Origin of the sequence: Marinicauda sp. Alg238-R41 (genome assembly GCF_947331485.1) — a bacterium.
GTDB classification, from domain to species: domain Bacteria; phylum Pseudomonadota; class Alphaproteobacteria; order Caulobacterales; family Maricaulaceae; genus Marinicauda; species Marinicauda pacifica.
This window is the reverse complement of the sequence record NZ_CAMZOJ010000001.1, coordinates 1017671-1469923: the sequence shown is the minus strand read 5'-3', so window position 1 is coordinate 1469923 and position 452253 is coordinate 1017671. Positions and strand designations below refer to the sequence as shown.

Genomic DNA, 452253 nt, shown 5'->3' with positions numbered 1-452253 from the left:
AAGTTTCGATTGACCTACTTGTTCGGCTGCGGCGTCACACGCAGATACGGCTTCACCGTCTTGTAGCCTTTCGGGAAGAGCTTCGTCGCGTCCTCATCGCTGAGCGAGGGAACCACGATAACGTCTTCGCCTTCCTGCCAGTTGACCGGCGTTGCGACCTTGTAGCCGGAGGTCAATTGCAGCGAATCGATCAGACGCAGGATTTCGTTAAAGTTGCGACCGGCACTCGGCGGATAGGTGAACGTTGCGCGAATCTTCTTGTCGGAGTCGATAATGTAGACTGCGCGCACGGTGACCTTCGGATCGGCCTTCGGGTGGATCATCGAGTAGAGCTCGGAGACCTTCCGGTCGGTATCGGCGATGATCGGGAAATTGACCTTGCAGCCCTGGGTTTCCTCAATGTCCTTGATCCAGCCGTGATGGTCTTCCACTGGATCGACAGACAGGGCGATCGCCTTCGTCCCGCGCTTGGCAAACTCATCCTTCAGCTTGGCGGTGTAGCCGAGCTCGGTCGTGCAAACCGGCGTGTAGTCGGCCGGGTGAGAAAAGAACACGACCCAGTCGTCACCGATCCAGTCGTGGAAATCGATTTTGCCTTCGGTAGTTTCGGCTTGAAAGTTCGGGGCGGTATCGCCGAGCAAGAGGGACATTTCATTTCTCCTTCGCAAAGGGTTGCGGCCAGCACTCAGATAGCGTCTTACTTGGCATCACTCCTCAGGCGGCGCAACCCCTCCAGCGAGGGATGCCGATCGATTTCAGTTACCTGCACGAGCCTCCCAGCCAATGGCCCACATCATTATCGCGCGCCACGCCAAGACCATCGACCGCAGCGAGGCGGACGAGGACTTCGACCGTTATCTGACAGAGCGCGGCCACGCCGATGCCGAACGGCTGGCTGAAGCGCTGGCCCAGACTGGGCTGAAGGCCGATCTCGCGCTCGTATCTCCGGCTCGGCGCACACAGGAAACCTGGGCTCATCTCGCGTCCACGCTGGGAGACCCGCGCGTTGAAAGCCCGATGGCGCTCTACCACGCGTCGACCTCCATGCTGATCAGGGCCTCGCTCGAGGCTTTCGAAGCCGGTGCGCAAACGCTGGCGGTTATCGGGCACAACCCGGGCGTCGGCGGCTTTGCCCATGAACTGGCCGCCAGGGCCGGAACGCTCAGCCGATGGCCGCACGGATTCGCGACGAGCTCGGCCGCCGTGTTCGACCTTTTGGATGATGTCAATTCAATGAATACCGTACATCAAGTTCTCAATTACAACCCAAAAGCCTGATACATCTACTCAAACTGACTTTGCCCCCTTCCATTTCCGGCCTCTAGCGAGAATGATCCGCGCCCTGAAACGCGGAACGTTCCGCATATGAAAGAGCCTTTGGGAGAGAAATATTGAGCGCACGGTCCGCGACCCCTATCGATCTGGAAATCGGTGCCAAGCTTCGCCTTTTCCGCTGTGCCAGGAATATTTCCCAGGTTCAGCTCGCCAAACAGCTGGGCGTGACCTTCCAGCAAGTCCAGAAGTATGAGCGCGGCGCCAACCGCATCGGTTCGGGGCGCCTGTACGAAGCCGCCCAGGTTCTGCAGGTGCCGGTCAGCGCGTTTTTCGATGATCTTCCCGAGACCGCGGACGCCGGCGATTCGGACATCCCCACGCTTCCGGTCGAGGTGACCCGGCTCGCTCTGCGTCTGGCCTCGGTGGAAAGCGAAGAGACCCGGCGCGCGGCTATCGAACGGTGTGACAAGATCCTCAACGATCTCCACGCCTGACGGCCTCTTCGCGGAACACTTGCCCCCGCCTTCGTGCCTCTTCCCCAAGACCAACGTCCGCACTGATTCGCGTTTTAAGAGAAACTCTGCTAGGCCGCTGCTATCACGAATTGGCGGCGAGGGTCGGGAGTGGACGAGGCTGGACAGCCGGGAACGGCATCCGCGCTGACTGGAATGGGCAAGGCGCCGCCGGCATTTCTGGTTGATCCGGCCGGTGCCGCCAAACTCGGCTATCGCCCCCCTCCACTCGATCCGCTTGATCTGGCCGACTCTGCCGCCCACGCCTTGTTCCAAACTCGCCCGCAACACAGCGCCCGGTCCGCGCTGAAGCCCTCCCCCGCCCTCGTCGCAGGACCAGGCCTGTTTTGCCTCGGTGTCGGCCTCGCCGCGCCCACCCTGTTCCAGAGCCTGATCCTCGCCCTGCTGCTTGCGGGCGTGACGGCCGCCCTGGTATGGCGGATCGTTGCCGCGCTGTGGGATGTACGCCCGGCACCGGCCCCTCCCCTGGCTGACGCTCGCCTTCCCCCAATCAGCGTGCTGGTTGCGTTGCATGACGAGGCGAGAGTCATTCCCGACCTGGTCACCTGTCTCGAGGCGCTCGATTATCCTGCCGAACAGCTTCAGATCCTGTTCGCAATCGAGGCGGACGATCACTCCACGTTGGTCGCGGCGCGCGCGGCGGTCCACCCAGACCGCATTGACATCCTCGCAATTCCCCCCATCGGGCCGCGAACCAAGCCGAAGGCCCTGAACTACGCGCTCAAATTCGCCACCGGGTCCCTGATCGCCGTCTACGACGCTGAAGACGCGCCCCATCCCTCGCAGCTCAAAGCGGCAGCCGCACATCTGGCGGCAGACGGCCGGCTGGGCTGCGTACAAGCGCCGCTGAGCTGGTATAATGGTCCCGACAACTGGCTGACCCGGCAGTTCCAGCTGGAGTATGCGGTCCAGTTTGCCGCCGTACTGCCTCTCCTCGCACGCTTCAACATGCCTCTGCCGCTGGGCGGTACAAGCAATGTCTTCCGGCGCGATGCCCTGGTCGCATGCGGGGCATGGGACCCGTTCAACGTGACCGAGGATGCCGATCTTGGCTTCAGAATGGCCCGCTATGGCTGGCGTGCCGGAATGATCGGCCCCGGGACACAGGAAGAAGCCCCGATCACGCTTACCGCGTGGCAGGCCCAGCGCAGCCGGTGGCTCAAGGGCCATCTGGTCAGCTGGCTCGTTCAGATGCGAGATCCTGCGGGGCTGGCGCGCACAGCCGGCCCCGGCGCGCTTGCCAGCTTGCAGCTCACACTGGGGTGGAATGTGATCAGCGCCCTGTTGCACGGGCCAAGCCTGGTATGGGCACTGGCAACGACGCTAGTGGGGCTCGCCGGTGCGCCGGGAGGTCCGGGACTGGGCCTGGCTGTGCTTCCCGCCGGCTATCTGACTGGGATGCTCAGCGCGGCCCTTGCGGCGCGCCGGACGGGAACCCAATTGCGCTGGCTGGATATTCTGACCATGCCCGCATACTGGGCCATGCAGACAGTCGCAATCGCGCGTGCCTTGCGGGAACTGGGCGCACGGCGCTATTGGTGGTCGAAGACCTCACATGGCGTCAGCGCGACGCGCCGGGAAGCGCCTGAATGGACCTCACCACCACCCTGATCATCCTCGGCGTCTGCGCTGCGGGGTTTGCATTCTCGGCTTGGCGGACAAGCCGACCGTCTGATCCGATCAAGGGGCCGCGCCTCATACCGTGGACCAGCCTGGCGATTCTCTTCGGCATGGGCGCATTGCTGATGCTGGTTCACGTTGCCAATATTGCCGGCATCGAAACGGGCCAGGGCCGCTTCTAGCCCGGCTTGCCAGGCGGGCCGCCCGGTATCGACAGCCTAAAGCCAAAGCGAAGCTGCAAGAGCGACCAGAAAGAGCGCGACAAAGAACCCGGTTGCCAGGTGCCGCCAGGGCGTCGGTCGGGCCCGCCACCATTCCATGAGCCGTTCGCCATAGAAAAACACCAGAACCGCCATCGCCGCGAAGCGCAGGCAGCGTCCACACAGAACCGCCAAGGCGAACACGGGTGCTGAAAGCCCTGCAAAACCGGCCGCCAGGCTGGTCAGCTGCACCGGCACCGGTGTCAGCATCGCCACAAAAACGGCCAAACCGCCGCGCAACTCCAGCCGGGCGCGGACCTCGTCAAGATCGGAGGCGAACTCGGGCCGGGCTGTCACCCAGGCCTCGACCAATCCAGCCGCAATACCAGCGATCGCGAACACCGCCATCGCCCCGGCCGCCGACCCGAGGGCGGTGGCCAGCGCCGCAGGAAACACATGTTTGCGGCCACGCAGCATCTCGGCCAGTAGCGGAAACTCGATCGGCCAGGGGAAAATTGCCGATTCCAGAAAAGAGCCGAAAAACAGGGCCGGAAGGGCCCAGCCCCGGCGCGCAGCACGCCCCATTCGCCAGCGCCACACGCGCAAGCGCCGACGAAAGCAGCTTCTGCGCGCCACCTCCTTGCGCAATCCAGCCGATGAAGGGGCTTTCTCAGTCATCGGCCCAACATGGACCCGGGCGGCCTTGCGAGCCAGCCGCGCGCCCGCTCTCGCACAGGTCGGCAATCTGGCCATCGCCATTGCAAGCGCACACCTGCGCCAAAAGTCCAGAACTGGCTCCTGTCCGCTTGCCGGGCGGGAGCTCTTTTTTTGCCGCGTCGGAAGCTTGGCACCTGCCAAGAGTATCGAGCCGGGTGCCTCTGCCGGGCGCGCGTCTGCGCGCAGTCGCGAGGACCGTCTGGAGCGGGTGAAGGGAATCGAACCCTCGTCGTAAGCTTGGGAAGCTTCTGCTCTACCATTGAGCTACACCCGCGAGGTGACAGAGATTTACCACAAAACCACACAGCGGCAACATGCAGGCGCGGCGTCCGAGGCTGTGCTCCGCAGGCATCTTGGAGGAACCGGGCCGGGGTCGTGCGCGCTTTGTCAACACGATCAGCAGCCGCCCCGGGAGCCTCCATGCGCCTCCTTTGCGTCTCCGGCCTCGCTCTGGCCGGCCTGTGTGCGCCCGCCCATGCCCAACTCGTGGAAATCGGCCCGCTCGACGTGGGGGGCGCGATCCGTGTCAACGTGCTCGACAAGAGCTGGGAGACGCGGTCCAACCGCTTCCCGCGCGCCGATGCAGAGTTCGACACGGCTCGGCTCGATCTCGGGCTGGACACCGGGACGGGACTGATCGGCTCGGCGCAGTGGCGGGTGTATTATTACGACGAAACCGAACGCTTCACCTCGTTTCCCCACCACGCCTGGCTCGGCTTTGAGAACGAGCGCCTCGGTACGGTGAAGGCAGGAATCCAGCAAGTCCCCTTCGGTCTCACCCCATACGCAGCCAACAGCTATTTCTTCTCCATCGCTTACTATGTGGGCCTCGAGGATGACTACGACCTCGGACTCAGCTGGTCGCAGAGGCAGGGCGACTGGACCCTCGATCTTGCATATTTCCTCGCCGATGAGGGCGACTGGGCCGGAGAAAGCCAGGACAGCGCACGCTACTCATACGACCTCGTAGACGAACTGGGCCGAACCGACAGCGAGACCGGCCAGCTCAACCTGCGCACCACCTGGTCCTCGATCGGGGAGGACTCCAACGGGCTCGAGCTCGGCGCCTCGCTGCAGGCCGGGCTCATCGCAAACGAGGTCACGGACGATGACGGGCACCACCTGGCCGGCGCGGTCCATGCCCGCTGGCGCCACGACCGGTTCGAGGCGAAGCTGCAGGCGACCGCTTACGACTATGCGCTCGAAAGCCCGCCGGGCGCGCGCGACGATGTCGTCGTGATGGGCGCCTACGACTTTCCCTACGAGGTCGCAGCAGACGGGCGCATCTGGTCGGCCGCCCTGTCCTACGACGTCCCGCTGACCAGGAACTGGATGACCCGCTGGCTCGACAGCCTCACCGTCTACGAAGATTTCAGTGTGCTGACGAAATCGAGCGGCGACTTCGACGCCTCCTACCATAACGTCCTCGGCGCTGCGTTCGACGTCAAAGGCCCGTTCTTCATCTATGCCGACTTCGCGGCGGGCAAGAACAATGCCTGGATCGGCCCGAATTTTTCCGACGCGCTTGCCGGTGGCGGCGCGGGCGAGTGGGAGCGCCGGCTCAACATCAATATCGGAGCGTATTTCTGAACCTCGATCACCTCTGCGTCAGATGCGTTGAGACGGGCCCGCCAGCGAACTAGGTTCAATGGCTCGCGACACGAAGGCCCTTTGCCGTCCATGAATCATCCTCTCCCGATTGCCCCTTTTTCCGATCCCGATGTCACGGCCAGGGGCGAAGCGCGCGCAAGCGTCGCCTTCGACACCCTTCAGACGCTCTGGTTCAACACCGGCACGCTGTGCAATATCGAGTGCGCGCACTGCTATATCGAGAGCTCACCGACGAATGACCGGCTGAGCTATCTGAGCGCGCGCGAGGTCGCCGCCTATCTGGACGAGATCGACGTCATGGGCCTCGGCCCGGTCGAGATCGGATTTACCGGCGGCGAGCCCTTCATGAATCCCGACATGGCCGCCATGGCCGAGGATGCGCTTGAGCGCGGGCACGAGGTGCTGATCCTCACCAACGCCATGAAGCCCATGATGCGGCCCAGGGTTCAGGATGCGCTGCTTCGCCTGAACGAACGCTTCGGTTCGCGCCTCACCCTGCGCATCAGCCTGGATCATTTCGAGCCGGCCAACCATGACGCGGAGCGTGGAGCCGGCACGTTCGAGGTGACGCTTGAAGGAATGATCTGGCTTGCCCGCAACGGCTTCACGCTCAGCGCCGCAGGCCGCCGCCTGTTCGATGAGGACGAGGCCGTGACGCGGGCCGGCTTCAAGCTGCTGTTTGCCGAGCACGCCATCGCCATCGATGCTCACGATCGCGCGGCGCTGGTGATCTTCCCCGAGATGGACCCGAGCGGTCACCCGCCGGAGATCACCACCGCATGCTGGGACATTCTGGGCAAGTCGCCGCGCGAGGTGATGTGCGCCAGCAGCCGCATGGTCGTCAAACGCAAGGGCGATAACGCGCCGATGGTGCTGGCCTGTACCCTCATCCCGTATGACGAAGCGTTCGAAACCGGGCGCTCGCTGGCCGCATCGCTCAAACCGGTCAAGTTGAACCACCGCTTCTGCGCGCAATTCTGCGTGCTGGGCGGAGCAAGCTGTTCGGCCTGAAGCCGGAAGGTTCTAAGCGCCCCAGCCGCTGAAATGCTTGGAGAGCTTCAGGCCCTGCGCCTGATAGTTCGAGCCGGATCGGCCATAAGGCGTGTTTACGCTGTCGGCCATCGGCTCGTAGACGAGCTTGGCCACCGGCTGGCCGTGCTCGAGAATGAACGGCACGTCCCGGCCCCGCACTTCCAGCACGGCCCGGGAGCCCTTGCCGCCGGCACGTTCCACGCCGAAACCGGGGTCGAAGAAACCGGCATAATGGGCCCGGAACTCGCCGATCTCCGGCGCGATGGGCGCCATTTCGGCGGCCTCGTGCAGCGGTATCTCCACCGCCTCGCGGCTTGCCAGGATGTAAAACTCACCCGGATCAAGGACGATATATCCGTCTGCGGCATAGATCGGCTCCCAGAAGGCGGCCGGCGCATGTCCGCCGACCTTCTTCAGGTCGACCAGCGGGCTGTGGCGCTTGGCGCGGTAGCCGATCGGCCCGCCATTATGGGGCTTGAGATCCACCGATAGCGTCACCGAACGCGTGCCCGCATGTGCCCCGCGGCGCAGACGCGCCTGCACGAGCCGGTCGCCGGGCCGGGCCAGCACCGAAAACGTGCGCGGACAGATTTCCACGTAGAGCGGCCCCTGATACCCGGTCGGCAATTGATCGAACGCTTCCGCGCCGTCTCCGATGACGCGCGTGAATACGTCGAGCCGGCCCGTTGAACTCTTCGGGTTCATCGCCGCTGCGATGTCGGCCGGCAACGACAGCGATTCCTGCAATTCAGCCAGGTAGACACAGCCGGTTTCCAGCACAGACCCTTCGCCCAGCATGATCTGGTGCATGGTAAAGGCGCCATCCAGGCGTTCGGCCACGCTGCGTCCGCTGCCGGGCAGGAAGGACGCGCGCAGGCGCCAGGCCCGCTCGCCGAGGCGCAGGTCCAGGCTCGCAGGCTGGATCTGATCGCTATCGAGTGCCGAGTGCGCGCGGATCGCCCCGTCCTGGTGGAAGCGGGCCAGCGCGGCGTCGGGCAGGATGCCGGTCGTGTCGGTCATGGCGGTGCGGGATCCGTGGTTGAGAACCGAAGAATGGAATCGGCTGGACGCCGGGACCGGACAGCTTTCCGGCCCGGCCGCCCCCTGTCTACCCGCAATGTCCACCCGTTCGGCGCGTGCATGATGGGGGCGTGTGAGGCGCAGCCCTTGAGTATAAGCACGTCTGGGTGTCTGATCGCGCCTCACACTGCCCGGCGGAGCGCCCACCCATGTACAAGACCGAGACCCGCGGCGTCGTCATCAAGGTCGAGCCCGACTTTCTGGAAGACGAGTCCGAGCCCGCCGAAGCCCGGTTCATCTGGGCTTACACGATCGAGATCGAAAACACCGGCGATGACACCGTTCAGCTGCTGAGCCGGGAGTGGGAAATCACCGATGCCCGCGGCCGCACCGAGATCGTGCGCGGCGAAGGCGTGGTCGGCGAGCAACCCGTGCTCAAACCCGGCGAGCGGTTCCGCTACACATCAGGCGCGCCATTGACGACCGCTTCGGGTTTCATGCGCGGCTGCTATACGATGGAGTCCAGCGCCGGAGACCGGTTCAGTGCGGCGATTCCCGCCTTCGCGCTCGACACGCCGTACTCGGCCCTGACCGTACACTGACCCTGAAAGCAGAGCTGTGAACGATTCGACCCGCACCGTTCTGTTGGTTCTCGGGGTGCTGCTGGCAGCGCTGTCGGTGGCCAAGCTCGTTCCCGCCATCGTCGATCTCAACTCCGATGCGCAATCGGCCCACGCCTTTCTCGGATCGGCTGCGGTGACGGGCTTCGTCGGCGTGACGCTGATCTTGATGATGCGGGGCGGCGGTCGGAACCTGACGGCGCGCGGCGCGATTCTGGTGACCGGCGGTTCGTGGGCCGTCCTGTCGGTGGCGGCCGCCGTGCCGCTGAAGCTTGCGGTCGGCGACATGAGCTGGACCGACGCCCTGTTCGAGGCGACTTCGGGCATGACCACCACCGGCGCGACGGTCATGACCAATCTTCAGGACCAGCCCGCCGGCGTGCTGATCTGGCGTTCCATCCTGCAATGGATTGGCGGCATCGGGATCATCGTGACCGCGATGGCCATCTGGCCGATGCTCGGCATTGGCGGCATGCAGCTCTTCCGGCTGGAAAACTCCGACAAGTCCGACAAGGCCCTGCCGCGCGCCGGCCAGATCGCGGCAGCCGTCGGCATCATCTATCTGGTCCTCACCTTCATCTGCTTCCTGGCCTATATCGCGACCGACATGACTCCGTTCGATGCCGCGGCCCACGCGATGACCACCGTGGCTACGGGCGGGTTCTCAACCCATGACGGATCGATCGGCGCTTTTACCGATGGCGGTTCGGACATCGTCGCCCTTGTCTTCATGATCCTGTCCGCCCTGCCCTTCGTGCTCTACCTGCGCGCGGCCCAGGGCCGGCCGGACCGCCTCTGGGTCGATCCCCAGGTGCGCGGCTTCCTGGCCGTCGCCGGAGCCGCCATCACCGTGTTGACGGTCTGGATTCTGGTTCACGAGCCCCCGGCCAGCGGACAACTTCCCGCGTGGCGCCTCGCCTCGGTCAACGCCATCTCCATCATGACCGGCACAGGCTACGCCACGGCCGATTTCAGTCTGTGGGGTGGCGGAGCGGTCGGGATTTTCTTCTGTCTGATGTTCATCGGCGGCTGCGCCGGATCGACCACCTGCTCGGTGAAGATCTTCCGTTACCAGATCGCGGCGGGCGCAATCGGCCGCCACATCGAACGTCAGGCGCGGCCGCACGTGGTCAGGCCGGTGCGCTATGGCGGCAAGGCGCTCGACCCCGACGCGGTGCGCTCGGTGATGAGCTTCTTCTTCATCTTCTTCGCCACCTGGGTGGTTGCCGCCGCCCTGCTCTCCTTGATCGGCCTGGACCCGGTGACGGCCATCTCGGGCGCGGCCACCAGCATCGCCAATGTGGGACCGGGCCTCGGACCGATCATCGGCCCGGCCGGCACGTTCAAGCCCCTGCCCGACGCGGCCAAATGGGTGATGATCGTGACGATGCTGATCGGCCGGCTCGAGGTCTTCACCATGCTGGTGCTCCTCACCCCGGGCTTCTGGCGGCGGTAGGGCGTGTACGCGGCTCGTAACGCAACGCTTTCCGGGGGGCAGGCACCTGGATACTCTGGAACGCCGCCATCATTCGGTGGCGCCCTGTCCTCTCTGGGTTCCAGGTCTTATTACATTCGCCGGGGAGCAAGAATCCTTGGAGCGACGCGCCCGCCTGCAAGAGCGTCCAAGGCTCCTAACGCCCCGCGGCTTCCACCTCGTCAGGCGCGAACTTCCACGCCTTGTTGCAGTATTCGCAGGTCATCACGATCTTGCCGTCCTCGGCCATGTAGTCGCGGTCTTCGGGCGGGAAGCTGGCGAGGATGCGCTTCAGGCGTTCGGCCTCGCAGGTGCAGCGCTTTGTGACCTCGCGTTCGGATTGCACGCGCACCCCGTCCTCGTGGAAGAGGCGGTAGAGCAGGCGCCCGGTCGTCACCTCCGGGTCGAGCAGCTCGGCGTCCTCGGTCGTGTCGAAGAGCGCGCGCACATGATCAAAATCGGCGTCCTCGCTGGCGCGTGTCTCATCGCCGGCCAGGCGCTGGATCATGGCCCCGCCTGCGCGCCAGGCGCGCGTATCGCCGGAATAGTGCTCGCCGACGGCCAGCTTGATCCGGGTGTGAAGCTGTTCGGACTGGTAGAAATAATGCTCAGCGCAGGCCGCAAGCGAGGGACCGTCCAGCGAGACAACACCCTGATAGGGCGCCATGTCGGTGCCCTGGTCGATCGTCATGGCAAAATGGCCTTCGCCCAGCAGTTTCTGGGCACCGGGGCGCGGACCGTGTTCGGCCTCGACCGCCTTGACGCGCTCGGCGTTGAACTTGGCAAAGCCGCGTACGCCCTCGCCGGCCGTATAGTCGGCCACCACGAAGCTCACCGCGCCCTTGCCTTCGATGCCGCCGGGATTGGCGTTCGTGCCGGAGGCCTGGATGATCAGCCGGCCTTCGAACTTCATCGAGTCCCCGATCAACAGGGCCAGCAGCACCGCCTCGCCCGTCAGGGCCGCGACCGACGCGGGATAGTCATGGGCTGACAGGATTTCGTCGATGACCGGGCCCAGGCGGGCGACCCGCCCGCGCACGGGCAGATCGTCCAGCTGGAAACCGCAGACGCTATCGTCCTTACCGCCCAGGTCGTCGGGACCGGGCGCCGTGGTGTCGAGAGCCATACAAACTCCGTTTAACCGGGCTTCAGCTCGCTCAAGGCGGCGTCGAGCGCCTCGACGGCCTGGCGGGCATGCGCCTCTTCAATGATGAGCGGGGGAGCCATGCGCAGGACATTGTCCCCCGCCGCGCCCATCAGCAGATGGTGATCGCGCGCGTGCTTTGCCAGCGTCTTGTTCACATAGCCCTCACGCAGCTTCAGTCCGAGCAGGAGGCCGCGCCCGCGCACCTCTTCCACTTTGTCTGAATGGCTGTCCTTTAGCCCTTGCAGCTGCTGGCCGAGGAAGTTGGCAACCTCGTTCACATGGTCGAGGAAACCCGGCTTGGTCAGCTCGTCATAGACGACATTGCCGACCGCCATGGCGAGCGGGTTGCCGCCGAAGGTCGAACCGTGCGTGCCGACGACCATGTGCTCGCCGCAGGCATCGGTGGCGAGGCAGGCGCCCATCGGGAAACCGCCGCCGACACCCTTGGCCACGGCCATGATGTCCGGCTGCGCGCTACCCGCCCACTGGTGCGCCCACAGCTTGCCGGTGCGCCCGGCGCCCGACTGGACCTCATCGTAGATCAGAAGCAGTTCGCGCTCGTCACACAGCTCGCGCAAGCCGCGCAGGCACACATCGGGAATGGCACGCACGCCGCCTTCGCCCTGCACCGGCTCGACACAGATCGCCGCGGTCTCCTCGGTGATGGCCGCTTTCAGCGCATCGTGATCGCCGAACTCGACCTGGTCGAAGCCCTCCATGCGCGGACCGAAGCCTTCGAGGTATTTCGGATTGCCGCCCGCATTGATCGCACCATAGCTGCGGCCGTGGAAGGCGCCGGTGAAGGTGACGATGCGGTACTTGTCCGGCCGGCCCCTGGAATACCAGTAGTGGCGCGCGGCCTTCAGCGCGCATTCCATCGCCTCGGTGCCCGAATTGGTGAAGAAGACGCGGTCGGCGAAGCTGTCGCGGCAATACTTCTCCGCCAGCTCGATCTGGCCGGGCACGCGGAACATGTTGGAGGTGTGCCACAGCTTGTCGGCCTGGTCCTTGAGCGCCTGGACGGCCTTGGGATGGCGGTGGCCCAGCGCGTTGACCGCAATGCCGGCGATGAAGTCGAGATACTTGTCCCCGTTCTGGTCGAACAGGTAGACGCCCTCGCCGGACACAAAGGTCTCTTTGGGCGGCGAATAGGTCTCCATCAGCGGCTTGGGCATGAACGGCTCCGTGGTCTCTAAAGAATGGGGATCAGAACAGGCTGCAAGGTGTAGGCCTGCCCGCCTAGCTCTTCAAGCGCCACCCGGTCCGCAGCACCAGATAACTCGCCGCGCCCAGCACGACATTCAGCGCCAGCAGGATCGCCACGCCGATCGCCAGATTGCCGTCGTGATAGCCGGTAAAGCCGTAGCGGAAGCCGTCGATCATGTAGAAGACCGGATTGAAATGGCTGATCGTCTGGAACGGCTCGGGCAGGATGGTGATCGAGTAGAACGTGCCCGACAGGAAGGCGAGCGGCATGATGATGAAGTTGGTGATCACCGCCAGATGGTCGAACTTCTCCGCCCACACGCCGGCAATCATTCCGACCATGCCCAGCACGCTCGCGGTCCCCAGCCCGTAGAAGGCAACCGCCAGGGGATGGGCGATGCCCACCCGCACGAAAGGCTCGATCACCAGGGCCGTGGCAGCAGCCACCAGCACGCCGCGCGTCATCGCGCCGGTGATGAAGGCGACGGCGAGCTCGGCCGGCGAGATCGGCGGCATCAGGAAGTCGACTGAATTGCCCTGGACCTTCGCCACGATGATGGAGGAGGACGAATTGGCGAACGCGTTGTTGATCAGCGCCATCATGACGAGGCCGGGCGCCAGGAAGGCGGTGAACGGCACCCCGCCCACATCTCCGCGCCGCGCCCCGAGTGCGAGCGCAAATACCGTCATGAAGAGCAGCGTGGTCGCGACCGGGGCCAGGATCGTCTGGAAGCTGACCTTCAGAAACCGGTGCACTTCCTTCTTGTAGAGCGTCCATAGTCCCAGCCAGTTGACGGCGCCGATCTTGCGCGGCTCGGGCGCGCCGCGGATCTCGAGCGTATCGGACATCTGTGCGGAGTCTGTCGAACCGGCTTGCTCAGTCATGGGCGACTCCCTTTAGACGCTGGCCTCATGCGCGTGTGCCCTTCGTCTAGCATGGGTCCGCAAACCTTGGCGACATGCACCGCAGCCGAGTTATCCACGGCCGAATCATTGCGGCATCTTGTGCCCGAACCATTCCCGGATACTGTATCTGGTGTCAGCCCCAAGATGTTGGGGCCCGGGACGTTCTACTTACCATAACTTGTGGATAAGTCGAACTTCCGGCTGGAAGAATAGCGTAACAGGCGAGGAGCGCACCGCCATGGCTTGGACCGACGAACGTGTTGAAACTCTAAAGAAACTTTGGGGCGATGGCCTGAGCGCAAGCCAGATCGCCAAGCAGCTGGGCGGCGTTACCCGCAACGCCGTTATCGGCAAGGTGCACCGGCTGGGCCTGTCCGGCCGCGCGGCACCCTCGCGTCCGGCCCGGCACCCGGAAGCCAAACCGGCTCCGCGTCCGCGCGCACAGCCGGCCGCCCCGGCCAAGGCCCAGCAGGCCAAACCCGCGACACCCGCACAGTCGGTCGTGCGCGCGGAGGCCGCTGCCCCGGTTGAGGCCGAGCGCCTTGCCAGCGGCGAGTACGCGACCGTGCTCACCTTGAAGGACTCCATGTGTAAATGGCCGATCGGCGACCCGGCCGACAACACCTTCCGCTTCTGCGGACGCAAATCGACCCCGGGTCAGGCCTATTGCGACGCGCACGCCCAGATGGCTTACCAGCCGCAGGCCAAGCGCAAGCGCAAGCCGGCCGACGACGCGCGCGCAGTGCTCGACAATCTTCAGGGCGCCCGCAAGGTGAACTTCTAGACCTTGGAACCTAAGGTTCAGCCCCGAACCGAAAAGCCCGGAACCTCGAGTGGTTCCGGGCTTTCTTTTTGTCCGCTCAAACTGGCGCGCTAGCTGCGCCAACGCAGCGTCGTTTCCTCTTTCAGCGGGTGATCGAAACGCTGCGGGTCGCCCTCCGCCTCCGCCCAGGCCTTCTTGGACCGGAAATACCAGCGCGCCTGGGTGTCCGCGTCCGGGATCAGCATCAGCCTTGGGTCGAACTTCAGCCCCTCATTCTGCTTGCGGATGATCCGCTTGTCCTGATCCAGGAAGGCGCGGCTGAAGAAGGATAGCGCCGGCTTGAGCACGCTCAGCACCGGATGGTCCCAGAACAGCATCTGGATGACCTGGGTGCGCGACTCTTCGATCGGCGTCACCATCGTCAGCGAGGTGACGAAGCGTTTGCCGACCTGGATATGTTCGGTGCGGATGCCGGGCAGCAGGAATTTGATCTCGGTCACCGGCTGGCCACCCAGTATCTTGTAGGCCGCCGAGTTGCTCGACGGCGCATGGCTCAGCATGACCCAGCCCAGATCGGTCGGGGCGAAACGCTTGCTCTTGTCATAGGTCGACTTCGACGTGCGCCAGTACCAGGACTGGTGCACATACGGCCCGTGCGCCGGGTCCATGAGGCCCAGGATCGCATTGTCGATATTGCAGTCGAAGGTCACCACGTAGGTGAAATTCGGCCCCCGTCCGCCTGCGCCTGGAATATCGGGCGCCTCGAAAGCGGGCTCGGGCGTGGTATCGGCCAGTTGGGGGCCTTCCACCGGGCCGGACGCCATGAACACCCAGATCAGGCCGTTCTTTTCCTGGACGGGGTATTTGCGCACCCGGATCCTGGCAATGTCCATCTCCTGGCCTTCGACCAGGGAGGGGATGGCGGTACAGCGCCCGTGCGCGCCGAAGCGCCAGCCATGGTAGGCGCATTCCACCTCGCGGGCGCCGTTGACCATGCGTCCGGCGGTCAGCGGGATACCCCGGTGGGGACAGATGTCGCGAAGGGCGAAGGGCGTACCGTCCCCCTCGCGCCCGAACAGAATGGGCTGACCCATGATGATGCGGCGCACGAGCTTTCCCGTCTTCAGCTCCGCCGCAGGCAGAGCGCCGTACCAGAGGTCTTTCAGGAAGGTGTCGGTTTCGGTCATGCAGGCTCATCCGCGTGTTCGGGGCAAGCCTGACTAGCGCGTCCCATCCATCCCCGCCAGTGCCCGGCGCTCAATCGACCTAGACTGCGTTCAGCGCATAGCCGGCCGAACGGACCGTGCGGATCGGGTCGGGACCGTCCATCTTGCCGAGCGCCTTGCGAAGCCGGCCGATATGCACGTCCACCGTTCGCGCCTCGACATAGACATCCGCGCCCCAGACCGCATCGAGAAGCTGCTCGCGCGAGAACACGCGCCCCGGGTGCTGCATCAGATAGTCCAGCAGGCGGAACTCGGTCGGACCCAAATGGACTTCCTGGCCCTGGCGCAGCACGCGGTGGGACACACGGTCGATCGTGATGTCGCCGTGGCTGACCTTGTCCTCGGCCAGACCCGGCCGGATGCGGCGCAGAACGGCGCGAACACGCGCGAACAATTCCTGCATCAGGAAGGGCTTGGTCACATAGTCGTCGGCCCCGGTGTCCAGCCCCCGGATCCGGTCGGCCTCCTCGCCGCGGGCCGTCAGCATGATGATGGGCAGGTTGCGCGTCTCCTGGCGCGACCGCAGGCGGCGGCAGACCTCGATGCCGGAAATCTTCGGCAACATCCAGTCCAGCAGGACCACGTCCGGCTGGCGTTCGTCGACCAGCATCATCGCCTCTTCGCCATCGGCGGCCAGCGATACCCGGAAGCCTTCCTTTTTCAGATTATACTGAAGCAGTTCGGCGAGTGCATCTTCGTCTTCAACAACCAGTACGTGCGGCGTCATGGCCCCGTCCCCTACTCTGGCAGTTCAGGGCGCGGGCCTCTGGGGCGTTCGCCCTTCAGCTCGTTGCCCGTCACGACATAATGAATCACCTCGGCGATGTTCGTGGCGTGATCGCCGATACGTTCGAGATTCTTCGCCACGAAAAGGAGGTGTGCCCCCGGTCCGACGACGCTGGGGTCCTCCATCATCTGCGCGATCACATCGCGAAACAGCGCGTTGTAATGCTCGTCCACATCCTCATCGCGCTCCCAGACACCCACGGCGCTCGCCGTCTCTCCGGTGGCGTAGGCGTCGAGGACCTGATGCAAATGGCCCTGCACCAGAAGGCCCATGCGTTCGACGGCCGGGGTGAGCGGCAATGGATCGGACTTGATCAGCACGCGGGTCCGGCGCGCGATGGACTTGGCCAGATCGCCGGTCCGCTCCAGGTCCGCGACGATTTTCAGCGCCGCGATCACAGAGCGCAGATCGCTCGCCATCGGCTGGCGCAGGGCCAGCAGGCGGATGATCTGCTTCTCGATCTCACGCTGCATCTTGTCGATCTCGGCATCGGCCTCGATCACCTGTTCGGCCAGCTCCGCGTCGCGGTTGATGACCGCCTGCATCGCACTTGCGACGGCGTTCTCGGCCAGGCCGCCCATGACCGACACGTCCGCGGAGAGCTTTTCCAGCTCGTCGGAGAAGGCCTTCACGGTGTGTTTCATCAAATCGTTCATGACGAACGCCTTTTTTGCTGACGCGGGAGAAGGCTCGGGGGCCGTTATCCGAACCGTCCGGTGATGTAGTCCTGGGTCCGCGCATCGTGCGGGTTGGTAAACATGTCCTCGGTCGGGCCGTACTCGACCAGATGGCCGAGGTGGAAGAAGGCCGTCATCTGCGAAACGCGCGCGGCCTGGGCCATCGAGTGGGTGACGATGATCAGGCAATAATTCTCGCGCAGCTCGTCGATCAGTTCTTCGATGCGCGCGGTGGCGATCGGATCCAGGGCCGAGCACGGCTCGTCCATCAGGATCACTTCGGGATTGACTGCGATGGCGCGCGCAATCACCAGCCGCTGCTGCTGACCGCCCGACAACGCGGTTCCGGGCATGCCGAGCCGGCCCTCGACTTCCGCCCAGAGGCCAGCCTTGCGAAGGCTGGCTTCCACGATCGCGTCCAGGTCTTCGCGTTTGGTCGCGAGCCCGTGAATGCGCGGTCCATAGGCCACATTATCATAGATGCTCTTGGGAAACGGGTTCGGCTTCTGGAAGACCATGCCGACCCGGGCACGCAGCACGACCGGATCGACCGCGCGCGAATTGACTTCCTCACCGTCGATGAGCACCGAACCGGACACGCGCGCACTGTCGATCGTGTCGTTCATTCGGTTGATGCAGCGCAGGAAAGTCGACTTGCCACAACCTGACGGACCGATGAAGGCGGTTACACCCCGGTCGGGAATCCGGATCGAAACGTCGTGCAGCGCCTGCGTATCGCCATAGCGCACGCTCACGCTGCGGGTTTCCACCTTGATCGGATTTGCGGACGGCTGGTCGTGGTAGACCGTTGCAGCCGGCGCTGCGGTGTTCTGGGGATCGGTCACGCTTACCATCTCCGTTCGAACCGGCTGCGCAGGTAGATCGCAGCCGCATTAAAGAGGACCATCAGGGCCAGCAGGATCAGGATCGCGGCGGCCGTCTTGGCCTCGAAGGCGCGCTCGGCTCCGCTGGACCAGAGGAAAATCTGCACCGGCATGACGGTGGCCGGCTCAGTGAATCCGGCGACACCCATCGTCGGCGGGTCGGCGATGAAGGCGACCATGCCGATCATCAGAAGCGGTGCGGTCTCCCCCAGGGCCTGGGCCAGACCGATGATCGACCCCGTCAGGATGCCTGGCATCGCCATCGGCAGCACATGGCCGAACACCGCCTGCATGCGCGAAGCCCCAACCCCTAGAGCGGCTTCGCGGATGGACGGCGGAACGGCTTTGAGCGCGGCGCGCGAAGAGATGATGACCGTGGGCAAGGTCATCAGCGCCAGCACGAAACCGCCGACCAGAGGCGCCGAGCGCGGCATGCCGAACGTATTGATGAACACGGCGAGACCGAGCAGGCCGAACACAATGGAGGGCACGGCCGCCAGATTGTTGATGTTGACCTCGATGATTTCGCTGAGCCGGTTTCTCGGCGCGAATTCCTCCAGGTAGATCGCTGTCCCCACTCCGATCGGCACGGCCATCAGCATGGTGATGATCATGGTCAGCACCGACCCGATCAGCGCGCCGCGCACGCCGGCCAGCTCCGGCTCGCGGCTGTCGGCGTTCGTAAACAGGATCAGATTGAGTCCGTTTTCGACCAGTCCGCGATCGTCCAGCGCACGCGCAAAGACGATCTGCGCATCGCCGATGCGCCGGCCCGCCGCCGGGGTCTCGATACGCCACTCGGTCCAGTCCTGATAGACCCCGTCGCGCTCGGGCGCGATGACAACCTCGCCCCGGGCGACACGTCCGCCCGGCTCGAGCTGGGTAATCTGCACCACCCCGCCCCCCAGCCGGACCAGAAGGCTGGCCATCTCCGGGCTCAGGCTCAGCGCCTCGCGAGCTTGCAGACGCTCTTCCAGCTGGGCCGCCTCGCGCCGCGCACGTTCTGCACCTGCCGCAGCCGCCTGGCGTGCATCTTCGGTCTCGGCCCGGTCCGCACGCGCCTGTGCCGTAGCCGCGCGGTCGCTCACTGTCTGGATACGCGCGCGCAGCGTGTCGTTCACCTCTTCGATGAAAGCGCTGAAAACCGGGTCGCTGGCGGTCAACGTCACCTCACCTTCAGCGCCGCTGAGCGTCAGGGGCTCGTTGCGATCGACGAAGCGCTCGTCTGTCGTCAACCCTTTGAGATACAGATCGGCATCATCAGAGATCGGCATCGAGAACTCGATGGTCTCACCGATGATGTCCGGGTTCTCGACCACCTGGTTGAGTAGCTTGGCCGAGTTGACAGAAGAGTAGAGCCCGAACAGGGCGCGCAGCTCGCTGCGCCCGGTCACGCTGGGAAACTGGTCCTGCAGCGCGACCTGAAGCATCCGGCTATAGCTGCCAGCGCGAAGCGACTCCTCGCTGCGATCGTCTTGCGGATCGGCAAGCTCGGCTTCGACCCGCACCGGAAGCGTCAGCGTGTGTTGGGTGAAGGCCGGCAGGGCCTGCACGATGATTGAAGACAGCAACACCACCAGGAACAATACGGCCAGCGCGATCGCCGCCATTCCATAGAACTGGAATCGCCGCTCGGCCCGGTGCCGGCGCGCCAGGCGTGTCTCGATCGCCTTGCGGATATCGGATGAGGGGGCGCGATCAGTCATATTTTTCCCGGTAGCGCTGCACGACACGAAGCGCGATCACGTTCAGGATCAGGGTCAGGACGAAGAGGACCAGGCCGAGGGCGAAGGCCGAGAGCGTTTTGGGGCTGTCGAACTCCTGGTCGCCCGTCAGCAGCATCACGATCTGAACCGTGATGGTCGTCACGCTTTCAAGCGGGTTGGCCGTCAGGTTCGCGCCCTGCCCGGCGGCCATCACCACGATCATGGTTTCTCCCACGGCACGCGAGACCGCGAGGAGGACCGCGCCGACAATCCCCGGGAGTGCGGCGGGGAAAATGACCTGACGCACCGTCTCCGACTTCGTCGCGCCCATCGCGTAGGCGCCATCGCGCAGCGATTGAGGCACGGCATTTATAACATCATCGGCCAAGGAGGAGACGAATGGTATAATCATGACGCCCATCACGAGACCCGCGGCAAGAGCGCTTTGCGTGACAGCGTTTTCATATCCGAGTAGCAGCAGAGCGTCGCGTAATAACGGACCGACTGTGAGCAGGGCGAAGAAGCCGTAGACCACGGTCGGGATGCCCGCCAGGATCTCCAGAACCGGCTTGGCCCAGCCGCGTACGCCTGTGCTGGCATACTCGGACAGGTAGATCGCCGCAAACAAACCAACCGGGACCGCAACCAGCATCGCGATCACGGTGATAAGTGCGGTCCCGGCAAACAGGGGAACCGCCCCGAACGCCCCGGTCTGACCGACCTGGCCCTCGCGAATGGCGATTTGCGGGCTCCATTGCGTGCCGAAGAGAAACTCGTCTATGCGCCAGTTGATCGCCGAGAAAAAGCGAACGCTTTCAAACAGAAGCGACAAGACGATGCCGATCGTGGTCGCGATTGCGATGACGGATGCGAGCAGGAGAAGCACCGATATTGCGCCCTCGACCCGGTTGCGGGCGCGAAAGCTCGATGAGATTCGCGACCGGGCATAAGCCAGCCCGCCAATCGCCAGAGCCAGCGCCGCCAGCGCCATGCTGGACCGCAACACCTCATGGAATGGCCGCATCGCCGATGCCAAAGCATTGATTTCAGGGGTATCCCGGCTTGCCACGCCTTCGCCGAAGGCGATCGCACGAGCATCGTTGATCATCAACTCGCGCCGCTCGTCGCTCAGGCGGGAATAGACAAAGCCCGCACGCGCCAGCGCGTCGTCAGTCTGCGCCTCCACCTGTCCGGCCAGAACCTCCGCTCGCGCTTCGTGTTCGGCTGCCAACCGGTTGATTTCGCTTGAAAGCGCCTGTTGACGTTCTGCAGGCGACTGAGCCGGATACTCGCCGGCAGCCGGCACCAGCTCGCTGTCGCGCTCGATCGCCTCACGGGCATAGATTCGCCGGTTCTCCAGCGTGGCGAGCTCGGCTTCAAGCCGGGCAATGTCCTCGTCGTCAGACAGTGCTTGCTCGAACTGGGCATGAACAGGCTCGCCGGCCCGGTGCATTTGCGCGCCAGCCAGCGCGTTGACGGCGTCATTGCCGAACATCCCGTAGATCGCCAGCAGGATGAACGCCGGAACGCCTGTCCACAAAGCAATATAGTAGCCATAGTAGCTCGGCAGCGAGTGCAGCCGCGACGCGTGGCCGGAGCTGACCGCATAGGCCCGCCGGCGTCCGACCAGAAAGCCGACCGCGGTCAGAACCATCAATATCAGCACTGTGAACAGCGAGATTTGCATGCCGATTTTCGAACCCGGAGGCGGAAATACGAGAAAGACGCGGTATCATCCCTGACACCAGCGCCAAAGCGGGCCGGACCATGGCCCCTATCGGCCTAGGAAATATGACACTCATACAACGGTTTTGTGACAACGCCCGGCGCAGGTCCGGCGCGCCATCAGAGGCCAGCCTTCGATCTGGGGCTCAAGAGACCGTCGCGCCGCGCTGCACCGGTTCGTTCCCGTCCGTAGCCGACTTTCTCACGGCCGGGAAAAATATCGAAAACACGGAGCCCTCGCCGGGCGCACTTTCTACAGTGAAGCCGCCCCGGTGGCGGGCAACGATGTGCTTGACAATGGCGAGCCCCAAGCCTGTTCCCGATGTGGGACTGCTTTTCTGCCCGCCGACCCGGAAGAAGCGCTCCGACAAGCGCGGCAGGTATCGCCGGTCGATTCCCTGGCCGCAATCGCGAACCCGCAGAACCCCGTAGCGCGCTTCAGAGCTCAGCGGCGGCGCCGACAGCGTCAACCGGCCAGACCCTTCCGCGATGCGTTCGTCGCTGTGCTCAGCGGCATCGCGCGTGAGGTCGGCTCGCACGCTGATCGCAACAGATCCGCCGTCGTCCGAGTATTTGAGAGCGTTCTCGACGAGATTCTCGACGACCTCATAAAGCTGATCGCGATCCCCGTGAACAATGGCCTCGCCTTCGCACGCGTCGAGGGACAGACCGATGCTTCGGTTGGCGGCGACGGGCCCCAGCGCACCAGCCACGTCCCGCGCCAGCTCGCACAGGTCGACAGCGCCGGATGGGGGCAGGTGCTCGTTCATCTCAACGCGGCTCAGCGAAAGCAGGTCGTCGATCAGGCGACGCATCCGCTCGGTCTGCACCTGCATGATCGACAGGAATCGTTCCCTCGCCTCCTCGTCATCGCGCGCCGGTCCGCGCAGCGTTTCTATGAAGCCCGACAGGGAGGCGAGAGGGGTCCGCAGCTCATGACTGGCATTGGCCAGAAAATCGGCTCGCATGCGCTCAGCGCGTTTGGACGAGGTGTCGTCAGCCAGAACCAGCATGGCGCGCCAAGGCATCGGCCCCGGTAATTCAAGCCGGATCGGCTCGACGAACGCGCGGACATGACTCTCGATCGGCGCCAGGGTCGAATACTCGACCGCCCGCCCCTTCTCGCCGCGAAGGGCCGCGCTGACAGCTTCGAGAACGCGAGGCTGGCGCAAGGTTGCCGACAACAGCCCGCCCTCGCCGCCGAGGCCAAGGAAGGCCCGCGCTGCCGGGTTGGCGCGCTCGATCCGTCCGCCCGGTCCGATCAGCAAGATGGGAACCGTAATGCGTTCCAGCATCAACTCTGCGACCGCCGTATCGGCAGGTTGGATGGTCACACGCTCCACCGGTCGCGCTTCCGGTTCAATCGTCGTCAACGCCGTGAGATAATAGACGAGCGAGAGCGAGGCGAGCGCCAGCGAGGTGCCGACGAACACGGCGAGATCGATCGTGCCGGCAGCCAGCAAGACAGCAAGGACCAGTACGCCAAGACCCGAGCTTATGGCGATATCGCGGCGGCGCGGCCGGTCGGCAGGCGTTTTGGACCAATTGTCGGACGGGTCTCGGCGAGCTCTCATATCGCTTTGATAACATGGGTTTGTGACATGTCGCTAACTTGCTGGCAGGAAACTCAACCTCAACATGAATTTTCTGTAATTCGAGAAATCCTTAGCGTTTTTCGATAAAAGTTTGTTGACATTCAGGATGTGATCGATAGTTTCGATCGCGGTCGATTAGGAAAAACAAGAAAAAAGGAGGGGGCCTTTGCTACGGCGAAGTCTACTCATCTCAGCCTCCCTGGTCGTTGCGGCATGCGCCGGGACGCCCAACCTTGCTATCGCTCCTGGAATTGAGGCGCCCGCCGACTTCCAGGCCGAACCGCAGGTTGAGCTTCCCGCTGCCGGCGACTGGGTTGCATCGTTTGAAGACGCCACGCTCAGCGCGCTGGTGGCTCAAGCCCTTTCAGCAAACCCGACAATTGAAGCTGCGTCAGCCAGTCTGGACGCTGCCCGCGCTTCGGCGCGCGCAGCCGGTTCGAACCGTCTGCTCTCTATTGACGCATCCGCGTCAGCCAGCAGCAGCGACACGAGCTCCCGGCCCAGCGAGCAATACTCGTTCGGACTGGATGTCGCCTGGCAGGTCGATGTGTGGGGCCGGCTGAGCGATCAGGCGCGAGCGGGCTACCTCACTGCGGAGGCCGCTCGGGCCGACCTTTATGGAGCCCGACTGTCGATCGCCGGAGCCACGGCCAAGGCCTGGTTCAGCCTCATCGAGGCCAAGGAGCAAGCCGAGCTGGCCCGGCGCGATGTCGACACCCGGTCGCGTCAGCTTGAGATCGTCGAACGCCGGTTCGCACGCGGGGTAGCTCGCTCCTCCGATGTCCGGACTGCCCGCTCGGCCCTCGCCAGCTCACAAGCTTCCCTTGCCGCGCAGATTCGCATTGAGGCCGCTTCGGGCCGAGCTCTCGAGGTGCTGCTCGGGCGCTACCCGGGCAACCAGATCGTTCCGGACAGCACGCTACCCATCCTGCCCGTGTTGCCTCAGCCCGGCTCTCCCCAACAGCTGCTTGAACGCCGCCCCGATGTGATCGCGGCGGAAACCAGGCTGGCTTCGGCCGGTTATTCGGCGAGCGCGGCGCGCAAGGCGCTCTATCCCGGCCTGTCCCTGGGCGCGGGCATTTCCAGTCAAAGCAGCGACGCCAGCGATCTGTTCGATCCCGATTTCCTCGTGGAGACGATTTCGGCCTCCCTGCTGGCTCCCATCTTCCAGGGCGGTGCTCTGCGTGCAGAGCGGACCAGAACAGAAGCGGTCGCGCGCCAGTTGTCTGCCCGGTATGTCGAAACAGCCCTCACAGCGCTTCGCGAAGCAGAGAATGCGATCTATGCCGACCGAACGCTTGAAGAACGGGTAGAGGCGCTCATCGTCGCTCAACGCGAAGCAGCGGCGGCCCTCGATCTGGTCGAGCGCCAGTATGCCAGCGGCGTCGCAACAATTTTCGAACTGATCGACGCTCAATCGCGCCTGATCACAGCCGAATCCCAACTGATAAGAGCGCGGCTCGAACGCGCCACGAACCGCGTGGATCTCCATCTGGCTGTCGCCGGCGACTTCGCTGCGGGTGGCGGTTATGCGGACACAAGCAACTAAAACACAGAACAAACAAAGAAGAATAATACGAGGTTGGTCATGAGCAAGTTTAGCGGTCGATTAGTCCTTTTCGGGGGTCCTGTTCTCATTCTCGGGGCCTTCATCCTCCTTTTCGCGGTGCTGTTCAGCACCGCGCCGGAACCAGAGCGCGGCGAAGTCGAAGCGCGTCCGGTGGCGGTGTTCGTCACCGAGGCCGAAGCGCGCCCGGTCCAGCTGACCGTGAACACGCAAGGCGAAGTGCGTCCGCTTACCGAGATATCTCTCACAGCCCAGGTCTCGGGACGGATCGACTATGTGGATCCCAATTTCGTGCAGGGCGGCTTTTTCGAAGCCGGTCAGACGCTGGTCCGTGTCGAGGACGATGATTATCGGCTCGCAGTGACGCGCGCCGAAGCGCTCGTTTCACAACGCCGCCAGCAATTGTTGCTGGAAGAAGCCGAAGGCGACCTGGCGCGAGAAGAGTGGGAGAGTCTCGGCGAAGGCGAGGCCTCCGCGCTTACCTTGCGCCAGCCCCAGATGGAGGATGCACGCGCCCAACTCGCCGCCGCTGAGGCGAGTCTCGCCGAGGCGAGGTTGAACCTGCGCCGGACACGCATTTCCGCGCCATTCGACGGCCGGGTCCGCAGCAAGAATGCGGATCTGGGCCAGTTCGTCGGCGCGGGTAGCGAGCTCGGTGAGGTCTTCTCCACCGATGAGGTCCAGATTCGTCTGCCGCTGACGGATGCCCAGCTGGGCAAGCTGGGCATTCCGCTTGCCTTCCAGGCCGGCGATAGCGAAGGCCCGACAGTCCTTCTGCGCGCCATGCTGGCCGGCGAGCCCCGCGAATGGACGGGCCATGTGGTGCGTACCGATAGCGCCATCAATCCGCAGACTCGCACCTTGTATGCCATCGTGTCCGTTGAAGACCCGTATGGTTCCGGCGCCGAGGAAGCGGGCGCACCGCTCGCCATCGGTCTGTTCGTGGACGCGTTCATTGAGGGCCGGGAAATCAGCCAAGCCTACATCCTGCCGCGTAGCGCATTGCGTGGGAACGACACCGTCTACGTCGCCGAGGAGGACGGAACGCTTTCCGTTCGCACGGTGTCGGTGATCGATTCCAACGCCGAGGAAGTCGTGGTCGCCAACGGTGTAGAAGAAGGAGAGCGTGTCATCACCTCGCCGGTGCGTGCGGCCGCCGACGGGATGCCCGTTACTCCGCTTGGGCCGGATGGCGAGCCACTCGATGGCTTGGCCGACTCGGACGCTTCGTCCGCCGACCAGCCCGAAGGTGAAGATTCCGCCAGTGTCGCGAGCGCGGGCTGATGCCCGCTTTGCCCCGGCACCCGGCGAAGGAGTAGAAAAATGGTTGAACATTCCCAAGATCCGAGCACCCAAAAGGGGTTGCTCGCCTGGTGGGCCCGGAATTCGGTGGCCGCCAATCTGTTGATGGTGATTGCTCTTGTGGGCGGCATCATCGGCTTCTTTTCGATGCAACGCGAAAATAATCCCGGCGCCGAGTTCCCGGGCGCGACTATTTCGATGTCCTGGCCTGGCGCTTCGCCCCAAGACGTCGAGGAACAGATCATTGTGCGGATCGAGGAGGCCCTGGCCGACCTCGAAGGGATCGAGGAGCTTACCGCAACCGCCAGTGAGGGATCGGCGCGCATCTGGGTAGAGGGCGAGTCGAGCATTGACGACGCGTGGTTCGTTGACGAGATCGAGCGCCGCGTAAACACCGTCAACAACCTGCCGCGCGATGCCTACCGACCGATCGTCCAGCAATGGCGCAATCAGGACCAGATCGCCGGCTTTGCCGTCCACGGCGATATTGATCGCCGCGAATTGCAGCGCATCGCGCGCGAAATCCGGGACGAGGTCTCGATTCAGGTGCCCGATGCTTCCCTGGTCGATATCATGGGCACCTTGCCCGAAGAGGTCGCGATCGAGGTCTCCGAAGAGAACTTGCGCCGGTACGGCCTGACCTTTTCCGACGTGGCGCAGGCCATTTCCAACTCGTCTATGAACGTCTCGGCTGGATCGGTGCGCACCGATCTGGGTGACGTCCGCATCACAGCCCGCCAGCTCGCGGACACAGCTGAAGAGTTCGAAGACATCGTTGTGCGCCAGACCGCCGATGGCAGCATCATCCGCGTCGGTGACGTGGCTCAGGTCTCCGACGGGCTCGCGGATGCCAACCTGAATGCAACATTCAACGGTCAGCAAATGGTGATTATCGCCGTTCGTTCGACCGGCAACGCTGATGTCATCACCGTCTCCGAGGGCCTTGAAGCCTATATGGAACGCAAGAACCAGGAGCTGCCGGACACCGTGCAGCTCTCTGAATGGTGGGACGGCGCAGACCAGTTCAACTCCCAGCTCCTGGTAATCGGCAACTCCGCCCTGCTGGGCCTTGGGCTGGTGCTGGTTATTCTGATCCTATTCCTGCGGCCGATTGTGGCCTTCTGGGTGACGGTGGGCATCGCAGTTGCCTTTGCCGGCGCACTCATGGTGCTGCCGATGCTCGGCATCACCCTGAACTTCCTCTCGCTCTTTGCCTTCCTGATCGTGATCGGCGTGGTCGTAGATGACGCGATCATCGTGGGCGAGAATATTCACAACCGAGTCGAACGCGGTGAGAGCGGCCTGACGGCCGCGATCCTTGGCGTGCAGATGGTTGCAAAGCCGGTCGTATTTGCTGTGATCACGACGATGATGGCATTCGCGCCCTGGATGCTGCTGTCCGGGCCCGAAGTCCAGTTCACCCGCCAGATCTCGCTGGTGATCATCGCTGCACTGGCCTTCTCTTTGATCGAGTCTCTTCTGATCCTGCCGGCCCACCTGGCTCATATCGGTCCGCAGAAGCAGACCGGCGCCTTGGCCCCGCTCTTGAAGGTTCAGGCCGCGATTGCCGACAGCCTGACCTGGTTTGCGCGCAACATTTATGCTCGCGTACTGACCCTGGCAATCCGCCAGCGCTATGCCACCATTACGGTCTTCGTGGGCGTATTCGCACTGTCCATCGTGTTGATGGCGACAGGGCGGGTTCCGGCGCGTTTCATGCCCGAGATCGAAAGTGATCTCATCCGTGTGAACATCACGCTGTCCGAGGGCACTCCCTGGTCGCGAACCGACGACATCCGGGCTCGCCTGGACGAGGCGGAAGAAGAAGTCCAAGCCTATTATCGCCAACAGTTTCCAGACGAGCGCGACATGATCATGAGCCGCTCCACGCTGGCCACCGATGGTGAAGTGCGTGCCTGGATCAATATCGCACCGCCGGAGGACCGGCCGGGCAACCTGCCCACCACCGAGGTGGCTCAACGCCTGCGCGAGGCGCTCGGCCCTGTTCCCGACGCGGAAGAAATCCGCTTCGAGGCCACGCTGAACGAGCAGGGGCCGGCGATCGAACTGGCGATCAACCATCCAGATCTGGATGTCCTGCGCACGGCTGCAGCAGATCTGAAAGCCCATCTTCGCACCTACGATACGGCCTATGACATCGTAGACAATCTGCAGACCTCGGCCGACGAACTGCGTCTGTCATTGAAGCCGGACGCGCAAACCCTGGGCCTGACCCTCGCCGACGTGACAAGCCAGGTCCGCCAGGCCTTCTACGGTCAGGAAGCTCAACGTCTCCCGCGCGAAGGTGAAGATGTTCGGGTCATGGTCCGCTATCCGCGCGAGCTGCGTCACAGCCTGGATGCGATCAACAACCTGCGGATACGCACCGCCGACGGGCGCGAAGTGCCACTCATGGCGGTCGCCGAAGCCGAGTTCGCTCCCGGCATCAGCCGGATTCGTCGCCGCGACCGTCAGCGGACGGTAACGGTTAGCGCAGAGCTGACCGATCCCGATGCCGCGCGCGACATTCGCGAGGACCTGAACGAGAACTTCTTCCCCGAGTGGCGCGAGCGCCATCCAGGGGTGTCGGTCGGGGCCATCGGCGACGCCCAGGGCGAGCAGGAATTCCTGCAACAGATAATGACCCTGCAATTCATCATGATCGCGCTGATGTACGTTCTGTTGGCGGTCGCTTTCGGCTCCTACTGGCAGCCTCTCCTGATCATGACCGCCATTCCGTTCGCCTTCGCCGGTGCCGTGTTCGGCCACCTGATCCTCGGCGTCCCGTTCGCGCTATTCTCCAGCTTCGGCATCGGCGCCGCAGCGGGGATCGTGATCAACGACAACCTGGTTCTCGTGGACTTCGTGAACCGGCTACGCGATCGCGGAGTGGGCGCGTTCCAGGCTCTGGTGGACGGCGCGGTTCAGCGTTTTCGTCCCATCCTCCTGACCACGGTCACTACGTTCATCGGCATCCTGCCCATGATCGCAGAACGGTCGACCGCCGCCCAGTTCCTCAAACCGATGGTCATTGCGCTTGGATTTGCGGTGATCTTCGCACTTTTCTTGACGCTACTGTTGGTACCCGCTCTCTATGCCGTCGGCGTAGACATCCGGCGGGCCCTGGTCGGATTGTGGACAGGTCACAAGCAGCCCGGCATCGGGTCGAGCTATAGCGGCCATGTCTCCACGCACGAGGAGGAAGTCGACGTCGGCCACGCCGCGGGCCAGCCAGCAGAATAAGACGCAAAGGGCGGGTGCGCGGGGTGATCCTCTTCGCACCCGCCCTTCTCTATCGACCTGTGCACAGACACGTCGCCTTGCGCATGCCAAATGATGCACGCGCAGTGCTCTGGGCTAGAATATCGGTTACCACGTCCGGATTATCGGGAAAGCCCTTACGGCACACCAAATTTGGACACGTCTGCGACTTCGTACAGACGAAGCGCTTAACCTGGGGAGAAGACCCGCAATGAGAACCCTGCTTCTTTCAACGACGATGCTTACGCTCGCCACCGGCGCCGCGCTGGCCCAAGAGGGTGAGCCGCGCTATGGCACGTTCGGTTTCGATGTCGAAGGCATGAATACCGAAATCGATCCCGGAGACGACTTTTACGAGTACGCCAACGGCACCTGGTTAGACGCCACGGAGATCCCCTCCGACCGGTCGAACTACGGCATGTTCACAGTGCTCTCGATTGAAGCCGATGAAGATGTCCAGGTGATCGTGCGGGAAGCGGCTGCCGAAGACGCGGAAGACGGTACGAATTCCCAGATGGTCGGCGACCTGTTCGAGAGCTGGATGGACGCCGATGCCATCAATGCGCGCGGACTGGAGCCGGCGCGCCCGTATCTGGACCGCATCGCGCAAATCGAGACCCACGAAGACGCGGCCGCAATGTTCGCGACCGTGCACTATGCGGCCCCGTGGGCTGCTGGCGTGCTGCCCGATCCCGCCGACACCAGCCGTTACACGGTTGCGATGTCTCAAGCCGGTCTCGGCATGCCGGACCGCGACTACTATTTAAACGAAGAGGAACGCTTCGCCGAATTCCGTCAGGCGTATGTCGACTATATCGCGCGAATCTTCGAACTCGCCGGCATTGAAGGCGGTGACGAAAAGGCCGCCGCCATCCTGGAATTCGAGACCGCTCTCGCCGAAGTCCACTGGAGCCAGGAACGCCAACGCGACATTCAGGCCATCTACAATGTGATGACGCCGGACGAGGTCGCGGCCCTGGCGCCTAACCTGGATCTGGTTGACGGCCTCGACCAGCTCGGCCTGGGCGGTGTGGACAGCTATATGGTCACGACGCCATCCGCTATCAGCGAGTCGGCTGAGATCGTCGCGAACACCGACATCGCGCTGATCAAGGACTGGATGACTTTCCACTTCATCTCTGACCGGGCCGCATGGCTGGGCGAGGATTTCGATGCCGCGAACTTCGCGTTCTTTTCCACCACGCTGAACGGTATCGAAGAGCCCCGCCCCCGGGACGAACGCGGCGTGGAGCTGATCGGCAACCAGCTCGGCCATGCGATCGGTCAAATTTATGTCGACCGGCACTTCCCGCCGAGTTCAAAAGAACAGATGGAAGGCCTCGTCGGCAATCTCACTAGCGCTTTCCGGGTCCGGCTGGAAGACCTCGCCTGGATGGACGAGGAAACTCGCGAGCAAGCTCTGCTCAAGCTGTCGACCTTTGAGCCGCGTATTGGCTATCCTGAAATCTGGGATGACTTCTCCGGCCTTGAAGTCGATGCGAGCGACTATTTCGGCAATCGGATGCGCTTGGCCGAGTTCCAGTGGCAGGATCAGGTCGAGGACCTCGCGGGACCGGTGGACCGTCGTGAGTGGGGCTGGCCGCCGCAGATCGTGAACGCCAGCTACAATCCGCTGCTGAACCAGATCACCTTCCCGGCCGGAATCCTGCAGCCACCCTTCTTCGATCCCGCTGCCGACCCAGCGATCAACTATGGCGGTATCGGCGCCGTCATCGGTCACGAGATCGGTCACGGCTTTGACGACCAGGGCCGCCGCTTCGATCACCAGGGGCGCATCCGCGACTGGTGGACCGAGGAAACCAACGCCCGGTTCGAGGAACGTGCCGATGCTTTCGGTGCGCAATACGCCCAGTATTGCCCGATCGAGGACCAATGCGTGAACCCGAACCTCACGATGGGTGAGAATATCGGCGATCTCGGCGGGATGGAGATGGCCTACTCGGCATGGCGCGACTTTGCCGAAGCCAACTACGAAAATGGTGAGGCGCCTGTCATCAACGGCTTTACCGGCGACCAGCGCTTCTTCCTCGCCTGGGCCCAGGTGTGGCGCCGTCTCTACCGCGCCGACAATCTGCGTCAGCGTCTGGTGACCGACCCCCACTCGCCCTCGGAATACCGGACCAACGGCATCGTGCGGAATATCGATGCCTGGTACGCGGCGTTCGATGTGGAAGAAGGCGACGAGCTCTACCTCCCGCCTGAAGAGCGTGTCTCGATCTGGTAGTTTCCAGCTCGAGCTGATCACAGCGAAAAGCCCGCCGCGACTGCGCGGCGGGCTTTTTCTTTGTGGCGGTCTCTCCGCGCCGACCTTAAAGTCCGGAAGCGCTTATTCGTTAGAGGGAAACAAGATCATGAAAGCCTGGGCCACAATCGCGTCCATCTTTCTTATTGCGGTGACGCTAACCGCCTGCCAGACCATCCAGGGCGCAGGGCGGGACATCCAGAACGCCGGCGAGGCGCTCGAAAGCGCGGTCGACTAGATCCCCGGCTTTCCAGGGTGCTCCGGGAATATCTCGGACTCCTTGCGGTTGAGATGCCGCGTCTCGGAGTGCATGAAATCGCCCTCGGTGGTGGCGACGTAGACATCCATCACGAAGTGATCGTCCTCAACCGTCAGCAGATTGAACCCGGCGGGTTCGTCGCGTGTGCGTATCGAGAACGCGGTCGACGCGCTGACAAACCAGCACACATGATCCTCATGGCTCTCGGCCAGCGCGAACACCTGGTGCATGTGACCGGTCAGAACCAGGTGGGCGCCTCCGCGAATGAAGACGTCAGCCGCCGCGCCCCCGAACTTTGTCTTGGCCCGCCCGGTCATGCCCTCCGGTGCGACCAAGGGGTGGTGACACGTTACGACCCTCAACTGGCCATTCGGGGCATTGTGCTGCAGCCTGCCGGCGATTTCACGGGCCTGGTCGGGCCTTGCCCGACCCAATGACCAGTCCAGCCGCCACTGCGCACCCCGGCTCGTCTCGAAACTCTCGATGGCCACTTTATCGTCGGCAAAGCGCGGCTCGATCGTGTCGCCCATCCGGCGGCGAAAACGGCGCCAGGGCGAGAGCAGCCGCGAGAAGATGTTGGCATAAGGCACATCATGATTGCCCGGCGAAGCCACGACCGGGGCCGTGAACCGTTCGAATAACTTGCGTGCGGCCGCGAATTCGCTGCGTTTCCCGAACGTAGTCAGGTCACCGGACGCCACCACGACATCCGGTGCCAGCGTCTTTTCCATTTCCGCGAGCGCCTCCACGAGGCGTTCGTCCTCGCGGCCGAAATGCAGGTCGGCGATATGCAGGATTTTAGTCATCATCCGTTCGCGGCCAGGAACCGCACAGCTTCTGATTTGATCTTGAACTCGATCGGCGCTTTCAAATGCATCGGCTCACCGTCGAGCATAACGTCCAACGTGTCACGTCCGTCGACTTTCAGGCTTTCCACCCACCCTGACCGGATTCGAGGATGGTCACGCCATTGTTGCATGAGTGTGCTCATCCCGAGGCTGGCGACCTCGCTCATATGCCGGGGATCGGCGGTGACGATTTCCAGCTTGGGACGCCCCGCTTCCGCCGCGCCAGTCTCCAGCACGACATCAATCCCGCCCGGGGCCAGCATCACCGCCCGCACCTTCGCAAACCGGCGTTCGGCGCCGTCGGCGTAGAGGCTCAGCCGAGTGGAAAGCATGGCCTCGACCCCTTCGCTTGCATGGCGCCAGATGCCGCCAAGCCCCCCGAAGAGTCCGTCGTCGCGCACCGCCTCACGGGCTTCGGCAAAGCGGGTGAGAAAGCCGACCGAGGCAGCGACGAAGAAGAGCTTACCGTCGAGCCCGCCGGCATGCAGCTTCACCTCATGATAGCTTGGCGCTTCTTCCAGCACCGTCCTCCAGTCCCGATCGCCGTACAGGCGCTTTGGTAGAATGTTCGCAGTGCCCAGAGGTAAGGGCATGATCTGACAATCGATTTCGCGTTCTGCCACGATTTCGCAAACGGAGCGCGCGGTCCCGTCCCCGCCAGCGACCGCGATAATGTCGCGCTTCTGCTCGCATACGTCGCGGATGGTTTGCTCAAAATCGGTGTCGAGAAGCTGGATTTCGACGTCGGCCCAGCTCGCCGCCTGCGTAAGTGAATCGATAAAGGAATCCTCGATCCGGGCCGGAACGGACCCGGCTCCCGGATTAATCAGCAACGCCAATGATTTTTTCATGTTCGCCTAACGATCTCTACTCGGCAAATGATCCGCGCGGCGTGAGCAAAGATGTACGGAGCGCAGGAGCGACATTGTGCAAATGTCATATTTTTGGCTTATGGCCGGTACTCGTGCAATGACCAGAACCGGGGGCCTATCATGACGATCCGTTCTCTCCTACTCGCCGCAAGCGTTTTCAGTCTTGGCGCCTGCGCAAGCAATACGGCGCAAACCCCGCCAGCGGCATACGGACCGGCCGGACCCGATGCGGTGGCTGCCTACGAGGCCGTCACGTATTCAGGGACAGGGGCACAATGGCGCAATCTTGGCCAGCAAGAGCTGGCTGAGCGGATCAATCAGCCGCTCGCGAACGGCCGGGCGCGCAACGTCATTGTGTTCATCGCCGATGGTATGAGCCTCGGCACAGTGACCGCGGCACGGATCTATGACGGACAGTCGCGCGGCATGAGCGGTGAGGAAAACTATCTTCCGTTCGAGCGCTGGGGCCACACGGCGACGATCAAGACCTATTCGGAAAACGGGCAGGTTCCCGACAGCGCGGCCACTGCGTCCGCAATCCATACCGGCGTGAAAACTCATAACGGCGCTATTTCTGTCTACGCCCGTCAAACGCTGGAGAGCTGCCGAAGCGATGCGGACCTTCCCGCCACGCTTCTCGAACTCGCAGAAGCGCGCGGCCTCTCTACCGGTATCGTGTCGAGCGCCCGCCTCACCCACGCCACGCCAGCGACGGCCTTTGCCCACGTGCCCAGTCGCAACTGGGAAGTCGATGCGGTTCTCCCCGCCGAGGCAGTCGAGGCGGGATGCCGCGACATCGCCCGTCAGCTTGTCGAGTTTGACCATGGGAACGGACTTGAACTCGCCATCGGCGGGGGGCGTGCGGCCTTTCTGCCTTCCAGCGCAGGAGGCCAGCGCGCCGACGGTAGAGACCTGACTGCCGAATGGGTCGAACGCGGCGGCGCCTATGCCGACAACCGGGCCGACCTCTTGGCCAGCCCGGCGGATCGTCCGCTTTTGGGTCTACTGGCGAGTTCCCACCTCCCCTACGAGCTCGATCGCGGCGAGGACGAAGCCTCGCTCGCCGAATTGACAGAACTGGCCGTAAACCGGCTGCAGGGCGACGAAGACGGCTTCTATCTTCTGGTGGAGGCTGGCCGCGTTGATCACGCTCACCACGGCAGCAATGCCGCGCGCGCACTTGCTGACGCTCAGGAATTCGCTCAGGCGATCGAACGCGCCAGCGAACTGGTCGACCTGTCCGAAACGCTGATCATTGTTACGGCCGATCACGGACACGTCTTCTCGATCGCAGGCTATCCGCGCCGCGGCAATCCGATCCTCGGCCTGGTGCACCCTGACGCGCCAGATCTCAGCGATGACCCTACGCCGCCTGCAACCGCTCAGGATGGCCGACCCTACACCACGCTGGGCTACTATACCGGCCCACACCAGCGCCCGGCTGAGGGCAGTCTGACCGACGCGGAAGTGATGGACCCTGACTACCGTCAGGAGAGCGCCGTGCCGATGGGGTCAGAAACTCATTCTGGTGAAGACGTGATTGCCTACGCGACCGGTCCCCAGGCGCACCTTGTGCGCGGTGTGATGGAACAGAACACGCTCTTCCACATCATCACCTACGCCTATGGCTGGGATCAGGCTGACGAAGACTAGAAAGCGCCGACTAGCGGTTCCAACAAGAAACCCCGGGACGGTTGACCGTCCCGGGGTTTGTTTTGTCGGGTCGACGGCTGAAGCCTAGTAGACTTCGAACAGACCGGCCGCGCCCATGCCGCCGCCCACGCACATCGTGCTGACGACATATTTGGCACCGCGGCGTTTGCCTTCAATGAGGGCGTGGCCAACCATGCGCGCACCCGACATGCCGTACGGGTGGCCGATGGAGATCGCGCCGCCATTCACGTTCAGAAGCTCGTTCGGGATACCCAGCTTGTCGCGGCAGTACAGGACCTGCACAGCGAAAGCTTCATTCAGTTCCCACAGCCCGATATCGTCCATCTTCAGACCATTGGCCTTAAGCAGCTTGGGAATGGCGTAGACCGGGCCGATGCCCATCTCGTCGGGATCGAGGCCGGCCACCGCCATACCGCGATACGCACCCAGCGGCTCCAGCCCGCGCTTTTCCGCTTCCTTGGCCTCCATAAGGACCGCAGCCGAGGCCCCATCGGAGAGCTGGGAGGCGTTGCCGGCGGTGATAAACTGGCCTTCGGACACCTTCTGACCGTTCGCATGAACCGGGTTCAAGCTCTGAAGCCCCTCGAGCGTGGTTTCCGGCCGGTTGCCCTCGTCTTTTTCAAGGACCACATCGACGATCTCGGTCTCGCCGGTTTCCTTGTTTTTCTTCACCTGCTTGGAGGGAAGCGGGACGATCTCGTCGTCGAACTTGCCCGCTTTCTGCGCCGCGGCAGTCCGCTGCTGGGACTGTAGCGAATACTCGTCCTGGGCTTCGCGAGAGATCTTGTAGCGGTCGGCAACAATCTCGGCAGTTTCCAGCATCGACATATACAGGGCCGGCACGTGCTCGTTGATCCAGGGATCGAAGGCGCGATGCAGGTTCATGTGTTCGTTCTGTACAAGGGAGATGGATTCCAGTCCGCCACCGACCGTGACCTGCATGCCATCGGAGATGATCTGCTTGGCCGCTGTGGCGATTGCCATCATACCAGAGGCGCATTGCCGGTCCATGCTCATGCCGGCAACGCTGGTTGGCAAACCGGCACGGATGAGACACTGACGGGCCGGATTCTGGAAGGTGGAGCCCTGCTGCATTGCAGCGCCCATCACGACATCGTCGATGTCCTTGCCATCCAGCTTGGCGCGCTCGACAGCGTGCTTGATGACGTGGCCGCCCAGTTCCTGGGCCTGGGTGTTATTGAAAGCGCCGCGATAGGCCTTGCCGATCGGCGTGCGTGCAGTGGAAACGATAACAGCTTCGCGCATGGGGAATTTTCCTTGAAGCGTTTGAGTGAGAGGGAGTCTAGCCGAGCTTCACGCCAAAATGCCGCGCGGCGTACTCAACGAATTTGAAAGTCTGCTGGCCGCCCTGTTCGAACTCCTGCTGACCATCCGGGTCGACAATCTTGTTGAAATTCTCGGCAACCTTTTCCGGCGTCTGGTCCTCAGGGGCAAGATAAACACCTGGAGTTTCATAGATTTTCGTCGCGGCATAACCGCCGGCACCCGCGCACAGTATCGTGCGCGCCGGTCCATCCTCGCTAACGAGATAGACCAGCCCGGCCGTAACGGACTCGACCGTCATCAGCTTGGCCGCCTCTTCGGGGATCAGACCTTCGGTCATGCGCGTCAATGCGGTGGGCGAGAGCGTGTTGACCTTGATGCCGTATTTCTGGCCCTCCAGATGGAGGACGTTCATGAAACCGACGACACCCATTTTCGCCGCGCCGTAATTGGACTGACCGAAATTCCCATAGATGCCGGATGACGAACTGGTCATGGCAATGCGGCCGTAACCGGCCTCGCGCATTGGCTCCCACACCGCCTTGGTCGCGTTGACCGAACCAATCAGATGCACGTCGACTACCGCCTGGAAATCTTCCAGCGGCATCTTGGAAAAGCTCTTGTCTCTGAGAATGCCGGCATTGTTGACGAGAATGTCGACCTTGCCCCAGGTTTTCAGGGTCTGATCGACCATGTCCTGGACTTCAGCCATCCTGGTGACGTTCGCGCCGTGGGCAATGGCCTCTCCGCCTGCGTCTGTGATTTCCCTGACGACGCTCTCCGCCGCCGAGAGCGACCCGCCCTCACCGGACACCGAACCGCCCAGATCGTTGACGACGACCTTCGCGCCGCGCCGCGCCAATTCCAGCGCGTGGGACTTTCCAAGCCCCGTTCCCGCACCGGTAACAATGGCGACTCGCCCGTCGAACCGGATATCACTCATGCCTCACCTCGTGTCATGATCAAAAGCCTGCCTTCCAAGATGAAAGGCGTTTTGTTCATGCGAGCGCGTTTTCACGCGTATTGCAAGGCAGCAATTTTCCGTGAGGTGGAGATTAAAGCAGGAAGGCCGGCATCTGAACGGCGTCGAACCCGTTTCGGGCGACGAACTCTCGGACACTCTTCTTCACCAGTGAGAGCAGGCGTTCGCGATCGTTTATGAGGGCCGGGTCGAAGCGCGCGGGCCGCTTGCTGGCCACGCTTGGGGTCTCGCCGATATGACACGTCCAGCCCGCGATCACCGCCGTGATGTCGTCTTGCGCTGCACCATCGAAAATATCGACGCAGGCGCTCAGCTTGAGACCGGTGGCCTCGCGAAGGTCGAGCGCGATCTGGAGCTTGAGCACTTCTTCCATGCGCCACAACCTCATGCGCCCACCCTGGCGGCGAACGCCGTGGACAGCCTTGATGCAATTGACCCGCTGCATGTGGCGCAGGATGGAGGACGAGCCGTCCGCCCCGAGGACGGCGCCAGCCCGGCCGCTGGTCCCGACCACTTCCTGGTCGGTCAGAACCTTGCGCACGCGCCAGTCATACTGCAGGAGCGCATCGAGTGCGTCAGGATCCTTGAAGATGAACTCGGACCGGGTATCGATAAACATGCGCAAGCCCCCTCGCGTTTGATTGACTGCGTTTAGTGAACGCAATGCGCTTTTGGGGCCGAACCCGTTAACAAATATTTACCGGGCTTTAAGAAAGCGATTCGAATCAGGACGCGACGATTCGCCGATCAGATCTTGTTTCTTCAATATGTTAACGTAGGAATCGTCACCTCAACCGACGCCTGAACGCCCCTTAACCCCTGAGAATTTTTTTATGCAGTCGTCTGATATTTCAAACTCCGATATCCGGGATGCGTCCGGTCCGGGCATCGACGAGGCCATGATCCGTACACTGGTCAATGCGTTCTACGACCGGGTGAAGCAGGATGCCCTCATCGGGCCGGTGTTTGCCGAGCGGATCAGCGACTGGGAGCCCCACCTGCAACGCATGTACGCTTTCTGGTCGTCTGTGATGCTGGGAACCCGGCGATATTCCGGCCGGCCGGTGCCGCTTCATGCCGCATTGGACATAGAGGGGCGCCATTTCGACCGCTGGCTTACCCTGTTTGTTCATACCGCCCGTGAAGTATGCCCCCCGCAGGCCGCTGCGGCATTTGTTTTCCGGGCCCGCAAGATTGCCGAGGGCATGCAGCGGGCCATCGATTTCGGACGGACCTAGCCCGCTTTCGCCTTCTGCAAGCGTCCTGATTTCACGCTTCCGACAGGACTGAACGCTGAGAACAAGGCGTTCTGGTGCCTAAAATTGCGCTTTCGTCACTTTCGTTAGCAAACCAACTATGTCATATTCCTGTCCATGAGAGGGCCGGTAGAGCCCCCAGCCATTTCGGCAGAACACACGATCCGGGGAGGACAGCATGAAAAACCATCGTTGGATGAAGGGCGTAGCACTTGGCGCACTAGGTGCGGTCATCGGCGCATCAACATCGTACGCACAGCAGCTCGATGTTATTACTGTGACAGCACAGAAGCGCGAGCAGGCCATTACCGACGTGCCAATTGCGCTTACCGTCGTGGAAGGCCAGACCCTCGACGATTTCGAGATCAACACGCTCGACGATCTTCAGCTGAGCATCCCGAACTTCCAGGTCACCCAGACCGGCATCGGGACGCAAATGTACATCCGCGGCATCGGCACCGGCAACGATCCGGCATTCGAGCAATCGGTCGCCCAGTTCATCGACGGGGTCAGCTATGGCCGCGCCCGGCTGATCCGCGCGCCCTTCTTCGATCTCGAACGCGTGGAGGTCCTGCGCGGCCCGCAATCGGTGCTGTTCGGCAAGAACACGACCGGTGGCGCGCTCAGCCTGGTCACCGCCGGGCCGACCGACGAGTTCGAGGCGGGGGTCTCCTCCACCTATCTGTTCGACTATGAGGAGCTGACGGCGGACGCCTATGTCTCCGGGCCGATCACGGAGACCCTGGGCGGACGCGTGGCGATCCGTTACGCCGATAGCGGCGGCTTCGTCACCAATTCCAATCTGGGCCGCGACGAACCCCAGCGCGAGCAGTTCGCCATTCGCGGCGTCCTGGCCTTCGAGCCGACGGCCAATTTCGACGCCACGCTGAAAGTCGAGCACAACACGTTCGACAATACCGGACGCGAGATCGAGGTCGTGCGCGACGAGGCCACGGTCGGCCCGACCTACGCCCAGGCCCTCAACGCGGTCGGCCTGACCGGCGGCATGACGAACACGCAGTTCGATTTCGTACGCGACGGCAACTCGCTGGAGTATTCGGACAACACCGTCTTCAACACGACGCTGACGACGAATACCGATTTCGACCTTGGCACGCTGACGACGGTGACCGGCTTCGTCACCTATGACCGCAGCGAGTTCGCCGATCTCGACTTTACCAACTACTACATCCTGACCGGCCTGGTGTCCGAGGAGTACGAGCAATTCTCCCAGGAAGTGCGCTTTGCCTCGCGCGAAGACCAGCGCCTCTCCTGGATCGTGGGCGGCTACTTCCAGGACAATACGCTGACCACTGGTGACGTCACCGGCTTCGGGCCGGGCATTGCCAATCTCGGCTTTGCTCCCATCGCCAATGTCGGCCTGGAGCGGGCCTATGAGCAGGAAGCCACGGCCTACGCCGTGTTCGGCGAATTCAACCTGGACATCACCGAGCGTCTGCGCGTGATCGCCGGTCTGCGCTGGACCTATGAAGAGAAGGACGCGAGCCGCCAGATCACGGCCACCACCGCGCCGGATGCCTTCGGCGCGCCGCTCACCACCAACCCGGTCGCGATTGCGATCGTGCAGGGCGGGCTCGGTGTTGCGCTCAACAATCCGGGCGCGGCCGGTCACGACCTCAACCAGAGCCGGGAAGAAGACCGCTTCACCCCCGCCATCACGCTGGAGTTCGATGCGAGCGACAATGTGATGCTGTTCGCCTCCTACAAGGAAGGCTTCAAGGGCGGCGGCTTCGATGTTCGCGGCAACTCGACGGCCTTCTTCGAATTCGACGACGAGACCGTCACCTCCTACGAGGCCGGCCTTCGTGCCGACCTGCTGGATGGACGCGCGCAGTTCAACGCCACGGCTTACCTCGCCAAGTACGAAAACCTGCAGATCAGCCAGTTTGACGGCACGATCGGCTTCAATGTCGGCAATGCGGGTGAAACCGAAGTCAGCGGGATCGACATGGACGGGCGGATTGCTCTGACCGACAGCTTGTCGCTGGCCGCCGGCCTCTCCTATCTCGACTTTGAATACACCGACTTCCGCCGCGGCAACTGCGCCTTCGGTCAGACGCCGGATGGCGATGTCGTGAACGGGGTCCAGCTGTGCGACTACACCGGACGCCGGGGCCGCTTCACGCCGGAATGGACCGGCTTTGCGCGTCTCGACTACATGCGCCCGGTCAGCGACCGGATCGACTTCGTGGGCACGCTCAATGCCGGCTATACCGGCGAGCACAACATCCACGACAATCTGGACGAAGCCGCGATCCAGGATTCCTACACGCTGGTCGATCTGCGGGTCGGCTTCGAGTCCGATCGCTGGGACGTCGCCCTGATCGGCCGCAACCTGCTGGACGAGGAAATCCTGACCTTCGCGGCCAACGTGCCGTTCGCCAGCAGCGTCGGCGCCAACACCTGGTATGCGGTGCCGCTGCGCCCGCAAACCTTCGGCATCCAGGGCTCAGTCCGCTTCTAGACACCAACCAAGACCCGAGACTGAAAAACCCCCGGCCAATCGGCCGGGGGTTATTTTTTGGCGATTATGTAGTTTGCAAACCACGACTCGCTCCCCATTTCCGGTTGCACTAGGATCGCACTAACGCGACGGGAGAATCGGAAATGGCGTACAATTTATTCATCGCTTACGACCTGCTGTCGCCGGGCCAAAGTTATGATGCCGTGCGGGATGCCATTCGCTCACTAGGCACATGGCATCAGTTTCAGTTCTCATTGTTCTATGTGAATACCGAGTATAGCGCCGCCCAGGCGTTCCAGATTGTTAGCGCCATCATGGACGGAAACGACCGGCTTGCGGTTATCGACGCCGCTAGTGGCATTGTCACAGACTGGGATCACCCGCCCATCGACGCAATAAACGCCATTTGGGCATCGCCGCAACGCAAACTGCGCTGAGTTTCCATCCCCTGCGACTGGAGAGCCGATGTCAGAAGATCGCATCAACATCACCTTTGAGTGCAAAGACTGCGGCGGAACCGTGCTCACTACGCCCGACGATGAAATCACCGCCGATAGCGTCATGTCCTGCAAGAAGTGCGGTCAACGGTTCGGAGCCTACGGAGAGATTGAAGCGCAGGCCCGCAATGCCGCTCTCGATCAAGCCAAAGGAGCGCTTCGAGACGCCTTCAAAGGCTCCAAGGGTTGGAAGCTGAAATGAGATCGCCTCAATTTCCATAGCCCCCTCCACGAAAAAGCCCGGCACACTGGCCGGGCTTTTCCTCCTTCAACTCTGCGGTCCTCTCAGGCGACGGGTCGTGCTTCGTCGCGCGTCTAACACACCCGTCAAAGTGATCTTTGGACTCGCCGCATCCAGCTCGCGGGAGAGGTTTCGGAACTTGTCGGCTTAACTGTGCCCCGCTCACTCATTGGATTGTCGCCCACTCATTGAATCGGACCGGAGCGTCCTTGTAGCGAACAAAGTTGCCGACCTCTTGCATCAGGAGTGCATCGCCCTGCGCCATGGCTTGCTCATCGTCGTAAACAGCAACACGCTGAACAGACAGATACTGCTCTGTTCGGGCCAAGTCATAGAACTGCTTAAACCGACGAGGGATCGCGTCCCGATCAGCGACGGGCTCCACGAACGCTAATGGCCTTGCCTGTCTGGCGTCCAGCACAGTGATCGACACCCGATATCGGCTGCCAAGGTGGCCGTTTACCTCTTCATTTGTCCTGATCCGCTCAGTGCCCACTGTTTCAGTGACACGACTGATCACAGAGGACTTAAAGTCGCGGACCGGCGCTTGATCGACCTTCAACAATTGGTCTGCGACGAGCCGCGATGCACAGCCGACCGTAGACATGGCAAAGCCTAGCTGGCTAGGAGAACTACATGCCCGCCTTACTCGGAACTCATCCATTTCGCAGCCATACGCTGCGATTTGCGGCGCAAGCGCCTCTGCGAGCTTTTTGCCGATTTTCAACCCGTGCGACGAAAGCAGCATAGCTGCGTAGCTGTTGTCGTGGACCAAAAAGCCGTCGCCGTGGGTGGCAACAACAACCTCTACTGCCTGGCCGGTATGGTAAACTTGGGGCAACGAGACCTCAAAACCTTGCTGGGTCTTCTTAGCGCGCGTCAGCGCGCAGATGGCTTCGCGAAGCGCGGTCTCGCTTAGTGGATCACTCATCGCCGAATAGTCCCGCCTGCTCTGGCAAATATGGGGGCCTCACATACTTACCTTGAAAGATGATGTTAGCACGGCCAAGAAACTCTCCGAACCATTGGACGTGGATCTTATCGCCGTTGTCCGCCTCGGCGATATCACAGGGCCACGTTGTCCAATGGCTCGTTTCAATCGACTCGCCGGTGCGGTTGTTGTGTATCCGGCTCGGATTTACATCCAACGAAAAAATCCGCTGCCCGTAGATCAAGGTGAATCCGCACTTGCGTGGCAACATTCGCACGTGAGCGGTCATGGACAGTCTTAGGCCCCATATTGGGTTACTCGGCGCAATCACTCGCAGATCACATATGCTGTAGTCACCGTGTCCTTTGTCCCGCCAGATCATCGAATCCTGAATAATCTTGGGTGCATCCAAGATTTCCTGAACGGTCCGATGGAACCCAGTGCCAAGCAGAGAGTCAGCCCTTCCTACGTTGCGTGAGGCCCTCAGTAGGTGAGCCGCTTCCCAGTAATACCGGGCAGTGCAAAATCTGTGCGCACGCGATCATCAGCGCCGCTAGCCTCTCCCTCGTTGTAGCCGAAGTCAAACTCCGCCAAATAACGGTTCAAGTGTTGCGCTCCAGCTGTTCAGAGCTGAAGCCCTTCATGGTGTCGCGATACGCGTCCGCTCACACCGACGGGCGTTTGACCAGGTCTTCGCAGAAGTCCGGCAGGGTGCGTTCTCCGGCCACCTGGTCGTCGATCAGGGCGCGGTCGAAATAGTCGCGCCAGCCGGTGATGAGACCGTCCGCATCGAAATCGACAATGCCCGCATAGGGCACCAGGACGTGGCGTCCTGCCGGGGTGTCGAAGTCCTCGGTCGCCTCGTAGAAGAGCTGGCTCTCGTTCTCCGCATGGCTGAACAGGCGCAGGCGGCTGGTGACGCAGACCTCGCCATAGGCCTTGAGAAAGGCGATCGCGCCATCCCGGCCATGGGCGGGCGGCTTGGTGGTGGCGGAAAAATGCCAGACCACATCGGGGTGAAGCCGGGCCGAGACGCTGTCGAGATCGCCCCGCTTCCAGTCATCGATGAGGCCGAGAAAGCTGTCGAGTTTGCTCATGAAGTCGGGTCCTTCTATTTCGAGGGGGCGACGCGGGCCGCGTCTTCGCGCAGCTTGGAGACGATCTCCTCCGCGCTCGCCAGAGGCTGGCGCGTACTGTCGTAGACATGGGCCGGACGCGGCCGGTGATCGAACCAGAGGCGGCCTTCCTGGGGCTCGGGCCGTTGCGCGGAGAGCCAGAGGGCGGTGTCCCCGCCCTGCTCGGGCGAGCGCAGGAACGCGCCGAGAATCTTGTGAAAGCGCGGCAGGCTGCGCTCGACGCCTTCGGTATCGGCCCAGCCGGGATGCATGGTGTAGGCGCGCGCATCGTCGGCGCGCGCCGTCCACAGGTCGGACAGGACGAGCTGGGCGCGCTTGTGCGTCGCGTAGGCGGCAAAGCCGTTAAAGCCCTCCTCGCCCTGCTCCATGTAGGCCAGGTTCTGGGGCGCGTTGTACATGCCGCCCGACGCCATGTTCACGATGGTTGCCTCGGGCGCGAACAGGCCGCGATCGAACAGGCCCTCGGTCAGGATGTAGGCGCAGAGAACGTTGACGGCATACATCTGCTCGAAGCCTTCTTCGGTCTTGCGCCAGGAATGACTGAGAATGCCGACATTGTTGACCAGCGTATCGATGCGGTCGCCGCGCTGCTCGAGCGTATCCAGCAAGGCGTGCGTTTCGCTGGCGAGGCTGAGATCGGCCTTCAGCGGCACCAGGCTGCCCGGACCGGCAGAGGTTTCGGATTCCAGCCGGGCCAGCTTCTCGTCCGACCGGCCGACCGCCAGGACCCGGGCGCCCTGGGCGACGGCGGTGCGCACGATCGCCGCCCCGATCCCGCCCGTGGCACCGGTGACCAGCAGGGTCTGCCCGGCCAGCGTGTCGTAATTGCCCGGCTTTCCAAGGCCGTGCAGCTTGTAGCCCATGACCGAAAACGGGATAAGAAAGCGACCATAGAAGTTTACGGCTTTCACCAATGGGGACACGCGGGGCTCCTTTTCTGGTTACATTGCAGATCGCATCGACGCACCCTTGCATCGACGACCCGGTAACGGCTAACTTACTTTCACAATAATACTAACTCGACGCATTACGAAACCCAGTGCAAGGATCGACATCATGTCAGCCGAACGTCCCGCCGCCCTGTACGAGCGCAACAAGGCCCATCTCGACGCCGCGCTGAAGGCTTGCGAGACGCGCAGCTACTGGAGCCCCTTCACCGAGTCTCCGAGTACCAGCCTGCACGGGCCGGAGCGGCCCGCCGAGGGCAAGGCACGCTTCGAGGCCATGCTAGGCCAGCGTTTCGACCTGGACCAGCCCGGCACGATCGGCGAGGTCGGCTACGAGATTTCGCCCTATACCGGCAAGACGCTGGATGTGCGCTACCCCAAGCCGGACCCGCAGGCGCTGTTCGATGCGGCCAAGACCGCGATGAAGCCCTGGCAGCGCCTGACTGCGGAGGAGCGCGCGGGCGTCTGTCTGGAGATGGCGTTCGCGCTGGAAGAGCAGGCCTTCGCCAACGCTCACGCGACGATGCACACTGCCGGCCAGGCCTATCTGATGGCGTTCTCGGGCAGCGGGGCGAACGCGCTCGACCGCGGCGTGGAAGCGCTGGCCTATGCCTACAAGGCGCTCAAGGATGTGCCACGAACAGCCGACTGGGAGAAATCCTTCGGCCGGACCGGCGTGGTCCAGCTGAAGAAGCAATACCGGATCCGCGCGCGCGGGGTGGCAGTCGTGGTCTGCTGCGCCACCTTCCCGCTCTGGAATGCCTACCCGGCCGTGTTTGCCAATCTGATGACCGGCAATCCGGTGATCCTGAAACCCCATCCCAACGGCATCCTGCCCGTGGCGATGGCCGTCAAGCGCATGCGCGAAACCCTGACCGCGTGCGGGCTCGACCCCAACATGGTCCTGATGGCCGCCGACGAGCGCGAGACCCCGATCACGATCGAGCTGCTGCAGCACCCCGACTGCGCGATCATCGACTATACCGGCAGCCAGCGCTTCGGCCTCTGGATCGAAGAGCACTGTGCCGACAAGCTGGTCTATACCGAGACCGCGGGCTGCAACGGCGTCGTGATGGACTCCCTGTCCGACCCGGACGGGCTGATCGGGGGACTGGCCAACGGGCTGTGCGGCTTCTCCGCCCAGATGTGTACCAGCCCGCAGAACATCCATATTCCGGCCGACGGGGTGAAGATCGCCGGCGGCGAGACGCTGTCCTTCGAAGAGGTCGGCCAGCGCCTGGCCGACACGATCGCCAAGCGGACCGAGGACCCCAAGCGCGCCGCGGCCCTGTGCGGCGCCGTGCAGGCGCGCCAATCTATCGATCTGATCGAGCAGGTGCGCGAGCGCGTAAAGGCCGCTGGCGGGCGGGTCGTGCTGGACAGCCGCCCCTATGAGCATCCCGACTTCCCGGGCGCGCAGACGGCAACCCCGCTGGTGGTCGAGGTCGAGGCCGATGCGGTCGACCTCTACGGCGAAGAGGTGTTCGCGCCGGTCTGCTTCCTGATCCGCGAACCGAGCCGGGAGGCGGCGTTGCAGAATGCCGCGACGCTCGCCGCCGAGCGCGGAGCGATCTCCTCCTACCTCTATTCCTCCGACCGGGACTTCATCGAAGCGGCACAGGACGCCTTCACCGATGCGGGCGCCTCGCTATGGATCAACATGGACCAGCGCATGCCGATCAACTTTGCCGCCGCCTACAGCGATTATCACGTCACCGGGCTGAACCCTGCGGGCAATGCGTGCCTGGCCGATCTTGCCTTCGTGGCCGACCGCTTCCGCATCGTGCAGTTCCGCGAGCCCGTGCCGGCCGAGGCGGCTCAATGAGCGCGCCGGGCGAGGGCCAGACCGGGCTGGAAATCCTCACCGAGTGGAAGGCGTCCGGCAAGGCGCCGGGCTTTGCCGGCCTGCTGGGCTTCAGCGTCGCCGATTTCGGGCCGGGTTATGCCCATCTCGACTGCCCGATCCGGCCCGAGCACGCCAATCTGATGAAGGGCGTGCATGGCGGGGTGATGGCCGGGCTGATGGATGCAGTGACCGGGTGCGCGCTGCTGACCCTGCTGGGGCCGAACGAGCGTTTCGCCACCACCGACCTGCAGGTGCGCTATCTGAAAGGCGCGCCGTCCGACAGCGTGCGCCTGCGCGCCGAAGCCGACATCGTTCACCGCGGACGCACGCTGTGCGTGGCCGAAACGCGCGTCTGCTCGCCGGATGGCACGGTGCACGCACGCGGCTCGGCCAGCATGATGATCCGGCCGGTCAAGAGAGCTTCGGAAGACGGGTAGGAGAACCCGTCAGGAGAGCGCCGCCGCGACCTCGCGGCGCACCACCTTGCCGACCGCATTGCGCGGCAGAGCCTCCAGGACGTGATAGGTCTTGGGCGCGGCGACTGCGCCGATGGCGTCGCGCACCGCCTGGCCGAGGTCGTCCTCGCTCACCGCACCGGAATGCACGATGGCCGCCTCGATGCGCTCGCCCCAATAGTCGTCGGCGACGCCGAAAACACACGCTTCCTCCACCCCCTCGACGCTCAAGAGCGCGCGCTCGACCTCACCGGGATAGACGTTGAAGCCGCCGGTGATGATCATTTCGCGCGCGCGGCCCCGGATGTAGAGGAAGCCGGCCGGGTCGATACGGCCAAGGTCGCCGGTGTGCAGCCAGCCCTGCGTCGCCGGAAACTCCTCTCCCGTCAGATAGCTCTGCGCGACGAGCGGGCCGCGCACGAGGATCTCCCCGTCCTCGCCGGGTCCGGCGTCGATACGCACCTCGCTTGACGGACAGGGCTGGCCGACGCTTTCCAGTTTGCCGGAAGACGAGAGCGTGTCCGCATTCATGGCGCTGACCGCGACCGGCGCCTCCACCTGGCCGTACATCACTGCGATGCGGGGGCCGAAGGCGGCCTGCGCCTTTTCGATCTGGGCCGGAGCCATGGGCGCGGCGCTGTAGATGAGTTCACGCAGGGCCGGGAAGCGGTCCGGCGTGGCCTTTCCGGTCGAGACCAGCTTGGTGATGAGCGTGGGCGGCATGAAGGTGTGGGTGACGGCGCGCGCCTCCATGGTGTCCAGTACCGTGTCCGGATCGGCGCTGGCCAGCACTTCGTGCCGCCCGCCCTGGGCCAGCACCGGAAACAGTAGATGGAACGCGCCGTGGGAGAGCGGTGCGACGGCGAGATTGACCGAATCCGGGCCGATGGCGAAGACCTGCGTCAGGTCGTCGATCACCGTGGCGATCATCGACTGGGTCTGAGCGACGGCCTTGGGCGTGCCGGTCGTGCCGCCGGTCAGCTTGATGCTCATCACATGGTCCGGCGCCAGGGACGGACGCCGCCAGCCGTCCGCATCGATCGCGAGCGCATCGAGGCATCCGGACGCCGAGGCGGAGAAGGCGACGCTGCCGCGAGTCTCGCTGACACAGTCGGCACAGGCCGTATCGCGCAGCACCAGGCCGGGCTTGAGCGTCGCGACCACGGTGTCATTGAGCGCGCGTGCGCTGCGCGGGTTGAGCGGCAGCCAGCTATGGCCCGACAGGAAGATGCCCAACATGGCGACCAGGTGCTCGCCATGATTTTTGGCCGCCAGTGCGACGATCCGGGTTTCGCTGGTGCCGAGCCTGGCCTGCAGACCTGCCGCAAGCCGCGTCGCCCGGCGCGCCAGCGCCCCATAGGTCAGCGCCGCGCCGCTCTCGTCGCGCACGGCCAGCGCGTCCGGCATGCGCTGCGCCTGGGCCAGGAATCGGTCGATAGCGGCGATCATGACGCGGGGGCCTCCAGCACGCTGACCACGGTCGCGCCCTCCTCCACGTCCAGGAAGCCGCCGCCATTTTCCGCCACGGCGATCCGCGCGCCGTCCACCTGGCGCCGGCCCGCCTCGCCGCGCAGCTGGGTCACCAGTTCGAAGAGCTGGGCAATGCCGGTCGCGCCGACGGGGTGTCCCTTGGACACCAGCCCGCCGGACGGATTGACCGGTGTGCGTCCACCCAGACGGGTATGGCCGGCTTCCGCATACACACCGCCCTCACCTGGCAGGCAAAGTCCGAGATTTTCGGTCTGCTGAAGCTCGGCATAGGCGGTGGCGTCGTGGACCTCGGCGACATCGATGTCTTCAGGCGAAATGCCGGCGAGCTCGTAGGCGGCGCGGGCGGTGCGCGCGCCGACATGCTGGTCGAACGCTTCTGGCGCGCGGCTTGTCGCGCTGAGCAGCGAGATCCCGCGCAGGCTCACTGCGCGGGCTCTGGCCGCCTGCGGTACCGCGCTATCCGCCATCAGGACCAGCGCCGCGGCGCCGTCGCTGATCGGTGCGCACATGGAGCGGGTAAACGGCCAGACAATGAGCTTGTCGGCCAGCACCTCCTCGATGCTCATCGGCTTCTGGTACTGGGCCAGCGGGTTGAGCGCGGAGTGATCGTGATTCTTCGCCGCGATGGCAGCCAGCTGGCGCTGGGTCGAGCCGAACGTCTTCATGTGCAGCCGCGCGAACGCCGCATAGCTGTCCATGAAGAAGCTGCGGGTCGCAGCGCCGCTACGCTGGTCTTCCGGGATCAGCTCGGCGGCAAGCCGGTCGACCGCCGCGTGGACCTCGTCAATGCGGGCAATGTCGGTCCCGCCGCGAAAGGCGGCGGCGACCGCGTCGGCCCGGTCGGGGAAGAACATCTTCTCCGCCCCGACCACAAGCGCGGTTTCGCACAGGCCGGCCCTGATATGGGCCGCCGCCTGCCACAGCGCGGTCGATCCGCTGGCGCAGGCATTCTCCACATTGACGATGGGAATGCCTTCGATGCCCGCCTCGCGCAGGGCGATCTGGCCACGGATCGTGTTCTGGCCCTCCAGCATGGGCTGGCGGGTATTGGCGAACCAGGCGGCCTCGATCCGGTCCGAACCGATCCCGGCATCGGCCAAAGCGGCCGATACGGCCTGCGCCGTCAGCTGCTTCACGCTCGCCCCGGGCTGCTTGCCCATGGGCGTCATGGCGATTCCGGCGATTCGCGGCGCGGTCATGCCGGTTTCAGGCGGGCGGCGAGCTCGGCGCGAACCACCTTGTTGAGCGGGTTGCGCGGCAGCGCGTCGACAATCTCCAGACGCTCGGGCCATTTGAACTTGGCCACGCCCTGCTCGGTCAGGAAGGCGCGCACATCGTCCAGCGTCAGGCTCTCGCCCGGTTTGAGGACGGCGAACAGCGCGACCTTCTCGCCCATCATCGGGTCGGGATAGCCGCACACGGCCGCCTCCGCGATGGCCGGGTGAGCGCTGATAATGCCGTCCAGCTCCTCGGGCGAGATATTCATCCCGCCGCGGATGATGAGCTCCTTGCGCCGTCCCTTGAAGCGGTAGAAGCGCGCCAGATCGCCCTCGCCGGCAATCTCGAACAGATCGCCGGTACGGAAATAGCCGTCCGCATCGAAGACGCCCTCGCCTGCATCGTTGAGATAGCCGTCAAACACGTTGGGGCCCCGGATGAGAATCTCTCCGGGCACGCCGGGCTCGGTGATCTCCCTGTCGTCGTTCTCCCACTCGACCAGCTTGGTCTCGAAGCGCTGGCCGAACCGGTTCTGCCATTCGATCTCGGGCCGGCCGAAGCGGGGAAAGAGCGTGGCGCGCTGTTCGGTGTCGGGCACTTCGTTCGGGCCGCCGCACAGGCCGATGCCTTCGTTGGAGCCGAAGAAGTTGATGATCTCGATCCCGAACTTCTCCTTGAAGCCGCTGACCATCCACGGGTCGAGCGGCGCGCTGCCCGAGGCGATGTACTTCACGCCGGAGATATCGACCTTGGAGTGAAGCTCCTCGTTCTGGAGAAACATGTTCAATACCGCGGGAGGTGCGATCGTGTAGGCCACATCTTCCTGCACGAGCTGCTGCAGGAAGACCGGCAGATCGAACGGGTGATGCAGGGCCAGCGTCGCGCGCACTTGCGGCCAGTAGAAGAAGAATCCTGACAATGCGGCCATGTTGGTCATCGGGAACGGGTTGAGCATCGTCTCCCCGTCCTCGAGCGGCACGGTATCCTCGATCGCGACGACCTGGGCGAACCAGTGCTGGTGGGTACGCGGAACGCCCTTGGGCGTGCCGGTCGTGCCCGACGTCCAGCACACGGTGAAGATCTTGTCGGCCGTCGCCGCGCTTTCCTCGATACGCTCGGAAGGCTTGGCCAGGTAGAGGGCGAGCGACCGCGCCTTGTCGTCCGGCGAGCCGAAGGAGAAACGCGTCACGCTCTTGTCCAGCGCACTGGCGACGCCCGACGCCGCAGGCACACCCTTGAAGTGGGACTGTCCGATAAAACAGACCGCATCGAGTTCGCGAGCCATGTGGCCGATCTCGTGACGGCCATACTGCATCGGAACCGGGCTGATGATCGCCCCCAGGCGCGACAGCGCCAGGTAAAGCACGCTCAGCTCGGCCGTATTGGGCAGCTGGACCAGCACGGCGCGCCCGGGCTTCACCCCGGCTTCGCGCAGCGTGTAGGCCAGGTTGTGAGACGCGTTCTGAACCTGATTATAGGTCAGGCGCCTGGGCGGACGCCCGATCAGTGTTTCGCAGTCTGGCGGATCGACGACCGCGACCCGGTCGGGGACCGCGTCGGCGGCGGCATCGAACACGGAGTGAAGCGTGCGGTCGTCCCACCAGCCCTGATCGCGGTAATACTGATGCCTGGTCTCGCGGTCGCTCATGGACATCGTGCTTTCTCCCCGTATTCTTTCATTGGCCCTGTGGCTTTCGTAATCAAACCAACTTAGCGGCTCCATGCCAAGCTCAATTGCAGAGCTTTCGACAGATTGGGGCGCAGAAACTGTGACAATGCAAGCCAGTTCGGATATAGTTCGCGTATGACGAGGCCTATGATTCAACCGCCAACCGATGTGAAGCTGATCCGGTGTTGCTCCATCTGGCGGGCGCTGGAGGATGTCGGCGACGTGCCGACCATGCTCATCCTTGAGGCTTTCTGGCTCGGGGAGCGCCGATTCGACGGCTTTCAGAAGCGTACCGGCCTGTTGAAGGCCCTGCTCAGCCAGCGGTTGAAGCAGATGGTCGCCTCCGGACTTTTCGAAAAGCGCAAATATTCCGATCGTCCGCCGCGCTACGAATACGTGATGACGGAAAAAGGCCGCGATTTGTACTGGGTCGCACTGGCCATGCTGCGCTGGGAACAGCGCTGGGGCTCGGCCAGCGCCAAATTCCGGGTTCGCCTGACCCACACTGCGTGCGGCACGAAAGATATCGAACCCACGCCCTACAGCCTGTCGAGCGACATGGCGTTCACGGCCCGCGATGTCGCCTGGCAGCACGGGCCGGGGATGGGCTGGGTGACGCCGCGCCACAGCCGACGGCGCAAGCAGCGCGGCGAGACCGCGCCGGGCTCGGACAACAACCTGCTGGATGTCATCCTGCAAGTGCTCGGCGATCGCTGGGCGTCGCTGATCCTGCGCTCCATCTTCACCGGTTTCCGGCGCTACGACGAGATTCAGAAAGACGCGGCGATCGCGACGAATATCCTGGCCGACCGTCTGCAATGGCTCATCGACATGGGGCTGATCCACAAGCGGCTCTATTCGCAGAATCCGCCTCGATACGAGTACCGGCTGACGGAGCTGGGCATCGACTATTACCCAGTCCTGGTCATGCTGATGGCCTGGGGCGATCGCTGGTATCTGACACCGGAGGGGCCGCCCCTGCTGCTGTTGAACCGGCATACCGGCAAGCCGCTGGAGCCGGCGATGGTCTGTTCAGCGTGTGAGAAACCGCTGATGCCCACAGATGTACAATACTCCATCGTGCCGGCCCGGAAGATGGCAGCGGACGCCGCTTCCGCATAGACTTTCATAAACAAACTTACTAGCGTTCTTCCGAGTCAATTCGGGAGGGACGTGATGTCTGATGCATCGAAGGACCGTGTGGTCCTGGTAACCGGAGCCGGAAAAGGGCTGGGCCGAGCGTTCGCGCTGGCCGCCGCTGCGTCCGGTGCACGGGTCGTGGTCAATAACCGCCAGCGCGAGGGCGCGGCTGACAGTGCCGGCGCGGTGGCCGAAGAGATCAAGGCGGCCGGGGGCGAAGCGATTGCCGAGCGAAGCGACATCGCTGCGCCGGGTGCCGCCGAGGCCATGGTGGCGGCGGCGAAATCCGCGTTCGGCCGCCTTGACGCCCTCATCCTCAATGCCGGTATCCGCGGAGATGCGCTGCGCTTCGAGAAGACACCGCGTGACGCCTTCGACGAGATCATGACGGTGAACTTCACCGCGCAGGTCGACCTGGTACGCGCGGCCCTGCCCGAGCTGAACGCAGGCGGCGCAGGACGCCTGGTCTTCGTGTCATCCTCGGCCGGGATGTACGGGATTGGCGGCTTCAGCCCTTACAGCGCCTCCAAGGGCGCCGTTCGAGCCTTCGCCGGAGCGCTCGCCCACGAACACCGCCGCGGTCCGCTGCGCGTGAACGTGCTGGCGCCTTACGCGACGACCCGCATGACCGAACATGCCTTGACCGGCGAGCTGGGCGATACCTTCCGTCCTGAGGGCTGCGCGCCGCTGGCGGCGTGGCTGGCCGATGCGCGCTGCAAGCGTCATGGCGAACTATGGGTGGCGGGCGGCGGCTATATCCGACGCGCCTCGATGATGGAGGGCACGGGCGGGCTGATCCCCGATCCGATAACCGGCGATGCGGACCTGGACGCCGCAGCGTCGCTGGATGGAGCGCAGGATTTCGGCGACGGAGAAGCCTCCTTCCGCGACCTGGCCGAACGCCTGATGCGGGCGGGGGGGACACGATGACCCTTCTCGTCAACCTGATCAGCGCCTACGCGCTGGTCATGGCATGCGTTATCGCGCTGTGGTTCCTCAGCATGCGAATCCGCAATGTCAGCATCATCGACATGTTCTGGGGCGCCGGATTCGGGCTGATCTCGATCCTGTTGCTGCTCATCAACCGGCCAGGGACACTCTATCCCCTGCTGATCGCGGCCATGCCGCTGATCTGGTCGCTGCGCTACACCGCCTTCATCTTCCAGCGTAACTGGGGCAAGGGCGAGGATGCGCGCTACACCAAGCTGAGAAGCTGGGCGGAGACCGATGCGGCCTTCAACAAGCTGGCGCTGAAAAAAGTCTTCCTGCTGCAAGGCCATATCATGGTGGTCGTGGCCCTGCCCGTGATCGTGGCGCTCTCGCTGAGCGGTCCGCCAGCCCTGCCGGTCCTGATGTGGATCGGAGCCGCGATCTGGCTCACCGGCGTGCTCGTCGAGGCGATTGCGGACCGGCAGCTGAAAGCCTTCCGCGCCGACCCTGAAAAGCGCGGCCAGATTCTCGATACCGGGCTGTGGCGCTACAGCCGGCATCCCAATTACTTCGGCGACGCCGTGATGTGGTGGGGCGTCTTCATCGCCGCCAGCGCCAATCCGCTCGCGCTGCCGACTGTGGTAGGGCCGATCCTGATGACACACTTCCTCATCAACGTGACGGGCGTGGCCACGCTGGACAAGAAGATGGCGCGCGAAAAGCCGGGCTATGCCGATTACATGGCGCGCACCAGCGGCTTCGTGCCGTGGCCGCCCAAAGCAAAAGCGGCGCCCCGGTAATACCGGAGCGCCGCCTCGCGCATCCCCCCAGCCTGGAGGAATTTGCGGGTATCAGGCCGCGATATCGTCGCCGGGAGCCCAGGTGCCGTGGAAGCCGGCCGGCACACGCTGGGGCAGCTTGACCCGGGCCAGAGGAGCGGCATCGAAATCCTTGGCATCCAGGATCAGCGCTTCGGACTTCCCGGTCGCACTGTCGGTCACGAAGGTGATGACATAGCCATCGTCCTCGTCCTTGGCCCCAACGCGCGGCGCGAAGGCCGGCTCCGAGCCGTAAACGCCCTCGGCAAAGCGATGGTCGGTGCCCTGCCCGCTTTCCAGGTCGTATTTCACGAGCCCGTCGAAGACCTGGGTGTGCGTATTGGGAATGGTGACGTTGTAGGAATAGCGGCTCTTGCGGCCCATATGATCCAGGCTGACGACCGGGAATTCGGTGCGCCGATCATCGAGCTGTTCGACCTTCACCTCGCCGGTCTTCATGTTGAACGACCAGCGGTGCAGCACCGCCTGCAGGGCCAGCACCGCGGCCATCGGCGCGTAGGGGCCGAACTCGGCGTTCGGGGCCAGGCCGTTGGGCACCATCTTGCAGGCATAGAAGACGATCTCGTCACCCTCCTCCCACGCGTTGATCCCGTGATAGATGTAGCAGGGCTCGGTCTCGAACCATTTCACATCGCCCGTGCCGTCGCGGCGCACGACGCCGAAACGGGCGGGCAGATTCTTCGGCTGGTGAATCTGCCACATCTTGTTGCGCAGACCGGCCTCGGTGAAGACGACCGGCAGATCCATCAGGATCATGTAATTCTCGGTGATCGCCATGTCGTGCGGCAGGCGCGGACCGGGCAGCTCGATCTCCTTGAACCAAGATAGCTCGTTATCCTTCGAGACCACGCCAGCCGACATGACCGGGTTATACAGATCGTAGTCGAAGAACAGGAATTCGCCCGTAACCGGGTCGACCTTGGAGTGGGCCGAGACATTCTTGGGCAGCGCTCCGGAGAAGGTTTCGGTCCCGATGGTTTCCAGCGTGCGCGGATCGAGGCGCACCGGCTGGCCGCTGATATACCAGAGCGCCATCAGCGACCCGTTGTGGAGAACCACGTCGGTGTTCGCGGTATCCTTGTAGACGGTCGGCGCGCCTTCGGGGCGGCGGGCCGGTTCCAGGATGCCGCCGGCAGTCAGCGTGCCGGCGCGGTCGGCCTCGTGGTCCTGGCTGTGAATATAGCGGTTGCGGTACTCCGCCTTGCCGTTCTCGAAGAAGATGGCATGCAGCATGCCATCGCCATCAAACCAGTGGTGCATGCCTTCCGGGCCATGCATCGGATTGGGCCCGTTGCGCACATAGGCGCCATACAGGTCGGTCGGGATTTCCCCTTCCACCTCGAGCTCCAGCGCCGTCACCTCGTTGCGCACGGGGGCGTAAATCCCCTTCAGATAGGGGTTGAAGCGGTTGAGCGAGGTCAGCTCGTCGCGTTCGAATTCGGTTTCGATCATGGTCATGGGGGTTACTCCTCCGGTGACGGGATGCAGGGCTTACCCTGCGAGAGCGCGCGCGGCGCTTTGGGTCGGGTGAGCCGGCACGGCGCACGCCTGCTCGTACTGGGCCGCCAGCTCGTCGACGATCGCGGCGACGGAACGCGCCTCCTTGACCGATCCGACGCCATGGCCGGCCGACCAGACATCGCGCCAGGCCTTCACCTGGTTCTCGCTGTCGGCAAAGTCGGGGCCGCCATTGCGTGCAGCGGCATCCAGCAGGCCCATCTTTTCAAGGCTGGCCTTGAGATAGTGAGCGGGTGCGCCGGTCAGCTTGTCGGACAGGATCAGATCCTCGAACTCGGCCGCGGCCAGCATCTCGCGGTATTCCTCGTCGGCCAGGCTTTCGCGGGCCGCAATGAAATGGGTGCCCATATAGGCAAAGTCGGCGCCCAGAACCTCGGCGGCGCGAATGGCGCGCCCGTTGCCGATCGAGCCGCCCAGCATGACCGGGCCGTCGAAGAATTCACGAACGGCGCTGACGAACGCGAACCCGGCCATCGAGCCGGTATGACCGCCTGCGCCGGACGCGACGAGCACCAGCCCGTCCGCGCCCTGCTCGATGGCTTTCCTTGCGAAACCGACCGAGTTGACGTCGGCAAACACCAGCCCGCCATAGGCATGCACGGTGTCGACCACGCGGCGCGGACCGCCCAGCGCGGTGATGACCACGTCCGGCTTGTAGCGCGCAACCAGAGCCAGCTCTTCGTCGAAGCGGCCATAGGTGGAATGGGTCAGCATGTTCGCGGCAAAGGGCGCTCGCGGTCCGTCCCCGGCGCAGGTCTCGCGCAACCAGCCCTCCAGCACGTCGATCGTGCGTGCATTGGGGAAGGGAAAGGACGCCATCAGGCCGGCTTCGCGCGCGGCCTGAACCAGCGCAGGCCCCGAAACCAGGAACATCGGGGCGACAACAGCCGGAAGACGCATGCGCGATTTCAGCTCGGATACAGTAACTCGATTGGCCAAAAGCACACCCTTCTCTCAATCACTTTCATAACCATACTGGCTATGAGGCAATCATGCAAGACGGGGGTGGCGGCGGCTGCCGCGAGGGGTAGCTTCCCACAGTCTTCGCGCGGAGCAGGTTTGAGCGACGTGTGCGATGGGGACAGATCGCCCGCCGGCCATCCGCCTGGCTGGACTTGCGAACATGCGCGTTTAAAATCAACGCGATTATGCCAGGACACGACGATGAACATTGATTACTGGAAATGGATCGGCGGCAGTTGCCTTTATGCCCGCATTCCCGCGGAGCCCGAGATCAAGGACCAGCTTGAGCCGGTTATCGAACTTCTGGAACTGGCCAAATCGCAAGAGCTGGATGGACTGGCGTTCGATTTCGACCACGCCGGAACACCCATGAAGCGCGGCGAAGATCTCTGGCAGATCGACCAGATCATGGCACATGCCATGAATTCCAGCCTCAAGGTCTTCGCGATCATCGACCGGTCGCAGCGCAATGCCTGGTGGCTCGACCTGGTCTCGGAACTCGAGAAGTCCGGACTTGAAGCGCGCCTCTTCTACGATCCGGAACTCGCCCGCGAGTGGGTCGAAACCCGGTTCAACAGCTAGCGGCGGCGCGCATCACTCGGCAGGCACGGACGAGCGCAAAGACACCAGACGCCTGACCGGCCGGATCGACAGGGCGAGCACGAGGGCTGCGGCCACAAGCGCGATGGTGACGCCCCACGCGCTGGCAGGCAGGACAGGATGCACCGCCAGCTTCGCACCGGCAGCAGCGACCAGGATCGCAGCGGTCAGCCCTCGCAACACCCGGGACAAGGCGAACGCGTCAAAGGCAATCGCCAGCACGAAGGCGCCTGCCAGCGCCGCCGCGAAGACAAGAGCCGGTGCAACCTCCAGCATCACCGATCCAAGTGCGGCGGCGGCAAAGCCCAGCCCTGTCCCCCAGACGGTCGCCGTCCAGACGCGGGCCCAGCGCGGCGCCGGCCGGCCCTTGTCGGCACGCCGGGCGAGCCAGATCGTCACCCCGCCGACCGCGACCACCGTGGAGGCGAGGCCGAGGAAACCGTAGAGGATCTTGACCGGCATTCCGCCGAACACGCCGAAATGGAGCGGACCCATGGCCGACAGCGTCTGCTGGCCGGCAGGACCTTTTGCATTGCCCAGAGTGCGAAGGAAGGTGCCGCTCCCGTCGTAGAAATACTCCTCGGCGGCAACCAGGTCGTCGGGTGTCTCGATCTGCACGCCGACCAGCTGGCCCTCTTCGCCCGGATGCTCGAGCGAGACAAACCGGACCTTCTGGCCGTCGCCGCGCGCTCGCGCATCGGCGATGATGGTGTCCATATCCGGCAGGTCGGCGGCGGGTGTCCCCTCGCCGGCTTGCGGACCGAGGACCGCTTCGATGGCCGCGGCCTGGTCGCCGTCATAGGCGGCAAAGGCCAGGATCGCGACGATCAGGAAAGACAGGCCGAGAAAGGCACCGGTAAAGGAGATGACGAGGTGGAAGGGCAGCGCCCAGACGCTGAGCCGGTTGTGCAGATCGGCTTCCTGAAGCCGCTTCGACCCGCCCCAGCGCAGCGAGAACGCATCGCGGAAGATACGCGGGTGGGACAGGAGTCCGGAGATGACGAGCGAGAGCATGGCCACCCCCATCAGACCGACTAGCCAGCGCCCCCAGGGGCCGGGCAGGTGCAGATCGTCGTGAAGATGAACCAGGAATCCGGCCAGCGGCGCATGTTCGCGCAATACGAGCTCACCGGTGGCCGGGTCGGCGAACCATTGCTCATACCCTCCGTCATCGGCGTAGAAACGGGCGCGCAGCCAGGGCCCGCCCAGCTCCGGCGCCCAGACCGAGAGCGAATGGATCGGGCCATGGGCCTTCGAGTAGACGTCAATCTCGCGCATGGCATTGGCCAGCGCCGCATCGGAGACCTCGCCTTCCACGCGGGGCGCGCCGGGCTGTTCCCATTGCCGGATCTCCGACTTGAACACGACGATCGTGCCGGAAATGCAGACCAGGTAGAGCAGCGCCGCGAAGGCCAGCCCCAGCGCCGAATGGCCGGCGAGCATCGCCTTGACGAAACCGGATGAAATCCTGGGCCAGCGCGACATGACGTCTCCTCAGACAGCAGAAAAGGCGAAACCGGCGGCGCCCACAGCGATCAGGATCAGGCCGGGGCGCACGATACGGTCATCGGCGAGCGTCCAGGCCATCCCGGCCGCCCAGCCCAGCGGAACCAGCGAACCGCCCAGCACCAGCCTGTCCGCTTCGCCAAGCGGAGCGTGCACGGCGACCGCGAGGCCCACGCCGATCGCCGCACCGCCCGAAAGCGGACCGGCCAGCAGCACCCGGACCACGCCGCGCCACCAGCGCGAGGCGCGCTCGGAGGGTTCAGCCGCGGAGACTTCACGCTCGCGCACCCGCTCCGGCCGGCGCTGAAAGCCGAGCAGCACCGCTGCGATGGCCGCCAGGGAGATGGCGACGCCAGCCAGCGCGAGGCCGCGTTCTGCGCCACTCAGGACGGCGGCAAGACCGATGCCGGCAAGAATCGCTGCCCAGCCGAGTACGGTCCAGTGACGCCCCGCCTCCCTGCGCTGAAGCAGAGCCCGGCGCAGGGCCATGGTGCCCAGAGCCATCAGGGCCACACAGGCCAGAAAGGCGATGGCGTCAGTAGTCGACATCGAGCCGGATTCCGAAAACGCGCGGCGCGCCGGGGCGGGCAAAACCGCTCGTTGTGTTGCGGTCGTAAGTGTATTCCTCGTCCAGCGCGTTGCGGACATAGCCGATCAGCGCGACCTGGTCCCAGCGCCAGCCGGCCTGGAGATCGACCAGCAGGCGGGCGTCATTCTCCCCGGCCGGGTCGTTCTCCACATCGCGGTAGCTCGACCCTGTATAATTGGCGGACACAGAGCCGTAGGCGCCCGTCATCGCGCCATACTCCAGCGCGAGCGAACCGGTCCATTCCGGTGCGTAGATGAACCGGTTGCCTGCGACGTCGACGAAGTCACCTACCGTGCTGTCGAAGACCTGGTAGTCGACAAACTCGGTATGGGCGTAACCCAGCGCGGAGCGAATGCGCCAGAGATCGTTGAAGGCATAGTCGCCCTGCAACTCAACGCCCCAGATTTCGGACTCGCCGGCATTGTCGGTGATGAAGATGTCGGTGACGTTGGGCGCCGCGGGCTGGCTGATCTGCTGATCGGTCCAGTCGGCGTAGTAGACGCTTGCCGCCCATTGCAGCGCGCCCCCGGCCCCCAGCCCCTTCAGGCCGGCTTCGTAATTGGTCATGAATTCCGGGTCGAACACGTTTGTCTCGCCGGTCACGGCGTTCAGCTCGCCGCCGCCAGCACGATAGGCGCGGCTGACCACGAAGGAGGCGTTGAGATCCGGAGTCAGGGCATACTGCACGCCGGCCTTGGGCAGCCAGGCATCGTAGCTGGCCTCCACCCTGCTGGAGACCTCTCCCTCGAACTGACGCAGGAATTCCAGACCCGGCGGAAGCTCGGAGATGAGCCGTGTCACGGCATCCGCCGCAAAGCTGGATTCCTCCTCGTCATAGCGCAGCCCCGCCAGCAGCGTGAGCCGGTCGGTGATGGCGTACTCGGCATCGACGAAGAGCGCGCGGTTTTCCAGATCGAGCGCGGTGTCGCTGACCCGCTCGGCAAAAATATTGTTGGGCAGGCGCGGATCGAGAATGCTGACCGGCGTTATGAAGGCATCCACATAGGTTTCGCGGCCGTCATAGTAATAGCCCCCGGCCGACATGTTCAGGGCGCCGCGTGAGACGTTGAACCGGACCTCCTGGCTCATGGAATCGTCTTCGCCCGAGCGGTCGAGTTCGGCGATCGGCTGGATGGTGACGTCGAAATCCTCGGTGCGCACATAGTCCGACTGGTTGGCGGTGGTTATCGAGACCAGCTCGAGCCCGTCGGCGATATCGATCGTCACGCGTCCGGAATGGATGAACCCTTCCGAGCCTTCGCGCCGGGGCGTGTTGTAGGCGACCTCGCGTTCGAACACCTCGTCGTCCGTGAAGCCGATCACGCCATCGTCGCCCCGATAGCCCTCGAAATAATTGCTGGTCAGCAGCACTTGCGCGCGAGGGCCGGGCTGGAAGAGGAGCTTGCCGCGAACCGTGGTGAGCTCACGCGCGTCTGCGGGCTCGTCCAGGAAGGTGTTGGTGATGAAGCCGTCGCTTTCCTGGTGCGATGCGGACAGGCGGAAGGCCAGCACGTCGTCCACCAGACCGCCACCGCCGGCCAAGGCCAGTTGCGAGGCGCCAAATTCGGCGATGGAGGCGCGAGCGCGGGCGCTGTATTCGAACTCGGGATCGCGGGTTCTGGCGTAGATCGCGCCGGCCAGCGTATTGCGTCCGAAATTGGTCGATTGCGGGCCGCGATAAACCTCGATCTGCTCCAGGTCCCAGACGTCCAGCGGACCGGCGAAGGTCTGCCGGTTCGTCAGGGCCGCATCATCGACGTAGACCGTCAGGGCGAGATTGGACGTGCCGGACGCGGCCGCGCCGCGCTGGTCGATGCCGCGGATCACGAAGCCGCGTTGGCCCACCGAAGACGCGACGTTGGGGAGCCGCTCGATCACGTCATAAACGTCGATCACCGGCTGACGCTCGAGCACTTCGGGACCGACCACCGAGACGCTTTCATCCACCTCGATAAATCGGTTCTCGATCTTCTGGCCGAGCACGACGATGCTGTCCACCGAGGCGCCGCGCTCCGGGGCCGCATCCGGTGCAGCCTCCTGCGCCTGAGCGGCGCCGGCCAACACTGCCGCGCTCGCGCATCCCGCCAACAACCCTGCCCGCATCGTCATATCCGCCCCCTCGGCTCAAGCAAATGAGAATAAGTCGCACTCCTATATTGCGAGGCATTCTCATTTGCAAGGGCCGGAATCCGACGCGCCTCATCGGTCGCGGGAGCGAGATATTCGAGGCAGAGACGGACCGACCTGTCGACATCAGCGGTCGGTGGTGGTGGGCGGCACTGGGATGTAAGGGAGGATCGTTCGGTATTTCAATCCCCCGTCGCGAAGCTTTGCGGGCAGACGAGGCAGGCCGGGCGTGCCTGTTGACCTGCTCAGCCCTGGTTCTCGGCGCCGGTCAGCAAGCGCTGGTAGCTGTCCACGAGGGCGAGATAGGGCGGCACGTGCGTATTCTGCAGACCGGCAGGCGTATTGACCGCCATCTTGACCTCGAAGTGCAAGTGGATCGTGGTGGCGTTGCCGCCAAACTCGTTCGACACCAGACCGAGGCGGTCGCCGCGATTGACCACGTCACCGGGTTCGACCACCAGGCTGTCGCTGTCCAGGTGGAGATAGGTGAAGCGAAGCCCGTCATCGCTCATCAGACGAACCGAATACGTGCCGACCGAGGTGATGGTGCCATCCGCGGCGGCCACAGCCCAATGCGAGGCGTCCGCGCAGCTCGCCGGCCGAATGTCCTGGCCCTGATGGCCGGTCCCCGCCGGGCAGAGCGGAGTCGAATGCCCGCGCGTTTCACAGAAATTATCCCGCCAGGCATAGGCATAATTCTCGCCGTCGCATTGCCCGCCCCCCGGTCCGTGAAAGCCGCCGTGGCCGTAGACCTGCGAGTTGGCATAAGCTTGGCCAAGCTCCATCGGAAACCGCATGGAAGGTGCATAATTGATCTGCTGGGTGAGCCCTGTGCCGCTGTCCGGGAGCAGCTCACCCGGCGGCATGAAGGCAAAGGCGTCACCGCTCTCGTCGACGACTTCCGGCTCCGGTCCGGGTTCCGCCTCGTCGTCCGCCTGGGGCGGGGCGTCGTCCGCGCCGTCAGGTTGCGGTTCGCCGTCGGCCGGCAGTTCGGGTCCGGACGCCTCGTCCGGTATGTCGACGGGGTCCGAGGCATCGAACCCCTCCCCGGCCGGCCACCAGATCATGGCTGCAATGCCGGCAGCGGCGACGACGACAGCGAGACCCAATTCAGCAGGACGCGACATCATTGAGCTCCCTGTGTGCCGCGCGAACCCGGCAGGACCTGGAGCGACTGCATCAGCTGGTCGCCGTAACCGGGCGCCGTACAGCGCGGGTCACGCATAGGATCGGCACACTCCACCGTGATCGAATACGCAACGCCATAGCGGTTGAACGAGACCTCCCGCCCGTACTCGGTGCGTTCGGAACGGTAGCCTTCGGCCCCGCTGCCGACGAGGCGCCGGGCGGCCTGCGGATTGAAGGGTTCGCTGTGAGCCAGCCGGGTGCAGAAGACCTCGATCGTGACACCCTCGCCCATGGCGACCAGGGTGTAGAAATCACCCCGTGGAAAGATCAGCACGTCCGGCTCGCTGGAAAAGCCCAGTCCGCGATAGGTCGGCACCAGGATCGGTACTTCCATGCCGTCCAGATCACCGGGTCGCAGATTGCGCGGCCGGGGGAAGGCCTGGGTCTGCTGCGCCACGGCGACGGTCCGTACAGGCTGACGCCGGGCCGCCTCTTCACGGGCATCCGCGCGAACTTCATCCCAGACCACAACCGACTGGATCGGCTGGTCCGGTGTCGGCGCGCGATCAGGTTGCCGGACGATTGCGGCCTGTTGCGTCGGCTGAACGGACTGAGACTGCGCGCCCGCAGATGCGGCGACCGCCAGGCTCAGCGTCATCGCTGCAGCCAAAGTCCTAAAGCAGAAGCGCCGGGCCATCATTTTTCTCCCCAGTAGAGATTATAAGATATGCATTCTACCTGCAAATGATGTTGTTATGACTGCGCCAACACATTGGAACGACATGGCAAAGCATGGGTGACCGCCAGCGATGACCGAGCAGCTCGAGCACCAGGCTGGAGCAGGAACAGCCGCGCAGACGCAATTCGCACGCCTCATGCTTGCCGTTTCGGGGAGACCGGGAAGGGGAATTGAGCGCGCGTAGAACTGCGCAGAACCGGGGCCGGAAAGCGGTTCAGAATGCCACCCGGAAATCGGTGCTAAGTGTATGGCGCGCCGGGGAGGAGTCGAACCCCCGACCCCCAGATTCGTAGTCTGGTGCTCTATCCAGCTGAGCTACCGGCGCCTGTCCGCCCAGGCCCGCTTGGGTCCTGAACAGGGCGCGGAACCTACACAGCACTTCTTGATGTGGCAAGCGGGCTATATGCGGTTTGTGCAGGTCATTGCGCAGCGTGGATTCAGCAGGCTGGCGGGAAGTATTTTCCGGGCCTGTGGAACGCTTCACCCGGCCGTACGTTCGTACTGCGTTCGAGGTTTATATCAGGAGGATAACCATGCCCCGTATCGCAGCCCTGCTTGCCAGTCTCTTCATGCTCGCCGGTATCACCGCCTGCAACACCGTTGAAGGTGCCGGCGAAGACGTCCAGGAAGCCGGTGAAGCCATCGAAGACGCCGGCAACTAGGCCCGGGCGTCTCTTCCACGAAAAAGCCCCGCCGGTATCCGGCGGGGCTTTTTTTATAGTTACCGGAGGCCGGGCCTAGTTCGGCTCGCTCGGCGAATCCGGGTCGTCTTCGCCCTGAAGCTCGTCGCCGGCGTCTTCAAGCGCCTGCTCGGCATTGTCGACCATTTCGTCGACTTCCTCGCCGGCGCGTTCGAAGGTGCCGTCTTCCTCGGTGGCTTCCTCAATCGACTCGCCGATTTCCTCGGCAGCATCACGCAGGTCTTCACCCGCCTGCTCAAGTTCTTCCTCGGCTGCGGTTTCGTCCTCACCGCAGGCCGCCAGCGCAAGCGACCCGGTCAGTGCCGCGAGAATTGCAAAGCGTGAAATCATGTGTCCCTAACTCCTGTCCAAACTGCTCCGACTCCCCCCGCCCCAAGCGGGAGTCTTGCGTGCAGTGTCATAATTCATATCACAGCCGCCCGGTGAGACCAGTACGAACCTTGCCGTTCTGTAAGGTTCGCCGCTACCGGCCCGCCGACGCGAACACAGCGCGCGCGACCGCCCGGGTCAGTGTGTCGGCGCACAGCGCGCCCAACCGGGCAAGCGTGACCATTTCGGGATCGGCCAGCACCTTGGCCCCGGTCGAGACGGCAAAAACCACATCGCCGTCAAATGGCGTGTGAACCGGGCGGATGGCGCGCGCCAGCCCGTCCTGGGCCATCACGGCGAGGCGGCGCGCCTGATCGCGCGTCAGCGCCGCGTCGGTCGCCACGATCGCAATGGTGGTGTTCTCGCGCGCACCGGGATTGATCTTGGCGCGTCCCCAGCCCTCGGCATCGAACCGGTGGCCGGGCGGCGGACGAACCCCGCCAAACTCGTCCCCGATCTCGAAATGATGAGCCCAGAAGGCGTCGCTGCCAGGAATGCGAACCGAGCCGAAACTGTTCACGCAGACGAGCGCGCCGACCGTGTAGCCGTCAGACGTCATGGCGCTCGCCGATCCAGTGCCGCCCGGATCGGTGCCGGCCATGGCCCCGAAGCCGGCTCCGGCCCGGCCAAGCTCTACCGGCCGGTCCGACGCGGCCTTCAGCGCCTGAAGGCCGAGCGCGCGATAAGGCGGGGTTTCTCCCCAGGCCTTGTCGCCACCATTGGCCAGATCATAGAGAATGGCGGCCGGCACGATCGGCGAGCGCGGAACCCCAGGCGTCTCCATCAGCGCAAAACCGCGCCCGGCCGCGCCGAGCCCGGCGCAGACGCCATCCGCGGCCGCCAAGCCATAGACCGACCCGCCCGCCAGCACGATGGCATCGACCTGGCCCACCAGCCCGCCGGGCGCGAGCGCATCGGTTTCACGCGTTCCCGGCCCGCCTCCGCGCACGTCGACCGCTGCGGTCATGGCGCGTTCGGCCACCATCACCGTGACCCCGGAACGCGCGGTTTCATCGACAGACTGGCCGACGGTCACACCCGCAATATCGGTGAGATCGTTATGCGTGCCGGTTTTGATCATCTCCGGGCCTTTCTCATGGTTCCGAGCACGCTATGGTGCGGCTTCATACGTGAACCGCAAGGGCGAACCCGATGTCGAGACTGTCTGTATTCCTGAGCCTGCCCGCCCTTGCGCTGGCCAGCGCCTGCAACTTCGCCGGCGAGGACGCTGTCTCCCCGCCCGAGAACGCCCGTACCGGCAACCAGGCCCAGCGCGAGGCGATGGTAGCCGCTGCCCATCCGCTGGCGGTGGAAGCCGGACTGGAAGCCTTGCGCGATGGCGGTCATGCGGTGGACGCCGCGATTGCCGTGCAGAGTGTCCTGGGCCTGGTCGAGCCGCAAAGCTCCGGCATCGGCGGGGGTGCCTTCATGGTCTATTACGACGCGAGCGACCGCGCCCTGACTGTCTATGACGGGCGCGAGACCGCGCCGGCCCAGATCGACGAGACGCTGTTTCTGGACGATGAGGGCGATCCGCTCTCTTTCATGGAAGCCTGGCAGTCGGGCCGGTCCACCGGCGTTCCGGGCGTGATCGCCATGCTGGCCATGGCGCACGACGACCACGGAACACGCGCCTGGGCTGACGGCTTCACCTATGCGGCCCATCTGGCGGAAGAAGGATTCGCCGTTGCGCCGCGCCTCCACCAGATCGCCTCGCGCGTGGCCGAAGTGACCCAGATCGACGAGCGCCAGCCCAGCGCGCGCTATCTCTTCGACGAGAATGGCGACGCGCTTGCCGTCAGCCAGGTGGTGACCAATCCGGCCTATGCGGCCACGCTGCGCGCCATCGGCGAGGACTGGCGCAATTTCTACACTGGCGAGATCGCCCAGGGCATTGTGGACGCTGCCTCCGAACGCCCCCTCCCCGGCTATCTGACGATGGAGGACCTGGCCGGCTACGAGCCGCTGCGCCGCGAGGCATTGTGCACGCCCTACCGCGAGCTGCAGATCTGTGGCGCGCCGCCGCCTGCGTCCGGCGGGGTCGCCGTCGGCGCGATCATGGGGATGCTGGAAAACTTCGAGATGAGTGCTTTCGGGCCGGAAAGCGCCACGGGCTGGCACCTCTTCATCGAGGCCAGCCGCATGGCCTATGCGGATCGCGACCGGTATGTCGGCGATCCTGCCTATGCCGACGTCCCGGTCGAGGGCCTGCTGGACGAGGCCTACCTCAACGCGCGCGCCGACGCGATCGCGCTGAACCAGGCAATAGCGAGCGCCGAGGCCGGCACGCCGCCCGGCGCTCCGCAAGCGGCAGTGGACGGTTCCGACGATGCGCCCGGGACCAGCCATTTCGTGATCGTGGATGCGCAGGGCAATGCGATCTCGATGACGACCACGGTGGAAAGTCCTTTCGGCAATAATCGCATGACCCAGGGCGGGTTCTTCCTGAACAACCAGCTGACCGACTTCGCGTTCGAGCCGCGCGACGAGGACGGACGGCTGCGGGCCAACGCCGCCGCGCCGGGAAAGCGCCCACGCTCGTCCATGTCGCCGACCATCGTGCTGACGCCGGATAACGAGTTTGTCCTGGCCACCGGATCGCCGGGCGGCAACTCCATCATCGCTTACACGGCCAAGTCGCTGGTGGGCATGCTGGACTGGGATCTTTCCGCCGATGCCGCGGCTGCGCTTTCCAATGTCGTTGCGCGCGGCGATGTGGTGAGCATCGAGGCCGGGTTCGACGAGTCGAAGATCGAGACGCTGCGCGAGTTCGGACATGAGGTCCGCGGCGGTCAGGGTGAAACCTCCGGTATCCACATCGTACGCCAGACCGAAGACGGGCTGGTGGGCGGCGCCGACCCGCGACGGGACGGCACGGTCCGGGGGCTGGGCGAGGACTAGACCCTAGCCGCTTGCGCCCCGCCGGAGCGCCACTTCAAATACGCTGCCGCTGTCATTCGAGCGCGCGAGTGAGACGTCGCCGCCCAAGGCCCGCGCGAGTTCGCGGGCAATCGACAGGCCGAGACCGGTCCCGCCCGACGAACCGGTGACGGAGAAAGGCTGGAACAGGGTCTCGCGCACCCGGGCGGGGATGCCCGGGCCGGTGTCGTGGATTTCGGTGACAACCCGGCCATCTTCTTCGCGCGCGCTGACACAGAGACAGGCGTCGGGTCGCGCATCCATCGCCTGGAGGCCGTTTCTGAACAGGTTCAGAAAGATGCGGTGAAGGTGATCGGGATCGGCGCTGACCCGGATGTCGGCGGCGATCGTGTTGCGCCAATCGACCGGGCCGAGCGCGGCAAACGCATCTCCGGCCGCATCGTCGGCGGCATCGCGCAGGCTGACTTCGACCGGCTCGACCTCGCGTTCTCTCGAACGGCCGTATTCCAGCGTTTCGGTACACAGGCGCACGCCGCGATCGATGGCGCGCACCAGGCGCGCGCCCATCGCCGCGACACGCGCATCGCTGTTAGCGGCGAGCCGGTCCGAAATCAGCTGGGCCGAGGACAGCACATTGCGCAAATCGTGATTGATCTTGGCCACCGCCCCGCCCAGCGCCGCCAGGTGCTCGCGCTGCCGGAAGGCCATCTGCACATCGGCCTGCATGGCCGCCAGCGCCCGTTCAGAGTCTCCGATCTCGTCGCTTCGCGCCGACGCGACATAGTTGCGCGCCGGATCGGCCGGGTCCTCCTGAAAGGCGGTCATGGCCCTTGCGAGGCGGCGCATGGGCCGCACCAGCAGGTAGAGAAGCGAGACATAGATCAGGCTGCCCGTGACCAGCGAGATGAAGATGGAGAGACCCGCGATGCGCAGGGAGAACGCGATGAGCGCCTCGCGCAGGGGTTCTTCGCGCACGATAACGGAGATGCGTTCGTCAGGCCGGGTTTCAGGCATAGCCCAGATATTGATGAAACGCCCCCTGGGGGCGAGCAGCGTGGCGCAGGCGGCGCGGATGCTTTCAAACAAGGAGGTGTCGGTCAGGTCGGCGCGCACCAGCTCGCCTTGCACGTCGCCGCCCAGGACCAGTTCGTTGACGCCGCCATAGACCCGCCCCACGGCGACAACGTCCGCGCCGTCGAGCAATTCCATGACCATGTCCTCACTCGGCATGGCCCCGGCGGCATTTTCTGCGGCAATGGCTGCCAGGTGGGCAGACTGGGCCCGGTCCTGAAGCCATTCGGTACGGAATGCGGCGGCGCTGGGCAGGAAGATGAGAATTTCGGCCAGCAGAACGAAGCCGACCGTCAGGCCCAGCAACTTGCCCGGCAGCGACGTCGCCGCACGGCGCACGGCCGACAGCGCAGCGCGCGAACGCTGCACGGTGCCGACCCTGACTGGTGGAGGCCGCGAATCCATCATTGCCCCTAATGTAGGAGGCGCTAGTGGAAGCGCGAGAGGAGCCCAGCCCACATTTTTGCCCAGCGACCGAAAACGACCGGCTGGAAGTGCGCGTTGGCGGCGCGTTTCCAGATCTCGCCGCGGGTCGGATAGGGGGCGATTGCCTCGGTCAGATCGCGAACCTTGCCGCCCTTGTGCACCGTGAGAGACACGATCTGCAGCAGATCGTCCGCGCGCTCGCCAACGATGGACGCCCCCAGCACCTTGCCGCCCTTGCCCAGGATCAGCTTGACGCCGCCGGTCTCCAGTCCCTCGGCGACGGCCCGGTCATTGTCGTCGAAGGCAGCACTGGCCACCGAGATGTCATCACCGTGACGCTCCCGGGCATCCGCTTCGGTCAGGCCGATCTGAGCCAGGGGTGGATCGGTATAGACTGCCGCCGGGATCGCGGCCGAGGATTGCTTGGTGGGCAGGCCGAAATACAGATTGCGAACGATCACCGAGCCATGCCAGCCGGCGAGATGGGTCAACGCGCCCTTGCCCGCTATGTCGCCGGCAGCAAAGACCCGCGGATTGCCTGTCTTGAGCTTGTCGTCGCAGACGAGCCCGGCTTCGTCGGTCTCGATCCCCGCCGCCTCCAGGCCCAGACTGTCAAAAACGGGCTCCCGCCCGATCGCCACGAGAAGATGACTGCCGGTCACGCTGCGCCCGTCGTGCAACGTCACGGAAACATCCGTGGCGGTGCCGTCGACGCGCGCCGCCTTTGAGCCCTCGGTCAGGTCGACGCCATCGTTGATCAGCGCCTCTCGCACTCGTCCGGCATGATCTGCATCCATACGGCCCAGAAGGCGGTCGGCCTCGATGATGGTGACCTCGGCCCCCAGCCGGCGAAACGCCTGGCCGAGCTCGCATCCGATCGGCCCGCCGCCCAGAATGACAAGACGATCGGGGCGCGTCTCAAGGTCCCAGATATTGGCGTTGGTCAGGTAGTCGACCCGATCCAGCCCGTCGATCGGGGGGATGCGGGCGCGGGTGCCGGTTGCAAGGACGAAGCGCTTGGCGACGACCTCGTGGGTCTCGGAGCGCACCGTGCGCTCATCCACGAAGCTGGCATGTTCGCGAATGACGGTGACCCCCAGAGCCTCGAACCGCTCCTGGGAGTCGTTGGGGTGAATGGCATCGATGGCACGCTGGATGTGGGCACGGACCTTCGCAAAATCGATTTCCGGCTCGCTGGCACAGACACCCATGCGCGCGCCCGTGCGCACCGCGTGCGCGTGATGGGCTGCCGTCAGGAGCGCTTTAGAGGGCACGCAGCCATAATTCAGGCAATCGCCGCCCATCTCCCCCTTTTCGAACAACACCACCTTTCGGCCCAGCTGGGCGGCACCGCTCGCCACGGTGAGGCCGGCCGAACCGGCACCGATCACACACAGATCGGCCTTGATGCGGGTTACGGTCATTTATTCGCTTTCCTTGGCAGTGTCCTCGCCTGGAACGCCGCCGCGCACGCGCTTGAGGACGATCGGGATGATCGACAGGACGATCAGGCCGCCTATCGCGAGGAGAATGGGCAATGTGATCAGGTCGGAGAGGCCCGGCGTTTCTTCCGCGGCGAGCTGCTCGAGCGCACGCGCGCCGCCCGCGCCGAAACTGGCATAGACGAAGGCGGCCGGGATCATGCCGATGAGGCTGCCCAGAACATAGGCGCGCAGCGGGATGGAAATGAGCGCCAGCGCCACGTTCAGAACGAAGAAGGGCATGATGGGAATCAGGCGCAGGACGATCACGTAACTCAGCGCATCTTCCTGCATTCCGGCGCGCAGCTTTTCGATCCGGCCCTTGAACTTGTCGCGCGCCCAGTCTGCCAACGCGTAGCGCGTTATCAGGAAGATCAGGGTCGCGCCGGTGGCAGCACCCAGTATCGCCACCCCGGTGCCGAACCACGGCCCGAACAGGAATCCCGCGCCGATCGTGAACCAGAGCGCGCCCGGCACCGAGACCGACACGGCCAGGGCGTAGAAGACGAGATAGGCCAGCATCATCAGCCAGAAATGGTCATCGACCGTCTGATCGAGGCCGGAGATGAAAGCCGCGATCTGCTGGCGTCCCTCCGCGCTCCAGATGCCGGACAGGTAGGCCACGCCAAAACCGACTGCGATGAGAATAAAGGGCAGAAGACGGCGCAGGAGCGAGGTCTTCTTCGGCGAGGTCTCGCCCGCTTCGGTCATGAAATTTCCTTCGGATTGCCGCTTGGGACGATGTATACGCGATCAGAGCAGGTTTTGGATGTGACGCTTCCTCGCCACGCCGTCACGAGTGTGTGATCGCACGCTGCGCCGGACGCCAGCAAAACCTGCGGTCCGCCTTGACATCGTTCAGGCTGGCCCGTATCACCCGCGCCTCGCTTTTGCATGCGCCCGGTCCTGTGGCCCGGCGCACTCCTTGAAGGAGAGACTTCCGTGAAACGCACGTTTCAACCGTCCAATCTCGTCCGCAAGCGCCGCCACGGCTTCCGTTCGCGCATGGCGACCAAGGCGGGCCGTCAGGTCATCGCGCGTCGCCGTTCGAAGGGCCGCAAGCGTCTGAGCGCCTAACGGCGTTCCGGGACAGATTGCTACATTACCCAGATCGCGCCGCCCGTCTGAAGACGCGGCGCGATTTTTTACGTTTGCGCCACGGCGACAAGGCCGCGCGCCGGGGTGTCGTGGTCCAGGCCATGATGCGTAGCGGCGATGACGACGGCCCGCCGCGCGCCGGATTCACCGCGACGAAGAAGATCGGCAACGCGGTCGTGCGCAACCGTGCCAAACGCCGCCTGCGCGAGGCCGCCCGGCTGTTACTGCCCGAATACGGCCAGCCTGGAAGCGACTATGTCTTCATTGCGCGGGCCGCGACACCGGAGCGCGCGTGGCAGCACTTGCTTGACGATACGAGAAGCGCGCTGATAACCCTCGCGCCACCCCGTGACGCGGGCGCAGACGAGACGCCTGGCAATCGGGCCATCCAGTCTTAGTAAAAAGAGGAACGGGCCGCCCATGGGCGATAATCGCAACATGATCCTCGCCGTGGTGATCGCGATCGCCATCATCTTCGGCTACCAGTTCCTCATCCTGCAGCCGATCCAGGAACGCCGGGAGGCGCAAGAGGCCGCCCAGGTCGAACGCGAGACCGGCGCCGATGCCGGGAGCCCGAGCGGAGAGGCGCCCTCTGCCACATCCGCCTCCGGCGCACCCAGCGTGAACTCGATCGCGCCCGGCCCGACCGGTGTGATGGTGCCGCGCGACGAGGCCTTGAGCCGGACGCAGCGCATCGAAATCCGCACGCCGGCCCTGCACGGATCGATCAACCTGGCCGGCGCCCGGCTGGATGACCTGGAATTGCTGCGCTACGACGCGACCGTGGACAGCCCCGAGCCTGTCACCCTGTTCAGCCCGGAGGGCGCGGAAGGCGCCTATTACGCGATCAGTGGCTGGTCGGGCGCCGGCGGCGCGCCGGAGAACCTGCCCGGCCCGAATACGGTCTGGACCCAGACCGGCGGCGACATCCTGACGCCGGACAGCCCGGTCACACTGGAATACCGGACCGGCGGGCTCGTCTTCGAACGCACGATCTCAGTCGATGGCGACTACATGTTCACGCTCGAAGACAGCGTCACGAACGAAGGCGGCGACGCGGTCGGCCTGGCCCGCTACGGCCTTGTCCGGCGTCATGGCCTGCCGGGCGATCTGCAAAATTTCTTCATCCTGCACGAGGGCCCGGTCGGCGTGGTCGACGCGCGCTTCTTCGACCGCAAATACGGCAAGATGGAAGACGAACGCCTGCTCCAGCGTTCGGGCACTGGCGGCTGGATGGGCATCGCGGACAAATACTGGCTGGCGGCGGTCGCGCCCGAAGGCGACCCGCAGGTCAATGCCGAGTTCCGCGTGCGCGGCGAAGACAACAATCTGCGATTTGAATCCAACTATATCCGGTCCGCAGAGACGATCGCGCCGGGCCAGACCCTGTCCAGCACCGCCTTTGTCTATGGCGGCTCGAAGGATTCCGGGATCCTCACGCGCTATCAGGACGAATACTCCATCGAACGCTTCGACATGGCGATCGACTGGGGGATGTTCTGGTTCATGACCCGCCCCTTCTTCTTCATCCTCGACCAGCTGACCGATATCCTCGGCAATTTCGGGCTCGCCATCATGGCCCTGGTCGTTGGCCTGAAGATTCTGCTCTTCCCGCTGAACAACAAGGCGTTCGCCTCGATGGCGAAGATGCGGGCCGTGACGCCGAAAATGCAGGAAATCCGCGAGCGCTTCGCATCCGACAAACAGCGCCAGCAGCAGGAAATGATGGAGCTGTACAAGCGCGAGAAGATCAATCCGGTCGCAGGCTGCATTCCGATCCTGCCACAGATTCCGATCTTCTTCGCGCTCTACAAGACCGTCTTCATCTCGCTCGACGCGCGGCACGCCAACTTCCTCTATATCCGCGACATGTCGGCCCCGGATCCGACGACGATCTGGAATCTGTTCGGCCTATTGCCCTACGACCCGTCCGGCCTGCCCGTCATAGGCTCGACCCTGGCCATCGGCATCCTGCCCATCGCGATGGGCCTGACGATGTGGGCGCAGCAGGCGATGAACCCGCCCCCGCCCGATCCGATGCAGCGCAAGATTTTCGCCTTCCTGCCGATCGTCTTCACGATCATCATGGCGCCCTTCGCTGCAGCGCTGATCATCTACTGGACCTGGAACAACTTCCTGACGATCCTCCAGCAATACGTCATCATGCGCCGGCACGGCACCGAGCCCGAGCTTGAGAAGCAGGCCAAGCGCGCGGTTGCGCGGTTGCGCGGCAAATCGGTGTCTCCAGAGCTGAAGTCGCACGATACGGTCGGCTCGACGCCGGAAGAGAAAGCGGCCGTGGTGACCGACCAGGTCCTGGAGTCCGGCCCGGAAAACGCCGGCGGCGCGGGTAGCGAGACCAAGGACTTGAACAACCCGCTGGAAAGCGCACCGGAGTCCCCGCTGGTCGGCACCGACGAGCAGGAGAGCTCAGACCAGTCGGAAGAGTCACCCGCCACGCCCGCGGCAACCGGCGGCAACCGCACGCGCTCCAACCCGGCCGCGAAGAAGAAACGCAGCCCGGCGCGCAAGAAGCCGGGAGGCCGACGCTGACCGGATCCGACGCCGAGCACGACGAACACGAAGCGGCACGCCTTGAAGCCGGGCGCATGCTGTTCGCGCGCGAGTGCAACTTCATGCTCGGCGCGGTATCCATGGATACCCTGCCAGAGGCGGGAATGCCCGAGATCGCATTTGCCGGGCGCTCGAATGTCGGCAAGTCCTCGCTCGTCAACGCGTTGACGGGGCGCAAGACGCTGGCGCGCACGTCCGGCGACCCTGGCCGTACGCGGGAGCTGAACTTCTTCGACCTGGGCGGCCAGATCCGCCTGGTCGACCTGCCCGGCTACGGGTTTGCCAAGGCGCCCAAAGACGTCTCGGCCCGTTGGACGCGCCTCACCCGGGATTATCTGCGGGGCCGGGTCAATCTGAAGCGCATCTTCCTCCTGATCGATGCCCGGCACGGACTGAAACCCAGCGACGAGTCGGTGATGAGCGATCTGGATAACGCGGCAGTCGTGTATCAGATTACGCTGACCAAGCTGGACAAGCTGAAGCCAGCCGAACAAAAAACGATTGTCGAGCAGACGATGGCCCGCATTGCGCGTCGGCCCGCCGCCTTCCCCAAGGTCGCGGCCACATCATCTGCCAAGAAGATCGGGCTGGACGATCTGCGTGCCGACATCGCGGATCTGGCAGCCTCCTGATTGCAGGAGAGAGGGTCATGCCGCGTTGCAGCCTGCTAGCCGTGATACTCGCCTTGCTGTTGCCCTTCAGCGCTCGCGCGGGTGATGTCTGCAACGAGACGAGTTTCACGCTCGACATCGCGACGGCCTGGCGCACGGAAGCCGGCCTCGCCGCGCAAGGCTGGACACGTGTGCGACCCGGCGCCTGCGAGACCACCCCGGCGAGCCCCGCAGTCTCCGAACAATATCTCTATGCCCGGTCCACGCCAGCCTATCCCGGCGGGGTGCGTGAATGGCGCGGCGGTCAGGAAATCTGCATCGAGCCCGGCGATTTCAGCTTTGAGGGCCTGGCCGAATGCACCGCGCTGGGACTGGACTCGCGGCGCTTTCGGCGCCTGTCCAATGATGAGCGCGTGCGCGCGGTGCTGGTCGAACCGGCTGATTATGGCGACCGCGCCGAGGAGGCCGGGCTGCAACGTCTGCTTCAGGCGACCGGTTACGATATCCGCACGATCGACGGGTATGCCGGGCGCCGGACGCGGCGCGAGATCGACGCCTTCGAGGCCGATATCGGGCGCGGTTTCGGCAATGACCGGGTCGCGTTGCTCCAGGCCCTGCACGCGCGGGCGCTGGAGCTGAATGCCGATGCCGGCCTGCTGATCTGCAACGAGTCAGGCTCGGACATGGCCGCCGCGCTGGCGCGATTGCGCGGGGATGTCTGGGAAAGCCGGGGCTGGTGGCAGATTGCGCCCGGCGCCTGCGCCCGGCCGCTGTCGGGCAACTATATTGCCAACCAGGTCTATTTCTATGCCGAGCGGCTGAATGACGAGCCGGACGGGCCGCTCGCCGACCCGCTGGCCGGCGGCACCGAGGGCTTCTGCATCGCACCCTCGCGCTTCCTGGCCGAGGGGCGCGACGACTGCGAGGCGCGCAGCTACGCCTCGGTCGAGTTCCGTCAGGCCCCCGAGCCCGAAGACGGCACCGGGCGCGTGACGCTCGGCGATCTGGACTTTGAGGAGACGCGTGAGTGAACCGCCTGGACGCGATACATACCTGGGTCTTCGACCTGGACAATACGCTCTACCCGTCCCAGGCCGCAGTCATGAGCCAGGTGGAAGGGCGCATGACCGAGTATGTGATGAAGAGTCACGCGCTCGAGCGGGAGGACGCGCGCAAGCTGCAGCAGCGCTACTATGCCGACTACGGCACGACGCTGAACGGGCTGATGTCGAACCGGTCGGATGTCGACATCGCTCATTTCCTCGACTTCGTGCACGATATCGATCATTCGGTGATCGATCCCGACCCCGATCTTGCCGCCCATATCGGCAAGATCGACGGGCGCCGGCTTGTCTACACCAACGGCTCGCGCCTTCACGCCGAGCGCGTGATCGACCAGCTCGGCCTGAACGGGCTGTTTGAAGACCTGTTCGACATCGAGGCGTCGCGCTATGTGCCCAAGCCAAACCGGGAAGGCTTTGATGCCTTCACCGGGCGCTACGGAATCGAGCCTGCGACCGCGGTGATGTTCGAGGACTCCCTGCGCAATCTTGAGACCGCGGCCGAGCTCGGCTTTACCACCGTGTTCGTTCGCCCCCATCACCATGAAGGCGAACCAGGCGAGGCTCGCGCGCATGTGCACTTTGAAACCGACAGCCTGAATGCCTTCCTCAAGGACGTTCACGCCCATCGCGAAAAACCCAAGGACCCATCCCATGACTGACCAAAGCCTGATCGACACGATTAATGCCGGTTGGGAGGCTCGCGGCGAGCTGGGTGTCGAGACGCGAGGCGAAATTCGCGACGCGGTCGAGAGTGCGCTTGCCGCTCTCGATGCCGGGACGGCCCGGATTGCCTCGCGCGCGGACAATGGCGACTGGCAGGTCCATGAATGGCTGAAGAAAGCAGTGCTGCTGTCCTTCCGCCTGAATCCCAACACGGTGATGGGCGCGGCAGACGCCCCGGGACCCTGGTTCGACAAGGTCGAGACCAAGTTTTCGGGCTGGAGGGAGGCCGACTTCAAGAAAGCCGGCTTCCGCGCCGTTCCGCCGGCAACCGTGCGCCGCGGCGCCTTCATCGGCCGCAATGCGGTGCTGATGCCGTCCTACGTCAATATCGGGGCCTATGTCGACGAAGGCACGATGGTGGATACGTGGGCCACGGTCGGCTCCTGCGCGCAGATCGGCAAGAACGTGCACATTTCCGGCGGGGTCGGCATTGGCGGCGTGCTTGAACCTTTGCAGGCCAACCCGGTGATCATCGAAGACGGTGTCTTCATCGGGGCGCGCTCCGAAGTGGCGGAGGGCGTGATCGTGCGCGAAGGCGCCGTCCTGTCGATGGGGGTTTATCTGGGCGCCTCGACCAAAATCGTCGATCGCGAGACCGGTGCCATCGTGAGGGGTGAAGTGCCCTCCTACTCCGTGGTCGTCCCCGGTAGCCTGCCCGGCAAGGATGGCGGACCGAACCTGTATTGCGCCGTCATCGTCAAGCGGGTCGATGCCCAGACGCGTTCGAAAACAAGCGTCAATGCGCTGCTGCGAGACTGAACGTCAGAGCACGTAGAAGATCGCGCTCGCCCAGGCATGGACCGCGAGCGGCAGAACAAGCGAGCCCGATGCGTTACGCAGCCAGGCCAGGATCAGGCCCGCGGGGAAGAGATAGGCGCCTTGGCCAACATCCATCGAGACGATCAAGCCCGGCGTTACGATGAAGCTCTGCGAGGCGGCAAACAGGATGGCGCTTGCCACCGCTCCCCAGCCCATGGGGGCGCCCAGTACGCTGAGCGGCCGGCCGAAGGCCCGGTCCAGCGCGCTCAGTAACAGGCCACGGTAGAACAACTCGTCCACGAGCGGTGAAAGTCCGGCCTGGAAGGCGATTTCCTCGAGCGGAGCGTGCGGCACCCCCGGCGCCATCCAGTTGGCCGAGGCACCCGCCGTGATGCAAAGAGCAATTGCGACCAGCGCCGCCCTTGCCGGTGCGGGTCCTGACTGGCTGAGTTTGAGGCCGCTGACTTCGCCTCGATCCCGCAACACGAAGGCGCCAACCAGAACGAGGATCAGGAGGGCAAGCAACTCGCCCTCCCAGTTAAATCCTCTTTCGAACGGCCCGGTAAAAACCGAGCCCCAAGCCGAGGAAAGCGCGAAATCTTCCAGGATGAAAAGGCCGAACGCGATGGCAAGCCATGCCCAGGCCACGCGGCCGCGGGCCAGCACGATACCGATGGCGGCCAGCAGGAGAAAGAGGCTGCTATCGGCGAGCAGTTGTGAAATCGGCCCGCTCATTTGTTGTCTTTCGCATGGCTGTCAGACGCGAACTGTCCTATTTCGGAAGTATGCTGACACAAACCGCCTCCCTGATCGATCCACTTGAGCTTGCTCGCGCGCTGATTCAGGCGCCGTCGGTCACGCCGGCCGATGCTGGTGCGCTCGATACGCTTGAAAGCGCGCTGTCCTCTCTAGGTTCTCGCTGTGAGCGGCATCGCTTCGAGGACGTGGACAACCTTTACGCGCGCCTCGGGACCGAAGCGCCTGTCTTCTGCTTTGCTGGGCACACCGACGTGGTCCCGGCCGGCGATGACGCCGCCTGGCAGAAGCCGCCCTTCTCCGGCGAGGTCGAGGACGGGGTGCTGTGGGGACGCGGCGCCGCCGACATGAAGGGGGCAATTGCCGCCTTCGTGGCGGCCGTGGCGCGGTATCGCGAGGCACACGGCGAGCCGGCCGGCTCGATCGCCTTTCTGATAACAGGCGATGAAGAAGGCCCGGCCATCAACGGGACAAAGCGGCTTCTCGAAGCGGTGCACGAGGCGGGAGAGCGCTTCGACCATTGCCTGGTCGGCGAGCCGACCAACCCGGAGCGGATGGGCGAGACGATCAAGGTCGGCCGGCGCGGCTCGCTAAACGGCGTGGTCACCGTGACCGGCCGGCAGGGCCATGTCGCCTATCCCGACAAGGCGGACAATCCGATCCCGCCGCTGCTCGATCTGCTCGGCCGGCTTCTGGCGCGCAAACTCGATGACGGTGCGCCGCACTTCCAACCCTCCAATCTGGAGGTCACCAGCCTGGATGTGGGCAATCATGCCCACAACGTGATCCCGGCAAAAGCCAGTGCGAAATTCAACATCCGCTTTAATATCGCCCACAAGGGCGAGGACCTGAAACGCTGGATCGAACGTGAGGCCAAGGCCGCGGCGCTCGGGTTTGAAGGCCGGATCGATCTCGACCTGAAAGTGACGGGAGACGCCTTCCTCACCCGCACCAGCGCGTTTACCGATCTCCTGAAGGAAGCCGTGACCGCGGAAACCGGCGAGGAGCCGGCGATGACCACCGGGGGCGGCACCTCGGATGCGCGCTTCATCAAGGATTACGCCCCTGTTGCAGAGTTCGGCCTGGTCGGGGCGACGATGCACCAGGTCGACGAACGCGTCCCCGCCGGCGATGTGGAGACGCTCACGCGCATCTATACGCGCATCCTCACCCGCTATTTTGAGGTGTTCGCCGCATGATCGCCGCCCTGCTTGCCGATGCGCGCAATGCGATGATTGGCCTTGCGAGGCTGGTCAGCTTCCACGAGGGCTGGCGGCCCTGCTTCGACACCAGCACGAACGGGCTAATCCGCTCCTTCGGGGCGATGATCCTGGCGGCGCCTGCCTTCGTCATGTTCGTTCTGGCCGCCAATTACATCGTTTCGTCGGCAGGCGCGGTATCGGCCGAGGCCCGGTACACCCCGCTCGAAGCCATCGGGTCGTATGCGCGCATCTGGCTGCTCTTCCCGGTGGTCGCCATCGGCGTGGTTTCAGTGCTGGGGCTGAAACATCGCTATGTGAGCTGGGTGGTCGTCCATAACTGGGCCGTGTTCGCCCTGCTGCACCTGGCCGCCCTGCTCTACCTGCTTTACCCGGCAGGCCTGGCCGACACGACGGCGCTTGCCATGCTGCTGCAGCTTTATCTGTTTGCGCGGCTTTTCCTGCACTGGCGCGTAGCGGTGTCCGCGCTGGAGACGGGGATGGCCACAGGCGCGGCGGCTGCGGGCATCCCCATCATACTCGACCTGCTGGCGATCTACCTGGTGTCGCGATAGGTCGGGCGCCGGCGACCGCGTGGTTTCGCGGGCGCCTGTTGCCTAGTCCTTCTTGCGCTTGACCCGCTTGAGCGTCTTGCCGCCCTCGGGTGGCCAGGACCTAGCCGGTTTGCGCGGGCCATCGCCGGCGGGCTTCGCCGATCTTGCGGGAGCCTTGCCTGACGGCTTGCCGCCTGGCTTACCTGACGGCTTACCCGGGCCTGGCTTCCTTGCCCGGGGCGGACCGTCCTCGTGGCGCGAGGCGGTGCGCTCGGGCTTGTTCTGCCGCTCCAGCTTGCCGGGGCGGGGTTCACGCGCCGGCTTGCTGCGCGGTGGAGGCGCATCGCGATCCGCCGGGGTCAGCGGCGCGGCGCCGGCGCGCGTCACGCGCACCTTCTCGTCGCGCTCGCGCGGCTTGGTCATGGCCGCTTCGAAACCGGGCACGGCCGGGCCGGTGATCTCGAACCGGGTGGCGGTTTCGCCAATATCGATCTGACCGATCTCGGCGCCCGTCACGTCTCCGACACGGCAGATCAGGGGCAGAATCCAGCGCGGCTCGGCGCGGTGCTTGCGTCCCACATTGATCTCGAACCAGGTGCCCGGCTCGAAATCGGCCCGCGAGGGCTTCGGGCCGCGCTCGGGCCGGTCGCCACGCTCCGGGCGATCGCCGCGTTCTGGACGATCACGCATGACCGGAGCCGCGCCCAGCTCTTCGGGCGCCGGAAGGCGGGCTTCCAGCTCGGTCAGGAAGGCGGCGGCGATCGTCTCCGCACTGAAGCGCTCGAGCAAGGCACGTGCCTCCTCCAGCCGGCTTTCCTCGATCTCGCCGGACAGGGCAGGATGCTCGGCCAGGCGCTCTGAGTCCTTGGCGCGCACCGCGTCCGCGTCGGGCGCGTCGACCCATTCGGCCTCGACCCGGGCGTCCTTGAGAAGCCGCACGACCTTGCCGCGCCGGTTACTCGGCACGATCAGGGCGCTGACGCCCTTGGCCCCGGCCCGGCCCGTGCGTCCCGACCGGTGCAGCAAGGCTTCGCCATTGGTCGGCGGTTCCGCATGGATCACCAGATCGAGACCGGGCAGATCGATGCCGCGCGCCGCGACGTCGGTGGCCACACAGACTTTCGCGCGTCCGTCGCGCAGGGCCTGGAGCGCCTTGGTGCGCTCGGCCTGGGACAACTCGCCCGACAGGGCCACGGAGGAAAACCCGCGATTGCCCAGCCGCGCGGCCAGACGGTTGACCGCCTCGCGCGTGGCACAGAAGACCAGCGCCCGCGGCGCGCCATGGTAGCGCAGCACGTTGATGACGGCGTTCTCCCGGTCATGGGGCGCGACCAGGTGAGCCAGATAGGCGATGTCGGCGTGCTGACTGCCGCCGCTCACCGTCGAGATGCGCAGCGCATCCTTCTGGTAGGTCTCTGCGATGCGCGCGATGGCTTTCGAGACCGTCGCCGAGAAGAGCAAGGTGCGCCGCGACGCAGGCGCGGAGTCCAGAATGAATTCGAGATCGTCCTTGAAGCCGAAATCGAGCATCTCGTCGGCCTCGTCCAGCACCGCGGCGCGGGCCGCGGACAGATCCAGCGCGCCGCGCTCGATATGGTCACGCAAACGGCCAGGCGTGCCCACGACGATATGGGCGCCGCGTTCCAGCGTGCGCCGTTCTGCGCGCGCATCCATGCCGCCAACGCAGGAGGCCAGACGGGCACCCGCCTCGGAATAGAGCCAGGCCAGTTCGCGCTGAACCTGCAAGGCGAGTTCGCGCGTTGGCGCAATCACCAAGGCGAGCGGTGCGCCGGCGGGCGGCAGCCGGTCTTCGCCAGCCAGAAGCTCGGGCGCCATGGCCAGGCCAAAGGCCACCGTCTTGCCGGACCCGGTCTGGGCGCTGACCAGCAGGTCGCGGCCGGCGGCGTCGGGCGCCAGAACGGCAGCCTGGACTTCGGTGAGGGTCGAATAGCCTTTGGACTCCAGCGCAGCTTTGAGCGCGGAGGGAAAATTCTCGGGAAGGGTCATGAAAATCCGTGTCAGCCCGGGCGGCGTTCGGCCCGGCGCAAAAGGTCTCGCAGCGGGAACGCCCGCATGTCAGTTGCGCCCTATACCAGAGGCCGGGGTATTTGGAAAACGGCGATGTCGGGGCAGACCGCCCGTGTCAGTACCGCACGAAGGACAGGTAGAGCCCGTCCGGCGGCGCTACGGGGCCGCAACGTGTGCGGTCGGCTGCCTCCAGGGCCGCCTTGAAATCGTCCGGCGTCCACTTGCCGGTCCCGACCTCGACAAGCGATCCGGCGATCGAGCGGATCTGGCGATGGAGGAAGCTGATCGCCTCCACCTCGATATGAATTTCTCCGAGCGTCTCCCCTGCTCCGCCCGGCTGCCGCGAGACAGAAATCGTGTCCAGCGACTTCACAGGCGAGTCCGCCTGGCACTGACTGTCGCGAAACGTGGTAAAATCGTGCGTGCCGATCAGGGCCTGCGCCGCCTCGTGCATGGCCGCGGCATCCAGTGCGCGCGGCACGCGCCAGACCCGGCCGCGATCCAGCGCCAGCTTCGCGCGCCGGTCGATCACGCGGTAGACATAGCCGCGCCGCACCGCCGAAAATCGCGCGTGGAAGGCGTCGCCGACCCGTTCGGCCTGGAGCACCGCGATCGTGTGGTCGCCCAGATGATGGTTGAGCGCATCGCGCACGCGGTCGGCGCGCAGGTCTTTTTCCAGATCGACATGGGCAACCATGGCCAGCGCATGGACGCCGCTGTCGGTGCGCCCCGCGCCATAGACTTCGCGCGGCCCGCCATCGAGCTTCTGCGCGGCCGCTTCCAGGGCCGCCTGAACGGACGGCCCGTTCTCCTGACGTTGCCAGCCCACATAGGGGCCGCCGTCATACTCGATGGTCAGCTTGTAGCGCGGCATGACGCCGGATTTAGCCGGGACAGGACCGGTAAGAAACCGGTTTTTCTGTCTGGCTCAGAAGCAGGAGCAGACGGCCGCCGGGAAAAGCCGCCGTGAGAGTCGAGACCCCAGGCGACGCGACTCCTACTACTATCACGACTCTCATTCTGCCGGAGGATGCGCGGGAGACCTATACGAATTGAGAAAGAGCCGGCGCGCAGTGTGAGGGCGCGCGGAGATGGCGGGGATTAAGCTTGGGAGACAGGGCGCGCTCCTCCTCGCTGAGTTCGTTAGGTCTGCGCTTCGCTAGGCCCGGGATTTTAGCGTGGATGATTGGCTGAAACCCCGGGCGCCGCAGGCGAGTCGGGACCTCAGGCAGACAGGATGGCCTGTCTCTCTTTCCTGACGAAAGTCAGGACCCAGGAGAAGGCAGGGCGGCGTAATCAGAATGACAGCGCTCCACGATCTCTAGGTCCCAGCTTTCGCTGGGAAAGAGAGATTCTGATCGGTTTTGAAATAACCCCAAACCTTCGTCATTCCGGGCGAGCGAAGCGAAGACCTTAGACCCCAGAGAGGACAGGGTGCCGTCATCCGATGCTTCGAGGCTCGCTAAGCTCGCACCTCAGAGTGAGGGGGATGGGTGACATCGAAGACGATGGCCAGGGTTTTGCGGCTCTGAGTTACAGCCGTGTGCCCGGGGCGATGGCGGTGCCGCGGGCGAAGTCTTCGGCGTCCATGACGCCCTTGCCCTCGCGCTGCAGGCGTTTCAGGCGGACCGCGCCGCGCCCGCAGGCGACGCGCAGCGTGTCGTCGAGCACTTCGCCGGGCTCGCCCTCGCCGCTGACAGGTTCGGCCAGATGGACTTTCACGCGCACTTCGCCTTTTGCGGTCTCCAGCGCGAACCAGCCACCGGGAAAGGGGGAAAGGCCGCGAATCTGGTCGGCAACCTGATCGGCAGTCCGGGTCCAGTCGATGCGCGCTTCGGCGCTCGTGATCTTCTTCGCGTAGGTCACGCCCTCTTCGGCCTGGGGCTGGGCGGTCAGCGAGTCGCGTTCCAGCGCGGCGAGCGTGCGTGGCCAGAGCAGCGCGCCGGTCGTCATCAGTCGGTCGTGCAGCGTGCCGGCCGTGTCGTCGGGGCGGATGGGGACGATCTCGCTCATCAGGACAGGCCCGGTATCGAGCCCGGCCTCCATCTGCATGATCTGGACACCGGTCATCTCGTCGCCGGCCATGAGGGCGCGCTGGATCGGCGCGGCACCGCGCCAGCGCGGCAGGAGGGAGGCGTGCAGATTCAGGCAGCCCAGGCGCGGCGCATCAAGCGCCTCCTGCGGCAGGATCTGGCCATAGGCGACGACACAGGCGGCATCGAGGTCGAGGGCGGCGAAGCCGGCGAGGACTTCGGGGTCGCGGAAACTTTCCGGCGTCTCGACCGGCAGACCGAATTGTTCGGCGAGCTGGTGGACCGGGGTCGTGCGGGCTGCCTGCCCACGCCCGCGCTTGCGTTCCGGCTGGGTGTAGACGCGCACCACCTCGTGGCCCGCTCCGACGATCTCGGCCAGGGAGGCGGCGGCAAACTCGGGAGTCCCCATGAAGGCAAGGCGCAAACTCATTTGGACACTATCGCTCTTTAAGGCTCGGCGCTGACGCAGCATTTCTGATACAGTCCGGCACGCCCCGTTTCCACCGGAGACCTGCAATGCGATTGATGTATCTGATAGCCGCCCTTGTTCTGGCTGCCTGCCAGGCACCTGCCCCGATGCCGGGCGAACCGGATACCCCAACACAAAACCCCGATCGCGCCAGCGCGATCGGCGAGGCCTGCGGAGGCATGATGGGGCTGTATTGCGCCGATGAGGCCGCCTATTGCGCCTACGAGCCCGACGCGATGTGCGGGGCGGCCGACCAGACTGGTACGTGCGCTATTCCGCCCGAGGTCTGCACGCGCGAATATGCTCCCGTCTGCGGGTGCGACGGAGAGACCTATTCCAATGCGTGCGTCGCCGCCTCGGCAGGGACCAGCGTGGCCTATGAAGGCGAGTGCCGGAAACCGGACTGATCCGGCTCCCGGCTTCGCGCTCTAGCGCTCGCGCGTGCGCTTCTGGGATTCCGCGATGCGGGTCACCGGGGTCGAGGCCGGGGGTGCGGCGGCGTTCGTCTTCGGTTTTTCTTTTTTCGGTTTCTTGGCTTCGCGATTTCCGCGTTGCTGGCCTTTGGCCATGAGGTTATCTCCACGGGCGGGAACCGTCAGGGTCAACGCGCCATGACGGCGGAGGGCGTGCCGTATCGCTGCGGCCTTGCGGGCCGGAGCGCGCGCATCTCACCGGTTGAGGGTGCGCCCGAATGAACCGTCTGTCGACCGAATTTACCGCAGGCTCCCGGGCCGCGCCGTTGACGTGAAAGCGGGGCCGGCCCAGGATAAGAGTCTGGCGTTCGACGCCTGTGCACCGCCCCGTGAGGCGAGGACCCTGACGATGATTTACTCGATCTGATTGTTCTGCCGGCCGGCCGCAAGGCCCTGAGCCGTTCCCGCGCACCACCTGCGCGCAGCATCAGATTTACGAGTGATCCCTCATGCCCCGACTATCCAACCAGATCGCGCTCGTCACGGGCGCGGCGAACGGCATCGGCTACGCCATTGCCGCCGCCTTCCTGCGCGAAGGCGCGACCGTCATTCTCACCGATATCGATGAGGAAGCCCTGACCCAGTCCGTTGCCGGGCTGGGAGGGGCCGCCCATTCCCGACAGCTCGACGTGCGCAGCGAAAGCGACTGGGCCGCGTGCGCCGACTGGGTCCGGGAGCGCTTTGGCGGTCTGGACTGCCTGGTCAATAATGCCGGCATCACCGGCTTCATCGAGACGCCCGGCCCGCACGATCCCGAACACCTCGACATGGAGAGCTGGCGCGCGGTGCACGAAACCAACACGCATGGAACGGCGCTGGGCTGCAAATACGCAATTCGCCTGATGAAGCATCGCGAGGCGGGCTCCATCATCAACATCGCCTCGCGCTCGGGCGTCGTCGGCATCCCCCGCGCGGCCGCCTACGCCGCCAGCAAGGCCGCCGTGCGCAACCATACCAAATCGGCGGCGCTGTACTGTGCGGAGAAAGGCTACCCGATCCGGTGCAATGCGCTGCTGCCGGCGGCAATCTATACCGGAATGTGGGAAGCCATGTTGCCGCCCCCCGGAGAGGCGCGCGAAGCCATGACAAGCGCCCTCATTGCAGACGTGCCGCTGTGCCGCTGGGGTCAGCCGGGAGACGTTGCCGAGGCTGCCGTCTATCTGGCCAGCCCAGGGTCTGCCTACGTCACCGGAACCGAGCTGCATATCGATGGCGGTCTGCTGGCCGGCAGCGCCGCCCCGCCTCGCCCTGCTAGCGAGACTTGATGGCCGAGGAGAAGGAGGAACCGATGATCGCGATGATAAGGCGCGCCAGAACCGTGAAGAACAACAAGAGGATGGCGCCCTCTTCCACGAAGAGATCGAGCCACACATTGTAGCGCGCGGGCAGGCCCGTGCCGGTGATCCAGGTCTCCACGGTCTTGGCCCACTGGACCAGCGCATTGAGCACGTCGGGCGCGAAGAGGCCGAGCGAGATCAGCATCGCGTAGGACAGGATGAAGGCGAGAAAGATCGTGAATGTCGCATTGGTGACGCGACCGAAAACAAGGCCCATGGCTGGCTCCCCTCTGCACATTGCGGACGGCGCGGGACCCACAACTCGGAGCGCCCGCACGGCCCCCTCTATCGTCAGTCTAGCACGCAGACCGGTCTCCGTCGCGGGCCGACTGGCCGCCGGAATCTCGCCGCCCGTGACGCGCTGTCCTTGCCCCCTGCGGGACCACGGGACATGGCCGGACACCGGCGGGAGATCCGGATCGTCTAGGACGTCCGCGTGATGGTCAGCTCTGTGCCGTCGCTCGACCAGTCGGACGTGGTCATGCTTTCGCCGACCTCCATGGACTCCCAGGCATTGCAGATTTCCTGCGTGCCTTCTTCGGCCTCGATCTGCATGCACAGCGTGCCGTCCTCGAACGTCCAGGTGCCTTCGGCGCCGAGCGAGCTGGCATAGCCCCCGTCCTCGGCGAAGGTACTGGTCCAGCTCGCGTCACCATTGGTGATTTCATAGACGTGCCCGGACGGCCCGTTCGCAAAGGCGAGCCCGGCCAGACCCAGCGCCGCAGCCGCGGCGGTCAGTAGCGTTTTCATGTATGCGTCCTCCCAAACCTTGTTGCCCGGCTAATTGCCGGGTCCGGGTATGGTTAACGCCGCTCTAACAAAGTCAATCGGGCACGTCGTGAAATTTTTATGGAGTGCGGGGCCATGCAAAAACGCTCCGGACGCAGAGTCCGGAGCGTTGGCGATGTGTGCCTGCAAAGTCTGTCACGTGCGGGCTCAGCCGTCGGCGGCGACGGCGCGCAACATCCAAGCATTCTGCTCGTGCACCTGCATGCGCTCGATCAGCATGTCCTCGCTGACCTTGTCGCCAAGGTCCTCGGCGATGTCGGAGGCCTGCTTCAGGCGCCGCGCGATCTTCTCGTTATCGTGCGCCAGCGTCTCGACCATCGTCCTGGCGGACTTCACCTTGCCGTCATCGTCCTCGATGGCGGTGATTTCGGCAAACTCGCGATAGCTGCCCGGCGAGCGCTCGCCCAGAGCGCGGATGCGCTCGGCCAAGTCGTCGGCAGCATCGAACATGTCCTCGTACTGGCTTTCGGTCAGCTCGTGGATCGACACGAAAAGCGGACCAGCCACATTCCAGTGATAGCCCTGCGTCTTGACCATCAGCATGTAGGTGTCGGCCACGGCCATGGCGAGCTGCTGGGACAGGCGCTGGCGCGAGACATCGTCGGCGACCGAGATATGCGGTTTTTCTTCAAGCTCGGCATCGGTTTTGAGGGCATCAGTCATGGGGGAGATCCTCTGCGTGTCAGGCGTCGGTGTCAGGTATCAGTCATCAGCCGTCGATCTGGCCGGGCGAAGCGTCGACGGCTCAGTTGAGAAAGAAGAACACGAAAAGCGCGCCGAACAGCAGCACGGCGGCGGCAGTTGTCGAGATGTACAGAATCCGTTTCTGGAACTGGCGGTTCTCACTCTGACGGACGTCTTCTTTTTCTTTCTTGACTGTCATGGTCCAAATCCTCTCCGGCTGCGCCTTGCGATCGAGACCTATGTCTCGCCGCGCAGGTTTCAACCTTCCCATTGTTTTCTGATAACGCCTTGAGAGGGCCGAAAAGTTCCACCCTGCGCTACCAGTCGCGAGCCGGTTTGCCGGCGCTTCGGTATTCGTCGATACGCCGGCGGGTCGCCGGGCTGGTGTCCTGCGGAAGCCGGTCGGGCTCTGCCCAGATCCGATCGGTGATCTCGCCGTCTTCCTTCGCCGCACACGCCACCCAGCGATGAAGATGGAACAGGACGATATGGTCGCCGCGAAATGTCGGATTGCGATAGACACCCGCCAGGATCAGTGCGCCAGGTTCCGGCGATAGCCCGGCCTCCTCGCCGACCTCGCGCTCGGCAGACAGAGACACATCCTCGTCTCGCTCCACCCCGCCCCCGGGCAGATGCCAGCCATCGATATAGGAGTGGCGCACCAGGCATATCCGGCCTTCGCTATCGGTCGCCAGCACACGTACGCCCAGCGTCATGGCGCGCGTCCGGCGCCAGTAGAAGCGGAAGGCCGGTGTCAGCCAGCCGCCGATCCGGCGCCGCCAGACATAGCGGGTGTCGCTCATCGGAAAACTCTCCTGCCTCGCGGTGGCCTGTGCTCTGGTCTCGTGTCACGGCACAGGGTATAGACGGGCGCGAGTTGAACAACGCTGCACCCGGCGCCGGGTGCACAAGACAGAGGGAGAGCATCATGTGGGCTCTGATCGCGATCGGCATGTGCGTCGGACTGTTTGCCCTGTTTAACCTGATCGAGTTCAAGCGGCTCGACTAGACGGGTCGTGCGCCGCACACCGCGGCCGCACATCAGGCCCCTCTCCCGTTAACGCAGCCAGTCAAGGGCCAGCCATGACGCTTGCCGTCGACATCATTCTTGTCATCTCCGGGATCGCCGTTCTGCTTCTGGGCGGCGATTTTCTTGTGCGCGGCGCTGTGGCGTTGGCCAACCGGGCCGGGATCTCGCCGCTTATCGTCGGCCTGACCGTCGTGGCCTTCGGGACGAGCGCGCCGGAAATGGTGGTGAGTGCGGCTGCGGCGATCTCGAACGCGCCGGGCCTGGCCGTCGGCAATATCGTCGGCTCCAATATCGCCAATATCTTTCTGGTGCTCGGCCTGCCGGCAATCTTGATGCCAATGGCGACGCGCGCGCCCGGCGTCGGCCGCAATGCGCTGATTGCGCTGGCCGCCTCTGTATTGTTCATTGCGTTGTCCTGGGACCGGATGCTGGACCTGACCGACGGTCTGATCCTTGGCGCCCTCATCATCGTGTACGTGATCTACCTGGCCATAGGCGCAGCGCGCGCCAAAGACGATCCGGTCATCGCCGAGCTGACCGAAGCGGCGACGGTTGGCGACGTCCCGGTCTCGACGGGGCGCATGCTGTTCTTCCTTCTGGTCGGTATCGTGGCCCTGCCGATCGGTGCAAACCTGATCGTGGAAGGCGCGAGCGACATCGCCGCGCTGCTGGGCGTGTCCGACGCGATCATCGGCCTCACCATCATCGCCTTCGGCACATCGCTGCCCGAGCTGGCGACCGCCGCGGTCGCCGCGATGAAGCGCCATAGCGAAGTTGCCATCGGCAATGTGATCGGCTCGAACATCTTCAACATCTTTGCGGTGGGCGGCATTACCGGCATCTCGGCCGGCCTGATCCGCGGCGGCGCGCCGATCGCACAGGAATTCTTCGTGCTCGATTTCTGGGTCATGCTGGCCGCGGCGGTGATCGCTGCGGTCCTGGTCCTGACCCGCCGGCCCATCGCTCGTGTGACAGGCGCGGTTCTCTTTCTGGGCTATTGCGGCTATATCGCCGCGCTTGCATATACAAGCCTCAGCTAGCCCCGATCTGTCATGTCCAACCTGCGCCTGGAAATTTCGAAGGACTTCGCCTTCGACGCCGCTCACTATTTCGAGCACAAGGAGAAGGATCATCCCTTCTCGCGTCTGCACGGCCATTCCTTCCAGGGTACTGTGACGCTGTCCGGCTCGCCGGCCGAAGATAGCGGCATGGTCAAGGACTTCTGGGAAATCGACTCGGAAATCAAGGCACTGCGCGACCAGCTCGACCATCGCCTCCTCAACGAGGTCGAGGGTCTTGAGCATCCCTCGCTGGAAGCTGTCGCGCTCTGGGTATTCGAACGCCTTGATGCCGTCCTGCCCGGCCTCGTCAGCGTCGAGATCCGCCGCCCGAGCTGCGGTGAGAAGGCTGTGATCCGGCGCGGGTAGCGTGCTCAGGTCGGGTTGCGCATCGGCGAAAGTCTGCCACCCGGCCCGCTACAACGCCCCGAACACGTCCCGGGTGAGGCGGGGGTCGAAATGCTGGCCGCCGTCGACAGCAAGGATCTGGCCGGAAACGCTGGGGGTCGCGAGGAAGTAGCGCAGCGTGCGCACCATGTCCTCGAGACGCGGCCCGCACCGCAGCGGGTTGTCGTCGTGCAAACGGTCGAATTCGTCTTCATCGTGATAGGGGCTGGGTAGTGTCAGGCCCGGCGCGACGGCGTTGACGCGCACAGCCGGGGCAAACTCGCGTGCCAGCATCTCGGTCATCGTCTTCAGCGCGGCTTTCGACAGCGTGTAGCTGAAATAGTCGGCATTGATGTTGAACAGCTTGTAGTCGAGCACGTTCAGGATCATCGCACTCCCGCCAGTGTCTGCGGCCTGCGCGGCGAAATCGCGCGACAGGAGCGCAGGGGCGAGCGTGTTCACCTCCATGTGACGGCGAAAACTCTCCGGGGTCAGGTTTGACGGGCTGTCATCCTCGAAGATGGAGGCGGAGTTGACGAGCACTTCGAGCGGCCCGATCTCCTGGCGTGCGCGCTCCACCAGCGCGCCTGCGGCAGCCGGGTCGGACAGGTCCGCGCCCAGCGCGATGGCCCGGCCTCCGCGGGACTCGGCCTCGCGAGCGGCGGCTTCGGCCTCCTCACCCGAGGTATTGAAATGGATGACAACCGGATACCCGTCTTCAACCAGAGCATCGACGAAGGCCCGGCCCATCCGCCTGGCCCCGCCGGTGACCAGCGCGGCGCCTTTGGCTGGCATCGTGTTTGTCATTGTGACATGTCCTTTCATCGCAGCTCGGCCATACCCGGACGGGTCTATCGCGCTTATACCTCTCAAAGCGCCGTCATCCAGAGGACATGGCATGAAAGTCGACGCCTTGCATTCCATCCCGGCCGAGGCCACCGAGACGGCAGCCGGACAACGGCTGAGCGTGCGCGTGGAAGGCCTGCGTCTCGATGCGCAGGTGGGCGTGTATGCGAGCGAACACGGTCGGACCCAGCCCCTGGAGATCAGCCTGCAGGCCGAGGTCGAAGAAGCGTCGGCCGCACCCGGGTCCGACCTGACCCAGGCGGTCAACTACGCCGCGATGGCCGAGACCGTGCGCCAGGTTGTGGCCGCGCGCCATCACGAGCTGCTCGAAGACCTCGCCCAGACCCTCACCGACACGCTGTTCCAGGATGTTCGCGTCAAGCGCCTGCGCCTGACCATCGACAAGCCGGACGCACTCGACGACGCACGCAGCGTCGGCGTCACCTACGAGCGCTGGCGCTAGAAGACACTCTCATCCTGGCGCCAACCGCCCGAGCATAGGCCGCCGGTTTCAGCTTGCTGCATCCCTCAAGCTGACGTCTGGCGCGCGAGCCCCTATCTTCTGCGTCATGGCCAAAGCCGACCGCCCCGATTCCGCTCCGACCGACATGAATGACGCCCCGGACCCGTCCGGCGCCGTGCGTGACGATGCCCGCTCCGGGCCGGAGGTCATTGCCGACTACGTCAAGCGCCTGCCCGCCAAGCCGGGCGTCTATCGCATGTATGACGAGGCCGGCGAGGTGCTCTATGTCGGCAAGGCGCGCAAGCTGAAGAACCGGGTGTCGAACTACGCCAAGTCCGGCGGGCACACCAATCGCATCGCGCTGATGATCTCGCTGACGCGCTCCATGGAGTTCGTGGTCACGGCCACGGAAACCGAGGCGCTTCTGCTCGAAGCCAATCTCATCAAGCGATTGAAGCCGCGCTTCAATATCATCCTGCGCGACGACAAATCCTTCCCATACATCCTGATCCGGACCGATCACGAGGCGCCGCAGCTGCTCAAGCATCGCGGATCGCGCAAGGCCAAGGGCCAGTATTTCGGTCCGTTTGCAAGCGCAGGTGCGGTCAACGACACGCTCAACACGCTGCAGAAAGCCTTCCTCCTGCGCACCTGTACCGACAGCGTGTATGAAGGACGTACCCGGCCCTGCATGCTCTATCAGATCAAGCGCTGCGCGGGGCCGTGCGTGGATCTGGTCGAGCCGCACCGTTACGCGGAACTGGTGGACGAGGCGACGCAATTCCTTCGCGGCAAGTCGAACCTGCTCCGGGAACACCTGCAGGCCGAGATGGAGGACGCGTCACAAGAGCTCGACTTCGAGCGCGCTGCACGCCTGCGTGACCGCATTCGCGCCATTTCGGCGGTGACGACCCAGCAGGGCATCAACCCTGAAGGGCTCGAGGAAGCCGATGTCATCGCCCTGCACCAGGAGGGGGGACGCACCTGTGTGCAGGTCTTTTTCTTCCGCGCCGGTCAGAATTGGGGCAACCGCGCCTTCTATCCCAGGCACGAATCCGAAAGCGGGCCAGAGGACGTGCTGGCCGCCTTTATCGCCCAGTTCTATGACGACAAACCCGCCCCCCGCCTCCTGCTGACCTCGCACGTGCCGGACCAGGGCGAACTCCTGGCCGAGGCCTTGACCTTGCGGGCCGAACACGCCGTCGAAATCCGGAGCCCGCAGCGCGGCAGCAAGAAGGCGCTGGTCGAGCAGGCTGTTTCCAACGCTCGCGAGGCGCTGGGCCGCAAGCTCGCAGAGACAAGGTCCCAGGCCCAGCTTCTGGACGGGGTGCAGAAGGTCTTCGGCCTGCCGCGCCGGCCCGAGCGTATCGAGGTCTACGACAACTCCCACATTCAGGGGAGCAACGCGCTGGGCGCCATGATCGTCGCCGGACCGGAGGGGTTTGAAAAGACGAGCTATCGCCGCTTCAACATGAAAGGCGATGATGCAGCGACGAACGACGATTTCGCGATGATGAAAGCGATGCTGCGCCGGCGGCTCGGCCGCCTGGCCCGCGAACGCAGCGAAGGCGCACCGGTGCCCGACCTGATGCTGATCGACGGGGGCAAGGGTCAGCTATCGGCGGTGCTGGAGGTGATGGAAGAGACCGGGACGAACGATATTGCCGTGGCCGGGGTCGCGAAAGGTCCCGACCGGCATGCGGGCCGCGAAGACTTCTACCTGCCCGGCAAAGCGCCCTTTCGCCTGCCCGCCAATGATCCGGTGCTCTACTACCTGCAGCGCCTGCGCGACGAGGCGCACCGCTTTGCCATCACCGGCCACCGCGCGAAACGCACCAAGCAGATCCGGGAGAACCCGCTGGACGATATCGCCGGTGTGGGAGCGAGCCGCAAGAGCGCGCTACTCAAGCATTTCGGGTCGGCCAAGGCCATCTCGCGCGCCAATCTGGCCGACCTGGAAGGCGTCGACGGTGTCTCCAAGGCGCTCGCGCGAAAAATCTACGATCATTTCCACGAGTGAGCCTCTGACATACAATTTATGTCTATTTTTCAGTAATTTAATGCAATCCTAGAAACATCATGATTATGGGTTGTTTAAGCTTTTCCCGTCACCTCTCGACCGGAGTTTTCCCCATTAAAAAGGATGGCCGTCATGGGCGATCTCGCGCTTGCGCAACGTTTTGACTTCCTCGACTTCGATGACGACGCTCGCGCCATTCTGCGCACCATCAAGCCGATCGTGGAGCGTGCACTCCCGGCCGTTCTTGACGAGTTCTATGAGCATATTGCCAGATATCCTGAAGTCGATGCGCTGTTCGCCACTCCCGAGATCCGCGCTCACGCCAAGTCCGCGCAGTTTCGCCACTGGCTGATGATCTGCGATGCGCAGTACGGCGACGACTACATGAAATCGGTTCAGCGCATCGGCGAAACCCATGCGCGGCTCGGCCTGGCCCCGGCCTGGTATTTCGGTGGCTATTCCAAGATCACCTGCGGCATATTCCGCGCACTCGTGCGTCATGCAAAGTCGGGCCAGGGTGGTCTCCTGCGCCGGGGCAACGGGTTCGACCTCGAGTTCGCCCTGCAAAGCATCAACCGTGCGGCTTTGCTCGACATGGACCTGTGCATGTCGACCATTGATGCGGCGGCCGTTCGCAAGAAGCAGGCGGAGCGGGACGCGCTTGCCGAGCGGTTCGAGCAATCCGTGTCTGAAGTCGTCGCGTCGGTCGCGGCTGCATCGGAAGAACTCGCGCAGACCGCCCGGGCCATGAACCAGACGGCAGGACGTACGACCGAGCACAGCACCTCCGTGGCCGCAGCCGCAGAGGAAGCCACGGTCACGGCGCGCAGCGTGGCTGAAGCCACCAGCGAGCTGACCAAGGCCATCGCCGAGATCAGCCAGAATTCGAGCAAGGCGGCCGAGACCTCCGGCCTGGCCACCAGCGAGGCCAGACGAACCGGCGAAACCATGGCCGAGCTCTCCGGCGCGGCCGAGAAGATCGGCGAGATCGTGAGCCTGATCGAGCAGGTCGCCGAACAGACGAACCTGCTGGCGCTGAACGCGACGATCGAAGCGGCCCGGGCCGGTGACGCAGGCAAGGGCTTTGCCGTCGTCGCCAGCGAGGTCAAATCGCTCGCGTCTCAGACCGCACGCGCCACCGAGGACATCTCCGCTCAGATCGCAAACGTCCAGAACGTCGTGGCCAGCGCTGTCAAAGCCATCTCGTCGGTGACCGATGCCATCGAAAACGTGACCTCGATCTCGACCTCGATCTCCGCCGCCGTCGAACAGCAGAGCGCGGCGACCGCGGAAATCAGCCGGAACACCGATCAGACCGCGAGCAGCACGGAGTCGGTTTCCGCCACGATCCAGGAAGTCCGCATTGGCGCAGAAGAGACCCGCCGGTCCTCCGATTCAGTGGTTTCTGCCGCTGAAGAGGTCGGACGTCAGGCAGAATCCCTGCGCGGCGACGTGGGTCATTTCCTTCAGCACATCCGTGCGTCTTGAGCGCGAACAACGCTTTATCGTGACCCGGTCCTAAGGTAGCACTGACCGCGCCGGCAACCGGCCGGCGCGGATCAGCGGTTCGTCATGACCCCCTCGTCTACATCTGGCTGGCTGAAGGCCCTGCCCAACCTCATCACGGTCTCGCGCTGCATCATCGGAGTGCTTGGGGCCTGGCTGCTGGTCAAAGCGTCACAGTCGACCATGGAATCGCAGGCAGTTGTGCTCGCGGTATCGTCCGGCGCGCTATTCGTGATTTCAGCGCTTTCCGATTTCATCGATGGATGGCTGGCCCGGGCGATCGGCGCCGTCAGCGCGCTCGGCGCCCTGCTTGACCCTATCGCAGACAAGGTCCTGGTCGGCAGCTATCTGATCGCCTTCGTGCTGATCAGCCGGTTTGATCCGTTTCTGACGCCAGCCGTCGTCATCATTGTGGGCCGGGACGTGCTGGTCACGGCCCTGCGGCTTTCCCGCCTGAACAGCCGTGAAGTACCGCTGCCGGTCACCGACGAGGCCAAGTTCAAGACGGGCCTGCACATGGTGCTGATCGCGCTGCCCTTTCTGCTCGTCCTGACGGGACTGCGCGATGTCGAAGGCTGGTTCTACTACTGGGTCGGCGGCGTATGGCTGGCAGCCTTGCTGAGCGCATGGACAGCCATGCCCTATCTGCGCAAGGCCTTCAGCGGGCACCGCTAGTCGACGGCAGATCAGTCGGCCAGCTCGGTCGGATCGAGTTCCAGGGTCAGTGCCGGGTCGATGTAGCGATTGTGCCATTTGATCCGCCAGTCCAGATGCGCGCCGGTGGAGCGGCCACCGGATCCGACCGCGCCGATCACGTCTCCGGCCTCGACCATATCGCCCGCCTCCACCGAGACTTCGGAGAGATGCAGGAAGCCGGAGGTGAAGCCCTGACCGTGATCGATGAAAATCAGCCCGCCTTCATAATACATGTCGCCATCGGCAAGGGTGACCAGGCCGGGGGCCGGCGCGTGGACGTCTGTCCCTTCGCCCGCGGCAACATCGAGGCCGTAATGCGGACGCCGGGGCTCGCCGTTGAAGATGCGCTGTGAGCCGTACACGCCCGTGATCGGGCCGTCGGCCGGCATCACGAAACCGTCGAGAAAACCGCTGCCCTGCCAGCGCGACGTATAGGCCTGCGCCTTGCGGGCGCCTTCACTGCGGATGCGCGCGAGGGTCTCTTCAGGCGGCGTCACATATTCCTGCGGTACGCCATCGATGCGCTGGATCTCGTATTCGCGCTGGGTCACGTCCACGCTCTGGCTGTAGTCCAGCCCGGCTGCCGAGACGCGAAGCTCGGTCTGCTCCGGTGCATCGCGGTCATGCCCCAGAATGACGTAGCCGGCCTCGTCTGCGGTTACGGTGATGTCGCCGAGCGACACCCCGGCGCCGGGAAGCGTGCGGCAGATCAGCGTTGCGCCCTGGATGTGCTCGCCGACACAGTCGATGGGCGATTGCGACGCCGCCGGTTGAACGAGAAGCGCGAGGCCGAGTGCGAGCATCACTGGGACTCTCCCTCCTTCACGCCGGGTCCGGTGTGGATTTCCATCCAGCGCTGCGTCGCGGTCGGCCCGTCCTGATAGGCTTCCTGAAGCTCGGCGCTCCAGTAGCGCAGATCGTTGAGCGGTATTTTCGAGCCCGTTACCGCGCAGACCACATACGCGCCGGGCGACAGGATGAGATAATCGGCATCCCCGTATTCCAGCTTGGCCTCACCGGTAAATTCACGGTCGAAATGGTTCATCGCTTCATCTCGCTATTCAGTGTCCACACAGAAAACTAGCACAGGCGGGACGAGGGTTGCAGTCCGTTTGCAGGCTGGCTTCGCGCGTCTGTCACCCGAGATCTTATCCCCGCCATGGTAACCCGGCTTGATGCTTTCAGTCCTGTTCAACCAGCCAGGACGCTGCTGTCTCATGGCCTATCTCGACTCCCCCTTGAGCCAGGTTCGTGCCATCGCCTCGGCGCGCTCACAGCTGAGAGTGCGCACCCGGCCTGCGCTCGACGCTCCGATTGTGGGCAGGCTGGCTCCCGGGCAGATGGTGGAGATACTCGGCGCGGTCGAAGGCGAGAGCGTGCAAGACCAGAAGGGCTGGTCCGTGCTGCAAGCGGACGCCGTGTGCTGGTCGGGCGGACTGAGGCAAGCCCAGCCGCTGCAGGACGGCCATTTCGCGCTGGCTCCGGTCCGCGTGCGGCGCCGGCCCGATGGTACGATCAGGCCGATGAGCCCGCGCGAATGCGAGACGCTCTTCGGCCGGATCGAATACCGGTCGCAGCCGGATGGCAGCGTGACGATCCTGAACGGGTTCGAGAGCCGGCTGGACGTGCTGCGTCCGCCCCTTCTGCCTCGCCCGCCTTACGGCGCGACCGCCATCAGCGTTCATCCTCTCGCCCGGCCGGCCTTCGAACGGGTTTTCTATCGCCTGCACAAGTCGGGGCTCGATGCCGGGATCCTGACATTCGACGGCGCGTATATGGCGCGCCACAAAGGTTGGGACACGCGCCGGGCGCTCAGCACCCATGCCTATGGCATCGCGATCGATCTGAATGCCGCCTTCAACCGATATGGCCAGCCTCCGGCGCTCGCCGGGGAGACGGGAAGCCTGGAGCGCATTCTGCCGGTCTTCGCCGACGAAGGCTTTGCGTGGGGCGGACATTTTTCCGCACCCTGGCAGGACGGAATGCATTTCGAGCTCGCCTGCCACCCAAGAGAACCGTTCTAGAACAAGTTGCCCTGTTCGGGGGGCGGCTTCTTTGCCGTCTTCTTTCGCGCCGGCTTTGCCGCTGGTGCAGCAAAGGGCCGGGCCGGGTCGTCCGAGATCACGGCGCGCCGCGTTGCGTCATCGGCAAATGTCAGCATCAGCGCTTGGCCTTCGCCAAGGCTGGACCCCGCCCGGACCACGCCGCCCGCTTCATCGCGCACCAGCGCAAAACCGCGCGCCAGCACGTTCTTGTAGGAAAGCGAATCCAGGCGAGCGCCCAGGCTGGCGACTTCGCGCGTGTGCTGGCGCAGCTGGCGCCCATAGGCCGGTTGCAGGCGGCTCGACACCTCGGTCATCCGGCGCCGGGCCTGGTTGATATCGCGCTGCAGCGCGGCGGGGCGCAAGCCGGCCGCGAGTGTCTCGAGCCTGCCGCGTTTGCGTTCCACCCCTGTTTTCAATGCGGTATCAAAACGCTGGCTGACGAAGTCGTGGCGCTGGCGCTTGTCGAAGAGCAGGTTCTCGGCCCGCGGCATGGCGCGCACAAGGGCGCCGAGGTCCGAGCGTTTGCGGTCGACCGAGCGCCGCAACGCGCCGGAGAGACGACTGCCTGCAAGATCAACACGTTCGATGAGTTCGCGCCGTACCGGGACTGCGATTTCGGCTGCCCCGGTTGGCGTCGGCGCGCGCCGGTCGGAGGCAAAATCGATGAGCGTGGTATCGGTTTCGTGGCCCACGGCGGAGATGAGGGGGATGTCAGATCCCGCCGCCGCACGCACCACGCTCTCCTCATTAAAGCACCATAAATCCTCTATCGAGCCACCACCACGTGCGACGATCAGGACATCAGGCCTGTGCACGGGGCCGTTATCCGGCAGCGAATTGAAGCCCTGGATCGCTTCGACGATCTGGGCGGCCGCCCGGTCGCCCTGGACCAGGACCGGCCAGAGGAGGACGTGGACCGGGAAGCGGTCCTCGAGCCGGTGGAGGATGTCGCGGATCACCGCACCGGTCGGCGAGGTGATCACCCCGATCGTGCGCGGAAGGAAAGGCAGAGCGCGTTTGCGCTCCGGGTCGAAGAGGCCCTCGGCGGCGAGCTTCTTCTTGCGCTCTTCCAGCAGCGCCATGAGCGCGCCGGCGCCGGCCGGTTCCATCCGGTCGATGATGATCTGGTATTTCGAGCGGCCGGGAAAGGTGGACAGCCGGCCCTCGGCGATGACCTCCAGCCCTTCTTCCGGGCGGAAGGCGAGCTGGGCGGCCATGCCCTTCCAGACCACGCCGTCGATGACGGCCTGCTCGTCCTTCAGGTCGAGATAGACATGGCCGGACTTGGCGACGGTGACGCGGCCGAGCTCGCCGCGCACGCGCACGTGACCGTAGGAGTCTTCCACCGTTTTCTTGAGCGCGCGCGCCAGCTCGCTGACGGTGAATTCTGGTGCGTTGGTAGCGGTGGCCATCTAAAAAGCGGACTCATCTCGTTTCTGCTTTGCCATGGGTAACCCAAGCCGCCTGTGCGGCGCCAGAGGCGGGCCTGCGCATTTGAGGGCTGGATTGAACCGCCGGATTTGGGCTAGGCCACCTCCCGACACTTGCGAGCGGCGCGAAGACTGGCGGCGCAGGACCGGAACGAGGCATTTGGCCCATGAATATTCTCATCATCGGATCGGGCGGGCGCGAGCATGCCCTGGCCTGGAAGATCGCGCAGAGCCCGCTGGTCGACACCGTCTGGTCTGCGCCGGGCAGCGTGGCGATGGATCAGATCGGGCCCTGCTTCGATGTCGCTGCCGACGACATTGACGGTCTTCAGGCGCTGGCCCTGCAGCTGGAACCCGACCTGATCGTGATCGGCCCCGAAGCCCCGCTGGCGCTGGGTCTGGCCGACCTGCTGCGCGCTCGCGGCTTCGATGTGTTCGGTCCGTCCAAGGACGCGGCGCAACTGGAAGCCTCCAAGGGCTTTGCCAAGGACATGATGGCGCGCTTCGGCGTGCCGACCGCCGCCTACGGGGCCTTCACCGACCTGGCCAAGGCACGCGCCTTCCTGGACACGATGAACGCGCCCTACGTGCTGAAAGCCGACGGCCTGGCCGCGGGCAAGGGCGTGGTCATCGCCCAGACGCGCGAAGAGGCCGAATCCGAGCTGTCGGAAATGTTGTCGGGCAAGTTCGGGGACGCCTCGGCTTCGGTCGTCATCGAGGAGTTCATGGAGGGCGAGGAGGCCAGCGTCTTTGTGCTGACCGACGGGACCAATGCGCTGACCCTGCCGGCCGTGCAGGATCACAAGCGGGTCGGCGAAGGCGATACCGGGCCGAATACCGGCGGCATGGGGGCCTACGCCCCGGCCCCGCTGATGACCCCTGAATTGATGGCAACCGTCGATGAGCAGATCACCCGCCCGATGCTGGACGGGATGCGCGACGCGGACATGGCCTATTCCGGTGTGCTCTATATCGGCATCATGGTCACCGCGCAGGGGCCGAAAGTCGTCGAGTTCAATTGCCGCTTCGGCGACCCGGAATGCCAGGCCCTGATGGTGCAGACCGAAGCGGACATCGTGCCGGCCCTGCTGTCCTGCGCCACTGGCGGCATGCCGGCCCGGGACTTTGCCCGGCTCCTGCCCCAGGATGACCGCCCTGCCCCCACCGTGACGGTGGTGATGGCGAGCGAGGGCTATCCCGGCAGCTATGAGAAGCACACCGTGATCAAGGGTCTCAAGGAGGCCGGCGAGGTCGACGGCGTGACCATCTTCCACGCCGGGACCGGCGTGAACGATGCCGGCGACGTGGTCGCGACGGGCGGACGGGTGCTGAACGTCACCGCCACCGGGGCAACACTGCAAGAGGCCGTGGACCGGGCGTATGCCGCGGTGGACCGTATCGACTGGCCGCAAGGCTTCTGCCGCCGCGATATCGCCTGGCGCGCCCTCTAACGCTGTCGTGCGCTACTCGGCCGCGCTTGCTCCATCGGATGCGGCGCGCGGTTCGGCGGCGGCAATCGCTTCCAGCTCGGTATCGATCTTTTCTGCCAACAGGATCGCGGTCTCGACCGCGTTCACGAAGAAGTCGCGGGTCAGGTTTTCGAACGTGTCGGTCGGCTGGTGATAATGGGGGTGGTCTTCCACGCTGAGCAGCAGGAAGGGGATTCCCGCTTCGAAGAAGGGACCGGAATCGGTGCGCAGCGTCCAGTCGTCGCCGCCGGTATCCTCCGGCGTGTCGTAACCGCGTGACAGGGTGACCGGGGCGGAGGCGCCAATGTCTTCGATCATCGGCACGAGCACCGGGAAGTGATAGCTGCCGACCGCGTAGAGCTCGTTCTGTTCGTTATACCCGATCATGTCGAGGTTGAGGTTGAAGGCGATTTCGCCGAGCGCTTCGGGCGGGTTGGCCACGAAATGCTCCGCGCCCTTCAGCCCGACCTCCTCGGCATCGAACGCCACGAAGACGACATCGTGCTCGGGCGGGTTCTCGACGAAGTGCTCGGCGATCGCGAGCATGCCGGCTACGCCGGAGGCGTTATCGTCCGCGCCGTTATAGATCTCGTCGCGGCGCACCCCGACGTGATCGTAATGGGCGGTGACAACGATGGCCTGGTCCGATCCGCTCTCGCACAGGCAGGCAATGATGTTGGTGCCGGTCCGCGGCTCGTTGCTGCGCGACATGTAGCCGAAGGGATATTCGAAGCTCGCGCCGACGGGCGTGAGGCCGATCTCCTCGAACCGGGACATGATGTAGGCGCGTGCGCGTTCGCTGCCTGGCGTGCCGGCGGCGCGCCCTGCCATGTCGTCACCGGCGAGAACGCGAACATCCTCCAGCGGCTCGGTGTTGACGGCAACCAGAAGGGCGAGCACAGGCAGGGTGGCAAGCAGCGGCATGAGACGATCTCCGACAGAGTTCAGCAACGATGAAGGCTGCGGGTTTCCACTGCCTGCCGGTCTCTTATATTCAGGTTAGCGAGAAATGGGAGTATGCGCACATGCCGATGGCCGCGGACGATATCGCAAAGTTGATCCGGGACGGCATCCCCGATGCCGAGGTCGAGATTGTCGACCTTGCTGGAGACGGCGACCACTACAAGGCGATCATTACGGCGGAGAGCTTTCGCGGCATGCCCCGCGTGAAACAACACCAGGCCGTGTACGCGGCCCTGGGCGGGCGAATGGGCGGAGAGTTGCACGCGCTCGCCCTGGAAACCCGCACTCCTGCAGGCTGATCGCTTGACCGCCTGCCCCGCTCTTCCTAGCTAGAAGACTTGATATTCTTCCGGAGGCTTCTGCCATGACCGACCAGGCCGTACTCGACGAAATCAAGGATGCCGTCACCAAGAATGACGTGGTCCTGTTCATGAAGGGCACGCCGACCTTTCCCCAGTGCGGGTTTTCCTCGGTCACCAGCCGGGTGCTCGACCATCTCGGCGTGAACTACGTGGCGGTCAATGTGCTGGAAGACCAGGCGGTGCGTGAAGGCATCAAGGTCTTTTCCGACTGGCCGACCATCCCGCAGCTCTACGTGAAGGGCGAATTCGTCGGCGGCTGCGACATCATCAAGGAGATGTTCGAGACCGGCGAGCTGCGCACCTACATGGCGGACAAGGGCGTGCTGGAAACCGGCAGCGCGGCGTAGACACGCCCCGCCATTTTCTGCTTTTCAAGAAAAGCCCCGGTCGATTGGCCGGGGCTTTTGTCTATCGTCCGATCGGGTTGGCCAGCCGGATGTCCGCGCTCTGCGGCACGCCCAGCTCGGCGCGGGTCCACTCAAGCGTGACCCCTTGGGAGAGAATCGCCTCGCAGCGGTCCGGCTCGCGGCGGACCAGCTCGACCTCGGCGGTCCAGCTTTGCGGCGCCATGAAGATGTCGATATCGAAGCTGTCCTTGGTCGTGCAGCCATTCGAGTGGGCCTGAACGATCAGCGTGTCCTGCTCCACCCGCCAGCCCAGAACCGAGTCCAGGCGCCGTTGAGGCTCCGCGATACGCGACGGCTCGAGCTCAGGGCCCGGCTGGCATCCGGCGGCGAGGAGTGCGAGCACGAGTGCATGCCCTCCGGTGGCCAAAGCAATAGCGTTCATCTGAACCTCGCGACCCGCGAATGGGTGTCTGCACTCTAGCCGCAAACCTGCAACGCGGTCAGCCCGAAACGCAAACGCCCGCCCCGGAATATCCGGAGCGGGCGCCTGGTCGTCTCGAACGGGTCGTGAAATCTACGAGGAGTAGAATTCGACCACGAGGTTGGGTTCCATCTGCACCGGATACGGCACATCGGAGAATTCGGGGATGCGGGTGAAGGTGGCCGTCATCGCCTTCACGTCGACTTCGACATAGTCGGGGAAGTCGCGTTCGCCGCTCTGCAGCGCTTCGAGGACGAGGGCCATGTTGCGCGACTTTTCGCGCACTTCCACGACATCGCCCGGCTTCACGCGGTAGGACGGGATGTTCACGCGCTGGCCGTTCACCTTCACGTGCCCGTGGTTCACGAACTGACGTGCGGCGAAGACGGTCGGGACGAATTTCGCGCGGTAGACCACGGCGTCCAGACGGCTTTCCAGAAGACCGATGAGGTTCTCGGCCGTGTTGCCCTTGCGGCGATCGGCCTCGTCATAGATCGAGTGGAACTGCTTCTCGGTGATCGAGCCGTAATAGCCTTTCAGCTTCTGCTTGGCGCGCAGCTGAAGGCCGAAATCGGAGATCTTCGCCTTGCGGCGCTGACCGTGCTGGCCCGGACCGTAGGGACGCGAGTTGATCGGGGATTTGGCGCGGCCCCAGATATTCTCGCCCATACGGCGATCGATTTTGTGTTTCTGCGAATGACGCTTCGACATGTTTTTCCTGTTTCGACGCGGCCCGGCAGAGCGCCCTCTTCGCTCCGCAATAAAAACGGCGGTTCACGCGTCGCCCGTGAGTGTTGGACGAATTGGCAGCTTCATGCTGGCCGAGGGAAGCGCGGGTTATGTTAGATGGCCGGGGCTAAGTCAACTGGCCGCAGCGGTTCGCGGGCCGACGGGCGCCCAACTTGCCCGCTTACAATTATTTGACCTGTGTACCGGCGCGGACTTCCATACGGTCCTAGCCTTTGCAAGAGGAAACCGGCCATGCGTCGTCTTCGTCCACTCGTCCTGTTTGCTGCCCTTGTGCTGGCACCCGGCATGGTGTCTGCCCAGTCCGAACCCGACCCTCGTGCTCTGCAGCCCGCGATCGATCAGCTGTACGCCGAGCAGACTGCCCCCGGCGTCTCTGCGGCGGTGATCGGCCCGCATGACGATGACGCGGTGAGAGCCTGGGCCGGAAAGATGGCCCGAGATGCGGGCCCGGTCGGGCCGCAAACGCGCTATCTGGCAGGCAGTCTGGGCAAGACCGTCACCGGTTTGATCGCCGCCCAGCTCGTTCACGAAGGCCGGCTCGACCTCGATGCGCCGATCACGGCCTGGCTTGCCGACCGGCCCTGGATCGAGGCGCTCGAGCATGGCGACGCGATCACCATGCGCCATCTGCTGACGCACACTGCCGGCGTGCCGGACTATCTGGAGGATTGGCGCTTCCATCTGGCCCTCCGCCTGCGGCGTGAGCACAGCTTCACGCCGGACGAGTTGATCGGCTTCGTGGCATCGCACACCCCGGCCGGCGAACCCGGGGCAGCGTTTTCCTATTCCGACACCCATTTCATCATCGCCGGCCTGGTCCTGGAGGCTGTGACGGGATCAGCCTATGGCGAACTGGTCCGCGACCGGGTCATCGTCCCGCTGGGCCTGTCCGAAACCGAGGTTCTGGCCGGGCGGCACTACGAGAATCTGGCGACCGGATATGACCGGGCGCTGTTCGGCGGAAAGACCGCAACCCTGCGCGGCGACGCCCTCATCCGCGATTTTTCCTATGAGGGCGCGGCCGGCGGGCTGGTGACCAGCCCGGCCGATCTGGCGCGCCTTTTCCTCGCTCTGGGTTCTGAGACATTCGCCCCCTATCGTGCCATCATGATCGACGAGGCCTGGACGCTGGATGCCGAGCGCGGCACCGGCTACGGGCTTGGCGTCTATGTGACCCGAAACGAGGACGGTACGTACCGGCTGTTCCACGGCGGCGATTTTGCCGGCTACCGCTCGGCGGCGCTGTATGACAGCCGCAGCGCGCTGGCCTTGGCCGTTCAGGCCAATGCCAAATCGTTCGAAGCTCCGGACGCGGTGTTTACCCTGATGGATACGTTGACCGGCAATCCCGGCCCCTAATCCTCCCGCACGACGCGGTGCTTGCCGCGTCCGAGTGTCAGGGCCTTGATCGCGCCGCGGAAGGTGCGCACTTCCTGGATTGTCAGCCCGCCGCGCGCGAAGATGTTGCGCAGGTTCTGGATCATCAGCGGCGTTTTCTCCGGCGGGAAGAAGAAGCCGGCCCGCTCCAGCTCCTCCTCGAAATGGCGGTACATGCGGTCAAGCTCGTCCTGACTGGCCGGGTCCTCCAGCGGGCGGAACTCGGCCGGCGGCGGATCGGCGGCGCGCCATTCGTGCGCGACGATGCCGACCGCCATGGCGAGATTCAGGCTGGCAAATCCCGGCTCCACCGGCAGGGTGAGGATGGCGTTCGAGCGCGTGACCGCCTCGTTGGGCAGGCCCGCGCGCTCGCCGCCGAAGAGCACGCCCACGCGCGTGCCCGCCTGGACATGACCGCGCGTCTCGGCCATCGCCTCGCGCCCGGTCAGCACCGGCTTGAGCATATCGCGCGGGCGCGCCGTCGTGGCATAGAGTACGGAGAGGTCGGCCACCGCCTCGTCGAGCGAGTCGAACACCTGCGCGGCGTCCATCACCGGAGAGCCGACGGCCATCGTGATCGCCGTCTCGTTCGGCCAGCCGTCGCGAGGCGCCACGATGCGCAGTTCGGGCAGCGCGAAATTGCCCATCACCCGGGCAGCCGCGCCGATATTCTCACCCATTTGCGGGCGGTGAAGGATGAAGACGGGGTGTTTGGAACCCTCTTTCATAGCTGCTCTTTCACTTCCAAGGATCGGGTGCTAGATCACGCCCCAACACGACTCCCCCCTTTAGCGCGCGTTTGGGTGCGCGCCTCAAGACGGAAAGCGCATAAACATGGCCAAGATCAAAGTCGACAATCCGGTGGTCGAGCTCGACGGCGACGAGATGACCCGCATCATCTGGGATCTGATCAAAGAAAAGCTGATCCTGCCGTATCTCGACATCGACCTGAAATACTACGACCTCTCGATCCAGAAGCGCGACGAGACCGACGACCAGATCACCGTCGAGGCCGCCGAGGCCATCAAGCATTACGGCGTCGGCGTGAAATGCGCCACGATCACGCCGGACGAGCAGCGCGTCGAAGAGTTCGGCCTGAAGAAGATGTGGCGCTCGCCCAACGGCACGATCCGCAACATTCTCGGCGGCGTCGTCTTCCGCGAGCCGATCGTGATCCAGAACATTCCGCGCCTGGTTCCCGGCTGGACCAAGCCGATCGTCATCGGCCGCCACGCCTTCGGCGACCAGTACCGCGCGACCGACATGAAGATCCCCGGCCCCGGCAAGCTGACGATGACCTACACGCCGAGCGATGGCGGCGAGCCGGTGACCCGCGAGGTCTATGACTTCCCGTCCGCCGGCGTTGCCATGGGCATGTATAATCTCGACGACTCCATCCGCGACTTCGCGCGCGCGTCGCTGCGCTATGGCCTCGATCGCGGCTGGCCCGTCTACCTGTCGACCAAGAACACGATCATGAAGGCCTATGACGGCCGCTTCAAAGACATCTTCCAGGAAGTCTACGAGGACGAGTTCAAGGCCGACTTCGAGAAGAAGAAGATCACCTACGAGCACCGCCTGATCGACGACATGGTCGCGGCGGCGATGAAATGGTCCGGCGGCTTTGTCTGGGCCTGCAAGAACTATGACGGCGACGTGCAGTCCGACACCGTGGCCCAGGGCTTCGGCTCGCTCGGGCTGATGACCTCGGTGCTGATGACGCCGGACGGCAAGACGGTCGAAGCCGAGGCGGCGCACGGCACCGTGACGCGCCACTACCGCCAGCACCAGAAAGGCGAGAAGACGTCGACCAACTCCATCGCGTCGATCTTCGCCTGGACGCGCGGCCTGAAATATCGCGGCACGATGGACGGCAACGAGAAGGTCGTGGCCTTCGCCGAAAAGCTGGAAAAATCGGTCGTGCGCACCGTGGAAAACGGCTTCATGACGAAGGACCTGGCCCTGCTGGTCGGCGATCAGCAAGGCTGGCTGACCACCGAGGGCTTCCTCGACAAGGTGGGCGAGCGCTTCGCCGACGAGATGAAAGACGTCGTCTAGGCCTTAGCGCCTGACGGGACGAGGTCAAAGGCCGGGCAGCCATGCCCGGCCTTTTTCTTTGACGCCCCGGCGAACAGGGGCGTGCCGAGATACCTCGGCGACGCGGGCTAGCGAGGACTAGTCCTGCTGCTTCCTGGCGCGCGCATACTCGGCGTCGCGCGCGGCGGCGATGCGGTCACGGACCGTTTCCGGGGCGAGGCCGTATTCTTCCAGGGCCCGCCCGGCAAGCTGCAACCCGGCCTCGATGGCGTCGGGAATGATGAAGTCGGCGCCCGCCTCGCTGAGCCGATGAGCGTGGTGGGCATCCTGGGCCCGCGCCAGGACCAGCGCGTCGCGCCGGACCTCGCGCACGGCGCGCACCATCGCTTCGGCGCTCAGCGCATCGTCGACGGTGACCACGAAGAGCGACGCCCCCTGGGCGCCGGCGCGCATGAGGATTTCCGGGCGTGACGCGTCGCCGAGATAGACCTGCCAGCCGGCCTTGCGGGCGCGCGACACCACGCCCGGACGCCGGTCGAGCGCCACGATCTCGGCCTCCTCGGTCTTGAGAACGCGCGCAATCGCTTCGCCCACCCGCCCGAACCCGGCAATCACCACGTGATCTTCAGGCGCGGTCAACCCGGCAACGCCCGGCACGCCGGGGTCGGGCTGGCCCATGCGCTCGGCAAGCATGCGCCCGAGGCGTCCCGAGATCGGTGTGAACAGCATGGAGAGCGCGGCCATCGCCGTGAGAATGGTCGTCATCTCCGGATCGAAGAGCGCGCCGCCGCCGGCCGCCGCGACGATCACGAAGGCGAACTCGCCCGCCGGGGCAAGCAGAAAGGCCGCCTCGATCGCCACGGGGCGCGAACCGGAAATCAGGCGCACGGCAAAGAAGGCGATGACGCCCTTGAGCAGAAGCAGCCCGAGAAGCCCGCCGGCAATGACCCACAGATCGCGCAGCACGCCCTGCAGGTCGAGGCCCATGCCGACAGTCATGAAGAACAGGCCGAGCAGCAGCCCCTTGAAGGGTTCAAGGTCGACCTCGGCCTGGTGCTTGAACTCGGTTTCGCCAAGCAGGAGACCGGCCAGGAAGGCGCCCAGCGCCAGGGAAAGTCCTGCGCCGGCCGTGAGCACCGCCGCGCCGACAACGACCAGCAGCAGGAGCGCCATCAGGAAGTCGCGCCCGCCCTGGGCCGCGTAGCGGAAGACGCGGTTCAGGCCGAAGCGGCCGATCAGCACGATGATCGCGATCGCGATCGTGCCCTGGACCAGCGCTTCGAGCATTGCCGTCAGCAGACCGGTCTCGCTGTCCCGGCTCAAAAACCCGACCAGGATGAGGATCGGCGCGACCAGAATATCCTGAAACAGGAGGACGGCGAGCGAGGTCCGGCCGACCGGCTGAAGGGTGCGCCGCTCCTCGGCCAGCACCTGCATGACGATCGCGGTCGAAGAGAGCGCGAGCGCGAACCCGACTGTAAGCGCGGCAGGAGGCGGCAGGCCGGCGACCCATGCTGCGCCCGCAATCAGTCCGGCGCTGATGAAAGCCTGTAGGCCGCCGATCCCGAACACCGCGCGGCGCAGCTGCCAGAGCTTCTGAAACGACAGCTCAAGACCGAGCAGGAAGAGCAGGAAGAGCACGCCCAGTTCGGCGAAGGGCGCTGCGGTCTCCGGCTCTGAAATCGTGATGTATTCCAGAACCGGCAGACGCGGCACGAACTGACCCAGCCCGAACGGCCCGAGCGCGATGCCGGCGAGAAGAAAGCCGAGCACCGCCGACATCTTCCACCGGCGCAGCAGCGGTACGATCAGGCCGGCCGCGACCAGAAAGACGATCACGTCCTTCAGCCAGACTTCCTGCCCTGCCCCGTGTTCCATAGCGCCCCGCGCATGCTTGATCTGTCCTGATCAGATCAGCTTACACACGCGCGAGGGCTTGCGTCAGGGCAAATCCCTTTTTGCCATGAGGTGTTTGCAGCGGTTTTGGGGCTGTTTGTCGTGTTTGTGGAGCCGGCCGCCCTGCATGCGCAGACCGTCTCGCTGGCGCTCGATTTCTTCGGCCGGCATTTGGGCGCTGGTGAGTGACTCGCCTCAGTCCGCGCCGCCCGCGCGCTTCAGCGTCACGAAGGTCTCCGCCTCGATGACCCAGCCGAGCGCGTCCCGGCGCCACTTGGCGAAATAGCGGCCGGAATAGCGGACGCTCATGCCCTCGGCGGACCAGGCGCCGCGCCAGCGGCCGGTTTCGGCGGCCAGCTGGCCATCCTCGCCGACCTCGATGCGCGAGGGGCTGCGCACATAGGTCACATCCGGCATGGCAGTGAAGATCGACTGCCAGGCCTCCAGCTGGGCGGCGCGGCCGACCATGCACTCCGCCTCGTCGCCGGGCACCAGCAGCACGTTATCGGCCAGCACAGCTGCGATGGCCTTCAGATTGCGCATGTCCAGCGCGGCGTTGAAGTCACCCCTGGCCGCGGCGACAGCCCGAGCAGCCGGCTTGTCGCCAACCAGCTGGATACCCGTCTTCGGCGTCCGCGCTATCAACCGGCCAGTGCCTCGCGGATCGCCGTCAGCCCGGCTTCGGCCTGAGTGCCATCGGGTCCGCCGGCCTGAGCGAAATCGGGACGCCCGCCGCCGCCCTTGCCGCCAACCGCCGCAGCACCTTCGCGCACCAGGTCCACGGCGTTGTACCGGTCCTTGAGATCGTCGGTGACGCCGACGGCCAGCGCCGCCTTGCCTTCATTGATGCCGATGAAGACCGCGACGCCTGAGCCCATCTGAGACCGGGCTTCGTCCACCAGACCGCGCAGATCCTTGCCGCCGACGCCCTCGACCACGCGGCCGATGAATTTCACGTCACCGATCGTCTCCGGGCCCGCCGGCGCACCGGCCGCACCACCACCCATGGCGAGCTGTTTCTTGGCCTCTGCCAGCTGGCGCTCCAGTCTTTTGCGCTCGTCAATGAGGGCATCGAGGCGCGCTTCTAGCTCGCTGGCGGGGATTTTCAGGCGGTCCGCTGCGGAGCGGGCGATACCGGCCTGGGTTTCGAGATACTGGCGCGCGGCTTCACCGGTCAGGGCCTCGATGCGGCGTACGCCAGCGCTGACCGCGCTGTCGCCGACGATCTTGAACAGCGCGATATCGCCAGTGCGCGCGACGTGGATCCCGCCGCACAGCTCGATCGAGTACGGCTTCTGCCCGTCGTCGAACGCGTGACCCATTTCCAGCACACGCACGCTGTCGCCGTATTTTTCGCCGAACAGGGCGAGTGCCCCGCGCTCGATCGCCGCCTCGGGCGCCATCTCGGCGATCTGGGCGGGCGCATTCTGACGGATGACCGCGTTGACCTGGGCTTCGATCTCACGCGTCTGTTCCTCGCTGAGCGCCTGGCCGTGCGAGAAATCGAACCTCAGCCGGTCCGGACCGACATAGGAGCCTTTCTGGCTGACATGCGGACCCAGCACATCGCGCAGTGCCGCGTGAACCAGGTGGGTGGCCGAATGGTTGGCGCGGATCTTGTCCCGGCGTTCGCCATCGACCGCCTGACGGCCGGTATCGCCAACGCCGATTGCTCCGCCGCTCACCTGGCCGATATGGGCATAGACGTCACCGGCCCGCTTCTTCACGTCCTCGACCTTGAAGACCGCGCCATTGGCAAAGCTGATGGTGCCGGTGTCGCCGATCTGCCCACCGCCTTCGGCATAGAAAGGCGTGCTGGAAAACACGAGCTCGCCGCTCTGGCCGTCCTCCAGCGCGTCCACCGACGTCTTGCCGGCGACGATCGCGCGGATCGTGTCTTCACCGCCGAGCGCCGTGTAGCCGGTAAATCCGGTCGCCCCGGCCGCATCGCGAACCGAATACCAGACCGTGTCGGGGGCGGCCTCGCCCGAGCCCGACCAGCTGGCGCGCGCTTCGGTCTTCTGGCGGTCCATGGCCGCGTCGAAGCCGGCCACATCCACGCTCATACCCTTGGCGCGCAACGCATCCTGGGTCAGATCGAGCGGAAAGCCGAACGTGTCATAGAGCTTGAACGCGGTTTCACCGGGCAGCGAGTCGCCCTGTGCCAGACCGGATGACGCCTCTTCGAGCAGGCTGAGCCCGCGCCCGAGCGTGCGCTGGAAGCGCTCTTCCTCGGCGCGCAGCGTTTCCTCGATCACCGGGCGCGCCCGGTTCAGCTCGGGGAAGGCATCGCCCATCTCCGCCACGAGAGCAGGCACGAGCTGGTGCATCACGGGCTCCTGCGCGCCCAGCAGGTGGGCATGGCGCATGGCGCGGCGCATGATCCGGCGCAGCACATAGCCCCGGCCTTCATTGGACGGACCGACGCCGTCTGCGATGAGGAAGCTGGTGGCGCGCAAATGGTCGGCGATGACGCGATGGCTGGCGAGCTGGTCGCCGGCAGCTTTCGCCTTGAGTACCTCTTCGGACTGCGCAATGAGTCTCTGGAACAGGTCCACCTCGTAATTATTGTGTACGCCCTGAAGGACGGCGGCGATGCGCTCGAGCCCCATGCCGGTATCGATCGAGGGTTTGGGCAGAGGCTTGCGCTCGCCGCCTTCGACCTGCTCGTACTGCATGAAAACGAGATTCCAGATCTCGATGAAGCGGTCGCCGTCTTCATCCGGCGATCCCGGCGGTCCGCCCGCGATCTCCGGTCCATGGTCGTAGAAAATTTCAGAGCACGGGCCGCACGGACCGGTGTCGCCCATCATCCAGAAATTGTCGGACGTGGAGATGGGAATGATCCTGTCGTCCGGCAGGCCGGCAATCTTCTTCCAGAGCGCGGCCGCTTCCTCGTCCTCGCTGAAGACGGTGACCAGGAGCTTGTCCTTCGGCAGCGCAAATTCCTTGGTGACCATCGTCCAGGCGTGGTGGATCGCCTCTTCCTTGAAGTAGTCGCCGAAGGAAAAATTGCCCAGCATCTCGAAGAAGGTGTGGTGGCGGGCGGTATAGCCGACATTGTCGAGATCGTTGTGCTTGCCCCCGGCCCGCACGCATTTCTGCGAGGAGGTCGCGCGCGGCTGGGAGCGCTTCTCGACACCGGTAAACGCGTTCTTGAACGGCACCATCCCGGCATTGACGAATAGCAGCGTGGGATCGTCCTTCGGGACGAGCGGGGCCGACTGGACGATTTCGTGTCCGTGGGACGCGAAATAGTCGAGAAACTTGGCGCGGATATCGCGCAATGGTGTCATGACGGGCTCCGAGGCCGGTGTGAATTCGTGCCGGCGGCAAGACGCAGCCGGGCGAGCATCCCCCATATACGAACGGGCGCCCGGCAAAGCCAAGCGCCCGTTGCAATCATTTCAGGCTCACACCCCGGACCGGGGCAAACTCCATCTAGCCGGCAGCGGCCTCGTCGCCGTCATCGGCCTCGTCCATATCGGGCCGGCCGAGCATTTCCTCAGCCAGAAGGCCGGCATTCTTGCGGACTTCGTTTTCGATCTTGTTGGCGATGTCGGGGTTGTCGAGCAGGAATTTGCGCGAGTTCTCGCGGCCCTGGCCGATCCGTTCGGAGCTGTAGGAATACCAGGAGCCCGACTTCTCCACGATGCCGCCCTTGACGCCCAGATCCAGCAATTCGCCGGTCTTGGAGATGCCTTCACCGTACAGGATGTCGAATTCCACTTCCCGGAAGGGCGGAGCGACCTTGTTCTTGACCACCTTGACGCGGGTCTGGTTGCCGATGACCTCGTCGCGGTCCTTGAGCGCGCCGATACGGCGGATGTCCAGACGCACCGAGGAATAGAATTTCAGCGCGTTGCCGCCCGTCGTCGTTTCCGGGCTGCCGAACATCACGCCGATCTTCATCCGGATCTGGTTGATGAAGATGACCAGCGTGTTCGACTTGGAAATGGAGGCGGTGAGCTTGCGCAGCGCCTGGCTCATCAGGCGCGCCTGCAGACCAGGCAGGCTGTCGCCCATCTCGCCTTCGAGTTCGGCGCGCGGTGTAAGGGCCGCCACGGAGTCCACGATGAGAATGTCGATCGCGCCGGAACGCACGAGCGTATCGGTGATTTCCAGGGCCTGCTCACCGGTGTCCGGCTGGGAGACGAGAAGTTCGTTCACGTCGACACCGAGCTTGCGCGCATAGACCGGATCGAGCGCGTGCTCCGCATCCACGAAGGCCGCAGTGCCGCCCGCCTTCTGAGCTTCGGCGACGCAATGCAGGGCCAGCGTCGTCTTGCCCGAGCTTTCCGGCCCGTAAATCTCCACGACCCGTCCCTTGGGCAGGCCGCCGACACCCAGCGCGATGTCCAGACCCAGAGAACCGCTAGAAATCGCTTCGATATTCTGGTTCGGGCGCGAGCCCAACTTCATGACCGACCCCTTGCCGAAAGCGCGGTCGATCTGGGTGAGCGCGGCGTCGAGGGCTTTGGTCTTGTCCATATTGTCGTCTTTCACGAGCTGCATCTTCGCCTGAGCCATGGCGTACACTCCCTTTTCTCACGCCGCCCTGAGTCGGGCAACCAAGGGATATGTACGCGTTTCGTTCTACGAACGCAACAAGAACATTAAACCGGCGCGGCGGCAGGCCTGACCGAGGTCAGGGCTCAGCCGCCGATAAGCTCCTTAACCCGTTCGGCCAGCTGCGGCAGCGTGAAGGGCTTGGGCAGGAAGGACACGTCGAGTTCCTTCGACAGGGTGTGGGAGAACTCTTCTTCCGCGTAGCCGGAAATGAACACGATGCGGGCATTGCCAAGATAGGGCCGACCCTTTTCCAGCAATCCAGGGCCGTCGAGCCCCGGCATCACCACGTCGGAGATGATGAGATCGAAGCTGCCCGGAGACTCTTCCAGGATTTCCAGTGCTTCCTCGCCATCCTCGGCCTCGACCACTTCATAGCCGCGCTTGACCAGCGTCTTGGCCGCGATGGTGCGCACCGGCGCTTCGTCCTCGACAAAGAGGATGCGCCCGCGGCCGGCAAGATCGGCGGGCTTGCGCTCGACCGTCCTGGCTTCCTTCTCGGCCGCGATTTCTTCGGTCTCGGTGGCGCTGGGCTGGTGCTCGGGCATGTAGATCGTGAACGTGGTCCCCTCGCCGACGCGCGACTTGGCAAAGAGGAAGCCGCCCGACTGCTTCACGATGCCGTAGACGGTCGCCAGCCCCAGACCGGTGCCCTGCCCGGCCGGCTTGGTGGTGAAGAAGGGCTCGAAAATCTTGGTCAGCGTCTCCTCGTCCATGCCGGTTCCGCTGTCGGCCACACGGATGGCGGCCCAGCGCCCGTCCTTGGGGTTGGGCGCACCGGCCCGGCGCACATCGTCCGCGTCGACCGTCTGGGTCGAAATGGTCAGCGTGCCCCCGCCCTTCGACTTCATCGCGTCGCGCGCATTCGTGGCGAGATTCATGATGGCGTTTTCAAGCTGGGTCTTGTCCGCGCGGATGAGGGGCAGGTCGCGGCCATGCTTGAATTCGAGCCGCACCGATTCCTCGAGAATCTGGCGCAGGAGTACCGAAACGTCCGACAGCGTGTCGGTGACGTCCAGCGTGGTCACACGGAAGGTCTGCTTGCGCGAGAAGGCGAGAAGCTTCTTCACGAGGCCGGCCGCGCGCGCCACGGTGGAATTGATCTGTTGAAGCTCGGGATAGGAGGGATCGCCGACCGGGTGGCGGCCCAGCAGCTCGTCGGTATTCAGGCGGATGGCGGTCAGCATGTTGTTGAAGTCGTGCGCCACGCCGCCAGCCAGCTGGCCGACTGCCTGCATCTTGGCCGCCTGGGCGAACTGGCGCTCGAGATCCTTGAGCACCGTGATATCGACCAGATAACCCACCCGCTTGCCGGCACGCGAGGGCGCGAAGAAGAGATGGATCTCGCGTGAGCCCTCCCCGGTTATCAGACGCGCCTCGGCCGGTTCGCCGCGCCCGGCCAGGGCGGTCGCGAAGACACTCTCCGCCGACATGTCCTCGGTCCAGTCGAACAGCTCGGCAAAGCGCGTGCCCGGCGTCGCACGCCCGGCGGAGAGCTGGACCATGGCCGGATTGGCGTCCTCGATGAGGCCGGTTTCCGGATCCGCCTGGTCCAGACGCACAACGCCGAAGGGGGCGCTGGCAAACATGTCGTCAAACGTGCGCCCGGCCGTGTCGCCGTGGGCGGCCATCGCCTGGGCCACGCCCGGCGGTGCGCCGGTGATCGACAACCCGTAGACCACAGCACGCGCACGCGGCGGACGCGCATCGTCCCAATCCAGGGCCAGCACGGCGGGCGCCTCGACGCCCTCGCGGGCGTTCAGACGCACATCGATGCGCACCGGCGTGTCGCTGCCGCGCGACCTGGCGAAGCTCTTCGCGGTATCGCCGAGGAACATGTCCTTGATCTTCAGCGCCTGGTCGGCATCCACACCGAGCCAGTCGCGCAGCGTTGCGTTGGCGGCCAGAACCCGGCCCTCGCCGTCGGCCAGGAACAGACCGACCGGCGCGTGCTCGGCCCAGCCGGGAACCTCCTCGCCGGCGGGACCTGCTTCGGCATGCTCTTCGGCAAACCGCCAGACCGCACCACCGCTCTTCAAAGGGCTGACCTCGGCGCGATAGACGGCTGCGCGCACGCCAGAGCGCAGAGGCGGCAGAGTCTCGCGCGCCTGTGTGCGGGCCTGTGCGGCGCGGGTGAGCCGGTAGATCGCCGCGCCCGCAGCCCCCGCCCACACCCGGTCGGGAGAGGCCGGGCCGAGTGTCGCGCCCAGCCCGGCCGCATCCTTTGCAAGCTGGCGGTATGCGGTGTTGGCCCAGACCGGGCGCCCCTTCACATCGCTGATGAGAACCGGGTCGCTCATCGCTTCGAAGGCCTGGGAGGCGAGCCCGTCGGATGCAGCCTGCGGTGCCTTTTCCGACAAGACGCGCGCGGCGCTCTCGCCGGCGACCAGCGCATAAAGAAAGAGGAAGGCGACAAAGGCGACGCCGGAGAGAAGGAGAAAGCCCTGCCAGCCTGCGGCGGACGCGGAAAAGGCACCAAACGACGCTGCACCAAGCGCGGCCAGGCCGGCCACCCAGAAGACAATTCGCGTAGCCGGCGCCAGCCAGCGGCGCGCAGGCGCGTCGGCGGACGGGCTCTGCAAGGGCTGCTCGCCGGGGCTCCCGGCCTCACGGCTGGATTGGCTGCGGTCGGTGGAGGGGGCGTCAGTCATGGTTAACTCGCATCCTGAAACTGTGCGCCCGGCCTAGACAGCAACCGCACGCCGATTCGTCTGGAAGTCTGACCGGTTAAGGTTAACGCTCCTTTCGCTTGCGGCCGCCTCCTTTCGCAATCGACATGACGTAACCGATCACCTTGGCGACCGCCGTATAATGATCGACCGGGATCACCCCATCCAGCTCCGCCGTAGCATGCAGGGCACGCGCGAGCGGAGGATCCTCGACGATCGGGATGCCGTGCGCCTCGGCGATTTCACGAATCCTGAAGGCCACATCATCCACGCCCTTGGCGATGCAGATGGGCGCAGGCGTGCGACCCTGCTCATATTCCAGCGCCACGGCATAGTGGGTCGGGTTGGTGATCACGACGGCCGCGTTGGGCACATTGGCCATCATACGCCGCTGGGCGCGTTCGTGGCGAATCTGGCGCAGCTTTGCACGCACCATCGGATCGCCCTCGGTATCCTTCATCTCGTCGCGGATTTCCTTCCGGCTCATCTTGTTGCGTTCCATGAATTCATGGCGCTGGAAGAAAAAATCGCCGGCCGCAATGAGGCTGTAGACGGCAAGAGCGGCGAGCATCAGAAGGATGGCGTCGGTCCGAAGAAGGCTGAGCACGCCGACCAGTTCCATACCGGGCAGGGCCGCGAGTTCTCCGCGCCGGGGCCAAAGCACGACCGCGATCGCGACGGAGACCAGCCCCATCTTCCCGATACCCTTGAAGAAATTGACCCAGCCTTGCGGGCCGAACATGCGCTTGACGCCCTCGACCGGATTCAGCTTGGACAGCTTGGGTTCCAGCTTGGAGGGGGTGAACATCAGCCCCTGCTGCACCGTATTGCCCAGCACAGCGGCGACAATCAGCGCCATGAAGGCAAAGCCGACGACCGCACCGATGCGCAGCGCCGTGGCTGTCGCCAGATCAATCGCTTCGACCGGCGCAAGGCTGAGCTCGTGCGCGTTGGCCAGAAACAGGCTGAGAGAGTTTGCCATGCCCCGCGAGAGGCCGGGGCTCAGAACCGCGATAATCCCCAGCCCGGCCGCCAGAATGAACCAGCCGGGAATCTCCTGCGATTTGGGAACGTCGCCCTTCTCGCGTGCCTGGCGGAGTTTTCGCTCTGTTGGCTGCTCTGTCTTTTCTGATTTGTCTTCCTCGGACATGCCCGCCTCACATGAAGGTCACGGCAAAGCGCTCGAAGCGCTCCAGCCAGACAATTGCGATCGCACCGAGCGAAATCGCCAGGATGGCAAAGCCGATCAGGATGTTGAGCGGCATCGCGATGAAGAAAATCTGGGCCTGGGGCATCAATCGGGACAGCACGCCCAGCCCCAGATAGAAAATCAGACCGAAAACGATCAGCGGCGCGGAAATCTGAATGCCGATGGTGAACGCGTCGATGAACAGCGTCAGCGCCCACTCCGCCGCGTCTTCAAACATCGGCACCTGTCCGGCCGGCATGACCTGGTAGGAGGATGCGGCCGCCTGCAGCAGGAGGTGATGCAGGTTCGTGGCGAAGATCAGAACCAGGAAGGTCAGGTTCAGGAAAATGCCGGGAAGCGCCCCGCTCTGCCCGGCCGCCGGGTCGAAAGCCTGAGCCATGGCCAGACCGGTCTGATAGCCGATCACCTGACCGGCCACCGCCGCCGAGGCCAGGAAGAACCGCGCCGCCGCGCCGATCATGAGGCCGATCAATGCTTCGACCGCGACCATCGCGGCGGCTGTCGCCTGGTCTGCTGGCATCTCCGGCAAGCTGGGCGCGATGGACGGCCCGATCGCGAAGGCGAAGGCGAGCGCGAAGGCCAGACGGATGCGCGGGGGGATGCCCGGCTCGCCAAAACCGGGAAGTAGCATCAAGACAGCGCCCAGCCGCGCGAAGATCAGCGCGGCGGCGAAGAGTGTCGTCTGAAGATCGATGGCGGCGAGCATGACCCGCCTAGCCTGTGATGATTCTGTCGGCGACCGTTGTCATGAATGTCGACATCACCGCGCCCATGAGCGGCAGGAAGATCAGCAGCGCGATGAAGATGGCGATAATCTTCGGCACGAAGACGAGCGTCATCTCCTGGACCTGAGTCAGCGCCTGCAGCAAGGCGATCATGACGCCGACCACCAGGCCGACAATCATGACCGGAGCGGCCATGGCCAGCATGGTCCAGATCGCGTCGCGAGCGATGTCGATGACTTCCGCACCATTCATAGCGGTCCAGCCTTCTTTCCACGTGAGCCAACCCGGCAATTTTTGCCGCCCCCAACGTTAACGATCCCGGTTAACGAAGCTTGAAGGAAGATGAAAGCGCGCCCCGCGATCGGGATTTAACCTCGTGACCTGTCCATGATTTAATTCGTGCGTTGCGCCAGAGGCTTCTAAGATCACGCGCGACTCTGGGCCGGACAAACCGGGCCGATCACAATCGGGGAAAGAATATGCTGAAATATCTTATGGGTGGCGTGGCTTCCGTCGCGCTTCTGGCTGCCGCGCCGCATGCGGCGATGGCGCTGACGACGACCGCGCTGCAGGCGACTGAGGCCGAGACGCCCGCCGCTGGCGAGCAGACCGAAACCGAGCGCCTGTATGCCTGGATGGACGAGGTCTTCCAGACCGAGCTGCAATATTCGCCGGAAAGCAAGACCCAGCTGGGCATCATTGACGAAGATTATGACGACTGGGGTCCGCGCGGCGACGAGGCGGCCGCAGCTGAACATGCGCGCAGGCAGGAATACCGGGCGGAGCTGATTGAGAACTTCGACCGCGACCTGCTCGATGAGGCGGGCAAGCTGTCCTACGACTTCCTGATCTATCAGGGGACCATGTCTGACCGCCTCTACCAGGTGCGCGAGAGCGGGTACGTGTTCTCGCCGATGGGTGATGCGGTGTCAGGCCTGACCACCTTCATGATCAATGCCCATCAGGTGCGTAACGAGGAACACGCCGAAGCCTATCTCAGCCGCCTCGCCGGCCTCGGCGAGATCGTGGACGACCTGGTCGAAGAAGCAGAAGAGCGTGCCGAAAACGGCGTGCGCCTGCCGCTCTTCGCCTATCCGCGCCTGACCGCCTCGGCCGAACGTCAGATGTCGGGCGCTCCGTTCGACGATACCGATACCGACAGCGCGATCCTGGCCGATTTCCGCGGCAAGGTCGAAGCGCTGGACCTGAGCGATGAAGACAGCGCGGCGATGATCGCGCGCGCCGAGGAGATCCTGCTGGACAGCTATCAGCCGGCCCTCCAGCGCTACGTCGCGTCCCTGGAAGAGATGGAGACACACGCCGACGAACGCGCGGGCATCTGGAAGAACCCCAACGGCGCGGAGTATTACGAAGCCCAGGTCGCCTTCTTCACCACGCGCGACGACCTGACGGCCCAGGACGTTCACGAAATCGGCCTGTCCGAAGTCGAACGCATCCAGAACGAGATGCGCGGCATCATGGAGCAGGTCGGGTTCGAAGGCGATCTTCAGGAGTTCTTCGAATTTTTGCGCACGGACGAGCAGTTCTACTATCCCGATACGGACGAAGGTCAGCAGGCCTATCTGGAACGCTCCACCGAGATCATCGACCAGGTCATGGAAGTGGCGCCGGAGTATTTCGACACGCTGCCGGAAGCCGACCTGGAAGTGCGTGCGGTGGAGGAGTGGCGCGAAGCCACGGCCACGGGCGCCTTCTACAACCAGCCAGCCCTGGATGGCTCGCGTCCGGGCTATTACTACGTCAACCTCTCCAACATGGCCGATAATCCGAACTACCTGATGGAGAGCCTCGCCTATCACGAGGGCGCACCGGGTCACCACTTCCAGATCGCGCTGGCGATGGAACTGGAAGACGTTCCGATGCTGCAGAAGCTCGCCTGGTATTCGGCCTATGGCGAGGGCTGGGCGCTCTATGCCGAGCATCTCGGCAAGGATATGGGCTTCTTCGAAGATCCGTACATGGACTTCGGCCGCCTCTCCTACGAGCTGTTCCGGGCGGTGCGCCTGGTGGTCGATACCGGGCTTCACGACCAGCGATGGACGCGTGAGGAAGCCATCGCCTACATGATGGAAAACACGCCCATGACCGAAGGCGACATCACGCCGGAAGTCGAACGCTACATCGTGTGGCCGGGTCAGGCGCTGTCCTACAAGATCGGCATGATGACCATCCTGGACCTGCGCGAGCAGGCCATGGAGCGTCTCGGCGACGATTTCGATTATGGCGGCTTCCACGATGCGGTGCTGACGGCGGGCACGATTCCGCTGCCGCTCCTGCGCACCCGCGTGGAAAGCTGGATCGCCAGCGTCGAAGCGGGCGAATAGGCCGACCGACCACTCTTCTGACTAGCGAAAGGGCGCTCCATCCGGGGCGCCCTTTTTGCTGACTCGATGATGCAGCCTACTCGATGATGTGGTCGTCCAGATCCTCGTCGTCAACTTCGTCCTCGCCGACCAGCGTGCCATGCACGCCCGCACCTGCCTTGCGGGTGGAGTCCGGATCGCCCGTCTTCAGCGGATGCCAGTCATAGAGAGGGCGGCCTTCGTGAATGAGCCGGTACGCACAGGTCTGCGGCATCCAGGAAAGCGTGCCCACATTCTCCGGCGTCAGCTTCACACAGCCGGGAACCCGCGTGTGGCGATTGGCGTAGTCGCTGCATCGCACGGCTTTGAGATCCAGCAGCCGGCAACCTACATCGGTGCGCCAGATGCGTCCGCCGTCTTCGGGCGGATCCTGAAGCAGGACAATGCAGCACTTGCCGCACCCGTCGCAGAGCGATTCCCATTCCGCCTTCGTCATTTGCGAAAGCGTCTTGGTTTCGTAAAAGGGCGCGGTATCGGTCATGGCCTGAATTTAGCCGTGTTCGCTTGTTCTTTCAGAAGGTCCTGCAGGTCCTTCACAGATAGAGACGGGGACGATCATTAGCGATCATCAAGACAGGCGTGAACCCGCAAGGGGCATCTCGCGGAGCGTACTCCTGCGCGCCGGCCTCGGCACGGCACTGGGTGTGCTTGTGGTCGCGCTAATAAGCTTCGCCGTGTTCTGGCACTGGGCCTTCCATGACCTGCCCGACCTGCCGGAAGCCAACTCCGCCTTGTGGGATGTGCGCCGCGAACCGGCAGTCACAATTCTCGACCGCCAGGGCCGCGTGCTGACGGTGCGCGGACCGCGCTACGGCCAGGCGGTGACGCTGGACGAGCTGCCCGACCATGTGCCCCAGGCCTTTATCGCCATCGAGGACCAGCGCTTCTACGAGCATGACGGCGTGGACCAGCAGGGCACCCTGCGCGCGCTGGCCGTCAATCTGCGCGCCGGAGAGATCGAACAGGGCGGCTCGACCCTGACAATGCAGCTGATCAAGAACCTGATCCTGAGCCCGGACCGGACCGTGCGGCGCAAAGTGCAGGAGATGCGCCTTGCGCTGGCGCTCGAACGCCGACTGAGCAAGCAGGAGATCCTCGAGCTCTACCTAAACCGGGTCTATCTGGGCGAGCAGGCCTACGGAATCGAAGCAGCCAGCCAGCGCTATTTCGACAAACCGGCAAGCGAGCTTACGCTGCAGCAGGCTGCGCTTCTGGCCGCGCTGCCCAAGGCGCCGAGCCGGCTGGCACCGACGGCCAATCTGGATGCATCCCAGGCCCGGGCTCAGGACGTGCTTCAGGCGATGCTGGAACAGGGCTTCATCGACGAGATGACCTATCTGACGGCCGTATCGACCCCGGCCGTGCCCATCGCGGGCTCCGAGCTGGTCGCCGATCCGGCCATTTTCGGACATGCCTACGATGCCGCGGTCGCAGAGGTGACCGCCCTGCTCGGCGAGGAAGAGCTCGCGCCCGACCTGATCGTGCGCACGACCATCGACGCCGACCTGCAGCGCGCCGCTCACGCAGCCATCATGGAAACGATCAACGGCGCCGGCGCCGACCGCACCGCATCGCAAGCCGCGCTCGTCTCGATGACACCGGAAGGCGCGATCCGCGCGCTGGTCGGCGGGACCGATTACACCGAGAGCCAGTTCAACCGCGCGGTTCAGGCCGAGCGCCAACCGGGATCAGCCTTCAAACCCATCGTCTTCGCGGCCGCTCTTGAGGCCGGCTACGAGCCCTCCTCCGCATTCGAGGACGCGCCGGTCGATATCGACGGCTGGACACCGGAGAATTTCGGCGGCGGGTATCGCGGGCGCGTCACCATCGCAGACGCGCTGAAGCGCTCGATCAACACCGTGGCCGTGCAGGTGGGCGCCGCGATCGGCACCGGCCCCATCGTGGACATGGCCGAACGGCTGGGCATCGATACACCGCTCGCGGGCCATCCCTCCATCACGCTCGGCGCCGAGGAGGTCACACTGAAGGAGCTGACCGGCGCGTTTCTCGTCTTCGCCAACGATGGCGTGCGCCGCGAGCCCTACCTGGTCGAGGACGTGCGGACCTCGCGCGGGAGCGTGCTTTACCAGCACGACCTGACCGAACGATCCACGGCCCTGTCGCAAGACACGGCGCGGGCGATGTCGACAATGCTGCAGGCCGTGGTTCGCGACGGCACGGGTACACGCGCCCAGCTGGGCGCCCGTCCGGTGGCTGGCAAGACCGGCACGAGCCAGAACAGCCGCGACGCCTGGTTCGTCGGCTACACCGCCGACTTCGCCACAGGCGTCTGGGTCGGTAATGACGACGATACTGCCATGGCCAACGTCACCGGCGGCTCCCTGCCGGCAACGATCTGGCGCGACTTCATGGCCGAGGCGGAGGACGGGCTGCCGGTGACCGCGCTGAATGCACCCCCGCCGCGCCGCCGCAGCGAAAGCGAAGAACGCCTCGCCGCCTTCTACTCCGAGCTGTCGTCACGCTTCGATGCCCTGATCGAAGACCCCTCAGGCAATTGAAGCGCGGCGAGCATGGCCTTGAGATCGGACATCTCCCGGCGCAGCGCGCTGACTTCGTCGATCAGTTGTTCGCGCTCGCCGTGGGCCGCCGCCTCGCGCTCGGTCTCGGCGTCGAAGTGCTTTGACTGGAGAGAATCCACGATCACCGCGATGAACATGTTGAGCACCGCGAAGCTGGTGATCACGATGAAGGCGACGAAGAATATCCAGGCATAGGGATGCTCGGCGATGACCGGGCGCGCCACCCCCATGGACCAGCTCTCCAGCGTCATGATCTGGAAGAGGGTGAAGGCGCTGGCGCCCAGATCCGCGAAGAATTCCGGGTGCGTGCCGGAGAACAGCTTCGCCCCCATGACCGACGCGACGTAGAAGACGAGCGCCAGCACCATCATGATCGCGCCCATGCCCGGAATGGCGCGTGCGAGGGCCTCCACCACGCCGCGCATCTCCGGCATGACCGAGAAGAGGCGGAACAGGCGCAGTACGCGCAGCGCCCGAAGGACACTGAGCGCGCCGGCGGCGGGGACAAGGGAGATCGCGACAACGACGAGATCGAACCAGTTCCAGCCCGAGCGGAAGAAGGCGCCGCGCAGAGCCACCATCTTCACGGCAAGCTCGGCCACGAAAATCCAGATGATGATCTTGTCGATCAGGACAAGGCCCTGCGAGACCGCGGCCGGTAACGAGTAGGTCGTCGCGCCCAGGATGATGGCGTTCACGATGATCAACGTGATGATGGTGTTGCGAAAGCCCGCGCTTTCGACGAGCGCTTTGAGGCGCGAGCGAGGCTGAGCAGGCGCGGGCGTGTGGTTCGGCTTGGACGTCATGACGGGCTCGGCTCTTTGAGGAATTCGACGCGTTGGTTAGCGGGCGCGGCCGTCTCGATCAATCGCAATACGCCGCCATACCGGCGTATACCGACGGGAAACCTGTCCGCGCGCATTATGCTCTGATGGTCATCATCGCCGTTCTCTCTGCACTCGCCTTCGTCCAGTTGCCGCCCGATGGGGCGGTCAACGAAGGCCATGAGCGCCGCGGCGGTGTCATCGCGCGTCTCGACGGCCTCCCCGCGGAGAGCTGGCAGGCCTGCGCGAGCGCGTGCAGCCTCAATCACGCGTGCGCCGCGTGGACCTGGCGCGTCGGTCATACGCAGCATCCTGCGCGCTGTGAGCATCACGCCAGCGCCCTCACCCCCCGCCGCCATCCCGGCGCCATCACCGGACTCTCCTCAAGGCTCGCAACGCAAATTGAAGCCGCCAGCGACCGGCTGCCAGATGCGCGCGAGCGTGAAGCGCTCAGGGCGCTTGGGCCGGCCGAGCCGGCTCGATCGACGCTTCCGTCGGAATTTGGCGAAATCGACCCGAATTAACCTTGCTCGCGCACCCTTTCTTTACCGGAAAGTCGCATCCTGAAGGCGTTCTGGCCGGGTCGGTGATTCATGACGATCGAAACGAGACTCGATAAGCTCAATGCCTTGGCACGCGAGCGATCATCGCAACGCCGCCGCGATCTGCTGCGCGAGGTGACCGATCTCTTCTTCGACGAACCCCCGTTGAGCGACACCCCCCTTCAGCGCCAGTTCGACGAGATACTGAGCGCCATAGCCACACAGACAGAGCTGGATGCCCGCGCCGAAATCGCCAACAAGTTTGCCGATTTCGACGGGGCGCCGCGGGGCCTCATTCTTCAGCTGGCTCGCGATGCGATTTCGGTGGCCGCGCCGATCCTGCAGCGGTCATCGGTTCTCAGTGAGGACGACCTGGTCAGCATCGTTCATGAGACAGGCCAGGATCACATGCGCGCCATCTCGGTTCGCGACACAGTGCCTGAGCCGGTGTCCAACGCCATTGTCGAACGCGGCGACGATACCACGGTGGCCAGTCTGGTCTCGAACGAGGGGGCGAAACTGTCCCGCTCGACCTTCGAGACCGTGGCCCAGCGCGCCGAGGCAAATCCTGAACTGCAAGCCCCCCTGGCCAAGCGCGAAGACACGCCGATCGACCTGCTCAACGATCTGATGAGCGTCGTCGAAACCAATCTGCGCGAAACGATCACCCGCCGGTTCGAAGGCCTCGACCCCGAAGTGGTCGAGGCTGCCCTTGCGGCATCCAAGAAGCGTCTGCAAGCGCGCCTGGAAGAAGACCAGGACATCGTCAAGGCGCGCAACATGATCATCCGCAAGAAGATGCGCGGCCAGCTCAACGGATCGTTCCTGGCAAGCCTGTTGCGCGACAAGCAGAGGACGGCGTTCTGCGTCGGCTTTGCCGAACTGTCCGGCGTCGACTATTTCGCCGCCAGACGCGCGCTCGAGCACCCCAGCGTCGACGGGCTGGCGCTGATCTGCAAAGCGGCCCGGATCGAAAAGCCGCTCTTCGTGACGCTCGCCGTGTTGCGCGAGGACACGAAAGCAGACCCCTTCACCGGCTCGCGCAAGCTGGGAGAGCTCTACGACGCGCTGACGGAAGAAGCGGCCGGGCGCGCCCTTCGCTTCATGCGGATGCGCCGCGACGCAGCCGCCTAGTCGTCAAACCGCGCCGGTTCGACGATCGCGCGTCCGATCGTATTGGTATCGGCCCCGAACCAGATCACTCCGTCCGGCGCATAATACTCCATATGGCGCACCGTGCCGCCGCCCGACGGGACTTCGGTGTTGGACACGAAGGCTTCAGTCTCGGGATCAAAGCCGACGAAGGCGTTGGGCTGAACACCCGTCTCCACCAGCCAGAGGCGGCCCTCGCCGTCGCGCGCCATGCCATAGGGGCGCGAGCCTTCTCCAGACGGGGTCAGCCAGTCGTCGACCTCTTGCGTGGCCGGATCGAATACGCCAAGGCGCGATCCTGCGTAGTCGGTGTACCAGATACGCCCGTCATCGGTGATGGCCAGACGGCGGGGCCGGCTCTCCTCGCGCGGCAGCTCATGTTCGGTCAGAGCCATCGTTCCGGGATCGATGCTGGCCAGCTTGTTCGTACCGAGAAGCACGACCCAGACCGTGCCGTCCTCTGCGATCTTGATTCCATAGGGGCGCGCATCCGGCGTCGGGACTTCGAGGGTCTCCACCGTGCGCTCGGATACGTCGAGCTTGCTGACCGTGTTCGCGCCCTGGCCGGTGAACCAGATATCGCCCTGCGCGTCGAAGATCATCGTGTGGGGATCTTCCGGATGGCCTTCGGGCATCATCACCCGTTCGAACTCGCCCGTCTCGACATCGTAACGTCCGACATGAGCGGCGCGATTGGCCGCGTACCAGACTGCCTGGCCGTCCGGTTCGACGATCAGGTTATGCGGGCCGTCGCCGTCCTGCAGGTCGACCTTGGAGAATTCGGCCTCACTCACATCGAACGAGGCGATATAGTCGGTAACCTGGCCGACGAACCAGATTGTGTCTCCGTCCACGGTGTAAGGATCGCGCGGACGCGACGTCTCGTAGGGTACCGTCCATTCTTCGATGACGATCGTGCCGTCACCGGCTTCGGTGGCAAAGTCCTGCGCGACAGCGGGCGCGGCCAGGACGGGCAAGGCGGCAAGGGCGGTGAGACGCATGGCGATCTCCTGTCAGCTCGTGAATGGCGCAGAGTGTGCCACGAAAGACCGTTCTGCGTCACCTCGATCCAGGATTGAGCCCGGCCTAGTCGGAGTCGTTGTCCGGCTCGTCCCCGGCCTCGCTGGGGGTTTCGCGTCCGCGCATGTCGGGCAGCGCACTGTCCCGGCCGACATGCTTGCGCACGCTCGGCGGAACGAAAACCTCCGTGCCTTCATCCATGTAGATAGTGGTCGACGGGAAGGCGAACGCAGTCCCGGCCTCTTCCTCGACAATACGCTTGACCGCAAAGGCCAGCTCCTCCTTGACCCGCAGCCACTCGCCCCAGCTCGTGGTGTGGGTGAAGCAATAGAGCAGGAAATCGATGGAGGACGCGCCGAAGCTGTCCACGTGCATGAAGGTCGACACTTCCGGCGGGTCGGCAAAATCGTCGTTGGTCAGGATATAATCGAGCACGTGATCGCGGATGTATTTCAGCTGCTCGGTCGTCGTCTTGTACTCAACGCCGATGGACCATTTGATCCGGCGATGGGTCATGCGTGTGAAGTTCGTGACGGCATTGTCGGCCAGGAAGGAGTTCGGCACGTAAACCGGGCTCTTGTCGAACCGGCGTACCAGGGTCGAGCGGAAATTGATCTTCTCCACATGGCCTTCGACGATGCCGTCGACGAGGATCCACTCGCCGGGGAGAAAGCGCTTCTCGGTGAGAACCAGAAGGCCCGCGATGAGATTGCGGAACAGATCCTGCGCACCCAGGCCCACGGCGACGCCCAGCAGGCCGAGGCCCGCGACGATCGGCGCCACCGGGATGCCCCAGATCTCCAGCACCGCGCCAATACCCACGACCACGAACAGGATACGCAGTGCCTTGGCGAGCCAGTCGACCAGAACCGGCGTCAGCAGATTGCGAAGTCCGGTCAGCAGATAGCTGACGGGCAGGACCGCATTGTGCAGCGCCCAGAATATGGCCACGGCGATCAGGGACTGGACCAGACGCGTCCCGGGCCCGGCCCCATCGGGCCCTTGCAGCCCGACAATCTGCACGGCGATATAGACCCCGACGATGATCGGGATCAGGCGCAGCGGGTTCGAGATCGCGGCCAGGACCTTGTCGTCCAGCAGGGTCTGGGTCTGCTCGACCCGGTTCTTCAAGATCACATTGAGCACGCGGGTGAACAGACCCCGCACCGCAAATGCGATCATGATGACGAGAAGCGCGACCAGCGCGTCGCCGACATTCAGCCCGAGAAAGCTCGTATCCCAGACGAAGGCGACCTCGCCCCACAGATTGCGGGCCGTTTCGGTAACCTGGCGGAAAACGCCGGACTGCGCACTCATCCGCGCCGCTCCTTGGCTTTCAGAAACTCGATATCAGGGTATTTTTCCTGGCTGTAGGAGATCTCCCAGGCCGACTTGGCCATGAAGACCAGCGCCCCGTCGATGTCTTCGGCTATCGCCGACTTGTGACGATCGATAAAGGCTTCAAGCTTGTCGTCCGGCCCGGTGATCCAGCGCGCCGTATCGTACGGGGCAGGCTCGAAGATGACGTCGATGCCGTACTCGGCGGCGACGCGTTCGGCCATCACGTCGATCTGCAGCGCGCCGACCGCACCCACGATGAAATCCCCGCCGACCTGCAGGCGGAAGAGCTGGGTCACGCCCTCCTCGGCCAGGCTTTCCAGCGCCTTCTTCAGGTGCTTGGCCTTGAGCGGATCCTTCAACCTCGCCCGGCGCAGCATCTCCGGTGCGAAATTCGGTATTCCGGCGACCTGCCACTTGCCGCTTTCCGAGAGCGTGTCGCCGACGCGCAGAACCCCATGGTTCGGGATGCCGATCACGTCGCCGGCATAGGCATTGTCGGCGATCTCGCGGTCCTGGGCGAAGAACAGGATCGGGTTGGACACCGTCATCGTCTTGCCCGCGTCGGTCTTCAGCTTCATGCCGCGCTTGAACGTGCCCGAGCACAGCCGCATGAACGCCACGCGGTCGCGGTGATTGGGATCCATGTTCGCCTGGATCTTGAACACGAAGCCGGCCACTTCCTTGTCACCGGGCTCCAGCTCCGGCTTGGACCCGCCGACCGCGGGCTGGGCCTCGGGTCCAGGTGCCACCTGGACCAGCGCGTCGAGCAGCTCGCGCACGCCGAACTGGCGCAGCGCCGAACCGAAATAGACCGGGGTGAGATGGCCCTCGCGATAGCTTTGCGCATTGAAATCGACACAGACCTCGCGCGCCAGTTCCACGCCTTCGGTGATTTCCTCGGTCTCGGCCGGCGACATGATCTCGTTCAGCGCGTCCGGTGTCAGCGCGAGACGATCTGACGCCTTTTCCGGGTCGGCGTCATCGCCGGGGCGCTCATACCGGATGAATTGCCCGGTCTGCAGGTCGGCGACCCCTTTAAAGCGCTGGCCCGAGCCGGAGGGCCACTGCATCGGCGCGGCATCGAGCGCCAGCTTGTCCTGGATGTCGTCGAGCAATTCGGACGGGTCGAGCGCCTCGCGGTCCATCTTGTTGATGAAGGTCAGGATAGGAATGTCGCGCAGGCGGCAGACCTCGACCAGTTTCAGCGTGCGCGGTTCCACGCCTTTGGCCGCATCCAGAACCATGATGGCGCTGTCGGCGGCGGTGAGCGTGCGGTAGGTGTCCTCGGAGAAGTCCTCGTGGCCCGGCGTATCGAGCAGGTTGAACAACAGACCCTTGTATTCGTAGGTCATGACCGAGGCGCTGACCGAAATGCCCCGCTCGCGCTCGATCTTCATCCAGTCCGATTGCGTGCGCCGGTTCTGGCCGCGCGCCTTGACCTGACCGGCGAGCCGGATCGCGCCGGCGGCGAGCAGGATGTTTTCCGTCAGCGTGGTCTTGCCCGCGTCCGGGTGGGAGATGATGGCGAATGTCCGCCGGCGCGCCCATTCCGCGCCGTTAGCCGCATCGGTCATGAAGGGTCCTGGAAGGTTTTCGGGTCTGACCGTGCGGACTAGCCGAGCAAGCCTGAAAGGGCAAGCCGGACGGGGAGTGAGAGTCCGCGCTCCAAGGCCGGCCAGGCGACTCCTACTCCTATCACGACGATCACAGACCCTCGCCACCGCTTCGGGGCCGGACGAGCGCGTGGACAGTGAGAAAGAGCGCGGATCGGGAGAGTATATGCGCACCTGGCAAGGGCAGGGATAAGCGTGAAGTCCCGGGGCTTCCGCCCGCCTACGCCTGCATTCTTTGAGGTGCGTGATCCCAGACGGCGCTGTTGGTGGCGCGCGGCGTCAGCTTGCCGCCCTGCTGCAGCTCGCGCAGCTGGACAAGCGTGACCAGGGAGACGGCGGCCAGACGCACCTGAACGTCCTGCGGACCACGGGCGGCGGTCGGCCGCACAGCGAGAACCGCGTTCGCCTCACCCGTCTTCCAGGCCAGCATCGCGGCCAGGAAATGGGCCTTGTCCGGCCGGTTCTGCGCCAGGTCCGGATCGTCGAAAATGGTCTCGCGCAACAGCTTGATGGTCTTGGCGACGCCCAGATTGAACAGCTGGGCCTCACTGAGCGGGCTCCGTGCGGCCAGGGCTGTCGCCCGGGGCTCTGCGACGTCGAAAACCACTTCGTTAAACAGGAAGAGCATGAATGTGCCGTCCGTGCCGATCGTTCGAATTCGTTTCAGGTCGGCCCAGTATTGCCGGATGCGCGTTAAGACTTCTCAAGCGGCTCGGTAAGGAAATGTCGACCATAACGGTCCTCGACCTCGACGACCCACAGGTCGGGGTCGTCCTCCAGCCGGCGCCGGGCGTAGTCGTCCGCGCGAACCTCGGCCAGAGGCCCCTCGCCCAACGGCTGGCTCCACACACGCTGACCTGAAAAATCTGTAACCGGCACAAACAGATGCGCCGTGCGGTCGGGCATGGACACCTTGACCAGAACTGCGCCGGCATCCGGATCGCCGCGCTGGGCGACATAGACCGACGCGCCCGCCCCCTCGGCACGCCAGCGCAGGGCGTCGACCCAGAATTGCGTCTTCAGTTCATTCATTCGGCTTGATGGCAAAGCAATTGCTTAATAAAGTCCTAACCAGAGGGGAATGTTTCATGTCGATACGCTTTGTTCTGACGTGCGTCGTGGCGTTGGCTTGCGCCTGTCTGTCGCTGTCCGCAATTGCTCACGCGGAGGACTTGCGTGCCGCCCGCTCGGAGGAACACGCCCTCAGCTCCCTGGCCGCACAAAGCAGCGTGACGCTGAACGAGACGTCCGGCCTTGCCCGTATAAGCTTCGACATCGCGCCTGGCGCCCGGGCCGAGGCGGTCGAACTCGTCCTCGTCGCGCGCCCGGTCAGCCCTCAGTCCGGCGGGCGCCTGCAGGTCTCGGTCAATCGCGGCCGCAGCGTCACCCTCGCTCCGCAGCCGGAAAATTTCGAGGCCCGCTTTGCGCTTTACGCTGACTCGCTGCGCGAGGGAAGAAATACGTTGAACCTGAACTTCGACGCGGCTGGCGAGGACGGCTGGGTCATCGATGCCGAAGCGAGCCGGCTGCGCGTTTCCGTCGCCCCGGCAGCGGGTTATTCCAGCCTTTCCGATGTCGAGGCCGCCCTGGGCGCCGACTTTGCCGCGCCGCGCCGCATCTTCATCGATGCCGGTCAGGCCGGGACGCAGGCTGTCCCCGTTTCGGCCCTTACGGCCCAGGGGCTCGCGCTGCGTATGGGTGAGGCCCCGATTCTGGTCAGCGAACGCAGTGTCGCGGAACTGACCGTTCGCGCGGTCGCCGACCCGGCCGCCGCGACGCCGGCCGTAACCCTGACCGGCGAAGACGAAATCCAGCTCAGCGCCACCGATTCCGCTGCCCTGATCGCCGCCGCGCGCCTGTTCGCCGCGCGCTCCATGGATGGCCAGGATCGCCGCTTCGGCGCCGCGCAGGCCCTCTCCGCCGCGCGCCTGGTCCGTGACACCGGCTTTGAAACAACGGGCGCCAATGCGGATCTGGAGACCCTGGCGGGATTCGGCGCTCCTTTCGGCGCGGAGCAGGGCATCGCCACCGCCGTCGTCTTCACCGATACCGATCCGCAGGCGCGACTGGCAGCCCTGGCCGTCGTGGGCCGTGCGGCCATCGCCTCGGGCTCGGCCTGGATTTATGGCTGGTTCGGCGAGGACATCGACGCCGCGCCGGCGAGCCATCACCGGATGGTGCTTGGCCCGCTGTCCACCATGGACAGCCGCCTGCTCGCCGCGGCTCCTGCAGAAATGCGCGCGGCCACGGATGCGGCACGCGCACGCCTGCCGCGCCAGCGCCGCCATTTCGGTTCGACCGCCTACGCCGACGACACGGTCGGCCCGCTGGCCGAGATCGCCGGGATCGCCGCTATCTATGAAGACACGTCCGGACAGACCGTGGCCATCATCACCTCGCCGGACGGGGCCGACTTTGCCCGCGCGGCCCGGCGCCTGGCCCGGTCCTCGCTGTGGAACGGCATGGAAGGCCAGGCGGTCCTGTGGGACGCCTCGGCCGTAACGGCCTTCGGTCCCACCACCGGCCCCGCCTTTTCGCGTGAAGCCTTCGTCGTCTTCCTGCGCGACAATGATCGTTATGTGGCGCTGGGCGCGTTTTCGCTGGCGATGTTGCTGCTGCTGAGCGGCAGCGCTGTAAACCGGTCAGCAAGCCGACGTGTGTAAGACTGACGGACATGTGGATGTCCGTCAGCTCTCTCGCCCTTGTTCTCGGCACCAGCGATCCCTCCGGGGGCGCCGCGCTTGAGGCGACCTTTATCGGTCGCGCGCGCGCCATTGCCGCCGATGAAGCCTGCGACCTGTTCGATGAGAACCAGCGTACCGCGCTGCAATCGGGCCTGAGCCAGGCACGGCGGGATCTGCGCCGGGCCGGCTATGATGGCGGTGACATCGACGCGGCCCTCGCCCGCGTGCGCACCGACCGGCAGCTGGCAGACTGTTCCAGCGAGGGCGTCACCGCGCTCGCCGAGGATTATCGCAGCGCCTATGCCGGCTATGCGCGCCAGCCCTCCCTGAGTTTCGAAGGCCCCCGCCATCGCTGGACCGCCGACCGGACCGAATACGAGTTCGTGCACTGGCCGCTGGTACAAAAGATCGACGGCGGACATTTCGGACGGGCGGTTCTTTCCGGTCCGCGCGACGAGACGCGCCAGGTCGAGCCGGCGGTCGTGCTGGAAGGCCAATCGGACGCGGTCAGCGCAATGCTGGTCCTGCGCGATACGGCCAAGCGCGCCGAGCCCTATGACCGCACGCTGGGCGGGCTGTATGCCCTGCCTGACGGTGAGGAGCTGGCCCGCTACAGCGCGCCGTCCCATGCCGAGCGGAGAATCTTCGCGTCCGGGCGCATCGATCCGGCGCAGGCGCGGGTGCTGAATGCGGGCGAGCGCGGCAACGATTTGCCCGAGGCCTACGGCTTCCGATTCCCCGAAAGCGCGCTGACCGCACTGGCCGGACTGGAGCCAGAGGAAGCGGCGGCCATCGAGCTTGTCGACAATCGCGGCCGCGTCATCGACCGTGTCTGGGTGGAGGCAGGCCAGCTTCAGGCCGCGCTGGATTTTGCCAGCGTGCCCTACGAATCCATCACCGCATCGCGCTAGGGATCAGGCGGCGCCGCTGTTTGCAGCCTGCGAGATGACGTCGCCCGCGCTCTGCGCACGGCGGATCTGTTCATGCACGGCGAGCGGCTCGAACGTTTCGACATCGCCGCGCGCATCGACGAGCACCGGCAGGCGGATCGTGACGGTTGTCCCCTCGCCCTTGACGCTCTGGACGGTCATGCGACCGCCATGCATCTCGGCCAGCGACCGTACCAGCGACAGGCCGAGGCCCGAACCGCGCTCATCGCTGGTCAGCGAGGAGTGGGTCTGGGTGTACTGGCCGCCAAGAGCGCGCAGTTCGTCTGCGCCCATGCCGACACCGCTATCGCCGACAGCAAGGACAAGCTCGTCGCCTTGTGCGCGTGCCATTACAGCGACCGCGCCACCCTCGGGCGTGAACTTCACGGCGTTGGAAATCAGGTTGAGGAGGATCTGGCGCACCGCCTTGCGGTCGGCATCAACCTCCAGCGCATCGCTGCCGGCGTCTGTCGAGAGGGTCAGGCCCTGATCTTCGGCGCGCAGGCGCAGCATCTTCGCACAGGTCTCCACGACGTCGCGCGCGTCGAAGCGGTCGGTGACCAGCTCATAGCGGTCGGCCTCGATCTTGGACATGTCCAGCACATCGCCGATCAGGTCGAGCAGATGAATGCCACTTTCGTGGATCAGATCGCCATATTCGGCGTAGCGGGCTGGCAGCGGGCCGAACAGGCGCTGCTTCATGACATCGGAGAAGCCGATGATGGCGTTGAGAGGCGTGCGCAGCTCATGACTGACCGCTGCCAGAAATTCCGATTTCGCGCGGCTGGCCGCAATCGCCTCGTCGCGCTCGGCGCGGATACGTTCGATCTCGGCGTGATCGGCCGCGTGACTCTCCGGCGCAGCCTGCGCCTGACCGGTCACCGCCTCACCGTCAACCAGGCTGAGAACCAGGCCGTCTGCACTGCGCGCCTGAACGGCATGCACGGTCCGGGCACGGCCCTGGTTTCCGCGAACGGCAAAGTCGAAACCTTGCACGCTGGCATTTGCGTCCACGCTCTGCAGGCCATCGCGGATGGCCAGACGATCGCCGTCGTCGAAAGCCAGACCTTCAAGCGGCAAGCCGGTCAGATCGCGCGGCACGCCGGGGATGAGACGGTGCACCGCGCGCGAGGCGGCCGTCATCACGCCATCGCGGTCGACCGCCAGCAGCGGGCCGGGCGCATCCAGAAAGGCGCTGGCCGCCGGACGCAGGCGCGAGACCTCGGTGCGCGCGGCGTTCAGACGCCCTGCGTACCGGGCGCTGGCGACAAGTCCGCACATCGCCAGGAAGCCGGCGAGGGCCAGAATGACGGAGCCCGACGCCAGGATTGTAGCGTCCGGGGCCGGGCCGAGGAGCTGGAGCATGGCCAATCCGGAAAATGCAATGGCGTTCAGCGTCCAGGACAGTGCAGCATCGCCCTGACGCCCGCTGGCCGCCATGGCCGCGGGACCGGCGAGAAAGACCAGAGCAGCGAAAGTCAGGGGACCGCCCAGCGCCGCCGTCGCGGCCAGCGCCGGCAGCACCCAGGCCAGTGCCATGATAAACCGGCTTGCCCGGCGCGAGAGGGCGCGTGCGGATGCCAGCTGCAACCCGGCCAGTCCTGGCAGGGCGGCGAGCGCGAAAAGCGCCAGCGCAGCCGGGCTGACGCCCCGGTCGGCCAGGACCTGAAAACCCGCCGCGAGCACAGCACCCAGCCACAGGGCGTGCACGGCGCGTCCGGCTATCCGGTCCAGGTATCGGGCTAGGCGAAGGGTTTGACCCATCAAGGAGATTCCGACTCACTTTTGATTCACCACTCCAAACTCTGCTTCGCGCATTAACAATTATTGAATCTCAGCCTGACAGCTTTGTCATACTTGGAAGTTCGCCCGATTACGGGCAGTATCTTTCCTGCTTCCCAGCATCAAAAAGGAGCGGCTCGAATGATCGGGGCGTTTGTATTCGCGGCGACGTTGTCACTGACCCAGCAGACCCAGGAGACGCCTGAGCCGGCGCAGATGCCTGAAGGCCCGGTGCTGAGCGCACCAGATCAGACTGCACCGGACGAGAGCGGCGAACTCCGGGACACCGCCTCCACCTATGCGGCCTACCACTCCCAGGTGAATGCGGCCGGGCAGCGCGAGCTGCTGTCGGGCGAGGATCTGGACACCACGATGGATACGCTGGCGGCCTATTATAGCGGCGACCGGCTCGTGGATGCGCAGATCGCCTACACCGCGCTCGTCGCCGCCCAGAACCCGCAATTCATCGACGAGGTCCGGGCTGTCGCCGACTATTACGGTACGGACGTGGCCGCCCGCGCGCTCATGGAAGACCCGCTCTATGTAACCGGTTTCATGGGCGCAGACCTGGCCGCGGACTCGGTCAACACGACGGTGGGCGAGGACGTGGCCCGCATCAACGATGTCGGCATGCGCTACCGCCAGGCCGCCTACAATCTTCAGACCGAAGCCTGGGCACAACGCCGCGCGCGCGACCGGCAGGACCGCCTGGCCGCAATCGAGAGTGCGTCCAGCCGCCTGGCCACCGATTTCAGCCTGTCCGGAGCCGGCCCGGGCCCGGCGACCCTGCCGGACACGCAGGCACCCACCGCACGGCGCATGGGCTCCGCTTCATCCTTGTTCGGCGATGATGTCGCCACCGATACCACGGGCCCGATCACGCTGTCGGCGCTTGAGGTGACGGTCGGCGAACGCCAGCTCGAGCCGGACGAGCGCCGCGTGGGCCAGATTCTGGTGGTGGCCGCGCTTCAGGCGATCGAGGGAGGCGATCTCACTTATATGGACCAGCTTCTCTCCAATCCGGCCGTGGAGCGCTGCATCCAGTGGGCGAAGCTGAACCTTCAGCAGTGCGTTGCCGCCGGCCATTTCAAATATGAAGACGCCTTCTGCATCGCCGAGCACGCGCTCGACGAGGTCGCGGACTGTCTGACAACGGCCAGAATCGTGCCGAATTGAAACAGAAGTTTGAAGTCTAGCTTAACGCCGTATCAATATTAGCCGTCTGTTTACCAGTGCGCCTGGAATCAATGGAAAAATCCGGGAACCAAGCTAGCCTCGATATTGCTTCTAGAACCGAAGCGAATAGATCGAGGCACCCCAATGCTTTTCTGTCTTCGAGCGGCATTCTGGATTTTGGTCGTGGCGGCGTTCACGCCCCCGAGCTTTCACATGGCTGAAAACAGCCCAATGAAGGGTCTGATCCTGTCGGCCGTGGAAGCGCCCGGCCACCAGACCATCGAGGGCGTCATCGCGGCGTCCGAAGATACCAGCTCGCGTGTGTGCGGCGAGTATGGGGAGGTCTGCACGGTCACGGCGCAGCTCGGCAGCTTTGCCGGCCTGGTCGGCGACATCGCGGTGAATCGCGTCGAAAGCTGGGCTGCCAGCCAGCGTGCGTCCAACGACTAGGCGCGCGCCGCAAGGGGGCCCTTGCCCGCCACCCCCGCGATCGCTAACTGACGGGTATGACACAGCTTGAATCCGACATTGACGCCCTGGTCGACGAGTTCGACCTGATGGACGACTGGGAACAGCGCTACCGCTATCTGATCGAGATGGGTCAGGCTCTCGCACCGCTTGGCGAGACCGAGTATTGCGATGCCAACAAGGTCAAGGGCTGCGTGAGTCAGGTCTGGCTGGTGCTGGACGATCAGGATGGCCGGCTCATCGTGCGCGGCGACAGCGACGCGCATATCGTCAAGGGCCTGGTCGCGCTGATGGAGCGGCTCTATTCCGGCCGCAGCCCGCAGGACGCACTTTCCATCGATCCCAAAGCCGTGCTGGGCCGTATCGGCCTGGCCGAGCACCTGTCGCCCCAACGCTCCAACGGTCTGGCGTCCATGGTCCAGCGCATCCGCGCCGAGGCGCAGGCGGCGGCCTGACCTACTCGAACGGATTGGCGGCCGCGGCCGGGGCCAATATGCCGTAGTGGACCGCCAGCCGGTCGAGCGCGAGTTTCAGCGCCGGCGCGCCGCTGCGGTCCGGCCAGTCGAGCGTGCGTTCTGCGGCCTGCATACCGGTCTCGCGCAGGAGCACGCTGACCAGCAAGCGGTCAAACCCCGGTCCCACCGCCGCCAGTGCGTCCATGACGCGCCGGCGCGCATCGATACGCGAGACCGGGGCGTCGGCCGGGTCGCACCGGAACCCGCGAGTCCCGCCGCCCGGAAGCCGGGTCCAGTCACTGCCTGCGGGAGATCCCATGGCCGAGCGGTGATAGTCGGCACGCAGCCGTTCGCCGGCCATGACCTGCCCGGCCGACAGGAGCGGCGCGCTGCCCGGTGTGGTAGCGCGGGCATAGCGCGCAAGCGGAGACTCGCTGAGATTGACCGTGACCTCCTCAATGCGTCCGTGCGCGTCGATCACCGATCGGGTGGAGAGATGACGGTGCTGCTGCGCGAAAGCGTCCGCTGCGGGACAAGGCGCCTCGAAACGTCTCAACGCGGAGTGACCGGCCGCGCTCAGCCGGTAGACCTCCTCCCCGGCCTCCTCAATCTGACCCCCGCTCAGAGCCTGCGCCATTTCGCGCACGGTGGCGATTGCCGACGGACGCCGCCTGCGGTCCGCTGCAGCATAGACCCCGTAGCCCGTCCGCCCGCCGGCCAGTGGAGCGAGGACCCGTCCGGGCCTGGCAAGGCGCACCATCCAGGCCGGAGCGCTCATGCCGCCTCGCCCGCCTGGTCCTCCCAGACCGGTGTCGGCGCAGCACGCAGGCACGCTTCCAGCGCATCCAGCCGGTTATCGAAGCCGATATCGTCGCGCCGGTCCTCGATCCGGTGACAGGCATAGGCTGCCGTCGTGCGGTCGCGGCCAAAGGCCAGCCCCACGCGCGCGAGCGACAACTCGAATGCGACATGAGCCAGATACATCGCGACTTGCCGGGCGAGCGCCACATCGGCCGACCGCCGCGTAGGCGCGGCAATCTCCTCGACGGGCACATCGAACGCATAGGCGACCGCCTGCTGGGCAAGCCGGGCGCGGGCCCGATCAAGCCGCAAGCGCTGAAATCTGTTCTCCACCATCCTCGTTTCTCCTCCATCCCCAGGGAATGGACCGATGTTAGGAACATCGAATGGAGGAGAGGATAACTTTCCTATTATTCTCCCATAAAGCGTTTTCCGCAGAATAAAGTTGCGAAATCGCCCGAGGGTTCAGGCCGGGGAGAAGTAGGCCACGATCAGGATCAGGGCGAGGATCACCGTGGTCCAGATCGCCATGAGGCCGGACGGAACCGTCCGCGCGAGAGCTCCGCCGGGGCTGAACAGATGGAAGAGACGCCGGCCGAAGCGGGAGAACGCGCCCCCCAGGCCGCGCTGGATATGCTCGATCAGCTTGATCGTCATCACGGTACCCCAGCGCACAGCGCCATCGCCAAATCCGCGATAGAGCCAGTCGACGTCACGCACGCTGATCGGCTGACCCGCAGGATAGAGTTTCAGCGCGAGCGCCAGGGCAAATGCGAAGGCCACCATGAACAGGAGCTGCGCCTGGCCCAGAATGTGGCCGAGCGTGTAGGGCGCATAGGCGACATCGCCCGGCAGGAGCGAATAAAGCAGCTCGTAGTCCAGGCCCAGATAGAGGCAGAGCGCGCTGGCCATCGCCATGGCGATCAGCATCCCCGGAGGCGCCTCGCGTACCGTGCTCGCGTGATCCGGCCCGCGATCGGGTCCGAAGAAGACCAGGTAGGGGATTTTCAATGCGGCATGGGCGAGGACGCCGGCAGACCCGAAGACGAGCGCAAGCCAGATGTCGCCGCGATGCTCGCCAAGCACCGCAGACAGGGTCAACGCTTTAGCCACGAACCCGGAGAAGGCCGGGGCGGCCGCCAGAGCCAGCGCGGAGATCACGCCGAACAACGCGGTCAGCGGCATCCGGCGGTAGAGTCCACCAAGCTGACTGGCGCGTGCCGTCCCGGTCTGCGCCATTACGGCGCCCAGAACCATGAACATCAAGGCGATGTAGATCACGCCCACAAAGGCATTGGCCGCAACAGCCGCGATCGCTTTCTCGGTGCCGATACCGACCCCGACGACCATGAAGCCGAGCGTAGAATTGAGCGCGTAGGCGGCGCAGCGGCGCATATCGTCTTCAAACAGGATGAAGATGGCCGGAAACACCGCCATCACCGCGCCGATCACGATCAGGATGTCTTCCCCGGCATAGGCCCGGGCCAGCACATAGATGGCGAGCTTCGTGGTGAAGGCCGACAGCACGACGGCGCCCGTGGCGCTCGCCTTGGGATAGGCGTCATTGATCCACATGTGGACGAGCGGGAAACCGGCCTTGATACCGAAGCCGATCAGGATGATGCGGCCGGCCACGCTGTCGAGGCCGATCTCGTTGAAGGCCCACCCCTGGGTCTGCGCCCACACGGCGGCGCCGCCCAGCAGCAGAACGCCCGACAGGACCTGAATGGCCAGGTAACGCAGGCCGGCCCGGTAGGCGACGCTGCCCCCCGCGGCAAAGATCAGGAAGACCGACGCCAGGGCGGTCAGCTCCCAGAAGAAGAACAGGGTGAGCAGGTCGCCGGCGAAGACCGCGCCGATCGCCGCGCCGGAATAGAGCAACGCTGCGGCATCGCTCATCTGCGAGCGCTCGTGCACCGAATAGATCGCGTTGAGGAAGGCGATCAGGACGAAGATCAGACCCCAGACACGCGACAACTCGTCATAGCGGTAGGTTTCCAGCGTGAAGCCGGCCACCTCGAATGCTCCGAAGCTGCCGATGCTGGGCGTCGTCAGCATGATGGCGCCGGCGATCAGCGGTGCCGCAATCATCAGCACCTTGCGCACGACAACGCTGGGGATGAGCATGGCGAGAATGCCCGCGGCGAGGACGACGAAGGCCGGCGACATGGTGCTGAGGGAGGCGACGAACTCACTCATCCTCGCCCTCCACACGATAGGCATCGGCCGGCATCACCAGCAGCGGGTGCAGGATATATCCGAGGGCCAGGAGCAGGGCGATCGCTCCGAACCCCATGAGCGCCCAGATGCCCGGCAGCGTCTCTGGCCAGTAGCTGGCATGGCGAAGGCCCAGGAAGTCGAGCGCGAGCAGGAGCACCGCGACGATACCGAGCCCGACCAGCGTCACACGCGGCGCGGCCGGCGCCTGCAGGACGGCAAAGGGTTTTGCCAGCCGGTGCCACTCGGGCGCCCTGTCCTGGCGAGAGGTGCGGCTCATGGCAACATCTCCGTGGTGAAGACAGGTTCGAGATAGTCCACGAGCGGACCGATCGCGAAAAAGAGCACGATGACGCCGCACGCCGTGATAACCGGGGCGGCGACAGCCAGCGCCGGGGGCAGACCCGGCTTCATCGGACTGGTTTCAGGAGCCGGCTTGAAGAAGGCGCGGAACGCCACGGGCAGGAGATAACCGATATTGAGCAGGGTCGATGCGATCAGCAGCGCGATCAGCCAGGGCTGGCCGGCCTCGGCCGCGCCGTCCATCAAGAAGAGCTTGACCCACACACCGCCGAAGGGCGGCACGCCGACGATGGACAATGCGCCGATCGTGAAGGCGATGAAGGTCAGCGGCATGAAGCGGGCCAGCCCGTCCAGGCTGGAAATCTCGCTCTTCTTCGTGCCCGTGTAGATCGCCCCCGCAGTCATGAAGAGCGTGATCTTGCCGAAGGCGTGCATGACGATCTGGATGGCCGCCCCCATCAGCGCGATGGGCGTGGCGAGCATCGCGCCAAGCGTGATGTAGGAGAGCTGGGACACTGTGGAGTAGGCCAGGCGGGCTTTGAGATTATCCTTCGTCATCGCAATGATGGACGCGACCACAATGGAGATTCCGGCGATCCAGGCCAGCACGTCCGCGGCTGGCAGTACACGCATGAATTCGGGTCCGAACGTGTATACAGACACTTTCAGCATGGTGAAGACGCCGGCCTTGACCACCGCCACCGCGTGCAGCAGGGCGGACACCGGCGTGGGCGCTACCATCGCATTGGGAAGCCAGGGGTGGACCGGCATCAGCGCCGCCTTGCCGATCCCGAACGCGAACAGGAAGAGCAGAACACCCGCCGTGGTCACGCTGACGGCATCGGCCAGGATCCCGCCGGCGGTGAAGTCGGTCGTCCCGGTCAGATACCAGACCGCGAAAATGGCCGGCAGGAGCAGGCCGATCGAGGTCGACAGAAGGATGCCGAGATAGATCGTCGCGCCTTTGCGCGCCTTGGCGTCACCCTTGTGCGCCACGAGCGGATAGGTGGAGAGCGTCAGCGCTTCGTAGAAGAAGAACAGCGTCAGCAGATTGCCGGCCAGCGCGATGCCCATGGCCGAGGCAATGGCGATCGTGAAGCAGAAGTAGAAGCGGGTCTGATTGCTTTCCTTGTTGCCGCGCATGTAGCCGATCGAGAAGAGCGAGTTCACGATCCACAGACCGCTGGCCACCATGGCAAACACGGCGCCGAGCGGCTCCAGCTTGAAGGAGAGCGACAGGCCGGGCGCGAACTCGATCAGATCGATGGAGGGCTGGTCGTGCGCGATCTCGACCAGGTACGCCACGACAATGGCCAGCACGACCGCCGAGACAAGCGTTGCGGCCTCACGCAAATTGGGAAAACGGCCCAGCACCAGGACCCCGGCCCCGCCGATCAGCGGGATAATCAGGGCAAGCGCGAGTGCGAGTTCAGGCGTCCAGCTCACGATCCTGCCTCCGCATTAATGGCAGCCTGCGCTGCGGCGTTGGCCAGATCGACCATGAAGTCTGCGTGAACCCCGAAATAGATGTTCGCCGCGACCAGGATCCACAGCGGGATGAGGATCATCAGCGGAACCGGGCGAATTCGTTCGCGCCCCTCCGGCGCCGGGTGAACCCACATCACCACAAGGATGCGGTAGACGTAGAACACGGCCAGTACCGAGGAGAATACGATCGCGGCGACAGCCCACCACCAGCCATTGGCGAGCGCGGCCTGGACCAGGTAGAATTTGGAGACGAAGCCAACCGTGAACGGCACACCGATCAGCGAGAGCGCACCGATGGTGAAAGCCGCCGCCACGCCCGGCAGGGCCTGGCCGAGCCCGCGGAAATCGCTGATCCGGCGGACGCCGTAGGAATAGGCGAACGCGCCCAGCGCCATGAACAGGGCGCCCTTCATCAGCGCGTGATTAAGCAGGTGTAGAACGCCGGCGCTGACGCCGATGGCGGTTCCCATCCCAAGCCCGAGCATCATGTAGCCGACCTGGGCGACAGAAGAATAGGCCAGCAGACGGCGCGCGTCGGTCTGGAAGATGGCCTGCGCGGAAGCCAGGATCATGCCGGCAATGGCCAGCGGCGTCACAACCCAGGTCAGGCTCATCATCACGAAGGCCGACTGGGGATCGAACACGTCGAACATGAACCGGATGATGACGTAGAACGCGACCTTGGTGGCCGTCGTCGCCAGGAAGACCGTGACGAAGTTCGGCGCGAAGGAATAGGCACTCGGCAGCCAGAGATGGAGCGGGAAGAGCGCGGCCTTCAGGCCGACGCCGACGAGGATGAAGGCAAAGGCGATCTCGACCACCCGGTTGCCGGGCATATCCACCACGATGCGCGCGATGTCGGCCATGTTCAGCGTGCCGGTGGCCATGTAGAGGAAGCCGACGCCGATCACGAAGAAGGTCGCGCCAATCGTGCCCATCACGAGATAGTTGAAACTTGCCGTCAGTGCCTGGCGGTCATTCTGGTGCCCCATCGCCACAAGCGCATAAGTCCCGAGCGAGGAAATCTCCAGGAAGACGAAGAGGTTGAAGGCGTCCCCGGTCAGCGCGACGCCGTTCAGACCGGAGAAGCAGACCAGGAAGGCAGCATAGAACAGGCCGCGCTTGCCTGGAGAAATCTCGTCGGCAACGCTTGGCAGGGCGAAGATGGCTGAGAGCACACCCATCGCACCGATCAGGAGCACGATGACGGAGTTCAGCTCGTCGATCCGGAACTCGATCCCGTGCGGCGGCGCCCATCCGCCCAGCTGGTAGCTGACCACACCGCTCAGGCGGGTCTGGGCCACCAGCTCGAACGCGATGAAGAGCGCGAAAACGGTCGACGCGAGCACAACGCCCCAGGCGAAACGGCCATTGGGCACGGCCACCAGAACGGCGGCCATGAAGAGCGGAACGACGACGCCCAGAACGGGGGCATGGGCCGCAAGCGCGGCAGGAAGAAACGAAGCATCCATCAGGCTCTACGCGCCTCTCTCGACTTCGCTGGAGTAATCGGCATCGGAGATTTCGACATCCTCGATCGTTCCGTAGGCCTCGCGTATGCGCACTACGAGCGCCAGCCCCATCGCCAGAGTTGCCACGCCGACCACGATGGCGGTCAGGATCAGCACGTGCGGCAGCGGGTTGGAATAGACGGCGTGCGAGAAATGGTCCTCGGCATGATACCCGTGAGCCACGTCGCCCGGCAGGATGGGCGGCTCGCCGCCGAAAACCTTGCCGATGGTGATGTAGAGCAGGAAGACCGAAGTCTGGAAGATCGTCAGCCCGACCAGGCGCTTGACCAGGTTGGCCGAGGCAATCACGGCATACAGGCCGACCATCATCAGGACGATGATGACCGCGTAGTTGAAGCGATCGGCGAGAATTTCGACCATCTACCAGTCCTCCTCGGAGATTTCCGGGGTCCGGCCGGCGAAAGCGTAGAAAATTGCGATCATCACGCAGGTGACCGTGACCAGCACGCCGATCTCGATCAGGATGATACCCATTTGCTGGCCCGTGTGGTGAGACAGATCCGGGTGCAGGACATCATAGTCCAGGAAGTCGCCGCCAAGCAGCAAGGTGGCAAAGCCCACCCCGGCATAGAGCATCGCCCCGAGCGCGAACCCGACCCGGACCACGGCCGGCGGGACGGCGCGGCGTGCCGCATCGACACCGAAGATGAGCGCGTAAAGGATGACGGCACTGGCCAGGATCACCCCGGCCTGGAACCCGCCGCCCGGCGAATACTCGCCGTGGAAATGCACGTAGAACCCGAAGACCACGATGAACGGGATCAGGACCTTGGAGACAACGCGCAGGATGACGTGGGGAGACATGGTCATCGCCTAATCCTCCCGCTTGCCGGCAGCGCCGCCCAGGCCAAGCAGCAGCGCCACGCCGAGCCCGGCAGCAAAGACCACGAAAACCTCGCCCATCGTATCGAAACCGCGATAGCTGGAGAGCACGGCGGTGACGACGTTGGGAATGGCAATATCGTCTACCGTCATCGTCATGTATTCCATGCCGACATAGGCGTTCGCCGGAGAATTCGGGTCGCCATAAACCGGCATGTCACCGAGCGCGTAGAAGAGCAGCGCGCCGGCCACGACGACGACGGCAAGCGCCGCCGAGTGGCGCGAGGCCGGCACCGGATTGCATTCACGTGAGGTCAGCAGCATCGCGCCCAGCAGAAGCACGGTAGAAATCCCTGCGCCGACCGCAGCCTCGGTGAACGCCACATCGACCGCATCGAGTGATACGAACCAGACCGCGGAGAGCAGCGAATACACGCCGGTCAGCATCACCGCCGCGAAGAGCGAGCGCAGGCGCACCACGGCGATGCCCACAGAGAGGAGCATCGCCATGAAGACGTAGTCAAAATACTGGGTCAGATCGACGGTCTGGATCACGGCCGGGTCTCCGTGGGCTCTGCCTCATCCTCACGCCCGGGCGCGAAGCGTTTCAGGTGCGGTTTCAGGCCGGCGCGGTAGGCCGCGTTTGCCACCGCATGACTTGCGGTCGGGCTGGTCAGGAAGATGAACACCCCGATCAGCGCCAGCTTCAGCGAAAGCGCGCTCCAGCCGGCCTGCAATATCAGCCCGATCATGATGAGTTCCGCGCCCAGCGTGTCGGTCACGCCCGCAGCATGCATGCGGGTGTAGAAATCGGGCAGGCGCAGAACGCCGATCGAGCCGGCAAGGACGAAGACCATGCCCGAGACCAGCGCGGCGATGGATACGATATCGAGCGCAAGGTCGATAAACTGCATCAGGTCCATCATGCCCCTCCCGTCGGCTCGGAGCGATCCGACTGGGCGTCGTCTCCGGTGTCGCGGCGGCGGATCGCAATCTCGCTCAGAGCCACTTCCAGTGAGCGGTAACGGAAGAACTTCAGAATCGCGATCGTCGCGATGAAGTTCAAAAGCGCGTACAGGAGGGCGATGTCGATCGCGTCCCCGCGATTGACCATGACGGCGAAAACCACAAGGAACAGCACGGTCTTTGTGCCGAAGCTGTTCACCGCCAGAACCCGGTCATACAGCGTCGGTCCGAGAAACAGGCGCGCCAGCATGATGGCCATGGCGACCGCCAGACCCAGCGCCACGGCGAAATCGAGAAGTGGAATGGAGGTCACGATGAACGCCCCTCCGCCGCATCGACCGAGCGTGCTTCCATTTCACGAAAGCCCTCCATATCGGAAAACTCCCGGGTCAGCGCATGGACCAGAAAGCCGCGCTCCTCGACCTCGACCGTCACCGTGCCGGGCGTCAGCGTGATCGAGTTGGCAAACGTAGTCCTGGCCAGGTCGCTCTTGGCAGTGACAGGCACGCGGGTCAGAACGGGCTGGATGTCGAGATCGGGCTTCATCGTCGCTTTGACCACGGCGATGTTGGCCTTGACGATCTCTCCGCCGAGCCAGCCCCAGTAGCGTACGAAGGGGATGATACGGGTAAAGGGCACGCCCTCCCCGTCGACCAGTCCCATTCTCAGCGACATGCCCAGGGCGAAGAGGATGCCGAAAATGCCGAAGCCCAGGATGAGCGTGTTGGACAGCTTGTCCGACAGGACCGCCCACATGGCCGCCAAGGCCACGGTGAGCACCGCCAGATAGATGACACGACCCGCCACGTTGTCTCCTCCCCGAGCACCCGCGTTTATCAAAGGGTTTGGAGGGGTTCTAGGAAACTAGTCTGGCCATTTCCAGCAGAATCGGCTGCGCGAAACCGACTTTCCTCAGAAGCGCTCGGGACGCAGCACCTCGACATCCTGCCCGTAAATGATGCCGGGATAGCGATCGAAGAAAGGCTCGGCGGCTTCGAACACACGCTCGGCGGTCGCCTCGTTCGTGATGGCGTGCACGAGTTTCTTCTGCGTCGCATCGTTGAAATCGGCCCGGTCCCACTCGCCTTCCAGACCGCGTCCGGCACGGGCATCCACCACGGTAAACCCGGTCACGCCGGCCTGGGTCAGCAGTTCAAGCAGCCGGTTGAGATGCGCGACCTCGACGATCGCAATAAGCTTTTTTCGAACGGCACGGGCCATCGCCTAACCTCCAAGCACGGCGCGTGCGAGCGCGGTGTAAAGCGGAATACCAAGCGTCAGGTTGAACGGAAAGGTAATGGCGAGCGACAAGGTCAGATAGACCGCCGGGTCGGCCTTTGGCAGAGCGATGCGCATGGCCGCGGGCACCGCGATATAGCTCGCCGAGCCGCTCAGGATCATGAGTGCGGCCGCATCGCCGACACTCAGCCTGAGCAGCACCGCGACGCCCAGCGCCACACCGGCCCCGATCAATGGCATGACGAGGCCGAAAACCACCCCGCCCAGCCCCAGACGCCGCGCACCCGACAGGCGCCGCGCCGCGACGAGACCCATGTCCAGCAGGAACAGCGCCAGCACGCCCTGGAACAGGTCGACGACAAAGGGTTCCAGCTTGGTCATGCCGGCCGGGCCGGAGATCATGCCGATGGCAAAGCTGCCGAGCAGCAGCACGACCGAACCGTTCAGCATGACTTCGCGCACAAGCTCGCCGCGCGTGCGTCTGTCGCCCCCGGCCGCACCGCTTCCAGCCAGCAGCAAGCCGGTCAGGATGGCCGGTGTCTCCATGAGAGCGAGCACCGCCACCATGTGGCCGGAGGATGCGATCCCGGAGAGCCGGAGAAACTCGGCGCCGGCCACGAAAGTCACCACGGAAATCGAACCGTAATGGGCGGCCGAGGCGGCCGCGGTCGCCCGGTCGAGGGACGTCATGATGCGCAACAGGGCGAAGGCAATCAGCGGCATGGAAAAGCTGAGCACGACCCCGGCCAATGCGGCCAGCATCAAGGTTGTCGTGAGGCCCTGCTCGGCCACTGCGACGCCGCCCTTGAAGCCGATGGCGAGCATCAGATAGAGCGCAAGCCCCTTGGCCACGGCTTCAGGAACGGCCAGGTCGGATCGCGCAACACCGGCGAACACGCCCAACGCGAAGAACAGGACGGCTGGGGAAGTCAGGTTGGCGAGCGCAAGCGCGAACATCTCAGCCATCGGCTCGGGTTCTCCTGGCACGAATCTCAATCCGGCCGTGCACTTACAATCAGTTTTGTAGGTGAACAAGCAAAACCGGCGCGCTAGTCCGCGTTGGCGCCCTCGCGGCCGCGGAAGCTCCAGTCCCAATAGCGCAGGACTGTCTGTGCCTTGTCGACCGACAGAGTATCAAAGACATACTCGCTGCGTTCGGCGGCAACCGACCCGGCGGCAAACCCCGCCGCCAGGGACAGATAGCCGAGATGCCGGCGGGAGAGCCCTGTGGCCTTGGCCAGCACGCCCAGCGGTTCACCGCCGAGATCGCCAAGGATGCGCTCAAACAGCGAGAGCTGGATATTGGCCAGACGCGCGCCTTCCATGCGCAACGCCTCGTCATGGCCGTTCACAGCACGCTCCGCGACGCCTTCGAGACCGCCATAGCTCGAGCTGTCATTGGCTTCGCGGTTGCGTTGGCGCCGGTCGATGTAGAACAGGGTGCGCTGAACCAGTGCATCCTGGTCCTCCGGGTTCGCGACAAGCGGAAACACGTCCTGGGCCGCATCCTGGAGAATGGTGCGACCGACCGCAAAGCGGCTCAATATCATCTTGCGCTGATCGTGGCCCACGTCCCAGAAAAGCGCAAAGGCCTGGGCGGGACGCAGCTCCGCCCTGCGGATCAGCAGAAGGGCGAGGTTGTAGTCCTCGCTGGCCAGATTGATCAGCCGATCCATAGTCTGCGGCGCAATACGGGCCCCGGAATTTCGCAACAGGATGGTGAGGACGTGCGGATCGGCCGCTGCGACCAGGGCCGCGGTGACGGTCTCGCTGACCTGTTCACGACGCGCGAGGGCGGTGCGGTGACTGACATCGCCAGCCCTGGCGATCTCCATCATGTCGAAATCGGTCAGCGCCTGCGATCGCTCGAGGATCGGCTTGGCAATCTCGAAATTGTCCAGCGCCAGGCGGCGAAGCAGGCCGGCTGGCGCCTCGGCCTGTTCGGCCAGGCGGGCGGCCACGCGGCCCCGCAGCTCGGGATTGGCCGTGCGAAGCATCTCTTCGAGAACATCGGCCACCATCCAGCGCTCCTGAGGGGTCACTGTGCTGGACGGGAGGCAGACAATATCGGCCAGGCGCCGGGTCAGGACCGAGCGCGCATTGCGCTTGGCCGGTTGCGGTGCCGGAGCAGTCGGCGATGCGGTAAAATGGTCGGCCATCGGTGCGGAGCCGTTCTTGTCGAAGCGTTCACAAAGACTCCAGAAAGGGTCACACGCAGGCGTTAATTAAGCGTGGCTGGGCACGTCCGTTCACGACCCGCCCGTCCCGTCCGTCGGGGTTTTCCGGGGCACATGCAATCTGTCCCGTGTCCGCGTCGAGGGAGAGCCTATATAGACATATCACCCTTATCTTCAGATGGAGGCATCACGCCGCCCATGCCCAAGCTCGACAAGACTGAGATTGCGACGTTGCGTTCGGCGCTGACACCGGAGCAGGACAAGGTTGCATTCAAGGAAGGGACGGAACGGCCCGGCTCCAGCGGACTGAACGAAGAAAAGCGCAACGGCACCTACCAGTGTGCCGTATGCGGAAATCCGCTTTTCGGGTCACGCCACAAGTACGAATCGGGAAGTGGCTGGCCAAGCTTTTTCGATACGTGCGGCGAAGGCTCGCTCGAGACGAAACGCGATTTCAAGCTAATCATCCCGCGCACCGAGATGCATTGCGCCAATTGCGGCGCCCATGTCGGCCACGTTTTCAACGATGGTCCGCAGCCCACCGGACAACGTTGGTGCGCCAACGGTATCGTGCTGGACTTCGTACCGGAGGATGGTGAAGACTAGCCCGGTCTTGTCCTGAGCGGGCGCGGAGGTCGCGCTGATGGACGTCATCGGAGCGCCTTGTCATGCCCTTTCCCTCCTTCTACGTGTTGCGCCGAACCGGCGCCGCGGTCGTCGCGATCCTTGCGATCGGCCTTGCAGTGCGCGTCCACGCCTCTGCCCAGGAGATGTCATCCGACATGCACCAAGCCACCCATAACGCGCTGATCGACCGCGCCCTCGAGATCGACGCTCCGACAACGGAGCAGCGCCCGCTCGAAACCGAACAGCTCGGCCGCACGCGCGTCGATCCCTATGCCTGGTTGCGCGACGATAACTGGCAGGAGGTCATGCGCGATCCGAGCGTTCTGCGCGACGATATCCGCACGCACCTCGAGGCGGAGAACGCCTATTACAACGAGGTGATGGCCCCCACGACCGAGTTGCAGCAACGGCTGTACGAGGAGATGCGCGGCCGCATCAAGGAAGACGACAGCTCGGTGCCCGATCGCGATGGCGAGTGGTTCTACTACACACGCTTCCGCGAGGGGGGCCAGTACCCGGTCTTCGCGCGCCGGCCCGCAGACGGGAGCGGCGAAATTTCGGGTGAAGAGCAGATCATCTTCGATGGAGATGCCGAGGCGGAAGGCATCGAGTATTTCGATATCGGATCGGCCGAGCATTCACCCAATCACCGATACCTGGCTTATGCGATCGATACCGCGGGGTCGGAATTCTACACGATCAAGGTCCGCGATCTCGAAACCGGCGAGAATGTCGCCACGCTCACCGAGGAAGGGTATGGCTCGCTGGTCTGGGCGAACGACTCCCAGACGCTCTACTGGGTCTGGCGAGACAGCAATAACCGGCCGAAGCGGGTTTACCGTCAGGCGTTCGACGCCGCCGAGCCCGAGCTGATCTACGAAGAGGCAGACGACGGCTATTTCCTCGGCGTCTCGAAAACAGATGGCGATCGCTGGATCGTGGTCTCCGCCAACGATCACACGACGAGCGAAATGCGTGTGCTCGACGCCGGCGATGCCGACGCGCAAGCCATGCTTGTCGCTGCACGCGAACCGGGCGTGGAATACGACCTGACAGAAGCAGGCGGCGAGATCTTTGTCCGGACCAACCTGGACGACTCCGTCGATTTCAAGATCATGCGCGCGCCCCTGGACGATCCACGTCGGGAAAACTGGCAGGACCTGATCGCCCACCGGCCCGGGACTCTGGTTCTGGGCATGGACGGCTATCAGGACTGGCTGGTGCGTATGGAGCGCGCTAACGCCCTGCCCCGCATCGTCGTGCGCAATCTGGAGAGCGGTGAAGAACACGAGATCGCATTCGAGGAAGAAGCGTATTCGCTCGGCCTGGATGGCGGCTACGAGTACGCGACCGATACGATGCGCTTTTCCTATGAAAGCCCGTCCACGCCGGAAGAAACCTTCGAATACGACCTTGCCGCCCGCGAGCGGACCCTGTTGAAGGTTCAGGAAGTGCCCTCCGGACACGATGCCGACGATTACGTCGTGCGCCGCATTCAGGCGACCGCCCGCGATGGCGAGCAAATTCCGGTGACGGTCCTGTACCGCGAAGGAACCCCGCTGGACGGAAGCGCACCGCTATTGCTCTACGGCTATGGATCGTACGGGATCACGATACCGGCGAGCTTTTCCACATCGCGCCTGTCCCTGGTCGATCGCGGAATGATCTACGCGATCGCCCATATCCGCGGGTCTATGGCAAAGGGATACGGATGGTATCTCGACGGCAAGCTCGACAACAAGCAGAACACCTTCAACGACTATGTCGACGCCGGACGCGCGCTGGTCGAGCAAGGCTATACCAGTGAGGGCCGGGTCGTAGCCTATGGCGGTTCGGCAGGCGGGTTGCTCGTCGGCGTCGCCATCAATCAGGATCCGAGCCTGTTCGCCGGCGCGGTAGGCGCGGTCCCATTCGTAGACGTGCTGAACACCATGAGCGATGCAGAGCTTCCGCTCACGCCGCCGGAGTGGCCCGAATGGGGCAATCCGCTGACCGACGAGGCTGCCTACGAGTATATCGTGTCCTACTCGCCTTACGATCAGGTCAGTGCGCAAGACTATCCTCACGTGCTCGCCACGGCCGGCCTGACCGATCCGCGGGTGACCTATTGGGAGCCGGCCAAATGGATTGCAAAGCTGCGTGAATTGCGCACGGACGAAGGCCTGACCCTGCTGCGTACCAATATGGGGGCCGGTCATGGCGGGGCATCGGGCCGCTTCGACTCGCTGCGCGAGCGCGCCGAAGAATATGCGTTCGCCCTGATGGTCACCGGACTTGCCGATCAGGAGGCGAGCACGACGACCGAATAGGCTCGCCACATTTCGCCTGCCAGACGCCCCGGCCCGCAAGGACCGGGGCGTTTTTCGTCTAGTCGTTCAGCGTGAAATCCAGCCGTGTCGTCAAACCGGAGTGGACAATGTGGCCTGCCCCGTCGGCCATGGTCGCATTGTAGCGCCAGTGCTCGACCGCAGCATGGGTCGCCGCGGCGAAGGCAGGCTCGCAGCCGCTGATCTGGATATTGGTCGTGCGACCATTGCCGAGCACATCATAGCGAACCAGGCAGCTGGCTTCCTGACCACGCCGGGCCTGGGAGGGTGGATAGACAGGAGCCGCACGTGTGAGGGGAGTGCTGCCCGGATCAAGGGCGATATCGCCGGGGTCGACCGGGCCCGAAGCCGGGCTCGAAACGGGATACTGGCCGGAGACACCCGGGTTGCCCCTTGCGGCCGGTACATCGCGGCTCAGGGATGGGATGTCCGGCATTGCGAGCGTTTCCGGCGCGTCGGGCAGAGGCTCGCGCACCGCTACATCGGCCACGATTTCGCCGATCGAAACCTGCACCGGGTCGATCTGCCGAACCGGTGGCGGTGACGGAGCGTCGATCAGCCGGGACATCAAGAAGAAGAGCAGAAGCGTTATGGCTCCGGCGACGGGCAGGAGCAGGCTAGTTCTCGCACTGAAGGCTGTGACTGCAGTCATGACAATCCTCCCTGGCCCCTCTCACGAGAGAGGCTCAGCCCGCCCAGCCACATGAACACTCTGTAATGAATGGGGCAGGAATGTGCCGAATTCACGCTTGGCGCGATCTTCCTGCGGATCCGGCAAGAAAAAACCCCGGTGGAGAACCACCGGGGTTTATTTTCAGTCTTGTCGGCGCGTCTCTAGCCGCGGGCTTGAGCCGCCTCGGCTTGCTGACGGGCCGCCTCGATCTGGCCTTCGGCGAACGCCGCGGCCTCTTCGTCAGTCTGGTTCGGCTGACGGATCTGGACCGCATTCTCGTTGAACCAACGCTCACACCGCTCCGGCACGTCAACGATGGGCTGACCGTATTCGTTGAAGTCTTCAGGCGAACCGACGAGCGTGATGATGTCGGCTTCCTGATCGAGCGTCAGGCGGCATTCGTCGATCCGGACCTGCTGAAGACGGGTCACACGGGCCTCTTCAGCACGAATCTGGCCTTGCACGAAGCGGATCCAGTCACTGGCCGCACGGCGGGAGTCCCCATACTGAGTACCGTTTTCGAACGCCTGCAGGGCGCCCTGACGGTTGCCAAGCTCGAAACGAACGGTACCAAGAAGAACCCAGGCATCGCCGGCTTCGTCAAGACCGCCACGGTTCAGCGCGGTTTCAAACCAGCGAGCGGCCTCTTCGAAACGGTTCTCCTGATAGAAGGCCTCGGCCAGCTTCAGGGCGTTCTCACCGTCGCCGGTAATTTCCGCGATCCGGGCCAGGACCGGGATGGCGTTGCCGAACTCGGAGGCCTGGCGCCACATATTCGCCAGCGTTTCAAGGTTGCGGACATTCTCCTCAATGCATCCGGCGTTGATATTGCGCTCCAGGATGGTCGCCCCGCGATAGGGGTTCTCATAGAAGCTGTAATACTGGGCCAGGTTGAGCAGACGGCTGCTGTCTTCACAGCGCAGCAGACCGTTGAGATACATCAGCTTGTTGGCTTCGAACGCATCTTCCTCACGGCCCGTCCGCGCAAAGAGCGCAATCAGGTTCTGCCAGGCGGTACGGTTGCCCGGGAAATAGTCGAGGCTGGCGCGCACGACCCGCAGCTCGTCGTCGCTACGCTCGAGTTGCTGGTAATACGCCTGCATCAGCGAGAAATCGGCGTACGTCTTATCGCTGTTCGGCACGTTCTGGTAGTAATGCTCCGCGTAGCGAAGCCCCTCCTGCCAGCGCTCTTCCTGCGCGTGCGCCTGAGCCAGAAGCTTGGCCAGCGATGCAGTCAGGGTCGCCCCGTTATTCAGAGCGATCTCCATCTGCCGGATACCCTCGGCCGTGTTGTCAAGGACCATGTAGAGCTGGCCGATATTGACCCTGAGCGAGTTGGATTCGTCAGGCACGAGCGCACCGGTGTTGATCGCGCCGAGGAAGTCATCGATGGCTCCGCGATAGTTTTCCTGCTGGAAGTACACGCCGCCGCGCATACGCAGGATCACCGACCGCTCGTACGCCGTTACGTCGCGCTGGACGAGGCCATTGAGGATCTGAAGGATCTGCTGGGTCGGCATAGGCTCCTGATCCATCAGCTCCTGTACTTCCAGGATTGGCTCACCGATCGCCGCAGACAACGTGCGGTCGACGTTGTCTTCTTCTTCCTGGTTACCTCGATTGCGCTGCGCGTCGGCATTGGCGACGACGGAACACGCAATGGCGCCGGCAAGAAACAGCGCGCCGGCTGCTTTGATCCAAAGAGACGGATCGATTGTTCTGGAGCGGATCATTCCGGGTCTCCCAATCGGAAGTCGGGCGGGGCGAACCGGGTCGTCACCGGTCCGCCCGCTCGACTAGCCTTCGAGCTGATAATCGATGCGAGTCTGGACACCGCGGCGCCAAACCGCATTGCCTCCCTCGATCTTCGGTTCGTAACGCCAGCGCTCGATCGCGCGGGCCGAGGTCCGTTCGAACATGGAGCTGGAGCAGTTCACCGCCTGGATATTCGTCGGCGTCCCGTCCGGCGTCACGTCAAACGTCATGTCGCAAAACCCTTCCGTTCCGCGTTCAGCGGCCCGGGGCGGGTATTGCGGCGGAATACGGACCAGCGGCTGAGCATCACGGTCGGAGACGTCGAAGCTCACCTGGTCACCGCCAAGATCGGGCGCCTCGAAGTCCGGTAGGGCCCCAACGGCGGTTTCCATGCCTTCGGTCGGCTGATCGGCGCGCTCACGCTCGATCTGCGGCGGCGGCGGCGGCGGAACCACGTCTTCCACCTGGTCGAGCTGCGCTTCACGGCGCTGCGCCTCGATTTCTTCGACTTCGTCGGAGATCGAGATCCGCACGTCCTCACCCGCTTCTTCCGGCGTGAAGTCACCCCCGGAAATGAGGATGTTCATGAGCACGAACAGGAAGAAAGTGACGATTGCGGCAATCGGGATCCCGATCAGGATTCGGATAAGTGTAGCCATTGTTCGCTCCTTAGCCTTCCTGCGTCGAGATCATGACGTCGACACCCAGGTCACCGAACAGCTCCTGGACATCGAGCACGAGCCCGATCGGAGCATCCTGATCACCCTGAATCATCGCCTCGGCACGCGGGTTTTCCTCAAGCAGCTGCTCGAGAACGTTCCGCATCTGGTTCATCTCGTAAACCTGACGATTGACCCAGATTTCGCCCTGGCTGGTCACAGCGACAAGAATGGTCGGCTTCTCGGATTCCAGCAGTTCCGTTTCGGGACGGACAACTTCCACGCCCGGCTCCTTCACGAAGACCGAAGTCACGATGAAGAAGATGAGCAGGATGAAGACCACATCCAGCATCGGAGTGAGATCGAGTTCTGCATCGGTCTCCTCCGTCATTACGCGGCTTTGTCGGCGCGCCATAGCAGTCCTCCCTAAGCCTCGTCTTCACGCTGGATGGAAACCGGAACGCCATTGACCTTCATCTGATCCCAGATGTTCACGGTGATACCGTGGAAGGACTCGTCGTCCGGGCGGATCAGTACAGCCGATCCCGGGCTTTCCGCGCGGATGCGCGAGACAGCAGCAAACACACGGTCGGCCGAGGTCCGGTCCTGGTTGACGAAGACATTATTGTCGCCGTCGATCTGGACCAGGATAACCGGATTGTCTTCACTTTCCGGCGGATTCTCGTTCGGCGGCGGCGGCTGCATGTCGATCCCTTCCTCCTGGAGGAAGGTCGCAGTCACGATAAAGAAGATGAGCAGGATGAAGACGATATCCAGCATCGGCGTCATATTGACGTCGGCCTTGTCGGCTGCATTCCCGCGGTTTCGCCTGCGCATGAGTTACTCCACTTCGAGTTCGTCGGCGAGCTCGTGAACTCGCTGGCTCGCCATACGCTCGATCTGGTTCGAGAACAGGAGCCCGGACAGAGCGGAAACCATACCGGCCATCGTCGGAATTGTGGCCCGGGCGACGCCCGAGGACATGGCGCGAGCATCCGACGAGCCAGAAATGGCCATCACGTCGAACACTGCAATCATGCCGGTCACAGTACCGAGCAGACCGAACAGAGGAGCGACCGCAACCAGGGTCTTGATCAGCTCCACGTTCTGTTCCGCTTTCAGCTTCACCTCGGAAACCAGCTGGTCCCGAATGGCCAGGGCGTGCCAGGAGTGGTGATCGCTACGCGCGGCCCACTCCTGTTTAGCCTTCTTGGCCACCACGTTATGGGCGAAGCCGAAATAGGCCAGGCGCTCCAGGATAAAGGCCCACATCACGAAAGTGAGGCCCATAATCAGCAGGAGCACCGGCCCCCCGCGCTCGAGGAACTCCTGCAGGCCGAGAAAAATGCCTTGGAGGTTCATCGATAGGGTTCCTTACGCTTGGCCGCGCTCTTCAGAGTGGCGGGCAACAATACCGGCCGCTTGCTCTTCCAGCGTCTGCTGGGCACCGCGCGCGAAGCTGGCCGCGAACGAGTGGATGAAGAGAAGCGGAATGGCGGCGACAAGACCGGACACCGTGGTCACAAGGGCCTCGGAGATACCACCGGCCATGATGCGCGGGTCGCCGGTACCAAAGAGGGTGATCTGGGTGAAGGTCCGGATCATACCGGTCACGGTACCCAGCAGGCCGAGCAGCGGAGCGATGCCGGCGGCCAGCTTCAGGAAGTTCAGACCGAACTCCAGTTTCGGGGTCTCGCGCAAGATCGCCTCGTCAAGCTTCAGTTCGATCGTTTCGATCGGACGGTCCTTGACTTCTTCATAGGCGAGCATGATGCGGCCGAGCGGGTTGCCTTTGGACGCGGTCGACTTGCGCTTCTGGGCGTTGATCGCGGAGCCGGTCATGACCAGCGCAACCAGGCGCCACAGACCGAACAGAGCCGAGAAGATGAACAGGCCGGCGATGATTTTCGCGACAATGCCACCTTGCTCGAAGCGCTCGGAGAGCGACGGGATGTCCTTGAAGATCTCGAGCAGCTGACCGCGCGACGGATCCACCGGACCTTCGACGATCTCGCCCGGATCCGCATTGGCCAGGTTGGAGGCCGCGGAGAGCAGACGGCCCGGAGGCTGCGTCGGCAGGACCGAGAGCGTGTAACCGCTGGTGCGATCGTTTTCGTTGGTGCTCCAGCGCAGATACTTTGCACCGCCGTCCATGGCGAAGATCACGAACGTACCCACACGGGTCGTCGGGACCGGCTCGCCGCCGTTGAGGCCGACAACCGCGCGGTTGAAGGTCGCCACGTCGGACTGCGAGTCCATCTCGTCGATCATGACTTCATAGATGTTACGCAGATCGTCCGCATCCGGAAGCGTGCGGCTTTCCGCCAGCTGCTCTAGCGGACGGTGACGGTTGGGGTACTGAGCCGAGATGATCGAGGCTTCGATCAGCGAGGCGAATTCGCCAGCCGTCTGGCGTGCCACACCGAAGAGCTCGCCGAAGGCGCCCTGTTCTTCGGTGAGCTGGGTCGCCAGCTGATCGATCCGCTGCTGATTGGCTTCGAACTGAGTGCGGTTTTCTTCCGCCTCGGCCTGAAGCGCATTCAGACGCGAACGAGCCTGGCTGACCAGCGATTGCTGGCGGCCCTGCTCGGCGCGGAATTCCTGAAGACGCTCCTGGTTCTGAGCCTGAGCATCACGCGCATCTTCACGCACGCGCTGCAGCAGCTGGGAAATTGAGGAAACCGGCTCGCGATCGACTTGCGCCGATACCGCTCCGGTGATGAGGGTCGCGCCGAGAGAGACGGCGGCGGCCAGTTTGATGATCGATTTCATCTTGAGTGTACTCCGTCTCTACCGGTTACTGAGCCGACTGCGGGCCAGGCAGCGGGGCGATGAACACTTCCGGCGTGGTCACTTCCTCGCCGATGCGGACCGCACGCTGGACGTTGCCGGCGAATCCGCCCGGCAGGTCACGCCATTCCTGGTTGTCTTTGGTCATCATCTGCATGTCGCCCTGACGAGCACCGCTCTGGAAAACGCGGATGAGCGCGACGCGGCCGATCTGCAGGAACTTCACCTGCGCGGGCTCGCCTTCGACATCAACGGTGTCTTCGTAGACGCGCAGCGAGCGCCCGTAAGACGCCTCGATCTCGTACGCGTTCAGGATGACGCGGTAGGTTTCGGCCGGTGACACGGTCGCGTCACCAAGCAGGGTCTGGATGTTATCGAGCCGCGACTGGCGCAGATCCGTCTGGAACGGAAGGTCGCTGGCGATGAAATCTTCCAGCGCGACCGCCATCTCCAGAAGCATCGGGGTCAGCGTCGCTTCCAGGGTATCGACCCGCTCGAGCTGACGTTGCAGCTCCGAGATTTCGACATCCTGCGACTGCAGGAAGACTTCCTGCTGCTGCACGAAAACTTCCTGGTCCTGGATCTGCGACTGCAGAGCCAGATACTGGCGCTCGAGATCGTCAGCCGACGCTGAGACGTCGTTGATCTGCTCTTGCGCCTGGGCGCCCTGTTGCGTCGATTGCCGCGCAACCTGCAGCGCTTGGTCGAGCGGGCTCTGAGCGTACGCCGCCCCGGCCGTGGCCGCGGCCCCGGCCAGCAGCGTCGTGCGGATCCACTTCATGGTGTTGGACATGCCTTGCCTCACAGTAGCTGACGCGGAAGGTTCCCGCGCGCCTTGGATTACCCTCAATTTGACGTCAGCCGGCGTCCCGCGCCGGCCTCGGCCCCCTACAATGCTTCGGGACGCCGATAGCGGCGCCCCGGTGATCCCCTTAGGAACCACCTGAAAGAATCGACGGGAATCGTCGGAACAGACCTAGAAATCCCCATCTCGCGCGGTGTTTTTCACCGTCTTTAGTTTTCTAGAACGCTTTTGCGGCGCCTGGCGATGAACGCTAGCACCGGCGCGCCAGCGCAATCAACCTCGCGATGGCGGTTAACGCGTCCCAAAGCGCATGCTGACGTTGAACAAAGCGGGGTGGACGGAACAATGCATTGTGAGCGCGCCGGCCATGAACGCGTGATCAAAAAAAGCGGCAAAGGGTCGCAAGCGCCTTAATCTACTGGAAATTCGCCCCATGGCGGCAGATCGGGCGAATGCCGCACTGCAACGACGCAGATGCAAGGGAAACGCGAACTGCAACACATCAGCACAAATCTGCTGATTGGCGGTCCACCCCGGATATTCATTAAGGAAAATGGCTGGGGCGCCAGGATTCGAACCTGGGAATGGCGGTACCAAAAACCGCTGCCTTACCACTTGGCGACGCCCCAACACGGGCCTGCTGATCGCAGGGAGGCGCGCTAGATAGCCTGAGCTTTGCGCATATGCAACGCCCCTACTTCAGCAGTTTCACATCGCGTGCATTCGCCAGTCTGTATCGGGTGTGCGCACGGTGACTTGAGCGTATTGCATGGCGGGAGCGAGTTGGATATAAGCCGCGCTCCGGTTCGGAGTATAGCTCAGCCTGGTAGAGCACCGTCTTCGGGAGGCGGGGGTCGCAAGTTCGAATCTTGCTACTCCGACCACCTATCTTTTCAGCGCGCTCCCGACGCGCTGACGCAATCCAGCACCACACGAGTGAAAAAGCCCTTCCACAGGAAGCGCGCTCGCATGCGCGGGGTCGATTCGTCTGCCGGGACTCCCTAGATTGCGCTGGAAAGGCGCGCTGCCACGCAGCGGTGCCATATGCGAGGGGTATTCATGAAACAGTTCTGGGTTACGTTTTTCGGGTCGATTGTCGGCGTTGTCGTCGGATCGGTCCTGACCGTGGTGCTCGCCATATTTCTGATCGCGGGGATGGTTGGTTCAGCTGTCCAGAACGCGCAGGGCCAGCGAGCTTCCATGCCTGGCGGCGACATAATTCTCGAAGTCGACCTGCGCGAAACCCGGCTGGACCAGCCGACGCGTTCGCCCTTTGCCTTCACCAACCCGCTTTCAACCACAGAAATCGTGCAGACCCTGCAGCGTGCGGAAACTGATTCAAGCGTCCGCGGCGTAATCGTGCGGGCCAGCGAGTTCGGCATGGCGCCGGCCCAGGCCGAGGAGTTGCACCGCGCCTTCGCATCCTTCCTGGATTCCGGCAAGCCGGTTATCGCTCACGCCCAAGGCTTCGAGGGCACGAGCGTGACAGGCTATTTCGCAGTGTCCGGCGCCTCGCAAATCTGGCTACAGGACACGGCCAGCTTTTCCGCAACCGGCCTGTCGACAGAAACGCCCTTCCTGGGCGGCACGTTCGAGCAGTTCGGCATCCAGCCCGAATTCGTCCAGTTCTATGAGTACAAGAACGCGGCGAACACGTACACGCAGACCGATTACACCGACGCCCACCGCGAGGCGACGCTATCATTCCTGGGCTCCATCTATGATACGGCGATAGCCACCGCAGCTGCCGATCGGGGCGTGGAAACGTCGCGCATGAACACTCTGATCGTCTCCGGCCCCTACTCTGCCGAACAGGCCCAGCAAGCCGGATTGGTCGATTCGCTCGGGCATGTTGCCGGTGCGCGCCAGGCTGCGCTCGACGCAGCCGGCGTCGAGACGATTCTGACCATAGAAGACTACGTGCGCCGCAGTCCGCCAGCAGCCCCGGCACGCAATCGTCCGGTCATCGCCCTGATCTCGGGCCAGGGCGCTATCGTGACGGGCCAGGGCGATCCCGGCTTCGGGGGCAGCGACCTGATCGGAGGCGATCAGATGAGCGCCGCCATTCAGGCGGCGGCCGACGACACGTCGGTCCGGGCCATTGTTCTGCGCGTCGATACGGGCGGCGGCTCGGCCATCGCGTCTGACCAGATCTGGGATGCGGTTGTACGCGCGCGCGAAGCTGGCAAGCCGGTGGTGGTGTCGATGGGCACGGCGGCCGCTTCGGGTGGCTATTACATCTCCGCGCCGGCCAATCTCATCTATGCGAACGCCACGACTCTGACCGGGTCCATCGGCATGCTTTCCGGGAAGCTCGTAATTGACGAAGCGCTGGGCCGTGTCGGGCTGAATATCGAACCCCTCTACGTTGGAGGGGATTACACGCTTGCCTATTCGTCCCAGACCGAGTGGACCGAGGAGCAACGCGCGACCTTCTACGAGATGGCCGAGGACGTGTACGAGGACTTCACCGAGCGCGTCGCCGAGGGTCGCGGCCTGCCGCTCTCGCGTGTGCAGGAGATCGCGCGCGGGCGGGTCTGGACCGGGGCGCAGGCTCAGGAGCTGGGCCTCGTCGACCGTATCGGCGGACTGCGGGACGCGATCGACGGTGCGCGCGAGCTGGCCGGCATATCGGCCGACGAGCGCGTGTCGATCCGGTCCTTCCCGGCCCAGCCGACACCCCTGGAAGCTTTCCAGGAGCTGTTCGGGATCTCGGCCCAGAGCGCTCAGGCAGCAGCGCGATTCAACGCACTGATGGAGCTGCCCGAGGTGCGCGCAGCACTGGCCGCGCGCGAACAGAGCCAGACCCAAGGCATGCGACTAGTCATGCCCGATGAGGCGCCTCGCTAAGCGCTCGGTCACGGCAGAAAAAATCAAGGGCTCGCCGCTGGCGGGCCCTTTTTTTTCTAGGCCGAGAGAATTCCCAGGAGCACGACCGCCATGATCGCGATGAGCATCACGAAGAAGTAGACGACGTCCAGCGTCAGAGTTCGCAGGATAGAGGTGAACCGCGAGCGCTCATAGACCACCCGGTGTACCTTGTAGAGATAGACGTTGGAGTAGATCAGCAATCCAAGCGTCGCCCATCCCGCCCCGATCAGATGGCCGATCAGTATCGCGAACGTCAGCGCCAGAAATAGCGCGGAGTGGAAATGGACCGACACGATCAGGTGATCGTAGTAGAAGAAGCCGCGCCGCCAGATGTAGGTCAGGCCCAGGAGGCCGGCGTAGACAGGTACCAGCACGAAAAGGATGCGCGGAATCCAGGAGAGGCTGGCTTCCCAGAGGCGCGCAGGATCCTCGTTGATGCGGAGCACCCGATCGGCGAGATAGCGGCGAACACGATAGGGAAGTACGCTATCCGGTGCTGGCTTCCCGTAATCTTCGGGCACGAGCAAACGGGCCATGCCGTCATCACCCCCCCAGTATTCAGCTCCGTAGCGGCGAGCAGTTGCGGCGTCAGATCCTCCGCCCCCCGGAGCAGGCTCGACGGCGGCGCCCTGTTCCATGGCCGGGTCATCGGCTGTTCCAGCCTCCGTTCCCTCCTGCCCGCTAACCTCGTCCTGCGGGTCCGGGCCCGATTCTGACACGTCCCGGCCCGCTTCCACCCCCGGTGGAATGGAAAGTCCCAGAGACTGCATTGCCTGGCGGTACTCGGTTTCTTCCAGCTCACCGCTTTCAAAGGCGTCCGTGAGGTGCTCGCCCACAGCAGCCGGCCCCCCGACCCGGAGCTCCCCGAGGTCCAGGTCGCCAGTTGTCAGTCCCGCAACAAGGAACATCAAAAGCGAAGCGACGATATAGAGTCTGAAAGGGGGAATGAACCGGGCACGCTTGCCAGAAAGATAGTCCCGCGAAACCCGTCCCGGTCGCACCATCAACCGGGGCAAGGTGCGTGCGACGCGCCCGTCCAGATTGATAAAGCCGTCAATGATCTGGCGAACCAGCGCCCCGGCAGAACGATGGTAAGTGTCGTCGACCTGGCCGCAGTTGTGACAAACCGGACCCTCAAGCTCGGTCTCGCAATTCTGGCACACACCCTCGGGCAGGTCGGGGTCAAGGCGCGCGCGCTTTCCCGGACGCGCCGTCACACCAAGGCCGGCAGCGGCCACGTGCTCGGTGACCGTATCTGCCGTCTGATCGAAATCATCCCCGCCCATGCTCTGCCCCCCGGCCGCCGTGCTTCAGAGGCTACTCTCCGGCGGCGTCTGCCTGTTCGACATCGGAGAAGCAGAGGTAACGCGTCCGGTGGATGTGAACGACATTATCTTCCCATCCCGTCACTCTCGGGTTTACGAGTGCCTTGTTGACGTAAAACGTGACGGGAGCGTAGGGCGCCTCCTCTAGAAGGATCGATTCCGCTTCGCTTAGAAGCTCTGCGCGCTCGGAACTGTCGAGTTCCCGGTTAGCCTGTCGGATCAGAGCGTCATATTCGTCATTCGACCATCGCGAGTAATTCATCGGCACCGAGGTCGATTCCCCCAGGAACAGGAAATTGTAGGCGTCGTTGTAATCGCCGATCCAGGCCCCGTCCCCGATCTCGTAGTCGCCGGCGCGCAGGTTGGAATAGTGAATCTGGGTCTCGATCTGAGCGATCGAAATATCGACCCAGTCGGCAATCTCAGCCCAGTCGCGCTGGAGAACCGGTGCGATCCGCGGATTGTCGCCCGTTGCCCTGAATGTGTATTCCAATTCTAGCGGATTTTGCGGGCCGAAACCGGCTTCCTCCAACAGGCGCCGCGCTTCATCCCGGCGGGCCTCGATGGGCACGTCGCACCAAGGCACGCTGGCACCGCCAGGATAGTCAGCGACGCCCGGCGGCACGAAGGAACAGGCCGGCATGGAACCGTCACGCAGGATTTCCTCGGCGATGAAATGGGTGTCGATCGCCATGCTCAGGGCCTGTCGCACCCGCTCATCGTCAAGCGGCGCAATCTGCGTATTGTATGCCAGATAGCGCGTACCGAGATAGGCATGAACCCGCACATACTCGGGCACCTGCTCGCGCAGGAATTCGAGATTCTGTCCGGCGACATCGGTAATCACGTCAAGCTCGCCATTGCGCACGCGGCGCTCGGCTGCCTGAACGTCAACGGTGGGATAGAAGAAGACGTCGTCTATGCAGACATCCTCATTGGCGTAAAAGCTCTCGTTGCGGGTCAGGTGGACATAGTCGTTCGCCCGCCAACGCACGAGCTTGTAAGCACCGTTGGTCTCGATATACGCAGGCTGCACCCAGGCATCGCCATACTGCTCCACCACGTGCATCGGCACGGGGAAGGTCGTGTAATGGGCAAGCAGGCCGGGCAGATAGGGAGCGGGAAATTCCAGCTCAATCTCCAGGGTAAGATCATCGACCGCGCGGACACCAAGTTCTTCCGGCGTAAGGTCGCCCTTGTTGACAGCCTCGGCATTCTTGATCGGATAGAGGAGAGAGGCGTAATTGGCCAAGGTAGCCGGATCGAGGATCCGGCGAAGCGCATACTCGAAATCGTGAGCCGTCACAGGTTCGCCGTCCGACCAGGAGGCCTCGCGCAGCCTGAAGGTCCAGGTCAGGCCGTCATCGGAGACTTCCCAGCTCTCGGCCATACCGGGGACGGGTTCGCCTTCGGCGTCCTCGGTGAACAAGCCGATGAACATGTCACCGATAATGTCATTCTCCCATGTCCCGCTCGCCTTGTGGGGGTCGAGCGAGAAAGGCTCGGCCATGTTTCCGCGATGCAGAACAACCGAATCAGATTCGCTTGAGTCTCCGCCGCCGCATGCACCCAGCACAAGCACGCTGGCACTGCACGCGAGCCACTCCATAAGACGTCGATTCACGGCAACTCTCCCCTGGGCATTTACATAAATGCAAGGCGCGCGGCATCGTCTCGACGCGCGCGCCCGGCTTTCGGTCATCTGCGGACAGAACAATATTGGCAGAAAAACCTGACGCAAGAGTGAAGACGCGGGCGCATCGACACGACTCGACGCTTCAAGGATAGTAGCGCGAATTTTCACACGCGGTATCAGAATACGGGAACACACAATGACACGCCTGACCCAAATCCTCAGCCTGGCTCTTGGCTCAGCGCTCCTGACCGGAACTGCAGCCGCTCAGGACGCCCAGTCGGCCGACCTGGACGCCTTGCTTGCATGCCGGACGATCGAACAGGACAGCGCCCGTCTTGCCTGTATGGACGCCCGTCTCGAAGAACTCGCCGGCGCCATCGAGAGCCGTTCCATTGCAGTCGTCGACCGCGAGCGCGTCCGAGCCGTCGAACGTGACGGCTTCGGTCTGTCCATGCCGGGCCTTGGCGGATTGACTGAAGTGTTCCGTGGAGGAAGCGAGCCAGAGGAAGCGGAGACGCTCGAGGACGGTACGGAGATCGTCTACGATGACTCCGGTGCGATCGACGAAATGCGCAACGTGCCTGTCGAGGTCTACGAGACCACTCGCACCGGGGATCTTCGAATCACGCTTGCGAACGGGCAGGTCTGGCAGCAGATCGACACGACACGGGTTCGGGTGCCGCGCTCTCAACGCAGTGATCTGCGCGCCGATATTCGCGGCGGTGCGCTGGGCTCCCATTTCATGACCCTGTCCTACGGTGGACGGGCTTTCCGTGCGCGCCGGATTCAGTAGACCGCGAGTCTTCGTCTGACCTGCGCGGCTCTTACCGGTCGCGCGGGTCGATGGCGTCACGCAACCCATCGCCCAGGAAGTTGAAGCAGAAAAGAGTCAGCATCATAGTCGCGGCCGGCGCAATCAGCGTCCATGGCGCGATTTCCATATCCCGGGCGCCATTGGAGATGAGATTGCCGAGCGATGTCAGCGGCTCCTGAACCCCGAGACCGAGAAACGAAAGAAAACTCTCCGCCAGGATGACCACCGGGATGGTCAGCGTCACGTATACGATAACCGGGCCGAGCACGTTCGGTACGATATGGCGACGAATGATGGCCGCGCGCGAGACGCCGGCCGCGTGGGCGGCTTCGACAAATTCCATGCCCTTGAGGGCGATGGTCTGACCGCGCACGATTCGGGCCATGGTCAGCCATTCCACCGCGCCGATGGCCACGAAGATCAGGATGATGTTGCGACCGAACACAACCATCAGGATGATCACGAAAAAGATGAAGGGGATCGAATACAGGACATCGACCAGACGCATCATCACCTGGTCAACACGCCCGCCGATGAAACCGGCCACGGCTCCCCAGACGACCCCGATGGCGAGGGACACCATTGTGGCAACGACCCCGACCATCAGCGACATGCGCAGACCCACGAGCGTGCGCGCGAAGAGGTCGCGCCCCTGAGCATCGGTCCCGAATACATGCCCGTGCTCGAACGTTGGCGCGAGTTGGACCCGGTCCCGATAGATCACGTCTGCCTCGTGAATCCAGAGCAGCGGCCCGAGAAAGGCCAGAAGGACCAATGCGCCCAGGATGAACAGGCCGATGACAGCCGCCTTGTTGCGCAGCAAGCGTGTTCGGGCGTCGTCCCAGAGCGAACGGCCCTGGATGCTGGCCTGCTCAATGAAGACCGCCTTCTCCCGCGGTGTGGAGGTGGACACCATCAGTCGTATTTCACCTTCGGGTTCAAGGACGCATAGAGAAGATCGGCCACGAGGTTCAGGATCACGATCAGCGAAGCGTACAGGATGACCACTCCCATCACGACCGTGTAATCACGCTGAAGCGCGGCCTGAACGAATTGGCGTCCGATGCCAGGTAGCTGAAAGACCTGCTCGATTACGATCGAGCCGGTCAAAAGTGCCGCGGCAGCCGGCCCGAGATAGCTCACGATCGGCAGAATCGCGCTCTTGAACGCGTGCCGTGACAGAACTGCTCTCGCCGAAAGGCCTTTTGCGCGAGCGGTCCGGATATAGTTGGACCGGATAACCTCGATCATCGAGGCGCGCATGAGCCGCGTTATAATCGCGATCTGGGGGAGCGCCAGTGTCACGACGGGCAAGACAAGCCGGTCGGGTGTCATTCCACGAAGCGGATCAAGCCCCCCGCTGGGCAGTAGCCCGAAATACAAACCGAAGACGAGCGCCAGGATCGGGCCCATCACGAAGGGCGGGATGACGATGCCTACCGTCGCGATCCCCATGACCGCGTAATCGGTGGCGCCGTTCTGACGCAAGGCGGCAGCCGATCCGAGTATCGTGCCGACCACCAGGGCCAGCGAGATGGCCAGCAGGCCTACCGTTGCGGATATCGGAAAGCCCTCGGCGATCAGACTGGCCACGCTCTTGTCGCGAAACTTCAACGACGGGCCCAGGTCGAACCGGGCCAGGCCACCGAGATAGTCGAGGTACTGCTTCCAGACAGGCTGATCCATGCCGTACGCCGCCAGGAGATTCTGACGGATCTCTTCAGACATGGGACGCTCAAGGTCGAACGGGCCGCCCGGTGCGACTCGCATCATGAAGAATGCAAGCGTGATAATGACCAGAATGGTGGGCACCGAAATCAGGATGCGTCGAAGGGTAAAACCAAGCATGGGAGTCCGGTTATTCTGGAGAGGCCACGTTGTCGGCGGTGAGCCTCTCTGGATCAAGTCGGGCGCGCAGTAGACCGTTCAAGGACGGTTTCAAGGCATGTGCGAGATCATTTTTATTGGCTCTCTGCGGGAATAGCCGATCGCGCGCTGGCGGGCGCATTACGATCAGGCACATCTAGGGCCGCGGCACCGACCTTAACCGCACAAACCGTCAACGCCGTCAGCAGAACAAGGCGCAGGCGCCGACTGACAAAGACCAGGAAGGATGAGCGCGAAATCATGGAAAGAACCTTGCGTGCCGTGTCGGGTCATCGAGGCAGAGACACGCAAGGTCCGGGCCGGTCCGGTCGGCCGCGAATTGTCACGGCTGCCCCGACCGGTAGAGTCCACCCGTGAAGGGAAATCCGATTCGATGACGAGCGCGGCCTGGTGGCGAGATTTCGAATATGCGAACGGTGTCCTTCACGTTCGAAAGACCGGTGTCGACGTCCCCGTGGGCGCCGGTGTCGCAATGGAGGCGGCGAGCTGGCTCGCTTTCCACGCATGCGTGGAGGCCACGCGCCTTGCGGTCAGGGCTGACGGACCCAAACTCTGGTTTGCGCCCGACCGGCCCCGGCCCTGGTACCTCCTCTGGCCAGTCATGCAGCTGGCCGGAATCCGGATCGTCGCCCGCCGCGAAGATGCCGAGTGCATTTTCATTTTCGACGACCGCACACACACGCATATCGACGGGAGCTTGCAGGCAGGCTCCGCTCTCAATGGCGGATGCTTGAACGTCTCGAAATCGAAGGTGGTCGCAGTGTTCGAGGCGGTCTTCGATCGTCCGCTCAGCGTCGATCCTCAGACATGGGACGGCGCCATGGTCGCCAAGTCCGAACTCAATGGCGTACATGACGGCCGTGTGCTGACCGGGCCGCGGGCCGCGGAAGCCGGCCAAGTCTACCAGCGCCTGATCGAGACGGCTGGTGCGGATGGCTGTGTGGAGGATTTGCGATGCCCGACGGTGGGCGGGCGCATACCGCTGGTCTTCATCAAGAGGCGTCCAGTCGAACGGCGATTTGAAAATACCAATAGTTCCGTCACACTGGCCGCTCCCAGCGCTGTGTTTACGCAGACGGAACTCGACCAGCTCTCCGCGTTCTGCCGGGAGATGAAACTGGACTGGGGCGGGCTGGACGTATTGCGTGATCGCAAGAGCGGCGCGCTCTATGTGGTCGATGTGAACAAGACCGACATGGGACCGCCCATTGCCCTGCCCATGAAAGACAAGATGCGGGCAGTGCGTACGCTCGCAGCCGCGCTGCGGGCATTCCTGGAAGAGCGACGCGAAGCGAGTTTGCCGGAATGACCACCATACCCTTCAAGCGTGAGTTCGATTTCGAATACGGACGTTGCGACACGCTTTCGCCACTGATCCGGCGCGTAGTCGCGTCGAATCCCGGCCCGTTCACCTTTACCGGCACCGGCGTTTACATCGTCGGGCATGGCACCGTGGCGATGATCGATCCCGGTCCGCTCGACGCCGCGCATGAAGCCGCCCTCGATCAGGCGTTGGAAGGTGAGCGCGTCAGTCATGTTCTGGTGACACATCACCATCTCGATCACTCGCCCCTTGCGGCACGCATGGCGTCTCGGCACGGGTGCAAGACCTATGGCCGGCGCCCTCGCCCCACGCCGCCCGCCGGCAGTGAAACCCGCATGGAGGCCGGCGACGACGACAGCTTCGCACCGGACGTGGAGCTGAAGGACGGCGATGTGCTGACCGGGCCCGGCTGGACGCTGGAAGCGCTGCATACCCCCGGGCATACCTCCAACCATCTCTGCTTTGCGCTGAAGGAAGAAAATACCCTGTTTTCCGGAGACCACGTGATGGCCTGGTCGACCTCTGTGGTCAGCCCGCCCGACGGCCATATGGGCGACTATATAAGCCAACTCGAACGGATACGCGCTCGCGGCTTTGGCCGGATCTGGCCGACCCACGGCCCGGCGATCGACGAGCCGGAAGCCTTTCTGGACGCCTATATCGAGCACCGGCGCGCCCGCGAACGTCAGATTCTGAGCCAGATCGAGGCCGGACGCACGACGATCCGCGAGATGGTGTCATCCATGTACGCCGATGTGGACAAGCGCCTGCATCCAGCCGCCGCCCATTCCGTACTGGCCCATATCATCCACCTCTTCGAACAGGGCCGGATCGAGGTCGCAGACGGAGGCACGCCGGACCTGGGCAGCACGTACACATTGACCGGCTGACCCGATCAGCCGTCCCGAGCACTCCCGGTGGCATCGCGTACAGCGTCGATAAATGCGCGCACCCGCTCGGCATTGGCGCCAAGGTCTGAAAGACCGACCCGACTGACCGAGCGTACATCGATCGCACTGCTGCCGTTTTCAGCCTCGGTGATCCGGACAACGAAATCGTCCTTGAAGCTGAACCAGAAGCTCTCGACCGTGCCTTCGAACATGAGCGAATCCCGCGACGCAGTCGTGATGCGCCACCCCAGATCGCGTGCCGCCGCCAACGAGGCCTCGTAAGCCTGAGCGGGACCTGCCGTCAGGTAGAGCGTTTCGATATCTGGATAAGCCTCCGCCTGGACATCGGTCACGGCCCGGCCGCCCCATTGACCCGTCCAGTCCGAATCGGGGACCTGCTTGTCGAGCAGATCGACCGAATTCACGCCTTCGATCTGCTCACGCCGCTCGATCATGGCCCGGGAGAATTGCGGCGGATCGGTCAGGTCCGTGCTGATGTCGTGGATCGGCGGAACGCTTGCCGCGGCGTCCTGCGCAGACTTCGCGGCCATCAGGCCGCCGCCGCCAATGACAACTGCCAGAATGGCACCCAGAAAAGCGCCTGCGCCGCCAACCCCGGCCGCGAAGCGCGACACGATCAGAACGACTAGGCTCACCGCTCCAACGCCGAGCGCACCGAAGATAGCATATTGTGCGTAGGTGCGAACGTGACGGAAAGCGTCAAGGGAAGCCCATAAATCTACCTTTGCGCCCATGGTCGTGATCAGGAACCACACAGGGATTGCAATCACGACGGCCCACGCCAGGGCCGCAACGAGTCCGCAAAGGACCGAAAAGAGTTTTGTCATGCCGTCTGTTTCCCCAACCGCAAAATTCCGGCCCGGACAGGCCGACTTCGGTCCCACCCTAGACCATTATGGATATAGGCGCATGACAGACCAGGGCGAAGTCGCCGCTTCTCGCGAGAATACCATACGGTCATGAAGCCTGAAGCGCCTGTCCCGCCAGAACTCGATGCGCTCGGGGATCAGACGGAAGCCGCTCCAGAAATCCGGGCGCGGCACCGAACCGATGTGAAACTTCGCAGCGTATTTCGCGACTTCCTTCTCCAACGCGAACCGGCTTTCCAACGGGCGTGACTGCTTGCTCGCCCAGGCCCCGATGCGACTGTCGCGCGCCCGGCTCTGGAAATAGGCGTCGGCCTCGGCTTCGCTTACCGGCGTGATCGCGCCGCGAAGACGCACCTGCCGGCGCAAGGATTTCCAATGAAAGCACATCGCCGCCTTGGGATTGTCCTGCAGCTGACGGCCCTTCGCGCTTTCCAGGTTTGTGTAGAAAACGAACCCGTCCCGATCGAACCCCTTGAGCAAGACCATGCGAACGTCGGGAAGTCCGTCCGGATCCGCCGTGGCCAATGCGACAGCGTTCGGGTCGTTCGGTTCACTTCCGCGAGCGGCCTGGAGCCAGTCTTCAAAGAGCGAGAACGGGTCCTCGCGTGCGAAGATATCCTCAACCGTGCCGTCTTGAGAGGTCGCATATTCACTCTCACTCGGTGACGGCGGTATCACGTCATTGGCGGACATTTATTCGACTTTCCCGGATAAAAAATATCGATCGAGACATATGCCCTGGCCTGAGCGCGTCAACCTTTCGAAAAGACTGAGTGTGCGATCCTGATCGTCATGAACCAGAAGCAGGACCCCATTATTGCCGCGTATCGCGTCTTCGGGCTCGAAGGCGATGAAGATTTTGAAACCGTGCGGAAGACGTTCCGCTCGGTAATCAAGACCGTTCATCCCGACACAAGCGGCGACCAGAGCGCGAAAGCGGTTGGCAAGCTTCAGCGAATGCTGAAAGCCTATGAGGTTCTGCGCGTCTATGCACCACGCTATCACGAGCTGACGATCACGCCGGAGGAAGCGCGCAAGGGCGGTCTGCGCACCGTGTTCGTGGGCGAACGCAATGTGATGGTGCGCATCCTCCCTTATTCGAAGACTGGTGCGGTGGTCGTGCCGGTCGGCGATTCCAAGTGGCGCGTGAAGATATTGGTGCGGGACGTCATCGTCGATGGCGGCCAGGAAATGGGCAAGAGCGAGAAGAAAGCACGCGAGCGCAAAGCGCAGGAATTGCGCGACATGGAACGCAGTGAGCAGGAAAGCGAGGATAGCGCAGGCCTGCTTCGTGCATTCTGCGACATGTTCGTGAAGTCACCGCCGGCTGCCCGGCTGGCCAACTGGGTGCGCAGCACGGGCAAGAACGACAAGGCGGCATAATAGGTCTCGGAGTGGTGCTGACCCGGCGGCGGTGGCCGCTAGCCTTCGCCCGGCCTCTGCCCTTGGCCGTGAAACCCTGGTGCCGAGTTCAAGCCGTGACGCCCGCCCCGACGCTCTCTAAGCTTGGCGCAGTTGGAAAACCAGGGCGGCGCACTTCATGTCTCACAACACCTTCGGTCACCTTTTTCGTTTGACGACGTGGGGTGAAAGCCACGGTCCCGCGCTGGGCGCCGTTATCGATGGCTGTCCGCCCGGACTGGCCTTGAGCGAGGCGGACATCCAGCCCTACCTGGACAAACGCCGGCCGGGAACCTCCCGGCACGTCACGCAGCGGCGCGAGGCAGACGAGGTCCGGATTCTGTCAGGTACGTTCGAGGACGAACGCACGCCAGGACCGGTCACAACGGGCAGCCCGATCAGCCTGATGATCGAGAACACAGATCAGCGTTCCAAGGATTATTCGGACATTCGCGACCGCTGGCGGCCCGGTCATGCGGACTTCACCTACGACATGAAATATGGCGTCCGTGACTATAGGGGCGGCGGAAGGTCCAGTGCGCGCGAGACCGCTGCCCGGGTGGCAGCCGGTGCCATCGCCCGCAAGGTGCTGGGCGATGGCATTTCGATCCGCGCGGTGCTGGTGCAGATCGGTCCGCGGGCCATCGACCGTACGGCATGGGACTGGGCGGCCGTGGAGCAGAACGATTTCTTCTGTCCCGACCCCGGCACCGCGGCCCGGTGGGCTGAAGATCTCGATGAGATCCGCAAGGCGGGCTCGTCGGTCGGAGCAATGGTCGAATGTCATGTCAGCGGCGTGCCCGCCGGTTGGGGGGCGCCGGTTTATGGCAAGCTGGATGCCGACCTGGCCAGCGCCATGATGAGCATCAACGCGGCAAAGGGCGTCGAGATCGGTGCCGGAATGGAGGCAGCGGCGATGCGCGGCGAGGACGCGGCCGACGAGATGCGGCTGGACGCGGACGGCAAGCCGGCCTTTTCCTCCAACCACAATGGAGGCGTGCTGGGCGGTATATCGACGGGCCAGGATCTCGTTGTCCGCCTTGCCATCAAGCCGACCAGCTCCATCCGGATCGAGAAGCAGACGCTCACGCGCTCGCTCGAGGAGGTTACCGTCTCCACCAAAGGGCGCCATGACCCCTGCGTGGGCATCCGAGCCGTTCCTGTCGCCGAGGCGATGGCAGCCCTTGTGCTGGCCGACCACAAGCTGCGTGCCCTGGCACAGAACGCTACCCCCTAGGCGAGGGGGAGGCTGGACGTCGCGTCCAGTCGACAAGCGCCGCCAGTCCGGTCAGCAGCACGAAGACCAGCGCGCTCGAAAGGCCGATAGAGACCACGTCCTCGGCCGCAGGCGCGGTGACATGGATGATCTGAAGACCGGCGAGAACGAGTAGAAGGACAAGCGGAGCGACCCGGCCGACCAGACCGCGCGGCGAGGTCGCGCCAAGATAGAGCACGAATCCGAGAAGGAGGAGCGCACCCTCCAGCATCATCGCCGGCCAGAAATGCTGCCACAGACCGAAGCCCACGCGGGGGCCGCCGGGCCAGAGAGCGAGGTCCGGCACATGGACAAGCAGGTCTGTGAACCAGTGAGACGCGATGGCCAGCCCGACCACTACCCCGCCCAGGACCTGCTCCTTGCGAGCGAGCAACGCGTAGATGGCGCCGCCCGCGATCGAGAACGCGAGCGTGGCGGGTAGAGAATGTGTGTACGGCATGAAATAGAGATCGAACGCGTTCACCTCGGTGAAGCCCGGAACGATGCGGAGCTTTTCAATCTCTAGAGCAACAAGAATGCCCCAGGCGATGTCAACGGCCTGGACCGAGAGGAACAGCACCCAGAGCGGCACGCTGCGGGCCGCGCGAACGCCCGCGAAAGCTGGACCGTAATGACCGATGAACATCGCTGCCTCTCCGCCGCTTCCCAAGCGAAGCAGGCTAGAGGCAGATCGTTGCTGCGCCTACGAAAGTTTGTGGTGCGTGCGGGTAAAGACCGCGATGCTCTCCACGTGTCCGGTCCAGGCGAACTGATCGACCGGAGTCACCTCACCCATCCGGTAACCGCCCTCAATGAGGATGGCCGCGTCCCGCGCGAAGGTCGCCGGGTTGCAGGAGATCGAGACGACCACGGGCACGAGGCTGTCGGCCAGGCGTTCGGCCTGAGTTCGCGCCCCATTGCGAGGCGGATCGAGAATGACCGCATCGATCTGCTCCAGCTCCTTCACGCTCATCGGTTCCAGAGCCAGATCGCGATGCAGGGTCTGAACCGGTTTCAGGCCCTGGGTGTGGTCGGCGCCCTGGCGCAGGGCCCGGAGGGGCCGATCATCGCCTTCCACCGCCAGAACCTGTGCAGTCTCGGCCGCGCGCAGGGCGAAGGAACCGCAGCCGGCATAAAGATCGGCCACCGACCGGGCGCCCTTGATCGCGGCCATGGCTCGCTCGGCCAGGCCGGCTTCGCCGGCGGCGGTGGCCTGAAGGAATCCGCCCGGCGGAGGCGCGACTTTTGCTTTGCCGAAGCGGACATAGGGGGTGGACCGCTCGGCCGCCGGCTCTCCCTTCAGCGAGATTCTCGCCCAGCCTTCCTTGGCCGCCAGCTCGGCCGCGGTCAGCCGGTGATCGAGGACGATATCACCTGGCCAGTCACACGAGACATCCAGCCCGCCATCGGTGGCCGTCACCGAGATGTCGACCTGGCCCTTTTGCGGGACCAGCGCGTCGGCCAGCCTGCGCAGGGCGGGAAAGCTGCGTCGAATCAACGGGTGCGCGACGGGACAGTCCTTTGTGTCGACAATCGCGTGACCGGCCCGCTCGCTGTAGCCGAAGGTCAGCGTGCGTCCGGCCCTGCGGGCGTGCAGGGTCGCGCGGCGGCGCCCTTCCCCGTGCGCGTGAAGCAGTGGAGCGACCTCTCCGGCCACCCCTTCTCTTGCCAACGCATCGACGACGAGCGAGCGTTTCCAGGTCCGGTAGGCATCGGCCGACCAGTGCTGCAGGGAGCAGCCGCCGCAGCGTTCCGCTATGGGACAGAAGGGTTTGACCCGGTCTTCAGAGTCGCTGAGCCGCTCCTTGACCCGGCCGCGGTCGCCGCGCACCTCGACGAGGGCGCGCTCGCCCGGAAGCAGGCCAGGTACATAGACCGGGCCTTCGGCAACGGCGTCTCCGCGCGCTCCGATGCGTCCGGCCTCGAGCTCGACCACGCGCGCTGGCGGGAGGGATTTCTTGTTTCTGCGCTTCATGATGGGTCACAAACGCCAAGCAACGGTTGAGGTCAACGGTTAACATGACCAGCGCGTTCATCTGGCTGACAGGAAGGGTTTGTTAACATTTATTCATCGTCGGAATAATCCGGCTCGGACCAGGAGGAAGGCGCATGAAGCCGCAATCGCTGGGTCTGGCCGCCGTCATCTCGGCTGCCGCCTTGAGTCTGTCCCTGATCGCAGGACCCGCCGCCCCTGCGTTCGCGAGCGCGTATGCCGTGGACGCCCAGCAAGAGCGGGGACATCCCGGCCGCGCCGGGCATAATTCGCGCGGAGATCTCGATCGAAACCGGCGGGGACAAGTCCATCGCGAAGCCCGCCAGAACGCGCGCCAGGACCATCGCCGCGAAGCGCGCCAGGAGCGCCGCCGGGAGGTGCGTCAGGAGGTCCGCCAGGAGCACCGCCGCGAGGCACGCCAGGAAGTCCGCCAGGAGCGCCGCCGGGACGCCCGCCAGGAGGCGCGAAGGGATCATCGCCGCGACGCCCGCCAGGAGGCGCGCCGGGACCACCGCCAGGAAGCGAGGCGTGAATACCGCCAGGAATCGCGGCACGATTTCCGGGGAGACCGCCGCCGCGACGCCTGGGCAGATCACCGCCGCGATGCGCGCCGCGATTACCGCCACGATGCGCGCCGGGACTTCCGTCACGATACCCGCCGCGACGTCCGGCGCGACCGTTACGACCGCAACCGGCACTACAATCAGACCCGTTATAATAACCAGTATCGCCGTCATCAAAGGTACACTGGCCGACGCCATCACAATCGCAATTGGCGCTATCATCGTGCCTATAGCCGCTACTCCAGTGTCGGATTCAGCTATTATGACGGTATCTGCCGTTCCAGCGGGGACGAGTTCGTGGCCGGCGCCCTGATCGGGGCCCTCCTCGGCGGCGCCGTCTCGGACGGCGATGGCGGGGCGGTCCTGGCCGGCGGTCTGATCGGCGGCGGGATCGGTGCTTCGCTCAACAGTTGCGACCGCGGTCAGTACTACTATGCCGCGAACCAGGCCTTTGGCGGGAGCGGGCCGGGCTACTGGCACAATCCGTATTCGGGGGTCTATGGCGTCGTTCATCCGCGCGCCTATCACAATTATGGTGGCCGGCGCTGCCGCTGGGGCGATGCGGAGATCTTCCTGCCCAACGGCCAGATCGTGCGCGACCAGGTGCGCATGTGCCAGAACCGCTACGGCTACTGGGAAGTCGCGAGCCGCCAGTGACCTGCGGAGGGGGATAAGGGGGCGCCTTCAAGTCTCTTGAAGGCCGCAAGAGCCCGGGCGCCGCGCGCCCGGGCTTTTTCGTGACCCGAACCGTTCATCGCGCACTCATCGGCGCTTTGTTAGGGTTGGCTTAAAGATTGAAGGGAGGCGTGTGTCACGCGTCCCGATGCGAGACTGGAGACACAGCGATGAAAACCTTGACCCTCGCGGCAACAGCCCTTCTCGGCGCCAGCGCCCTCGCGCCGGCGATGACGCCCAGCGCCGAGGCCCAGAGCTATCGCGCGGCCCCCGCCACCACCTACGAGCAATGCGTCCAGCAACAGCGCCAGCGCCAGGTCGCCGGCGCCGTCATCGGCGGCATTCTCGGCGCGGTCGTCGGCGCGGAACTCCATGACGAGTCTCAGGACCGCGACCGGGACCGCTATCGCGGCCACCGCGGGTATGACGACCGCTATGGTTACAGCTCGCGCGGCTATCGCCACTCCGGCTACCGTCATGACCGGCGTTCACGCCACGACCGCTACGGCCGTCGCAACGAGGCCGGCAATGACGGCGCGGTGGTCGCCGGGGGCGCGGTCGGCGCGCTGGCCGGCGCGGCCATCGCCAGCGGCAATTGCGACCAGCTGCGCTATGGCCAGAGCGGTTACGGCCAGTCCGCCCCGTACCGCCAGACCGGCCAGGTGTACGATCAGGGATACGGCCAGGGATACGGCCAGACCTACGATCAGGGCTATGGCGACGACTATGGCTATGACGATCCCTATTACGGGTCCGACCCGGTCTATGACGACCGCTACGACAATAGCCGTCGCTATTCGACCAATGAGGAATTGCTGGGCGGTTCTCAGTATGACTATTCCGACCAGCAACCGGTCCAGGACTCGCGCCGCTACAGCGCGGGCAGCCAGACCATCAGCACCAGCGGCTACCAGACTGCGAGCTGCCGCTATATGAGCTCGGCCGGGCGCGAGGTCTATATGTGCCAGGGCAGCGACGGCATGTGGCGCCCGGCGCAGTAGTCAGCCGGCCTCCACCCCTCGAGACAGGCGCGGCCCGCACCCAAGGTGCGGGCCGTTTCATTTGGCGCACGGGCAGGCTCGGCCGCCGCCGCGCGCCAGATGAACCAAACCAGATTGAAACAAACCTCAGCGCGATTGGCGGGCCAGCAGGACGTATTCCCGGTTTCCGTCCCCGCCGAGTATCGGGCTTTCGATCTCGTCCTCGACCGGCCAGCCTGCGGCGTCCAGGAAGGAGGTGACACGCTCCCTCGCCTCCTCGACCGCGGCCGGATCCTTGACGATCCCGCCCTTGCCGACATTCTCGCGCCCGACCTCGAATTGCGGCTTGAACAGGGTGACGAGGGCCGCGTCAGGCGCCGCCAGCGACAGGGGCACGTCGAGCACCTTGGCCAGTCCGATGAAGCTGGCGTCGCAGACAATCAGCTCGGGCGCGGTCTCGATCACCTCTTCGCACAGGGCGCGCGCATCGGTGGCTTCCAGATTGATCACGCGCGGGTCCGCCCGCAGCGAGGGGTGAAGCTGGCCGCGCCCGACATCGACCGCATAGACCTTGGCCGCTCCGCGCTTCAGCAGGATTTCGGTAAACCCGCCGGTCGAGGCGCCGACATCCAGACAGACCTGTCCGGACGGGTCGAGACCGGAGCGGTCCAGGGCCGCCTCCAGCTTCAGCGCCGCCCGGCTGACATAGGGATGGGCCGGTTCGGCCTCGATCGCCGCGCCCGGCGCGATCTTCTGCGCGGGCTTGGTGACGGGCTCGCCATCCGCCCGCACCCGGCCCGCCTCGATAGCCGCGCGGGCTCTGGCGCGGGTTTCGAAATAGCCTTCATCCACAAGATATGTATCGGCTCTTTTCTTCATGGGCGGCCTTATCCCCTGCCCGTTCCGGGGAGGCAATGGAGACTGGCCGCAACAGGCAGATGACCGCAGTCATTTTCTGCGCGATACAGGGTTCATGACCGGACGGCGCGAACACAAGAAGCAGCTGGTGCGCCAGCGCCTTTTCGACACGGCCATCGCGCTGTTCGAGGCGGAGGGTTATGACGCGGTCAGCGTCGACCGGATCGTGGCCGAGGCCGGGGTCGCCAAGGGGACGTTCTTCAATCATTTCCCGTCCAAGGCCGATGTGCTCGCCGCCTGGTATGAGCGCCTGGTGAGCGAGGCGCTGTCCGGCCTGCCCGGCGCGGAGGCCGCCCTGTTCGACCGTGTGTTCGCGCCCGGGATCGCACTGGTCGACCTGACCCGGATGTACCCGGAGATGTTCGCCTCGAAGACTCGCGAGGCGGCGCGCACACCGGCGCTCCAGCGTGTGGAGCGCGACGGCGATCTGCGCATGCGCGACTATCTACGCGGCGTGTTCGAGCAGGCCCGCGAGGCGGGCGAGATTTCTGCCGCGCACGATCCGGGCGCGCTGGCCGCGCTGGGCCTGACCCTGACCACCGGCGCGGTGCGCGAATGGATGATCCATGAAGCGCCCGCCCCCGACATGGGCACGCATCTGAGCGAGCGCATCGCCCAGTTCGTGCAGGCGATCGAAGTGGGCCGATAGCCGGTTTGCCAATTTGTCACTTGATCGCGGGCGCGTGTGCAGCCAAAAGGTGACCGCAGTCACTTTTGGAGAAACCGAGACATGCCGCTATCCCGTCTTGCCCCCGTTGCCCGTCTTGCCCGTGCCGTCCCTGTTGCCTCGATGGCCTGCCTTGGCGTCGCGCTGAATGCCTGCGCCGATACGAGAACGGCCACCGCGGACGACCCGAGCCAAACCGCCCTGCAACCGGCCCGGCCGATCCATGCAGACGGCGCGCTGGCGCCGGAGGCGCGCGGCGTGTGGCATGCCGAGGCCCAGGGCTGGTTCCTGCAGATCGAGGAGGACGGGATCACGCGCTGGCAGGATACGCCGGCTGGCTGCTACACCGCGCTGCCTGCGGGCCCGGACACCCCGCTGATGGGCCAGGTCGAATACACGTTGATCCTGCCCTCGGCGGAGGGGGATGTGGCCGGTTTCCAGTATCTGCCCGGCGATCAGTCGACCCGGTTCGAGCGCGTGGCGCGCCTGCCCGAACGCTGCGGGGCGCAGGATCTGAATACCGAAACCGGCGTGTTCGCCGTCTTTGCCGGCGCGATGGCGCGCCATTACGCCTTCTTTGACGAACGCGGGATCGACTGGGAGGCGCGCGTGGATGCGGCGCGCGGCCAGGTGCGCGACGGCATGGGCGAGGCCGCGCTGCGCGATGTCCTCGCGTCTATGATGGCCGGGCTGTCCGATTCCCATACCAAGCTGATCGGCACGGCGGACGGCGAGCCCTTCCGCATCCAGGACGGCCAGGGCGAGACCCTGCCCTTCGTGCGCGAAAGCCTGGGCGAGATGGCCTGGCTGGTCGGCCTGATCGACCAGCTCCAGACCGAGGTGCTGGACGAAGGATCGGTGTTCACAGCCAACGATCGCATCCTGTGGGGCAGCCTGGACGGGCGCACCGGCTATATCCTGGTCTTCACCATGGGCGGATTTACCGAAAGCGATGTGCAACCGGGCTCGGCCGAATGGGGCGCGGCAGAGCTGGCCGAATTCGACCTTGTCTTCGACGAGGCGCTGAGCGCGTTTCAGGACGTGGACCGGGTCATTCTCGACCTGTCCAACAATCGCGGCGGATACGACAAGGTCGCGCGCGCCATCGCGTCGCGCTTTGCCGCCCGGCCCTTCACCGCCTACACCATGGATACCGACGCGGACGGGACGCCCGAGCATGTCTACCAGATCGAACCGGCCGGCGGCGTGCGCTATACTGGCCCGGTAACCGTGCTGACCAGCGACGTCACGGTGTCCGGCGGCGAGATCGCCACGCTGGCGCTGCGCCAGCTGCCCAATGTCACCCATGCCGGCACGACGACGCGGGGCAGCTTCTCCACCCCGCTGGCCAAGCCGCTGCCCAATGGCTGGTATCTGGAATTGTCGAGCGAGGTCTTCGCGGCGCCGGACGGGAGCGTGTTTGAAGAATCCGGACTCCCGCCGCAGCTTGAGGTCGAGGTCTATCCCCAGGACGCGCCGGTGGAGGGCCATGCCCGGGCGCTGCGCACATTGGCATCGCGCGCGCCCACGCAATAACCATTGCATCCGCGCCGAAATCGTGTATGGTGCCAATATCAATTCTGGCTGGACTAACGGCTCCGCGCGTCACGCGCCAATCCCTTACCCCTCCTTTATTTGATACCACCCAAGCCCTTTCGAGGGTTCGTTTACTCCTGTCTACAAGGACTATCTCCCATATGGCTACGGGAACTGTTAAGTGGTTCAACACCACCAAAGGTTATGGCTTCATCCAACCGGATGACAGCTCCAAGGACGTCTTCGTGCATGCGACTGCGGTCGAGCGCGCGGGCATGAGCTCGCTCACGGAAGGTCAGCGCGTTTCCTTCGAGGAAACCCGCGACGCCAAGAGCGGCAAATATTCCGCGACGGACCTGCAGCCGGCTTAGGCCAGCACCAGATCCAGTCACGCGGGTTAAACCGCGCGGCATAGAAAAACCCCGGACCGAAAGGTCCGGGGTTTTTTGCGTCCGGGATAGAGGCTTGAGTGGGACTTGCGGCCCGGACGGCGCCCAGACCGGAGCCGGCCCTAAGCGAGTGCGGCCGCCGCGTCGTCGGCGCGGCCCAGCGTTTCGAGGACGCGGGCGACGATATGTTTCGCCGTCAGGCCCGCCGCGTCATACATCTTGTCCGGCGTGTCGTGATCCTGGAAGACGTCCGGCAGGGTGAGCGTGCGGATTTTCAGGCCGGCATCAAGCGCGCCCTTCTCCGCCAGCATGTGCAGGACGAAGGCGCCGAAGCCGCCGCGTGCGCCCTCCTCGATCGTGATGAGCACTTCGTGCTCGCGCGCCAGGCGCAGGATCAGATCCTCGTCCAGCGGCTTGGCAAAGCGCGCATCGGCCACGGTCGCCGACAGGCCGAAGGCGGACAGGGAGTCGGCCGCGGCCAGGCTTTCCTGCAGCCGCCCGCCGAGCGAGAGAATGGCCACCGAGCTGCCCTCGCGCACGATCCGGCCCTTGCCGATTTCCAGCGGCTCGGGATTGGAGGGAATGTCGATGCCGATGCCCTCCCCGCGCGGATAGCGGAAAGCGCTCGGCCCGTCATCGATCAGGGTCGAGGTCTTGACCATGCGCACCAGCTCCGCCTCGTCGCTGGCCGCCATCACCACCATGCCCGGCAGGGCGCCGAGATAGCCGATATCGAAGCTGCCGGCATGGGTCTGGCCGTCCGCGCCGACGAGCCCGGCCCGGTCGATCGCGAAACGGACCGGGAGCGACTGGATGGCGACATCGTGGACCACCTGGTCGTAGCCGCGCTGCAGAAAGGTGGAATAGAGCGCCGCATAGGGCTTCATCCCGGCGGCAGCGAGACCTGCAGCGAACGTCACCGCGTGCTGTTCGGCAATGCCGACATCGAAGGCGCGGCCCGGGAAACGCTCGGAAAACTTGTCGACGCCCGTGCCGCCCGGCATGGCCGCCGTGATCGCCACGATGGACGGGTCGGCCTCGGCCTCGGCGATCAGCGCGTCGGCGAAGACAGAAGTGTAGCTGGGCGCATTGGGTTTTTTCTTGGCCTGCTCGCCGGTGACGACGTTGAACTTGGAGACGCCGTGATACTTGTCGGCGGCCGCCTCGGCCGGGGCGTAGCCCTTGCCCTTCTGCGTGACGCAATGGATGAGGATCGGGCCTTCGGCGTCGCGCACATTGTTCAGCACGGCGACCAGCGCATCCATGTCATGGCCGTTGATCGGGCCGATATAGCGAAAGCCCATCTCCTCGAAGAGCGTGCCGCCCATCGCCATGCCGCGCAGGTATTCTTCGGCCTTGCGTGCCGCGCCCTCGACGCCGAGCGCCTTGGCGACGCCCTTGCCCAGCTTGCGCACGTCGCGATAGCTCTTGGAGCTGACCTGGCGGGCGAAGTAATGGCTCATCGCGCCGACCGGCGGGGCGATGGACATGTCGTTATCGTTCAGGATGACGACGAGATTCTTCTTCAGATCGCCGGCATTGTTCATGGCCTCGTAGGCCATGCCCGCACTCATCGAGCCATCGCCGATCACGGCGACCACCTTGTGGTTCTTGTCCTGGAGATCGCGCGCGACGGCGAAACCGAGCGCGGCCGAGATCGAGGTCGCGGCATGGGCCGCGCCGAACGGGTCGTATTCGCTTTCCGAGCGCTTGGTGAAGCCCGACAGGCCGCCGCCCTGGCGCAGGGTGCGGATGCGGTCGCGCCGCCCGGTCAGGATCTTGTGGGGATAGCATTGATGGCCGACATCCCAGACCAGGATGTCCTCCGGCGTCTCGAACACATGGTGCAGCGCCACGGTCAGCTCGACCACGCCGAGCCCGGCTCCGAGATGGCCGCCGGTCACGGACACCGCGTCGATCATCTCGTCGCGCACTTCGCCGGCCAGCGCCTTGAGCGCCTCGACGTCGAGATGCTTGAGATCGGCCGGCGCATTCACACGATCGAGAAGGGGAGTGTCGGGCATATCGTCTCCTGGCGGACGGCGGGTAGAGGGTCAGGCGCGCCGATCAAGTACGTAATCGACCGCACTGCTTAGCATATGGGCATCGTCACCGAACATGGCGAGATGCTCCTTGGCCTGCCGGGCCAGACGGGTGGCGCGATCACGTGCGCCCTCGATCCCGAGGATGGACACGAATGTGGCCTTTCCCTGACGCGCATCCTTGCCCGCGGTCTTTCCAAGCTCGTCGGTCGAGCCTTCCGCGTCGAGAATGTCGTCCACGATCTGGTAGATCAACCCGAGGTCGTGCGCAAAGCCGTCCAGCGCCACGCGCGCCTCCTTGCCCGCATCGGTCATGATGGCCGGGGCGGTGACCGAGTAGGCGATCAGCGCGCCGGTTTTCAGACGCTGGGTCCGGGTGATGAGGCCGATATCCTCGGTCCGCTCCTCGCTCAGTGCCATGTCCAGCGCCTGGCCGCCGACCATGCCGCGCGCCCCGGCGGCACGGGCCAGCTCGCTGACCAGAAGGGCGCGGACCTGGCCGTTCACATGGGTGTCCGGCTCGGCGAGGATCTCGAACGCGACGGCCTGAAGCGCGTCGCCGGCGAGAACCGCAATGGCTTCGTCATAGGCGATATGGACCGTGGGACGCCCACGGCGCAGATCGTCGTCGTCCATGCACGGCAGGTCGTCATGGATGAGCGAATAGGAGTGGATGCACTCGATCGCGCAGGATACGCGCAGGAGGCCGCGCTCGTCGGCGCCGATCAGACGGCCGGCCTGCAGCGCGAGGAAGGGACGCACGCGCTTGCCCGGACCGAGCGCGGCATAGCGCATGGCCGAGGCCAGACGCGCCTCCGGCCCGTCCGCGCGCGGCAACAGCGCATCCAGCGCCACCGTGACGCGGTCTGCAGCTTCTTCCAGCTCTTTGACGAAGGCAGTCATCGGCCCCGGTCTACTCCTGCGGCAGCTAGCTAACTCACGCGCGCGCCGTCGGGCGCATCTCCGTCCGCACCGAGCAGACGTATCGCGCCTTGCCGGTCGTGAACACCAAGAACCAACACCTGCGATTGCAGCGGGCCAATCTGGCGCGGCGGAAAATTGACCACGGCCAGCACGCGCTTGCCGGCCAGATCCTCGAGGGCGTAGGCGTCGGTGATCTGGGCCGAACTCTTCTTCTCGCCGATGGCCGGACCGAAATCGATGAACAGCTTGTAGGCCGGCTTGCGCGCTTCAGGGAAGGGTTCGGCGCGCCGAATGGTTCCCAAACGGATATCGGCCTGGAAGAAGACCTCCGGAGAAATCTCCGGCAGGGGTGGCTCGTCCGCGCTCATCCCGGCGTGTCGAGATCGGCCGGCTCGGCCTGCGGACGTCCGTCCGGGCCGAAGACGATCTTCTCCACCTTCAGTTCCGCATCCTTCAGACGGGTCTCGCAATGCTTGCGAAGCGCCGCGCCGCGTTCGTAGATGGCGATGGATTGTTCAAGCTCGACTTCGCCGCTTTCCAGGCGCTGGACGATCTGTTCCAGCTCCTCCAGCGCGCGCTCGAAGCTCATCGCCTTGATGTCGTCAGGCCGGGTATCGCTCATCGTGCCCATTTCCTTCGCCGTATCCGATGCCGCCAGACAAGCCGCGATCGCCTGTTCGATCAAGCGCCGCGCTCGGTTGCCGGAGTGTGTTTCAACTCGTACCGGCGCCAGGACCAGTAGTGATCGCCGCCGTCACGCACACATTGCCAGCCGCGCCGGCGCAGGGCCGGACGCAGCATCCGGTTGAACCAGCCATGCGCGAACAGCACAACCGGTCCGCGCTGCGCGGCCTCGATGAGGATGTCGGCAGCCTGCTCGGCCCGGCGTTCGGCCTGGACCCGGCTTTCACGTCCGCGCGACAGTCCCAGCCACCAGCTGCAGCGCGCGAACACGCCCCAGGTCCGCGCCGGAAAACTCCCCGGCATGCGTGGCGGGGGCAAAGGCGCCTCGACGAAGATGGAGTTGATGTCGAATTCGCGCCCGCCGCTCGCCGCCTCGGCAGTCTCGATCGCCCGGCGCAGCGTGGAGGCGAACAGAAGACGCGCCCCCTCGACCTCTTGCACGAGCGATTCCGGGGGCGTCTGGCCGCCCTTAAGCCCGGCGAGGTCATAGTTGGCCCACCAGTTCTCGTACGCCTGCCATCCCAACCGCTCGCGCCGGTTGGCATCAGGCTCTCCATGACGGGCAATCGTAATATAGCCCGGCGCAGTCTGAGGGTCTGTGTCTGACATATCCAAACAGCGGGCTACCGCTTCAATATCGAAGTGTGGAGAGACAGCGCCGGCCTCTTTGTCCCCTAGGCCGCCGCGACTGCGCGAAGGAACCGTTCCAGAGACGATTCCAGTGCCTTGATGTCGTATCCGCCCTCGAGCGTACATACAAGCCGCGGGTGCGCGCTTTCCCGGGTCAGTTCGGCCAGCCGCGTGCCGATCCATTCAAAATCATCCTCGTCCAGCTCCAGCCCGGCCAGCGGGTCGTCGCGATGACCGTCGAAACCGGCAGAAACAAAAAGGATATCGGGCGGCGCTTCGGCGAGCCTGGGGAAGATGTGCTCTTCCAGTGCCTCGCGCCAGGTCGACGAGCCGGCGCCGCGTTCCACGGTCAGATTGAGGATACGATCGGAGCTGTCATCGGCCGACCCGGTGCCCGGATAGAGCCAGTCCTGGTGAATCGAGGCGAAGAAGACCCGCCCCTCCGATTCGGCATAGGCCTGCGTGCCGTTGCCGTGATGGACGTCGAAATCGACGATGGCCACCGAGGTGCAGTCATGGGCCTGGATCGCATGGGCGGCGGCCACGGCAATCTGGTTGAACAGGCAGAAGCCCATCGACCTGTCCGGCTCGGCATGATGGCCGGGCGGCCGGGCCGCCACAAAGCCGGCCTCGATTTCGCCCGCCATGACATCGTCGACCGCCTGGATCGCCCCGCCGCACGCCTGCAAGGCGGCCTCCAGAGAGCCCGGGCTCATCCAGGTGTCCGCGTCGAGCGAGGCCAGGTCGGTGAACGGGCTTTTGGAATAGACGAAGTCGACATGACGGGATGAATGAACGCGCCCGACCTCGTCGCGCGTGGCGGCACGCGCATTGACCCTGTCGAGAGTCTCGAAACGCGACAGCGCGCGCTCGATCGCCTTCAGGCGCTCGGGCGATTCCGGATGCTCGGCCGGCGGCACATGATCCTTGCCGGCCTCGGTGGTGTAGACGCGAAGCTTCATGCCTCAACTCATCGGGTTGGTGCAGATATGACGGGCGGCGACGGCGTTCAGCCGGCCAGTGAAATGTCCATGATCTTCACCCCGTCCGGCGCAACCGCATCGTCGGGCACGAAGAAATCGGGCAGAAGCTCATGACCCGGCTCGACCGCATACTGGTCGAAATCGGTCACGCCTTCGCTGGCCAGGAAGGTGTCGTCGATCAGGAAATTCCCGCTGAACTGCGCGGCCGGCTTGGTCAGCACGCGGTAGGCGGTCTCGGCCAGGATCTCCGGCTTGCGGCAATTCTTGAAGGCTTCCTCACCGGCCAGCACGTTGGAGACCGCCGCCGTGGCGATCGCGGTGCGCGGCCAGATGGCGTTGGCGGCAATCTTTCCCGCGAACTCGCCGGACCAGCCGAGAATGCACAGGCTCATCCCGAATTTCGCGCTCGTATAGGCCACGTGCGGGGCGAACCATTTCTGTTTCATGTCGAGCGGCGGAGACAGGGCGAGAATGTGGGGATTTTCCGATTTTTCCAGCCAGGGCAAGCACTTCTGGGTCACCAGAAAGGTCCCGCGCGCATTGACCTGATGCATCAGATCCCAGCGCTTGATGGGCGTTTCGGCGGTGGAGCGCGGAAAGATGGCCGAGGCGTTGTTGATGACCGCATCGATCCCGCCGAAATGCTCGGCTGCGGTCTTGACCGCGTGCTCGACATTCTCTTCGTCGCGGATGTCGCAGACGATGGGAAGCGCGCGTCCGCCGGCCTTCTCCACCGCCTCGGCAGCGGTATGGATCGTGCCGGGCAGCCTGGGGTGAGGCTCCTCGGTCTTGGCGGCGATGACGATGTTGGCGCCATCGCGTGCGCAACGAAGTGCAATCGCCTCGCCAATCCCGCGGCTCGCGCCGGTGATGAAGATCGTCTTGCCTTTAAGCGACATGCCTGCCTTCTCCCTTTATCTGTCGGGAGGCAAGGTAGATCGCAATCAGAGCCCGCGCCAGACCCGCCAGGGCGGACAGATCAGCCCTTCTTCGCGCCGGCAGCTGGCAAAGGTGAAGAGCACGGTCTCTGCCCGGCCGACCAGCTGGTCGGTATGCACATAGCCGATGCCGTAGCGCGCACGGCTGTCCTGGGACCGGTCGCGATTATCGCCCATCAGGAAGAGGTGCTCGGCAGGCACCCGGAACGGACCGGCATTGTCCAGTCCGTAATCGTCGCCGCGTTCGTAGATGACGTGCACGGGACCGCCCGGCAGCGTCTCGTCATACTGGGCGACCTGGACAACCTCCCCGCCATGGTCGCGGTAGCGCACCACGTCGAGCGGATCGCGCGGTACGGCGTCGCCGTTCAGGTAGAGTTGACCGGCGCGCACTTCCACGGTGTCGCCCGGCAGGCCGACCACGCGCTTGATGAGATTGATGCCCTGCTCGGGATCGCGGATGACGACCACGTCTCCGCGCTCGGGAAGCCGGCCGAGAATTCGCCCGCTCCAGCTTTCAGGCAGCAAATACCCCATGCCCAGCGGAAGCGAGTGGCGCGAATAGCCATAGGCCCATTTGGAAACCAGGACCCGGTCGCCGACCTGGAGCGAGGGCTGCATGCTTTCAGAGGGAATGTGGAAGGCGGCAAAGGCGAAGGTCACCAGCACGAACCAGACGGCGGCGACCCCGGCCAGGAAGCGGACGGTCTCGCCCAGCTCGGCCACGGCACGCCGGCCAAGTCCGGTCATCTTGCTGACCGCGGAATTGTTATCGTCGCTCATTTCAGTTTCACCGCCGTGCCATATGCCAGAATTTCCGCCGAGCCTTCCATGACGGTCGAGGTGGAGAAGCGGAAGGTCACGACCGCGTCCGCCCCGAGCTGCTCGGCATGGGAGACCAGCCGGCCCAGCGCCTGTTCGCGCGCCTCGGCCAGCAGCTTCGTGTACTCGTTAACTTCACCGCCGACCAGATTCCTGAGCCCGGCCATGAAGTCGCGCCCGAAGAAGCGCGCCCGCACCACACTGCCGCGCGCAATGCCGAGCACCTCGACGATTTCGCCGTTCGGGACGGTATCCGCCATGGTGACAAGCAGGTCCGAACGTGTCGCGGGATGTTGAGGCATTTGGGTCATGTTTCGGTTCCCGTGTGTTCCGCCGCACTCTGTGTCGCCTGGACGAACAGGTCGGCTACCCCCCAGGCCGGAAGTGCGGCCAGAACCGCAGACAGAAGACTATAGGGGAAGTGCATACGCCACTCACCCAGCGTCAGTCCCGCGAAAAGAAGCGCGATGCCGGTCAGACCGACCCCGATCAGAGCATAAGCCCGCAATGTGTTGCCATGACGCATCGTTCTAACCCGTGGCCCGTCGTGCAGGCGCCCGCCCTGACTGTATCCGGTGTTCGATACCATGAGGTCCGTCGCATTCCGGAGCGGTCTTGCCATCGTTAAGTGTATGCTATGCTATAGAGGTTCAATGCATCACGCGAGCATGCAAGCTCACATCAGGAGTGATTTGGGACATGAGTGATACCGAGCCGAAGCCGATCACACCGCCGACCGATGGCGACCGGGTCCTGGCCATCGTCAACTACCTCCTGATCCTGATCGGCATCCCGACCAGCGGCGTCCTGATGATCGTGGCGCTGATCTTCGCCTATGTGCGCCTGGACCAGTCCAAGGGCTGGATCCGCAGCCATTTCATCTACCAGATCCGCACGATCTGGGGCGGGCTGGCCTTCTTCATCGTGGGCTGGCTCACGATCTGGCTCCTGATCGGCGTGGTGATCCTGGCCATCGGAGCGGTCTGGGTGCTCGTGCGCGGCGCGATCGGGCTGATTCGCCTGGTCGACGGACGCGGCCATCCCGACCCGCGCGCCCTGCTGTTCTAGCACCCCGATCAAAGCGGCTCCGCCGCGAGTCAAAACGGCCCCGCAGAAGCGGGGCCGTTTTCATGTCCGGGAGAGTCTGGGACAGTCTGGGCGCCTACGCGCTCTCGAGCATCGCCTCGCCCGGATCGAACAGGGCGCCCGCGCCAAGACGGATTTGCGGCACCAGTCCGGGTGCCGCGCTGAGCACCGTTTCGGCATAGACGCGCGTCAGCGAGATGCGGCTGCGCGCATAGGCCTCATCGCCCTCACCATGCTTGAGAATGCGCTGCGCGGACAGGGCCCCAAGGCAGAGCAGCCAGCCCCCGACCACGTCTCCGGCGAGTTTCAGATAGGCCGTCGCCCCGGACAGCTTGTCCTCTCCGGCTGCCTTCGACATCCAGTCGGACGCCGCCTCCAGCGCTTCGCAGGCCGGGCCGAGATCTTCGGCCAGCGTGTTGAGATCGGCGTTTGAAGAGGTGGCCAGATCCTCGATCGTCTGGCGGATGTCCTCGATCAGCTCGCGGATGCCCGTCCCGCCGGCCATGGCCAGCTTGCGGCCGACCAGATCCATCGCCTGGATGCCGTTCGTGCCTTCATAGATCGGGGCGATCCGGGCATCGCGATAATGCTGGGCCGCGCCGGTTTCCTCGATGAAGCCCATGCCGCCATGGACCTGAATTCCGAGCGAGGTGACCTCCACGCCCACATCGGTCGCCCAGGCCTTGGCGATGGGGATGAGCAGGTCTTCGCGCCGCTTCGACCAGGCGCGCTCCTCCTCGTCGTCGTGGTGCTCGGCATAGTCGGCCTCGACCGCGGTGTGGAAGCAGATGGCACGGGCCGCCTCGATCTTCGCCTTCATGACCGCGAGGGTGCGGCGCACATCGGGATGATCGATGATGGCGTGGGGCGCTTCACCCTGAGTCATCGGAGCGCGGCCCTGACGGCGGTCCTTCGCGAAGGCCAGCGCCTGCTGGTAGGCGCGTTCGGCAATGCCCACGCCCTGCACACCGACATTCAGGCGAGCCGAGTTCATCATCGTGAACATGCAGGCCATGCCCTTGTTTTCCTCGCCGACGAGCCAGCCGGTGGCGTTGTCGTATTCCATCGTGCAGGTCGGCGAGCCGTGAATGCCCATCTTGTGTTCGAGGCCGATCGCCGTCACCGCGTTGCGCTCGCCGGGATTGCCGCTGTCATCGGGCAGGAATTTCGGCACGAGGAAGAGGGAGATGCCTTTCGTTCCCGCCGGGCTGTCGGGCGTGCGCGCGAGGACCAGGTGGACGATGTTCTCCGCGCAGTCATGCTCGCCCCAGGTGATGTAGATCTTCTGGCCCGAAATGGCCCAGGAGCCATCCGAATTGGGCTGGGCCTTGGTGCGCAATGCGCCGACATCGCTGCCCGCCTGCGGCTCGGTCAAATTCATCGTCGCAGACCATTCCCCGGTCATGATCCGGGGCAGGTAGAGCTCCTGCTGCTCGGTCGTGCCGTGCGCGATGAGCGCCTCGATGGCGCCAAAGGAGAGCATCGGGCCGAGACCGAAGGCCATGTTGGAGGCTTGCAGCATCTCCATCAGCGCGCAGCCCATCGCAACCGGCAGCCCCATGCCGCCATGGTCGGTGGAGAATTGAAGACCCTGCCAGCCGCCCTCGACGAATTTCTGGTAGGCCTGCGGGAAGCCGTCGGGCGTCGTGACCTTGCCGTCCTTCAGCGTGCAGCCCTGACGGTCGCCCGGCCAGTTGAGCGGCGCGAGCACGTCATTGGCCAGCTTGGCCGCCTCGCCCAGGACCTGAGCGGTCAGATCCCCGGACAGGTCGGGAAAGGCGCCGGTGGCTTTCAGCCCATCCATCGCGGCAATTTCTTCCAGGGCGAAACGGATGTCCTGTACGGGTGCGCGATAGCTCATGACGCGGGTCTCCTCCTGTGTGTTGCGCCGCAAGATAGCGCGTCAGCTCAACTTCGCGAGTCCCCAAACCCGCCCGGCCGCATATTGCCGGCCGCGCGGCTTCGGTTTCGCGGCAATCCGGCATAGGGTCCAGAACAGGTTACGCTGCGATCGGCCCCGGGAAAGGCAAGCATGGCCCATCTCGCTCAAATCACGGTGCCGGGCTGTGTGCCGGGCTGTCTCGCCCTGGCCCTCACGGCGTGCGTGTCGCCGCCCACGGCCGATCCGGCCGCGCTGGGTGCCGGCAACTGGACCCTCGACCCGGCCCATGCCCGGGTCAGCTGGCAGGTGCGCCATCTCGGCCTGTCCTGGTACACGGCCCGTTTCGACACGGCCGACGCCTCGCTGGAGCTGGACCCCGAGCACCCTGAGAACGCGAAACTGACCGCCATCGTGCAGTCCGCCTCGGTGTCGACCGGGGATGCGGCGTTCGACGAGACGCTACGGTCGAGCGCCTGGCTCGATGCGGAGCGTCACCCGCAGATCGTCTTCCGCGCCACATCGGTCGAGCCGGGCTCAGCGACGACAGCGCGCGTACACGGCGAGCTCACCCTGAAGGGGGTGACGCGCGATGCGGTGATGGAAACGGAGTTTTACGGCAGCACGCACAATCCGCTGGAAGGCCGGCAGGTCATCGGGTTTTCTGGTGAAATCCGCGCCGAGTTCGAAGATTTCGGGGTCGGCGCGTTTCCAGCGACCAATTTCATCGGCCAGACCGTTATAGTAGAGATCGAAGCAGAATTCCTCGAAGCTCAGGAGTGAGTCACATGCCTGCACCGACCGAGCCGACCGCCTCAGGACATTCTCGTTATGGCGTTGTGTCCATTGCATTTCACTGGACGATCGCTGCCCTTATCATCGGGATCATCTTCTACGGGTGGTGGATGGAAGGCGTGCGCGACGCGGCCTTTGCCGGAGAGGCCGAATTCTCCACCGTGTCCAGCGTCTATAACTGGCACAAGACGATCGGGCTGACGATCCTGGTGCTTTCACTGGGGCGTCTGGCCTGGCGCCTGAAGCATCCCGTGCCGCCGCTGCCCGCCCACATGAGCACGCTGGAACGCGGACTGGCGCGATTCACCCACATCGCCTTCTACGTGATCATGATCGGGGTGCCGCTGGCCGGCTATGTCACCGCATCGGCGTTCGGCGACGCGTTCCCGATCAAGCTGTTCGATGCGCTCACCCTGCCCAAGCTGCCCGTGCCGCAAACGGAGGGCTTCCAGGAGACCGCCGGCAGTCTGCACGGCGCCTCGGCCTGGGTGATCTTCGGTGTGCTCGCCCTGCATGTTGCCGGCGCGCTCAAGCACCATATCCTGGATCGCGACGGCGTTCTGACCCGCATGATCCCGGGTCTCAACGTGCCCAAGCAAGACGGTCCGCGATAAGGCGCGGGTGTCCGTCTCCTCCCCTGCTCCTGCCCTTTAAAAGAGGTCTTGAAATGAAATACGTGCTGCTGACCGCACTCGCCGGCGGACTGATCGCCGCGCCTGCGCTCGCCCAGGACTGGGTGCTGGACCGCGAGGCGAGCTCGGTCGAATTCGAGGCGCGCAATTCAGGCGCCGCGCTGACCGGACAGTTCGAGGACTTCGAAGCGGACATCACGCTCGATCCTGAAGACCTCCCGGGTGCCCGCATCGACGCGCGCGTCAGCACGCCCTCGCTCGACGGGATCAGCGACAGCTCGATCCGCAGCGCGCTGCGAGGCGGCGGCGGGCTGGGCGTGGAGGCGCACCCCGATGCGCGCTTCGTCTCGGACGAGATCGTGGCGACCGAAACCGGGTACGAGGCCCGCGGCACGCTGACCCTCAAAGGTCAGTCCCACGATGCCAGCCTGCCCTTCACGCTGGACATAGCCGATGGCCGGGCCGTCGCGCAGGGCGAGCTGGAAATCGACCGCACCCGTTACGATGTCGGATCGAGCTGGGACACCGTGGCCGACTCCGTCATCGTACGGCTGCACATCGAGGCGGATGCGGCTGACTAGGCCCGCTTGCCGGGCAAGGTCGCGGCTCCTAGGACATTGGCCATGAGCTCCGCCCCGATCCTGCCCGCCGGCGATGCCGCCAGCCTCGACCGGGCCGCCGAACGCCTGCGCGCGGGCGGTCTCGTCGCCGTGCCGACCGAAACCGTTTACGGGCTGGCTGCAGACGCGACCGACAGCCGGGCCGTGGCGCGCATCTACGAGGCCAAGGGCCGGCCGCGCTTCAATCCTCTCATCGCCCATGTCGACAGCCTGGAGCGGGCGGAAAGCCTGGTCCACCTGAGCGCCAGCGCGCGCGCGCTGGCCGCGGCGTTCTGGCCCGGACCGCTGACGCTGGTCGCGCCGCTGCGCGAAGGGGCAGAGATCAGCGACCTGGTCACGGCGGGCCTGACGACGCTGGCGGTGCGCTGGCCCGCCTCGCCGGCCATGACCGGGCTGATCGCGCGAACCGGCCGGCCGCTGGCCGCGCCGAGCGCCAACCCCTCCGGCAGCGTCAGTCCGACCACGGCCGAGCATGTCGCCGAGGGTCTGGGAGACCGCATCGACCTGATTCTGGATGGCGGCCCCTGCCGTGTGGGAGTGGAAAGCACGATCCTGGCGGTGGACGAGACCGGGGCGCGCCTGTTGCGGCCCGGCGGTCTGGCCCGGAGCGAGATCGAGGCGGTCCTGGGCCAAGCTCTGGACGACGGTGATGTGGATACCGATGCGCCCACAGCGCCGGGTCAATTGTCCAGCCATTACGCGCCGCAGGCCTCGATCCGGCTGGAGGCCGCCGCGCCCGATCCCGGCGAGGCCTATCTCGCCTTCGGCCCGACAGGCACGGGCTGGAGCGGACCGGTCTTCAATCTTTCCCCGGCCGGTGACCTCGTCGAGGCGGCGGCCAATCTGTTTTCGGGATTGAGACTACTCGACCGGAAGGCGGATCGCATCGCGGTCGCGCCCATCCCCCGCGAAGGACTTGGCGAGGCGATCAATGACCGGCTGAAGCGCGCGTCGGCCCCGCGGTAATAGTAATATTACAATTTCATCCTATCTTTGTATTTCCGGTCAGGTCATTTGAGAGATGAAATATGAAAAACGGCCTTTATATTGCGCGCTTTAGTACGCCGATGGACGATGGCGCAGGCGTCATCGTCATCCATGACGGCGAAGTCCGCGGCGGTGATAGCGGAATGTATTACTTCGGCACCGTGACGCATACGGACGACAAGCTTCAGGTCAAAATGCGGGTGCGCCGCCATTATGAGGCCGCCATTTCGGTCGTGGGCGATTTCGAGCAATTCGAACTGACTCTGACCGGCAAGCCGAAGGGCGAGACCTTCGTGTTCGAGGGCCGCGCCGATCGTGTTCCCTCCATGCGCTTCACCGCAACGCTCGTCCCCGCTGCCATCTAGGCACAGACGCGCGCAATACCCCCTGCAAACCGATCCACTTCGGGTTAGAACGAGCGTCATGACCCAGATGCTCGATACGCTTCAACCGCTGTGCAGCCGGCTCGATCCGAAATCGGTGTCTTTCGATGCCGACGAGATCGCCCCTCACATCCAGGACTGGCGCGCGCAGTATCGCGGCAGCACTCCGGTCCTGTTCAAGCCGTCCACGCTGGACGAAGTGCGCGAGATCGTCCGCTTCTGCAATACGCACGCGATCGCCATCCTGCCCCAGAGCGGCAATACCGGACTGGTCGGCGGATCGACGCCGCAGGGCGAAGTCCTGCTTTCGCTCAAGCGCATGAACCAGGTCCGCGATGTCGACCCGGACAACGATTCGCTGACGGTCGAGGCTGGCTGCATCCTCGAAAGCGTCCAGGAGAGGGCGCGCGAGGCCGGACGGCTCTTCCCGCTGAGCCTGGGCGCGCAGGGCTCGGCCATGATTGGCGGCCTGATCTCCACCAATGCCGGCGGCGTCCATGTCCTGCGTTACGGCATGATGCGCGATCTCGTCCTGGGTCTGGAAGCGGTGCTGCCCGACGGACGCGTCATCAGCGATCTTTCCGGCCTGCGCAAGAACAATACCGGCTACGACCTGAAACAGCTTTTCATCGGCGCGGAAGGCACGCTGGGTGTCATCACCGCCGCGACCCTGAAGCTCTTCCCCCGCCCGGTCTCCACCGCCGTGGCCATCGCCGCAGTGAACAGCCCGCGCGATGCGGTCAGCTTGCTGTCGCTGATGAAGTCGGCCACCGGAGGCAGCGTGGCCGCCTTCGAGCTGATGTCGGAGCGCGCCCTGAGCTTCGCGATCGAGCACGTGCCCGGGCTGCGCCAGCCGGTCGAGACGCCCTCCCCGTGGTATGTGCTGATCGAGATCACCTCCGGAGAGGCAGAGCGCGCACCGGTCCTGATGGAATCCGCGCTGGAAACCGCCTTCGAGCGGGAGCTGGTTCAGGATGCCGCAATCTCCCAGTCGCAAGCGCAGGCGGAGAGCTTCTGGCTGCTGCGCGAATCCATCCCCGAGGGCGAGAAGGCTCACGGCAAGGCGGCCAAGCACGATGTCTCGGTGCCGGTCAGCCGCATGCCGGATTTCATGGAGGAGGCGACACAGAAGGCCGAAGCCCTGATCGACGGCGCGATGATCGTGGCGTTCGGCCATGTCGGAGACGGCAATGTCCACTTCAACCTGGCCCGCAAGGAGGCGGGGGCGGAGGCTGATTTCCTCACCGCCGCGAAGCCGGCCTCTGCCCTGATCTACGACCTGGTCGACAAGTATGGCGGCTCGATCTCGGCCGAGCACGGTATCGGCGTTCTGAAACAGGAGGAGCTGGCGGCCCGAAAACCGGTGCAGGTTTCGGTCATGCGCCAGATCAAGGCGGCCCTGGATCCGCACTCCATCATGAACCCGCGCATCCTCCTCGGCCCGGAGCGTGGCAGCTAAAGCTGCGCCAAGCCTTGGAAGCGGGCGCGAGCGAACGTATCTGAAGGCGAAACCCGTTCCCGTGTAAGTGACGCCTGGAGTCCGCCCTCATGCTCATCCTTCTTTCGCCGGCCAAGCAGCTGAACTTCGAAGAGCGCGGGCATGCCCCGACGGCGACCCGGCCCGCACTGATGGATCGCACGCGCGAACTGGCCAAGGTGACGGCCAGGCTGTCGGCCAGCGATCTCAAATCTCTGATGGGGTTGTCCGACGATCTTGCAGAGCTGAACCGCGAGCGCTTCAAGGCCTTCGACCCGGATAATGAGGACGGGCGGCCGGCCGCCATGGCGTTCAACGGCGACGTCTATCGCGGCCTTGAAGCCGCCAGCCTCTCAGCGGAAGACCTGCAATGGGCCCAGCAGCATCTTCGCATCCTGTCCGGCCTGTATGGCGCGTTGCGCCCGCTCGACACGATGCAGCCCTACCGCCTGGAGATGGGCACACGGCTGAAAACGAAAAAGGGCGCCAATCTCTACGATTTCTGGGGTGACGACATTCGCGACGCGCTTCAGTCGCAGCTCGACGAGCAGGACGACAAGCTGGTCGTGAACCTCGCGTCAAACGAATATGCCAAGGCGGCGCGCCTCGACACGCTGGATGCGCGTGTCATCAATGTCGACTTCAAGGAAGAGAAAGACGGCCAGCTGCGCATGCTGATGGTCTACGCCAAGAAGGCCCGGGGCATGATGGCGCGCTGGATCATCGAGAACCGGATCACCAGCGCCGACGCACTCAGCGCCTTCGACAGCGAAGGCTATCGCTTCGATGCAGAGGGCTCGACGCCGGATACCTTGCTGTTCACCCGGCCCCAGCCCGAAAAGAAGCGCTAGGCCCGAGCCGCGCCTGAGCCTTCCGGTGCCTGGCCCGCACGCGCGGGCTTGACGCACGCGCACTTCCAGCCTCTTTTGCGGCGCAATAGGAAATTCAACGCTTGTGGAGTTCTTGCCGATGAGCGCGCTGAAGCTCGATCTGTCCGGCCAGGTGGCCGTCGTGACCGGCTCGACCTCCGGCATCGGCCAGGCCCTGGCCGAGGGCCTGGCCGGATGCGGCGCGCACATCGTGCTGAACGGGCTGGGCGACCGGGACGAGATCGAGGCCTTGCGCGCCGGTATCGAACGCGATCATGGCGTCACCGCGCTGTACCACGATGCCGACATGCTGGTACCCGACGAAATCGAGGATCTGATCGCCTCCACGGTCAAGCGCTTCGGCCGGCTGGACATCCTCATCAACAATGCCGGAGTGCAGCACGTCGCCCGGGTCGAGGAGATGCCGGTCGGCAAGTGGGATCAGATCATCGCGATCAACCTCACTTCGGCCTTTCACACCATCCGTCATGCCGTGCCGGTCATGAGGGAGGCCGGGCGCGGGCGGATCGTGAATATCGCGTCTGCACACGGCCATGCGGCGTCGCCGTTCAAGTCGGCCTATGTCGCCGCCAAGCACGGGCTGATCGGACTGACCAAGACGGTCGCGCTGGAAGTCGCCGAAGCGAACATCACCGTGAACGCGATCTCGCCTGGCTATGTGAAGACCCGGCTGGTCGAGAACCAGATCGAGGATACCGCCAAGGCGCGTGGCATAAGCCGCGAAGAGGTGGTGCGCGACGTGATGCTGCACGCCCAGCCGACGAAGAAATTCGTGACCGAGGACGAATTGCTCGGCGCGCTGCTCTACCTGGTGTCCGATCAGGGTGCCTCGACCCATGGGTCCGCCATCCTGGTCGAAGGCGGCTGGATGGCGCAGTAGAGTGCCCGCGGATAGGATCGGCGCCTGTCCCTCGCACCTCTCCCTCACACGGAGCCACTGCCCATGCTGGAAAAACGCTCCGTCACGCTGTCCGGTCACGCGACATCGCTTGCGCTAGAGCCGGAATTCTGGGCTGTGCTGGACAAGGCCGCCGAGGCGGACCGGCGCTCGCTGGCCAGCCTGATCCGGCGTATCGACGAACAGCGCGCCCGGCTCGATCCGGCCCCGCCTTTGTCCAGCGCCTGCCGGGTGTGGGCACTCAGACGCGTGAGCGATGAGGCAAAAACCCGGTAAAGCCTTGACCCCTCTTGGCCTCTGTCGTTCATGAGAGCCATGAGCGACGCAAACGAAACACCGCCCAAGGAAGTCAGCGGCGAAATCGCGATGACGCCCCTGCGGCGTGTGCGGCGCTTCGTGGTCAACAGCTTTACCGACGGCCGAACGCCCGCGCTCTGGCTTCTGGGCGTGCTGGTGGGCATCGTGGCGGGATATGGCGCAATCGCGTTGCGCCTCGCCATTGACGGGATCCGCTGGCTTTCCCTGCGCGAGGCCGGGGCTCAGGCGGCCATCGCGGCCGATTCGCTCTCTCCGTTGCAATTCATCATGGTGCCGCTGGCCGGGGGCTGCATCGTGGGATTGCTGCTCTATGCCGGCGAGCGGCTGAAATGGCTGACCGAAACGCGCGCGCTGGGCATTGCCGACGTCATCGAGGCGCGCGCCGTGCGCAACGGGCGGGTCGAGGCTGCGCCCGGCCTGCTGAGCTCGCTCATCGCGGTAACCTCGCTCGGCACCGGTGTGTCGGCAGGGCGAGAGGGTCCGGCCGTCCATCTCGGCGCAACGCTGGCCGCGCTGATCGCCCGGCCGCTCGGTCTTCCGGCGCGCGCGGCGCGCATCATGCTGGGTTGCGGCGCAGCGGCAGCCGTGGCGGCGAGCTTCAACGCGCCGGTTGCCGGAGCGCTGTTCGCCTTCGAGGTTATCCTGGGCCATTACGCGCTGCGCTCCATCGCCCCGATCGCGGCGGCGAGCGTGACCGGCGCGGTGGTGGCGCGGATTCATTTCGGCGCGACCCCGGCCTTTGCCATTCCGCCCATCGAACCGGCCTCCATCGCCGACATGGCCGCGATCGTGCCGCTCGGCTTTCTCGCGGCGGGCGTCGCCATTCCCTTTGTCATTGGCACGATCCGCGGCACACGCCTGGTCACCGAACAGGCCCGGAAGCTGCACTGGCCGCTCTGGGCCCTGCCCCCGCTCGGCGGATTGATGGTCGGCGTCATCGGGGCGTTCGCGCCCGAAGTGCTCGGGGTCGGCTATGAAGCCACGGCGGTTGCGCTGGCGGGAGGATACGGGATCGGCCTGCTGGCCGGGCTGATCTGCCTGAAGATCGTCGCGACGATCATCACCCTGTCCTTCCGCTTCGGCGGCGGGGTGTTCTCGCCATCACTCTATCTGGGCGCCATGCTGGGAGCGGGATACGGGGCGCTGGTGGTCAACGTGCTGGGCGAGGAAGGTGCGGGCATCGCCTTCTTCGCGGTGGTCGGCATGGGCGCGGTCTCCGGCGCGGTGCTCGGTGCGCCGCTGTCCACCACGCTGATCGTGTTCGAACTGACCGCCAGCTACGAAGCCTCCATCGCCCTGCTGGTCGCGGTGTCGCTGGCCACCGTCCTGACCACGACGGCGACCAAGGGCAGCATCTTTCACAAGCAGGTCGAGCGGCACGGCTACGACCTGACCAAGGGCAATGCGCGTGTCATCCTGCAGACCATACGGGCGCGCGACATCATGACCCCGGTCGATAATTCCGAGGTCACGGGCGAGCTGGAAGAGCCCCATGTCTATGAGGACGACTATCTCGGCCGCGTCATGGGTTTCTTCTCCGCCGAGAAGCTGGACGGCGCGCCGGTCCGCCTGCGCTCGGGCGATCAGCCCATCGTGGGCTATATCGCCAAGGCCGATGCGCATGCCGCCTATGCCAGGGCGCTGCAGACCGCGCACGAGGAAGAGCATCGTTGACGCGTTGCGCAACACGCAATAAATTAGTCCCATGATCCAGAGCTGGGCGTGCAAGGCGACGAAACTCTTTTTCGAAACCGGGCGCGTTCCAAAGGGCGCCGGCTGGTCGGATGTGGCGCCAGTGGCCGCACGCAAGCTGCTTGCGCTGTACGCGGCGAGGTCTCTCGGGGATTTGCGCTCCCCGCCCGGCAACAGGCTGGAAGCGCTTAAGGGCGATCGCGCCGGTCAGCATTCTGTCCGCATCAACAATCAATGGCGCGTTTGCTTTGTATGGACTGACCAAGGTGCCCACGGCGTCGAGATCACCGATTATCACTAAGCGCGACAGGAGACGGCTTTGACCCATATTCCCGCGACCGACGGCATGATCGGCCTGCTCGTTCATCCCGGTGAATATCTGAAGGAAGAATATCTGCGACCGCTCGGCCTTAAAAACCGCCACGTGGCGGATGCGCTCAAGATCAGCGCATCCAACCTCTCACGCTTCCTGGCAGGCAAGCAGGCCGTGTCCATCGAGCTGGCCGTGCGGCTGGGCAAGGCGTTCGGAACGAGCGCCCAATTCTGGCTGAACCTGCAGCAAGCCTACGATATCGCGAGCCTGCGCCAGAGCCGCTGGGCGGAGATCGAGGCGGAGGTCGACAGCGTGACGAGCTAGCAGAGCCGGCTTGCTCAATCACACTCCCGCCCCTGCCCAAGCCGGGACGATGTGCTAGTTTCGTTCCCTGTCCGAATCGAGCAAGCGAGGCGCGTTCCCGCCCATGTCCCTGTCCATTTCAGAACAGGCCCGGCCGACGCCGCCGGGCGGACGCCCGCGCTATCTGGAGGGGCTGAACCCCGAACAGCGTGAAGCGGTCGAGGCCGTGGACGGCCCTGTGCTGGTGCTGGCCGGCGCGGGCACGGGCAAGACGCGGGTGCTGACCACACGCCTGGCCCATATCCTGGCAACAGGACGGGCCCGCCCGTTCGAGTTGCTGGCGGTGACCTTCACCAACAAGGCGGCGCGCGAGATGAAGAGCCGCGTCGGCCAGCTGATCGGCGAGGCGGTCGAGGGCGTGCCCTGGCTGGGCACCTTCCACTCGGTCGCCGCCCAGATCCTGCGCCGCCATGCCGAGCTGGTCGATCTCAAATCGAGCTTCACAATCCTGGACACCGACGACCAGCTGCGTCTCATCAAGCAGATCCTGGCCGCGGAAGGCATTGACGAGAAACGCTGGACGCCGCGCCATTTCGGCTCGCTTCTCGATGGCTGGAAGAATAAGGGCCTCACCCCGGCGCGCATTCCCGAAGAGGATCGCTGGGCGTTTGCCGACGGCAAGGCGCGCGATCTCTATGAGCTCTACCAGGAGCGGCTGCGCGTCCTGAATGCGTGCGATTTCGGGGATTTGCTGCTGCACAACCTGACGATCTTCCAGAACAACCGCGACGTGCTGGCCGACTATCACCGCCGCTTCAAATACCTTCTGGTGGACGAGTACCAGGACACCAACGTCGCCCAGTATCTCTGGCTGCGCCTTCTCGCCCAGGGGTCGAAAAATATCTGCTGCGTCGGCGATGACGACCAGTCCATCTATGGCTGGCGCGGCGCGGAGGTCGACAACATCCTGCGCTTCGAGAACGATTTTCCCGGCGCCAAGGTCGTGCGCCTGGAGCGCAATTACCGCTCGACAGAACATATCCTGGGCGCGGCCTCGGGGCTGATCACCGCCAACAAGTCTCGCCTCGGCAAGACGCTGTGGACCGAAGATACCGGCGGCGAGAAGGTCCAGGTGCGCGGCCTGTGGGACGGGGAGGCCGAAGCGCGCTTCGTCGCCGACGAGATCGAATCCCATGTGCGCGGCGGCGGCTCCTATGCCGACATCGCGATCCTGGTTCGGGCCGCCTGGCAGATGCGCGCGTTCGAAGACCGCTTCATCATGCTGGGCCTGCCCTACAAGGTGATTGGCGGGCCGCGCTTCTTCGAGCGTGCCGAGGTGCGCGACGCCCATGCCTATCTGCGCCTGATCCGCAGCCCGGAGGACGATCTGGCGTTCGAGCGAATCGTGAACACGCCCAAGCGTGGTATTGGCGATACCAGCGTGCAGAAGCTGGCTCAGGCGGCGCGTTCGGCGCGCGTGTCGATGAGCGAGGCGGCACGCCTCATGGTCCAGACCGACGAGATTCGCGGCAAGGCGCGCACCGGGCTGCAGCATTTCCTGCGCGACCTGGATCGCTGGCGCGAGCGCGCCGAGGATATGCGCCATGACGAGCTGGCCGAGATCGTGCTCGACGAGAGCGGCTATACGGCGATGTGGCGCGAGGACAAGAGCCCGCAGGCGGCGGGGCGCCTAGACAACCTGAAAGAACTCGTTCGTGCCATGGGCGAGTACGACACGCTGGAAGCCTATCTCGAACACGTTGCCCTGGTGTCCGATCTCGACCGGGCCGAGGATGGCGAGGAAGCCAGCCTGATGACGCTGCATGCGGCCAAGGGCCTTGAATTTCCTTTGGTTTTCCTGCCCGGTTGGGAGGAGACGGTGTTTCCTTCTCAACGCTCGCTGGACGAAGGCGGGACGGCGAGCCTCGAGGAGGAACGCCGGCTGGCCTATGTCGGTATCACCCGAGCCCGCGAGCGCGCGATCATCAGCTTCACCGCGAACCGGATGATCTTCGGGCGCTGGCAGTCGGTGATCCCGTCGCGCTTCATCGACGAGATGCCGGCCGATCATGTCGAGGCCAAGAGCGAGACCGGCTATTACGATGCGGGGCCGGGCTTCGAGGGTGTCTCCGAACCGGCCGATGCCTTCCGCTCCACCTATGAGAGCCCGGGCTGGAAGCGTTACCAGGCGGCGCAAGCGGCTGGAAAGAGACGCGATCCCGGCGTCATCGAAGGCCAGGCCCAGCTGATCGAGAGCGGCGGTATGAACGGTCCCGGCGGCAAGTACCGCCCCGGCGACCGGGTCTTTCACCAGAAATTCGGCTACGGCACCGTCAAGCAATGCGACGGCGCAAAGCTGACTGTCGCCTTCGACAAGGCCGGCACCAAGAAGGTCGTTGAAAGCTTCGTCGGCGACGCGCCCTAGCCGGTATGAGGGCCATCAGGGCGAGCGAGGCAGACACGCATACGAAAAAGCCCCGGCTCGGTTCGAGCCGGGGCTTTTTGCCTAGAACCTTGAAACAAGGCTATCTCTTGATCTCGTCAATGCCGGTGACGACCTTGTCGCACAGGCCGTAATCGATCGCTTCCTTGGCCGAGAGCCAGAAGTCGCGATCGGTGTCCTTGGCGATGCGTTCGAGCGGCTGACCGGTCGCGTCGGCGAAGATCTGGTTCAGACGCTGGCGCATGTGCTGCATCTCGCGAACCTGAATCTCGATGTCGCTGGCCATGCCGCCGGCCCCGCCGGAGGGTTGGTGCAGCAGGAAACGCGTATTGGGCAGGGCGTACCGGTCGCCCTTGTCGGCGCCGACATAGATGAGCGCGCCCGCGCTCGCGACCCAGCCCGAACCGAGCACGATCACGCGCGGTTTGATGAATTTCATCATGTCGTGAATCATGTCGCCGGACTCAACGTGGCCGCCCGGGCTGGAGATGACGAGCAGGATGGGCTCGTCGCCCTTGCCGGCCATGGCCAGAAGCTGGGCGGACACCGAGCGGGCCGTCTTGTCGTCGATCGAACCGGTGATGAGGATGGTGCGGCTCTCGAACAAGGCCTTGCCGATGAAATCGGGCGCCGTCTTCGCGGCGTCGGCGTTTTCCTGGTCCTCATCGTCGTCATTGCGGATCATGCGGGGATCGTAAGCGTACGCCATCGGGACGAAATCCTGTGATCGTGAAACGGGCGACCGGCCCGGCGCAGGACGCACCGGGCCGCCCGCCGCTGGGAAAGCTTGGCTAAAGGGTAGGATGGCCCGCCCGCATGAACAAGCGGTGAGCGGGCCCGAACTGCATCGCCGCCTGACCTGGGCCGCGCCGGCCCGCCCTCGACGATCGCCGGCTAGCCCTTTGGGCGGGGCTGCGGGACCGGGCGCGGCGCGGGTTCACCACGGCCGGGGGAGTCCAGCGGACGCTGGGCCATAGCGGTCGCGGCCATGCGCGCGAGCTGCACGAACTCCCCGCGCAGGCCGAACGGATCGGGACCGCGTGCGGCATTGGCCATGTCGGCCACGGCGTCGAAGGTGAAATCGCCCATGTAGGGATCGCCGCGCAGGAGCTGGGCGTAGGCGGCGGCGGCCACGCCGAAGCGCACTTCCGGGTCGGCCCCGGCCAGGGACGCGGCGACCGCGTCCGGACCCACGGGCTGCTCGATCAGGCGGCTTTCATCCTCGCCGGGCTGCTTGTAGCGAATGCGCACGAAGGCGTATTCCCCGCTTGCCGCCGCGTAATCGGCAGCCGGCGAATAACGCAGCGGATCGACCTGGAGTGCGGGACTATCCGGGGGAGTAATTTCGTAAATTGCGGTGACAGAGTGGCCCGAGCCGATTTCGCCCGCATCGACGGCGTCATTGTTGAAATCTGCCTGCTGTAGCAGGCGAGTCTCGTATCCGATGAGGCGATATTCGGCGATCCGGGCCGGGTTGAACTCGACCTGTATCTTCACATCATTGCCAATCGGAAAAAGGTTACCTGACAGGTCATCCACCATTAAACGCCTGACCTCGGCCGCGCTATCGACATAGCCTGCGATTCCGTTGCCCGCCTGGGCGATGGCCTGCATCATCTGATCGTTGTAATTGCCCTGACCGAAACCCATCACCGAGAGGTAGATCCCGCTGTCGCGCTTGCGGGCGACGAAATCTTCCAGACGCTCGTCGCTGGTGACGCCGACATTGAAGTCGCCATCGGTCAGCAGCATGACCCGGTTGACCGCCTCGGCGTCGAAATTGCGTTCGGCGAGCGCGTAGGCCTGACGCAGCCCCTCCCCGCCCGCGGTCGACCCGCCTGCCGAGAGCCGGGCCAGCGCAGCCTCGATGCGTTCGCGGTCCGAGACCGGGGTGGGTTCGAGCACGGTTCCCGCCGCGCCGGCATAGACGACGATGCCGATCGTGTCGTCGGGATCGAGTTGGCCGAGCAGGGTGCGCAGCCCCTGAATGGCGAGCGGAAGCTTGTCGGGCGCATTCATCGAGCCGGAGACGTCGATCAGGAAGACCAGGTTGGCGCGCGGGCGCTCCGCCTCGATCACGTCATAGCCCTGGATCGCGATGTGGAGCAGCTGCGTGTCCTCATTCCACGGGGTGGGGAGGACGCTGGTGTGAACTGCGAAGGGTGCGGAGGCGTCTTCGGGCAGCGCGTAGGCATAGTCGAAATAATTGATGATCTCTTCCGGGCGGACGGCGTCGCGCGGCGGCAGGACGCCGCCATCGAGATAGCGCCGGACGACCGCGTAGGAGGCCGTGTCCACGTCGATAGAGAAGGTGGAAACCGGCGTGTCGGCAGTCACCACGACCGGATTGGGGTCGACGTCCTCAAAACGGTCGCGCTCCTCAGGAGCGGGCTGTATCCAGGCCTCCCCGGCCTGGGTGCCGGACAAGCGCACCTGCGCCATCATGTCGGCGCGCATCACCGGCGGCGGCGGAGCGGAAGGCGGGGGTGGCGGTGGAGGCGGCGGGGTGAGGCTGGATGTTCGCGTTTCCTGGGCGCCGTCGCAGGCGGCCAGAAGCCAGAGCGCGCCCAGCGAGGCGGCGCCCATAAGGGCAAGTTTCAATGTCTGTGAAGCCATGGCGTGTCCCCTCCAAAAAGACCGTGCCGATCGTCCCGCGCAGGACCGATCGTCAGGAGGGGGTGAGGCCATAGCAAGCCTGAATTGTGGCTATCAGGAGGTTTCGAAGGCCTGGAATTGCGATTTCAGCGTGTCCAGAACGTCCTTGTCGGTCGAGCGCGCGATCAGGACGATGCCGCGCCGCAGCCCCTTCTCCCCCTCGTCCTCGAACCAGGGATAGGAGCCGATGGAGACGTCTTCATAGCGCTCCTGCAACTCGCCGAGCTCGGCGGCGATATCGCCCTCGCGCACATTTTCCAGCCGCACCGAAACCGAATGGGTCACCGCGCCGCCCTCGATACGCGGCGCGACGTCTTCCAGCATGCCGCGCACGATCTTGGGCACGCCGGCCATGACGAAGACATTGGCGATCTGAAAGCCGGGCGCGCCGGTCACGGGGTTTTCGATCAGGCTGGCCCCGTCCGGGATGCGGGCCATGCGCAGGCGCGCCTCGGTGATCTCGGTCCCCGTCTTTTCATACCAGCGCTCCAGGATGGCCCTGGCGTCGTCGCGCACGCCGATCTCGCAGCCGAACGCCTCGGCAATCGCATCCGCGGTGATGTCGTCATGGGTCGGGCCGATGCCGCCGGTCGTGAAGACATAGTCGCAACGTTCGCGCAGCGTGTTGACCGCCTCCACGATCGCCGCCGTCACGTCGGCCACGATGCGCACCTCGCGGACCGACACGCCCAGCGGGGTCAGAAACTGCGCGATCTGCTGGACGTTGATGTCCTGCGTCCGCCCGGACAGGATTTCATCGCCGATCACGACAATGCCTGCGCTGACCCGTCTTTGTCCCATCGACCGCTCCTGCTATGGCTGGGGCCAGATATGCACTGCTCCCCTCTCAAAGGCAAAGCGGCCTGGAGATGTCCCGATGACAATTGCCCCCGATGACGCAGGCTGGGACCTGCCCTCTCCCTTCGTGCACACGCTGACCGTCCAGGAGAGCGATATCGACGATTTCGGCCATGCCAATAATGCCGCCTATCTGCGCTGGGCCGACGAGACGGCGTGGGCGCACTGGGAGGCGGACGGATACACCCGCGCCGACTGCCACGAGGCCGACCGGGGCATGGCGATCTTGCGCACCGAGGCCGACTATCTCGGCCATGGCCGGGCGGGCGAAGAGATTGCCTGCGCGGTCTGGATCGTGCGCTCGGACGGGCGATTGCGGGCCGAACGCTGGTATCAGTTCCGCCGGGTCAGCACTGGCGAGACGATGTTTCGCGCGCGAACCAAGCTGGTCTGCTTCCAGCTGTCGACCGGAAAGCCGGCCCGCATGGACGCCGCCTTCGCCGATCATTACGCGCGTCCGGCCCCGGAGCTCGTCGCCGCAGCCGAGGCATTCGCGGCGGGGTAACACCGGCCCGTCCCTGCCCGCTCTGCCGTGACTGGACGCCAGCGTTGTCGCGGCACGGCCCCTGCCTATACTCGCGCGCGATTTTGGAAAAACGGGGCGGGGAGGCCCTGACATCGATGCGACCCATGCTGACCGCAGCCGCCATGATGGCGGCCCTGACTGCCCTGACCGCCTGCCAGACCCAGAGCGCCGCACCCGACAGCGCGAGCGCGCAGCCGGCCGGCCCGGACATCTCGGCCAATGCCATCGAGGCCCATATCCGGTTTCTGGCCAGCGACCTTCTGGAAGGGCGCGAGGCGGGCACGCGCGGCTATGACATTGCGGCAGCCTATATCGTGAGCGAGTACCGGCGCCTGGGCCTCGAGCCCGGCGGAAGCGACGGCTATTACGATCCGGTGCCGCTGCAGACCATGACCGTGGTCGCCGATGCGGCCCGGATGCGGATCGGCGACGAGGCGCTCGACTATGGCCAGACTTTTCTGGTCGGCCCCCACGCCGAACATGACACCAGCGAGATCGAGGCCGAGGCCGTGTTCGTGGGCTATGGCCTGGACATGCCCGAGCTGGGCCTTGCCGACTATGAGGGCCTGGATGTCGAGGGCAAGATCGTGGTGACGCTCGCCGGTGCGCCGGACAATGTGCCGAGCGACGTGGCCGCCCACTTGAACTCCACCATCACGCGCACCTCCACCGCCGCCGCCCATGGCGCAGCCGGCCTGATTTATATCGCGCCCGAAGGCCTGACCCGGTGGGATTTCGACCGGCTGATCCCGCGCGCGAGCCGGCCGAGCACCAGCACGGCGGCGGCGACCGCCACCGATCTGGACGTGACCGCGACCATCGGCGATGCCGGGGCACAGATCCTGTTCGACGGAACCGACCACAATTTCGAGGCGCTGAAAGAAGCCGCCCTGGCCGGTGAGGACCTGCCGCGTTTCGCGCTGGGCAAGCGCGTTCACCTGGCCCAGGCGACGCAGCGCGAGATCATCGAGAGCGACAATGTGATCGGCATCCTGCCGGGCTCGGACCCCGAGCTGGCCGGCGAGGTGGTGGTGGTCACCGCGCACCTCGATCATATCGGCATCTGCCAGCCGCTTTCGGACGAGGACCGCATCTGCAATGGCGCGCTGGACAATGCGTCGGGCACCTCGATCATGCTGGAGACTGCGCGCGCCATGAGCGAGGCCGGAGCCCCGCGGCGCACGGTCGCCTTCGTCGCGCTGACAGCCGAGGAAAAGGGCCTTCTGGGCGCCGCCCATCTGGCGGCCAACCCGACGCCGGCCCTTGAGGAGATGGTCGCCAACGTCAATCTGGACATGCCGGTGATCCGCTATGTGTTCGACGATCTCATCGCGTTCGGGGCCGAGCATTCGAGCCTTGGCCCCATCGCCGAAGCCGCCGCGCTGCGCGCCGATGCCTATCTGACGCCGGACCCGATGCCGGAGCAGGCGCTGTTCACGCGCTCCGACCATTATCATTTCGTGCGCCACGGCGTGCCGTCGCTCTTCCTGATGACCGGCTTCTCCTCCCCGGACGAGGCCGACGACGAGGGCCAGGGCTTTTTACAGTTCCTCGGCGGCGACTATCACGGTCCCGGCGACGAGGCCGATGCCGGCGTGCTCTTCGACCAGGGCGCGAAATTTGCCCGCATCAATTACGAGATCATCAGCTCGATCGCCAATGCGGACGCACGCCCGGCCTGGAATGCGGACAGCCCGTTCAATCCCGAATAAAGGGCAGATCCTGCGAACCCAATTACGGCCCGGGCGTTTCATTGACGCCCGGGCCGGTTTATATGAAGGCCAAGGCCGATGGAGAATGAGAGTTGAGCGACGCAGATCTCGAACTTGAGGGTGCCACCCGAGACGGGCGGATCAAGCGCCACGGGCCGGAAGGCTTCGAGGGAATGCGCAAGGCCGGTCATGTGGCGGCCAGCGCGCTCGACGAGCTGGTCGGCTTCGTCCAGCCGGGCATCACGACCCAGCAGATCGACGACAAGGTCCGCAATTTCTTCCTCGCCCACGACGCGGTGCCCGCGACGCTGTTCTATCGCGGCTATACCAAGTCGTCCTGCACTTCGATCAATCACGTGGTCTGCCACGGCATTCCCAACGACAAGCCGCTGCGCGACGGCGATATCGTCAATATCGACGTGACCTGCATCGTGGACGGGTGGCACGGCGATACCAGCCGGATGTTCACCGTCGGCGAGGTGCGCCGCAAGGCCGAGCGCCTGGTCGAGGTGACGTATGAAGCGATGATGCGCGGCATCGCCGAGGTCAAGCCGGGCAATACGTTCGGCGATATCGGCGCGGCCATCCAGGACTATGCCGAGGCGCAGCGCACCTCGGTGGTGCGCGATTTCTGCGGCCACGGCATCGGACGCCTGTTCCACGACGCGCCCAACGTGCTCCATTTCGGCGAGCGCGGAACGGCCGAAGTGCTGGAGCCGGGCATGTTCTTTACGATCGAACCCATGCTCAATGACGGCAAGCCGACGGTGAAGGTCCTGTCAGACGGCTGGACGGCGGTGACGCGCGACAAGTCGCTGTCGGCCCAGTTCGAGCACTCAGTCGGCGTAACCGAGGACGGGGTGGAAATCTTCACCAAATCGCCCAAAGGCTATGACTGCCCGCCCTGGTAGGGGGCGTTCTTCGATCTCGCCCCCTCCGTCGCCTTCGGCGACACCTCCCCCGCAGGCGGGGGAGGACATCGCGGAGGGCAGTGAATAATCGCCAAGACGCAGACGCTGGTGTGCTCCCCTGCTTGCGGGGGAGGACATCGGTGAGCCGCGAAACCGCCCGCGAGATTTCCACTGACAAACGAATTGTTCGCGCCCTAGACTGCGCGCATGAGCGCTGAGACGAAACCCCATTTCCACGGGCACCGGGACCGGTTGCGCGCGCGCTTTGCCGAGGCCGGCGGGGCCGCGCTGGCCGATTACGAGCTGCTGGAGCTTTTCCTGTTCCGCTCCATCCCGCGCCGGGACGTCAAGCCGGTGGCCAAGGCGCTGATCGCGCGGTTCGGCGATCTGGGGCGGGTCTGCGCGGCAGACATGGCGCAGCTGGAAGCCATCGAGGGCATATCGAAGAAGATCGCGCTCGATCTCAAACTGCTGCATGCGGCCGCGGTGCGCATCTCACGCGAGCAGGTCACCGGGCGCCCGGTCATCTCCTCCTGGTCGGCGCTGGTCGACTATTGCCGCACGGCCCTCCAGCACGCGACGACCGAGGAATTCCGGGTGCTGTTCCTGGACAAGAAGAACCGCCTGATCGCCGACGAGTTTCAGGCGCACGGCACGGTCGATCATGCCCCGGTCTATCCGCGCGAAGTGGTCAAGCAGGCGCTGGCGCTGGACTGCTCGGCGCTGATCCTGGTGCACAACCATCCCAGTGGCGATCCGACGCCCTCCAGCGCCGATATCGAGATGACCAAGCGGCTGAAAGAGGCCGCGCGGCCGTTCGACATCGTCATTCACGACCATCTGGTGATCGGGCGGGACCGGACGGCGAGCTTCAAGGCGATGGGCCTGCTCTAGGCCGCCTGCTCTAGGACGCCGGCTCGATGGGCTCCCACAACTCGACCTTGATGCCGTTGGGATCCATGACCCAGGCGAAGCGGCCGTAATCATAGTCCTGCCGCTCGCCCTCCAGAGGCACGCCGGCCGCCTGGACAAGTTCAAGCACGCCGTCGAGATCGTCGACCATGAGGTTAATCATGAAAGCGGCGCCGGAGGGCTGGAAATAGTCGGTTTCCGTCTTGAAGGGCGCAAATATGGTGCGCGCCGACTGAGTTCGGCCCTGCGCGCTATTCGCATGGAGAAAATCGGCTCCGCCATACTCATTCACGCTCACGCCGAGCACGTTGCGGTACCAGTCCATGGTGGCCTCCGGATCGTCCACCTTGAAAAAAACTCCGCCCAGCCCGATGACTTGTGCCATGTGCATCCCCTGCCCGGTCCAACCGGGCAAGACTAGACTGTCGACCGATCAATTACACGGAGATTTCGTCCATGCCCTCGCCCGCTCATTTCTTCACCCATCTCGAATGCGCGATGACGGGAGAGCGTGTGGAGACGGACCGGGCGCACAATCTGTCGCCCGCAGGCTGGCCCCTGCTGGCGCGCTACGACCTGGACGCGATGAAAACCGGTGTCGACCGCGATGAGATCGCGGCGCGCAAGCGCGCGGGCGAGCCCGGCTTCTGGCGCTGGCGCGAGCTGCTGCCGGTCGCGCGCGACGAGGATGTGGTCAGCCTGGGCGAAGTGGACACGCCGCTGGTGGACTGTGCGCAGAGCGCGGCGGCGATCGGCCTGTCCGGCCCGCTTCTGGTCAAGGATGAGGGCCGGCTTCCCACGGGCAGTTTCAAGGCGCGCGGGCTGGCGCTGGCCGTTGCGATGGCGAAAAGCTTCGGCCTGACCCGGCTGGCCATGCCGACCAACGGCAATGCCGGCGCGGCCCTGTCGGCCTATGGCGCGCGGGCGGGGATGGAGACCTATTCCTTCTGCCCCTCCGACACGCCGGAGGTGAATGTGCGCGAGATCGCGGCGCAGGGCGGCCGGGTCTTCCGCGTCAACGGGCTGATCCACGAATGCGGGGCGCTGGTCGCCCAGCTCGACAAGCAAGCGGGCTGGTTCAATGTCTCGACCCTGAAGGAGCCCTACCGGATCGAGGGCAAGAAGACGATGGGGATCGAGCTGGCTTTCCAGATGGGCTGGACGCTGCCCGATGCCATCTTCTACCCCACCGGAGGCGGCACCGGTCTGATCGGCATGTGGAAGGCGTTCGACGAGATGGAAAAGCTCGGCTGGATCGGCAGCGAGCGGCCGAAAATGTTCGCCGTGCAGGCCGAAGGCTGCGCGCCCATCGTGAGGGCCTACGAGGCGGGAGAGCGTCATGCGCCGGCCTGGGAGAATGCCACAACGGTCGCGGCCGGCATCCGCGTACCCAAGGCGATCGGCGATTTTCTCATTCTCGATGCCGTGCGCGACTCCGGCGGGGCGGCGATCGCGGTCAGCGACGCCGAGATCGAAACGGCACGCACGCTGTGCGGGGAGAAGGACGGCCTGCTCCTGTGCCCGGAAGGCGCAGCCACGCTTGCTGCAGCGCAGCAGGCGCGGGCGGACGGGCGGCTCGAACGCGATGCGCGCGTGGTGCTTTTCAACTGCGGCACGGGGCTGAAATATCCCCTCCCTGACCGGTCGCAATCTGTCGATCGACACCAAAAAATCGATATATTTTCAATTCTTACGCGTTAACTTCTCATCCCTACGACGCTGGAATCCAGAGACGAATGCGCCCAGCCTGACACGGCTGGGAACACGAATCGGTCCGGGAGTGCGGTGAATGGCGGAGACGACGGACGCGAGCCCATCCCCCGTGCGTGCCGGCACGTCCTGGTATGTCCTGACGGTTTTGATGCTGGTCTATGCGGTCAATTTCATGGACCGCCAGCTCTTTGCCGTGCTGCAGGAGCGAATTCGCGACGATATCGGCTTGCAGGACTGGCAGCTCGGCCTGCTGGGCGGGACCATGTTCGCGCTGTTCTACGCCATTCTGGGCGTGCCCATCGCCTGGTTCGCCGACCGGACGCACCGCATCAGGCTGATCGCGATGGCCGCGACCTTGTGGAGCGGCTTTACCGCGCTGACGGGGATGGCGCAGGGCTTCGTGCACCTCGCCGCCGCGAGGATCGGGGTGGCGGTGGGCGAGGCCGGCGGCGTGGCGCCCTCCTATTCGGTCTTGTCGGACTTCTTTGCCGAACACCGGCGCGGCTTTGCCATCGGCGTGTTCAGCGTCGGCGCGCCGCTGGGGTTGACCGCAGGCACATTGCTCGGCGCCATGCTGGCCGATGCGCTCTCCTGGCGGGCGGCATTCTACATTCTGGCCCTGCCCGGCATCGTGCTGGCGGTCCTGATGGTGCTGACCATCCGCGAACCGGCACGCGGGCAGATGGATCGCGCAGCGCCGGCGCAACAAAAGGTGACGCCGGACGCGCCCCTCGCCTCGCGTTCGGGCACGCTGGCCGCCTTTGCCCACATGGTGCAGACCCCGGCCCTGTTCATGTTCGCCGCAGCTGCCGCCTCGACCTCGTTTGCCGGCTACGCGCTCTATCAGTGGGTGCCAAGCTTCCTGCAGCGTTCGCAAGGCATGTCGCTGGATGCGGTCGGGATGTATCTCTCCCCGGTCTTCCTGTTCGGCATGGCGGGGGCGGTCGCGGGCGGATGGCTGGCCGACCGGTTCGCACCGAAGGTGCGCGGCGCCTACGGGCTGGTGCCCGGGATCGCACAGCTCATCGCAACGCCGCTCTTCATTATCGCGCTTCTGGCCGGCAGCGGCATGGCGACGATCCTGCTCCTGATCGTGCCCACCTTGCTCAGCTATGTCTGGCTCGGCCCGACGTTGGCCGCGGCACAGAATCTGTCCCACCCCGGCATCCGCGCCTCGGTCGCGGCGATTATTGCGCTGATCAACAATCTGCTCGGCTTCGGGCTTGGCCCGCTCGCGATCGGCAGCCTGTCGAGCACACTGACTCCGATGCTGGGCGCGGGCGAGGCGCTGCGCGTGTCGCTGCTGGCCGGGATCAGCCTCTACCTGGTCGGGGCGCTCTGCTTCCTGGCCGCGGCGCATCTGGAGCGGCGGCGCACGGCTTGACGCGACCGGGACAATCGGGCGTTCTCGCTGCGACACGGCCCTTTCCAGCTTGAAGGCTCAACAGATGCGCGCTGCGCGATTTTCCGTTTCCTCCCTGGCGCTTTGCGGCGCGATGATGCTCGGCGCCTGCGGGCAGGAGCGTGAGCCTGAAGCCAGCGAACCTGCGTCCGCCAGCCTGAGCGAGGTGCGGTCCGGAACGCTGGGTGCCTACCGGACGCTCGCTGAGGCGGGCGATCTGGTCTTTGTTTCGGCAGTCACCGCCCCGGCCGACGAGACCGGACGCATTCCCGGCGACGTGGAAAGCCAGACCGGGGCTGCGCTGACCGTGCTGGACGAGGTGTTGCGCGACCGGGGTCTGAGCTATGAGACCCTCGTTTTCACCCGTGTGATGATCGTGGCCGAGACCGGCGAGATCGACAGCGCGGGCTTTACCAGGGCCTGGCAGCGCGCTTTCGGCACGCGCCTTCGCCCCCATGCCCCGGCGCGCAGCGTCGTGGGAATTGCCGCCCTGCCCCAGCCGGGCGCGCGTGTCGCCATCGAGGCGGTCGCGCACGTCCCCGGCCAGCCCCGTGAAGAGACCGAGTAAGACATGATCCCCCGCTATACCCGCCCGGAAATGGAAGCGATCTGGAGCCCGGAAAACAAATACCGGATCTGGTTCCTGATCGAAGCGCACGCGACCGACAAGCTGGCCGAGCTGGGCGTCGTGCCGCAATCGGCAGCCGAGGCGGTGTGGACGGCCAAGGATGTCGAATTCGACATTGCGCGCATCGACGAGATCGAGCGCGAGGTCAAACACGACGTCATCGCCTTCCTGACCCATCTGGGCGAGCATGTGGGCGAGCAGGCCCGCTTCGTGCACCAGGGCCTGACCAGTTCGGACGTGCTGGACACGTGCCTGGCGGTGCAGATGCGCGATGCCGCCGACCTGCTGCTGGCCGGCCTCGACCGGCTGCTGGCCGCGCTGGCGACACGGGCGAAGGAGCACAAGAACACGGTCTGCATCGGGCGCAGCCACGGCATCCATGCGGAGCCGACCACGTTCGGCATCAAGCTGGCGCGCTTCTATGCCGAATTCGACCGGGCCCGCACCCGCCTCGTCGCCGCGCGCGAGGAAATCGCGACCTGCGCCATCTCCGGCGCGGTCGGGACGTTCGCCAATATCGATCCGCGCGTGGAAGAGCATGTCGCCGAGCAGCTCGGCCTGACGCCCGAGCCGGTCTCCAGCCAGGTCATCCCGCGCGACCGGCACGCGAATTATTTCGCCGTGCTCGGCCTTGTGGCGAGCTCGATCGAGAATCTGGCGGTGGAAATCCGTCACCTGCAGCGCAGCGAAGTGCGCGAGGCCGAAGAATTCTTCTCCAAGGGGCAGAAAGGCTCCTCGGCCATGCCGCACAAGCGCAACCCGATCCTGACCGAGAACCTGACCGGCCTGGCGCGCCTCGTGCGCTCGGCGGTGATGCCTGCCATGGAGAATGTCGCGCTGTGGCACGAGCGCGATATTTCCCACTCTTCGGTCGAGCGCGGGATCGGGCCGGACGCCACCGTCCATCTCGATTTCGCCCTGCATCGCGCGGCGGGCGTGATCGAGAAGCTGGTCGTGCGCGAGGAGGCCATGAAGGCCAATCTGGATGCGCAGGGCGGGCTTCACAATTCGCAGCGCGTGCTGCTGGCGCTGACCCAGAAGGGCGTGAGTCGGGAAGACTCCTACCGCCTGGTCCAGCGCAATGCGCTGGCAACCTGGGACGAGGGCGGGCATCTGCGCGACCGGCTCAAGGCCGATCAAGAGGTGACGGACCGGCTTTCGGACAGCGAGATCGACGCGCTGTTCGACGAGAGCTTCCACGCCAAGCATGTCGACACCATCTTCGAGCGGGTGTTCGGGGCGAGCTAAGCCTCGCCTTGCATCGCGATGATGGCCGCGCTCTAATTCGCAACGAGACCGTGCGAAGGGAGACAGCGTGGCCGTTCTGTCGATGATTGCAGCAGGGATTGCGGGGGGGATTGCAGCGGGAGCGACGATGAGCGCGGCCGGCCCCACGCCTGGGGTGGCCTCGCAGGATCGAAGCTATGATCTGCACCAGGCCGTTGCCGGTCATTACTCGATCACGGTCGACTTAGGCGAACCGGTCCGGTTTCGCGGCTATCTCGAACCGGTCGACCGCGTCCCGTTCATTTTCGATACCGCAACCACGCACACCGCCGTCGCCGAACCGGTGGCCGCCCAGCTCGGCTATCAGCGCGACGCATCGCGCTATCGGCGTGCCGATTCGATGACCGGCGCGTTCGACACCGAATACTTCACGCTGTCCGGGTTCGATTTCGGCGCCGGATCCCGCGCCGTCAACGCGATCGTCCTGTTCGACGATCAGACGCGTGCCTTCCATGCCGCCGGCCTGATGGGGGCGGACGCGATTGGCGCGGGCGGCTACAGCCTCGACCTTCCAGCCGCACAGCTTCGCCTGACCGAGGGGGGTCCGCTTCGCGGCGACCTGCGCCTCTCCCCCGAACGGCTGATGCTGGGCGAAGCGCGTGTGGGCGGGGTGTCCACCCCGATCAAGATCATGATCGATACCGGCGCGACGGCGTCGCTGGGCAACATGGCGCTCGCCCGCGCAGCACGCGGCGGCCGCTCGGCACAAACGACACAGGTGGAAGGGGTCAGTTCCAGCGAAACCGTGGTGAGCTATGAGCGCAAGCTTGTGGCCGGGCTTGAGGTGGGCGATTTGTGCATGGGCTGGTTCTATGTCTCGGTCGCCGACGTTCACGCCTTCGACGTGCGTGGCTGGGCGGACGAACCGGCCCTCATCATCGGGCTGGATGTGCTGCGCCATGCGCGCATCGATGTGGATCGCGAAACCGGCCTGGTCGATATCTCAGGGCTCACCGATCATGAGTGCGAGAGGTAGGCGGGGAGCGCTTTCCAGGTCCCGGGTCTGCGCTGCGCTTCGCCCGGGATTTCAGCGTGTGATACGGTGGGCCTTCGTCCCTTAGCGGCCTTCACACAGGAGACGCAGATGCAGCTTTCTCTTCGGCGTGCGTTCGCGGTGATGGCGCTGTGGCTGTGCGCGTCCGCGGCAAGCCTGGCCCAGAGCCCGCAGGACCCGCGGCTGGTGGCCGCGACCTTCCGGTCGGACTGGTGCGGGCCCTGCCGGGTTCTCGAACCGCGCCTGGACCGGATCAGCGCGGACTACCGGGACGCGCCCATCGAGTTCGTCACCTTCGATTTCACGCTGGGCCGGCGGTTGGGCGTCGAGGATCTCGCCCGGCAAGAAGGACTGACGCGTCTTCTCGATGAAGAATACGGCGCCACGGGCTTCCTGCTGCTGATCGACCGCGAGACCGGCGACAGGCTGGCGCGCATCACCATGCATTACAGCGATGCGGACATACGCGGCGCGTTCGAGCATGCGCTGGCGGTGGTCGAACGCCGGGAGTCCTTCGGGCTCTGACCGGGGAACCTTCGCGCCACCCCTCCGTTCAAAGAGCAGAGGAGGCGACATGTTCGAGGCCATCTTCCAGACCGGGCCAGCGGAGTCCTACCCCGTCGCGGCGTTTCGCCTGTTTCTGGCGGCGATTGCCGGCGCGTTTATCGGGCTGGAGCGCGAAGACCCCGAACGCAATGCCGGGCTGCGCACCAACATGCTGGTCAGCCTGGCCGCCTGCCTGTTCACCCTGACTGCGCTCGGCATGACTGTCATGATTACCGGCGAGCAGGACGGATCACGCCCCGATCCCATCCGCGTGATCGAGGCTGTCACCTCCGGCGTCGCCTTCATCGCGGCCGGGTCCATCATCCGCTCCGGCGCCGATGTGCGGGGGGTGACGACCGCCGCCGCGCTCTGGCTCGCCGGCGCCATCGGTGTGTCGATCGGCGTCGGGCATATTCTGCTGCCAGGGACTGCCATCGTCATCGCGCTGCTTGTCCTCGTCGGTCTGCGCAGGCTGGAACACTCCGTCTTCGAAACAAAAGAGGATAAAGGCCCCAAGTCGCTTGACGATAAAGAGGACGAGGACGCGCACTAGGACCGCGTCTGCAGACAAGTCGGAACGCGACTCCTCCAAAGGCTCTTGATTCAGCAAAGCTGACGCAAGGACGCCTCAAACGTCATGACTTACCAAAGCACTGCGCGCGCCTTTCTTCTTTCGAGCGCTGCCATTCTAGCCATCTCAACCCCCTCGCTCGCCCAGACGCCGATGAGCCGGGTCGATCCCGAGGTGCAGGGCGAGACCACCGGGCCGGATGGCGCCATCGCGCAATCGAGCGTGGCCGGAGCCATTCAGGAAGCGATGGTGGACGATACGCTGCGGGCCATGATCGGTCCGGACGCCGAAGGCCTGATGACCGCGGCGGAAAAAGCCTATGCGATCCGGGTCTTCGACTCGATCTGGGACAGAGAGGGTGTGCGCGATCTTGTGCGTGCGCTGGAAGAGGCGCCGCAGTCGGGAGTCTATATCGCTCCCGGCCTGCTGGAGCGTGTGCGCGATATCGGCGCCCTCGACAGGCTGAGCGACACCGAACGCGCCCGGGCAGACCTGACACTGACAGCCGCGTTCCTTCTTTACGCCGACGCGCGGGTCAACGGCGTCACCGACCCCGGCGACATCGCCGATGCGCCCGTCATCGAGGATACCGCGTCGGAGAACCTCTCGCTCTGGCTGGCCGAGGCGGGCGAAGGCCTGTTCGATTATAGCGAGCTCGACCCCGACCATGACGAATTCTCCAGTCTGCGCGAGCTGCGCGGACATTATCGCGCGCGTGCCGAGACCGACAGCTGGGAGGCTATCGACGCCCCCGGCGAGCTGATCGAGGTCGGCGATGAGGATGCGATCGTGGAGGACTTGCGAACGCGTCTGGCCGCCGAGGATTACGACGTGCCAGACGCGCCGGTACGCGAGGTCGAGACACAATCCGGGGCCACACGGGAGGAAGCGCATACCGCGCTGTTCACCGAAGAGCTGTCCGAGGTTCTCAAAGCCTTCCAGCGCGACCGGGGCCTCAAGGTTGACGGGATTGTCGGGCCGAGCACGCTGGCCGAACTCAACGCGACACCCGGCGATCTCGTCGATCGCATCGACGCCAATCTGGAACGATGGCGCTGGGCGCCCGAACGCTTCGCGCCGACGCATGTGCGCGTGAACATCCCCGCCTACAAGGCGCGCGCCTATGAGAATGGGGAGGTGGCCGTCGAGATGAAGGCAATCGTGGGCCGCAGCAGCCGGCAGACGCCGATGCTGACCGATTCGCTCGAATACCTGGTGGCCAACCCGCGCTGGTACGTGCCGGAGAGCATTCTGGAACGCGACAAGCTGGACGACATCCGCGGGAGCGGAGACTACATCGAGAGCCACGATTATTTCGTGCTCGACCGCGATACCGGCGAGCGCGCCGACCCGGACACGGTCTCGTGGGATACGCAGGACGTCGCAGAGGAATACCGGCTGGTCCAGGAACCTGGCGAAGAGAACGCGCTGGGCGAGCTGAAATTCATGTTCCCCAACAACCAGGCCATCTATCTGCACGGGACCCCGGCCCAGCACCTGTTCGACGATGCGCACCGCAGCTTCAGCTCCGGGTGTATCCGCCTGGCCGAGCCGCTGCGCATGAGTGACTGGCTGGCCAGTCAGGACGAGCGGCTGGACGCACAAAACGTCCGCGACGTCGTGGCCGGACAGGAGCTGGAGCGGCTCGAGCTTGAGAACCCGGTTCCGATCCACACCGTGTATTTCACCGCGACCGTCGACGAGACTGGCGATGCCCGCTTCCATCCCGACGTCTATGGCTGGGATGCGGCGACGCTGCAGGCCATGCAGGACAATCCGGTCTCCTTTGCCGACCAGAGCAGCGAGAGCCCGATCACCGATTCCACCCAGGAAGCCCGCATCGACGGGCGCAATGACGAGGTGCCCACCGATGCGTAAGCGTCTTTGCCTCAGCACGGCAGCGTTCGCGCTGTTCGCCTCGACGGCCTGCGCCGACGAGGTCAACTCGCAAAGCGATCCGCAAACGCAGTTGCCCCAGACCGAAGCCCCATCTGGCGTGCAGGAGAGCCCGGCGTCCTCGCCCGGCCAGTCAGAAGAAAGCGCGCCGGCCGGCGGTGAAAGGCTGGACGAGGTTCTGACCGAGCTTGCCAACCGGCCCGACCGGACGCCGCCCAAGGACACTTGGCTGAACGTCGCGGTGAACGGCGACGAGGCGCCCTACCCGCTCTGGCATGAAACCCTCATGCCCGGCGAGACTCTAAGCCTGGAGGCAGAAGGCGAGTTTGCCATCGGCGTCGACAGCGAACGAGCCACGGGCCTGGCCAGCAGCCATAGCTGGACCGCGCCGGACGAGCCGGGCATTCACCGGCTGGTGGCCTTCAACCCGGATGGAGAGTTACAGCGCCTGACCGTCTTCGTCCTGAGCGAGATGGACGATCGGGGCTCCAATACCGTGATGGAAGGCTACCGGATCGGCGAGTATCCCGAAGATACGCCCGAGGGCCTGATCCGCCTGACGCAGGGCGACATGGATGTCCCGGTCTCGCCCAACTTCACCATCGGCCAGTTCATCTGCAAGCAGCAACCGGCCCACTGGCCGAAATTCCTGATGGTGACCGAGCCGATGCTGACACGGGTCGAAGCCCTCATCCGGGAACTGAACGCGGCAGACCGCACCGATGCCGAGAGCTTCTTCGTGATGAGCGGGTACCGCACGCCCTTCTACAACACGGCGATCGGCTCCGCGTCGCGGTCGCGTCACATGTATGGGGATGCGGCCGATGTCTTCGTCGATACCGATCCGCAGAATAATGTGATGGACGATATCGACGGCGATAACCGGGTCACCCGGGCGGACGCGGAATTCCTGTACGATTTCGCCAGCGAGCTGTTCACCAAGAGCGACGAGCTGCCCGCAGGCGGGATCGGGGCCTATGGCGCCAATGCCGCACACGGCCCGTTCGTGCATGTCGATGGCCGGGGCAGCGTAGCCCGCTGGGGCCGCCGCGGCAGCTAGGCGCCCCCCTTTTGCGAAGGCTTCGCTGACAGCGCGTCAGCTGTCGATCAGGCGGGCGCGCAGCCTTGGGTCGGGTATGGCGCACAGATCGTTGCGCCCGAACCAGGCGTAGCGATTGCGCGCGACCACGCGATAGGCCCATTCGCGCGGGCCCCGCGGCAGCCACGACCCGACATGGGCCAGCGCCCGCCAGGGAAGGGACAGGCGCTTTCCGACCGCGATGATTGCGTCGCTGGAGGTCAACGCCTCGCCCTCGACCAGCGCGAGCCACGACCAGGGGTCTTCCGGGTCGAGCCGGAAATGTTTCAGCAAGGCCCGGCCTGTGGGCGACTGGACGGTGGCGATCCGGCACACATCGTCGCTGTCGCTACGCGCAATGGTCCGCGCGCCCAGCGAGCACAACGCGCAATTTCCGTCCATCACGAGCACGATCTTGCCGTCCGGCAAGGCGGGAAGGGCAGACATGTCCGCCCCGGCCTCTTCGATGCGGCCGAGCCGGGCCATCAGCCCTCGCTGCGGACCTGTTCGCGCGCCTCGGCCATCAACTCGTCCATCGTGCGGCGCAGCTGGTGGTCGGACTGGTCCACATTCTTCGCGTCGAAATCGGCGCGCACCTTGCGGAACACGTCCTCGTCGCCGGGCTCCTCGAAGTCGACCTTGACCAATTCCTTCTTGTAGGCGTCGATCTCGTCGGCGGAGAGGCCCATCAGCTCGCCGGCCCACGCCGCGAGCAGGCGGTTGCGGCGCACCTGTGCCTTGAATTCGAGGTCCTGGTCGTGAACGTACTTGTTTTCGAATGCCTTCTCGCGGTCGTTGAAGTTCGGCATGTCAATTCCTCTCATCAAAGGCGGGCTTTCCTTGTTGGAAGTATCGTGCGGCGGCGCGATAATCAATCTGTCACGGTAGGCTGGACGGCATGGACGCTCTGTTGCAGCAGGCCGGCTTTGCCATTATGGTCACGCCCGAATTGGCGGCCCGTTTTCGCGGGCCGCCTCTTCTCATTTTTGAAAGAGCGCAAGGCCCGCCCTCGACCAAGTCATTCGCAGCGGACGGGCCCGGCGCCATGTACCGGAGTGCGAACGCCTCATGTCCCGCGGCAAGAAACTCTACGAAGGCAAAGCGAAGATTCTCTATGAAGGGCCCGAACCGGGCACGCTGGTCGCCCATTTCAAGGATGACGCGACCGCCTTCAACAACAAGAAGCGCGCAACGCTGGAGGGCAAGGGCGTCCTGAACAACCGGATCTCCGAGTTCATCATGACGCAGCTGAACAGCATCGGGGTGCCGACTCACTTCATCCGCCGCCTGAACATGCGCGAACAGCTGGTACGCGAAGTCGAGATCGTGCCGCTCGAAGTCGTCGTGCGCAATGTCGCGGCCGGTTCGATCGCCAAGCGCCTCGGGCTGGAAGAAGGCGAGGCACTGCCGCGCTCCATCGTCGAATTCTATTACAAGAACGATGCGCTCGAAGATCCGATGGTCAGCGAGGAACACATCACCGCGTTCAACTGGGCCACGACCCAGGACATTGACGACATGCTTGCCATGTCGCTGCGCGTGAATGATTTCATGTCCGGCCTGTTTGCCGGTGCCGGCATCCGTCTGGTCGACTTCAAGCTGGAGTACGGCCGGGTCTACGACCAGAACGACATGCCCCGCCTCATCCTGGCGGACGAGATCAGCCCCGATTCCTGCCGGCTGTGGGACATCGAGACCAATGAGAAGATGGACAAGGACCGCTTCCGCCGCGATCTGGGCAATGTCACCGAGGCCTATGCCGAAGTGGCGCGCCGGCTCGGCATCATGAAGGAAAACGGCCCGTCCGAAGCCAACGAGGCGAAGTGATGAAAGCGCGCATCCACATCTATCTCAAACCTGGCGTCCTGGACCCGCAGGGCTCGGCCGTGGCCCACTCGCTCAACCATCTCGGGTTCGAGGAAGTCAGCGCCGCCCGCCAGGGCAAGCTGATCGAGCTCGACCTTGAAACCGCCGACGCCGAAGAAGCCGAAGCGCGCGTCAAGGAGATGTGCGACAAGCTGCTCGCCAACCCGGTGATCGAAAATTACGACATCGAATTGAGCGCCTGAGCCGGACGACCGCCAGCGGCAATTGTATCGGGACGGTATCCATGGCAATAATTGCCACTCTTTGATCAAGGAGTGGCTGTCATGCCGACCATGAATGTCTCCCTTCCCGAAGGGCTGAAAGCCGTCGTCGACGAGGCGGTCGGCTCGGGCCGCTATGCCAGCGCCAGCGATTACGTGCGCGATCTCATCCGCAAGGACGAGGAAATCAAGCAGAAGCGCGCGGAATTCATTCGCCTGATACGCGAAGGCGAAGAGAGTGGTATAAGCGAGCAATCGGTCGAGGAGATCTTCGCCGAGGCGCGCGCGGAGGCCATTGAACGTGGTTATAAAGATTGAGGTTAGCCAAAGAGGCCAACACGACCTTCGCCAAATCTATTTCCAGGGCGCCGAAGACCACGGGATCGACCAGGCCGACCGCTACCGCGATCAAATGCTGGAGATTTTCCGCCTCATAGCCGAGTTTCCCTTCGCGGGTGTCCCGGTCGATGACATGTCCGGTGAAACGCGAAGCTACCTCTTTAAATCGCATCGGATCGTGTACCGAATTCGACCGGGGAAGCTTCCTCTGATACTCCGCGTCCTGCACGCTCGCCAGCTGCCGCCGGACGCCCTGTAATTCTCCGCGATCTCTCCCGCCACACGCTCTCGCCAAGCGGTGCGAGCCCTGCTAAACGCTGCCCCCATGAAAACAGCCGTCATCGTCTTTCCTGGATCCAACTGCGACCGCGACGCCGCGGACGCGCTGGAACGCGTCACCGGTACACCGGCCGAAATGGTCTGGCATGAAGACACGACCCTGCCAGACGGGCTCGACCTCGTCATGGTGCCGGGCGGATTTTCCTACGGTGACTATCTGCGCTCCGGCGCGATCGCTGCGCGCTCGCCCATCATGCGCGACGTAGTCAAGAAGGCGAGCGACGGCACGCCGGTCCTGGGCGTCTGCAACGGCTTCCAGATCCTGATCGAGACCGGGCTGCTGCCCGGTGCGCTGATGCGCAATGCCGGGCTTCGCTTCGTATGCGAAAGAACGCCGCTTTCCGTGGAGACGACGAACTCCATGTTCACGCGCGCCTACACCGACCAGCATGAAGTGCTGTTCCCGATCGCGCACCATGACGGCAATTATTTCGCGGACGAAGAAACGCTTGCGCGCCTTGAGGGCGACGGCCGCGTGGCCTTCCGCTACCTGGCCAATCCGAACGGCTCCATCCACGATATTGCCGGCATCACCAACGAGGCCGGCAATGTGCTGGGCATGATGCCCCACCCCGAACGCGCCGTGGACGAGACCCATGGGGGCACGCACGGGCGCGGCGTCTTCGAAAGCCTGCTGGGAGGCCAGAAATGACCGAGACCCGTTACGCCCCAGGCATTGATGAGGATGTCGCCCTCGACCACGTCACGGCCGAGGAGTACGACATCATCCTGTCCGAGCTGGGCCGGGCGCCGAACCTGGTCGAGCTGGGTATTTTCTCGGTGATGTGGTCGGAGCACTGCTCCTACAAGTCCTCGCGCCTGCACCTGGCCAAGTTTCCGACCTCGGGCGAGCGCGTGGTCTACGGCCCCGGCGAGAATGCCGGCGTGGTCGATATCGGCGACAACCAGGTGGCCGTCTTCAAGATGGAGAGCCACAACCACCCCAGCTTCATCGAACCCTATCAGGGATCGGCGACCGGCGTGGGGGGCATCCTGCGCGACGTATTCACGATGGGCGCCCGCCCGGTGGCGCTGATGAACGCGCTGCGCTTCGGCGATCCTTCGCATCCGAAGACTCGCCAGCTCGTGTCCGGCGTGGCCGCCGGCATTGGCGGCTACGGCAACTGCGTCGGGGTGCCGACGGTGGGCGGCGAGACCAATTTCGACAAGGGCTATAACGGCAACATCCTGGTCAACGCGATGGCGGTCGGCCTGGCCGACCGGGACAAGATCTTTACCGCTGCCGCACGCGAAGTCGGCTATCCGGTGCTCTATGTCGGAGCCAAGACAGGCCGTGACGGCATTCACGGCGCGACCATGGCGTCCGCCGAGTTCGGCGAGGGCTCGGAAGAAAAGCGCCCGACCGTGCAGGTCGGCGACCCCTTCACCGAGAAGAAGCTGATCGAAGCCTGCCTGGAGCTGATGAGCGAAGATGCGATCAGCTCGATCCAGGATATGGGCGCGGCCGGCCTGACCTCCTCCTCGGTGGAGATGGCAAGCTCGGGCGGCGTGGGCATCGAGCTCGACCTCGATCACGTGCCCCAGCGCGAAACCGCGATGACGGCTTACGAGATGATGCTGTCGGAATCCCAGGAACGCATGCTGATGATCATCAAGCCCGGCCGCGAACACGTGGCCGAGCGGGTCTTCAAGAAGTGGGATCTCGATGTCGCGACCATCGGCAAAACCACCGATACCGGGCGCCTAGTGCTCAGGCACAAGGGCGAGACGGTTTGCGACCTGCCCCTCGATCCGATCGGGGAAAAGGCACCCAAATACGATCGGCCCCACTTCCCGGCCGAAGCGCGCGCCAGCATCGATACGGCCCGCCTGAAAGCTCCGGCTGATCTCGGGCAGACGCTGAAATCGCTGATCGGCTCGCCCGACATGGCGTCCAAGAAATGGATCTGGAGCCAGTACGACCGGCACGTCATGGCCGATACGGTCACCAGTTCCGAAGACCCGGCCGACGCGGCCATCGTGCGCGTGCACGGCTCGAACAAGGCGCTGGCCATCACCACCGACTGCACGCCGCGTTATTGCGCGGCCGACCCGTTCGAGGGCGGCAAGCAGGCCGTAGCCGAAGCCTGGCGCAATCTGACGGCGGTCGGCGCAGACCCGATCGCGATCACCGATTGCCTGAATTTCGGCAATCCCGAACGCCCTGAAATCATGGGTCAGTTCGTGGGCTGCGTGGAAGGCATGGCGGCGGCGTGCGGCGCCCTCTCCTTCCCGGTCGTGTCCGGCAATGTGTCGCTCTACAACGAGACCGACGGCAAGGCCATTCCGCCGACCCCGGCGGTCGGCGCGGTCGGGCTCATTCCCGATGTGAGCGTACGTGCCGGATTTGGCGGCATGAAAGAGGGCCAGGTCCTGCTCTGCGTCGGCGAGACGCAGGGCCAGCTCGGGGCCTCGCTCTACCTGCGCCACATCGAGGGCGACGATGACGGCGCACCGCCGGGCGTCGATCTCGAGGTGGAGAAGCGCAATGGCGATTTCGTACGCGGCCAGATCCGGTCGGGCCGCGCGCGCATTGTCCACGACATCTCCGATGGCGGACTGGCCTGTGCCGCCGCCGAAATGGCGATCGCGTCTGGCGTTGGCGTGAAGCTGGCCCATGAAGGCCAGGTGGAGCTGTTCGCCTGGGCATTCGGTGAAGACCAGGCGCGCTATCTGATTGCCGCTGACGGCGCAGACGCCGAGGCGATCCTCAAAGCGGCCAAGAGTGCGGACATTCCCGCGATGGCGGTCGGCCTGGTCGGCGGCGACCAGCTGACGCTGAACGCTCAGCACGCAGTGTCACTGTCCGAGCTGAAGCGGGCGCATGAAGACTGGATGCCGGCTCTGATGGCCAATGCCCAGGACGAGCGCGCGGCCTAAGCCGCGCGAGCCAGGCTAGAACAGGGCGAGCGTTCCGCCGCCGCCGCCACCGGCATTCATGCGCTCGAGCCCGGCGGAGTAGTTGGCGATCTGGGCCTGGAGATAGGCCGGCACCGTACCGCCGCGATTGCCCGCCTTGGGACCGGCCATCAGGTCTTTCAGCGCCGGATCCATCGTCAGCTCGCGATAGGCGCGCTGAACCTTGGCCAGCGCCGCCGTCAGGGCGTCGTTGGCGACGGTGGCGGCATCCTTGTTGTCGATGCTCAACGCATTGGGCAGTTCCAGCGCGAAGACCTTGGGCGCGTCCGAGGTGGTATCCTCATCCTTGTCCAGAGCGCTTTTCTTGCCCTCCACGACGCCGAGGGGCAGGCCCAGCCCGCTGAGTGCATCGGCGCCCTTTTCCCCGGCGAAGAACTCCACCGCAACGCCCACATTGGGCTGCACGCGCAGGATGTCGCCGGCACTCGAGCGGCGCACGTCGGCTCGCCCGTCCAGAAGCATCACCGAATTCAGCTTGAAGGTCAGCGAACGCATCGTCTCGTTCGCCTCGATGGTGATCTTCTTCTTCCGGCCGCCATCGACCGAAACGAAAAAGCTGTCGCCGGCACGCACGGCGGACCGGTCGGTCACCAGCCGGCTGTCGGAGTATTTAAGCTCCCCGGACGGCAGGCCCATGCGTGACAAGGCGTTGTCGCCTTGGGGATCGACGACGATGCCGGCGCCTTCGCTCAACCCGCCGCGGCCGGAGACCTGATGGACCCAGTCGAGCGCGCCGGTGGCGGCATCCAGCCCGGCGGCAAACGTGTTGCGATCGCCGCTCTGGGTGGCGCCGGGAAGGGCGTCGGATGTCTTGCCGGTCAGGTATATCTTGCCATTTGCAGCTGCGACGCCGGAGGCCGAGTTATCGCCGGCCGCACCGAGGAAGGTGGTGTAGTCCACGCTGGCTGCCGGGCCGTCACTGATCCTGACGAGAACCGCGTCTCGCCCGCCCTGATTGGCCGAGACGACATTGCCGGGATTGAAGCCGGAACCCGCAGCGCCGGACAGGTAGATCGCGCCGTCCGCGTCGACGGCCAGACCGCCGATCCGGCCGCTGTCCATGTCGCCCAGGTCGAGTGTCCAGACAGGCGCGCCGGTACCGTCGTCGCCGGCGGCATATTTGGTCAGGACAGCGCGGCCCTCTTCCTGCGTGGCGACGATCAGGCCGCCATCGGAGGCCATGGCCGTAGCGCGCACTTCCTGGGTCCCCGCGCCGCCGCCAACGCCGCGCGTGTAAAGCGTATTACCGTTCTCATCGAGGGCGCGAAGATAGCCGTCCGTCCCGCCCGTGCTCGCGACACCGCCAAAGGCAGCATCGGTGCGCCCGCCGACATAGACCGTCCCGTCCGCCCCGAGCGTGACGCTGCGCGCCTCGTCGTCCTCGCGTCCGCCGAAGCGGCGCGCCCATTGCTCGACGCCTTCGGCCGAATACTTGACGACCAGGGAGTCCTTGCCGCCCACCCGATTGGTGCCGCTGAGCTCCCCGCTCACCGAGCCGGCCACGATGACATTACCCGAGGAATCCACCGCAACGGCCGAACCGCCGGCGCTGTCGGCAGCGCCCAGAACGCGCGACCAGAGCTTCTTCCCAGTGGAATCATAGCGCATCAGGACCAGATCCTGCTCGCCCTTCAGCGCCTGGCCGTCCACGGCATGACTTGTATGCCCCACAACATAGATGCCGCCATCCTCGCTCCGCGCCGTTGCGGAGACGACCAGCGGGTTGGATGTGGTACTGGTGGTGGTTTCCCCGTCATCGTCGGTCGTTTCGGTCACGGTCGCATCGGATTCGATGCGCCGGATGAAGGCCTGGTCGCCGCCGCCGGCCAGATTGACCAGCTTGGTCAGCTGGCCGCCCGCAGTCTCGCCGGTGCCCGACAGGCCCGCAACGTAGACGGCCGGAGTGCCGGTAGAGGGCGTGAAACTTACCTTCTCGGTGAGGATACCCTTGATCGTGAAGCCGAAATTATTGCCCTCGATCACGCCGATATCGTTCTTCTCGCCGATCTTGGTCCGCTCAAAGCGCGTCAGCACCCCTTCGGCTTCGAGCTTGGTATTGATGTGCGCGGCGACGTTGTCGAGACTGCGCGCCGTGCCGCCCATGTCGGCAAGATCAATGTTGATGACGGTGTCGACGCCGTTCTTGCGCACGGTGATGTCGAAGGCCATCGCGCCGGTGAAGGCGTCGACTTCGGCGTCGAACGCGCCCGAATGCAGGATGCCGGTCTTGTAGCTGGATTCCCCGCGCGAAATCGCGAGCGTGCTTTCGGCCTTGGACAATTGCTCGCCCTTGACCACCGAAACGCCGGTCAGGTCAGTGTCCTCGAAGAAGCCGGACAGCTGTTCCATGCCCTCCTGGAAGCGCCGGTTCCAGAAGCTGCGCTCCGCGTCTGTCGTAGTCTTGTCGAGCGCGGCCGAGGACAGGGACTGAAGGCGGCGCAGACCCTGATGCATGGCGAACAGCGTCTTCTCGTCCTCACCCGTTTCCATATCGGCGAACTCGCCGAATTTGGGATCGAAGAAATTACCATCGGCCAGAACCGAGCGGCGCAGCGATTCCAGCGCCGTGACACCACCGGTAGGGTCCCAGGGAGGGATGATTTCGTTGGAGCGGGCATTTGCCCCTTGCGGCGTGCCGGTGCTGGCGCCGGACGGCTGCGGATTCGAGCCGGCGAGGCGCATGGAGGCCTGCGCGCTGTAGTAGGATGTCAGCAGTCCGACCGACAGAACCATGGTCTGCCTTACGCTCCTGTGATGACGCACACACTGCGCCACCCGCCAGTCTCCACCGGCGAAGCTAAGAAATCGTTAGGAAATGGGACTAGCGCCCGGCCTCACGCGGCCAGGGCGAGCGAGACCGGATCGGTCACGATATCGGCGCGGTCGCCAGCGCCCAGGCGCATCTCGTCGACGCAGGCTGAACTGATCGCCACCAGGTCGGGCCGGCGCAGGCAGAGCGCGGCGATCTCGGCCGCGCTGGCGCGCGCCGCCTCGGCACCCAGCGCAGCAAAGACTGCGCGCAGGAAGGCCAGATCCTCTTCGCGCTCGAGCACCCAGCGCAAGCGTTCCAGCCCGCCGCCGGGACCGGTGAGTGAGGCGCGCACAAGGCGGGAATCAGCGCGCAGGGCCTGACTGACCGACTGGCGCGCCTCCACGGTCGCGCTGGCCGCTTCGACTTCGAACAGGCATCTGGAGGAAAACACCTCGCACTCCAGCCCGTGGGGGAAGCGCGGCGGCATGGCATTGGTTGCGTAATCGGCGCGGCTGTCGCGATGGAGAGCGAGTGTTTGCGCGATCAGGCCGGGATCGGCGAAGGCCGCGCTGGCAGGAACATGAACCAGGGTGGTGGCGCCAGCCATCTCGGCGGCCTCGGCATAAAGACCGAGCGGGTCCGTGCCCGGTCCGCGCACAACCATGTAGCCGTGGTCGCCGGCCTCTTCCTCGACCGGATCGTGCGCGCTGTCGCCGGGGATGGCGCATACCACCAGGTCGACGCCCGGCGTTGCGCGGCACCGGTCAAGGCACCGGATCAGGGCGGTCTGCTGTCCAAGGGTCTGGAGAATCGCGCCGGGAAGGCGCGTGGCATCGAGCCGGGCCTGAACAATCACGGCGGTGGTAGTCATCGCGGGCAATCTCCCGTGCCGGCAATCCTGGCGTGATCCTGCGCCGTGACGCCTAACGTCACGTTAACCGGCGCGCGCAAAGGGTTAACGCGAGGTCCGGTCAGACAAGGAAAATGACCATGAGCCAGAACGCCGCCAAATCTTCGCCGCTGAAGGGCGAAGCCGAACTGCCGCATTTCGTCACGCGCAACTTTCGAACCCCGCGCTTCGATCTGAACGGAAAGACCATCCTGATCACCGGGGGGACGGGCAGCTTTGGCCGGCGCTTCGTGGAAACCGTGATCAAGGAGTTCAAGCCGAAGAAGCTCATCATCTTCTCGCGCGACGAGCTCAAGCAGTACGAGATGGCGCAGACCTACTCTCCGCAGGAACACGCTTTCCTGCGCTACTTCATCGGCGATGTGCGCGACGAGGCGCGCCTGGAAATGGCCATGCGCAATGTCGACGTCGTGATCCATGCCGCCGCGCTCAAGCACGTGCCGATCGCCGAATACAATCCGTTCGAATGCATCAAGACGAATGTGATGGGCGCCCAGAATGTGGTTTCCGCCGCGATCAAGCGCGGGGTCAAGCATGTCTGCGCCCTGTCCACCGACAAGGCCGCCAGCCCCATCAACCTGTACGGCGCGTCGAAACTGGCGTCCGACAAGATCTTCACCGCCGCGCAGGCCATGGGCGGCGGGGACGGTCCGACCTTCTCGGTCGTGCGCTATGGCAATGTGGTGGGATCGCGCGGATCGGTGGTCCCGTTCTTCCAGCAGCTCGTCAAGAACGGCACCGACCATCTGCCGATCACCGACGAGCGCATGACGCGCTTCTGGATCACGCTGAACCAGGGCGTGAATTTCGTCATGTCCTCCCTCGCCATGGCCAAGGGCGGGGAGATTTTCGTGCCGAAAATCCCGTCCATGCGCACAACCGACCTGGCGCATACGATCGCGCCGGACCTGCCCCACAGGTTGGTCGGCATCCGGCCGGGCGAAAAACTTCACGAAGTCATGATCGGCTCCGACGATGCGCGCACCTCGGTCGAGCTCGACGACCGCTACGTGATACTTCCCTCGTACGATCAAAAGGTTATCGGCCTCTGGCATGCCGATGGCGGCAAGCCTTTGCCCGACGGGTTCGCCTACAGCTCGGACAGCAATCCCGAGCGGCTCGACGCGCGCGCGCTACAAGGGCTTCTCCAGGAAACCGTCTCGGGCTAAACGTCCCTTTATGGGACAGGCAAGACTGCTCTTTTGCAGCCCGAGACGGGCGAAGACGACATTGGATTCCGGATTTGCACAGATTGCCGAAGGCCTGTGCAATGACGGTCGCAGAGATCACCTGCCCGGTTCGCTCGAGCTGCTGATCGACCACGGCGACACCGCGCGCGACGAGGCTGCGTGCGACGCGTTGCGCCGGCACGCCACCCGGGTACGCCGGGCGGCAGGCGAGCGCGCGCGCCAGCGCGGAAGAATCCAGATCGCCGTCACACCGGCCATTGCCGGAACGCCGGAAATCTACGAGTCCGTTCAGCAAGCGGCCCGGTCGCTCGATGATCAGCTCGATCTGCACACTTATTTCGACTGTACCGGCCTTTTTGAAACCGTCGCTGGAAACGACCTGTTGATCACGACCGGCGGTCTGAGCTGCCTGACGGCGGCTGCCGCCGGCCTGGCCCAGATCATCATCCCGCGCAACGCCCGGGAAGACCGCCTGGCCAGCGAACTCGACCGGGCCGGCGCCGCTATGAAGCTGCATTCCGGCGACGAGATCGCGATCGCACTGGAGCGCGCGCTGAGCGATCTCGTCGCTGTGCCGGCCATGCTGCGCCTCATGCACGAGACGGCGCTGGACCTGTGCGAGGTGGTCGACTGCGAGACCATCGTGGCCGCGACCCTGGCCTTTTATGCAGGCTCGGAGCAGGCGGCCGAGCCGGCGCCCCACAAACGCATCGGCTAGGGTCAAGTAACTGACAAAGCACCGGGTTTAGCTCGGCCCCGTCCCGCGACCAACCCTCCGGTTGTGTTTTCGTCGCGCGGCGGGCCGAATCGCGTCAACCTTCATTAACGGCGCATTAGCGCAAATCAGGTCCCACTGGTCTCCACGCAGGAGGTGGCCAATGACCGAGACCCGAATTCGACTGCTCGACACGACCCTGTCCGGCGCCAGCGCCGCAATCGGGTATGGGTTCAACGCCAATTATACCTACGCCATGACCCAGGCGATGGAAGACGCAGGCGTGGACGCTATCGAGGTCGGTCATGGCCTGGGGCTCGGCGCCGAACGTCAGGGACGCGCCCCGGCCTGCGAGAGCGATTACCGTCATATGCAGGCGGCCCGGATGGCCGCGCGCAAGGCCCGGATCGGGGTCAGCGCCCGGACCGGAACCGCGCTGGAGGCCGACATCGAAACGGCTCAGCGCGCCGGAATGGACTTCGTGCGGGTCGGGGTGGACGCCGCCCTTGTCGACTCCGCCCGCGGCCTGGTCGACCACGCCGTCGCGACCGGGCTGGAAACCCAGCTCATCCTCTTCAATGTCTACTCGCTGCCTGTGGCCGAGCTGCGCAACTTTGCCGGCACACTGGGCGCGTGGGGCCTGTCGACGGTGGTCATCAGCGATTGCGCGGGCGGAATGGTCCCGGCCCAGGTGCGCAATTATGTGCGCGCCCTGACCGACAAGACCGATCTGAGCGTCGGCTTTGCCGGACGCGACAACATGCAGCTCGCCGCCGGCAATGCGTTTGCGGCGATCGAGGCGGGCGCGCGCCAGGTGGAAGGCGCCCTCAAAGGCATGGGCACCGGCGCCGGCACCATCCAGCTTGAGTCCTTCGCCGGCGCGTTGCGCAAGGCCGGTCTGTCTGTTCAGGCCGACCCGCTTGAGCTCGACGGCGTCGCCAACAAATTCATCACCAAGGCCGAGTTCGCCCGGGGCCGCGGTCACGACGAACTGATCCAGGCCCTGTCGCTCCTGCCGGAGTCCAGTGCGATCGAGGTCGAGGGCGTGGCCGGCGAATACGGGCTGGAGCCCGCCGCGCTCGCGATCCAGGCGGGACGCATCGGGGGTGGCCTGCCGATGGACCGCAATGCCCTGCGCGCCGTGGCCCAGATCGCCATCTGGGCCCGCGAGGACGGGGTGAGCGAACGCGATGACAGCGCGGTGATCTAGACGGTCTGTGCTCCGGACCGCCGCACGCGTCTAACCCGCCATTAACCGTCCCGGCTGAAGGCTGGCGCACGCTTTGACAAGGACGAACCCCCATGCACGATCCCGTCGACACCTGGGCTGGCGATTTCGGCGACGCCTATACCGAACGCTGCAGCGCGGAAGAGAGTCGTATCCGCAAGCGGACCCGGATGTGGGCGAGATGGCTGGACAGCTTCGGTTCTCGCGAGCCGCGCTCCATCCTGGAAGTGGGCTGCAATCTCGGCCTCAACCAGCGCGCGTTGCAGCAGCTGACCGATGCCGAACTCTTCGCCGTCGAGCCCAATGACAGCGCACGCCAGACCGTGCTGTCCGACGGAGTCATGGACGAAGCCCATATCCGCGCCGGACGCGGCGAAGACCTGCCCTTCGACACCGCCTCGATGGAGCTGGTCTTCACCAACGGCGTGCTGATCCACGTTCACCCCGACAATCTGGGCCAGGTGGCCGACGAGATGTACCGCGTCTCCTCGCGCTACATCCTGGTCTCTGAATATTTCAACGCGGAGCCGGTGGAGCTGGAGTATCGCGGCCTGAGCGGACATTTGTGGAAGCGCGACTTCGCCGGATTCTTCCTGGATCGCTTCTCCGATCTCGAAGTGGTCGCAGACGGCTTCCTGTGGAAGCGCACGATCGGGATCGACAATGCCACCTGGGCCTTGATGGAAAAGCGCGCCTAGAGCACCAGTCCTAGAGGCCCAGCACCGCCTTCAAGGCGGTCACGACCCGCTCCGGGTCTCCATCATCCATCGCCGGGTAGAGCGGCAGCGACAGGGTGCGCGCATAGTAGCGATCAGCGCCTTCGAAGCGTTGCTCGCCATAGAGCGCCTTGTAATAGGGCTGGTCAGAGACCGGGATATAGTGGACCTGCGTGCCCACGCCCTGTTGCGACAGGGCCCGCATCAATTCGGTGCGTGTCACGTCCAGCGCCTCGAAATCGATCCGCACATTGTAGAGATGCCGGCAGGCGTCGATGCCGGGGCGCCCGGCAGGCGGCTGGACATGGGGCGAAAGCGGGGCGAGCAGCGCGTCATACCGGGACGACAGATCCCGGCGGCGCTGCGCGAAGCGGGAAAGTTTCGTCAGCTGCGAACGGCCGAGCGCAGCGTTGATATCGGGCATGCGGTAATTCCAGCCGAGCGCGTGCATCTCATACCACCAAGGCTCCTGCGCGCCCGTCGCGCGCTCGAGCCGCGCTCCATCGCGCACCATTCCGTGGGAACGCGTCAGCCTCATGCGCTCAGCCAGCGCGGCGTCCCTCGTCGTCACCATCCCGCCTTCCCCGCACGCCAGCGTCTTGACCGGATGGAAGGAAAACGTAGCCGCATCGCTGTTCGGGCAGGCGCCGGCGGGCTGGCCGGCTTCATCGAGACTGGCCAGCGCGTGACAGCTGTCTTCCACGATGGCCAGACCGAGCGGACGCGCGAGGGCGGCAATGTCCTCCATAGCGCACATCACGCCGCCCAGATGCACCGGAGCGACCAGTCGCGCACGGTCTTGCGCGCGCGCCAGCGCCTCGCGCAGCGTGTCCGGCGTCATCAGCCCGGTCTCGGGATCGACATCGCAGAAGACGACATCCGCGCCGCAGAAACGGGCCGCGTTCGCGGTCGCCAGGAAGGTCACTGCCGGCACGATGACCGCGTCGCCCGGTCTCAGGCCAAGCCCGTCATAGGCCATGTGAAGCGCAGCCGTGGCGCTGTTGCAGGCGACGCCATTGGGGGAGGCGACCGCTTGGGCGAACTCGGCTTCGAACGCGCTTATTTCCGGCCCCGTCGTCAGATAGTCAGACTGCAGCGCGCGCGTGACGGCGTCGATATCGTCCTGGTCGATCGATTGGCGCCCATAAGGCAAATACCTGTCGCTCATTCAATGCGCTCCTGCGCCACGAGGTCCAGACAGCAAACCGCCCGGCACATGATGATGCACCGGGCGGCCGGATGTCACGGTAAAGAGGTCGCGACCGCCTATCGTCCGAAGAGCGAGAGGATGATCTGCGGCTCGGAGTTCGCGATCGAGAGGGCCTGTACGCCCAGCTGCTGCTGGACCTGGAGCGCCTGCAGCCTGGCGCTTTCCCGGGCAAGGTCCGCATCGACCAGGTTGCCCACCCCCTCGTTCAGGCTGTCGACCAGCTTGCCCACGAAGGTGCGGTGAGACTCGATCTTCTTCATGTCCGAGCCAAGATTGGCGAGCGCCTGGTTGACGTTGTCCAGACTGGCCTGGATCCCGGAAACGACGTTGGACGCCATCGTCACCGTGCCAAGGCTGGAGTTGCTCGTCAGCGTGATGACTGCGCCGGAGATGGACATGTCCTGCGTGCCCAGCGTAACCGTCCGTGTGGCATCGGCATCGGCGAGGAAGGCGATCCCGCCCGTGACCGAACCGTCCAGAATGTTGGCGCCATCGAACTCGGCGTTTGCCAGAACCGACTGGATCTGTTCGAGCAAGGCCTTGTAATCGCTATCATAAGCCTGACGCGAGAAGGTGTCGATGGACGGGTCCATGGCCGCTGTGGCTTTCTCGCGCATCTGGATCAGCAGATCGGAGATCGCCTCGCCGGCCGCCAGAGCGACATCGCCGATCGAGACCGCGCGGTCGAGCGAGGTCTGGACCGAGCCGAGGGCCCCGACGTCCGACCGCATGCCCTGGGCGACCGCGTACACGGCCGAGTTGTCCTTCGCACCCGACACTTTCAGGCCGGTGTTAATCCGCTGCTGAACATCCTGCATGTTCGTGTTGGTCTTGTTCAGATTCTGCAGGGCGATCATCGCGGATGTGTTGGTGTGGACGCTCAGCGCCATTGGACTTCTCCCGTTTCACCGTCATGCCGCTTCTGGCGGCTGTCTTACGGTTAACAGCAATGACCGGGCCAGTTTTTGGCCAGATCTGTTTTGAGAGAAGATTCAAAGAGGTAGGCTGAAACGCATATGTCCGGCCCCGCCTCTGGCGCAGCCGGTATGGTAAGATTTTCCACCTGACCGGTCAGATCTTGCCGGGCTGTCAGGCCTGTTCGTCGATCAGTCCGGCCTGGCCGTCGCGCAGGAAGGCGACAAGATCGAGATAGCTGTCAGGCGGCCATTTGCGGATGGTTTCGCCCGTCTGCTCGTTGATGATGCGGTAGATGAAGTGGCCGGATTCCTCGTGCCGGTCGATGCTGAGCCGATTGCTCTCCAGCGCCGAGACCGAGGCACGAAGCTTTTCGATCGCTGCGACCTGATCGTGCAGGTCCTCGCCGGTGAACGGGCCGGTATCCGCATCTGCGGACGGCTCGACCTTCGATTGCCCTTGTGGATTCTGGCGTGCCGGTTGTTGCGGTCCCGGTTCCTGAACGCCGAGCTCCAACCGGGACGACGCGAAGGCGCGTCCTGTCGTGAGCGGTTCCATGGGTCTGTTCCAATCCTTTACTCAATGCGCTCGCGCGCGATTCATCTCCGATGGCTGCTGGCTGGATCTGGTGAAGAAAGAGAGGGGGCGGCGGCGGAACCCCACGTTACACCGCCGCCCGCTCAGCTTCGATTACCGGAAGTAACCGAGGATCGTGCTCGGCGCGGAGTTCGCGATCGACAGCGCCTGGACACCCAGCTGCTGTTTCACCTGCAGCGACTGCAGACGTGCGGACTCTTTGGCCAGATCCGCGTCAACCAGGTTGCCGATGCCCTGCTCCAGGGTATCAGACAGCTTGCTGACGAAGGTCTTGTGGATCTCGAGAGACTTCGACCCGGTACCCAGGCGCGCCAGCGACGCGTTCAGGGAATCCAGCGAGGTCGCGATCGTGGAAGCAGCGGTGGATGCTTCGGCGGCAGTGCCGAACGAAGCGGTCGCGGCCAGGGTCACGATCGACCCGCCGAGGCTGAAGTTTTCGTCGTCGACATCGACCGTATTGCTGCCGTCTGCATTGGCGAGCGCGCTGATGCCGGCGGTCTTCGAGCCGTCAATCAGGTTGGCGCCATTGAATTCGGCGTTCGAGACGATCGTACCGATCTGGTCGCGCAGGGCCTTGAAGTCTTCGTTCAGGGCCGAACGTGCCGCCGTGTCGAGCGACGTGTCAGCCGCCGCGAGGGCTTTCTGCTTCATGTCGACCAGAATGTCGGAGATGGCTTCGCCACCGGCCAGGGCCACGTCGACGGTGGAGACCGCCAGATCGATGGACTGGGTCACGGCCTTGTAGCCGCCGACGTCTGCACGCATCGACTGGGCGATGGCGTAGATGCCGCCATTGTCCTTGGCCGACGAAATCGCCAGGCCGGTGTTGATGCGCTGCTGAACCTGCTGAAGATCGGAGTTGGTCTTGTTCAGGTTCTGGAGGGCGATCATCGCCCCCGGGTTCGTATTGATAGTCGCCATTTCTTGGCTCCTGTTCGTTTTCTACGTTGAAGACGCGCGTTTTGCGCGCTGTTATCCGGCGGCCCGGACGCTTCCTGCGCCGGAACCGCCGAAGTCAGGATCGATTACCGGAAGTAACCGAGGATCGTGCTCGGCGCGGAGTTCGCGATCGACAGCGCCTGGACACCCAGCTGCTGTTTCACCTGCAGCGACTGCAGACGTGCGGACTCTTTGGCCAGATCCGCGTCGACCAGGTTGCCGATACCCTGTTCCAGGGTGTCAGACAGCTTGCCGACGAAGGTCTTGTGGATCTCGAGGGATTTCGAGCCGGTGCCCAGACGCGCCAGAGACGCATTCAGGTTGTCCAGCGAGGTACCGATCGCCGTGGCCGCAGCCGAAGCGTTGGTCACGGTATTGATCTGCGTGGCGCCCGAAATGGTCAGCGTGGTCCCGGTCAGGCTGAGGTCTTCGGCACCGATGGTGATGGTGTTCGAACCGTCGGCATTGGCCAGAGCGCTGATATCGGTAGCGCCGTTGGAGATCAGGTTCTTGCCGTTGAACTCGGCGTTTTCAACAATCGTGCCGATCTGATCGCGCAGAGCCTTGAAGTCCTCGTTCAGGGCCGAACGCGCAGCCGTGTCGAGCGACGTGTCAGAGGCTGCGAGGGCCTTCTGCTTCATCTCGACCATGATGTCGGAGATCGCTTCACCCGCCGCGAGCGCGACATCGACCGTGGACGTGGCCAGATCGAGGGATTGGCTGACGGCCTTGTAGCCGCCGACGTCTGCACGCATCGACTGGGCGATGGCGTAGATGCCGCCATTGTCCTTGGCCGAGCTGATCGCCAGGCCGGTGTTGATGCGCTGCTGAACCTGCTCAAGATCGGAGTTGGTCTTGTTGAGGTTCTGGAGGGCGATCATCGCCCCCGCATTCGTATTGATAGTCGCCATTTCTTGGCTCCTGTTCGCTTTCTACGCTGTAGCGCACATTTTGCGCGCTGGGTCTTCTGACCTGGAGTCCAAGCAGCAAGTGCGGGGCCAGTTTTCACCGATCGCGTACAAAAGCCGGTATTTGCGTGGCCATGTTGGGGAGTCGGACGCTGAGGCGGGCGCTAACGAAGCGCCCCAGTCGGCAAAAATTGCCCGGTTTCAGCGTCAGAAGTCGGCAGTTTTTGCCGGAGTGACATTTTTTGCCTAGCGGGAAGTCTTCCCCGTGGGCTCGGAAATTGATTTGGTAAACAAGACATTAACCGCAAGCGAGTCAAAAAAATGCCGGGACCGCGTGGTGGCAACGGTCCCGGCCTTGTTGTCGTCCTACTGGAAGAAGGACAGCACCGATTGCGGTGCGGAATTCGCAATTCCCAGCGCCTGGATGCCCAGCTGTTGCTTCACCTGAAGCGACTGCAGGCGGGCGCTTTCCTTCGCGAGATCCGCATCCACGAGGTTACCGATCCCTGTTTCCAGAGCGTCAGACAGTTTCGTGACAAACGAGTCGTGGATCTCGAGCGCTTTGGACTTCGTGCCCAGACGCGCGAGCGCGTTGTTCACATTGTCCAGGCTCGTCCCGATCGCGCTGGCCGCCGCCGCAGCGGTGGTCGCGGTCGAGAAAGACGAGGTCGAAGTGATCGTCACGATCGTACCGGACAGGGACAGGTTTTCCGTCCCGACCGTGATCGAGTTCGATCCGTCGGCATTGGCCAGCGCGATAAACCCATCGGTTTGCGAGCCGTCAATGAGATTGACGCCATTGAACTCCGCGTTCGACACGATCGTACCGATCTGGTCGCGCAGCGCCTTGTAGTCTTCGTTCAGCGCCGAGCGGCTGGCAGTATCGAGCGATGCGTCTCCCGCGGCCAAGGCCTTCTCCTTCATCTCGATCAGAAGATCGGAAATGGCCTCACCGGCTGCCAGGGCAACATCGGTGGTGGCCATGCCACGATCCAGTGACTGCTGAACAGCCGAATACCCCGACACTTCCGAGCGCATGCGTTGGGCAATGGCAAAGATGCCGCCATTATCCTTGGCGCCGGCCACTTTCATGCCGGTGTTGATACGGGTCTGCACTTCCTGCAGCTCCGAATTCGTCTTGTTCAGGTTCTGCAGGGCAACCATGGCGCCTGCGTTCGTGTTCACGGAATTTGAGATGCTCATTGTGGGGTTCCTCCGTTCTGGAAGCTTGAACGGCCGTTTTAGCCGGCGGACATTTTGTCCTGCCCCTGCTGCGCAAACGCCGTGCCGTTTGCGGCACCCCCGAGCGTACGATTCACTATTTTGTTTCAATGGATTGGCAAAGGCGCCGCGGCGGCGTTAACCAGAGCGGCGATTATGGCCGGGCGATTTCTGCCGATCGGCAAATAGGAAACGGCCACCGGAGCTCTCCGGTGGCCGTCTGGCAGTTTCGTTCGGATCGACGCGTTTCAGACCGCTTCGGCGTTCGCCACGGCCGGTGCCAGGCCCTGCATGATCATGCGGTTGATCTCGATCAGAGTGTCGAAATTGCTGTCGCCGCGCATGACAGCACTGGTCTCTTTCGAGACGAAAATACCCAGAGAAATGATGGCGGCGCGCAGGCTCTCGGGCAGTTTGTTGCCCTCGCTGCCACAGTCGGCAGCCAGGCCTGACCACATGCGACGGTTCCAGTCGAGCGCATCGGCGCGCTGCTTGAATTCCAGAGGCCCGGCTTCGCTGGCCGCAATGAGCGCCCGCGTCACCTGGCCGAAGAGCCGGTACTCGGTTTCACGCGGGTTTTCGGCCCGCGCAGAGGCGGTCTGGTAAGCGCGATAGGACATGTCGGGCTAGCCCTTGCTGCTCGATGAGGCGAGCCCCATGCGCTCGGCCTCGTAGGCAATCAGTTTGCGACAGCGCAGAAGCGCCTTGTAGTATTCGGCACTCATCACATCCCGGCTGATGGAGACGCATTCCGACAGGATATCCGGGTTGGAGATCGCCCCCATGAACTCGGTCATGCGGCGCACGAATTCGTCGTAAACGTCGTTTTCTGCCCTGGAGGACAGATACATCATCATGACCGGGAAATAGATGCGCTTGGCGGGGCTATCGACCTCATGCTCCTGCATGATGTCCTTCTCGCGAAGGACCGAGGCCTTGTTCTGAAGCACCAGGGTCGCGCGCCTGTCACCGTTCTCCACGACCGCACCATTAAGCACGAACCGTTCTCCAGGCTTGAGCGAAAGCTTGAGCGGCATGGATACGAAACTCCAGTCACGATCATCAGAGCCGAATAGCTCTTTGGTTTGAAGCTACGGTGAAAGAACACCGTGAATAAAGCGTTTCTGCGCTGCGCCGGGACACAGAAATCCCGCGCCGCGAGTGATTAGCGAAACCTTAATCGAACCAGCGCTTCCTTGCACGCTCATCCGAATACTGGAGTGGGTAGATGAGCCAGCTTCTCGATCTTGATGCCGAACTGGCCGCCGGCACCGAACACGCCAAACGCGAAATCCGTCCGCGCCGGGACAAGCCGGCCGCGGCCGAGCTGCAACGCACTCTGAACGATGCCAGGCGGCAAGCCTCCGCGCCGCCGCCCAAGGCGGTGGCCATGCTGCGCCGCGCCTTGAAGATCGTCGAAGACAACCCGGTTTCCGCCGCCAAGGCCGCCCGGCTTTGCCTCGACGCGGTGGAGATGGCGCCGGACAGCGCGATGGCCAACCATGCGCTGGCGCTGTGCCTGGAACGCCTGGGGCGCCTGTCCAAGGCGCTGCAATTCTACGAACGCGCCTGGAAGCTCGATCCGACAGATCCCGAGATCTACATGAACCTCTCCACCCTGGCGTGGCAGATGGACATGCTGGACGCGGCCGAGAAATTCCTGCGTATCTACCTGCAAATGGTGCCCAACCATACCGGCGCCACGATCAACCTGGCCGGGGTACTGCGCGACAAGGGCGGGTTCGAGGCCTCGATCGAGCTGCTGCGCGCGGCCATCTACGCCTCGCCGGAAAACTACGAGCTGTGGAACTCGCTGGGCACGACGTTGCTGGAATCGGGCAAGCCGGACGAGGCGCTGACCTTCTATGACGAGTCCCGGCGCCTGAAGCCGGACTATGCGCGCGCGCATCACAACACCGCTTTCGCCTACGAATTGCTGGGACGGCCGGACAAGGCGACCCATCACTTCCGCGAAGCGCTCAAGACGGCCTCCAACCACAAAGACATCATCACGATGACGCACGGCCTGTCGCAATCGCTACTGGCCATGGGTGAACTTGAAGAAGGCTGGGACCTCTACGATTCGCGCCTCGACCCGACCCACAAGAATATGTGCCATGTCCTGGTCGATGCTCCGATGTGGGATGGACGAGACCTGGAGGCCATTCGCGGCAAGCGGCTGCTCTGGGTCGGCGAGCAGGGCCTGGGCGACGAGATCCTTTTCCTGCAGCTGGCCAAAGACTTGTTGGAGGCGATCGGACCGGAGGGTGAGCTTCGCATCGTGGTCGAGCGCCGCCTGGTGGACATGATCCAGAAGACCCTGCCTGAAGCCAAGGTTGGCTCACACCGCACGATGGAGCGCGAGGGCAAGCTGTTTCGTGCCGTCGTCGGGTTCGAGGACGCGGCGCCCGCCGATTTCTGGACGCCCTTCATTCAGCCCGCGCGCGCCTTCCGGCACGCGATCGAGGACTTTCCCGAGGAGCCGATCCTCAAACCCGAGGCGAGCGATCTCGCCCACTGGCGCGGCGAACTGGCCAAGACCGGTCCCGGCCTGAAGGTCGGGATTCTGTGGAAGTCATTGAAAATGGACGCCAAGCGGTCGAAGCACTTTTCTGCTTTCGACCAGTGGAAGCCGGTGCTGAAGACTCCGGGCGCGGACTTCATCAATCTTCAATACGGCGAAACCGCCACCGACATCGCCTATGCGAAGGAAAGATTCGGCGTCGACATTCATACGCTGGACGGGATCGACCTGAAGAACGACCTCGAACAGGTCACCGCGCTGGCGGCATCCTGCGATCTGGTCATCGGGCCGACGAATGCCACCACCAGCCTGGCCGGCGCGGCCGGCGCCCGGGTCTGGTTCGTCCACCCGCACGCCAATGTGTGGACCCATATGGGCTTCGGGCGCTCGCCCTGGTTCGCGAGCTCGCGCTCCTTCTTCGGCAAGGACTACGCGGACTGGGCGGGCATCATGAACACGGTCGCCGAGGCGCTGGACGAGCTGGCCAGAAAAGAGAAAGCCGCCTGAAGGCCTCGGGCCGGCAGCTAGCGCCGGGTCAGGTAAATCTGGAAGCACGCCTCGTTATAGACCGGCGCGGACCCCGCCGGATCCGGCGCCCGGACCAGCGTGCGGCGCCGTTCGAAGACCTGGTCGATATCGAAGGCGGCGAACAGGGTCTCGATTTCGCCCAACGAATAGAAAACGCGATACCCAAAGACCGGGTCCTGGCCGCCATCGCCCAGCGCGGCATGACCATGATCGGTATTGGCAATCTCGAAGAATGCGCCCGCGCCCGGCTTCATGGCCTCTGCGATTTCATCCACATAGGCCTGACCCAGCGGCTTGGGGACGTGCTGGAGGGCGGCACGCTCGATGACCACGTCGAGGCTGGCCGGCGCCAGCGCCAACGTCTCGCCATTGGCAAACAACTCCAGGCCTTCATAGCGGCGCCGGGCCGCGGCAAGGCCGGCTTCGGACACGTCGCTGCCGATCAGGCGCGCATCAGGAAACAGGCTGCGCAGGAAGCCGAGATTCTGCGCGTTGCCACAACCGAACTCGTAGACCATCCCGGCCCGGTTTCGCGACAGGGCCTTGATGGCGAACACGACCGCATCGGTATAGGGTGCATGCGTGAACGAGCCGGCATAGTAGCCGTCCCACGTCCTGGCTGCCGCTTCGGTCTCGCTCATGCCTGTCCTCGGCCTCCCGGTCAGTTCACCCAAACTTGAGGGTTGAATCGATAACATACGCCATGCCCCGCCTCACGCCACAGGACATACCGGCAATGACCCAGACCTCTGACATGTTTGACCAGATCCAGGATGTCACCCGTCCGCCGCTGATCATCGCAGAGCTGTCGGCCAATCATTCGGGCGATCTGGGCCGGGCGCTCGAGATCATCGCCGCGTGCGGCGAGGCCGGCGCTGACGCGCTGAAGCTGCAGACCTACACGGCCGACACGATCACGCTGAACCATGACGGGCCGGGCTTTGTGCTGGACGGCGGGCTGTGGCACGGGCGCAAGCTGCACGACCTGTACGAGGAGGCGCACACGCCCTGGGACTGGCACGAAGCGCTGTTCGAAGCCGGGCGCAAGGCGGGCATGGCGGTGTTCTCGTCGCCCTTTGATTTCAGCGCCATCGACTTTCTCGAACAGTTCGATCCGCCGGCCTACAAGATCGCCTCCTTCGAGCTGATCGACCTGCCGCTGATCGCCCATGCAGCAAGGACCGGACGCCCGCTCGTCATGTCGACCGGCATGGCCAGCTGGGACGAGGTAATGGAAGCGGTGCTGACCGCGCGCCAGGCCGGGTGCGACCGGCTGTGCGTCCTGCACTGCACGTCCGGCTACCCGACGCCGATCGAGGAGGCCGATTTGCGCACCCTGCCCGACCTTGCCATGCGGCTGGGACTTCCTGTGGGGCTTAGCGATCACACGCCGGGCATTGCCGCGCCGGTGGCCGCCACGGCGCTGGGCGCGCGGGCGATCGAGAAGCACGTCACGATGCGCCGGTCCGATGGCGGGCCGGATGCGGCCTTCTCGCTGGAACCCGATGAGCTGGCGGCGCTGGTACGCGAAACCCGTAACGCCCACGCGGCTTTAGGTCAGGTACGTACGGGGACGGCCAAGTCGGAAGAAGGCTCCAAGACGGTGCGCCGCTCGCTCTATGTCGCCGCGCCGGTGAAGGCCGGTGAGACGCTGACGCCGGACAATGTGCGCTCGGTGCGTCCAGGCGGCGGGCTGCATCCGCGCGAATACACACGGGTTCTCGGCCGGCCGGCCGCGCGCGACCTGGCGTTCGGAGAGCCGCTGGACTGGTCGATGGTCGAGGGCGGCCATGACACCTAGCGCGCAAGCCGCGGTCGCCGAGGCGTTCGGGGGCAGTCATGGCGTGCTGTTCGGGCGCGCGCGCTCGGCCCTGCTGGCCGTGTTCGAGGCGCTGGGCCTGCACGGTCGGTCGATCCTGCTGATCCCGTCCAATGCCTGTCCGAGCCTTCTGGCATGCGCCTGGGCGAGCGGAGCGCAGGTCCGGCTGGCGCCCGTGAACGCACGCACCGGGGTCAATGACGATGCCGCGCTGGCCGCCCAGATCGAGGCGCTCGCCGCCGAGGGCAAGACCGGCGCGGTCCTGTTCACCCACCTTTACGGCTTCCGGCTGACCTTCGATGCGGCACGCAAGGCGGCCAGGCAAGCGGGCTGGCAAACCATTGAAAACGATGCCAATTCGTCCAGCTTCGCGCCGGGCGGAGCGGCCCCTCTTGGAGACGTGGCGCGCATTGTTAGCTTCGGACCGGGCAAGGTTCTGGACGCCGGTGCGGGCGGCGCGGTGATCACCGACGATCCGGCGCTGGCAGAGGCGCTGAGCGCGCGGGCGGCGCTCTACCCGGCGCTGGACGAGCAGGCGGACCGGGTCGAAACCGCGCTGACGCTGGAGCGCCGGCGGCTGCGCAATGCCGGACAGGCGAGCGCCGGAGAGGCCTTGCTTCTTAATGAAATCAGTGAGTTGCGATATACGTTTCCGGCCAGCTCCGAGCCCGATCTGCTGGCAGCCCTCGCCCGGCTGCCGGTCCGGATCGCACGGCGCAAGGCGCGGGCGGCGCTGTGGCAGGAACGCCTCGCGCCCTTCGCGCCGCAGCTCGCCTGCGTGGACCTGCCCCAGCCCGGACCCTGGCGCCTGATCGCGCGGACCGAGCCTGAAGTGCGCGACGATGTGGTGGCGCGCCTGCGCGAGGCGGGCATCGATGCCGGGACGAATTATCCCGCATTGAGCGACGCTTTCCCGCACCTGACCGGAGACCAGGCGCATCCCGACAGCGAGGCCTGGGCCAGGACGGCTCTCAATCTGTGGCTGGACGCGGATTACCCGGCCGAGCGGATCGGCCAGGCGGTCTCGATCATCGCATCCACGCTGGAGGCAAGCTCATGACGCGCCTTCTGGTGCGCGTGGATGCCACGCACGAAAAAGGCCTCGCCCATGCCGCCCGGACGAGCCGCCTGATCGCCAGCCTGCCCGGCAGTCTGGAGGTCGAACTGGTCGGAACAGGCGAAAGCCTCTCCCGGTTTTTCCCCGGGGTCACGATTACCCCCACCGGCCCGGATGCCGGGGCCACCGTGCTGGCCCGAGCGGAGGCCTTCGAGCCGGCGGCGATTCTGATCGACGAACCGGACATGGACCCCGGACTCTGGGCCGCGCTGGAAAAAGTGCCGCACATCAAGCGGATCGCGATCGACGATTTTGGCGGGCCGATGCCTGCAGACCTTGCCGTCAACGGCACAGTAATCCCGAGATACCACACCTATACCGGACTACGATCCGGCGGTAAGTCCATGTGCGGCGGCCATTACGCGCTGCTATCTCGCCACTTTGCCGGCGCGCGTCACGATGCGCCGCGAACCGGACCGATCGTCGCGGTGTGCGGCGGCGGCGACCGGGCGGCGCGCTGGGCGATGACGCTCGCCGAGATCGGCCCCGGGCTCGCCATCGGCTATGGTTTTACCCTCATTGTCGGCGCGGCTTATCCCCGGTTCGACGCGCTGTCGGAGATCGCCCGCGCGCACGGCACGACGCTGGAACGCGGCCTGCCGCCCGAGACCCTCGCGCGCCGTCTCGCCGAGGCGCCGGCCGCGGTGCTGACCGGGGGCATGATCGCCTACGAGGCGCTGGCCGCCGGCGTGCCGGCGCTTGTCTTTCCGCAGCTTGAAAACCTGGTCGAGGAAATCGACTGGTTCGCCCAGCGCGGCGGGCTGATCGACCTCGGGTTCGAGACCGGGGACAAGCCTGAGCATATCGCGGCCGAACTGACCGGCCTGCTGAACAACCCGGCCCGGGCGCGCGCCCTGTCGCAGACCGGACCGCAGCTTGTGGACGGGCTCGGCATGGAGCGCGCGGCAGCGGCGGTGGCCGAGCTGCTGAAGCTCGGCCAAGGCGGCAAGGAGTAAGCGATGACGATCGCCATTCTCGATTACGGCATGGGCAATCTGACCTCGGTGAAGAATGCGCTCGCCCATGTGGGCGCGCAGGTCGCGATCACCGCCGACCCGGCCCTCGTGCGCGCGGCAAGCGGCGTGGTGCTGCCGGGCGTCGGTGCATTCGGCGAGGGCATGGCCCATCTGAAATCGCTCGGGCTCGATACGCTCTTGCGCGACGAGATCGCGCCGTCCGGCCGCCCCCTGCTGGGGATCTGCCTCGGGATGCAGCTCTTGCTCGACGAGAGCGAGGAGCATGGACGCCATGACGGGCTCGGCATCATTCCCGGCCGCGTGCGCCGCCTCGCCCCGCCGGCCCAGACCCCGCCGCTTCGCGTGCCGCACATGGGCTGGAACCATGTCGAGGCCACCGGGGCCGACACGCTGTTCAAGGGGCTCAACCAGAACGAGGCCTTCTACTTCGTTCACAGCTATGTCGCCGTGCCGGACGATCCCGCCGCCGTGGCCGGATGGACCGAACATGGCGAGCGCTTCGCCTCCGCCCTGTGCTCTCAGACCGGACCGGCAAGGGTCTGGGCCACGCAGTTTCATCCTGAGAAAAGCCACCGGGCCGGGCTCGCCCTGCTCGAAAACTGGCTCGAAGAGGTTCGCTCATGCTGATGCCGCGCCTGATCCCGGTGCTGCTGCTCCTGAACGGGCGCCTGGTGCGCAGCGAGCGCTTCGACACCCACCAGATCATCGGCGATCCGCTGCACGAGGTCGCGCGCTTCAACGACTGGACGGTGGACGAGCTGATCTATCTCGACATCACCCGAGAGGGCGGGCTGGAGCGCGGACGCACGGACTCCGGCAATCGCGCCTACGGGACATCCATGGACGTGCTCGAAGCGGTCGCCTCGCACTGCTTCATGCCGCTGACCTGGGGCGGGCGCGTCAGCTCGGTCGATCATGTGCGCGAAATCTTCGCGCGCGGGGCGGACAAGGTCGCCATCAACACCGCCGCGATCGAGACGCCGGCCCTGATGAGCGAGATCGCCAACCGGTTCGGCGTGCAGGCCCTGGTGGTCAGCATCGACGCGAAGGCGAAAGATGACGGCTGGGAGGTGATGACGCGCGGCGGCCGCACCGCCACCGGGCGCGATCCGGTTGCCTGGGCCAAAGAGGCCGAGGATCGCGGCGCGGGCGAAATCCTGTTGCAGAGTCTCGACCGCGACGGGCGCGGCACCGGCTACGACCTCGCCCTGATCGAGGCGGTGTCGAGCGCGGTGACCATCCCGGTCATCGCCTGCTCCGGCGTCGGCATGTACGAGCATTACGCCAAGGGCCTGAAAGCGGGGGCGGACGCGGTCGCCGCCGCCAATATCTGGCATTTCAAGGAACTCGCCGACCGCGGCGGCAAACGCGCCCTGCAACGCGCGGGGTTCGATGTCAGGATGCCGTGAGGCACCCTGTCCTCTCTGGGTTCCGGGTCTCGCTTTGCTCGCCCGGAATGACGAAGGTTGGGATGGCGCCCGCCTTCCGATGCTTCGAGGCTCGCTTTGCTCGCACCTCAGCATGAGGGAGGCGGGCTGGAGGTTTGTGATAATTATATCTTTAAAAACAAAAGTTTGATGTCGCCCATCCCCCTCACCCTGAGGTGCCCGGCAAAGCCGGGCCTCGAAGGGTCGGATGCCGGACACCTCTACCTCATTCCCCCTCTTTCCTGACGAAAGTCAGGATCCAGAGAGGACGGGACGCCCTGTCCTCTCCTGGGTCCCAGCGTCCGCTGGGAAAGAGGCGTTGTGTTGGACCGGCAGAGAAAAAATCGAAGCGTGTCACCCCGGTCGAAGGGAGCGCCGGGGCCTCGTGCGAGAGGTAGGCGCCCGCCTTCCGATGCTTCGAGGCTCGCTTTGCTCGCACCTCAGCATGAGGGTGTGGGTGGGGTGAGGTTTATCATTAGATACAATCAGTTGATGTCGCCCCCGCCCTCACCCTGAGGTGCCCGGCAAAGCCGGGCCTCGAAGGGTCGGATGCCGGACACCTCTACCTCACTCCCATCCCTCTTTCCTGACGAAAGTCAGGACCCAGAGAGGACGGGACGCCCTACGCTCTCCTGGGTCCCAGCATCCGCTGGGAACGAGGCGTGGTGTTGGACCGGCAGAGAAAAAATCGAAGCGTGTCACCCCGGTCGAAGGGAGCGCCGGGGCCTCGTGCGAGAGGTAGGCGCCCGCCTTCCGATGCTTCGAGGCTCGCTTTGCTCGCACCTCAGCATGAGGGTGTGGGTGGGGTGAGGTTTATCATTAGATACAATCAGTTGATGTCGCCCCCGCCCTCACCCTGAGGTGCCCGGCAAAGCCGGGCCTCGAAGGGTCGGATGCCGGACACCTCTACCTCACTCCCATCCCTCTTTCCTGACGAAAGTCAGGACCCAGAGAGGACGGGACGCCCTACGCTCTCCTGGGTCCCAGCATCCGCTGGGAACGAGGCGTGGTGTTGGACCGGCAGAGAAAAAATCGAAGCGTGTCACCCCGGTCGAAGGGAGCGCCGGGGCCTCGTGCGAGAGGTAGGCGCTCGCCCTCCGATGCTTCGAGGCTCGCTTTGCTCGCACCTCAGCATGAGGGTGTGGGCGGGGCGAGGTTTATCATTAAATATAATGAGTTGATGTCGCCTATCCCCCTCACCCTGAGGTGCCCGGCAAAGCCGGGCCTCGAAGGGTCGGATGACGGACACCTCTGTCTCACTCCCACCCCCTCTTTCCTGACGAAAGTCAGGACCCAGAGAGGACGGGACGCCCTACGCTCTCCTGGGTCCCAGCGTCCGCTGGGAAAGAGGCGTGAGGTCGGAGCGCCTACCCCTCCAGCGCGCGCTGCGCCTCGTCCAGATCGCTCGTGACGTGGCCGCTGGCGCGGACGAGGTCGGCGGTGGCGGGGCCGAGATTGAACAGGGCGTCGAGGACGGAGAGGTTGGAGAGGAAGGGTTTGCCCTGGTCGTAGACCGGCGGGGTGAAGGCCTGCCAGAGATGGGTCAGGCCGGCGGCGGCAAAGCCGGCCTCGTCGACATAGGCGGCGGCGCCCACATTGGAAATGTAGCCGTCGGCATTGGCAGCGTGGCACAGCGAGACGAGCCGGTCCTGGGCCTCGCCTTCATGGGGCAGGCTGGCGCTGTCGAGGATCGCGGTGTCCAGCTGCAGCACTTCGCAGAGATGGCGGATCAGGGCGGTGTCGAGATCGGCGAGACTGGCGTACTCGGCTTCGATCAGGGCTTCGACCTGCGGGAAGTACGCCTCGAAGAAGGGCCGCTTGCCATAGACCTGTTTCAGCGTGGTGAGATGTTTCTTGCGCCAGGGCTCTTGTGCGATTTCGGTCTGGCGGATGGTGCGGGCGAGATCTCCGCTCTTGCGCACCGGCACGGAGAGGAAGATCGCCTCCTTGCCGTTGCGCACGCGGTTGCGCTGTTGCCAGCTATGACGCTGGAACTGGACGTCGGGCAGCAGGACGAAGACGTCGCTGAGCGCGATTTTGCTGAACAGGATGAGGCCAGGCAGATAGACCGGCTGGTGGGCGCTGAGCAGACGCATGCGAGTTGGCCCTTCCTGACGCGGCAGCATGGTTAATCCTTAACGTTTCCACGCTTTCCTAAGGCTTAACCGGCCGGCCGGGGCCGCGCTTGATCGCTGCGGACAAGCGCGAGACCCTGTAGGCGGCCGATTCGGATATTCGCCTTGAAGCCCCGCGCAAAGGAAGGCCCATGAGCGTCCAGTTCTGCAAGACGTGCTTCTATCCCAGCAGCTCGGCTGCGCCCCTCACCTTCGACGACCAGGGCCGGTGCTCGGGCTGCCGCGTGGCGGGCCAGACGGTCGATATCGACTGGGACGAGCGCTGGACCATGCTGGAAGAGATGGTCGACGCGTATCGCAACCCGTCCGGCTATGACTGCGTCATCCCGGTCGGCGGCGGCAAGGACAGCTATTACCAGACCCATCTGGCGGTGAAGAAGCTGGGCCTGCGCCCGCTTCTGGTCACCTATCACGGCAACAACTTCCTGCCCGAGGGCGAGTATAACCTGCAGCTGATGCGCGAGGCGTTCGACACCGAGCACATCATCATGCGCCCCGGCCTTGAGACCCTCATCAAGATGAATCTGCTGGGCTTCAAGCTGCACGGCGACATGAACTGGCACAACCATGCCGGCATCAAGACCTATCCGATCCAGATGGCGGTGCGCCACGAAATCCCGCTCATGCTGTGGGGCGACCATGGCTGGGTCGATCTGGGGGGCATGTTCTCCTACTCCGACTTTCCCGAGTTCACCGCCAAGACGCGCAAGGAGCACGACCTGCACGGGCTGGACTGGGACGACTTCACCGACGAGGGGCTGGAGCGCCACGGGCGGCCCGATCTGAAAATGGGCCTGACGAAGAAGGAGTTGAGCTGGGCTGTCTATCCCAGCGACGAGGAGATCGACCGCGTCGGGGTGCGCGGCGTGTATCTCGGCTTCTACGAGAAGTGGAACGGCAACAAGTGCGCAGCCGTCGCCGAAGAGGAATATGGCTGGAAGAAAGCCGAATATCCGTTCGAGCGCACCTACCGCAAAATCTCCAATCTCGACGACATGCACGAGAACGGGGTTCACGATTATCTCAAATTCATCAAGTTCGGATACGGTCGCGCGACCGATCATGCCAGCCAGGACGTGCGCCTGGGCGTGATGGACTACAAGACCGGCCTGGAAATGGTGAGAAAGCACGATCACGTCAAACCGCGCCGGGATCTGGAGCGGTGGCTGGGCTATGTCGATATGAGCGAGGCCGAGTTCGACTGCATCTGCGACACCTTCCGCGATCCGCGCGTGTGGCGCATCGAGAACGACCAATGGGTCAAGGACGATGTCTGGGGCGGAGCGTCGAGCTATGGCCCGGTCTATCTGGACAAGGACGATCCGCGCCGCGAGCTCTACATCTTGAAGGGCGCGCAGGTATGAGCGCGACCACCACGGCCGAGTTTACCACCTTCGCCGATGTGAACGGGCGCGGCCGGGGCCGGCCCATCGTGCTGGCCGGGGCGGGCAATATCGCGACCAAGACGCTGCGCCGGGTCAAGGGCGTGACGGGGATCGTGGACAATAACCCCAATCTGCAGGGCCAGAGCCAGGCCGGGCTGGAAATCGCCAAGCCCGACACGCTGCGCACCCTGGACCCGCGCCCTTTCGTGGTGATCTGCACCACCTCCTTTGTTGAAGTGGGCGAGCAGCTGGCCGGGTATGGCTTCACGCCGGGCACCGATTTCGTGGTCAGCCCGGTGCTGAACGATCTGCGCATCATCGCCGAGATGGAAGCGCTGGAAGAAACCGTGCTGTTCACCTGCGGCCTGCCGCCGAGCGAAGACCCCGAAGCGGGCGGTGGCCTCTATGAGCTGAGCATCAAGGGCGCGCGCCACAGCTTCAGAAAGGTGATGGCGGGCAATTTTCACGGGCTGAAACCGCATGGCGAGCATTTCATCGCCATCGACGACGAGCGCGGCCTCATCACGTTCGACCGCGAGTACACCATCCTCTCCACCTTCGCCCTGCCGCAGGGCGCGCGCTGTCACGGCGTGTGCTGGAGCGAGGAGCACCGCAAGTATTTCATCGCCTGCTCCTATCTCGATGCCATCCTGGTCTATGACGAGGACGGGCAGGAGGAGGAGCGCATCGCGATCTCGCGCAAGCAGGCGCGCACGAGCGAGGCGCAGCACCATTGCAACGACATCCTGGTGCTGGGCGACAGCGTCTACCTGTCCATGTTCTCTGCCACCGGCAACTGGAAGCGCGACGTGTTCGACGGGGTGGTCCTGGAGTACGACTTCGCCGAGAAGCGCTGGGCCGGCCCGGTCATCTCCGACCTGTGGATGCCGCACTCGATCGACTTCGTGGACGGGTCGCTGGTCGTGCTGGATTCGCTGCGCGGGCGATTGCTGAAGAATAATGCGCAGACGATCGGCCAGTTTCCCGGCTTTGCGCGCGGGCTCGCCCATGACGGGTCGCGCTTCTTCATCGGGCAGAGCCGCAACCGCAATTATTCGGCGGCGATGGGGGTGTCGAACAACATCGCCATCGATACCGCGATCACGGTGTTCGACGAGCACACCAAGGTGTCCAAGAGCTTCCACCTGCCCTCCACCGTGTCGGAAATTCACGCCATCGCGCTCAATACGCGCCGATGAAGATCGCCGTCATCCCGGCCCGCGGCGGCTCCAAACGCATTCCGCGCAAGAATGTGCGCGCCTTCCACGGACGGCCGATGCTGGAATGGCCGGTGCGCGCGGCGCTTCAGACCGGGCTGTTCGACGCGGTTCTGGTTTCCACCGACGATGAGGAGATCGCAGAGGTGGCCCGCGCGGCCGGGGCGCAAGTGCCCTTCCTGCGGCCCAAGGCGCTGGCAGACGATTTTACCGGCGTGGTTCCGGTGATCGCCCACGCCGTGACGGCCTTCGAGGACGCGAGCGGGCAGGCGGTCGAGCTGACCTGCGCGATCTATGCGACCGCGCCCTTCGTGCAGGCGGACGATATTCGCGCCGGCCATGACGCGCTGGTGGCGGCGCCGGGCCAGGACTACGCGATTTCGGTGACGCCCTTCGCGTTTCCGGTCCAGCGCGCGCTCAAACGCGTGGAGACCGGCTCCGGGCCGGGCCTCGCGCCGATGCAGCCGGAATTCATTGCCTCGCGCTCGCAGGATCTCGAACCGGCGTTCCACGACGCGGCGCATTTCTTCTGGGCGCGGCGCGCGGCGCTGGCCGGACAGGCGCCGGTCTTCTCGCCGAAATCGATTCCCATCGAGATCGCGCCGAAATACGTGCAGGACATCGATACGCCGGAGGACTGGGCGCGCGCCGAGCTGATGTTTGCTGCACTGCACCCCCATGACGGCGGGCCGGCGTCCAGCTAGGTTGTGTTCAGGAGCGCGCCATCGCAAGCTTTGGCGGCGCACCACGTCAGACCAGGCATTACAGAGGGACGAAACCGCCCATGCGTTTTGAAGGCACGAAGGATTATGTCGCGACCGAAGAGCTGGCTGCGGCGGTGAACGCGGCGATCGTCCTGGAGCGCCCGCTCCTGGTCAAGGGCGAGCCGGGCACGGGCAAGACCGAGCTGGCCCGCCAGGTCTCCGACGCGCTGGGCGCGCCGATGCTGGAATGGCATATCAAGTCGACCACCAAGGCCCATCAGGGCCTTTACGAGTATGACGCCGTGGCCCGCCTGCGCGACAGCCAGCTGGGCGACGACAAGGTGCACGACGTGCGCAACTATATCCGCAAGGGCAAGCTGTGGGAGGCGTTCACCGCCGACCAGCGCCCCGTGCTGCTGATCGACGAGATCGACAAGGCCGATATCGAGTTTCCCAACGATCTCCTGCAGGAACTCGATAAGATGGAGTTCTTCGTCTACGAGACCGGCGAGACGATCCGCGCGGAAAAACGCCCCATCGTCATCATCACCTCGAACAACGAGAAGGAATTGCCCGACGCCTTCCTGCGCCGGTGCTTCTTCCACTTCATCGCCTTTCCTGACGAGGAGACGATGGAGCGGATCGTCCAGGTCCACTTCCCCGACCTGAAGGGCCGCCTCCTGTCCGAGGCGCTGCGCGTCTTCTACGAGGTGCGCCAGGTGCCGGGGCTGAAGAAGAAACCCTCCACCAGCGAGCTGCTCGACTGGCTGAAACTCTTGCTGGTCGAGGACCTCGACCCGGCCGTGCTGCGCGAGCGCGACGCCCGCAAGCTCATCCCGCCCCTGCACGGCGCCTTGCTGAAGAACGAGCAGGACGTGCAGGTGTTTGAGAAGCTGGCGTTTCTGGCGCGACGGGACGGGGGTTAGGGCGCTCTCTGCTTCCCCTCTCCCTCTTTCCTGACGAAAGTCAGGATCCAGAGAGGACGGGACGCCCTGCGCTCTCTGGGTCCCAGCTTCCGCTGGGAAAGAGGGGTGGTGGATGTTTAGTAGAAAAGCCAGCGAGATAGTGTCACCCCGGACGGCCAAAGGCCGAGCCGGGGCCTCGCGTTGTTGACGGGTGCGAGCCGGCCTCCCTCACGAGGTCCCGGCTCTCGTTTCACTCGGCCGGGATGACATGGATGGATTGTTTTACTCTCTCCTGACGAAACTCAGGGTTCAGAGAAAGCCCTTGCCCTCCGATGCCTTAAACGGCCCGCCTCCTCACCCCCGGCGGGAACACGCCCGCCCCCTTGGGCCGTTATCTTCTCGCACCCTGCAACGAGGAGACCTTCCCATGGCCGATATCTACAAGGAAATCACCAAGGACCACGACAAGGCGCGCGATCTGATGAAGCAGATCATGGACACCACCAACCGCGCCGCAAAGAAACGCGAAGAGCTGTTCGAAACCTTCAAGCTGGACATGTGGTCGCACAACAAGATCGAGGAAGCGCTGTTCTACGAGCCCCTGCGCGGCGCGAAGGAAACGCGTGGCGATGCGATGGAAGCGGTCAACGAGCACCATGTCGCCGGCGGACTTCTGGAAGAGCTCGACGTCATGCCGAAGGATTCCGAGGCCTGGATCGGCAAGTTCACCGTGCTCAAGGAATTGCTCGAGCACCACATGGAGGAAGAGGAGAACGAGATCTTCTCCGACGCCCGCAAGGTGATCGCCAAGGACCGCGCCGAGGAGCTGGGCGACAAGTTCCAGAGCCGCAAGCGCGTCGTCGTACCCGCCCTGACGCCCGAGGCGTGATCGGTCTATCTCTAAGTGTGAAACAGATCAAAGCGTTAAACATCGTCATCCCGGGCTTGCCCCGGGACCCAGAGAGCGTAGGGCGCCCTGTCCTCTCTGGGTTCCCGCTTTCGCGGGAACGACGAGGTTTGGACTTTGAAAACCTCTCGCCCTCTTTCCTGACGAACGTCAGGATCCAGGGAGCGTGGAATGCCGTCCTCGATGGGTGGCGTCCTGTCCTTATCCAGGTCCCGGGTCTGCGCTGCGCTCCGCCCGGGATTTCAGGACATGTAATCAGCTGAAACCCCGGACGGCCAAAGGCCGAGCCGGGGCCTCGCGCAGGTGACCGGTGCGAGCCGGCCTCCCCCACGAGGTCCCGGCTCTCGTTTCACTCGGCCAGGATGACAGGAATAGATTGCTTTACTCTTTCCTGACGAAAGCCGGGGAGGAGCGGGCCGGGTTTATGCCATCACCGCGCAGCGAAGGGTTTGTCGTGGCGCGTGGCGGCGGTTAGAGTCCGCCTATGTCAAACGCCATGTTCCATCGCTTCTTCACCGGTCTGCGCGCCGCGAAAATTCCGGTGTCTACGCGCGAGTATCTCACCCTGCTCGAAGCGCTCGACAAGGGTGCGATCGGGCCGTCGCTGGATGAATTCTATTCGGTGAGCCGGGCCGCGCTGGTCAAGGACGAGCGCAATTTCGACAAGTTCGACAAGGTGTTCGCCCACTTCTTCGAAGGTGTGGAGGCGCTGGGCGAGCTGTTTCAGAAAGAAGAAATCCCCGAAGACTGGTTGCGCGCGGAAATGAAGCGCCATCTCACCCGGGAGGAGATGGACGCGCTGGACGCGATGGATTTCGACGAGCTGATGAAGACGCTGCAGGAGCGTCTCGAAGAGCAGAAAGAGCGCCACGAAGGCGGCAATAAATGGATCGGGACCGGGGGCACGAGCCCTTACGGCCATTCGGGCTGGAACCCGGCCGGGGTGCGCATCGGCGGCCAGTCGAAGAACAAGCGCGCGGCCAAGGTCTGGGAAGATCGCCGGTTCAAGGATCTCGATTCCGACCGCGAGCTGGGCACCCGCAATCTGAAGGTCGCGCTGCGCCGCCTGCGCCGGTTCGCGCGCGACGGGGCGGAGGAGGAGCTCGACCTCAACTCCACCATCCGCGCGACCGCCCAGCACGGCTATCTGGACGTGAAGATGCGCCCCGAGCGGCGCAACGCCATCAAGGTGCTGGTGCTGTTCGACGTGGGCGGATCGATGGATCCCTATATCGAGATGACGGAGAAGCTGTTCTCCGCCGCGCGCAGCGTGTTCAAGAATCTCGAATACTACTATTTCCACAACTGCCCCTACGAGGCGGTGTGGAAGTCCAATCTGCGCCGGCGCAGCGAGACGACGCCGACCTACGACCTGATGCACAAATACCCCGGCGACTGGCGCATCGTGGTGGTCGGGGATGCCTCCATGGCCCCGTACGAGATCACCCATCCCGGCGGCGCGGTGGAAGGCTGGAACGAGGAAGCGGGCGGCACCTGGCTGCGGCGGATCGCGGAGACCTGGCCGAACCTGGTCTGGCTCAACCCGCAGCCGGAAAAATGGTGGCCGCACACCTATTCCATCCAGCTCGTGCGCGAGATTGTCGGGCCGGAACGCATGTTCCCCTTAACGCTGGACGGGGTCGACCGCGCGATGAAGGAACTGGCCAAGCGGTAAGCTCGACGCCTTAGCCAGAACTGCGCGGATAACCCGAGCCATTGATCCGGACCCAGCGCGTCAGCGCCCAGGCGGAGGCCTCGTGGCGCAGCCGGGCGATGCAGTCGGCCAGGCTCGCCCAGATCAGGGTGTGATCGGCCTCGACCTTGGCGGCGTTCTCGCTCACCGACGTGACCTCGAAGAAATGGGCGTGATTGAAGATCCGCTTGCCGTCGGGCTTGTGCCAGTAATGCCAGGCGGTGCCGAGGGCGTCACCCGGTTTCACCTTCAGCCCGGTTTCTTCACCGAACTCGCGCACCAGCGCGTCCTCGATGGTTTCACCCGCTTCCACCGCGCCACCGGGCAGATCGTATTCGGGATTTCGTCCCGTCCCGATCGCCACCAGGGCGATGCGGCCGATCGGATCGGAGAGCACGCCGTAGGCCGCCTCGCGCGGGACATAATCCGCGTCCGGGTCAGGCGTTCCGAACACCGGTTCTCCGGCCTGTATCTCTTTCATGGCAACCTCCTGCGCGTCTGCGCTCCTGCGTGTCTAGCGTACCGGACCGGCTGGAAGTTCCGTTCCGTGCGTGTCCGGCGGGCTTCAACCGGGGGCCGGGCGCGCCTATAAGGCGGGCCGAGACCTCCGGTTTGCCTGACAGGACTGCGCCATGATCGATCGCAACGACCTCGACGCCCGCACACCGCCGCAAGCGTGCCGCACGATGGACGACGTTCGCGACGGGGTGGACCGGCTGGACCGGGCCCTGGTCGCGCTGATCGCCGAACGCAGCCGCTACATGGAAGCGGCCGCGCGGATCAAGCCGGACCGAGGCGCGGTGCGCGACGAGGACCGGGTCGAGGACGTGGTGGCCAAGGTGCTGGACCGCGCCAGCCGCGAAGGCCTGCCGCGCGACATTGCCGAGCCGGTCTGGCGTGAGCTGGTCGAGCGGTCCATCGCCTACGAGTTCGAGGTCTGGGACCGCACGCAGGATCGAGACTGACGAGGTTAGAGCCGGCTTTCCATGACGGTGCGAATTTCGCGCAACGTCCTGTGCGCGCGAGCCCTGACATCGGCCAGCGTGTCGGGATCGAGCGGGTGCTGCTCGGCGTGCGCGCAGGCGTCCGCGAGGTCCATGGCGCCCACACCGCGCGAGGCACCTTTGAGCGTGTGGGCAGCCGCCATCCAGCTGTCGCCTGAGGCAGCGGCCTCCATCTGGCCGACGCAATTTTCCACCTGGGTGGAGAAGAGGGCGAAGAGCTCCGCCTCCAGGACCGGCTCACCGGCCGTGTACTGGGCCAGGTGTTCGAGATCGAGAAGCGGCGCGTCGCTCATGAATAAATGGCTCCAGCAGGGGCGGTCCGGCATCAAGCGCCCAGTCTGACCCGGCCAGGCTTAATGGTGCGTTTAGCACGAGCCCGGCACGACATCCCGCAACAGGCGAAATCGTTCGAACCTTGCGCGTTGAAGCAGAGTGGGCGATAGTCAACAATGTGTTAACGCGCTAGCTTAAAGAGGCCGGGACGTGCCAGCCGCCAAATGGATGTTGACGCTGTTGGTGTGGGGATTGCTGATCGCCGCCTTTACCGTGTCCCTTGCCCTGGCGGAGACCGAGGCACCGGCCAGCCTGGACTACGCGCCGCTCGTCCTGCTGGCCGCAGCCGGGGCGATGGCCCTGGTCTCGCGCCTGTTCTCGCGCTGACGGCTTCGTCTCACCCTTCGCCGCCCCCCCTCGTCCACACGCAATTGCCCGACCTGCCGGGAAAACGGCTTGACCGCGCGGAGCACGCGCGCTGTCATCGCCCTCATGAGCATTCTTGAAACCTATCAATCGCGAATTGGCGAGACCTACCGGTCGAGCTGGTTCACCGTCGACCAGGACCGCGTCAACACGTTTGCCGACGTGACCCTGGATCATCAATTCATCCACGTCGATCCCGACCGCGCCGCGAAGGAAACACCCTTCGGCGGGCCGATCGCGCACGGCTTCCTGACGCTGTCGCTGATGAGCCATTTCATCGAGGAAGCCCTGCCCGCGCCGCCGGACGGCATCGTGATGGGCATCAATTACGGCTTCGAAAAGATTCGTTTCCTGACCCCGGTGCGGGTGGGCTCGAAGATTCGCGGCGCGTTCACGCTGGCCAAGGCAGAGGCGCGCAAGCCGGGTCAGATCCAGCTGACCCATGATTGCAGCGTGGAGATCGACGGCGTGGACAATCCCGCCCTCGCCGCGCAATGGCTCAGCCTGATCGTGACGGCCTAGTCTGAAGAATTGGCGGCCGGCGCGATCGCGTCGGCCCGTTCTTCCAGCGCGTCGAGCAGGGCCATGAGCCGCTCGCGCTCCGCGTCCGCCAGGCCGTCCAGCAGAGATGTCTCGTACTGCATGGCCAGCGGGGCGACTTCCTCGTAAATGCGCTGACCTTCCCCGGTCAGCTCCACATCGCTCGCGCGCCGGTCGCTGGACCGGCGCGTGCGCCTGACCAGGCCGCGCTCGTCGAGCGCGCGGATGGCCCGGCTGACGGGCACCTTGTCCATGGCGGTGGCTTCGCACACGCCCTGGGCCGTCATCGGCGCGCCCTCGCCCAGCACCGCGATCACACGCCATTCCCAGATGGTCAGGCCGAAACGCGACTGGTAGGCGCGCGCGATCAGCCCCGACACCTTGTTGGACACGACCGAGAGCCGGTAGGGCAGATACGCCGACAGGCGCAGGGCCGAAGACCCTGCGCCCGTCTTTGCCGGGGTGGTGGTGTCCCTGGTCATTACTCGGCGGCAGACGTGCCTGCCGGCTTGATGACGCCGCGGCGGACCTGATCCAGCTCGATGGATTCGAACAGGGCTTTGAAATTGCCCTCGCCGAAGCCTTCATTGCCCTTGCGCTGGATGATCTCGAAGAAGATCGGACCGATCGCGTTCTGGGTGAAGATCTGCAGGAGCAGGCCGTCGCCGCTTTCCAGATCGCCATCGATGAGGATCTTGTTCGCCTCCAGGCGCGGCAGGTCCTCGCCGTGGTTGGGGACGCGCTCGTCGACCAGCTCGTAATAGGTGTCCGGCGTCGACTGGAAGTCGACCTTCTTCTCGCGCATTTCCTCGACCGTCTCGTAGATGCGCGGCGTCGTCAGGGCGATGTGCTGGATGCCCTCGCCGTTATAATCGCGCAGGTATTCGGCGATCTGGGACTGGTCGTCGGAGCTTTCGTTCAGCGGGATTTTCAGCTTGCCGCACGGGCCGGTCATGGCGCGCGATTTCAGGCCGGTATGCTGGCCCTTGATGTCGAAATAGCGGATTTCGCGGAAGTTGAAGACGTCTTCGTAGAAGCTCGCCCACTTGTCCATATTGCCCAGCTCGACATTGTGGGTGAGGTGGTCGAGCACTTCGAGGCCGACACCGCCCTTGTCGGTCTCGCCGGTCGGCTCCCAGTCGTCATAGATCGTCTTGTCGCCATAGGTGTCGACCAGGTAGAGGACCGAGCCGCCAATGCCCTTGATCGCGGGGATGGTCTCGCCATCGCTCCAGATGCCCTCGCCGAACGGTTCGGCGCCGCGCTCCAGCGCTTTCTTGTAGGCGTCCTTGGCGTCCTTGACGCGGAAGGCCATCGCATTCGCCGACGGGCCGTGCGTCTTGCGGAACTCCGCGGCCTGGCCGGCGCTTTCCCGGTTGACCAGGAAATTGATGTCGCCCTGCTTGTAGCGCACGATGTCTTTGGACTTGTGTTTGGCCACCGGGGTGAAACCGAGGCGGCGGAACAGCGCGTCGAGCTCTTCAGGCTTGCTGGAGGTGTACTCCACGAACTCAAAACCGTCAGTGCCCAGCGGGTTCTCGAAAAGATCGGCCATGAAAGCGCTCCCTTTAAAAATAGTTTGGTGTCGTGCGGCCCGCGCCAGGGTTGATCCGGCCAGGCAGACTGCGCATCGTCTTAGCTCAAGATAGTATCATTTGTAACTAAATTCATCCCCCGTCGCTCAGCCAAGGAGAAACGCCAATGAAACCGGTGCTTTATGGGTATTTTCGCTCAGGAACGACCTATCGCGTCCGCGCCGCGCTCAATTACAAGGGCGTGGATTACGACTATGAGCCGGTCGACCTGGCGGGCGGCGCGCAATCGGGCGAAGCCTACAAGCGGCTCAACCCGCAAGGGCTCGTGCCGGCGCTGAAAGTCGATGGCGGGGTGCTGACGCAGAGCCCGGCGATTCTCGAATGGATGGAGGAGACCTGGCCGGAACCGGCCCTGCTGCCCCATGAGCCGATCTTGCGCGCCCGCACCCGTGCCTTCTGTGCGGCAATCGGCTGCGACATCCATCCGATCCAGAATCTGCGCATCCTGAAGGCGGTCAAGGCGATGAAGGACAGCGATCCCGACGCCGGGACCGAGTGGGCGCGCCACTGGATCACGGTCGGGTTCGAGGCGCTGGAGGAGATGGCCGAACCGGATGCGGGCGGAGGCGGCTTCCTGTTCGGGACGGGGCCCAGCCTTGCCGAGGTCTATCTGATGCCCCAGATGTTCAATGCCGAACGCTTCGGAGTCGATCTGGAGCGGTTTCCAAAACTGGTGGCCGCCAATGCCGCCGCCCAGTCGGTGCCCGAATTTGCCGCAGCCCATCCGTCCAGGCAGCCCGACGCGCGCTAGCCGCGGGCCTCGCCGTCCTCACAGGGGGAGTTCATGACCGTCTCCGTCGATCTCGTCTCCGACATTGTCTGCCCCTGGTGCTGGCTGGGCCATCGCTACTGGGCGCAGGCGCGCACGCTCGCCCGGCCCATCCGCACCGCGACGCAGCTGCGCGCCTTCCAGCTCGACCCGGCGATCCCGCGCGAGGGCGTGGACTACAAGGACTACATGAAGGCGAAATTTGCCGGCGCCGGGTCCGGGTCGGGATCGGAGCGCTGGAAAGCCATGCGCGACCATCTCGAGGCGGTCGGACCGGAGGCGGGTATCACGTTCCGCTTCGACGAGATCAAGGTGCGTCCCAACACGCTCGATTGCCATCGCCTGATCCGCTGGGCCGAAGGCCAGGGCCTGGGCGAGGCGATGAGCGAGGCGCTGTTCAAGGCCTTTTTCGACGAGTTGCGCGACCTGTCCCGGCACGAGGTGCTGGCCGAACTGGCCGGCGAGGCGGGGCTGGACGCGGCCACGGTGAGCGAATTGCTCGCCACGAACCGCGACGAGGACGCGGTGCAGCGCGAGGAGGCGTTCTACAGAAACCTTGGGGTTCAGGGCGTCCCGTGCTTCATTTTCAACGGACAGTTTGCGGTATCGGGCGCGGAAGCCCCCGAGGCGCTGGCTGCCGCCATAAAGGAAGCCGACCAGCTGCCCGCCGAAGACGAGTAATCCTCGCGGCAAGGCAGCGGTCTCTCGGGGAGGAACCCAACTTATGACCGCCTTGCACGCCGCCGCCCTCTATATCGGGCTCAACCTGCTCATTCTCCTGTTCATCGGCTTTCGGGTCTCGATCGTCCGGCGCCGCCTCAAAGTGAATATCGGTACGGGCGGCTTTGCCGAGATGGAGCGTGCGGTCCGCACGCATGCCAATGGCGCCGAATGGGTGCCCGCCGCCCTGCTCGGCCTGCTGGCGCTGGCGCTCGTGAATGCGCCGGCCTCCGCGATTCACGTCTTCGGCGCCGCGCTGACCCTGGCGCGCCTGGCCCACGCCTATGGCCTGTCGACCTCGGATGCGGCGACCCCGGGACGCTTTATCGGCTCGCTGGGAACGCTGCTGGTCTACCTGCTGATGGCCGTGGCGCTCATCGCCTACGCAGTGATCTAGGGGAGAGGCTGGAGACGTTCACGCCGAGCGGCATTACCAAAAGAAGAGTGCGAGGCGCCAGAGTCCTTGACTGTATCTCATTTGAGATACATTATGGGCTATGTATAGGAGGCGATGCCATGTCCGCTCAAACCTCGATGCTTCACGTCCGCGTGGACGACCAGCTCAAGGCGCAAGCCGCCGAAGCCCTGTCCGGCGTAGGCCTGACGCTGTCCGATGCAGTGCGTATTCTGCTGACCCGCGTGGCAGCAGAGGGCGGTCTGCCGGCGGGTCTGACCACGGACCCGGACGCCTATGACACCTGGTTCCGTGCCAAGGTGCAGGAGGCGCTCGCCGATCCGCGCCCGGCACAACCACACGACCAGGTCATGAAGGAAGCGCGGGCCTTGATCGAAGCGAAGCGTCGTGCCTGAACTCGAATGGAAGGTCCCGGCGATCGCCGACCTGGCGGCCATCGTCGACTACATCTCGGACGACAACCCGGATGCAGCCCTCACCCTGATGGAGGAAATCGAGGTCAAGGTCACTCAGTTATTGGCTCATCCCAAACGCGGCCGACCTGGTAGGGCAGAGGATACCCGGGAGTTGGTTGTCCGGCCCAACTACATTGTGGTTTATGCCGAAACCCCGCTCGCGGTGACAGTGCTGCGCGTGCTTCACGCCGCTCAGAAGTGGCCCTGAGACGAATTCATGTGAGGCTCATCGCCTACGCAGTGATCTAGGGGGCGAAGCCGGGAGCGATCACTGAGCGCGCCGCGTTGCTCTATCAGCCCCCTCCGCGCTAAGAGCAATACCATGACCCAAACCGCTCCCGACCCCCGCTCCACCCAGACTGCGCCCGATCCCGAAGCGCTGAAAAACCTCGCAGAGGACATTGTCCGCGACGCGCTGAAGGCCGGCGCGGACGCCGCCGAGGCCGGACTGGCGGAGAGCCGCTCGCTGGAGGCCTCCATCCGCAACGGCGCGCTGGAGGATCTCGAACGCTCGGAATCGCGCGATGCGGGCCTGCGTGTCTTCGTCGGCAAGCGCCAGGCCGGTGTGGCGTTCTCCGATCTGTCCACACAAGGGCGCAAGCTGGCCATCGAGCGCGCCGTGGCGATGGCCAAGGCCGCGCCCGAGGACCCCTATTGCGGACTGGTCGAGCGCGAGGCGCTGGCAGGCAAGCTGCCCGACATCCCCCTTTACGAGGCGGGTGAATGGGACCCGGCCATCCTGGAAAATCTCGGCTTCGCGATGGAAGACGCCGCGCTGAAGATCGACGAGGTGGAGACCATCACCCAGGCCGGGGCCGGATTCGGCGCCGGGGCGGGCGCGCTGGTGACCTCCAACGGTTTCGCGGCGGGGCGCAGGGGCTCGACCTTCTCGCTGGGAATTGCGCCGCTGGCCAAGCGCGGCTCCGTGATGGAGCGCGATTTCTACGGCCATTCGGCGCGCCGCTTCGGCGAACTCAAATCGCCCGAGGAGATCGGCCGCATCGCCGGTGAACGCGCCGCCGCGCGGCTGGGCTCGACCAAGATCAAGGGCGGCAAGATGCCGGTCGTGTTCGACTCCCGGGTCGCCACGACCTTCGTGTCGTCGCTGCTGGGCGCCATCTCCGGCCCGGCGGTTGCGCGCGGCAACTCCTTCCTGAAATCGAAGATGGGCGAGCGCGTCTTCGCCGAAGGGATCGACATCGTGGAAGACCCGCTGAAGGCCTGGGGCCACGGCTCGCGCGCCTTCGACGGGGAAGGTGTGGCGGTCCGGGCGCGCGCCCTTGTCGAGGACGGGGTGCTGACGACCTGGCTGCTGAACGCGTCCTCGGCGCGCCAGCTCGGCCTGCCCCTGACCGGCCATGCCTCGCAGGGACTGGGCTCCCCGCCCGGCGTGCGCACCTCGAACGTCCATCTGGCAGCGGGCGAGCGCAGCCGCGACGACCTCATCGCAGATGCCGGAACCGGCCTCCTAGTGACCGAGATGTTCGGCCCGTCCCTCAACGAGAATACCGGCGACTGGTCGGTCGGCGTGGCCGGATTTGCCATCGTGGACGGAAAGATCGCCGCACCCGTCAGCGAGATGACGGTCGCGGGAAACCTGATCGAGATTTTCGCGCGCCTGGAACCGGGCAGCGACCTGGAATTCGATCACGCCACCAATTCGCCGAGCATACTGGTCGACGCGTTGTCGGTCGGCGGCCTTTAGGAACACACGGTGGCGAGTTTCGACGATCCCGACCTGGCCTTGATGACCAAAGCGGCCGTCGCTGCCGGAAAAGCTGCGATGGGCTTTTACGGCCAGGAGCTGAAAGCCTGGGACAAGGGCGTCAACGATCCGGTCACCGAAGCCGATTACGCGGCCAATGCGATCATCCGCGACCAGCTGATGGGCGCGCGGCCGGACTATGGCTGGCTGTCGGAGGAAAACGCCGACGATCAGAGCCGGCTCGAAAAGCGCCGTACCTTCGTGGTCGATCCGATCGACGGCACGCGGGCCTTCCTGAAGACGCGCGAGGAATTCGTCATCTCCATCGGCCTCCTGATGGACGGCCACCCCTATGCCGGCGTGCTGTACGATCCGTGCCGCGAGCACGTCTATGCCGCGCTGCGCGGCCATGGCGCGTGGCGCAATGGCGACCGGCTGACGATGACCGCGCAGGACTCCATCCAGGGCGCACGCCTGCTGGGCGATCCCGGCCGGCTGACGGCGTTGCGCGATCTGGGCGCCCACGCCCATACGGTCAATTCCTTCGCCTTGCGCCTCGCCATGGCCGCAGCCGGCGAGTACGATGCGGTCGTCGCGGTGCGCCCCAAATGGGACTGGGACCTTCTGGCCGGACACATGCTGATCGAGGAGGCCGGCGGGCTGATTACCGGCAATGACGGCTCCCCGCTGCGCTACGACAAGGCCGAGCCGCGCCAGCTCCCGCCTCTGGCCTCTGGTCCGGCCCTGCATGCCCTGTTATTAGAGCGCCTCCTTTAACCTCCCTGGCAGATAGGCAAGAGCCCATGAGCGACGACAAGCAGCTTCTCCACCTCGTTATCGGCGGCGAGCTCGATGAAGTCAGCCCGCACGCGCACGATTTCAAGAATCTCGACGAGGTCGAATTCGTCGGCGCCTATTCCAACTATGACGACGCCAAGCGCGCCTGGCGCAGCGCGGCTCAGCAAACGGTCGACAACGCGCACATGCGCTATTTCATCATCCATGCGCACAAGCTGCTCGACCCGTCCGATGGCGGCCCGCAGGGCTGACCGGGGCACTGAGCGATCTTCCCGCTTCCACGCCCGATGCGGCCCCGCCGCCGGAGCGCAGCTTCGCGCTCGCCCGGCGGCTCTGGCGCGTCTGGATACGGCCCAAATGGCGCCTTCTGGCGTGGGGTATACTCCTCTCGCTGATCACGGCCGCCGCCGGGTCGAGCTATGCCGGTGCGCTGCATTATGCCGGTGAGCTGATCAAGGCGGCCGAGCCCTCGGCCATCTGGATCGCGCCGGCCATGTTCCTGGTGCTGGGCGTCATCCGCAGCGTCAGTCTTTACGGCCAGACGCTGGCGACCAACCGGCTGGCGCTGTCGATCATGCGCGATCTTCAGAACGCGCTCTACGCCCAGTACATGCAGGCCGATTTCGCGCGCATCCAGAGCCAATCGACCGGCTCGATCATCTCGCGCTTCACCAACGACATCACGATGCTGCGCGAGAGCCTGATCCGATCGGCCAACAACCTGACCCGCGACCTGTTCATGATCATCTTCGGCGTGGCCTGGATGTTCTGGATCGACTGGGCGCTCGCCCTGTTCGTCCTGCTGGTCCTGCCGCTTGCGGCCCAGCCGGTGCTGCGCATCGGCAAGATGATCCGGCGCCGCTCCGATCAGGTCCAGACCCAGATGGGCGATGTGACCAGCTTTCTTGAAGAGAGCGTCTCAGGCGCGCGCATGGTCAAGACCTTCTCTCTGGAACCCTACGCGAAGGAACGCGCCCGGGCCCGTTTCCAGGACCGGTTCACCCTGCTGCTCTCCATGACCCGCTACCGCGCCATGATCGAGCCGGTGATGGAGGTTGCCGGCATGATCGCGCTGGCCGGCGTGCTCGCCCTGCTGGCCTGGCGCGCCACGACCGGCGAGTCCGGGATCGAAGATCTGCTGGGGATTGTCGGCGCGGTGCTGGTCGTCAGCCCCGCCGCGCGCGCACTCGGCTCGCTATCCGGCGTCATCCAGGAGGGCCTCGCCGTCGTGCAGCGCATTTTCACCGTGCTGGACGATGCGCCCCGGCTGGTCGACCGGCCCGGCGCCAGGGCGCTGAACGTGCGCGGCGGCGCCATCGAGTTTCGCGACGTCGAATTCGGGTACGAGACCGGTCCGGCGGCGCTGAGCGACATCTCGCTGCGCGTACCGGCCGGCCAGACCGCCGCGCTGGTCGGACCGTCGGGATCGGGCAAGACCTCGCTGCTCAACCTGATCCCGCGTCTTTACGATCCGCGATCGGGCGAGGTGCGCATTGACGGACAGGATATCGCAGGCGTGACGCTGGCCTCGCTGCGCGGCGCCGTCTCGCTCGTCAGCCAGGACGTGACCATGTTCGACGACACGGTGCGCGCCAATATCGCCTTCGGCAAGCTGGATGCGACCGACGAGGAAATCGCCGAAGCGGCCTGCGCCGCCGATGCGCACGACTTCGTCACTGCCCTGGAACACGGCTACGAGACCCGCGTCGGTCCGCGCGGCACTGCCCTGTCCGGCGGTCAGCGCCAGCGGATCGCGATTGCCCGTGCAATTTTGAAGGACGCGCCCATCCTGTTGCTGGACGAGGCCACCAGCGCGCTGGACGCCCAGTCCGAAGCGCGCGTGCAGGCTGCGCTGGAGCGGCTGTCTGAGGGACGCACGACCCTGGTCATCGCCCACCGCCTGTCGACGGTGCGCGAGGCCGACCAGATCTTCGTGATGCGCGAGGGCCGCATCGTGGAGACCGGCACGCACGACAATCTGATGGCCGAGGGCGGCCTTTATGCCGACCTGTCCCGGCTGCAATTGCGCGAACCGGGAGGCGGCACGGGGTGAGCGTTCTCACCCTCTCCCTCACCGCGATCAGCCTGTCGACCGATGCGTTCGCGGCGGCACTGGCGCGCGGATCGAGAGAAGTCCGCCCGCGCGCTCTGACGGCCGTGCGCGTCGGGGCCGTGTTTGGCGGGGCGGAAGGCCTGATGGCGCTGGCCGGCTGGATGGCCGCGCGGACCTTTGCCCCGGTCATCACCGCGCTCGACCACTGGATCGCCCTCGTCCTGCTCTGCTTCATCGGTGTACGAATGATCCGCGAGGGCCTTGCCAGCGACGCGGAGCCCGACGAGGCCGGACCGCCGCCCGGCTTTGGCGCCACCATACTCACCGCGCTGGGCACCAGCGTCGATTCCGCCGCCGTGGGCGTGGCGCTTGGACTGAGCGGCGCCAGCGCTTACGCCGCGCTGGTCATCGGGCTGGCCTCGTTCAGCCTGTCCACCATCGGCTATCTGATCGGGCCGTATGCGCGCGAAGCGCTGGGCAAGAAGGCAGAAATTCTGGGCGGGCTCGTGCTGATCGCCATCGGCGTGTCGATCTTCGTCGACCACACCTGGGGCGGGTGAGGCCCGGCTATTCCAGCCGTGAGACGGATAACGAAAGACCGCCCGCCTGCGCCAACGCCTCTCGCAAGACTTTCATATACGACCCGGAAAACCGGCCAAGCGGTGCAGATGGCGAGAGGTGAAACGACAGCCCCACGACATCGAAATTGCACTCGCTCACTACAATCCAGAGACGTTTGTCTACATTCAGTCCGGCCCGCTGCTTTTCCGGCCAGGGTATTTCCACGCCCGCGCCGCCGGAAGGCTGTCTGGTCGTGATCGCAAGCAGGATGAGTTGATCGCCCGCCGGTCTCACCAAACGAACCGCAACGGCGACCGGGCGCTCCTTGCGACCGGCCGTTTCACCTGCCAGAGCCTCCCGCCGCCACAGATACGGATAGCCGATGACGCTGCCCGTCGTGACCGCATCGAAGGCCATCGGTCAGGCCTCGTCGTCCTTGATATAGCGATCCATGGCCGCGAGCGTTTCCTCCAGGAGGTCGCGTGGCATCTCGGCGGTGGAGTAAGCCCGTCGCGGATCGGCTTGCGCCCGGAGGCGCTCATAATCCTCGACATTCATCACGACGAGGCGCGGCTTGTTGCGTTGGGTGATGGTCACCGGCCGGCGCAGTGCCTCGGCGATGATGTCGCCCGACTTGCGTGACAGGTCGCTGGTGGAGAAAATCGGATCGCTCATGCTGCGTTTCCCTTCATATGCAAGAAATACAGCATTTACGTGATTTGCGCTACTCCCGCCTCAGAACCTTCTCGGTGAGCATCGAGCCCCACCAGCTTGCCATGAAGCCGTCATGGCAAGCCTGCCGGTCGTATTCGGTGCGAACCCAGGTGAGGAAATCGATCGGCTCGCGCGCATTGCGCTGGCGGTAGAGATCGAAGAAATGGTCCAGCATGCCCGTCTTGCCCTGGCGGACATGGCCGTATTTGAAGGAAAGCTGCTGGACGGCGTCCTCGAAGGGGGCGCCCTCGTGCAGCAGCTTGTAGAGCACGGCCACGATACCGGCCCGGTCCGCGCCCGACTTGCAATGCATGAAGGCGGGATATTCGATCGTGTCGAAGACCTCGATCAGCTGTTCGATGCGCTCGACATAGGGCGCTTCGCGCGATCCCCAGGGCAGGTCGACAATGGCCAGACCGAGTTCGCGCGCGGTGTGGTGTTCGAGATCGTAATAATGGCGGCCCTTCTGCGACCCGCGCAGATTCAGGATCGTCTTGAACCCGGCCTGCTGGAGCACTTTCAGGCGTTCCGGGCTCGGCTGGTTGCCGCGCCACATGCCCGGCCCGACCTCGCGGAAATTCTTGAACGCCAGGCGCAGGACGCCGTGATCGCCCCACATCAGGCCGCGCATGGCGCGCTGATACTCGCTCTTGTCGGTCAGGTCGTAAGTCATGCGGGGCGACTTAAGCGCAGCGCGCGCGCCTGACAAGCCATCGCAGCGGTCACGGGGTGAAGGGGCGCACTGAGACCTCGCGGGCGATGATGCTTGACGCGGTGCGCGCCAAAGGCGAGCAAGATGGCACCATGTTCAAAGCGCTGCTCGACACCCCTGCGATCCGCTTCGCCATTGCCGGCCTGCTCTCCGTCTATGTGAGCCTGGTCAAGCATACGACGCGATGGACCTATGAGGGGCTGACGCCGATGGAGGCGGTCTGGCAGGGCGGCCGGGGCGTCGTCGCCTGCACCTGGCACGGGCGAATCCTGATGGCCCCTGTGGCCTGGCCCCGGCGCGCGCAACCGGTCTCGGTGCTGATCTCCCGCTCGCGCGAGGGCGAGGTCGTGGCCAGGTTCGCGGCCCTGCGCGGCTTCGGCACGGTGCGCGGATCCTCACGCAATGCCAAGAAGGCCGACCAGGACAAGGGGGCGCTCGCCGCCTTCCGCGCCATGGCCCGGCACGTGCGCCAGGGCGGCTGTATCGCGGTGACCCCGGACGGGCCGCGCGGGCCGCGCTACCGTGCTTCGCAGGGCGCAATCCGGCTGGCCAAGACTACCGGCGCCCCGATCGTCGCCATGGGCTGGTCGACGCGCTCGCGCATCGTGTTCAACTCCTGGGACCGCTTCGTCCTGCCGCTGCCCTTCTCGCGCGGGGCTATGGTGTGGACCGAGCCGCTCGTGCTGGAGCCGGGCGCGGACAGCGATGCGCTGGAGGCGGCCCGCCAGACACTAGAGACCCGGCTAATCGAGGCCACACAGCAGGCCGAACGCCTGACCGGGGCGGAGATCATCGAACCTGCCAAGGCCCCGTCCGCCCCCCGAGCGGATACCGGCCTATGAGTCTTCCGCCCGGATTGACGCTGTACCGCGCCGCGACGCGGGCCCTGGGCGGACTGGCCGGACCGGCGCTGACCCGGCGCGCCAAGGCCGGCAAGGAAGACAAGGCGCGCCTCGGCGAGCGTCTGGGCCGCGCCGGTCATCCCAGGCCGGCCGGACCGCTGGTCTGGATCCATGCGGCAAGCGTCGGCGAGAGCCTGGTCGCCCTCACCCTCGCCGAGGCGCTGCAGGCCCGCCGGCCCGGTCTGGGCGTCCTCATCACATCGGGCACGCGCACCTCGGCCCGGGTGATCGGCGAACGCGTCCGGCCCGGCCTGCTGCACCAATTCCCGCCGGTCGACCGGATCGATGCGGTGGAGCGTTTCCTGGACCATTGGCAGCCCGATCTCGCCGTCTTCACCGAGAGCGAGCTGTGGCCCAACCTGATCCTGGAGACGGCAAGGCGCGGCACGCCCATGGCGCTGGTCAATGCGCGCATGAACGAGCGCTCGCTGCAAAGCTGGAGGCGCTGGCCGGACACCGCGCGCTGGCTATTGTCCTGCTTCGACTGGATCGGCCCGGCCGACCTGCGCACCGCGCAGGGTCTGTCCGCCCTGCTGGGCACGCCGCTGGAGCCGGTCGGCAATCTGAAACTGGACGCAGGATTCACGCCGCCGGACGCCGATGCGCTCGACTGCGTGCGCCGCACCGTCGGTGCGCGCCCGGTCTGGGTGGCGGCAAGCACGCATGAGGGCGAGGACGAGATCCTTCTGGCCGCGCATGCCGAGATCCTGCGCGAAACCCCTGACGCGCTCCTGATCCTGGCGCCGCGCCACCCCGAGCGCGGCCCGGCGATCGGCGAGCTGATCGGCCGAACCGGCCTGACCGCAGCGCGCCGCTCCGCCGGAGAGACGCCCTCACCGGACACGGCCGTGTGGCTGACCGACACGCTGGGCGAGATGGCACTGTGGTTCACCGCCGCGCCGGTCGCCTTCATTGCGGGCAGCCTGCTGCCGGGCATTGGCGGGCATAACCCGCTGGAGGCCACTCGGGCCGGTGCCCAGGTCGTCACCGGGCCGCATACGGCCAGCTTCGACGATGTCTTCGCCGCCTATCGCGAGGCCGGAGCGGTCGAGACGGCGGGAACGCCGGAAACGATCGCGCGCGCCATCGAGCAGGCCTGGACACGCGGCGACGAAGCGCGGGCGGCGGGTGAGGCCGCCCTGGCTGCGCTGGCGGGCCAATCGTTGGACGTCACGCTGGGCGCGCTCCTGCCCCTGCTGCCCGGGGAGAGCGATTGATGCGCCCTCCCGCATTCTGGCAGGACGATGCGCCCCGCGGGTCGGCCGCCCTGACCCGCGCGCTGCTGACCCCGCTGGGCGCGCTCTATGCGGCCCTCGGGGCGCGGCGGATCGCACGTGCCACACCGCAGCGCGCCGGCATCCCGGTGATCTGCGTGGGGAACCTGACGCTGGGCGGGACGGGCAAGACGCCGGTGGTGCGTGCCCTGGTCGAACAACTGAGGCAGGACGGGCTGCGCGCAGCGTCCCTGAGCCGGGGCTGGAAGGGCCGGCTGGACGGCCCGGTGCGCGTCGACCCCGATCATCACACGGCGGGCGATGTCGGTGACGAGCCGCTGCTGCTGGCGCGAACGGGCGAGGCGTGGATTGCGCGCGACCGCGCCGCCGGAGCGCTGGCCATGCAGGCCGAGGGCGTGGACGTGATCGTGATGGATGACGGACACCAGAACCCCAGCCTCCACAAGGATCTCTCGCTGGTCGTGGTCGACGGGGAGGCCGGCTGGGGCGCCGGCCGGGTCTTTCCCGCCGGGCCGCTGCGTGAACCGGTGGCGCGCGGCCTTGCGCGCGCCGACGCGGTCATCGTGATGATGCCGGATGGCGAGACGCAGCCCGATTATCGCCGCCTGCAGCTGGTCGACAGCCCGCTGCCCGTGGTGCGTGCCTGGCTGGAGCCGGGCGAGGCGCCGCCGGAGGGACGCCTGCTCGCCTTTGCCGGAATCGGACGGCCGCAGAAATTCTACGACGCGCTGGCGCGGGCCGGCGGTGAGCTGGCCGAGACGGCGAGCTTTCCCGATCACCACGCCTTCTCCAGTACCGAGCTGGAGCGCCTCGCCGATCTGGCCGCGGCGCACCGCGCGCGCCTGGTTACAACCGAGAAGGACTGGGTGCGCCTTTCACCCGACTGGCGCAAACAGGTGGCGGCCTGGCCGGTCGAGGTGCGGTTTTCCGCACCGGCCCATGTCAGCGACCTGCTTCGCCAAAGCGTGGACGGCGCGGCGAAGCCCGGCTAGACCAACCCCATGACAACGCTTCTTCAAAGGCTGGGCTGGCGCGGCGAAGCCCTCGCCTGGGATGCCTATCAGGGCATGTTCCGGGCCATGGGGCTTGAGCGCGCGAGTGTTGCGGGCAGCGCCCTGCTGCGCCGGATCGGCCCGCTCAGCAGCGCGCATCATGTCGCGCGCGTGAACATGCGAATCGCCTTTCCCGATGCCCATGAACGCGAGCTGGACTCGCTGCTCGATGCGATGTGGGACAATTTCGGCCGGGTCCTGGGAGAGTTTCCCAACATGGATCGCTTCGACATGAGCGTGCGCTCGCAGCAGGTCACGGTCGAGGGCGCGGAAATCCTGGAAGATATCGGCCGGTCAAAGGCGCCGACCGTGCTGTTCTCCGGCCATTTCGCCAACTGGGAGATGATCGGCGCGACCCTGGCCCAGCACCTGAAGAGCTGCCGGATCACCTATCGCCACGCCAACAATCCGATCATCGACCGGCGCATCATCGCCCAGCGCCAGGCCTATGGCGTGCGTATCCTGACACCCAAGGGCGGTTCGGGCGCCAAGGAGATGCTGGCCGCGCTGCAGGCCGGCAACCCGGTCGGGCTGATGAACGATCAGAAGATGAATGACGGTATCGCGGCGCCGTTCTTCGGCCGCCCCGCGATGACCGCCTCCGGCCCGGCCCGGCTGGCGCAGCGCTATGACGCGCCCCTGGTGCCGATGTCGGTCCGGCGCGTGGAGGGCACGCGCTTTCACGTGAAGGTGCATGAGCCGCTCGATACACCCGAAGGCAGCGGAAACGAGGCGATCCTGCAGACCGTGACGCGCATCAACGAGTTTATCGAGGCGCGCATTCTCGAAGCGCCCGAGCAATGGTTCTGGGTCCATCGCCGCTTTGAAAAGCCGTTGTACAAGAAGCCGAAATAGTGTGAAGCGCGCCGTGAATTGTCTCTTCGGGCCGACCAGTCCACTCTGGCCACCCGCCCATCACCGGGTCGCCCCATGAACGATGCACGCCAGAGCCATATCCTTGTCGTCGACGATGACGACCGCATCCGCGAACTGCTGACGAAGTTCCTGCGCGCACGCGGCTATCGCGTGTCCGCCGCCCCGCAGGCTGCCAAGGCGCTGTCCATGCTGCGCTCGCTCGCCTTCGACCTTCTCATCCTCGACGTCATGATGCCGGGCATGGACGGGTTCGAGCTGACCGAGACGGTGCGCGAGACCGGCGATGTCCCGATCCTGCTGCTGACCGCACGCGGCGAGCCGGAGGACCGCATCCGCGGCCTGACGGCGGGCGCGGACGATTATCTGGCCAAGCCGTTCGAGCCGGAAGAACTGATCCTGCGCGTCCAGGCGATATTGCGCCGGTCGCTGCCCCGCACCCAGGGCCCCTCGCGGGTCGTGTTCGGGCCCTGGCAGCTGGATCTGGACACCGCGAACCTCCAGCGCGAGGGCGAGCGCGTGCGCCTGACCGGGGGAGAAGGCGCGCTTCTGGTCACGCTGGCCCAGAGCGCGGGTCAGCCGGTCAGCCGCGAAGCCCTCTCCGAGAAGGCCGCGGCCGGAGCCGGCGAACGCGCCGTGGACGTTCAGATCACACGGCTGAGGCGCAAGATCGAAGCCGATCCCAAGGCGCCGATCTGGATCCAGACCGTACGCGGGGAAGGCTACAAGCTCGTCGCCGAAGCCGTCTTCGACAGCGGGTCGGGCCGGTGAGGTTCCGCACCGGCATCAAGCGCTACCTGCCCAAGGGCCTGTTTGCGCGCTCGCTTCTGATCATCGTCCTGCCGGTGGCGCTGATGCAGGTTGCGGTGACGTGGACCTTCTTCGAGGAACACTGGGACACGGTGACGGCGCGGCTGTCGGAAAGCGTGGCGGGCGATGTCGCCATGATGACCTCGCTCTATCAAAGCCAGCCCGGGCGGTTCGAGGAGATGTCGCGTCAGGCCTATGACACGATGGGCCTGTCGGTCGACCTGCGCGAAGGCGATGTGCTGCCGACCGCGCGGCGCACGGCCTTCTTCCGAGCGCTGGACCGGGCCTTGCGGCGTGCCCTTTCGAACACGCTGGACGAGGAGTTCTGGTTCGATACCACGCGCTATCCCGAATATGTCGATATCCGCGTGGCAGTCGACGAGGGCGTGCTGCGCTTCATCGTGGTGCGCGAGCACGTGTTTGCCACGACCGGGCATATCTTCCTTTTGTGGATCATCGGCACAACGAGCCTGCTGACCGCGGTCTCGGTCATCTTCATCCGCAACCAGGTCAAACCGATCCGCCAGCTGGCCGAAGCGGCCGAGGCCTTCGGGCGCGGCCAGGACCGCGAACGCTTCAAGCCGGCCGGCGCGCGCGAGGTGCGACAGGCCGCCCACGCCTTCATCGACATGCGCCAGCGCCTGATCCGCCACATGGAGCAGCGCACGGCCCTGCTGGCCGGGGTCAGCCACGACCTGCGCACGCCGCTGACGCGGCTGCGCCTGCAGCTGGCCCTGATGCCGGCCAGCGAAGAGCGCGAAGCGGCGATGAAGGACCTCTCCGAGATGGAGGCAGCACTGGAGGAATACCTCGCCTTTGCCCACGGCCAGGCGGGCGAGGAACCGGGCGCGGTCAACCTGACCGCGCTGTGCTACGAGATCGGCGAGGATGTACGCCGCGAGGATGGCGGGGATATTGCGCTGGAGATCGAGGACGGGCTGGTCATACGCGGCCGCGCCGCGCCGCTGAAGCGGGCCCTGACCAATCTGGTCCAGAACGGTCGGGCCTTTGGCGAGCACGTCGTGCTGAGCGCATCGCGCACCGAGAGCCGGATCGAGGTCGCGGTCGACGATGACGGGCCGGGCATCCCCGAGCCCCAGCGCGCAGAGGCCTTCAAGGCATTTTCGCGCCTGGACGAGTCACGCAACGCCAACAGGAAGGGCGTCGGGCTCGGCCTGGCCATCGCCCGCGACACCGCGCGGGCCCATGGCGGGGATATCCGCCTGGAAGAAAGCGAGCTGGGCGGCCTGAGAGCCGTGCTGAGCCTGCCGGCGTGAGAGCCGGGCGCGGCGGGTTCAGCCCAGCAATCTCTCCAGGTCCCGGCCGCGATATATAATTCGCAGGATCACCACCCGGTCACCGTTGACCGTGAAGGCAATGGTCACGCACCGCTCGAAGCCGACAAGCCGGAGCCCAGGCCGGATATCGGGGCACTGACGTCCGCGCTCGGGAGCGATTTCGAAGCCCTCACAGTAAGACCGAATTCGCTCCATGAAGCCCATCGCAACCCGGACGCCGGATTTGCGCGCGATCCAGTCATGAAGATTGCGCAGGTCGCGTCTTGCGGCCACTTCGAAAACGACGCTGTAGCGCTTCACTCGTCGTCCGGGCGGAAGGAAGCGCTGTGTTCACGCAGCTCGGTAAAGGTCTGTTCAATTGAAACTGCCCGCCCCGGATCGGCCATCGCGGCGTCGTAGGTGGGCGCGACCTCCTCGACCAGCCAGCGCTCGATGACTTCGTCGCGTTCGCGAAGGGCATCCAGGCCAGCCTCGATGACTTCGCTTTCGGAGCCGTATTCACCGGACGCGACCTTCTTCTGAAGAAACGCCGCGTCGGCTTCTGGCAGGCTGATCGTACGGGTCTTCACATTCGACATGGCGGTGTCTCCTGACGCGGAGACGATACCATGCGCGGGGGTGGGAGGACAGATGAAGGAAGGTTCTCTTCGATCCCGCCCCCTCCGTCGCCTCCGGCGACACCTCCCCCGTGAACGGGGGAGGACATCGCAGAGGCTGCTTGCTCATCGTCAGCGCAGACGCCGGTGTGCTCCCCTGCTTGCGGGGGAGCTGTCAGTGCAGCTGACTGAGGGGGCGGGTGCCCTTCGACCTCGGCCCCTCCGGCCTCTTCGCGGGATAGAAGGGCCTACCCTTTGTCGTTCTTGGCGCTGCCGAGCTCGCGGCTCCGCTTTTCCGCCGCGGCCACGGCCTTGTGGATGAGGCTGGGCAGGCCGCCTTCACCCATCAGGACGTCGAGTGCGGCCTGGGTCGTGCCGTTGGGCGAGGTGACCGAACGGCGCAGATCGGCGGCGCTCGCACTGCCGTCGGCCAGCGACTGTTCGAGCATGGCACCAGCACCCGAGACGGTGGCCACGGCCAGGCGCTCGGCAAGGTCGGCAGGCAGGCCTTCGGCTTCGCCGGCACGCGCGAGCGCTTCGGCCATCAGGAAGACATAGGCCGGGCCGGACCCGGACACGCCGGTCGCCGCGCCCATCAGGCGCTCTTCCTCAAGCCATTCGACCGGACCGGTCACTTTCAGAAGTGTCTCGGCCTCGTCGCGCAGTTTCAGCTCGTCGGCCCGCTCGTTGGCGATGGCGACATTGATCCCCTTGCCGATAGCCCCGGGCACGTTGGGCATGTTGCGCACGATCGGACGGCCCGGGAAGGCCTTCTCGAAGGCGCGCAGACCGATGCCGGCCGCGACCGACACGATCAGCGTGTCCTCGCCGGCGACTTCGCTGAGCTGGGGCAGGATTTTTTCCATAACCTGCGGCTTGACCGCGAGAATGATCGTATCGACGGTCTTCGCGGTCTCCGCATCAAGCTGGGTCAGGTGCTGGACCCCATACTTGTCGGCGAGGTCCTTGGCCGGGCCTTGCAGCTCGGGCTCGACGAAGAGCAGCTTGTCAGCGGGAACGCCGCCTTCGCTCTTGCGGAGCCAGCCCGCGGCCATAGCCGCACCCATGCGTCCGACTCCGACCAGAGCCAGACGGCCATTGCGTTGATTGGTCATAAACCTGTCCTGTTATGCTTCGCCGGCGGTATCGAACATCGCAGCCGAGACGGACTCGGAGACGCTCTTGCCGCCCCAGATGAGATATTGAAAGGCGGGATAGAGACGCTCCCCGGCTTCCTTGGCGGCCCCGATAAGCCCTGCCGCCGCCGCCGGAGAAATGCCTTCACCGCCCGGTACGGCGAGCGCATGACGGAAGATCACCGAGCCATCTTCGCTCCAAACCTCGAAATGACCGAGATAGAGCCGCTCGTTGAGCCGGTTCACAAGCTCGCACGCCTCCCTGAAACGCTTCTCGGGCACTTTGAGTTCAAGGCTGCCGCAAATATGCAGCGCGTCGAGCTCGGGGCGCCAGGCAAACCAGATCTGATGATCGCGCCAGGCGCCGGGAACCGCGATATGCAGCTCGGTATCGTCGCGCTCATAGGCGTATTGCTCGGCAATGACCGCCTGCTCCACGCATTCGAGCGGGTCGGCCTCATAGGTGAGCGTGTCTTGATTGAGTTCCATGACCTTCACTCCCCTCGGTGCGATCGCACGTCTTGCTGCAGGCTAGGCAGGCGAGTGCCACCCGCGCAAGCACGATCCGCGACCAAGGATTTAAACTGTTCGCGTTTAAGACTTTTTCGCCGCCGGGCGTTTGCTCGCCGATGACGGTTTCCTGGACGGGGCTGCTTTTTGCCCCTCGAGCTCGGCGATTCGAGCCCGCAGCGATTCGGTTTCGGTGCCGAGCGCGTCGAGACGCGCCTTGACCGCATCGAACTCTTCCCGGCTGACCAGGTCGAGATCGGACGCCATGCGTTCGGCTCTGGCCCGGAACATCGTCCGGGCTTCTTCCCCTGCTGCCTGCGCCGCGCCGAAGGCGTCGGTCATCAGGTCTGCGATATCGGCAAAAATCGGGTTGCGCGACTGCATGACATCACCGTGTGCTCTGCTATAGGGGACCATATAGGCGTTCGAGGGCGGGTCGCGCAACGATCCGCGTCGTCGTACACAGTTACCGCCCCGGCAATCCTGGCTCCGGGGCGCATGGTTTGGGAGCCTCGCTCATGCTGGCCCGCTGCATTCCGACCTTCGCCCTGGACCCGGTGCTGGTCGAAATCCCCTTCCCGTTCTTCGGCCTCGAAGGCCTGCCCATACGGTGGTACGCGCTCGCCTACATTGCCGGGCTGTTCTTCGGCCTCTGGTACGTGAACCAGATGGTGCGCCGCCCGCGCCTGTGGACCACACACCCCAAGCCGGTCGCGGCTCCGATGAGCCGGGCCTTCGTCGACGATCTGCTGCTGTGGATCATGGTCGGCGTGATTGCCGGCGGGCGGATCGGCTATGTGCTGTTCTACCAGACCGCGGCGATCTGGGAGCGTCCGTTGTGGATCGCGACGGGCATCACCGAAGGCGGGATGAGCTTTCATGGCGGCCTGATCGGCGTGGCGCTGGCGATCTTCTTCACCAGCCGCGCGCACGGCGTGGAGGTGACGCGCACCGCAGATGCGGTGGCGGCGGCCACGCCGGTCGGCCTGCTGCTGGGCCGGCTGGCCAATTTCATCAATGGCGAGCTGTGGGGCCGCGAGGCGCCAAACCTGCCCTGGGCGATGCGCTTTGCCGGCGATCCCGAGTGCGCGCTGCGTCACCCCAGCCAGCTCTACGAGGCCACGCTGGAAGGCCTGGTTCTGTTCACGGTGATCGCTGTGCTGATCTGGAAGTGGCGCGCGCTGTCGCGTCCCGGGCTGGTGGCCGGCGTCTTCTTGGCCGGGTACGGCCTGTTCCGCGCCCTGGTCGAACTGGTGCGCGAACCCGACACGCATATGCCCGAAGCTCTGCAGGGCTATGTGACGATGGGAATGATCCTGTCCCTGCCGCTTATCCTGGTGGGAGCCGTGCTGATCTGGCGGGCGCTGAAGACACGCCCTGACGACCGGCCCGGCACCCTGGCCGACACCGCGTCCGAAGCTGCCAAGAGCCGTCAGAACGGATGACCGAGACCGACCTGCCCGAAGCGCGCATTCGTCAACGCCTGATGGACCGGATCGCCAGCGAAGGGGTGATCCCGGTTTCCGCCTTCATGGCCGAGGCCCTGTTCGATCCGGTGGCCGGATTTTATGCCACGAAAGACCCGATCGGCGCCGGCAGCGACTTCATCACCGCCCCGGAAATCAGTCAGATGTTCGGCGAGGTGATCGGATTGTGGCTGGCCCAGGCCTGGATCGACATGGGCTCGCCCGCCCGCGTCCAGCTCATCGAGCTTGGCCCCGGCAAGGGCACGCTGATGCACGACATCCTGCGCACGGCGCGGGTCGTGCCCGGCTTCGTGAATGCGATGGAAGTGACGCTGGTGGAGGCGAGCCCCGCGCTGAAAATGGTGCAGGGCGAGACGCTGGCCGAAAGCCCGGTGCAGATCCGCTGGGCCGACCGCATCGAGCGGGCACCGGCCGGGCCGAGCCTGGTCGTCGGCAACGAGTTCCTGGACTGCCTGCCGGTGCGTCAGGCCGTGCGCACGCAAGGCCTCTGGCGCGAGCGCTGTGTCGGCCTGCATCCTGAGGACGAGAGCCGGCTCGCCTTCGTGCCGGGCCCTCAGCTCGCCGACGCCGACCTGGAGCTGATCGCGCCCGCGCTGCGCGATGGACCGGACGGCACGCTGGCCGAGCTGCGCCCCGGCGATCACCAGATGGTCGAAGCGCTGGCGGCCCGGTTCACCAACCATCCCGGCCGCGCCCTGTTCATCGACTACGGACCGGACACCAGCGAGGCCGGGGATACGCTGCAGGCGATCCGGGCGCACGAGAAGGTCGATCCGCTGGACCGGCCGGGTACGGCGGACCTGACCGCGCGGGTCGATTTTGAGGTTCTGAGCCAGGCTGCCCGCAGTGCCGGGCTGTCGGTGCATGGCCCGACGCCGCAACGCGATTACCTGGCTGCGCTCGGCATCGCGCAACGTACCAACATGCTGGCGGCCAAGGTGCCGGAGAAGCGCGAAACCCTGCTGCGTCAGCTCGACCGGCTGACGGCGGAGGACGAGATGGGCACGCTGTTCAAGGCGATCTGTCTGTCTTCGGAGGGCTTGCCGCCACCGGCCGGACTTGGTCCGTCCACGGCTTAATGCGCGCATGTGCGCGAGAATCCGCAGCGCTGCCTTTGCGCCCTGCCAAAGCTCTGCTATGAGCCGCGGCAGATGCGGCAAGCGAAGGGATAACCTGCCATGAAGCTCATGTGTGGCAACGCCAACAAGCCTCTGGCCAAGACCATAGCCGATTATCTCGACTCGCCGCTGTCCAATGTCGAGATCGAAACCTTCGCCGACGGCGAACTCTTCTGCCGCATCGACGAGAACATGCGCGGCGAGGACGTTTTCCTCATCCAGCCGACCTCCAAGCCGGCCAACACCCATTTGATGGAATTGCTGATCTGCATCGACGCGCTGTCGCGCGCGAGTGCCCGTCGCATCACCGCGGTCATCCCTTATTTCGGCTATGCGCGCCAAGACCGCAAAACCGGCGGCCGCACGCCCATCACCGCCAAGCTGGTCGCCAACCTGATCGCGCGCGCCGGGGCGGACCGGGTGCTGACGCTCGACCTGCACGCCGGCCAGATCCAGGGCTTCTTCGACATCCCGACCGACAACCTGTTCACCACGCCTGTCTTCGAACAGGATATCCGCAAGCACTATCAGACCGACAACCTGCTGATCGTGTCGCCGGATGTGGGCGGCGTGGTGCGGGCACGCGCGCTGGCCCAGCGCCTGGGCGCGGAAATCGCCATTGTCGACAAGCGCCGGCCGCGCGCCGGGGTGTCGGAAGTGATGAACATCATCGGCGAGGTCGAAGACCGGCGCTGCATCATCTTCGACGACATCATCGATTCGGGCGGCACGCTGTGCAACGCGGCCGCGGCGCTCAAGGACCAGGGCGCGGCCGAAGTTTCCGCCTACATCACGCACGGTGTGCTGTCAGGCAAGGCGGTGGAGCGCATCGAAAGCTCGGTGCTGAAAGAGCTGGTGGTGACGGACTCCATCGATGTGCGCGAGCGCAGCGCCGCCGCGCCGAATATCCGCGTGCTGGGCGTCGCGCCTCTGCTCGGCGAAGCGATCCGGCGGATCGCAAACGAGGAATCGGTCTCCAAACTCTTCGACTAGGCTTCGTGCCTCGCGATTTGCCGGAACGGCTGTCCGCCTCACACGTTGATCGGGGCACAGCCATCCGCACGATGGTGTGCGGCTGGCAGAAGTCGAACGAGGAGTCTGATTGATGAAACGTCTGACCATTATCGCCACCGCCGCCACGCTGGGTCTTGCCGGCACTGCCGCCCACGCCGACCACCACATGAGCGGCGACGAGCACGGCGCGTCCAGTGACGCCGCAGCCATGTTCGAATCTCACCTGCAGCAGGCCTTCCAGGCCATCGATACCGATGGCAACGGCTCCATCTCGCAGGAAGAATGGGGTAACTGGCAGGCCGATGACGGCTTTTATGCCGAGCGCTTCGACGAGTTCGACACCGATGATGACGACGGCGTCGACTGGGACGAATATCACGGCGCAGTCACCGCAATGTACGACACATCCAGCCTCGACCAGTAGGCTTCAAGCGTATAGACATGGCCTTGAAGAACCGGCGCGCCTGCTTCGCGCCGGTTTTTCACATGCCAGCCCGGTTGCGCGTGTTCGCGGGATCGGCTATTAGCCGCCGCTCGAAACGCGACGGGACAGGCCCGGCGCGCAACCGAAAGCCGCGGCACGTCCTTCCGGCGGGACCGCGGCATTCGCGTTTGAGATCGTATGTATAAGGACCGGACCGATGAGCGATATCGTTCTCTCCGTTGAAGTGCGCGAGCGCACCGGCAAAGGCGGCGCCCGCGAGTCGCGGCGCCAGGGCCGTGTGCCCGCGGTTCTCTATGGCGGGGGCCAGGACCCGGTCGCGATCAGCCTGAAGGCCAATGAAGTGGTCAAGGCGATCAAGTCCGGCAAATTCCTGTCCAACATGATCGAGATCGATCATGACGGCAAAAAGCAGTCCGTGCTGACGCGCGACGTGCAATTCCACCCGGTTCGCGACGAAGCGGTGCACATCGACTTCTACCGCGTGAACGAGCACTCGATGATCACGGTCGAGGTGCCGGTCCACTTCCTGAACGAAGAAAAATCTCCGGGTCTGGACCAGGGCGGCGTGCTGAACGTGGTGCGTCACACCATCGAGATCGATTGCCCGGCCGGGCGTATCCCGGACGCGATCGAGGTCGATCTGTCCGGCTACGAGATCGGCGACTCGGTGCACATCTCCTCGGTCAAGCTGCCCGAGAAGGTCAAATCGTCGATCACCGACCGTGACTTCACGATTGCCACCATCCAGTCGTCGCGCGCGCTCGTCGAGGAGGAAGCTCCCGACGAAGACATCGAGACCGAAGTCATCGAACAGTCCGACGACAGCGTCATGGAAGACGATGCCGAGGACGAAGCCAAGAAAGGCGACGACGAGTAAGTCGCGTCTCAATCGGGCTAGAGATAAAAGGGGCGGCCTGTTGCGAATTTCGCCGGCCGCCCTTTTTCTGTTTGGAAACCGGAGGCGTGAGCCATGCCGCTGATCGTTGGCCTGGGCAATCCGGGCGGGAAGTATGCGTTCAACCGGCATAATGCCGGCTTCCTGGTGCTCGAAGCCATCGCCCAGGATCACGGTTTCGGACCGTGGCGCGAAAAATTCCAGGGCCATCTCGCCGAGGGCCAGATCCAGACATCATCCGGTCCGAAGAAGGCGCTGCTGCTGCGCCCGCAGACCTATTACAACGAGTCCGGCCTGTCGGTGCGCGCGGCGGCCGAGTTCTACAAGATCGCGCCGGAGGAAATTGTCGTCTTCCACGACGAGATCGATCTTGCGCCCGGCAAGTTCCGCTTCAAGACCGGCGGCGGCCATGGCGGCAATAACGGGATGCGCTCCATCCTGGCCCATGTCGGACCGGGGGTGAAGCGCGGGCGGATCGGGATCGGTCACCCGGGTCACAAGGACAAGGTCACCGGCCATGTCCTGTCCGATTTTTCCAAGGCCGAGGCCGAGGAGTGGTTCGGCCCGATGCTGGATGCCATCACGCGCGCCCTGCCGCTGCTGGCGGAGGGACAGGAAGATGCCTTCCAGACCAAGGTGACCCATCTTGCTCCGGCACCCGGCGGCGACGCGGACTGAGCCTGCGCTGCAGCGTCGCAAGTGTCGCCAGGCCGTGTGCCGCGATCGGGCCGCATCCTGCCTTGAAATGACCCCGAAATGGTCATCGGCCCAGCGGGATCGCACATCACATTCGGAGCGTTGAGAGGGTGTCCGGTAACGACAGCCGGACGACCATATCGGAGAGTGAACGATGAAAACCCTGATTGCCGTTTCTGCCACCGCCCTGCTGGGCACCGCTGCGGCCATGGCTCAGGCCCCGGAGTTCGCCGAGGTCGACGCCGACGCCAATGGCGAAGTCACCCTCGCCGAGCTGCAGGACATCGCCCCTGACGCAACGCAGGACGATATCGACTCCTACGACATCGACGATAGCGGCACGCTGAGCGACAACGAATTCGTCGCCTGGTCCGTGAGCTATGATGTCGATGCCGAGGCGGAAAGCGACGTCGACGAACCGATGGCGCCGCAAAACCGCTAGACATCGCATTCGGGACCCAACCCCTCCCCCGGCAGTGGTCCCGACAGGAAAGCCCGAGCCTTCATCTGCTCCTCCCCCGAGTCCCTTGCGGCTCGGGCTTTTCGTTTTTGGGCCCCTCCTGAAACCTCGAGGCCAGGCCTGGGCATGTCCCGGCTGAGGCCCGCACAGGCAATGCCCTTCCCTTACCGGGCCCGGTTGGCCTATACGGCGCGCCTGAGCCAAGCTAGGAGACGCGCGTCATGGGCTTTAAATGCGGCATTGTCGGACTGCCGAACGTGGGCAAGTCGACGCTGTTCAATGCGCTGACGCAGACGGCGGCGGCGCAGGCGGCCAACTATCCCTTCTGCACCATCGAGCCGAATGTCGGCGAGGTGGCCGTGCCCGAACCGCGCCTGTTCAAGCTGGCCGAAATCGCCGGATCGGCGAACATCATTCCGGCGCGCATGAGCTTTGTCGACATTGCCGGGCTGGTCAAAGGCGCCAGCCAGGGTGAAGGCCTGGGCAACCAGTTCCTGGCCAATATCCGCGAGGTCGACGCGGTCGTGTACGTGCTGCGCTGCTTCGAGGACGAGGACGTGACCCACGTCTCCGGCAAGGTCGACCCGCTCGACGATTTCGAGACAGTCGAGACCGAGCTGATGCTGGCCGACATGGAGAGCCTGGAAAAGCGCCGCGCCAACGCGGAGAAGAAAGCCAAATCCGGCGACAAGGACGCCAAGGCCCAGATCGGCCTGATCGACCTGGCGCTGGAGCAGTTGCAGGACGGGCGTCCGGCGCGCCATGCCGAAGTGCCCAAGGACGAGCGGCGCGAATGGCGCATGCTGCAGCTTCTCACCTCCAAGCCGGTACTGTTCGTGGCCAATGTCGACGAGGAGAGCGCGGCGGGCGGCAATGCCTATTCGCGCCAGGTCCAGGAGCGCGCCGCGCAAGAGGGCGCGGCCTGCGTCGTCATCAGCGCCAAGATCGAGGCCGAGCTGGCCCTGCTGGATGCCGGAGAGCGCGAGGAATACCTGGAGAGCCTGGGCCTTGAAGAGCCGGGCCTGAACCGTCTGATCCATACCGGCTACGAGCTGCTAGACCTGCAGACCTATTTCACCGCCGGCCCCAAGGAAGCGCGCGCCTGGACCATCCGCAAGGGCTGGAGCGCGCCCAGGGCGGCCGGGGTCATCCATGGCGACTTTGAAAAAGGCTTCATCCGCGCCGAGACCATCGCGTTCGACGACTACATCGCCCAGGGCGGCGAGAGCGGCGCGCGCGAAGCCGGCAAGCTGCGCCAGGAAGGCAAGGAGTACATCGTCCAGGACGGCGATGTGATGATGTTCAAGTTCAACGTCTAGGACGTTCGCGTCCTAGCCTCCCCGCCCTAGATCATCTCGTCGCGCAGGCCGGTGCGCACCTCGTCGCGAATCTGCGCGTAGGCGAGCATGGCAAACAGGGCCGCGCCGCCGATCACATTGCCCAGAAGGGCGGGCAGGATGAACCCGACCGTCGCTTTGAGAAGGGTGATGTGGCCGTCCATGAGCAGGGTGAACGCCTCCGTCGCGCCGACCACGACGTGGGTGAAGCCACCCAGAACCAGGACGTAGATTACGCTTGAGATCAGCAGAAACTCGCTGCCCTTCGCGCTCGGCATCATCCAGACAAGCGCCGCGATGAGGAACCCGGCCGGCACCGCACGGGCAAAGACCGTGAGCCAGGGCTGGACCACGGCGTGTTCCGACACCCTGACGAGCGCATCGAAGATTCCCGGCTCCAGCATCGGCGTGAAGTTGAATACCGCCGCCGCGCCGAGCGCGCCGGCAATGTTGGCCGCAAAAACAATGGCCCACAGCCGGCCGACGCGGATCCAGTTGTCCTTCGAAAAGGCGGCGGCCAGTGGGAAGACGGCGGCGATGGTGTTCTCGGTAAAGAGCTGGAGCCGTCCGAAGATCACGATGAGAAAGCCGATCACATAGCCGATCGGGACCAGGAGCCGGGTCGGGGCACTGTCCGGCAAGGCGGCGGTGAACATCGCCGCCCCGGCCGCCGAGAGTGCCAGGGCCATGCCGGCCGCGACACCCGACCACCAGAGCGAGCTCGCCGGGCGGCGCAATTCCTCGGCGCCTTCGCGCCGCACGATCTCGAAAATGGCGAGCGCGCCGAGGCGCAGCCGCTCTTCCACTTCGCGCTCGGCCTTGCGTCCTTCCACGGTACTGCCTTCGGCAGCGTCCTGTTCTCGCTTCTTCGGACTGTCGTTGTCGGTCATGGAGGCTCCCGTGGAAACAGGCAGGACTGTCGCGTCGCCTGCACGACCACATACCCTACCCAGATTGAGCCATAACGCACATAGGCCGCAAAAGGTTGTTGGCCATGCCCTGGCGATGACAGTGCCCGCCGCGGCGGACACGATTGGCAGCTCGAGGCATGTGTTTGATTGCAATGGGAGGTCGGAGCCGGTCTACTTGCGCACAAGGTCCGGTAATGAAAGGACCGCCGAACGATAGCTTCCGGGGGGAAGACGATGAGCAAGCCGGCCTTTTCCACGATCGCGCTGGAGGTCAGCGACCAGATCGCGACCATCACGTTGAACCGCCCGGACGCGATGAATGCCTACACCCCGCACATGTGCACCGAGCTTTGCGACGCCTTCGACCGGACCGATGCCGATCCCGACGTGCGCGCCGTCATCGTGACCGGAGCCGGGCGCGCATTTTGCGCCGGCGCCGACCTCAGCACGGGCGCGGAGACGTTCAACGCCGTCGCGCACGCCGAAGAGGCGGGCGAATTCGACGAGACCGATCCGCGCTGGCGCGATACGGGCGGCATCCTCAACCTGCGCATCTGGAACAGCGAGAAACCGGTGATCGCGGCCATCAACGGCGCGGCGGTCGGCATCGGCGCAACCATGATCCTGCCGATGGATGTGCGCATCGGCGTGCCGGGCGCGAAGATGGCCTATCCCTTCGTGCGCCGGGGCATTGCCTGGGACGGGTGCGCAAGCTGGTTCCTGCCGCGTGTGGTGGGCATCGAAACCGCGCTGGACTGGTCCTTGAGCGGGCGCACCTTCCTGTCCGACGAAGCCCACCAGCGCGGGCTGATCGGCACCCTGGTCGAGCCTGACGTCCTGATGGAGACGGCACGCGAGCGCGCGCGTCAGTTTATCGACAATGTCGCGCCGGTCTCGGTGTCCATGATGCGCCACATGACCTGGCGCATGCTCGGGGCCAGCCATCCGATGGAGGCGCACCGCCAGGAAACGCGCGCCATCCTGCGGCGCGGCATGAGCGCGGACGCCCAGGAGGGCGTGATGTCTTTCCTCGAAAAACGCTCACCGGCCTTTCCCGGCCAGGTGCCGGACGATTATCCGCCGGGGTGGCCCTATGACAGCGAGCCGGATTATTGAGCCTGCCCCCCACCTCTAACACCCGACTGAACGCACCAGACCCCAAACGCCCGACGCTCCGCGTAGCCGAGCTGATTGCAATGGTCGGGGCGTTAATGGGGCTGAACGCGCTGTCGATCGACGTGCTGCTGCCTGCGCTGCCGGAAATCGGCCAGGCGCTGGGCGCGCCGGGCAATGATCGCCAGCTGGTCATCACCGCCTATGTGTTCGGCTTCGGCATCGCCCAGCTCGCCTTCGGGCCGATCGCGGACTCCATCGGCCGGCGCAGCACGCTGATGTGGGCGCTCGTCGGCTATGTGATCGCCACCGCGCTGTGCATGATCGCGCCCAGCTTTGCCATCCTGCTGGCCGCCCGTGCGCTGCAGGGCGCCGCGGCCGCGGCAACCCGCGTCGTGGCCATGGCGGTGGTGCGCGATCTGGTCTCCGGACGGCGCATGGCCGAAATCATGAGCTTTGCCATGACGGTCTTCATGGCCGCGCCGATCCTGGCGCCGGGACTGGGCCAGCTCATCCTGCTGGCCGGAAACTGGCAGGCCATCTTCCTGGTGCTGCTGCTGGGCAGTGCGATCCTGCTGGTCTGGATGGGACGGCGCCTGCCCGAAACGCTTAACCCGGAGGACGCGATCGCGGTCCGTCTCGGTCCGGCATTGCGCAATTACCTGCTCGCCGCCAGCAACCGCATGTCGCTGGGATACATGATCGCCAGCTCGCTCATCTTCGGTGCGCTCTTTGCCTTCATCGCCACGTCAGAACAGATCATCGCCGGCATATATGGGCTGGACGCCTGGTTCGGTGTCGCCTTCGGCGGCATCGCGCTCGGCCTGGCGGCGGTGACCATGACCAATGCGCGCATCGTGCGCCGCTTCGGCATGCGCAAGATCTCCCATGCCGCCCTGATAGGCTTCATCGTGGTGAACGGCGCGCACGCGCTGATCTCGCTTGCCGGGCCTGTGCCGTTCTGGCTCTACTACATCCTGCTGGGCTGCGGCATGCTGACCTTCGGCCTGATCGGCGCGAATTTTTCGGCCCTGGTCATGGAGCCGGCCGGCCGGCGGGCCGGAACGGCGGCCGCCCTCTACGGCGCGGCGACCTCCATCTCGGGCGCGGTGCTGGGCTCGCTCATCGGGCAGACCTTCGACGGGACGGTGACGCCCGTGCTGCTCGGCATGGTCGGGCTGGGGGCGAGCTGCCTGGTCGTGGTCCTGGTGACCGAGCGCGGCAAGCTGTTCGGAGCCACCCCGGACGAAGACGAGGACGGACAGGATGCCGGCGTCCGCCAGGGATAGCGATCCGGGAGCCCGGCCCAGAACTCGGCGCTAGAACTCGTCCCTAGAACTCGTCGACGGCCAGGCTGTCCTCGGTGATGCCGCCATCCAGGCGCCAGCCCGCATCCTCGTCGCGGGCAAACAGGTCGCACAGCCAGGGCAGGACGAAGAGCAGATCCTCCTCCAGCGTGAAGGGCGGGTTGACCACGAACACGCCGGCGCCGGAGAGCTTGCCCTCGCTGGCCGGGTCGCGCACCCAGAGGTCCGCGCGCAGGATCTTCTCCGGCTGCAGACCCTGCTCGGCGAGCAGCCATTCGGCCAGGCCCACATCGAAGCGCTCGGCGGCCCACATGTCCTTCAGCGGACGCCAGAAGATATAGGTCCCGGTGTCAAAGCGGGGGATGGCGTCGACCACCGCCTCGGCCATGTGCGCCATCTCGTCACGATGCTCGAACGGCGGGTCGACCAGCACCAGGCCGCGCTTCTCCTTCGGCGGCAGCAGGCTTTTCAGCGCGCGATAGCCATCGCGCTTTTCCACCTTCACCCGGCGGTCGGTCGCAAACAGACGGTCCAGCGTCACAGAATCCGCCTCCTGCAGCTCGCACAGATGCAGCCGGTCACTGCGCCCCATCATGTGCGCGGCAATCGCCGGCGAGCCGGGATAGGAGGTCAGCTCGCCCGTGCCCCCATTCAGCGCCCTGACCGTATCGAGATACGGCTTGAGGACGCGGTCGACCTCTTCGGGGCGCTCCGCCGCGAGCAGGCGGGCGATCCCGTCGCGCCATTCCGGGCTGCGCTGGGCCTCGCTGCCGGACAGGTCGTAACGGCCGATCCCGGCATGGGTGTCGATATAGGCAAACGGCTTGTTCGCCTTCTTGCCCAGATGCGCGAGACAGAGCGTCAACACGGCGTGCTTGAGCACGTCGGCGAAATTTCCCGCGTGGAAAGCGTGTCGGTAATTCATGGCTCTCCCATACAAGCCGGACCGCGAACCGCCAAGCCGGGCGCGACATGAAGACATGGTAATCTGTGCGTGCTGGCCCCGTCCCGGCGCGCCCTGTATGGTTTCAAGTGATTGATCCATCGGGAGGGGGAGCGGCGGCCTTGCCCGCATGGCAGCTCGCAGATTGCGACTGCCGGGACATGCGGGGCGCATCACCAAGCCCTTTGGCGATCCAGTCACGGAGCCGCGCCAGACACGGTCTGAGCGCGGAGTTCGGCTTTTCCAAGTGGAAAATCGGACATCATAATCGGGGAGTTACCTTATGAAACACATGATCGGGGCCGCATTGTCCGCGGTTCTCCTTGCCGGCGGCATCGCCACCGCGCAGGACGACACGTCCGCCACCGCCAATGCGGACATTCCAGAGGCGCAGTCCTGGGAAAGCACCGGCGAGGTGAATGTGCAGGGCGAGCGCGTGCGCTACCGCGTCGTGGCCGGCGAGACCTATCTGGAAGACGAGGACGGGACACCGACCGGGTCCATCTTCTCCACCAGCTATTTCCGCGATGGCAATTTTGATCCGCGCGAACGCCCGGTGGCGTTCATTTTCAACGGCGGGCCGGGCTCGGCCTCGCTCTGGCTGCACATGGGCGTTTTCGGCCCGCAGCGCGTCGTTCTGCCCTCCGAGGGCGGCGATGACGGCGCGGCCCCCTTCGACGTGCGCGACAACCCCGAAAGCCTGATCGGCGTCGCCGACATGGTCTTCATCGATCCGGTCGGCACCGGCTGGAGCCGGGCGCTGGGCGACACCGACCCGAAAGAGGAATTCTGGGGCGTGGAAGAGGACGCGGCCTCGGTCGCGGCCTTCATCCGCCGCTGGCTGACCGAGCACCGACGCTGGAACTCGCCGAAATTCATCCTCGGCGAAAGCTATGGCACCACGCGCGCCGGCGCCCTGATGGGCCAGCTGGAAGCGGGCTGGAACGACGTGTCGATCAACGGCATCGTGCTGATCTCCACCGTGCTCGACTTCAAGATGGATGCGACCGACAACGGCAACGATATCGGCTTTGTCGGCATCATGCCGGGCTATGCCGCGACGGCGTGGCACCATAACCGGGTCGACCGCAGCGCGTGGAATAACGACCGCGAGGCCTTCCTGAACGAGGCACGCGATTTCGCCAGCGACGTCTACCTGCCGGCCCTGACGCGGGGCAATAATATCGACCCGCAGCGCAAGGACGAGGTGATTGCCCGCCTGTCCGATTTCATCGGCCTGTCGGAGGATTATATCCGCCGCGCGAACATGCGCGTCACCCTGTCCAACTTCCGCGTCGAGCTGCTGCGCGACCAGGGCGTCTCGGTCGGCCGCTTCGACAGCCGCTTTACCGGCATGGAACCGGACGCCATCTCCGACCGTCCCGAAGGCGATCCCTCCGGCTATGGCATTGACGGGGCCTACACCGCGGCGATGCTGGACTATTACACCCGCGAGCTCGGCGTCGACATCCAGCGTCCCTACACGACGCTCGGCGGCGTGCGCGACTGGAACTGGGACGCGGGCCAGGGCGGCGGACGCAACTCCTACGTCAATGTCTCGCCCTGGCTTGAGCGGGCCATGCGCCAGAACCAGGACCTGCACGTGCTGGCCCTGAACGGTCTGTACGACCTGGCGACGCCTTTCTACGCCACCGAACTGACCCTGCAGCGTCCCGGCTATTCCGATCCGTCCCGGATCGAGCTGGAATACTATGACGCCGGCCACATGATGTATCTGCACCAGCCCTCCATCGAAACGATGGGCGAAGATGTGCGCAGCTTCATCCAGGCCCATGACGGCTAGGTCCAGCGCCTTTGCCTGAACGCGAAAGCCCCGGTCCAGCGCGGACCGGGGCTTTTTCGTGCGTTGACGCGACGCGTGCTGAGCGGACACCTTCTCACGCCACGGCGAACCCGATCCGGGGTCTGTCCGTTATTAGGGCATGACGCCTTTCCGGACGCTCTCGGCAGCCGGCTTCGCGGCGACGGCCATCACCTACGGGCCGGCGAGAATGGGCTTTGGCCTGTTCCTGCCGCAGTTCAAGCCGGCATTCTCGATGTCGACCGGGACAGCGGGCCTGATCTCAAGCCTCGGCTTCCTCTGCTTCGTTCTCGCACTCCTGGTCTCCCAGTTTATGACGTCGCAGCGCGGAGCCCGCCTGCCGGTCATCTGCGGCCTGATCGCAGCCACCGCCGGGCTGGCGATCATCGCGGCCGCGGCAAACCTGCCAGTGCTGTGCCTCGGCGTCATTCTCGCAATGTCGAGCGCCGGCCTTTCATGGACGCCGTTCAACGCCGCCGTTCATTGCAGCCTGGACGATGCCACGCGGCCGGCCGCGCTGTCCTTGATCAGCACCGGCACGAGTGTGGGTATCGTTGTGGCCGGAGCCTCTGCGCTGCTCCTGAGCGCCAGCGGGATTTCGTGGCGGCTCTGCTGGGCGGCGTTCGCACTCGCCAGTGCCGGCGCACTTCTCGCCAACTGGGCCGCGCTGCGCAGCGCCGGGACCACCGCCCGCGCACAAGACCCGCCCCGAAGCATCCGCGACCTCGTTCAGCCCGTCATTCTGCCGCTCCTGGGCACCGGACTGTGTTTCGGGACGACGTCGGCCATCTACATCACCTTTGCCGCGGACCGGATTGCCGGGGCCGAAGGCAGCGCGGGTCTTCCTGCCGGGATGGCCGCCGGCCTGATCTTCGTTGTGTACGGCGTGTGCGGACTGGCCGGCCTCTTCACGGGCCGCGTCAAGCGGCTGATCAATCTGGCCTGGTTGCTGCGCGGTCTCATGGGGATATCGGCGCTTTCTCTCGCGCTGATAGCGCTGGCCCCGGCAAGCTGGGTTGCGATCGTGCTCTCGGCCGGGCTTCAAGGCGTGTTCGTGATGATGACGAGCGCCGTCCTGGCCTTCTGGTGCGAACGGCTCTTCCCGTCCCTGCCCTCCGTCAGCTTCACGCTCGCCTTGCTTGTCGCGGGCACCGGCAGCGTCATCGGACCGGCCGTTGCTGGATTTATCTCCGACGCGCTGGGATGGATACCCATGTTCCTCGGCGCGGCAGCATTGCCGGGCGCCGCAGCGTTCGCGATCCAGCCAAGATTCCTCCAGGAACGTCCCGCGCCCGCCTGACCCGGCTCAGTCGGTCCACTCATGCGCGCCGCGATCGGTCGGCTCGAGCTCGGCGTTCAGCACCGCACCGAAGCACACGATGAAAGCGGACAGCCACATCCACATCATCAGAACGATGACCGATCCGATGGCGCCGAAAGTGGCGTTGTAATTGGCAAAGTTCGCCGCGTAGAGCGAGAAGGCCGTTGACGCGAGCACCCACAATACGGTCGCGCCGATGGCGCCCGGCGCCAGCCAGCGTACCGGCACATCGGGCCGGTGAGGCGCCCAGCGATAGATGGCCGACAACGCCCCGGCGAACAGCGCAATGGCCAGGATCCACCGCCCTGCCTGGATCAGCGCCTCGGTCCAGGCTCCCAGCTCGATCGCGTTGAGTACCGCCGGAATCGCCCCGATCAGGACCAGGGACAGCAGACCGTAGACAATACCGCCCATGGTGAACCCGACCGCAAGGAGGTTCTGCTTGATAAAGCCGCGCTCGTCGCTGGCCGCGTAGGCGATGTTCATGGCCGCGATGAGGGCGCGGGCGCCCTTGGTGGCGCTCCAAAGCGAAAAGAGGAGCGCGAAGATCGCCCCGGCAGTGAGGCCGCCGCTCGGTGCCCCTGCGACCTCGACGAGCTGTTCGCGCAGGATTTCGTACGCCTCTGCCGGCATGGCGCGGCTGAGCGGGGCGAGTTGCGTGGCGATGGCGTCGGGCTCGGCAAACAACCCCCAGATCATCACCGCCGCACCGATGGCGGGAAAAATCGCGAGAAAGCCGAAGAAGGCCACGCCGCCGGACACGAAGGACAGGTTGTCATTGGCGACATCGGCCACGGCGCGCAGCAGGCTGGCCGCATAGCGATTGTGCCGCAGCGGCGCCGGAATCCAGTCGGGAAGGGTCAAGCGCAGGCAAGCTCCTCGAAGTGACGGTCTCCTAGCGCGCCGGCCACCCGATGAGTTCCCGTCTGCAGTCGCCAAGCGGCATTGCAAGCCAGACACCGAGTACGCGAGCCAGACCTAATCGCCTTCGAAGCTCACCAGGCTGGTCACGGCAACATCCAGGGCTTCAAGCCGCCTGGCGCCGCCAAGGTCTGGAAGGTCGATTACGAAGGAACAGCCCACGATCTCGGCACCGGCCTGGCGCAGCAGGCGAATGGCCGCTTCCGCCGTCCCGCCCGTGGCGATGAGATCGTCCACGATCAGGACCCGCTCGCCGGGACGTACGGCATCGACATGGATCTCGACCTCATCCACGCCGTATTCCAGCTCGTAGGACTGGCCGATCGTGCGATAGGGCAGCTTGCCCTTCTTGCGCACGGGCACGAAGCCGACCGAGAGCTGGTGAGCCACGGCTCCGCCCAGAATGAAGCCGCGGGCCTCGATGCCCGCAACGCTGTCGATCTTCTTGCCTGCAAAAGGATGGACCATGGCATCGACGGCCGCGCGAAAGGCGCCGGCATCGCCGAGCAGCGTGGTCACGTCGCGAAACTGGATCCCCGGCTTGGGATAGTCGGGGATGGTCCGGATCGCGGCTTTGAGATGATCCATGGGCAGATGCTCCGCGGCTGGAGGAAGTCACAGCCGCGGAGCATCCAAACCCGTCTCGCCCGCGTCAAGGCCGCTCGCACGGCCGAGCCGGCAGGGCGCAGTGCGCCCGGTTACGCCTCGAGTTACGCCTCGGGCGCCGCGTCGAACTCGACCACGGTGTCGGTGGCCTGCGGCTGGACGCCGGCCAGCTGTTCGCGCTTCTCATCGGCCCAGACCGCGACGACGACCGCACGCGCGGCGTCCGCATCGGGATCCTCGACCGGTTCGAAGACCACGAGGCCGTTCGCATCGAGATAGAAGGTGTGGTCGCCGAACGCCTCGGTCAGCTGGCCAACCGCGGGTTCGTCGCTCGGAAGAGGCTCGGCGCCGAACTTGGATTTGATCAGCTCAGCTTGCGCATCGGTCAGTTTCATCAGGTCTTCCTTTTTCAATACCGGGGGCACGGCGCGGCTCGCGCCGACGACTGGCTGACGTACCGGACCCCGTTTCGTGTTCGACGACGCGCCCCCAGACCTAGCAGGCTCACGCCCGCATCCCAAATCCGCGGCTGCAGACACCCCCCAAGCGGACAATAAAAAACGGCGCGGTCCTTCCGGAGACCGCGCCGTTGAAGAGGCTGGTTTGGCAGGCTTGAGCGCCTAGTTCAGGGCCGTCGCGTAAGGGCGTGCCGACCGCGACTGGACCTGGTCATGGTAGCGCGACAGCTGCGCGTCACCGATGCGCTGGACGACGACGTCGACAACATCGGACTGGCACAGCGAGAGCGCGCCGGTGGTCTCGTAACCCTGCTGGATCAACGACCCGCAATAGCTCGCGGCCTCGTCGGAGAGCCGGGCGTAGACACGCGCGACGTCGCGCGTGGTCTGCAGGCTGACGGTCTCGACTGCGAAATCGAAGGCGGGGGCTTCCTGCGCCGCCGCGCTGCCCGTGGACAGGGCTGCGCCGGCCAGGCCGGCCACCAGGGTGGCTTTGATCAGATTGGTGCGTTTCATCTCTTCCTCCTTGGGGGAAGCGGTCGCCGTTTCATCGCGGCGAACTCTTCGTTGCGAGTGACAGATACGGACGCGTTCGACCCGGTCCTCCCCGGCCCTGTCCGCCACCGTATCCAATCGGGCTTGTTACATTTTCATCACCAGATTGTCGCTAAAGTGTAATATATCTGGATACGGAAGAAAAGAGTAGGTTTCACTTTTGTGACAAACTAGTTTTTCTGTTTATTTTTATAGGTTTATAATACCTCGAGCGCACTTCTCCAACTTACGTTGTGAAATTTTTCCGAACTGGAGCGTCGATTTGTGGTGAAACGGGCGTTAAAAATGACAAAGCGCCAGCCGTGCGGCCAGCGCTTTGTGGATAACTATATTTTCGGCTTATACTGTCGCTAGTTGGAGAGAACCCGCCCCGCCACGGCATCAAGCCGGGCGAGAAGTTCGGGGTCCCGGGCCTCCGGCGCGGTGATGAGGGCGAAATCCAGCACGGTCTCGATCCCGTCCGGACACGGCTGGCGTTTCACGTCCGCCATCGCCGACGTCATGTGACGCACCAACTCCTGGGCGCGGACGACGTTGGATTTGAGAATTGCGAGCACGTCGGTGACGTTGACCTCGGCCAGATCGTCGCGCCAGCAATCATAGTCGGTGACCATGGCGACCGAGGCGTAGGGCAGCTCGGCCTCGCGCGCGAGCTTGGCCTCGGGCATGTTGGTCATGCCGATCACATCCATGCCCCAGGCTCGGTAGAGATGGCTCTCCGCCTTGGTGGAAAATTGCGGGCCTTCCATGGCAAGATAGGTTCCGCGATCGGCCACGGTCTCCACGCCGGCTGCACGCGCCGCCGCACCGGCCATCGCAGAAAGGCGCGAGCACACCGGGCGGGCCATGGAGACATGCGCCACGCACCCGGTGCCGAAGAAACTCTTCTCCCGCGCAAACGTCCGGTCGACATACTGGTCGACCACCATAAAGGCTCCCGGCGGCAGGTCTTCGCGCAACGATCCGCAGGCCGACAGCGAGAGCACATCGGTGACCCCGGCGCGTTTGAGCGCATCGATATTGGCCCGGTAATTGATGTCGCTCGGCGGGATCTTGTGGCCCAGGTCATGACGCGAGAGGAAGACCAGCTCGACCCCGTTGAGCGTGGCATGCACGAGCGGCGCGCTCGGCTGGCCCCAGGGCGTGGTCACGCGTTCCTCGCGCAAATTCTCCAGCCCGTCGAGCGCATAAAGGCCCGAGCCGCCGATAATACCGAGCTTCCACGCGCTCATTGTCCGACACTCCAATAGGCATCCGGCGCGCTCGGGACCCAGCGGGTCAGCTCCGCCCAACCCTCCGCCGCACGCAAGGTCATGGCGAGAAACGGCTCCTTGAGCGCGAGGTATTCCGCCTCGTCCTCGATGATGTCGTTCAGCGCCAGCTTGAACCGCCCGAAATCGGCTTTCACCCGCTCGTCGGCGCGCAGATAGTCGCGCAGGAGCAGCGCCAGGCGCGTATTGACCGCACCGTTGCGGCGCAGGTGCACGATGACGCGCCGCTCCCCTTCCGGGCCGTGAAACAACAGTTTGCGCCAGACCGGCACTTCCTCGATCGGGGTATAATCCTCGACCTCGTCCTCGTTGTGCATCGCGCCGAGCTGGCGAAAGCCGGCCGCGGTCAGGCGCTCGACCAGGGGCTCGCTCGGGCGCAGGCGGAAGACGCTGGCCTGGATGTCGATCTCGTCCTTGGCTGGCAGGCCGGGTACGGCGGTCGAACCGATATGGTCGACGCGCAACGCCTCCTCGCCGAGGGCCTCGGCAACGCGAGCGGCCCAATCCGCGCCTTCATCGCCCCATTGAGGCTGCGGCGGGACGACCCAGGGTGTCGGCGGTGTATCCATGGGAGCCTTCATACAAAACGGGCCGCCTGAACAACAGACGGCCCGCTTCGATTTTCTGTTGGCAACGCGATGCTTAGTGCTGCACGCGCGACCAGACCTGACGATAGGCGAGCCAGACGAGCACGCACACGATGAACAGGTAGATCAGCACCATGAAGCCCATCGACTTGCGCGCTTCCATATGCGGTTCGGATGCCCAGGCCAGGAAAGCGGTCACGTCGTGAGCCATCTGCTCGGGCGTGGCCTCGGTCCCGTCAGCATACTCCACCAGCCCTTCGAAGAGCTGGGGGGGCATGGCCAGCACACCGCCGGGGAAGTACGGGTTGTAGTACTGACCGGGACGCACGTTGACGTCCTCGGGCACTTCCTCTCCGTATCCCAGAAGCAGCGAGCGGATATATTCCGCCCCGCCGCTGCGGGCCTTGACGATGAGCGACAGGTTGGGCGGTATGGCGCCGCCATTGGCCGCCGAGGCAGCCCGCTCGTTCGGGTAGGGGTGCGGGAAGTCGTCCGCCGGACGCCCGGCCCGCTCGAACATCTCGCCAAACTCGTCCGGACCGTCGGTGATCATGTACTCGGCGGCAATCGCGCGCACGATCGGGTTGTCGTTCGGGTTGGGATATTCGGGATCGTAGAAGGGGCCACCCTCCTCGCCCAGATTGCGCAACGACATGAAATCGAGGGCATGGCAGGCCGAGCAGACCTGCTGATAGACCTGGAAGCCACGCTGCAGCGCCTGCTTGTCATACTGGCCGAAGGGACCTTCGAACGCCCAGGTGTGGGGTTCGGGCGCATGAGCCTCCTCAGCCGCAAGGGCCGGGCCGGCGAGCGCGGCAGCGCCCGCCACGGCGATGAGAAGACGGTTCAACATATTCATCCTCTCTCTCCTTATTCGGCCGGGGCCGGCTTGGCGGCGGAATCCTGCGGACCTGCCTTGGCGCCGAGCACGGAGTCCTCGATCGAGGCCGGGCGGGGCTTGGGTTTCTCGACGAAGCCGAGAATGGGCAGGATCACCAGGAAGTAGGCGAAGTAGTACACGGTCAGCACGCGGGCGAGCCACAGGAAGGTAATGCCGGTGGCATGACCGTCATGCGAGCCGAGTGCGAGGAAGATGTCGTCCGGGTTCTTCGCGCCGCACCAGCCAAGGCCGAGACCGCCGACGACGAAGAAGAGGAAGAACCAGCGCGCCAGCGGACGGTAGCGCATGGAGCGCACCTTGGACGTATCCAGCCAGGGCAGGACGAACAGCACCGCGATGGCGCCGAACATCAAGATCACGCCGCCAAGCTTGGACGGAACGGCCCGCAAGATCGCGTAGAAGGGCAGAAGATACCATTCCGGAACGATGTGGGCCGGCGTCACCAGCGGGTTGGCCTCGATATAGTTGTCCGCATGGCCGAGAACGTCCGGCGCATAGAAGACGAAGAAGGCGAAGATCATCAGGAAGAGCAGGATCGCGAAGCCGTCCTTGACCGTGTAGTATGGGTGGAAGGGCAGTGTATCGTTGCTCGTCTTCACGCTGATGCCGGTCGGGTTGTTATTGCCCGGCACGTGCAGCGCCCAGATGTGCAGGCCCACGACGCCGGCAATCAGGAACGGGATCAGATAGTGCAGCGAGAAGAAGCGGTTCAGCGTCTCGTTGCCGACCGAGAACCCGCCCCACAGCCATTCGGTGATCGGGCCGCCGACAATCGGCAGCGCACCGAACAGGTTGGTGATCACCATCGCGCCCCAGTAGGACATCTGGCCCCACGGCAGCACGTAACCCATGAAGGCCGCGGCCATCATCAGCAGGTAGATCACGACGCCGAGGATCCAGAGCATTTCGCGCGGCGCCTTGTAGGAGCCGTAATACAGGCCGCGGAACATGTGGATGTAGACGGCAAGGAAGAACATCGAGGCGCCATTCGCGTGAATGGAGCGCAGGAGCCAGCCGAAATTCACGTCGCGGTCGATCCGTTCGACACTGGCAAAGGCGTAGTCCACGTGAGCCACGTAGTGCATGGCCAGAACGACGCCCGACAGGATCTGGATCATCAGGCAGACGGTCAGAATGCCGCCGAACGTGTACCAGTAGTTCAAATTGCGCGGGGTCGGGAAGCCAATGAAGGAATCATAGCCCAGACGCACGATGGGAAGGCGCTCGTCGAGCCAGCGCTCAATCCCGGTTTTCGGTTCGTAAGTGGAGTGTCCGCTCATGATGCTTCCCGTCAGCCGATCTGGATCGTCGTCGCGGAGACGAAGGTATAGGGCGGAATGTGCAGGTTCTCCGGGGCAGGGCCGCGGCGAATCCGGCCGGCCGCATCGTAGTGCGAGCCATGACACGGGCAGAACCAGCCATTGTAATCGCCAGCCCCGTCGCCGACCGGCACACAGCCCAGATGGGTGCAGTTGCCTTTCATGACGATCAGCGAGGTGCGCAGCGCCTCGTCGATCTCCACGCCCTCGGCGGCCGCGACAAGCTGAGCGGACCGGTTTTCATCGGTCGCCGGCAGGCCGGGCTCGTTCTCGTTACGGGCATCCCGGTCGGGCAGTGCCGACAGCTCCACCGCGCGCGCCGACTCGATATCAGACTGGGTGCGCTTGCGGATGAAGACCGGGCCACCGCGCCACATGACGGTGATCTGCTCGCCTTCGGCGATGCCGGCGATGGGCGTACGGATCGAGGCCAGCGCCAGCGTGTCGGCAGCCGGGTTCATCTGGTCGATGAACGGCCACAGCACGAACGCACCGCCTACGGCAACCGCGCCGCCCGCAGCAATGTAGATAAAATCCCGGCGGCTCGGCTCTTGGGCGCCGCTCCCGTCCGGCGAAGGGGTCACGTCACTCACGCGCTAGCCTCTCGCTCTTCAGTGTACATCCGGTTTCGCTCCCCAACCCGGTTTCACCCTGGCGGCCGGAAAACCGCGAAACGTCTTCGATGAAGACATAGCTTGGTGTGGTCGGTTCGGGGTTGCGTCGTGTCGACGCACTCAGTCCCCACCACGCCAAACATATGACTGCGGGGCTTAAAGCGAGCCTTCAATTTTTTCAACCTGAATATCTGCGCAAGGCGCGTGTCAGGCGGGGCTTAGGAGGAGGGCCCCTCCTGCGGCACGATGTCGATGGCCCCGCGTCCGGCCGGCAGGATAATCGCGGTGGCCACCGCAATGAGCTTGGCCTCCCCGCCAGTCTCGGCAAACACGTCGACGCGCACCGTAACCTGGCGCCGCCCGGCTTTGACGACTTCAGCCCGAGTGTAAAAGCTGTCACCGATGCCGGGGGCCAGAAAGTTGAGTGAGAACTGAGCGGTAACCACATCGCCGATCTCGGTAGCTGCTGCATAGGCGGCCGCATTGTCCGCCAGGAACCCGACGAGACCGCCATGCAGAAATCCATGATGCTGGGTCATGTCCTCGTACCGCAATCTGAGCCGCGTCTCGACCCGTCCGCGCTCTACGCTGACAACCTCAAGCCCGGTCCATCGGGTAAAGGGCTGCATCTCGATCACCTGCCGGAACTGGTCCAGCGTCACGGCAGGATCGCCAGGCGAGGCGTGAGGGGAAGAGGTCATTGAAGGCTCCATGATTAGACCGACCGGTCTATATAGACTTATGAGCCGGGTCTAGAAAAGGAGAATCGAACGCATAAGGAGCGCGCCCATGATCCGTCCAAGCCGATCGCAAGACGCGGGCGATCAGACGCCGGCGCGAACGCGCATCGTCGAAGCTGCCGCACGCCTGTTTCAGTCGCAGGGCTATGCGGGCACGGGGCTGACGGAGATTCTTCGCGCCTCCAAGGCGCCCAAGGGCTCGCTCTACCATTACTTTCCAAACGGAAAGCGGGATCTGGCCGACGAAGCGGCACGCGTGGCCGGGGCCCGCTTCGCCGACACCATGGCGCGGATGGCGGGCGAGAGTGCGAGCAGTGCGCAATTCGTCGTTCAGTTCACCGGCCAGCTGGCTACGTGGCTGGAGGAGTCGCGCTTTCGTCAGGGCTGCCCGGTGGCCACGCTGGCGCTGGAGCTGGCGCCAGGTGACAGCGAAGCAAGCGATACCTTGGAGGGCGTTTTCGCCGCCTGGCAGGATGCCCTCAAGCTGAGGCTCGAAGCAGACGGCATTGCGCCCGAGCGCGCTGGCCGGCTGGCGCTTCTCATCCTCTCCTCGATCGAAGGAGCGCTGATTCTGTCCCGCACGGCGCGCAAGACAGAGCCCGTCCTGTCGGTAGGCGAGGAACTTGCAGCCCTCATCGAGTCCCACCGCGGGACGTGAAGCCTGCTGCCGCGACTGTTATTGCACGGGGGCCTAGCCAAATCCGCCCTGACCGGTCAGAAGACGGGCTTCACCCGGCCTTCAGCAAGACCAAGACCCGTGCCCATGAGCGATTCCTCCACCTCCGGCGCCTCGAGCGCTCCTGTCGATCCCGAAACGCTGCTGGCGCGCCGTTCCGAGGCACGAACCTGGTTTGAAGCGCTGCGCGATCGCATCTGCGATGCGTTCGAAGCGCTCGAGGACGCGGCCGATCCCGATCTTTATCCCGGGGAGGCGGGACGGTTCGAACGTACGCCGTGGACGCGCGGCGACGGGAGCGAGGATCTGGGCGGAGGCGTCATGGGCATGATGCATGGCCGCCTGTTCGAGAAGGTCGGCGTGCACGTCTCGACCGTCTATGGCGAGTTCAGCGCCGATTTTGCGAGCCGCGTGCGCGGGGCCGACCACGATCCGCGCTTCTTCGCCACCGGGATTTCGCTGATCGCCCACATGCGCAATCCGCATGTCCCGGCTGTGCACATGAATACGCGCTACATCACCACCACGCTGAACTGGTTTGGCGGCGGGATGGACCTGAACCCCACCCAGGACTACCAGCGCGACGAGGCGTTCGAAGACGCCCAGGCGTTTCACGCCGCGGCGCGCGAGGCCTGCGACGCACACGATCCGGCGTATTTCGAAAAATACAAAGCCTGGTGCGACGAGTATTTCTGGCTGAAACACCGCGGCGAGCCGCGCGGCGTCGGCGGCATTTTCTACGACCATCTCGACAGCGGCGATTTCGATGCCGATTTCGCCTTCACGCGCGATGTCGGCGAGGCATTTCTGGACATCTACCCGCAGATCGTGCGCCGTCGCATGGATACGCCCTGGAGCGAGGCCGATCGCGAGGAACAGCTGATCCGGCGCGGCCGCTATGCCGAGTTCAACCTGCTCTACGATCGCGGCACCAAGTTCGGGCTGGAAACCGGGGGCAATGTGAAGAGCATCCTCTCCTCCATGCCGCCCGAAGCGCGCTGGCCGTAATTGGAGATCAGCCCAGCTCGATGCTGACCGAGGGGCTCGCGCCGACCGACGCGATCATGATGCGGTCGCGCGGGCGTTCGATGTCGTCCAGCGTCAGGAAGCCCAGCCGGGTCTCCTCCAGCGCGCCAAGCTCGGCCGCCGAGACACGGTAGCCGACTGCGGCCGCAGGCACCGGTCCGTCGAGGACCGAGCCGCGCACTTCTCCGCCTCCGCGATTGAGCAGCGTGAAGAAGACCAGCTGGTGCTCCTGCAGGAAGGACGAACCGAGCGAGGCCGGCTCGGCATTGTCCGGGAAGATGAGCGCACGCTGATCGGCCCCCAGCAGCTCCTCCACCATCTCGGCAATCGTCTCGGTGGAGAAATCGGACGACAGGATCAGCGTGTTCACGCCGCTGGCCGGAATCACATAGCCGCCGCGCACCGAATAGCCCGCCCGGCCCTGCCGGATCTCGGCCGCGCGAACGATCGCGCCGCCGTCTTCCAGACGCACCAGGATGAGGCGCTGTTCGACATAGGCCTGCTCGGGCGGGCAGACATAGACGCGGTAAATGCCCTCGGCGCGGAAAATCTTCTGTGTGTCGTCCCAGTTGAGCTGGCCGTCATAATCATAGGCGAACCGGTAGAGCAGGCCGCCAGTCAGAGCGCTGAGCGCCGCGCCGCGCTTGGCTGTAATATTGGACACGGTCTCGGCCCCGGCGCGCGGACCGGGCTTTGGACGCTCATTGTCTTCCCCGATGAGGCGGACCGGAAATCCGGTTTCCTCCAGCCCGGAGGCCCGCAGGAATTTGGCAACAAGTTTCAGATCGTCCTTGTCTGCATCCGCGATCACACTTTCGAGCGGCTTGGCCCGGCGCGAGATTCGTCCGCCATGGCTGCGCTTGCCGCGTTCGGGCACATGGTCGAGGACCGCCTGCAGAAGATGCCAGGAGGCCGGTTCATGACCGCGCATGAGGCGTTCGGACGGAAGACGGTCATGGCCTGCCCGGCCCGGCACGAAAGAGGCCAGGACATGGCCGAGCGCACTCCAGAACCCGGTCTTCTTCCGAGCCTCGTCCTTTTTCTTCTCCTGACGGTCGAGAAAGGCGCCATAGGCGGTCTTGATCCAGCCGCGGTCGACATAGCCGAAGGCGCGCATCTGCGCGATCGTGCGCTTGAACACGACCCCCGGGTCGAGTTTCGCCTTGCCGGTCACGTGTCGCGCTCCCCGCCGGACGCCTTGCTCACGACCTGATCGAGCAGCGCCTGCCGGCCAAGCGTGAAGCCGGAGTCGATCCAGGCCTTGCGCGCCGCATCGAGCCGGTCTCCGAGGTCGGGCCCAGGCGCAAACCCGGCCGCGATCAGATCGCGGCCCGTCAGAGGAAATTCGGGGCGTTCGTAGGACAAGGCCTCGGTCAGCTCGGCCTCAAGCGCATGGTCTTCGCCCTCGCCGCGCGCCTCGGCGAGACGCAACTGATCGGCGACTGCCTGGCCGCCGCGCTTGTAGAGCGCACGGGCCCGCTCGTCCGGCGCGCGGCCCGGCACAAGGCGCGGGGTCCGGCACGCCGCGATCATGCGCGCGCGCTCGGCCCTGGATACCTTCAATGCACTCGACAGCGCGCTCACGCGTTCACCCTCAGCCCCGGCCAGCGCGACGATACGCAGGAGCGCATCGGCATCGCGGATCTTCTCCCTATCGTTAATAATTATGCTGAACAGGACCCTAAAGTCGAGCGCGCCGGGTAAGACTTCATCAAGAATGTGACCCTCCTGCATCGCCTCGAGGGCCGGAACCGGGGCCGGAGCGGCCAGTAATCGCTTCAATTCGGCCCACACACGCTCGGCTGACAGCGAGGCCAGACCGGCCCGCCCGGCAACGCAGGCGCGATGACCCTCCGGGTCCGGCGCGCCGGCCCCGTACCAGGCATTGAATCGGTAGAAACGCAGGATTCGAAGATAATCCTCGGCGATCCGCGCCGAGGCATCGCCGATGAAGACGATCCGTCCCGCACGCGCGTCGGCGGCGCCGTCAAAAGGATCGAACACCGCGCCCTCGGGCCTCGCGTAGATCGCATTAAGGCGGAAATCGCGCCGGGCCGCGTCCTCGGCCCAGTCCTGGGAAAACGCCACGACGGCGCGGCGGCCATCGGTCGCGACATCCTTTCGCAGCGTCGTCACCTCATGGGGCATGCCGCCCGATACCACCGTGACCGTCCCGTGCTCGATACCGGTGGGAACCGGCTTCAGTCCGGCGTCCGCGCTCAGACGCATCACCTCGTCGGGGGTAAGCCGGGTCGCGATGTCCACATCCTGGACCGGATGACCGGAGACGGCGTTGCGCACGCACCCGCCCACATAGCGCGACAGGTCCTGACCGGCCGGATTGAGCGCCGCCATCACGCGGCGGGTCTCGGCGCGGCGCATCCAGGCGTGATCGTTCGGGTCGAGACGCATCGCCGGCTCTACCCGTCCGCCTCGTCGCGCACGACCCGGCCCTCGGAATCGAGATGGAATTGCGGCGGGCTGTAGCCCTCCTCCCCCCGCTCATCACCGCTGAGGAGTGCGAAGGTGGCGATGGCGATCAGCGCCATCATGCCGCCGGCCGCGCCGAGCGCGATAACCGGCGCGTCTCTCTGAGCCAGAGGCTTCTCGACCGAAAGCCGATAGCGCTGGACCAGCGAATAGATAACGAGCGGTGCGACGAACAGGATCGCCGCCAAAACCATGATACGGATCATCAGCCCGCTCCTTTGGCAGTCGCCAGACGCTCGCCGAGAATCTTGAGCATTCCCGCCGTTGCGCCCCAGATATAACGCCCCTTGTAGGGCATCGCGTAATAACGTCGAAGCCGGCCGCGAAACTCCACCTCCTCGAGCCGGTGATTATGGGCATCCATGAGGAAATCGAACGGCGTCTCGAAGACTTCGGCCACCTCTCCGGGATCGGCCGTAATTTCGAAACCCGGCTTCAAGAGGCCGACGAACGGCGTGATATGGTAGCCCGTCACCGTCTGATAGCTGTCGAACCGGCCCAGGAGCTCGACCTCATCGGGGCGCACGCCGATTTCCTCATGGGTTTCGCGCAAGGCGCACTCGGCCAAGCTTTCGCGCCCCACATTCTGGCGTCCGCCGGGAAAACTGATCTGGCCGGCATGAGCCTGGAGGTGATCGGCGCGCCGAGTGAATAGCACGGTCAGCGTGTTGCCTCTGCGCACGAGCGGGGCCAGGACGGCGGCCGGTTTCAGGTTACGCGCCGCAGGCAGACCGCCCTCTTCCAGCATACCGTCGCCATGGCGCGGCTTGACCTTGCGCGCATCGACCGGGTCGAGCACCTCTTTAAGGCAGGCGACGGCTCGCTCCGGGCTGAAGGGAGGCCGCGCCCTCACGCTTTCGGGCCAAGCGGAAAGAACACGCCCGCGCTCCAGACACCCATGACCGGCTTGCCGGCCTCGTCCTCGCCCTCGACGGTCAGTTCCGCCAGATCGTAGAAGGTCGCCCGGTTGATAAGCGCGTCGAGATTTCCGCGCACATGCACATACGGCTCAGGCTCGCCATCATCGCTGGTCTCGATGCGCAACGGGTGATCCCGGCCGGCAATGACGGCGTCGTCCAGATTCGTCAGGAAAGCGATCTTCTGGTCCCGGCCCTCGCCCTCGACATCGAGGCGAATCGCGACGAAGGGCGCGGCCTCGACCTGGATCTCGATCTTCTCCACCGGGGTGACGAGATAGGTCTTGCCGTCATCGTCCTTTCGAAGAACGCGCGAAAAAAGGCGGACCAGACGCTCTCGCGTGATCCGCGTGCCTTCATGCCACCAGCTCCCGTCGCGGCGGATGACGAGATCCATCTCGCCGCAATTGTCCGGCTCCCATTTCTCCACGGGCGGCAGACCCTGCCCGCTTTCACCCGCCGCTTCGATCAGCGACTGCATTACATCTCCGTCAGATGGGTGCGTAACCATGGACACCTTTCCTGGCTCCCGCCATGCTCGGCTTCTCTCCGGTTCATCATTCAAGGACATAAGGCGATGACCGTCTCGAAGGAAGACGCCCATGCGTTCGCAGAGCGCGCCGACCGCGCCGCAGACCGCCTGGCCGAAGCCAAAGCCTCCGTGGCCAAGGCCATTATCGGCCTGAACGAGGTGGTCGAGCAGGCGCTGGCCGTGATCCTGTCCGGCGGGCACGGCCTGCTGGTCGGTGCGCCCGGCGTGGCCAAGACCCGTCTGGTTCATACCCTCGCCACTGTCACGGGGCTGGACGACAAGCGGATCCAGTTCACGCCCGACCTGATGCCCGCCGACATTCTCGGCTCCGAAGTGCTCGAAGAGGGCGAAGACGGACGCCGCTCCTTCCGCTTCCTGCCGGGCCCGGTCTTCTGCCGCCTGCTCATGGCCGACGAGATCAACCGGGCGAGCCCGCGCACCCAGGCCGCCTTGCTGCAGGCCATGCAGGAAGGCCATGTGACGATAGCCGGGGAACGCCATGACCTGCCCCGGCCCTTCCACGTGCTCGCGACCCAGAACCCGATCGAGCAGGAGGGCACCTATCCCTTGCCCGAAGCCCAGCTCGACCGCTTCCTGATGCAGATCGACGTGCCGTATCCGCGCCGCGAGGACGAGCGCGCCATACTGCTGGCCACGACCGGGACCGACGAGGGCGAAGCCCATACCGTCCTCACCGGTCAGGAAATTCTGGATCTGCAGGGTCTCGTGCGCGCCATGCCGGTCGGCGAGGAGACGCTGGAGGCGATTCTGACGCTGCTCGAACGCGCCCGTCCGGACACATCGCCCGATGCCGAAGTGCGCGAGGGCGTATCCTGGGGGCCCGGCCCGCGTGCCGGTCAGGCCCTCATGCTGGCCGTGCGCGCCCGCGCCCTGCTGCAGGGACGCCTTGCCCCGTCTACCGCCGATGTCGCGGCGCTGGCCGGGCCGGTGCTCAAACACCGCATGGCGCTGAGCTTCGCCGCGCGGGCCGACGGGCTCCAGCTGGACACCCTCATCGCACGCCTCGCCGCGGAGGCCGCCTGATCGCAATGGCCGAGACCCGCGCGCCCCGCACCGGTCGCCTGCGCCGCGAGGCGGAGGGTGAAGCCGCGCGCTTCCCGGCCTTGCTCGCAGAGGCGGAGCGTATCGCTGCGAGCGTCATGCACGGCACTCACGGACGGCGCCGTCCGGGAATGGGCGAAAGCTTCTGGGAGTACCGGCCCCATCGCCGCGAGGATGGCGCAACCCGGGTCGACTGGCGCCGCTCGGCGCGCGGCGACCAGCTTTTCGTACGCGAAACCGAATGGGAAGCCGCCAACGGCGTCTTTCTGTGGCGCGATGGCGATGCGGGCATGGCCCTGTCGAGCCCGTCCCTGCCCGTCAAGCGCGACCGCGCGGCAGTCTGCCTGATCGCGCTCGCTTCGCTGCTCTCACGTGGCGGCGAGCGGATTGCCGCGCTCGGCGAGACCGGCCCGGCACGCGGCGGCCGCCGGGGCCTGGAGCGTACCGCGCAGGCGCTGGCCGACGGGCCGGGCGATGTCCGGTCTGTCGAGGCGCCGGCTCTGCCCCGCCATGCCCATGTCGTGCTGGCCAGCGATTTTCTCGATCCGGCCGAAACCTGGCAGGCGCGTCTGGCCGGCCTGCGCGCCACGGGCGCGGGCGGCGCCCTGCTGCGCGTCGTGGACCCGGCCGAAGAGGATTTCCCCTTCTCGGGACGGACCCGGTTTCGCGATCCGGCCTCGAACGGCGATCTCCTGTTCGGGCGCGCCCAGTCGGCGCGCGACACCTACCAGACGCTGTGGCGCGAGCACGCTGACGCGCTGGCCCGGCTGGCCCGACGCAGCGGCTTCACGCTGATCACGCACCGGACCGACCGCCCGGCGGCCTCCGCCGTGATGGCACTCTATCAGGTGATCGCGGGGATGGATCGATGATCGCGCTCGGGCCGCTCGCCTTCGCTGCGCCCCTGGCTCTGCTGGGGCTTCTGGCATTGCCGCTGCTCTTCATGGTGCTGCGCGCGACACCGCCCAGCCCGAGCAATGTCGTGTTTGCCCCGATCCGTCTGCTGCGCCAGATCGCGCGCACGCCCGAGACACCGCAAACCACGCCGCTCTGGCTGATCGTCCTGCGTCTGGTGCTCGCCGCCCTGCTGGTCATCGCGCTCGCCCGGCCGGTCTGGCGCCCTGACACCGAAGCCGGGGCGGATCTGCCGGTTCTGGTCGTGCTGGACTCAGGCTGGACCAGCGCGTCGAACTGGCGCGCCATGACGGGCGAAGCGCGCAGCGCGCTGGAACGGGCGAGCGCGTCGGGCCGGGACGCCGCCCTCATCCTCACCGCGCAGGCCAACCGGTCGGAGGAGGCAAGCGAGCTGCGCTTTGCTCCGGCACGCGAGAGTCTCGCCCGGCTGGCCGCCGTGGAACCTCAGGCCTGGGCCCACCACCGGGGGCAGGCCGCTGAACGCGTCGAGACTCTCTTCTCCGACGAGCGCGCGCCGGACCGGGTGCGCACGCTGTGGATATCGGACGGCATCGAGTCGGACGGATCGCGCACCCTGTCCCAGGCACTGTCAGCGCGCGGCCCGCTGATCGTATCGGTTCCCGAGCCGGGCAACGAACCGGTTGCGTTGCGTCCGGCCGAGGCGAATGCAGAAGGCTTCTCGGTCACACTCGTGCGTCCCCCTGGCGCACCGGCGCGCAGCGTGGAGGTCGTCGCCGTGGCCGATGCCGGTCAGGCCCTGGCGCGCGGCGAGGCCCGGTTCGAGGATGGCGCTGATACGGCCAGTTTCAGTGCGCGTGTGCCGCTCGATCTGCGCAATCGCCTGCGGCTCATCCGGGTGGAGGGCGAAAGCTCGGCCGGGGCGACCCAGCTGACCGACGATAGCTGGCAGCGTCCGCGCGTCGGGCTGATCGAACCGGCCGGCGGCGAACAGGACCAGCCGCTCCTGTCCGACCTTCACTATGCCGGCGAGGCCCTGGCGCCCCACGCGGAAGTATTGCGCTCGCCGCTCGACGCGCTGCTGGAGGCCGAGCCGTCGGTGCTGGTGATGGTCGATGCCGCGCGTGAGGACAGCGAGCGTGTGAACGCCTTCGTCGAGGCGGGCGGCGTGCTCCTGCGCTTTGCCGGGCCGCGCCTTGCCACGCGCGGAGATACGCTCCTGCCGGTTGCGCTGCGTACCGGCGGGCGCCTGTTTGGCGGAGCGATGGCGTGGGACAATCCCCAGCGCCTCGACCACTTTACCGAAGACAGCCCGTTTGCCGGGCTTACCCTGCCCGAAGACGTCTCGGTGAGCCGGCAGGTCCTGGCCGAGCCCGGTCCGGCGCTGGATGCCCGGGTCTGGGCACGGCTTGAAGACGGGACGCCGCTGGTGACCGCCGAGCGGCGCGGCGAGGGCTGGATCGTGCTCTTCCATGTCACCGCCGGACCGGCCTGGTCCGATCTGCCGCTTTCTGGTCTCTACCCGGCCATGCTGCGCCGGGTGCTGTCGCTGGCGGGGCGCAGTGCCGCGGGAGCGCCCTCCCAGGGAGCCTGGCAAATCGATCGCGCACTCGATGGCCTGGGCCGCCTCGGCGAACCGCAAGGGCGGACCCATCCCATCCCGGCCGCGGCGTTCAGCGAAGCCGAGCCCGGTCCGCACACCCCGCCCGGACTCTGGCAGCTGGGCGCGGCGAGCGCCGCCCTGAACGTCGCCGACGATGCAACGGAGCTGGTGCGCCTGCCGCGCGACCTGCCCGGCGCCGTCGTGACAACGCGCGAAGGGGGCGGCGAAATCCGCCTGACCGGGCTGCTGCTCACCCTCGCCGCTCTGCTGCTGGTGACCGACATCCTCATTGCCCTTGCCCTGACCGGACGTCTCAGACCCGCTCGATCGGGTCTTGGCGCTCTGGCGATGGCTGTCGTCCTGCTGCCCGCCGGCGCGTTCGATGCCCAGGCCCAGGATGCCGCGATCAGCGATGCCGAGGCGATGGACCGCGCACTGGAAGTGCGCTTCGGCTACGTGCAGACGGGCAACGCGGAGATCGACCGTATGAGCCGGGCCGGATTGACCGGTCTCGGCCAGACGATCTTCAATCGCACCGCGATCGAGCCGGGCGAGCCTCGCGCCATCCAGATTGAATCCGATCCCATCCTCTTCTATCCGATGATCTACTGGCCGGTGACACGCGACGCGGAGGCGCTGAGCCCGAATGCCTCCGCGCGCATCGAGGCCTATCTGCAGTCGGGCGGGCTGGTCATTTTCGATACGCGCGATGCCGGCCTGTCCGGCCTCGGCGGGACGCCGCATCCTGGCCTGGTGCGCATTCTGGACTCCATCGACATCCCGCCGCTGGACCGGATCACGCCCGATCACGTGCTTGGCCGGACCTTCTACCTGCTCGACGACTTTCCCGGCCGCTATGGCGGCGGCAATGTCTGGGTTGAGGCCGACCCGGACGGGTCCTCACGCGATGGCACATCCGGCGTCATTATCGGCGGAGCGGACTGGGCCTCGGCCTGGGCCACCGGACCGGACGGCCAGCCGCTGGCACCGGTGGAAGGCGGCGACCGCCAGCGCGAGCTCGCCCACCGGACCGGCGTGAACTTCGCGATGTACGCCCTCACCGGCAATTACAAGGCCGACCAGGTTCACATTCCGGCCATTCTCGACCGGCTGGGCCAGGACTGACGCGATGACGGGAACGACACTCGCCTTCAGCCCGCTCGTAGGGACCTCGGCTCTGATCGGGCTGGCCGTGCTTCTGACCGGGGTCATCGCCTATGCGGCGCTGCGCCGCCTGCCCGGCTGGCCGTGGCGCCTGCTCGCAGGCGTGACGGTTCTGGCCGTGCTGACCAATCCTTCTCTTGTGCGCGAGGAACGCGAACCGCTGTCCGACATCGCGCTTCTGGTCACCGATGACAGCGTATCGATGCAGATTTCTGGCCGCAGGCAAGCGGGTGAAGCCACGGCACAAGCCCTGCGCGCCGCCGCCGAAGCCGATCCGCTGCTCGACCTGGTCGAGATCACCGGCGGTCGCGCGGAGGACGGGACGCGCCTGGTCGAGACGATCACGGAGGGACTTGCCGACATTCCGCGCGGCCGCCTGGCCGGCATCGTGGCGGTCAGCGACGGGCAGGTCCACGACCTGCCCGAGGACCCTGGCGCCCTGTCGCTGACAGCCCCGCTTCATCACTTTGCGGCCGGCAGCGCGGAGGCCGGGGACCGCCGTCTCGTCATCGAGGAAGCCCCTCGCTACGGCCTGGTCGGCGATCCGGTGAGCTTCACGCTGCGTGTCGAGGACCCGGCTGCGGCCGAAGGCTCGGCGGAGGTCACCTTGCGCGTGGACGGCGGTGATCCGATCACTGCGCGTGTCGCCATAGGCCGCACGGTGAACGTCGAGGCGGAGGTACGCCATCGCGGTGCCAATGTCGTGGAAATCGAGGTCGAGCCCGGTCGCGAGGAATTGTCGCTTCTCAACAACCGCGCCGCGGTCAGCGTCACGGGCGTGCGTGACCGGCTGCGGGTGTTGCTGGTCACCGGAGAGCCGCATAACGGAGCGCGCGCCTGGCGTGATCTGCTCAAGTCCGACCCGTCGGTGGACCTGGTCCACTTCACCATCCTGCGCCCTCTGGACAAGCAGGATGCGACACCGCCCGACGAGCTGGCGCTCATCGCCTTCCCGGTCTTCGAGCTGTTCCAGCAACGCCTGGAAGAGTTCGACCTGGTCATCTTCGACCGCTACCGCCGGCGGGGGATCCTGTCTCCCATCTATATCGGCAATATCGCCCGCTATGTGGAGAATGGCGGCGCGTTGCTGGTCACTACCGGACCGCCCTTCGCCGGCCCGGCCAGCCTGGCGCGCTCCCAGCTGGCCAGCGTCCTGCCCGCACGTCCGAACGGACAGATCGCGGAAGAACGCTTCACCCCCCAGGTCAGCGAAACCGGCGCCCGCCATCCCGTCACCGCGCCCATGGCCGGCCGCGAGGCGAGCTGGGGTCCCTGGTTCCGCCGGATCGGCGCCATTCCGATTTCCGGCGAGACCGTGCTGGAAAGTCCCGATGGCGAGCCGCTCCTGATCCTGTCGCGCCAGGAGCAGGGCCGCACCGCCATCCTGATGAGCGACCAGGCCTGGCTGTGGGAGCGCGGCTTCGAGGGCGGCGGCCCGCACGACGAGCTGTTCCGCCGGGTCGCGCACTGGCTCATGGGCGAACCCGAACTCGACGAGGAACGCCTGTCTGCGAGCGTGAGCGCGGGAGAGCTGATCGCCACGCGCAGCACACTGGCCGACAGCGCTCCGCCGCTGGAGATCGTCTGGCCTTCCGGCGCCGAACAGAGCGCGGAGATGACCGAAACCGGTCCAGGCCGGTTCGAAGCGCGCCTCGGCGTGGAGGAGACAGGCCTGATCCGGCTGCGGTCCGGGGAGCTGACCACCGTGGTCTCGGCCGGCCCGCTCAACCCGCGCGAATACGAGGATCTGACGGTAGACACCGACGGCCTTGCCCCGCTGGTGGACGCCAGCGGAGGCGGTGTGTTCGAAGTCGGCGCCGGTGAAAGCGTCGACCTTCCGCAATTGCGCCGGACGCGGCCCGGCAGCCTGCAGCACGGCGAGGACTGGGCCGGCCTGCAGCGCAACGGCGCCTATGAAGTCGCAGAAGCCCGGCGCACGCCGTTGACCCCCGGCCTGCTCGCCGTGCTCGTTCTGCTCGCCCTGATCGGTCTCGCCTGGCGCCGCGAGGGACGGTAAGTCCATGAAGGCTTTGCCTTCGCGGAGGGACGCGGGCTAGGCTGAACGCATGGCCAGCGAACCCGCCTCACCTTTCAGCCTGCAACAGCTTCAATCGCTTCGGACCCGCCTCCTGGAAGGGCTCGATGCGGCGAGGGCCGAGGCGTTCACCTTCGACATCGTGCTTCAACTCGGCGCGATCGCTTTCGCCAGCGCGCTCGGACTGGTGCTCGGCCCGCTTCTGGTCAGACTGTTCAAGCGCATCTTCGCCGCGCCCAAGCTCCAGCCCCTGCGCGATGCCGGGGCGCGCGTCGGCGCGTCGATCGCGGGCATGTCGCTCATCGTCATGATGCTGGTGGCGGCCCGCATCGGGTTCGAACAGGCTGGAGGCAGCGTCTTCCTGTTGAACCTGGCCGTGAGCCTGGCTGTGGCCTGGGTGATCATCCGGGTGGCCACAGCGTTCATTGCGGAACCGTTCTGGGCCCGGCTGATCGCGAACATCGTCTGGGTCATCGCCGCGTTGAACATCGTCGGCTGGCTGAGCCCCTTCTCTGCCTTCCTGAACGGCATCGGCATGGATGTCGGCGAAGGCGGGCGGCTCTCGCTCCTGACCGTTCTGCGCGCGGTCTTCATTCTGGCGATCCTCTACTGGCTGGCCACCCGCGTCTCGCGCCTGCTCTCCACACGCGTGACGAAAATACCAAATCTGACGCCTTCGGCGCGCCTTCTGCTGACCAAGACGGTGCAGATCGGCCTGATTACCCTGGCGGTCGTTCTGGGGCTGAACATCTCCGGGGTCGACCTGGCGGCCCTCGCGATATTCTCCGGCGCGGTGGGTCTGGGCATCGGCTTCGGCCTGCAGAAGATCTTCGCCAACCTGATCTCCGGCCTCATCCTGCTGATGGACCGCTCGATCAAGCCAGGCGATGTCATCACGCTGGAGGACACTTACGGCCACGTGAACGCGCTCGGTATGCGCTTTGCCAGCGTCATCACCCGCGACGGGATGGAGCACATCATCCCGAACGAGGACTTCATCACCACCAAGGTGATCAACTGGTCCTATTCCGACCGGGCGGTGCGCGTGAAAAAGGAGATCGGGGTCGCCTACGGCACCGATGTCCCGCGCGCCATGGAGCTGATCGTGGAAGCGGCGAATACCGTGACGCGCGTCCTGGAGGCGCCGGCGACGCGCTGCCTCCTGCGCAGCTTCGACGACAGCCAGATCACGCTGGAGGTCCGGTTCTGGATTTCTGATCCCGAGGGCGGCGTCAACAACGTCTCCTCCGACGTGCTGGTCGCGATCTGGAAGAGCTTTGCCGAGAACGACGTGCAGTTTCCGTTCCCGCAGCGCGACATTCACCTCAAGAGTGAAGAGACGATCCGCGTCCGGCTCGAAGGCCGCGACAGCCCGGAATCGTGAAGCCCCAAGTCGCGAAGCCGGAAGTCGTGAAGGCCAGGCCCTTCATCGCGCATTAAGCCAGCCGGGCTAAGACACAGGCGATAACCGGGGGAGGTTTCCTGTCATGCGTGTCGTCTCGATTGCCACTATCGTCCTGACCCTGCTTGCCGCGCCTGGATGCGCGGTGGCCGGCACGGCCTTCATCGCCGCCGACACAGCCATCGGCGTGACCGGGGCCGCCGTGGGCGCAGCCGGCAATGTCGCCGAAGGTGCGGTCCGCCTGGCCATTCCCGGTGACGGCAAGGACGACCGCGACGAGCGCGACGCCTACGACCGTTCGTGACCGGCTGACGCCGGTGGCTTGGCGACGCCGGGCCGTCCGCCTACCCTGTCATCAGCGCCACACGTTTCGCGGATGACCCTCATGATGATTTTCCTCGCCTCTGCCCTGGCCGTGACCAGCCTGGCCGCTCAACCGGCCAGAGCCCCTGCGCCCGGCCAGTCGACGCTTGCCTGGGTCAATGCCTGCCAGACAGAGGCCGCGTCACGAACCAGCGCGAATGTACGCGAGGCCTGCGCCTGTGCCGCCGGCCTGTTCGCCGGCACCATGACCGAGCGCCAGTACGAGATCTTCGGCCGCATGGCCCCTCACATCTCCAGCCGGTCGGACATTGCGGGAGCGATCCAGCAGATGACCGAACAGCAGGGATACACGCCCGAAGAGATTGCCGGGGTGGGCCAGACCATTGCCAGTCTGGAAACCCGCATCGACCGGGTTTGCGGCGTTCTCGAATAGAGGAACACCGGCCCGATGTCCCGCGACGAGACGATCCGCCTGCTCTACACCACCTGGCCGGACGAGGCCGGTCCGCATGCCGCGGCCGCAACCCTGCTGAGCGAGAAGCTGATCGCCTGTGCGAACATTCTCGGGCCGTCCACCTCGATCTATCGCTGGGAAGGCGAAGTCCAGACGGAGCGCGAAATCGTCGTCCTGTTCAAGACCTCGGCCGCGAGCGCGGCGCGCACGTGCACCCGGCTGACCGAGCTTCACCCCTATGACGAGCCCTGCATCGTGGCCTTGCCGGTCGACCGTGCCGGGTCCGCGCCTGGCTTTCTCGACTGGGTTGCGGACGAGACCGGAGAACGACCGTGACACTCCGGTGAAGTTTCGTTGAAACCTTGCAGTTGTTAAGACACCGGCAAGCTCGGCAGCGCTCTCTCTCGTGCGAGATTTACCAGCAAGGTTCCCGCACAGATGCCAGCGACAGTTCGCAGCCTAATCCACGACGCGCCCATCATAGACCCGGCCCTGACCGGCTCTGAAATCTACGACCTGTTTCATGACGACAAGGACTTGCTGGTCTGCGCCGTCGTCGAGGACGGGATCCCGGTCGGTCTGGTCTCGCGCAACAGCTTCTTTCTCAAGATGGCCGACACGCATGGGCGCGCGCTCTATGCGCGGCGCCCGATCACTGTTCTGATGAATCGCACCCCGCTGCGGATCGAAGCCGATCGCCTGATCGAGGATCTCAGCCGCCAGATCGTCACCGACACGACCTCGGCGCTGTTCGACGGCTTTGTCGTCACCGAGGGCGGACACTATCTGGGGGTAGGGTCCGGGCTCGCCCTGATGCGCGTGCTGCATGAGGAGAGCGAAACCCGCAATCACAAGCTCGCAGCACTGGCCAATCAGCTCAGCCGGGCCCGCCTGGAGGCACTGTCCGCCGCGGACGCCAAATCCGAATTCCTCGCCACCATGAGCCATGAAATCCGCACTCCGCTGAACGGCGTGCTCGGCATATCCCAGCTGCTGATCGATAGCGGGCTGGATCCCGAACGCCTGCGCCTGGCTCGAACCATTCAAAGCTCGGGCGAGATTCTTCTTCGTCTTCTCAACGACCTCCTCGACCTGTCCAAGATTGAGGCTGGCAAGATGGATCTCGAGATAACCAGTCTCGATCTTCAATCTCTTGCCGAGGATACCCTGCAGCTCTGGCACGCGCGTGCCGAAGAGAAAAAGCTCCGCTTCGACGTCCGCCTCGAAGAGGCCGAGCCCGAACGGCTGCAGGGCGATCCGGTACGCATCAAGCAGATTCTGTTCAACCTGATCGGCAATGCGATCAAGTTCACCGACAGCGGATCGGTCGAGGCCGTTCTGCGCCCCGTCCCTATCGGCCCACGCCGGACCGCCTTGCGGGTTGAGGTCCGCGACACTGGTTGCGGTGTGCCCGAGAGCGCGCACGACACACTCTTTGACGCGTTCACACAGGCCGATGGTGCGATCACGCGGAAATATGGCGGCACGGGCCTGGGTTTGACCATCTGCAAGCGTCTCGTCGAACTGATGGGCGGGTCGATCGGCTTTCGCAGCGACGATACCGGTTCGGTCTTCTGGTTCGAAGCCATCCTGTCCAGCGGCGGCGTGGCGGCGCCGAAGCAGGCGCCGGTTTCCGCGCCAAAGCCGGCCGGTCCCGGCCCGCGCATTCTTCTGGCCGAAGACAATCCGATCAATCGGCAGGTCGTTTCCGGCTTCCTGAAGCTGCAGGGCTGGCAGTGCGACATGGTGGTGGACGGAGTCGCTGCCATCGAGGCAGTGCGCACTCAGGCCTACGACCTGGTTCTGATGGACGTGCAGATGCCGCAAGTGGACGGGCTGGAGGCGACGCGCCGCATCCGCCGGCTCGGCGGAGCGCTGGTCCAGCTTCCGATCATTGCCCTGACCGCCAATGCGATGCCCGGCGACGTACGCCGATGCGAGGAAGCCGGCATGGACGGCCATATCGCCAAACCGATCGAGAAGATAAGCTTCTTCGACGAGATCGACCGTGTCATGAAAGTCCAGCAGGATCCGTTGCGCCGCACCGTCGTGCGTCAGGCCTGATCTGTCTCGAGCGAACGTGCGGCGGCGTCGAGTGAGCCTCGCCTCACGCGATACGGCGCAGGTTCACCACGGCGGTTGGATCCGATTGCAGCACGAGGCGCAGCCCTTCCAGGAGCGGCTTGGCGACGACAGGCGCGCGCACATGGACTTCTTCACCGACCATGGTGAACGGCTCGGACAATTCGGCATCGAGACGCAGGATCGGGGTCAGCGAGTTTGTCGAGGCCAGACCGCGAATATCGGCAATCACGTCCTCAGGCGCACAATCATCAAGCTCCAGGCCGACCACGACGGCATCGTAGGCGGCAGAGTTGAGGATCTCGGTCAGTTCCCGCCCGCTCGACGCACAGGTGACGGTGCAGTTGAACGATTTAAGATAGCCCAGGAGAACCGACTGGCGAGACGTATCGCGCTCGGCAGCCAGGATGCGCAGGCGCCGGCTGGTCAGGTCCAGGCGTTCGCTTTCAGCGTATCGGTCCGCCTTGTTTGACTGACGAAGCTGCAGCTCGACGCTGAAGCTGGAGCCGCGCTCGAGCGGTTCGAAACTGACGCTGCCATTCATCAGTTCGGCCAAGCGCGAGGCGAGGTGCAGGCCCAGCCCCGTCCCGGCTTCGCGGATCGACTGGTCCATCTTGTCGCGCGAGAACGCATCGAACAGCGTATCGCGCGCGCCTTCGGGCACACCGCTTCCAGTGTCGCAGACGCTCACACGCAAATTGCTCGACTCGTTTTCCAGCTCGTCGTGTTCGATACGGACCGTGATGCCGCCCTCATCTGTGAAGCGGATGGCGTTTTCCAGAAAGGTGCTAATGACCTGCATCAGGCGGTTCTCGTCGCCGCGCAGCGCCTTGTCCGCATCGCCGGCATATTCAACGGCGAATTCCAGGCCCTTCTCGCGCGCGAGCGGACCGCTAGTGCGCTCGACGCGCTCGCCCAGTTCGCGCGGGGTCACGTCGTCCAGCACGAGTTCAAGCCGGCCGGCCTGAATGCGCGACACATCGAGGATATCGCTCACCAGGGTCGAGAGCTTTTCCGCGCTGGTGCGAATACGCCCGACCATCCGGTTGGGCTCCTCGCCCAGATCGGTATCGGTCAGGATCTGCGACATGCCCAGGATGCCGTTCAAAGGCGTGCCCAGATCGTGGCTCATATTAGCGAGAATGGCCGCGTTCGAACGCGCCTGCTCCTCGGCGGTCCGCGCGGCGGCCTCGTGGCGTTCGGCTAGGCTGGTCATGGCCTCGGTCTGCGCCTCGGTTTCCTCGCGCGCCTCGGCCAGGGCCGCACTGGTATGGACCGCCTCGACGAGCACGTTCGAATAGGCCCGCGCCAGCCCGTGCAGCGCAATGCCGAAGCCGACCAGCATCACGACGAGGAGCCAGCCAAACACCGTGCCGGACAGGGCCAGCGACAGGGCCCAAAGGCCAAGAGCGGGCGCGGCATAGGCGACAGCCACGCTCTGCTTGGCCGCCGAGGTCATCACCGCTCCGGCCACCATGCCGGCAATCACAAGGGCGATGGCCTGATGAACCACGACCGGTGCATCGGAGGTAACCATGAGGGGAACGACGCCCCAAGCCACGCCCACCCCGAAGGAAAACAGCAGATACGCCGTCATGGCCCGGTCGCTGGGCAAACGATCTGCCTGCCGCGCGGACCACATGCAGGCGAGGCGGCCGAGCGTCAGCGCGGACAGGGTCACGAACCAGATGGCATGAAGTGTCAGGTCGACGTGGCCGAACAGGAAGACGCTGAGCAGGACCGCGTTGATGATATTCATCGGTACGGCGCGCAGCGCACTGCTGGCCACAAGGCCCCGGCGCGCATCATTGGTCAGTGTCGCGACCTGTTGAGCGCGCTCACTGGCGCGAGCGTGTGAAAACCCCATTTTCATCCTCCAAACCGCATTTTGGCGCGGCTATTTCAGGATGATTGTGCACAGCGCTCGTTAAAACCGGGTATGCAAGCCGTTTACACTACTACAACCCCAATTTTCGTGGAGTATCGTCGTGCGTTTAGCTCAAACAGTCCTGTCTCTTGGCCTCGCCCTGCTGGCCGGTCTCGTCGCCGCCTGCTCCGAGGACGATGCGCGCCAGGACCTGGCCGGAGCCACGCAGGAGACCCTGGAGATCAGCTGGCCCGACCTCTTGCCGGCCAGCGAACGCGCGACGCTCGATGCAATGCGGTCCGGCGCCGGCTCCGCCGAGGACCTGGCGGAATATTCCTCGTCCTCGCGCGACTACCAGACCGGCAGCTTTCGCACGGTGGAGCGGCTGGACGGCCGGCGCGTACGCATGCCCGGCTTCCTGCTGCCTCTCGACGTGACGCAGCGCGGACAGGCGAACGCTTTCCTGCTGCTCCCCTATCACGGCGCATGCGTGCACTACCCGGCGCCTCCACCGAACCAGATCGTCTATGTGACATCGATCGAGCCGGTCGCGTTCGACGCATTGTGGGATCCGGTCTGGGTCGAGGGCGTTCTGCAGATCGACCGCCGCGCAACCGAGCTGGCCGAAACCGCGTATTCCATGACCGTTGATTCTGTCAGTGACTACACACCCGAACCGTCATAATTTTGTTATATTCATAGGGCATCTGATGTGGATAACATCGGCTGTGACGGCACCCCTCCCGCTCGCCGCCAACCGCCAATTTACTGAAAAATTGATAGAAGTTGGTGTTCACTGAACTTGTTCATCTTACATTAATGTTGCATTTACCATAACGGGCTCGAGACACAGAAGAGGGAGTGTCGACGATGGTTCGAATGGATTTGGAACGGATTGCCAGGCTGGGACCGGTTGAAACGCTGGAGTCGGCGGGCACTCACGCGGCAGCGGCCCGCCTCGATACGCTGGACGCCCTAGCGCGAAGCGCGGCGGTCGCATTGCACACGTCCATCGGTCTGATCTGTCTGGACGAGGGCGAAACCCTGCGCCTGGTTGGCCGACACGGCACCGACCTTCCCCGCGTCAGGCGAGAAGACACGTTCTGCGATCAGGCCCTGCGCGAACTTCAGCCGTTGGTGGTTTCCAACGCGCGTCTCGACCCGCGATTCCAGTCCAGTCCCTTCGTGACCGGTCAGCCCGGCCTTCTGGCCTACGCCGGTGCACCGCTCATTTCCGACACCGGAGAAGTGATGGGCACGATCTGCGTTCTCGAGCGCTATGGCCGTAGCTTTGAGGCCGGCGAGATCCTGTCGCTTTTGCGTCTGGCCGACCTTGCAAGCCAGGCGCTTTCCGACATGTACGATGATTTGCGCGCCGTGCCTGCGAAGCCGGAGACCTCTGCGGTCACGAACAACTAGAGCCAGTTCATGCGCTTGAAGAACAAGAAAGGCCCGATCGCGACGACGGCCATCAGGGCAAGCGCGTAGGGATAGCCGAACATCCAGTCCAGTTCGGGCATGACCTCGAAATTCATGCCGTAAATGCTGGCAACGAGCGTGGGCGGCAGGAAAATCACGGCGATCACCGAGAACAGGTTGATGATCGAGTTCTGGGCGCTGGAAATGAAGCCCAGCGTCGCGTCGAGCAGAAATGCGACCTTGTTGTTGAGATAACTCTCCTGCTCGATCAGTGATTTCAGGTCCTCGCGCACGATGTCGAGGCGTTCGTTCTCGATCGTGGCATCGTCCTGAAGACGTGCAAATCCGAGAACCCGGTTCAGGCTCAGCAGACTCTGCTGCACCTTGCCGACCCGGTTGGCGATCAGCCCGGTCCGCGTCAGCAGATCGTCGTAGACCTCCGTGACCTGGGCACTCTTCTTGGTAGCCCGGCTGGTGAACAATTCCTGCGAGATCGTTTCCAGACCCGCCCCCGCCTCTTCCAGAATATCCGCGGACCGGTCGATGATGGTTTCAAGAAGACCGGTCAGCACATCCGCGCCCGAGCAGGGTTCGTCGGTGCGCCGCCCGAGTCTCGCCAGGTAGCTGTCGAACGGACGTGGCTCATGGTAGCGCACGGTGACCAGCCGGTTCGCGTTCAGCACAAAGCTGACCGGGCCGTCCTGCGGCATGTCCCGCCCCGCCACACTGACCAGGGTCGCGGTCATGATGCGCGCATCGCCTTCGCGATAGGTCCGGGAACTGGCTTCGATCTCCTCCATGTCGGCCCGTGTCGGCAGACCGACCCCGACGAATCCGGCCGCAGTGGCCAGTTCCTCGCTATCGGGATCGAGCAGATCGACCCAGACCGCGCTGTCCGGGATCGCGCCCGGCTCATCCGGGCGCATCAAGGCCCGCCCGCCTGCATCGAGATATCGAAGCATGTCACCTCCCGCCATTGCCTTCGTGCGCCCAACCCTTCGACCTGCGCCGGGGTTCCCCTGACCCTCTTGCGCCTGTTCCCGGTCTTTCACGAGACCGAAGCGGTTACAGGGACACAGATCCGGGCAAGCACGCGCACCTGGCTGCAACGCAGTCGGGCCGTGATCGTCTGAAAGGAAGGAATGGTAGCGGAGGAGGGACTTGAACCCCCGACACGCGGATTATGATTCCGCTGCTCTAACCAACTGAGCTACTCCGCCACTGGAGCGCGGGGTCGTTCGAGACCCCCGTCAGGCGGTCGCATATACGTAAAGCCGGCGCGGGGCGCAAGCCTGACAGGGCGCGATTACCGCCCCGGTTGCAGCGCGGCTCTCAACGCGGGACACGAAGCCCTGCCCAAAAGAAAAGGGCGGCCCGCGACGGACCGCCCTTCTTCCCATTCAGCACCGTTGCGTCGCCGTCAGGCGGCACGCACACCGTCGAGGAAGCGGGCCACCGCGCCGCGCAGGTCTTCGGCTTCAGTATTCAGGCTAGAGGCGGCCTGGTTGACCTGAGCGGCGCACTGGCCGGTCTCGGAGACGGTCGCATCCACGCCCTGGATGGATTCGGCCACGCGGCGCGTGCCGCCGGCCGCTTCCTGGGCCGAACGGGTAATCTCGCTGGCCGCAGCGCGCTGCTCTTCCATGGCTGCGGCAATGGCGGTGGAGATCTCGTTCATCTCGCTGATCACCTCGCCGATATTGGCGATCGCATCGACGGCTTTCTGGGTCGCGTCCTGGATGCCGGTGATCTGTTCGGAGATCGAGCCGGTCGCGCTGGCCGTCTGGCTGGCGAGCGTCTTCACCTCGCTGGCGACGACCGCAAAACCCTTGCCCGCCTCGCCGGCCCGGGCCGCCTCGATCGTGGCGTTCAGGGCCAGAAGATTGGTCTGCTCGGCGATATCGTTGATCAGCTTGACCACGCCATCGATCTTGTGAGCCGCGTCGGACAGCGTGCGCACATCGTGATTGGCTTCCCCGACGCGCGAGGCGGCCTGCTGGGCGATATCGCTGGAGCGGGAGATCTGCTGGGCGATTTCGGAGATCGAGGATGTCATTTCCTCGGCCGCGGCCGCGACGGTATCCACGTTCTGAGCAGCCGTGCTGCCCGCCTCGTTGGCGTCGGCGGTCTTCTGGCTGGCCCCGTGCGAACTCTCGGTCAGCGCGTTGGCGGCCATTTCCATTTCGTTGGCAGCCTCGGACACGGCGTTGAGCGCACGCGAAGAGGCATCGTCAAAGCCCTTGACCAGTTCCTCGATCGACTTGGCGCGCGCTTCGCGGGCCTGGCGCTCGGCGGCCGTCTCGCTTTCCAGACGCTGGCGTTCGATCGCATTTTCGCGGAAGACCTCGACCGAGCGCGCCATGCCGGCGATCTCGTCCCGGCCGCTATCATCGACCTCGCGGCTCGTATCGCCGTCGGCGAGCGCCGACATGGCGCGCGAGATACCGGTCAGGCGCTTGAGAAGATTGTTGTTGACGTAGAAGTAGGCGATGGCGGTCGACAGCGCGACGGCCACGACAGCAATGATTGCGATCAGAACGGTGCCGAACGCGATCGCGCTATTGCCCGAGGCCATCGCCTGGTCTGTGCGCGTCTGGGCGACGTCGGCCACGCTGGCGACGACCTGGCTCATCATGGCCCCGGCCATCCGGGCCTCTTCAACGGCGAAGTCGGCGTTTTCCGAAGCCGTGAGCTCGCGACGCGCCAGATCGAACAGGCCGGTCTCGCCCTCGCCGCGTTCCAGAAAGGAATTGACGGTCACTCGGACTTCGTCGCTCACCGAGCCGCCCAGAATTGCCAGGTTCACAAACAATTCGTCGGCGGCGTCGAGATAACGGTTTTCTAGAGCGTCGACAGCTTCGGCCTCTGTCACCGCATCCAGCTCGGCATATTCGGTGGCGATCAGGTTCAGGCCCATGATGGCGCGCAGGAGCGATTCCACCTCGTCGGGATCGGCCGCGGTATCGAGTTCGGTCTCAAGGCCGGTGGCAGCCTGCTGACGCTCGCGGAGCGCGGCATTGGTCTGTTCGCCGCGCATCTCGCGCGCTTCAAGCTTGCGAGCGACAGGCCCCGTCGCATCGGTCACGCGCGCAGCCAGATCGTCCAGCGTCGTTTGAATTTCGGCCAGGTCGCCCGGGTTCAGTCCGGCGGCTTCCATCCGGTCCACCGCAGCACTCGCATCTGCAAGCAGCGAGTTGAGCTGGGCCTCGGCGCTGGTGGCCTCGATCTGATCGCGCGAGCGGGCAAAGGCGGCCAGCTGGCCGGTGATGGCACCGGACGTGGCTTCCAGAGACTTGGTCGCTTCAGCCAGCGGGGCGGCTTCTTCCACCAGATCCGTCATTGCCGTTCGGGCTACCGCGAACGAAAAAAGCCCGGCGCCAGCGGCGGCGAGCGTCGTCACGGTCACGAGCGCGAACGCTGCGAGCAGCCGTGTCTGGACCGAGTGGAGGGAGATCTTCATCTTAAAGCCCCGCTAAGGTTAATTCTGATGGTCCCAAGAAAAGGCGGCGTCGGTTAACGCCGCCTTTCTTGAAGTGTCCGACTTAACCGCCGAGGTTGAAGTCGAAGCGTTTTTCCACGCCCGTCGTCACGGAGCCCGGCACATAGCGCCAGTCTTCGAGCGCACGAAGCACGGCGCGGTCGAAAATCCCTTCCGGGGTCTGCTCGACGACTTCGACGTTCGCCACTTCACCGGTTTCGGTGACGTTGTAGCGCACGGTCACATAGCCTTCGAGTTCACGGCGCTCGGCGCCACGCGGATATTCCGGCGCGGCCACTTCGACCAGCTCCGGCTCGGCCGCCTGAGCAAATGCAGTGCCGCCCATCAGGCTCGCACCGGTCACGACAGCCGCCATCAGGCTTGAAAACTTCTTCATCACACCCTGTCCTTTTCTTTGACACTTGTTCTTCGTGTCTGACTTCGCTTGGCAAACCCGCCCCATCCCGGTTCGGGCATGCGCAGGTATAGGCCTGGATGGGTTGCCAGCCGCTTAACGGGAGTCAAAAAAAGGGCAGATTACGCCAGCCGCTTGTATTTACTGATCGGCGCACGTGCCGAATTCGGCCTCGACCGTCACGTGGGACAGGCCGTGCTCGCGTTCGAGGCGGGACTTGATCGCCTGGACCGTGGCGTCCACCCCGACACTGCTCGCCAGCCGGGCGTGCAACGTGATCATCGGGCGTTCCTGGGTGATCGACCAGACATGGATGTGGTGGACATCCTCCACGCCGTCGATATGAGCCATCAGATCGGTCCGGATCGCCTCCCGGTCGGTTTCCGGCGGCGCGGCCTCCAGCAGGATCAGCCCCGCATCGCGCATGAGGCGCCAGACCGAGATGGCGATCAGGGCCGAGATGGCCAGCGACAGGATCGTGTCGATGGCCAGGAAGCCGGTCCACAAGATCACCCCGGCAGCCACCAACGCAGCAACCGAGCCGAGGATATCGCCCATCACATGGGCGGCCGCCCCGCGAATGTTCAGATTGTCCCGGTCCGCCCCGTGGAGGATCGCAAATGCGATGATGTTCACCACCAGGCCCAGTGCGGCGATGACCATCATCGGCCCGGCCTCGATGTCTTCTGGACTGGCCAGGCGGCCGACCGCCTCGATCGCGATCCACACCACGATCACGCCCAGCGTCACGCCATTGGCGAACGCCACGAGCACCTGGACCCGGTCGAAGCCGAAAGTGCGCCGCGCATCGGCCGGGCGGCGCGACACCCGGAATGCGAACCAGGCCAGCGACAGCGCCGCGAAATCGGTGAACATGTGCGCCGCGTCGGCAAGCAGCGCCAGCGAGCCGGTCAGAATGCCCCCGACGACTTCGGCGACCATGAACAGGCCCGTGATCGCCGCCGCCAGAAGCGTGCGCCGCTCATTGCCCGCATGGGTGTGGACGTGGTGGTGATGACCGCTGTGGTCGTGATCGTGAGCCATGGGAGGGAGCGTTAGCGTGCTGCGGGGCAGCTGGAAAGCTATGGAATAACGTTGCGCAGCCGGTTTCAGCTCGTCGCGGCCCTCCCCTTCCACCCAAGGGCATTCTGCCTTATATCCCGGCCATCTTTTTCGTTTGCTGGCGGCCTTGACCCGCCGGGAGGCAAGACATGACGACCCTGATCAACCGCACCCCGGACGCATCCGGGCGTGCCGGCGCACCGCTATCCGCGCCTGCTGCTTCCGCCCCGCCCGCACTCGATGCGGACCGCGTGGATGCACTGATGGCCGAGTACGGCCTTGTCGGCGACTTTCTCCAGCTTGGCGGCGATCCGGCGAACCACCGCGTGGTGGCCGCCATGTCCGGCGGCGTGGACTCCTCTGTCGTGGGCGCCGTGCTGCACCGGGCCGGCTATGATGTCGTGGGCATGACGCTGCAGCTCTACGATCATGGCGAGGCGATCCACCGCAAAGGCGCATGCTGTGCCGGGCAGGACATTCACGATGCGCGGCGCGTGGCCGACGCGATGGGGTTTGCCCACTACGTCCTCGACTATGAGTCCCGCTTCAAGCAGGCGGTGATGGAAGACTTCGCCGACACCTATCTGGCCGGGGCGACGCCGATCCCGTGCGTGCGCTGCAACCAGACGGTCAAGTTTGCGGACCTGCTCGAGACTGCCCGCCAGCTCGGCGCGGATGCGCTGGCCACCGGTCACTACATCCGCCGTGACATGAGCGGCAACCGCGCCGGCCTGAAGCGTGCCGCCGACCCGGGCAAGGATCAGTCCTATTTCCTGTTCGCGACCACGCACGAGCAGCTGGACTTCCTGCGCTTCCCGCTCGGCCATCTGAGCAAGGACCAGACGCGCGAGCTGGCCGAGGCCTTCGGTCTGATCGTCGCTCACAAGCCTGACAGCCAGGATATCTGCTTCGTGCCGGACGGCGACTACGCCTCCGTGGTCAAGAAGCTGCGTCCCGAAGCGGCCCGGCCGGGCGAGATCGTTCATGCCGACGGGCGCGTGCTCGGCGAGCACGAGGGCGTCATCCATTACACGGTTGGCCAGCGCCGCGGGCTGGGTGTCGCGACGGGCGAGCCGCTTTACGTCATCCGCCTCGATGCCGATGCCGCTCAGGTCATTGTCGGCCCGCGCGAGGCGCTGGACGTGACGCGTATCGCCCTGTCGGAAGTCAACTGGCTTGGCGAGGGCGAGCTGGCAGACGCGGACGGTCTGGCGATCGGCGTGAAAGTGCGTTCGACCCGGCCGCCCAGCCCGGCCACGCTCGAAGTCGGCGATGACGGCGTTTTCGTCCTGCTCGCCGATGGCGAACAGGGCGTTGCCCCCGGTCAGGCCTGCGTCTTCTATTCCGACGGCGATCACGAACGCGTGCTCGGCGGCGGCTGGATTCGCGCCACGCGCTAGTCTTTGCGCCGCCGCCGGGACTTGCCTGCCAGCGCTCTTGACGCAGCGCGGTAGAAAAGTCTCATGTGGCGCCCGAAATTGCCCCGAGGCGTGCAATGACGCCTCGTCCCCGTGAGGAGTATCGAAATGAGCACTGAAGACCCGATTGTTATCGTCGGCATGGCCCGCACGCCAATGGGCGCGCTCCTGGGCGAGCTGTCGCCCTTTTCAGCGAACGAGCTGGGTGCCGAGGCGGTCAAGGCAGCCCTGGCCGAAGCCGGCGTCGCCGGTGACGATGTCGACATGATCTATATGGGCAACGTGCTCGGCGCCGGTCAGGGCCAGGCCCCGGCCCGCCAGTCGGCGATCAAGGCCGGCCTGCCCAAATCGGTCGAAGCCACCACGCTGAACAAGATGTGCGGGTCCGGCATGCAGGCCGCCATCATGGGCCGCGCGGCCATCCGGGCCGGCGATGCCAACGTGCTGGTCGCCGGCGGCATGGAGTCCATGACCAACGCGCCGCACCTGCTTCCGAACCACCGTTCGGGGTTCAAGTATGGCCACGATGTCATCAAGGACCACATGGCGCAGGATGGTCTGGAAGACGCCTACGAGAAGAAGGCGATGGGCGTCTATGCCGACATGATCGCGCAGGAAAACCAGTTCACGCGCGAAGACCAGGATGCCTACGCGATTGAAACGCTCAAACGCGCCCAGAAAGCCGGTGAGAGCGGCGCGTTCAAGCGCGAGATCACGGCGCTCACCCATGCCAGCAAGAAGGGCGACGTCACGGTCGATACCGACGAGCTGCCGCGCCGCGCCAAGCCGGACAAGATTCCCAGCCTGCGCCCGGCTTTCTCCCCGGACGGCACCGTGACCGCAGCCAACGCCTCGGCCATCTCCGACGGAGCAGCCGCGCTGGTGATGATGCGCCTGTCCGAAGCCGAACGCCGCGGTCTGGCGCCGATCGCCAAGATCGTCTCGACCGCAGGCCATGCTCACGAGCCGGCCTATTTCACCACCGCTCCGGTCCCGGCCATGCGCAAGGTCATGGAGAAGGCAGGCTGGTCGATCGGCGATGTCGATCTGTGGGAAATCAACGAGGCCTTTGCCGTCGTTCCGATGATCGCGATCAAGGAACTCGGCCTCAGCCACGAGAACATCAACATCAATGGCGGGGCATGCGCGCTCGGCCACCCGATCGGCGCCTCGGGCGCGCGCATCCTGGTGACCCTGCTGGCGGCGCTGGAAAACCACGACCTCAAGCGCGGCGTGGCCTCGCTGTGCATTGGCGGCGGCGAAGCGACTGCGGTCGCGGTCGAACGCATGTCGTAGGAAAGCGCCGGCTTCTCTGCAGAAGACCGTCCTTGCCACGCGCGAGGCACAAACCCCCGGCCCTTCCGGCCGGGGGTTTGTTTTTGCCCGAGGTCAGCCTAGCTTGCGGCTGGCATAGTCCGTGCCCAGGAAGGCTCCGTCATGATTACCGTTCACCACCTCGAAGACTCCCGTTCCCAGCGCGTGCTCTGGCTGCTGGAAGAGCTGGGCGTCCCCTACGAGGTCAAGCGTTACGAACGCGATCCGAAGACGAAGCTGGGCCCCAAGGCGCTCTACGACGTGCACCCGCTCGGCAAGTCGCCGGTTATCACCGATGGCGACGTCACCGTGGCCGAGACCGGCGCGATCTTCGAGTATATCGCCGACACCTGCGAGCCCGGCAGTCTCGTGCCCGAACGGGGCAGTGCGGACCGGCGCGCGGTCACCTACTGGCTACACTATGCCGAGGGTTCGGCGATGCCCTTGCTGGTGATGAAGCTCGTCTTCTCCCGCCTGCCGGTCAACGCGCCGCTGCTGATGCGCCCGCTGGTCAAGTCGGTGTCCGGCAAGGCTCAGGACAGCTTCATCGATCCGCGCATCGGTGAGCATGTGCGCTTCTGGGAGCAGGAACTGGCCAAGACGGGCTGGTTCGCCGGCGAAGACATGACGCTGGCCGATATCATGATGAGCTTTCCCCTCGAGGCTGCCAATCAGCGCGCTGACGTGAGCAAGACGCCGAATATCCGCGCCTTTCTGGAACGCATCCATGCGCGCGACGCGTACAAGCGGGCTCTGGAACGCGGCGGGCCCTACAGCTTCGCCTGAGAGGACCGGGATCAGTCCAGCAGCAGGACCGAGTCATCCAGTGGATCTGGGTGCAGCTGGCTAAGTCCCACGAAATCGACGGCTTCTACCCAGCTGTCAAAGACTTGCACCCTCGCGCCGGCGTCCCGCCCGGCCTGAACCATCACATCCACAGGTCCGGCGGGGTGCGCGCCCCGGATGCAGGCCCAGCGAAGCCCTGCCGGCAGGGTGAGGCGCACGCCCTGCGCAAACAGGCTCCAATTGGCCGGATCGGGGAAGCTGTCGAGCAGACGCATGTCCAGTATCACCCCCCAGATACCGTCCGTCGCCACGAAGCGCTTGAAATCCTGCAGGCGATCCATCGCCCCTTCCATGTCCTGATGGCCCTGGACTGCGACATACCAGACGCGGATCCGGTCCTTGAGGATGAAGCTTCGCGCAACGTTATCGGGCATGGGCTAGTGGCTTTCGCAGGACTGGTACAGGCGGGCAAACCTGCTCGGGCCGGCTTTGGAAAGGGTTAACCGCGGGCCGCCAAGTCCTTAAAATTACACATCTAGTCGACCAGCAATGGCTCATAATCCTCTAGCGGATCGGCCACGTCGGGAGCCAGGCCGCAATGCGCCGCAGCCTCCCGCCAGAAATCCACGACTTTCACGCTCGCACCGGCCTGATGGCCCGCCTTCGCAATCTTTGCCAGCAGCGCGCGCGGGTGGTCTCCCCTGATGAGTGCGCTTCGCAGCCCGGCCGGCAGCTTCAACCTCACCCGGATAGCGAACCGGGTCCAGTCGTCCGGGTTGGGGAAGGTGTCGAGCCTGCGGAAATCGATGATCACACCCCAGATATGGTCGCGCTCCAGCCGGCGATCGAGCTCATGGAGAGTCTCCATCGCACTGTCGAGCGTCGCCTGGCCGGCAACGGCGACATACCAAATCCGGTTACCGGACTCGATGTCAGGATTTTCGATGACCGTGTTGATGAGGATGGAACGCGACACGCAGGTGTCTCCGGGGGATATAGTCTGGAAACGCGTCCTAGCCAGTCGGACACTTCCAGAACGTGAACGAGATGAGCCGGTCTGCATCCGAATGTCAGTCGATCGCGGCGGTCACCGGCGGGGCCGGCAGGCGGTCCAGGACCGCGTAAACCTCCGGCCGGTTGCTTTCACTGCCGCGCCACAGGAACCAGCCCTGCGCCAGCAGATGAGTGCCGGTATTTCGACGCGAGACGATGACGATGTCGCGCTGGGGATCGATGACGAGAATCTGGCCGCCCCAGCCATCAGCGGCGATCAGCATCGAGCCTGCCTGCTGCTTCCCCCACCACAGATATCCGTAGCCGTCGAAGAAGCCGTTATTGAACATCTCGGGCGGGTCGGTCTCTGCGCTGGAGTGCATCGCCGTCATTTCTGTGATCCAGTCTTGCGATACGATGCGCTCTCCCTGGAACTCACCACCATTGGCGACCAGCAGGCCAATACGCATCAGATCGTCAGCGCTCATATAGATCACGTACTGACGCATGCTCGATCCTTCGACGCTGTCGTAATCGACATCGGCCGGTGAGAAATGCTGCAAATCCAGGGGGGTGCCGAGCCACTCGTCGATCAGCGCGCCAAGCGGCTGCCCGGTTTGCTGTTCGAGGATTTCACCCAGGGCATTGAAGCCCCAGTTATTATAGAAAAACTCCTCGCCCGGCTGCGCGGAATAGCGCTCCGGGCGGTCCCAGTTCTGACCGGACGCTTCGATATAGATGCCCGAGCGGGCCGTCATCAGGTCACGGATCGTGGCCTGTCGCTCGATCTCGGTCAGCGGCGATCCGGTATCGTCAAAGCCGATCTCCTCAAGCGTCTGATCAAGCGAGATCAAGCCGCGCTCCACAGCAATCCCGTAAAGGATCGCGATGAGGCTCTTGCGTACCGAATGGGTATTGATCTTCGCGGCGATCTGGCCCTCGCGATAGAGAAGCTGACCGTCGCGCGCGATGATCATGGCATCCACCCGCATCTCGTCCCGGTCACCGACCGCGGAGACGACTGCCTCACTCTCGTAATCGCCGGCTCGTTCCAGAAAGGCGAGCCCGTCCGGGTCCGTTCTTGAGCACCCGCCGATGGCTATGAGTGCGATCAGGCCCGCAATCGCGGCTGCGCGTGTGCTGTGTCTCGTCCCGGTCATGGATGGCGTCCCCTGCGTCCCCGCCTCCGGCCCAGCGCCGGTACGAATTGAGATCGGACGCTGGCACGCAGGTCACAGGCCTACAACTTTAATTCTTGTAACCTCCAGGCCACAAAACCCGGCGGCTGCGGGACTTTACACGCTGGGTGAAACCTTGTTCGCACGCGCAGCAAGCCTAGACATCGCCCTGCGGTCCGGTTACCTCCCGCACCGCACGTTTCGAGCCCTCCGCCGAGGGCGCTGCGAAGAACAGGACGGACCTGCCGCGATGTCGAATACAAACGCGCGCTTCCACGTTCCCACCGCGCCTTTCCGGCCCGGGGAGACGCCCGACTTTTCCAATCTGGACCTGCAGAAAGCCGGCGATGCCCCGCGTCCGGACCCGGGAATCGATGCCGGCGAAACCGCAAGTCTCGCCACCGGGCTGGTCGGCGTGCTGGACCATAATCACCAGGCGGTCGGCGAGTGGGACCCGAAGCTGAAAGCGGACCTTCTGCGCGAAGGTCTGTCGCACATGGTGCTCACGCGCATCTATGACGAGCGCATGCTGAAACTCCAGCGCCAGGGCAAGATGAGCTTCTACATGAAGTCGACCGGCGAGGAGGCCGTCGCCGTCGCGGCCGCCATGGCGCTCGACAAATCGGACATGGTGTTTCCCAGCTACCGCCAGCAGGGCATCCTCTTCGCGCGCGGGCGCAACATCGTCGACATGATGTGCCACTGCATCTCCAACAGCCGCGACAATCTCAAGGGCCGCCAGCTGCCCGTCCACTACACGTGGGCGGAGGGCAATTTCTTCACCATCTCCGGCAATCTGGGCACGCAGTTTCCCCAGGCGGTCGGCTATGCGATGGCCTGCGCCTACAAGGGCGAGGACCAGGTTGCGGCCAGCTGGATCGGCGACGGCACCACGGCAGAGGGCGATTTCCACTCCGCCCTGACCCTGGCCTCCACCTATCGCGCCCCGGTAATCCTGAATGTCGTCAACAATCAGTGGGCGATCTCTACCTATCAGGGCATCGCAAAGGGCGACGCGCCGACCTTCGCCGCCAAGGGTCTGGGCTATGGCCTGGCCTCGCTGCGTGTGGACGGTAACGACTTCCTGGCGGTTTACGCCGCGACACGCTGGGCACGCGAACGCGCGACCGCCGGCAAGGGCGCGACGCTGATCGAGCTGTTCACCTACCGCGCCGCCGCGCACTCCACGTCTGACGATCCGTCCAAGTACCGGCCCAAGAACGAAGAGACGGCCTGGCCGCTCGGCGACCCGATCGAACGTCTGAAGCAGCATCTGATCGGGATCGGCGAATGGGACGAGGACCGGCACGAGAAGCTGGAAGAGGAAATGACCAAGCTGGTCGTCAAATCCTACAAGGACGCGGAAAGCTACGGCACGCTGCATGACGGTCCGCTCGCCCCGACCGAATCCATCTTCGAAGACGTCACGGAAACACCCGACTGGCGCCTGCGCCGTCAGCGTCAAGAGCTGGGGATCTAGCGCCATGCCCGCGATGAACATGATCCAGGCCCTCAATTCGGCCATGGACATCCTTCTGACCCAGAACCCCGACGTCGTGATGTTCGGCGAGGATAGCGGCTATTTCGGCGGCGTGTTCAACGCGACGGACAAGCTGCAGGCCAAGCACGGCGCGCACCGGGTCTTCGATACGCCGATCAACGAGGCCGCGATTGCAGCCATGGCCATCGGCATGGCCGCCAAGGGTCTCAGGCCCGTCGCCGAGATCCAGTTCTCCGACTACATCTTCCCCGCCTTCGACCAGATCGTCTCGGAGATGAGCCGTATCCGCTACCGCTCGGCCGGCCAGTTCACGTCCGGGTGCGTGCTGCGCAGCCCGTGGGGCGGCGGCATTCGCGGCGGCCAGACCCATTCGATGAGCCCGGAAGCCTTCTTCACCCACATTCCCGGTGTGAAAGTCGCCATCCCGTCCAACCCGTACGACGCCAAGGGCATGCTGATCGCAGCGGCCGAGGGCAATGACCCGGTCATCTTCTTCGAACCGAAACGCATCTATAACGGCCCGTTCGACGGGGTGCCCGACGCGCCGCTGAAAAGCTGGGCCAAGCATCCCAAGGGCGAAGTGCCCGAAGGCCATTACCGCGTCGAGCTCGGCAAGGCCGAAGTCACGCGCGAAGGCTCGGCCTGCACGATCGTCACCTACGGCACGCTGGTCCATGTGGCCGAGCACGCGGCGGAAAAATCGGGCATCGACGCGGAGATCATCGACCTCAAATCGCTCTCGCCCTACGATATCGACACCATCGCCGCTTCGGTGAACAAGACCGGCCGCGCGATCGTCGCGCACGAAGCCCCGCGCACCTCCGGCTTCGGAGCCGAGCTGGCCGCGCAGATCCAGGAAGAATGCTTCTACGCGCTCGAAGCGCCTGTTCTGCGCCTTACGGGCTGGGACACGCCCTACCCGCATGCCCATGAATGGGCTTATTTCCCGATCCAGTCGCGCTTCATCCGCGCGATGGAAGCCGTCACGAAGGCCGTCTGACCATGAGCCAGTACAAATACAAACTTCCCGATGTCGGCGAAGGTGTCGTCGAGGCGGAAATCGTCGAATGGCACATCAAGGAAGGCGACACGGTCACCGAGGACCAGCACATCCTGGACGTGATGACCGACAAGGCGACGGTCGAAATCCCCTGCGCGGTCAACGGCAAGGTGAAGAAGATCGTCGGCGAGCCCGGCGAAGTCATCCCGGTCGGGACCGAAATCCTGATCATCGATGTGGAGGGCGAGGTCCCCGACGACGTGGAGGACCAGGCCGAGCCCGAAGCCAAGGATGCCGAGGTCGACACTCCGGACGAGACAGAAAAGAAGGACAGCGCGAAGCGCGAGGCGCCTGAACCCAGAAGCGAGCCCAAGAGCGAGCCTGCGCCGAAGCCCGCCGCCGCGCCCACGACCCCGGCTGTACGCGCCGACGGCGAGAAGCCGCTGGCCAGCCCGGCGGTTCGCAAGCGCGCGCTGGAAGCTGATATCGACCTGGCCGCCATCCCCGGCACCGGCCCGGCGGGCCGCGTCACGCACGAGGATCTGGACGATTTCATCGCCGCGGGCGGACGCCTCGCCTCCAAGGCGGGCGGCAGCGCCGGGGCGTCGAAAGCCCCGCGCACCGGAACCGAGGAGATCAAGGTGATCGGCCTGCGCCGCAAGATCGCGGAGAACACGGCCAAATCCAAGCGGACCATTCCGCACATCACCTATGTCGACGAGATCGACCTGACGGCGCTGGAAGACCTGCGCGCCCATCTCAACGCGAGCAAGCGCGACGACCAGACCAAGCTGACCATCATGCCCTTCCTGGTCCAGGCGTTGGTCAAGGCCCTGCCCGAGTTTCCCCAGGCCAATGCCCATTTCGACACCGACAACTCGGTGCTGACCCAGTATGACGCGGTCCATTGCGGCATTGCCGCAGCGACGCCCAACGGGCTGATGGTGCCCGTCATCAAGCACGCCGAAACGCTCGACATCTGGGACACCGCCGCCGAGGTCAAGCGTCTGGGCAATGCCGCCAAGTCTGGCAAGGCAAGCAAGGACGAGCTGTCCGGCTCGACCATCACCATCACCTCGCTCGGCGCCCTCGGCGGCATCGTGACCACCCCGGTCATCAACCTGCCGGAGACCGCGATCATAGGCGTGAACAAGATGCAGACCCTGCCGCGTTACGACGAGGCCGGCCGTCTCGTCCCGCGCAAGATCATGAATCTCTCTTCCAGCTTCGATCACCGCATCGTGGACGGCTACGAAGCCGCGCAGCTGGTCCAGAAGATGAAGGCGCTTCTGGAAAACCCGGCAACGCTGTTCATGGGGTGAGTTGATGCCGCTCGAAGCCCGCGCAGAGGTCGAGGTCTGTGCGTCTCTGGACGCGGCGTTCGAGCTGTTCGTGCAAGGTTTCGCGCAATGGTGGCCGCGCCAGTACTCCTGGTCCGGTGAGCATCTGGTCGATATCAGAATCGAACCGGGCCTTGAGGGTCGCCTCACCGAAACCGGGCCCCACGGCTTTACCTGCGACTTCGGCCGTGTGACGGCCTATGGCCCACCGGCCGGCATCGCCTTTCTCTGGCAGATCAGCCCCAGACGCGAACCCGTGCCCGACCCGAGCAAGGCCAGTCTCGTAACCGTAAAGTTCGAGGAGTCCCGCGGCGGTACGCGTGTCGCTCTGCGCCACACCTCGTTTGAAAACCACGGAGACGGGGCGCGCGACTACGCTGCGGCGATGGGGTCGGAACACGGATGGCCCTACATCCTGAGCTGCTATGCCCACGCGGCCTGAACCGCCCTCCGGTTCCAGAGGTGGGAGCCGCAGAGAACCTTGCCTGCACGGAAGTCGGGCTTCGCTGTCTTTCGAATAATTCACTCTTAACGGGTTAGAACGGCTGCTAATCTTCCGACAAAACAGGAGGAGTTTGCCGGAAATGATCCGTACTGCGCTAACTGCCAGCCTTGCTGCGCTTGCCGCGTCGGCTGCCCTTGCCCAGACTCCGGCGGCGGAAGAGTTTGCCGCGGGCCTCGCCGGCTACCGCCGCGAGCACCAGATCCCCAGCTTCTCGGTCATCGTGCTGCAGGACGGCGTACCGGTGGTCGAGGAGTATCTGGGGTGGTCGGATGACGAGGGCGATGTCGCAACGACTGCCGACACCGCCTATTACTCTGCCTCGGTCACCAAGACGGTCACGGGTACAGCGCTCTTCCTTGCCGATCGGGCCGGAGAGATCGACCTCGACCGCCCCTATTCCGACGCGGCAGACTGGCGCGACTTCTGCGAATGGTTCCCAGACTCCGGCATCATCTTGGCGGGTGGACAGATTGACGGGGTCGCGGTCCCCGATTTCGAGTGCCAGAGCCAAACCCTGCGCCAAGGCATCAACATGCAGGTCAATGGCGAGCCTGGCACAGATTTTCTCTACAATGCGATGGTCTTCGCGCGGCTGGGCCGGTTCATCGACGAGGTCCACGATCGGGATCTGCGCAGCCTGGTCTACGCCTATGCGCTCGACCCGGCGGGCATGGAGAACACGGCTGCCGGCTGGCGCGACCATGACCGCGGGCGCGTGTTGAGCTATCTCGCGCCGCCCTTCCACGTCGTGGATGGCCAGTTCGTGAAGCAGCCCTTTCCCGACGACGACTTTCGCGGGGCGGCCGGGCTGTATATGAGCCCCATGGAGCTTGCCCGGTTTGACCGGGCGCTGGACGACGGCACGCTGATGGACGCAGAGACCCGCGCCGTGCTGTGGACGCCCCCCGATAACGCGGACGGCACGCCCTCCGAATATTCCAATGGCTGGTTCCTGCAGGACTATCAGGGCGAGCGCCTGGTCTGGCATTCAGGCTGGCAGCCGGAAGCCTACTCCGCCATCTATCTGAAAATCCCCGAGCGCGGTCTCACCCTGATCGCGATGGCCAATACCGAGGCCCTGTGGTGGGGTAACCGGCTCGACCGCGCCGAAATCCACCGCTCCGATCTCGTCTCGGCCTTTATGGCGACGTTCGAAATCGGCAACCCGTGAAGCTCGCGAGGGGAACCTGCCAGGACCCGCCGCGTTCGTCTCGCCAGCAACTTATGGGGACGATCGCATGAAGACCTTCGGCATTTTTCTGGTTGGCGCCTTGCTCATCATCGCCGGCGTCACCTTCGCCCTGATCCAGATCGGCATTTCTCCGACCTGGATCGTGATTGTCGATCTCGTGATTCTCGGCATCGCCATCGCAAGCGGCGCGAGCCTCACCAAGCGCTGGGCCGATAACACGAAGGTCGAAGTCGACAAGGACTGAGAGCGGCACAGCTGGAGCGGCCGCGCGGGGCAGGTGTCAGCCTGCCCCTTTTTACTTGCGCACCAACCGGCTAAACCGGCGCCAAGTATTGCCGGTCCAGCAGGAGTAAAGCGCTATGGCCAAGTCCAAGACATGTCAGGTTCTCGTCGTCGGCGGCGGTCCGGGCGGCTACCCGGCCGCGATCCGCGCCGGACAGCTCGGCCTGGACACCATCATCGTGGACAAGCACGGCCTGGGCGGCACTTGCCTCAATCGCGGCTGCATTCCCTCGAAAGCCTTCATCCACGCCGCCAGCAAGTTTGAAGAGATGCGCCACACCGCCGAGAAAGCGGACATGGGCATCTCGCTGGCCAGCGCGCCGGAGCTGGACATGTCCGGCCTCGTGGCCTGGAAGGACTCCATCGTGGGCAAGCTGACCAAGGGGGTCGGCCAGCTCCTGAAAGCGGCCAAGGTCGAACATGTTGACGGCTGGGCCACCTTCAAGAACGCGAAGACCTGTGTGGTGGACACCGATGAGGGCGAGATCGAGATCACGGCGGAGAACGTGATCCTCGCCACCGGTTCGAAAGAGACCGAGCTGCCCTTCATGCCGTTCGGCGGCCCCGTCATCGGGTCTACCGAGGCGCTCGATCTGTCCGAGCTGCCCGAGAAGCTCGTCGTGATCGGCGGCGGGTATATCGGCCTGGAGCTCGGGATCGCCTTCCGCAAGCTTGGCAGCGAGGTGACCGTGGTCGAAGCACTCGACCGCATCCTGCCGCTTTACGACAAGGAATTGGTGCGTCCGGTCCAGACCTGGCTGAAGAAGAACAAGGTGACGCTCAATCTGGGCTGCAAGGCCAAGGGCATGCGCGAGGAAAACGGCAAGGCCGTGCTCGAATTTGAAGACGGCGACGCCAAGACGCACGAGGTCGAGGCGGACCGGATTCTCGTCGCGGTCGGGCGCAAGCCGGTGACCCAGGGCTGGGGCCTCGAGGCCATGGGCCTGGACATGGACGGCGCCTTCATCAAGGTCGACGACCAGTGCGCGACCGGCATGCGCGGCGTTTACGCCATCGGCGATCTGGTCGGCGAGCCCCTGCTGGCTCACAAGGCGACCGCGCAAGGTGAAGCCGTGGCCGAGATCATCGCCGGCGAACGCCGCCGCTTCGATCCTTATGGCATCGCGGCGGTGTGCTTTACCGAGCCGGAAGTATGCGGGGTCGGCCTGTCGCCGGACGAGGCCAAGGCAAAGGGCATCGCGACGAAGATTGGCAAGTTTCCGCTGGCCGCCTCGGGCCGCGCGCTGTCGATGGAAGGCGGGATGGATGGCGGCTTCGTGCGCATCACCGCGCGCGAGGATGACCATGTGATCCTCGGCATCCACGCCGTCGGCAAGCACGTGTCGGAGCTGTCGGGCGAGTTCGCGCTGGCCATCGAGATGGGCGCGCGCCTGGAGGACATTGCCGGCACGATCCACGTGCACCCGACACTGACCGAGTGTTTCGCCGAGGCGGCGCTGGCCGCGCTGGGCCACCCGATCCACATCTCTGCGTAGAGGCGAAGAAGCGCGCTAGCGCAGGAAGTTCAGCAGGCTGACCTGGGATAGCGTGCTGAAGGTCGCGGCCGAGACCTGGATGGCGTTCTGGGCCTGCTGGAACCGGGTCACCGCCCCGGCCACGTCCACGCCCTCGACGTCCTCGACGAACTGGGTGAGGTAGTTCTTCCGATCACCCTGGGCGGTGATCTCGCCTTCGATGCGCTGTTGCATCGCGCCGTTGCGCGCGGTCTCGGAGTTGATCTGTTCGAAGGCCTGGACCGTGTTGGCGATCTCCGTGCGCAGGAAAGCCTGCTGAGCGGCATCGACCGGGCCGTCGAATGGCCCGTTCGGTCCCGCGTCGAAATCGGCGATGCGTTCGAAAACGCTCATGATGTCGGTCGCGAAATCGGAAGCCAGGGGGCCGACGTCGACGGTGGTGTCCTCGTCGATCAGCATCGTCTGCTTGCGGTCCGAATTGTCGAACACGTCACCGATCGCCGCGGCGGCCTGCAGGTCGGCCAGGCTGTTGGCGTTGAACGGCGGGGTGTCGGTGCGCGTCCCGCCAAAGATGTAGGACCCGTTCGACTTGGTGTTGAGCGCTGCCCTGATCCGGTCGAAGCTCTCTTCGACTTCAGTCATCATGTAGGTTGCGTCGCCTGTGGTCAGCGCCTCGCGCAAATCCTTCACTGCGCCGGAAATCTCCTCAAGCGCCAGATTCTGGATGCTCAGCCGGTTATCGAGACGCTTGGCGGCCGAGTTGAAGGACTCGTTGCGCTCCAGCGCGCCGCGCGCGGCCAGAATGGTTTCGGCCTCATGGCCATAGCCTTTCAGATCCGGCGCGCGCTTGCCGGTGGAGTATTGCTCGCGCGCCTCGAAGGCATCGCGCTGCGCACGCATCAAGTCCATCAGGGCGGACTGGGATGCAGCCTGGGTTGAAATTCTCATGTTTCAGGCTCCTCTACACCATGTTCAACAAGGTGTCGGTCATTTCCTTGGCCGCCTGCATCAGGCGGGCCGAGGCGTTGTAAGCTTGCTGGTACATCGTCATCCGGGCGAGTTCCTCGTCCATGTTCACGCCCTCGACATCGCTGCGCTTCTGGTCGGTCGCGGCCTGGATGGCGCTGGCGCTGTCCAGCGATCGCTCGGCAACCGCGGCGCGCGAGCCGACATCGCCGGCCAGCCGGGCGGCGTATTCCTCGACGCTGGATACCCCGCCGGTCAGAGACCCGGCCCGGTTGAAGGTCCGCGACGCTGTCACCGCGCCCTGCAGCGCCTGTCCGCCGCGCGAGTCGCCGGCACTCAGGACCAGGTCACCCGGCACGGTCGCACCGTCAATGTCGAGCTTGGCCATGGCTAGCAGGCTGGTATTGCTGCGGATATCGGCCGAAACCTCGAACGTCTCCGCGCGAGCCATCCGGGCTGCATCGCCAACCCCGAAGAGTTGTGAGAAGGCCAGCCCCGTCGTGCCGCGCTGCGTGGTGTCGCTGGCGAGAGACACGTCGAAATTCTTGTATCCAGCCGTCGGGGTGAAGCTCAGCTTGCCATTGGCGTCCATCGCATACGTGCCGTACTGGCCGAGCCCCGAGGCGGGGTTGTTCAGCGCGGCAATCATGTCGTTGACGCTGGCGCCGGCCACCGGGACGGTGATCGACTGGATCTTGCGGCCGTCGGCCGCATAGATCGAGAAGCCGAGCTCTCCGCCCGGCGCGAGACCATGAGCGCTGGTCCCGGTCAGGGCGGTGTCGAAGAAGCCCGGACGCCGGCTGTCGACCAGGTCGTTCAAGCCGAAATAATGGGCAAAACCGCGCCCGCCCAGCGATGAGGGATTGGCCTCGTTCTGCATCGTGGCCACGCCGTTGCCCGCGCTGGCGGTCAGCGACAGCTCGCCATTGGCAAAGGTTGCCGTAACGTCGGGGGACGCGGCGGAAATCAGGGCCGCAAGGTCGTTCATCGAGTTGCCCGGCGTACCGTTGACGGTAAATCCGGCGGCGTTGAAGACCAGGTCGATCTGGTCGACCAGCGTCCCGTCGCCAGCCGTGATCGCGATCGTGGCCTCCCCCGATCCGCGCAACACATCGCTGCCGATCAGCCCCGTATTCCGACCCTCCAGCGCGTTGGGCGCGGGATAGGCAGAGGCATCGTTGTGGGCCGCGTTCAGCGCATCGGCGACGCCGGAAGTCAGCTCGGCCAGCTCATCGGCGATCTGGGGCAGGTGCTTGTCGCGCAGGTCCATCAGGCCGCGCAGTTCGCCCGACTTGATGTTCGCGCCAATATCGATGCGCGCGCCGGAGGACGAGACCTGTGCGGTGATCGCCCCGTACTCGACGCCGTACGCGCCGGTGCCGGCCGGCACGTAGTCCAGCTTGACCTGCTCGTTGTCGAGCAGGCTCACCCCGTTTTGCGTCTTGATGAAGACACGCCCGTCCGGCTGTGCCTCGACCCGGATGTCGAGATAGGTGGACAATTCATCGATCAGCTCGGCCTGGCGGTTCTCCGACCCGGTCGTGTCCATCGCATTCGCGGTCAGGGCACGCATTTCTCCGTTGATGGTCGAGAACTCGGCGACGATCTCGTTGACCCGCTCCACGGTGGACTGGACGCGCCGGTCGGTCTCGTTGCGCATGCTGCGGATCTCGGACGACAGGCGCGTTGCCTCTTCAAAGACCTCTTCCAGATTGGACAGCGCGGTCAGGCGCGATACCGACTCGGTCGGGTCGGCGGCCGCCTGGGCCAGTCCGGCGAAGGCTTGGTTGATACGCCCGAACAGCGAGGTTTCCTCGTCGGTGCTGCCGAACTGCGACTGAATGCGGTCGAGGAACTCGGACACCAGTTCGGCCCGGCCCAGGTCAGAGCTGCCCCGGATCGAGGCGGCCACCAGAAACTCGTCGACCACGCGCGAAATGCCGGTGACCTCGACGCCGGCGCCCTGTCCGCCGGAGCTGCGCGCGATCTGCTGGATCTCGCTTCGCGCATAGCCGGGCGTATTGACGTTGGCGACGTTGTTGGAGGCCGACCGCATGCCCAGCTGGGCTGCCTGCAGGCCCGACAGCGCACTGCCGAGAATGGAGCTCATGCTCATGATCGAGGCCCTTTCTGCCGGTCAGAAATGCCGGGCGCACGGAAAAAGCTGCCGGGTCCATCCCCGGCTCCGATACGCTGCGCGTCCCTGTAAACGTGAAACCAAGTCACTGTTTTTCTTCTCTTATTGGTCGGGCCTCGGCACACGCATCGCGGCAGCCAGGTCCCGGTTCAAGAGCAGACAGCGCAAGCTCCGGGCCAAGTGACGCGGCGCTCAGCGCGGCGCGGCGGCCCGGCAATTTCGCCGGAGCGTTTTTGCCGGGCGGCGACAAATGTCGACTCCGCAAAAACATTCAACTAATTGTTTTTATTGTTACTTTCTGATTGACGCGCGATGGCACAAGCCTTGTATGTAGAGGTCCTGTCCGGGTCGCAGAACCGCCAGCCCGATAACGAGATGCCGCAAAAAGCGGCGCGAATGTAGATGGGATGGCCGGGGCTATGACAGCCGCTAACAACATATCTGCACTCCCCGCTGTGCGCGCCGACGCTTCGGCTGCGCCCGCGGGCCGCTCACGCCAGAGCGCTGGAGAGCGCGCCGGATCAGGCTTTGACGTCATGGTCGAACGCTCGGCGCGCAACGAGCCTGCAGGCAAGGACCGTCCGCGCGTCAGCCGTGACAGTCAGGATCCCCAATCGACACGGTCGCGCTCCGACAAGGCGCGCTCCGAAGAGTCCCGGGCTCGCGATCGCGACACGCAGAAATCGCGCGAGGCAGACCGTGCGGAACGCTCCGAGGAGACCGGAAGCGCCCATCGTGCCGGCCTCGCTGCATTCGCCGAGGCCCTGGAAGCCGATCAGGCCGCCTCGTCTGCAGATGACGTCTCTATAGACGCTAAAGCATCTGACGAAATGGCGGCGGCGCAAGCCGCCTCGGGAAATGCTGCCGCATCGGACGCGCAAGATGGCGACGCCGCTCAGTCCACAGGGCAGGTCACACCGGCCCAGGTAACCGACGGCGCCGCGGCCGGACCGGCCGTGTCCGCGACGTCCCGACAAGACAATGCCGACGCACCCGAAACCACCTCCAGCCAGGGCCAGGCCCGCCCTGTCGAGCCGGCGCCGCAAACGGGCGGCAAGGACCTCGCAGCGGCCGCCAACGCCAAGGTATCGCCCGGCGGGGCAAACGCGCCTGAGGGCAGTGGCGTCAAGACTGCAGGACAGACCCAGCCGGCCGCATCTGCGCCTGGGCAGAATATGGCTGACGCCAGCGCAGCCGCCCAGGACGCCGAAGCTGGAGAGGCCAGCCAGGAAACCCGCCCGGCTCGCGACGGACAGGCCGCGTCGGCCGTGAACGCCAAAGGCCAGGTGGCGGGCTCTCAGGAGACGGGACAGGCTCAGGCCCAGGTCCAGTCCGGCGCCGCAGCGGGCGATGAGGCCGCCGCGGCTCAAAAATCCGACGCGGACGCCAAGGCCATCGATGCCGAGGCGGCCGCCGCTCAATCCGGCAAATCTCGAGCCGAGCAGACGGGGGCACAGGATGTGGCCCGGAAAGCGGTCCAGCCGGGCCAGGCACAGGCTCAGAGCGACGCCGCCTCCCGATCGCCCGAGGCCAAGGCCCAGGCTGCCCAGCTCAAGGCAAACGGAGCCGAGACGGCGCCGCGCGCGGCTCAGGCCGAAGCTTTCGCCGGTGAGTCTGCCGACGCCGAAATTGAACCCGCCGCGCTCAAATCGGCCGGCGATCGGCTGCGCGAGCGCATCGCGGAGGCGACCCAGGCCCGTCACGAACAGCGTAGCGACGCCCGCGCCACACAGGCCGGCCCGGAAACCCGTACCGCCCAGACACCCGCCCAACCGGCCGCCCAGTCCGCAGCCGCATCCCCGGCCGGCGGCGCTGCGGCCCAGGCTGCCTCCTTCATGCCCATTGCCGGCGCCGATCCGGTTCTGGCCGCAGGCGAGATGGCGTTCGACCGCAGTGCGAGCGACATGACCGGCGAACCGACGCTGGACGGGTTGCGCATCGAACGCGCCGAACGCGGCGCCGAAATGGTCCGCCAGGCACAAGGCCAGCCCCATGCGCATCGCATGATGCCGGCCCAGGTCCAGACCCTGGCCGCCCGCATTGCGCAACGCGCCCAGGACGGCGGCAAGGTGTTCGAAATCCGCCTCGATCCGGCCGAGCTCGGCCGGGTGGAAGTCAAGCTGGAGATGGGCCGGGACAACCGGGTCAACGCCATGGTCACGGCCGAACGCCCCGAAGCGCTCGCCGAGCTTCAGCGCAATGCGCGCGAGCTGGAACGCAGCCTCTCCGAGGCCGGTCTCGATCTTGGCGAGGACGGGTTAAGCTTCCAGCTCTCCGACCAGAACACGCCCAACCGCGAGGGCGATGAGGGGCGCGGATCTCACTTCGATCTCGCCGTGTCCGGCACCGAGCCGGGTGCAGGCACGGCGGATGTGACCGCACTCGTGTCTCGCGACATTTACGGGTTCGCGATCGGGGCGCGTGCGCGCCTTGATCTGAGCGCCTGAACCAGAAGGGATTAGGACCGATGGAAATCAACCCGCTTGGACAAGCCCTGTCCGGACTGAACGGCGGCGACAATGAGCTCGCATCCGGTCAGCTGGCCGACACGTTCGATACCTTCCTGACGCTGCTGACCCAGCAGCTGCAGAATCAGGATCCGCTCAACCCGATGGATTCCCAGCAATTCGTCAGCCAGCTGGTCGAGTTCTCCTCGGTGGAACAACAGATCAACCAGAACAAGTCCCTGGAATCGTTGCTCGCCCTCCAGGCCGCGACCGCGAACATGGGTGCCACCGACTATATCGGCAAGCTCGCGACCGTCTCCAGCGACTCCGCCTATCTGGCCGAAGGGTTCGCCCAGTGGCAGTACGGCCTGCCGCAGGAAGCCGCTTCGGTCCGCATGAATGTCGTCAACGCCCAGGGCAAGACGGTCGCCCGCCTGGATGGCGAGACCGGCGCCGGACCGCACATGTTCACCTGGGACGGCAAGGACGAGGCCGGAACCGTTCAGCCGAACGGTGTCTACCGCCTTGAAATCACTGCGCTTGATGCCAAGGACAACCCCATAGAGACGCCGATCCGGGTCACCGACCGGGTTACCGGCGTGGACCTGTCCGGCGACGAGGTGAGAATCGAAATGGGTGGCCTGGCCATCCCGATCGCCCAGGTGATCGGGGTCAGGCAGGCGCCCGACTAGACACGAACAACGCATAGGGGACGGATGGATCCCAGCCGGATCAGCGAGAAAAGCCGACCGGCTCTAAACCCAGCAGAACGCTTCCTTCAAACAAGAAACAAAAGGGAGCCCTTAACATGAGTATCAACTCCGCACTGGCCGCCGGCACGTCCGGCCTGCTGGCAAATTCGAGCGCTCTGGCCTCGATTTCGGACAATATCGCGAACGTGAACACGGTCGGCTACAAGCGCGTGAACACGGTTTTCACCCCGAACTACAAGGTTCAGGGCGGCGGCGAGAGCCGCTACGCCTCGGCCGGCGTCTCGGCGCGGACCCGTCTCGACGTGTCCGGCGAAGGCCTCTTGAACCCGGCCTCCTCGGCCACCGATCTGGCGATTGACGGCAATGGCTTCTTCCTGGTCCGGCCCAACCCGACGAATGTCACCGGGGCAGATCCTGTGCTGTTCACCCGGTCAGGCAGCTTCGAGACCGACCAGGGCGGTTATCTGAAGAACGACGCCGGCCAGTATCTCTATGGCTGGCCGGTCGCTCCCGACGGGACGGTCACCCAGAACCCGTCCAACGTGGATCTGCTTGAAGCGATCAACCTGTCCAATATCGGCGGCGCCGCGGAAGCGACCAGCTCCATCCGCATCAACGCCAACCTGCTCGACAGTCAGGCCATTTCGGCGGCCGAAGCGACCTACGATCCGACCAACCCGGCCAACAACATGGCCTCGGGGGCGGTCACGCCGGACTTCCAGCGCTCGATCCAGATCTACGACTCCAAGGGCGGTGTGCGCTCGATCACGCTCTCCATCCTGAAGAGCTCCACGGCCAACCAGTGGCATGCCGAGCTTCACGTCGACCCGCCGAGCGACGTGAGCACGGGCGCCGGTCTGAACAACGGCCAGATCGCCACGGGCATCCTGGCGTTCAACACGAACGGCCAGATCGACTCTGTCGCGACGACCCTGCCCAACAGCCTGTCCTTCCTCGGTTCGGACAACGTCGCGCCCCTGGGCGCCAACCAGTACCAGTGGGATGCGGCCACCGGCGTCGCCGGCCAGACGGTTTCGCTCGATCTGGGTTCGGCCGGAAACCCGGGCGGCATCACGCAGTATGACAGCCCGTCCGTTCTTAACTCGACCGTCGTGAACGGGGCTGTGTTCGGCGATTTCGCCGGCGTGGAAGTCAGCCCGGACGGGTTTGTCTCGGCCCGCTTCACCAACGGTGTCGTGCGTCAGGTCTACCAGATTCCGGTCGCCACTGTGGTCAACCCGAACGGCCTGGCCTCCGTTGGCGGGGGCTCCTACCAGATCACCCAGGAATCGGGCGCCTTCACGCTCAACCCGCCGGGAATCGGCTCCTCGGGCAAGCTGTCTTCGAAGACGCTGGAGAACTCCAACGTCGACATCGCCACCGAGTTTTCCAACCTCATCATTACCCAGCGAGCCTATTCGGCCTCTTCCCGCATCATCACCACCGCGGACGAGATGCTGGCCGAAGCCATCCAGATGAAGCGCTAATCGCCTTCATTATAAGGGCTCGACACTTGACCCCGGCGCTTCGGCGCCGGGGTAAATTTTTTCCTAACCTATTGTAAAGGCTAATTTTACCACAGCGTTTAGGCCTAAGTTAAAATCCCTCGCGTAGTCTCCACCCCATCAAAAAGGTGCGCTTGAACGTACCAAGCACGAAGGGATTGGGTTGGATGGAACGGCGAGTGAAAAAGGAAAACTACGTGATCGGCCCCGACGGCAGCCCGCTGACCGTTGCCGATCTTCCCGCTCCCTCGACCAAGCGCTGGGTGATCCGGCGCAAGGCCGAAGTGGTGGTGGCGGTCCGCGGTGGGCTGATCTCACTGGATGAGGCGTGCGAACGCTACCGGCTGACGGTTGAGGAATTCCTCGGCTGGCAGCGCGCGATCGAGCGCCACGGCCTGGCCGGCCTGCGCACCACGCGGATCCAGGATTACCGCCACTAGTTTCTCGTTCTCGAGACTGAAAAAGCACCGGGCGGGCTGCATGAGATGCAGTCCGCTTTGTGCATTTGTCCATATCGTTAAACCCGCGTTTACGCGACCGGTGGGAAAAACTTGCCTAGCAGGGGGCGGCATCGGGGCCGCCGGCAATGTGCAGGCAGGGACTCTCGACCGTGAACGCGCTTCTCGAACAGGTTTCCAAATTCGGGATTGGCCGGCTGATCGCCATTTTCGGCCTGACCGTCGGTGCGGCAGCCGCGCTCGTCCTCTTCACCATGTCGATGAGCGGTGACGGCGACTCCTTGCTGTTTTCCGGCCTGGAGCCGGCGGATGCCGCCACAGTCACCGAGCGCCTCGACACTGCGGGCATTGCCTACGAACTGCGCGAAGGCGGCTCGGCGGTCTATGTCAGCAGCGATACGGTCGACGAAGCCCGGCTGCGCGTGGCGTCCGGCGGCGCGTTGAGCTTCGGCTCCGTCGGCTACGAGATCTTCGACGAGACCGACGCGCTGGGCACGACCAGCTTTGTCCAGAACGTCAACGCCAAGCGGGCGATGGAGGGCGAGCTCGCCCGGTCCATCAACTCCCTGGCATCTGTTTCGGCATCGCGCGTTCACCTGGTCCTGCCCGAGCGGCGCCTGTTCAGCCAGGAGACCGAACAACCGTCCGCCTCGGTCGTCCTGACCACGCGCGGAGAGCTGGACGCCGCCCAGGTCGAAACCATCCGCAACCTCATCGCCACCGCCGTTCCGGCGCTGGCGGCCAACCGCATCACTGTGGCCGACGATCGCGGCCGCCTGCTGGCCAGCCCGACCGATGGCGACAATGCCTCCGTCGCCGCGCTGGAAAGCCGCCGCGCCGGGGTCGAGCAGAATCTGCGCGGCAAGGTCCGCGATGTCGTTGAGGGCGTCGTCGGTTCGGGCGGAGCGCGTGTGGTGGTGACCGCCGAGCTGAACCGGGAAAGCCTGACGGAATCCAGCCAGCAATTCGATCCCGACGGCCAGGTCCTGCGCTCCACCGAGACGCGCGAGGAGTCCGAAAACGAGCAGAATGGCGCGCGCAACGGCCTGGTCACCGTGGATCAGAACCTGCCCGGCGAAGAACCGGCCGCCGACGGACCCCAGTCGAGCCGGACCCGCCAGTCGGAAAACGAGGTGCGCAACTTCGAAATCTCCAGCACGACCACCACGCGCGTGATCGAAGCCGGCGGTGTGGACCGTCTGGCCGTCTCGGTTGTCGTCGACTATGCGGAGAGCGTGGCCGAGGACGGCACGATCACCTACACGCCGCGCAGCCAGGAAGAGATGGAAACCATCACCCGGCTCGTGCGCGCTGCTGTCGGCGTGGACGAGTCGCGCGGCGATGTCGTCGAAGTCAATCAGATGCAATTCTCGCGGCCCGACCTGACGCTGGGCTCGGTCGCACCCACCGGCTTCTCGCTCGGCCGTTCGGACATTTTCCGCATTGCCGAGCTGGCGGTACTGTTCCTGACCGCGCTTCTGATCGTGCTGCTGGTCGCGCGCCCGCTCGTGCGCGGCGTGATCAGCGGACCGCAGCCGGCCGCGGCCGCCGCGAACGCCGGCTCGGTCCGCATGATCGATACGCCGGGCCTCACTCATCAGGGCCAGGCCGCCCTGCCCGACGATTCCAACACGATCGGCGAAGGCGACGAGCGCATCGACATCGACCAGATCGACGGTCAGGTGAAGCGCTCCTCGGTCAAGAAAGTGGCCAATCTCGTCCAGGATCACCCCGATGAGAGCATGGCAATCCTGCGCAACTGGATGCACGAGAGCTAGGCCATGAACGCAGACGCACGCAAACGCACGATCGACGATCCCGCCAAGCTGACCGGCGCCGAGAAGGCTGCGGTCATCCTGATGGCGCTCGGCGAGGAACAGGCCTCGCTGTGGCACCAGATGGACGAGGAGGAGATCCGCATCATCTCCCAGGCCATGGCCACGCTCGGCCAGGTCACGGCCGGTGCCGTGGAGAAACTCATCCTCGAGTTCGTCGGCTCTATGTCCACCACCGGCTCCATCATGGGCTCGGTCGAGCGCACGCAGAAGCTCCTCTCCTCCTTCCTCGACGAGGACCGGGTTGAATCCATCATGGAGGAGCTGCGCGGTCCGGCCGGCCGTACGATGTGGGACAAGCTGGGCAATGTGAACGAGACGGTCCTGGCCAACTATCTCAAGAACGAATACCCCCAGACCGTCGCCGTCGTGCTGTCCAAGGTCCAGTCCGAGCACGGCTCGCGCGTGTTGGCCGCCCTGCCCGAAGACTTCGCCCTCGAAGTGGTGATGCGCATGCTGCGCATGGAGCCGGTGCAGCGAGAGATCCTCGACAAGATCGAGGAGACCCTGCGCACCGAATTCATGTCCAACCTGGCGCGCACGTCCAAGCAGGACAGCCATGAAATGATGGCGGACATCTTCAACAACTTCGATCGCCAGACCGAGAACCGTTTCCTGGCTGCGCTGGAAGAACGCAACCGGGACAGCGCCGAGAAGATCCGCTCTCTCATGTTCGTCTTCGAAGATCTCGGCAAGCTGGACCCGCAAGGCGTGCAGACCCTCCTGCGCAGCGTGAACAAGGACGAGCTGGGTCTGGCGCTGAAAGGCGCGTCGGACACGCTGCGCGACCTGTTCTTCTCCAACATGTCCGAACGCGCGGCCAAGATCCTGCGCGAAGACATGGCCTCGATGGGGCCGGTCCGCCTGAAAGACGTCGATACCGCGCAAAGCAACATGGTCAACCTCGCCAAGGATCTCGCCGCGAAGGGCGAAATCCTCATCGCCGACGGCGGTGGCGAGGATGAATTGATCTACTAGGAGTTACCGGTGAGCCAGGCCTACAAGCCCTTCGAATTTGACCGGGTCTTCGCTGAAGACGGCACTGTGCTGCGCGACGGGCACGGCGCGAACAACCGCATGCTCACGCGTGAGGAAGCCGACGCCCATGCCGCCGAGGCGGTCGACGCGGCACGCAAGAGCGACGAGGCCCAGGCTTCGCGCGAGGCGGCCGAGGCGCTGCGCCACCTGTCAGGCCACATGCAGGCAATCCTGTCGCGCATGGAGCAGGAATCCACTGCCCTGCGCGAAGACGCCACCCGTCTGGCGCTCGCCGCCTCCGCGCGCATTGCCGGCAAGGCGCTGGACACCTACGGCGCGGACACGATCGAGGAATGCGTGCGCGAGGCGCTCGGCGACCTGCGCAGCGAGCCGCGCATCTCGGTGCGCGTGGCGCCCCACCTGGCCGAGATCATGGCCGAACGCCTGACCAACGCCGCCGAGGACCAGGGCTTTGAAGGCGCGGTCATCGTGCGCGCCGACGACCAGGTCGCGACCGGCGATTGCGCACTGGAATGGCGCGCCGGGGTGATCGAACGCACCGCCACCCAGATCGAGGAGCGTATCGCCGGCGCCATCGAGAAATGGCTGGCGCGCGAAAACACCGCGGCTTCGCATGAAGACGATACGCCGGCCACCACCGCAACCGGCGCCTAGGAGGGTATGACCCATGTCTGACGACAATAATCTCAAGCTGCCCGAGCTGGAACAGAACCCCGCCGGCGACAGCTCGCAGGATCAGGCCGAATCCGGTGAGGTCACCCCGTCGCTGATCGGGCACGAGGCGCGCACCGCGGTCGACCTGCAGCCGGTCTTCGATGTCCCGGTCAATATCTCGGCGGTACTGGGCAAGGCCCATATCGATGTGAATTCGCTACTGAAACTGTCGTCCGGCTCGGTTCTTGAGCTCGACCGCAAAGTTGGCGAAGCCATCGACATCTACGTGAACAACCGCCTCGTCGCCCGGGGTGAAGTGGTCGTCGTGGAAGATCGCCTCGGCGTCACCATGACGGAAATTATCAAAGACGGGGACGGCAGCTAACGCCACCGCCGAGAAGGTGTAAGGAGACGAGCCTATGCGCGTACTGATCGTCGGCAGCCTCGGTGGACAATTGTCCACCGCCACCAAGATCGCCATGGACCGCGGAGCCAAGGTCGCTCACGTGGACACGGTCGAACAGGCTACAAGTTATCTGCGGGCCGGCCGTGGGGCCGATCTGCTCATGGTCGATGTCAGTCTGGATATCGGCGCCTTGATCAAGGCTAACGAGCTGGAGCGCATCACCGTCCCGATCGTGGCGTGCGGCGTGAATGTGCGCCCCGAAGCGGCCGCCGGCGCGATCCGCTCCGGCGCGAAGGAATTCATTCCCCTCCCGCCCGAAGCCGACCTGATCGCCGCCGTACTCGCCGCCGTCTCCGACGACGAGCGCCCGATGATCGCGCGCGACCCGGCGATGCTGCAGGTGGTCGAGTTTGCCGAGCGCGTGGCACCGTCCGACGCCTCCATCCTCATCACCGGCGAGAGCGGTGTGGGTAAGGAGGTGATGGCGCGCTTCGTTCACCAGAAATCGAAACGCGCCTCCAAGCCCTTCGTCTCGGTCAACTGCGCGGCCATCCCGGAAAACCTGCTCGAATCCGAACTCTTCGGTCACGAGAAGGGCGCGTTCACCGGCGCCGTCGCGCGCCGCGTCGGCAAGTTCGAGGAAGCCGATGGCGGCACGCTGCTGCTGGACGAGATCTCCGAAATGGATGCGCGCCTGCAGGCCAAGCTGTTACGTGCCCTGCAGGAACGCGAGATCGACCGGGTGGGCGGCGCCAAGCCGGTCAAGGTCAATATCCGCGTGCTGGCGACCTCCAACCGCGATCTGCGCAAGGCTGTGCAGGACGGCACGTTCCGTGAAGACCTGCTCTTCCGCCTGAATGTGGTGAATCTGGCCGTTCCGGCCCTGCGCGAACGTCCCGTCGACGCGATCGCGCTGGCCCAGCATTTCATCAAGAAATACTCCGCCGCCAACGGGGTGGACGCCCGTCCCCTCTCCGAGGCGGCCAAGGCCCAGATCAGCTCGCGCGAATGGCCGGGCAACGTCCGGGAGCTGGAAAACGCCATGCACCGCGCCGTGCTGCTGGCCAGCGGCGCCGAGATAAGCCCGGATGCGATCCGCATGCCGGACGGATCGACCTTCTCCAGCGCCGGCGCGAGCGGCGGTGTGGCCCGCCAGGCGGCGGAGGCTGCAGAGGCGCTCCAGAACATGGTCGGGCGCACGGTGGCCGAGGTCGAACAGGATCTGATCCTGGACACGCTCGATCACTGCATCGGCAACCGGACCCATGCCGCGAACATTCTCGGCATCTCGATCCGTACGCTGCGCAACAAGCTGAAACTCTACTCCGACCAGGGCGTGCCTATTCCCGGCCCGGGCGAAACCCGCGCGGCCGCCGGCTAGCGACTTCTTTGCACTGCGAGACCTTCTAGATGGCTGAAACGTCCGCCTCCTCTTCACCCGCGCCGGTTTCCGGATCGGGCGGCCTGACCTGGCAAGGCCTGGCGCGGCGCCTCCTGCGCAGCGACGTGGCGATGGCCGTGGGCATTCTGGCCATTCTGGTCATGCTCATCCTGCCGCTGCCCAAGGCGCTGCTGGACTTCTCGCTCGCCATCTCGATCTGCTTCTCGATCATGATCCTGATGACGGCGCTGTTCATCAAGTCGCCGCTGGAATTTACCGCCTTCCCGGCCATCCTGCTGGTCGCGACCATGTTGCGGCTCGGCCTGAACGTCGCCTCCACGCGTCTGATCCTGTCGGAAGGATCGGGCGGGACCGGGGCTGCCGGCGACATCATCGAGGCGTTCGGAGCCTTCGTGATGCAGGGCAATTTCGTCATCGGCATCATCGTCTTCATCATTCTGGTGATCGTGAACTTCGTCGTCATCACCAAGGGTTCGGGCCGGATCGCGGAAGTCGCGGCGCGCTTCACCCTGGACGCCATGCCCGGCAAGCAGATGGCGATCGACGCCGATCTGTCCTCCGGACTCATCAACGAGGACGAGGCGCGGACCCGCCGCAAGGAGCTGGAAGACCAGTCCAACTTCTTCGGCGCGATGGACGGTGCCAGCAAGTTCGTGCGCGGCGACGCCGTGGCGGGCATCCTCATCACCTCGATCAACCTGATCGGCGGGATCATCATCGGCGTGGCCCAGTCCGGCATGGCCTTCGGCGACGCGGCCAACACCTATTCCACCCTCACGATCGGCGACGGCCTGGTCTCCCAGATCCCCGCCCTGATCGTCTCGCTCGCCGCCGGCCTGCTCGTCTCCAAGGCGGGTGTGGAAGGCGATGCGGAAAAGGCCGTGTTCGGCCAGCTGACCGCCAACCCGGTCGGGATCGGCGTCGTCTCGGCCTCGGCGATCGCCATCGGCCTGCTGCCGGGCATGCCGCTCATCCCGTTCGCGCTGATGGGGGCCGGGGCGGGCGCGCTGGCCTGGACGACATCGCGGCGGCGCCACAACGCGGCGCAGGACGAGATCGCCGCCGAGGCCAAGGAAGCCCAGAGCGCGGCCCAGGAACAGCAGAATACCGAGCCGCCGATCGAGGACACGCTGCATATCGACGAGCTGAAGATCGAGCTCGGCTATGCCCTCCTGCCGCTCATCAACGACGTGGAAGGCCGCCGCCTGACCGACCAGATCAAGGCCCTGCGCCGCAACATGGCCCAGGATACCGGCTTTGTGACCCCGTCGGTGCGCATCATCGACAACATGCAGCTGCCCGGCGAGCAATACATCATCCGCGTCAAGGAGATGGAGGCGGGCAGCGGGTCGCTGAAAATGAACTCCCTGCTGATCATGGATCCGAGCGGCGCCCAGGTCGACATGCCCGGCCAGCACGTCAAGGAGCCGGCCTTCGGCCTGCCCGCGACCTGGATCGATGACAATCTGCGCGAGGAGGCCACCTTCCGCGGCTACACCATCGTGGACCCGGCCGCGGTCCTGGTCACCCATCTCACCGAAATCCTGCGTGACAACATGGCCGACCTGCTCTCCTACGCCGAGGTGGAGAAGCTCCTCTCCGGCCTGTCGAAAGAGCACCGCTCGCTGGTCGACGACATCACGCCGGGCCAGATCACCAAGGCGGGCATCCAGCGCGTCTTGCAGAACCTCCTGTCCGAACGCGTCTCGATCCGCGATCTGGCCGGTATCGTGGAAGGCATCGCGGAAGCCTCCGGCGCGACGCAGAATCTCGATACGATCACCGAGCATGTCCGCTCCCGCCTGGCGCGCCAGATCTGCCATTCCAACCGCGGCCCGGACGCCACCCTGCCGGTTCTCACCCTGTCGCCCCAATGGGAGCAGGCCTTTGCCGAAGCCCTGATCGGGGAAGGCGACCGGCGTCAGCTCGCGCTGGCCCCGTCAAAGCTGCGCGATTTCGTCTCCCAGGTGCGGGAGGCCTTCGACCGCGCAGGCGCCACCGGCGACGTTCCGGTGCTTTTGACGAGCCCGGGGATTCGCCCCTATGTGCGCTCGCTGACCGAACGCTTCCGTCCGCAGACGACGGTCATCAGCCAGAACGAAATCCACCCGAGCGCGCGCCTGAAAACGCTCGGTCAGGTCTAGAGCGGTCAGAAGAGGAGTTCGCTCACCATGCGGCTGCGCACCTTCACCGCCCGAACGCTGTCCGATGCGATGGCCGCCGTGCGCCGCGACATGGGTCCGGACGCGGTCATCATCGCGACCAGCAACGCCCCGGACGGCCAGGTCGAGGTGCGCGCCGCGGCCGAGCGCGCCTCTGTCACCAGTACCAATGAAAGCGCCGAAGCGGCCATGCAGCGCCGCGACACCGAACGGGCCAAGGCGCGCGGAGACAATGCGGACGGCGTGACGCGCATTGCGCGCGCGCTCGCCTGGCACGCCATTCCCGAGGCTGCGGCCGAAGCCCTGATGGATGCGGCCATGACGCTGCAGGACGGCGAGGCCACCGCCTCTCTGGCCCGCGCCGTGGATGCGCGCTACGCGGTCCACCCGGTCGAGAACGATTTGCAGCGCCCCGTTCTGTTCGCTGGCGGGCCGGGGGCGGGCAAGTCCTCGACCCTGGCCAAGGTCTGCGCGCGCATGGTGGCGGCCGGCGAGAGCCCCGTCATCATCGGCGCCGACGAGGGCGCCGGCGCGGGCGAACAGCTCGCCGCCTATGCTGCGGCGCTGAAAGTGCGCTTCGAGACCGTGCGCGGCGGGCGCGAGCTCGCCCTGGTGATGGACGAGCTGGACCGCGGTCCGGTCCTGATCGATGCGCCGGCCATCAACCCCTACGATCTCGACGATCTGCACGGGCTGGCCGATCTCGCGGCAGCCGCCGACGCGGAGATGATCGCCGTCATCGAGGCCGGGCTCGCCCCGGGCGATGCCGAGGACGCGGCCGCCCTGCTCGCGTCGGTCGGCGTCGGCCGCGCCATCATCACCAAGCTCGACATCGCCCGGCGGCTGGGCGGACTGATCGGAGTCGGAGAGGCCGGGCTTGCCTACGCCCACATCTCCGCCTCCCCCTATATCGGCACGGGGCTGGCCCCGGCGACGGCGTTGCGGATCGCGCGCGCGCTGCTCGATGACTTCGCGATCGACTGGTACGAGGACGAACGGTCATGAACGCGATTCCTTCTTCCGCCCCCCGCTTCACCGACAACGAGCCGCGCACGGCCGGGCCGATCCTGGCCGTGGCCTCCGGCAAGGGCGGCGTCGGCAAGACGGTGGTGGCGACCTCGCTCGCGCGCGCCTTCTCGCGCGCCGGAGAACGTGTCCTGCTGGTCGATGCCGATCTGGGCATGGCCAATATCGACGTGCAGCTCGGCCTGAACCCGCCCGGAGACATCGCCTCGGTCGTGGCCGGCAAGATGAGCCTGAGCGAGGCGATTGCCCCGGCCCTGGGCGGCGCGGAAAAGAAGGGCGGCTTCGACGTGATTTCCGGCCGGTCCGGCTCGGCGACGCTCGCCAGCCTCGACCTGACCAGCGTGAACTCGCTCGCCGCCGGTCTTGCCGCGGTCTCGATGAGCTATGACCGCACCATTCTCGATCTGGCCGCCGGGGCCGACCGCGCCACGATCCGCCTGGCCGTCGCCGCCGACGATGTGGCCCTGGTGATTTCCGACGAGCCGACCTCGCTCACCGACGCCTATGCCTTCGTGAAAACGCTGCGTATGCGCGACGAGGGCGCCTCGCCCTTCGTGGTCGTCAATAACACGCCCGACCGCGCCACCGCCGAGCAGGCCTTCGCCACGTTTGCGCGCACCTGCACCAGCTTTCTCGGCTTCACCCCGCCGCTCGCCGGCATTGTGCGCCGCGACCCCAATGTGGGCCTGGCCATCCGCGCCCAGCGCCCGGTCGGCCTGCGCTCGCCCACCAGCGCCGCGGCGAAGGACATCGACGCCCTCGCCTGGAGCCTCGCCGAAGGCCTCCACGCCCCGGCGGGGTAAAATGGGACTTCTCATCTGAGGCGCCCGCGGCGGCACCTGAAGCGCCAGAGCGCTCCGTCGTCGTCATTCCGGGCGGAGCGAAGTGGAGACCCGGAACCCAGAGAGGACAGGGTATCGTCATCGGATGGCGGCGCTTCACGCCCTGGGTCCCCGGTCAAGCCGGGGATGACGCGCGAGGGTGGTATGGGAATCCGGTTGGGGCAGTCCTGCCCCGGTTCTCCACCAGGAGATTGAACCGGTCGCACTCGCCTGCAAAGATCTGGCTGTAGCACGCTAGCCTTGAGCGCGCTTCCCTGTCGACAGACGCGAGCCTAGTCTGAGCCCTGCCCGGCGCGGCTGGCCACTCGCAGGCGCGCGAAGAGTCAGAAGCAACAGCTGTCCGCCCCCATTCCAGCCCGAGAGCGTCGCCGAGAATGACCGATCCCGTGAAAGCCACCTGCCATTGCGGCGCCGTCGAGCTGCGCGTGACGCTTAGCGACGGGTTCGCCACCGCGCGCCGCTGCGATTGCTCCTTCTGCCGCCGGCGCGGGGCGCCGGCCGTCTCGGCACCGCTGGACGGGGTCGAGATCGTGCGGGGCGAGGACGCGCTGACGCTCTACCAGTTCGGCACGCACACCGCCCGGCACCATTTCTGCTCGGTGTGCGGGATCTACATGTTCCACCGCCGCCGCTCGAACCCGAACGAATACGGCGTGAACCTCTACGCAATCGAGGGGGCGGAGCCCGCCGCGCTTGAGCCCGTCGCCTGGGTGGACGGGATCAACCATCCTTCGGACGCGGCAAGATAGTCGCTCCTCGCTGCACCGGGTGGTGGCCAGCGGCAGACTGCGGCGCCCCGGGATTCCAGAGACCATAATGGAGTGCACCCCCGGCCGACCGAAGGAAGCGCCGGGGCCTCGCGCGAACTGGACTGCTTCTCTTTCCTGACGAAAGTCAGGACCCAGGAGAAACCAGAGTGTCCTCACAAATGACGGCGCGCGACGCTCCCTGGATCCCAGCTGCCGCTGGGAAAGAGAATTTCTTATCGGTTTTGAAATATCTCAAACATTGGTCATTCCGGCCGAGCGCAGCGAGAGCCGGAACCCAGAGAGGACAGGGTATCGTCATCGGATGGCGGCGCTTCACGCCCCCTGGGTCCCCGGTCAAGCCGGGGATGACGAACGCTGGAGTTTTTCTAAGAACCAACCCTTCGTCATTCCGGGCGAGCGAAGCGAAGGCCCGCACAGGAAAATCGGGGACACACGCCGGTTTTCTCCGGTTCAACCACCTCACCCCCGCCTTCGGGTCCGCTTTTGCTTGACCGGTCGGCCCAACTCCTCAAATTTGCGCGCTACGGGGATTTGGGGGGACGCAATGCTTGTCGAACTGGCCGACCGGTTTCTTGCCGGCTTCACCTTCATGGACTGGATGGTGTTGCTGATGGCGTCCATTGTCGGCGCGCTCGTGATGACGCGCTGGAGCCAGCTGACCGCCATTGCCCTGATCGCCTACGGCGCCGATCTCGCCTTTCGTTTCGCCGGGCTGTTCCTCTCGGCCGGTGACGTGCCGATGAATTTCGCGGCCGGGCTGGCCATGGCGCGGCTCGACGATCACGGCCTGGCCGCGGCGCTGCGGCCCTTCCTCTTCTTCGCGCTCATCGCCTTCCTGTTCGGTCTGCGCCGACGCTACGGGAAAAGATAATCCCCGCCGCAAGGAAACACCACGCCGGCGGGACTGGGTGAGTGAACCGGTCCCGCCAGCGTGCCCCCCTCAGTCGATGTCGACCGCATCGCCGTCGGCGGTGATGCGCGCCTCCATGAGAGAGACCGCTTCGGCCCACGCCTCCTCGGTGGAGGTCAGGTCGAAATGGACGTTTTGCGCCGCTGACAGCAGCGGGCCGTAAAGTAGCGTGCCTTCCGCGTCGTCCTGCACGGAGATAGTCTCAGAATTTGCGATGATCGTGTCCCAGGCGTCGCGAACCCGCGTCCAGTAGTCGCGCGTGTTTTCCCAATAGGCGGCGGCATCCTCGTCGCCCTCCAGGTCGGCGCGGCGATAGGTGTTGATGCCGTGTTCGCGAACGAGTTCAAAGGGTTCGTCCTCGCGCAGCACCAGCTTGGAATTGTCCTGGCCGTGGCTCCAGCCCCATTCGGTCACGGTATGGCGGTTGACCGCCGCGATGACGTCATAATCGTCGCGAGTCGTCGCATCCCGGCGCGGCAGCGGGCGCCAGCTGACCGGCGGCTCCCAGGTGGAGGCGTGGCGGGCATGCTCCCACTGGCCGAGGCCGGCATAGCGCGGGCTGTCATCGACCTGGTAGACGGTCTGCGACCACGCGCCGCGCGCCTCGCCGGGGGAGATTTCCTCGACATTCCAACGGTTAAAGCCCTGATAGGCCAGCATGCGGTCCGGCTCGTACTGCCAGTCCTGGCGCCAGTGCTTGATCACGAAGGAGGCGTCTTCGGTGCGGGCCAGAAGGAGGTGCTGGAGCGAGATGAACTCGCCTGTGTCCTCAATCACATAGACCACTTCGCGTGCCGGCGTGATTTTCGGGTCGGCCAGCTCGTAACCCGGCGCGATCGGCAGAAACTCGGTGAAATCGAACGTCACCTCGTATTCTCCGGCCATGGCCAGTATGGCCTCCCGGTCGGCCTCGAAATGCTGCTCCGGTCGCGCCTGCTGCGCCTGAGATGAGCCTTGCTCCGCCGTGCCCGACGTGCTCGCGCACGCGCTCAACGCGGCCAGCGCCAGGGCGCTCAAGCCTGCTCGTACAAACCCTCGTGTCATCTCTCGTGTCCTGTCTCTGCTACCCCAAAGCGGCGCGTCCGGCCCGGCGTCTGCGGGCCGACCGCGCATCGCGATCATCTTGCAAACGATTCCTACTTGCAATCGCATTTCGATACAGGCATCAGTGCCGCAATTAAGAACGATTTGCAAGAGGAGTCGCAAAGCTCATGTCCCATTTGTCTGCACCTGCCCGCCTGGGGATTCTGCTCGCCGGTGCCAGCCTGATCGCCCTGGCGGCCTCGCCGGCCTTGGCCCAGTCCGCGTCTGCCGCGTCGCCCCAAGAGGGCGCGTCCGAGGACGTCATCGTCGTCAAGGCGACACGCACCACCCTGTCCAGCTTCGACTATCCCGGCGTGGTCAGCGTCATCACCCTCGACGATCTGGAGGCTGAGCGGCCGTACGATCTCGCCGATCTGCTTGAAGATGTGCCGGGCCTCGAAGTCTCTGGCGGCCCGCGCCGGACTGGCCAGACCCTTACCCTGCGCGGCCTCAGCCGGGAGAATATCGCCCTGCTCGTCAACGGCGCGCGCCAGAACTTCTCGTCCGCTCACGATGGCGCGCTCTTCCTCGATCCCGCCCTGCTGGGCCGCGTCGAGACGGTGCGCGGCGGCGCCTCCTCGCTCTACGGATCGGGCGCGGCCGGCGGCGTGGTGTCGTTCGAAACACTCAACGCAGACGATCTGATGAGCGATGACGAGCGCCTTGCCGCGCGCGTGTCAGCCGGCTATCGCAGCGCCAACGAGGAGACGCGCGGCGCCGCCGCGCTTGCCGGACGCTCGGACCGGATTTCCGCTGTAGCCGGCCTCTCGGTTCGCCAGTCCGGCGACATCGAACTGGGCTCGGGCGACACCCTGCCGGCCGAGGAGGAGATCTTCGCCGGCTTTGCCAGCGCCCGCATCGAGTTGAGCCAGGCGGTCTCCCTCAACGCCAGCTGGATCGGCTTTCGCAACGATGTGCTGGAGCCCAATAACGGACAGGGCGATGCCGGGGTCGACAGCCTCAACCCGCTCGTCGACAAGTCGGTCGAGAGCGACAGCCTGCAGGCCACGTTGGGCATCGACCCGGCCTCGCGACTCGTCGATCTGGACCTGACCGCCTATCACAATATCGGCGCGGTCGATGAGTTCGACCCGCTGATCGACCGCTCCCTGCAACGCGATCTGACCACTACGGGCCTGCGCGTGGAAAACCGCGCCGTGTTCGATCTCGGCCCGCAGGAGACCGCGCTGGTAACCGGGGCGGAGTGGTATGAGGACGAGCAGGACGGGTTTGACTCCGCCGATCCGTCAGGCGTGCGCGGTGGCGCGCCCGATGGCTCGACCACCTTCTATGGCGTCTATGCGCAGCTGGAGACACGCGTCGACACCGGTCCGCTCGGCGAACTCATCCTGGTGCCCGGCGTGCGCTGGGACCGGTTCGAAAGCGACAGCCCGCTCAGCGACGCCAGTCAGGATGAAGCGCTTTCTCCGCGCGTCGCGGCCACCTGGCGTCTGACCGAGGAGTTCAACCTGTTTGCCAGCTGGAGCGAGGCCTTCCGGGCGCCCTCGCTCAACGAGCTCTACCTGAACGGGACCCATTTCTCCCTGCCGCACCCGATCCTGGGCGCCCCCAACTTCATCACCAACCGCTTCATCGCCAATCCATCCCTTCAGCCTGAGGAGACAGAGACGATCGAGATCGGCGCGGGGTGGCAGCGCACGGGACTGTTCACCGCGAACGACCATTTCGAGGTCAAGGGCGCCTGGTACCAGACCGAGGCGCAGGACCTGATCAATCTGTCGGTCAACTTTGCCTTCAACCCGACCTGCTTCGCGCCGCCTTTCGCGCCCTGCTCGGCGGGCACGACCGTGTCGGACAACGTGGCCGATGCGACGCTGAAGGGCTTTGAAATCATGGCCCGTTACGATAACGGCCCGCTGCGCCTGACCGGCGCGCTCTACGATGTGGATGGCGAGGACAATGCCACCGGCGAGCCGCTGGGCGCTCTGCAGCCGACCGGCGGTTATCTCGACGCTCTGTGGCGCTTCGATGCGCAACGCCTCGATCTGGGAGCTCGTGTGGTGTTTGCCGACGAGTTCGACAAGACCAGCGATCCCGCGGCCCATCGCGACGGCTATGCCGTGCTGGACGTGCGCGGTAGCTGGCAGCCGCTGGCCGATCGCCGTGTCCGGCTCGATGTCGGGGTGGAGAACGTGTTCGACGAGGAATACGAGCGCGTCTTTGCTGGCGTCGCGGAAGCCGGCCGCAGCCTTCGCGTCGACCTCACCTGGACGGGCGCCTGGTAATGTGTTGAAGGCCCCCGGCGCGCGGGAGCGTGCCGGGGGGTTACCAGCGAGCGCGGAAGCCTGCGCCGAGGAAATGGTCTTCCTCTTCCCAGCCTTGCGCGCCCAGGTCGAACCGGCGGCGCTGCTGGACATAACCCAGGCTGGCATAGGCATCGTGGCCGACCTCGAACGCGACGCCGATATGGGCATCGCCGATCGCAGCCTGACCGCCAACTTGAGACAGATTCAGATCGCGAAAGCCGGTATCGGGCGAAACGACATAGGTCTCGCTTTCCGCGCCGGCGACAATCCACCAGCGTTGCCCCGTGCCGTTTTGCGGCGCAGCCGTGATCTGCACGCCCAGCCGCCGTCCGTCGCCCGCTGGCGGTTTGAGCCTCGGCCGCACCGTCAGCTCGGCAGCAGAGGTCTCAATCCGGGCACCGCGGCTTTCCGGCGTGGTTTGGGTAAAGCGGTTACGATCACTCGTCAGGGAGCGGCCGGACGGCATCACTTCGTCGATCACGGCCCGGGTGCGCAGTCCCAAAGGCACGCTCTCGGCCCCGCCAAGCCCGCGCCGGACCGAATCTGCGACCGACCATTGAGTCATATCGGCCGCGCTGCCCGGAACAAACGACGCATAGACCGCGCCCAGCGCGATCGTCGCTGCCAGTCCCAGCTGAACTGTACGTGCGCGAGTCATCCCCTACCCCGCCTAAGCCCCCATCAAGGAAGAAGAATGCGGCGCGGAGGTTGTAAAATCAAGCCAGGGCGCGTGAAGCTTTAAATTCAGCCTGCGCAGACAGGCGTTTTCAGTGGGCGCCAGATCGGATGCGAGCGGCGATTTCGTCCATTTCGGACTGCTCCTCTGCACGCACCGATTCTTCAATTCGAGCGAGACGCCGCTCTTCGAGCAACTCGTATTTCTTCAGCTCGGCGAAGGCGGTTTCGAGCCGCCCCCGCAACTCGCCGGCCTGGGCATCGACCTCCTCCTGGGAGGCACGCAGGTTTTCCTTGCGCTTGATGACCGAGCGGGCATAGCTGCCATAGGCGACATAGCCTTCCCGGCTCTCCGTCGCGATGGCCTGCTCTTCGGGCACGCTTTCTTCCAGACGGTCGATCTGATCCTGGAGCGCGGCGCGCGCCCGATCGATCTCCGCCATCTGCTTTTGCAGCTCTTCCACCTTGAACCGGGCCAGCCGGATCAGAGGTGCGTGTGAGCGGGTCGCCATAACTTATCCCTTTCCATCCACCAATATGCTGGCCAGGGCCGCGAAGCTCTCCTCGATCGAGGCGGCCTCGTCTTTTCCCTGTGCCAGAAGGATCTCGAGCGGTTCGTTGACCGCTATTGCCCGGTCCACCTCCGGGTTTGATCCTGACGTGTAGGCACCCAGCCGGATGAGTTCTTCCATGTCGGCATAGGCAGCCAGGACCTTTCGGGCCTGCCGGGCCAGAGGCACCTCTTCGGGCGCATAAACCTCCGGCGCAGTCCGCGAAATCGATTTGAGAACATCAATGGCCGGGAAGCGTCCGCGTTCCGCGATCGCGCGGCTCATCACCACGTGACCATCCAGAATACCGCGAACGGCGTCGGCAATCGGTTCGTTATGGTCGTCCCCGTCCACCAGGACGGTAAAAAGCGCCGTGATCGTGCCGGACCCTTCAGGCCCCGGCCCCGCGCGCTCAAGCAGGCGCGGCAATTCGGCAAAGACCGAGGGCGTGTAACCGCGTGTCGTGGGCGGCTCGCCCGCGGCGAGACCGATCTCGCGCTGGGCCAGGGCGAAGCGGGTGACGGAGTCCATAAGGCAGAGAACGTTCAGACCCTGATCGCGAAAATACTCGGCGACGCTCATCGTCAGGTAGGCAGCCTGGCGCCGGGCCAGTGCCGGACTGTCGGAGGTCTCGGTAACCACGACCGCCTTGGCACGGCCATCGGGACCGAGCGTATCCTCGACGAACTCGCGCGCTTCCCGCCCGCGTTCGCCGATCAGGCCGATCACGATCACGTCTGCGCTCGAGCCTTTGGCCAGCATGCTCATCAGGACCGACTTGCCGACACCGGAGCCGGCGAAGATGCCAAGGCGCTGCCCCTTTCGCATCGGTGCAAAAATGTTCAGCGCGCGCACGCCGAGATCCAGGCGGTCGCCGAGCCGGGCGCGCGAATGGGCACAGGGCGGTTCGCCGCGCAGCGGGTACGGCGCTTCGCCCTCAGCAAGCGGGCCGCCGCCATCGACCGGACGCGCCGCGCCGTCCATGACGCGGCCGAGCCAGCTGGCATGAGGACGCACGGTTGCCGGTTCGGGGTCGAGACGTGCTTCGGCCCCGGCCCGGATACCATTCAGATTGCCGAAGCTCATCATGAGAGCGGTTTCGCCACGGAAGCCGACCACCTCGCAGGTCTGTTCTGAATCGCCATGACGGATAGTGGCCCTGGCGCCAAGCGTCAGCGCAGCCTCGGGGCCCTTGGCCTCGACCAGAAGGCCGTTCACGGCAGAAACCCGCCCCTTGAAGGTGCGCGTCTCGATAGCCGAGATGCGGTCGATCAGCGTGTCCACGGCGCTCTTCCGTCAGTCTGCGCGCGATTCTGCGCGGGAGACCTCATGAATACGCCGATTACAGTTTCAGTCGCGTAAACGCGGCGACCGGAAGCTGCGTATGGCGCAGCTCCGGCAAAAAACATTCCGGCTGTTTCCTTCGCGGAGAAAATGTCTATTTTCCGCGCTCACACAGGAAGGGGGGTGAGACCGGCCGGACGCATTCACGTCCACCCTTGCCCGGCCTTGCTCGGCACCGCGCACCGACAGCGCACTTCGCGCCCTTCTGTCCAGATCACTGCAGGCGTAACCGCCGCCGCCGAACCGTTCGACGACGAGGAGAATCCATGCCGCTCGATTCCCAACCCGTGCGCATTGCCGGATCCCGGCCGAAGAAAAAAGCCGCGTCGCGCCAGCACAAGGACAATGTGTACGCGCGCATCGAAGAGACGAAGTTCAACCGCTACATCGTTCACGATCTGGCGCGCTACCGCACCTATATCGCGGAAGGTGGCGCCGAAATTTATTCCGAACAGGAACTAAATGAGTTGGAAGCGGCCGGTGTGTCCGACCGCCTGCCGCCGCGGGCGACCGGCTATTACCTCAATCTCGCCAAACGCTCCGAAGCGGTGAAGAATCTCATCAAGGCGCGGCCTGAGGAAATGGACGATCTGTCCGGCGAGGCCGATCCGTCCAACCAGCTCAAATATTCTCCGACGCCGGGCCTGTTGCACAAATACGAGCTCGTGCTGCTCTATGTCGTGCGCGCCTGTTCCAGCTGGTGCCGGTATTGCTACCGGTCCGACTTCCTGACCGGCAAGACGGGCAAGGATACCGCGTCGATCCACGAGATCACCGAGTACATCAGGTCTCACAACGCAAGGGTGGCGTCCGGTGAGGTGACCGAGAAGCCGCGCATTCGCGAAGCGCTCCTGTCCGGCGGCGATCCGATGGTGCTCTCCAACCGTAACCTGTTCGACTATCTCAACGGGCTGGCGGACGCGGGGCTCGACATCATCCGCATCGGCACCAAGGAGATGGCGTTCTTCCCAGAACGGTTCGATGATAACTTCTTCGAGATGCTGGACCTCTTCAATGAACTGCATCCCGAAGTGATGCTGGCCTTCATGGTCCATTTCACGCACCCGGATGAATTTCTGCGGCTGAACGAGGCCGGCGAATATGTGCGCGACGAACATTCCCGCCCGCTGCGCAACCCGGTCGTGGAATCCGCGCTCTCCAGAATGCGTTCCCGCCCGTTCATCACGCTGGAAAACCAGACACCGATCATCGATAGCGTGAACGACGATCCGGATGCGCTGCGTCTCATGCAGCAGGAGTTGAAGCGTCTGGGGGTCAATAATCACTATTTCTTCCAGTGCCGCGAGATCGAGGGGCACCGCGCCTTTGCCGTGCCGGTGGAGAAGGCTTGGAAGATCCACGCCGACAGCCAGCACAACCTTTCGGGAATCGAGCGCTCGCGCTTTGCCCTCTCCACCGAAGCAGGCAAGACCGAGCTGGTCTCCGTCATCGAAGGTGATGAGCGGCTGCGCGCGATCGGCGGGGAACTCGGCGAAGCGCTCGCCGACGGTCTCGTGATCTTCCGCCTCCATCGGACCCCGCACGGCGATCGCCAGAGCGATCTGATTATCGCCCGCCGCAATCCGGAAGCGCTGTGGATCACCGGCTACGAGGACCGCATCCTCTATGACGGTCGCAAGCCTGGTCGCAGCGAAAAATGGGGCCAGTTGCTGGCCGCGCTCGGCCCGGCCCTGCTGGAAGCCGCCGAATAGATAAAACCGTGAAATCGGATAAGGCCGCGCCGGACGCCGGCGCGGCCTCTTTTCTGCCCAGAATGAATAAATATATTCATCCAATGGGGCAATTCTGGTCCACCAAGGTTAATTCTGCGGCGATTCTAATGGGTTGATTGCAGTGCGCCTATCCAGAGGCGAAAAAGCATCCCCGCTTCACTCCGCCAACGGCCCGCCCGGAGAAATCCAAAGGATTCAAGAGTCTGAAACGACTCTGCGTTTGGCGCTCTTCCACACCTTCGCGCACGCCTGATTCTTGCGTGCAGCTGCAGACTCGATTCTAGTGCTCGCGTCAATTCCGTTAACCTTCTTTAAGGGATTGTCGCCACACAGTGGCAGGCATGTTAACCATGGAGCCGGTTCGAACGGGAAGCTCGGGCCAGGCGAAGTCGGAGATTTGAACAAATGCGGGTTCTCTTGATCGAAGACGATCGCGCGACGGCTCAAGGCATCGAACTGATGCTCAAGTCGGAGGGCTTTAACGTCTACACGACCGATCTCGGCGAAGAAGGGGTCGATCTGGGCAAGCTCTATGATTACGACATCATCTGCCTTGATCTCAATCTTCCCGATATGCCCGGGTTCGACGTCCTGAAAACGCTTCGCGTGGCCAAGGTCGATACCCCGATCCTCATCCTCACGGGCAATGCGGATATCGACAACAAGGTGCGCGGCCTGGGCTGCGGCGCCGACGACTACATGACCAAGCCCTTCCACAAGGAAGAGATGATTGCGCGCATCCATGCGATCGTGCGTCGCTCCAAGGGCCATTCCCAGTCGATCATCAAGACCGGCGACATCGCCGTGAATCTGGATGCCAAGACCGTTGAAGTGAACGGCCACCGCGTTCACCTGACCGGCAAGGAATACCAGATGCTCGAGCTGCTCTCCCTGCGCAAGGGGACGACGCTCACCAAGGAAATGTTCCTCAACCACCTCTATGGCGGCATGGACGAGCCGGAGCTGAAGATCATCGACGTCTTCATCTGCAAGCTCCGCAAGAAGCTCGCGTCCGCCACCGGTGGCGAGCACTACATCGAAACCGTCTGGGGCCGTGGCTACGTGCTGCGCAACCCGCACGAGGAAAAGGCCGCCGGCGCGGCCTGAACCTCTCTCCAGAACCCGCAAGAAAAACCCCGGATGCCAAAGGCATCCGGGGTTTTTCTTTGTGTTGGGGCATCATCCACCGTCGACGCGCGCCCATCCTTGAAAGTCGTGAACCGGCCTGCGCCTTATCCTCCCCACCCTCACGCGCGGCTATACTCGCCGCCGCTCTTTCTCAGGATGGATCGCTTGCAACGCCCCCGAAGAAGCGCCGTGATAGTCGTGGTAGTAGGAGGTGACTAGGCCGTCAGGCCGGGTGAATTCTCACGCGGCCTTGATCTTCTCCAGAGCCTCGGGACGCGCATAGAGGCCGCGCTGGCCGGGCACCGGCTTGAGCGCCTCGGTCAGACCCACGACCGTCTCCGCGGCGCCGAGGATGAGGTAGCCATGCGGCTGGAGCTGATTGGCCAGCCGGTCCAGGATCTTGGCCTTGGCCTCGATGTCGAAATAGATCAGTACGTTGCGGCAGAAGATCACGTCCTGCTTGCCATACTTGCCGAAGTCTTCGAGCAAATTACCGACCTCGAAGCGCACCATCTGACGCAGGCGCGGGCTGATGCGCCAGGTGTCACCGGTTTGCTCGAAATGCTTGACCAGCCGCTGGATGGCCAGGCCACGCTGGACCTCGAACTGGCTATAGAGTCCGGCGCGGGCCTTTTCCAGAACCGAGTTGCACAGATCGGTCGCGACAATGTCCGCGTCCAGACCCGGCATCTCTTCCAGCAACATCGCGAGGGAGTAAGGCTCCTGGCCGCTCGAGCAGGCCGCACACCAGATCTTCGCCTTGCGTCCGTGCAGCACCGTCTTGAGCACGGGCGCGATGGTTTCGGCGAACACGTCAAACGGGGTGCGATCGCGGAAGAAGAACGTCTCGTGCGTCGCCAGGGCCTCGGCCGCGCGCGCCGACAGCGCCGCATCGCCGCGCATCATCTGGTCGACCAGAGCCTCGACCGAGGCAAAGCCTTCGGTCCGCGCGAGCGGTGAGAGACGGCTTTCAACCAGATAGCCCTTCTCCGGTCCCAGCATGAGGCCGGACCGCTTTTTTACATCTTCAGACAGGAAACGAAACTTGGACTCGGTCAGCATTACATCTGCCCCTTAAGGTGACGCGCGATCGTCGGTCCAATGTCCGACAAGGGAAGAATCTGGTCGGCGAGACCGGCCTCGGCCACCGCCCCCGGCATGCCCCAGACGACGCTAGTCGCCTGGTCCTGCGCGATGATCCGGCCTCCGGCCTCACGGATTTTCCGGACGCCCTCGCGTCCGTCGTGGCCCATGCCGGTCAGCACGACGGCAAGGCAGTTGCGCCCGGCAATCGCCGCCGCACTCGAAAACATCGGATCGACCGCAGGGCGGCAGAAATTGACGGGCGCGCTCTGATCGAGATGCGCCGTGAATGCGCCCGGCGCGCCGCGCAATGTGAGATGATTATCACCCGGAGCAATATAGACGTGCCCGGCCTTGAGCACCTCGCCATCGATGGCCTCGCTGGCGGGCAGTCCGACCTTGGACAGGTGCTCGGCCAGGATGGCCGTGAAGAGCTTCGGCATGTGCTGGACGATGACGACCGGCTGACGGGTATCTCGCGGCAGCGCGCTGGCGACCTCGCGCAGGGCCTGAGGCCCACCGGTGGAGGAGCCGATCAGCAGCAATTCGACCTTGTTTGAAACGGTGAAAGGCCGCGGCGCAGGGCGAACCGCCGCTGCAATTTCGCGCGCCGGACCAGAACCCTGGATACCGGCGAGGGCCACCAGCTTCTGGAGCAATTCGACGCGATAGCCTTCCGCGCCGGCAACGCGGCCCGCTTCGGGTTTGGGTGCATAGTCGGCAGCACCCAGAGAGAGCGCACGCATCGTCACCTCGCCGCCCTTCAGGGTCAGCGTGGAAGCCATGATGACCCGTGCGCGCGGAGCGGCTTTCAGGATCAGCGGCAGAGCGGTGAGACCGTCCATGCGCGGCATCTCGACATCGAGAACGACGAGATCGGGCTGCAGTTCACCTGCCTTGCGCACACCCTGTTCGCCATCGGCGCAGGTCCCGGCAAGGTCCAGGCGGTCGTCCGCCTCGACCCAGCGCGCGACGAGACCGCGCACAACCGCGGAATCGTCGACAACGAGCACTCTCGGCCGCCGGCCGGCACGCCCGGTCATTGTGGGTGCGGGAGACAGACTCACTGACTCTTCCTTGCTCTAGACGAGGCCGACTTCGGCGAATTTGGATTCGATGATTTCGCCATCGAACGGCTTCATGACGTATTCATCGGCACCGGCGCGCAGCGCCTGGGTGATGTTGGACATGTCGTTTTCGGTCGTACAGAAGATCACGACGGGTTTCTTGCCGTTTTCCTCGGCGCGCAGCGCAACAAGGAACTCGAGTCCGTTCATCACCGGCATGTTCCAGTCGAGCAGAATCGCGTCGGGCATATGTTTGCGGCACTGGTCCAGTGCTTCCTGACCATCGCCGGCCTCTTCGCAGGCAAAGCCTAGGCTCTCAACGATCTTGCGAGCGACCTTGCGGATCACGCGGCTATCGTCAACGACAAGACAGGTCTTCATGTGTCTGCTCCGATCAGGCGGCAAGCGCGGCGTTGCCCGCGGCAATCAGCTTCTTCATGTCGAGCGCGGCCAGAAGCTCGTTGTCCAGCCGGTGCACCCCGGTCAGAACGGCGCGCCAGCGCGAGTCCAGGTGCGCGGGAACCACTTCGAGCGTGTCGGCGTCGAGACGGACAACCTCGCCCACCTCGTCGACCAGAATACCGAACAGCTCGGTTCCATGTTCCATGCCCAGCGCCATGCAGTTTGCACCTTCGGGGCGCGGCGGCAGGCCGAGGCGGCGGCGCGCATCGATCGCGGTCACAATGCGTCCGCGCAAATTGAGAAGCCCCGCGATTTCTTCCGGCGCCCTCGGGACCGAAGTGACACCATGGGGAGAGAAGACTTCGCGGATCTCGGTGACCGGAACGCCGAAGCGTTGCTCACCGATGCGGACGGTCACGTATTCGAAACTGGATTCAACGCTCATTTTCGTCTCCCTCAGGCTGCCACGTCTTCACGAGACGCGGTCCGGTCAAGCGCTGCAATCAGGCCGCCGCGATCGCCACGGCGAGTCATGGCAGACAGGCCCTCGAAGGCGCCCCCCATGCCGTAATCGTCACTCACGCCAAGGCGCGGCACATCGGCCCAGTAGCCTTCGTCGGCAAGTGTCTTGAGGGCGCCCGGATCGCCGACCAGCGCGGCATAGTCCGCGCCCATCTGAGCTGCTTCACGAGCTTCGCGCATTCCGCTGGCAACCGTCACGTCATAACCGGCTGCCGCCAGAAGCGGCGCCATCATGCGGCGGCTGAAGGCATCGGCCTCAACCAGAAGCACGGCGCGGCGGTCATTGGGCCGCCGCTGCGGTGTGCCGGCCCATGCCTGCTCCATGTGCCAGGCGATATCGAGCACTTCGGTCGCTTCGCCCTTGAGGATCGCGGAGCCGATGATGCCCGGACGCTCCGAACCCATCTGCAGATCCAGCGTCTCCTCGATCACGTCCAGGATCTCATCCACCGCGACGCCGGCTGACTTGCCGTCTTCGGAGAAGACCAGCACAGGTTGGCGGCCCTCGGTCTTGATCGCGTGCTCGCCGCCGACATGAACGATGGGCAGCAAGCGGCCGCGGTATTGAACCACGTGGCGCCCGTCGGCGACTTCGATGTCGTCCGCGGCAAATTCTTCGAGGCGCGTAATCAAGCTCACAGGCACGGCCTTGGCTTCCTTGCCGACCGCGCGCACCAGCAGAAGGCGCTGATGAGCAGGGTGGCTGCTGCGATCGGCCTGTTCGATATCCTGGGCGGCCTCGGCCTCGCCGTGTGCGATTTCCTGCGCCACGCCATTCGGGTCGAGGATCATGATGACCGAACCGTCTCCAAGCAGAGTCGCACCCGAATAGATGGAGATACCGCGAAGCGGTCCGGACAACGGTTTGACCACGATCTCTTCGGTATCGAGCACATCGGCGACAACCAGGCCGATCTTGCGCCCTGCCGCTTCGATGATGACAACATAACCGCCGATCGAGGCGTCCCCTTCGATCTTCCCGCTCGTGCCGAGGACATCTTGAAGCCCGACCACGGGCAGAAGGCGATCGCGCAGACGGATCATTCGCGCGCCGTTCATCGTCTCCACTTTGTGGTCGGAGCCAGGGCCCACGCGAACCAGCTCGCGTACAGCCAGTTGCGGCACGGCAAAGCGCGCATCGCCGGTGGTCACGATCAGCGCCGAAACGATGGCCAGCGTGAGAGGGATCTTGATCGAGAAAGTCGTGCCCTTGCCCAACTCGGAGCTCAGATCGACGGTACCGCCGATCTGCTCGATATTGGTACGCACCACGTCCATGCCGACACCCCGGCCAGACAGGTTGGTGACCTGAGCCGCGGTCGAGAAGCCGGCGGCAAAGATAAAGCGCTGGACCTGCTGCTCGCTCATGGAGGCGAGCTCGGATTCGCTCGCCAGTCCTTTTTCAAGGACCTTGGCTTTGATCTTCTCTGGATCCAGACCGGCGCCATCGTCGGCAATCTTGATGATGATCGCGCCGCCTTCATGATAGGCGGACAGTCGAATTGTACCGGTCTCGCGCTTTCCGGCGGCCTTACGCTTTTCGGGCATCTCGACGCCGTGGTCCGCCGAGTTGCGAACCATGTGCGTGAGCGGATCCTTGATAAGCTCGAGCACCTGGCGGTCGAGTTCAGTCTCCTCGCCCTCCATGACGAGGTCGATCTTCTTGCCCAGGTCCTGCTGAACGTCGCGCACGATGCGCGGGAGTTTGCGCCAGGCATCGCCCACCGGCTGCATGCGCGTCTTCATGACGTCGTCTTGCAGCTCGGCCGTGACCGAGGTCAGGCGCTGGAGCGGGGTCTTGAGCGCAGAATCTTCGTTTTCGCGGACGATCTGGTTGAGCTGGTTCCGAGCCAGAACAAGCTCGGAGACCGTTGTCATCAGGCTGTCGAGGACGTCCACATTGACACGGATTGTCGAAACAGGACGCGCGGCATGGCTCTCGGCCTTCGCGGCAGCTGGCGCAGGCTTGGTGGCTGCGGCCGGCTTTGCCGACTCTGCGGCGACGGCGGTCGGTGCGGACACCGCCTCCATGGCAGCTTCGTCTTCATCCTCATCCTCGCCCTCGTCAAACTCGGGACCAGGGGTGGACTGGAATGCGGCTTCAAGATCGGCGAGAGACACTTCCCCGGGGCGCAGCGCGCGGCCGAGGGCCTCATCGAAGCCGACGTCTTCTTCGTCCTCGCCGACAGCGGTCGGTGCGTCCTCGTCCGGACCCGGAGCAGCCAGGAAGGCGGCTTCAAGTTCGTCGAGCGTTTCGGAAACGGGAGACGCTTCGGCTTCAGCCGGAGCGGTTTCGGCAACCGGTGCAACAGCAGCAGGCGCCTGGCCCATCGCCATGGCTTCAAGGCGGCTGATCAGATCGCTGTCGTCACCCTCGCCTTCGCTTCCCGTCTCGCCCAGCGTACCGAGGATGTCCTTGATACGGTCGAGCGACTGCAGGACAAGCGTCACGGCAGTAGAGTCGGCGACCAGCGACCCGTCCCGGAATTTACCGAGGAGAGTTTCTCCGGCATGGGCGATCGCCTCAAGGCGCTCCAGCCCCAGAAACCCGCAAGTTCCTTTGATCGTGTGAACCAGACGGAAAATATTGTCGAGTGTTGCGCGATCGGTCGGATCGGCTTCGAACTTCACAAGCTCGTTGTCGATGACATCGAGGCTTTCAGAAGTCTCGCCCAGAAATTCGCCAATTAGTTCGTCCATGACGTCCCAGTTCCCGGTTACAGAGTTTCACCCGCTCGGGACAAATTGGCACGCCAGTGTTAATCAATCGTTCGACAAGAACTGAGCGAAATACAGCTTGGTTTCAGGTAGCTGCGTCAGACATAGGCGCGATGAGTGCAGACAGGACAGCGCGCTCTTCTTCCACCCTCACATCGGCCCGTCCGCCGTGCTCGCGTGCGATCAGGCCGGTATAATAGGGCTGCACCGAGCGACCGTCGAAACCGTCCTCCGGCCTATCTCCTGCCATCGCCTTGATGTAGGCATCTTCCAGACGAACCTTCTTGCCTTCGGAAACCAGCGAGAGTCGGGCTCCGCCCTCGCCCGCCACGGCTTCGATCGTGACAGTGCCGCCACGCGGAAGCGCATCGACCGCCAGCCAGATCAGGTTCATGAGCACGCGCGCAGCGGGCTTCTCAAGACCTGTCGCCTCGGTCTTCCAGACCAGATCGGGCCGGGAATCCTTGAACATTTCGTCGGCCAGGCGCCGGATTTCGCTCATGTCGATCACGGCCGGCTTCGATCCGCCGGCTCCGAACGCCAGGCGGCAGAATTCCAGCTTGGCCCGGGCCTGATTGGCACCGGTCCTCAGCAACTCGATTGCGTCGTCTCGCATGTCTTCGGCGCGTTCATCGTCGAGAACGCTCAGCGCCGCGCCCAGCGCACTGATCGGCGAGACCAGGTCGTGGCAAAGGCGCGCTGCAAGCAGGGCAGCGAGATCGGAGGCGGAGATGGGGGATGTCTGGCTCATGACAGGAGCGATATCTGATTCTTTATGGCGAGAAGGTTAACGTGCGCCGCCCCTGGCTACACATCGTTATCCATATCATCATAGCCGCGCCGGCTGGAAAAGAAGACCAGCGCCATCAGCCCCCCGCCGATGAGAAGGCTCAGGATCACGCCCAGTATCAGCGCGATCCAACCATGCACAGACATGGTGGCGTCGATCTGTGTAAAGGACTGGATGGCAAACCAGACCGACGCGATGAGGATGCTCATCAGCACCACGATCAGCAGAGCAATCTTCATCATAGCCTCCTGTCCAAATACCGCTTTTCAAGAGCCCGGCCGTCGCGGTAGGGTTCATGTCTCGTTAACGCGGCCCGGCCATAAAAGGCCGATTGCAGCGTGAAGAGATACGGACGGCTGCAAGCAAGCGCTTGTTCTGATATAGGAACTTCAGGCTTGCTGTGTAATGGGGGAATGGCAGCGGCCTGTTTCTTGCCTGTGGGGGGCATGAGCACGATCGCCGGTAGTGCGGCGCAATGATTGAGGGAATAGCCATACCCATGTCTGGTTTCGACGTCCGCCTGGCAGACGCCCAGCGCTCCCGTGCCCTAACGTTTTTTTCCACTCTGGCGATCGGCGTAGCGCTGGTTTCCGCCCTGGTGGTCCAACGCGGCGACACCGGCACAGAGGCCGAGGCCGCAGCCCCGGAATTTTCGCTTGAAGCGGCGCGAGCGGGCGCAGATGTCGCGGCCCGGGACGCCTCATTCCTGGACTCCACCGCCCTTGTGGCCGCCGAACACGCAGCCTTCGAGGCGTTTTCAGCCCCTGAGGTGGTAAGCCGCCGTGTGGAAGTGCGCCCGGGTGACACATTTGCCAGCGTGCTCAGCAATGCCGGTGCGGACAGGTCTCTGGCCAACCGCGCCATCTACGCGCTGGAAGATCATTTCCCGGCGCGGCAGCTGCGCGCCGGACAAGAGATGACGCTCTACTTCGATTCCGTGGCCGGGCCGGCCGGTCAGACCCGCGAGTTCGCGGGTCTGTCTTTCCGCCCTGACCTGGAGCGCACGCTGACCGTCAGCCGGGTTGCCGACGACGAGTTTCGTGCTCGCGAAGCAGTCGTCGAATTCGACAGCCAGATGGTCCGCGCCAGCGGCTCGATCGAGACAAGCCTGTATCAGGCAGCGCTCGACCAGGGTGCGACCGACCGGGTCATCTACGATCTTGCCAACGTGCTGGGCTTCGCAGTCGATTTCCGGACCGTGCAGGAAGGCGACACGTTCGATATCGTCTTCGAGCGGTTTGTCGATTCACAGGGCGAAACGGCCCGGACCGGCGACATCGCCTATATCGCTTTCGATGGCCGCGGCGATCCGCTTGAATATTTCCGCTTCACCACGCCGGAGGGCGATGTGGGCTACTACACCGCTGAGGGCGAGAGCGCTCAGCGGCTGCTGATGATGACGCCGATCAACGGGGCGCGCCTGTCCTCGCATTTTGGCCGGCGCTTCCACCCGATCCTGCAGACCAGCCGCCCGCACAACGGGACAGACTTCGCCGCGCCGACGGGCACGCCGATCATGGCCGCGGGTAATGGCATCGTGGAGCGCGCCAACCGGTTCGGCTCGTTTGGCAATTACCTGCGGATCCGTCATGCGAACGGGTACAAGACCGCCTACGCGCACCTGAACGGCTTCGCCAGCGGCATTCGCGCCGGCAGCCGGGTCACGCAGGGGCAGATCGTGGCCTATGTCGGCACCACCGGCCGGTCTACCGGTCCGCACCTTCACTACGAGGTCCACCTCAACGGCCAGCCGATGAACCCGATGAGCCTGGATCTTCCGACCGGACGCCGCCTCGAAAACGCCGAGCTTGAGCTCTTCCGCGCCGAGCGGGACCGGATTCTGGCCATGCGCGATGCGGCTCCGCTCGCCAGTGAGCCGATCAGCCGCGAGCCGGTGCTGGTTGCCTCCGCGCAAGCCCCCACCCCGGCCGGCACCCCAGGTCAGCAGTAGTGGTAGTAGTCGTAGTAGTAGGCGCTCTCCGGCTCTGACCTTCCCGGTTTGAAACGGACATTGCGCGCTCTGCCGGGCGCGGCCTACCCTGTCTGCCTGTGCAGAAAGGACGACCGCGCCATGCAGACGCTCAAACTCACCGGCATCCCGACACCGGTTTCCCGGATCGGACTCGGCTGTATGGGCATGTCCGAATTCTACGGCCCCAGCGATGACGGGCAATCGCGCGAGGTCATGGCGCGTGCCGTGGACCTGGGCGTCAACTTCTTCGACACCGCCGATATGTACGGGCAAGGCCACAACGAGACCCTGATTGGCGGGTTCCTGAAAGGCCGGCGCGACAAGGTCGTCATCGCCAGCAAATGCGCCATCGTCCGCGGCGACGATCCGCGCGACCGGCGTATCGATACCTCCCCGGATTACATCCGGTATGCCTGCGAGGCGTCATTGAAGCGTCTGGGCGTCGAGACGATCGATCTTTATTATCTGCACCGCCTCGACGGGATCACGCCGATCGAGGAGTCCATGGGCGCCCTCGCCGATCTTGCCAAATCCGGGAAGATCAAGGCAGCCGGACTGAGCGAAGTGAATGCCAACACACTGAAACGCGCGCACAGCGTGTTTCCAGTCAGCGCCGTACAAAGCGAATACTCGCTGACCGCCCGGGAGCCCGAAGGCAACGAGGTCCTGGACACCTGTCAGGCACAGGAAACCGCCTTCGTGGCCTATTCGCCCTTGGGTCGGGGACTGCTGGCCGGAACTTTCCGGTCAGAGGACGAGCTTGCCGAAGACGATGTCCGGCGAAGCGGCTATTTCCCGCGCTTCCAGGGTGAAAACCTGAAAAAGAACGTGGCGCTCGCTGACAGGGTCGCCGAGCTCGCGCAGCGAAAGCCTGCAACGCCGGCGCAGATTGCCCTAGCATGGCTTCTATCGCGCACTGGCGTGGTACCGATACCAGGAACTCGAAGCATCTCCCGCCTGGAAGAAAACGCCGGTGCAGACAACATCGTGCTCACACCGGCCGACCTGAGCGCTCTCGACGCAGCGATCCCGCCAGGAGCGGCAGAAGGCGGTCGTTATGGCGACGCGGCCATGAGCTCACTCGATCGCTAGACTGCGTGGCGCGGTGATTGACCATCGGACGAAGCGCAGCTAGAAGCACCGCCAGGTTCAGAAGATACCTGCCGCTCGCACGTGATCGTTCACGTTGGTGAAATCTTCTTTCAGACCAGACCTTTCGCACTCCAGGCTGTCCTGCGGCGCGGTGGTAATGCGGGCTCCATCGACCTTTGCCGCGTACCAGCGATGAGGCGAACAATGTCTGAAACTTCTCCCCTACCCGGACTGGAAGCCCTGAAGAACCTCGCGCGCCGTTTGCGGCGGGCACTTGAGGAAGAGGGTAATTTCATCTCCCACAGCGAAGCGCTGGAGCTGGTCGCCCACCAGCATGGCTTTCGCGACTGGAACACTCTGCACGCCGCATGCGGCAACAAACCGCCTACGCCGTTTCAGGTCGGCTCGAAAATCCGTGGCGACTATCTCGGTCAGTCGTTCAGCGCAGAGATCGTCTCCGTCACCGCACTTGCGGGGGGAGACCGCTACACCTTGACGCTTGATCTCGACGAAGCCGTCGATGTCGTCACATTCGACAGCTTCTCCGCATTTCGCAAGCGGGTCAGAGCCAGCGTGCGCCGGGACGGCATATCCGACGCCCGAACGTCGAACGGCGAGCCGCATCTGCGTCTGGCTCTATAGAGCAAAATGTCAGGGCCCGGCGTAACCGCCGGGCCCTGATGCTTGTATCGGGCTTACTGGATGACGGCGTCTCTCGGCCGCCCCGCGTCACGCCCGACCGCTTGACCATTCACTGTCAACGACCCGGCTTCTGCAGAGACCTTTACTGCCTCGCCATCATGCAGCGTGCCGTCGAGGATAAGACGGGCGAGCGGGTCCTGCAGCTCCTTCTGGATCACGCGCTTGAGAGGACGGGCCCCGTAGGCAGGGTCATATCCCTTCTCGGCAAGCCACTCGCGCGCAGCATCGTCCAACTCCACTGTCATGTTGCGATCTTTCAAGAGACGCTCCAGCCGCTGAAGCTGAATATCCACGATCGAGCCCATGTGTGCCTGTTCCAGTCGACGGAATAGAATGATCTCGTCGATCCGGTTAAGGAATTCCGGGCGGAACGCCCCGCGCACCGCGTCCATCACCTGGTCGCGGGCAGCCTCGACGTCACCGGAGAGAAGGAACTCCGAACCCAGGTTCGAGGTCATGATCAGAATGGTATTTCTGAAATCGACGGTTCGGCCCTGCCCGTCGGTCAGACGCCCGTCATCAAGCACTTGAAGCAGAATATTGAAGACGTCAGGGTGCGCCTTCTCCACCTCATCGAACAGAATGACCTGATACGGTCGCCGGCGGACGCTCTCGGTCAGCGCACCGCCTTCTTCGTAACCGACATAGCCTGGAGGCGCGCCGATCATCCGGCTCACTGCGTGCTTTTCCATGTACTCCGACATGTCGAGACGCGTGATCGCGGTCTCATCATCAAAGAGGAATTCGGCGAGCGTCTTGGTAAGTTCAGTCTTCCCAACCCCGGTCGGGCCAAGGAAGAGGAAGGAGCCGATCGGGCGGCTCGGGTCTTTCAGCCCAGCGCGTGAACGGCGCACCGCATCCGAAACCGCGCGTAGCGCCTCATCCTGTCCGACGACCCGCGTTCTTAGCTGATCCTCCATTCGAAGGAGCTTCTCACGCTCGCCTGCGAGCATTTTCTCCACAGGCACGCCCGTCCAGCGCGAGACGATGGAGGCAATCTGTTCCTCGTCGACCAGCTCTTTCATGAGGGCACCCTTGCCATCAGCGGAAGCTGGCTGAACTTCTTCGGCTTCGGCGATGCGGCGTTCCAGCTCGGGAATGCGCCCGTACTTGATCTCCGAGGCCCTGCCCAGATCGCCACGCCGTTCGGCATCGGCGAGTTCTGCGCGCAACCGGTCGAGTTCTTCCTTCATCTCTGTCGATGAAGCCAGCTTCTCCTTTTCGGCCCTCCAGGCGGCCGTCAGCTCGGCAGACCGGCTCTCAAGCTCGGCCAACTCCTTGTAGAGCGACTCCAGGCGCTTCTTCGACGCATCGTCGGCCTCTTTCTTGAGTGCCTCGGCTTCGATTTTGAGCTGAATGATCCGGCGATCCAGCTCGTCGAGCTCCTCGGGCTTGGAATCGACCTGCATGCGCAAACGCGCCGCCGCCTCGTCCATTAGGTCAATGGCCTTGTCCGGCAGAAAGCGGTCGGTGATGTAGCGGTTCGAAAGTGTCGCCGCCGCGACGATCGCACCGTCTGCGATGCGCACGCCGTGGTGGACTTCGTATTTCTCTTTCAGGCCGCGCAGGATCGAGATCGTGTCCTCCACCGTCGGCTCGTCGACGAAGACCGGCTGGAAGCGCCGAGCCAGCGCCGCGTCCTTCTCGACATGCTTTTTGTACTCACTCAGCGTTGTCGCACCGACACAGTGAAGCTCCCCACGAGCTAGTGCCGGCTTGAGAAGGTTGGAGGCATCCATTGCGCCGTCAGCCTTGCCGGCGCCGACGAGCGTATGCATCTCGTCGATGAACAGGATGATGTTGCCCCCAGCGGCTTCGACCTCGGAAAGGACGGATTTCAGACGCTCCTCGAACTCGCCGCGATACTTCGCACCGGCGATGAGTGCACCCATGTCGAGCGCCATCAGCTTCTTGTCCTTCAGGCTCTCCGGCACGTCGCCATCGACAATGCGCAAAGCGAGGCCTTCTGCGATGGCCGTCTTGCCCACCCCCGGTTCCCCAATCAGAACCGGGTTGTTCTTCGTGCGGCGGGACAGGACCTGGATTGCCCGGCGGATTTCCTCGTCGCGGCCGATCACAGGATCCAGCTTGCCCGCGCGAGCCACTTCCGTGAGGTCGCGGGCGTACTTCTTGAGAGCGTCATAGCTTTCTTCGGCCGACTGGCTGTCGGCTGTGCGGCCCTGACGCAAATCGTTGATCGCCGTGTTCAGCGCCTGCGGCTTGAGCCCGGTCTGCTTGAAGATTTCGGCGACCTTCGTGCCAGATACGATAGACAGTGCCTGCAGCAGGCGCTCGGCGGTGACATAAGTATCTCCAGCCCTTTTCGCAGCCTGCTCGGCGGAGTTGATCACCTCGCCGGTTTTCGGCGCCAGATAAAGCTGACCAGAACCACCTTCTACCTTCGGTAGCGACTCAATCGCACGGTCAGTCAGATCGACAACCTGTTCGGGACGCGCACCTGCTGCGCGGATCAAGTTCGTTGCCAGCCCGGCTTCATCGTCCAACAAGCCTTTGAGAAGGTGCTCGGGGGTGAATTGCTGATGACTGAGCCGGTTGGCGAGCGCTTGGCTCGCCTGAAGAATCTGCCGGGCGCGCTCGGTGTATTTTTCGATATCCATGTGCCTCTAGGGTCTCCTGAATTGGCAGCGAGACAAACGGCCCCCGTTAAAATGGCGCCTTCCAAGAAGCACGCCTGGGACCGCAGCTGGACTTCAGGTAGGTGTGACATTGAAGGCACACAAGTGAGCGGCAAGATTATTTTCGCCGAGTGATCGAGCGGATCAAAAACCGAAAAGCCCCGGTGCGATTGCGCGCCGGGGCTTTTCAAAACACTTTACAATCAAATTGCTAAGCGGCTTCGCTGTCCTTGTCACCGCCTGAACCACTCTTTCCGTCGCCCACCTTATCCAGAGCATCCTGTGCGGCTTTATCACCACGAGGTTTGCGCGGTGCGCGTGGCTTACGCTTGGGGGCGTCGTCGGCAGTCAGTTCGCTGCCGCCGCTCTGCTCGCTCTCGCCTTCGGGATCAACCACGGCCAGGGGGTCGGAGGCGTCGGCGGAAGTCTCGTCCTTCTTGCGGCGCTCCCGCCGTGGTCGCTTTTCAGCCGTCTCGGCCGATGCATCCTTCGAGGCGGGTTCGCCGCCGGACTTCTCGGATGCCGGCTCTGTCCTGCCTTCGCCCCTGCGGTTACCGTCATCACGGCGGCCCCGGCCGCGACCGCGCGAACGGTCATTTCGGTCTTCCTGGGCGTCGGCCTGGTTGTCGCTGCCCTGGTTCTGCCCACCCTGGCTTTGTCCGCCCTGGTTCTGCGCCCCTTGATTCTGATCGTTCTGCTGACCGCCGTCCTGACGGTTGTCATCACGCTTGGGCTGGTTGGCTTGAACGATGCGGAAATAGTGCTCCGCGTGCTGGTAGTAGTTTTCCGCCATCACGCGGTCGCCAGACGACGACGCATCGCGCGCAATCTGAAGATATTTCTCATATATCGTCGAGGCATTGCCCCGGATTTTTACATCCGGCCCATTGCTTTCGAACGACCGATTCTGCTGATTACCGCCGGGCTTGCGCCCGCGCCCGCGTTGTCGCTTCATTTTTGAAACCTGACCTTCTTGCCGGTATAGCCTTCGGCTGCACTCTTCGGAGCTCGCTATGATCGAGCCCCGTCCGGCAAACACAGCAGCGCACTGCTGAAAATTACCGATCTGATTGAGGGCCGACTCTCCGACAGCTGGCTGACTAAAATTGCTGCAACCCCGCTGCAGCCCGCCAGTCCATCGGGTTCATCAATCAAACTAACCGTAACACTGGGGCGATTCCACCCCTTGTGTGCAAATATTCATTCCGGCCCGTTCTGGGCTGATGCAGATCATCATCAGCTGAAGGCAAAGACGATCGCTCGGCTGCGCCCACCAAGGTCTTTTACGCAATCCGCATCTCGTGCGCCCGCCTCCTGCGCCAGGCGCAAGACCGCTTCACGCTGATCGTAGCCTATCTCGAAAACCCCCGTCCCGCCCGGCGCCAACAACCGCCGCGCTTCGCTGAAAAGGTGTCGATAGGGCGCGAGTCCGTCCGGGCCACCGTCCAGCGCGAGCCGGGGTTCATGGTCGCGCACCTCAGGCTCGAGCGTCTCTATGATCGAGCTGGCAATATAGGGCGGGTTTGAGACGACGAGGTCAAACCTGCCTGCAATACCATCGGCCCAGGACGTGCAAACTAGCTCGATCCGCTCCGAGAGTCCGGTGCGGCCGGCGTTGATCGCCGCAACGTCCAGAGCAGCGCGCGATATATCGGTAGCGACCGCGGTCGCGCTCTGCATCTCGGTCAGCAGGGCAAGGGCGATTGCCCCTGAACCCGTCGCGATATCGAGGATCCGAACCGGGCGCGCGGTATCAACGTCATTCAACGCAGCCTCAACGATTGTCTCGGTATCAGATCTGGGGCTCAGGACATCTGGTGTGACCAAGAGTTCTAACGTCCAAAATGGTGTCGCGCCCAAAATCTGCGACAACGGCACGCGAGACACGCGGCGCTCCAACGCCTTGTTGACCGCGGCCAGCGACGCCTCGTCCAGCTTCCTGTCCGGATCTGCTATCACTTGGCTGCGCGACAGACCAAGCACACCGGTGAAGAGAAATCGGCCTTCGGCGGACGCATCCTCTATTCCCGCCGCACCAAGCTGGCGCGCGGCATCGTGGAGCCAGTCACGCCACGAAACCAAGGTCTACTCGTCCTGCATTGCAGCAAGTTTGGCCGCCTGATCTTCGGCGATCAGCGCATCGACCACGTCATCCAACGCCGCACCGGAAATGATATCTTCCAGCTTGTAGAGCGTCAGATTGATCCGGTGGTCGGTAAGGCGCCCTTGGGGAAAGTTATATGTGCGGATGCGTTCGGAGCGATCACCAGAGCCAATCTGGCCCTTGCGCGCGGCGGCACGGGCAGCGTCTTTTTCCGATCGCTCCTTCTCGTAGAGCTTGGCTTTGAGAACCTCGAGCGCGATGGCTCGGTTCTGATGCTGGGATTTCTCTTGGCTGATGACCACGATCCCGGTTGGGATATGCGTCATGCGCACCGCGGAGTCGGTCTTGTTAACGTGCTGCCCGCCGGCCCCCGAGGCCCGCATCGTATCGACCCGGATATCGTCCTCGCGAAGTTCAATGTCGACCTCTTCGGGCGCGGGCAGCACGGCCACCGTTGCTGCCGACGTGTGGATACGCCCCCCACTCTCGGTAACCGGCACGCGTTGAACCCGATGCACACCGGATTCAAACTTCAATCTACCGAATACGCCGGAACCCGACACGCTGGCGATGACTTCCTTGTAGCCGCCAACCTCCGCCTCTGACGCAGATATCAGATCAACCTTCCAGCCTTTATCGGACGCGTAACGTTCGTACATGCGGAAAAGGTCACCGGCGAACAACGCGGCCTCATCCCCCCCCGTGCCAGCACGAATCTCCAGCATGACCGAGGCCTCGTCATCTTTGTCTTTGGGGAGCAGCAAGAGCTGGAGTTCCGATTCCAGATCGGGGATGGCCTCCTTCAGCTCCATGCGTTCCTCACGGGCCAGTGCGACCATGTCAGGGTCCGACCCATCCTCAATGATCTCCTCGGCCTCAGCCAAGCTGGTTCGCGCGTCCTTGAGTTCGCGCGCCTTGTCGGCGACCTTCTTCAGTTCGGCATGCTCCTTCGAAAGCTTGACGATCTCGTTTGGATCGCTTGCAGATCCGAGACGCGCTTCGACCTGGTCGAAACGGTCGATGACCTGATTGAGTTTGGATTCTTGAACTTGCATGCAGGAGAGATACGCTCGTAAACGACAAATACAAAGAGCAGCGTGTAGCACACGCGCGCGCCTGGCCTCAGGTCTGGTCGCGCTCCAAGCTGGCTATGACGCCAGGATAGGTGAAGCTCTCAAACCCATCGATCAGGTCTTCGATCCGCGACGCCTCAAGGAGCATCTTGCGGTGCTTGCTCATTAGGAAGCCCTCGTCCGTCATATTGTCGAGGAACTCGAGCAGGCCGTCAAAATAGCCGTTGATGTTCAGCAGGCCGACGGGCTTCTTGTGTCGGCCCAGCTGAGCCCAGGTCCAGATTTCAAATAGCTCTTCCATCGTTCCGATGCCGCCCGGCAATGCCACGAAGGCGTCGGAGGCGTCAGCCATGAGCTGTTTGCGCTCATGCATGGAGGAGACGATCTGAAGGTCCTGGACACCTCCATGAGCGACCTCGCGCACGTGAAGAAAGTCGGGAATGATGCCCGTGACCTGTCCGCCTGCCTCGATCGCGGCATCGGCAACCACACCCATAAGCCCGACGCGGCCGCCCCCATAGACGAGCCGGCATCCGGATTCACCGAGGAAGCGGCCGGTGTCGCGCGCCGCTTGAGCGTAAATAGCGTCCTTGCCGGCATTGGAGCCGCAATACACACAGATCGAATTCATCATGAGCCTTGATTAAGCGGGAAAACTGAACGAGCCAACTGCGCAGCGCGGTGAGGGGAAAGGCCGCACATCCTTTTACCAGCAGTCCTGTCGATCGCGGGGATAGCAAACGCTCAACGAAGCCTGGCGTCTCCATATTGGTCTGATTGTGGTGTCGTCCAGCTGCCGGAGAGGTCGCGCAGAGCACTCTCCCAGCGGCGGGCGTCCCTCTACACGCGCGCTCGACTACACACCCAACGCGTTCTGGACATCGGACTTCCACCCCGCGTAGATCGCGTCGCCGTCCACGATTACCGGGCGCTTGATCAGCGCCGGATTGGCCTGCAGCAAGGCCCGATAGCCTGTGCGGTCCTGAGCCATCGCCTTCTCGCCTTCCGGCAAATTGCGCCACGTGGTCGAAGCCTTGTTGAGCAAGCGGTCGGCACCGACCTTCTCGATCCAGACGGGCAGCCGCTTTGGCAGATCGTCCATTTCACGCAAATCGGTGAAATCGACCTCCCTCCCGGCCGCCTCCAGCGCCTTACGAGCCTTGCGGCACGTGTCGCAGGTTTTTAGACCATACATCTTCAGGTCGGCCATGGGCGGAGCTCCTCCAGACTATACCAGCAATGCGAAAACGTTCAGCACCGCGAGCGCGATCAGCGCAAGCGATGACAATGAAAACAGAACGAAACGCACCGGAATGAAGTTCACCAGCGCCTGCCAAAGGCTGTGCGCGATCCGGAGCAGCACGTAGGCCCAGGCCAATGTGATCGCTACCGAGGTCTTCACGCCGACCAGGTGGGAATAGAACACCAGCGCGTAGAATACGACGGGCTGCTCGTGGAGGTGATTATAGTTGTCAGCGATCTGACGAACGCTGCGCGGGAGCACCTCCAGCTGGGATTTTTCCTTCAATTCGGCAGGCTTGATCCCCGCTTTTTGCATCGCCGGGATGCGAGTGGCGTACATCCACACCCACATGATCAGCGTCCAGCAGAGCAGCACCAGGGCTGGCGTCAGGATTGTCAGAAACATCTCAAATCTCCCCGTTTTTTTCTTGTTGCATTGACCCTGATCCCCGGCTTTGACGGTGAATCAGGTGAGAAACCGGGTGATTTAAGCTTGGAGCGGCTCCTACTACCACTACTATCACGCCCGCCCCCCCCGCTTGCGGATCGGGCAGCCGGCGCTATCCGGTGACGGTCCGGGCCGCTTGCCTATCGTTATAACGGACGTCGTGGCCCATCCGGCACGAGACGGCTATTCGGCGGCGCTCTTCTCGGCGGCTTCGCGTTCCGCCTTCATCCGATCGGCCTTGTCCTCAACCGCGGCAACGATGCGCTCGATCATCGTCTCGTTGGAGACCTTCTCCTCCGCCTGGCCGGCAAAATAGAGCATGCCGGAGCCCTTCCCGCCGCCGGTAAAGCCCAGATCGGTATAGGCGGCCTCGCCGGGCCCGTTCACGACACATCCGATAATTGACAGGCTGATGGGTTCGGAGATGTGCTCGAGACGCTCTTCGAGCGCCTCAACCGTCTTGATCACGTTAAAGCCCTGCCGGGCGCAGGACGGGCAGGCGATAATGTTCACACCGCGCGTGCGCAGGCCGAGGGATTTGAGAATGTCGTAGCCGACCTTGATCTCCTCGACCGGATCGGCGCTGAGCGAGACCCGGATCGTATCCCCGATCCCGGACCAGAGAAGGTTGCCCATGCCGATGGAGGATTTCACGCCGCCGGTGCGCAGGCCGCCAGCCTCGGTCACGCCAAGGTGAAGGGGCGCGTCAGTGGCGTCGGCAAGAGCCTGATATGCCGCCACCGTCAGGAAGACGTCAGAGGCTTTGACAGAAATCTTGTACTCGCGGAAATCGAGATCTTCGAGAATGCGCGCATGGCTCAGCGCGCTCTCCACCATCGCCTCCGGGCAGGGCTCGCCGTATTTTTCGAGGAGCTCGCGCTCCAGCGATCCGGCATTCACGCCGATGCGGATCGAACAACCGTTATTGCGGGCTGCCGACACCACGTCGCGAACCCGGTCCATCGATCCGATATTTCCCGGATTGATACGCAGGCATGCCGCGCCGGCCTCGGCGGCCTCGATACCGCGCTTGTAGTGGAAATGGATGTCCGCAACGAGCGGAAGACGGGATTCGCGCGCGATCGTCCGGAAGGCCGCAGTGGAGTCGGTGTCGGGGCACGAAACCCTGACGATATCGGCGCCCACCTCTTCGAGCTGCGCGATCTGATCGAGCGTCGCGGCCGCATCGGAGGTCGGCGTATTCGTCATGGACTGGACGCTGATAGGCGCATCGCCGCCAACCGCCACAGGACCGACATGAATTTGCCGACTCTTGCGCCGGTCGATCATGCGCCAGGGGCGGACCGTGGTGTGGGCTTCAACCGACATGGGGATGCTCGCACTCGCTCGAGGGTGTACGCGTTCGATATAGGAGCAAACGCTGCAAAGCGCGACCCTGAGACCTGCGCCCTAACGTCCTGCCCCGGCTCCGCCCGAATTGGCCGTGCTCTCGGCCATCGCGGAGACCAGAAACTCGCTGGCCGCCAGATTCTCGACCATTTCCCCGGGCTCGCCCAGCGGGCCGAGCTCGCGAGGACCTGAGCGCACCTGAATCGCGCCGGCATCTTCGGTGGTCAGGCTGAGACCGGATTCGTCCGGCGCCCGGTAAATCTCGCCTGGCACCAGGTCACGCGCGAACAAGATGCGTCCCGAAGCGTCACGCACTTCAAGATAGGTCGGGACGATCGTGGTCAGAACCAACCACTCGCTCGAGCGCGAACTCGGCAATCCGCTCCACACATCCGAGACATTGACCGGGCGCTCGCGCATTTCGACCAACGGTGCCGGCGCGGACAAGACGCCTTCGGTGGAGCTTGGCGCATCGGAAAACGCGCCGGCTTCGGTGACGCGCGCCCCGTACCAGGCAGCGGCAGCAAGCACGCCGCCGAGGATCAGCACCGCGCCGACCACGCCTTTGGGTAATTTGATCTCACGCCGGCGCTGAGGCGCACTGGGCTGTGCCCGTCCGGTTTCGGTTTCCACCTCACGCTTGAACTGCTCAACCACCGCATTGACGTCCAGGCCCAGCACCCCGGCATAGGTCCTCAGATAGCCCAGCGCATAAGCACGCGAAGGGAGCCCGCGCGAATCCATCGATTCCAGCGCTTCAAGATAATCGTGACGAATTCGCGTTCGGGCGGCAGCCGATTCCAGCGACCATCCCTGACGCGCACGAGCCCTGCGCAACGCGTCTCCGACACTGGTCGGAAGGGATTCCGGCGCGTCTGTAAAAATCGCGTCCATAGGGACGTATGAAGATTTAGCCATACCCGATGTGGCCTGAGCCATTGTTTGCTCTGCCGCTTTTGCAAGCGCCCCCGAAGTCCCCCAGCAGTGTGACGTTTTTGTCTCACCGCAAACCAATTAAATCACGGACGGCCCAGCTTATCAACAGCTTCTACGGGCAGACCCGCGCTGTCACCGGCTTCGATCAGGCGCTGACGCAATGGGGTCTCTTCGCCTGTCTCGGCCTCGTCGAGTACACTTGCAAGCCACGCGCCAAGCCGCTCGCAGTCCATTCCGCGAATGGCACGCTTGACCGGCCCCAGCGCGGATGCCGCCATGGACAAGCGCCTGTAGCCCAGAGCCGTGAGCACGCAGGCCTCCAGGGGCCGGCCCGCGATTTCCCCGCACACCGAGACCGGCTTGTCGTGCCGCGCGCACGCCTGACGCACCGACTGCAACAGCCGCAGAGAAGAGGGCGAAATAAAGTCGTAGCGATCAGCCACGCGCGGGTTCTGACGATCTGCCGCAAAGAAATATTGCATCAGATCGTTGGCGCCCACCGCCACGAAGTCCGCGATACGCAGGCACGCATCGGGAGAAAAAGCGATAGCGGGCGTTTCCAGCATGATGCCGGCCTGGACCGATCGCGGTTGCTCGTGGCCATGACGGGCTGCATGCGCGAGTTCCTGGTTGAGGATTGCACGCACCGCTGCCAGTTCGCTGACATCGGTCACCATGGGGAAAAGCACACGCAAATCGCGTCCGGCAGCGGCTCTTACCAGAGCACGCAACTGATACCGGGTCAGCCCGGGACGATCCAGCCCCATGCGCAAGGCGCGCCAGCCCAGAGCGGGGTTGGGCTCGCGTGTCGCCGGGGTGAAGGGCGTCACCTTGTCGCCACCCAGATCGAGCGTTCGAAAAACCACCGGCTTGTCACCTGCAGCCTCGTAGGCCGCGCGGTACAGCTCCTCCTGCGCGCTGAGGCGCGGCAGAGTGTCGGCAACCATGAACTGGAACTCGGTTCGAAACAGGCCGATGCCCTCTGCGCCGGTATCGGCCAGCGACGTCAATTCGACCAGCAGCCCGGCGTTAAGGTGAAGCTCGACGCGTTGACCGTCCTTGGTCACCGCCGGCTCTTCGCGCTGACGCGCATAGGTGCGGTAGCGCTTGGCAAGCGTCTTGAGACGCTCGTCATACGCCTCGCTCACCTCTTGTGACGGGCGGACATGCAGCAGCCCGAATTCGCCATCCAGGATGATCGGGTCGCCATCCTCGACGCGGTCGAGTGCGCCTTCCACCCGGCCGACCATGGGAATTCCAAGCGCCTTCGCCACGATAGCGGCATGGCTCGTCCTCGATCCCTCTTCCAGAGCGACGCCGGCCAGGCGCGCCCGGTCAAGCTCCAGCAATTCGGCGGGGCCGATGGAACGGGCGATGAGGATGGCCTTTTCCGGCAGCGTGCGTTCGATCGTCGGCCTGCCGCTTTCGGACGCCAGATGGCGCAACAAACGGTTGGCCAGGTCCTCCAGATCGTGCAGGCGCTCCCGGAAATGAGGGTCGCGGGCCGTCATCAGCCGGGCGCGATGCTCGTTACGGACACGCTCAACAGCCGCCTCTGCCGTGAGACCGGACAGGATCGCCTCGCGCAACCGGTCGAGCCAGCCGCGATCGTGGGCGAACATGCGATAGGCCTCGAGCACGTCCCGAGACGGCGTGCCCATCGGGACGCGGCCGGACTCCAGAAGCTGATCCACTCCGGCGCGCAAGCGGGAGATGGCGGAATCCAGGCGCGCGGTCTCGACCTCGACGTCCTCGGCGACCATGCGTGCGCTCATCACGTGGGGCTCGTACATGACCGCGACCCCTCGCGAGAGGCCCGGAGACAAGGCAACACCCTGGAAGCGCTCCGGCGCGGACGGACGCAGCTCCAATCCTGAGAAGGCCTCGGCCCGGATGAGATCTCCCGAAGCGACAATTTCCGCCAACAGCATGGCGACGGTCTGGAGGGTCTCGATCTCCTCCTCCGTCATCGGGCGGATGGCCTTGGTCTGATGGGTCAGCACACCGACCAGGCGGCCGCCGCGAAGAATGGGCACGCCCACGAAGCTCTTGAACGGCTCTTCGCCGGTTTCCGGCTTGTAGGAGAAGTCAGGATGGCGCGGCGCATCTTCGACCGCGATCGGTCGGGCCCGGCGCGAAACCAGGCCGACCAGGCCCTCATCGCGCGACAGGCGCACGTTGTGGACCGCCTCGGGATTCAGCCCGTGCGTGGACGACAGCTCCAGCGCACCGGAGGGCCGGACCAGATAAATCGAGCAGACGTCCGCTGCGGTCTCTTCGGCAATGATGTCGGTCAGCTGGTCGAGGCGCGCCTGCGCGTCGTCCTGATCCGCCATCAAGTCTCGAATCCGCGCCAAGAGGCGTCTTGGGCCCCGCAATGCCGTCATTTTGGTCTCAGTATTCATGGGCCATCCAGGAGGCGACCGGTTCAAGCGACCGGCCAAGAGGGGCGGTTCACGGCATCCACGTCAAGACTGATCAAGCCCGTAGGCCGAATGCAGCGCACGTACAGCGTGTTCAAGCCAGTCGGAGTCGACGAGAACAGAAATCTTGATTTCGGATGTCGCGGCCATCCTGACCGCGATATTCCGACTGCGAAGGACCTCATATAGGGTGCGCGCGACATCTGCGCGACCGCGAAGACCCGTTCCCACGACGGAGACCTTGGCGAGGCCGGTCTGATGGGCGCACGCCGAACCGGGCATTTCATCGAGATGCCGGCGCACTGCGGCGAGTGCGCGGTCGAGATCCTTGCCCTCTACCGAGAACTCAAGATTGACGCTGTCGCCGCTCCGCGATCGCGCCTGAACGATCATGTCGATCCCCACCCCGGCTTCGGCGAGCGCCGAGAACACGATGGCGGCCTGGGCCCCGTCGGCATCGAGCCCGTAAAGCGACAAGCGCGCCTGATCGCGCGCATAGGCCACGCCGGACACCACGCGGCGCTCGGCGATATCGGCCGGGCAGACAACCTCGGTACCCGCACTCGACCCGGCATCCAGAAAGCTCGACTTCACCCGCAGGACCACGCCCTTGGCCTTGGCGTATTCCACTGACCGGGTCTGGAGCACCTTCGCTCCCATGGCGGCCAGCTCCAGCATCTCGTCATGGCTGATCCGCCCAACCCGGCGCGCCGCCGGTTCGATGCGCGGATCGGTCGTGAAAACACCGTCGACATCGGTGTAGATGTCACATTCGGCCTGCAGCGCAGCAGCCACGGCTGCGGCGGTCAGGTCCGTGCCGCCGCGCCCGAGCGTCGCCAGCCGGCCGTCCGCGCTCACCCCCTGATACCCGGCCACGACCGGGATCGTGTCCTGTTCGAGCAGGGCATCGAGCAGATGCGGATCGATGCCGGTGATCCGGGCCGAACCTGGAGGCCCGTCCACCTCGATCGGCAGCTGCCAGCCCATGACCGCGCGCGCCTTCAGCCCGGCACGCTGGAGGGCCAGGGCCATCAACGCGGCTGAAACCTGTTCGCCGGCGCTCAACACCGTGTCGGTCTCAACCTCTCCCAGTCCGCCTCCCAGCGAGGTGGCCAGCGAAAGCAGGCGGTCGGTCTCGCCGGCCATGGCCGATACGACCACCGCGACGCCGCGCCCGGTGCGCGCCTCGGCCGCGACGATGGAGGCCGAATGGGCGATGCGCTCGGCATCGGCCATGGAGGTGCCTCCGAACTTCAGGACCAGGCGAGGCAGGGTGTCGGACATGAGGCGGTTTGCCTTGGCTGTAGCTGGACGGTCGGTCCCGGGCTCGATAAGACGCAGAATGGGTCCATATTGATCCTGGACGGGGCCATAATCAGGCGGTTCCGTGATTACATCCCGGCCGGGCCGGGCGCAAATGCGAAGCCGCGTACGAGGAGACGGAGATGGCAGCTGGACCTGCACCGCAGACATTGAGCACACCGTCCATCGACCCGGAAGAGGTGGCCAAATTCGCGGCGATGGCCGAGCAATGGTGGGATCCGAACAGCCAGTTCGCACCGCTGCACAAATTCAATCCCGCCCGCCTGGTCTATATCCGCGAAACGCTGTGCGATCATTTCGGGCGAAGCGGACCCGATCCGCTTGCAGGCCTCAGCCTGCTCGACATCGGATGCGGGGGCGGGCTGGTGTCAGAGCCCATGGCCCGCCTCGGTGCATCGGTGACCGGGGTGGATGCGGGCGAAGCCAACATCAAGACCGCGCTCGTCCATTCGCGTGAGGCCGGTCTCGATATCGATTTTCGCCACGGTACGGCCGAGCAATTGCTGGAAAGCGGAGGCCCCGGCCAGTTCGATGTCGTCCTCAACCTGGAAGTGGTCGAGCATGTCGCCAATCCGCAGGACTTCCTGCGCGACTGCGCCACCATGGTCAAACCGGGCGGGATGATGATCGTGGGGACGATCAACCGGACCGCGCGCGCTTTTGCGACCGCGATCTTCGGCGCCGAATACGTGATGGGATGGCTGCCGCGCGGCACTCACCGCTTCAACAAGCTGGTCCGTCCGCAGGAAGTGCGTGAAGCTCTGCAGGCGGAGGGCTTCTCAGTGCGCAGCCCGGTGGGCGTGAGCTATAATCCGCTCAAGGACCGCTTCTTCATCTCCGGCGATGCGGGCGTGAATTATCTTCTGGGCGCCGAGAAGCCGGCTTCGACCTAGTTGGTCTTCTTGCCCGAAGGCGGGACGAAGGCGTCCGGCAGGGGTGCGCAGGCGACGCCCTCCTCGCTCAGGCGGGCACGCTCTTCGCCCGTGGTTTCGCCATAGATCAGACGCTCAGCCTTCTCGCCGCTATGAATGGCGCGAGCCTCGTCCGCGAAGCGCTCGCCGACATAATCGTAATTGGCGCGAATGTGGGCCTGGACCTTGCGCACGAGGTCGTCCGGCGAGACGGACTCGGGGCCTCCCGCCACGCCGCCGGTGACCGTTTCGCGGCCCGAAGAGGTGGATACGGCCGGAGCCATCACCTGCTTCTTCACCCGTACCGATCCGCACTGGGGACACTCCACCAGTCCGCGTCCGGCCTGGGTATCGTAAGCGTCGGAGGACGAAAACCAGGCCTCGAACCGGTGATCGTCCTCGCACACAAGCGCGTAGCGGATCATGCCAGCGGGTCCGGCCCGGTCACCGGCCGGTCATTATGCAGCGCGGGAATGCGCGTGCGGGCCTCGTCCGCCTTGGCCGGATCGATCTCGGCATAGAGAATGCCGGGCTCGTCGTGATCGAGATGGGCGACGACTGCGCCCCACGGGTCGATGACCATGGAGTGGCCCCAGGTCTTGCGGCCATCCTCGTGGCGGCCGCCCTGGGCCGGGGCGAGCACCCAAGAGCCTGTCTCGATGGCACGCGCGCGCAGCAACACCTCCCAATGAGCCTTCCCGGTGGGACGGGTGAAGGCGCTGGGCACCGTCAACACACGCGCCCCCGCCTTGGCGAGCAAGCGGTAGAGATAGGCGAAGCGCAGGTCGTAGCAGACCGAGAGCCCGATGACAGTCGATGCGGCGGAGGCGATGACGGCACGGTCGCCGGGTTTGTAGTTCGCCGACTCCTGCCAGCGCTCGCCGCTGCCGATCTCGACATCAAACATGTGGACCTTGTCGTAGCTCGCCTTCAGCTCGCCCTGCGGACCGAAAAGGCAGGAGCGGTTGACCGCCCGGCCGTCCGGTCCGAGCAGGGCGAAAGAGCCGCCCAGCAGATCGATGCGGTGGGTTGCAGCCAGATCGGCGAACCGAACCATTGCCGGGTCCTCGTCCTGCGGACGCAAGACCGAGAAGAGCGTCTCCCGGTCCTTCTGAACCAGGTTGGTCGTTTCAGGCGTAGCCACGAACTTCGCGCCGTTCGCGGCCGCTTCGCGGACCAGCGCCTCGGCATCGTCGAGATTGCGCTCCGGGTCGGTGCCGGACCGCATCTGGATGAGAGCGATCTTCACCGCGGACATTACTGGGCCGCCGACTGAAGCATGGCGTCAAGCTTGCCCTGGCGGTCAAGCGCGAACATCTCGTCGCACCCGCCCACATGGACGTCGCCGATGAAAATCTGCGGGAAGGTTCGTGCACCGTTCGCGCGCTGGATCATCTCCTCCTTCTTCGCCTTGTCGAAGCCGGCGTCGATCTCGTCGAAGCTGGCCTCTTTCTTCTTGAGCAGCTGAACTGCCCGTACACAGTAGGGGCACATCGGGCGTGTGTAGATCGTCACTTGGGCCATAAGGCGGCATCTCACTCCGTTTCGCGTTGGAGGGCGGCCGTTCACAGCGCCCCGCCAGGATATCGTCTCGTCCATTATTTAAGAGGATCGACCGGTTTCACAACGCGCGCGAGGGTAATCGCGCTCACATTTGCGGCACCGGCCCGCTTCAGCGCCCGGGCGCAAGCGCTGAGCGTAGCCCCGGTCGTGTAGACGTCGTCAACGAGCACAAGGTTCAGATCTTTCAGCGCCGCCGGCAGTTTTGTCCGCAATTTGAAGGCTCCGGCGACATTGCGGGCCCTGCCTTTCGCGCTCAGACCGCCTTGGCTGGGTGTGGCCCGTACCCGCTCCAGCCAGTGAGCTGCAACCTCCAGCCCGGTCTCGCGCGAGAGTGATCGCGCAAGCAGGAGGGATTGGTTGAAACGGCGCTGGCGCAGCCGCTTCGGATGAAGAGGTACCGGAACCAGCACGGCCGAGGGACGCAGGCAGTCATGTCCTGCCCGCGCCATCCAGCGCGCGAAGGCTTTCAGCCCGTCGGTTCGCCCACCATGCTTGAGCTGGAACACCAGCGCGCGACTCTGCTCATCGTAGACGAAGGCCGACCGGACACAGCTGAGCGGCAACGCACGCGCCGCACAGGGAGCACACACGCCGCCTCGACCGATCGCATACGGAAAAGGCGTTCCACACGCGTCACACCATGGCTGCTCCAGAAAGGTGATCTTGGTCCAGTCACCAGGAGACAGCTCGCCAGGCGCACCGACATCCGCGTTGGAAATGGGCGAGAGCGGCGGCCACAGGATATCGGCGAGGAGGCCTGCAAGCCGGCCCGCTTTTCTTTGCGACCACTTCAGCCCATATCGGGCCCATGACTGATCCGACACACCACATCCCCACCAACGCGCCCGCTGCCGGCCCGCACGGCGAGGGGCCGCCCCAGCTGTTCGATCGCGTATTGTTGAAGCAGCGCAAAAATCGCGCTGCAGGAGAATTTGACGACTATAACTTCCTTCATGCAAGAGCTGCGGAAGATTTGATTGACCGTGTCAGCGCGGTGACGCGCGATTTCGACACCTGTCTGGTACTGGGTGGAGGTGGCGCGGTAGGGCGTGCCTTGAAGAAGCGCCCAGACGTCGCCGGAAAATTCGGTCATGTCATAGAGGCCGATCTGGCTCAGGGCCTGGCCAGGACAAGCACGTTCAAGGGCCTTGTGCTGGACGAAGAGCGTCTGCCCATCGCCGACGAGAGCGTCGACATCGTGCTATCGTGTCTTTCGCTTCACTGGACCAACGATCTGGTCGGTGCGCTGATCCAGCTCAATCGCGCGCTGAGACCCGACGGCTTCTTCGCGGGCGCCCTTCTTGGCGGCTCGACCCTCACAGAATTGCGCCAGTCGATGATGGCTGCCGAAAGCGAGCTGGCTGGCGGCGTCAGCGCGCGCGTATCGCCGTTTGCCGACACCATCGATATGGCCGGGCTGATGGCCCGCGCAGGATTTGCCATGCCGGTTAGTGACGTTGACCGGGTCACGGCACGCTACGGCAATTCATTCGTGCTCATGCGCGATCTGCGAAAGATGGGTGAGACCAGCGTTCTGAAGACCCGGCCCCGCGAGCCGGTTACCAAACGCTTCTTCGTGCGAACCGCCGAGATCTACTCGGAAAAATTCGCACATGAGGACGGCAAGATCCCTGCCACATTCGAGATACTACATGCGGCAGGCTGGGCCCCGCATCCTGATCAGCCGAAGCCCAAGCGGCCGGGAAGTGCAACCGTCCGCCTGGCCGACGCGCTCGGCGTCGACGAGCGCAGCGCCGGGCAGAAGGCCGGCGATTAGGGGAACAAGTCGGCGACGGTCTGGAAAAGCGCCTCGATCGAACCGCCGAGCGCGATAAGCGCGGCCACGAGGCCAAGCGCAATGAGCGCGGCGATCAGCGCGTACTCAATGCTTGTCGCCCCGTCCTCATCGCCGCAAACCGCCATCAGTCGATAACACGCGTGCCCGTCCACCGGTCGCGAAGCTCGGCCGCCAGCGGCTTGTCGGCCTCGGGCATGGGATAATTCGATAGCTCGTTCGCCGCGACCCACGCGATGTCCTGGCCTTCCCGGGGATCGGGAAAACCATCCCATTTGCGACACACATAGAGCGGCATAAGAAGATGCCGTCCATCCTCGAGCGGATGGGATGCGAACGCGAAAGGCTGCAGGCAACGTTCGCATGGCTCAATCCCCAATTCCTCGCGCAGCTCCCTTACCAGGGCCGCTTCGGGCGTCTCACCGGCCTCGACCTTGCCGCCGGGGAACTCCCACAGCCCGGCCAGCGCCTTGCCCTGGGGACGTTTCGCGATCAGCACGCGGCCATCGGTATCGAGCAGCGCGCAAGCGGAAACCAGCAGAATGTCCGTCCTGGGCGCGAGCATGGTAAAACCTGTTTGGTGAAAACGCTGCAAAGAAATCTGGTTGCCGGGGACCTAACGCTCCCCGCCCGAAGAGTCAGTGTTGTTTTCAGCACCGCGACCCGTCTCTTCGGTCTCCTGCGCACGCAGCTCGGCCGGCGCCGGGGCGGCCGAGCGGGTAACCGGGTAGGTTTCCCGGATCGTGTCGAGCAGGGTCTGGATCCCGTCCAGCGTCAGGAAACGCACGATGCGCGGACGCATTTCGTCCAAGCTGGGCCTGGCCTGATTACGCCGGTCGACCACAGTCAGAACATGCCATCCAAATTCGGTCTGAAACGGCGCTGAGATGCTGCCCACCGGCGTCTCGAAGGCGACGCCTGCAAAGCCGGGCAAAATCCCTTCTCGGGTAAAGTAGCCCAGATCGCCGCCCTCAAATCGCGTGGCCGGGTCCTGGCTGACCTGCGCGGCAAGCGTGGCAAAATCCTCGCCTTCGGCCAGAAGGCGCGCGACCTCGTCGGCCTCCTCGCGTGTGGACACCAGGATATGGCGTGCGCGCACTTCCTCGGTCGGCGGCACGAGGCGAACCTGTTCCTCGTAGACACGCTGAACCGCCTCGTCGCTGACGGACCGCGACACGGCAGTCTCGACCAGCACGTTCCCGAGGATGCGCTCCTCGGCGGCAGCCAGCCGGCGGCGCGTTTCGGCATCGGCATCAAGACCCTGCCGGCGCGCTTCAAGAGCAAGGAGTCTCTGCTCGATCAACTCACTGAGCACCTGCTGGAACACCGGGTCTGCGGGGCGAAGCGCAGCGCCGTCTTCGACCAGATTCTGCGACACCGCCTCGCGCCGGACATCAGACATGTAGATTTGCGTTTCGCCGACACTTGCCGCGACGGCATCGTCCTCGCCCAGCGGCTCCAGAGTGATGAAGGCATAGTCCACCGGCGCCCGCCGATCCGGCGCCGCCTGAGTCTCGGAGAGGCCGGGCCCCGCTTGCCCGCATGACGCCAGCGCCGCCAAACCCAGACCCGCGCAGACGATGCGAAGCAGAGACACTGCGGTCATTTCAGCAATCCTTAGAACCCGATGAAGCTGCGACAGCTGGGAAGCCCGGCTCGATTGACACCCCATCACCGCCTCCTTAAGTCAGCAAAGACCTGAATATCGGTCGGATTATGTCGACTGGCGGCGCAATTGCACGCCCCCCTTTCCGGCTCCGGCCACCTGCCACTTGTTTCGACCTTCGCCTCGAGGCCCATTACGTCATGCTTTCCATTGCCCGCAAGATTTTCGGCTCGTCCAATGACCGTCTCGTCAAACGAATGGCCAAGGATGTCGCGAAGATCAACGCGCTCGAGCCTGAATTTGAAGCCCTCGACGATGCCGGGCTTCGCGCCAAGACCGAAGAGTTCAGGAAGCGGCTCGACGAAGGCGCCGGGCTCGATTCCCTGCTACATGAAGCCTTCGCGGCGGTACGTGAGGCAGCGAAGCGAGCCCTGGGGCAACGTCATTACGACGTGCAGCTGATCGGCGGCATGGTGCTGCATGGCGGCGATATCGCCGAAATGAAGACCGGTGAGGGCAAGACGCTGGTCTCCACCCTGGCCGCCTATCTCAATGCTCTGCCCGGCAAGGGCGTTCATGTGGTGACGGTCAACGATTATCTCGCCAAGCGCGACTCCGAATGGATGGGCGGTATCTTCGCCAAGCTGGGCATGAAGACAGGGGTAATCCTCAACGGCATGACCGACGAGGAGCGCCGCCAGGCCTATGCCTGCGACATCACCTACGGCACCAATAACGAGCTGGGCTTCGACTATCTGCGCGACAACATGAAATACTCGCTCAAGGACATGGTCCAGTTCGGCGGGCGCGAGGCGGACAAGGCGGTTCACGCCTTCGCCATCGTCGACGAGGTGGACTCCATCCTGATCGACGAGGCGCGCACACCGCTGATCATCTCAGGGCGTACCGAAGACCGCACCGAATTTTACAAGACGATCAATACGCTGATCCCGCTTCTGGATGACGAGGACTACCAGGTCGACGAGAAGACGCGGTCTGTCATCTTTACCGAGGACGGTAACGAGCACATCGAGCAGATTCTGCGCGAGCAGGGCCTGCTGGAAAGCGGCGACCTCTACGATGTGGAGAATATCGCGACGGTTCATCACCTGAACCAGGCCCTGAAAGCCCACAAGATATTCAACCGCGACAAGGACTACATCGTCCGCGATGGCAAGGTCGTCCTGATCGACGAGTTTACCGGCCGCATGATGCCAGGCCGGCGCCTGTCCGATGGCCTGCACCAGGCGATCGAGGCCAAGGAAGACGCTGACATCCAGCCGGAAAATCAGACGCTGGCCTCAATCACCTTCCAGAATTATTTCCGCCTGTATGAAAAACTGGCCGGCATGACCGGGACGGCCGCGACCGAAGCGGGAGAATTTGAATCGATCTACGGTCTGGGCGTGGTCGAGATGCCGACCAACCGCCCCATCGCGCGGATCGACGAAGAAGACGAACTCTATCGCACCACGGCCGAAAAGAACGAGGCGATCCTGGAATCGATCGTGGAGGCTCACAAGAAGGATCAGCCCGTGCTGGTCGGCACGGTCTCCATTGAACGTTCGGAATCGCTCTCCGATTTCCTGAACCAGCGCAAGATCGAGCACAAGGTGCTCAACGCGCGTTATCACGAGCAGGAGGCCTCGATCATCGCGCAGGCCGGTGTTCCGGGCGCGGTGACCATCGCGACCAACATGGCCGGTCGCGGCACCGACATTCAGCTTGGCGGCAATCTGGACTACCGTCTGGCGGACTGGCTGGAACAGGCCACCGCACAGGGCAAGGAGCCGAGCGACGCGGAAATCGCCGCCGAACGCGAGAAGATCGAGGCCGACATCCAGGAGAAGAAGGCCAAGGCGCTGGAAGCCGGCGGTCTTTACGTGATCGGGACCGAGCGCCACGAAAGCCGCCGCATCGACAATCAGCTGCGCGGACGGTCCGGCCGTCAGGGCGACCCGGGACGCTCGAAATTCTTCATCTGTGTGGAAGACGACCTGCTGCGCATTTTCGCGCCGGAGCGGCTGGACGGAATCATGCGCACCATGGGCATGAAGGAAGGCGAGGCCATTCAGCACCCCTGGATGAGCAAGGCGGTCGAGACCTCCCAGAAGAAGGTCGAAGCGCGCAACTTCGACATCCGCAAGAACATCCTCAAGTACGACGATGTGATGAACGACCAGCGCAAGGCGATCTTCGAGCAGCGCATCGAGTTCATGACCGCGCCTGACGTCACCGACGTGATCAAGGACATGCGCAGCCAGGTCGCCGAGGATCTGGTGCGCCGTCATATCCCGCCAAAGGCCTATGCCGACCAGTGGGATGCGGCGGGTCTCAAAGAGGATGTGCAGAAATATTACGGGCTCGACCTGCCGGTCACCGAGTGGGCAGCGGAAGAAGGCATTGCCGACGAGGAGATTCTCGAGCGCCTGACAAAGGCGCAAGAGGAGAACTATGCGGAAAAGGCGACCAACGCCGGGCCGGAGCTGATGCGCCGCATCGAGAAGCAGATCCTGCTCCAGACCATCGATACGCACTGGCGCGAACACCTTCAGCAGCTCGACGCCCTGCGCTCTGTCGTCGGTCTGCGCGGCTATGCCCAGCGGGATCCGCTCAACGAGTTCAAGACCGAGGCTTTTGCCCTGTTCGAGCATCTGCTCGGCGAGCTGCGCTTCGAGACCACCCGCATCCTGTCCAATATCCGTATCGAACCAGCCGGCATGGCGCCGCCGCGTCCGCCCGAGGACATCACTCCGGTCCACCGCGACCCGCAGACCGGGCGCAACGAAATGCGACAGCCGGGAAGCGCTCCCACGCCGCCGACCCAGGGCGTGCTGGCGGGGGCCGCGCGTTCGGCCGCGGCGGGTGACACCTTCGATTCCCAGAAACCGGACACCTGGGGCAAGGTCTCGCGTAACGCGCCCTGCCCCTGCGGCTCGGGAAAGAAATTCAAGCACTGCCATGGGTCGGTCAGCGCGGTCTGACCAAGCATGATCGCCATTATTTTTGCCCGCTACCGGCCCTAAGTAAGGTCCCGTTCACCTCTGGCGCGTACCAAATCACTCCCAAAGCGTGAAAACACGTAGGCTGGGAGGCCAGAATGGGGAGTTTAAGGCTCGCATATTGCGTCGCCGCGATCGGCGGTCTCCTTGTCGGAGGCCTTGTTGCCATCGCGATCTACGATCGCGTTCTAGACGCGCTCACCCAGGACGCGCGTGAAGAACTTGAGCTGGAGATCGCCCAGCGCGCGCCATCCGAACTCACCACGTTCGACCAGCTCGTCAACGTGGAACTGCGCACGGTCGAACTCTTCTTTCGCTATTTCGATACGCTTCCCGAAGAGACGGTCAACGAGGTCTTCGAGTCCGCCTTCCTCGAATTCGGCGACGGAACCCGGCGCTCTCCCCCGAGCTATTTCGACGGCCATGTATCGGAAGACGGTACGCTGACCTACGGCATCGGCGCATTTGCCGGGTTACGCGCAGGTCTGGACGCCGATCAGAAGCGTATCCTGACCGCCGCATTCCTCACCGTCCGACAGGCCGGCCCGGCCCTGGCCGGGGAGCTGGACAATCTCTATTTCACCGACGCGAACGACAACCTGATCATGTTCGGTCCCGATCGCGAGGACCGGCTGCTCTTTTATCGCGAACGCGCACCGGCCGATTTTTCCTTCCAGTCCCTGCCGATCGTGGAGGTCGTCAAACCGGCCAACAATCCCATGGGAAGCACGGCCTGCACGGGCCTCGACCGTATCATTTCACAGACCGACGGGACGGCCCTTACCATCGGATGCCTGACGCCGCTGCGTGCAGCCGGACGTCATCTGGGCTCCATAGGAACGACGCTGGACACGACCGACTACCTCTACACGGCCGTTACCGAGCCTGGCGCGGCAATCATCACGCGCTCAGGCGAATTGATCGCCCACCGCGATCTGCTGCAGGATTCAGCGATCGACCGGTCCAGAGCCGACGAGGTAGCCCGGCGCATAGAGCCCGAAATCATGGCCCGGACCATCAACGGCCAGGGCCGGCCAAGCGGTGTCGTGGAACATCCCGGCCGTAACGGTCAGATCGGCTATATCCGTCTGTCCGCGCCGGGCTGGTACATCGTCAACTATCGTGAGTACGGGCCGGTAAAGCTTCAGGCGGCCGGGTTTGCCCTGGCCATCGCGATGATCATCCTGATCGCCTTCCTCTCGCAAGCCAGGCTGATCGCCCGGTACCTGCCCTTTGGACCGAACGCCCGACTGAACGAGCACTAGTCCTCGTCGAGCAGGCTTCGTCCGATGCGCAGGAAGCGCTCGCGGCGGCGCTGACGCAGGGTCGCCGGGTCGAGCCCGTCGAGATGGCGCAGCTCGGTTTCGATGGCGTCGCCGACCGCATCCATGGTCTTGGGCCGGTTGCGATGGGCGCCCCCAACCGGCTCCTCAATGATCTTGTCGATGATCTTAAGGCCCAGAAGATCCTGCGCCGTCACCTTCATCGCCACGGCTGCATCCTTGGCCCGCGCCCCGTCCCGCCACAGGATGGACGCGCAGCCTTCGGGCGAGATCACCGAGTAGATCGAGTGTTCCAGCATCAGCACGCTGTTGGCCGAGGCAATGGCCACCGCGCCGCCCGATCCGCCTTCCCCGGTAATGACCGACACCAGGGGCGTACCCAAAGTGAGACAGCGTTCGGTCGAGCGGGCAATCGCCTCGGACTGGCCGCGCTCCTCGGCGCCGATACCGGGGTAGGCGCCGGCTGTGTCGACCAGGGTGACGACGGGCAGGTCAAAGCGTTCGGCCAGGTCCATCAACCGGATGGCCTTGCGGTAACCTTCAGGACGCGCCATGCCGAAATTGTGCTTGATACGTGATTGGGTGTCGTGGCCTTTCTCGTGGCCCATGACCACTACCGGGCGACCGCGAAGCCGGCCCAGTCCGCCGATAATAGCAAAGTCCTCGCCGAAGCGGCGGTCGCCGGACAATTCCTCGAAGTCTGAAATCAGGTGACCGATATAATCACGCAGATGCGGGCGCTCGGGATGGCGCGCGACGAGCGTCTTGCGCCAAGGGTCCAGCTTTCCATAGAGGGTACGCAGCTGCTCGGCCGATTTCTGGCGCAGCCGGGAAACCTCCTCCGCGGCGTCCGGCGCGTCTTCGCCGGATTTGGCCAGGACGCTCTCCAGTTCCTCGATCTTGGCATCGAGCTCTGCGATCGGACGTTCGAAATCAAGATAGGTACGCGCAGGATTCGACATAGGACCTTGAAAACACTGGCACCGCGAAACGCGGCCGGCTGATGAAGTGAGCCCACATAGCAGTGGCGGCAGGCCTGCGCAAACTAGCTGCGGGAAGCGGTCAGCGCAATCACACCACACCGTGGGCCAGCCCGCCCTCTCCAGTGCCCGACATGTGACGACCTGGCTTGACGCCGCCACGCCTTTTCTGCAAACGGTTCGCAAATTCATTCTCAGGTGCGGGCTGCAGGAAGGCAAATCATGAAGACGCAACTCAAGGGTCTGGCGGCAACGCTGGCGCTATCGACCGCATTGCCTCCCGCTTTTGCGCAGGATGTGCCGAGCTCCGGAGAGACCGGAACCGAAGACGTGATCGTGGTCACCGGCGGCTCCCAGGTCCGCCTGGCAGACCTTTACGCCGGCGGTCAGGTCGCTCGGGGCGCACGCGCCGGCCTGTTCGGCAATATCGACATGATGGACTCGCCCTTCCAGGCGACCGCCTATACCGAGCTGCTCATTCGCGACCAGCAGGCCCGCAGCGTGGGCGACGTTCTGGCGAACGATCCGGTCGTGCGCGTGGCCAAGGGCTTCGGCAACTTCCAGGAACTCTATGTCGTGCGCGGCTTCCCGGTCTATTCCGATGACATGACCTATAACGGGGTCTACGGCATCCTGCCGCGCCAGTACGTCGCGGCCGAACTGATTGAACGCGTTGAAGTCTTTCGCGGCGCCAACTCCTTCCTGAACGGTGCTGCGCCGGGCGGCAGCGGGGTCGGTGGCGCGTTCAACCTCGTACCGAAACGCGCGCCGGACGAGGACCTGAACCGGATCACCCTGGGCTATGAGAGCAACGCCCATATTTACGGCGCGGCCGACATCGCGCGCCGCTTCGGTGAAGAGGACGCCTTCGGCATTCGCGCGAACGCTGCCTTGCGGAGCGGCGAGACCGCGATCGAAGACCAGGACCGCGACCTGTCCCTCCTCTCCTTCGGTACGGACTATCGCGGCGAGCGCCTGCGCCTGTCGGCCGATATCGGCTATCAGGACCACCGCATCGACGCGCCGCGCCCGCAGGTCACGCCCCTGGGCGACGTTCCGGCAGTTCCTGGAAGCGAGACCAATTACGCTCAGCCCTGGACCTTCACCGACGAGCGCCAGCTCTTCGGCGTCGTGCGCGCCGAGTATGACTTTACCGACTGGTTGAGCGGATGGGCCGCCGCCGGGGCACGCAATGGCGAGGAAGAAAACCGCCTGGCCAACCCCTCGGCCACCGCGATCGGCACCACCAGCGCCTACCGGTTCGACAATACGCGCGAGGACGATGTGATCTCCGCCGATGCGGGTCTTCGCGCCGACTTCGTCACGGGGGCAATCGCGCACCGGCTCATCGCATCGGCTTCGGCCATTGAGAGCGAAAGCCGCAATGCCTACGCGTTTTCCAGCTTCGCCGGCTTTTCCGGAAACCTGTACGAGCCGTTTGCCGTTACCCCTCCGGCGGCAGACTTCTTCGTCGGGGGAGACCTCGACGATCCGCTGGTCACCGAGGAAGTCAGCAATTCCAGCTTCGCGCTGGCCGACATGATTTCGTTCTTTGACGGGCGCCTTCTGACCACGCTCGGCGTGCGCTTCCAGGACATCGAGACACGCTCCTTCGACTATAATTCCGGCGCGCAGATATCCACCTATAGCGACGATGCATTCACGCCGGCCGTTGGCCTGGTGTATCGCGCGAGCGAACAGATTTCGCTCTACGCCAACTACGCCGAAAGCCTCCAGCCCAGCCAGGTTGCCCCCGCGACATCGGGCGGCGTGCCGATCCTGAATGCGGGCGAGATTCTGGACCCGTTCCGGGGCGAACAGATCGAAGCCGGTGTGAAGTATGACGGTGGCGATTTCGGCGCGACGTTTGCCGTCTTCGAACTCAACAAGCCAAGTGCCATCGTGGTCGACCAGCGCTTCACCGACGGCGGTGAACAGCAGGTGCGCGGCGTGGAGCTGACCGTGTTCGGCGAGCCGGTCGAAGGCTTGCGCCTGATCGGCGGAGCGACCTTGCTCGATGCCGAGCTGTCGCGCACGCAGGGCGGAACGAACGAGGGCAACACGCCCATCGGCATCCCGGAAGTCCAGTTCAATGCGAACGTGGAATGGGACGTGCGCGCCGTTTCCGGCCTGACGCTGGACGCCCGCATGATTCATACCGGCAGCCAATATGTCAATGAAAGCAACACCGTAGAGCTTAACGACTGGACACGCTTCGATGCCGGTCTGCGCTATACCGTGAGCGTGCAGGAGCGCGACGTGGCGCTCAGGGCCCGGGTGGAAAACCTCTTCGATGAGAAGTATTGGGCGTCCACCGGCGGCTATCCCGGCGCGAATTATCTGGTCCAGGGCGAGCCGCGTACCGTGAAGCTCTCCGCTTCGGTGGACTTCTGACCCTGAAGGAGCGGGCCGGGCGATGACCCGGCCCGGCTGCCCATGACGTCACGCAGTTTGAAAGCCTGGTCGGTTGTGCACACCTGGACGAGCCTGGTGTGCACGCTTTTCCTGCTGATGCTGTGTGTGACAGGGCTTCCCCTGATCTTTCACGACGAATTCGAGGACGCGCTGAACCCGGATGCTTGGCAGGCGGCGAATCCGGACGGTCCCATGTTGAGCCTGGATGCGATCCTGGGAGTTGCGCTGGACAATCGGCCCGGGGAAGTCCCCCTCTTCATGAGCTTCGATACCGACCGGCCCGTGGTCAATGTGACGACCGGGCCGACCCCGGATGCCCCTGGCCCGCAAATGCATTTCGCCTCCTTTGACCGGACCAGCGGCGAGCTGGTGCCGCCGCGTGCCGATGCCGGCGGGGTGATGGATTTCCTCCTGCAATTGCACACCGACATGTTCCTCGGGCTACCGGGAATGCTGTTCCTGGGCGCGATGGGGGTGATGTTCCTGGCCGCGATCGTGTCCGGCGTCGTGCTCTACCTGCCCTTCATGCGCAAGCAGGCGTTCGGCACGTTGCGCGTGAACCGGACCCGGCGCATCAAGTGGCTGGATTATCACAACCTTCTCGGCATCGTGACGCTGGCCTGGGTGATTGTTGTCGGCGCCACGGGCGTCATCAACACGCTGGCGACACCGATTTTCGACCTCTGGAAAGCCGAAGCACTCGCCGATCTGACCGCACCTTATCCCCACCGGAACGTGCCACTACCGGCTGCTATGAGCTCATTAGATCAAGCCGTGGCGCAGGCCGTTGACGCCGCTCCCGACATGACTCTCCAGTTCGTTGCCTTTCCCGGAGGCGATTTCTCTACTGACTTCCATTACGCCGTCTTCCTGCATGGCGACACCGCGCTGACCGAGCATCTGATCACGCCGGCGCTCATCGATGCCGAAACCGGCGCGTTCGCGGGCATGCGCGAAATGCCCTGGTACACCCAGGCCCTCTCGCTCTCGAAGCCGCTGCATTTCGGCGATTATGGCGGGCTGGCGCTCAAGCTGCTCTGGGCGATCCTGGATCTCGCCGCCATCGGGGTTCTGGCCACCGGACTCTATCTCTGGGCGGCGCGGGTCAGACGCCCCAAGCCGCGCCATTTGTCCGAGACCACGCTGGCCGCGCAGGAGCCGGCGCAATGAGGGCATACGAGTCCCGCCAGTCGCGCAAGAGAACGGCGATAGAGGTCTTCGCCTGGCCGACGGTCATCGCGGCGGTGTCGCTGTTCGGGCTGATCGCGGCTCTGATCGGCCATGGCGGGTATGACATGCTGGGGGCGCTTGCCCTCCTCGTCCCGGTCGCCGCCGGGGTCTGGGCGTGGATGACGCGCCGACGCTGAAAATACTCCGGGCTATTTCCGCGCGAGCGGGTGCACGTCGTTGACCAGCGATTTGAGCCGCTCTTCGAGGACATGCGTGTAGATCTCGGTCGTGGAGACGTCGGCATGGCCGAGCAGGGTCTGCACGGTACGCAGATCCGCGCCATTGGACAGCAGGTGCGTCGCGAAGGCGTGGCGCAGCACGTGGGGGCTGATCTTCTTCGGGTCGAGACCGGCCGACACGGAGAGATCGGCGAGGATCTGGGCGAAGCGCTCGCGCGTGAGGTGACCGGCCTTCGCCGTGGACGACGGAAACAGGAAGGCCGAGGCCCGGCGGAAGGCGGTGTGGTCGCGCCGGGGCAGGTGCGCCTCACGCACCTTCTTGTAGTCCGAGACGGCCTGAATGGCGCTGTCTGTGAGCGGGACCAGCCGGTCGCGCCCGCCCTTGCCGGTCACGAGGATGCAGCGCTCCGCGCGGGCAAAGGCCGATAGCGGCAGGGAGACCAGCTCGCTGACCCGCAGCCCGCCGGCATAGAGCAGCTCGAGCAAGGCCAGCGTGCGCAGGCCGGCCGGGCCCTCCATGCGCTCGGCGGCCTCGAACAGGCGCTCCACATCCGCTTCACTGAGGGTTTTCGGCAAGGGCCGGGCCTTTTTCGGCCCCGTCATGCCTGCGGCGGGATCGTCGGGGCGCACGCCCTCCTTCAAGAGGAAGCGGTAGAAGCGCTTGGCGGCCGACAGGCGCCGCGCACTGGTGCTCGCCGACAGGCCGTCGCGGGCCAGGCCGGAAAAGACCGATTCCAGATCCTCGGTGCGCGCTTCGTCCAGCGACCGTCCCGTGGCGCCCAGGCGCGTCTCGATGTCGTCTAGATCGCGCCGGTAGGCCTCCAGCGTATTGTAGGCGGCGCCGCGCTCGGCGGCCATCATGTCGAGGAAAAGCGCGATGGAGCGCGCGCTCACATCGCCCCCTCGGCGACCGCCTCCAGGACCAGACGGCGGGCCTCACGGCGCAGACCGGCCTCTTCGAGAATCGCCGCCGCACCGTAAAGGGCCGCCGGCGTGATGCTGCCAGCCTCCACCATCCGGGCCGCAGTCAGCTGGGTCTCGGCCAGAGCCTGCATGCGGGCGGCCATCAGCCCGGCGGGCAGGAAGCCGGTCGCAGGCATGGCGCCCAGCTCGCCCGTCTCTTGCGGCTGGGGAAGCAGGGCCGCGCGCACGCTGGCAGGCACCGGGACGTTCAAGGCGGCAAGGCCTGCCGCCTCGGCCAGGCGCGAGGGCGTGCCGGTCTCAACGCGGGCGGCCAGGATCGCCTCGAAGCCCGGACCAGAGAGCCGGTCTTCGGCAATGGCAAGCGCGTAATCGAGCACGACCATGGTTTCGGCGGGCGGACGGGTCCATTCAGGTTCGTAGGCGGGAAGCCCGGTATTTTGCGGCGGAACCAGCCCGGCCGCACCGGACGCGCTTCCCGTCCCCGGGCCGCCAGCCGCGCCGCCGAACGGATCGTCCATTCTCATCCGCGGCGGGCCGTCCATCAGCGCTTCGCGCCAGATGCGCGCCGTTTCCAGATCGCCATTGAGCAGGGCGGCGAGGACGAAGCCCTTGCCCCAGGAGAGGGTTTCGGCGGTGATCGGCAGGGTTTCGACCTCGTTGCCGTAAGCGCGCGCGACTTCCACGAAACGATCGTTGGCCGCAGCTTCCGAGAGGCGCAGGGCCAGCGCCTCGGCCGCGACGCCGCGATCCACATCCTGTCCGGCCAGCGCACCGAGAGCCGCATTGCGCTCGGTTCCTTCAAGGCCGCGCGCCACGTCCAGCGCATCGGCAGGAAGCTGGGGCAGATCGATGGGCGGGCCGTAGCTCTGCGCGGCTTCGGCCAGCCAGAGCGGCGCGCCCTCGGAGACCTGAAGGCTGGCCTGCGGCGCCACTTCGTGCGCGAGGGCAAGCTCGATTCCTGTGGTCGGGCGCGCATCGCCCGGCAGGTCGCGGTTCAACGTATAGGCATCGAGCAGCGCATCGAATGCCGGAGCGTCTTCGACAGAGCGGGCGAGCTCCGCCGTCAGCTCGGCCGCAGCCGTATTGCCGCCCAGCGCCGAGCAGACGGCGCGGGCGCGCAGCCAGTAGGCCTGATCGCGGCCTTGCAGGAGCTGGTCGGCGGTCCGGCAGGCGGCGGTGGTTTCGCCCAGCGCAAACGCGGCCTCGGCGTGAATGCGCGACAGCGCCGCCGACTGGCTCAGGCGCGGCGTGCGTTCGAGCAGGGCGAACGCTTCCCGCGCACCGGCCGCGGCCAAGGCCCGATCGGCGCGGATCGCAGCCAGGGCAAAGGAATTATCGGCGCCGCGCGGCGGCGGGCCTGCGGAAAGCAGGGCGCGTGCGGCAAGCCGGCTGGCCAGTCCAGATTGCCAGCCCTGGCTGTCGGCAGCCGGAAGCGCGTTCAGAAGCGCGCGGGTCGTCGCAGCATCGCCGGAGACCCATGCCTGGTCGGACAGCGCCTGGCTGGTGCCGACCTGGAACGGGTCGACCATGCCCAGCTCGCGCACCTCGATGCCGGGGCCGCGCGACGCACCTTCCTGGGCCAGGGCTGCGGGCGCACCGGCCAGCAGGACCGCGGCAAGAGCCGGTCTAATCATCGAGCGCATCGGTCACCTCGATCCGGACCTCTCCGGTTTCCGGGGCCATCCCGTCGGCCATCAGCAGGAGAATGCCGAAACCGCCCAGCACGAGCAGGGCCAGGACACCAAAACCGATAACAAATCCGCGCATGCGAGAGTCCTTGAGAGTCAGGAGAAATATGGGGCCAGTCTAACCGTTTGAATAAGGCGATTTCCAGACGTGCGCCACTGCCGGAAACCCGCGCGGCGATTGCCGCACCTGCCAGGCTTGCCTATACCATGAGATGACATGTCCTCGATCGATCTTCCCGTACCCGTTCAACGCTTTGACCGCCCGATCGTTCTGGTCGGCCTGATGGGCGTGGGCAAGACCACCGTGGGGCGCCGTCTGGCCCGCCGTCTCGGCTGGCCGTTCCGCGACGCCGACCACGAGATCGAGGCGTCGGCGGGACGCAGCGTCTCCGAGATCTTTGCAGACTTCGGCGAGACCGCCTTTCGCGACGGCGAACGCAAGGTCATTGCGCGTCTGCTGGAAACCGGAGAGCCGATGGTGCTGGCGCTTGGCGGCGGGGCCTTCGTGTCCGAAGAGACCCGCGAGGTGGTCAAGGCGAATGCCCTGTCGGTCTGGCTGCGCGCCGACCTCGACACGCTGATGGAGCGGGTCTCGCGGCGCAATACGCGCCCGCTTCTGAAGACGGAGAACCCGCGAGCGGTGATGGAGCGGCTGATGCAGGAACGCGCCGCCTTCTACAGCGAAGCCGATCTGGCGGTGGATACCGGCGACGGATCGCACGGACGCACGGTTATCGCTATCATCGACGCTCTGGCGCATCATCTGACACAGGAGACGTCCTCTTGAGCGCGAGACAGACGGTCCGCGTCGAACTCGGCGCGCGCAGCTATGACGTCATGGTCGGGGAAGGCGCGCTGGAATCGGCCGCGCTTCACCTGGCCGGGCTGTGTCCGAACGGGCGCGCCTTCCTGATCGCGGACCGCATCGCGCTCGCCCATCACCGCGACCGGCTGATGGCGACGCTGGAGGCCGCGCAGGTCCGGCCCGAAATCCTCGAAATCGAAGGCGGAGAAGGCGCGAAGAACTGGACCCGGCTGCAGCAGGTCACCGAGGCCCTGCTGGAGCACAATATCGAGCGCAACGAACCGGTCATCGCCTTCGGCGGCGGGACGATCGGGGATCTGGCCGGATTTGCTGCGGCCATCGTCAAGCGCGGGACGCGCTTCATCCAGATTCCGACCACCCTGCTGGCCCAGGTCGATTCCAGTGTCGGGGGCAAGACCGGCATCAACACGGCACAGGGCAAGAATCTCGCCGGCGCCTTCCATCAGCCGGCCCTCGTCATCGCCGATACCGGCTTCCTCTTAAGCCTGCCGCGCCGGGAGCTGGCGGCCGGTTACGCGGAAATCGTCAAGGCGGGCCTGATCGGGGACCGCGCCCTGTACGAACGCCTGGAAGAGGCTGGAAGCCAGGCGCTGTCGCTGCCCTACCTGACCGGTTTCATTGCCGCCTCGGTCCAGTTCAAGGCCGATATCGTGGCCGAGGACGAGCGCGAGGCGGGACGGCGCGCGCTGCTCAATCTGGGTCATACCTTCGGCCATGCCTTCGAGGCCGAGGCGGTGCCGGGCACGCTGGTCCATGGCGAGGCGGTGGCGGCCGGCATGGTGCTGGCGCTGCGCTATTCGGAACGTATCGGAACCGCACCGGAGGGGAGCGCGGCGCGCGTGGCCCGTCATCTTCGCGAGGCCGGCCTGCCCACGGGGCCCCGCGCCCTGCCCGGCGGGCCGTATTCGGCCGAACGCCTGGTCGAGCGCATGGACGGCGACAAGAAGAATAGCGGCGGCGCCATCACGCTGATCCTATCGCGCGGGCTGGGCGAAGCGTATATACGCCCCGGCGCGGACCGGGACGACCTGACCGCCTTCCTTCGAGAGGAGCTTCATGACCGTTGAGTTCGAGATGTGGATGGGCTGGGCTGCGCTCGGCGTCCTGATATTGCTCGCCCTGTCCGCCTTCTTTTCCGGGTCGGAAACGGCCCTGACGGCGACCTCGAAGGCGCGCATGCTCACGCTCGACCGCGACAAGAACCGGCGTGCGGGCCGCGTGCTCTACCTGATCGAGGACAAGGAAAGCCTGATCGGGGCGATCCTGCTGGGCAATAACCTGGTCAATATCCTGGCCTCGTCCATCGCTGCGGCGGTCTTTCTGGCCATGTTCGGGGAGGCCGGGGTGCCCATCGCCACGCTGGTGATGACAGCGCTCGTGCTGATCTTCTCCGAGGTCATGCCCAAGACCTATGCGATTTCCAATCCCGACCGGATGGCGCTTGCCGTGAGCCTGCCGATCCGCATCGTCGTGATCGTGTTCTCTCCGGTCGTGGCCGGAGTGCAGACCATCGTGCGCGGCGTGCTGCGCCTGCTGGGTGCCAATGTGGAAGGCCCGGTCCTGTCCGCGCACGAGGAAATCCGCGGTCAGATCGACCTGCACCACGAAGAAGGCGGCGTGGTGAAGGAAGACCGCGACATGCTGGGCGGCGTGCTGGACCTGCGCGAGCTGACGGTCGACGACGTCATGGTTCACCGCAAGTCGCTGATCATGCTGGATATCGAGGACAGCCCGGAAGTCCTGATGCGTGACGCGCTCAACAGTCCCCATACGCGCCTGCCCCTCTATCGCGGCGACAGCGAGAATATCGTCGGCATCCTGCATGCGCGCGATCTGGCACGCGCGCTGTACGAAGCCAATGGCGACGCCAGCAAGGTCGATATCGGGGCGATCAAGCGCGAGCCGTGGTTCATCCCGGAAACGACCGAGCTGCTCGACCAGCTCTCGGCCTTCCGCGAAAAACGCGAGCACTTCGCCCTGGTGGTGGACGAGTATGGCGCGCTGCGCGGCATCATCACGCTGGAAGACATCATTGAAGAAATCGTGGGCGAGATCGAGGACGAGCACGATATCACCATCGAGGGCGTGACCACCCAGCCGGACGGATCGGTGATCGTGGACGGCACGGTGCCGATTCGCGACATCAACCGGGCGCTGGACTGGGATCTGCCCGACGAGGAGGCGGTGACGGTGGCCGGCCTGGTGATCCACGAGGCGCAGACCATTCCCGAGGCCGGTCAGGTCTTCCGGTTTCACGGCGTGCAGTTTGAAATCCTGGAACGCCGCCGCAACCAGATCCAGAAAATGCGCATCCGCGAGGAGCCGGAAATCGAGGTCTAGGGCTTATGAGTCCACGACCTAGGGCTGCGCCTTCTTAGTAAAAAGCCGCGGAACAGGAGCGATCTAGTTGCTCGCGACAACGCGCAATTTAGGGCGAGCAACCGATGGTGAAAAATCAAGGTTATGCATCAAAGAAAACTCATCCGCATTTGTCCTCATTGCATCAGACAACTCTTGAATCGTATATCCCAAATCTTTCAGATGAACGTCCAAAAGGTCAGAGATAAGCTTTGTTTTTTCATGAGGCACATCGAACTCTTCCGGTTCTCTCATTCTATAGCCACACTTACTCATTTGCTTAAATAAAATCGTCGCCTGATCAGGATTTATGAAACCTAGTGATTTTGCACGAAATATTAGCGCCGACATTGCGGTATGCCATTTAAGCTTAAGCTTTCCCAAATATGCTAACGATAACGGGCGTTTTAAATCTGCCGCCACGCCAGATTTTGGCATCAGAAGCTCGGCGGCAAACTCGTTTGCCTCCTTTTCCATCTCCTCATATGGATATGGGTGGAGTACCACATGTCCGAATTCATGAGCCAGGCTGAAACGAATACGGTCTGCAGGTCGATTTCGGTTGAGTAGGATTATCGGCTTTAGCCCAGCAGGACGCAGCGTGAGACCATCGATTGCTGCCGCACCAAAATCCGAAAATACGACAACCACGCCGCACGCTTCAACGTAGCGCACAAGGTTGATGAGCGGACCGTCTCCGGTTTGCCAACCGGCCCGAATACGCCGTGCGGCTTCCGCCGCCGAATCAACAGAATTGGCTTCGCCATCAACGGCGACGCGCGGGTCGGCAACCTCAAATTGAGGTAGCAAGTACTGACTATCTAGATCGACAGCTTGTAGAAGCCGTCGAACCTGAAGGGCATAGTGATTTGCCGACGCAATCGCCGCATCCTGATCCTTAACCGAAACTGCTGATTTTTTTCGGAAAGCCGCTCCATGGACGCTTATCGGACGCCGATATAAGGGCTCTTGCTCGTAGAAGAACCCAATTGGAAACTCGAGTGACACGGCCAGTGCGGATGCGTCCTCGAATGAGAGATCGCTCTTAGTCCCGTTCTCCACGCGCGAGATCTTCGCCTGCGCAACACCGGAAGCATCAGCCAATTCCGATTGTGTCATTCGACGCTTCTTACGCGCCAGAAGAAGCATCTCCCCGTTTAGTTGTTTCATCACGGCGCTCATCCCCTCGTGCAGCGTTCTTCTTCGCCTTCACCTGCGTACTGTTCTCAGGCCCAAGATCAGCCGGTCGCGCGGCAGGCTCGGCACTATGAGAAGCCTCAGGCCTCTGCAGCTTTATCTTTTGCCGATCAACGCTGTCAGCAAACATCAGGAACAGCTCGCCTACCTTCGTTTTTGTTGGGGTCAAGTGGTAAGCTAGAAAGAATAACAGCGCCTTAGGGGCAGCAAGCTCAAACCCAGGCAGCGGCTGACCTTTGTCATCACCTTGGTTGGCGAACTGATGCGCAGATTTGCTTGTTCCGCCCTGCGGGCCCGCAAAGTGCAATTCAATGCTGGCAGACCGTTTCGGATTCGTAGCACCGACCGAACTCACCAGCTTGTAGCATGGCCCCTGAGCGTAACGCTCCAGAGCAAAACCCTTTTCTTCAAGCCCGCTATCCGCCAGCGCGCTAGGTAGCGCAGAGTGAATCGCAGCCCCTACGGCCGTCGGGTCATTGGAATCGAAGTGCGGCACGGCAGCCAAGCTGGCCAGACACCGTTCCAGTTGCTCAACGAGCCTCCACAAAGGAATCTCAAACTCGTCCCGAGCGCATTCCAGCATTTGCCGCCTGTCCACCCGCATACCTCCGCTTTCCCGCTATTTATATGCATAGCACGCGGAGGAAAATGGTGCAAATTTAATTCACTGGCAATTCACTGGTTGAATATCTCACTACTCCCCCGGCACGCTCGCGTTGATGGCCAGAGCGTGGACGCCGTCGGCGATTTCCTCGGTCAGCGCCTTGTTGACGGCGCGGTGGCGCTGGATCCGGGTGAGGTTTTCGAACGCGTCCGCGACGATGGTGACGGTGAAATGCGTTTCGCCCGCCCCGTCCGGATTGCCCGCGTGGCCGGCGTGCAGCGCGCTGTCATCGCTGACATCCAGGTGCCGGGGTGCGAAGGCCCGGGTCAGCGTCTGCTCGATGCGCGCTTTCATCTCTGACATTTCACGTCTCTCTTCATTGCCCGGCAAGGGCTGCGCCCCCATACTCTGGCGGACATGTCACAAGACTACAGATATCGCCCGCGGTTTAAAGACATCCGCATCAAGCCGCCCAAGGATGAACCGCGGGCGCAGGAGCGCGTGTGCGAGTATCCCAAGTGCAACCGCAAGGCCGATAGCCGCGCGCCGAAGGGCCCCAAGCAGCTGCACGAATATTACTGGTTCTGCCAGGGCCATGCGGGCGAGTACAACAAGTCCTGGAATTTCTTCGAGGGCATGAGCGAGTCCGCGGCCAAGTCCTATCAGGAATCGATGTCCTACGGGCACCGGCCGACCTGGAGCTTTGCGCGCGCGGGAAGCACGCGAAAGCAGGCCGAGCGCGCCTCGGTGGACTGGCAGAAAGCCTTCTTCGACCCGCATTCCTTCTTCGGCGACCGCCCGCCTCCGAGCCATGAGAAGGCCAAGGCGCGTCAGGAAGGCCCGCGCCTGGGCCGCCTGCTGGAACGCGCGCTCGACGAGATGGGCCTGGAGTATGGCTGCGACAAGGCCATGGTGCGAAAGCGCTATGCCGAGCTGTTGCGCACCTACCACCCGGACTCCAATGGCGGGGACCGCAGCTATGAAGACCGGCTGCAGAAGGTCGTCGCCGCCTACCAGATCCTGAAAAGCTCCGGCCACGCCTGACGCCCGGCATTTGCGCCGCGCGGCTGGCAAGACGATGCTGCACGCGCTAACTAAGCGGGCAGAGACTTCGAACGCATGGGAATAGTGGATACGCGATGACTGACGACACCCTGACCGCGCTGACCCCCGACACGCTGGCCGACTGCAAGACACTGTTCGGGTTCGATCCGGGCTTCGAGGTGCCGGCCTTCAAAGAGCGCGACAGCCACGTGCCGGCGATCGACGACACCTATGTCTTCGACGAACCGACCACGCGCGCCATTCTGGCCGGCTTCGCCTTCAACCGGCGCGTCATGGTCCAGGGCTATCACGGCACCGGCAAGTCGACCCATATCGAGCAGGTCGCCGCGCGGCTGAACTGGCCGATGATCCGCGTCAATCTGGACAGCCATGTCAGCCGGATTGACATGGTGGGCAAGGACCAGATCGTCGTGCGCGACGGCATGCAGATCACCGAGTTCCAGGAAGGCATCCTGCCCTGGGCGGTGCAGCGCCCGGTCGCGCTCCTGTTCGACGAGTACGATGCGGGCCGCCCGGACGTGATGTTCGTCATCCAGCGCGTGCTGGAAGCCTCGGGTGCGCTGACCCTGCTCGACCAGACGCGCGTGATCCATCCGCACAGCCATTTCCGGCTGTTTGCGACAACCAATACGGTGGGCCTGGGCGACACCACGGGGCTCTATCACGGCACCCAGCAGATCAACCAGGGACAGATGGACCGCTGGTCGATCGTCTCGACGCTGAACTATCTGCCGACCGAGACCGAGCAGGCCATCGTGAGCGCCAAGCTGGGCGCCTTCGCTGCCGGCAAGGAAGGCCAGGCCCGCGTGGCCGACATGGTCAAGGTGGCCGACCTGACGCGCGAGGCCTTCATCAATGGCGATCTGTCCACGGTCATGAGCCCGCGTACCGTGCTGACCTGGGCGGAAAACGCGCAGATCTTCGACGATACCGGCCTCGCCTTCCGCCTGACATTCCTGAACAAATGCGACGAGCTGGAGCGCCCGATCGTGGCCGAATTCTACCAGCGCGTCTTCGGCGAGAGCCTTCCCGAGAGCCGGGTCAAGCCGGGCCAGGCGGCGTAGAGCGATTGGGGGCGGCGGATCACCAGATCCGCTTGACGCCGTAGTCGTCGAAGGCGCGGTCGTTGCTAACGATCGTCAGATCACGCTCCAGGGCCTGCGCTATGATCATGCGGTCGAAGGGGTCGCCGTGATACGCGGGCAGGCGTGCGACGGAGAAACAATCGGCCGGTGTGATCGGGATCAGCTCGAACCCTGCGGGCATGCCCGCACGCTCAAACTCGGTTAGAAGCAGGGTCAGCTCCGGGTCGATGCCCGGGCCGTATTTGCCGACCTTGATCGCGACCTCCCAGAGACTTGCGGCGCTAAATCCGATCACCGTCGCCGTGGAGATGGCGTGCAGGGCGCCGCGGGGCAGCCGGGCGGCCCCGGCCAGCCACCAGACGGCGGTGTGCGTATCGCACAGGATCATTCCTTGAGGTCGTCAACCCAGGCCGGGGCGCCCTCCATCAACTCGACCAACTCCTCGGGCAGTGGGTCAGCCAGAGCATCGAGCGTCTCCTCGCTGAGTTTGATATGCGCCCACGCGCCGGGCGTGTGGCGGGGCCGGGGCGCGCCGGTCTCGGCCGCACTGAGACGGGCCACCGTCTTGTTGCCGCGGCGGATGATGATCTCTTCGCCCGCTTCCACCTCGCGCAGGAGGCGGGAGAGGTGCGTCTTGGCTTCGTGCACGGTTACGGTTTTCATCGCAGACCACCATATGGAGCAGGAACGCGGAGGCAAACTTAGTCAAGTTGACTAAGTAGCATATCCCCTGCCCCGCCGCCAGTTTTCACATTGCGGGTTCGCAAGACGCCTGAGCGAGGCTATCTCTCTTTTCATGACCGATAAAAGCGACACAGAGACCTTCCAGCGCGCCCTGAGCGCGGCCACGCGCGCCATGTCCCGCGATCGCGAGCTGGAAGTGCGCTTTGGCGGCGACCGGTCGGGCCTGGTCAACGGGCGTGCGGTTCTGCCCTCCGTGCCCGAGGCGCTGGACGAGAAGAGCGCGGCCAAGTTGCGCGGCAAGGCGGATTCCATCGCTTTGCGCCTGGCCCTGCACGATGGCGAGGACCATGCCGCGGCCCTGCCCCCCGGCGCCAAGGGCCGGCAGATCTTCGAAGCCGCCGAGCAGGCAAGGTGTGAAGGACTTGGCGCGCGCGCTATGCGCGGCGTTGCCGAGAATCTGGACGCGTCGCTGACCGAGACCTGCACGCGCGAAGGCTGGCATATCGCCGAGGACCGGCAGAGCGCGCCGCTGGCCGATGCGCTGTCGATGCTGGTGCGCGAACGTATTTCCGGACGCCCGGCGCCCGAAGCGGCCAAGGGGCTGATGAAGGTCTGGCGCGAGGACCTCGAAGAGGCGGCCGGTGACGCGCTCGACGCGCTGGCCGAAAACGCCGGCGATCAGAAGCAGTTTGCCCGCGCCCTGCGTCAGGTGATCCGCGATCTCGACCTGTCCGAAGAGCTCGGAGAGGAATCCGAGGAGGACGAGGACCAGCCTGAAGACGACGATTCCGGGGTCGAGCAGGAGCCTCAGTCCGGCGAGGACGAAGGCGATAACGAGCCCGATACCGGCGAGGACGACACGCCGGAAGATGCGCGCGGCTCGGCGGCCGACACCGAGGACATCTCCTTTGCCGAGGAGAGCCAGACCAAGGTCGATGCCAACGAGGAGCAAAGCGAGTCGGTCCAGGCCGCCCGGCCCAACTGGGTCAATCCGACCGGCGAGGATCCGAACGCCTACAAGGTCTTCACCACCCAGTATGACGAGACCATCACCGCCACCGATCTGTGCGACACCGAGGAGCTGTCGCGCCTGCGCCGCAATCTGGACCAGCACCTGAAAGGCCTGGAAAGCGCCGTCGGGCGGCTTGCCAACCGGCTGCAGCGCCGCCTCATGGCCAAGCAGCAGCGCGCCTGGAGTTTCGACCTGGAGGAAGGCGTGCTCGATCCGGCCCGCCTGCCGCGCGTCATCATGGACCCGATGCTGCCCCTCTCCTTCAAGCAGGAGAAGGATACCGAGTTCCGCGATACGATCGTCACCTTGCTGATCGACAATTCCGGCTCGATGCGGGGCCGGCCCATCCTCGTGGCCGCGGCGTGCGCGGATATCATGGCGCGCACGCTGGAGCGTGTCGGCGTGAAGACCGAGATTCTCGGTTTCACGACGCGGGCCTGGAAGGGCGGCCGCTCCAAGGAGCGCTGGCTGGAAGCAGGCAAGCCGCCCAATCCGGGCCGGCTCAACGATCTGCGCCACATCATCTACAAAGGCGCCGATGCGCCGTGGCGCCGGTCGCGCAACAATCTCGGGCTTATGCTGCGCGATGGTCTCCTCAAGGAGAACATCGACGGCGAAGCGTTGCTGTGGGCCCATAAGCGCCTGCTGGCCCGTCCCGAGCAGCGCCGGATCATGATGGTGATCTCCGACGGGGCGCCGGTCGACGATGGCACCCAGTCGGCCAACTCCCCCGCCTATCTTGAAAAGCATTTGCGCGAGGTCATCGAACAGATCGAGACCCGCTCCGAGGTCGAGCTTCTCGCCATCGGAATCGGGCACGATGTCACACGCTATTATCGAAAGGCGGTTACACTGCTGGACGTGGAGCAGCTGGCCGGCGCGATGACCGATCAGCTCGCTGCATTGTTCGAGGACGGTCCACGCGGGCGCCGGGCGCGCCGCGCACAGGCCGATCCGCGCAAGCCGGCGCGGCCTGCCCCGGGCGGCGCGGACAGGCTGTCGGCGCTGAAACGGGCCGTCAGTGCAGATTTGAAGAGGTAGCCGATGAAACGCCTGATCCTGACCCTCGCCGCCGTCCTTCTCGCCTCAGGCTGCAATCAGGATCCCGGGCCCCTCACGGTTTCCACGGATAGCGTCCCGCTTTTCCCCGACGATCCCGGCCGGCGCAATCTGGACCAGCTGACCTATCAGGGCGGGATCGAGATCAGCTCCGAAACACCCGGCTTTGGCGGGTGGTCGGCCATCGAGATCAGTCCGGACGGCGAGCGTCTGCTGGCCATCTCCGATGGCGGCGCCTGGCTGACCGCCACGCTCGAATACGACCGGAACGGACATCTGGACGGGCTGAGCCACCCGCGCATGGCCCCGCTGCGCGATGCGCGCGGCGAGCCGCTCGAAGGCCCGGCCGGAGACGCGGAAGGCCTCGCGCCCCTGGGCGGCGGGCGCTACGCGGTCAGCTTCGAGCGCGACCACCGGATCCAGGTTTACGATATCGGCGAGGACTGGAGCGGCATCGACGCGGCCCTGCCTGAGCCCTACACCGCCCCGCCCGGCCTGAATCGCCTGCGCGACAATGGCGGGATCGAGGCGCTGGCGCCGGCCGAAAACGGCTTGTGGGCCGGCATCGAGCATCCTGCCGTCGACGGGCAACCGCATACGATCTGGCATCTGGGCGACGGCGACGCCGTCCCACACAGCATGCACCTGAGCGACGGGTTCGGCCTGACCGCGCTGGCGCGCGCAGCACCGGGCGAACTGATCGCCGTGGAGCGGTACTGGTCGAGAAGCACCGGCAACCGGATTCGCCTGACCCGGATCGCCGATTCCGCGCTGGAGGCCAGCGCCGCCGGGGGACCGGGCCTGGGACCGGACCTGCTCGGCGAGCTCGATACGAGCATGACCGTGGACAATTTCGAAGGCGCGGCCATCGCCGAGGTAAACGGCGAGCCGCATCTCTTCCTGATTTCGGACGATAATTTTAATGCCGAGCAGCGCACTTTGCTGCTGAGCTTCTCTTTGCGTTCCGGCGACGGCTAGGCGATTTCAAGACGAGGATTGCACCCGGTTCGTCCCGGTGCCAGAAGGACTTAACTGCAGGCATCCCGGTCAGCAGAGGTCCGCCCCATGTCGCCCGATCATCAGACACAAGATGTCCCGACGTCTCTGGAAACGCCAGCCGCTGGCGCGGGGCAATCCGGCGACGCGCGCTCCCTTGTGACCGGAACGGTCGTCCTGGCCATTGCCGCGTCGCTGCTGGGCTTCGCGCCCATCCTGGTCAAACTGTCCGATCTCGGTCCGCAGCCCATCGCCTTCTGGCGCCTGGCGCTGGCCCTGCCCGCTTTCGCGGTGTGGCTGGCGCTGGCCAATCTGCGCCCGGTCCGCGCGGCGGCGGGCCGGCCGAACTATGTCGCGCTGGGACTGGCCGGTCTGTTCTTCGCCGGCGACCTGGCCTTCTGGCATGCCGGCATCAAGCTGACCACGGCGGCCAATGCCGCCCTTCTGTCCAACCTGACCCCGGTCATCGTCGCGATTGCTGCCTGGGTGCTGTTCGGTGAGCGCATTTCGCTGCGCCTGGCCCTGGCCGGGCTGGTCGCCATGGCCGGGGCGGTCCTGCTGGCCGCTGCCAATATCCGCATTGCGCCCGAACGCCTTGTCGGCGACCTGCTCTCGGCCATCACGGCGCTGTGGTATGCGAGCTATCTTCTATCTGTCCAGCGAGCCCGCCGGACGACATCGACCGTGCTGGTGATGATCGTCTCGACAGCGCTGGCCGCAATCATCTCGCTCGCGGTCACGCTGGTTCTGGGCGACACGCTCTTCCCGGCCACGCTGGCCGGCTGGCTGCCGCTGATCGGACTGGGGATCGTGGTCCATGCCGGCGGACAGGGCGGCGTAGCCTTCGGCCTCGGCCGGGTGCCCGCGGCGCTGGCTGCCCTGATCCTGCTGATCCAGCCGATCGTGGCGGCCATCGCGGGCTGGATCATCTTCGGCGAAATTCTGGTGTTCAGCCAATGGATCGGCGCCGGCCTGGTTCTGGCCGGGGTCTACAGCGCCCAGCGCATACGGACGGCGAAGGTCAGGCGAGGCAGCCCTTGAGCAGAACGTTGACGCGGCGGCGCAGCAGCGCCCCGGCCCCGCTCATGTCGATTTCCTCACGCCGGATCCGGCGGAATGCACCGAGATAGACCTCCTGGAGGGCGGCGCAGACTTCGTGCACATCGCTGTCGGCGGCCAGTTCGCCTGCTTCCTTGCCCTGCTCCAGAATGCGAACGACCGGAGCCCACGCCAGATTCATCTGCTCGAAGGTCTCTTCATAGACCGGATCACTCCACAGCCAGGAATGGCCGATCGCGGCGGAGAAGAGCTCGCTGTGCTGGCTTTGCGCCTCGAGCATCGCCTGCAAAAGGGCCACGAGCCGATCGGGCACATCGCCGGAGAGCGCTTGCTCCAACCGGTCGAGCGTGTCGCGAATCGTCTCGTATTCTTCCTGGAGTATCTGGATGAGAAGCGCAGCCTTGGACGGCGCAGCATTGAGAACGGTACCTGGAGAGACGCTGGCTTCGTCGGCGATGAGCTTGATGGTGGCGCCGTCGTAACCGCGCTGCAGGAAGACCTCGCGCGCGGCTTCGATCACCGTCGCCTTCGTGGCTTCGCGCCGCATGTCTCGCCGCGTCATGCGTTTCACTCTCGGATCGCTCATCGATTCCCGTACCCGTTTCCTCGCGACTGTGTCTGAATTACACAGGCCTGCTGAAAGTTCCCGAAACTTCAGCTTTCAATTCCATACGCGCTTAAGTGCCCGCCTCCAATGCCACTAATTTCGATAGCTCGCATCAAAAAAATCTATCTGATAAGGAAGATTGCCTGCCTGAGTCTCCCACCCTAGATGGACCTCCATGATACAGATCGTCGATTGGCTACTCTATGTCGGGTTGGGGCTGGTTTTCCTGATCCTGTGTGCCGGCATCTTTGCCCTGTTCAAAGGCGGCCAGTTCGGCCGCACATGGTCGAACCGGCTGATGCGCGCGCGCGTGCTGGTTCAGTTTGTCGCTATCCTGCTCATTCTTGCGGGCTTCTGGCTTCGCGGAGCCCTCGCCGGATAGCAGTATTTGCTCAAAGCCCTTAACGAGAGCTGACAGTAAAGTGTGTCGCCCGGCCTGGCAACAGGGTTAACAATAGACAACTCTATTTAGCCTCCCGCAAATGAAGGGCTCGACATGGTGCGCCTGACGAGAATCTACACCAAGACCGGCGATGCCGGACGGACCCGGCTTGGCGACATGAGCGAGGCGGACAAGCACGATCCGCGCGTCGAAGCCTATGGCACGGTCGACGAGGCCAATGCCTCGATCGGGCTCGCGATCTGCCCCCTGGCCGGGGATGACGCACTCCGCCCCATACTGCTCAAGGTTCAGAACGAGCTGTTCGACCTGGGCGCCGACCTGTGCGTCCCCGACCGCGGCCAGACGCTGGAGTGGGAGCCGCTGCGCATACTGGACAGCCAGGTCGAGGCGATGGAGCGCGATATCGACACGCTCAACGCCCGGCTGGAGCCGCTCGACAGCTTCATCCTGCCCGGTGGAAGCGAGGCCTCCGCCCGCCTCCATGCGGCGCGCACGGTCACCCGGCGCGCCGAACGCCGCGTGGTGGCCCTGGCCTCGACGGGCGAACCGGTCAATCCAGCGGTCATCCGCTATCTCAACCGCCTGTCCGATCTGCTCTTTGTCGCAGCGCGCATCGCCAACAAGGACGGGCGGGACGATGTGAAATGGGTCCCGGGCCAGAGCCGCGGCGGCTAGAGCGGCCGCGCCAGCCTGGCAAAGGCATCGCGTACTGCGGCAGGCAGGCGGCGCGGGCGGCCGTCCGCGTCGATGCAGGCCGCTTCGACCTCGGCCGTGACGAGCACCTCGCCGTCTCTCAGAATGCGCTGGGCCAACGTCATCCGGGCCCCGCGCGCGCCCATGAAGCGCGTTTCCACGCCGAGCGCATCGTCGATGCGGGCCGGAACGAGATATTCCACCTGGATCTTGCGCACGGCGAAACCCAGACGCGGCTCGGCCTGCCACAGATCGTTGTGGCTGACCCCGGCGGTGCGAAGCGCATCGGTGCGCCCACGCTCCAGGAATTTCAGATAATTGGCGTAATAGACGACCCCGGTGAAGTCGGTGTCTTCGTAATAGACCCGCACAGGCAGCAGGTGGATGCCGCCGGTCCAGCGTCCGGCTTCGGGGGTTTGCATATCGCTCATGACGACGCCGCGTAGCGCTATTCGGCCGGCTGCTCCACCCTGGCCTTGCTCATCGTCTGGTCGAGCGGGTGCGCGTTCTCGAAATTGTGGATGTAATCGCGCGTCAGCGGGACGGCAGCGTGCGTCTTGGCGAGCTGGACCTGGAACACCATCATGTCGCCCTCGCGGAAGCTTGTTTCCGAACCGGCAAGATAGAAATTCCACATGCGGCAGAACCGCTCGTCATAGAGCTCGGCGACCTCGTCCCAGTGCGCCAGGAAGCGTTCGCGCCAGTGGCGCAGCGTCTCGGCATAGTGGACGCGCAGCACCTCCAAGTCGGTCACGATCAGCCCGGCCTTCTCGATCACCGGCAGCACTTCGGACAGGGCCGGGACGTAACCGCCGGGGAAGATGTATTTGGCCAGCCACGGATTGGTGAATCCGGGCGGGCTCGACCGGCCGATGGAGTGGATGACGGCGACACCGTCCTCCCTGAGGAGCCGGGCGACCTTGGCGAAATATTCTTCATAGTGGCCCACCCCGACATGCTCGAACATGCCGACCGAGACGATGCGGTCATACTGCTCCTCCACATCGCGGTAGTCGCGCAGATGAAAGCGCGCCTGACGGTCGAGCTTCTCGCGCCGGGCCCATTCGCTGGCCCAGGCGTGCTGTTCCTGGGACAGCGTCACACCGTCCACGCGCTGCGCACCCAGACGCACGAGATGCATAGCCAGGCTGCCCCAGCCACAGCCAATATCAAGGATGCGCGCATTCGGCTCCAGTCTCAACTTGGCGGCGAGATGGCGGGCCTTGGCCGCCTGGGCCTCTTCCAGAGTGTCGACGCCTTCGGGGAAATACGCACAGGAGTAGAAGCGGTCGCGATCGAGGAAGCGCTGATAGAGTTCACTCGACAGATCGTAGTGGTGGGCCACGTTGTCGCGCGCCTTGCCGATCGGGTTGTGCTGGGCAATGCGCCGCGTGACGAAGCGCCAGCGATTGGTCAGATCATGCAGAACAGACCCGTCGAGATGTTTCATGTTGGAAATCAGCAGGCGGAGCACATCGATGATGTCGCAGCCCTCCGGCTCCACCGAACCGTCCATATAGCATTCGCCCAGCGCCAGCTGCGGGTTGAAGGCGACGCGGCGTTCGGCTTTCGCGGTATGGAAGCGGAGCCCCGCCTCGGGACCCTCGCGCTCGCCCTTGACCACATGGGTTCGGCCCCGCGCATCGATCAGTGTCAACCGGCCTTCACGGATTACCTGACGGGCAAGTCTGGCCAAAAGCATGGGCGCGCTCCTCCTGATGTCCGAAGGAGCAACGCGGGGATGGCGGCATTGGTTCGGGTTGGCCCGCGCGCTCCGGCTTACAAGGCGAAGTCTAGCATAGCCCAGGTTGCAGCGCGATTCACTTCGGGCCGGAAAAAAGGTCTTCCGCCACGCTGCGCGGCGGCTCCAGCCCGAGATGGGACCAGGCGCGCGGGGCGGCGATACGTCCGCGCGGCGTACGCTGGATGAAGCCCTGCTGGATCAGGAAGGGCTCGACCACCTCCTCCAGCGCGTCCCGCGCTTCGGCGCAGGCGGCCGCCAGCGTCTCAACCCCGGCCGGCCCGCCGGCAAAGCCCTCGATCAGGACGCGCAGATAGCGCCGGTCCAGGCTGTCGAGCCCGACCTCGTCGACCTCGAGCCGGCGCAGCGCGGCATCGGCCGCCTTGCGGTCGATGAGGGCCGTACCGTCGGACTCGGCAAAATCACGCACCCGGCGGAGCAGGCGCCCGGCCACGCGCGGCGTACCGCGCGCGCGGCGCGCAATCTCGCGCGCACCCTCCTCGTTCATCGCCGCGCCCAGTTTTTTCGCGCCACGCGTCACGATGCTGGCGAGCTCGGCCTCATCGTAGAATTCCAGGCGCACCGGCACGCCGAACCGGTCGCGCAAGGGCGTTGCCAGAAGACCGGCCCGCGTGGTGGCCCCGACCAGGGTGAAGGGCGGAAGGTCGATGCGGACCGTGCGCGCGCTCGGCCCCTCCCCAATCACGAGATCGAGGCAGAAATCCTCCATCGCCGGATAGAGGATTTCCTCCACATTGGGCAGGAGGCGGTGAATCTCGTCGATGAAGAGCACGTCGCGCTCTTCCAGATTGGTCAGGATGGCCGCGAGATCGCCGGCCTTGGCAATCACCGGGCCGGATGTGGCGCGGAAATTCACGCCGAGTTCGCGCGCGACGATCTGGGCCAGCGTCGTCTTGCCGAGCCCGGGCGGGCCCGACAGGAGCACGTGATCCAGCGCCTCGCCACGGGCCGCGGCGGCGGCCACGAAGACTTTCAGATTCGCGATCGCGGCCGGCTGGCCGACAAACTCGTCGAAGGACAGAGGGCGCAAGGCCTTGTCGCGCCCGTCCCCGGCCGAAGGCTCGGGGGAGACGATGCGGTCGGTTTCCTCACTCACCGGGCCAGCTCCTTCAGCGCGGTTCGGATCAGGGCGGCTTCATCGGCGTCCGCGCCAAGCGCGCGCGACGCGCTAGCCGCCGCCTGGCGGGCCTGACTTTCAGGGTAACCCAGATTGATCAGCGCCGAGATCGCGCCTTCGCGCGCCGCGTTCGGCGTGGAAGCCGGTTCGGCGGGCGCACCTGGGCTGGCGGTTGCGTCCTTCTGTCCTAGCGCAGCCGACAGCGACTGTCCGGCCAGGCGGCGCCCGGCAGGGGGCGCCTTGTCCTTCAGTTCGGCGACGATGCGTTGCGCCAGCTTGGGGCCCACCCCCTTGGCGCGCGCAAAGGTCGAGGCGTCCCCCAGCGCCGCGGCGCTTTCAAGATCGCCGGGCTCGATCGCATCGAGCATGGCCAGGGCGTGCTTGGCGCCGACCCCCTGGACCGATTGAAGCCGGACGAACCAGGCGCGCTCGCTGTCGGCCAGGAAGCCGTAAAGCCGGAAAATGTCTTCGCGCACATAGGTCTCGATGTGCAGCACGGTCCGCGTGCCCGGTTCCAGCCTGGCCAGCGTGCGAATCCCGGCCGTCACCAGATAGCCCACGCCGCCGACGTCGAGGACGAGTTCGTCATCCCCGATCGCGTCCACCATTCCGGTCAGTTTTCCGATCATCGGGCGAGCCTTGTCATGCTGGTGCGGTGATTGGCGTGGCAGATCGCGATGGCCAGCGCATCGGCGGCGTCGGCCTCGGCCTTCGTGCCGGGCAGGAGAATGGCAATCATGGCGGCGATCTGCCCCTTGTCCGCCGCGCCGGTCCCGACCACCGCCTTCTTGATCAGACGCGGGGCATATTCGGCCACGGACAGGCCGGCCCGGGCCGGCGCGAGAATGGCTGCTGCCCGCGCCTGTCCAAGTTTCAGCGCCGATCCCGGATTGACGTGGACGAACTGGTCTTCCACCGCCGCCTCGCCCGGCGCGTACTCGGCGATCAAGGCCTCGATCGCGTCGTGGATGAAGCACAGGCGTTGCGACATGGCGGCGCGGGGCGGCGCCTTGATGACACCCCAGCCGACCGCGGAGACGCGCGACCCCGTCTGGTCGATAACGCCCCATCCCGTCGCGTTCAGGCCGGGATCGATACCCAGAATGCGAATCGCCGTGCTCATGGAGGCGAACATAGCCTGAACCTGGCGCCAGTGCGCCCCCTGTCTGGCCGCAGGACTGCGAAGTTCTCAGTCCCGCCCGGCCTTCCCGGCGTTGATACAGGCCCTACTCCGGGGCCCGCCCCGCACGCAGGAGTCGAGCGAAGCCGAAACCTTTCCCGCTCCGACCGCATTTAGCTAGTCGAGACACTTGAAATGCGGAAGGCCGCTACCGGCCGGCCGTTGTCCCTCTCGCAATGAAAGGACACCTCCATGATGCGCACCCAGATTCTCACCACCACCGCCATATCCGCCCTCCTGCTGGGAGCTTGCGGCGACCAGGACGGTGCCGGTTATGAGGAGGTCCAACCGGGCGACCAGGCGGCGACGGAGAGCTTGACCGATACGCAAGCCGAGAGCCCGACGGACATCGAAATCGATCCGGCCGAATCCGGCACGCAGCAGCAGGACGCTGATGGCACGATGGCCGGCGAAACTGCGGCCACGGATACCGGAGCCGATATCGGCATTGGATCGGACCCGGGAACGGCCACCCAGACGACGGATGTCGAGGTCCAGACGAGCATAAGCGGATTCTACGGATCCGCGCTGCTGCTCGATTTCACCCAGGGCGTCGGTGTGCCGCCGGCCGCTGTGCCCGACACCCTGCATTGGCAAGCAGACAACAACGCCGCCGTGCTGTCCGGTGAACCGGCAGAGGCGCCGACATCCAATGCCATGACCGACGGGGTCGCCTTCGAAGTGCCGCGCGAGACCGCCTCCTCCCTGGCGGGCAGGACGGTGGAAGTGGCCATCATCGCAAGCGCAGACACCATGACCGAATTCGACGTGGCCTACAGTACGAATGACGGCGCGGACTCAGGGTGGCGCAGCTTCGAGGCGAGCGAGATCCCGCAAACCTTCACCTTCGAATACAACGTGCCGAACGGCGAACTGGAGAGCGCTCACTATATCGGGCTGCTTCCCGCCGGAGACGGCCCGGTCATGATCCATGCCATCGCGGTGCGGGCTTACGGCGCAGCGCAATAGAGCGATCGAGAAACAAGCTGCCTTCCTGGCGGCGAAAGGACACAGAATGATGCGCACCCAGATTCTTACCACGACCGCTATGTCAGCCCTGCTGCTGGCCGCATGCGGCGAACAGAATGGCGCCGGCTACGAGGAGCTCGAGCCCGGCGACCAGACCGAAACCGAGACCCTGACCCAGGATGACGCCACGACCGGCAATCCACGCATGGAGGACGAGTCCGGTATGGAAACCGGGCCGGGCGGCATGGACGGCGACGCCGCAACCATGAACGCCGGAATGGACGCCGAAGGCGGTGCGAATATCAGCCGCTTCTACGACGCGCCCTTCCTGCTGGACTATACCCAGGACCGCGGCGCGCAGCCGATCGAGCTACCCGATGGCTTGAGCTGGGAAGCGGGCGACGAGTCCTACATTCTTTCGGGTGAATTGCCGGGAGAACCTGACTCCAGCGGCATGACGGGCGGCGCAGCGTTCGAGATCCCGACCAACCAGGCCGCCAGCTTTGCCGGCCAGAGTGTCGAGGTCGTGGTGGTTGCCAGCGCCGAGAGCGCGGCCGGCTTCAACGTCGCCTACAGCACCAACGAAGGACAGGATTCCGGCTGGCACAGCTTTGAAGCCGGCCAGGAGCCTGAAGTCTTCATGTTCGAATACTCCGTCCCGGCAAACGAAACCGGCAGCGGCGACTATATCGGAGTGGTTCCCACGGGCGGCGAGGCGGTGAATATCCACGCTATCGCCGTGCGACACGCCAACGGCTAGCGGCACAGCAATTGCCGATCAGAACAGAGGCGCTTTCATCGACTGCGGGTCGGGAAAGCGCCTCTTTCGTATCGTCTGGACAACCGATCAGACGCGCTTGAGCGCTTCGTCGACGACGGCCTCGGCCGTAATGTTGAAGTGCTCGTAAAGCGCCTCGGCCGGCGCGGACGCGCCGAATCCGGCCATGCCCACGAAGCCGCCATCCGGCCCGATGAGGCCATCCCAGCCCCAGCGGACCGCCGCCTCGACCGCGACCTTGGGCAGATCGGCGGGTACGACGCTCTCGCGATATTTCCTGTCCTGGCGCAGGAAACGCTCCAGGCAAGGCATGGACACGACGCGCGCCTTCACGCCCTTGCCCGCAAGCGTTTCGTACGCCTCAAGCGCAAGGCCGACCTCCGAACCGGTGGCGATCAGAACAAGCTGCGCCTCGCCCTCTTCCGGCTCGCGCAGGACATAGCCGCCGCGTGCACTGAGATTTTCCGAGGCATCATCCTGGCGCGCATGAACCAGCTTCTGACGCGACAGCGCCAGCGTCGTCGGCCCGTCGGTACGCTCCAGCGCGCAGGCCCAGGCCTCGGCGGTTTCGACCGCATCGCAGGGGCGGAAGGTTTCCACGTTGGGCATGGCGCGAAGCGCGGACAGATGCTCGACCGGCTGGTGGGTTGGGCCGTCTTCGCCCAGACCGATGGAATCGTGGGTAAAGACGTAGACGACCGGCTGGTTCATCAGCCCCGACAGGCGGATTGCCGGACGGCAATAATCGGAGAAGATCAGGAACGTGCCGCCATAGGGCCGGATGCCGCCATGAAGGCTCATACCGTTCATCGCGGCCGCCATGCCGTGCTCGCGGATGCCGTAATGGATATAGCTCCCCGAGAAGTCCTCGGCCGAAACCGGCGTCTGGGATTTCGCCTTGGTCAGGTTCGACCCGGTCAGGTCGGCCGATCCGCCGACGAGGCCGGGATAGGCCTCGCAGATGGCGGCAATCGTGTTGCCGGAGGCGGCCCGGCTGGCGAGGACCGGTTTTTCCTCCGCCATCTGGCGGGCATACGCCTCCAGCGCGTCGCGCGCGGAGTCCGGCAGCTTGCCGGAGATCTGCGCGTTGAACGCCTCGCGTTCGTCGGAGACCTGCAGCCGGTCGCGCCATTCGGAGCGCATCTCGGCGGAGGCCTGGCACATCGTGCGCCAGTTCGTCGTGACCTCCTCGGGAATCTCGAACGGCTCGTGGCTCCAGCCAATCGCCTCGCGCGTTGCGGCAATCTCGTCATCGCCCAGCGGAGCGCCGTGGGTGGCGGCCGTGCCCTGCTTGTTCGGCGAGCCCGAGCCGATGACGGTACGGCAGGCAATCAGGACCGGCTTGTCGCTGACCTTGGCCTTGATAATGGCCTCGTCCACCGCATTCATGTCATGTCCGTCCACGGCGATCGTGGTCCAGCCGGCAGCCTCGAACCGGGCACGATGATCGACCGAATCGGCGAGCCCGGTAGAGCCATCGATGGAGATCTCGTTGTCGTCCCAGAACACGACGAGCTTGGACAGCTTCAGGTGACCGGCCAGCGATATGGCCTCGTGGCTGATGCCTTCCTGCAAATCGCCGTCCGATGCGATGACCCAGGTGCGGTGATCGACCAGCGTGTCGCCATAGCGCGCATTCAGGAGACGTTCGGCCAGCGCCATGCCGACGGCGGTCGAAATGCCCTGCCCCAGAGGACCGGTCGTGGTTTCAACGCCCGGGCAGTGGCCGTATTCGGGATGGCCCGCCGTCTTGGAGTCCATCTGACGGAAATTCTTCAGGTCCTCGATCGTGACCTCTTTCACGCCCGCCAGGTGCAGCAGGGAATAGATCAGCATCGAGCCATGGCCCGCCGACAGGACGAAGCGGTCGCGATCGGGCCAGGTCACGTCGGCCGGGTCGAATTTGAGATGGCGCGACCACAGCACCGTGGCGACATCGGCCATGCCCATCGGCATGCCGGGGTGACCGGAATTGGCGCGTTGAACCGCGTCCATGGACAGGGCGCGGATCGCATTGGCCATCGGCTTGAGAGTGGCGAGGTCGAGCTTGGAGGTCATGTCGGGTTTTCCTGGGCGGCAGGGCGCGAACAGCCTGGGCGAGGCCTGTCGCGCTGGTAGCATCAATCCCGGCGCGGTGACAGGCCGAGACGGTCGATCAGATCGCGTGTGGCGGGGTCGAGAACGCTGACATCGCCGATCGCAATATCGCGTGCAAGCTGCTTGCCCAGCTCGACGCCCCACTGGTCGTAGGGGTTGAGCCGGTAGAGCGTGGCTTCGACGAATACCTTGTGTTCGTGCAGCGCGATGAGGGCGCCGAGCGTCTGCGGTGTGAGCGCGTCGAGCAGAAGCGTGGAGCTGACCCGTCCGCCGGCCATCGCCTTGTGCGCGGCCAGTTCGCCCGTCCCGTCCTGGCCCTGCATCAGGGCCGCGCCCTGGGCGAGCAGGTTGGCGGTGAGGGCCTGGGCGCGCGGATCCTCGCTTTGCGCGAGCGATTTGAGCGCGATGAAATCGACCGGGGCGTCGTCCACGCCCTGATGCAGCCACTGGAAGAAGGAGTGCTGCACATCGCTGCCCCGTCCGCCCCAGACCAGTTGTCCGCCCCGGTCAGCCGCCAGCGGGCGGCCTTCGCGGGTCACCGATTTTCCAAGACTCTCCATCTCCAGCTGCTGGAGATAGGCCGGCAGGCGTTCGAGCCGGGAGGAATAGGCCGCGACACAGCGCGACAGGCGCTTCAGCCCGGCCCGGTTCCAGACATCGATCAGAGCCTTGACGACTGGAAGATTGGACTCGGTCGGCGCGTCGTAGAAATGGTCGTCCATTGCGCGGGCACCGGCGAGAAACGCCTCGAACGCCTCGGGGCCGAGCGCGATCTCCAGCGCGAGGCCGGCGGCCGACCAGACCGAGTAGCGTCCGCCCACCCCGTCCTCGAACGGGAAGATCTGGGCCGGGTCGATGCCGAAGGCGCGCGCCTTGTCCGGGGCCGCCGTGGCCGCGCAGAAGCGGATATTCGCGCCCTCCTCGCCGACCTGGGACACAAGCCAGGTGCGGGCAGCCTGCGCGTTCATCAAGGTTTCCTGCGTGGTAAAGGATTTGGAGACGACGCAGAACAGCGTGGTTTGCGGGTCCGCACCCTCCAGCGCATCATCCAGATCGGCCGGATCGAGGTTGGAGACGAAGCGCGCTTCCATCCCCTCCCGGCGATCAGCCTTGAGCGCGTCATAGACGAAGCGCGGGCCGAGATCGGACCCGCCAATCCCCATATTGACGACGCGCCGCACCGGATGACCGGCCAGCACGTCTCGCTCCCCGGCCCGCATTGCAAATCGGGAGGTCGCCTCGCGTGCGGCGCGGATACGCCCGGCAAGGTCGCCATCTGTCAGCCGGTCCGGATTGCGCAGGCCGGGATGGAGGGCGGGCCGGCGCTCGGTTTCATTGACGATGCCGCCCGAAAACAGGGCCGACCGGCGCTCGGCCAGATCGCTGCCGGACGCAATATCCAGGAGCGCGGACCAGGCGGACGCGTCGAGGCGTTGCTTGCGGGCATCCAGCATCAGGCCGGCGCCCTCCACGACGAGCGAGGCATCGCGTTCGCGATCGCGTCCCACAAGTTCCGCGAGGCTGGTCTCGCCGAGGCGGCGGGCGTGAGGATCAAGCGCGGAAAAGTCGGTCATGAGGTCGCTCTGGGACAGTGGGGCAGGACGGTCTGCCCCTTCGCTTTAGCTTTCCTTGGCGGCCTCGCCAACCGGCAGAGCAGGCAGACGCCGCGAGAACCGGCCCCGTCCGTGCTCACGCGCGGGACAGGGCGAGATTGTCGGCCAGGTGATCGAGCCGCGTGGTGGTCATCAGCGCGATGTCGACATGAGGATGATCGAGCGCGTGGCGCAGCCCTTCGGCGACGGGCACGCGGAGCCGCGATGGTGCGCCGGGCGTGACGAGCGCGCGGACCGATCTTGCCAAGCGGTAGAGGTCGGTCACCCGCCGGGGAGCCGTTACCGGGCTACGGCCGGGACCCGAGGTCTCGATCGCGAAGACCGTGCACCCGGCAGAGCGGGCGCGGGCCAGCCGCGTCTTCGCAGCGTCGTCCATGAAGGGATGCACCGGGCACATGATCGCGCGCGCACCCGCGTCCAGCGCGGCGTCAAGCTCGGGGCCGCGCCCGGCCGCGCCCAGACGGACAAACGCCCCGGCCGCGCGCAGATCGTCGAGCCGGCGGCGCAGGTCCGGAGTCCACTCCTGCGGCGCGGCACCGTGCAGGAACAGCGTATCCGCTCCGTCCACCCCGAGACGCGACAGGCTGGCGCGGAGCGACGCCTCGATAGCGTCGGGCGTGAAGTCGCGCTGCCGCCGGGCAAGGCCCCGGCTGAGGATGCCGGCCTTGGTGGAGAGGTGAAGCGCATCGCGCGGCAGATCGCGCAGGGCGAGGCCGAGTCGGCGTTCCGCCTCGCCGGCCCCGTAGGCCGGCGCGGTATCGAAATGGACAAGCCCGCCTTCGAAGGCCGCATGGATCAGGGCACAGACCTTGTCTGCACCGATGAGCGGGGTGCCGAGTGCGCCGGAAACGCCGAAGCCGAGCCGGGTGGGAAGGGGGTCGGTCATGGCGCCAAGGCTAGCGCGCGCCCGGACAGGCGCAATGTCCATATCCTGGGTCGGCGGACCTCACCGGTTCGCGGCACGCTGCGCGATATCGATCGCCGCGCGCACGGCCTCGTCGATGGACATGTCGCTGGTATCGAGCTCGACCGCATCGGCCGCCTTGGCCATCGGGGCGCTGGACCGGGCCGCGTCGCGGCTGTCACGGGCGCGCAATTGCACCAGAACCTGATCGTAGCTGATCGACTCGCCGCGATGGGTCAGCTCGGCGTGACGCCGCCAGGCTCGCGATTCCTCATCGGCGGTGACGAAGAGCTTCAGATCGGCATGCGGCGCGATGACCGTGCCGATGTCGCGCCCGTCCAGCACCGCGCCGCCGGGCTGGGCCGCGAACTCCTGCTGCAGGCGCAGCAGCGCTTCACGCACGTCAGGATGCGCGGAGACCACTGAAGCGGCCATGCCTGCGCCGGCGCTGCGGATCTTGCGCTCGTTGATGGAGGCCGGATCGAGCGCGCGAGCGCGCTCGGCGGCACGGCCCGCGTCGCGCGGGTCCTCACCGGCTTCCAGCATTTCCACCGCGACCGCCCGGTAGAGCGTTCCGGTATCCATGTGCGGAAGATTGAAATGGACCGCCAGGGCCCGGGCAATCGTGCCCTTGCCCGAGGCCAGCGGCCCGTCTACGGCGATCAGCATGGCAAATCTGTCCCCCGGCACCGCCCGCTACGAGGCGAGCTGGGCCATGTCCTCGTCGGAAATATCGAAATTGGCGTAGACGTCCTGCACGTCGTCCAGATCGTCCAGCGTCTCCATGAGCTTCATCAAGGTCGCCACCTTGTCGCCCTCGACCGGGGTAAGGGTCTGCGGCTTCCAGATGATCTTGACCGATCTGGCTTCGCCGAAGCGGGCTTCCAGACCTTCGGCCACCTCGGCCAGATCGTCGCGCGCGCAGAAGACGACATGTTCGCCTTCGTCCTCGTCGTCCTCACCGCCCTCTTCCTGAACGACATCCTCGGCGCCGGCCTCAATGGCGGCCTCGAGCATGGCTTCTTCATCGGCGACCGACAGCGGGAAACGGATTTCACCGACCTGATCGAACATGAAGGAGACCGAGCCGGTCTCGCCCAGATTGCCGCCATTCTTGGAGAAGGCGCTGCGAACCTCGGAGGCGGCGCGATTCTTGTTGTCGGTCGAGGCTTCCACGATCACGCCGACACCGCCGGGGCCAAAGCCCTCGTAGCGGATCTCGAAATATTCCTCGACGTCGCCGCCCTGGCCCTTCTTGATCGCGCGCTCGATATTGTCCTTGGGCATGGACTGGCCCTTGGCGTTGGCCACGGCCAGACGCAGGCGCGGATTCATGTCCGGATCGGGACCGCTAATCTTCGAGGCAATCGTGATTTCTTTCGAGAGCTTGGAGAACAGCTTGCCGCGTGCCTTGTCCTGGCGTCCCTTGCGGTGCTGAATATTGGCCCATTTAGAGTGGCCGGCCATCTCGATCCTCCTTGACCTTTACCCGGGAAGCGCGACACGCACACCGCGTCCGGGCGATACGAAGCAGGCGTTCTATCCCATCAGGCGCTGTGGCGAAAGACGCCCTTGTCTCTTCCGTCCTGCGCCGGAGCATGCCAGACATGCAGCCTTGTCCTGAACCCTTTTCAGCTGTGTTTGCCCGTCCTGATCCATGACCGTAATCGCCATCATCCCGGCCCGCTTCGGCTCGACCCGCTTTCCCGGAAAGCCGCTTCACGACATTGCCGGCGTGGCGATGGTCGAACGCGTCCGGCGGCTGGCCGCAGCGGCGCCGAGCGTCGACCGGGTTCTGGTTGCAACCGACGACGACCGGATCGTGCGCGCGGTCGAGGCCGCCGGCGGTGAGGCCGTCATGACGCCGACCGAATGCCGCAACGGCACCGAGCGCGTCCATGCGGCCGCCAAGGGGTTCGCGCGGCCGGACGACGTGATCTTGAACCTTCAGGGCGACGCGCCCCTGACGCCGCCCTGGGTGATCGACGCCGCGGCCGCCGCGATGACGGCCGAGCCCGGCCTGGCCATGGCGACACCGGCGGTGAAGCTGGAGCCTGACGCCTACGAAAAAATGAGCGCGGCCAAGGCCACCGGAGAGGTTGGCGGGACAACCGTCGTCTTCGACCGGAAAATGAATGCGCTGTACTTTTCCAAGACCATCATTCCCTTCCAGCGCCATCCCGAAGCGGGAACGGCGACCTACAAGCATATCGGGCTGTACGCCTACCGGTTCTCGGCGCTGGAAAGCCTCGTCGCGCTGGAGCCCACGCCGCTGGAAATGGCCGAGAGCCTGGAACAGCTTCGCGCCTTGGAGAACGGAATTCCCATCCGTATCGTGCTGACCGAATATCGCGGACGGACTCCGTGGTCGGTGGATTCCCCGCGCGACGCGGAAATTGCCGCGCAGATCATCGAACGCGAAGGGGAAATCGTCTGAAATGCTGCTGATCCTGGCTCGTCACGGCAACACGTTCGGTCCCGACGACACCCCGGTCTGGGTCGGCGCGAACGAGGACCTGCCCCTGGTCGAGACCGGGCTGGGACAATCGCGCGCGATCGGCCGGGCCATCCGCGATGGCGGGATTACGCTGGACCGCGTCATCGCGGGCCCGTTGAAGCGCACCCGGACCGGCGCGCGCCTGGCCGCCGAAACCTGCGGCTTCACCACCGAGGTGGAGATTGACGACCGGCTGAAGGAAATCGACTACGGCGTCTGGGGCGGCAAGCCGGACAGCGAGATCGAGGAGAGCTGGGGCCGCGACGCGATCGAGAACTGGCGCGAGCGCTCCATCGTGCCGGAAGGTGCGGGCTGGAGCCCGTCGCCCGGAACCCTGCGTGAAAACGTGAAAGCCGTGCTCGCGTCGGTGACCGGCGATCTCTCGCCCGACACTGCCGTGCTGATCGTGACCTCCAACGGGATACTGCGCTATTTCCACGAACGTCTCGCTGGCGAGGAGGCCGCGTCCGGAGAGGCCAAGGTGAAGACCGGCCATTTGTGCGCGGTCCGCATCGAGCCGGGCAGGATCGACCTGCTGGCCTGGAACCGCGCTCCCGGCGACATCATCCCCATCCTGAAGGACGCGGCATAGTGTTCGCCCGCTTCCTCTGGACCCTGCGGGTCGCGCTTCCGCTCGGAGGCCTGTTTGCCGTGGCGGGAGGGCTCGGCCTGGCCGCGACGGCCGGGCTTGCAACGCTTGTCAGCCTGCCCCCCCGCGCGCTGTACCGGGTGGTTCGCAATCCATCCCCGGCCCTGATCGCAGCAGGTCTGGCGCTTGCCTGGCTGGTCCTCAGCTTCGCCTGGTCGCCCTATGACCGGCCGGACCAGGCCATCAAGCTTGCCCTCCTCACCCCGCTCTTCCTGGCCCTGCCCTTCATTGCGCACAGGGCGCCGGAAGAGATCCGCGTGCGCCTGCGTCCCGTGGTGATCGTGTCGGCGATCCTGGCCCTGCTCATGATCACGTTCGAAGGACTGGCCGGCGCGCCGGTCACCATCAGCTACAAGATCGGTGTCGAGGGTTATGCCAGCGACCGGCAGGACCTGCTGACGCTGGCCAACCGCATGCTGGGGCGCGGCGCGCTCTTTGTCGAAATCCTCGCGATACCGGCGATCATCCTGCTTTGGCGAGCAGGCACGCGGCCGCTCAGAGTGGCCGCCATCGCGATGGGTGTGCTGGCGCTGGTCGCCGCGTCGACCCTCGCCACGGACGCCAATCTGGTGAGCGCCCTGATGGCGATCGCGCTCGCCGCATCGGCCTGGCGCTGGCCAGTGCGCACACTGCAGGCCGGACTGGTCGTCGTCGCGGTGGTGCTGGTGACCGCGCCCTTCCTTTTCGGGGTCTGCCTCCGCCTCGTTCCCGACACGATGCGCGAAAGCCTGCCCTTCAGCTGGGCCTGGCGGGTCGAGATCTGGGACTTCGTCGTCGGCCTTATCGGGGAGAAACCGATCTTCGGCCACGGGCTGGATTCGGCGCGCGCCATCACCGCCACCCAGCCCATGCGCGGCTTCGAGGTCGATCTGCTGCCGCTGCATGCCCATAACGCGGCACTGTCCATATGGCTGGATACCGGCTTCGTCGGCGCGCTTCTGATCGCCGCGACCCTGGTGCTGACCGCCCGCGAGATCGGCCGGCATATGCCGGGGCGCGTGCTGTGCATGATGACGGCTGGAATGGTGACCTACTGGCTGGTCAGCGTGATGCTCGGCTTCGGGATCTGGCAGGAATGGCATCATGGCGCCCTGTCGCTTGCGCTAGCGGCCGCGATGATCGCAGCGCCCGGACCCGGTGTGGCAAAAGACTTGCGTACCTGACGGCTCAGGCGCGCAGAAGACGCGCCGGAGACCGGAAGGACGCCATTTCGTGACCCATTTCGATGCAGCTCTGGCCTACGATTCCCTGAACAAGACCCGCTCGGCGGGCTCCAACGTGCTGCGTGTCTTCATTCTGGCCGATCTGCTAGCGTTTGGCGCCGCAGGCCTCATCTCGATGGCCCTGCTTGACTATGCGCAACACGGTGCGCCCGTGTCGGTCCACGCCGGCATCAGCGCGGGCCTGTGCCTCGCGGTCATGATCTGGTTCCGCTCCAAGGGACATTACCGCGCCCGTCACGCTCTCGCCAACATGGTGCGCCCAGCCCTGATGGCTTGCGGTCTGGCCTTTCTCGCCGCCTCGACCCTGCAGGTCTCGTTCGAGGAAACCCGCCTGACAAGTGCAACCGCCGGCTTCTGGGCGAGCGTGCCGGTGCTGATCCTCGCGATGCGCTGGACAGCCCGGGCGCTCCTGCTGGCCGCGGGACGGTGGCAGGAGCCGGTGACCCTTCTGACCTCCGCGGCGATCGCCTCCGATCGCGCGCGGCTGATCGAGCACAATACCGACCACGGCCTCACCGTGACGCGCACGCTGGACCTCGCCGGATTCGAAGGCCTGGACGACCGTACCCTGAGCGCGCGCCTGTCGCGCCTGACCGACCGCACCCTGTTTCTGGCGCCGGACGAGCGGAGCCAACCGGTTGCCAACCGGATCGTGGCCCGGCTGAGCGCATCGGGTGCCGCCTATTTCTACCAGCCGGCCATCGGGCCGGCACCGACGCAGAATGTCGACATCATCGACTATCCGCCGACCGAAGGCTTTGTCTTCCAGATCAGCGACAGCCTGAACCGTCCGCTGGCGCGCGCGGCCAAGCGCGTCTTCGAAACCCTGGCAGCAGGGGCCGGCCTGATCGTGCTCTCCCCGCTGCTCGTCCTGATCGCCGTCCTGGTGCGCCGCGATGGCGGACCGGCGCTGTATTCGCAGCCGCGCGTCGGGCGGGACGGGAAGATCTTCCAGTGTCTCAAATTCCGCTCCATGGCGGTCGACGCCGACCGCCTCCTCGGCGAGATCCTCAGCGCCGACCCGGTGGCGGCCTGCGAGTGGAACACCTATCAGAAACTCACCCGCGACCCGCGCATCACGCCGGTCGGCCGGGTTCTGCGCAAGATCAGCGCCGACGAGCTGCCCCAGCTGATCAATGTGGTTCGCGGCGAGATGAGCCTGGTCGGTCCGCGTCCGATGACGATCGACCAGCAGGCGGCCTACGGCGCGTCGCTGGAGAGCTATGTGCGTGTCCGGCCCGGCCTGACAGGCATGTGGCAGGTCAACGGGCGCAACGCCACGAGCTTCACCGAACGCGCGCGGCTGGACGACTGGTATGCGCGAAACTGGTCGCTGTGGCGCGATATCGTCATTCTGGTGAGAACTGTCAGGGAAGTCCTGTTCCCAAACGGGCAATAGGCGCTAGGCTGCACCCAGCTTGATTTGAGGACGCGAACCCGATGCAGATTTTCCTCGATACCGCCGACACCGACGAAATCCGCCAGCGCATGCAGGCCGGCCTGGTGGACGGCGTGACGACCAACCCATCGCTGATTGCAAAATCGGGAGCCAACATCCTCGAGCGGATCGAGGCGATCTGCGCCGTCGTGGACGGGCCTGTGTCGGCGGAAGTCGTCGCAACGGATCTGGACGGGATGCTGAAAGAGGGCCGCCGCCTGCGCGAGATCGCGGGCAATGTGGTGGTGAAGCTGCCCCTGACCCAGGCCGGGCTCGCATGCTGCGCGCGCTTTGCCGAAGAGGACATCCCCACCAATGTCACGCTGTGCTTCTCGCTGAACCAGGCGCTGATGGCCGCCAAGGCGAACGCGACCTTCATCTCGCCCTTCGTGGGCCGGGTCGAGGATGCGGGCGGTGACGGGATCGAGCTGCTTCACAAAATCCGAGCGGTGTACGACACATTCGGCTACGAGACCCAGATCCTGGCCGCTTCGCTGCGCTCGACGGCCCATGTCGAGGCCGCGGCGCTGGCCGGCTGCGATGCGGCCACGTTGCCGCCGAAGATTTTCGACCAGCTGGCCAGCCATCCCCAGACCGATAGCGGGCTGGAGACATTCCTGTCCGACTGGAAAGCCTCGGGCGGCGCGTCTTTCGTCTAAGGCTTCGCAGCCGGACTGTCCCCTAGTTCGAGACCCCTCATGAACAAACGATATTTCGGCACGGACGGCGTACGCGGGACGACGAACCAGTTTCCTATCACCGCGGAGACCGCCCTTCGTCTCGGCATGGCCGCGGCGCGCCATTTCCGACGCGAGGAGGGCCGGCGCCACTCCGTCGTGATCGGCAAGGATACCCGTCTGTCGGGCTATATGATCGAGAGCGCCCTGGTCGCCGGTTTCACCAGTGCGGGGATGGACGTGTTCCAGTTCGGTCCGTTGCCGACGCCGGGCGTCGCGACGCTCACCCGGTCGCTGCGCGCGGACATGGGCGTCATGATCACGGCCTCCCACAACCCCTACGAGGACAATGGCATCAAGCTGTTCGGGCCGGACGGGTTCAAGCTGTCAGACGAGGCCGAGCTGGAAATCGAGTCCTTCATGGACGGCGACATGTCGGAAGGCCTGGCTGCGCCGGCCGATCTTGGCCGCGCCCAGCGCGTGGACGACTGCCAGGCGCGCTACACCGAGATCGTCAAGGCGACCTTCCCGCGCCAGATGCGTCTGTCCGGGCTCCGCATCGTGGTCGATAGCGCCAACGGAGCGGCCTACAAGGTCGCGCCGAACGTGCTGTGGGAGCTCGGCGCGGACCTGATTCCGATCAACAGCGAACCGAATGGCTTCAACATCAACGAGGATTGCGGGGCCGTATCGCCCAGCGGACTGGCCGAGAATGTCCTGCGATACCGCGCGGACATCGGCATTGCGCTCGACGGCGACGCGGACCGGCTGATCATTTGCGACGAGACCGGACATGTCATCGACGGCGACCAGCTGATCGCGCTTCTGGCGCGCGAATGGAAACGCGCCGGGCTGCTGGCGACCGACTCTGTCGTGACCACGCAGATGTCCAATCTGGGCCTCGAGCAGTTTCTCGAAACCGAAGGCCTGACGCTGGACCGGACGCAGGTGGGCGACCGTTACGTGGTCGAGCGCATGCGCGAGAGCGGCGCCAATCTGGGCGGCGAGCAGTCCGGGCACATCGTGCTGAGCGATTATGCGACCACCGGCGACGGGCTGATCGCGGCGCTTCAGGTGCTTTCGCTCCTGGTCCAGTCAGACAAGCCGGCCAGCCAGCTCCTGCGCGTGTTCAAACCCGCGCCGCAGCTGCTGAAGAATGTCCGCTACGAACCCGGTACCGCGCCGATGGAACGCGACAGCGTCAAGTCGGCCATCGAAGCAGCCGAGGCCAAGCTGGGTGAAAAAGGGCGCATCCTGGTCCGCAAATCGGGCACCGAGCCACTGGTACGCGTCATGGCCGAGGGCGACCGCAAGCTGATCACCGAGGCCGTCGACGCGATCGTCAACGCGCTGAAGGCCTGACCGCCGCTCAGAGCAGAGGCGGTTACACTTCCGCCTGACCCACGATCAGCCGCGCCCAGATCGTGCCCTCGAGGCTCTCGACCTGCTTCAGGAAGTCGGTCGGCAACTGGCCTTCCAGATCGGCGATGGCGTAGCCCAACTCGCCCTCTGTCTGGAGAAACTGTGCGGCGACGTTCGCACCGGCCTTTTCGGCGACATCGTTGAGCCGGCGCAGGAAGCCCGGCACGTTCTGGTGCGGCACGAGCAGGCGCGAACGGCCCTGGCGCACGGGGCCCGGTTCGATCTGCGGGAAGTTGACCGAGTGCAGGGTAGCGCCCTCAAACAGGAATTTGGCAAGCTTCAGCCCGGTGTCCTGACCGATTGCCGCCTGGGCTTCCAGCGTCGAGCCGCCGATATGGGGCGTCAAAATCACGTTGGACGCGGTCTGCAGCGGGCTTTCAAACGCCTCGTCCTTGCTCTTGGGCTCCACCGGGAACACGTCGACGGCGGCGCCCGCGATATGGCCGTCGCGCAGGGCTTCGCTGAGGGCCTCCACGTCGACCAGATCGCCGCGCGCCTGATTGATCAGGAAGCTGCCCGGCTTCATCGCCCGGATGCGGTCGCGCGTCATCATGTTCTTGGTGCGCGGCGTGGACGGCACGTGCAGCGTGACCACGTCGCATTCGCCCAGCAGCGCCTCAAGGCTCTCGACCGGACGGGCATTGCCGTGGGCGAGCTTGGGCTCGACGTCGTAATAGTAGACGTGCATGCCGAGGGCTGAGGCGATCACGGAAAGCTGGGCACCGATATTGCCGTAGCCGACAATGCCGAGCTTCTTCTTGCGCACTTCATGCGCGCCCTCGGCGGTTTTCAGCCAGCCTCCGTCGCGAATCGCGAACATCTTTTCCGGAATGCGGCGCATCAGCATGATGACGCTGGCCATCGTCAGCTCGGCCACCGACCTTGTATTGGCGAAGGGGGCGTTGAACACCGGAATCGCCCGGCGCGAAGTCGCTTCCAGGTCGACCTGGTTCGTGCCGATGCAGAAGCACCCGATCGCCTTGAGATCCGTCGCCGCATCCAGAAGCGCCTGATCGATCTGGGTACGCGAGCGAATCCCCAGCACATCGAATCCGCCCACAGCCTTGAGAAGCGCCTCCCGGTCAGGAGATCCGGTGACGCGCTCTATGGAGACCGGGCCTTGGGACTTCAGGGCCGGATCGGCGTCCTCATGGACATTTTCTACAAGCAGGGCATTAAAATTCGGCGTCGAGGACATGTCGCGCTCCCATAGACGTGCTGCACGCGCGAACAGCTTCCTGATCGCACGTCAGAATGCAAGCCTTGCTCTGCCGACGCGACCCCGCGCTACCAACGCGTCCTGACTCCGAGCCAGACAGCGGCGGCGTCTTCGGCCGAAGCGACATGGCCGGGATCGCGGGTGAACCGGGCGGCCACGCTGACATTGCTGTGCACATTCAGGGGCAGGTGGTAGGCGGCTTCAAGCGACACCTCGCGGCCCGAAGGCGAGAGCGAAGCCTCGCGCAGGGCATAAAGGGTCTGGTTCTCGGCATCCACGGCGACCGCCACGCGAGCGCGAATCGTCCCCTCCTCCACGCGTAGCGGCTGGGACAGGGTCAGGCCGAACTGACCTGCGCCGACCGGGCGGTCGAGTCCCACCGTCCAGGCACTGGCCGATACCGCCTCGCCGGCGGAGATGAAGCCGGGCATGGAAAGCTCGCTCTCCACTTGCTCGAAACGCGCTGCGCCGCGCCAGCCGAGACCGAGCGGCCCGGACCACAAGGCAGCATTGAACGTGCTTTCCGCCTCATCGCGGCGGCCGAAGCGCGCGAGAACCGCGCCCCCGAGCGCACGTCCCTCTTCCTGGCCGGTTCCGGTTTCAAAGCCGAAGGCCTGCCCCATTACATTCACGCTGAGCGCGGCAGCAGAGAAGCGGGAGCCTTCACCGCCCGCCGAGCGCAGGGAGAGCGTGAAGGGCTCGAGATCATATTCCATCGCCATCCAGCCTCGTTGCGAGGAGAGCTGGGCTACGCCACCGGCAAAACTCGCTTGAGACAGGATCGAGCCGCCTGCGCCCTCAAGCGGGCCAGGCGTGGAAAAGCCCCGTCCCGCGCGACCGGTCAAACGGCCTTGCGTGAAGGCGAACGCGATATCTGTCTCTCCGCGGTAGAGTTCGTCCGGCAGGTTGGACAGGGCTTGCATGCGGTCCTGCGCCTGGCGCAGCGTCACGGACGCCGGCCCCGCCCGGCTCGCCGAGATATGGGTCAGCCCGGCCTGCGCCGCCGCCTCGAAGCGGTCGGTCTCAGCGGACGCCGATGGCGTCACGGGAGCGGCCGGGTCGAACCGGAAAGCGCGATCGTAACCGTCCCGCAGGATGGACTGGTCGAACAGTCCGGAGGCCCAGACCCAGTCGCCGGCCGCGCCGGAGGGCTCGGCAAGAAGCTGGGCCAGGCTGACGGGTTGAGCGCCCTGGAGCTGGGCCGTGGTGGTGCCCACAGGGGAGAAAGCTGCCTCAAGGTCGATGAGACCCATCCCGTAGATTGAATCGGGTCCGGGTGCCCCCAGATCGAGCGCTGTTTCGAAGAGAATGTCGAGCGCGGCGTCCCCGGCGAGATTCGGGAAGGCTTCAAGCAGCAGCGCCAGCGCTCCGGAAACGTGAGGGGAGGCAAACGAAGTGCCGGAAAAGAGGAAATAGTCATCGGTCTCGCTCGGCGCCGCAATGCGTTCGCCAGGGGCTACCAGAAAGGCGGTCTCCACTCCTCGGGCCCGATAGGAAAAGTCGGAAATCACATTGGACCCGTCGACCGACCCCACGGCTACGGCGAATCCGTTCGCCCCCGGATCCCCTGCGAAATTCGCGGGAAAACCGGGCGAGGCGCTGGGTTCCGTTTCGTCATCGCCCTGGTTGCCCGAAGACACGACGAGGAGCACGCCCGCCGAGGTCGCCCGGCGCATGGCCGCAAAGGTTCGCGTCACCTCGTCGCTCAGGGCGGCATTGCGTCCCAGCGACAGGTTGATGATCCGGGCACCATTGGCCACGGCATGGTCGATCGCACTGGCTACCGCGCGGTCGCCGAAGAGGCAGCCATCGTCGCTGGAGCAGGAATCGACCTCGTCAGCCCGCAGCGCCATGATCGTGGCGTTGTAGGCCACGCCGTGCATCACAGCGCCGTCCCGGGCCGCGGCGATGACGCCGGCGACGGCCGTTCCGTGACCGTCGGTGTCGTCGGCGCTGCGCGTCGCCACGATATCGGTGCTGGTTGCCGCAATGCGGCCGGCAAACTCGGGATCGTCAAGGTCGATGCCGGTATCAACGACCGCCACGGTGATCCCCTGCCCGGTTGCACCGAAGCTGTAGGCCGATGAGGCATTGATCTGGGCCAGGCCCGATTGCTGCAGATATTCCGCCGTTTCAAAGCTGCTCGGGGGCGGACCCGGCGGGGGTGGGGGTGGAGGCGGCGGAGGAGGAGGAGGCGCAGGCGGCGGAGCGGGCGGCGTATAGAGCGGACCTTCGGACGGTCCCCCACCGCCGCCCCCAGCACATCCTGCCGCCATGAGAGCAGCGCTGGTGAAAACCGTCAGGAAGAGGGCGTTGCGCAGCCGGCTCATCATGCATCTCCGTTCCGATCGAGACCTCATTTAACCGTCCTACGGCTTAACCTAAGATTACGGCATATGTCGGATTTCAAGTGTGTCCACCAAAGCGGCCGGAGCGCGAGCCGGCCGGCCGCGTTGACAGGGCGGGGAAGCCTCCTAGGATGCCGCGTCTCGCTCGGGGAGAGACCCAAAGGACATGACGATTCTGGTGACCGGGGCGGCCGGTTTCATTGGCTTTCACGCGTCAAGACGCCTGCTCGCGCGCGGAGAACGCGTGATCGGGGTCGACTGCCTGACAGACTATTATGATGTCCGGCTGAAGCAGGCACGCCTGGCTGAGTTGTCGGCCTTCAAGCACTTTAGCTTCCACACGCTCGACATCGCAGACGCCGATGCCCTGCGCGCGCTGACCGTGAAGGAAGCACCGAACCGGATCCTGCATCTCGCCGCACAGGCCGGGGTACGGTATTCATTGACCGCGCCGTTTGCCTATAGCCGGAGCAACCTGTCCGGACACCTGTCGGTTCTGGAAGCGGCGCGCGCGCTGGGCGACCGGCTCGATCACCTGGTTTATGCGTCCTCAAGCTCGGTCTATGGCGAGCGCGGAGGCCGGTTCAGCGAAGACGATCCCCTTGGCGATCCCGTCTCGCTCTATGCCGCCACCAAGCGCGCCGACGAGCTGATGAGCGCCACCTATGCCCATCTTTACGGCCTGCCGCAGACGGGGCTGCGATTCTTCACCGTCTATGGCCCGTTCGGACGCCCGGACATGGCCTATTGGAGTTTTTCGGAGGCGATGCTGACGGGCGGGACGATCCGCCTGTTCAATGGCGGGCATAACCAGCGCGATTTCACCTTCGTCGGAGACGTGGTCCCGCTGGTGTGCCGGATCCTCGACGACACGCCCCCGCCGCGTAACGCGCTGTACAATATCGGCGGGAGCCACCCGGTCTCGACACTGGATCTCGTGGCAGCCCTGGAACAGGCATTCGGCGTCAAGGCCGAGACCGAGGCCGTTCCCGCCCAGCCCGGCGATGTCAGCTTTACCTGCGCCGACACCTCGAAACTGGTGCGCGATTACGGCGAAGCGCCGCAGACCGAGCTCGCCGAGGGGATCGCCGAATTTGCTCCCTGGTTCCGCGCTTACCGCGAGCGCTAGCGCTCAGCTCACCGATGGCTCGTGGCCTGCCAGCACGCCGCCAATGCGGATCGGCTCGACCCGGCGGGCAAGTCCGGTCCTGTCATCGGTTTCCAGAAACGTGCCACAGGCCGTCGCCGGACCGCTGGCTGCCGAAAACCGGCTGGAGCGCATGTGCGTCACGAAGCGGCTGACCGGTTCTTCCTTGTCCATCCCGATAACGGAATCATAGTCGCCGCACATGCCGGCATCTGTCTGGTACCCGGTCCCGCCGGGAAGGATGCGCGCATCTGCCGTGGGAATATGCGTGTGTGTGCCCACCACCAGGCTGGCCCGTCCGTCGCAATAGACCCCGAGCGCGCTCTTCTCGCTGGTCGCTTCGCCGTGCGCGTCCACCACGATCGCGTCTGCAACGGCGCCGAGCGGGGCGGAATCGAGTTCCTCGCTGACCCGGCGAAACGGATCGTCGAGCGACTCCATGAAGAGGCGCAGCAGCACGTTCATCACCAGAACACGCCGGCCGTCGGGAAGATCGTAGAGCCCCGATCCACGTCCCGGAGCGGTCCCTTCGGGATAGTTGCACGGGCGCAGGATACGCGAATCGCGCTCGACCAGGCCGAGCGCCTCGCTCTGGTCGAAGGAGTGGTTGCCCAGCGTGAGGACGTCGGCGCCGGCATCGAACAGCTCCTCGGCCGTCTTGGCGGTAATGCCGAAGCCCCCGGCGGCATTCTCTGCGTTGACGATCACGAAATCGAGCGAGAGGCGCTTGCGCAGCCCGGCGAGCTCATCGGCCAGCACCGTGCGACCGGCCTTGCCGACGACGTCTCCAAAGAATGCGATGCGCATGGATAGGCTTTCTGTGTTGCGAACCGCAGGACCTAGCCCACGAAAGACTTCTCGACAACAAACTCGCCCGGTCGCGCGTTCGACCCTTCGCTCAGACCGGCCCCTTCCACGCGGGTTCGGCAGCTGGCGATCATCTCGATCGAGCCGCAAATCATCACACGGTCCTCGGCCGGATCGAAGGGCGGGCACCCAATATCCGAGAAGAGTGTTCCGTCGTCGATCAGGCGTGTGATACGCCCCTGACGCTCGAACGTCTCGCGCGTGCAGCTGGGATAGTAGATCAGGCGTCCGGCCGCTGCTTCGCCAACGAGGGGATCATTGCGAACGCGCTCGATCAGCTCGCGGCTATACTCAAGCTCGGCGACCTCGCGCGTCGTGTGAGTCAGCACGACGGTCTCAAATTTCTCGTAGGTTTCAGGATCGCGCACGATGCTGGCAAACGGCGCCACGCCGGTGCCGGTGGACAACAGGTAGAGCCGGCGTCCCGGCATCAGCGCATCGAGGACCAGCGTGCCGACGGACTTGGTCGCGAGCAGGATTTCATCGCCCGGCTGGATTTCCTGAAGCCGCGAGGTCAGCGGACCGTCGGGCACCTTGATGGAGAAAAATTCCAGTTCCTCGTCCCAGGACGGGCTGGCGATGGAGTAGGCGCGCAGGAGCGGTTTGCCGTCCACTTCGAGGCCCAGCATGACAAACTCGCCGGACCGGAAGCGGAAGCTCGCCGGACGCGTAATGCGAAACGCGAACAGGCGGTCTGTGTAATGCTTGACCGACAACACGGTCTGATGGGTCACGGCGGCCACGGGGCGAAACATCCTTGCACGGCGACAGGCTTGGAAAAGCGCCTTCTAGGCCGCCCGCGAGGCGATTCCAATGCGGCGATATGATGCTGCTTGCTGTGCCAGACCCTGCCTAGATCGCCCCGCGATAGGCGCGCTCCTCCGTCACGATCCAGTCCAGGGCCACGTCGTGACGATCGACCGGCACCGTCTTCACGCGCTGGGCCTCATAGGCCAGACCGATCACCGTCACTGGATGGTGGCGGCGCAGGGCCTCGATCGTGCGATCGTAGAACCCGGCACCGTAGCCGATGCGCCGGCCTGCCTCGTCAAAGGCGAGAAGCGGGGCAAGGATGAGAAGCGGACGGCACTCCGGACTCTGGCCCGACGGCTCTTCGACGTTGAAGGTCCCGCGCACCAGAAGATCGCCCGGCTCGTAAGCGCGAAATACCAAGGGGGCATCCGGCGCGACGACGCAAGGCAGACACAGCCGCGCTTGCTCGCAGAAGAAGGTTTCCATCAGCGGGGTGGGATCGATTTCATCGCGGATGGGGCGATAGCCGCCCACGACCGTTCCGACCGAGGGCCAGGCGCTGTCAGGAAAATGGGAGGCGAGGCGTCGGCCGGCATTGGGATCGGCCTGCCAGGCCGCCTTGCGCGCAGCCGTCGCGGTTTTTCGAACCCGAGCCTTGCGCCAGCGGTTCAGCATGGCGTGGGCCGTACAGTCAGGAACAGGGTGGCGGAACCGATTGCGCCGTCAGCATCTGAACATCCCCGATGACCTGGATTACCAGGTGGGCGCCGTGTGCCCGAGGCCACGGCCAAGGGCAGGGACAGCTCCCTATCAGAAACGTAAGGTCTCCGGGATGAGAATGCTCGACGCACGCTCCAGTGTCCGCCATCACTGAAGATGGGCCCGGCGCACATCTTTCTCAAGCCTCTTCGCCAGATGCACTCAGCGCCTCCAGCTGCTCGGCCGCCGCATTGAAAAGCTCGGCTGCCTGGGCACGATCGTTGCGCCGGCGCGCCTCGGCCTGGGAGGTGCGGCCTTTGGCCTCCATCAGCTCATCTTCGAGCTCCGCGACCCGGCCCTGCGCTTCACGCCATTCGTCAGACACGATGAGCGAGGCCATCAGAAGGAGGCGCAACTCGCCGATCTGACCCACCTTCTCCGCCAGGTCGCGCACATGGGAATCCAGATGGGAGGCAAGCTCGCGCAGATAGGCCTGCTGGCCCTCCTCGCAGCCAATGGTGAAGGCGCGTCCGTTCAGCGAGATCGTGACCTTGGACACCTACGCGCTCTCCTCATCCTGGCCGAGCGTGCGGCGCAGCTCCTCGATTGCCTCGTCCAGAGACCGGGACGCGTCCTCGGCAGCCTCGCCGAGCGCACTCTCGCGAGCGCGCGCGGCATCGAGTTGCTCGGCAAGGCGGGCGCGGTCCTCGTCGCTGTCGCGGGAGGCATTGGCCTCGCCCTCGGCAATCTCGGCGCGGCTCTGCAGCGCCTTGATCCGCACCTGCACGCCATCGATGGCACGCTGCAGGCGTTCGCGGCCAGCCTCGAAGGCATCCTCAGGCGATGTTTGAGACGCGTCAGTGTCGTTCATGGCTCTAAAATCAGGCTTTAGCGCGATAAGTTCAAGCACTGTATCGCCCTGCACTCAGGTCGGCGAGCAGAAGACAACCAGGAGTCGAACACGGCGTTCCGGCGCGCGCGCGTGCGCATGAAGGCGCGCAGAGACGGCCCGAGACGCTTGCATATACGCATCCGTCCTGTCAGAACCCGCTGAATATCCAAACATGACAGCCCCCGACACGGCGGAGTTATCTCATGAAAGTACTCGTTCTTGGTGGTGACGGTTTTTGCGGCTGGCCTTCGGCGCTGCATCTGTCTGCGCGTGGTCACGACGTGGTCATTGTCGACAATCTTTCCCGCCGCAAGATCGATGTTGAACTCGAGGTGGAGAGCCTCACCCCGATTCAGCCGATGCACAAGCGTCTGGCCGCCTGGAAAGAGGTGTCGGGCAAGGACATCGCCTTCGTCGACCTCAATGTGGGCAAGGACTATCAGGAACTGGTCGACCTGATCGCTGCGGAAAAGCCGGACGCCATCGTCCATTTCGCCGAGCAGCGCGCGGCGCCCTATTCGATGAAGTCGGCCCGCCACAAGCGCTACACGGTGGACAACAACCTGAACGCGACCAATGACGTGCTGGCCGCGATTGTCGATTCGGGGCTGGATATTCACCTGGTCCATCTGGGCACGATGGGAGTCTACGGATACGGCACTGCGGGAATGAAGATTCCCGAAGGCTATCTGAAGGTGAAGGTCGAAACATCGGAAGGCCTGAAGGATCAGGAAATCCTCTATCCGGCCAATCCCGGCTCGATCTATCACATGACGAAGACGCAGGATCAGCTCTTCTTCTATTTCTACAACAAGAACGACAAGGTGAAGATCACCGACCTGCACCAGGGGATCGTCTGGGGCACGCAGACCGAAGAAACCCGCAAGGACGAGCGCCTCATCAACCGCTTCGATTATGACGGCGATTACGGCACGGTGCTGAACCGCTTCCTGATGCAGGCTGCGGTCGAGCATCCGCTGACCGTCCACGGCACGGGCGGTCAGACCCGCGCCTTCATCCACATTCAGGACACGGTTCGCTGCATCCAGCTTGCAGTCGAAAACCCGCCGCAGACCGGTGAGAAGGTTCGCATCATGAACCAGATGACCGAGACCCACCGCGTGCGCGACCTGGCCAAGATGATCGCCGACCTGACGAAGGCGGAAGTCGCCTTCCTGCCAAATCCGCGCAACGAGGCCGACGAGAACGAGCTCCATGTGGAGAACGATACCTTCCTTTCGATGGGCCTGAAGCCGATCACGCTGGAAGCCGGCCTGATGGAAGAAGTCACCGAGATTGCGCGCAAATACGCCGATCGCTGCGACCGTTCCAAAGTCCCGTCGGTGTCCTACTGGAACAAGACGCGCGCCGAAGCCCAGACCGCAAGCTAGAGACCGGCCGGGACGCGCGCCGGCGAAAGGCGGACATGGCCTCGCTGAAATCGGAATATCGCCTCGCACTCGAGGCCGGCGCCCAGGCCCTTGAGGCCGCCCTGTCCGGCCTGGATGCCCAGGGCGCCCTCAAGCGTTGCCTCGCCGAGATCTTCAAGGGCGAAAGCTGCGTCGTCTCCTCCTTCGGGACGGAATCGGCCGTTATCCTTCACATGGCCGCGCAGATCGCCCCGGATACGCCGGTCCTCTTCGTGGATACCGGACAGCTGTTCGACGAGACGCTGGCCTATCGCGACAGCCTGGCCGAGCGGTTTGGGCTCACGAATGTGCGCTCCCTGACGCCCAGCCCCCACGACATCGCGGCCGACGACCCCGACGGTACCCTTCACAAGACCAATCCGGACCTGTGCTGCCACGTGCGCAAGACATTGCCGCTCATACGCGCGCTGCAGCCCTACAAGGTCTGGGTGTCCGGCCGAAAGCGCTATCATGGCGGCGAGCGCGCCGATATTCCGCGCGTCGAGATCCAGGACGGCAAGTTGAAACTCAACCCGCTCTACGACTGGGACGCGGAGGCGTTGCGGGCCTATTCGCGCGAGCACGGCCTGCCACAGCATCCGCTCCTGAAACAGAACTATCTGTCGGTAGGCTGTGTGCCCTGCACTTCTCCGGTCGCCCCGGACGACGATCCGCGGGCCGGCCGCTGGGCGGGGCAGGACAAGACCGAGTGCGGTATCCATATCGGCGCCGACGGCACGATCACGCGCACGACCGGCTAGACCTCACGACATCTGGAGATGCCCATGCCCCGCGAGGCCGACGAACTCGCCGCTCTCTTCGGCGATATCTGCGCTCAGGCCAGCGTGCCGGTGATGGAGGTTTACGCCACCGATTTCACACCGGAACAGAAGGCTGACCGGTCGCCGGTGACTGCGGCCGACAAGCGCGCCGAGATGCTGATCCTCGACCGGCTTTCGCGTGACCTTCCGGACATTCCGGTCATTGCGGAGGAGAGCTATGCCGCCGGGGTGCGTCCGGACATAGACGGCGATTTCCTTCTGGTCGATCCGGTCGACGGGACCAAGGAATTCATCAACAAGAATGGCGAGTTCACGATCAATATCGCTCTGATCTCGCGCCGCCGCCCCGTGGCCGGCTGTGTCTACGCGCCCGCGATGAAGCGCATCTATATCGGCGGCACACGCGCCTGGGCCGGCCCCCTGTCGCCCGGCGAGACATTCGATGCCGCAGCGCTGGAGCCGGTCACCACCCGGCCGGTCCCGTCAGGCGGTCTCACTGCCGTGATGAGCCGCTCCCATGCGGACCAGCAGACGCAAGACTTTGCCGACCGCCACGGCGTCACACAAAAGGTCAGCGCCGGCTCCTCGCTCAAATTCTGCCTGATCGCGGAAGGACGCGCCGACCTCTATCCGCGCTTCGGCCCGACCTGCGAGTGGGACACCGGAGCCGGACATGGCGTGCTGAATGCCGCCGGGGGCTGCGTCAGCGCGCCGGACGGGTCCGAATTCCTCTACGCCAAATCCGAGCAGAACTATCTGAACGGAGCTTTCGTGGCATGGGCCACGCCCGAGCCCGGAAAACCGCAGGGCTAGCGTATCAGCGGCAAGCGCGGCTGGCGCCTAGCCGAGGCGCCCAGCCTTCTTCAGTTCCTCTATGACCTGCTCGGCCGCATCTTCGGCTGACAGATCGGCCGTCCTGACATGGAGCTCGGGCGATTCGGGCGCCTCATAGGGGCTGTCAAAGCCCGTAAAATTCTTGATCTCGCCGGCCTGGGCCTTCTTGTAGAGGCCCTTGGGATCGCGGGCGATGCAGACCTCCAATGGCGCATCGACGAAAACCTCGATGAACTCGTCTTCGCCGACCAGCTCGCGCACCATCCGACGCTCGGATCGGAAGGGCGAGATGAAGGAGCAGGTCACGATCATGCCGGCGTCCACGAAGAGGCGCGCGACCTCCCCGATCCGGCGGATATTCTCCACCCGGTCGGCGTCGGTGAAGCCCAGATCCTTGTTCAGCCCGTGGCGCACATTGTCCCCGTCGAGCGAATAGGTGTGGTGACCGGCTTCGGTCAGCTTGCGCTCGACCAGGTTAGCGATGGTCGACTTGCCCGCACCCGACAGGCCGGTGAACCAGAGTATAGCCGGCTTTTGATGCTTGATCTCGGCGCGGCGCGTCTTGGTCACGTCCATCGCATGGGTGTGCACGTTCGTCGCCCGGCGCAGCCCGAACTCGATCATGCCCGCGCCGACCGTCAGATTCGTATATCGGTCTATCAGGATGAACGAACCCGTTTCCCGAATGTCCTTATACGCATCGAATGCGATCGGCCTGGAGGTCGACAGGTTGCAAACGCCAATTTCGTTGAGCTCCAGCTTGCGCGCCGGCTCCTTGTCGAACGTGTTCACGTCCAGCTTGTGCTTCAGCGTCGTGACCGAAACCGGGGTCGTCTGGCCGCCGGCTTTCAGCAAGTAGGACCGGCCGGGCAGCATTTCGTCCGTATGCATCCAGAGGACTTCGGCCGCGAACTGGCTGGAGACCTGCGGCCGGTCGTCGGCGCCACTGAGAACATCGCCGCGCGATATGTCGATCTCACGATCCAGCACGAGTGTGACGGCCTGGCCGGCACGGGCGGCTTCCTGGTCGCCGTCGGCGGTGACGATGCGTTGCAGCACCGCCCTGGTTCCGGCCGCCGCGACGACGATCTCGTCGCCGACGGCAATCTGGCCGGACGCCACGGTGCCGGAAAACCCGCGAAAATCGAGATTTGGCCGGTTGACCCATTGCACCGGAAAGCGGAAGGGCTGGCTGGCTTCGTCGCGCGCGGTCTCGACCGTTTCGAGATGAGCCAGCAGGGTCGGGCCGGTATACCAGTCCATCGCCTCGGACGTGTGGCTGACATTGTCGCCATAGCGCGCCGACATGGGGATGGCGGTGATCGTCTCGAAATTGAGGCCATCGGCCGTCTTCAGATATTCGGCGACGATCTCGTGGAAGCGGGCGCGCGAATGATCGACCAGGTCCATTTTGTTGACCGCCAGGACGACATGGCGAATGCCCATCATGTTGGCGATGTAGGTGTGGCGCAGCGTCTGGACGAGCACACCCTTACGCGCATCGACCAGAATGACCGCGAGATCGGCGGTCGAGGCGCCGGTAGCCATGTTGCGCGTGTATTGTTCGTGGCCGGGCGTATCGGCCACCACGAATTTGCGAGTCTCGGTGTTGAAGAAGCGATAGGCAACATCGATCGTGATGCCCTGCTCGCGCTCGGCCTCGAGCCCGTCAAGCAGGAGCGCGAAGTCGATCTCCTCGCCCGCCGTGCCGTGTTTGCGGCTGTCCTTTTCCAGCGTGGAAATCTGGTCTTCGAAGATCAGCTTGGAATCGTAAAGCAGGCGCCCGATCAGCGTGGACTTGCCATCATCGACCGATCCGCACGTGATGAAGCGCAGAACGCCCTTGTCACCGGACCGGGTCAGGCGTTCGACGAGCTGCTCCCGGGTTTCTTCGAGGCGCATCAAAAATAACCCTCGCGCTTTTTCTTTTCCATCGAGCCGGACTCGTCATGATCGATCAGCCGGCCGGAGCGCTCGGAGGTGCGCGCGGTCAGCATCTCCATGACGATGTCCTCCAGCGTGGCGGCGCTGGATTCCACCGCGGCAGTCAGCGGGTAGCAGCCCAGCGTGCGGAAGCGGATCATGCGCTGGCGGGCCGTCTCGCCCGGCTCCAGCGGGAAGCGGTCATCGTCCAGCATGAAAATCTGACCGTTGCGCTCCACCGTCGGACGCTCGGCGGCCAGGTAGAGCGGGACGATCGGAATGTCTTCTTCCAGGATGTATTGCCAGATATCCAGCTCGGTCCAGTTGGAGAGCGGGAAGACGCGAATGCTCTCGCCGGGCTTCATCCGGGTGTTGAAGGTTCGCCAGAGTTCCGGGCGCTGGTTGCGCGGATCCCAGCCGTGATTGGCGTCGCGGAAGGAGAAGATACGTTCCTTCGCGCGCGATTTCTCCTCGTCGCGGCGTGCGCCGCCAAAAGCTGCATCATAGCGATGCTTGTT

The 452253-nt window shown here is 64.8% G+C and carries 453 protein-coding genes, 5 tRNA genes and 1 other RNA gene (1 of these 459 running past the window's edge); 226 read left to right on the top strand and 233 right to left on the bottom strand.

Annotation, left to right across the window (positions count from 1 at the left end):
* Window positions 1–14: 14 nt before the first annotated feature.
* Window positions 15–650: a peroxiredoxin gene (locus PGP17_RS06995; RefSeq protein ID WP_270374756.1), complete on the bottom strand. Its 636-nt coding sequence runs from the start codon at window positions 648–650 to the stop codon at window positions 15–17.
* 133 nt (window positions 651–783) lie between these two features.
* Between PGP17_RS06995 and PGP17_RS06990 the strand changes: the two genes are divergently transcribed.
* From PGP17_RS06990 to PGP17_RS06975, 4 genes are all read left to right on the top strand, one after another.
* Window positions 784–1278, top strand: coding sequence for a SixA phosphatase family protein (locus PGP17_RS06990; protein WP_270374755.1), 495 nt, complete (start codon window positions 784–786; stop codon window positions 1276–1278).
* Between the two features lie 113 nt (window positions 1279–1391).
* On the top strand, window positions 1392–1769 hold the full coding sequence (locus tag PGP17_RS06985; RefSeq protein WP_135943242.1) for a helix-turn-helix domain-containing protein: 378 nt from the start codon (window positions 1392–1394) through the stop codon (window positions 1767–1769).
* Window positions 1770–1898: 129 nt separating this feature from the next.
* On the top strand, window positions 1899–3419 hold the full coding sequence (locus PGP17_RS06980; RefSeq protein ID WP_270374754.1) for a glycosyltransferase: 1521 nt from the start codon (window positions 1899–1901) through the stop codon (window positions 3417–3419).
* On the top strand, window positions 3398–3610 hold the full coding sequence (locus PGP17_RS06975; protein WP_270374753.1) for a hypothetical protein: 213 nt from the start codon (window positions 3398–3400) through the stop codon (window positions 3608–3610). Before PGP17_RS06980 ends, PGP17_RS06975 begins: the two co-directional genes overlap by 22 nt.
* A 36-nt stretch (window positions 3611–3646) precedes the next feature.
* On the opposite strand, the gene PGP17_RS06970 is transcribed toward PGP17_RS06975, so the two are convergent.
* A complete protein-coding gene (locus tag PGP17_RS06970) occupies window positions 3647–4276 on the bottom strand; it encodes a YqaA family protein (protein ID WP_270374752.1) in 630 nt (209 codons plus the stop codon).
* Window positions 4277–4545: 269 nt separating this feature from the next.
* Window positions 4546–4619: transfer RNA gene (locus PGP17_RS06965), tRNA-Gly, on the bottom strand.
* Between the two features lie 146 nt (window positions 4620–4765).
* Here PGP17_RS06965 and PGP17_RS06960 point away from each other — a divergent pair.
* Window positions 4766–5935: a porin gene (locus PGP17_RS06960; protein ID WP_270374751.1), complete on the top strand. Its 1170-nt coding sequence runs from the start codon at window positions 4766–4768 to the stop codon at window positions 5933–5935.
* Between the two features lie 90 nt (window positions 5936–6025).
* Window positions 6026–6967 (top strand): radical SAM protein, encoded by a 942-nt coding sequence (locus tag PGP17_RS06955; protein ID WP_270374750.1) that lies wholly within the window; start codon window positions 6026–6028, stop codon window positions 6965–6967.
* Window positions 6968–6979: 12 nt separating this feature from the next.
* On the opposite strand, the gene PGP17_RS06950 is transcribed toward PGP17_RS06955, so the two are convergent.
* Window positions 6980–8008: a 2'-deoxycytidine 5'-triphosphate deaminase gene (locus PGP17_RS06950; protein ID WP_270374749.1), complete on the bottom strand. Its 1029-nt coding sequence runs from the start codon at window positions 8006–8008 to the stop codon at window positions 6980–6982.
* Window positions 8009–8217: 209 nt separating this feature from the next.
* Here PGP17_RS06950 and apaG point away from each other — a divergent pair, with 209 nt between their 5' ends.
* Both apaG and PGP17_RS06940 read left to right on the top strand, forming a co-directional pair.
* Window positions 8218–8610: a Co2+/Mg2+ efflux protein ApaG gene (gene apaG / locus PGP17_RS06945; RefSeq protein WP_270374748.1), complete on the top strand. Its 393-nt coding sequence runs from the start codon at window positions 8218–8220 to the stop codon at window positions 8608–8610.
* A gap of 16 nt (window positions 8611–8626) precedes the next feature.
* Complete coding sequence (locus tag PGP17_RS06940; protein WP_270374747.1) at window positions 8627–10084, top strand: TrkH family potassium uptake protein; 1458 nt, start codon at window positions 8627–8629, stop codon at window positions 10082–10084.
* Between the two features lie 175 nt (window positions 10085–10259).
* Here PGP17_RS06940 and PGP17_RS06935 read toward each other — a convergent pair whose 3' ends face one another.
* The 3 genes from PGP17_RS06935 to PGP17_RS06925 form a co-directional block, all read right to left on the bottom strand.
* The gene (locus PGP17_RS06935) at window positions 10260–11228 is read right to left on the bottom strand and encodes an Hsp33 family molecular chaperone (protein ID WP_270374746.1); all 969 of its coding nucleotides are present in this window, start codon (window positions 11226–11228) and stop codon (window positions 10260–10262) included.
* A gap of 11 nt (window positions 11229–11239) precedes the next feature.
* Window positions 11240–12424, bottom strand: a complete 1185-nt coding sequence (locus PGP17_RS06930) for an aspartate aminotransferase family protein (RefSeq protein ID WP_135943232.1) — start codon at window positions 12422–12424, stop codon at window positions 11240–11242.
* A gap of 64 nt (window positions 12425–12488) precedes the next feature.
* Window positions 12489–13340, bottom strand: coding sequence for an ABC transporter permease (locus PGP17_RS06925; protein WP_270374745.1), 852 nt, complete (start codon window positions 13338–13340; stop codon window positions 12489–12491).
* Between the two features lie 259 nt (window positions 13341–13599).
* Here PGP17_RS06925 and PGP17_RS06920 point away from each other — a divergent pair, with 259 nt between their 5' ends.
* Entirely contained in the window at window positions 13600–14145 is a 546-nt protein-coding gene (locus PGP17_RS06920) for a GcrA family cell cycle regulator (RefSeq protein ID WP_135943230.1), read from the top strand.
* Window positions 14146–14234: 89 nt separating this feature from the next.
* Here the strand turns inward: PGP17_RS06920 and PGP17_RS06915 are convergent, their stop codons facing one another.
* The 7 genes from PGP17_RS06915 to PGP17_RS06885 form a co-directional block, all read right to left on the bottom strand.
* Complete coding sequence (locus tag PGP17_RS06915) at window positions 14235–15311, bottom strand: aromatic ring-hydroxylating oxygenase subunit alpha (protein WP_270374744.1); 1077 nt, start codon at window positions 15309–15311, stop codon at window positions 14235–14237.
* A gap of 79 nt (window positions 15312–15390) precedes the next feature.
* Window positions 15391–16077, bottom strand: a complete 687-nt coding sequence (phoB, locus tag PGP17_RS06910; RefSeq protein ID WP_135943228.1) for a phosphate regulon transcriptional regulator PhoB — start codon at window positions 16075–16077, stop codon at window positions 15391–15393.
* 11 nt (window positions 16078–16088) lie between these two features.
* On the bottom strand, window positions 16089–16784 hold the full coding sequence (gene phoU, locus PGP17_RS06905; protein ID WP_174234986.1) for a phosphate signaling complex protein PhoU: 696 nt from the start codon (window positions 16782–16784) through the stop codon (window positions 16089–16091).
* 53 nt (window positions 16785–16837) lie between these two features.
* The gene (gene pstB, locus PGP17_RS06900) at window positions 16838–17668 is read right to left on the bottom strand and encodes a phosphate ABC transporter ATP-binding protein PstB (protein ID WP_135943226.1); all 831 of its coding nucleotides are present in this window, start codon (window positions 17666–17668) and stop codon (window positions 16838–16840) included.
* Window positions 17662–19404: a phosphate ABC transporter permease PstA gene (gene pstA, locus PGP17_RS06895; protein ID WP_270374743.1), complete on the bottom strand. Its 1743-nt coding sequence runs from the start codon at window positions 19402–19404 to the stop codon at window positions 17662–17664. The genes pstB and pstA overlap by 7 nt, the downstream gene beginning before the upstream one ends.
* Window positions 19397–21091, bottom strand: a complete 1695-nt coding sequence (gene pstC / locus PGP17_RS06890; RefSeq protein WP_270374742.1) for a phosphate ABC transporter permease subunit PstC — start codon at window positions 21089–21091, stop codon at window positions 19397–19399. The genes pstA and pstC overlap by 8 nt, the downstream gene beginning before the upstream one ends.
* A gap of 184 nt (window positions 21092–21275) precedes the next feature.
* Window positions 21276–22703: a sensor histidine kinase gene (locus PGP17_RS06885; RefSeq protein WP_270374741.1), complete on the bottom strand. Its 1428-nt coding sequence runs from the start codon at window positions 22701–22703 to the stop codon at window positions 21276–21278.
* 187 nt (window positions 22704–22890) lie between these two features.
* On the opposite strand from PGP17_RS06885, the gene PGP17_RS06880 reads away from it, so the two are divergent.
* The 5 genes from PGP17_RS06880 to PGP17_RS06860 all read left to right on the top strand — a co-directional run bounded on the left by PGP17_RS06880 (window position 22891) and on the right by PGP17_RS06860 (window position 31355).
* Window positions 22891–24273, top strand: coding sequence for an efflux transporter outer membrane subunit (locus tag PGP17_RS06880; RefSeq protein WP_270374740.1), 1383 nt, complete (start codon window positions 22891–22893; stop codon window positions 24271–24273).
* A 39-nt stretch (window positions 24274–24312) separates the two neighbouring features.
* On the top strand, window positions 24313–25575 hold the full coding sequence (locus tag PGP17_RS06875; protein WP_135943221.1) for an efflux RND transporter periplasmic adaptor subunit: 1263 nt from the start codon (window positions 24313–24315) through the stop codon (window positions 25573–25575).
* Window positions 25576–25614: 39 nt separating this feature from the next.
* On the top strand, window positions 25615–28836 hold the full coding sequence (locus PGP17_RS06870; RefSeq protein ID WP_270374739.1) for an efflux RND transporter permease subunit: 3222 nt from the start codon (window positions 25615–25617) through the stop codon (window positions 28834–28836).
* A 229-nt stretch (window positions 28837–29065) separates the two neighbouring features.
* Window positions 29066–31099: a M13 family metallopeptidase gene (locus PGP17_RS06865; protein WP_270374738.1), complete on the top strand. Its 2034-nt coding sequence runs from the start codon at window positions 29066–29068 to the stop codon at window positions 31097–31099.
* A 127-nt stretch (window positions 31100–31226) separates the two neighbouring features.
* Complete coding sequence (locus tag PGP17_RS06860; protein ID WP_135943218.1) at window positions 31227–31355, top strand: entericidin A/B family lipoprotein; 129 nt, start codon at window positions 31227–31229, stop codon at window positions 31353–31355.
* Here the strand turns inward: PGP17_RS06860 and PGP17_RS06855 are convergent.
* Both PGP17_RS06855 and PGP17_RS06850 read right to left on the bottom strand, forming a co-directional pair.
* Window positions 31352–32185 (bottom strand): metallophosphoesterase family protein, encoded by an 834-nt coding sequence (locus PGP17_RS06855; RefSeq protein ID WP_270374737.1) that lies wholly within the window; start codon window positions 32183–32185, stop codon window positions 31352–31354. The two genes, PGP17_RS06860 and PGP17_RS06855, sit on opposite strands and share 4 nt — an antisense overlap.
* Window positions 32182–33075, bottom strand: a complete 894-nt coding sequence (locus tag PGP17_RS06850; RefSeq protein ID WP_135943216.1) for a diacylglycerol/lipid kinase family protein — start codon at window positions 33073–33075, stop codon at window positions 32182–32184. Before PGP17_RS06850 ends, PGP17_RS06855 begins: the two co-directional genes overlap by 4 nt.
* 141 nt (window positions 33076–33216) lie before the next feature.
* Here PGP17_RS06850 and PGP17_RS06845 point away from each other — a divergent pair, with 141 nt between their 5' ends.
* On the top strand, window positions 33217–34749 hold the full coding sequence (locus PGP17_RS06845; RefSeq protein ID WP_270374736.1) for an alkaline phosphatase: 1533 nt from the start codon (window positions 33217–33219) through the stop codon (window positions 34747–34749).
* Between the two features lie 84 nt (window positions 34750–34833).
* Here the strand turns inward: PGP17_RS06845 and PGP17_RS06840 are convergent, their stop codons facing one another.
* The 3 genes from PGP17_RS06840 to PGP17_RS06830 all read right to left on the bottom strand — a co-directional run bounded on the left by PGP17_RS06840 (window position 34834) and on the right by PGP17_RS06830 (window position 37655).
* A complete protein-coding gene (locus tag PGP17_RS06840) occupies window positions 34834–36036 on the bottom strand; it encodes an acetyl-CoA C-acyltransferase (RefSeq protein WP_135943214.1) in 1203 nt (400 codons plus the stop codon).
* A 37-nt stretch (window positions 36037–36073) separates the two neighbouring features.
* Window positions 36074–36997 carry an SDR family NAD(P)-dependent oxidoreductase gene (locus PGP17_RS06835; protein ID WP_270374735.1) on the bottom strand — a complete coding sequence of 308 codons (924 nt, stop codon included), beginning with the start codon at window positions 36995–36997 and terminating at the stop codon, window positions 36074–36076.
* Between the two features lie 112 nt (window positions 36998–37109).
* Window positions 37110–37655: a hypothetical protein gene (locus PGP17_RS06830; protein WP_270374734.1), complete on the bottom strand. Its 546-nt coding sequence runs from the start codon at window positions 37653–37655 to the stop codon at window positions 37110–37112.
* Between the two features lie 214 nt (window positions 37656–37869).
* Between PGP17_RS06830 and PGP17_RS06825 the strand changes: the two genes are divergently transcribed.
* The 4 genes from PGP17_RS06825 to PGP17_RS14955 all read left to right on the top strand — a co-directional run bounded on the left by PGP17_RS06825 (window position 37870) and on the right by PGP17_RS14955 (window position 41476).
* Window positions 37870–38274: a group III truncated hemoglobin gene (locus PGP17_RS06825; protein ID WP_135943211.1), complete on the top strand. Its 405-nt coding sequence runs from the start codon at window positions 37870–37872 to the stop codon at window positions 38272–38274.
* A 196-nt stretch (window positions 38275–38470) separates the two neighbouring features.
* The gene (locus tag PGP17_RS06820) at window positions 38471–40777 is read left to right on the top strand and encodes a TonB-dependent receptor (protein ID WP_270374733.1); all 2307 of its coding nucleotides are present in this window, start codon (window positions 38471–38473) and stop codon (window positions 40775–40777) included.
* A gap of 143 nt (window positions 40778–40920) precedes the next feature.
* Window positions 40921–41214: a hypothetical protein gene (locus PGP17_RS06815; protein ID WP_270374732.1), complete on the top strand. Its 294-nt coding sequence runs from the start codon at window positions 40921–40923 to the stop codon at window positions 41212–41214.
* Window positions 41215–41242: 28 nt separating this feature from the next.
* Complete coding sequence (locus PGP17_RS14955; protein ID WP_440309319.1) at window positions 41243–41476, top strand: ECs_2282 family putative zinc-binding protein; 234 nt, start codon at window positions 41243–41245, stop codon at window positions 41474–41476.
* Between the two features lie 205 nt (window positions 41477–41681).
* On the opposite strand, the gene PGP17_RS06805 is transcribed toward PGP17_RS14955, so the two are convergent.
* The 3 genes from PGP17_RS06805 to PGP17_RS06790 form a co-directional block, all read right to left on the bottom strand.
* Entirely contained in the window at window positions 41682–42446 is a 765-nt protein-coding gene (locus PGP17_RS06805) for a hypothetical protein (protein ID WP_270374730.1), read from the bottom strand.
* A gap of 665 nt (window positions 42447–43111) precedes the next feature.
* A complete protein-coding gene (locus PGP17_RS06795; RefSeq protein WP_135943206.1) occupies window positions 43112–43543 on the bottom strand; it encodes a nuclear transport factor 2 family protein in 432 nt (143 codons plus the stop codon).
* Between the two features lie 14 nt (window positions 43544–43557).
* Window positions 43558–44505: an SDR family NAD(P)-dependent oxidoreductase gene (locus PGP17_RS06790; RefSeq protein ID WP_270374729.1), complete on the bottom strand. Its 948-nt coding sequence runs from the start codon at window positions 44503–44505 to the stop codon at window positions 43558–43560.
* Between the two features lie 133 nt (window positions 44506–44638).
* Here PGP17_RS06790 and paaN point away from each other — a divergent pair, with 133 nt between their 5' ends.
* Entirely contained in the window at window positions 44639–46354 is a 1716-nt protein-coding gene (paaN, locus tag PGP17_RS06785) for a phenylacetic acid degradation protein PaaN (RefSeq protein ID WP_270374728.1), read from the top strand.
* The gene (locus PGP17_RS06780; protein WP_270374727.1) at window positions 46351–46812 is read left to right on the top strand and encodes a PaaI family thioesterase; all 462 of its coding nucleotides are present in this window, start codon (window positions 46351–46353) and stop codon (window positions 46810–46812) included. Before paaN ends, PGP17_RS06780 begins: the two co-directional genes overlap by 4 nt.
* A 9-nt stretch (window positions 46813–46821) precedes the next feature.
* Here the strand turns inward: PGP17_RS06780 and PGP17_RS06775 are convergent, their stop codons facing one another.
* Genes PGP17_RS06775 through PGP17_RS06765 form a run of 3 tightly spaced genes read right to left on the bottom strand, consistent with a single transcriptional unit; the run spans window position 46822 to window position 51193 of the window.
* Window positions 46822–48279 carry a class I adenylate-forming enzyme family protein gene (locus PGP17_RS06775; RefSeq protein ID WP_270374726.1) on the bottom strand — a complete coding sequence of 486 codons (1458 nt, stop codon included), beginning with the start codon at window positions 48277–48279 and terminating at the stop codon, window positions 46822–46824.
* Window positions 48276–49520: a thiolase family protein gene (locus PGP17_RS06770; RefSeq protein WP_270374725.1), complete on the bottom strand. Its 1245-nt coding sequence runs from the start codon at window positions 49518–49520 to the stop codon at window positions 48276–48278. The genes PGP17_RS06775 and PGP17_RS06770 overlap by 4 nt, the downstream gene beginning before the upstream one ends.
* Window positions 49517–51193, bottom strand: a complete 1677-nt coding sequence (locus PGP17_RS06765) for a class I adenylate-forming enzyme family protein (RefSeq protein WP_270374724.1) — start codon at window positions 51191–51193, stop codon at window positions 49517–49519. The genes PGP17_RS06770 and PGP17_RS06765 overlap by 4 nt, the downstream gene beginning before the upstream one ends.
* A 162-nt stretch (window positions 51194–51355) precedes the next feature.
* Between PGP17_RS06765 and PGP17_RS06760 the strand changes: the two genes are divergently transcribed.
* From PGP17_RS06760 to PGP17_RS06750, 3 genes are read left to right on the top strand one after another with little or no spacing between them, the layout of a single operon-like run.
* The gene (locus tag PGP17_RS06760; RefSeq protein WP_135943199.1) at window positions 51356–52330 is read left to right on the top strand and encodes a winged helix-turn-helix transcriptional regulator; all 975 of its coding nucleotides are present in this window, start codon (window positions 51356–51358) and stop codon (window positions 52328–52330) included.
* A 54-nt stretch (window positions 52331–52384) separates the two neighbouring features.
* Entirely contained in the window at window positions 52385–53278 is an 894-nt protein-coding gene (locus tag PGP17_RS06755; RefSeq protein WP_270374723.1) for an SDR family NAD(P)-dependent oxidoreductase, read from the top strand.
* Window positions 53275–54078, top strand: a complete 804-nt coding sequence (locus PGP17_RS06750; RefSeq protein WP_270374722.1) for a DUF1295 domain-containing protein — start codon at window positions 53275–53277, stop codon at window positions 54076–54078. Before PGP17_RS06755 ends, PGP17_RS06750 begins: the two co-directional genes overlap by 4 nt.
* 51 nt (window positions 54079–54129) lie before the next feature.
* Here PGP17_RS06750 and PGP17_RS06745 read toward each other — a convergent pair whose 3' ends face one another.
* Window positions 54130–55575, bottom strand: a complete 1446-nt coding sequence (locus tag PGP17_RS06745; protein ID WP_270374721.1) for a carotenoid oxygenase family protein — start codon at window positions 55573–55575, stop codon at window positions 54130–54132.
* Between the two features lie 33 nt (window positions 55576–55608).
* Window positions 55609–56535 (bottom strand): NAD(P)H-dependent flavin oxidoreductase, encoded by a 927-nt coding sequence (locus PGP17_RS06740; RefSeq protein ID WP_270374720.1) that lies wholly within the window; start codon window positions 56533–56535, stop codon window positions 55609–55611.
* A gap of 264 nt (window positions 56536–56799) precedes the next feature.
* On the opposite strand from PGP17_RS06740, the gene PGP17_RS06735 reads away from it, so the two are divergent.
* Entirely contained in the window at window positions 56800–57180 is a 381-nt protein-coding gene (locus PGP17_RS06735) for a hypothetical protein (RefSeq protein ID WP_270374719.1), read from the top strand.
* Between the two features lie 12 nt (window positions 57181–57192).
* Here PGP17_RS06735 and PGP17_RS06730 read toward each other — a convergent pair whose 3' ends face one another.
* The 6 genes from PGP17_RS06730 to PGP17_RS06705 form a co-directional block, all read right to left on the bottom strand.
* Window positions 57193–58683 carry a PepSY-associated TM helix domain-containing protein gene (locus PGP17_RS06730; RefSeq protein ID WP_270374718.1) on the bottom strand — a complete coding sequence of 497 codons (1491 nt, stop codon included), beginning with the start codon at window positions 58681–58683 and terminating at the stop codon, window positions 57193–57195.
* 9 nt (window positions 58684–58692) lie between these two features.
* Window positions 58693–59253 carry a hypothetical protein gene (locus tag PGP17_RS06725; protein ID WP_270374717.1) on the bottom strand — a complete coding sequence of 187 codons (561 nt, stop codon included), beginning with the start codon at window positions 59251–59253 and terminating at the stop codon, window positions 58693–58695.
* Window positions 59240–61354: a TonB-dependent receptor gene (locus PGP17_RS06720; RefSeq protein WP_270374716.1), complete on the bottom strand. Its 2115-nt coding sequence runs from the start codon at window positions 61352–61354 to the stop codon at window positions 59240–59242. Before PGP17_RS06720 ends, PGP17_RS06725 begins: the two co-directional genes overlap by 14 nt.
* Before the next feature lie 311 nt (window positions 61355–61665).
* Window positions 61666–62547, bottom strand: coding sequence for a M23 family metallopeptidase (locus PGP17_RS06715; protein ID WP_270374715.1), 882 nt, complete (start codon window positions 62545–62547; stop codon window positions 61666–61668).
* A complete protein-coding gene (locus PGP17_RS06710) occupies window positions 62547–63206 on the bottom strand; it encodes a hypothetical protein (RefSeq protein ID WP_270374714.1) in 660 nt (219 codons plus the stop codon). Before PGP17_RS06710 ends, PGP17_RS06715 begins: the two co-directional genes overlap by 1 nt.
* A 329-nt stretch (window positions 63207–63535) precedes the next feature.
* Window positions 63536–63612, bottom strand: a tRNA-Arg gene (locus tag PGP17_RS06705).
* Between the two features lie 208 nt (window positions 63613–63820).
* On the opposite strand from PGP17_RS06705, the gene PGP17_RS06700 reads away from it, so the two are divergent.
* Entirely contained in the window at window positions 63821–63949 is a 129-nt protein-coding gene (locus PGP17_RS06700) for an entericidin A/B family lipoprotein (protein ID WP_135943189.1), read from the top strand.
* A 75-nt stretch (window positions 63950–64024) separates the two neighbouring features.
* Here the strand turns inward: PGP17_RS06700 and PGP17_RS06695 are convergent, their stop codons facing one another.
* Together PGP17_RS06695 and PGP17_RS06690 are read right to left on the bottom strand one after the other, a co-directional pair.
* Window positions 64025–64318 (bottom strand): hypothetical protein, encoded by a 294-nt coding sequence (locus PGP17_RS06695; protein WP_270374713.1) that lies wholly within the window; start codon window positions 64316–64318, stop codon window positions 64025–64027.
* 133 nt (window positions 64319–64451) lie between these two features.
* The gene (locus PGP17_RS06690; protein ID WP_270374712.1) at window positions 64452–65438 is read right to left on the bottom strand and encodes a P1 family peptidase; all 987 of its coding nucleotides are present in this window, start codon (window positions 65436–65438) and stop codon (window positions 64452–64454) included.
* A gap of 71 nt (window positions 65439–65509) precedes the next feature.
* On the opposite strand from PGP17_RS06690, the gene PGP17_RS06685 reads away from it, so the two are divergent.
* Complete coding sequence (locus PGP17_RS06685) at window positions 65510–67258, top strand: gamma-glutamyltransferase family protein (RefSeq protein WP_270374711.1); 1749 nt, start codon at window positions 65510–65512, stop codon at window positions 67256–67258.
* Between the two features lie 3 nt (window positions 67259–67261).
* Here PGP17_RS06685 and PGP17_RS06680 read toward each other — a convergent pair whose 3' ends face one another.
* The 3 genes from PGP17_RS06680 to PGP17_RS06670 are packed head-to-tail and all read right to left on the bottom strand — an operon-like array spanning window position 67262 to window position 70926.
* Complete coding sequence (locus PGP17_RS06680; protein ID WP_270374710.1) at window positions 67262–68716, bottom strand: sensor histidine kinase; 1455 nt, start codon at window positions 68714–68716, stop codon at window positions 67262–67264.
* Window positions 68717–68736: 20 nt separating this feature from the next.
* The gene (locus tag PGP17_RS06675; RefSeq protein ID WP_270374709.1) at window positions 68737–70158 is read right to left on the bottom strand and encodes a dihydrolipoyl dehydrogenase family protein; all 1422 of its coding nucleotides are present in this window, start codon (window positions 70156–70158) and stop codon (window positions 68737–68739) included.
* A complete protein-coding gene (locus PGP17_RS06670; protein ID WP_270374708.1) occupies window positions 70159–70926 on the bottom strand; it encodes a TVP38/TMEM64 family protein in 768 nt (255 codons plus the stop codon).
* A gap of 231 nt (window positions 70927–71157) precedes the next feature.
* On the opposite strand from PGP17_RS06670, the gene rpmH reads away from it, so the two are divergent.
* From rpmH to dapD, 7 genes are read left to right on the top strand one after another with little or no spacing between them, the layout of a single operon-like run.
* On the top strand, window positions 71158–71292 hold the full coding sequence (gene rpmH, locus PGP17_RS06665) for a 50S ribosomal protein L34 (RefSeq protein ID WP_135943182.1): 135 nt from the start codon (window positions 71158–71160) through the stop codon (window positions 71290–71292).
* A 17-nt stretch (window positions 71293–71309) separates the two neighbouring features.
* Window positions 71310–71711, top strand: a complete 402-nt coding sequence (rnpA, locus tag PGP17_RS06660; RefSeq protein WP_270374707.1) for a ribonuclease P protein component — start codon at window positions 71310–71312, stop codon at window positions 71709–71711.
* Window positions 71712–71733: 22 nt separating this feature from the next.
* Window positions 71734–73866 carry a membrane protein insertase YidC gene (yidC, locus tag PGP17_RS06655; protein WP_270374706.1) on the top strand — a complete coding sequence of 711 codons (2133 nt, stop codon included), beginning with the start codon at window positions 71734–71736 and terminating at the stop codon, window positions 73864–73866.
* A gap of 56 nt (window positions 73867–73922) precedes the next feature.
* A complete protein-coding gene (gene yihA / locus PGP17_RS06650) occupies window positions 73923–74519 on the top strand; it encodes a ribosome biogenesis GTP-binding protein YihA/YsxC (protein WP_270374705.1) in 597 nt (198 codons plus the stop codon).
* Window positions 74520–74536: 17 nt separating this feature from the next.
* The gene (locus tag PGP17_RS06645) at window positions 74537–75529 is read left to right on the top strand and encodes a DUF1036 domain-containing protein (protein ID WP_270374704.1); all 993 of its coding nucleotides are present in this window, start codon (window positions 74537–74539) and stop codon (window positions 75527–75529) included.
* Window positions 75526–76221, top strand: a complete 696-nt coding sequence (locus tag PGP17_RS06640) for a pyrimidine 5'-nucleotidase (RefSeq protein ID WP_270374703.1) — start codon at window positions 75526–75528, stop codon at window positions 76219–76221. Before PGP17_RS06645 ends, PGP17_RS06640 begins: the two co-directional genes overlap by 4 nt.
* Window positions 76214–77044, top strand: coding sequence for a 2,3,4,5-tetrahydropyridine-2,6-dicarboxylate N-succinyltransferase (gene dapD, locus PGP17_RS06635; protein ID WP_270374702.1), 831 nt, complete (start codon window positions 76214–76216; stop codon window positions 77042–77044). The genes PGP17_RS06640 and dapD overlap by 8 nt, the downstream gene beginning before the upstream one ends.
* A gap of 3 nt (window positions 77045–77047) precedes the next feature.
* On the opposite strand, the gene PGP17_RS06630 is transcribed toward dapD, so the two are convergent.
* Complete coding sequence (locus PGP17_RS06630; RefSeq protein ID WP_270374701.1) at window positions 77048–77779, bottom strand: CPBP family intramembrane glutamic endopeptidase; 732 nt, start codon at window positions 77777–77779, stop codon at window positions 77048–77050.
* Between the two features lie 50 nt (window positions 77780–77829).
* Here PGP17_RS06630 and dapE point away from each other — a divergent pair, with 50 nt between their 5' ends.
* Both dapE and PGP17_RS06620 read left to right on the top strand, forming a co-directional pair.
* A complete protein-coding gene (dapE, locus tag PGP17_RS06625) occupies window positions 77830–78999 on the top strand; it encodes a succinyl-diaminopimelate desuccinylase (protein ID WP_270374700.1) in 1170 nt (389 codons plus the stop codon).
* Window positions 78996–79574 (top strand): hypothetical protein, encoded by a 579-nt coding sequence (locus tag PGP17_RS06620; RefSeq protein ID WP_270374699.1) that lies wholly within the window; start codon window positions 78996–78998, stop codon window positions 79572–79574. The genes dapE and PGP17_RS06620 overlap by 4 nt, the downstream gene beginning before the upstream one ends.
* A 42-nt stretch (window positions 79575–79616) precedes the next feature.
* On the opposite strand, the gene PGP17_RS06615 is transcribed toward PGP17_RS06620, so the two are convergent.
* The 3 genes from PGP17_RS06615 to fmt form a co-directional block, all read right to left on the bottom strand.
* Window positions 79617–81560 (bottom strand): DEAD/DEAH box helicase, encoded by a 1944-nt coding sequence (locus PGP17_RS06615; protein ID WP_270374698.1) that lies wholly within the window; start codon window positions 81558–81560, stop codon window positions 79617–79619.
* A gap of 136 nt (window positions 81561–81696) precedes the next feature.
* Complete coding sequence (gene truA / locus PGP17_RS06610) at window positions 81697–82455, bottom strand: tRNA pseudouridine(38-40) synthase TruA (RefSeq protein ID WP_270374697.1); 759 nt, start codon at window positions 82453–82455, stop codon at window positions 81697–81699.
* 659 nt (window positions 82456–83114) lie between these two features.
* Window positions 83115–84038: a methionyl-tRNA formyltransferase gene (gene fmt, locus PGP17_RS06605; protein ID WP_442915138.1), complete on the bottom strand. Its 924-nt coding sequence runs from the start codon at window positions 84036–84038 to the stop codon at window positions 83115–83117.
* Between the two features lie 92 nt (window positions 84039–84130).
* On the opposite strand from fmt, the gene PGP17_RS06600 reads away from it, so the two are divergent.
* Entirely contained in the window at window positions 84131–84490 is a 360-nt protein-coding gene (locus PGP17_RS06600) for a Kazal-type serine protease inhibitor family protein (RefSeq protein WP_135943170.1), read from the top strand.
* Between the two features lie 21 nt (window positions 84491–84511).
* Here PGP17_RS06600 and PGP17_RS06595 read toward each other — a convergent pair whose 3' ends face one another.
* On the bottom strand, window positions 84512–84652 hold the full coding sequence (locus PGP17_RS06595; RefSeq protein WP_270374695.1) for a hypothetical protein: 141 nt from the start codon (window positions 84650–84652) through the stop codon (window positions 84512–84514).
* A gap of 353 nt (window positions 84653–85005) precedes the next feature.
* Between PGP17_RS06595 and PGP17_RS06590 the strand changes: the two genes are divergently transcribed.
* A complete protein-coding gene (locus tag PGP17_RS06590; protein ID WP_270374694.1) occupies window positions 85006–85821 on the top strand; it encodes an SDR family NAD(P)-dependent oxidoreductase in 816 nt (271 codons plus the stop codon).
* Here PGP17_RS06590 and PGP17_RS06585 read toward each other — a convergent pair.
* The 5 genes from PGP17_RS06585 to PGP17_RS06565 form a co-directional block, all read right to left on the bottom strand.
* Window positions 85808–86110, bottom strand: a complete 303-nt coding sequence (locus PGP17_RS06585) for a hypothetical protein (RefSeq protein WP_135943168.1) — start codon at window positions 86108–86110, stop codon at window positions 85808–85810. The genes PGP17_RS06590 and PGP17_RS06585 overlap by 14 nt on opposite strands.
* A 206-nt stretch (window positions 86111–86316) precedes the next feature.
* Entirely contained in the window at window positions 86317–86643 is a 327-nt protein-coding gene (locus PGP17_RS06580; RefSeq protein WP_135943167.1) for a hypothetical protein, read from the bottom strand.
* Window positions 86644–86829: 186 nt separating this feature from the next.
* On the bottom strand, window positions 86830–87345 hold the full coding sequence (locus PGP17_RS06575) for a Dps family protein (protein WP_135943166.1): 516 nt from the start codon (window positions 87343–87345) through the stop codon (window positions 86830–86832).
* Between the two features lie 82 nt (window positions 87346–87427).
* Window positions 87428–87565 (bottom strand): hypothetical protein, encoded by a 138-nt coding sequence (locus PGP17_RS06570; RefSeq protein ID WP_158291153.1) that lies wholly within the window; start codon window positions 87563–87565, stop codon window positions 87428–87430.
* A gap of 118 nt (window positions 87566–87683) precedes the next feature.
* Window positions 87684–88169, bottom strand: coding sequence for an NUDIX domain-containing protein (locus PGP17_RS06565; RefSeq protein WP_270374693.1), 486 nt, complete (start codon window positions 88167–88169; stop codon window positions 87684–87686).
* A 74-nt stretch (window positions 88170–88243) separates the two neighbouring features.
* Between PGP17_RS06565 and PGP17_RS06560 the strand changes: the two genes are divergently transcribed.
* The 3 genes from PGP17_RS06560 (at window position 88244) to PGP17_RS06550 (ending at window position 89823) form a co-directional block, all read left to right on the top strand.
* Complete coding sequence (locus PGP17_RS06560; RefSeq protein ID WP_270374692.1) at window positions 88244–88375, top strand: hypothetical protein; 132 nt, start codon at window positions 88244–88246, stop codon at window positions 88373–88375.
* 74 nt (window positions 88376–88449) lie between these two features.
* The gene (locus PGP17_RS06555) at window positions 88450–89436 is read left to right on the top strand and encodes a calcium/sodium antiporter (protein WP_270374691.1); all 987 of its coding nucleotides are present in this window, start codon (window positions 88450–88452) and stop codon (window positions 89434–89436) included.
* Window positions 89437–89448: 12 nt separating this feature from the next.
* Entirely contained in the window at window positions 89449–89823 is a 375-nt protein-coding gene (locus PGP17_RS06550) for a 6-pyruvoyl trahydropterin synthase family protein (RefSeq protein WP_270374690.1), read from the top strand.
* Window positions 89824–89871: 48 nt separating this feature from the next.
* On the opposite strand, the gene PGP17_RS06545 is transcribed toward PGP17_RS06550, so the two are convergent.
* Window positions 89872–90648, bottom strand: a complete 777-nt coding sequence (locus tag PGP17_RS06545; protein ID WP_135943163.1) for an SDR family oxidoreductase — start codon at window positions 90646–90648, stop codon at window positions 89872–89874.
* Window positions 90649–90739: 91 nt separating this feature from the next.
* Between PGP17_RS06545 and folB the strand changes: the two genes are divergently transcribed.
* The 4 genes from folB to PGP17_RS06525 all read left to right on the top strand — a co-directional run bounded on the left by folB (window position 90740) and on the right by PGP17_RS06525 (window position 95351).
* A complete protein-coding gene (gene folB / locus PGP17_RS06540; protein ID WP_135943162.1) occupies window positions 90740–91150 on the top strand; it encodes a dihydroneopterin aldolase in 411 nt (136 codons plus the stop codon).
* A 106-nt stretch (window positions 91151–91256) separates the two neighbouring features.
* Window positions 91257–93170 carry an excinuclease ABC subunit UvrC gene (uvrC, locus tag PGP17_RS06535; RefSeq protein ID WP_270374689.1) on the top strand — a complete coding sequence of 638 codons (1914 nt, stop codon included), beginning with the start codon at window positions 91257–91259 and terminating at the stop codon, window positions 93168–93170.
* Between the two features lie 132 nt (window positions 93171–93302).
* Window positions 93303–94658: a globin-coupled sensor protein gene (locus PGP17_RS06530; protein WP_270374688.1), complete on the top strand. Its 1356-nt coding sequence runs from the start codon at window positions 93303–93305 to the stop codon at window positions 94656–94658.
* An 84-nt stretch (window positions 94659–94742) separates the two neighbouring features.
* Window positions 94743–95351 (top strand): CDP-alcohol phosphatidyltransferase family protein, encoded by a 609-nt coding sequence (locus tag PGP17_RS06525; RefSeq protein ID WP_135943159.1) that lies wholly within the window; start codon window positions 94743–94745, stop codon window positions 95349–95351.
* Window positions 95352–95362: 11 nt separating this feature from the next.
* Here the strand turns inward: PGP17_RS06525 and PGP17_RS06520 are convergent, their stop codons facing one another.
* The gene (locus PGP17_RS06520; RefSeq protein WP_270374687.1) at window positions 95363–96175 is read right to left on the bottom strand and encodes a M23 family metallopeptidase; all 813 of its coding nucleotides are present in this window, start codon (window positions 96173–96175) and stop codon (window positions 95363–95365) included.
* Window positions 96175–96417 carry a DUF2093 domain-containing protein gene (locus PGP17_RS06515; RefSeq protein WP_135943157.1) on the bottom strand — a complete coding sequence of 81 codons (243 nt, stop codon included), beginning with the start codon at window positions 96415–96417 and terminating at the stop codon, window positions 96175–96177. Before PGP17_RS06515 ends, PGP17_RS06520 begins: the two co-directional genes overlap by 1 nt.
* 172 nt (window positions 96418–96589) lie before the next feature.
* Between PGP17_RS06515 and PGP17_RS06510 the strand changes: the two genes are divergently transcribed.
* A complete protein-coding gene (locus PGP17_RS06510; protein WP_270374686.1) occupies window positions 96590–97396 on the top strand; it encodes a M15 family metallopeptidase in 807 nt (268 codons plus the stop codon).
* Here PGP17_RS06510 and xseA read toward each other — a convergent pair.
* The gene (gene xseA, locus PGP17_RS06505; protein ID WP_270374685.1) at window positions 97393–98829 is read right to left on the bottom strand and encodes an exodeoxyribonuclease VII large subunit; all 1437 of its coding nucleotides are present in this window, start codon (window positions 98827–98829) and stop codon (window positions 97393–97395) included. The two genes, PGP17_RS06510 and xseA, sit on opposite strands and share 4 nt — an antisense overlap.
* Window positions 98830–99014: 185 nt before the next feature.
* Here xseA and purD point away from each other — a divergent pair, with 185 nt between their 5' ends.
* Window positions 99015–100298, top strand: a complete 1284-nt coding sequence (gene purD, locus PGP17_RS06500; RefSeq protein WP_270374684.1) for a phosphoribosylamine--glycine ligase — start codon at window positions 99015–99017, stop codon at window positions 100296–100298.
* Between the two features lie 12 nt (window positions 100299–100310).
* Here purD and PGP17_RS06495 read toward each other — a convergent pair whose 3' ends face one another.
* On the bottom strand, window positions 100311–101240 hold the full coding sequence (locus PGP17_RS06495) for a M20/M25/M40 family metallo-hydrolase (protein WP_270374683.1): 930 nt from the start codon (window positions 101238–101240) through the stop codon (window positions 100311–100313).
* A 101-nt stretch (window positions 101241–101341) separates the two neighbouring features.
* Between PGP17_RS06495 and PGP17_RS06490 the strand changes: the two genes are divergently transcribed.
* Window positions 101342–101578, top strand: coding sequence for a BolA family protein (locus PGP17_RS06490; RefSeq protein WP_135943152.1), 237 nt, complete (start codon window positions 101342–101344; stop codon window positions 101576–101578).
* A gap of 65 nt (window positions 101579–101643) precedes the next feature.
* A complete protein-coding gene (grxD, locus tag PGP17_RS06485) occupies window positions 101644–101988 on the top strand; it encodes a Grx4 family monothiol glutaredoxin (RefSeq protein WP_270374682.1) in 345 nt (114 codons plus the stop codon).
* Window positions 101989–102049: 61 nt separating this feature from the next.
* On the opposite strand, the gene PGP17_RS06480 is transcribed toward grxD, so the two are convergent.
* Together PGP17_RS06480 and rpsD are read right to left on the bottom strand one after the other, a co-directional pair.
* Window positions 102050–102430, bottom strand: a complete 381-nt coding sequence (locus tag PGP17_RS06480) for a hypothetical protein (protein WP_270374681.1) — start codon at window positions 102428–102430, stop codon at window positions 102050–102052.
* Window positions 102431–102562: 132 nt separating this feature from the next.
* Window positions 102563–103180, bottom strand: coding sequence for a 30S ribosomal protein S4 (rpsD, locus tag PGP17_RS06475; RefSeq protein ID WP_135943149.1), 618 nt, complete (start codon window positions 103178–103180; stop codon window positions 102563–102565).
* A 270-nt stretch (window positions 103181–103450) separates the two neighbouring features.
* Between rpsD and PGP17_RS06470 the strand changes: the two genes are divergently transcribed.
* Window positions 103451–104578: a serine hydrolase domain-containing protein gene (locus PGP17_RS06470; protein WP_135943148.1), complete on the top strand. Its 1128-nt coding sequence runs from the start codon at window positions 103451–103453 to the stop codon at window positions 104576–104578.
* On the opposite strand, the gene PGP17_RS06465 is transcribed toward PGP17_RS06470, so the two are convergent.
* Complete coding sequence (locus PGP17_RS06465; RefSeq protein ID WP_270374680.1) at window positions 104575–105324, bottom strand: RNA methyltransferase; 750 nt, start codon at window positions 105322–105324, stop codon at window positions 104575–104577. The two genes, PGP17_RS06470 and PGP17_RS06465, sit on opposite strands and share 4 nt — an antisense overlap.
* A gap of 106 nt (window positions 105325–105430) precedes the next feature.
* Between PGP17_RS06465 and PGP17_RS06460 the strand changes: the two genes are divergently transcribed.
* On the top strand, window positions 105431–106654 hold the full coding sequence (locus tag PGP17_RS06460; RefSeq protein ID WP_135943146.1) for an NADP-dependent isocitrate dehydrogenase: 1224 nt from the start codon (window positions 105431–105433) through the stop codon (window positions 106652–106654).
* A 117-nt stretch (window positions 106655–106771) separates the two neighbouring features.
* Here PGP17_RS06460 and PGP17_RS06455 read toward each other — a convergent pair whose 3' ends face one another.
* The 8 genes from PGP17_RS06455 to fliQ all read right to left on the bottom strand — a co-directional run bounded on the left by PGP17_RS06455 (window position 106772) and on the right by fliQ (window position 117954).
* The gene (locus PGP17_RS06455; RefSeq protein ID WP_270374679.1) at window positions 106772–108511 is read right to left on the bottom strand and encodes a cation:proton antiporter domain-containing protein; all 1740 of its coding nucleotides are present in this window, start codon (window positions 108509–108511) and stop codon (window positions 106772–106774) included.
* A gap of 213 nt (window positions 108512–108724) precedes the next feature.
* Window positions 108725–109174 (bottom strand): nuclear transport factor 2 family protein, encoded by a 450-nt coding sequence (locus PGP17_RS06450; protein WP_270374678.1) that lies wholly within the window; start codon window positions 109172–109174, stop codon window positions 108725–108727.
* Complete coding sequence (gene alaS / locus PGP17_RS06445; RefSeq protein ID WP_270374677.1) at window positions 109171–111825, bottom strand: alanine--tRNA ligase; 2655 nt, start codon at window positions 111823–111825, stop codon at window positions 109171–109173. The genes PGP17_RS06450 and alaS overlap by 4 nt, the downstream gene beginning before the upstream one ends.
* Window positions 111826–111970: 145 nt before the next feature.
* On the bottom strand, window positions 111971–113059 hold the full coding sequence (recA, locus tag PGP17_RS06440) for a recombinase RecA (RefSeq protein WP_270374676.1): 1089 nt from the start codon (window positions 113057–113059) through the stop codon (window positions 111971–111973).
* A gap of 125 nt (window positions 113060–113184) precedes the next feature.
* Window positions 113185–115749 carry an ATP-binding protein gene (locus tag PGP17_RS06435; RefSeq protein WP_135943141.1) on the bottom strand — a complete coding sequence of 855 codons (2565 nt, stop codon included), beginning with the start codon at window positions 115747–115749 and terminating at the stop codon, window positions 113185–113187.
* A gap of 82 nt (window positions 115750–115831) precedes the next feature.
* Entirely contained in the window at window positions 115832–116917 is a 1086-nt protein-coding gene (flhB, locus tag PGP17_RS06430; RefSeq protein WP_135943140.1) for a flagellar biosynthesis protein FlhB, read from the bottom strand.
* 7 nt (window positions 116918–116924) lie between these two features.
* Window positions 116925–117683, bottom strand: coding sequence for a flagellar biosynthetic protein FliR (fliR, locus tag PGP17_RS06425; protein WP_270374675.1), 759 nt, complete (start codon window positions 117681–117683; stop codon window positions 116925–116927).
* Window positions 117684–117690: 7 nt separating this feature from the next.
* Window positions 117691–117954, bottom strand: a complete 264-nt coding sequence (fliQ, locus tag PGP17_RS06420) for a flagellar biosynthesis protein FliQ (RefSeq protein ID WP_135943138.1) — start codon at window positions 117952–117954, stop codon at window positions 117691–117693.
* Between the two features lie 227 nt (window positions 117955–118181).
* On the opposite strand from fliQ, the gene PGP17_RS06415 reads away from it, so the two are divergent.
* Entirely contained in the window at window positions 118182–120047 is a 1866-nt protein-coding gene (locus PGP17_RS06415) for a DUF885 domain-containing protein (RefSeq protein ID WP_270374674.1), read from the top strand.
* Window positions 120048–120123: 76 nt separating this feature from the next.
* On the opposite strand, the gene PGP17_RS06410 is transcribed toward PGP17_RS06415, so the two are convergent.
* A complete protein-coding gene (locus tag PGP17_RS06410; RefSeq protein ID WP_135943136.1) occupies window positions 120124–120567 on the bottom strand; it encodes a YcgN family cysteine cluster protein in 444 nt (147 codons plus the stop codon).
* Window positions 120568–120760: 193 nt separating this feature from the next.
* Between PGP17_RS06410 and PGP17_RS06405 the strand changes: the two genes are divergently transcribed.
* The gene (locus PGP17_RS06405; RefSeq protein ID WP_270374673.1) at window positions 120761–122605 is read left to right on the top strand and encodes a transglycosylase domain-containing protein; all 1845 of its coding nucleotides are present in this window, start codon (window positions 120761–120763) and stop codon (window positions 122603–122605) included.
* On the opposite strand, the gene PGP17_RS06400 is transcribed toward PGP17_RS06405, so the two are convergent.
* Window positions 122548–123432: an ion transporter gene (locus tag PGP17_RS06400; RefSeq protein WP_270374672.1), complete on the bottom strand. Its 885-nt coding sequence runs from the start codon at window positions 123430–123432 to the stop codon at window positions 122548–122550. The two genes, PGP17_RS06405 and PGP17_RS06400, sit on opposite strands and share 58 nt — an antisense overlap.
* Before the next feature lie 125 nt (window positions 123433–123557).
* Here PGP17_RS06400 and PGP17_RS06395 point away from each other — a divergent pair, with 125 nt between their 5' ends.
* The gene (locus PGP17_RS06395; RefSeq protein WP_270374671.1) at window positions 123558–123974 is read left to right on the top strand and encodes a PAN domain-containing protein; all 417 of its coding nucleotides are present in this window, start codon (window positions 123558–123560) and stop codon (window positions 123972–123974) included.
* A 69-nt stretch (window positions 123975–124043) separates the two neighbouring features.
* Window positions 124044–125126, top strand: a complete 1083-nt coding sequence (locus PGP17_RS06390; RefSeq protein WP_135943132.1) for a DUF2336 domain-containing protein — start codon at window positions 124044–124046, stop codon at window positions 125124–125126.
* On the opposite strand, the gene PGP17_RS06385 is transcribed toward PGP17_RS06390, so the two are convergent.
* The 5 genes from PGP17_RS06385 to PGP17_RS06365 all read right to left on the bottom strand — a co-directional run bounded on the left by PGP17_RS06385 (window position 125123) and on the right by PGP17_RS06365 (window position 130150).
* Window positions 125123–126145, bottom strand: a complete 1023-nt coding sequence (locus PGP17_RS06385; RefSeq protein ID WP_270374670.1) for a Vgb family protein — start codon at window positions 126143–126145, stop codon at window positions 125123–125125. The two genes, PGP17_RS06390 and PGP17_RS06385, sit on opposite strands and share 4 nt — an antisense overlap.
* An 85-nt stretch (window positions 126146–126230) precedes the next feature.
* A complete protein-coding gene (locus tag PGP17_RS06380) occupies window positions 126231–127481 on the bottom strand; it encodes a mechanosensitive ion channel family protein (protein WP_270374669.1) in 1251 nt (416 codons plus the stop codon).
* Window positions 127478–129079: a peptide chain release factor 3 gene (locus tag PGP17_RS06375; protein WP_270374668.1), complete on the bottom strand. Its 1602-nt coding sequence runs from the start codon at window positions 129077–129079 to the stop codon at window positions 127478–127480. The genes PGP17_RS06380 and PGP17_RS06375 overlap by 4 nt, the downstream gene beginning before the upstream one ends.
* A 259-nt stretch (window positions 129080–129338) precedes the next feature.
* On the bottom strand, window positions 129339–129746 hold the full coding sequence (locus PGP17_RS06370) for a hypothetical protein (RefSeq protein WP_270374667.1): 408 nt from the start codon (window positions 129744–129746) through the stop codon (window positions 129339–129341).
* 65 nt (window positions 129747–129811) lie between these two features.
* A complete protein-coding gene (locus tag PGP17_RS06365; RefSeq protein WP_135943127.1) occupies window positions 129812–130150 on the bottom strand; it encodes a DUF1491 family protein in 339 nt (112 codons plus the stop codon).
* 56 nt (window positions 130151–130206) lie between these two features.
* Here PGP17_RS06365 and PGP17_RS06360 point away from each other — a divergent pair, with 56 nt between their 5' ends.
* Together PGP17_RS06360 and PGP17_RS06355 are read left to right on the top strand one after the other, a co-directional pair.
* The gene (locus PGP17_RS06360; RefSeq protein ID WP_135943126.1) at window positions 130207–131781 is read left to right on the top strand and encodes a hypothetical protein; all 1575 of its coding nucleotides are present in this window, start codon (window positions 130207–130209) and stop codon (window positions 131779–131781) included.
* A 17-nt stretch (window positions 131782–131798) separates the two neighbouring features.
* Window positions 131799–132713 (top strand): hypothetical protein, encoded by a 915-nt coding sequence (locus tag PGP17_RS06355; RefSeq protein WP_270374666.1) that lies wholly within the window; start codon window positions 131799–131801, stop codon window positions 132711–132713.
* Window positions 132714–132716: 3 nt separating this feature from the next.
* Here the strand turns inward: PGP17_RS06355 and PGP17_RS06350 are convergent, their stop codons facing one another.
* Entirely contained in the window at window positions 132717–134495 is a 1779-nt protein-coding gene (locus PGP17_RS06350) for a sensor histidine kinase (RefSeq protein WP_270374665.1), read from the bottom strand.
* A gap of 159 nt (window positions 134496–134654) precedes the next feature.
* On the opposite strand from PGP17_RS06350, the gene PGP17_RS06345 reads away from it, so the two are divergent.
* The 3 genes from PGP17_RS06345 to PGP17_RS06335 all read left to right on the top strand — a co-directional run bounded on the left by PGP17_RS06345 (window position 134655) and on the right by PGP17_RS06335 (window position 136612).
* Complete coding sequence (locus tag PGP17_RS06345) at window positions 134655–135689, top strand: hypothetical protein (protein ID WP_270374664.1); 1035 nt, start codon at window positions 134655–134657, stop codon at window positions 135687–135689.
* A gap of 231 nt (window positions 135690–135920) precedes the next feature.
* On the top strand, window positions 135921–136139 hold the full coding sequence (locus PGP17_RS06340; RefSeq protein WP_270374663.1) for a hypothetical protein: 219 nt from the start codon (window positions 135921–135923) through the stop codon (window positions 136137–136139).
* A 56-nt stretch (window positions 136140–136195) separates the two neighbouring features.
* The gene (locus PGP17_RS06335) at window positions 136196–136612 is read left to right on the top strand and encodes a SufE family protein (RefSeq protein ID WP_135943121.1); all 417 of its coding nucleotides are present in this window, start codon (window positions 136196–136198) and stop codon (window positions 136610–136612) included.
* A 1-nt stretch (window position 136613) separates the two neighbouring features.
* Here PGP17_RS06335 and PGP17_RS06330 read toward each other — a convergent pair whose 3' ends face one another.
* The 15 genes from PGP17_RS06330 to PGP17_RS06260 all read right to left on the bottom strand — a co-directional run bounded on the left by PGP17_RS06330 (window position 136614) and on the right by PGP17_RS06260 (window position 148139).
* A complete protein-coding gene (locus PGP17_RS06330) occupies window positions 136614–137390 on the bottom strand; it encodes a DUF6456 domain-containing protein (RefSeq protein WP_270374662.1) in 777 nt (258 codons plus the stop codon).
* Window positions 137387–137749, bottom strand: coding sequence for a helix-turn-helix domain-containing protein (locus tag PGP17_RS06325; protein WP_270374661.1), 363 nt, complete (start codon window positions 137747–137749; stop codon window positions 137387–137389). Before PGP17_RS06325 ends, PGP17_RS06330 begins: the two co-directional genes overlap by 4 nt.
* 129 nt (window positions 137750–137878) lie before the next feature.
* Window positions 137879–139612: a proton-conducting transporter transmembrane domain-containing protein gene (locus PGP17_RS06320; protein ID WP_270374660.1), complete on the bottom strand. Its 1734-nt coding sequence runs from the start codon at window positions 139610–139612 to the stop codon at window positions 137879–137881.
* Entirely contained in the window at window positions 139605–139910 is a 306-nt protein-coding gene (locus PGP17_RS06315) for a hypothetical protein (RefSeq protein WP_135943117.1), read from the bottom strand. The genes PGP17_RS06320 and PGP17_RS06315 overlap by 8 nt, the downstream gene beginning before the upstream one ends.
* A complete protein-coding gene (locus PGP17_RS06310) occupies window positions 139907–141379 on the bottom strand; it encodes a proton-conducting transporter transmembrane domain-containing protein (protein WP_270374659.1) in 1473 nt (490 codons plus the stop codon). The genes PGP17_RS06315 and PGP17_RS06310 overlap by 4 nt, the downstream gene beginning before the upstream one ends.
* A complete protein-coding gene (locus PGP17_RS06305) occupies window positions 141376–142893 on the bottom strand; it encodes a monovalent cation/H+ antiporter subunit D family protein (protein ID WP_270374658.1) in 1518 nt (505 codons plus the stop codon). The genes PGP17_RS06310 and PGP17_RS06305 overlap by 4 nt, the downstream gene beginning before the upstream one ends.
* A gap of 6 nt (window positions 142894–142899) precedes the next feature.
* A complete protein-coding gene (locus PGP17_RS06300; protein ID WP_270374657.1) occupies window positions 142900–143313 on the bottom strand; it encodes a cation:proton antiporter subunit C in 414 nt (137 codons plus the stop codon).
* Complete coding sequence (locus tag PGP17_RS06295; RefSeq protein ID WP_442915137.1) at window positions 143314–143757, bottom strand: Na(+)/H(+) antiporter subunit B; 444 nt, start codon at window positions 143755–143757, stop codon at window positions 143314–143316. It lies immediately after the preceding gene.
* A gap of 9 nt (window positions 143758–143766) precedes the next feature.
* The gene (locus PGP17_RS06290; RefSeq protein ID WP_442915136.1) at window positions 143767–144327 is read right to left on the bottom strand and encodes a DUF4040 domain-containing protein; all 561 of its coding nucleotides are present in this window, start codon (window positions 144325–144327) and stop codon (window positions 143767–143769) included.
* Entirely contained in the window at window positions 144327–144701 is a 375-nt protein-coding gene (gene mnhG, locus PGP17_RS06285; RefSeq protein WP_270374654.1) for a monovalent cation/H(+) antiporter subunit G, read from the bottom strand. The genes PGP17_RS06290 and mnhG overlap by 1 nt, the downstream gene beginning before the upstream one ends.
* On the bottom strand, window positions 144698–145000 hold the full coding sequence (locus PGP17_RS06280; protein WP_135944106.1) for a monovalent cation/H+ antiporter complex subunit F: 303 nt from the start codon (window positions 144998–145000) through the stop codon (window positions 144698–144700). Before PGP17_RS06280 ends, mnhG begins: the two co-directional genes overlap by 4 nt.
* 50 nt (window positions 145001–145050) lie before the next feature.
* On the bottom strand, window positions 145051–145548 hold the full coding sequence (locus tag PGP17_RS06275; RefSeq protein ID WP_270374652.1) for a Na+/H+ antiporter subunit E: 498 nt from the start codon (window positions 145546–145548) through the stop codon (window positions 145051–145053).
* Window positions 145549–145653: 105 nt separating this feature from the next.
* Window positions 145654–145962, bottom strand: a complete 309-nt coding sequence (locus tag PGP17_RS06270; protein WP_270374651.1) for a P-II family nitrogen regulator — start codon at window positions 145960–145962, stop codon at window positions 145654–145656.
* 3 nt (window positions 145963–145965) lie between these two features.
* On the bottom strand, window positions 145966–146946 hold the full coding sequence (locus PGP17_RS06265) for a sodium-dependent bicarbonate transport family permease (protein ID WP_270374650.1): 981 nt from the start codon (window positions 146944–146946) through the stop codon (window positions 145966–145968).
* A gap of 83 nt (window positions 146947–147029) precedes the next feature.
* Complete coding sequence (locus tag PGP17_RS06260) at window positions 147030–148139, bottom strand: DUF2336 domain-containing protein (RefSeq protein ID WP_270374649.1); 1110 nt, start codon at window positions 148137–148139, stop codon at window positions 147030–147032.
* A 216-nt stretch (window positions 148140–148355) separates the two neighbouring features.
* Between PGP17_RS06260 and msrB the strand changes: the two genes are divergently transcribed.
* On the top strand, window positions 148356–148763 hold the full coding sequence (gene msrB / locus PGP17_RS06255) for a peptide-methionine (R)-S-oxide reductase MsrB (RefSeq protein ID WP_135943109.1): 408 nt from the start codon (window positions 148356–148358) through the stop codon (window positions 148761–148763).
* Window positions 148764–148825: 62 nt separating this feature from the next.
* Window positions 148826–151093, top strand: coding sequence for a S9 family peptidase (locus tag PGP17_RS06250; RefSeq protein ID WP_270374648.1), 2268 nt, complete (start codon window positions 148826–148828; stop codon window positions 151091–151093).
* 58 nt (window positions 151094–151151) lie between these two features.
* Here the strand turns inward: PGP17_RS06250 and PGP17_RS06245 are convergent, their stop codons facing one another.
* The 9 genes from PGP17_RS06245 to PGP17_RS06205 all read right to left on the bottom strand — a co-directional run bounded on the left by PGP17_RS06245 (window position 151152) and on the right by PGP17_RS06205 (window position 158422).
* Window positions 151152–151763, bottom strand: coding sequence for an energy transducer TonB (locus PGP17_RS06245; RefSeq protein ID WP_270374647.1), 612 nt, complete (start codon window positions 151761–151763; stop codon window positions 151152–151154).
* Window positions 151764–151945: 182 nt separating this feature from the next.
* Window positions 151946–153517, bottom strand: coding sequence for a tetratricopeptide repeat protein (locus PGP17_RS06240; RefSeq protein ID WP_135943107.1), 1572 nt, complete (start codon window positions 153515–153517; stop codon window positions 151946–151948).
* Window positions 153518–153580: 63 nt separating this feature from the next.
* Window positions 153581–154198, bottom strand: coding sequence for an energy transducer TonB (locus PGP17_RS06235; RefSeq protein WP_135943106.1), 618 nt, complete (start codon window positions 154196–154198; stop codon window positions 153581–153583).
* Window positions 154199–154208: 10 nt separating this feature from the next.
* A complete protein-coding gene (locus tag PGP17_RS06230; RefSeq protein WP_135943105.1) occupies window positions 154209–154613 on the bottom strand; it encodes an ExbD/TolR family protein in 405 nt (134 codons plus the stop codon).
* A gap of 11 nt (window positions 154614–154624) precedes the next feature.
* Window positions 154625–155035 (bottom strand): ExbD/TolR family protein, encoded by a 411-nt coding sequence (locus PGP17_RS06225; RefSeq protein ID WP_135943104.1) that lies wholly within the window; start codon window positions 155033–155035, stop codon window positions 154625–154627.
* A gap of 3 nt (window positions 155036–155038) precedes the next feature.
* A complete protein-coding gene (locus PGP17_RS06220) occupies window positions 155039–155560 on the bottom strand; it encodes a MotA/TolQ/ExbB proton channel family protein (protein ID WP_135943103.1) in 522 nt (173 codons plus the stop codon).
* 12 nt (window positions 155561–155572) lie between these two features.
* Window positions 155573–156970, bottom strand: a complete 1398-nt coding sequence (locus PGP17_RS06215; RefSeq protein WP_270374646.1) for a MotA/TolQ/ExbB proton channel family protein — start codon at window positions 156968–156970, stop codon at window positions 155573–155575.
* A gap of 25 nt (window positions 156971–156995) precedes the next feature.
* The gene (locus PGP17_RS06210; RefSeq protein ID WP_135943101.1) at window positions 156996–157781 is read right to left on the bottom strand and encodes a DUF3450 domain-containing protein; all 786 of its coding nucleotides are present in this window, start codon (window positions 157779–157781) and stop codon (window positions 156996–156998) included.
* Between the two features lie 566 nt (window positions 157782–158347).
* Window positions 158348–158422, bottom strand: a tRNA-Gln gene (locus PGP17_RS06205).
* Window positions 158423–158600: 178 nt separating this feature from the next.
* Between PGP17_RS06205 and PGP17_RS06200 the strand changes: the two genes are divergently transcribed.
* Both PGP17_RS06200 and sppA read left to right on the top strand, forming a co-directional pair.
* Window positions 158601–158677 (top strand) — tRNA-Pro (locus tag PGP17_RS06200).
* A gap of 175 nt (window positions 158678–158852) precedes the next feature.
* The gene (gene sppA / locus PGP17_RS06195; RefSeq protein WP_270374645.1) at window positions 158853–160643 is read left to right on the top strand and encodes a signal peptide peptidase SppA; all 1791 of its coding nucleotides are present in this window, start codon (window positions 158853–158855) and stop codon (window positions 160641–160643) included.
* Window positions 160644–160699: 56 nt separating this feature from the next.
* Here the strand turns inward: sppA and PGP17_RS06190 are convergent, their stop codons facing one another.
* Both PGP17_RS06190 and PGP17_RS06185 read right to left on the bottom strand, forming a co-directional pair.
* Window positions 160700–161950 carry a DUF3667 domain-containing protein gene (locus PGP17_RS06190; RefSeq protein WP_270374644.1) on the bottom strand — a complete coding sequence of 417 codons (1251 nt, stop codon included), beginning with the start codon at window positions 161948–161950 and terminating at the stop codon, window positions 160700–160702.
* Between the two features lie 31 nt (window positions 161951–161981).
* Window positions 161982–163613, bottom strand: coding sequence for a peptide ABC transporter substrate-binding protein (locus tag PGP17_RS06185; protein WP_270374643.1), 1632 nt, complete (start codon window positions 163611–163613; stop codon window positions 161982–161984).
* Window positions 163614–163821: 208 nt separating this feature from the next.
* Between PGP17_RS06185 and PGP17_RS06180 the strand changes: the two genes are divergently transcribed.
* Window positions 163822–164418, top strand: coding sequence for a hypothetical protein (locus PGP17_RS06180; protein ID WP_270374642.1), 597 nt, complete (start codon window positions 163822–163824; stop codon window positions 164416–164418).
* A 31-nt stretch (window positions 164419–164449) separates the two neighbouring features.
* Here PGP17_RS06180 and PGP17_RS06175 read toward each other — a convergent pair whose 3' ends face one another.
* Window positions 164450–165355: an ABC transporter permease gene (locus PGP17_RS06175; RefSeq protein ID WP_135943096.1), complete on the bottom strand. Its 906-nt coding sequence runs from the start codon at window positions 165353–165355 to the stop codon at window positions 164450–164452.
* A complete protein-coding gene (locus tag PGP17_RS06170) occupies window positions 165355–166287 on the bottom strand; it encodes an ABC transporter permease (RefSeq protein WP_270374641.1) in 933 nt (310 codons plus the stop codon). Before PGP17_RS06170 ends, PGP17_RS06175 begins: the two co-directional genes overlap by 1 nt.
* A gap of 412 nt (window positions 166288–166699) precedes the next feature.
* On the opposite strand from PGP17_RS06170, the gene PGP17_RS06165 reads away from it, so the two are divergent.
* Complete coding sequence (locus tag PGP17_RS06165; RefSeq protein ID WP_270374640.1) at window positions 166700–167635, top strand: hypothetical protein; 936 nt, start codon at window positions 166700–166702, stop codon at window positions 167633–167635.
* Complete coding sequence (locus tag PGP17_RS06160) at window positions 167632–168540, top strand: MBL fold metallo-hydrolase (RefSeq protein WP_270374639.1); 909 nt, start codon at window positions 167632–167634, stop codon at window positions 168538–168540. Before PGP17_RS06165 ends, PGP17_RS06160 begins: the two co-directional genes overlap by 4 nt.
* A gap of 5 nt (window positions 168541–168545) precedes the next feature.
* Here PGP17_RS06160 and PGP17_RS06155 read toward each other — a convergent pair whose 3' ends face one another.
* Window positions 168546–169388, bottom strand: a complete 843-nt coding sequence (locus tag PGP17_RS06155; RefSeq protein WP_270374638.1) for a DUF1499 domain-containing protein — start codon at window positions 169386–169388, stop codon at window positions 168546–168548.
* A 66-nt stretch (window positions 169389–169454) separates the two neighbouring features.
* Window positions 169455–170123: a pyridoxamine 5'-phosphate oxidase gene (gene pdxH, locus PGP17_RS06150; RefSeq protein ID WP_270374637.1), complete on the bottom strand. Its 669-nt coding sequence runs from the start codon at window positions 170121–170123 to the stop codon at window positions 169455–169457.
* Between the two features lie 99 nt (window positions 170124–170222).
* Here pdxH and PGP17_RS06145 point away from each other — a divergent pair, with 99 nt between their 5' ends.
* Window positions 170223–170813 (top strand): J domain-containing protein, encoded by a 591-nt coding sequence (locus tag PGP17_RS06145; RefSeq protein ID WP_135943090.1) that lies wholly within the window; start codon window positions 170223–170225, stop codon window positions 170811–170813.
* Window positions 170814–170970: 157 nt separating this feature from the next.
* Complete coding sequence (gene aroC / locus PGP17_RS06140) at window positions 170971–172068, top strand: chorismate synthase (protein WP_270374636.1); 1098 nt, start codon at window positions 170971–170973, stop codon at window positions 172066–172068.
* Here aroC and PGP17_RS06135 read toward each other — a convergent pair.
* Together PGP17_RS06135 and PGP17_RS06130 are read right to left on the bottom strand one after the other, a co-directional pair.
* On the bottom strand, window positions 172058–172732 hold the full coding sequence (locus PGP17_RS06135) for a hypothetical protein (RefSeq protein ID WP_270374635.1): 675 nt from the start codon (window positions 172730–172732) through the stop codon (window positions 172058–172060). The two genes, aroC and PGP17_RS06135, sit on opposite strands and share 11 nt — an antisense overlap.
* A gap of 57 nt (window positions 172733–172789) precedes the next feature.
* Window positions 172790–174061 carry a class I SAM-dependent RNA methyltransferase gene (locus tag PGP17_RS06130; protein WP_270374634.1) on the bottom strand — a complete coding sequence of 424 codons (1272 nt, stop codon included), beginning with the start codon at window positions 174059–174061 and terminating at the stop codon, window positions 172790–172792.
* 134 nt (window positions 174062–174195) lie between these two features.
* Between PGP17_RS06130 and PGP17_RS06125 the strand changes: the two genes are divergently transcribed.
* On the top strand, window positions 174196–175299 hold the full coding sequence (locus PGP17_RS06125) for a hypothetical protein (RefSeq protein ID WP_270374633.1): 1104 nt from the start codon (window positions 174196–174198) through the stop codon (window positions 175297–175299).
* Window positions 175300–175487: 188 nt separating this feature from the next.
* Window positions 175488–176318 carry a hypothetical protein gene (locus tag PGP17_RS06120; protein ID WP_270374632.1) on the top strand — a complete coding sequence of 277 codons (831 nt, stop codon included), beginning with the start codon at window positions 175488–175490 and terminating at the stop codon, window positions 176316–176318.
* A 126-nt stretch (window positions 176319–176444) separates the two neighbouring features.
* On the opposite strand, the gene PGP17_RS06115 is transcribed toward PGP17_RS06120, so the two are convergent.
* Entirely contained in the window at window positions 176445–177176 is a 732-nt protein-coding gene (locus tag PGP17_RS06115) for a TlyA family RNA methyltransferase (protein ID WP_270374631.1), read from the bottom strand.
* Window positions 177177–177270: 94 nt separating this feature from the next.
* Here PGP17_RS06115 and PGP17_RS06110 point away from each other — a divergent pair, with 94 nt between their 5' ends.
* From PGP17_RS06110 to PGP17_RS06100, 3 genes are all read left to right on the top strand, one after another.
* Window positions 177271–177864 carry a TetR/AcrR family transcriptional regulator gene (locus PGP17_RS06110; protein ID WP_270374630.1) on the top strand — a complete coding sequence of 198 codons (594 nt, stop codon included), beginning with the start codon at window positions 177271–177273 and terminating at the stop codon, window positions 177862–177864.
* Window positions 177865–177945: 81 nt separating this feature from the next.
* Window positions 177946–179418 (top strand): S41 family peptidase, encoded by a 1473-nt coding sequence (locus PGP17_RS06105; RefSeq protein ID WP_270374629.1) that lies wholly within the window; start codon window positions 177946–177948, stop codon window positions 179416–179418.
* 161 nt (window positions 179419–179579) lie between these two features.
* Entirely contained in the window at window positions 179580–179789 is a 210-nt protein-coding gene (locus PGP17_RS06100) for a cold-shock protein (protein ID WP_135943082.1), read from the top strand.
* 140 nt (window positions 179790–179929) lie between these two features.
* Here the strand turns inward: PGP17_RS06100 and dxs are convergent, their stop codons facing one another.
* From dxs to PGP17_RS06050, 10 genes are all read right to left on the bottom strand, one after another.
* Window positions 179930–181831, bottom strand: a complete 1902-nt coding sequence (gene dxs, locus PGP17_RS06095; protein ID WP_270374628.1) for a 1-deoxy-D-xylulose-5-phosphate synthase — start codon at window positions 181829–181831, stop codon at window positions 179930–179932.
* Window positions 181832–181861: 30 nt separating this feature from the next.
* A complete protein-coding gene (locus PGP17_RS06090) occupies window positions 181862–182752 on the bottom strand; it encodes a polyprenyl synthetase family protein (protein ID WP_135943080.1) in 891 nt (296 codons plus the stop codon).
* Between the two features lie 29 nt (window positions 182753–182781).
* A complete protein-coding gene (locus PGP17_RS06085) occupies window positions 182782–183141 on the bottom strand; it encodes a tRNA-binding protein (protein WP_206751018.1) in 360 nt (119 codons plus the stop codon).
* On the bottom strand, window positions 183138–183395 hold the full coding sequence (locus PGP17_RS06080; RefSeq protein WP_135943079.1) for an exodeoxyribonuclease VII small subunit: 258 nt from the start codon (window positions 183393–183395) through the stop codon (window positions 183138–183140). The genes PGP17_RS06085 and PGP17_RS06080 overlap by 4 nt, the downstream gene beginning before the upstream one ends.
* Window positions 183396–183454: 59 nt before the next feature.
* Window positions 183455–184066, bottom strand: coding sequence for a histidine phosphatase family protein (locus tag PGP17_RS06075; protein ID WP_270374627.1), 612 nt, complete (start codon window positions 184064–184066; stop codon window positions 183455–183457).
* A gap of 65 nt (window positions 184067–184131) precedes the next feature.
* On the bottom strand, window positions 184132–185049 hold the full coding sequence (locus tag PGP17_RS06070; RefSeq protein ID WP_270374626.1) for a histone deacetylase family protein: 918 nt from the start codon (window positions 185047–185049) through the stop codon (window positions 184132–184134).
* Between the two features lie 47 nt (window positions 185050–185096).
* Entirely contained in the window at window positions 185097–185969 is an 873-nt protein-coding gene (locus tag PGP17_RS06065; protein ID WP_270374625.1) for an SDR family oxidoreductase, read from the bottom strand.
* 45 nt (window positions 185970–186014) lie between these two features.
* Window positions 186015–186791 carry a signal peptidase I gene (lepB, locus tag PGP17_RS06060; protein WP_270374624.1) on the bottom strand — a complete coding sequence of 259 codons (777 nt, stop codon included), beginning with the start codon at window positions 186789–186791 and terminating at the stop codon, window positions 186015–186017.
* The gene (locus PGP17_RS06055; protein ID WP_135943075.1) at window positions 186788–187141 is read right to left on the bottom strand and encodes a YbjQ family protein; all 354 of its coding nucleotides are present in this window, start codon (window positions 187139–187141) and stop codon (window positions 186788–186790) included. Before PGP17_RS06055 ends, lepB begins: the two co-directional genes overlap by 4 nt.
* Window positions 187138–187356, bottom strand: coding sequence for a hypothetical protein (locus PGP17_RS06050; protein WP_270374622.1), 219 nt, complete (start codon window positions 187354–187356; stop codon window positions 187138–187140). The genes PGP17_RS06055 and PGP17_RS06050 overlap by 4 nt, the downstream gene beginning before the upstream one ends.
* 173 nt (window positions 187357–187529) lie before the next feature.
* Here PGP17_RS06050 and PGP17_RS06045 point away from each other — a divergent pair, with 173 nt between their 5' ends.
* The gene (locus PGP17_RS06045) at window positions 187530–187898 is read left to right on the top strand and encodes a DUF4870 family protein (protein ID WP_135943073.1); all 369 of its coding nucleotides are present in this window, start codon (window positions 187530–187532) and stop codon (window positions 187896–187898) included.
* 94 nt (window positions 187899–187992) lie between these two features.
* Here PGP17_RS06045 and PGP17_RS06040 read toward each other — a convergent pair whose 3' ends face one another.
* Entirely contained in the window at window positions 187993–189777 is a 1785-nt protein-coding gene (locus tag PGP17_RS06040) for an acyl-CoA dehydrogenase (RefSeq protein ID WP_270374621.1), read from the bottom strand.
* Between the two features lie 171 nt (window positions 189778–189948).
* Here PGP17_RS06040 and PGP17_RS06035 point away from each other — a divergent pair, with 171 nt between their 5' ends.
* From PGP17_RS06035 to PGP17_RS05975, 13 genes are all read left to right on the top strand, one after another.
* The gene (locus PGP17_RS06035) at window positions 189949–190578 is read left to right on the top strand and encodes a YceI family protein (protein WP_270374620.1); all 630 of its coding nucleotides are present in this window, start codon (window positions 189949–189951) and stop codon (window positions 190576–190578) included.
* Window positions 190579–190583: 5 nt separating this feature from the next.
* Window positions 190584–191204, top strand: coding sequence for a cytochrome b (locus PGP17_RS06030; RefSeq protein WP_135943070.1), 621 nt, complete (start codon window positions 190584–190586; stop codon window positions 191202–191204).
* 53 nt (window positions 191205–191257) lie between these two features.
* Complete coding sequence (locus PGP17_RS06025; protein WP_270374619.1) at window positions 191258–191803, top strand: YceI family protein; 546 nt, start codon at window positions 191258–191260, stop codon at window positions 191801–191803.
* A gap of 42 nt (window positions 191804–191845) precedes the next feature.
* Window positions 191846–192808 carry an L-threonylcarbamoyladenylate synthase gene (locus PGP17_RS06020; RefSeq protein WP_270374618.1) on the top strand — a complete coding sequence of 321 codons (963 nt, stop codon included), beginning with the start codon at window positions 191846–191848 and terminating at the stop codon, window positions 192806–192808.
* 62 nt (window positions 192809–192870) lie between these two features.
* Window positions 192871–193194, top strand: coding sequence for a GrlR family regulatory protein (locus tag PGP17_RS06015; protein WP_135943067.1), 324 nt, complete (start codon window positions 192871–192873; stop codon window positions 193192–193194).
* A gap of 58 nt (window positions 193195–193252) precedes the next feature.
* The gene (locus tag PGP17_RS06010; RefSeq protein ID WP_270374617.1) at window positions 193253–194671 is read left to right on the top strand and encodes an FAD-binding oxidoreductase; all 1419 of its coding nucleotides are present in this window, start codon (window positions 193253–193255) and stop codon (window positions 194669–194671) included.
* Window positions 194672–194760: 89 nt separating this feature from the next.
* The gene (gene yaaA / locus PGP17_RS06005; protein ID WP_135943066.1) at window positions 194761–195540 is read left to right on the top strand and encodes a peroxide stress protein YaaA; all 780 of its coding nucleotides are present in this window, start codon (window positions 194761–194763) and stop codon (window positions 195538–195540) included.
* A 118-nt stretch (window positions 195541–195658) separates the two neighbouring features.
* The gene (locus PGP17_RS06000; RefSeq protein ID WP_270374616.1) at window positions 195659–196459 is read left to right on the top strand and encodes a 3-hydroxybutyrate dehydrogenase; all 801 of its coding nucleotides are present in this window, start codon (window positions 195659–195661) and stop codon (window positions 196457–196459) included.
* Between the two features lie 63 nt (window positions 196460–196522).
* Entirely contained in the window at window positions 196523–196753 is a 231-nt protein-coding gene (locus tag PGP17_RS05995; RefSeq protein WP_270374615.1) for a ribbon-helix-helix domain-containing protein, read from the top strand.
* Window positions 196754–196792: 39 nt separating this feature from the next.
* The gene (locus tag PGP17_RS05990; RefSeq protein ID WP_270374614.1) at window positions 196793–198469 is read left to right on the top strand and encodes a chloride channel protein; all 1677 of its coding nucleotides are present in this window, start codon (window positions 196793–196795) and stop codon (window positions 198467–198469) included.
* A 31-nt stretch (window positions 198470–198500) separates the two neighbouring features.
* A complete protein-coding gene (locus PGP17_RS05985) occupies window positions 198501–198788 on the top strand; it encodes a type II toxin-antitoxin system RelE/ParE family toxin (RefSeq protein ID WP_270374613.1) in 288 nt (95 codons plus the stop codon).
* A gap of 18 nt (window positions 198789–198806) precedes the next feature.
* Entirely contained in the window at window positions 198807–199124 is a 318-nt protein-coding gene (locus PGP17_RS05980; RefSeq protein WP_135943062.1) for a HigA family addiction module antitoxin, read from the top strand.
* A gap of 103 nt (window positions 199125–199227) precedes the next feature.
* The gene (locus PGP17_RS05975) at window positions 199228–201528 is read left to right on the top strand and encodes an ATP-dependent helicase (protein WP_135943061.1); all 2301 of its coding nucleotides are present in this window, start codon (window positions 199228–199230) and stop codon (window positions 201526–201528) included.
* 100 nt (window positions 201529–201628) lie between these two features.
* Here PGP17_RS05975 and PGP17_RS05970 read toward each other — a convergent pair whose 3' ends face one another.
* The 3 genes from PGP17_RS05970 to PGP17_RS05960 form a co-directional block, all read right to left on the bottom strand.
* Entirely contained in the window at window positions 201629–202255 is a 627-nt protein-coding gene (locus PGP17_RS05970) for an ATP-dependent Clp protease proteolytic subunit (RefSeq protein WP_270374612.1), read from the bottom strand.
* 185 nt (window positions 202256–202440) lie between these two features.
* Entirely contained in the window at window positions 202441–204162 is a 1722-nt protein-coding gene (locus tag PGP17_RS05965) for a vWA domain-containing protein (RefSeq protein ID WP_270374611.1), read from the bottom strand.
* A 93-nt stretch (window positions 204163–204255) separates the two neighbouring features.
* Window positions 204256–205002: a competence/damage-inducible protein A gene (locus PGP17_RS05960; protein WP_270374610.1), complete on the bottom strand. Its 747-nt coding sequence runs from the start codon at window positions 205000–205002 to the stop codon at window positions 204256–204258.
* 76 nt (window positions 205003–205078) lie between these two features.
* On the opposite strand from PGP17_RS05960, the gene PGP17_RS05955 reads away from it, so the two are divergent.
* From PGP17_RS05955 to radC, 4 genes are all read left to right on the top strand, one after another.
* Window positions 205079–205564, top strand: coding sequence for an acyl-CoA thioesterase (locus PGP17_RS05955; protein WP_270374609.1), 486 nt, complete (start codon window positions 205079–205081; stop codon window positions 205562–205564).
* A gap of 116 nt (window positions 205565–205680) precedes the next feature.
* Complete coding sequence (locus tag PGP17_RS05950; RefSeq protein ID WP_270374608.1) at window positions 205681–207297, top strand: M28 family metallopeptidase; 1617 nt, start codon at window positions 205681–205683, stop codon at window positions 207295–207297.
* 92 nt (window positions 207298–207389) lie between these two features.
* The gene (map, locus tag PGP17_RS05945) at window positions 207390–208208 is read left to right on the top strand and encodes a type I methionyl aminopeptidase (protein WP_270374607.1); all 819 of its coding nucleotides are present in this window, start codon (window positions 207390–207392) and stop codon (window positions 208206–208208) included.
* Between the two features lie 207 nt (window positions 208209–208415).
* Window positions 208416–209102 carry a RadC family protein gene (gene radC, locus PGP17_RS05940; protein WP_270374606.1) on the top strand — a complete coding sequence of 229 codons (687 nt, stop codon included), beginning with the start codon at window positions 208416–208418 and terminating at the stop codon, window positions 209100–209102.
* 10 nt (window positions 209103–209112) lie between these two features.
* Here radC and PGP17_RS05935 read toward each other — a convergent pair whose 3' ends face one another.
* Window positions 209113–209505 carry a VOC family protein gene (locus tag PGP17_RS05935; protein WP_270374605.1) on the bottom strand — a complete coding sequence of 131 codons (393 nt, stop codon included), beginning with the start codon at window positions 209503–209505 and terminating at the stop codon, window positions 209113–209115.
* 71 nt (window positions 209506–209576) lie between these two features.
* On the opposite strand from PGP17_RS05935, the gene PGP17_RS05930 reads away from it, so the two are divergent.
* From PGP17_RS05930 to PGP17_RS05890, 9 genes are all read left to right on the top strand, one after another.
* The gene (locus PGP17_RS05930; protein ID WP_270374604.1) at window positions 209577–210821 is read left to right on the top strand and encodes a threonine synthase; all 1245 of its coding nucleotides are present in this window, start codon (window positions 209577–209579) and stop codon (window positions 210819–210821) included.
* A gap of 88 nt (window positions 210822–210909) precedes the next feature.
* A complete protein-coding gene (locus PGP17_RS05925) occupies window positions 210910–212217 on the top strand; it encodes a spinster family MFS transporter (RefSeq protein ID WP_270374603.1) in 1308 nt (435 codons plus the stop codon).
* Window positions 212218–212281: 64 nt separating this feature from the next.
* Window positions 212282–212803, top strand: coding sequence for a RidA family protein (locus PGP17_RS05920; protein WP_135943050.1), 522 nt, complete (start codon window positions 212282–212284; stop codon window positions 212801–212803).
* Window positions 212804–212806: 3 nt separating this feature from the next.
* On the top strand, window positions 212807–214111 hold the full coding sequence (gene purB, locus PGP17_RS05915; RefSeq protein WP_270374602.1) for an adenylosuccinate lyase: 1305 nt from the start codon (window positions 212807–212809) through the stop codon (window positions 214109–214111).
* 67 nt (window positions 214112–214178) lie between these two features.
* Entirely contained in the window at window positions 214179–215126 is a 948-nt protein-coding gene (locus PGP17_RS05910; protein WP_270374601.1) for an aspartyl protease family protein, read from the top strand.
* A gap of 108 nt (window positions 215127–215234) precedes the next feature.
* Window positions 215235–215669, top strand: a complete 435-nt coding sequence (locus tag PGP17_RS05905) for a TlpA family protein disulfide reductase (protein ID WP_270374600.1) — start codon at window positions 215235–215237, stop codon at window positions 215667–215669.
* 49 nt (window positions 215670–215718) lie between these two features.
* On the top strand, window positions 215719–216243 hold the full coding sequence (locus PGP17_RS05900) for an MgtC/SapB family protein (RefSeq protein WP_270374599.1): 525 nt from the start codon (window positions 215719–215721) through the stop codon (window positions 216241–216243).
* A gap of 84 nt (window positions 216244–216327) precedes the next feature.
* Complete coding sequence (locus PGP17_RS05895; protein ID WP_270374598.1) at window positions 216328–218139, top strand: L,D-transpeptidase family protein; 1812 nt, start codon at window positions 216328–216330, stop codon at window positions 218137–218139.
* Window positions 218132–219217 carry a D-Ala-D-Ala carboxypeptidase family metallohydrolase gene (locus PGP17_RS05890; protein ID WP_270374597.1) on the top strand — a complete coding sequence of 362 codons (1086 nt, stop codon included), beginning with the start codon at window positions 218132–218134 and terminating at the stop codon, window positions 219215–219217. The genes PGP17_RS05895 and PGP17_RS05890 overlap by 8 nt, the downstream gene beginning before the upstream one ends.
* Window positions 219218–219253: 36 nt before the next feature.
* Here the strand turns inward: PGP17_RS05890 and PGP17_RS05885 are convergent, their stop codons facing one another.
* Window positions 219254–219721: a thiol-disulfide oxidoreductase DCC family protein gene (locus PGP17_RS05885; protein ID WP_270374596.1), complete on the bottom strand. Its 468-nt coding sequence runs from the start codon at window positions 219719–219721 to the stop codon at window positions 219254–219256.
* On the bottom strand, window positions 219721–220044 hold the full coding sequence (locus tag PGP17_RS05880) for a DUF1476 domain-containing protein (protein ID WP_135944099.1): 324 nt from the start codon (window positions 220042–220044) through the stop codon (window positions 219721–219723). Before PGP17_RS05880 ends, PGP17_RS05885 begins: the two co-directional genes overlap by 1 nt.
* Window positions 220045–220303: 259 nt before the next feature.
* Between PGP17_RS05880 and purC the strand changes: the two genes are divergently transcribed.
* The 6 genes from purC (at window position 220304) to purL (ending at window position 224880) form a co-directional block, all read left to right on the top strand.
* Complete coding sequence (gene purC, locus PGP17_RS05875; protein WP_135943042.1) at window positions 220304–221062, top strand: phosphoribosylaminoimidazolesuccinocarboxamide synthase; 759 nt, start codon at window positions 220304–220306, stop codon at window positions 221060–221062.
* On the top strand, window positions 221062–221304 hold the full coding sequence (gene purS, locus PGP17_RS05870; RefSeq protein ID WP_135943041.1) for a phosphoribosylformylglycinamidine synthase subunit PurS: 243 nt from the start codon (window positions 221062–221064) through the stop codon (window positions 221302–221304). The genes purC and purS overlap by 1 nt, the downstream gene beginning before the upstream one ends.
* Before the next feature lie 81 nt (window positions 221305–221385).
* Complete coding sequence (locus tag PGP17_RS05865; RefSeq protein WP_135943040.1) at window positions 221386–221640, top strand: type II toxin-antitoxin system ParD family antitoxin; 255 nt, start codon at window positions 221386–221388, stop codon at window positions 221638–221640.
* The gene (locus PGP17_RS14950) at window positions 221624–221920 is read left to right on the top strand and encodes a type II toxin-antitoxin system RelE/ParE family toxin (RefSeq protein WP_158291148.1); all 297 of its coding nucleotides are present in this window, start codon (window positions 221624–221626) and stop codon (window positions 221918–221920) included. Before PGP17_RS05865 ends, PGP17_RS14950 begins: the two co-directional genes overlap by 17 nt.
* A gap of 66 nt (window positions 221921–221986) precedes the next feature.
* Window positions 221987–222652: a phosphoribosylformylglycinamidine synthase subunit PurQ gene (gene purQ / locus PGP17_RS05860; protein ID WP_270374595.1), complete on the top strand. Its 666-nt coding sequence runs from the start codon at window positions 221987–221989 to the stop codon at window positions 222650–222652.
* Entirely contained in the window at window positions 222649–224880 is a 2232-nt protein-coding gene (gene purL / locus PGP17_RS05855) for a phosphoribosylformylglycinamidine synthase subunit PurL (RefSeq protein WP_270374594.1), read from the top strand. Before purQ ends, purL begins: the two co-directional genes overlap by 4 nt.
* Window positions 224881–224895: 15 nt before the next feature.
* Here purL and PGP17_RS05850 read toward each other — a convergent pair whose 3' ends face one another.
* Window positions 224896–227652 carry a hypothetical protein gene (locus PGP17_RS05850; RefSeq protein WP_270374593.1) on the bottom strand — a complete coding sequence of 919 codons (2757 nt, stop codon included), beginning with the start codon at window positions 227650–227652 and terminating at the stop codon, window positions 224896–224898.
* Between the two features lie 101 nt (window positions 227653–227753).
* The gene (locus PGP17_RS05845) at window positions 227754–228542 is read right to left on the bottom strand and encodes a hypothetical protein (RefSeq protein ID WP_270374592.1); all 789 of its coding nucleotides are present in this window, start codon (window positions 228540–228542) and stop codon (window positions 227754–227756) included.
* Window positions 228543–228661: 119 nt separating this feature from the next.
* Between PGP17_RS05845 and pseB the strand changes: the two genes are divergently transcribed.
* The 4 genes from pseB to PGP17_RS05825 all read left to right on the top strand — a co-directional run bounded on the left by pseB (window position 228662) and on the right by PGP17_RS05825 (window position 232412).
* Window positions 228662–229750 carry a UDP-N-acetylglucosamine 4,6-dehydratase (inverting) gene (pseB, locus tag PGP17_RS05840; RefSeq protein WP_270374591.1) on the top strand — a complete coding sequence of 363 codons (1089 nt, stop codon included), beginning with the start codon at window positions 228662–228664 and terminating at the stop codon, window positions 229748–229750.
* A gap of 61 nt (window positions 229751–229811) precedes the next feature.
* Window positions 229812–230489, top strand: a complete 678-nt coding sequence (locus PGP17_RS05835; protein ID WP_270374590.1) for a hypothetical protein — start codon at window positions 229812–229814, stop codon at window positions 230487–230489.
* A gap of 160 nt (window positions 230490–230649) precedes the next feature.
* The gene (locus tag PGP17_RS05830) at window positions 230650–231696 is read left to right on the top strand and encodes a hypothetical protein (RefSeq protein ID WP_135943032.1); all 1047 of its coding nucleotides are present in this window, start codon (window positions 230650–230652) and stop codon (window positions 231694–231696) included.
* Window positions 231697–231788: 92 nt separating this feature from the next.
* Entirely contained in the window at window positions 231789–232412 is a 624-nt protein-coding gene (locus tag PGP17_RS05825) for a pseudaminic acid biosynthesis-associated methylase (RefSeq protein ID WP_270374589.1), read from the top strand.
* A gap of 10 nt (window positions 232413–232422) precedes the next feature.
* On the opposite strand, the gene pseC is transcribed toward PGP17_RS05825, so the two are convergent.
* The 8 genes from pseC to flbT all read right to left on the bottom strand — a co-directional run bounded on the left by pseC (window position 232423) and on the right by flbT (window position 239257).
* Window positions 232423–233598 (bottom strand): UDP-4-amino-4,6-dideoxy-N-acetyl-beta-L-altrosamine transaminase, encoded by a 1176-nt coding sequence (pseC, locus tag PGP17_RS05820; protein ID WP_270374588.1) that lies wholly within the window; start codon window positions 233596–233598, stop codon window positions 232423–232425.
* Between the two features lie 98 nt (window positions 233599–233696).
* Window positions 233697–234530, bottom strand: coding sequence for a flagellin (locus tag PGP17_RS05815; RefSeq protein WP_135943029.1), 834 nt, complete (start codon window positions 234528–234530; stop codon window positions 233697–233699).
* A 199-nt stretch (window positions 234531–234729) separates the two neighbouring features.
* The gene (locus PGP17_RS05810; RefSeq protein WP_135943028.1) at window positions 234730–235113 is read right to left on the bottom strand and encodes a flagellar protein FlaG; all 384 of its coding nucleotides are present in this window, start codon (window positions 235111–235113) and stop codon (window positions 234730–234732) included.
* A gap of 132 nt (window positions 235114–235245) precedes the next feature.
* A complete protein-coding gene (locus PGP17_RS05805) occupies window positions 235246–236073 on the bottom strand; it encodes a flagellin (RefSeq protein ID WP_270374587.1) in 828 nt (275 codons plus the stop codon).
* Window positions 236074–236177: 104 nt separating this feature from the next.
* The gene (locus tag PGP17_RS05800; RefSeq protein ID WP_270374586.1) at window positions 236178–237002 is read right to left on the bottom strand and encodes a flagellin; all 825 of its coding nucleotides are present in this window, start codon (window positions 237000–237002) and stop codon (window positions 236178–236180) included.
* A gap of 363 nt (window positions 237003–237365) precedes the next feature.
* The gene (locus PGP17_RS05795; RefSeq protein WP_135943025.1) at window positions 237366–238202 is read right to left on the bottom strand and encodes a flagellin; all 837 of its coding nucleotides are present in this window, start codon (window positions 238200–238202) and stop codon (window positions 237366–237368) included.
* A 266-nt stretch (window positions 238203–238468) separates the two neighbouring features.
* The gene (gene flaF, locus PGP17_RS05790; protein ID WP_135943024.1) at window positions 238469–238840 is read right to left on the bottom strand and encodes a flagellar biosynthesis regulator FlaF; all 372 of its coding nucleotides are present in this window, start codon (window positions 238838–238840) and stop codon (window positions 238469–238471) included.
* Window positions 238841–238846: 6 nt separating this feature from the next.
* Window positions 238847–239257 carry a flagellar biosynthesis repressor FlbT gene (gene flbT / locus PGP17_RS05785; RefSeq protein WP_135943023.1) on the bottom strand — a complete coding sequence of 137 codons (411 nt, stop codon included), beginning with the start codon at window positions 239255–239257 and terminating at the stop codon, window positions 238847–238849.
* Between the two features lie 191 nt (window positions 239258–239448).
* Between flbT and PGP17_RS05780 the strand changes: the two genes are divergently transcribed.
* Window positions 239449–241251, top strand: coding sequence for a tetratricopeptide repeat protein (locus PGP17_RS05780; RefSeq protein WP_270374585.1), 1803 nt, complete (start codon window positions 239449–239451; stop codon window positions 241249–241251).
* Window positions 241252–241268: 17 nt separating this feature from the next.
* Here PGP17_RS05780 and PGP17_RS05775 read toward each other — a convergent pair whose 3' ends face one another.
* Window positions 241269–241913 (bottom strand): class I SAM-dependent methyltransferase, encoded by a 645-nt coding sequence (locus tag PGP17_RS05775; protein ID WP_270374584.1) that lies wholly within the window; start codon window positions 241911–241913, stop codon window positions 241269–241271.
* A gap of 95 nt (window positions 241914–242008) precedes the next feature.
* Between PGP17_RS05775 and pseI the strand changes: the two genes are divergently transcribed.
* Genes pseI through hisF form a run of 5 tightly spaced genes read left to right on the top strand, consistent with a single transcriptional unit; the run spans window position 242009 to window position 246594 of the window.
* On the top strand, window positions 242009–243073 hold the full coding sequence (gene pseI / locus PGP17_RS05770) for a pseudaminic acid synthase (protein ID WP_270374583.1): 1065 nt from the start codon (window positions 242009–242011) through the stop codon (window positions 243071–243073).
* Window positions 243063–244151, top strand: a complete 1089-nt coding sequence (locus tag PGP17_RS05765; RefSeq protein WP_270374582.1) for a DegT/DnrJ/EryC1/StrS family aminotransferase — start codon at window positions 243063–243065, stop codon at window positions 244149–244151. Before pseI ends, PGP17_RS05765 begins: the two co-directional genes overlap by 11 nt.
* On the top strand, window positions 244148–245164 hold the full coding sequence (locus tag PGP17_RS05760) for a hypothetical protein (protein WP_270374581.1): 1017 nt from the start codon (window positions 244148–244150) through the stop codon (window positions 245162–245164). Before PGP17_RS05765 ends, PGP17_RS05760 begins: the two co-directional genes overlap by 4 nt.
* Window positions 245165–245167: 3 nt before the next feature.
* Complete coding sequence (gene hisH, locus PGP17_RS05755) at window positions 245168–245812, top strand: imidazole glycerol phosphate synthase subunit HisH (protein ID WP_270374580.1); 645 nt, start codon at window positions 245168–245170, stop codon at window positions 245810–245812.
* Window positions 245806–246594 carry an imidazole glycerol phosphate synthase subunit HisF gene (gene hisF / locus PGP17_RS05750; protein ID WP_270374579.1) on the top strand — a complete coding sequence of 263 codons (789 nt, stop codon included), beginning with the start codon at window positions 245806–245808 and terminating at the stop codon, window positions 246592–246594. Before hisH ends, hisF begins: the two co-directional genes overlap by 7 nt.
* Before the next feature lie 1385 nt (window positions 246595–247979).
* Here hisF and PGP17_RS05745 read toward each other — a convergent pair.
* Window positions 247980–248708 (bottom strand): WbqC family protein, encoded by a 729-nt coding sequence (locus tag PGP17_RS05745; RefSeq protein ID WP_270374578.1) that lies wholly within the window; start codon window positions 248706–248708, stop codon window positions 247980–247982.
* Window positions 248709–248878: 170 nt separating this feature from the next.
* On the opposite strand from PGP17_RS05745, the gene PGP17_RS05740 reads away from it, so the two are divergent.
* From PGP17_RS05740 to PGP17_RS05715, 6 genes are all read left to right on the top strand, one after another.
* Window positions 248879–250111, top strand: coding sequence for an N-acetyl sugar amidotransferase (locus tag PGP17_RS05740; protein WP_270374577.1), 1233 nt, complete (start codon window positions 248879–248881; stop codon window positions 250109–250111).
* Window positions 250108–251331, top strand: coding sequence for a DUF4915 domain-containing protein (locus PGP17_RS05735; RefSeq protein ID WP_270374576.1), 1224 nt, complete (start codon window positions 250108–250110; stop codon window positions 251329–251331). Before PGP17_RS05740 ends, PGP17_RS05735 begins: the two co-directional genes overlap by 4 nt.
* Window positions 251328–252053 carry a pseudaminic acid cytidylyltransferase gene (gene pseF, locus PGP17_RS05730; protein WP_270374575.1) on the top strand — a complete coding sequence of 242 codons (726 nt, stop codon included), beginning with the start codon at window positions 251328–251330 and terminating at the stop codon, window positions 252051–252053. The genes PGP17_RS05735 and pseF overlap by 4 nt, the downstream gene beginning before the upstream one ends.
* An 80-nt stretch (window positions 252054–252133) precedes the next feature.
* Window positions 252134–252979 (top strand): AAA family ATPase, encoded by an 846-nt coding sequence (locus PGP17_RS05725; RefSeq protein WP_135943011.1) that lies wholly within the window; start codon window positions 252134–252136, stop codon window positions 252977–252979.
* A 406-nt stretch (window positions 252980–253385) separates the two neighbouring features.
* Window positions 253386–253847: a hemerythrin domain-containing protein gene (locus PGP17_RS05720; protein ID WP_270374574.1), complete on the top strand. Its 462-nt coding sequence runs from the start codon at window positions 253386–253388 to the stop codon at window positions 253845–253847.
* Between the two features lie 514 nt (window positions 253848–254361).
* Window positions 254362–255540, top strand: a complete 1179-nt coding sequence (locus PGP17_RS05715) for a vWA domain-containing protein (protein ID WP_135943009.1) — start codon at window positions 254362–254364, stop codon at window positions 255538–255540.
* A 10-nt stretch (window positions 255541–255550) separates the two neighbouring features.
* On the opposite strand, the gene PGP17_RS05710 is transcribed toward PGP17_RS05715, so the two are convergent.
* The gene (locus PGP17_RS05710; RefSeq protein ID WP_270374573.1) at window positions 255551–256039 is read right to left on the bottom strand and encodes an NUDIX domain-containing protein; all 489 of its coding nucleotides are present in this window, start codon (window positions 256037–256039) and stop codon (window positions 255551–255553) included.
* A gap of 151 nt (window positions 256040–256190) precedes the next feature.
* On the opposite strand from PGP17_RS05710, the gene PGP17_RS05705 reads away from it, so the two are divergent.
* On the top strand, window positions 256191–256523 hold the full coding sequence (locus PGP17_RS05705; RefSeq protein ID WP_135943007.1) for a chorismate mutase: 333 nt from the start codon (window positions 256191–256193) through the stop codon (window positions 256521–256523).
* Window positions 256524–256528: 5 nt separating this feature from the next.
* Here PGP17_RS05705 and PGP17_RS05700 read toward each other — a convergent pair whose 3' ends face one another.
* A complete protein-coding gene (locus tag PGP17_RS05700) occupies window positions 256529–256855 on the bottom strand; it encodes an Hpt domain-containing protein (protein WP_270374572.1) in 327 nt (108 codons plus the stop codon).
* 208 nt (window positions 256856–257063) lie between these two features.
* On the opposite strand from PGP17_RS05700, the gene PGP17_RS05695 reads away from it, so the two are divergent.
* Together PGP17_RS05695 and PGP17_RS05690 are read left to right on the top strand one after the other, a co-directional pair.
* Window positions 257064–257222 carry a hypothetical protein gene (locus tag PGP17_RS05695; RefSeq protein WP_270374571.1) on the top strand — a complete coding sequence of 53 codons (159 nt, stop codon included), beginning with the start codon at window positions 257064–257066 and terminating at the stop codon, window positions 257220–257222.
* Between the two features lie 105 nt (window positions 257223–257327).
* Complete coding sequence (locus tag PGP17_RS05690) at window positions 257328–257783, top strand: MaoC family dehydratase (RefSeq protein WP_270374570.1); 456 nt, start codon at window positions 257328–257330, stop codon at window positions 257781–257783.
* On the opposite strand, the gene PGP17_RS05685 is transcribed toward PGP17_RS05690, so the two are convergent.
* Both PGP17_RS05685 and hppD read right to left on the bottom strand, forming a co-directional pair.
* Window positions 257780–258283, bottom strand: a complete 504-nt coding sequence (locus PGP17_RS05685) for a MarR family winged helix-turn-helix transcriptional regulator (RefSeq protein WP_270374569.1) — start codon at window positions 258281–258283, stop codon at window positions 257780–257782. The two genes, PGP17_RS05690 and PGP17_RS05685, sit on opposite strands and share 4 nt — an antisense overlap.
* Window positions 258283–259356, bottom strand: coding sequence for a 4-hydroxyphenylpyruvate dioxygenase (gene hppD, locus PGP17_RS05680; protein ID WP_270374568.1), 1074 nt, complete (start codon window positions 259354–259356; stop codon window positions 258283–258285). The genes PGP17_RS05685 and hppD overlap by 1 nt, the downstream gene beginning before the upstream one ends.
* Before the next feature lie 146 nt (window positions 259357–259502).
* Between hppD and maiA the strand changes: the two genes are divergently transcribed.
* From maiA to PGP17_RS05630, 10 genes are all read left to right on the top strand, one after another.
* On the top strand, window positions 259503–260147 hold the full coding sequence (gene maiA / locus PGP17_RS05675) for a maleylacetoacetate isomerase (protein WP_270374567.1): 645 nt from the start codon (window positions 259503–259505) through the stop codon (window positions 260145–260147).
* A 33-nt stretch (window positions 260148–260180) separates the two neighbouring features.
* Window positions 260181–260846, top strand: coding sequence for a DsbA family oxidoreductase (locus tag PGP17_RS05670; RefSeq protein WP_270374566.1), 666 nt, complete (start codon window positions 260181–260183; stop codon window positions 260844–260846).
* A 43-nt stretch (window positions 260847–260889) separates the two neighbouring features.
* A complete protein-coding gene (locus PGP17_RS05665; RefSeq protein ID WP_135943000.1) occupies window positions 260890–261282 on the top strand; it encodes an MAPEG family protein in 393 nt (130 codons plus the stop codon).
* A gap of 119 nt (window positions 261283–261401) precedes the next feature.
* The gene (gene relB / locus PGP17_RS05660) at window positions 261402–261695 is read left to right on the top strand and encodes a type II toxin-antitoxin system RelB family antitoxin (protein ID WP_135942999.1); all 294 of its coding nucleotides are present in this window, start codon (window positions 261402–261404) and stop codon (window positions 261693–261695) included.
* Window positions 261688–261963, top strand: a complete 276-nt coding sequence (locus tag PGP17_RS05655) for a type II toxin-antitoxin system RelE/ParE family toxin (RefSeq protein ID WP_135942998.1) — start codon at window positions 261688–261690, stop codon at window positions 261961–261963. The genes relB and PGP17_RS05655 overlap by 8 nt, the downstream gene beginning before the upstream one ends.
* Window positions 261964–262077: 114 nt before the next feature.
* Window positions 262078–263460, top strand: a complete 1383-nt coding sequence (locus PGP17_RS05650; RefSeq protein WP_270374565.1) for a TldD/PmbA family protein — start codon at window positions 262078–262080, stop codon at window positions 263458–263460.
* A gap of 9 nt (window positions 263461–263469) precedes the next feature.
* Window positions 263470–264237 carry a 3'(2'),5'-bisphosphate nucleotidase CysQ gene (locus PGP17_RS05645; protein WP_233342046.1) on the top strand — a complete coding sequence of 256 codons (768 nt, stop codon included), beginning with the start codon at window positions 263470–263472 and terminating at the stop codon, window positions 264235–264237.
* Window positions 264238–264263: 26 nt separating this feature from the next.
* A complete protein-coding gene (locus PGP17_RS05640; RefSeq protein ID WP_135942996.1) occupies window positions 264264–264509 on the top strand; it encodes a DUF4170 domain-containing protein in 246 nt (81 codons plus the stop codon).
* Window positions 264506–266311 (top strand): ABC transporter ATP-binding protein, encoded by a 1806-nt coding sequence (locus tag PGP17_RS05635; protein ID WP_442915135.1) that lies wholly within the window; start codon window positions 264506–264508, stop codon window positions 266309–266311. Before PGP17_RS05640 ends, PGP17_RS05635 begins: the two co-directional genes overlap by 4 nt.
* Entirely contained in the window at window positions 266308–266871 is a 564-nt protein-coding gene (locus tag PGP17_RS05630) for a manganese efflux pump MntP (RefSeq protein WP_270374564.1), read from the top strand. The genes PGP17_RS05635 and PGP17_RS05630 overlap by 4 nt, the downstream gene beginning before the upstream one ends.
* Window positions 266872–266878: 7 nt before the next feature.
* On the opposite strand, the gene PGP17_RS05625 is transcribed toward PGP17_RS05630, so the two are convergent.
* Genes PGP17_RS05625 through PGP17_RS05615 form a run of 3 tightly spaced genes read right to left on the bottom strand, consistent with a single transcriptional unit; the run spans window position 266879 to window position 268259 of the window.
* Window positions 266879–267289, bottom strand: a complete 411-nt coding sequence (locus PGP17_RS05625; protein ID WP_270374563.1) for a hypothetical protein — start codon at window positions 267287–267289, stop codon at window positions 266879–266881.
* A gap of 3 nt (window positions 267290–267292) precedes the next feature.
* Complete coding sequence (locus tag PGP17_RS05620) at window positions 267293–267547, bottom strand: type II toxin-antitoxin system prevent-host-death family antitoxin (protein WP_135942992.1); 255 nt, start codon at window positions 267545–267547, stop codon at window positions 267293–267295.
* A 49-nt stretch (window positions 267548–267596) separates the two neighbouring features.
* A complete protein-coding gene (locus PGP17_RS05615; protein WP_270374562.1) occupies window positions 267597–268259 on the bottom strand; it encodes a fused DSP-PTPase phosphatase/NAD kinase-like protein in 663 nt (220 codons plus the stop codon).
* 86 nt (window positions 268260–268345) lie between these two features.
* Here PGP17_RS05615 and PGP17_RS05610 point away from each other — a divergent pair, with 86 nt between their 5' ends.
* The 6 genes from PGP17_RS05610 (at window position 268346) to PGP17_RS05585 (ending at window position 274447) form a co-directional block, all read left to right on the top strand.
* Window positions 268346–269140, top strand: coding sequence for a lysophospholipid acyltransferase family protein (locus PGP17_RS05610; RefSeq protein ID WP_270374561.1), 795 nt, complete (start codon window positions 268346–268348; stop codon window positions 269138–269140).
* Window positions 269137–270417, top strand: a complete 1281-nt coding sequence (locus PGP17_RS05605; protein ID WP_270374560.1) for a 3-deoxy-D-manno-octulosonic acid transferase — start codon at window positions 269137–269139, stop codon at window positions 270415–270417. Before PGP17_RS05610 ends, PGP17_RS05605 begins: the two co-directional genes overlap by 4 nt.
* On the top strand, window positions 270417–271427 hold the full coding sequence (gene lpxK / locus PGP17_RS05600; protein WP_270374559.1) for a tetraacyldisaccharide 4'-kinase: 1011 nt from the start codon (window positions 270417–270419) through the stop codon (window positions 271425–271427). Before PGP17_RS05605 ends, lpxK begins: the two co-directional genes overlap by 1 nt.
* A gap of 9 nt (window positions 271428–271436) precedes the next feature.
* Window positions 271437–272342 (top strand): lysophospholipid acyltransferase family protein, encoded by a 906-nt coding sequence (locus PGP17_RS05595; RefSeq protein WP_270374558.1) that lies wholly within the window; start codon window positions 271437–271439, stop codon window positions 272340–272342.
* 75 nt (window positions 272343–272417) lie between these two features.
* Window positions 272418–273131, top strand: a complete 714-nt coding sequence (locus PGP17_RS05590; RefSeq protein WP_135942986.1) for a response regulator — start codon at window positions 272418–272420, stop codon at window positions 273129–273131.
* The gene (locus tag PGP17_RS05585; RefSeq protein ID WP_270374557.1) at window positions 273128–274447 is read left to right on the top strand and encodes an ATP-binding protein; all 1320 of its coding nucleotides are present in this window, start codon (window positions 273128–273130) and stop codon (window positions 274445–274447) included. Before PGP17_RS05590 ends, PGP17_RS05585 begins: the two co-directional genes overlap by 4 nt.
* 18 nt (window positions 274448–274465) lie before the next feature.
* On the opposite strand, the gene PGP17_RS05580 is transcribed toward PGP17_RS05585, so the two are convergent.
* From PGP17_RS05580 to PGP17_RS05560, 5 genes are all read right to left on the bottom strand, one after another.
* Window positions 274466–274768 carry a type II toxin-antitoxin system RelE/ParE family toxin gene (locus tag PGP17_RS05580; RefSeq protein WP_270374556.1) on the bottom strand — a complete coding sequence of 101 codons (303 nt, stop codon included), beginning with the start codon at window positions 274766–274768 and terminating at the stop codon, window positions 274466–274468.
* Window positions 274765–275046 (bottom strand): ribbon-helix-helix domain-containing protein, encoded by a 282-nt coding sequence (locus PGP17_RS05575; RefSeq protein WP_270374555.1) that lies wholly within the window; start codon window positions 275044–275046, stop codon window positions 274765–274767. The genes PGP17_RS05580 and PGP17_RS05575 overlap by 4 nt, the downstream gene beginning before the upstream one ends.
* Window positions 275047–275312: 266 nt before the next feature.
* On the bottom strand, window positions 275313–276179 hold the full coding sequence (proC, locus tag PGP17_RS05570) for a pyrroline-5-carboxylate reductase (protein WP_135942983.1): 867 nt from the start codon (window positions 276177–276179) through the stop codon (window positions 275313–275315).
* Window positions 276180–276191: 12 nt separating this feature from the next.
* Window positions 276192–276689: a YbjN domain-containing protein gene (locus tag PGP17_RS05565; RefSeq protein WP_135942982.1), complete on the bottom strand. Its 498-nt coding sequence runs from the start codon at window positions 276687–276689 to the stop codon at window positions 276192–276194.
* Window positions 276690–276794: 105 nt separating this feature from the next.
* On the bottom strand, window positions 276795–277094 hold the full coding sequence (locus tag PGP17_RS05560) for an accessory factor UbiK family protein (protein WP_270374554.1): 300 nt from the start codon (window positions 277092–277094) through the stop codon (window positions 276795–276797).
* A gap of 134 nt (window positions 277095–277228) precedes the next feature.
* Here PGP17_RS05560 and lgt point away from each other — a divergent pair, with 134 nt between their 5' ends.
* From lgt to ychF, 8 genes are all read left to right on the top strand, one after another.
* Window positions 277229–278155, top strand: a complete 927-nt coding sequence (gene lgt, locus PGP17_RS05555; protein WP_270374553.1) for a prolipoprotein diacylglyceryl transferase — start codon at window positions 277229–277231, stop codon at window positions 278153–278155.
* The gene (locus tag PGP17_RS05550; RefSeq protein ID WP_270374552.1) at window positions 278152–279276 is read left to right on the top strand and encodes a class I SAM-dependent methyltransferase; all 1125 of its coding nucleotides are present in this window, start codon (window positions 278152–278154) and stop codon (window positions 279274–279276) included. The genes lgt and PGP17_RS05550 overlap by 4 nt, the downstream gene beginning before the upstream one ends.
* Window positions 279277–279375: 99 nt before the next feature.
* The gene (locus PGP17_RS05545; protein WP_135942978.1) at window positions 279376–280308 is read left to right on the top strand and encodes a ribose-phosphate pyrophosphokinase; all 933 of its coding nucleotides are present in this window, start codon (window positions 279376–279378) and stop codon (window positions 280306–280308) included.
* Window positions 280309–280420: 112 nt separating this feature from the next.
* The gene (locus PGP17_RS05540) at window positions 280421–280753 is read left to right on the top strand and encodes an EF-hand domain-containing protein (RefSeq protein WP_270374551.1); all 333 of its coding nucleotides are present in this window, start codon (window positions 280421–280423) and stop codon (window positions 280751–280753) included.
* 217 nt (window positions 280754–280970) lie between these two features.
* Window positions 280971–281651 carry a 50S ribosomal protein L25/general stress protein Ctc gene (locus PGP17_RS05535; RefSeq protein WP_135942977.1) on the top strand — a complete coding sequence of 227 codons (681 nt, stop codon included), beginning with the start codon at window positions 280971–280973 and terminating at the stop codon, window positions 281649–281651.
* Window positions 281652–281744: 93 nt separating this feature from the next.
* The gene (pth, locus tag PGP17_RS05530) at window positions 281745–282347 is read left to right on the top strand and encodes an aminoacyl-tRNA hydrolase (RefSeq protein WP_270374550.1); all 603 of its coding nucleotides are present in this window, start codon (window positions 281745–281747) and stop codon (window positions 282345–282347) included.
* A 172-nt stretch (window positions 282348–282519) separates the two neighbouring features.
* Window positions 282520–282807: a hypothetical protein gene (locus tag PGP17_RS05525; RefSeq protein ID WP_270374549.1), complete on the top strand. Its 288-nt coding sequence runs from the start codon at window positions 282520–282522 to the stop codon at window positions 282805–282807.
* A gap of 239 nt (window positions 282808–283046) precedes the next feature.
* A complete protein-coding gene (gene ychF, locus PGP17_RS05520; RefSeq protein ID WP_270374548.1) occupies window positions 283047–284144 on the top strand; it encodes a redox-regulated ATPase YchF in 1098 nt (365 codons plus the stop codon).
* A gap of 26 nt (window positions 284145–284170) precedes the next feature.
* On the opposite strand, the gene PGP17_RS05515 is transcribed toward ychF, so the two are convergent.
* Window positions 284171–285052, bottom strand: coding sequence for a formate/nitrite transporter family protein (locus PGP17_RS05515; RefSeq protein ID WP_135942973.1), 882 nt, complete (start codon window positions 285050–285052; stop codon window positions 284171–284173).
* A 255-nt stretch (window positions 285053–285307) separates the two neighbouring features.
* Between PGP17_RS05515 and PGP17_RS05510 the strand changes: the two genes are divergently transcribed.
* Window positions 285308–286189, top strand: coding sequence for an enoyl-CoA hydratase-related protein (locus tag PGP17_RS05510; RefSeq protein ID WP_270374547.1), 882 nt, complete (start codon window positions 285308–285310; stop codon window positions 286187–286189).
* Between the two features lie 80 nt (window positions 286190–286269).
* Entirely contained in the window at window positions 286270–287475 is a 1206-nt protein-coding gene (locus PGP17_RS05505; RefSeq protein WP_270374546.1) for an MFS transporter, read from the top strand.
* 43 nt (window positions 287476–287518) lie between these two features.
* Here PGP17_RS05505 and PGP17_RS05500 read toward each other — a convergent pair whose 3' ends face one another.
* Window positions 287519–288418 carry a 23S rRNA (adenine(2030)-N(6))-methyltransferase RlmJ gene (locus tag PGP17_RS05500; protein ID WP_270374545.1) on the bottom strand — a complete coding sequence of 300 codons (900 nt, stop codon included), beginning with the start codon at window positions 288416–288418 and terminating at the stop codon, window positions 287519–287521.
* Window positions 288419–288719: 301 nt separating this feature from the next.
* On the opposite strand from PGP17_RS05500, the gene PGP17_RS05495 reads away from it, so the two are divergent.
* Together PGP17_RS05495 and PGP17_RS05490 are read left to right on the top strand one after the other, a co-directional pair.
* A complete protein-coding gene (locus PGP17_RS05495; RefSeq protein WP_270374544.1) occupies window positions 288720–290240 on the top strand; it encodes a S10 family peptidase in 1521 nt (506 codons plus the stop codon).
* A 139-nt stretch (window positions 290241–290379) separates the two neighbouring features.
* Window positions 290380–291558 (top strand): MFS transporter, encoded by a 1179-nt coding sequence (locus tag PGP17_RS05490; protein WP_270374543.1) that lies wholly within the window; start codon window positions 290380–290382, stop codon window positions 291556–291558.
* A 6-nt stretch (window positions 291559–291564) separates the two neighbouring features.
* Here PGP17_RS05490 and PGP17_RS05485 read toward each other — a convergent pair whose 3' ends face one another.
* The 10 genes from PGP17_RS05485 to PGP17_RS05440 form a co-directional block, all read right to left on the bottom strand.
* Complete coding sequence (locus PGP17_RS05485; RefSeq protein WP_158291143.1) at window positions 291565–292443, bottom strand: YihY/virulence factor BrkB family protein; 879 nt, start codon at window positions 292441–292443, stop codon at window positions 291565–291567.
* A gap of 114 nt (window positions 292444–292557) precedes the next feature.
* The gene (locus PGP17_RS05480; RefSeq protein WP_270374542.1) at window positions 292558–293088 is read right to left on the bottom strand and encodes an adenine phosphoribosyltransferase; all 531 of its coding nucleotides are present in this window, start codon (window positions 293086–293088) and stop codon (window positions 292558–292560) included.
* A 122-nt stretch (window positions 293089–293210) separates the two neighbouring features.
* Window positions 293211–293501, bottom strand: coding sequence for a hypothetical protein (locus PGP17_RS05475; RefSeq protein ID WP_135942967.1), 291 nt, complete (start codon window positions 293499–293501; stop codon window positions 293211–293213).
* A 225-nt stretch (window positions 293502–293726) separates the two neighbouring features.
* Complete coding sequence (locus tag PGP17_RS05470) at window positions 293727–294080, bottom strand: UrcA family protein (RefSeq protein ID WP_270374541.1); 354 nt, start codon at window positions 294078–294080, stop codon at window positions 293727–293729.
* Window positions 294081–294469: 389 nt separating this feature from the next.
* Window positions 294470–295351: an S-methyl-5'-thioadenosine phosphorylase gene (locus PGP17_RS05465; RefSeq protein ID WP_270374540.1), complete on the bottom strand. Its 882-nt coding sequence runs from the start codon at window positions 295349–295351 to the stop codon at window positions 294470–294472.
* Complete coding sequence (locus PGP17_RS05460) at window positions 295348–295959, bottom strand: GrpB family protein (RefSeq protein WP_270374539.1); 612 nt, start codon at window positions 295957–295959, stop codon at window positions 295348–295350. The genes PGP17_RS05465 and PGP17_RS05460 overlap by 4 nt, the downstream gene beginning before the upstream one ends.
* Window positions 295960–296032: 73 nt before the next feature.
* Window positions 296033–296836 carry a cytochrome c1 gene (locus tag PGP17_RS05455; RefSeq protein WP_270374538.1) on the bottom strand — a complete coding sequence of 268 codons (804 nt, stop codon included), beginning with the start codon at window positions 296834–296836 and terminating at the stop codon, window positions 296033–296035.
* 11 nt (window positions 296837–296847) lie between these two features.
* Entirely contained in the window at window positions 296848–298158 is a 1311-nt protein-coding gene (locus PGP17_RS05450) for a cytochrome b (RefSeq protein WP_270374537.1), read from the bottom strand.
* A gap of 11 nt (window positions 298159–298169) precedes the next feature.
* Window positions 298170–298790 (bottom strand): ubiquinol-cytochrome c reductase iron-sulfur subunit, encoded by a 621-nt coding sequence (gene petA / locus PGP17_RS05445; RefSeq protein ID WP_135942961.1) that lies wholly within the window; start codon window positions 298788–298790, stop codon window positions 298170–298172.
* A gap of 239 nt (window positions 298791–299029) precedes the next feature.
* Window positions 299030–299512 (bottom strand): PaaI family thioesterase, encoded by a 483-nt coding sequence (locus PGP17_RS05440; RefSeq protein WP_270374536.1) that lies wholly within the window; start codon window positions 299510–299512, stop codon window positions 299030–299032.
* A gap of 88 nt (window positions 299513–299600) precedes the next feature.
* Here PGP17_RS05440 and PGP17_RS05435 point away from each other — a divergent pair, with 88 nt between their 5' ends.
* Together PGP17_RS05435 and hemF are read left to right on the top strand one after the other, a co-directional pair.
* Window positions 299601–300209 carry a TetR/AcrR family transcriptional regulator gene (locus PGP17_RS05435; RefSeq protein ID WP_270374535.1) on the top strand — a complete coding sequence of 203 codons (609 nt, stop codon included), beginning with the start codon at window positions 299601–299603 and terminating at the stop codon, window positions 300207–300209.
* Window positions 300210–300314: 105 nt separating this feature from the next.
* Window positions 300315–301235 (top strand): oxygen-dependent coproporphyrinogen oxidase, encoded by a 921-nt coding sequence (gene hemF, locus PGP17_RS05430; protein WP_270374534.1) that lies wholly within the window; start codon window positions 300315–300317, stop codon window positions 301233–301235.
* A 7-nt stretch (window positions 301236–301242) separates the two neighbouring features.
* Here the strand turns inward: hemF and PGP17_RS05425 are convergent, their stop codons facing one another.
* Genes PGP17_RS05425 through PGP17_RS05405 form a run of 5 tightly spaced genes read right to left on the bottom strand, consistent with a single transcriptional unit; the run spans window position 301243 to window position 305141 of the window.
* Entirely contained in the window at window positions 301243–302427 is a 1185-nt protein-coding gene (locus tag PGP17_RS05425) for a hypothetical protein (protein WP_270374533.1), read from the bottom strand.
* On the bottom strand, window positions 302424–303665 hold the full coding sequence (locus PGP17_RS05420) for a CCA tRNA nucleotidyltransferase (RefSeq protein ID WP_270374532.1): 1242 nt from the start codon (window positions 303663–303665) through the stop codon (window positions 302424–302426). The genes PGP17_RS05425 and PGP17_RS05420 overlap by 4 nt, the downstream gene beginning before the upstream one ends.
* Window positions 303666–303673: 8 nt before the next feature.
* On the bottom strand, window positions 303674–303949 hold the full coding sequence (locus tag PGP17_RS05415; protein WP_270374531.1) for a hypothetical protein: 276 nt from the start codon (window positions 303947–303949) through the stop codon (window positions 303674–303676).
* On the bottom strand, window positions 303949–304596 hold the full coding sequence (locus PGP17_RS05410) for a CoA pyrophosphatase (protein WP_233342040.1): 648 nt from the start codon (window positions 304594–304596) through the stop codon (window positions 303949–303951). The genes PGP17_RS05415 and PGP17_RS05410 overlap by 1 nt, the downstream gene beginning before the upstream one ends.
* Window positions 304593–305141, bottom strand: coding sequence for a DUF1285 domain-containing protein (locus tag PGP17_RS05405; RefSeq protein WP_270374530.1), 549 nt, complete (start codon window positions 305139–305141; stop codon window positions 304593–304595). Before PGP17_RS05405 ends, PGP17_RS05410 begins: the two co-directional genes overlap by 4 nt.
* Window positions 305142–305237: 96 nt before the next feature.
* Between PGP17_RS05405 and PGP17_RS05400 the strand changes: the two genes are divergently transcribed.
* The 9 genes from PGP17_RS05400 (at window position 305238) to PGP17_RS05360 (ending at window position 316173) form a co-directional block, all read left to right on the top strand.
* Window positions 305238–306236, top strand: coding sequence for an AAA family ATPase (locus PGP17_RS05400; protein WP_270374529.1), 999 nt, complete (start codon window positions 305238–305240; stop codon window positions 306234–306236).
* Between the two features lie 5 nt (window positions 306237–306241).
* A complete protein-coding gene (locus PGP17_RS05395) occupies window positions 306242–307126 on the top strand; it encodes a DUF58 domain-containing protein (protein WP_270374528.1) in 885 nt (294 codons plus the stop codon).
* A complete protein-coding gene (locus PGP17_RS05390) occupies window positions 307123–309855 on the top strand; it encodes a DUF4159 domain-containing protein (protein ID WP_270374527.1) in 2733 nt (910 codons plus the stop codon). The genes PGP17_RS05395 and PGP17_RS05390 overlap by 4 nt, the downstream gene beginning before the upstream one ends.
* Before the next feature lie 4 nt (window positions 309856–309859).
* Window positions 309860–311911 carry a hypothetical protein gene (locus tag PGP17_RS05385; RefSeq protein ID WP_270374526.1) on the top strand — a complete coding sequence of 684 codons (2052 nt, stop codon included), beginning with the start codon at window positions 309860–309862 and terminating at the stop codon, window positions 311909–311911.
* A 49-nt stretch (window positions 311912–311960) separates the two neighbouring features.
* A complete protein-coding gene (locus PGP17_RS05380; protein WP_270374525.1) occupies window positions 311961–313313 on the top strand; it encodes a mechanosensitive ion channel family protein in 1353 nt (450 codons plus the stop codon).
* Window positions 313314–313416: 103 nt separating this feature from the next.
* On the top strand, window positions 313417–313635 hold the full coding sequence (locus PGP17_RS05375; RefSeq protein WP_135942948.1) for a hypothetical protein: 219 nt from the start codon (window positions 313417–313419) through the stop codon (window positions 313633–313635).
* Between the two features lie 81 nt (window positions 313636–313716).
* The gene (locus PGP17_RS05370; RefSeq protein ID WP_135942947.1) at window positions 313717–314088 is read left to right on the top strand and encodes a hypothetical protein; all 372 of its coding nucleotides are present in this window, start codon (window positions 313717–313719) and stop codon (window positions 314086–314088) included.
* A 15-nt stretch (window positions 314089–314103) separates the two neighbouring features.
* On the top strand, window positions 314104–314445 hold the full coding sequence (gene cutA, locus PGP17_RS05365) for a divalent-cation tolerance protein CutA (protein WP_270374524.1): 342 nt from the start codon (window positions 314104–314106) through the stop codon (window positions 314443–314445).
* Window positions 314446–314547: 102 nt separating this feature from the next.
* The gene (locus PGP17_RS05360; protein ID WP_270374523.1) at window positions 314548–316173 is read left to right on the top strand and encodes an ATP-binding protein; all 1626 of its coding nucleotides are present in this window, start codon (window positions 314548–314550) and stop codon (window positions 316171–316173) included.
* 43 nt (window positions 316174–316216) lie between these two features.
* On the opposite strand, the gene PGP17_RS05355 is transcribed toward PGP17_RS05360, so the two are convergent.
* Window positions 316217–318058, bottom strand: a complete 1842-nt coding sequence (locus tag PGP17_RS05355) for an ATP-binding response regulator (RefSeq protein ID WP_270374522.1) — start codon at window positions 318056–318058, stop codon at window positions 316217–316219.
* A gap of 121 nt (window positions 318059–318179) precedes the next feature.
* Between PGP17_RS05355 and PGP17_RS05350 the strand changes: the two genes are divergently transcribed.
* Both PGP17_RS05350 and PGP17_RS05345 read left to right on the top strand, forming a co-directional pair.
* Entirely contained in the window at window positions 318180–318743 is a 564-nt protein-coding gene (locus PGP17_RS05350; RefSeq protein WP_270374521.1) for a DUF3299 domain-containing protein, read from the top strand.
* Between the two features lie 194 nt (window positions 318744–318937).
* Window positions 318938–319477: a GAF domain-containing protein gene (locus PGP17_RS05345; protein ID WP_270374520.1), complete on the top strand. Its 540-nt coding sequence runs from the start codon at window positions 318938–318940 to the stop codon at window positions 319475–319477.
* On the opposite strand, the gene PGP17_RS05340 is transcribed toward PGP17_RS05345, so the two are convergent.
* From PGP17_RS05340 to PGP17_RS05320, 5 genes are all read right to left on the bottom strand, one after another.
* A complete protein-coding gene (locus PGP17_RS05340) occupies window positions 319474–320439 on the bottom strand; it encodes a magnesium transporter CorA family protein (RefSeq protein ID WP_270374519.1) in 966 nt (321 codons plus the stop codon). The two genes, PGP17_RS05345 and PGP17_RS05340, sit on opposite strands and share 4 nt — an antisense overlap.
* Before the next feature lie 181 nt (window positions 320440–320620).
* Window positions 320621–320697, bottom strand: a tRNA-Met gene (locus PGP17_RS05335).
* Between the two features lie 200 nt (window positions 320698–320897).
* Window positions 320898–322937 carry a methyl-accepting chemotaxis protein gene (locus PGP17_RS05330; RefSeq protein WP_270374518.1) on the bottom strand — a complete coding sequence of 680 codons (2040 nt, stop codon included), beginning with the start codon at window positions 322935–322937 and terminating at the stop codon, window positions 320898–320900.
* 82 nt (window positions 322938–323019) lie between these two features.
* Window positions 323020–323352 carry an energy transducer TonB gene (locus PGP17_RS05325; protein WP_135942938.1) on the bottom strand — a complete coding sequence of 111 codons (333 nt, stop codon included), beginning with the start codon at window positions 323350–323352 and terminating at the stop codon, window positions 323020–323022.
* 159 nt (window positions 323353–323511) lie between these two features.
* Window positions 323512–324414 (bottom strand): cation diffusion facilitator family transporter, encoded by a 903-nt coding sequence (locus tag PGP17_RS05320; protein ID WP_270374517.1) that lies wholly within the window; start codon window positions 324412–324414, stop codon window positions 323512–323514.
* A gap of 167 nt (window positions 324415–324581) precedes the next feature.
* Between PGP17_RS05320 and mnmA the strand changes: the two genes are divergently transcribed.
* The 3 genes from mnmA (at window position 324582) to PGP17_RS05305 (ending at window position 327950) form a co-directional block, all read left to right on the top strand.
* Window positions 324582–325832 (top strand): tRNA 2-thiouridine(34) synthase MnmA, encoded by a 1251-nt coding sequence (mnmA, locus tag PGP17_RS05315; RefSeq protein WP_270374516.1) that lies wholly within the window; start codon window positions 324582–324584, stop codon window positions 325830–325832.
* Between the two features lie 126 nt (window positions 325833–325958).
* Complete coding sequence (locus PGP17_RS05310; protein ID WP_135942935.1) at window positions 325959–327146, top strand: thiolase family protein; 1188 nt, start codon at window positions 325959–325961, stop codon at window positions 327144–327146.
* A gap of 141 nt (window positions 327147–327287) precedes the next feature.
* Window positions 327288–327950, top strand: a complete 663-nt coding sequence (locus tag PGP17_RS05305) for a glutathione S-transferase family protein (protein WP_270374515.1) — start codon at window positions 327288–327290, stop codon at window positions 327948–327950.
* An 11-nt stretch (window positions 327951–327961) separates the two neighbouring features.
* On the opposite strand, the gene PGP17_RS05300 is transcribed toward PGP17_RS05305, so the two are convergent.
* From PGP17_RS05300 to PGP17_RS05290, 3 genes are all read right to left on the bottom strand, one after another.
* Complete coding sequence (locus tag PGP17_RS05300) at window positions 327962–328384, bottom strand: hypothetical protein (protein ID WP_135942933.1); 423 nt, start codon at window positions 328382–328384, stop codon at window positions 327962–327964.
* A gap of 101 nt (window positions 328385–328485) precedes the next feature.
* Complete coding sequence (locus tag PGP17_RS05295) at window positions 328486–328926, bottom strand: hypothetical protein (RefSeq protein WP_270374514.1); 441 nt, start codon at window positions 328924–328926, stop codon at window positions 328486–328488.
* A gap of 94 nt (window positions 328927–329020) precedes the next feature.
* Entirely contained in the window at window positions 329021–330103 is a 1083-nt protein-coding gene (locus tag PGP17_RS05290; RefSeq protein WP_270374513.1) for a serine hydrolase domain-containing protein, read from the bottom strand.
* 268 nt (window positions 330104–330371) lie between these two features.
* Here PGP17_RS05290 and PGP17_RS05285 point away from each other — a divergent pair, with 268 nt between their 5' ends.
* The 7 genes from PGP17_RS05285 to lpdA all read left to right on the top strand — a co-directional run bounded on the left by PGP17_RS05285 (window position 330372) and on the right by lpdA (window position 337437).
* Entirely contained in the window at window positions 330372–331601 is a 1230-nt protein-coding gene (locus PGP17_RS05285) for a thiamine pyrophosphate-dependent enzyme (protein ID WP_135942931.1), read from the top strand.
* A gap of 4 nt (window positions 331602–331605) precedes the next feature.
* Window positions 331606–332622 (top strand): alpha-ketoacid dehydrogenase subunit beta, encoded by a 1017-nt coding sequence (locus tag PGP17_RS05280; RefSeq protein ID WP_270374512.1) that lies wholly within the window; start codon window positions 331606–331608, stop codon window positions 332620–332622.
* Between the two features lie 2 nt (window positions 332623–332624).
* Entirely contained in the window at window positions 332625–333944 is a 1320-nt protein-coding gene (locus PGP17_RS05275) for a dihydrolipoamide acetyltransferase family protein (RefSeq protein ID WP_270374511.1), read from the top strand.
* Between the two features lie 4 nt (window positions 333945–333948).
* Window positions 333949–334404 carry an SRPBCC family protein gene (locus tag PGP17_RS05270; protein ID WP_270374510.1) on the top strand — a complete coding sequence of 152 codons (456 nt, stop codon included), beginning with the start codon at window positions 333949–333951 and terminating at the stop codon, window positions 334402–334404.
* Between the two features lie 142 nt (window positions 334405–334546).
* Window positions 334547–335638 (top strand): serine hydrolase domain-containing protein, encoded by a 1092-nt coding sequence (locus PGP17_RS05265; RefSeq protein WP_270374509.1) that lies wholly within the window; start codon window positions 334547–334549, stop codon window positions 335636–335638.
* Between the two features lie 67 nt (window positions 335639–335705).
* Window positions 335706–335903: a hypothetical protein gene (locus PGP17_RS05260; protein WP_135942927.1), complete on the top strand. Its 198-nt coding sequence runs from the start codon at window positions 335706–335708 to the stop codon at window positions 335901–335903.
* A 115-nt stretch (window positions 335904–336018) separates the two neighbouring features.
* Window positions 336019–337437: a dihydrolipoyl dehydrogenase gene (gene lpdA / locus PGP17_RS05255; protein ID WP_270374508.1), complete on the top strand. Its 1419-nt coding sequence runs from the start codon at window positions 336019–336021 to the stop codon at window positions 337435–337437.
* Window positions 337438–337452: 15 nt separating this feature from the next.
* On the opposite strand, the gene PGP17_RS05250 is transcribed toward lpdA, so the two are convergent.
* Window positions 337453–338364, bottom strand: coding sequence for a flagellin (locus tag PGP17_RS05250; protein ID WP_270374507.1), 912 nt, complete (start codon window positions 338362–338364; stop codon window positions 337453–337455).
* A gap of 13 nt (window positions 338365–338377) precedes the next feature.
* Window positions 338378–340498, bottom strand: coding sequence for a flagellar hook-associated protein FlgK (flgK, locus tag PGP17_RS05245; protein ID WP_270374506.1), 2121 nt, complete (start codon window positions 340496–340498; stop codon window positions 338378–338380).
* Between the two features lie 440 nt (window positions 340499–340938).
* Here flgK and PGP17_RS05240 point away from each other — a divergent pair, with 440 nt between their 5' ends.
* The 14 genes from PGP17_RS05240 to PGP17_RS05175 all read left to right on the top strand — a co-directional run bounded on the left by PGP17_RS05240 (window position 340939) and on the right by PGP17_RS05175 (window position 356609).
* The gene (locus tag PGP17_RS05240) at window positions 340939–342966 is read left to right on the top strand and encodes a flagellar hook-length control protein FliK (RefSeq protein ID WP_270374505.1); all 2028 of its coding nucleotides are present in this window, start codon (window positions 340939–340941) and stop codon (window positions 342964–342966) included.
* 20 nt (window positions 342967–342986) lie between these two features.
* Window positions 342987–343658 (top strand): flagellar hook assembly protein FlgD, encoded by a 672-nt coding sequence (locus PGP17_RS05235; RefSeq protein ID WP_270374504.1) that lies wholly within the window; start codon window positions 342987–342989, stop codon window positions 343656–343658.
* A 116-nt stretch (window positions 343659–343774) separates the two neighbouring features.
* The gene (locus PGP17_RS05230; protein WP_270374503.1) at window positions 343775–345166 is read left to right on the top strand and encodes a flagellar hook-basal body complex protein; all 1392 of its coding nucleotides are present in this window, start codon (window positions 343775–343777) and stop codon (window positions 345164–345166) included.
* Between the two features lie 185 nt (window positions 345167–345351).
* Window positions 345352–345624 (top strand): CtrA inhibitor SciP, encoded by a 273-nt coding sequence (gene sciP, locus PGP17_RS05225; RefSeq protein ID WP_135942920.1) that lies wholly within the window; start codon window positions 345352–345354, stop codon window positions 345622–345624.
* Window positions 345625–345794: 170 nt separating this feature from the next.
* Window positions 345795–347420: a flagellar basal-body MS-ring/collar protein FliF gene (fliF, locus tag PGP17_RS05220; protein WP_270374502.1), complete on the top strand. Its 1626-nt coding sequence runs from the start codon at window positions 345795–345797 to the stop codon at window positions 347418–347420.
* Between the two features lie 3 nt (window positions 347421–347423).
* A complete protein-coding gene (gene fliG / locus PGP17_RS05215) occupies window positions 347424–348455 on the top strand; it encodes a flagellar motor switch protein FliG (protein ID WP_270374501.1) in 1032 nt (343 codons plus the stop codon).
* A gap of 9 nt (window positions 348456–348464) precedes the next feature.
* Window positions 348465–349130 carry a FliH/SctL family protein gene (locus PGP17_RS05210; protein WP_135942917.1) on the top strand — a complete coding sequence of 222 codons (666 nt, stop codon included), beginning with the start codon at window positions 348465–348467 and terminating at the stop codon, window positions 349128–349130.
* Between the two features lie 13 nt (window positions 349131–349143).
* Window positions 349144–349515: a flagellar motor switch protein FliN gene (gene fliN, locus PGP17_RS05205; protein ID WP_135942916.1), complete on the top strand. Its 372-nt coding sequence runs from the start codon at window positions 349144–349146 to the stop codon at window positions 349513–349515.
* Between the two features lie 34 nt (window positions 349516–349549).
* A complete protein-coding gene (gene flbD / locus PGP17_RS05200) occupies window positions 349550–350917 on the top strand; it encodes a sigma-54-dependent transcriptional regulator FlbD (protein ID WP_135942915.1) in 1368 nt (455 codons plus the stop codon).
* Between the two features lie 131 nt (window positions 350918–351048).
* Window positions 351049–353082, top strand: coding sequence for a flagellar biosynthesis protein FlhA (gene flhA / locus PGP17_RS05195; protein ID WP_371872212.1), 2034 nt, complete (start codon window positions 351049–351051; stop codon window positions 353080–353082).
* A gap of 27 nt (window positions 353083–353109) precedes the next feature.
* On the top strand, window positions 353110–354105 hold the full coding sequence (locus PGP17_RS05190) for a flagellar biosynthesis-like protein (FlhF) (protein WP_135942913.1): 996 nt from the start codon (window positions 353110–353112) through the stop codon (window positions 354103–354105).
* Window positions 354102–354929, top strand: a complete 828-nt coding sequence (locus PGP17_RS05185) for a nucleotide-binding protein (protein ID WP_135942912.1) — start codon at window positions 354102–354104, stop codon at window positions 354927–354929. Before PGP17_RS05190 ends, PGP17_RS05185 begins: the two co-directional genes overlap by 4 nt.
* A 413-nt stretch (window positions 354930–355342) precedes the next feature.
* Window positions 355343–355717, top strand: a complete 375-nt coding sequence (locus tag PGP17_RS05180; protein WP_135945129.1) for a GFA family protein — start codon at window positions 355343–355345, stop codon at window positions 355715–355717.
* Window positions 355718–356282: 565 nt separating this feature from the next.
* The gene (locus PGP17_RS05175) at window positions 356283–356609 is read left to right on the top strand and encodes a hypothetical protein (RefSeq protein WP_270374500.1); all 327 of its coding nucleotides are present in this window, start codon (window positions 356283–356285) and stop codon (window positions 356607–356609) included.
* A 69-nt stretch (window positions 356610–356678) separates the two neighbouring features.
* On the opposite strand, the gene PGP17_RS05170 is transcribed toward PGP17_RS05175, so the two are convergent.
* Window positions 356679–357665, bottom strand: coding sequence for a DUF6607 family protein (locus PGP17_RS05170; protein ID WP_270374499.1), 987 nt, complete (start codon window positions 357663–357665; stop codon window positions 356679–356681).
* A gap of 194 nt (window positions 357666–357859) precedes the next feature.
* On the opposite strand from PGP17_RS05170, the gene PGP17_RS05165 reads away from it, so the two are divergent.
* The gene (locus PGP17_RS05165; RefSeq protein ID WP_270374498.1) at window positions 357860–359977 is read left to right on the top strand and encodes a TonB-dependent receptor domain-containing protein; all 2118 of its coding nucleotides are present in this window, start codon (window positions 357860–357862) and stop codon (window positions 359975–359977) included.
* Between the two features lie 40 nt (window positions 359978–360017).
* On the opposite strand, the gene PGP17_RS05160 is transcribed toward PGP17_RS05165, so the two are convergent.
* The 3 genes from PGP17_RS05160 to fliI form a co-directional block, all read right to left on the bottom strand.
* On the bottom strand, window positions 360018–360656 hold the full coding sequence (locus tag PGP17_RS05160) for a hypothetical protein (protein WP_270374497.1): 639 nt from the start codon (window positions 360654–360656) through the stop codon (window positions 360018–360020).
* A gap of 109 nt (window positions 360657–360765) precedes the next feature.
* On the bottom strand, window positions 360766–361185 hold the full coding sequence (locus tag PGP17_RS05155) for a flagellar FliJ family protein (protein WP_135945133.1): 420 nt from the start codon (window positions 361183–361185) through the stop codon (window positions 360766–360768).
* 3 nt (window positions 361186–361188) lie between these two features.
* A complete protein-coding gene (fliI, locus tag PGP17_RS05150) occupies window positions 361189–362508 on the bottom strand; it encodes a flagellar protein export ATPase FliI (RefSeq protein WP_270374496.1) in 1320 nt (439 codons plus the stop codon).
* A gap of 326 nt (window positions 362509–362834) precedes the next feature.
* On the opposite strand from fliI, the gene PGP17_RS05145 reads away from it, so the two are divergent.
* Window positions 362835–364280 (top strand): KamA family radical SAM protein, encoded by a 1446-nt coding sequence (locus tag PGP17_RS05145; RefSeq protein WP_270374495.1) that lies wholly within the window; start codon window positions 362835–362837, stop codon window positions 364278–364280.
* A gap of 426 nt (window positions 364281–364706) precedes the next feature.
* On the top strand, window positions 364707–365408 hold the full coding sequence (gene ctrA / locus PGP17_RS05140; RefSeq protein WP_135945136.1) for a response regulator transcription factor CtrA: 702 nt from the start codon (window positions 364707–364709) through the stop codon (window positions 365406–365408).
* Window positions 365409–365669: 261 nt separating this feature from the next.
* On the opposite strand, the gene PGP17_RS05135 is transcribed toward ctrA, so the two are convergent.
* From PGP17_RS05135 to PGP17_RS05105, 7 genes are all read right to left on the bottom strand, one after another.
* Window positions 365670–366491, bottom strand: a complete 822-nt coding sequence (locus PGP17_RS05135; protein ID WP_135945137.1) for a CheR family methyltransferase — start codon at window positions 366489–366491, stop codon at window positions 365670–365672.
* Window positions 366491–367555, bottom strand: a complete 1065-nt coding sequence (locus PGP17_RS05130; protein ID WP_135945687.1) for a protein-glutamate methylesterase/protein-glutamine glutaminase — start codon at window positions 367553–367555, stop codon at window positions 366491–366493. Before PGP17_RS05130 ends, PGP17_RS05135 begins: the two co-directional genes overlap by 1 nt.
* A gap of 39 nt (window positions 367556–367594) precedes the next feature.
* A complete protein-coding gene (locus PGP17_RS05125; RefSeq protein WP_135945138.1) occupies window positions 367595–367960 on the bottom strand; it encodes a response regulator in 366 nt (121 codons plus the stop codon).
* Window positions 367961–367973: 13 nt separating this feature from the next.
* Window positions 367974–368426 carry a chemotaxis protein CheW gene (locus PGP17_RS05120; protein WP_135945139.1) on the bottom strand — a complete coding sequence of 151 codons (453 nt, stop codon included), beginning with the start codon at window positions 368424–368426 and terminating at the stop codon, window positions 367974–367976.
* Window positions 368427–368437: 11 nt separating this feature from the next.
* Window positions 368438–371203, bottom strand: a complete 2766-nt coding sequence (locus PGP17_RS05115; RefSeq protein ID WP_270374494.1) for a chemotaxis protein CheA — start codon at window positions 371201–371203, stop codon at window positions 368438–368440.
* A gap of 103 nt (window positions 371204–371306) precedes the next feature.
* The gene (gene chpT, locus PGP17_RS05110; protein WP_270374493.1) at window positions 371307–371972 is read right to left on the bottom strand and encodes a histidine phosphotransferase ChpT; all 666 of its coding nucleotides are present in this window, start codon (window positions 371970–371972) and stop codon (window positions 371307–371309) included.
* Window positions 371973–372028: 56 nt separating this feature from the next.
* Window positions 372029–372253 carry a hypothetical protein gene (locus PGP17_RS05105; protein WP_135945142.1) on the bottom strand — a complete coding sequence of 75 codons (225 nt, stop codon included), beginning with the start codon at window positions 372251–372253 and terminating at the stop codon, window positions 372029–372031.
* A gap of 257 nt (window positions 372254–372510) precedes the next feature.
* Between PGP17_RS05105 and PGP17_RS05100 the strand changes: the two genes are divergently transcribed.
* From PGP17_RS05100 to PGP17_RS05090, 3 genes are all read left to right on the top strand, one after another.
* Complete coding sequence (locus tag PGP17_RS05100; protein ID WP_270374492.1) at window positions 372511–373962, top strand: M23 family metallopeptidase; 1452 nt, start codon at window positions 372511–372513, stop codon at window positions 373960–373962.
* A gap of 120 nt (window positions 373963–374082) precedes the next feature.
* A complete protein-coding gene (locus tag PGP17_RS05095; RefSeq protein ID WP_135945144.1) occupies window positions 374083–375075 on the top strand; it encodes an aldo/keto reductase in 993 nt (330 codons plus the stop codon).
* A 204-nt stretch (window positions 375076–375279) separates the two neighbouring features.
* Window positions 375280–375717 carry a glyoxalase superfamily protein gene (locus tag PGP17_RS05090; RefSeq protein WP_135945145.1) on the top strand — a complete coding sequence of 146 codons (438 nt, stop codon included), beginning with the start codon at window positions 375280–375282 and terminating at the stop codon, window positions 375715–375717.
* A 53-nt stretch (window positions 375718–375770) separates the two neighbouring features.
* On the opposite strand, the gene clpB is transcribed toward PGP17_RS05090, so the two are convergent.
* The 11 genes from clpB to PGP17_RS05035 all read right to left on the bottom strand — a co-directional run bounded on the left by clpB (window position 375771) and on the right by PGP17_RS05035 (window position 389273).
* Complete coding sequence (gene clpB, locus PGP17_RS05085; protein ID WP_270374491.1) at window positions 375771–378395, bottom strand: ATP-dependent chaperone ClpB; 2625 nt, start codon at window positions 378393–378395, stop codon at window positions 375771–375773.
* A gap of 229 nt (window positions 378396–378624) precedes the next feature.
* Complete coding sequence (locus PGP17_RS05080; protein ID WP_270374490.1) at window positions 378625–379368, bottom strand: DUF4167 domain-containing protein; 744 nt, start codon at window positions 379366–379368, stop codon at window positions 378625–378627.
* A 281-nt stretch (window positions 379369–379649) separates the two neighbouring features.
* Window positions 379650–380495, bottom strand: a complete 846-nt coding sequence (prmC, locus tag PGP17_RS05075) for a peptide chain release factor N(5)-glutamine methyltransferase (protein WP_270374489.1) — start codon at window positions 380493–380495, stop codon at window positions 379650–379652.
* A 3-nt stretch (window positions 380496–380498) separates the two neighbouring features.
* Window positions 380499–381572, bottom strand: a complete 1074-nt coding sequence (gene prfA, locus PGP17_RS05070; RefSeq protein WP_270374488.1) for a peptide chain release factor 1 — start codon at window positions 381570–381572, stop codon at window positions 380499–380501.
* A 67-nt stretch (window positions 381573–381639) separates the two neighbouring features.
* Entirely contained in the window at window positions 381640–382224 is a 585-nt protein-coding gene (locus PGP17_RS05065; RefSeq protein ID WP_270374487.1) for a TIGR00730 family Rossman fold protein, read from the bottom strand.
* A gap of 222 nt (window positions 382225–382446) precedes the next feature.
* Complete coding sequence (locus tag PGP17_RS05060) at window positions 382447–382800, bottom strand: ArsC/Spx/MgsR family protein (protein WP_270374486.1); 354 nt, start codon at window positions 382798–382800, stop codon at window positions 382447–382449.
* Window positions 382801–382818: 18 nt separating this feature from the next.
* Window positions 382819–383238 carry an MAPEG family protein gene (locus PGP17_RS05055; RefSeq protein ID WP_270374485.1) on the bottom strand — a complete coding sequence of 140 codons (420 nt, stop codon included), beginning with the start codon at window positions 383236–383238 and terminating at the stop codon, window positions 382819–382821.
* Between the two features lie 225 nt (window positions 383239–383463).
* Window positions 383464–384609 carry a flavodoxin-dependent (E)-4-hydroxy-3-methylbut-2-enyl-diphosphate synthase gene (gene ispG, locus PGP17_RS05050; RefSeq protein ID WP_270374484.1) on the bottom strand — a complete coding sequence of 382 codons (1146 nt, stop codon included), beginning with the start codon at window positions 384607–384609 and terminating at the stop codon, window positions 383464–383466.
* An 81-nt stretch (window positions 384610–384690) separates the two neighbouring features.
* Complete coding sequence (locus PGP17_RS05045) at window positions 384691–385524, bottom strand: helix-turn-helix domain-containing protein (RefSeq protein WP_135945153.1); 834 nt, start codon at window positions 385522–385524, stop codon at window positions 384691–384693.
* 125 nt (window positions 385525–385649) lie between these two features.
* Window positions 385650–387902 carry a phosphoenolpyruvate--protein phosphotransferase gene (gene ptsP / locus PGP17_RS05040; protein ID WP_270374483.1) on the bottom strand — a complete coding sequence of 751 codons (2253 nt, stop codon included), beginning with the start codon at window positions 387900–387902 and terminating at the stop codon, window positions 385650–385652.
* A gap of 132 nt (window positions 387903–388034) precedes the next feature.
* Window positions 388035–389273: an aspartate kinase gene (locus PGP17_RS05035; protein WP_270374482.1), complete on the bottom strand. Its 1239-nt coding sequence runs from the start codon at window positions 389271–389273 to the stop codon at window positions 388035–388037.
* Between the two features lie 161 nt (window positions 389274–389434).
* Between PGP17_RS05035 and ubiG the strand changes: the two genes are divergently transcribed.
* Window positions 389435–390205 (top strand): bifunctional 2-polyprenyl-6-hydroxyphenol methylase/3-demethylubiquinol 3-O-methyltransferase UbiG, encoded by a 771-nt coding sequence (ubiG, locus tag PGP17_RS05030; protein WP_270374481.1) that lies wholly within the window; start codon window positions 389435–389437, stop codon window positions 390203–390205.
* Here ubiG and PGP17_RS05025 read toward each other — a convergent pair.
* From PGP17_RS05025 to PGP17_RS05010, 4 genes are all read right to left on the bottom strand, one after another.
* The gene (locus PGP17_RS05025) at window positions 390202–390648 is read right to left on the bottom strand and encodes a DUF1178 family protein (RefSeq protein WP_270374480.1); all 447 of its coding nucleotides are present in this window, start codon (window positions 390646–390648) and stop codon (window positions 390202–390204) included. The genes ubiG and PGP17_RS05025 overlap by 4 nt on opposite strands.
* Window positions 390645–391481 carry a carbon-nitrogen hydrolase family protein gene (locus PGP17_RS05020; RefSeq protein WP_270374479.1) on the bottom strand — a complete coding sequence of 279 codons (837 nt, stop codon included), beginning with the start codon at window positions 391479–391481 and terminating at the stop codon, window positions 390645–390647. Before PGP17_RS05020 ends, PGP17_RS05025 begins: the two co-directional genes overlap by 4 nt.
* The gene (gene grxC / locus PGP17_RS05015) at window positions 391481–391747 is read right to left on the bottom strand and encodes a glutaredoxin 3 (protein ID WP_135945159.1); all 267 of its coding nucleotides are present in this window, start codon (window positions 391745–391747) and stop codon (window positions 391481–391483) included. Before grxC ends, PGP17_RS05020 begins: the two co-directional genes overlap by 1 nt.
* Before the next feature lie 74 nt (window positions 391748–391821).
* A complete protein-coding gene (locus PGP17_RS05010; RefSeq protein WP_270374478.1) occupies window positions 391822–392292 on the bottom strand; it encodes a ComF family protein in 471 nt (156 codons plus the stop codon).
* A gap of 302 nt (window positions 392293–392594) precedes the next feature.
* Here PGP17_RS05010 and PGP17_RS05005 point away from each other — a divergent pair, with 302 nt between their 5' ends.
* Window positions 392595–393563 (top strand): methyltransferase domain-containing protein, encoded by a 969-nt coding sequence (locus PGP17_RS05005; protein ID WP_270374477.1) that lies wholly within the window; start codon window positions 392595–392597, stop codon window positions 393561–393563.
* Here PGP17_RS05005 and PGP17_RS05000 read toward each other — a convergent pair.
* Genes PGP17_RS05000 through PGP17_RS04990 form a run of 3 tightly spaced genes read right to left on the bottom strand, consistent with a single transcriptional unit; the run spans window position 393560 to window position 395187 of the window.
* Window positions 393560–393709, bottom strand: a complete 150-nt coding sequence (locus tag PGP17_RS05000; RefSeq protein ID WP_270374476.1) for a Flp family type IVb pilin — start codon at window positions 393707–393709, stop codon at window positions 393560–393562. The genes PGP17_RS05005 and PGP17_RS05000 overlap by 4 nt on opposite strands.
* Entirely contained in the window at window positions 393709–394146 is a 438-nt protein-coding gene (locus PGP17_RS04995; RefSeq protein WP_135945162.1) for a (deoxy)nucleoside triphosphate pyrophosphohydrolase, read from the bottom strand. The genes PGP17_RS05000 and PGP17_RS04995 overlap by 1 nt, the downstream gene beginning before the upstream one ends.
* 51 nt (window positions 394147–394197) lie before the next feature.
* Window positions 394198–395187 (bottom strand): peptidylprolyl isomerase, encoded by a 990-nt coding sequence (locus PGP17_RS04990; RefSeq protein WP_270374475.1) that lies wholly within the window; start codon window positions 395185–395187, stop codon window positions 394198–394200.
* Between the two features lie 200 nt (window positions 395188–395387).
* Here PGP17_RS04990 and secA point away from each other — a divergent pair, with 200 nt between their 5' ends.
* Window positions 395388–398171: a preprotein translocase subunit SecA gene (secA, locus tag PGP17_RS04985; protein ID WP_270374474.1), complete on the top strand. Its 2784-nt coding sequence runs from the start codon at window positions 395388–395390 to the stop codon at window positions 398169–398171.
* Between the two features lie 116 nt (window positions 398172–398287).
* Window positions 398288–399454, top strand: a complete 1167-nt coding sequence (locus tag PGP17_RS04980) for a hypothetical protein (RefSeq protein WP_270374473.1) — start codon at window positions 398288–398290, stop codon at window positions 399452–399454.
* Here PGP17_RS04980 and PGP17_RS04975 read toward each other — a convergent pair.
* Complete coding sequence (locus PGP17_RS04975) at window positions 399451–400434, bottom strand: acetyl-CoA carboxylase carboxyltransferase subunit alpha (protein WP_135945166.1); 984 nt, start codon at window positions 400432–400434, stop codon at window positions 399451–399453. The genes PGP17_RS04980 and PGP17_RS04975 overlap by 4 nt on opposite strands.
* 240 nt (window positions 400435–400674) lie before the next feature.
* Here PGP17_RS04975 and PGP17_RS04970 point away from each other — a divergent pair, with 240 nt between their 5' ends.
* From PGP17_RS04970 to PGP17_RS04960, 3 genes are read left to right on the top strand one after another with little or no spacing between them, the layout of a single operon-like run.
* Entirely contained in the window at window positions 400675–402846 is a 2172-nt protein-coding gene (locus PGP17_RS04970) for a TonB-dependent receptor (protein ID WP_270374472.1), read from the top strand.
* Between the two features lie 42 nt (window positions 402847–402888).
* Window positions 402889–404037, top strand: a complete 1149-nt coding sequence (locus tag PGP17_RS04965; RefSeq protein ID WP_270374471.1) for a PepSY-associated TM helix domain-containing protein — start codon at window positions 402889–402891, stop codon at window positions 404035–404037.
* Entirely contained in the window at window positions 404034–404234 is a 201-nt protein-coding gene (locus tag PGP17_RS04960; protein WP_270374470.1) for a hypothetical protein, read from the top strand. The genes PGP17_RS04965 and PGP17_RS04960 overlap by 4 nt, the downstream gene beginning before the upstream one ends.
* 12 nt (window positions 404235–404246) lie before the next feature.
* Here the strand turns inward: PGP17_RS04960 and PGP17_RS04955 are convergent, their stop codons facing one another.
* From PGP17_RS04955 to PGP17_RS04945, 3 genes are read right to left on the bottom strand one after another with little or no spacing between them, the layout of a single operon-like run.
* Entirely contained in the window at window positions 404247–405170 is a 924-nt protein-coding gene (locus PGP17_RS04955) for a site-specific tyrosine recombinase XerD (protein WP_270374469.1), read from the bottom strand.
* Entirely contained in the window at window positions 405167–406834 is a 1668-nt protein-coding gene (locus PGP17_RS04950; protein ID WP_270374468.1) for a hypothetical protein, read from the bottom strand. Before PGP17_RS04950 ends, PGP17_RS04955 begins: the two co-directional genes overlap by 4 nt.
* Complete coding sequence (locus tag PGP17_RS04945) at window positions 406827–406967, bottom strand: hypothetical protein (protein ID WP_158291275.1); 141 nt, start codon at window positions 406965–406967, stop codon at window positions 406827–406829. Before PGP17_RS04945 ends, PGP17_RS04950 begins: the two co-directional genes overlap by 8 nt.
* A 138-nt stretch (window positions 406968–407105) precedes the next feature.
* On the opposite strand from PGP17_RS04945, the gene PGP17_RS04940 reads away from it, so the two are divergent.
* Genes PGP17_RS04940 through PGP17_RS04930 form a run of 3 tightly spaced genes read left to right on the top strand, consistent with a single transcriptional unit; the run spans window position 407106 to window position 410054 of the window.
* A complete protein-coding gene (locus PGP17_RS04940) occupies window positions 407106–407675 on the top strand; it encodes a shikimate kinase (RefSeq protein ID WP_135945171.1) in 570 nt (189 codons plus the stop codon).
* Window positions 407672–408781, top strand: coding sequence for a 3-dehydroquinate synthase (gene aroB, locus PGP17_RS04935; protein WP_270374467.1), 1110 nt, complete (start codon window positions 407672–407674; stop codon window positions 408779–408781). The genes PGP17_RS04940 and aroB overlap by 4 nt, the downstream gene beginning before the upstream one ends.
* Window positions 408771–410054: an HlyC/CorC family transporter gene (locus PGP17_RS04930; protein ID WP_270374466.1), complete on the top strand. Its 1284-nt coding sequence runs from the start codon at window positions 408771–408773 to the stop codon at window positions 410052–410054. Before aroB ends, PGP17_RS04930 begins: the two co-directional genes overlap by 11 nt.
* Before the next feature lie 63 nt (window positions 410055–410117).
* On the opposite strand, the gene PGP17_RS04925 is transcribed toward PGP17_RS04930, so the two are convergent.
* The 3 genes from PGP17_RS04925 to PGP17_RS04915 form a co-directional block, all read right to left on the bottom strand.
* Window positions 410118–411242 carry an XRE family transcriptional regulator gene (locus tag PGP17_RS04925; protein WP_270374465.1) on the bottom strand — a complete coding sequence of 375 codons (1125 nt, stop codon included), beginning with the start codon at window positions 411240–411242 and terminating at the stop codon, window positions 410118–410120.
* Entirely contained in the window at window positions 411202–411852 is a 651-nt protein-coding gene (locus PGP17_RS04920; protein ID WP_270374464.1) for a hypothetical protein, read from the bottom strand. The genes PGP17_RS04925 and PGP17_RS04920 overlap by 41 nt, the downstream gene beginning before the upstream one ends.
* 111 nt (window positions 411853–411963) lie before the next feature.
* Window positions 411964–412236, bottom strand: coding sequence for a BolA family protein (locus PGP17_RS04915; RefSeq protein ID WP_270374463.1), 273 nt, complete (start codon window positions 412234–412236; stop codon window positions 411964–411966).
* A 54-nt stretch (window positions 412237–412290) separates the two neighbouring features.
* Here PGP17_RS04915 and PGP17_RS04910 point away from each other — a divergent pair, with 54 nt between their 5' ends.
* Together PGP17_RS04910 and cobS are read left to right on the top strand one after the other, a co-directional pair.
* Window positions 412291–412917: a J domain-containing protein gene (locus PGP17_RS04910; RefSeq protein WP_270374462.1), complete on the top strand. Its 627-nt coding sequence runs from the start codon at window positions 412291–412293 to the stop codon at window positions 412915–412917.
* A gap of 95 nt (window positions 412918–413012) precedes the next feature.
* Entirely contained in the window at window positions 413013–414002 is a 990-nt protein-coding gene (cobS, locus tag PGP17_RS04905) for a cobaltochelatase subunit CobS (RefSeq protein ID WP_135945176.1), read from the top strand.
* 19 nt (window positions 414003–414021) lie between these two features.
* Here the strand turns inward: cobS and PGP17_RS04900 are convergent, their stop codons facing one another.
* A complete protein-coding gene (locus PGP17_RS04900) occupies window positions 414022–414411 on the bottom strand; it encodes a type II toxin-antitoxin system VapC family toxin (protein ID WP_270374461.1) in 390 nt (129 codons plus the stop codon).
* Window positions 414408–414686 carry a type II toxin-antitoxin system Phd/YefM family antitoxin gene (locus PGP17_RS04895; protein WP_270374460.1) on the bottom strand — a complete coding sequence of 93 codons (279 nt, stop codon included), beginning with the start codon at window positions 414684–414686 and terminating at the stop codon, window positions 414408–414410. Before PGP17_RS04895 ends, PGP17_RS04900 begins: the two co-directional genes overlap by 4 nt.
* 133 nt (window positions 414687–414819) lie before the next feature.
* Here PGP17_RS04895 and cobT point away from each other — a divergent pair, with 133 nt between their 5' ends.
* The 3 genes from cobT (at window position 414820) to PGP17_RS04880 (ending at window position 418815) form a co-directional block, all read left to right on the top strand.
* Window positions 414820–416760 (top strand): cobaltochelatase subunit CobT, encoded by a 1941-nt coding sequence (cobT, locus tag PGP17_RS04890; RefSeq protein WP_270374459.1) that lies wholly within the window; start codon window positions 414820–414822, stop codon window positions 416758–416760.
* A gap of 3 nt (window positions 416761–416763) precedes the next feature.
* Complete coding sequence (locus PGP17_RS04885; protein WP_270374458.1) at window positions 416764–417756, top strand: esterase-like activity of phytase family protein; 993 nt, start codon at window positions 416764–416766, stop codon at window positions 417754–417756.
* An 87-nt stretch (window positions 417757–417843) separates the two neighbouring features.
* Entirely contained in the window at window positions 417844–418815 is a 972-nt protein-coding gene (locus tag PGP17_RS04880; protein ID WP_270374457.1) for a DMT family transporter, read from the top strand.
* On the opposite strand, the gene PGP17_RS04875 is transcribed toward PGP17_RS04880, so the two are convergent.
* Complete coding sequence (locus tag PGP17_RS04875; protein ID WP_270374456.1) at window positions 418796–419395, bottom strand: TetR/AcrR family transcriptional regulator; 600 nt, start codon at window positions 419393–419395, stop codon at window positions 418796–418798. The genes PGP17_RS04880 and PGP17_RS04875 overlap by 20 nt on opposite strands.
* A 220-nt stretch (window positions 419396–419615) precedes the next feature.
* Here PGP17_RS04875 and PGP17_RS04870 point away from each other — a divergent pair, with 220 nt between their 5' ends.
* A complete protein-coding gene (locus PGP17_RS04870) occupies window positions 419616–419822 on the top strand; it encodes a twin transmembrane helix small protein (protein ID WP_135945183.1) in 207 nt (68 codons plus the stop codon).
* A gap of 114 nt (window positions 419823–419936) precedes the next feature.
* On the top strand, window positions 419937–420518 hold the full coding sequence (locus tag PGP17_RS04865) for a cob(I)yrinic acid a,c-diamide adenosyltransferase (RefSeq protein ID WP_270374455.1): 582 nt from the start codon (window positions 419937–419939) through the stop codon (window positions 420516–420518).
* Here the strand turns inward: PGP17_RS04865 and ybgC are convergent.
* The 5 genes from ybgC to ruvC form a co-directional block, all read right to left on the bottom strand.
* On the bottom strand, window positions 420515–420967 hold the full coding sequence (gene ybgC / locus PGP17_RS04860) for a tol-pal system-associated acyl-CoA thioesterase (protein WP_270374454.1): 453 nt from the start codon (window positions 420965–420967) through the stop codon (window positions 420515–420517). The genes PGP17_RS04865 and ybgC overlap by 4 nt on opposite strands.
* 17 nt (window positions 420968–420984) lie before the next feature.
* Window positions 420985–422238, bottom strand: coding sequence for an SAM-dependent methyltransferase (locus PGP17_RS04855; protein ID WP_270374453.1), 1254 nt, complete (start codon window positions 422236–422238; stop codon window positions 420985–420987).
* A 118-nt stretch (window positions 422239–422356) separates the two neighbouring features.
* The gene (ruvB, locus tag PGP17_RS04850; protein WP_270374452.1) at window positions 422357–423394 is read right to left on the bottom strand and encodes a Holliday junction branch migration DNA helicase RuvB; all 1038 of its coding nucleotides are present in this window, start codon (window positions 423392–423394) and stop codon (window positions 422357–422359) included.
* Window positions 423391–424044, bottom strand: a complete 654-nt coding sequence (gene ruvA, locus PGP17_RS04845) for a Holliday junction branch migration protein RuvA (RefSeq protein WP_270374451.1) — start codon at window positions 424042–424044, stop codon at window positions 423391–423393. Before ruvA ends, ruvB begins: the two co-directional genes overlap by 4 nt.
* The gene (ruvC, locus tag PGP17_RS04840; protein ID WP_174235008.1) at window positions 424041–424526 is read right to left on the bottom strand and encodes a crossover junction endodeoxyribonuclease RuvC; all 486 of its coding nucleotides are present in this window, start codon (window positions 424524–424526) and stop codon (window positions 424041–424043) included. Before ruvC ends, ruvA begins: the two co-directional genes overlap by 4 nt.
* 261 nt (window positions 424527–424787) lie before the next feature.
* Between ruvC and PGP17_RS04835 the strand changes: the two genes are divergently transcribed.
* Window positions 424788–425564, top strand: a complete 777-nt coding sequence (locus PGP17_RS04835) for a hypothetical protein (protein WP_270374450.1) — start codon at window positions 424788–424790, stop codon at window positions 425562–425564.
* A 46-nt stretch (window positions 425565–425610) separates the two neighbouring features.
* A complete protein-coding gene (locus tag PGP17_RS04830) occupies window positions 425611–426324 on the top strand; it encodes a hypothetical protein (RefSeq protein WP_270374449.1) in 714 nt (237 codons plus the stop codon).
* Window positions 426325–426411: 87 nt separating this feature from the next.
* Here PGP17_RS04830 and tkt read toward each other — a convergent pair whose 3' ends face one another.
* From tkt to PGP17_RS04805, 5 genes are all read right to left on the bottom strand, one after another.
* Window positions 426412–428400, bottom strand: coding sequence for a transketolase (gene tkt, locus PGP17_RS04825; RefSeq protein WP_270374448.1), 1989 nt, complete (start codon window positions 428398–428400; stop codon window positions 426412–426414).
* Between the two features lie 62 nt (window positions 428401–428462).
* On the bottom strand, window positions 428463–430013 hold the full coding sequence (gene pgi, locus PGP17_RS04820) for a glucose-6-phosphate isomerase (protein WP_270374447.1): 1551 nt from the start codon (window positions 430011–430013) through the stop codon (window positions 428463–428465).
* Between the two features lie 115 nt (window positions 430014–430128).
* On the bottom strand, window positions 430129–430938 hold the full coding sequence (locus PGP17_RS04815; RefSeq protein WP_270374446.1) for an aldo/keto reductase: 810 nt from the start codon (window positions 430936–430938) through the stop codon (window positions 430129–430131).
* Between the two features lie 60 nt (window positions 430939–430998).
* On the bottom strand, window positions 430999–431625 hold the full coding sequence (cmk, locus tag PGP17_RS04810; protein WP_270374445.1) for a (d)CMP kinase: 627 nt from the start codon (window positions 431623–431625) through the stop codon (window positions 430999–431001).
* A gap of 27 nt (window positions 431626–431652) precedes the next feature.
* A complete protein-coding gene (locus PGP17_RS04805) occupies window positions 431653–432423 on the bottom strand; it encodes a YebC/PmpR family DNA-binding transcriptional regulator (protein WP_135945196.1) in 771 nt (256 codons plus the stop codon).
* Window positions 432424–432613: 190 nt separating this feature from the next.
* Between PGP17_RS04805 and kdsB the strand changes: the two genes are divergently transcribed.
* The 6 genes from kdsB to glmM are packed head-to-tail and all read left to right on the top strand — an operon-like array spanning window position 432614 to window position 438802.
* Complete coding sequence (kdsB, locus tag PGP17_RS04800; RefSeq protein ID WP_270374444.1) at window positions 432614–433393, top strand: 3-deoxy-manno-octulosonate cytidylyltransferase; 780 nt, start codon at window positions 432614–432616, stop codon at window positions 433391–433393.
* Window position 433394: 1 nt separating this feature from the next.
* Complete coding sequence (locus PGP17_RS04795) at window positions 433395–434045, top strand: histidine phosphatase family protein (RefSeq protein WP_270374443.1); 651 nt, start codon at window positions 433395–433397, stop codon at window positions 434043–434045.
* Entirely contained in the window at window positions 434045–435265 is a 1221-nt protein-coding gene (locus tag PGP17_RS04790) for an O-antigen ligase family protein (protein WP_270374442.1), read from the top strand. The genes PGP17_RS04795 and PGP17_RS04790 overlap by 1 nt, the downstream gene beginning before the upstream one ends.
* 49 nt (window positions 435266–435314) lie before the next feature.
* On the top strand, window positions 435315–436724 hold the full coding sequence (locus tag PGP17_RS04785) for an exopolysaccharide biosynthesis polyprenyl glycosylphosphotransferase (RefSeq protein WP_270374441.1): 1410 nt from the start codon (window positions 435315–435317) through the stop codon (window positions 436722–436724).
* Window positions 436725–436765: 41 nt separating this feature from the next.
* Entirely contained in the window at window positions 436766–437422 is a 657-nt protein-coding gene (gene fsa / locus PGP17_RS04780; RefSeq protein WP_270374440.1) for a fructose-6-phosphate aldolase, read from the top strand.
* A 39-nt stretch (window positions 437423–437461) separates the two neighbouring features.
* Window positions 437462–438802, top strand: a complete 1341-nt coding sequence (gene glmM / locus PGP17_RS04775; RefSeq protein ID WP_135945202.1) for a phosphoglucosamine mutase — start codon at window positions 437462–437464, stop codon at window positions 438800–438802.
* A 22-nt stretch (window positions 438803–438824) separates the two neighbouring features.
* Here the strand turns inward: glmM and serA are convergent, their stop codons facing one another.
* Complete coding sequence (serA, locus tag PGP17_RS04770) at window positions 438825–440060, bottom strand: phosphoglycerate dehydrogenase (RefSeq protein ID WP_270374439.1); 1236 nt, start codon at window positions 440058–440060, stop codon at window positions 438825–438827.
* Window positions 440061–440149: 89 nt separating this feature from the next.
* The gene (locus PGP17_RS04765) at window positions 440150–442414 is read right to left on the bottom strand and encodes a S8 family peptidase (RefSeq protein WP_270374438.1); all 2265 of its coding nucleotides are present in this window, start codon (window positions 442412–442414) and stop codon (window positions 440150–440152) included.
* A 181-nt stretch (window positions 442415–442595) separates the two neighbouring features.
* Here PGP17_RS04765 and PGP17_RS04760 point away from each other — a divergent pair, with 181 nt between their 5' ends.
* Window positions 442596–443558: an NAD-dependent epimerase/dehydratase family protein gene (locus PGP17_RS04760; RefSeq protein ID WP_270374437.1), complete on the top strand. Its 963-nt coding sequence runs from the start codon at window positions 442596–442598 to the stop codon at window positions 443556–443558.
* 3 nt (window positions 443559–443561) lie between these two features.
* Here the strand turns inward: PGP17_RS04760 and PGP17_RS04755 are convergent, their stop codons facing one another.
* The 6 genes from PGP17_RS04755 to PGP17_RS04730 all read right to left on the bottom strand — a co-directional run bounded on the left by PGP17_RS04755 (window position 443562) and on the right by PGP17_RS04730 (window position 446766).
* Window positions 443562–444383 (bottom strand): TIGR00282 family metallophosphoesterase, encoded by an 822-nt coding sequence (locus PGP17_RS04755; protein WP_270374436.1) that lies wholly within the window; start codon window positions 444381–444383, stop codon window positions 443562–443564.
* A gap of 32 nt (window positions 444384–444415) precedes the next feature.
* Window positions 444416–445198, bottom strand: a complete 783-nt coding sequence (locus tag PGP17_RS04750; protein ID WP_442915121.1) for a ferredoxin--NADP reductase — start codon at window positions 445196–445198, stop codon at window positions 444416–444418.
* A gap of 97 nt (window positions 445199–445295) precedes the next feature.
* On the bottom strand, window positions 445296–445871 hold the full coding sequence (locus tag PGP17_RS04745; protein WP_270374435.1) for a 5-formyltetrahydrofolate cyclo-ligase: 576 nt from the start codon (window positions 445869–445871) through the stop codon (window positions 445296–445298).
* A gap of 29 nt (window positions 445872–445900) precedes the next feature.
* A non-coding RNA gene (gene ssrS / locus PGP17_RS04740) (6S RNA) lies at window positions 445901–446060 on the bottom strand.
* Window positions 446061–446094: 34 nt separating this feature from the next.
* Window positions 446095–446454, bottom strand: coding sequence for a cell division protein ZapA (locus tag PGP17_RS04735; RefSeq protein WP_135945209.1), 360 nt, complete (start codon window positions 446452–446454; stop codon window positions 446095–446097).
* Complete coding sequence (locus PGP17_RS04730; protein ID WP_270374434.1) at window positions 446455–446766, bottom strand: DUF4164 family protein; 312 nt, start codon at window positions 446764–446766, stop codon at window positions 446455–446457.
* Window positions 446767–446990: 224 nt separating this feature from the next.
* On the opposite strand from PGP17_RS04730, the gene PGP17_RS04725 reads away from it, so the two are divergent.
* From PGP17_RS04725 to cysQ, 3 genes are read left to right on the top strand one after another with little or no spacing between them, the layout of a single operon-like run.
* Window positions 446991–448178, top strand: a complete 1188-nt coding sequence (locus tag PGP17_RS04725) for an NAD-dependent epimerase/dehydratase family protein (RefSeq protein WP_270374433.1) — start codon at window positions 446991–446993, stop codon at window positions 448176–448178.
* A gap of 35 nt (window positions 448179–448213) precedes the next feature.
* A complete protein-coding gene (locus PGP17_RS04720; RefSeq protein WP_270374432.1) occupies window positions 448214–448957 on the top strand; it encodes a phosphoadenylyl-sulfate reductase in 744 nt (247 codons plus the stop codon).
* 24 nt (window positions 448958–448981) lie between these two features.
* Window positions 448982–449791 carry a 3'(2'),5'-bisphosphate nucleotidase CysQ gene (cysQ, locus tag PGP17_RS04715; RefSeq protein WP_270374431.1) on the top strand — a complete coding sequence of 270 codons (810 nt, stop codon included), beginning with the start codon at window positions 448982–448984 and terminating at the stop codon, window positions 449789–449791.
* Between the two features lie 27 nt (window positions 449792–449818).
* Here the strand turns inward: cysQ and cysN are convergent, their stop codons facing one another.
* Both cysN and cysD read right to left on the bottom strand, forming a co-directional pair.
* Window positions 449819–451714, bottom strand: coding sequence for a sulfate adenylyltransferase subunit CysN (cysN, locus tag PGP17_RS04710; RefSeq protein WP_135945214.1), 1896 nt, complete (start codon window positions 451712–451714; stop codon window positions 449819–449821).
* Window positions 451714–452253 carry the 3' portion of a sulfate adenylyltransferase subunit CysD gene (cysD, locus tag PGP17_RS04705; protein WP_270374430.1) on the bottom strand. The gene runs 429 nt beyond the window's last position, so only the last 540 of its 969 coding nucleotides appear in the window; its start codon lies off the right edge, out of view — the gene reads right to left on this strand; the stop codon is at window positions 451714–451716. Before cysD ends, cysN begins: the two co-directional genes overlap by 1 nt.

Coding starts and splice junctions, on each gene's coding strand:
- PGP17_RS06995 (WP_270374756.1), bottom strand. CDS start 650: ATGTCCCTCTTGCTCGGCGATACCGCCCCGAACTTTCAAGCCGAAACT.
- PGP17_RS06990 (WP_270374755.1), top strand. CDS start 784: ATGGCCCACATCATTATCGCGCGCCACGCCAAGACCATCGACCGCAGC.
- PGP17_RS06975 (WP_270374753.1), top strand. CDS start 3,398: ATGGACCTCACCACCACCCTGATCATCCTCGGCGTCTGCGCTGCGGGG.
- PGP17_RS06960 (WP_270374751.1), top strand. CDS start 4,766: ATGCGCCTCCTTTGCGTCTCCGGCCTCGCTCTGGCCGGCCTGTGTGCG.
- PGP17_RS06955 (WP_270374750.1), top strand. CDS start 6,026: ATGAATCATCCTCTCCCGATTGCCCCTTTTTCCGATCCCGATGTCACG.
- PGP17_RS06950 (WP_270374749.1), bottom strand. CDS start 8,008: ATGACCGACACGACCGGCATCCTGCCCGACGCCGCGCTGGCCCGCTTC.
- apaG (WP_270374748.1), top strand. CDS start 8,218: ATGTACAAGACCGAGACCCGCGGCGTCGTCATCAAGGTCGAGCCCGAC.
- PGP17_RS06935 (WP_270374746.1), bottom strand. CDS start 11,228: ATGGCTCTCGACACCACGGCGCCCGGTCCCGACGACCTGGGCGGTAAG.
- PGP17_RS06930 (WP_135943232.1), bottom strand. CDS start 12,424: ATGCCCAAGCCGCTGATGGAGACCTATTCGCCGCCCAAAGAGACCTTT.
- PGP17_RS06925 (WP_270374745.1), bottom strand. CDS start 13,340: ATGACTGAGCAAGCCGGTTCGACAGACTCCGCACAGATGTCCGATACG.
- PGP17_RS06920 (WP_135943230.1), top strand. CDS start 13,600: ATGGCTTGGACCGACGAACGTGTTGAAACTCTAAAGAAACTTTGGGGC.
- PGP17_RS06915 (WP_270374744.1), bottom strand. CDS start 15,311: ATGACCGAAACCGACACCTTCCTGAAAGACCTCTGGTACGGCGCTCTG.
- phoB (WP_135943228.1), bottom strand. CDS start 16,077: ATGACGCCGCACGTACTGGTTGTTGAAGACGAAGATGCACTCGCCGAA.
- pstB (WP_135943226.1), bottom strand. CDS start 17,668: ATGGTAAGCGTGACCGATCCCCAGAACACCGCAGCGCCGGCTGCAACG.
- pstA (WP_270374743.1), bottom strand. CDS start 19,404: ATGACTGATCGCGCCCCCTCATCCGATATCCGCAAGGCGATCGAGACA.
- pstC (WP_270374742.1), bottom strand. CDS start 21,091: ATGCAAATCTCGCTGTTCACAGTGCTGATATTGATGGTTCTGACCGCG.
- PGP17_RS06885 (WP_270374741.1), bottom strand. CDS start 22,703: ATGAGAGCTCGCCGAGACCCGTCCGACAATTGGTCCAAAACGCCTGCC.
- PGP17_RS06875 (WP_135943221.1), top strand. CDS start 24,313: ATGAGCAAGTTTAGCGGTCGATTAGTCCTTTTCGGGGGTCCTGTTCTC.
- PGP17_RS06870 (WP_270374739.1), top strand. CDS start 25,615: ATGGTTGAACATTCCCAAGATCCGAGCACCCAAAAGGGGTTGCTCGCC.
- PGP17_RS06865 (WP_270374738.1), top strand. CDS start 29,066: ATGAGAACCCTGCTTCTTTCAACGACGATGCTTACGCTCGCCACCGGC.
- PGP17_RS06860 (WP_135943218.1), top strand. CDS start 31,227: ATGAAAGCCTGGGCCACAATCGCGTCCATCTTTCTTATTGCGGTGACG.
- PGP17_RS06855 (WP_270374737.1), bottom strand. CDS start 32,185: ATGATGACTAAAATCCTGCATATCGCCGACCTGCATTTCGGCCGCGAG.
- PGP17_RS06850 (WP_135943216.1), bottom strand. CDS start 33,075: ATGAAAAAATCATTGGCGTTGCTGATTAATCCGGGAGCCGGGTCCGTT.
- PGP17_RS06845 (WP_270374736.1), top strand. CDS start 33,217: ATGACGATCCGTTCTCTCCTACTCGCCGCAAGCGTTTTCAGTCTTGGC.
- PGP17_RS06840 (WP_135943214.1), bottom strand. CDS start 36,036: ATGCGCGAAGCTGTTATCGTTTCCACTGCACGCACGCCGATCGGCAAG.
- PGP17_RS06835 (WP_270374735.1), bottom strand. CDS start 36,997: ATGAGTGATATCCGGTTCGACGGGCGAGTCGCCATTGTTACCGGTGCG.
- PGP17_RS06830 (WP_270374734.1), bottom strand. CDS start 37,655: ATGTTTATCGATACCCGGTCCGAGTTCATCTTCAAGGATCCTGACGCA.
- PGP17_RS06825 (WP_135943211.1), top strand. CDS start 37,870: ATGCAGTCGTCTGATATTTCAAACTCCGATATCCGGGATGCGTCCGGT.
- PGP17_RS06820 (WP_270374733.1), top strand. CDS start 38,471: ATGAAAAACCATCGTTGGATGAAGGGCGTAGCACTTGGCGCACTAGGT.
- PGP17_RS06815 (WP_270374732.1), top strand. CDS start 40,921: ATGGCGTACAATTTATTCATCGCTTACGACCTGCTGTCGCCGGGCCAA.
- PGP17_RS14955 (WP_440309319.1), top strand. CDS start 41,243: ATGTCAGAAGATCGCATCAACATCACCTTTGAGTGCAAAGACTGCGGC.
- PGP17_RS06805 (WP_270374730.1), bottom strand. CDS start 42,446: ATGAGTGATCCACTAAGCGAGACCGCGCTTCGCGAAGCCATCTGCGCG.
- PGP17_RS06795 (WP_135943206.1), bottom strand. CDS start 43,543: ATGAGCAAACTCGACAGCTTTCTCGGCCTCATCGATGACTGGAAGCGG.
- paaN (WP_270374728.1), top strand. CDS start 44,639: ATGTCAGCCGAACGTCCCGCCGCCCTGTACGAGCGCAACAAGGCCCAT.
- PGP17_RS06780 (WP_270374727.1), top strand. CDS start 46,351: ATGAGCGCGCCGGGCGAGGGCCAGACCGGGCTGGAAATCCTCACCGAG.
- PGP17_RS06775 (WP_270374726.1), bottom strand. CDS start 48,279: ATGATCGCCGCTATCGACCGATTCCTGGCCCAGGCGCAGCGCATGCCG.
- PGP17_RS06770 (WP_270374725.1), bottom strand. CDS start 49,520: ATGACCGCGCCGCGAATCGCCGGAATCGCCATGACGCCCATGGGCAAG.
- PGP17_RS06765 (WP_270374724.1), bottom strand. CDS start 51,193: ATGTCCATGAGCGACCGCGAGACCAGGCATCAGTATTACCGCGATCAG.
- PGP17_RS06760 (WP_135943199.1), top strand. CDS start 51,356: ATGATTCAACCGCCAACCGATGTGAAGCTGATCCGGTGTTGCTCCATC.
- PGP17_RS06755 (WP_270374723.1), top strand. CDS start 52,385: ATGTCTGATGCATCGAAGGACCGTGTGGTCCTGGTAACCGGAGCCGGA.
- PGP17_RS06750 (WP_270374722.1), top strand. CDS start 53,275: ATGACCCTTCTCGTCAACCTGATCAGCGCCTACGCGCTGGTCATGGCA.
- PGP17_RS06745 (WP_270374721.1), bottom strand. CDS start 55,575: ATGACCATGATCGAAACCGAATTCGAACGCGACGAGCTGACCTCGCTC.
- PGP17_RS06740 (WP_270374720.1), bottom strand. CDS start 56,535: ATGCGTCTTCCGGCTGTTGTCGCCCCGATGTTCCTGGTTTCGGGGCCT.
- PGP17_RS06735 (WP_270374719.1), top strand. CDS start 56,800: ATGAACATTGATTACTGGAAATGGATCGGCGGCAGTTGCCTTTATGCC.
- PGP17_RS06730 (WP_270374718.1), bottom strand. CDS start 58,683: ATGTCGCGCTGGCCCAGGATTTCATCCGGTTTCGTCAAGGCGATGCTC.
- PGP17_RS06725 (WP_270374717.1), bottom strand. CDS start 59,253: ATGTCGACTACTGACGCCATCGCCTTTCTGGCCTGTGTGGCCCTGATG.
- PGP17_RS06715 (WP_270374715.1), bottom strand. CDS start 62,547: ATGTCGCGTCCTGCTGAATTGGGTCTCGCTGTCGTCGTCGCCGCTGCC.
- PGP17_RS06710 (WP_270374714.1), bottom strand. CDS start 63,206: ATGACGCTGAGCCTGGCGGTCGCCGCATCTGCGGGCGCGCAGTCTCAG.
- PGP17_RS06700 (WP_135943189.1), top strand. CDS start 63,821: ATGCCCCGTATCGCAGCCCTGCTTGCCAGTCTCTTCATGCTCGCCGGT.
- PGP17_RS06695 (WP_270374713.1), bottom strand. CDS start 64,318: ATGATTTCACGCTTTGCAATTCTCGCGGCACTGACCGGGTCGCTTGCG.
- PGP17_RS06690 (WP_270374712.1), bottom strand. CDS start 65,438: ATGATCAAAACCGGCACGCATAACGATCTCACCGATATTGCGGGTGTG.
- PGP17_RS06685 (WP_270374711.1), top strand. CDS start 65,510: ATGTCGAGACTGTCTGTATTCCTGAGCCTGCCCGCCCTTGCGCTGGCC.
- PGP17_RS06680 (WP_270374710.1), bottom strand. CDS start 68,716: ATGATGGATTCGCGGCCTCCACCAGTCAGGGTCGGCACCGTGCAGCGT.
- PGP17_RS06675 (WP_270374709.1), bottom strand. CDS start 70,158: ATGACCGTAACCCGCATCAAGGCCGATCTGTGTGTGATCGGTGCCGGT.
- PGP17_RS06670 (WP_270374708.1), bottom strand. CDS start 70,926: ATGACCGAAGCGGGCGAGACCTCGCCGAAGAAGACCTCGCTCCTGCGC.
- yidC (WP_270374706.1), top strand. CDS start 71,734: ATGGGCGATAATCGCAACATGATCCTCGCCGTGGTGATCGCGATCGCC.
- yihA (WP_270374705.1), top strand. CDS start 73,923: ATGCTGTTCGCGCGCGAGTGCAACTTCATGCTCGGCGCGGTATCCATG.
- PGP17_RS06645 (WP_270374704.1), top strand. CDS start 74,537: ATGCCGCGTTGCAGCCTGCTAGCCGTGATACTCGCCTTGCTGTTGCCC.
- dapD (WP_270374702.1), top strand. CDS start 76,214: ATGACTGACCAAAGCCTGATCGACACGATTAATGCCGGTTGGGAGGCT.
- PGP17_RS06630 (WP_270374701.1), bottom strand. CDS start 77,779: ATGAGCGGGCCGATTTCACAACTGCTCGCCGATAGCAGCCTCTTTCTC.
- dapE (WP_270374700.1), top strand. CDS start 77,830: ATGCTGACACAAACCGCCTCCCTGATCGATCCACTTGAGCTTGCTCGC.
- PGP17_RS06620 (WP_270374699.1), top strand. CDS start 78,996: ATGATCGCCGCCCTGCTTGCCGATGCGCGCAATGCGATGATTGGCCTT.
- PGP17_RS06615 (WP_270374698.1), bottom strand. CDS start 81,560: ATGACCCTTCCCGAGAATTTTCCCTCCGCGCTCAAAGCTGCGCTGGAG.
- truA (WP_270374697.1), bottom strand. CDS start 82,455: ATGCCGCGCTACAAGCTGACCATCGAGTATGACGGCGGCCCCTATGTG.
- PGP17_RS06600 (WP_135943170.1), top strand. CDS start 84,131: ATGCGATTGATGTATCTGATAGCCGCCCTTGTTCTGGCTGCCTGCCAG.
- PGP17_RS06595 (WP_270374695.1), bottom strand. CDS start 84,652: ATGGCCAAAGGCCAGCAACGCGGAAATCGCGAAGCCAAGAAACCGAAA.
- PGP17_RS06590 (WP_270374694.1), top strand. CDS start 85,006: ATGCCCCGACTATCCAACCAGATCGCGCTCGTCACGGGCGCGGCGAAC.
- PGP17_RS06585 (WP_135943168.1), bottom strand. CDS start 86,110: ATGGGCCTTGTTTTCGGTCGCGTCACCAATGCGACATTCACGATCTTT.
- PGP17_RS06580 (WP_135943167.1), bottom strand. CDS start 86,643: ATGAAAACGCTACTGACCGCCGCGGCTGCGGCGCTGGGTCTGGCCGGG.
- PGP17_RS06575 (WP_135943166.1), bottom strand. CDS start 87,345: ATGACTGATGCCCTCAAAACCGATGCCGAGCTTGAAGAAAAACCGCAT.
- PGP17_RS06570 (WP_158291153.1), bottom strand. CDS start 87,565: ATGACAGTCAAGAAAGAAAAAGAAGACGTCCGTCAGAGTGAGAACCGC.
- PGP17_RS06565 (WP_270374693.1), bottom strand. CDS start 88,169: ATGAGCGACACCCGCTATGTCTGGCGGCGCCGGATCGGCGGCTGGCTG.
- PGP17_RS06555 (WP_270374691.1), top strand. CDS start 88,450: ATGACGCTTGCCGTCGACATCATTCTTGTCATCTCCGGGATCGCCGTT.
- PGP17_RS06550 (WP_270374690.1), top strand. CDS start 89,449: ATGTCCAACCTGCGCCTGGAAATTTCGAAGGACTTCGCCTTCGACGCC.
- PGP17_RS06545 (WP_135943163.1), bottom strand. CDS start 90,648: ATGACAAACACGATGCCAGCCAAAGGCGCCGCGCTGGTCACCGGCGGG.
- folB (WP_135943162.1), top strand. CDS start 90,740: ATGAAAGTCGACGCCTTGCATTCCATCCCGGCCGAGGCCACCGAGACG.
- uvrC (WP_270374689.1), top strand. CDS start 91,257: ATGGCCAAAGCCGACCGCCCCGATTCCGCTCCGACCGACATGAATGAC.
- PGP17_RS06530 (WP_270374688.1), top strand. CDS start 93,303: ATGGGCGATCTCGCGCTTGCGCAACGTTTTGACTTCCTCGACTTCGAT.
- PGP17_RS06525 (WP_135943159.1), top strand. CDS start 94,743: ATGACCCCCTCGTCTACATCTGGCTGGCTGAAGGCCCTGCCCAACCTC.
- PGP17_RS06520 (WP_270374687.1), bottom strand. CDS start 96,175: ATGCTCGCACTCGGCCTCGCGCTTCTCGTTCAACCGGCGGCGTCGCAA.
- PGP17_RS06515 (WP_135943157.1), bottom strand. CDS start 96,417: ATGAACCATTTCGACCGTGAATTTACCGGTGAGGCCAAGCTGGAATAC.
- PGP17_RS06510 (WP_270374686.1), top strand. CDS start 96,590: ATGGCCTATCTCGACTCCCCCTTGAGCCAGGTTCGTGCCATCGCCTCG.
- xseA (WP_270374685.1), bottom strand. CDS start 98,829: ATGGCCACCGCTACCAACGCACCAGAATTCACCGTCAGCGAGCTGGCG.
- purD (WP_270374684.1), top strand. CDS start 99,015: ATGAATATTCTCATCATCGGATCGGGCGGGCGCGAGCATGCCCTGGCC.
- PGP17_RS06495 (WP_270374683.1), bottom strand. CDS start 101,240: ATGCCGCTGCTTGCCACCCTGCCTGTGCTCGCCCTTCTGGTTGCCGTC.
- PGP17_RS06490 (WP_135943152.1), top strand. CDS start 101,342: ATGCCGATGGCCGCGGACGATATCGCAAAGTTGATCCGGGACGGCATC.
- grxD (WP_270374682.1), top strand. CDS start 101,644: ATGACCGACCAGGCCGTACTCGACGAAATCAAGGATGCCGTCACCAAG.
- PGP17_RS06480 (WP_270374681.1), bottom strand. CDS start 102,430: ATGAACGCTATTGCTTTGGCCACCGGAGGGCATGCACTCGTGCTCGCA.
- rpsD (WP_135943149.1), bottom strand. CDS start 103,180: ATGTCGAAGCGTCATTCGCAGAAACACAAAATCGATCGCCGTATGGGC.
- PGP17_RS06470 (WP_135943148.1), top strand. CDS start 103,451: ATGCGTCGTCTTCGTCCACTCGTCCTGTTTGCTGCCCTTGTGCTGGCA.
- PGP17_RS06465 (WP_270374680.1), bottom strand. CDS start 105,324: ATGAAAGAGGGTTCCAAACACCCCGTCTTCATCCTTCACCGCCCGCAA.
- PGP17_RS06460 (WP_135943146.1), top strand. CDS start 105,431: ATGGCCAAGATCAAAGTCGACAATCCGGTGGTCGAGCTCGACGGCGAC.
- PGP17_RS06455 (WP_270374679.1), bottom strand. CDS start 108,511: ATGGAACACGGGGCAGGGCAGGAAGTCTGGCTGAAGGACGTGATCGTC.
- alaS (WP_270374677.1), bottom strand. CDS start 111,825: ATGACACCATTGCGCGATATCCGCGCCAAGTTTCTCGACTATTTCGCG.
- recA (WP_270374676.1), bottom strand. CDS start 113,059: ATGGCTCAGGCGAAGATGCAGCTCGTGAAAGACGACAATATGGACAAG.
- PGP17_RS06435 (WP_135943141.1), bottom strand. CDS start 115,749: ATGACTGACGCCCCCTCCACCGACCGCAGCCAATCCAGCCGTGAGGCC.
- flhB (WP_135943140.1), bottom strand. CDS start 116,917: ATGTCCGAGGAAGACAAATCAGAAAAGACAGAGCAGCCAACAGAGCGA.
- fliR (WP_270374675.1), bottom strand. CDS start 117,683: ATGCTCGCCGCCATCGATCTTCAGACGACACTCTTCGCCGCCGCGCTG.
- fliQ (WP_135943138.1), bottom strand. CDS start 117,954: ATGAATGGTGCGGAAGTCATCGACATCGCTCGCGACGCGATCTGGACC.
- PGP17_RS06415 (WP_270374674.1), top strand. CDS start 118,182: ATGCTGAAATATCTTATGGGTGGCGTGGCTTCCGTCGCGCTTCTGGCT.
- PGP17_RS06410 (WP_135943136.1), bottom strand. CDS start 120,567: ATGACCGATACCGCGCCCTTTTACGAAACCAAGACGCTTTCGCAAATG.
- PGP17_RS06400 (WP_270374672.1), bottom strand. CDS start 123,432: ATGACGTCCAAGCCGAACCACACGCCCGCGCCTGCTCAGCCTCGCTCG.
- PGP17_RS06395 (WP_270374671.1), top strand. CDS start 123,558: ATGGTCATCATCGCCGTTCTCTCTGCACTCGCCTTCGTCCAGTTGCCG.
- PGP17_RS06390 (WP_135943132.1), top strand. CDS start 124,044: ATGACGATCGAAACGAGACTCGATAAGCTCAATGCCTTGGCACGCGAG.
- PGP17_RS06385 (WP_270374670.1), bottom strand. CDS start 126,145: ATGCGTCTCACCGCCCTTGCCGCCTTGCCCGTCCTGGCCGCGCCCGCT.
- PGP17_RS06380 (WP_270374669.1), bottom strand. CDS start 127,481: ATGAGTGCGCAGTCCGGCGTTTTCCGCCAGGTTACCGAAACGGCCCGC.
- PGP17_RS06375 (WP_270374668.1), bottom strand. CDS start 129,079: ATGACCGATGCGGCTAACGGCGCGGAATGGGCGCGCCGGCGGACATTC.
- PGP17_RS06370 (WP_270374667.1), bottom strand. CDS start 129,746: ATGCTCTTCCTGTTTAACGAAGTGGTTTTCGACGTCGCAGAGCCCCGG.
- PGP17_RS06365 (WP_135943127.1), bottom strand. CDS start 130,150: ATGAATGAACTGAAGACGCAATTCTGGGTCGACGCCCTGCGCTGGCGT.
- PGP17_RS06360 (WP_135943126.1), top strand. CDS start 130,207: ATGTCGATACGCTTTGTTCTGACGTGCGTCGTGGCGTTGGCTTGCGCC.
- PGP17_RS06355 (WP_270374666.1), top strand. CDS start 131,799: ATGTCCGTCAGCTCTCTCGCCCTTGTTCTCGGCACCAGCGATCCCTCC.
- PGP17_RS06350 (WP_270374665.1), bottom strand. CDS start 134,495: ATGGGTCAAACCCTTCGCCTAGCCCGATACCTGGACCGGATAGCCGGA.
- PGP17_RS06345 (WP_270374664.1), top strand. CDS start 134,655: ATGATCGGGGCGTTTGTATTCGCGGCGACGTTGTCACTGACCCAGCAG.
- PGP17_RS06340 (WP_270374663.1), top strand. CDS start 135,921: ATGAAGGGTCTGATCCTGTCGGCCGTGGAAGCGCCCGGCCACCAGACC.
- PGP17_RS06335 (WP_135943121.1), top strand. CDS start 136,196: ATGACACAGCTTGAATCCGACATTGACGCCCTGGTCGACGAGTTCGAC.
- PGP17_RS06330 (WP_270374662.1), bottom strand. CDS start 137,390: ATGAGCGCTCCGGCCTGGATGGTGCGCCTTGCCAGGCCCGGACGGGTC.
- PGP17_RS06325 (WP_270374661.1), bottom strand. CDS start 137,749: ATGGTGGAGAACAGATTTCAGCGCTTGCGGCTTGATCGGGCCCGCGCC.
- PGP17_RS06320 (WP_270374660.1), bottom strand. CDS start 139,612: ATGAGTGAGTTCGTCGCCTCCCTCAGCACCATGTCGCCGGCCTTCGTC.
- PGP17_RS06315 (WP_135943117.1), bottom strand. CDS start 139,910: ATGAGCCGCACCTCTCGCCAGGACAGGGCGCCCGAGTGGCACCGGCTG.
- PGP17_RS06305 (WP_270374658.1), bottom strand. CDS start 142,893: ATGGATGCTTCGTTTCTTCCTGCCGCGCTTGCGGCCCATGCCCCCGTT.
- PGP17_RS06300 (WP_270374657.1), bottom strand. CDS start 143,313: ATGGTCGAAATTCTCGCCGATCGCTTCAACTACGCGGTCATCATCGTC.
- PGP17_RS06295 (WP_442915137.1), bottom strand. CDS start 143,757: ATGTCTCCCCACGTCATCCTGCGCGTTGTCTCCAAGGTCCTGATCCCG.
- mnhG (WP_270374654.1), bottom strand. CDS start 144,701: ATGATGGACCTGATGCAGTTTATCGACCTTGCGCTCGATATCGTATCC.
- PGP17_RS06280 (WP_135944106.1), bottom strand. CDS start 145,000: ATGGCCATCATGCTGGCGCGCCTGTTTCTCGGACCGACGCTGTATGAC.
- PGP17_RS06270 (WP_270374651.1), bottom strand. CDS start 145,962: ATGGCCCGTGCCGTTCGAAAAAAGCTTATTGCGATCGTCGAGGTCGCG.
- PGP17_RS06265 (WP_270374650.1), bottom strand. CDS start 146,946: ATGGCTGAGATGTTCGCGCTTGCGCTCGCCAACCTGACTTCCCCAGCC.
- PGP17_RS06260 (WP_270374649.1), bottom strand. CDS start 148,139: ATGGCCGACCATTTTACCGCATCGCCGACTGCTCCGGCACCGCAACCG.
- msrB (WP_135943109.1), top strand. CDS start 148,356: ATGCCCAAGCTCGACAAGACTGAGATTGCGACGTTGCGTTCGGCGCTG.
- PGP17_RS06250 (WP_270374648.1), top strand. CDS start 148,826: ATGCCCTTTCCCTCCTTCTACGTGTTGCGCCGAACCGGCGCCGCGGTC.
- PGP17_RS06245 (WP_270374647.1), bottom strand. CDS start 151,763: ATGACTGCAGTCACAGCCTTCAGTGCGAGAACTAGCCTGCTCCTGCCC.
- PGP17_RS06240 (WP_135943107.1), bottom strand. CDS start 153,517: ATGATCCGCTCCAGAACAATCGATCCGTCTCTTTGGATCAAAGCAGCC.
- PGP17_RS06235 (WP_135943106.1), bottom strand. CDS start 154,198: ATGGCTACACTTATCCGAATCCTGATCGGGATCCCGATTGCCGCAATC.
- PGP17_RS06230 (WP_135943105.1), bottom strand. CDS start 154,613: ATGGCGCGCCGACAAAGCCGCGTAATGACGGAGGAGACCGATGCAGAA.
- PGP17_RS06225 (WP_135943104.1), bottom strand. CDS start 155,035: ATGCGCAGGCGAAACCGCGGGAATGCAGCCGACAAGGCCGACGTCAAT.
- PGP17_RS06220 (WP_135943103.1), bottom strand. CDS start 155,560: ATGAACCTCCAAGGCATTTTTCTCGGCCTGCAGGAGTTCCTCGAGCGC.
- PGP17_RS06215 (WP_270374646.1), bottom strand. CDS start 156,970: ATGAAATCGATCATCAAACTGGCCGCCGCCGTCTCTCTCGGCGCGACC.
- PGP17_RS06210 (WP_135943101.1), bottom strand. CDS start 157,781: ATGTCCAACACCATGAAGTGGATCCGCACGACGCTGCTGGCCGGGGCC.
- sppA (WP_270374645.1), top strand. CDS start 158,853: ATGAAACAGTTCTGGGTTACGTTTTTCGGGTCGATTGTCGGCGTTGTC.
- PGP17_RS06190 (WP_270374644.1), bottom strand. CDS start 161,950: ATGGGCGGGGATGATTTCGATCAGACGGCAGATACGGTCACCGAGCAC.
- PGP17_RS06180 (WP_270374642.1), top strand. CDS start 163,822: ATGACACGCCTGACCCAAATCCTCAGCCTGGCTCTTGGCTCAGCGCTC.
- PGP17_RS06175 (WP_135943096.1), bottom strand. CDS start 165,355: ATGGTGTCCACCTCCACACCGCGGGAGAAGGCGGTCTTCATTGAGCAG.
- PGP17_RS06170 (WP_270374641.1), bottom strand. CDS start 166,287: ATGCTTGGTTTTACCCTTCGACGCATCCTGATTTCGGTGCCCACCATT.
- PGP17_RS06165 (WP_270374640.1), top strand. CDS start 166,700: ATGACGAGCGCGGCCTGGTGGCGAGATTTCGAATATGCGAACGGTGTC.
- PGP17_RS06160 (WP_270374639.1), top strand. CDS start 167,632: ATGACCACCATACCCTTCAAGCGTGAGTTCGATTTCGAATACGGACGT.
- PGP17_RS06155 (WP_270374638.1), bottom strand. CDS start 169,388: ATGACAAAACTCTTTTCGGTCCTTTGCGGACTCGTTGCGGCCCTGGCG.
- pdxH (WP_270374637.1), bottom strand. CDS start 170,123: ATGTCCGCCAATGACGTGATACCGCCGTCACCGAGTGAGAGTGAATAT.
- PGP17_RS06145 (WP_135943090.1), top strand. CDS start 170,223: ATGAACCAGAAGCAGGACCCCATTATTGCCGCGTATCGCGTCTTCGGG.
- aroC (WP_270374636.1), top strand. CDS start 170,971: ATGTCTCACAACACCTTCGGTCACCTTTTTCGTTTGACGACGTGGGGT.
- PGP17_RS06135 (WP_270374635.1), bottom strand. CDS start 172,732: ATGTTCATCGGTCATTACGGTCCAGCTTTCGCGGGCGTTCGCGCGGCC.
- PGP17_RS06130 (WP_270374634.1), bottom strand. CDS start 174,061: ATGAAGCGCAGAAACAAGAAATCCCTCCCGCCAGCGCGCGTGGTCGAG.
- PGP17_RS06125 (WP_270374633.1), top strand. CDS start 174,196: ATGAAGCCGCAATCGCTGGGTCTGGCCGCCGTCATCTCGGCTGCCGCC.
- PGP17_RS06120 (WP_270374632.1), top strand. CDS start 175,488: ATGAAAACCTTGACCCTCGCGGCAACAGCCCTTCTCGGCGCCAGCGCC.
- PGP17_RS06115 (WP_270374631.1), bottom strand. CDS start 177,176: ATGAAGAAAAGAGCCGATACATATCTTGTGGATGAAGGCTATTTCGAA.
- PGP17_RS06110 (WP_270374630.1), top strand. CDS start 177,271: ATGACCGGACGGCGCGAACACAAGAAGCAGCTGGTGCGCCAGCGCCTT.
- PGP17_RS06105 (WP_270374629.1), top strand. CDS start 177,946: ATGCCGCTATCCCGTCTTGCCCCCGTTGCCCGTCTTGCCCGTGCCGTC.
- PGP17_RS06100 (WP_135943082.1), top strand. CDS start 179,580: ATGGCTACGGGAACTGTTAAGTGGTTCAACACCACCAAAGGTTATGGC.
- dxs (WP_270374628.1), bottom strand. CDS start 181,831: ATGCCCGACACTCCCCTTCTCGATCGTGTGAATGCGCCGGCCGATCTC.
- PGP17_RS06090 (WP_135943080.1), bottom strand. CDS start 182,752: ATGACTGCCTTCGTCAAAGAGCTGGAAGAAGCTGCAGACCGCGTCACG.
- PGP17_RS06085 (WP_206751018.1), bottom strand. CDS start 183,141: ATGAGCGCGGACGAGCCACCCCTGCCGGAGATTTCTCCGGAGGTCTTC.
- PGP17_RS06080 (WP_135943079.1), bottom strand. CDS start 183,395: ATGAGCGATACCCGGCCTGACGACATCAAGGCGATGAGCTTCGAGCGC.
- PGP17_RS06075 (WP_270374627.1), bottom strand. CDS start 184,066: ATGTCAGACACAGACCCTCAGACTGCGCCGGGCTATATTACGATTGCC.
- PGP17_RS06070 (WP_270374626.1), bottom strand. CDS start 185,049: ATGAAGCTTCGCGTCTACACCACCGAGGCCGGCAAGGATCATGTGCCG.
- PGP17_RS06065 (WP_270374625.1), bottom strand. CDS start 185,969: ATGTCGCTTAAAGGCAAGACGATCTTCATCACCGGCGCGAGCCGCGGG.
- lepB (WP_270374624.1), bottom strand. CDS start 186,791: ATGAGCGACGATAACAATTCCGCGGTCAGCAAGATGACCGGACTTGGC.
- PGP17_RS06055 (WP_135943075.1), bottom strand. CDS start 187,141: ATGACCCAAATGCCTCAACATCCCGCGACACGTTCGGACCTGCTTGTC.
- PGP17_RS06050 (WP_270374622.1), bottom strand. CDS start 187,356: ATGCGTCATGGCAACACATTGCGGGCTTATGCTCTGATCGGGGTCGGT.
- PGP17_RS06045 (WP_135943073.1), top strand. CDS start 187,530: ATGAGTGATACCGAGCCGAAGCCGATCACACCGCCGACCGATGGCGAC.
- PGP17_RS06040 (WP_270374621.1), bottom strand. CDS start 189,777: ATGAGCTATCGCGCACCCGTACAGGACATCCGTTTCGCCCTGGAAGAA.
- PGP17_RS06035 (WP_270374620.1), top strand. CDS start 189,949: ATGGCCCATCTCGCTCAAATCACGGTGCCGGGCTGTGTGCCGGGCTGT.
- PGP17_RS06030 (WP_135943070.1), top strand. CDS start 190,584: ATGCCTGCACCGACCGAGCCGACCGCCTCAGGACATTCTCGTTATGGC.
- PGP17_RS06025 (WP_270374619.1), top strand. CDS start 191,258: ATGAAATACGTGCTGCTGACCGCACTCGCCGGCGGACTGATCGCCGCG.
- PGP17_RS06020 (WP_270374618.1), top strand. CDS start 191,846: ATGAGCTCCGCCCCGATCCTGCCCGCCGGCGATGCCGCCAGCCTCGAC.
- PGP17_RS06015 (WP_135943067.1), top strand. CDS start 192,871: ATGAAAAACGGCCTTTATATTGCGCGCTTTAGTACGCCGATGGACGAT.
- PGP17_RS06010 (WP_270374617.1), top strand. CDS start 193,253: ATGACCCAGATGCTCGATACGCTTCAACCGCTGTGCAGCCGGCTCGAT.
- yaaA (WP_135943066.1), top strand. CDS start 194,761: ATGCTCATCCTTCTTTCGCCGGCCAAGCAGCTGAACTTCGAAGAGCGC.
- PGP17_RS06000 (WP_270374616.1), top strand. CDS start 195,659: ATGAGCGCGCTGAAGCTCGATCTGTCCGGCCAGGTGGCCGTCGTGACC.
- PGP17_RS05995 (WP_270374615.1), top strand. CDS start 196,523: ATGCTGGAAAAACGCTCCGTCACGCTGTCCGGTCACGCGACATCGCTT.
- PGP17_RS05990 (WP_270374614.1), top strand. CDS start 196,793: ATGAGCGACGCAAACGAAACACCGCCCAAGGAAGTCAGCGGCGAAATC.
- PGP17_RS05985 (WP_270374613.1), top strand. CDS start 198,501: ATGATCCAGAGCTGGGCGTGCAAGGCGACGAAACTCTTTTTCGAAACC.
- PGP17_RS05975 (WP_135943061.1), top strand. CDS start 199,228: ATGTCCCTGTCCATTTCAGAACAGGCCCGGCCGACGCCGCCGGGCGGA.
- PGP17_RS05970 (WP_270374612.1), bottom strand. CDS start 202,255: ATGGCGTACGCTTACGATCCCCGCATGATCCGCAATGACGACGATGAG.
- PGP17_RS05965 (WP_270374611.1), bottom strand. CDS start 204,162: ATGGCTTCACAGACATTGAAACTTGCCCTTATGGGCGCCGCCTCGCTG.
- PGP17_RS05960 (WP_270374610.1), bottom strand. CDS start 205,002: ATGGGACAAAGACGGGTCAGCGCAGGCATTGTCGTGATCGGCGATGAA.
- PGP17_RS05955 (WP_270374609.1), top strand. CDS start 205,079: ATGACAATTGCCCCCGATGACGCAGGCTGGGACCTGCCCTCTCCCTTC.
- PGP17_RS05950 (WP_270374608.1), top strand. CDS start 205,681: ATGCGACCCATGCTGACCGCAGCCGCCATGATGGCGGCCCTGACTGCC.
- radC (WP_270374606.1), top strand. CDS start 208,416: ATGAGCGCTGAGACGAAACCCCATTTCCACGGGCACCGGGACCGGTTG.
- PGP17_RS05935 (WP_270374605.1), bottom strand. CDS start 209,505: ATGGCACAAGTCATCGGGCTGGGCGGAGTTTTTTTCAAGGTGGACGAT.
- PGP17_RS05930 (WP_270374604.1), top strand. CDS start 209,577: ATGCCCTCGCCCGCTCATTTCTTCACCCATCTCGAATGCGCGATGACG.
- PGP17_RS05925 (WP_270374603.1), top strand. CDS start 210,910: ATGGCGGAGACGACGGACGCGAGCCCATCCCCCGTGCGTGCCGGCACG.
- PGP17_RS05920 (WP_135943050.1), top strand. CDS start 212,282: ATGCGCGCTGCGCGATTTTCCGTTTCCTCCCTGGCGCTTTGCGGCGCG.
- purB (WP_270374602.1), top strand. CDS start 212,807: ATGATCCCCCGCTATACCCGCCCGGAAATGGAAGCGATCTGGAGCCCG.
- PGP17_RS05905 (WP_270374600.1), top strand. CDS start 215,235: ATGCAGCTTTCTCTTCGGCGTGCGTTCGCGGTGATGGCGCTGTGGCTG.
- PGP17_RS05900 (WP_270374599.1), top strand. CDS start 215,719: ATGTTCGAGGCCATCTTCCAGACCGGGCCAGCGGAGTCCTACCCCGTC.
- PGP17_RS05895 (WP_270374598.1), top strand. CDS start 216,328: ATGACTTACCAAAGCACTGCGCGCGCCTTTCTTCTTTCGAGCGCTGCC.
- PGP17_RS05890 (WP_270374597.1), top strand. CDS start 218,132: ATGCGTAAGCGTCTTTGCCTCAGCACGGCAGCGTTCGCGCTGTTCGCC.
- PGP17_RS05885 (WP_270374596.1), bottom strand. CDS start 219,721: ATGGCCCGGCTCGGCCGCATCGAAGAGGCCGGGGCGGACATGTCTGCC.
- PGP17_RS05880 (WP_135944099.1), bottom strand. CDS start 220,044: ATGCCGAACTTCAACGACCGCGAGAAGGCATTCGAAAACAAGTACGTT.
- purC (WP_135943042.1), top strand. CDS start 220,304: ATGTCCCGCGGCAAGAAACTCTACGAAGGCAAAGCGAAGATTCTCTAT.
- purS (WP_135943041.1), top strand. CDS start 221,062: ATGAAAGCGCGCATCCACATCTATCTCAAACCTGGCGTCCTGGACCCG.
- PGP17_RS05865 (WP_135943040.1), top strand. CDS start 221,386: ATGCCGACCATGAATGTCTCCCTTCCCGAAGGGCTGAAAGCCGTCGTC.
- purQ (WP_270374595.1), top strand. CDS start 221,987: ATGAAAACAGCCGTCATCGTCTTTCCTGGATCCAACTGCGACCGCGAC.
- purL (WP_270374594.1), top strand. CDS start 222,649: ATGACCGAGACCCGTTACGCCCCAGGCATTGATGAGGATGTCGCCCTC.
- PGP17_RS05850 (WP_270374593.1), bottom strand. CDS start 227,652: ATGGTTCTGTCGGTCGGACTGCTGACATCCTACTACAGCGCGCAGGCC.
- PGP17_RS05845 (WP_270374592.1), bottom strand. CDS start 228,542: ATGACTACCACCGCCGTGATTGTTCAGGCCCGGCTCGATGCCACGCGC.
- pseB (WP_270374591.1), top strand. CDS start 228,662: ATGAGCCAGAACGCCGCCAAATCTTCGCCGCTGAAGGGCGAAGCCGAA.
- PGP17_RS05830 (WP_135943032.1), top strand. CDS start 230,650: ATGACCGAGACCCGAATTCGACTGCTCGACACGACCCTGTCCGGCGCC.
- PGP17_RS05825 (WP_270374589.1), top strand. CDS start 231,789: ATGCACGATCCCGTCGACACCTGGGCTGGCGATTTCGGCGACGCCTAT.
- pseC (WP_270374588.1), bottom strand. CDS start 233,598: ATGAGCGACAGGTATTTGCCTTATGGGCGCCAATCGATCGACCAGGAC.
- PGP17_RS05815 (WP_135943029.1), bottom strand. CDS start 234,530: ATGGCGCTGAGCGTCCACACCAACACATCCGCGATGATCGCCCTGCAG.
- PGP17_RS05810 (WP_135943028.1), bottom strand. CDS start 235,113: ATGGAACCGCTCACGACAGGACGCGCCTTCGCGTCGTCCCGGTTGGAG.
- PGP17_RS05805 (WP_270374587.1), bottom strand. CDS start 236,073: ATGGCGACTATCAATACGAACCCGGGGGCGATGATCGCCCTCCAGAAC.
- PGP17_RS05800 (WP_270374586.1), bottom strand. CDS start 237,002: ATGGCGACTATCAATACGAATGCGGGGGCGATGATCGCCCTCCAGAAC.
- PGP17_RS05795 (WP_135943025.1), bottom strand. CDS start 238,202: ATGAGCATCTCAAATTCCGTGAACACGAACGCAGGCGCCATGGTTGCC.
- flaF (WP_135943024.1), bottom strand. CDS start 238,840: ATGTCCTATCGCGCTTACCAGACCGCCTCTGCGCGGGCCGAAAACCCG.
- flbT (WP_135943023.1), bottom strand. CDS start 239,257: ATGCCGCTCAAGCTTTCGCTCAAGCCTGGAGAACGGTTCGTGCTTAAT.
- PGP17_RS05780 (WP_270374585.1), top strand. CDS start 239,449: ATGAGCCAGCTTCTCGATCTTGATGCCGAACTGGCCGCCGGCACCGAA.
- PGP17_RS05775 (WP_270374584.1), bottom strand. CDS start 241,913: ATGAGCGAGACCGAAGCGGCAGCCAGGACGTGGGACGGCTACTATGCC.
- pseI (WP_270374583.1), top strand. CDS start 242,009: ATGACCCAGACCTCTGACATGTTTGACCAGATCCAGGATGTCACCCGT.
- PGP17_RS05765 (WP_270374582.1), top strand. CDS start 243,063: ATGACACCTAGCGCGCAAGCCGCGGTCGCCGAGGCGTTCGGGGGCAGT.
- PGP17_RS05760 (WP_270374581.1), top strand. CDS start 244,148: ATGACGCGCCTTCTGGTGCGCGTGGATGCCACGCACGAAAAAGGCCTC.
- hisH (WP_270374580.1), top strand. CDS start 245,168: ATGACGATCGCCATTCTCGATTACGGCATGGGCAATCTGACCTCGGTG.
- hisF (WP_270374579.1), top strand. CDS start 245,806: ATGCTGATGCCGCGCCTGATCCCGGTGCTGCTGCTCCTGAACGGGCGC.
- PGP17_RS05745 (WP_270374578.1), bottom strand. CDS start 248,708: ATGCGTCTGCTCAGCGCCCACCAGCCGGTCTATCTGCCTGGCCTCATC.
- PGP17_RS05740 (WP_270374577.1), top strand. CDS start 248,879: ATGAGCGTCCAGTTCTGCAAGACGTGCTTCTATCCCAGCAGCTCGGCT.
- PGP17_RS05735 (WP_270374576.1), top strand. CDS start 250,108: ATGAGCGCGACCACCACGGCCGAGTTTACCACCTTCGCCGATGTGAAC.
- pseF (WP_270374575.1), top strand. CDS start 251,328: ATGAAGATCGCCGTCATCCCGGCCCGCGGCGGCTCCAAACGCATTCCG.
- PGP17_RS05725 (WP_135943011.1), top strand. CDS start 252,134: ATGCGTTTTGAAGGCACGAAGGATTATGTCGCGACCGAAGAGCTGGCT.
- PGP17_RS05720 (WP_270374574.1), top strand. CDS start 253,386: ATGGCCGATATCTACAAGGAAATCACCAAGGACCACGACAAGGCGCGC.
- PGP17_RS05715 (WP_135943009.1), top strand. CDS start 254,362: ATGTTCCATCGCTTCTTCACCGGTCTGCGCGCCGCGAAAATTCCGGTG.
- PGP17_RS05710 (WP_270374573.1), bottom strand. CDS start 256,039: ATGAAAGAGATACAGGCCGGAGAACCGGTGTTCGGAACGCCTGACCCG.
- PGP17_RS05705 (WP_135943007.1), top strand. CDS start 256,191: ATGATCGATCGCAACGACCTCGACGCCCGCACACCGCCGCAAGCGTGC.
- PGP17_RS05700 (WP_270374572.1), bottom strand. CDS start 256,855: ATGAGCGACGCGCCGCTTCTCGATCTCGAACACCTGGCCCAGTACACG.
- PGP17_RS05695 (WP_270374571.1), top strand. CDS start 257,064: ATGTTGACGCTGTTGGTGTGGGGATTGCTGATCGCCGCCTTTACCGTG.
- PGP17_RS05690 (WP_270374570.1), top strand. CDS start 257,328: ATGAGCATTCTTGAAACCTATCAATCGCGAATTGGCGAGACCTACCGG.
- PGP17_RS05685 (WP_270374569.1), bottom strand. CDS start 258,283: ATGACCAGGGACACCACCACCCCGGCAAAGACGGGCGCAGGGTCTTCG.
- hppD (WP_270374568.1), bottom strand. CDS start 259,356: ATGGCCGATCTTTTCGAGAACCCGCTGGGCACTGACGGTTTTGAGTTC.
- maiA (WP_270374567.1), top strand. CDS start 259,503: ATGAAACCGGTGCTTTATGGGTATTTTCGCTCAGGAACGACCTATCGC.
- PGP17_RS05670 (WP_270374566.1), top strand. CDS start 260,181: ATGACCGTCTCCGTCGATCTCGTCTCCGACATTGTCTGCCCCTGGTGC.
- PGP17_RS05665 (WP_135943000.1), top strand. CDS start 260,890: ATGACCGCCTTGCACGCCGCCGCCCTCTATATCGGGCTCAACCTGCTC.
- relB (WP_135942999.1), top strand. CDS start 261,402: ATGTCCGCTCAAACCTCGATGCTTCACGTCCGCGTGGACGACCAGCTC.
- PGP17_RS05650 (WP_270374565.1), top strand. CDS start 262,078: ATGACCCAAACCGCTCCCGACCCCCGCTCCACCCAGACTGCGCCCGAT.
- PGP17_RS05640 (WP_135942996.1), top strand. CDS start 264,264: ATGAGCGACGACAAGCAGCTTCTCCACCTCGTTATCGGCGGCGAGCTC.
- PGP17_RS05625 (WP_270374563.1), bottom strand. CDS start 267,289: ATGGCCTTCGATGCGGTCACGACGGGCAGCGTCATCGGCTATCCGTAT.
- PGP17_RS05620 (WP_135942992.1), bottom strand. CDS start 267,547: ATGAGCGATCCGATTTTCTCCACCAGCGACCTGTCACGCAAGTCGGGC.
- PGP17_RS05615 (WP_270374562.1), bottom strand. CDS start 268,259: ATGACTTACGACCTGACCGACAAGAGCGAGTATCAGCGCGCCATGCGC.
- PGP17_RS05610 (WP_270374561.1), top strand. CDS start 268,346: ATGATGCTTGACGCGGTGCGCGCCAAAGGCGAGCAAGATGGCACCATG.
- PGP17_RS05605 (WP_270374560.1), top strand. CDS start 269,137: ATGAGTCTTCCGCCCGGATTGACGCTGTACCGCGCCGCGACGCGGGCC.
- lpxK (WP_270374559.1), top strand. CDS start 270,417: ATGCGCCCTCCCGCATTCTGGCAGGACGATGCGCCCCGCGGGTCGGCC.
- PGP17_RS05595 (WP_270374558.1), top strand. CDS start 271,437: ATGACAACGCTTCTTCAAAGGCTGGGCTGGCGCGGCGAAGCCCTCGCC.
- PGP17_RS05590 (WP_135942986.1), top strand. CDS start 272,418: ATGAACGATGCACGCCAGAGCCATATCCTTGTCGTCGACGATGACGAC.
- PGP17_RS05575 (WP_270374555.1), bottom strand. CDS start 275,046: ATGTCGAATGTGAAGACCCGTACGATCAGCCTGCCAGAAGCCGACGCG.
- proC (WP_135942983.1), bottom strand. CDS start 276,179: ATGACCAATCAACGCAATGGCCGTCTGGCTCTGGTCGGAGTCGGACGC.
- PGP17_RS05565 (WP_135942982.1), bottom strand. CDS start 276,689: ATGGAACTCAATCAAGACACGCTCACCTATGAGGCCGACCCGCTCGAA.
- PGP17_RS05560 (WP_270374554.1), bottom strand. CDS start 277,094: ATGCAGTCGCGCAACCCGATTTTTGCCGATATCGCAGACCTGATGACC.
- lgt (WP_270374553.1), top strand. CDS start 277,229: ATGCTGGCCCGCTGCATTCCGACCTTCGCCCTGGACCCGGTGCTGGTC.
- PGP17_RS05550 (WP_270374552.1), top strand. CDS start 278,152: ATGACCGAGACCGACCTGCCCGAAGCGCGCATTCGTCAACGCCTGATG.
- PGP17_RS05545 (WP_135942978.1), top strand. CDS start 279,376: ATGAAGCTCATGTGTGGCAACGCCAACAAGCCTCTGGCCAAGACCATA.
- PGP17_RS05540 (WP_270374551.1), top strand. CDS start 280,421: ATGAAACGTCTGACCATTATCGCCACCGCCGCCACGCTGGGTCTTGCC.
- PGP17_RS05535 (WP_135942977.1), top strand. CDS start 280,971: ATGAGCGATATCGTTCTCTCCGTTGAAGTGCGCGAGCGCACCGGCAAA.
- pth (WP_270374550.1), top strand. CDS start 281,745: ATGCCGCTGATCGTTGGCCTGGGCAATCCGGGCGGGAAGTATGCGTTC.
- PGP17_RS05525 (WP_270374549.1), top strand. CDS start 282,520: ATGAAAACCCTGATTGCCGTTTCTGCCACCGCCCTGCTGGGCACCGCT.
- ychF (WP_270374548.1), top strand. CDS start 283,047: ATGGGCTTTAAATGCGGCATTGTCGGACTGCCGAACGTGGGCAAGTCG.
- PGP17_RS05515 (WP_135942973.1), bottom strand. CDS start 285,052: ATGACCGACAACGACAGTCCGAAGAAGCGAGAACAGGACGCTGCCGAA.
- PGP17_RS05510 (WP_270374547.1), top strand. CDS start 285,308: ATGAGCAAGCCGGCCTTTTCCACGATCGCGCTGGAGGTCAGCGACCAG.
- PGP17_RS05505 (WP_270374546.1), top strand. CDS start 286,270: ATGGTCGGGGCGTTAATGGGGCTGAACGCGCTGTCGATCGACGTGCTG.
- PGP17_RS05500 (WP_270374545.1), bottom strand. CDS start 288,418: ATGAATTACCGACACGCTTTCCACGCGGGAAATTTCGCCGACGTGCTC.
- PGP17_RS05495 (WP_270374544.1), top strand. CDS start 288,720: ATGAAACACATGATCGGGGCCGCATTGTCCGCGGTTCTCCTTGCCGGC.
- PGP17_RS05490 (WP_270374543.1), top strand. CDS start 290,380: ATGACGCCTTTCCGGACGCTCTCGGCAGCCGGCTTCGCGGCGACGGCC.
- PGP17_RS05480 (WP_270374542.1), bottom strand. CDS start 293,088: ATGGATCATCTCAAAGCCGCGATCCGGACCATCCCCGACTATCCCAAG.
- PGP17_RS05475 (WP_135942967.1), bottom strand. CDS start 293,501: ATGAAACTGACCGATGCGCAAGCTGAGCTGATCAAATCCAAGTTCGGC.
- PGP17_RS05470 (WP_270374541.1), bottom strand. CDS start 294,080: ATGAAACGCACCAATCTGATCAAAGCCACCCTGGTGGCCGGCCTGGCC.
- PGP17_RS05465 (WP_270374540.1), bottom strand. CDS start 295,351: ATGAGCGCGTGGAAGCTCGGTATTATCGGCGGCTCGGGCCTTTATGCG.
- PGP17_RS05460 (WP_270374539.1), bottom strand. CDS start 295,959: ATGGATACACCGCCGACACCCTGGGTCGTCCCGCCGCAGCCTCAATGG.
- PGP17_RS05455 (WP_270374538.1), bottom strand. CDS start 296,836: ATGAATATGTTGAACCGTCTTCTCATCGCCGTGGCGGGCGCTGCCGCG.
- PGP17_RS05450 (WP_270374537.1), bottom strand. CDS start 298,158: ATGAGCGGACACTCCACTTACGAACCGAAAACCGGGATTGAGCGCTGG.
- PGP17_RS05440 (WP_270374536.1), bottom strand. CDS start 299,512: ATGACCTCTTCCCCTCACGCCTCGCCTGGCGATCCTGCCGTGACGCTG.
- PGP17_RS05435 (WP_270374535.1), top strand. CDS start 299,601: ATGATCCGTCCAAGCCGATCGCAAGACGCGGGCGATCAGACGCCGGCG.
- hemF (WP_270374534.1), top strand. CDS start 300,315: ATGAGCGATTCCTCCACCTCCGGCGCCTCGAGCGCTCCTGTCGATCCC.
- PGP17_RS05420 (WP_270374532.1), bottom strand. CDS start 303,665: ATGCGTCTCGACCCGAACGATCACGCCTGGATGCGCCGCGCCGAGACC.
- PGP17_RS05415 (WP_270374531.1), bottom strand. CDS start 303,949: ATGATCCGTATCATGGTTTTGGCGGCGATCCTGTTCGTCGCACCGCTC.
- PGP17_RS05405 (WP_270374530.1), bottom strand. CDS start 305,141: ATGCAGTCGCTGATCGAAGCGGCGGGTGAAAGCGGGCAGGGTCTGCCG.
- PGP17_RS05400 (WP_270374529.1), top strand. CDS start 305,238: ATGACCGTCTCGAAGGAAGACGCCCATGCGTTCGCAGAGCGCGCCGAC.
- PGP17_RS05395 (WP_270374528.1), top strand. CDS start 306,242: ATGGCCGAGACCCGCGCGCCCCGCACCGGTCGCCTGCGCCGCGAGGCG.
- PGP17_RS05390 (WP_270374527.1), top strand. CDS start 307,123: ATGATCGCGCTCGGGCCGCTCGCCTTCGCTGCGCCCCTGGCTCTGCTG.
- PGP17_RS05385 (WP_270374526.1), top strand. CDS start 309,860: ATGACGGGAACGACACTCGCCTTCAGCCCGCTCGTAGGGACCTCGGCT.
- PGP17_RS05380 (WP_270374525.1), top strand. CDS start 311,961: ATGGCCAGCGAACCCGCCTCACCTTTCAGCCTGCAACAGCTTCAATCG.
- PGP17_RS05375 (WP_135942948.1), top strand. CDS start 313,417: ATGCGTGTCGTCTCGATTGCCACTATCGTCCTGACCCTGCTTGCCGCG.
- PGP17_RS05370 (WP_135942947.1), top strand. CDS start 313,717: ATGATGATTTTCCTCGCCTCTGCCCTGGCCGTGACCAGCCTGGCCGCT.
- cutA (WP_270374524.1), top strand. CDS start 314,104: ATGTCCCGCGACGAGACGATCCGCCTGCTCTACACCACCTGGCCGGAC.
- PGP17_RS05360 (WP_270374523.1), top strand. CDS start 314,548: ATGCCAGCGACAGTTCGCAGCCTAATCCACGACGCGCCCATCATAGAC.
- PGP17_RS05355 (WP_270374522.1), bottom strand. CDS start 318,058: ATGGGGTTTTCACACGCTCGCGCCAGTGAGCGCGCTCAACAGGTCGCG.
- PGP17_RS05345 (WP_270374520.1), top strand. CDS start 318,938: ATGGATTTGGAACGGATTGCCAGGCTGGGACCGGTTGAAACGCTGGAG.
- PGP17_RS05340 (WP_270374519.1), bottom strand. CDS start 320,439: ATGCTTCGATATCTCGATGCAGGCGGGCGGGCCTTGATGCGCCCGGAT.
- PGP17_RS05330 (WP_270374518.1), bottom strand. CDS start 322,937: ATGAAGATCTCCCTCCACTCGGTCCAGACACGGCTGCTCGCAGCGTTC.
- PGP17_RS05325 (WP_135942938.1), bottom strand. CDS start 323,352: ATGAAGAAGTTTTCAAGCCTGATGGCGGCTGTCGTGACCGGTGCGAGC.
- PGP17_RS05320 (WP_270374517.1), bottom strand. CDS start 324,414: ATGGCTCACGATCACGACCACAGCGGTCATCACCACCACGTCCACACC.
- mnmA (WP_270374516.1), top strand. CDS start 324,582: ATGACGACCCTGATCAACCGCACCCCGGACGCATCCGGGCGTGCCGGC.
- PGP17_RS05310 (WP_135942935.1), top strand. CDS start 325,959: ATGAGCACTGAAGACCCGATTGTTATCGTCGGCATGGCCCGCACGCCA.
- PGP17_RS05305 (WP_270374515.1), top strand. CDS start 327,288: ATGATTACCGTTCACCACCTCGAAGACTCCCGTTCCCAGCGCGTGCTC.
- PGP17_RS05300 (WP_135942933.1), bottom strand. CDS start 328,384: ATGCCCGATAACGTTGCGCGAAGCTTCATCCTCAAGGACCGGATCCGC.
- PGP17_RS05290 (WP_270374513.1), bottom strand. CDS start 330,103: ATGACCGGGACGAGACACAGCACACGCGCAGCCGCGATTGCGGGCCTG.
- PGP17_RS05285 (WP_135942931.1), top strand. CDS start 330,372: ATGTCGAATACAAACGCGCGCTTCCACGTTCCCACCGCGCCTTTCCGG.
- PGP17_RS05280 (WP_270374512.1), top strand. CDS start 331,606: ATGCCCGCGATGAACATGATCCAGGCCCTCAATTCGGCCATGGACATC.
- PGP17_RS05275 (WP_270374511.1), top strand. CDS start 332,625: ATGAGCCAGTACAAATACAAACTTCCCGATGTCGGCGAAGGTGTCGTC.
- PGP17_RS05270 (WP_270374510.1), top strand. CDS start 333,949: ATGCCGCTCGAAGCCCGCGCAGAGGTCGAGGTCTGTGCGTCTCTGGAC.
- PGP17_RS05265 (WP_270374509.1), top strand. CDS start 334,547: ATGATCCGTACTGCGCTAACTGCCAGCCTTGCTGCGCTTGCCGCGTCG.
- PGP17_RS05260 (WP_135942927.1), top strand. CDS start 335,706: ATGAAGACCTTCGGCATTTTTCTGGTTGGCGCCTTGCTCATCATCGCC.
- lpdA (WP_270374508.1), top strand. CDS start 336,019: ATGGCCAAGTCCAAGACATGTCAGGTTCTCGTCGTCGGCGGCGGTCCG.
- PGP17_RS05250 (WP_270374507.1), bottom strand. CDS start 338,364: ATGAGAATTTCAACCCAGGCTGCATCCCAGTCCGCCCTGATGGACTTG.
- flgK (WP_270374506.1), bottom strand. CDS start 340,498: ATGAGCATGAGCTCCATTCTCGGCAGTGCGCTGTCGGGCCTGCAGGCA.
- PGP17_RS05240 (WP_270374505.1), top strand. CDS start 340,939: ATGACAGCCGCTAACAACATATCTGCACTCCCCGCTGTGCGCGCCGAC.
- PGP17_RS05235 (WP_270374504.1), top strand. CDS start 342,987: ATGGAAATCAACCCGCTTGGACAAGCCCTGTCCGGACTGAACGGCGGC.
- PGP17_RS05230 (WP_270374503.1), top strand. CDS start 343,775: ATGAGTATCAACTCCGCACTGGCCGCCGGCACGTCCGGCCTGCTGGCA.
- sciP (WP_135942920.1), top strand. CDS start 345,352: ATGGAACGGCGAGTGAAAAAGGAAAACTACGTGATCGGCCCCGACGGC.
- fliG (WP_270374501.1), top strand. CDS start 347,424: ATGAACGCAGACGCACGCAAACGCACGATCGACGATCCCGCCAAGCTG.
- fliN (WP_135942916.1), top strand. CDS start 349,144: ATGTCTGACGACAATAATCTCAAGCTGCCCGAGCTGGAACAGAACCCC.
- flbD (WP_135942915.1), top strand. CDS start 349,550: ATGCGCGTACTGATCGTCGGCAGCCTCGGTGGACAATTGTCCACCGCC.
- flhA (WP_371872212.1), top strand. CDS start 351,049: ATGGCCGTGGGCATTCTGGCCATTCTGGTCATGCTCATCCTGCCGCTG.
- PGP17_RS05190 (WP_135942913.1), top strand. CDS start 353,110: ATGCGGCTGCGCACCTTCACCGCCCGAACGCTGTCCGATGCGATGGCC.
- PGP17_RS05185 (WP_135942912.1), top strand. CDS start 354,102: ATGAACGCGATTCCTTCTTCCGCCCCCCGCTTCACCGACAACGAGCCG.
- PGP17_RS05180 (WP_135945129.1), top strand. CDS start 355,343: ATGACCGATCCCGTGAAAGCCACCTGCCATTGCGGCGCCGTCGAGCTG.
- PGP17_RS05175 (WP_270374500.1), top strand. CDS start 356,283: ATGCTTGTCGAACTGGCCGACCGGTTTCTTGCCGGCTTCACCTTCATG.
- PGP17_RS05165 (WP_270374498.1), top strand. CDS start 357,860: ATGTCCCATTTGTCTGCACCTGCCCGCCTGGGGATTCTGCTCGCCGGT.
- PGP17_RS05160 (WP_270374497.1), bottom strand. CDS start 360,656: ATGACTCGCGCACGTACAGTTCAGCTGGGACTGGCAGCGACGATCGCG.
- PGP17_RS05155 (WP_135945133.1), bottom strand. CDS start 361,185: ATGGCGACCCGCTCACACGCACCTCTGATCCGGCTGGCCCGGTTCAAG.
- PGP17_RS05145 (WP_270374495.1), top strand. CDS start 362,835: ATGCCGCTCGATTCCCAACCCGTGCGCATTGCCGGATCCCGGCCGAAG.
- ctrA (WP_135945136.1), top strand. CDS start 364,707: ATGCGGGTTCTCTTGATCGAAGACGATCGCGCGACGGCTCAAGGCATC.
- PGP17_RS05135 (WP_135945137.1), bottom strand. CDS start 366,491: ATGCTGACCGAGTCCAAGTTTCGTTTCCTGTCTGAAGATGTAAAAAAG.
- PGP17_RS05130 (WP_135945687.1), bottom strand. CDS start 367,555: ATGACCGGGCGTGCCGGCCGGCGGCCGAGAGTGCTCGTTGTCGACGAT.
- PGP17_RS05125 (WP_135945138.1), bottom strand. CDS start 367,960: ATGAAGACCTGTCTTGTCGTTGACGATAGCCGCGTGATCCGCAAGGTC.
- PGP17_RS05120 (WP_135945139.1), bottom strand. CDS start 368,426: ATGAGCGTTGAATCCAGTTTCGAATACGTGACCGTCCGCATCGGTGAG.
- PGP17_RS05115 (WP_270374494.1), bottom strand. CDS start 371,203: ATGGACGAACTAATTGGCGAATTTCTGGGCGAGACTTCTGAAAGCCTC.
- chpT (WP_270374493.1), bottom strand. CDS start 371,972: ATGAGCCAGACATCCCCCATCTCCGCCTCCGATCTCGCTGCCCTGCTT.
- PGP17_RS05105 (WP_135945142.1), bottom strand. CDS start 372,253: ATGATGAAGATTGCTCTGCTGATCGTGGTGCTGATGAGCATCCTCATC.
- PGP17_RS05100 (WP_270374492.1), top strand. CDS start 372,511: ATGTCTGGTTTCGACGTCCGCCTGGCAGACGCCCAGCGCTCCCGTGCC.
- PGP17_RS05095 (WP_135945144.1), top strand. CDS start 374,083: ATGCAGACGCTCAAACTCACCGGCATCCCGACACCGGTTTCCCGGATC.
- PGP17_RS05090 (WP_135945145.1), top strand. CDS start 375,280: ATGTCTGAAACTTCTCCCCTACCCGGACTGGAAGCCCTGAAGAACCTC.
- clpB (WP_270374491.1), bottom strand. CDS start 378,395: ATGGATATCGAAAAATACACCGAGCGCGCCCGGCAGATTCTTCAGGCG.
- PGP17_RS05080 (WP_270374490.1), bottom strand. CDS start 379,368: ATGAAGCGACAACGCGGGCGCGGGCGCAAGCCCGGCGGTAATCAGCAG.
- prfA (WP_270374488.1), bottom strand. CDS start 381,572: ATGCAAGTTCAAGAATCCAAACTCAATCAGGTCATCGACCGTTTCGAC.
- PGP17_RS05065 (WP_270374487.1), bottom strand. CDS start 382,224: ATGATGAATTCGATCTGTGTGTATTGCGGCTCCAATGCCGGCAAGGAC.
- PGP17_RS05060 (WP_270374486.1), bottom strand. CDS start 382,800: ATGGCCGACCTGAAGATGTATGGTCTAAAAACCTGCGACACGTGCCGC.
- PGP17_RS05055 (WP_270374485.1), bottom strand. CDS start 383,238: ATGTTTCTGACAATCCTGACGCCAGCCCTGGTGCTGCTCTGCTGGACG.
- ispG (WP_270374484.1), bottom strand. CDS start 384,609: ATGTCGGTTGAAGCCCACACCACGGTCCGCCCCTGGCGCATGATCGAC.
- PGP17_RS05045 (WP_135945153.1), bottom strand. CDS start 385,524: ATGGACGCGATTTTTACAGACGCGCCGGAATCCCTTCCGACCAGTGTC.
- ptsP (WP_270374483.1), bottom strand. CDS start 387,902: ATGGCGGATCAGGACGACGCGCAGGCGCGCCTCGACCAGCTGACCGAC.
- PGP17_RS05035 (WP_270374482.1), bottom strand. CDS start 389,273: ATGTCCGACACCCTGCCTCGCCTGGTCCTGAAGTTCGGAGGCACCTCC.
- ubiG (WP_270374481.1), top strand. CDS start 389,435: ATGGCAGCTGGACCTGCACCGCAGACATTGAGCACACCGTCCATCGAC.
- PGP17_RS05025 (WP_270374480.1), bottom strand. CDS start 390,648: ATGATCCGCTACGCGCTTGTGTGCGAGGACGATCACCGGTTCGAGGCC.
- PGP17_RS05020 (WP_270374479.1), bottom strand. CDS start 391,481: ATGTCCGCGGTGAAGATCGCTCTCATCCAGATGCGGTCCGGCACCGAC.
- grxC (WP_135945159.1), bottom strand. CDS start 391,747: ATGGCCCAAGTGACGATCTACACACGCCCGATGTGCCCCTACTGTGTA.
- PGP17_RS05005 (WP_270374477.1), top strand. CDS start 392,595: ATGACTGATCCGACACACCACATCCCCACCAACGCGCCCGCTGCCGGC.
- PGP17_RS05000 (WP_270374476.1), bottom strand. CDS start 393,709: ATGGCGGTTTGCGGCGATGAGGACGGGGCGACAAGCATTGAGTACGCG.
- PGP17_RS04995 (WP_135945162.1), bottom strand. CDS start 394,146: ATGCTCGCGCCCAGGACGGACATTCTGCTGGTTTCCGCTTGCGCGCTG.
- PGP17_RS04990 (WP_270374475.1), bottom strand. CDS start 395,187: ATGACCGCAGTGTCTCTGCTTCGCATCGTCTGCGCGGGTCTGGGTTTG.
- secA (WP_270374474.1), top strand. CDS start 395,388: ATGCTTTCCATTGCCCGCAAGATTTTCGGCTCGTCCAATGACCGTCTC.
- PGP17_RS04980 (WP_270374473.1), top strand. CDS start 398,288: ATGGGGAGTTTAAGGCTCGCATATTGCGTCGCCGCGATCGGCGGTCTC.
- PGP17_RS04975 (WP_135945166.1), bottom strand. CDS start 400,434: ATGTCGAATCCTGCGCGTACCTATCTTGATTTCGAACGTCCGATCGCA.
- PGP17_RS04970 (WP_270374472.1), top strand. CDS start 400,675: ATGAAGACGCAACTCAAGGGTCTGGCGGCAACGCTGGCGCTATCGACC.
- PGP17_RS04965 (WP_270374471.1), top strand. CDS start 402,889: ATGACGTCACGCAGTTTGAAAGCCTGGTCGGTTGTGCACACCTGGACG.
- PGP17_RS04960 (WP_270374470.1), top strand. CDS start 404,034: ATGAGGGCATACGAGTCCCGCCAGTCGCGCAAGAGAACGGCGATAGAG.
- PGP17_RS04950 (WP_270374468.1), bottom strand. CDS start 406,834: ATGATTAGACCGGCTCTTGCCGCGGTCCTGCTGGCCGGTGCGCCCGCA.
- PGP17_RS04945 (WP_158291275.1), bottom strand. CDS start 406,967: ATGCGCGGATTTGTTATCGGTTTTGGTGTCCTGGCCCTGCTCGTGCTG.
- PGP17_RS04940 (WP_135945171.1), top strand. CDS start 407,106: ATGTCCTCGATCGATCTTCCCGTACCCGTTCAACGCTTTGACCGCCCG.
- PGP17_RS04930 (WP_270374466.1), top strand. CDS start 408,771: ATGACCGTTGAGTTCGAGATGTGGATGGGCTGGGCTGCGCTCGGCGTC.
- PGP17_RS04925 (WP_270374465.1), bottom strand. CDS start 411,242: ATGAAACAACTAAACGGGGAGATGCTTCTTCTGGCGCGTAAGAAGCGT.
- PGP17_RS04920 (WP_270374464.1), bottom strand. CDS start 411,852: ATGCTGGAATGCGCTCGGGACGAGTTTGAGATTCCTTTGTGGAGGCTC.
- PGP17_RS04915 (WP_270374463.1), bottom strand. CDS start 412,236: ATGTCAGAGATGAAAGCGCGCATCGAGCAGACGCTGACCCGGGCCTTC.
- PGP17_RS04910 (WP_270374462.1), top strand. CDS start 412,291: ATGTCACAAGACTACAGATATCGCCCGCGGTTTAAAGACATCCGCATC.
- cobS (WP_135945176.1), top strand. CDS start 413,013: ATGACTGACGACACCCTGACCGCGCTGACCCCCGACACGCTGGCCGAC.
- PGP17_RS04900 (WP_270374461.1), bottom strand. CDS start 414,411: ATGATCCTGTGCGATACGCACACCGCCGTCTGGTGGCTGGCCGGGGCC.
- PGP17_RS04895 (WP_270374460.1), bottom strand. CDS start 414,686: ATGAAAACCGTAACCGTGCACGAAGCCAAGACGCACCTCTCCCGCCTC.
- cobT (WP_270374459.1), top strand. CDS start 414,820: ATGACCGATAAAAGCGACACAGAGACCTTCCAGCGCGCCCTGAGCGCG.
- PGP17_RS04885 (WP_270374458.1), top strand. CDS start 416,764: ATGAAACGCCTGATCCTGACCCTCGCCGCCGTCCTTCTCGCCTCAGGC.
- PGP17_RS04880 (WP_270374457.1), top strand. CDS start 417,844: ATGTCGCCCGATCATCAGACACAAGATGTCCCGACGTCTCTGGAAACG.
- PGP17_RS04875 (WP_270374456.1), bottom strand. CDS start 419,395: ATGACGCGGCGAGACATGCGGCGCGAAGCCACGAAGGCGACGGTGATC.
- PGP17_RS04870 (WP_135945183.1), top strand. CDS start 419,616: ATGATACAGATCGTCGATTGGCTACTCTATGTCGGGTTGGGGCTGGTT.
- PGP17_RS04865 (WP_270374455.1), top strand. CDS start 419,937: ATGGTGCGCCTGACGAGAATCTACACCAAGACCGGCGATGCCGGACGG.
- ybgC (WP_270374454.1), bottom strand. CDS start 420,967: ATGAGCGATATGCAAACCCCCGAAGCCGGACGCTGGACCGGCGGCATC.
- PGP17_RS04855 (WP_270374453.1), bottom strand. CDS start 422,238: ATGCTTTTGGCCAGACTTGCCCGTCAGGTAATCCGTGAAGGCCGGTTG.
- ruvA (WP_270374451.1), bottom strand. CDS start 424,044: ATGATCGGAAAACTGACCGGAATGGTGGACGCGATCGGGGATGACGAA.
- PGP17_RS04835 (WP_270374450.1), top strand. CDS start 424,788: ATGATGCGCACCCAGATTCTCACCACCACCGCCATATCCGCCCTCCTG.
- PGP17_RS04830 (WP_270374449.1), top strand. CDS start 425,611: ATGATGCGCACCCAGATTCTTACCACGACCGCTATGTCAGCCCTGCTG.
- tkt (WP_270374448.1), bottom strand. CDS start 428,400: ATGACCTCCAAGCTCGACCTCGCCACTCTCAAGCCGATGGCCAATGCG.
- pgi (WP_270374447.1), bottom strand. CDS start 430,013: ATGACCGACTTTTCCGCGCTTGATCCTCACGCCCGCCGCCTCGGCGAG.
- PGP17_RS04815 (WP_270374446.1), bottom strand. CDS start 430,938: ATGACCGACCCCCTTCCCACCCGGCTCGGCTTCGGCGTTTCCGGCGCA.
- cmk (WP_270374445.1), bottom strand. CDS start 431,625: ATGCTGATCGCCGTAGACGGGCCGCTGGCCTCGGGCAAGGGCACGATT.
- PGP17_RS04805 (WP_135945196.1), bottom strand. CDS start 432,423: ATGGCCGGCCACTCTAAATGGGCCAATATTCAGCACCGCAAGGGACGC.
- kdsB (WP_270374444.1), top strand. CDS start 432,614: ATGACCGTAATCGCCATCATCCCGGCCCGCTTCGGCTCGACCCGCTTT.
- PGP17_RS04795 (WP_270374443.1), top strand. CDS start 433,395: ATGCTGCTGATCCTGGCTCGTCACGGCAACACGTTCGGTCCCGACGAC.
- fsa (WP_270374440.1), top strand. CDS start 436,766: ATGCAGATTTTCCTCGATACCGCCGACACCGACGAAATCCGCCAGCGC.
- glmM (WP_135945202.1), top strand. CDS start 437,462: ATGAACAAACGATATTTCGGCACGGACGGCGTACGCGGGACGACGAAC.
- serA (WP_270374439.1), bottom strand. CDS start 440,060: ATGTCCTCGACGCCGAATTTTAATGCCCTGCTTGTAGAAAATGTCCAT.
- PGP17_RS04765 (WP_270374438.1), bottom strand. CDS start 442,414: ATGATGAGCCGGCTGCGCAACGCCCTCTTCCTGACGGTTTTCACCAGC.
- PGP17_RS04760 (WP_270374437.1), top strand. CDS start 442,596: ATGACGATTCTGGTGACCGGGGCGGCCGGTTTCATTGGCTTTCACGCG.
- PGP17_RS04755 (WP_270374436.1), bottom strand. CDS start 444,383: ATGCGCATCGCATTCTTTGGAGACGTCGTCGGCAAGGCCGGTCGCACG.
- PGP17_RS04750 (WP_442915121.1), bottom strand. CDS start 445,198: ATGTTTCGCCCCGTGGCCGCCGTGACCCATCAGACCGTGTTGTCGGTC.
- PGP17_RS04745 (WP_270374435.1), bottom strand. CDS start 445,871: ATGCTGAACCGCTGGCGCAAGGCTCGGGTTCGAAAAACCGCGACGGCT.
- PGP17_RS04730 (WP_270374434.1), bottom strand. CDS start 446,766: ATGAACGACACTGACGCGTCTCAAACATCGCCTGAGGATGCCTTCGAG.
- PGP17_RS04725 (WP_270374433.1), top strand. CDS start 446,991: ATGAAAGTACTCGTTCTTGGTGGTGACGGTTTTTGCGGCTGGCCTTCG.
- PGP17_RS04720 (WP_270374432.1), top strand. CDS start 448,214: ATGGCCTCGCTGAAATCGGAATATCGCCTCGCACTCGAGGCCGGCGCC.
- cysQ (WP_270374431.1), top strand. CDS start 448,982: ATGCCCCGCGAGGCCGACGAACTCGCCGCTCTCTTCGGCGATATCTGC.
- cysN (WP_135945214.1), bottom strand. CDS start 451,714: ATGCGCCTCGAAGAAACCCGGGAGCAGCTCGTCGAACGCCTGACCCGG.